This window comes from Ligilactobacillus sp. ESL1201 (genome assembly GCF_058503265.1).
In genome coordinates this window covers 1,209,880-1,671,252 of sequence record NZ_CP196362.1, presented here as the reverse complement: position 1 = coordinate 1,671,252, position 461,373 = coordinate 1,209,880, and the positions used below count along the sequence as shown (strand labels likewise).

The following is a 461,373-nucleotide window of genomic DNA, read 5'->3' as shown; positions in this document are numbered from 1 at the left end:
TGTCGACGGTTCGAGTCCGCCTGCCGGAGTTATTATGGAGAGTTGTCCGAGAGGCCGAAGGAGCATGATTGGAAATCATGTAAGGGAGGATCGCCTTCCTTCAAGGGTTCGAATCCCTTACTCTCCGTAGTATTTCAATACCTGACCCGTTGGTCAAGTGGTTAAGACACCGCCCTTTCACGGCGGTAACATGGGTTCAAATCCCGTACGGGTCATTTTGGAGGATTAGCTCAGTTGGGAGAGCGTCTGCCTTACAAGCAGAGGGTCACAGGTTCGAGCCCTGTATCCTCCATGTTAATGCGAGTCGTTAGCTCAGTTGGTAGAGCATCTGACTTTTAATCAGAGGGTCGACAGTTCGAGCCTGTCACGACTCATTGTTATTTTGCGGGTGTGGCGGAACTGGCAGACGCGCTAGATTTAGGTTCTAGTGTTTAGCGACGTGGGGGTTCGAATCCCTTCACCCGCATGCGCTTTAAAAGGTAGTAGTTGAATATTTTATGCGGAAGTAGTTCAGTGGTAGAACATCACCTTGCCATGGTGGGGGTCGCGGGTTCGAATCCCGTCTTCCGCTTTTTTGTTACTTAATCTGCACCCATAGCGCAATTGGATAGAGTGTCTGACTACGAATCAGAAGGTTGTAGGTTCGACTCCTACTGGGTGCATATTTCGGGAAATAGCTCAGCTTGGTAGAGCGCCACGTTCGGGACGTGGAGGTCGCAGGTTCGAATCCTGTTTTCCCGATCGACTATTGAAAAGTTCTTAGACTGGTATTTTTCCAGTTTAAGGGCTTTTTAGTTATGTCTATGATACTAAATAAAGTTTTTGCCGTAGCGTTTCTTTTGCATTTTGCGAAGCATTCCATATATAATAAAAGTCAATATTAGTCAAACTAGAAGTAAGGAATGTGATTTGCATGCAGAATCGGAATATTTCAGACGTTATTGAAAAATATCTCAAGAGTATTTTGTCTGATTCACCTAAAATTGAAATCAAACGGTCTGAAATTGCGCAACAGTTTGACGTTGTTCCTTCGCAAATCAACTACGTAATTAAGACCAGATTTACACTGCAAAATGGCTATATCGTTGAGAGCAAGCGTGGTGGTGGTGGTTATATCAGGATCGCTAAGGTCAATTTGATCGATAATTCTGGAATGCTGGATCGTTTGATTGCATACATCGGCGATAGTATTACAATGAATAAGGCCTTACAGATCATTCAGAGTTTATATGAAGACAAATTGTTAACGCAAAAGGAAGCTAATTTGATACTGGCGGCAATGGATCATGATACTTTGAATTTAGGCGATAAGGATTTAGAAAATATGTTACGTGCACGGATCTTGGTCAGTATTTTAAATCGCCTACGGTGCGCGGAATAAAGGGGGACTTCTGATGGACGAGTTTTACACTCCGAGTGTTAAAAATGTGTTGGAGTTAGCTAAAAAAAGTGCCGCTAATTTTCGGCACCAAGCAATCGGGACCGAACACCTTTTATTAGCATTGGTACTGGAAAAATACGGGGTGGCGCACAAGGTTTTTGCGCAATTATTAGTAACACCTACCGATATTAAAGAGGAAATTGAACGTTTGGCCGGCTATGGTTCACTCAAACGAGAGGGAGCTACTTACCTGCCCTATTCACCGAAAACTAACGAAATTTTGCACGCGGCTCAGGTACAAGCTCAACTGTTCAATTCACCCGAGGTGGGCACCGAGCATTTGTTATTAGCTTTACTAGACGATGATAATACGTTGGCTTCCCGGATCTTATACAGCTTAAACATCGATAATAAACGGATGCAACAGCTGATTTTTAGACAGCTGGGAGTCAGTCAGAGTCAGTTAAGACGCAATAATAAAAAGAAAAAGCCCGCACAAGGAACACCGACGCTAGATTCTTTGGCCCGGAACTTAAACGAAATGGTGCGCCAAGGACAGATCGACCCCGTTTTGAGCCGGGATGCCGAGATCTCACGGGTAATTCAGATCTTGAGCAGACGAACTAAAAATAATCCGGTGCTCTTAGGGGAACCAGGAGTAGGAAAAACGGCGGTGGCAGAAGGATTTGCCCAGCAGATAGTGGAACAAAAGGTTCCTAGCGACTTAGCCAATAAACGGGTGATGATGCTTGATATGGGTTCTTTGGTAGCCGGGACCAAGTATCGGGGTGAATTTGAAGACCGTTTGAAAAATATCCTCGAAGAAATTTATCATGACGGTAACGTGATTTTATTTATCGATGAAATTCACACCCTGATCGGTGCGGGTGGCGCCGAGGGAGCGATCGATGCTTCTAACATTTTAAAACCTGCATTGGCCCGCGGGGAAGTGCAAGTGATTGGTGCTACGACTCTTGACGAGTACCAGAAGTATTTCGAGACTGATTCGGCGTTGGAGCGGCGGTTTGCGACCGTGATGGTGGCAGAACCGACGTTACCTCAGACTGTTGCTATTTTACAGGGGTTACGTCCGCGCTACGAACAGCATCACCACTTGAATATTACCGATGAGGCTTTGCAAGCTGCGGCTAAACTAAGCAGTCGGTATATTACCAACCGTTTTTTGCCGGATAAGGCGATCGATCTGATCGACGAAGCAGCCGCTCGTGTGCGCATTAATGGAACCGACGCACGTTTAGTGACTGCCAAACAAAAACTGGCAGCCGCTAAACAGCAAAAAGAAGCTGCACTGGTAGACGAGCACTTCGAACGAGCCGCTAAGTACCGCCAAGAAGAATTAAAATGGCAACAAAAGGTAACTAAGATCGAGGAACGGCAGCAAAAGGCCCAGGGTAAGCAAAAATATACTAAAAATGTGACTGCCCATGACGTGGCCGAAATCGTGGCAGAATGGACCGGGGTACCGGTAACACAGTTGACCAAGAGCGAAAGTGAGCGGCTATTAAACCTGGAGAAGATCTTACACGAACGAGTGATCGGCCAAGAAGACGCGATCAGTTCGGTGGCTAAAGCGATTCGCCGGGCTCGCAGCGGTTTAAGCGACCCGACTCGTCCGAGTGGTTCATTTATGTTTTTAGGCCCTACCGGGGTCGGCAAGACCGAATTGGCTAAGGCGTTAGCGCAGGCAATGTTTGGTGACGAAAATGCTTTGATCCGAATCGATATGAGTGAGTACATGGAAAAATACTCCACCAGTCGGTTGATCGGCGCGCCTCCGGGCTACGTTGGCTATGATGAGGGCGGGCAGCTGTCCGAAAAAGTTCGTCATAAGCCGTATTCAGTGGTCTTATTGGACGAGGTCGAAAAGGCGCACCCCGACGTGTTTAACATCTTATTGCAAGTTTTGGACGACGGCTTTTTGACCGATTCCAAGGGACGCAAGATCGACTTTCGTAATACTATCATTATCATGACGTCTAACCTAGGTGCGACTGACTTGCGTGATAATAAGATGGTCGGTTTCGGTGCTAAATCAACTACCGGGGATTACCAAGCAATGGCAGCGCAGATCAGGGAGCGACTGAAAAAGACGTTCCGACCGGAATTTTTAAACCGGATCGATGAGATCGAAGTCTTCCATTCACTAACGCAAAAACAACTACAACAAATCGTTAAGTTGATGGTTCAACAAGTGATCGACCGTGTCAAAGAACACGACTTGACTTTAAAGATCACCCCGGCTGCGATCAATGTGGTAGTTAAAGCCGGTTATGATCCGGAATACGGGGCCCGGCCGTTACACCGTGCGATTCAAAATGAAATCGAAGACCGTTTGAGTGAGGCGTTATTAGCCAACCAGTTTGCTCCTCACGATACGATAGTGATCGGCGCTCAGCGAGGAAAGATCACGCTGAAAGTTAAACCGGCTGCGGCCAAAAAAGCAGAGACGGTTTAATTGACAAATTGGTTAAAGATGCTATAATTAAAAACTGCAAAATACTGTGAATTTAGCTTCTGGTAGTGATCTATTGTCCATTACGAGGAAGCAAATAGCAAAAATAGTGAAGCGCATTGTTGTCGATAAGCTGTTTTTGCTTTTTTTTGCCCAAAATTACACTTAATTTGGTTATTTTTTAAAATGTAATCAAAATGTAATATTGGCTAGTTGTTTGTTTAAGCCAGACAGAATATTTGAGAGGTGAACAATTTGGCAGGACACTTAGTAAAATACGGTAAAAATCGTGTACGCAGAAGTTATTCGCGCATTAAAGAAGTTCTTGAACTGCCTAATTTGGTTGAGATCCAAACTAATTCTTACCAGTGGTTTCTTGACGAAGGTTTACGGGAAATGTTTGAAGACATTATGCCGATCGATGATTTTCAGGGTAAATTGTCTCTAGAATTCGTCGATTATCAACTGTTAGAGCCTAAATATACGGTTGATGAAGCCCGCGAGCACGACGCTAATTACTCTGCTCCACTGCACGTCACGCTGCGGTTATTGAATCATGAGACCGGTGAGATCAAGTCCCAAGACGTTTTCTTTGGCGATTTTCCGTTAATGACTCGTCAGGGGACCTTTATCATCAACGGTGCTGAACGAGTGATCGTTTCGCAGTTGGTACGTTCGCCAGGGGTCTATTTTAATTCAGAATTGGATAAAAATGGGCGCGAGATCTACGGTACGACGGTGATTCCTAACCGCGGTGCATGGTTGGAATACGAGACCGACGCTAAGAATATCTCTTATGTCCGGATCGACCGGACCCGTAAGATCCCGATGACGGAATTGATCCGTTCTTTAGGATACGGTTCTGACAGTGAGATCTTAGATATGATGGGCGAAACCGACAGCTTATTGTTCACCTTGGAAAAAGACGTCCACAAAAATCCTGAGGATTCGCGGGTAGAGGAATCGCTGAAAGATATTTACGAACGACTACGTCCGGGTGAGCCAAAAACGGCTGATTCCTCGCGGAGTTTATTGACGGCGCGTTTCTTCGATCCTAAACGCTATGATTTAGCGGCAGTGGGTCGTTATAAGATCAACAAAAAATTAAACTTAAAAACTAGGTTATTGGATACGACGGTGGCTGAAACCTTAGCCGACCCGGAAACGGGTGAGATCATCATTAAAAAGGGTGAAAAAATCGACAAACAGTTGATGGACAACCGTTTAGCTGCTTACTTGCAGCGCGATGATTTCAAGATGGTGACCTTCCAACCGTCAGAAGATGGCGTAGTTCAAAAACCGATGAAATTACAGATCATTAAAGTCTACTCTCCGAATGATCCGGACAAGGTCCTCAACATGATCGGTAATGGCAACGTTGATTTGAAGTATAAACACATTACTCCAGCCGATATTATCGCTTCGATGAACTACTTCTTTAACTTACAAGAAGGCTTTGGCACGACCGACGATATCGACCATTTGGGTAACCGGCGGATCCGCTCTGTGGGTGAACTGTTACAAAATCAGTTCCGGATCGGTTTGTCACGGATGGAAAGGGTCGTTCGCGAACGGATGTCGATTCAAGATACCGCAACGGTGACTCCGCAACAACTGATCAATATTCGGCCGGTCGTAGCTTCGATCAAAGAATTCTTTGGTAGTTCACAGTTATCCCAGTTCATGGATCAAACTAACCCACTAGGCGAGTTAACGCATAAACGGCGGCTTTCAGCCTTAGGACCCGGCGGCTTGACTCGTGATCGTGCTGGTTATGAAGTGCGTGACGTGCACTACACCCATTACGGGCGGATGTGTCCGATCGAAACGCCTGAAGGCCCGAACATTGGGTTGATCAACAGTTTGGCTTCGTACGCCCGGGTCAATAAGTACGGTTTTATTGAAACTCCTTACCGGCGTGTTTCTTGGGATACACATAAGGTAACGCAAAAAATCGACTACTTGACTGCTGACGAAGAAGATCCTTACGTAGTCGCTCAGGCTAACACGCCGTTAAACGACGACGGTTCGTTTGTCAACGACATCGTAATGGCTCGGCGAGAAGAAGAAAACATTGAAATTTCGATCGACCAGGTCGACTACATGGACGTTTCGCCTAAGCAAGTAGTTGCTGTGGCTACCGCATGTATTCCATTTTTGGAAAACGACGACTCCAACCGGGCGTTGATGGGAGCTAACATGCAGCGTCAGGCTGTGCCGTTATTGCAACCACACGCTCCGTTAGTCGGTACTGGTATTGAATACAAAGCTGCTCATGATTCCGGTGATGCGTTGATCGCCGATCATGATGGTACCGTTGAATACGTAGACGCTAAGGAGATCAGGGTACGACTAGAAGACGGTTCCTTAGACAAATACAAATTGATGAAATTCCGCCGTTCCAATGGTGGTAAAAACTACAACCAAACACCGATCGTTCATGTCGGTGAAGAAGTTAAAACAGACAGCGTTTTGGCCGATGGCCCTTCGATGGAACAAGGCGAATTAGCCTTAGGACAAAATCCGTTGATCGCCTTTATGACTTGGGACGGCTATAACTTTGAAGATGCCGTCGCTATCAGTGAACGTTTAGTCAAAGACGATGTCTATACTTCGATTCATATTGAAGAACACGAGTCGGAAGCCCGTGATACTAAATTAGGGCCGGAAGAAATTACGCGTGAGATCCCTAATGCAGGCGAGGATGCACTTAAAGACCTCGATGAATTTGGCATCGTGCGGATCGGTGCCGAAGTTAAAGACGGCGATATCTTGGTAGGTAAGGTAACTCCTAAGGGTGTGACTGAACTTTCCGCAGAAGAGCGTTTATTGCACGCTATTTTTGGTGAAAAATCGCGTGAAGTCCGCGATACTTCGCTGCATGTGCCACATGGCGGCGGCGGGATCGTTTCCGACGTTAAGATCTTTACGCGTGAAGCTGGCGATGAATTGTCCCCTGGCGTTAACCAGATGGTCAGAGTCTACATCGCGCAGAAACGTAAATTACAGGTTGGCGATAAGATGGCCGGCCGTCACGGTAATAAAGGGACGGTTTCGGTGATCATTCCCGAAGAAGACATGCCGTTTATGCCAGACGGAACACCGATCGATATCATGTTGTCACCAATGGGTGTGCCTTCCCGAATGAACATTGGGCAGGTTTTGGAACTCCATTTAGGCTTAGCTGCCCGTGAGTTAGGCATTCACGTAGCTACTCCAGTTTTCGATGGTGCTTCTGATGATGATATTATTGCTGCTTTGAAAGAAGCCGGTTTGCCGGAAGATGGTAAAACCGTTTTGTATGACGGCCGGACGGGTGAACCGTTTGATAACCGTATTGCCGTGGGTGTGATGTATTACATGAAACTCGCACATATGGTCGATGATAAGATCCATGCACGTTCGATTGGGCCGTACTCCTTAGTTACGCAACAGCCTTTGGGTGGTAAAGCTCAGTTTGGTGGTCAGCGCTTTGGGGAAATGGAAGTTTGGGCACTGGAAGCTTACGGTGCTGCTTATACCCTACAAGAAATCTTGACTTATAAGTCAGACGATGTAGTCGGCCGGGTCAAGACTTACGAGGCGATCGTTAAGGGCGAACCGATCCCACAACCGGGTGTGCCAGAATCGTTCCGTGTGTTGGTCAAGGAATTACAGTCTCTAGGCTTGGATATGAAAGTGCTAGATGCCGATAAACAAGAAATCGAACTGCGAGACATTGACGAAGAAGACGACGAGGTCGTTAACGTAGATGCTTTAAGCAAGTACGCTAAAGAAGAAGAGGCCAAAAAAGCCGTTCCAGCACAAGGTGGAAACGACACTGCAACAGCGGCTAAAGACGATAAAACCGAACAATAAAAATCACAATTAAGGGAGGTCGGTCCTTTGATCGATGTCAATAAATTCGATAGTATGCAAATTGGCTTAGCTTCATCCGATAAGATCAGAAGCTGGTCATACGGTGAGGTTAAAAAGCCAGAAACGATCAACTACCGCACACTGAAGCCTGAAAAAGACGGGTTATTTGATGAACGGATCTTTGGTCCTACCAAGGATTGGGAATGTGCTTGTGGTAAGTATAAACGGATCCGTTATAAGGGAATCGTTTGTGACCGTTGTGGCGTTGAAGTTACTCGTTCTAAAGTCCGGCGTGAAAGAATGGGCCATATCGAATTGGCCGCCCCGGTAACGCATATTTGGTATTTCAAGGGGATCCCGAGTCGGATGGGCTTAGTGTTAGACATGAGTCCGCGTGCCTTGGAAGAAATCATTTACTTTGCTTCTTACGTAGTTACCGAACCGGGTGACACTCCGTTAGAAAAAAAGCAGTTGTTAACAGAACGTGAATACCGGGAAAAACGCGAAGAGTACGGTAATAACTTTAAGGCTGGTATGGGTGCCGAAGCTATCAGAACGTTGCTACGTGACGTTGATTTAGCTAAGGAATGTGCAGAATTAAAGGAAGAGTTAAAGGAAGCTACGGGGCAAAAAAGGACCCGGGCCGTGCGCCGGTTGGATATTTTAGAGGCCTTCCTCAAATCCGGCAATAATCCTGACTGGATGGTCATGGAAGCTATCCCGGTCATCCCGCCGGATCTGCGCCCAATGGTCCAGTTGGAGGGCGGTCGCTTCGCAACTTCTGATTTGAATGATTTATACCGTCGGGTGATCAACCGTAATAACCGGTTGAAACGGTTGTTAGATTTAAACGCCCCGGGGATCATCGTTCAAAATGAAAAACGGATGCTCCAAGAAGCCGTTGATGCGTTGATCGATAACGGCCGGCGCGGCAGACCGGTTACGGGACCAGGCAACAGGCCGTTGAAGTCGCTGTCTCACATGTTAAAGGGTAAGCAGGGACGTTTCCGTCAGAATTTGCTGGGTAAGCGTGTCGATTACTCCGGTCGTTCCGTAATCGATGTGGGTCCTAAGTTGAAATTAAATCAAATGGGGATTCCGCACGAGATGGCTTTGGAACTGTTCAAACCATTTGTAATGAAAGAATTAGTTAAACGCGAAATGGCGTCTAACATTAAAAATGCCAAACGTAAGATCGACCGGCGTGACGAAGATATCTGGGATGTACTAGAAGACGTCATCAAAGAACATCCGGTGTTATTGAACCGCGCCCCTACGTTGCACCGTTTGGGAATTCAGGCTTTTGAACCAAAATTAGTTGACGGTAAGTCGATGAGACTGCATCCGTTAGCTTGCGAAGCTTATAACGCCGATTTTGACGGGGACCAGATGGCTATTCACGTGCCGTTGTCAGACGAAGCCCAGGCAGAAGCACGGTTGCTGATGTTAGCTGCGCACCATATTTTGGCTCCTAAAGACGGTAAGCCGATCATTTCACCTTCTCAGGATATGACGATCGGAAATTACTATATTACGATCGAAGAAGCTGGTGAAACCGGCGAAGGAATGATCTTTAAAGATGTCAATGAAATTCGGACCGCTTACCAAAATAACTACGTTAACTTGCATACTAGGGTAGGATTGCAATCCTCATCTTTGGCACAGCAAGGCACGCCGTTTACCGACTGGCAAAAACAGCGGATCTTGGTAACGACCGTGGGTAAGGCTTTCTTTAACGAAATCTTACCGGCAGATTTTCCGTATTTAAATGAAGCTACTAGTGATAATCTGACTAATCAGACTCCTGATAAGTATTTCTTGGAACCAGGCGAAGATATTCACGAATACTTGAAGCAAGCTGAACTGGTAAAACCGTTCAAATCCGGCTTCTTATCAGACATCATCGCTCAAGTTTACCAGGACTACAAGGTGACGGCGACGGCCGAATTGCTTGACCGGATGAAAGACCTCGGTTACTTAGAATCTACTAAGTCGGGATTGACAGTCGGAATGTCTGACGTTACGGAATTAAAGGAAAAGCCGGAAGTAATTGCTAAGGCGCATAAGGATGTTGCAGTTGTAGCTAAGCAATTTCGCCGCGGCCTGATCACGGAAGACGAACGGTATAACCGAGTAATCGAGATCTGGAACAAGGCCAAAGACGATATTCAAGACATGTTGGTCGCTAACATGGACCCAAGTAACCCGATCCAAATGATGAGTGATTCGGGGGCCCGGGGTAACATTTCTAACTTTACTCAGTTGGCCGGTATGCGTGGCTTGATGGCCGCTCCTAACGGTAAAACGATGGAATTGCCAGTTGTTTCTAATTTCCGTGAAGGCTTATCCGTGTTGGAAATGTTTATTTCTTCTCACGGTGCACGTAAAGGAATGACCGATACGGCTTTGAAGACCGCTAACTCGGGTTACTTGACCCGTCGTTTGGTTGATGTTGCCCAAGACGTGATCATTCGCGAAGATGATTGTGGGACCGACCGTGGCTTAGACGTGACGGCGATCCGCGAAGGTAACGAAATGATCGAGCCGCTTTATGACCGGATCTTAGGACGTTACACGATGAAAAGCGTGATCGACCCGCAGACTGGTGCTGAAATCGTTCCTGCAGATAAGCAGATCGATGAAGAATTGGCCCAACAAGTGATCGACGCTGGAGTTGAGAAAGTGACGATCCGTTCGGCATTTACCTGCAACACGCGGCATGGCGTTTGTCGTAAATGTTACGGTCGTAACTTGGCTACTGGTGATGCCGTTGAAGTCGGCGAAGCAGTTGGTACGGTTGCCGCCCAGTCGATCGGTGAACCTGGTACGCAGTTGACGATGCGGACCTTCCATACCGGCGGGGTTGCTGGTGGCGATATTACCCAAGGGTTACCACGTGTGCAAGAATTATTTGAAGCACGTAATCCTAAAGGTCGTGCTGTGATCACCGAAGTTACGGGTGTGATCGAGTCGATCGAAGAAAATCCGGCGGACCGGACCAAGGAAGTAACTGTTAAGGGTGAAACCGATACTAGAACTTATAGCTTGCCTTATACCGCAGTGTTGCGGGTCAAGGAAGGCGACAGTATTCACCGGGGAAATCCGTTGACAGTTGGTTCGATCGATCCGAAGGAGCTGATCAAGGTCAGAGACGTTTTGTCCACCGAAAATTACATCCTGGCAGAAGTACAAAAGGTTTACCGGATGCAAGGTGTGGATATTTCAGATAAGCATATCGAGATCATGACCCGCCAAATGTTACAAAAAGTCCGGATCATGGACCCAGGTGAGACGTCAATGCTACCGGGAACTTTGATGGATATCAAAGAATTTACCGACCGCAACACGGATGTTTTGGTCAAAGGTGGGATCCCAGCGACTGCACGTCCGGTCTTGTTAGGAATCACGAAAGCCGCTTTGGAAACTAATAGTTTCTTATCGGCTGCTTCCTTCCAGGAAACGACGCGGGTCTTGACGGATGCTGCTATTCGCGGTAAGAACGATCCGTTGATCGGTTTGAAAGAAAACGTAATTATCGGTAAGATCATTCCTGCCGGAACGGGAATGCCGCGTTACCGTAATATTCAAACGGCTGAAACAAGCGATGTCAACGAAGGAGTCTACTCGATCTCGGACATGGCTAAAAAGCTCAATGTGGAAGAAAATACGGAATTACCGAGTAAATAAATGATATTTAGCTGATCCAATAAGTGGGGCTGGGGCAAAACTCTGTTTTGTTCCAGTCCTATTTTTGCTTTATGTGAAAAAATGAACTATAATTAAAGTGAAATAAATCACATAAAGGAGCGGATCTTATGGAATTAACTGACAAAAAGATTATCGTTACCGGCGGCTCGCGCGGAATTGCAGCTGCGGTCGTTAAAAGGTATAGTGCAGAAGGGGCAAAAGTAGTTTCCGTGGACGTGAACGACGAAGCGGGACAACAAGTTGCTGCTACGGCTAATCAGAGTCATCCCGATAGTGTTAAATACCTTCACTGTGACATTTCTCAGCAAGCAGAAGTCAAGGAAGTTTTTGCACAGGCCGTTAAGTGGCTAGGTGGGCTGGACGTGCTCGCTAATATCGCGGGTGTAGAACGTGGTGGCGCTGCCGAGCAGGTCACCGAAAAGGAAATTGATTTTGTATTTGGCGTGAATATCAAGGGAATGGTTTGGACTAACCAAGAAGCCTTTAAATATATGAAGGATTCTGGTGGTCATATCATTAACTACTCTTCTCATACCTCGATCAATCCCTATGTAGGTGGCTCAATTTATTCGATGTCTAAAGGCGCAGTTAATTCTTGGGTCAGGACTACGGCGCATGAATGGGGCAAATACGGGATCACGGTCAATGGGGTGGCACCATGTATTTGGACTGATATGTACGACGAATACATGGAGCGACTGGACGAAAAGGAATTGGCCGCAGAAAAGGCGGACAAGGCCGCTAAGATCCCGATCGGTGGTAAATTAGGTGATCCTGATAAAGATATCGCGCCGGTAATGGTCTTTTTAGCTAGCGATGCAGCGCACTTTATTACCGCACAGCTGATTCCAGTAGACGGCGGTTACATGCAGACACGGTAAAAATGTACTCGTGAAAATACCAAACAGGGCTGAGACAAAATTTCGTTTTGTTCCAGCCCTATTTTTGTTTTCTGTAATAATATAGACTTAAGAGTGTTCGTCCAGCCAGCAGAGGTCCTAAGGACACCAACAAATGTCGGTACCACTTAGTCTCCGATCGCTAACTGGCTTGACTCACAGCTTATTTGCTCGTGCTCCAAACTGCTAAGCACTTTTTGTCCCAATCTGTTTTTTTAGTAAAGTAACACCCAAATTGCGGTACTGGCGACTAGAAAGGGTAAGAAGGGGTGGGTGCCTTGACGAGAGCGGCGCCAGTAGCAGACGATGAAGAAAAGAGCGGCTAGTAATAACACTTGAACGCCGAAGTAAAAACCGCGTACTAACAGCAGTAATATCAAAAAAACTGTGTCGGCGCTCCCTAATTGGTGCCGCACATTTAGCAGTAGTAACAGCAGTGAAAATAGCAAAATGAGTAGCCATTCGGTTTGGAGGTGTAACCGAACGCCCCGGTAGAAGAGCAACAGTTGTAAGCTGGTGCCGCTAAATAGTAGTAAACGAGAGACGTTTTGGGTGTAATGATCCTGTAAGGCGAGCAGCAAGCACCATGTTAAACATGCTAGTTTGATCAGGCAGGTCAGGGTGGGACCGTCTTTAACACTTAGCAAAATAAAATAGCAGCCCCAGATAAGTTCGCAAAGGGTGCTGGTACTAGCGATCTTTTGACCGCAAAAATGGCAGCGTCCTTTTTGAACGGCGAAACCGGCGATCGGTACCAGCTGCCACCAGGTCAGTGGGTGGCGGCAGTGTTCGCAAAATGAACGGGCGACTAGCAAGGAGACGCCGTTACGAAAGCGCCAAGCGCAACAACAAGCAAACGACGCGCAGACGGCTCCTAGCGCAAAGAATAATAATTCAAACAATCAGATCACCTCAGTTATTAAATACGAAAAAATGGCTAAATTTGATTGACAATTTCCCGGTTGAGGTGTTATTCTATAACAGGTTTCGCCATGTGGAGTTCTTGTGTAAACAAGATGATGCTGACTGTGCGCGGTGAAAATATTAGTTCAGGGGTCGGCTATTTTTTTAGTCTTAAAATGAAACTCCTGGATGTGTGTGCTTGAAAAATTACTTGTCAATAAGAAAGGAGGAAGCTTTAGATGCCAACAATTAACCAGTTGATTCGTCATGGTCGCAAATCTAAAGTTTCAATGTCTGCTTCCCCAGCTTTAAATTATGGGTATAACAGTTACAAAAAAGTTCAAACTAAAAACGCTGCTCCGCAAAAACGTGGGGTTGCTACTCGTGTCGGTACGATGACACCGAAAAAGCCGAACTCCGCTTTGCGTAAATACGCTCGTGTTCGTTTGTCTAACTTGATCGAAGTGACGGCTTACATCCCGGGGATCGGCCATAACTTACAGGAACATAGTGTGGTTTTGATCCGTGGTGGTCGTGTAAAGGATCTGCCTGGTGTTCGTTACCATATCGTTCGTGGCGCATTGGATACAGCGGGCGTTGAAGGTCGGATGCAGGGTCGTTCTAAGTACGGCGCTAAGAAGCCAAAGAAATAACACGATAAATATTTACTGAAATTCGAGGAGGTCTTTAACGATGCCAAGAAAAGGTGCCGTTTCAAAACGTGAAGTACTCCCAGATCCAATTTACAATTCTAAATTGGTAACTCGCTTGATCAACCGCTTGATGGTCGATGGTAAGCGTGGGACAGCTTCTAAAATTTTATACGAATCATTTGATTTGATCAAAGAAGAAACTAACAACGAACCGTTGGATGTTTTTGAAGAAGCAATGAAAAACGTCATGCCGGTCTTAGAGGTTAAGGCACGCCGTGTTGGTGGTTCTAACTACCAAGTGCCGATCGAAGTACGGCCAGAAAGAAGAACGACTCTAGGCTTACGCTGGTTAGTTAACTACGCTCGTCTCCGGGGCGAACATACGATGGCAGAGCGTCTTGCTAAAGAGATCATTGATGCTTCAAATAATACCGGGGCTTCCGTTAAGAAACGTGAAGATACACACAAGATGGCAGATGCCAACCGTGCATTTGCACATTATCGCTGGTAATTTTTGGAGAAATGGCTGTTATATGATTGTTACCGATCTTATAATGGCCGTTTTTTAGAATTAAGTTAAACTTAATGTTAGAAGGGAAGAATTCTCAAATGGGAAATAAGCGTGAATTTCCGTTAGAAAAAACGCGTAATATCGGGATCGTTGCTCATATCGATGCCGGTAAAACGACGACGACCGAACGAATTTTGTATTATACGGGTCGGATCCATAAAATTGGTGAAACTCATGATGGAGCTTCACAAATGGACTGGATGGAACAAGAACAAGAACGTGGGATCACCATCACTTCTGCTGCTACGACGGCTCAGTGGAAAGATCACCGCATTAATATTATCGATACTCCAGGACACGTGGACTTCACTGTCGAAGTTGAACGTTCATTACGTGTTTTGGACGGTGCGGTAGTTGTTCTTGACGCGCAGTCAGGGGTAGAACCGCAGACTGAAAACGTTTGGCGCCAAGCAACGACATACAAAGTTCCCCGGATCGTTTTTGTTAATAAAATGGATAAGATCGGTGCTGATTTCGATTATTCCGTTAAAACTATCCATGACCGCCTGCAGGCTAATGCGGTGGCAGTACAGATGCCGATCGGTGCCGAAGATGCCTTTGAAGGTGTGATCGACTTGATCGAAATGAAAGCCGATCTGTACGACGAAGATGAGTTAGGTTCCAAGTGGGATACCGTTGATATTCCAGAAAAATATCAGGAACAAGCACAAAAACGGCGCGATGAGATGTTAGAACAAATCGCTGACGTTGATGATGACATCATGGAAAAATACCTTGAAGGTGAAGAAATTTCGGCTGCTGAATTACGTCAAGCAATTCGGAAAGCAACTTTGAAATTGGAGATCTTCCCGGTATTTGCTGGTTCAGCCTTCAAAAATAAGGGTGTTCAGATGATGCTTGATGGTGTGAATGACTACTTGCCATCACCGTTGGATGTTCCTCCTTACAAGGCAACTGTTCCTGATTCAGACGAAGAAGTTGAACTGACTGCCGATGATGATGCTCCGTTTGCTGGTTTGGCATTTAAGATCGCTACCGATCCGTTTGTTGGTCGTTTGACTTTCTTCCGGGTTTATACCGGAACGCTAGAAGCCGGTTCGTACGTTTTGAATGCTACTAAGGATAAGCGTGAACGTGTTGGTCGTTTGTTGCAAATGCATTCTAACCACCGTAAGGAAATTCCGGAAGTATTTTCTGGCGATATTGCGGCTGCGATCGGTTTGAAAAATACCACAACCGGTGATTCTTTGACCGCTACGGACCGTCCATTATTACTTGAATCCATGGAATTCCCAGATCCTGTTATCCAAGTTTCGATCGAGCCGAATACTAAAGCCGATCAGGATAAGATGGACGTTGCTTTGCAAAAATTAGCCGAAGAAGATCCGACCTTCAAGGCTGAAACTAACCCTGAAACCGGTGAAACTTTGATCGCCGGCATGGGCGAATTGCATTTGGATATTATCGTTGACCGGATGAAGCGTGAATTCCACGTCGAAGCTAAGGTCGGCGAACCGCAAGTTGCCTACCGTGAAACTTTCACCAAGCAAGTTTCTAAACAAGGTAAATTTGTGCGTCAGTCCGGTGGTAAAGGTCAGTATGGTGATGTCTGGATCGAATTTACCCCGAACGAAGAAGGCAAGGGCTTTGAGTTCGAAAATGCGATCGTCGGTGGTGTGGTACCGCGGGAATATATCCCAGCCGTTGAACAAGGTTTGAAAGAATCCATGGCAAACGGTGTCTTGGCCGGTTACCCGTTGATCGATGTTAAGGCTAAATTATATGATGGTAGTTATCACGATGTCGATTCCAGTGAAGCTGCTTTCAAGGTGGCTGCTTCGTTGGCATTGCGGAACGCTGCTAAAGACGGCGGTGCTGTCATCTTAGAGCCGATCATGAAAGTCGATATCGTTGCTCCTGAAGATAACTTGGGCGACGTGATGGGCCACGTTACTGCTCGTCGTGGCCGGGTAGAAGGAATGGAAGCTCGCGGTAACGCAGAGTTAGTTCATTCGTTCGTGCCGTTATCTGAAATGTTTGGTTACGCAACGACATTGCGTTCAGCTACGCAGGGTCGTGGGACCTTCACGATGACGATGGATCATTACGAACCAGTACCAAAATCGATCCAAGAAGAAATTATTAAGAAAAATGGCGGCGACGCTAAAGAAAAATAATTTTTAAACTGACATTTACTTGGTAGTTAATAAGAATTATTTGAAATCTGAAAGCACTTAGATCAGCATTGATCTAAGTGCTTTTTTTTACTGTAAAGGTTAAGTTAACGCCACTTGTTGTTTTTTGATTAATTTTAGCCAATAAATAATATTAAAAATTACATAACATAGTAATGTTAGCAGCCAAAGATATTTTTACCAGAGAAAAGACTGTTAGTAGTGGATTAATGATGATTATCCCAGTAACAAAATGACGTGAGGTGACAACTAATCTCAGTTTAATTATTATCTTTACTTTTATTAATTAATCAAATATAATTCACATTATCGTTATTTTGTTATCGAACAAACGATAATTTATTTATAAGGGTGGTGGGTGTCAATGGTAAAGGAAAAAGAAGAAAAAGAAGAGGCCCTTTTTGACGATTATTCAACTGAAAGGGTGCCACAGGAAGCACGGGATCCGATGTGGAAAGTGTTAATGGTGCAGATCGGTGGTTTTGTGGCGCTGAGCCAATTTATGCTCGGGGCTCAGCTAGGTTTTGGAATGAGCTTTAAAAATGCGGTACTATCGACGATTTTAGGAAGTGTCATCCTGCAAGTAATTGCTTTTGGGCTTGGCCTAGCGGGACAACGTGAAGGTTTAGCTACTAGTTTGTTATCCAAGTGGGCAGGCTTTGGTACGATCGGTTCTGCGGTAGTCGGGCTAGCCTTTGCCGTTAGCTTAGTTGGTTGGTTTGGCATTCAAAACTCGATTTTTGCGCAGGGAATCATTTCGTTGCTCCCCGGCCACGCTAATTTCCAATTGGTAGCGACGATCACTGGTTTGGTAGTAACTTTTGCAGTGATTTTTGGCTTCGAGGGACTTAGTTGGACAACCAATATTTCGGTTCCGGCTTTCTTAATAGTAATTGCGATTGCTGGTTATAATATGTTAAAAGGACACACGTTAACTAGTCTGGTAACCATGGCTGCACCGGGGACGGCGTTATCATTGAGTTCTGGGATCACAATGGTGACGGGCAATTTTATCGTAGGTGCGATCATCATGCCCGACATTACGCGCCGCACTAGAAAGGGGATCGATGTTTTCTGGGTTACTGTGGTAGGAACTTTAGTCGGCGAATTGGGGGTTAACGTCATTGGGGTATTGATGGCTCATGCGGTTAAAACGCCTAATATTATGCCGATCATTTATCAATTAAGCGGTGTTTTTGGCATTGCTTTGGTGATTTTGTCGACCGTCAAGGTAAATGACGTGAACCTATATTCAGCTAGTTTGAATGTCGTTAACTTCTTTAAACAAGTATTTCACGTCAACTTTAACCGGGCTTGGGTCACAATTGCAACGGGGTGTATCGGGACTTTTCTTTCGGTGATCGGCCTAGTTGATAAGTTTTCGTCTTTCTTGACGGTTTTAGGAGCCGTCTTTCCTCCAGTGGCTGCGATCATGACAGTCGATTACTGGATACTTAAACGCAGTCGTAAGCAACTAGATGCTAGTCGGGCTGTGGGGCAGTTGCCGCAACATTCCGAGCAGTTTCCGTGGGTGACGATATTTTCGTGGGTTGCCAGTGTTGTTTTAGGATATGTTATCAAATGGGGCATTCAATCGATCAACGTACTGATAATTGCAGCAGTACTGTATTATTTAGGGATGAAATTTTTTGATAAAAAGGAGATCTTAGTAGATGAGTCGTAAAATAGGAGTAGCAGAAATTAAACAGATCGCGATCGGAGCGGCAGTCCTGGGTTCCGGTGGTGGCGGTAATCCGTACATTGGGAAAATGATGGCTATTTCAGCCGTTAAAGAACACGGTCCGGTGACTTTATTATCACCACAAGAAGCCGCAGACGATGATTTTTTTGTTTCGGCTTCGATGATCGGGGCACCAGCCGTTGCGTTGGAAAAATTTCCGAACGGACACGAATTCGAAACTTCATTTCATATGTACGAAAAATACAGCGGCAGAAAAATTAACGGTACTTTTCCAGTGGAAGCCGGTGGGATCAATTCGATGATGCCGATCGTGGCAGCCGCTAAAATGAACTTACCAATTTTAGATTTGGATGGAATGGGCCGGGCTTTTCCGGAATTGCAGATGTCGACTTTTGTCTTGGCTGGTCATTCGGTAACGCCGATGGTATTGACCGATGAACGCAAGAATACGGCGTTGATCAATACGATCGATTCGGTTTGGGCGGAAAAAATCGGGCGCAACGTGACTGTTCAGATGGGCGCTTCTTCGACTAGCGCCAGCGATGGGATGACTGCCAAGGAATTGCGTGAGGCGGGCGTGTTGAATATCATGACATTTTGTCAGCAGATAGGTAATTTAATTGAACATGCTCACGATTATCGCTCGATCGCGACTGCGTTAGCCGAATTATTAAAAATTACCAAGGGTTACCATTTAATGAGTGGCAAGATTGTCGACATTTCCCACGTAACTAAGGGCGGTTTTAATTACGGGACGACGACTATTCAAGGACTAGAACAAGACCAAGGATTAGAAGGAAAGATTTCGTTTCAAAACGAAAACATTATGTGCACGGTCAACGATCAAGTAGTAGCAACTGCCCCCGATTTAATCATGATGCTTGATTTGGATACTTTATTACCTGTGACCAACGAAGAGGCGCGTTACGGTAAAAGGGTGCACGTGATCGGATTACCGGCAAATTCCAAGTGGCGGACGCCGGCTGGGATTAAATCTGTCGGTCCTAGGTATTTCAAATACGATGTTGATTACGTGCCGATTGAGAAACGCTACGCACAGTTTCAAAAAAACAAGGGGGCTAACAATTAATGTATAAATTAGGAATCGATGTTGGTGGCACCAATACAGACGCGGTTATTTTAAACGAACAACAAAAAGTGATCGCCGCTACTAAAACTCATACAACTAAAGACATTCAAACCGGGATCAGTAATGCGATCCACACCGTGATCCAAGAAATCGATCCCCAGCAAATTACCCAGGCGATGTTGGGAACGACTCAGGCGACTAACGCGATCGTGGAACGCAAAAATCTGGGAAAAGTTGGGGTATTAAGGATCGGTTATCCGGCTACGGCCTCAATTTTGCCTTTCACGGAATGGCCGCAAGACATAGTGGATATTTTGACGGAAAATTATGCTTTGGTTCACGGAGGCTACGAGTTTAATGGTGAACCGCTATCACCATTTGATCCGGCAGAAATCAGTGAAGTATTACAAAAATGGCGCGGAAAAATTGATGGCGTCGCTATTATTGGTGTATTTTCTTCTATTAATGATAGTCAGGAACGACAAGCCGGCGAATTAGTCAAGCAGATATTGGGTGCCGATTTCCCAGTGTCGTTTTCCGCCGACATCGGTTCGGTCGGATTGATTGGGCGGGAGAATGCTACTATTTTAAATACCGCGCTATTTACGGTGATCAAAAAGGTGACGGAAGGCTTCGCGCAGTCGCTGGCTGATGAGCAGATTAATAATGCCCAAAAATACTTGTGTCAAAACGATGGGACTTTAATGGACCTGGCTTATGCTGAAAAATATCCGATTTTAACGATTGGCAGTGGGCCTACTAATAGTATTCGGGGTGCCGCTTACCTGTCGCAACAAAAAGAAGCGTTGGTTTTAGATATTGGCGGAACGACTTCGGATATTGGCGCTTTAGTCAAGGGATTTCCGCGGGAATCCTCTAAATCCGTCAATGTTGGGGGAGTTGAAACTAATTTCAGAATGCCGGATATTTTATCGGTCGGCTTAGGTGGTGGTAGCATTGTGCGTAAATTACCCGATGGCTCGATCACCGTGGGACCTGATAGTGTTGGCTATGCTATTACTGAAAAAGCAAGGATATTTGGTGGCGATACTTTGACTGCGACCGATATTGCAGTTCGTTTAGGAATGGCTGATTTGGGCGATCCTAAATTAGTGGCTGATGTTTCGTTAGCAGACGCTAAGCAAGCGTTGGCGGAGATGACCAGGATCTTAGAAGTGGCCGTCGATCAAATGAAGACCGACGCCAAAGACGTTAACGTGATTTTGGTCGGTGGTGGCTCGGTGATCGCGCCGCAAAAATTAGCTGGGGTAAAGCAAATTTATACCGATAAAAATGGCGGAGTTGCTAATGCAATTGGGGCCACGATCGCACAAATTGGCGGCGAGTACGAAAAAATGTATCCTTACGTCGATATTCCGCGGGAAAAGGCACTGGCGGATGCTACTGAATTGGCTACTCAACGAGCAGTCAGTGCTGGCGCGCTAAAAGAGTCGGTGGCGGTCGTAGAAGTAACGGAGACCCCACTATCGTACGCTCCGGGTGAAACCACTAAGGTGAAAGTCAAAGTGGTCGGCGATGCCGATTTGCATTAAAAATTAAGGCTATAAGTACTAAAGAGGATCAAGGCAAAATTATTTTGTCTTGATCCTTTAGTATTTTTATAAATATTGATTGCTATTCTATTGTAGCTCCCAGCGAATTTTTGAAATGACCCAGCGCCCATTTGTGTCCGGTCTGATCGAAACTAGCGACGCCATCTTGGAATACGTGAATACGGTAATTTAAGTTGTATGCTGCGATCGCGGTGTGCAAGACGCAGATGTCGGTGCAAACACCGGTTAAGTACAGGTCGCGAACTTCACGACTACGTAAGTAATTGTCTAGGTTGGTATTTTGAAAACTGGAATAACGATTTTTGTCGAATTTGTAGACGTTAGCTTGGTCTTGGTGTTGTTGATACCAGTTTTTTAGTTGGCCGTAGAGTTCTTGTCCCGGCGTTCCTTTGATGTTGTGTGGCGGAAATAGTTTAGTCTCGGGGTGGAAAGGATCGTCTTTAAAGTGACAGTCGGTTGGTAAAATGACGTAATCGCCCTGAGCGTCGAAGTCTTTAGCGTGTTGTACGATGGCGTTTTCTAATTCCTGTCCGGGTTTTCCGCAAGTGAGACTTCCGTCGGTTGCGACAAAATCATTGGTATAGTCGATGATCAGCAATGCTTTTTTCATGGGTTAAGCTTCTTTCGTAATTAAATTTTGTTACGGTTTCATCATAAGATAAAAGGGAGGTGCAAAGCAAATTTTAGTGTTACAATAGTTATTATTTATTAATCATCATTAAAAAAATATGGAATTCCTAAAAAATGCCAAATTAGTACATTATTGTATAGATTAATCGAGCAAATCCGAGCTACAATTAATTAAAATCACAATTAATATTAATAACGTTTTTAATAATTGGAGGAATTAGGATGCCTAAAAAATTACTGGCAATGTTGTTATTGACGAGTAGTTTGTTAGTTGGTAGTGCGGTAACCGTCAGTGCAGATAGTGCAACTTATACAACGAAACCAGGAGTAACTTTTAGTGACTCGGTAGCACCTAATCAACTACTAGATCCGGATTATCCCGATGAAGCCCACGTATTTCCTGATAATGATAACTACATGGTTCATCCTGGAAAACAGGAAAATGCAAATACAGATGGCACTTTAAGTATCGATTACATCAGTAATATGTTCTTTAATAATGTTCCTACTAAAAATACCACACAAACTGTTCCGGTTGCTGCAGAGCGTTTAATTCCCAGCGGCTCTGGAAGAATTGCAGACGAACAGTATACTTCACCCTTTGTACAAGTTACAGACCTCAGGGGAGGATACCCGTCGGGGTGGACGTTGCAGGTTAAACAAACTAAAAAATTTAGGTTACGTGATCTTGGCGGTCAATTTTATCAATCTTATTTAAAAGGGATATCGCTAGTTTTACCAGCCGCTGACACTAGTTACGATCAAGTCGAATCTCTTCCTGCTGCTAATGGAACTAAAGGAGCTGCTAATGATATTGTGTTAAACGATGTTGGTGACGCGGGGATCGTGATGCAAGCGAAAGCCGGTACTAATCAGGGACTGGGTTCTTCTATTATGAAATGGGGGCAATACGATCGGAGGCAACGGGATTGCCTAACTACCGGTCTAGCTGGTAATAATCCAGTTCATATAGTGCTTCCTCCTGGCAATCCGGTTGTAGACACTGGTCATACCGTATGGGCAGGAGCATATAGGAATAGCAGTTTTATAGCGGAATTGACTTGGACATTAGAGGCTGTACCTGGTAGTTAATAGGAAGGAATGGGACTGGAACAAATCTGCTTTGTTTCGGTCCCGTTTTAGTTTCCGTAAGTAATAGACTTGATCGTGCTCTGAATTGCTAACCGCTTTTTTTGCAACTCCCTTTATCCTATTAATGAGGAAACCAGTGCTATTTTGATTTTATCGTGTACTAGGACTTGCGTTAACACTTGATTTGTAATAAACTAGAAAGGTACTTGTCTAAGATAAGTACCTAGTTTGGTGTCTGCTGTTTGTAATTTACACAGCGATGATGCAGAAGGTTGCGACACACCCGGATGCTTTGCCACGCGTGTGGCGGTAATTTCTGCGGAGCCAGTCTTATTTTAAAAATAGACGAAGGAGGGAACAACATGGCAAAACAAAAAATTCGGATTCGCTTAAAGGCGTACGAACATCGTATTTTAGATCAATCCGCTGACAAGATCGTGGCAACGGCTAAACGGACGGGGGCCGACATTTCGGGCCCGATCCCATTGCCAACAGAACGCACGATCTACACGGTTTTAAGTTCACCGCATAAACATAAGGATGCTCGTGAACAGTTTGAAATGCGCACACACAAACGTTTGATCGATATTTTAAACCCGACCCCGAAGACAGTTGATTCATTGATGAAACTCGACTTGCCGTCCGGCGTTGACATTGAGATCAAACTATAAAATCAGGTAATTAAAATCATATAATTGGAGGTGTACTCATGACCACAAAAGGAATCTTAGGAAAAAAGGTAGGAATGACCCAAGTATTCACGGAAAACGGTGAATTAGTCCCAGTGACTGTCATCCAAGTCGGTACTAACGTCGTGTTGCAGTTAAAAACTGTTGAAAACGATGGCTACGAAGCTATTCAGTTAGGTTTCGACGATGTTCGTGCAATCAAGGCCACTAAACCTGCCAAAGGTCATGCAGCAAAAGCAAATACTGCTCCTAAGCGCTTCGTTCGTGAAATTCGCGATGTGACGCTGGGAGATTACAAAGTCGGTGATGAACTTCATGCCGATGTCTTTTCAGCAGGTGACAGCGTGGATGTCACAGGAACAACTAAAGGCAAAGGCTTCCAAGGCAATATCAAGCGTTGGGGCCAAGCTCGTGGTCCGATGGCACACGGTTCTCGTTATCATCGTCGTCCCGGTTCAATGGGTTCGATCATTAACCGCGTTTTCCCAGGAAAATTACTTCCGGGCAGAATGGGCGGCAATCGCGTAACGATCCAAAACTTAAAAATTGTCCAAGCTGATACGAAAAATGGCGTTCTTTTGATCAAAGGCAACGTTCCAGGTGCCAATAAGTCTTTTGTGACGATCAAAAGTACGGTGAAATAATTTAGGAGAAGGGAGGAAATACAAACATGCCTACAGTTGCATTATACCAACAAGATGGTAGTCAAAATGGTGAAATTGAATTAAATGAAGCAGTTTTCGGAATTGAACCGAATAATAGCGTGATCCATGATGCAGTTTTGATGCAGCGTGCATCTTTACGTCAAGGAACTCATGCCGTGAAGAACCGCAGTGCTGTTCGTGGCGGTGGTAAGAAGCCGTGGCGGCAAAAAGGAACTGGCCGTGCCCGTGCCGGCTCCACTCGTTCACCGATCTGGGTCGGTGGTGGTACGATCTTTGGACCGACACCTCGCTCATATGCTTACAAATTGCCGCGTAAAGTACGCCGCTTAGCAATCAAGTCTGTATTATCACAAAAAGTGCTCGATGACAGTTTGATCGCCGTTGATAAACTCGAATTTGAACAACCTAAGACTAAAGAATTTGCTGCAGTTTTGGCAGGGTTGAACGTTTCTTCTAAGACTTTGGTAGTAGTAGAAGATAGTAACGAAACAGCCGCTAAAGCAGCACGCAATTTGAAAAATGTCACTGTTCTTTTCGCCAAGGGCTTGAATGTGTTGAACGTTATTGATAGTGATAAGCTTGTCATTACTAAAGGAGCTCTTTCACAAGTAGAGGAGGTTCTGGCCTAATGGAAGCACGTGATGTCATTTTACGTCCAGTTGTCACTGAAGCGACAATGAACGAAATGGAAAACAAAAAATATACGTTTGACGTAAACGTGAAAGCTAACAAGTACCAAATCAAGCAAGCTGTAGAAGAAATTTTTGCAGTTAAAGTCGCAAAAGTCAACGTAATGAATTTAAAGGGTAAAAAGAAGCGGATGGGTCGTTACGAAGGTTACACTAAAAAGCGGCGCAAAGCGATCGTGACTTTAACTCCCGAATCTAAAGAAATTAAAATTTTTGATGAAGAATAAACATCTATAGGAGGGAAAAATAGTGGGAATCAGAAAGTATAAACCGACCTCTAATGGTCGTCGTAATATGACCGGTTCTGACTTCGCAGAGATTACTAAAACAACTCCTGAAAAGTCATTACTTTCTTCTCAAAGCAAAACAGCTGGCCGTAATTCCTATGGCCGCAAGACTGTGCGTCATCGTGGCGGTGGACACAAGCGTCAGTACCGGATAATCGATTTTAAACGGACTAAAGACGACGTTAAAGCTACTGTTAAAGCAATTGAGTATGATCCAAACCGTTCTGCTAATATTGCGTTATTAGTCTATGAAGATGGGATCAAAACTTACATTATTGCACCGAAGGGTTTGGAAGTCGGTCAAGTAGTTGAATCCGGTCCGGATGCTGATATCAAGCCTGGTAACGCATTGCCATTGAAGAATATCCCGGTTGGAAGTGTGATCCATAATATCGAACTTAAACCTGGTAAGGGTGGCCAATTGGTACGTTCTGCAGGAACTTCTGCTCAGTTACTGGGTAAAGAAGATCGTTACGCTACGATCCGTTTGAATTCCGGCGAAGTTCGTTTGGTATTGGTAACTTGCCGTGCTACGATCGGTGCCGTTGGTAACGAACAACACGAACTGATCAAGATCGGTAAAGCAGGACGTAATCGTTGGTTGGGCAAACGGCCACAATCTCGTGGTTCTGTAATGAACCCTAACGACCATCCACATGGTGGTGGTGAAGGGAAAGCTCCTGTTGGTCGTCCGAGCCCGGTTTCACCTTGGGGTCAAAAGACGATGGGCAAAAAGACCCGTTCGAAGAAAGCTCGTTCCAACAAGTTTATTGTTCGTAGTCGTAAGAAGAAATAGTGGATCACTATCCGAAAGGAGGATAACTCTTGAGTCGAAGTTTAAAAAAGGGCCCATTTGCAGACGCACATCTGCTTAAGAAAATTGAGGCGCAGGCTGATAAAGAAAAGAAATCCGTCATTAAAACTTGGTCACGGCGTTCTACGATCTATCCGAGTTTTGTTGGTTATACGATCGCTGTTCATGACGGCAGGAAGCATGTTCCGGTTTATATCCAAGAGGATATGGTTGGACATAAATTAGGCGAATTTGTCCCAACACGGACATTTCACGGTCACGGCAATGGCAGTGACGACAAAAAGACTGCCGCAAGATAATCTAAGGGAGGAAATAACATGGCTGAACAAGTTACATCAGCAAAAGCAACTGCTCGCGTGGTGCGCATCCCTGCACGTAAGGCACGTCTTGTGATCGATCTGATTCGTGGGAAAAGTGTTGCTGAAGCACTAGGAATTTTAAAATTTACACCTAGATCTGGTGCTACTCTGATTGAAAAAGTCTTAAAATCTGCAATTGCTAATGCAGAAAACAATTTTGACTTGGACGCGCAAGATCTCTACGTTAGCGAAGCTTATGTGAACGAAGGACCAACTTTGAAACGGTTCCGTCCGCGTGCCAAGGGCTCTGCTTCACCGATCAATAAACGTACAAGTCACATTACCGTTGTGGTATCTGAAAAATAAGGAGGGATAACGCGTGGGGCAAAAAATAAATCCTACTGGTTTACGTGTGGGCATCATTCGTGATTGGGATTCCAAGTGGTATGCCGAAAGAGATTTTGCAGACAACTTACACGAAGATCTCCATATTCGTAAATACATTGAAACTAAGTTAGCTGATGCATCCGTAGCAACCGTTGAAATCGAACGGGCTGCAAAACGGGTCAATATTTCGATCCATACTGCTAAACCAGGAATGGTGATCGGTAAGGGCGGTTCTGAAGTTGAAAAATTACGGAAAGAATTAAACGATCTGACCGGTAAACGGGTACACATCAACATTGTTGAAATTAAAAAGCCTGATTTAGAAGCTAAATTAGTGGGCGAAAGTGTTGCGCAACAATTAGAAGCACGTGTTGCTTTTCGGCGTGCAATGAAACAAGCTATTCAACGGACAATGCGTGCCGGCGCTAAGGGGATCAAGATCCAAGTCGCTGGTCGTTTAAATGGTGCCGATATGTCACGGGTCGAACATTTCTCAGAAGGTACGGTACCGTTGCATACTTTACGCGCTGATATTGATTACGCTTGGGTCGAAGCCAATACGACTTACGGCAAATTAGGCGTTAAAGTTTGGATCTATCGAGGTGAGATCCTGCCTGAAAAGAAACAGCAAAATAACAGTAAGGGAGGAAAATAGTCTATGTTAGTACCAAAGCGGACAAAGTATCGCCGCGAATTTCGTGGTAAGATGCGTGGTGAAGCCAAGGGCGGCAAGACGGTAGCTTTTGGTGAATATGGCTTACAAGCCCTCGATTCACACTGGATCACTAACCGTCAGATCGAAGCAGCCAGGGTCGCAGTTACTCGTTATATGAAACGTGGCGGCCAAGTTTGGATCAAGATTTTCCCACATAAATCATATACTGCTAAAGCAATTGGTGTCCGGATGGGTTCCGGAAAAGGTAGCCCAGAAGGATGGGTATCTCCAGTTAAACGCGGTAAAATTTTATTCGAAGTCGGCGGTGTGCCGGAAGAAGTTGCACGTGAAGCTTTACGTTTGGCTGCACATAAATTACCGATCAAGACTAAAGTTGTAACCCGTGAGGAAGTAGGTGGCGCTGATGAAAACTAAAGAATTTAAAGATGAAATCAACAAATTAACCACTGACGAGTTACTTGCCAAAGAAAAGGAATATCGAGAAGAACTTTTTAATTTAAGATTTCAATCAGCAACGGGTCAGTTAGAAAATACTGCTCGTTTGAAAAAGGTCCGTAAAGCAATTGCACGGATCAAGACTGTGTTGCGTCAAAAAGAAGCAGCAAAATAATTACGATAAGGAGGCTACGTGCGCATGAGTGAAGGTCGTAACTACCGCAAAGTTTACCAGGGGCGTGTTGTGTCCGATAAAATGGACAAGACGATCACTGTTGTTGTTGAAACTTATAAATTCCATAGAGTTTATGGCAAGCGTGTGAAGTATTCGAAAAAATACAAGGCTCATGATGAGAAAAATGAAGCAAAAATTGGCGATATTGTTAAAATCATGGAAACCCGGCCGTTATCAGCTACGAAACGTTTCCGTTTATTAGAAATCGTTGAAAAAGCAGTGGTTCTTTAATGCAGCCACGCATAAGATTCTAAGTTAATAACGAAAGGAGGTCACATTTGTGATCCAACAAGAAAGTCGTTTAAAAGTTGCTGATAATTCTGGTGCACGCGAGATCTTAGTCATTAAGATTTTAGGTGGTTCGCGTGTGAAAACCGCAAGCATCGGAGACGTAGTTGTTGCTACTGTAAAACAAGCAACACCAGGTGGCGTTGTCAAGAAGGGTGACGTTGTTAAAGCCGTCATCGTTCGTACCAAGTACGGTACTCACCGTTCAGATGGTTCATACATCAGATTCGATGAAAATGCTGCAGTAATTATTGCGGACGATAAGACTCCGAAGGGCACCCGTATTTTCGGACCAGTTGCCCGTGAATTGCGTGAAGGAAATTACATGAAGATCGTTTCTTTGGCGCCAGAAGTGCTGTAAGATAACCATTTAGCGACAGGAGGTGCATACCATGTACGTAAAAAGAAATGATAAAGTTCGGGTCATTGCGGGCAAGGACAAGGGTAAAGAAGGCGAAGTGTTGCAAGCTTTCCCGGCCAAAGACCGTGTGATCGTTAAGGGTGTTAATATCGTTAAAAAGCACCAAAAACCGACCAATGCTAATCCCAATGGCGGAATCGTCGAAGTTGAAGCACCGTTACACGTTTCTAACGTAATGTTGCTTGACCCTAAAACTAATGAACCGACCCGTGTTGGTCATGAAGTTAAAGACGGTAAAAAAGTCCGGATCTCTAAAAAAACCGGTGAAGTTATTTAAATTGACAGGGAAAGGAGGAACACTTTTTCATGGTTAACCGTTTGAAAGAAAGATATAGTAAGGAAATCGTGCCAGCTATGATCGAAAAATTTAACTATTCTTCGATCATGCAAGCCCCAAAAGTTGAGAAGATTGTCCTCAATATGGGGGTTGGCGACGCAGTCAGCAACGCCAAGAATTTAGACGAAGCTGTTGAAGAATTAACTTTGATCTCGGGACAAAAACCGGTGATCACTAAGGCTAAAAAATCAATCGCTAGTTTCCGCTTACGTGCCGGAATGCCGATCGGAGCTAAGGTCACTTTACGCGGAACTCGGATGTTTGACTTTTTAGACAAGCTGATTTCTGTTTCACTACCACGAGTACGTGATTTTCATGGGGTCAGCAAACGGGCTTTCGATGGCCGGGGAAACTATACCTTAGGGATCAAAGAACAGTTGATCTTCCCAGAAATCGATTTTGATAAAGTTAATAAAGTACGAGGCATGGATATTGTCATCGTTACGACTGCTAACACCGATGAGGAAGCTCATGAATTGTTAGCACAGCTTGGAATGCCATTCGCTAAATAAGGAGGTTATACACTTGGCAAAGAAGTCACAAATTGTCAGAAATCAACGTCCCGCTAAGTTCTCATCACGGGAATATACTCGTTGTGCTCGTTGCGGTCGTCCGCATTCTGTCTACCGTAAGTTTAAGTTATGCCGTGTTTGCCTGCGTGATCTAGCACATAAGGGTCAAATCCCAGGATTGAAAAAGGCTAGCTGGTAAATCATCAACAAGTAAAGGAGGCTAATAACATGGCAATGACCGATCCAATTGCAGATTTTCTGACTCGTATTCGGAATGCAAATTTAGCAAAACATGAATCAGTTGAAGCACCTGCATCTAAAATCAAACGCGGGATCGCTGAGATCTTAAAAAATGAAGGTTTCATCCGTGACGTCGAATATGTCGCTGACGACAAGCAAGGCGTGATCCGGATCTTCTTGAAATATGATAAAAATAATGAACGTGTCATCACTGGTTTGAAACGGATCTCTAAACCAGGTTTACGCTCATACGTAAAAGCAGACGCAGTTCCTAAGGTATTAAACGGCCTAGGAATTGCCATTCTTTCAACTTCTGAAGGAATCGTGACGGATAAAACTGCACGTGCTAAAAACATTGGCGGCGAAGTGCTCGCTTACGTTTGGTAATAAATTAAAAAGCAAGGAGGTGGCTATCTCGTGAGTCGTATTGGTTATAAAGTCGTTGAATTGCCGGAAGGCGTTGACGTCAAACAAGATGGTAATGTTGTGACCGTCAAGGGACCTAAGGGTGAATTAACGCGCGAATTATCTGATTTGATCTCGATGAAGATCGAAGGTAAAGATGTTAAATTTGATCGTCCTTCTGATGACTATAAGATGAAGGCTTTGCACGGTACTACCCGGGCTAACTTCAATAATATGGTCGAAGGTGTTACCCATGGTTTCAAAAAGGAACTTGAATTGCGTGGGGTTGGTTATCGTGCGCAAATGAAGGGTAAGAATTTGATCTTAAACGTTGGTTATTCCAACCCAGTTGAATTTCCTGCAGCAGACGGGATCAAGATCGAAGTTCCTTCCCCGACTCAGATCACAGTTTCTGGGATCAACAAAGAATTAGTCGGTGATACTGCAGCACGGATCCGGGCAACTCGTGCCCCAGAGCCATATAAAGGTAAAGGGATCCGTTATGTCGGTGAATACGTTCGCCGTAAGGAAGGTAAGACTGGTAAATAATAAAGTAGCTTAAGTGCTATTGAATAATTTCAAGAGGTGAAAATAGTGATTTCTAAACCAGATAAGAATAAAACACGGCAAAAGCGCCACGCACGTGTTCGTAATAAAATCTCTGGTACTGCTGAGTGCCCACGCTTAAACGTTTATCGTTCTAATAAAAACATCTACGCTCAAGTAATTGATGACGTAGCGGGTGTGACGCTAGCTAGTGCCTCTACTTTAGATAGTGATATTGCAGCTGATACAAAAACTAAGCAAGCTCAAGCCGTTGGTGCTTTAGTTGCTCAGCGTGCTAGTGCTAAAGGGATCAAAGAAGTAGTCTTTGATCGTGGCGGTTATTTGTATCACGGTCGGGTTGAAGCTTTAGCTGAAGCTGCCCGTGAAAATGGATTAGAATTTTAGTAAAAGGAGGAATTAACGTTTATGGCTTTTATCGATCCAGCTCAATTAGATTTGGAAGACCAGGTTGTTGCGATCAACCGGATCACAAAAGTTGTGAAAGGTGGGCGTCGTCTACGTTTTGCAGCCTTAGCGATCGTTGGTGATCACAAAGGACACGTGGGATTTGGTACAGGAAAAGCGCAAGAAGTTCCTGAAGCAATTCGTAAGGCAGTCGATGCCGCACGTAAAAACTTGATCGAAGTTCCGCTTGACGGAACTACTATTCCTCACGAAGTTCTGGGACATCATAGTGGCAGTACCGTATTATTAAAACCTGCTGACGCTGGTTCTGGAGTTGCTGCTGGTGGTTCCGTCCGTGCCGTAATGGAACTGGCCGGAATTGCTGATGTTACCAGCAAATCCTTGGGTTCTAACACTCCGATCAACGTAGTACGAGCAACAATCAATGGATTAGAAAATTTGAGAAGTGCCAAAGAAACGGCTGCTTTGCGCGGAGTTTCTGTCCAGCACTTGGCTGAATAAGGAGGGCAATTAAGATGGCTAAAATTAAAGTGACTTTGACTCGCTCGGTCATTGGTCGCCCACGTAATCAACGTGCAATCGTCAAGGGCCTAGGCTTAACCCGTGTCCAAAGTTCAGTTGTTGTTCCCGATAACGCAGCAATGCGCGGGGCAATCCGTAAAATCAATCATTTGGTAGCTGTATCGGCTGCTGAATAAGACATTTAACGAACGAGGAGGTGCTAACGGAAATGAAATTGCATGAATTACAAGCTACCGCAGGCGCACGCCGTCAGCGAAACCGCGTTGGCCGGGGAACTTCTTCTGGCAACGGTAAGACTGCTGGTCGGGGCCAAAAAGGGCAAAAAGCGCGTGGAACAGGTAAAGTTCGTTTAGGTTTTGAAGGTGGGCAGATGCCATTGTTCCGCCGGATGCCTAAGCGCGGTTTTAATAATATCAACCGTAAAGTCTTTGCCATCGTGAATATTGAAACTTTAAACAAATTTGAAGATGGTGCAGAAGTTAACCCAGACATCCTCCGGGCAACGGGAATTGTGAAGGATAACCAAAATGGCATCAAGATCTTGGGCAATGGTAAATTGACTAAGAAATTGACCGTTAAGGCTAACCAATTCTCTGCATCTGCAAAAGCTGCCATCGAAGCAGCAGGCGGTCAAGTTGAGGTGATTTAATAAATGCTGACGACAATGAAAGACGCCCTAGCTGTTAAAGAGATCCGTAAGAAAATTTTCTTTACACTAGGTGTCTTGATTGTGTTTCGTCTCGGCACTTATATTACCGTCCCTGGGATCAACGCTAAAGCATTGAGTAGTGTTGCGTCTTCAGGGTTAATTAGTATCTTGAATACTTTTTCAGGTGGCGGTTTAACCAATTATTCACTGTTAGCGATGGGGGTTTCTCCCTATATTACCGCGCAAATCGTCGTACAATTGCTGCAAATGGACATTGTGCCCCGTTTTGTAGAGTGGAGCAAACAAGGTGAAGTCGGCCGCCGGAAGCTCAATCAAGTAACAAGATATTTGACGATCGTGCTGGCGTTTATACAATCAATTGGAATTACTGCAGGATTTAATAGTTTAAGTAGTTTAAGTCTAGTTAAAAACCCGAGTTTGGCAACTTACTTCAGTATTGGGGTGATCCTAACTGGGGGAACGATGTTTACTACTTGGCTGGGTGATATGATCACCGATCGTGGGTTAGGCAATGGGATCTCAATGATCATCATGGCCGGGATCATCGCCCGGATTCCGACGGGAATCGAGCAGGTTTATCAAGACCAGTTTGTGGGGATCAGTAAATCACAATTGTGGCAGCCGCTATGTTACGTAGTGATCTTGTTAGTAGTGATTTTAGCGATCGTAACCTTTGTGACTTACGTGCAACAAGCTAATTATAAGATTCCGATCCAGTATACAAGACGGCTTGCTGGTGCAACTGAAAATTCATACCTACCGCTAAAAGTCAACGTGGCGGGAGTTATTCCGGTGATTTTTGCTAGTTCGTTTATTGCGACACCGCAGACGATTTTGCTGGCATTTGCTCAAAATCACTCTCAGGATAGCTGGTATCAGATCTTATCCGCAGTTTTTAGTATGCAAACCAAGCCGGGAATGATTTTGTATACGGTCTTGATCGTCGTCTTTACTTTCTTCTATGCTTTCGTGCAGGTCAATCCGGAAAAGTTATCCGAGAATTTGCAAAAACAGGGTAGCTACATTCCATCCGTTTGGCCAGGTAAGGAAACAGAACGCTATGTTTCGGCAGTTTTGATGCGCTTGAGTACGGTTGGTTCGTTATTCCTCGGATTAGTTTCACTGATCCCATTAGTAGCTTCGGCTTACTTTGGTTTAGACGAATCGATCGGACTGGGCGGTACTAGTCTGTTGATCGTAGTGGGCGTAACGCTAGAAACGATGCGTCAGCTTGAAGGAATGATGATGAAACGAGAATACATTGGCTTCATCAGAGAATAAGAAGATTAGGTTGCTTACATTTAGTGTGAGGGCCTAATTTTTGCTTAATAAATTAAAGGAGATGTTAGCGTGGCACTGAATTTAATGCTGCTAGGATTGCCGGGCGCAGGGAAAGGTACCCAAGCCGAACGGATCGTTGCTCAATACCAGATCCAGCATATTTCGACCGGTGATATTTTTAGGGCGGCAATGCAGGACAAAACCCCGATGGGATTGAAAGCTAAAAGCTATATCGACCGGGGTGAATTAGTCCCAGATGATGTGACTAATGGTATCGTGCAGGAACGATTAGCCCAAGCCGATGTTGCGGATGGCTACTTATTAGATGGCTATCCCCGTAATATGGGGCAAGCTCAGGCCTTAGAAGAGATCGGTACTAAACTAGACCGTTGCTTGAATGGGGTGATCAACATTAACGTTGATCCCGCTTCATTAATGGAACGGTTGACCGGTCGTTATATCTGCCGCAATTGTGGTGCAACTTACCATAAAGTCTTCAACCCGACTAAAAAAGACGGAGTTTGTGACCAGTGTGGTGCTAGTGATTTTTACCAGCGCGATGATGACAAGCCGGAAACCGTCAAAAATCGTTTGGAAGTTAACTTGAAGATGAATACCCCGTTGTTAGACTTTTACGAACAAAAGGGGATCTTGCATACTGTTAACGGTAACCAAGGAATCGACCAGGTCTTTGCTGACGTGCAAGCTGCAGTCGCTCAAATTAAGAAGTAAGTTAGATTTTTAAAAAGTGTAGCGCGGTGTGAGTAATTTTTATTCGTTAAATCTTGCATCACTAAACCAGCTGTGCTATGCTAGGTTAGGTTTATCTTTTCAAGGGGTTTAGTTTGCTCTAAAATAGAGGAATGTAAATCTAACGGATGCCAAACCCCTATTTTTAGTGTGAAGTTATTAAACCAATTTAAGGAGGTACTTTTGCGTGGCGAAAGATGATGTGATTGAAATTGAGGGTACGATCAAAGAAACGTTACCCAACGCGATGTTCAAGGTGGAACTAGAAAACGGACATGAGATTTTAGCGCACGTATCCGGTAAGATCCGGATGCACTACATTCGCATTTTGCCCGGAGACAAGGTTACAGTTGAGATGTCGCCGTACGACTTAACTAAAGGTCGCATTACCTATCGTTACAGATAGATTGTACTTCAATCTTAAGCAGGAGGTATCATTCATGAAGGTCAGACCATCAGTTAAACCAATGTGCGAACACTGCAAAGTTATCAAACGCAAAGGTCGTGTGATGATTATTTGCTCTAACCCTAAGCACAAACAACGTCAAGGATAATAATATATAGGAGGTGTAATTGTAATGGCTCGTATTGCAGGTGTCGATTTACCACGTGACAAGCGGATCGTGATCGGCTTAACTTATATTTACGGAATCGGTAATACCACTGCACACAAGATCTTAGCAGATGCAGGTGTTTCTGAAGATGTCCGGGTGCGTGATTTGACCGCTGATCAAGAAGATCAAATCAGGGCACAAGTTGATAACTACAAAGTTGAAGGTGACCTTCGGCGTGAAGTTTCAATGAACATCAAGCGTTTATCAGAAATTGGTTCTTACCGTGGCATGCGTCATCGGCGTAATTTACCAGTGCGCGGACAGCACACTAAGAATAATGCGCGGACACGTAAAGGCCCAGCAGTTTCAATTGCAGGTAGAAAAAAATAATTTAGTTTAAGGGAGGTTTACCGTTTAATGGCAGTTAAGAAATCACGCAAGCGTCGGGTGAAAAAGAATATTGAAAGCGGCGTTGCTCATATCCATTCTACATTTAACAACACATTAGTCATGATCACAGACGTTCATGGTAATGCCGTGGCATGGTCTTCTGCTGGTGCCCTAGGTTTTAAGGGTTCCCGGAAGTCCACCCCATTTGCTGCACAGATGGCTTCAGAAGCTGCAGCTAAGAGTGCAATGGATTTTGGAATGAAAAATGTTGCCGTTTCTGTCAAAGGACCGGGTTCTGGTCGTGAGGCAGCTATTCGTGCGCTTCAAACAACGGGCTTGGAAGTTACTTCCATTAAAGATGTAACACCAGTGCCTCATAATGGATGCCGTCCGCCAAAACGTCGGCGAGTTTAATTTGGAGTTGTTTTATTTTGCAAAATAACGTCATGTTGTTTTCTCCAAATTACACGTCACGTTTTGAAAGGGGTAAAGGTAAGAATGATCGAGTTTGAAAAACCAAAAATTCAAAAAATTGAAGAAAGTGAAAATTACGGCAAGTTCATAGTTGAGCCCTTAGAGCGCGGCTACGGTACTACTTTGGGTAATTCCTTACGCCGGATCTTACTTTCTTCGTTGCCCGGTGCTGCAATCACCGACGTTCAAATTGATGGTGTGTTGCATGAATTTTCATCCATTGATGGTGTGTTGGAAGATGTAACGACAATTATTTTGAATTTGAAAAAAGTTGCTTTACGCTTAGACTCTGAAGAAGATCAGGCATTAGAAATTGACGTTAACGGACCTGCCGAAGTTACGGCGGGGGATATCCAAGGCAGTAGTGAAGTTGAAGTTTTGAATCCGGACCTGTACATTTGTACGGTCGCTGAAGGAACTTCATTTCACGTGCGGATGACCGCTAACAAGGGTCGTGGTTATGTTTCAGCCAATGAAAATAAGGCTTTGGCAACTGATATGCCGATTGGTGTTTTAGCTATCGACTCTATTTATACCCCGATTGAGCGTGTCAATTATCAAGTAGAAAAAACACGTGTTGGTCAGAAAAACGACTTTGATAAGTTAACACTGGATGTGTGGACGAACGGTTCAATTTCGCCGAGCGAAGCAATCAGTCTTTCGGCTAAGATCTTGACGGAGCATTTGACTTTATTCGTTGATTTAACGGATGAGGCTAAAAACGCTGAGATCATGGTTGAAAAAGAAGAGAGTCATAAAGGCAAGATGTTGGAAATGACGATCGAAGAATTAGACCTGTCTGTTCGTTCGTATAACTGTTTGAAACGAGCTGGGATCAACACGGTCCAGGAGTTAACTAATAAGTCCGAAGCTGACATGATGAAGGTCCGCAATTTAGGCCGGAAATCACTAGAAGAAGTCAAGGTAAAATTGACCGATTTAGGTTTATCATTACGACATGATGACTAACTGAAGGAGGGATTTTGATGGCATATCGTAAATTAGGACGCGACAGTGCTCATCGTAAAGCGATGTTGCGTAATTTAACGACCGATGTGATCGTGCACGGTAAGATCGTGACGACACAACAACGGGCAAAAGAAGTCCGCAAGTTCGTGGATAAAATGATCACATTAGGTAAAAAAGGTGATTTGGCTTCCCGTCGTCGCGCCGCTGCATTTTTGATGAATGTAGTTGCTGACGTTAAAGAAGACGAAGAAAACGATAAAGTAACTGTTCAAACTGCGTTACAAAAATTATTTGCTGAGGTGGCACCGCGTTTTGCAGAACGTAACGGTGGTTATACTCGCATCTACAAGATGGACCAACGCCGCGGCGACGCAGCTCAAATGGTAGTCTTGGAATTAGTTGATTAACTAATATTTTAGTTTTACCCCAGTGTCACTTTTATGTACAGGATGAATGTTATGATGGTGGAATTTTTCCCAGTCTAGTTCTAAGTAGCGGTCTTGGCCGTGAAATTGTGCATAAAAAGTGATTTTTTTGTGGGTAAACTGTTACTTTTTGAAATACGATCTGATTATCATTTGTGAGTATGTAAATATAAGGCCGGGACAAACACCGTTTTGTCTTAGGCCTTTTTGTATTTCTGCTGGTGATAGTTTGATCGTGTTCCCAAAAGCAGCAATTTTTTGGATTAACTCTTCTTTTTTCTAGTAAGGTCGAACTTTTATCTTAGTTAAGTGGCTGAAAGTGCCGGCAATATGATATGATACTCAGTAAGCATTCATTGTGAAAGGAAATTATTATGAGTTCAATCATTGATATTAAGGACCTCTGTTTTCGCTACAATCAGGAGCGACCGGAGTTGACCTTGGATCATATCAATTTACAAATTGAAAAGGGACAGTGGGTCGCGATCGTCGGGCATAATGGCAGCGGTAAAAGCACGTTGGCTAAGGCGATCGACGGGTTGTTGGAACTCGATTCCGGCGAAATTTACGTGGCAGGAAAGAAATTGACACCGGAAACGCTGTGGGAGATCCGCGAACAGATTGGAATGGTCTTTCAAAATCCGGATAATCAGTTTGTCGGTGCGGACGTGGAAGGCGACGTGGCCTTTGGCATGGAAAATCGTGGTGTCGCACGTCCGGAAATGCGGCGGCGGGTCACAGCAGCGCTCACGGCCGTCAACATGCTGGATTTTGCGCAACACGAACCCGCCCACTTGTCTGGGGGACAAAAACAGCGAGTGGCGATCGCCGGGGTTTTAGCGCTAGAGCCCCAGATCGTGATCTTCGACGAGTCGACCAGTATGCTTGATCCCGAGGGCCGGCAGCAGATCTTGGAGCTGATCAGGAAGTTGCACGAGCGTTTCACGGTGATTTCGATCACGCACGATATCGATGAGGCGGCGCTGGCCGACCGGGTGTTGGTGTTAGACGACGGCAAGATCGTCAGCGATAGTTCACCCGCCCAGCTGTTTGCGAGGGAAGACGAGTTATTTGCCCAGGGATTGGACCTGCCTTATCCCGAAAAATTAAAGCGTCAGTTGCGGCTGTTAGGGATGAAAGTTCCCCAAGAGTATTTGGACGAAAAAGGGATGGTAGACTGGTTATGTCAATTAAAATCACGAATTTAAGCTATACTTATCAGGAAAATACCCCCTTAGAGCAACGGGCGTTAAGTGACATTTCGCTGACGATCGCCGATCACAGTTATACCGCCGTGATCGGACACACTGGTAGCGGCAAATCGACGCTGCTGCAACATTTAAACGGCTTATTGAAACCGACTGCGGGAAAATTGGAGATCAACGGTAGCGTGATCACCCCGGAAACTAAAAACAAGGAACTGGGTGAATTACGGCGCCAAGTGGGTTTTGTTTTTCAATTTCCCGAGTCGCAGTTATTCGAAGAAACGGTACTCAAAGACATCGCGTTTGCACCCAAAAATTTTGGTAAAAACGAACAAGAGGCTAAAGAAGTCGCGATTAAAGCCGCGCAAATGGTTAATTTACCCCCGGAAGTTTATGAGCGTTCTCCTTTCGACCTGTCTGGCGGACAGATGAGAAGAGTGGCGATCGCCGGGGTATTAGCGATGGAGCCGCAAGTGTTGGTGCTAGATGAGCCGACTGCGGGCTTAGATCCGGCCGGGCGGGCGGAGATCATGCAACTATTTGCCGCTCTTCACACCAAACAGCACCTGACGATCATCCTAGTTACGCACCAGATGAATGACGTGGCGGATTATGCCGACCACGTTTTGGTGTTGGAAAAAGGGCACTTGCTTGCTGATACGACTCCCCGCGAGATCTTCAGTCGTCCCCAGTGGTTGCAAGAACACCACTTAGGCTTGCCGCAAACGCCGCATTTTGCGCACTTGTTGGCGCAACGGGGATTTCAGTTTGAGCCGTTGCCTTTGACCGTTGAGCAGTTAGCATCACAGTTACAAGCTACCTTAGAAACGGGGCGTGAAAGTGAATAAATTATTACTGGGCCGTTACGTGAACGGTAATTCGCTGGTTCACCAAATGGACGCGCGGGCTAAGATCGCTTTGAGTTTTTATTTTATCGTGATCGTTTTTTTGTGTAATAACTGGGCGACTTACCTGTTGATGAGCCTAGCCGTTTTATCTTTTGTGTTATTATCGCATTTAGGGTTGGGCTTTTTCTTGCGGGGCGTGCGGCCGATGATTTTACTGATCTTGCTGACCGTTTTGTTACAGATCTTTTTTTCGGTCGGTGGAACGGTTTACTGGCACTGGGGGCCTTTTACGGTCACCAGTTTCGGGCTGATCAACGGCGTATTTGTCTTTTTGCGCTTCGTTTTGATCATTTTTATGTCGACGCTGTTGACCGTGACGACCACGCCGCTAGAGATCGCCGACGGTATCGAGTCACTACTGCAGCCGCTAAATAAGATCAAGGTCCCGGTCGCTGAGATCGCCTTGATGCTGTCGATCGCATTACGTTTTGTCCCAACACTGATGGACGAAACGACTAAGATCATGAATGCCCAGCGCTCACGGGGAGTTAATTTTGGTGAAGGTAGTTTATTGCAACAGGTCAAAGCCGTGATCCCATTGTTGATCCCGTTATTTGTTAGTGCGTTTAACCGCGCGGAAGAATTAGCGACGGCGATGGAAGCACGGGGGTACCGCGGTGGTGCCGGGCGAACGAAATACCGGGAGCAAAAGTGGCACCAAAAAGATACCTGGGCGGTAATCTGTTTTATACTGTTGACTGCGGCTTTATTAGCCTTACGCCAACTACATTAAGGATGAAAAAATGAAACGCTATAAGATCACGTTAGCTTACGACGGCACTAATTTTGCGGGCTTTCAGAGTCAGCCGCGGCAACGCACGATTCAGTCGGTGCTAGAACAAGCGATCAATAAAATGAGTAAAAAAGACGAACACATTGCACTATTTGGTTCGGGACGCACCGATGCGGGCGTTCATGCGTTGGGGCAAGTCGCCCATTTTGATTTTCCCCATGATTTAAGCGCGGGGCAGATGTTGCGGGGACTCAACAGTATGTTACCCCTCGATATCCAGATCAAAGACTGTCAAATAGTCGGGATGGATTTTCACGCGCGTTACACGGCTCACGCTAAAAGTTATGTTTACCGCGTCAGTCGCGGGCAGTTCGTCGATCCCTTCAAACGTTTTTACACGGGACATTATAAGTACCATTTGGACGTTGCGCGGATCAAAGAAGCGTTGCCGGACTTGTGCGGCACGCACGACTTCAGCAGTTTTGTGGCAGCGGGCAGTCAGGCTAAAAGTAACGTGCGCACGATTTACCGTGCGACGATAGAAGAGCGACCGCAACAAGCTGAATTACAGTTTGAATTTTGCGGTAATGGTTTTTTGTACAATCAGGTGCGCATCATGGTCGCTACTTTGCTGGAGATCGGCAATGGTAAACGGCCGGTGCACGATATTTTGCGTCTGTACGAAGTTAAGGATCGCAATCAGGCACGCGAGACGGCGCCTGCCAGCGGTCTGTATTTGAAAGAAGTTTACTATGACGTGCCGAAAAAAGGGTGAAATTTACGGGATTTGATTTGACTAGTTTGCCGAAAAATCGTAAAATGGTACATGGTATTGTTTGCCCCACAGTAGGCCCCGTTAACTTATTGTTTGTCAAACATGCATCAGATAATGGAGGAATTAAACGTGCGTACAACATATATAGCAAAACCAGGCGAAGTAGAACGTAAATGGTATATTGTTGATGCGACTGATATCCCGTTGGGACGTTTGTCGACGACAGTTGCTTCGATTTTACGTGGTAAAAATAAGCCAACCTACACTCCAAATGTAGATACGGGTGATTTTGTGATCATCATCAATGCACAAAAAGTCGCTTTAACTGGCAAAAAGGCCACTAGAAAAGTTTACTATCATCATACACTCTATCCAGGTGGTTTAAAGGAACGGACTGCTGGAGATTACCGTGAAAAGGATCCTGAAAAATTGATCGAATTATCCATTAAGGGCATGCTACCTAAGAATAGTTTAGGTCGTCAGGAATTCAAGAAATTACATGTTTATCGCGATGCAAATCATAAACATGCAGCCCAAAATCCAGTTGTGTTGGATATTAAGAATTTAATCTAGGAGGAAATCGCATTGGCTCAAGTACAATATAGAGGCACAGGCCGTCGTAAAGATTCCGTCGCACGTGTGCGCTTAGTCCCCGGCACGGGTAAGATCACGATGAATGGTAAACCTGCTAGCGAATACGTGCCGTTCGCTAACTTACTCGAAGTAATGAAACAGCCTTTTGCTGTGACAGAAACTAAAGATCAATATGATGTGTTAGTTAACGTCAACGGTGGCGGCTATTCTGGTCAAGCCGGCGCAACTCGTCATGGAATTGCCCGTGCTTTGCTAGAAGTTGATCCTGATTTTCGCGGTGTGTTGAAACGCGCTGGTCTGTTGACCCGTGACCCACGGATGAAGGAACGTCGTAAACCAGGCTTGAAGAAGGCCCGTAAGGCACCACAATTTTCGAAACGTTAATATTTACGAATATCAAAACACCGACTGTCGCTGTGGCAGTCGGTGTTTTTGAATACCTAGTTTTGTTTTAAATTTCATACTAAAGTTAGACCAATTACCGGTAAACCATTCCGCCATCGACTAAAATAGCTTGGCCGGTAATGTAATCAGAATCTTCGGACGCCAAGAAGTGAACTAGATTAGCAACATCCGTTGGTGTTTCATAGCGGCCCAAAGCGATTTGACTGGAGAAGTTAGCAAATGGTTCGCCGGGCTTCAATGAAGGATCAGCTGCCACCATCGCAGCATCGATCCGGTCCCACATCTTAGTCTTAGCGATACCAGGGCAATAGGCATTAACGGTAATGTGCTTGGAAGCTAGCTCCTTAGCAGCGACGTGCGTGAAGGCTTTAACTGCGTGTTTGGTGGCAGAATATGTTCCTAAGACTTCATAAGCTTCTTGGCCTGCGATAGAACAAGCATTAATGATCTTGCCTGGTGTTCCTTGCTTGATATACTGTTCTGCTGCGGCTTGAGTGCCAAAGACCGTGCCGAAAACATTGATTTTAAACGTTCGTTCTAATTCTTTTTGGTCGATCTGCATGAAGGGAGTGACCGCCTCGACGCCAGCATTATTGACAAAAACATTGAGTTGACCAAATTTTTCAACTGCAGCAGCTACTAAAGCTTGTTGGTCTTCTTTTTTAGAAACGTCGCCCACGAAACTAGCCACGTCTGGGTAGCCGGTTGCGTGTAATTCCTGGGTAGTAGCATCTAGGGCTTCTTGATTGATATCATGAATCATTACATTGAAGCCGTCTTTGAGTAAACGTTCTGCAATTCCTCTGCCTAAACCACCAGCAGAACCGGTAATAACAGCAACTTTCTTTGTCATAATAAAGGCCTCCTAGCTAAAATGATTACGCTTTCATTATAACGCTAGCAAAAAAGTTACGCAAAACATAAACTTATAAAAGATAAAATTTTTTGTAAATGATGGATGAAATTGAGTGTGACGGAGTGGACCATTGACCTTGGACCCAAGGGTTACAGATAACAAAAAAAGGCTGGGGCTGGGACAAAACTCCGCTTTGTTCCAGTCCCCCTTTTGCTTTCCGTAAGTAATAGACTGATCGTGATCCAAAAAGCAGCAGTTTGTGCCTAGCTACGTTTCAAAATAAAACCCAAGTTCGGGTTTTACTTTGAAACTAGGCTAGTGCTCGACTGCTAACCACTTTTTGTCCCAACTCCGTCTGATTTATTAATTTAAAGTTTAATTTATAGTAAGCCTGAGACAGCAGTACTATTAATAATAGTTGCAAATTTTTGTCAATTATTGCTGGTGAAATCAATCGTTGCATTTTCTTGGTTAATTAGCCATTCTTGGCTATCGGCGCCTAAATACTGTTGTAGTAATTCTTGCAGTAATTTTACGGCTTGTTGTTGGTCGGCGCCACGCTGAGGATTGACGTTTTCCAAAAAGAAAATGATGTTGTGTGAATTGTCGTTGATCCCGACGCGTACGCTATCCCGCCAGTTCCAGCAACGGCAAACGACTGACTGCTCGTCTTGGTAGATCACTTCGCCGGGTAAGGCTTCTTCCAATGAATCTTCACCCAACGGGAAAAAAGATTCGCCTCCCCGGGCACGCGTTAATTCTAGGTGTCCTTGCAGCAAGTCCATGTCTTGCGCGCCTAGCGGAAAGGCCCAGGTCAAAGAAACGGTGTTGTATAAATCAACAATGGGGTTGATCGTAGCGACTCCTTTGCCTTGTTTGGCGCGTTTCAATAAATTTTCGACCGAGCTGCGGGCGCCACGTTTGGTCTTAAACTGATGGTAAGCCTGCCGCCAATCTTGGATGACCGGATTTTGACCGATTGCATCTACTGGTAACCACTTGCTGGCATTTTGATTAGCTGCAGCCAGTAAACTTTGAGTGTTGCCTTGAGTGTGATTGTCTACGTCTTTGGCGACAATCACCGCAATGCTGGCGTCGGGAAATAGTTGCCATAGTTGGGGACTGACTGTAAATTTAGTTAACATTTTTACCCACTCCTACGTGTGAAAATTATTAGTTGGTTGCTTTCCCAGCTGGTCTAATTGCATTTGTCCAGCCGACAGTCCAGGTCCTAAGGAATCCAACTGCAGGATTTGTTATTCAGTGCCACTTAGTCCGCAGCTTAGGTCAATCATACAACTCCAACTATTTCTTAACAAATGTTAACTATTTATTCAGGTAAACTTTAGTTTCGTACGGACGCAATTTTGATCCCCAATCGTCGGCGTAATTGCCCAGCAGTAATTTCATTTGTCCTTGACCGTATTCACGTATGACTTCTTCTTTAGTGAAATTACTGATCACCAACAGCGTTTGTTCCTGATAATGTCTGCGGTAAGCGAAAACTTGCTCGTCTGTCGCGTCTAATAATTCGTAGTCGCCGTACCTGATCAACTCGGATTCGTGGCGTAATTTAAGCAATTTTTGGTAGTAATAAAAGACCGAATTAGGATCAGCTAACTCGTTTTGGGCGTTGATCTGCTGGTAGTTAGGATTGAGGTCATACCACGGCGTGCCACTGGTAAAACCGGCATTCGTAGAGGCGTCCCACTGCATTGGCGTGCGGGCGTTGTCCCGTGACATTGCTGCTAAATATTTCAACATTTGCGCGCCACCGACAATTTTTTCTTTGTCTACTAATTGATGGTACGCGTTTAGCGACTCGATGTCTTCATATTGTTCCAGTCGGGTAAAATGAGTGTTAGTCATGCCCAGCTCTTCACCCTCGTAAATGTACGGCGTTCCCTGCATCATGTGCAGCGTCGTTGCCAGCATTTTGGCGGACAATTCACGGTACTGGGGCTCGTCGCAACCGAAGCGGGAAACGACGCGGGGCTGGTCGTGATTATTCCAGTACAAACTGTTCCACGCCTGACCGTCCAGTTGGGTTTCCCAGCGTGAGAGGACTTCTTTTAGCTGCGTCAGTTTAACGGGCTGATCGTTCCATTTGCCCAAACGCGCGTCGGGATTGGCGCCTAAATTGACGTGTTCGAACTGAAAGACCATGTTCAACTCGTTACCGGCAAGGCTCGTGTATTGTACGGCATCTTTAGGTGCAGTATAGGGCATTTCACCGACCGTCATGACGTCGTAATGGGCGAGGACTTCGCGGTTCATTTCCTGTAAAAATTCGTTGAGGCGCGGACCATTGGCGCAAACTGCCGCACCATCGCTGTACATAGCGTTATTAGGCTGGGGTCCGTCGGGCAGTCCTGCGGGTTTGGAGATGAAATTGATGACGTCCATGCGAAAACCGTCGACGCCTTTATCCAGCCAGAAGCGCATCAACGAATAAACAGCTTGACGGACGCGGGAATTTTCCCAGTTTAGGTCGGGTTGTTCCTGAGCAAAAAGATGTAAGTAATACTGCCCGCGTTCCGGCACGTAAGTCCACGCCGAGCCACTAAAACTAGAGCCCCAGTTATTGGGTTCGTGGCCATCGACGGGATCGCGCCAGATATAAAAGTCCGAGTATGGATTATTTCGTGATTGTTTACTTTGCTGAAACCATTCGTGCTGGTCGGAAGTGTGATTGACGACTAGATCTAGCAGTAATTTCATCTTGTTAGCGTGAATGGCGTTTAATAAACTGGTGAAATCAGCCATTGTACCTAAAACGGGTTGAATTTGACGGTAATCGGCGATGTCATACCCGTTATCGACGTCGGGCGATTGAAAGATCGGGTTGAGCCATAAGACGTCGACTCCCAGCTTTTTGAGGTAGGGCAACCTTTCTTTGATCCCATTTAGGTCACCGTGACCGTCACCATTACTGTCTTGAAAACTACGCGGGTAGATTTGATATACCGCCACGTCGCGAAACCATTGTGCCATTGAACGGACCTCCTTGAATGAATGATAAGTGATTTAGATAATGAAAATAATTAGCAATAATATACCTTTGCTTCATATGGTCGCAGTTTAGTACCTTGATCATCTTGATAATTTGCTAATAGTAAATTCATTTTACTTTGTCCGTAATCCCGGATTATTTCTTCTTTAGTGAAGTTACTAATCACTAAAAGAGATTGTTTTTGATAGTGCCTAAGGTAAGCAAAAACTTGTTCATCTAAAGGATCTAACAGTTGATAGTCACCATATTTAATTAATGGGGACTCATGGCGCATTTTCAGTAGCTTTTGGTAATAACAGAAAACTGAATTAGGATCATTCAGTTCATTTTTGACGTTGATCTGCGTGTAATTAGGATTCAATTGGTACCACGGCGTACTGTTGGTAAATCCGGCATTCTTGTCATTATTCCACTGCATCGGTGTACGAGCGTTATCGCGTGAAATTGCGGCTAAATATTTTAGCATCTGTTCGCCATTGATAAGTTGTTCTTCATTTACAAATTGATGATAAGCGTTTAAGGATTCGATATCTTCATACTGTTTCAGCTTAGCCCAGTGAGTATTAGTCATGCCAATCTCTTCGCCTTGATAGATAAATGGTGTTCCTTGCATCATGTGTAAGGTAGTAGCTAACATTTTGGCAGATAGATCGTGGTATTCACCGGAATCAGACCCTAGATGAGAAACAACGCGAGGTAAATCATGATTGTCCCAGTATAGGCTATTCCATGCTTTACCATTCAATTGCGTTTGCCATTTTGATAAAATACGCTTTAATTCAACTACTTTAATTGGCTGGTCATTCCACTTTCCTAAACGAAAATCAGGATTACTACCTAGATCGTTGTGTTCAAATTGAAAGATCATGTTTAATTCATTGCCAGCTAAATTAGTATAACAGATAGCTTCTTTAGGTGTTACTTGAGGCATTTCTCCTACAGTCATAATATCATATTTAGTCAGTACTTCATGATTCATTTCTTGTAAAAATTCATTAAGACGCGGACCGTTGGAAACTACTTGTAAAGTATCTCCATATGTTTTTCCTTTGATTTGTGGGGCATTAGGGAAATTTTGTGGTTTAGAAATCAAATTAATGACATCCATGCGGAAACCGTCGATCCCTTTATCCAACCAAAAACGCATAAGAGAATAGATTTTTTGTCTAACATCTGGGTTCTCCCAATTTAAATCCGGTTGCTCTGGAGAATATAAGTGAAGGTAATACTGTTGTCGTTTTGGAACATAGGTCCAAGCAGAACCACTAAATCTTGATCCCCAGTTATTAGGCTCATGATTATTTACCGGATCATGCCAAATATAAAAATCAGCATATGGATTACTACGAGATTTTTTGCTTTCTTGAAACCATTTATGCTGATCTGAAGTATGATTGATAACTAGATCCATTAATAACTTCATCTGATAATGGTGTGTTTTGTTTAATAGTTTATCGAAATCATTCATTGTACCATAGACTGGTTGAATTGCCCGGTAATTGGAAATATCATAGCCATTATCTATGTCTGGAGACTGATAAATTGGATTTAACCATAAAACATCTACACCTAATTTTTTTAAATATGGTAAGCGTTGACTGATTCCTTTTAAATCACCTACACCATCATTATTGCTGTCTTGAAAACTTCTAACGTAAATTTGATAAACTACTACATCGCGGAACCACTTAGACATACTAATGTTCACCTGCTTTACCATAGAAAATTAAACTTTTTCTGTGCGACTAATGTTTTCTTTTTCCTGAACGAGTAAAATTTGGTCATATTTTTTGGCAAAAGGATAGTAAATTCCGACAGACATTAGAATAACTACTAGTTGTAAAATTGCCATTCTCCAGCCACCCATTAAAAATCCTTGGATAACAGGTGGAACTGTAAATGGAACTGCTAACCCATTCATTGGTGGAACGATTCCTAAAAATATTGCGAAGTACGTTACAAAAGCAACTGCGATAGGGCTAATGATAAAAGGTATCGCTAAGACAGGATTCATTACAATTGGTACCCCAAAGATAATTGGTTCATTGATGTTAAATAAACTTGGAACTAGGGCTAGTTTACCAATAGTTTTAAATTGCTGTGATTTTGCCATGAATAACATAAATACCAGTAATCCCATTGTGATTCCAGAACCTGTTAGTTGGATCCAATTACCATAAAATTCGTTTGTTACAATATGTGCGCCATTTGCTAAAGTTAATTTTCCTGCTTTAGCTAAGGCGGCATTGTCAAATGTATTTGGTAATAATATTCCCTGCATGATCCCACTGACAATTACACCACCATGAACACCGAATACCCAAAATAGTGGCGTTAATAATGCCATCATAAATGCACCACCAAGTGAATCGGACATTCCTTGTAATGGAATTTGGAGAGATTTGTAAATAATTTGGAGTATTCCATTGTGGAAAAATACTTTTGTTGCAGCGAATACTAACATTGAAGAAATTAAGATAACACCCGCTGGTATCATTGCTGTGAATTGATTAGCAACATTTTGTGGTACTGAAGCGGGGAGTGTGATTTTCCATCCTTTTTTGAGCATTTTTGAATAAGCCCAACCGACTATTAGACCAATTAAAATTGCTGCAATCATTCCTTGTCCACCTAGCCAAGAAAGATCGATGATCCCTGTGATCGGTGAAGTAATATAATTTTGTAAAACATGGGGTAACTTATCGATATTTTGTGTTACGACTTTTCCTGCCATTTGAACATTATTGTTATCTCCAACAATTCCTGCTGTTTTGGCAACCATTACGGGACTATCTTTTTGTAGAACTTGTAACATAATAAAAACGGATAGGGCAGTTAAAGCGGGAGGTAATGGTTCTTGGTGCTCATTTTTAACATATACATAAGTAATACCAACTACAGACCAAATTGCGATTAATCCAAAAGTGGAATTATATGCCTGAGTGAAAAATGCAGACCATCCTGTTTCTTGAAAAAAATGTGCAACAACGGGAATTGGAATATTTGAAAGAATGGAAAAAATAGAACCGATAATAACAAAGGGTAAGACATATACCATTCCGTCCCTTAATGCGTTAATTGGTTTAGTAGCGACAAATTTCATCACTAAGGGTATTATTTTATTATTCATTAGATTTTTAAACTGGTTTTTCATCTATAGGGCCTCCCCATTTGAATGAATTACTTTTTTAAGCCAATTAAATGATTTTTTAGGTATTCTACGTAAATCTTTTAAATCATGATTGGTACGATTGACATAGACAACACCATAGCGCTTTCTCATATCGCCCTGAGAACTGAGAATATCAATTAATCCCCAGCCAAGATAACCGATAACATCTGCACCTTGATTTACTGCATTTTTTAATGCTTGGATATGATCGCGATGATAATTTATGCGATAGCTATCATCAATTGGATTTTTACCATCCCATTTTTCTTTGACACCGATGCCATTTTCAATTGGGAAAATTGGTAAGTGAATTTGGTTATAAAGATTTAATATGGCGATTTCAAAACCTTGGGGATCAATTTGCCAATCCCATTCGTTACTTTTTAAATAAGGATTCTTCTTTTCTCCTACTGATAGATAAAAACTAGGTGTAGTAGTAGAAGTATTGATTTTTGTACTATCTAAAGTAGAGCTAGAGTAGTAACTAAAGGCAAAATAATCAATTCTAGCTTGTGCCATGATTGCTAAGTCATCGATGTTTAAAATATCTGTCATAGAATGATCTTTCATATATTGCGTGACTTCGGTGGAATATTTGCCTGTGGTAAAAATACTGATCAGATTGTTGTTAACAAATTCGTTAAATTTTCTAGTTAATAAAACATCTGAAGGGTTACAAGATGCTGGATACACTTGAGAATACGCTTCCATTCCTCCGATTAATAAATCATTTTTTTGTTGATGAATGTAATTGGCAATTTTGGCATGGGCAAGTGCAATGTTGTGAAAAATTTGAAACAAATCATGGATTGATTTATCACCTGTTTGGTAACCGCTAAGTTGATAAGCCGCAGGTAAAATGTATAAATTTTGTTCGTTGAAAGTTAGCCAATATTTAACTCGATCTCCAAATAAATCAATCATCTTTTCCCCGTATGTGACGAAATTATCTACCACTTTTTTACTGATGAATCCGTTATATTTTTTAGCCAATGCTAATGGCATATCAAAATGATAAAGTGCAATTATTGGTTCTATTCCAGCGGCTAATAATTGATCAATGAGATCAGAATAAAAATCAATACCTTTCTGATTGAAATTACCTTCGCCATCAGGCTGAACCCTACTCCAAGATATTTGAAAGCGATAACAATTCATTCCTAATTCTTTCATTAACTGAATGTCTTGAGGATACCTGTGATATTCATCAATAGCGACTTTCCAATCTGAAATGTGCTTATCAGCTTTGCGAATATCATAAACAGATTTTCCTTTTCCACCTTCATTCCATGCTCCTTCGGTTTGCATACTTGAAACGGAGTTTCCCCACAAAAAATTATTTTTTAACTTCATTTCCTACCCTTCTTTCATCAACAATATACATCATCTTTTTAAATTTGTAAATACAAATTTTTTATATGAATATGCTAAATTAAAATAGTGCTACAATATGTGCGAAATGATACAATGCTAATATAAAGGAATAAAGCAGGGTAAGAATGAAAAAATATATTAAAATAGCGACAGAATTAGAAAAAAGAATCAGGAATAACGTGTATCATGAAGGCGATGAATTACCTAATCAAGAGTCATTAGCCAGTGAATTTAATACTAGTCGCGTGACTATCAGGAAAGCCTTGGATGTTTTAGATGTTGAAAATTTAACGTATAGTATTCAAGGGGCGGGAACTTTCGTCAAGAACAATGCAAACGCAATTTCCAATTTAGATATTCGGAGCGACTTATATGGAGGAGCAAGTTCGACCATAGATAGTCATAAAAAATTAGCAAGCAAAATTATTAAGTTTGTAATTGATTTTCCAAACAAAAAACAACGAGAGCAATTGAAAATAAAAAAGGAAGAACCAATTTACGACATTGTTAGGTTACGTTTACTTGAAGGATCTCCTGCGTCGCTAGAATATACTATTATGCCGCTAAATGTAATTCCTGGAATAACAAAACAGGTTATTCACGAAAGCATTTATTCGTATATTAGAAATGATTTAAATAAAAAAATAGGAACGGCTTACCGAATTGTAAGTGCGGAAAAACCTGATGATTTTGATAAGAAGTATTTAGAATGCGATGATACAACACCAGTAATGCAGATAGAACAAACCGTTTATTTAGAAAATGGTACGATTTTTGAACATTCTAAAACTAGAAAAAGGTATGATAAAGGGAAATTTATCGCCCTTGAAAATTCTAAACTGTGATCTTTTGCGAGATTTAAAAGAGAGTTGGGACAAAAAGCGATTAGCAGTCGAGCACTACCCCCCAGACGGTGTCAAATTGCGGTCTTGGCAATTTAACAGCGACGTAGCTAGACGCAAAATACTGCTTTTTGGAGCACGATCGCACAAGTTGTGAGTCAAGCCGGTTGTAGTCGTGGACTAAGTGGCACTGACAGACAAATCCTTTACTTGGATTTGTTGGTCGGTGTCCAGGACATATCCTGCTGGATTGAAAAACGCGATAAAGTCTATTACTTACGAAAACCAAATAGGGGCTGGAACAAAACAGAATTTTGTCCCAGCTCCAATTTTTGGTTTAATTATGAACTTAGTAGTTGACGGTCAGTTTACTTTTAGGCTTTTCCCGGGCGTTTAGCTTTGGCTACTTTTTGTCCCATGACCATTTCATCGTTATATCCCCAAAACCAAGTGACTACAAAAGCAACGATAATAGTAACAACACTTGCTAATAAGAAGGCATAAAAGCTAGTTAGGTCTCCCGGAGCTTTCGGGTTGAAGAAACTAGAAAAGCCGATCAAACCACCGGTAAAGCCGTACATTGTCCCGTGCATCAAGCCGGTGACTAAACCACCAAAAGCGGCGCCGATACAACCAGAAATAAAGACCCTCTTGTAACGTAAATTGATCCCGTAAATTGCCGGTTCAGTAACGCCGCAAAAGGCACTGATCATGGCGGCAAAACCTAACTCTTTAATATCCGATTTTTTAGATTTAATGGCGACTGCTAAAACTGCGGCACCTTGGGCGATCATTGTCGAACAGATAATGGCGTTGATCGCACTTTGACCGGTACTTGCAATTTGTTGGGTGACCAGCGGCACAACGCCCCAATGGAACCCGAAGATAACTAGTACTTGATACAGGCCGCCGATGATAAAACCACCAAGCCAGCCGGAAACAGAAACTAACCAATTGATCAAGACAGCTAAGCCGTTAGCGATAGTTTGAATGATCGGTCCGGTAATGACTAACGTGATCGTAGCCACCACTAAAACGGTAATTAACGGGACAAAAATCATTTGCAGGTAAGTTGGTAGCACTTTTTTGAGCCACTTTTCACATTTCATGGCCAACCAAGCCGCTAGAATCATCGGAAAAATAGAATAAGTATAATTTAAAAATTGAAATTTCAAACCGCCGATGGCAAACATAACTTTACCAGCTTTCCCCCAAGTGATCAGTTGGGGATAAGACAAGACTCCGCCAATCACTGCAGCGATGATCGGGTCACTGCCCAAACGTTTGGCTGCACTAAAACCGACTAAAACTGGCAGAAAGAAGAAAGCCGAGTCAGCCATGGCACTGATCGTAATGTAAATTGCACCTTTAGCACTTAACAATGATCCTAGTTGCGGTAAAGTTAATAAGGCGAGGATCCCTTTAATAATACCTGAAGCAGCAATGACGCCGATCACCGGGCTCATGGAACCGGTAATAAAGCCGATCAGATTACCAACGGCTCGTGAAAAGGGATTACCTCCGGTGTTGGTAGTTGTTTGGATTGGCTCGGCGTTATCTTCTAATTCAGGATACTGTTTTAAGATAGCATCGAAGGCGTTGGCGACACCGTCACCGATTACGACTTGATATTGTCCGGAAGCGTGTAAAACGTCTAAAATCCCCCGTTGATTTTTTAAGATCTCATCGTTGGCCTGGGATTCGTCTTTTAAGTAAAACCGGAGGCGAGTGATACAGTGGATCACATTTTTGATATTTTGGACGCCACCAACGTTTTGGATGATAAAAGTTGCTAGTTCATCGTATGATAATTTCTGGTTCGAATTTGTAGTTGGTGTGTCCGCTGTCAAGTAAGCAGTGGCAATTTCTTGGCTAGCTTCAGTTTTTCCTTCGGTAATATCCAAACCCGCTAGAGTGGTATTGGAGTTGGTAATAACCACTAGTACAGTGGGGTCGAAATGATGCTCTTTAATAACGGCAAGATCCATCGTTGCCAGGGCAGCGCCGGCCTGTACTTTTTGTCCGACAGCGGTCTGAATTGTAAAACCTTGTCCCTTTAAGTTAACGGTGTCGATTCCCATATGGACCAAAACTTCTAGTCCATTGGCGGTTGTGATCCCAATTGCGTGTTTAGTTTCAGCGACTAGGGTTATTTTACCAGTTACCGGTGCTAAAATGTTACCAGCAGTAGGAACGACGCCGAAACCTTGCCCCATTGTTCCTTTGCTAAAAGTCGGATCGTCAGTTTGGGATAAGGCAATAACTTTCCCATCAACTGGCGCTAAAAATTTTTCTTGGTGAGTTTTCATGACTATTCCTCCTCTGAAACGGTTACAACCAAATCTTATACTTGTACGTACAAGTTGTCAATGATTAATATAATAGTGATAATTACAGTAAATATGATAAATTTTACTTGTACATACTAAATTAGTTATAATGTAAGTGTTAACTTGAGTTTAATGAAAGGATTTTTCTATGACTGCATCTAAAACTTCATTAGTCGCTAAGGATCTAGCTTCTAAAATTCATTACCGTCAGTTTGAAGCGGGAACTTTTTTACCGACTGAAAATCAATTAGCCTCATTGTACGGTACTTCGCGGGAAACGATCAGGAAGGCTTTGGCACAGTTAAATGAACTGGGCTTGATTCAAAAAATCCGCGGGAAGGGCTCAATGGTTTTAAACTTAGAAAAGTATTCTTTCCCAATTTCTGGAATTTCTAGTTTTGCAGAACTCAATGGCTCTTTGGCAATGAAGGCGCAAACTAAAGTCCTTGTGTTAGAAAAAATGGATTCCATGCCCGCGCTTTTTCACGCTAAATTTCCCGAAAGTGGCGAGAAAAAGGGAATTTACTTGGAACGCTTACGGATCATTGATGGTGAGCCTGCAGTCTTAGACTGTGATTTTTTATTTACGCCGCCGATTAAAGATTTACCACTGGTAGCAGCTCAAAATTCTATTTATCACTATATTGAAGACGAACTGAATTTGGATATTTCCTACGCCACTAAAACTATTACTGTCGAGGAGATCGACTTTACTCTAAAGCAAAAGCTAAAGTTACATAGTGATTCGGCGGTTTTAGTCGCGAGCCAAAGTTTTTTAAGTGATACTACCGCTTTTCAGCTGACTTTATCTTTTCATAATCCGAGAAAGTTTAAGTTTGTTGATTTTGCGCGCCGGAAAAAAATTGATTTTTAGGAGGATATGCATGACTAATTTAGGGCAAAAGGTAATTTATCAAATTTATCCCAAGTCATTTTATGATTCTAATAACGATGGAATTGGCGATATTCCAGGAATTATTCAGAAATTAGATTACATTCAAAAACTCCACGTCGATATGATTTGGTTTAATCCCTTTTTTGTTTCGCCGCAAAATGATAATGGCTACGATATTGCCGATTATTACCGGATCGACCCCGTTTTCGGCACGATGGCTGATTTTGAGGAATTAGTCGCACGACTGCGTAAAATTCACGTGGATGTCATGTTGGATATGGTGTTTAATCATTGTTCTACTGCAAATCAATGGTTTCAAAAAGCGTTAGCCGGTGAAGAAAAGTACCAAAAGTTTTTCTACCTCCGAAAGGCTAAAGCTAACGGTGATTTACCGACTAACTGGCAAAGTAAATTTGGTGGGCCTGCCTGGTCAAAATTTGGTGATACCGATTATTATTACTTACACTTATATGATAAAACACAAGCAGATTTAGACTGGCATAACCCACAGGTACGCCAAGCTGCTGTCGATGTGGTTAATTTTTGGCGGGCTAAGGGGGTCAAGGGCTTTAGGTTTGACGTCATTAACGTTACGGGTAAAAGCCAAACACTGCTTGATTCAACTGACCCCGAGCAGGAAAAAAGTTTATATACCGATACGCCAGTCGTACACCAATACTTAACGGAAATGAACCAGAATAGTTTTGGCAAAGATCCTGCTGCCATTACGGTAGGGGAGATGTCTTCTACCACTATTAAAAATGCAATTGCCTATTCGGATCCGCAGAATCACGAATTATCGATGGTCTTTAATTTTCACCACCTGAAAGTGGACTATTTAGACGGCGAGAAATGGACCAAAATGCCGTTTGATTTTATGAAGTTAAAGGACTTATTTACCCAATGGCAAGAAAAAATGGATCAAGGCAATGGTTGGAACGCGTTGTTTTGGAACAATCATGACCAGCCGATGGCGCTTGATCGTTTCGGTGACACTAAAAAATACCGGGTCCAGTCTGCACAGATGTTGGCTACGGCAATTCATTTGATGCGCGGCACGCCTTTTATTTATATGGGTGAGGAATTGGGGATGATCAACCCTGCATATTCTTCAATGAATGATTATGTTGATATTGAGAGTCAAAACGCCTATAAAAATTTAATTCAAAAAGGAGTGGATCCCAAAGAAGCGTTAGCGATTATTCAAACTAAATCGCGGGATAATTCACGCACTCCGATGCATTGGGACAATAGTAAGTATGCTGGTTTTAGTCGGGTGAGACCGTGGCTGACGCCGACGAATCAAAAAGAAATCAATGTTATGACTGAATTAGCGCATGGACAAATTTTTGCCTATTATCAAAAGTTGATTCATCTGCGCAAAACGGAACCCTTGATTTCTGCTGGGCATATCAAAATGTTTTTAAAAGCGGACCCGCAGGTGTTAGCGTACAGGCGTTATTTGGACGGCAAGGAACAGCAGCTTTTGGTCTTCACTAATTTTTATGCTAAAGCTCATGAGGTACAGCTACCAACGAAAATCCACAACCTTGAGTGTCAAACTATGATCAGTAATTATTCCACTCAATTAAGTCAGTTACCAACTACTTTGAAACTGCGTCCGTATGAAGCAATTGCAGTTAAAGCAGCTGTTTTCTAACCTTTGTAGGTACAAGCAAAGTTGTAAAAAAGGTGATAATATGCTATAAATGGTTTATTGGAAAACGCTTCAGGGCGCTGGCTAATTATTATGATGGAGGGATTTAGAATGGCTGAAAAGACGATCATGCTGTGCTGTGCAGCGGGAATGAGTACGAGTTTATTGGTAACTAAGATGCAAAATGTAGCAAAAGAACAGGGTAAAGACGTGGAGATCTTCGCTGCACCGGCTGCAGAAGCGGATAATAATTTAAGCAATAAACAAATCGATTGCGTCTTACTCGGGCCGCAGGTGCGCTACATGGAAAGCGACTTTAAGAGTAAGCTAGAGGGTACCAATATCCCGTTAGCTATTATCGATATGCAGGCTTACGGCATGATGGATGGTGAAAAAGTGTTAAAACAAGCTTACGACTTAATGGAAGGTTAGTTAATTAACCGCAAAGGAGCAAATTCATGGCTGAAGAAGAACAAAGCGCGCAAGAAAAACAGCTACAAGTAACGATGGGGCTGATCATTAATGCTGGTAACGCTAAGTCGTTTGCGGTGGAAGCCATCAAAGCCGCTAAGGAAGGCGACCTGACAACGGCTCACCAAAAACTAGACGACGCGCAAAAGGCCTTAGTACAAGCGCACAACACGCAGACTGACATGTTGACTAAGGAAGCACAGGGGCAACATCAGCAAGTCACGTTATTAATGGTGCACTCGCAAGATCATTTGATGACGGCAATCACTTTTGTAGATTTAGCACAAAATTTCGTGGACGTTTACGAACAATTAGCTGAACTCAAAAAGAAATAAGAATAATACAATAGAGGGAGTTGGGACAAAAAGCGTTTCGAGCACTAGCCTAGTTTCAAAGTAAAACCTGAACTTTGGTTTTATTTTGAAACGTAGCTAGGCGCAAACTGCTGCTTTTTGGAGCACGATCAGTCTATTATTTACGGAAAACACAAAGAGGACCGGGGCAAAAGTATTTTTGCCCCGGTCCTCTTTGTGTCTAGTTCCGCCCGCAATATTCAGACCTGATTTAATTACCATTTTAGCTTAGTTGCCACTGTTGAGCGCCGTTTATTACAAATTCACTAATTTTTCTATTATCTGCGCGATGCCGTCGTTGTCGTTGGTGTCCGTGACGTAGTTGGCGTGTTGCTTGGCAACTGGCGTCGCGTTACCCATTGCGACCGAATATTTCGCGAAATCAAGCATTGGCAGGTCGTTTTTGTCGTCACCAACGGCCATGACTTCGTCTGCCGTCAGTGAGAGTTTTTCAGCTAATTGAGCAAGTGCCGCGCCCTTATTGGCTTTTTTATTCATGATCTCTAAAAAATTAGCCGCGGCGCGCACGACGTAATTAGTGTCACCGAATTTAGCTTTAACGTCTTTTTCGTAGAGGTCTAAACTATCTTTTTCGCCGACAAAAACGGCCTTAGCTGCTTGAAAATTCGCCGGTAATTCGGCCGGTTTTCTGATCAAGATCCCGGCGTTATTTTCCCACGCCTGAATGACCGTAATGCGGCTGACGTCGTGATCGCTGGTGTAAATATTGCCTTGCAAATCCAAGACGTTATACTGGAGCTGATTTTGGCGGGCGTAATCGTCTACTTGGCGGTAAGTTTGATTGGCTAAAGCAAGGGCAAAAATTGTTTTGCCACTGACGGTCGACAGGACACTACCGTTGTAGGTGATCACGTATTGGTGGTCGCCTTTGATCTTTAATTGATCTAAGTAGGGTTGCACGCCGGGTAAAGGGCGTCCCGAACACAATACGATTTTGCTTCCTGCATTGCTAGCGGCGGTCAAAACGTTGTGGGTTTTAGGCGTAATTTTGCCCTGTGAGTTCAGTAAGGTATCGTCGATATCGAGTGCGATTAGTTTAATAGCCATGGTGCACCTCCTTTGATTTAAGCATAGCATAAATTATTTTTTCTTGACGGTGAAATTGACTATTTCCCGGGAAATAAATGAAATTTTCGCAGAAAATCTGTGAGTTGAGACGGATAAAAATTAAGTAAAATGGTATCGCTAACGGGAAATGCTAAAAATCTGAGTAATTTTCCCACAAGGATGCCAAGGTCATAGGAAATTGATTTTTGACTTAATTCACTGAAGTCAACAGAACTAAATGGGGTAAAAAAAGCGTTAGCAATTAAAAATATCAAGAAAGAAAGGAATAGAAAAATTATTTTTTTATTCTGCTTGAATCTTTGCCAGTCAGTGAAATTTATCAGGTAGTAAATTTCACCGGCTGTAGTAGTAGTAATAATAAGTAAAAATGGGAAGTAGGGAATAATATCTCCGAATAAAGATAACACGGTTAAAATCAATAACAGGCAATACAAAATAATTTCGATCACTTTACTGTGTTGCGCTGTTTGTTCTTGTTGTTGGTAATGGTTTAATACTACCGGATCTTCACTGATCAGTTCGTCAATGGTGGTATTAAAAATTTTAGCCAGCTCTGCTACTATGTTGATGTCCGGGATACTGTGGTTATTTTCCCAGCCCGAGATGGTCTTGCGTGAGACTAGTAGTTTCTGGGCTAATTTTTCTTGAGTCAGCTGGTTATCTGTGCGGTAGATTTTGATTTTTTCTCCGATGGTCATAGGTAATAAATCCTTTCGCATACTTTTCGTTTATATTATAAGCTATTTTGGGAAAGATAAAAATGTCTTGTCGCGCCAGACATACTTGTCTTGGAAGTTACTCTTGACGGTCGGTCAAATTTTGCGCTAGCTTGCAAGTGAACGCCAAATTTAAAACGTTGAGGATGATATTTATGACCAAGAAAAAATTAGTATTAAATTTATTCGTGTTTGTAATTGCTTTCTTAGTAATCGATGACTTGTCGAATTATTTATTGGGAAAAATGGTCAGTGATCATGATTTAGACATGATATTTTATAAAATCAATACCATTATCATAGTGTTAGTACTGAACGCCATCACTACGCGGTGCAGGATCAAGCTAAATTTAGCGCTTGAAAAAGAAGTGCGGCCGTTGTGGTTGATCGGGTTGATCGTCATCTTGCTGCTATTTGTTGGTGGGCCGCGCACGGTCGGCACTTATTTTATAGAAATAGTGTTGGTGGCACTAGCCGAAGAATTGTTAGGCCGCGGTGTGATTTTTGACCAACTATTACAAATTACTTTTAGCCCCAAACATCATTTACTATCAACGTGGGCCGCAATTTTGCTGTCGGGACTGTTGTTTGGCCTGTGGCACCTAGACAATTTAGCATCTCAGCCGTTATTTGCGACTATTTGCCAGGTGATCCAAGTCTGTGGAATGGGATCTTTGTTTGCGGTACTTTACCTTAGGAGCGGTAATCTCAGGACTTCAATGTGTGTTCATTTTTGGATCGACTTTTTATTGAGTTTCGTGCAAAAACCGGGTGCAGAAGTGTCTAGTGCTAATTGGGGTAGTTCGGTGTGCGTCTTGCTGTTTTACTTGGCGCTGGCAGTTTGGTTGTTTCCTAAAAAACAAGAGGCCACACGACGTTTTATTGTCGAATAATACAAAAGAGACCAAGGCAAAATATTTTTGTCTTGATCCCTTTTGTACGTATTAGGTTAATGCTCACCTACTAATCGGCCTGATTCGCGGTTTAATTAATCTAGTTTTTCTCCGTTAGATGCGATCACTTTTTGATACCAGTAAAACGAATCTTTTGGTGTCCGTTTGAGCGTGCCGTGACCTTCGTCGTCTTGGTCAACGTACACGAAACCGTAACGTTTAGACATCTCAGAAGTTCCGGCACTGACTAGGTCGATTGGGCCCCACGTCGTGTAACCCATCAAATCGACGCCATCTTTGACTGCTTCTTTCATTTGCTCGATGTGTTTGCGCAGGTAATCGATGCGGTAAGTGTCGTGAATTTTACCGTCGGGTGCGATCTGATCTTTAGCACCCAAGCCGTTTTCTACGACGAACAGTGGGATGCGATACCTGTCCCAAAAGGCGTTGAGTGTGATACGCAGTCCAACCGGGTCGATCTGCCAACCCCAGTCGCTAGCCTCTAGGTACGGGTTTTTCCCACCAAACGTTAGGTTACCGCTAGTTTCTTCTTGAGCCTTTCCCGGGGCTGCAGCGACCATCGACATGTAGTAGCTAAATGCCAGGTAGTCGACCGTTCCTTTTTGCAACAGTTCTTCGTCGCCGGGTTCCATTTGGATCTCAATATTGTGTTCTTTGAAATAGCGATTCATGTATTCCGGGTACTCGCCGCGGATCTGCACGTCGGTAAAAAACATGTTCAAGTCGTCTTGGTGCTGGGTTTCCACGACGTCTGCCGGGTCCGGAGTTTGCGGGTAATTTTGCATCCGCGCTAACATACAGCCAATTTTGGCGTCGGGAATGATCTCGTGGCACTGTTGCACTGCGATTGCGCTTGCTACAAACTGATGATGGACGGCTTGATAGCTCAGTTGCAGTTTTTCGTCCGGGCTTAGGCCTTCGTCTAGCGCACCGGTGGCGGTGAAGCCCCAAATAGCTGCGTTGATCTCATTAAAAGTCATCCAGTATTTAACCTTATTGCGGTAGCGTTTAAAGACCGTTTCGGTGTAGCGAGTAAAGCATTCGATCGTTTTGCGGCTAGCCCAGCCATTTTGTTTTAACGTCAAGGCTAGGGGCATCTCGTAATGCGAAAGGGTAACGACTGGCTCGATACCGTACTTCGCGCATTCGTCAAAGACCGCGTCGTAAAATGCGAGTCCCTTTTCGTGGGGCTGTTTTTCGTCACCGGTCGGAAAAATGCGCGCCCAAGCAATTGATAAACGAAAAGCTTTAAAACCCATGTCTGCCATTAACTTGATGTCTTCTTTGTAATGGTGGTAAAAATCAATGCCACGACGTTTGGGATAAAGCGTATCGGTTTGGTCGGTAATGGCAGCTTGAATAGATTGTTTTGTGACCTTATTCATTGCCATCGAATCGGTCCGATTTTGGGCTTTTTGGACGACTTCGGCGGTAGTCAGTCCTTTGCCGTCAACGTTCCACGCACCTTCGATTTGGTTGGCTGCCGTGGCGCCACCCCAAAGGAACCCAGGCTTAAATCCTGTTGGTATGCTTTTTGAATACATCGCGTAATCCTCCTCGCTAGTCTAAATCAGCACCGTTTGTTGCGATCACTTTTTGGTACCAGTTAAATGATTCTTTCTTATAGCGTTTAAAACTGCCTTTACCTTCGTTATCGACATCGACGTAAATGAAACCGTAACGTTTGGACATTTCACCAGTCGATGCGCTGACTAGATCGATGCACCCCCAAGGAGTATAACCCATGACATCGGCGCCGTCGGCGATTGCGCCTGCGATCGCCTGAATGTGTTGGCGCAAGTAATCGATACGATAATCGTCTTTGACGTAGTGATTTTCGTCCGGCTGATCGACGGCACCTAGGCCATTTTCAACGATGAAGAGGGGTTTTTGGTAGCGGTCGGATAATTGATTCAACGCGATCCGTAGTCCGGTCGGGTCGATCTGCCAGCCCCAGTCGCTTGATTTTAAGAACGGGTTTTCGACGCCGCCCATCATGTTACCGTTGGTCGTCTTGGTGGTGGCGCCAGTAACGTCGATCACGGAAGACATGTAATAGCTAAACCCGATGTAATCGACGGGATATTTGGCCAGCAAGTCTAATTCTTCGTCGGTGTAGTCGAGGTCACTGAGTTTAACTCCCTTACGTGCCAGCAAACTTTTAGTATAAGCGGGATAATGGCCGCGAACTTGAACGTCGGTGCAAAAGAAATTATTGGCTTGGTTTTCTTGTAAGGTAGCCAGCTGGTTTTTCGGGTTAGAGTCATAACTGTAAGTCGTTGCGTACAAGATCATGCAACCGATTTGGAGGTTTTCATCTAACTCGTGGCCGATCTTAACAGCCTTGGCGCTGGCAACGAATTGGTTGTGCCAAGCCTGATAGATATTTTTAGGCTCGTTAGCGCCGTTAGAGACAACTAATCCCTGACCCATCACTGGAAAATGAGCGGCACTGTTAATTTCGTTAAACGTCATCCAGTATTTGACTTTTTTATAGTATCTGGTCAAAACGGTGCGGGCAAAGCGTTCGTAAAAGGCAATCAGCTTTTTATTTTTCCAGCCGCCGTATTCTTTGACGAGGTTGAGCGGTAATTCGTAATGGGAAATAGTGATCACGGGTTCGATGTTATTTTTTAAACACTCAGCAATCACCTTATCGTAGAATTGCAAGCCTTTTTCGTTAGGTTCCTGTTCGTCGCCGTTAGGAAAGATGCGCGACCAGGCGATCGAAAAGCGGTAGCACTTAAAGCCCATTTCGCCAAATAAGGCGATGTCTTCTTTAAAGTGGTGGTAGTGATCGATGCCTTCATGGTTAGGATAAAAACGGTTGGCGTCGAGGGTAAAATCGAAGTCTGGGGCGTTGACTACGGCCAAACGGTCGCGTCCTTGAGGCAAGACGTCGGCGATCGATAATCCCTTACCATCTGTGTTGTATGCTCCTTCTAACTGATTGGCGGCTGTTGCACCACCCCATAAAAATCCTTGGGGAAAAGTATTTTTTGTACTCATAATGAGTTTTCCACCTTTCTGCTTATTCCAAAGTTAATAATTGATCACCGCTAACAACTTGTTTTTTAGCTACCGGCTTAACATCATGATAACTCTTTGAGTTGGTAATGACTACGGGTGTCGTGGTTTCGTAACCGGCTTTTTGGATCGCATCGAGGTCAAATTCAATCAACGGAGTGCCGACTTCGATTTTTTGGCCTTTTTCTACCAGTGTCTTGAAGCCCTTGCCGTCTAATTCGACTGTGTCCATGCCAATATGGATCATGATCTCGGCACCTTGATTCGAATTGATTCCTACTGCGTGTCCGGTAGGAAAGACCATCGCAACCGTGCCGTTGACCGGAGAATTAACTTGCCCGGCGTTAGGAGTGATGGCGATTCCTTTGCCCATTGCGCCGCTAGCGAAGACTTCATCTTTGACGTCGCTTAAAGCAACGACGGTCCCGCTGAGTGGGGCAACGATTTTTTCTGGCTGGTTATAAGAAACTTTTGGTTGTTCAACGGTAATGTGAGCGTCGGTTGTAGCACCATTAGCGTTACCTGTTGCAACGCCGGCAGCCTGTGCAGCTTGTTGTTCGATCGTTTCGTCAACACTATTTTTGCCAAATAATAACTGGAATAAGAAACCTAAAACAGTACCAACTGCCATTGCAGCGATCAAGCCCCAAACGCGGCTGTCGATCCCGGCTTTACCAATAGCATCAGGAATAGAGAAGATCCCCATGCCGGCCATTTGGAAGACTCTGACCTTGAAAAAGCCGACCATGCCGCCACCGATCGCGCCAGCAATACAGCTGAGGACGAACGGTTTTTTCCGCGGTAAAGTAACACCGTAAATAGCAGGTTCAGTAACACCAAAGATCCCAGAAACAAAAGCAGGGATAGCAACACTGCGGGTCTTTTCGTCTTTAGTTTGCATCATGATAGCTAAGACAACGCCGGTCTGTGCAAACGAGCAGGCTAGTGATAAGCCCAAGATCGGGTCGTAACCTAAAGCAGCGATGTTGGTCATCATGACGGCTACAAAGCCCCAGTGAACGCCGAAGATAACGAAGACTTGCCAGAAGGCACCCATCAAGATCCCGGCGATGATCGGACTGAAGTTGTAAACGGCACTAACGATCGCTGCGATAGCGTTTCCTAACCAAGTAGCAATCGGCCCGATGATCAAGAATGTGATCGGAATAGTGATCAGTAAGACTGCGAATGGTACTAAGAAAGTTTGAACCACGGTCGGGATCCATTTTTTAGCGAGGAGATTAACTTTAGAAGCAAACCAGATCGCTAAAATGATCGGGATGACCGAAGAGGTGTAGTTCATGGAGATCACGGGGATCCCTAAGAAAGTCATATGGATCGGTGAAGCTAAAAATGTTCCCTTAAAAACGGTGAAGAGAGTCGTCTTACTGCTTGCAACAGCAACGATCGTCGGGTAGCACATAGCAGCCCCGATGGTAGCACCTAAGTAAGAATCTATCTTGAATTTTTTAGCGGAAGAAATCCCTAAGATCACAGGGAAGAAATAAAAGATACTATCGCCGATCGCATTTAGGATAGTGTACGTGCCAGAAGTTTGAGCTTCCCAACCAAAGGCTAAAAACATCGCGTTGAAACCCTTGATCATCCCGGCAGCACACATTGGTCCTAAGATCGGGGTGAAAATACCGGAAACTAAATCAATGAACCTGTCCATGATACTCATGTTGCTGGTATCGACATAGTCGTCTGCCACTTCACCGCCATCGTGAAAGCCACCGACTTTGATCAAAGTATCATAAACGTCAGCAACGTGATTGCCGATCACGATTTGGTACTGACCGCCAGATTTAACGATCGAGATGATACCATCGGTGTTTTTTAACGTAGCATCGTCTGCTTTTTTATCGTCCTTGAGTTTGAAACGTAATCTAGTTGTACAGTGGACTACGCTGACAACATTTTTCTTACCGCCGACACCGGCGATAATTGTGCGACTTAAATCTTCGTAAGCCATGAGGATCCTCCTTTTAAATGACGACAAAAGCCCGAAAAAACTCCAACACAAATAGGAGGTTTTTCGGGCTAATGCCTGCTTAAAGTAACACGCCTTAAAAAATATTAATTATGATGTTGATCCTGGCGGTGAGTGACCCGCCAGACATGCAACGTGAGATAAACTTGGTCGTCTGGCTGCAAATTCCAGCCAGCTTGTTCGTGTAAATAAGTGCCGATCTTAGTGACTGTTTGATAGGCTTTAGCATACTTGGTTTTCATGAGTTCTAGAAATGCCGCGTCCAATTCGTTACCGTTGTCATTGGCCTGTGGATCGGCAATATGACGGACCATAAATCCGCGCAGGTGGGTCATAAACCGGTTAAAATTAAAAGTATGCTCGTCGAGTTGAATGCCGTATTGATATTCAATAATAGCTACGATCCCGCGAATTAATTTGGTGATCCTGACCGTTTCTTGTACCTTGGTTTGATCAGAAGCCGCGTTGACAAAATGGTAGGTCAGATAGACTATTTCGCTATCTGGCAACGCTAAACCAGTTTTTTTGCGGAGCAATTCGACCGCTTGACTCGCCGTGGCAAACTCTTGGGGAAACAGCTTGTGGACTTCCCACGAATTAATTCCTAACTGGATCTTTTCGTCTGCACGCCGGAAGGCAAAGTCGAGGTGGTCGGCTAAAACTAAGTACTGGTAATCGGAAAACTTGATTCCCAATTGCTGGTACGCGAGTTCGATTACTTGCGACGTCAGCGACAATGTTTTAGGGTCAATATCTCTGACACTGTCGACCATGCACATATTTTTTTCTACGGCTACAAATCGCCGTGTGATTTTTTGTTCGTCAACCACGTCCCCTCTTTTTTTACCAAAACCAATTCCATTACCGATGATTACCCATTCGACGCCAGAATGATCTTTGGCTAAGGCAGCATTATTATTAAAATTTTTAATAAACTTCACTGTTGTCGCCTTCCTCCAATTCACACCAATAAAAAAACCTACATTGCTAGTTATCCTTACGCTAGTGTTTGTAGGTTAATGCCTGATCGAATCAGTAACACACTTAAAGTTTTACACAAGTTTAACCATAAAACATTTTGAAAACGATGTCAACTAAATTTTACTGATTTTTAAATAATATTTTGTGAAAGTTGGTTGTTGCAGCTTGTCCAATTGTACTTCTTAGACCAGCAACCTGTGTCTCGAACGACTCATTGTCGATAGTCCGTGGGTGCTGGCCGGTCTAATTCACAGCTGAAACTTTCTCCTTAATTTTTGCGTCTAAAATGTTAAAAACATAGCTAGAATTATTGTAAGCGCTTCACTAAAATGTAAGTATCAGAAAGGAGTGAGTTTCAATGAGTTTGGTTAAAGCATTACTGATCGCTGCGTGGGCCGGCTTTTGTTCCTACGACGATCAAGGACCGCAGATGTTTCGGCGCCCGCTGTTAGTCGGGCCAGTCGTCGGTTTGATTTTAGGTGACATGACGACGGCGCTCGTGATCTCTGCTACTTTGGAATTGATGTGGATGGGGTTAGGCAACATGGCTGGCTACCAAACACCCGACATGATCGTCGGTACCATTATCGGGATCACCGTTTCGATCACGTCTGGGACCGGCGCTACTCCTAAGGGGATCGCCGCCGGGGTGGCCGCTGCGACTACGGTTGCTATTTTGATTCAGCAATTGATCGTTTTTACTAAGGTTTTGAAGCAATTTTTCGAACCATGGGCGCAACATCAGGCCGAAAAAGGTGACCTGAGTGGTATGATGCAGATCAACATTGTTGCTTTTGTGATTCAGTTTTTGTTACGGGCGATCCCCACGTTTATTTTCGTTTATTTCCAAAAAGGGATCGTTGATAAGATCTTGACCGTAGTTCCCGATAATATTTTGAACGGGATGGGTACAGCTTCAGCAATTTTGCCTGCCGTGGGGTTATCGATCTTGATGACTCTGATGATGAAAGGAACACTGTGGCCGTTTTTGATCTTTGGTTTTGTCCTGTCGGCTTATTTAAAATTGGGGATCTTGCCGGTGACGTTACTCTCGCTGGTCTTTGCCGTGATCTATTCATACATTATGGAGATCATCGACCGGCAAAACGAAGCTGCCAGCGCACCGCAATCAACGACTACTGCTACTGAAGAAGACGAAGATGAGGGGTATGATCTATGAGTGAAAAGAAACAAGCAGTTGCAACGACTGCTAAAACTAACGGTACGCCTGACCATCAAATCACCCGCAAGGATTTGAATAAAGTCTTTTGGCGCTTACAGATCTGGGGGCTAAACCTGACTTCTACGCTGGTGTTGACGCAGGCTTTGGGTTTTTTAAACGCGATGATCCCGATCATTCGCCGTTTGTACGGTGATAATAAGGAACTGCGGATCGAAGCGATGAAACGGCATTTGACTTACTTTTTGTCGCAGATCACTGCAACGGGGATGATTTTGGGAATTACCGCTGCCGTAGAAGAGACTACTGGTGAAGACGATAAAGAGGCCGTTGTTGCCATTAAGTCCGGGATGATGGGACCGCTGGCTGGGATCGGCGATAGTGTTTTTAAGATCACCATCCAAGCGATCGCCGGTAGTATCGGTGCTGCTTATGCCTTACAGGGGAATTTTTTAGGACCGGTATTGATGTTTTTGATTTACAACGGATTAAATATCGCCGTTAAGTACTATGGAATTATTTTGGGTTACGAAAAAGGAGTCCAGTTTATCAAAACTGGTGAACAGGCTAAGGTGATGCAAAAAATTATCAATATTTCGACTGCGGTCGGGGTAATGGTCGTAGGTGCGTTGATCGCCCAGTACGTCAAGATCGATGTCGGAACGGTCATCAAGATGAAGGGCTCGACGATCTCTATTCAAAAATTATTGGACGGGGTAATGCCTAAATTATTGCCGTTATTATTTACCTTAGGACTGTACAAATTGCATTCCTATATGCCACGGAAATACCTAACTTGGCTGATTTTTGCCATCCTGATCTTTGGGACTATTTTAGCCGCAGTCGGGATTTTGAAATAGGAGGAAATACGATGAACTTAATTCTAACGAGTCACGGGTTGTTTGCCCAAGAAGCACTAAAAACCGCCGAAATGATCATCGGTAAAAAGCAAGAAAACGTGGAGGTCGTTTCGGTGACTCCGGGAAGAACTTACGACGAATGTTTAGCGGAACTCCAAGAAAAAGTAGCTACTTTAAGTCCCAATGGCGAGGAAACTTTGGTGCTGGTAGATATTTATGGGGGCACCCCGGCTAACATTTCCACTTACTTGACCTTGACTAACGAACAAGTATTGGTATATTCCGGGTTAAACGTGCCGATTTTACTGGAATTATTGCTGGGAAAGCCAACTGACTTGGCACAGGCACAAGAAATTGTGGAGCAAACACACGCCAAGTCACTGGTCAATATCACGGCACAAGCGAAAAAAGGAGGAAATTAAAATGGCAATTGAATGGGTACGTATTGATGATCGGTTGATCCACGGGCAGGTGGCGAGTTCATGGCTGCGCCATATCGGAGCCCAGCAGATCATTTGCATCAGCGATAAGGCCGCTAGCAATCCGGTCCAAGAACAGGTGTTGAAGATGGCTGCGCCAGGCTACATCGTACACGTTTTTGGGGTAGATAAGTTTATTCGGGTTTATCATAAAAACCCGATCAATAAATCAACTTTTCTATTGATCACCAGCACGGCTGATTTGCTGAAAATGATCGAAGGCGGAGTTGACATCAAAGAAGTTAATTATGGTGGGATGCGGGAACGTGATGACCGTACGATCCGCTATAGTCCCGATCTATGTTTCACACCGGAAGAAGACGAGGCCTTAAAGAAATTGCTGGAACTCAAGCTTCCAATCAATTTTCAGATGGCGGCCTACGATTCACCTACCCCACTCAAAGAATACATTGAGCAGGTCAAAGGAGGTAAGTGATGCAAATCGACTACGCCGAGGCTTTTTTCCTGTCGCGCCAGCAAACACAAATTAAAATTGCCGCAGACGGACCGCTTAGTTATCGGTTATACTGGACGTTAGAAAATAACGTGGCCCCGACGGCTAAGCATCTGATCTGCCAGGATAATAAAGCAGAGCTGACCATTGATTTTGAGTATGATTTACACCAGCCAACGTATTTTATTTTAGAATTTGCCGCAGACCGTCCGCTGCTTTTTGGTTATCGGATTTTGCCGGTTCCTGGGATGTATAATTTAAGGGACATCGGTGGTTACCGCACAGTTGATGGCCGGCGAATTAAATGGGGTGTTGCTTATCGCTCGGATTTTTTGCATAATTTAAAGCCAGAGGGGTTCACGTTTGTTCGTAACCTCGGGTTAAAATCGATTGTTGACTTTAGAAGTGCTAGTGAAATTTTGGAAACACCTAATCCGGAGATTTCTCCCGCCATTCGCTCGTTTAACTTCGACCCGGAAGCCGACACCGCGCGGGCAGCGGGGAAGGCGCAGGATCAAGCGGTGGGATCGGCGCTCAAAGACCGGGCCGCGCGAGCACTAGCTGCTGGTAAAAAAGGCGGTGACGAAATGATCGCACAGCAAGAAGCGTTTGTCGATACTCCTGCTAGTATCAAGGCATTTAGCCAGACACTGCAAGTAACGGCAAACGAACAAGATTTACCGACGTTGCAGCATTGCCGTGGGGGCAAAGATAGGACTGGCTTTGCTTTTATGGTGCTGGAAGGAATTCTAGGAGTACCAGAAGAGCTACTGGTACACGACTACATGTTGACGCGCCGGGCACGGGCTGAAAAAAACGCGCGTTACTATCAGAATTTTTGGGAGCAAACTCATGACCGGCAGGTAGCCGACTACATGTATTCTTTGTTTGATACCAGACCGGAATTTATCCAAGCTTCACTCGCTAAGATCAAAGATGAGTATGGGTCGATCCGTGAATTTGCCGTCCAAAAATTGGGATTGACCAAACAAGTAGAACAAAATTTGCGCAAGTTGTTTTTGGAATAACTAATGAACAACGCGCAGGAGGGGGAGTTGGCACAAGCTGCTGCTTTTTGTCACAACTCCTCTTTTTTGTTTAGGAGAATTTGAATGCAATTAACTTACCGGGAAATCAATTTATTGAATCAACTTTTGGCGCACGAATTTTTATCCAAGGAAGAATTGCAGCGCGATGAACGGATCTCTTTGCGCACGCTTCAAACCGAACTGGGACGGATCAACGAACTATTCGTGCAATTAGGACACGACGTGCAAGTGGAAAATCAACGCGGCAAGGGTTACTACTTAGCGTACCCGCTAAATGAAACTAAGTGGCTAGAATTCGTTAAGTTGCAGTGTCAGTCTTACTTGGAGCTAAATTTAAATAAGAAGTTTAAGGATAAGCCACGAGTCCCTGCCATTTGTCGTTTATTATTAGTCCACGATGGTTTCACTAAAGAAGAGGAATTAGCACAAAAATTAAACGTCAGCACTGCGACGATCAATAAAGATATGCGCCAAGTTCACGAATACTTGCGGGATTACGGGTTAGGTATTCAAGTGACTCCTTATTATGGAATGCAAGTCGTTGGTGTCGAAGGAGCAATTCGTTCTTGTTTGGTCGACTTGTTAGATATCTATGATTTTTCGGTGAACGTGTTATTTCCCGAAGTGTCGTTAGGTCAGCTGCAACTGACTAAAAAGCAAGTCGTTGCCACTGCTAAAAAACTTCAGCGGGTGATATTAGCGACGCACTACCCACTCAGTGACGCGGGTTTTTTAGCGACGGTAAAGTACTTGTTAGTTTATCCGTTGCGGCGAGGACATCCGTTGAAGTTAACTGCAACTGAAAAACGGGCGATCGGTACTACACCGAGTTTCAAGGTTGCCCAACAATTGGTAAAACAGCCCGGCGAACAATTCTTTTGTAGCATTTATCTGACCGCCAACCAGGAAATCAGTAGTTTGACTAAACAAGATTACCTCCCTGAAGTTGCCGTCCAAGCCCAACGGCAATCTGACCACCAGGTGAAATTTTGGCTGCAGCATTTTAAGCTGAATTTTCCCGCAGACGTGGGGTTATTTTTACAACAATTTACCTACTTCTACTTGCTAAAAAAACAGTATCACTTGGTGACTTTGACTTTCAGTCAGACGACTGCTAACATTGTTAAAAATTTTCCGGCATCGATTTCGCTAGCGATTGGGTGTTACCTATTATTCCCCACTTATTGCACGCTTGATTTAAACGACCGGTTATTTTTTGAGGTCGTGATGGGGCTTTATAATTTAATTTGTCGTCAGCGTAACGAGTATTTTCCAACTAATTTTTTGGTGGTCAATACCGAAGGAAAATTGGCAACGGAACGTTTGATCAGAAAACTAGGGTTAACTAAACTCAACGCGCATTATCATTTAGTATACTCTTATGAATTAGAGCAACTGGATTATAGCGACTACGATTACCTGTTAGTTTCGCGCAATAGTCCTTATTCTGTGGCTAAATTTCCGATCCCCGTGATCCCGTTTACTTTTTTTAGTTCCGATGATTTTATTGCGACTTTGGGCAAACGTATTTTCGCCACTAAACGAAAAATTGGGTCGGTGACTAGTTATTTAAAACAGCCGCTGATATTTGAGGTGGACACATTGGATGCCATAGTAGCCAAGCTTGAGCAAGTCTTGGGTCGTTTGGCTGAAATTCCTGCTTACCTGCAAGCTTTATTGTTCAACGCGTTTACTGGCGGGCCCAGCGCCTACGTGACTTTATTTAATGACCGTCCGTTAGCTAACCGGTACTTACTGTTTAAATTTAAAGAGCCATTGGAGCTACAACACCATCAGTTAAAAAATTTACACGTAGTTATTTTGGATCTCAGTAAGGGATTATTAGAAGTTAAAAATGCTGATTCGGAATTACGTCGTTATTTTACCCCTTGGTAAACTGTGGTATTATTTAAGGCGAATGAAAAAGGGGGATAATATGCAAGAATTATACTTAATGCGTCACGGACAGACGCTGTTTAATCAATTACACCGAATTCAAGGAGCATGCGATTCACCACTAACTACACAGGGAATCGCTGATGCGCAAGAAGTTGGCAAGTATTTTGAAGCTCAGGGTATTGTTTTTGACCACGCGTATTCCTCGACGCAAGAACGTGCTTGTGACACGTTGGAAAATATTACGGCGCAACCTTACACTAGGTTGAAGGGCTTAAAGGAATGGAACTTCGGGGTCTTTGAAGGCCAAAGCGAGCAGTTGAATCCCCGAAATGATACTAAACGTCACACTTACGGTGATTTCTTCGTCCAGTTCGGGGGTGAGTCTGATCTGCAAGTGCAAGCAAGAATGAATCAAACGTTGACTGCAATTATGAATAAGCCGGACCATCAAAGAGTCTTGGCCGTAAGTCACGGTGGGGCTTGCTTTATGTTTTTACGTAAGTGGTTAGATTACGAGCAAATCCAAAAACGAGTTGGTGGATTTCATAATTGTTGTATTTTAAAATTTACGTTTGCTGATGAGCAATTTGAATTCGTGAAAATGATCAACGTCAAGGAACAATAAGCAAGAAGTGGGGATGAAAATTGTATCCCAACTTCTTTTTTAGTGTAATAATTAATTTAAAAATTCGCTTACATTGGCCGATAGTACAGATAGAGGGGAGGTGATTAACATGCTTAACGGAATTTCAAATTACAGTAGTGTGCCACCGGTAACACCTAACGCTAAAACTGCTGCTGCGCAAAAGCCCCAAGAAGTAAAGCAAGTCGCTGCGGCTAAGCCAGACCAACAGGTAGAAACAACGAACACGCCGGACTTTGGGAAGATCTTTGCGAACTTTAAAGATCCGGATTTAGTTAAGGATTTGCAACATCAAATGTTGACTATTGCTAGTAAGTGCGGTTTTCACTTTAAAAAAGATCCAACCGCATTGACTCCAGAGATGGTTAAGATGAATGAAAGTAAAAGCCCTAATGGTTTTGACGCGCTGCTTTCTTTTGACGAAATGGATCAGGTCTTTGCCTTTGATCAAAATACGCAGGATCCATTGCTGAGCTTTCTAAATGAAGGGCTTATTGATGACCCGGATCTTTATGATATGGGTACTTTACGGGATTATTTAGTTGATAAATATAACATTAAGTATAATGTTAACCAAGAATTGAATGCTCTGAAGAATATTTATGATGGTGCAGTTGCTGGTGATGATCTTGATAAAAAATCAACAGTCTATGATTTTGTTCCTGAATTAGCGGATAAAATATTATCTCGTGATAATATTTTTTCTGAATATAATGGCGATTTAGGAATTAGCACTAGTTTTCTTAAAACTAAAGTGGGACAGATTTTCAATGAAGGGTTAAAACAAAATGGCTTTTTTAAGGATATGGATCAGGATTTAGCCCAGCAGTTACAGGATTCAATCCAAAAGATAGCTGATGGCGTAGATGAAGCGCGCAACAACTTTGTTAATATTGAGTTTAACCACCAGTCACATGATGCGCTTCAAACCGAATACGATTCGAGTGTGGCGGCACTCCAGTACTTACGCGATAATCTAGTCCCCAAGGACAAGCAAAAAGCATTCGACGACGTGTTTGACCAGTACCAACAAATGCTGGGGCAACGGGTGTACTATTACCGTAACTACGAGGAAGGTGCAGGGCAAGTATTGTACCAGATGAACAAGGCTGGGGCTAATTTTCACCCGTACGATCCGACAGAATCTAAATTTTTGGATCACATGGATAATATTAACAAGTTGGATACCTTGCCGCACACGACTGAGCAAACGAAGTCTTACCGCGACGTAGTCAAGGATATTTTCAGCAGGTTGCAGAAAACTGATACGAGTGTATTGCAGTTGTTTGATGAGCTCAATAAGGAACAAGAGAAGTACTATACCAACAACAGTCACGACAAATCGTTTCTTGATCTGTACGAACAGACTAAGGTCGGTAATTTTAAGCAGATGGAAAGCTACTGGACGAATTTGAAGACTATGGTGGAACAAGTGAATGAAGTAGGAGGAAGTAAGCAAAATGAAGAAAAAGATTAAGGTAATTTTATTGTCAATGTTAGCAGTTGTATGTGTATTTTTCGCTTTTAATTACACAATTAAAGCAGATAATACAAGTAATGCTGGTATTGATAGAATTGATGTTGAACAACTGGGTGATGCTTACGTTACTGGATATCAGTATGGACCAAATTGGCGCATTATTAGTAATAAAAGATATGAGAATAGATTTTCTGGGAGGGCATATAACGGGGTTCAACCAGCGGCAAATCAAAAATTTGTTGTTAAAGTACAGGGCTTTGGCGTAACAAGTCCGACTAATGATACTGTGGTTTATACTGATTCAGAAGGAAATTTTTCCACTACGCTTGAAGCTGGGCAGGGCTATGGCGATACGGATTATGAAACAATTGTAAGCATTCATCACTATGATTTAATTAATATTAATTTTGCTAATGATCAAGGTGGAAAAGTTACTGCTCGTGATAAAGAACATGGTGGAGAAATCAGACAAATTTACCGTTTAGCTTACCAAGAGCGTCAATATACTAACTGGTAAAATTGTTTCAAAATAGTTACACAAAAAAGAGGCTGGGACAAAATTCATTTTGCCTCAGGCCTTTTTTGTATTTCCATAAATCATGGTATTAATCGCGTTCGTCAAAGCAGCAGTTTAAGTTCTAAGCTCACCAACCAACAAATCTCAGTACAGGATTTGTCTGTCGATGCCACTTAGTCCGCGACCGCTAACTGGTTCGGTTCACAGCTCTTTTTTGTGTTGATATTTTTCCCGGTAGATCAGCCACAGGTAGTGGGGCAAGGCTAGCATTCGTTTGGCACGTGTCGGTTCTTTTAGTAACCGGTACAGCCATTCGAGGTGGTGCTGTTGCCAGAACTGGGGGGCACGTTTAACGACTCCGGCTAAAACATCGAAGCTGCCACCGACTCCCATCCAAATCGCGGGGGCACATTTTCGGTATTGTGCAATAAATTGTTCTTGTTTGGGTGAGCCAAGGGCGACAAAAACGAAATCCGGTCGTGCTGTTTGAATTTGTTGTGCCACAGTTTGTGCGTCCGTAAAATAGCCGTCGTGACTGCCGCACAGCACTAAGGCGGGGTAATCGCGTTGTAAGTTGGCGACCGCTTGTTTCAGTACGGCTGGCTTAGCTCCTAGTAAGAAAACTTTTTTGTGCTGTTGCGCACACCAGCGTAACAAAGCAATCAAAGTATCATAGCCAGTGATGCGTTCGGGAAGCGGGCGCTTTAAAATCTGCGCTCCCTTAACGATGCCAATTCCGTCTGCAACGGTGTAGTCTGCGTGTTGGATTAAGTCCATAAATTGTGGGTCGTTGCGTGCTTGCAGTACGATTTCAGGATTAGCGGTGACGACAAAACGATTGCGCTGGTTCTGACTGTCGTTTTGCAGTTGCCGGTAAAATTGCTGTGCTGTAGCATTGATGAAATCAACGCCTAAAATGTTGATGGTGGAAAAAGTAGTAGCCATTGCTTGTTCTCCTCAATTAACTTGTTATTATTATACCAAAATATTAAAATTTGGCTATTGGCAAAGTAATTATGCAAGAAGTCGTGACGAAAGTGGTTTTGAGTACTAGACTAGTTTCAAAGTAAAACCTGAATTTTGGTGTCCTTAGGATTTAGATCGTTAGTTTGAAAGACCATGACTTACAGAAAGCTAAAAAGGCTGAGGCAAAATGAATTTTGTCCCAGCCTTTTTTTGTGTAACTATTTTGAACTAATTTTACCAGTTAGTGTAATGAGGCTCTTGGTAAGCCAAACGGTAAATTATTCAGCTTTTTCTGTTTTATCATTCACTTGTTCCACCATAGTCTTCAAATTCGTCCAGTAACTTTCCATCTGCTTAAAATTACCGACCTTGGTCTGTTCGTACAGATCAAGAAACGATTTGTCGTGACTATCGTTGGTATAGTATTTCTCCTGCTCCTTATTGAGCTCATCAAACAACTGCAACACACTTGTATCAGTTTTTTGTAACCTACTGAAAATATCCTTGACTACGTCACGGTAAGACTTCGTTTGCTGGGCTGTGTGCGGCAAAGTATCCAGCTTGTTAATATTATCCATGTGATCCAAGAACTTGGATTCTGTCGGATCATACGGGTGAAAATTAGCACCCGACTTGTTGATCTGATACAGTAACTGACCTGCGCCTTCTTCGTAGTTGCGATAATAGTACACCCGTTGCCCCAACATTTGTTGGTACTGGTCAAACACGTCGTCGAATGCTTTTTGCTTGTCTTTTGGGACCAAATTATCGCGTAAATACTGCAATGCCGCCACGCTTGAATCATATTCGGTTTGAAGCGCGTCGTGTGACTGATGGTTAAACTCGATCGTCACCAAATTATTCCGAGCTTCGTCCACACTATCGGCTATTTTTTGAATTGAATCCTGTAACTGCTGGGCTAAATCCTGATCCATGTCCTTAAAAAAGCCATTTTGCTTTAATCCTTCATTGAAAATCGTGCCTACCGATGTAAATTTTTGCGCAGTCTCAATTCCTAATTGATTACTATCTTCAGAAAATATATTATCATGCGATAATATATCGTCAGCCGTAGACGCCGCAAAATCATAAACTTCTAATTTCTTATCAGTATTATCACCGAAAACCGCACTATCATAAACCTTTTTTAAAGACGCTAATTCTTGATTTGTATCGTATTTAATATTGTACTTATCAATTAGATAGTCTCTTAAATCTTCAGATTCCACATAATCATCAGAAATTTTTCCAGCGTTTAGCATGTTCAATAACGGATCTTGTGTATTTTGATCAAAATCAAAAACCATGTCCATTTCATCAAACGAAACTAAGGCACAAAAACTATTAGGTCCCCCATCTCCATTCATCCTTGCCATCTCAGGAGTTAGCGATTCCACATTTTTCTTAAATTTAAACCCATAGCTATTAGCAATAGTCAACATTTGATGTTGCAAATCCTTAACTAAATCCGGATTATGAAAATTCGCAAAAATTTTATCAAAGTCCGGCGTGTTCGTTGTTTCTACCTGTTGGTCTGGCTTAGCCGCAGCGACTTGCTTTACTTCTTGGGGCTTTTGCGCAGCAGCAGTTTTAGCGTTAGGTGTTACCGGTGGCACACTACTGTAATTTGAAATTCCGTTAAGCATGTTAATCACCTCCCTTCTATCTATACTATCGGCTGATGTAAGCGAATTTTTAAATTAATTATGTACTAAAAAACAAATGAGGCTGGGACAAAAGCCCGGTTAGCAGTTGAGAACTAGCCTAGACGGTGTCAAATTGCGATCTTGGCAATTTAACAGCGACGTAGCTAGCCGCAGACTGCTGGCTTTTCGGAGCGCAACTAATCTATCCTTTCAAGAAAATAAAACACTAAAAATAGAGGGATTGGAACAAAATCACATTTTTGTCCCAATCCCTCTATTTTTTTAATATTTAGGATATTTTAACCAACGATTTGATTGCTTGGCGGTTGTCCATCGCGTCGTAAGCTGTCTGAATCTGTGCCAGCGTGAATTCTTGGGTGAAAACTTTGCCGGGATGAATTGTACCGTTAAGTACAGCTTGTAATAATCCGTGTTTTTCGTCGTGAGTAGTTACGGGAGCGACTCCTCCACGCAAACCGATATTTTGCCAGAATAACTTGATTGTGTCTGCTTGACTTTGTGGGACTCCGACACGGCCGATAATGCCGCCGGGCTGGCAGATTTGTTGTGCTTCCTGCAGTGAACTTTGATTGCCAACGCATTCTAAGACGGCGTTAACTCCATTATTATTAGTTAGTTCCATAATTTTAGTGACTGCTTGGTCGTCTCGTTCAGAAACGGTTGCAGTTGCCCCAAACTCACGGGCTAATTTGGCTCTGTCCGCGTGATGACTTAGTGAGATGATTTTTTGGGCTCCCAATAACTTGGCGGCAATTACGGCACATAAACCGACGGCACCGTCACCTAAAACTGCGACAGTATCTCCGGCACTAACTTCTGCACAATATGCTGAATGGTAGCCGGTCGCCATGACATCTGCTAAAGTCAATAAGTCGTTTAACCGGTCGTTTGAATAGTCCGTGGGGTGGCCGGGAATTTTGATTAGCCCCCAATTGGCGTTTTGATAGCGCAGGTATTCGGCCTGATAGCCACATTCGATGTTAGAGACGGAATTGCTGCAATTGCCGTCATAACCAGCCTGGCAGGCGGGACAGTGACCACAGCCGTGGGTAAAAGGTACGATGACAAAATCACCAGCTTTAACTTTGGTAACTGCGCTGCCGGTTTCTTCCACGATGCCGATCGCTTCGTGTCCCGTTGGCGAATTTAGTGGTCGGTCGTTGATGCCGCGGTACCACCATAAGTCGGAACCGCACACACAGGCCCGGATGATGTGAATGATTGCGTCTGTGTCTTTGTGAATTTGCGGCTGGGCAACTTCTTGGACTTCAATTTTACCGGGGTGAACAAAAATAGCTGCTTTCATCTATACTTACTCCTTTTTACTTTGATTTGGGTTGTAGTGGACCGTAATAATAAGAAGCAGTGGCACCACCATCGATTAAAAAAGTTGAACCGGTGATAAACTGTGCGCGGTCGTCTAGCAACAGTTCTGCGACGTCGGCTACCTCGTCGGCAGTTCCCGGCCGGCCAGCCGGGGCTTTAGCAAACATATTGCGGTAGAATTCTCCGCGTTCACCGTTGAATTCATCTAGGGCTAACGGGGTCACAATGATTCCCGGAGCGATAGCGTTGATGCGAGCCTTCTTTTTACCCCATTCAACTGCTTCATACATCGTCCGTTTTTCATTGCAGCGTTTAGCTAACTGATAGGCGTGTAACGTGTCTTTGATTTGTTCGGGCTGTAAGAAATCCAATTGTAATAGCTCTTCAGTAGGCGTCATTGCTAGTTGACGATCCTGTTGAGTCGTTAGAGCAGGCATCCGAAAGCCTGATTGACTTGAAATAACGATCCCACTGCCTCTTGGGGCAATTACTTTACGGACTTCTTCCAGTAAAACGGCCGTACCATAGAGGTCGACTTGCAGGATCTTTTGGATCGAAGCTTGTGAAGGTGAGACTCCCGCACCATTGATGAAGTACTTGATAGGGCCAGCCGCACAAGCGTGTGTGATTAATTCTTGGATCGATTGACGAACTGCAATATCTGTTTCATAGTAGTCGGTATCATAGCCGGCGTGTTGTAAAATGGTCGCAATTTTTTGCGCATTTTTGATATTTTTATCACCTAAAATGATCTTTTTACCCACGCCCATGCGCCGGGTGATCGCGAGTGAAATTTGACCGGCGCCAGTGACTAACATGACATCTTTAGTCATTAACTCATCTCCTTTATGTGGCAACTGTAAGCCTTGAAGTGCGCTCTAAGTCAATACCAAATTTAAATTTGCCTTGAAGTCTACTCTAAGGTATAAGCTAATTGTAAAAGGAGAAAAATAATATGAATATTAAAAAAGCGAGCGAGCAAAGTGGCGTTTCCGCTGACACGATTCGTTATTATGAACGCATTGGGTTAATTCCGGAAATTAAACGTAAGGAAAATGGTGTCCGTAATTTTGATGAGGAAGATTTGAAATGGATCAAGTTTAGTCGGCAGATGAGAAATGCAGGTTTTTCAATCGAAGCCTTGATCGAATACCTGAATCTGTTTAAGCAAGGCGAAGAGACGATCCCTGCACGCATCAATTTATTAAAAGAACAAAAAGAACGGGTCGAAGAAAAAATTGCTGCGCTGGTTCAAGCGCGGGATAAGTTGGCTTATAAGCTGACTAATTACCAAACACACATGAAGAAAACAGAGGAAAATTTGCGTCCATTTGATAGTCAGGAATAAAAATAATTTAGTGAATGTTCTCAAAGTCGTTGTGAGCGGCAGGTACTAGTTACTTTTATTAAATATCAACAATTCCTTACTAAAAATAATTGATATACTTGTTATTTATAATTAATTATTTTGTAAGGGAGAATTGATTATGGATAAGAAACAACTTTTTCATGAATATTTTGCGGAGTGGATGGAATTGTATAAGCACGGTGCAATTCGCCCGGTAACTTTTGCTAAGTATCAGATTACCCTCAACCAAATTCGGAAATACGCGCCGAAAATAAGACTGACGGATTTAGACCGTCAGACGTACCAACAAATTTTAAACGAATTTGCTAAGTCTCACGAAAAAAGAACGACGCTAGATTTTCACCGTCACTTACGTTCTGCGCTGATGGATGCTTTAGATGAGGGGTTAGTGGAGCGTGATCCGACGAGAAAAGCGGTTTTAAAAGGAGTGGTCCAAAGGCGGCATAAGAAGAAATTTTTAAGTGAAGCCGAACTGATTTGTCTTCTAACTCAGTTGGATTTAGGAGGCGAACTTTCGTGGGATCACTTTATTTTTTTGATTGCCAAGACGGGAATGCGTTTTGCTGAGGCTTTAGGCGTAACACCCACGGATTTCGATTTTAAAAAACGAACCGTCACGATTTCTAAAACTTGGGACTATAAGTCCAAGCAAGGAAAATTTGCGTTAACTAAAAATGAAGCTTCTAAACGTAAAGTAACTCTTGATCGCCAGTGCAATAGGATGTTTGCTAAATTAATTGTAGGTATGATCCCTGATCGGCCTGTTTTCGTTCAAGAAAACCAGCGGGTATTTAACAAGACGGTTAATAATATTTTGGAAAAACGATGTTTAACAGCACAGGTTCCGGTGATCAGTATTCATGGATTACGCCATACCCACGCTAGTGTATTACTTTATGCGGGCGTGTCGATTGCCTCTGTAGCACGCAGATTAGGTCACGCTAACATGACAACGACACAGAAGACTTACTTACACGTAATCAAAGAATTAGAAGATCAAGATAACGATAAAATTTTAGCTTATTTGGGAAAATTAGGGTAAAAGTAGTAATGACTGACTATAGGGAAGTGGGGATGAAAATTGTATCCCAACTTCTTTTTTAGTACATAATTAATTTAAAAATTCACTTACATCAGCCGATAGTATATATAGAGGGGAGGTGATTAACATGCTCAACGGAATTTCAAATTACAGTAGTGTACCACCGGTAACGCCGAATGCTAAAACTAGTGCTGCGCAAAAGCCCCAAGAAGTAAAGCAAGTTGCTGCGGCTAAGCCAGCCCAACAGGTAGAAACGACGAATACGCCGGACTTTGACAAAATTTTTGCGAATTTTAAAGATCCAACAGTAGTGCAGGATATGGAAAGACAAATCTTAAACATTGCTAATAAGTTTCACTTTAAATTTAAAAAAGACCCGGAGTCTTTAACGCCAGAAATGGCGCAATCCAACGAGGCTAAAGGTCCTTTGGGCTGGGGAGGGACGATGGTGTCTTTTCCGGAAATGGACATGATTTTCCAGTTTGATAAGAATACGGAAGACCCATTACTAAATATGCTGAATTCTGGTCAACTTAATGATGAAGACATGAATACTGCAGCTATGCGGGACTACCTAGTTAAAAATTATGGAATTAAATATGATACCACTCAAGAATTAGCGGCTTTAAAAAATATTTATGATGCTGCTGTTTCCGGTGATGATACTGATATGAAGTCAGAAGTCTATATTTTTGCAGCCTCTATGGCTGATAAAATATTAGCTCGTGATAATATTTTTTCTCAAAATAGTGATCAATTAGGAATTGATACGGCTCAAAAGTATACATCGGTAGGCACGATTTTCAATGAAGGGTTAAAGCAAAATGGCTTTTTTAAGGGTATGGATCAGGATTTAGCGCAGCAGTTACAGGATTCGATCCAAAAGATAGCTGATAGCGTAGATGAAGCCCGGAATAATTCGGTGACGATCGAGTTTAACCACCAGTCACACGACGCGCTTCAAACCGAATACGATTCAAGCGTGGTGGCATTGCAGTACTTACGCGATAACCTAGTTCCCAAAGACAAGCAACAAGCATTCGACGACGTGTTTGACCAGTACCAACAAATGTTGGGGCAACGGGTGTACTATTATCGCAACTACGAAGAAGGCGCAGGTCAGTTACTGTATCAGATCAACAAGTCTGGGGCTAATTTTCACCCGTATGATCCGACAGAGTCTAAGTTCTTGGATCACATGGATAACATTAACAAGTTAGATACTTTGCCGCACACGGCCCAGCAAACTAAGTCTTACCGCGATGTGGTCAAGGATATTTTCAGTAGGTTACAAAAAACTGACACAAGTGTGTTGCAGTTGTTTGATGAGCTCAATAAGGAGCAAGAGAAATACTACACTAATGACAGTCACGACAAATCGTTTCTTGACCTGTACGAGCAGACCAAGGCGGGTAATTTTAAGCAGATGGAAAGCTACTGGACCAATTTGAAGACTATGGTGGAACAAGTGAATAAAGTAGGGGGAAGTAAGCAGAATGAAGAAAAAGATTAAGGTAATTTTATTGTCAATGTTAGCAGCTGTATGTGTGTTTTTCGCTTTTAATTACACAATTAAAGCAGATAATACAAGTAATTCTAGTATTGATAGAATTGATGTTGAACAACTTGGTGATGCTTATGTCACTGGGTATCAGTATGGTCCTAATTGGCGTATTATTAGCGATAAAAGGTATGAGAATATATTTTCTGGAAAAGCATATAGTAATGGGCAACTGGCAGCAAATCAGTCTTTTACTATTAAAGTTCAAGGTTTTGGTGTAACTAGCCCTACCAATAATACTGTAGTTCATACTGATTCAACAGGTTCCTTCTATACAACTGTTGAAGCTGGGCAGGGATATGGTGACACAGATTACGAAACGATTGTAAGTATTCATCACTATGATTTGATTGACGTAAATTTTGTAAATTCCGAAAATACTCCTATTAGTGCTCGTGATAAAGAACATGGTGGAGAAATCAGACAAATTTACCGTCTAGCTTACCAAGAGCCTCATTACACTAACTGGTAAAATTAGTTCAAAATAGTTACACAAAAAAGGCTGGGAGACAAAATTATATTTTGTCCCAGGCCTTTTTAGATTCCTGTAAGTCATGGTATTCAATCGCGTTCGCTAAGTCAGCAGTCTAGGTCCTAAGGGCAGCAACAAACAAATCTAATTATATTTTTTCTTGTTAGTGTCACTTAGTGCTCGATTACTACCGCTTTTTATCCCCACTTCTTTTGCTTTTAATCGGTGCTAATTGCTGAATTCACGGGTGAAAAAGTGTAAAATAATGACAGCAATTAAACGAGGAGAGTTAACTATGCGTAAATTACAGCAAGAAATCATTGCGGCGTTGAAGGTCAAACCCGAGATTGATCCACAAACGGAAATTCGCCGTTCCGTTGATTTTCTTAAGGATTACCTGCGGCAAAATTCATTTTTACAAACTTTAGTATTGGGAATTTCTGGAGGGCAGGATTCTACTTTAGCGGGAACGTTATGTCAAACTGCGATTAGTGAATTACGGCAAGAAACTGGGATTGATACTTATCAGTTTATTGCCGTCCGTCTTCCGTATGGCACTCAAGCCGACGAACAAGATGCGCTAGACGCCATCGAATTTATGCATGCCGACCAAACCATGCGTGTCGATATTAAAGAGACGGCCGATGCAATGGTAGCAGCCGTGCAGGCTAATGGGTTGGAAGTCACTGATTTTAATAAGGGCAATATCAAAGCGCGTGCACGGATGGTGGCTCAATATGCAATTGCCGGTGCGCGGGCGGGCGTCGTCGTGGGTACTGACCACGCTGCCGAAGCCGTAACGGGTTTTTACACTAAATTTGGTGATGGCGCTGCCGATATAACTCCTTTGTGGCGTTTAAATAAACGCCAAGGCAAGCAACTATTACGTTTTTTGGGGGCGCCCGCTCATTTATATGAAAAAGCGCCGACTGCGGATTTAGAAGAAGACCGGCCGGCGTTACCCGACGAGGTCGCTTTGGGCGTTACTTACGATAACATTGACGACTACTTAGAAGGTAAACAAATTGTCGAAGCGGCTGCACAAAAAATCGAAGAATGGTACCTTAAAACGCGACACAAACGCCACTTGCCGCTCACGGTCTATGATCGACTGTAATTAGCGTAAAAATACTAAAAAAGAAGTTAGGGCAATTACTATTTTGTCTTAATTTCTCTTTTTTTGCTTTAAAATAGTTAAAAATTGCTCGCCGTATTTAGCTAACTTTTGTTCCCCGACACCCTTGATCCCTAGCATTTCTGCTTTAGTTTCGGGCATGACTTGGCACATATCATGTAGTGTTTGGTCACTGAAAATAACGTAGGGTGGGACATTTTTGGCTTCTGCTAGTTGGTAACGCAACGCCCGTAATTGTTCGAACAGAGCTGAATTTTCGCTATGCTTTTTGGTGATCACGTCGACTTTACGCGTAACTGTTAGCTCGCCCTTTAAGACTTGCGCTCCTTTGGCTGTTAGGCGCAAGGTCGGGTATTTAGGATCCGGAATATTTAAATAGTCGCTGGCGCTGAGATAGTCGATCAGTTCTTCGATCTGTGCGGTTTTTTGGTTGCTCATGAGTCCGTAAGTCGATAGTTGTTGCAAGCCTAATTTCGTGATTCTTTTGGCCTTGGAACCCGCTAAAATTTGTGCGATGATTTTTTTACCGTAGCGTTGTTTGGCCCGTACGACACAGGAGAGGATCTTTTGCGCCGCTAGCGTAATGTCTTCACTTTGCCGCTGGTCGGTACAGTTAGAACATTTGCCACAAGCAGGGCATTCCTGACCAAAGTAACGCACGATAAACTGTTGTAGGCATTCTTGGGTGTTAGCGTAATCGATCATGACTTGAATATTATGGTAGAGAGTGGTTTTGTGGTCTTGTTGGGCGTTAGAATTTTGCGCGAATAAGCGTTGCAATTGCATGTCTTGGGCACCATAAAGTAAAATGGCCTCGGATTGTTCGCCGTCTCGTCCCGCTCGTCCGGCTTCTTGATAATATGCTTCTAGGCTGCCAGGAGTTTGCGCGTGAATGATGTAGCGGACGTTACTTTTGTCGATGCCCATGCCAAAGGCGTTAGTGGCCACGATCACGCTGGTCCGGTCGTATAAGAAATCCTCTTGTGCCTGTTTGCGTTGGCGTTCGCTTAGTCCCGCGTGATAAATTCCCGCTTTGATCCCCATTTTAGTCAATAGTATTCCGAGCTGTTCGACTTTTTTACGGGTAGCAGCATAAACGATGCCCGCAACGTTGCGGTTAGCAGACACGTAATCTAGAATATAGCGATTTTTATTAGCACCTCTGACTACCTGAAATGACAGGTTGGGGCGAGCAAAGCCGGTCTTGATTTCATTTTGCGCGGGGATCTGCAGGCGAGTTTTAATGTCTTGTGCGACTTGAGTAGTAGCGGTCGCGGTTAAGGCAATGACTGGGGCCTGTAAGCGAGTGACAAAGGTGCTTAGGTTGAGGTAGCTGGTCCGAAAATCATGGCCCCACTGGGAAATACAGTGGGCTTCGTCAACTGCGATTAACGAGATCTGCAACTTAGTAAGGAGTTGTTGAAAATTAGGTTGCTCTAATCGTTCCGGAGCAACGTACAATAATTTTAGTTGGTGCGTGCGGGCCTGGTCAATGACTGTCGTACTTTCCTGCCAAGTTTGAGTGCTATTTAAATAAGCCGCAGGAATTCCATTTTCAGTAAGAGCATCGACTTGGTCTTTCATCAAAGAAATTAAGGGTGAGACTACTAACGCTACTCCGGATAATAGGAGTGCGGGAATTTGGTAACAAAGTGATTTACCACCGCCGGTTGGCATGATCGCCAGGGTATTTTGGCCGTGTAAGACCTGATCGATGATCTCTAGTTGCCCGGGACGAAATTCTTTGTAGCCGTAATATTTAACTAAAATGTCTTGGGGGGTCACTTGATCGGCTCCTTTCCGTTACTATTTTACGCGCAAATTTAGCTGGTGCAATTCAGATACTCGCACCACAAAAAGATTTGCGTCGGGATAGCTAATTTGCTATAATGAGTTTCGTTATTGCGGGTATGGCGGAATTGGCAGACGCGTCAGACTAAGGATCTGGTGAGCATTGCGCTCGTGATGGTTCGAATCCATTTACCCGCATCGTAAAAACGGGAGCGAGACATGATAGCTGTCTCGCTTTTTTTGTAGTTGAAGACTGCTAAGCAGCTTGACTCACAGCTTGTCTAATGCGCTTCAGCTAGCAGCCGCCTACGTTTAACTACGCTAAAAAGCAAAGCTTAAGTGCAAGCTTTACTTTCTAGCTAGGTTAATCCTCAGCAGCTACCCGCTAGCTTCCGCAGCTTGTTTAATTGCGCTCGTCAAGCCAGCAGTCTAGGTCCTAAGAACACCTCATAACAAATCCAAGTGCAGGATTTGCCATTCGGTGCCACTTAGTCCACGACTGCTAAGCAGCTTGACTCACAGCTTGATCTTAATTACGTTCCACAAGTCAGCACCCTACGTTTAGCTACATATCACCACAAAGCCAAGTTCAGGCTTGATGGTGATATTAGGCTAATCCTCGGTTGCTCCCGACTTGACTCACAGCTTGTCTAAATGAAATGAGGAATTTGAGTGAACTATGTCACTTTAACTGCCAGTGCGCAGTATTTACCGCCTAATGTTGTTTCTAATGCTGATTTGAGCGCGTTAATGGATACTTCCGACGAATGGATCCAAGCTCATACCGGGATCAAGGAACGGCGTTTTGCCTTTAACGAAAACACTTCGGATATGGCCGCTAAAGTGGGACGCCAGTTGTTGACCAACGCTGACCTAGCCGCAAGTGAGCTTGACATGATCATCGTTTCAACGATCACTCCCGACGCGTTAACTCCGGCCACCGCGGCGATCGTGCAGCAAAAATTGGGTGCCACTAACGCATTTGCCTATGATATTTCGGCGGCTTGTGCCGGTTTTATTTTTGCGCTCAGTATTGCCGAGAAGTTCATCAGGACGGGAACGTGTCGGCAAGTCATGGTTTTGAGTGCGGAAAACAACACGAAGATGCAGGATTTTAAGGACCGCACGTCCGCTGTATTTTTTGCCGACGGAGCCGCTGGGGTGATTTTAACGGCGACTGATGATGTTAAACAGGAAATTTTTATCGCCGAAAAATTGTGTACGAACGGCGATGCACAGGTGATCCACAGTGGCAGGATCGCCCCGTTATCTCGTTTGAGCGGGGATAATTACCCGCAAGTCGATGCTTTTTACCAGGATGGTCATGCTGTTTTTGATTTTGTTAGTCAAACGGTTAGCCAGCACATGCAAGATTTTTTGGCAGAAAATGGGCAAGTGGCGGCGGACTTGGATCTGGTAATCGTACATCAGGCCAACTTGCGCTTGATTGAACGGTTGGCACATAAACTGAATTTGCCACTCAGTCGTTTCGGCACCAACGTCGAGTATGCCGGTAATACATCGTCGGTAGGGATCCCGGCGGTACTGGACACACAATTGACTGAAAAAAAGCAATTGGGGACGGTGTTGTTAACAGGCTTTGGCGCTGGCTTGGCTTATGGCAGTTTGTTGTTAGACCTGAGCCATTTGCCCACAAATAGCTAGGAATTATGATAACGAAAAATGGAACTTAAATATACAAATAGCGTGTTGAGACAAAGTTTAATTTTATCTCAACACGCTATTACTTTATGATAAGTTTAGTATCCATTACTATCCGATGTAGTGTCAGTGTCATAGGTATCGTCAGTGGCATAGTCCTGGTCGTATCCTTGCTCGCTGCTATCCGAATCACCGTTTGTAGTATCGGAGTAGTTGTCGTCGCTGTCACTATCCTCGTCGTCAGTTCCGGTGCCAAAAGTATTTTTGCTAAAATCAGCTTCTGACGGGCTTAGTCCTAACTGTTCCCGAATTTGGTCTGACACTTTCCGTTTTTCTTTGGCGGTCGCTACTTGGTAAGAAAGCCCGTTTAGGACTGCATCTTGTCCTTGCAACACGTACGAAGAAATGTTTTGTGCCGCCGCTTTGTAATTGGATTCAACGGTCATCATGTCGTTATAAGTCAGGTCGGTTTCCATATTGGATTGAATCGAATTGAGTAATTGCTGGTAGCGAGTCAGCGAAGAAACGTTCAGCGCTTTTTTGATCAGTGCCTGAATAACTTGGCGTTGCCGCTTTTGGCGACCGTAATCGCCCTCAGGGTCATCGTAGCGCATTCGCGCATAGGCCAAGGCTTGCTTGCCGTTGAGTTTAACGGTTTGATTTTTAACGACATCGGCATCGCTGTACTTAAACGTCAGTAAAGGCGTGATCGTGATCCCACCCAGGGAGTCGACCATTTTACGCAGGCCGCCCATGTTGACTAAAATGTAAAAATCAACCGGGACGTGCAACGTTTTTTGTACGGTCTTAATGGTCGTTGCGACCCCGCCGATGGTGTAGGCGGAGTTGATCTTATCGTAGCTATTTTCCGAATCGGGGACTGAAACGGCTGTATCCCGCGGAATACTGGTTAGCGTCACCTTTTTATTACTGGGGCTAATCGTTGCGAGGATGATCGTGTCGGTGCGTCCCTTATCCGTACGGCCGAGATCACCGGTATCTGTTCCTAGTAATAAAACAGAAAATGGTTTGCCGTCTTTGATCACTTGCGAAACGTTGCGCATTTTTTGCACGTTAGCTTTGGTGTAAGTGTTAGTAATGGTGCTTTTAGCACTATTTAATAAGTGGTGGGCGTAAACGAAACCACCATAGATCATTACCAGAAAAACTGTCAGTAGGATCGCGCAGATTCGCTTGCGCAATCGGTGGGTGTGAGGATGATTTTGATTATACAAAGAACTCCTAGTTGGTAAATCTAAATACTGATCCTCTTGGTTGGGTCCATTGTCTTTCATCAGGCACTCCTTTAAATTAATCTACTTTAAATTATACACGAGGATAAATCTTTTGTGAAAGTGAATTGCTATTCTTTAATGAAAATGAAAAATTTTTACCCCAAAATGGACTAAAATTGATGGAAATTTGTGTTTTGCTCAGCAACTCTGGTGTTATACTAGATTCAATAAATAGGAGAAGAGAAGAATGCAAGTATTTTTACATAGTATTTCGGGTGTCATTATCATTTTAGTGTTGATCGCAGTCGGGTATTTTCTGGCGTCGTTAGGCTGGTTTGATGGCAATCAAGATCAGTTACTGGCAAAGTTAGTCACGCAAGTCGGTTTGCCATGTTACATGGTAGGGACGATCACTCACCAATTCAGTGCTCATGAGTTGTTGACAATGATCCCGGACCTGACTTTTCCGGTATTATCGATGATGCTATTGTTAGTATTATCGTTATTTTTGGTGCGCATTTTTAACGTTGGGCTGTTTCACCGCGGCCTATTTACTGCGATGTTTTTTAACTCCAATACCGTGTTTGTCGGCTTACCGATCAATCAGGCGCTGTTTGGTGACCGCAGTATCCCTTACGTATTGATCTATTATATGGCTAACACGACTATTTTTTGGACGTTAGGGACGTATTTTATCCAAAAAGATGGCAACAAAGAAGCGGTGATGAATTGGAAAGTCACCCTTAAAAAATTAATTTCTCCGCCGCTGCTGGGCTTTATGCTCGGGGTCGTTTTAGTATTATTGCGGGTGCGGTTACCGCAATTTTTAGACAAAGACTTAGGCTATTTAGGCGGTCTTACGATCCCGTTGTCTATGCTTTTTATCGGGATCTCTGTGTATAAGGCCGGACTAAAGCAACTTTCCTTTAAGAAAGATAACCTACTGATCATTATGGGTCGTTTTGTCTGTGCGCCACTGTTAATGACCTTACTGGTAATGTTTACCAATGCGCCATTGTTGATGAAGCAGGTCTTTATTTTGCAGTCCGCGATGCCGGTGATGACTAACGCACCGGTCGTTTCGCGCTTGTATCACGCCGATGCCAGCTATGCTTCGGTGATGGTCACGGAAACGACGTTACTTTCTTTAGTAGTTGTGCCGTTATTGATGGTACTGACGATGCATTTGTAGAATGAGAAAGTGAAATATTTTTGTAAATTTGCTGTAATGGTTCTCATATATGAAAAATGCTATCATATTAACGGTAGGTTTAACGTTCGCTATTTCAGTAAATATACATATTATGGGAGTAAGCACATGAAAAGAAAGCAAGTAAATAAGGCGCTGGGGCTGTTGGCAACGTTGATGTTGGTATTAACGACCGCACCAGTTGTTAATGCTGATACTAATGCAGATTTGGATGCGATCAACGACCAGATTGCAGCGATTAAAGCCAAGGTCAGTGCGGGACAAAAGGCACTGGCTAAGCAACAACAAGAGCAGTACAGCAAGTCACGAGAAGTTGCTAAATTAAAAGCAGATATTGCTGATCGTAGTACTCAGCTTAAACGGCAAGCTCGTTCCGCACAGTTGAATAATACTGGCTCCGTGCTTGCTTTTATTTCTGATTCGGATAATTTTTCCGATGCCCTGACACGGACAGCTACGGTAGCTACCGTGGTGCATGCTAATAATATGGCATTGCGTCAGCAGCGTAGCGATCAACAACAGGTCCGTGCTGATCTGCAAAGCATTAATGATTCCGTTAAACAAGCACAAAAGACCGACTTGCAGTTACAAAAAGACGTCGCTAGTTTGAGTCAAAAGCAGGCGGAATTAAAAGTGAAAAAAGCCGCCGAAGATGCTCAAGCCTTAAAGGAAGCACAGGAGCAAAAGGCTAAAGTCGACCAGGCCGCTAAGGCAACTAATGACGCTAAATCGCTAGCCGACGCCCAAAATAGCGCGTCGCAAGCACAGCAGGCGGCTAACCAAGAGCAAACTGCTCAGAATCAACAACAAATGAATGCCGCTGTTAATTCTGCTGGTCATGCTGCTGGCGGTGTTCATCGTGGTGGTGGCGGTGCGAATACTTATCCGTACGGTCAGTGTACTTGGTATGCTAAGAATCGGACTGGTTGGGCTGGTAATAACTGGGGTAATGGTGCTCAGTGGGGTTCTTCTGCTGCTGCCGCCGGTTTCCGTGTTGATAGTACTCCGGCAGTTGGTGCGATCGTCGTCTTCGGTGCTGGCCAACGGGTCGGTAACTGGACGGCAGATTCCGGTGCCGGTCACGTGGCAGTTGTTGAGGCTGTCAACGGAAGCCAAATCACGATCTCGCAGGGAGGCATGGGCTTTTCTAGTCCAGCCGGTCCTAACTATCAGACTTTAAGTGGTGCGGGATTGACTTATATTCACCCGTAAAAATGAATAATTGAAACTTGTAAGAGGCGCGCAATTGCGTCTTTTTTATTTTGCCTTTAAAATGGAGGTAAATTGTGAAAAAGTTAAAAAGAGGTTGGTCACATGTCGCAGTTAGTTTTATTAAGGCACGGACAGAGTACGGCAAATCAGCAAAATGTTTATACGGGGTGGAGTGACGCTCCGCTAACGGAATACGGCGAACAGCAAGCCCACGCGGCGGGACAGTTACTAGCACGCGAGCAGATCCAATTTAATACGTTACACACATCTGTGTTGGTAAGGGCGATCAAGACGGCTAATATCGTGTTAGATGAATGTCACCAATCCTACGTCCCTGTTATTAAAACATGGCGGTTAAATGAGCGGCACTATGGCGCATTGCGCGGTTTGAACAAGCAACGCACCCGGGAAATTTACGGGGCCAAGCAGGTGGCACTTTGGCGGCGTTCCTACGATGCAGTTCCGCCTAAATTAGCTACTAGACAGGGAGATCGGCGTTATGCGGCTTATCCGAAGATGATCATTCCGTTAGCGGAAAGTCTGAAAATGGCGACAAACAGGATCGTCCCGTATTTTACGTCTCAGATCGTCCCACGATTACGGGCGGGGGAAAATCAGCTGGTAGTTTCCCACGGCAGCACTTTACGTTCGCTGATCAAACTGATCGAGGGGATCAGTGACCAGCAGATCGATGGGGTAGAGGTGGAAAATGCCCAACCGCTTATTTATACTTTTGACGAACAAATGAATGTGTGTGCGAAAAAAATCCTTAAGTAAAAAATGGTAGTCGGTATTGGTTACGAGGATACAAAAAGGGATTGGGACAAAATGCGGTTTTGTCCCAATCCTTTTTTATTTTCCGTAAGTAATAGACTGATCGTGCTCCAAAAAGCAGCAGTTTGCGCCTAGCTACGTTCCAAAATAAAACCCAAGATTGGGTTTTACTTTGAAACTAGGCTAGTGCTCGAAAGCGCTTTTTGTCCCAACTCCTCTTTTTGTGTGTCTGTAAGTAATAGACTGATCGCGTTTTTTGGCCCAACTTCTAACTTTATGGAAATAAATTAGTTCATCGGGAAGATTTTTTCAGGGTTTAAAATCAAGTTTGGATCGAACGCCATTTTGATTCGTTGTAAAATGTGAACGTAATCTTTGCCGTAAAATTCTTCGAAGTAATCCTTACGAGCATAACCGATTCCGTGTTCGCCGGACATTTCGCCGTCACATTCCTTTGCTACTCGGTACAGTGCCTTGATCACGAGGTCTTTTTTCTCCGCAAATTTTTCGTCGGAGTAGTTATCGCTGCAGATGTAGATGTGCAAGTTACCGTCACCTGCATGACCGAAATTAGGCAAGCGTACGCGCTGTTCTTCTGCTACGCGGGAGACTTCGGCTAACACCTTTGGTATTTGGTTGATCGGCACAGCAACATCGACTTCATCCATCTTAGGAGTTGAAGCTTGGATAGCCGTCAAAAATGCTTCGCGGGCTTCCCAAACGAGTTGAGTGTCGGGGTTATCGGTAGTTAACGTACTGATCTTACGAGCATCATTAGCGTTCATGACTTTGAAGGATTCTTCTAACTGCCGGTCGACTTCATCGTCGTGTTCGCCGTTAAAACTGATCATTAAATAGCCGGTTCCTTCTTTGATCGGAAATGTCTTATGGGCGTATTTTTCCCACTGATCAACGTCTTCTTGGCTGAAATATTCCAAACTAGTTGGAGTTAGGCCAGCGGCGAAGACTTTCGGCACTGTTTTGATGGCAGCTTGAATATCCTTGAAGGCGACTAAGGCTGTTTTTTCTACGGCTGGACGTGGAATGAGGCGGAGGGTAACTTCGGTGATCACGCCTAACGTTCCTTCACTACCGATTATCAGGCCCTTAACGTCGTAGCCTGAGCAGTTTTTAACTGTCTTATGACCACAACGTAAGATCGTGCCGTCGGCTAAAACAACTTGCAAAGAACGAATATGTTCACGGGTAGTGCCGTAACGCACGGCCTTTAACCCACCGGCATTGGTGCTGACATTACCGGCGATCGCTGCCCACTTCATTGCTGGAGCGGGAACGTAAGTAAATGGCTTATCTGCCAGATAATCGTCAATGTCTTTGATGCGCACTCCGGCTTGGACCGTCATTGTTAAGCTGTCAGGATCATATTCTAAGATTTTATTCATCTTCATCATGTCTAAGGCGATCCCGTGATCAACGGCGATATTAGCCCCCATTAGTCCGGTGGAATTACCGCGGACGGTGACGGGGATCAGGTGTTTGTTAGCGTATTTCATGATGGCACTGACCTCGTCGCTAGTTACGGGTTGGATAGCAACGTCCGGGCGCCCGGTGATATCTTTAAACTGGTCGTGGTCAAAGTGTTTACCTGCTGGGTAAAAGAAACGGTTGGCAGCGACCATTTGCCGTAAATTGGCGATATCGGTAGCTGTGATTTCAGCATATTGCATAAATAAAAACTCCTTCTCTTGGATAATTAAGTGACGATAACAGATTAATTATAATGCAAACATTTACAAAAGTTAATTATTTTATTAAAATTTAGCTTACTATTAAAATTAACAGTAGGTGTAGTTGCGCAATTAATGTCTATTAAAATTTTACTGGAGGTAATCACATGCAAACAGTTACTGTCGTTGGTAGTTTGAATATGGATACTAATTTACAAGTCGAACACATGGTCCGTCCGGGCGAGACCATTCATGCTAAAAAACATTACACCGCACCCGGGGGCAAGGGTGCCAACCAAGCAGTTGCAGCCGCCAGAGCAGGGGCGCACACTAATTTTATCGGTGCGTTAGGTGACGATGCGTTTGGCAAGGAGTTGTTTGCCCGGCTAAACGCCGAAAAAATCGATACTAGTGGTGTGCGCATTATTGAGCACGAATCGACGGGACAAGCGTTTATCACGATAGATGACACGGGCGAAAATAGTATCACTTTATATGCGGGGGCTAACGCGCGTTTGCAGCCCAGCGACGTTGTGGCTAAAAAAGAATTACTCCAGCAAAGCGACTTTGTGATCGCTCAGTTCGAAACACCACTGGATGTTACCCAACAAGCCTTTGAGATTGCACGTGCTCAGCAGGTCACAACGATTTTAAATCCCGCACCAGGACAAGCTGCGCTTCCGTCACAGTTGTTAGCCCTTACTGATTTGATCACTCCTAATGAAACGGAAGCACAGACGATCACCGGTATTGAAGTCACTGACAGCAAAAGTGCTACGGCTGCAGCTGCTAAATTGCATTCCTTAGGTGTCAAAGCGGTGATCATTACTTTAGGCTCTCAGGGGGCTTTTTATAGCTATGACCAGCAAGAAGCATTGATCCCGGCGCTAAAAGTTAAGGCGGTTGATACCACGGCTGCAGGTGATACATTTATTGGTGCACTCAGCAGCGTTTTGCGGCCCGATTTAAGTAATCTGGCGGAGGCCATCGCATACGGCAACAAGGCTTCGGCGCTGACGGTCCAGCGTTACGGGGCACAACCGGCGATCCCGTATCAAAAAGAAATCGTAAAATTATAAATTGTGCGCAACTTTTATCGTGAAAATATTAACAATGAGTAGAATCAGGATTAAAATGTGAATTCTGTCATTTAAGCACGATACCATCAAATATTTATTAAGTTATTAAGCTGAAAATAATGGGTTAAAAATTAAAATAAAAATCATTTTCACAAATAAATATCATTTTTCTGCTATTTTCGTCATTGTTTTCTAGGAAAAAAGTACTCAAAAGCAATGATTTTAGTATTGCTGAAAAGTAAAAAATAAACTATAACTAATAGTAATGAAGCCGGTTTTATTTACTGAAAGGTTAATATTATTAGTCGGTGAGTTTTGGCTATTACCAGACCGCATGCCCTGGTAATTTTGCTTTAAAAACACATTAGAGATTAACATCGTTTGGGCTAGACACAGTTGATTTAACGTTAGACCGTTTCTGAGCTGTTGTTGTGGCAGATGTAGTGATTTTAAAGTAACGCTGGTGTAATTTCCTGTAAAGTAAACAATCAAAACGAAAGAGAGATTTTTATCATGACTAAGCAAATTAGCGGCTCAGATGCCGTTTTAAAGGTAATCGAAGAGTGGGGTATTGATCATATTTATGGTTATCCGGGTGGTTCATTTGATTCCACAATGAATGCTTTGTATAACCAAAGCAACAAAATTAAGTTCATTCAGGTACGGCACGAAGAAGCTGGTGCTTTAGCAGCATCTGCTGAATCCAAGTTGACAGGCAAATTGACCGTTTGCTTTGGTTCTGCAGGTCCTGGTGCAGTGCATTTGATGAACGGCTTATATGATGCACGTCATGATCATGCACCAATGTTAGCAATCGTAGCGCAAGTTCCTTCTACTAACATGAACATTGACTTTTTCCAAGCAATGGACGAAGAACCGATGTTTAATGACGTTGCTTGCTACAATAAAACAGCAATGACGGCTCAAAGTTTGCCTGGTCTGATTGATGATGCTATTCGTCACGCTTACAAGTACAGTGGCGTTGCAGTAGTGACGATTCCTAAGGACTTTGGCTGGGCTCAAATCGCTGATACTTATGTTTCTAACGCTAAGAATCATCAAGAACCTCTTTACCCACAACCAGCACCAGATAAGGTTGATGAAGCAGTTAAATTGATTCAAGACGCTAAGGCACCGATGATTTACTTTGGTATTGGTGCTAAGAAGGCTGCTCCTGAATTAAAAGCTGTTTCCGAAAAATTCAAGATGCCATTGGTTTCCTCAGTTTTAGCTAAGGGCGTTTTGGAAGAAAAATATCCGGCATATCTTGGTTCTACTGGCCGTGTTGCTCCTAAGCCAGGTGCTGAAATTGGCTGGGCAACTGACTTGATCTTGTGGGTCGGCGCCGACGTACCATTTAGTTTATTCCTTTTCAATCCTAAGGCTAAAGTAATTCAAGTTGACGTTGATAACGAAAAGATCGGCAAACGTCACACAGTTACTCTACCAATGTTAGCAGATGCTAAACAAGCTTTAGCTGCAATTGCTGCTAAGGGTGAAGAATTGAAGCCAAGCGCATTTTACCGTGCCGCTTTAGCTGATAAAGAAAATTGGACCAAATGGCAGGATAGCTTTAAGGATAGCGACGAAGTTCCTGTACGTCCAGAACCAATCTTTGATGTTATTAATAAGACTGCTTCCGACCAAGCTGTCTTTGCCGTTGATGTCGGCAACGTCAATATCAACTTTGAACGTTTAGTTGAAATTCATGGTGATCAAAAGTGGACTACTTCTGGTCAGTACGCAACAATGGGCTACGGTTTGCCAGCTTCGATCGCCGCTAAGGTAGCTTTCCCACACCGTGACGTTTACAGTCTCAGTGGTGATGGTGGCTTTGCGATGATGATGGAAGAAATCTTGACTCAAGTTAAGTACCAATTACACGTAGTTAATATCGTCTTTAGTAATGAAACTTTAGGCTATATTGAAGCAGAACAACGTGACGATAGCCACCAACCATTATCTGGTGTTGATATTCCAGCAACAGACTGGGCAACAGCTGCTAAAGGTTTGGGTGCTGAAGGTTACACAGCAACAACCGTAGCTGAATTCAAGGATGCAATGAAGAAGGCACAACAAACGAGTGCACCGGTCTTGATCGATGTTAAGTTAACTCATGAAATGCCATTTACTACACAGCATATGTTCTTGGATCCAGAAACACAACCTCAAGAAGAAGTCGATGCTTTTGTTGAGAAGTATCAAGCACAAGGTTTGAAACCATTCAGTCACTTCTTACGTGAAGCACAGGCTGAAGACGGTGAAGACTGGTCTGCTGATGCAACGAGCGGTGCTTCCCAAGAAGAAGAGGAAGAAGAACCAGAAGAAGAAGCAGACGCAACTAGTGGTGCTTCAGAAGGCTAATTAGGCCGCGTGATAAATTGCCTAACACGTAAAATAAGGCGATCTAAGAAGAGGTTAGCGGTTTGCTGATCACTTTTATAGGGGGACTGGGACAAATTTTTGTCCCAGTCCTTTTGCTGTGGTGGTGGCTACGCTCACTTCTTGGTAAAAATATGAGGAAAATCAATGGTAAAACGACTATGGACTGATTTACATCCCGAAAATGTGCCCAAAGTTGCCCAGCAAAAACTAACCAAGGATTATTTTGGCTTGGGCACTAAAATTCACTTAACGACTTTTGGAGCTACTCTTGAAGAAGATTTAGACGCCGCTAATGACTTGATCGTCGATTACGAAAATTTATTAACGGCTAATCGTGATAATTCCGAATTGATGGCGGTCAATCATGCTGCTGGAAAACATCCAGTGCAGGTTTCTAACGCAACCTACCAACTGATCAAGCGTGCAGTGCGGGTCAGTCGGCAACATTTAGGATTTAACGCAGCAATCGGGCCGTTAGTCAAATTGTGGGCGATCGGTTTTGCCGGTGCTAATTTACCGACACCTAAACAAATTCAACAACGTCTGACACTGATAGATCCACTGGATATTACTCTGGTAGATCAACAACAGACTGTTTTTCTACAAAAAGAAGGAATGGAGTTAGATCTCGGCGGGATCGCGAAGGGCTTTATCGCTGACCGGATTCAAGATTTGTGGCGCGCTCGGGGGATCGAGACTGGGTTGATCGACTTGGGAGGCAATTTATTGCTGGTCGGTCCGCATCCGCAGCATGCAGATGGGTTATGGCGAGTAGGCGTGCAGGCGCCTAAAGATAAACGCGGACAAGCAGTTGCAATCGTTAAAACGCCTGCGTGCTCGGTGGTTACGAGTGGTATTTATGAGCGGCATTTAGACATTAACGGTAAGAGTTACCATCATATTTTGGATTCCCGAACCGGCTATCCGCGCAGTAATGACTTGGCTAGTGTGACTGTTTTTTCCAAGTACTCGATCGACGGTGAAATTCAAACGACGGAACTGTTTTTTGCTGGTGAACCGGTGAAAAATTGGGGCGCGACCGATCCAGATCTATACGGTGCAGTTTTCGTGACTAAGGATCAAAAAATTATTTTAAGTGGAATCGATCCGCAGGATGTGACGGTGATCGCGCCGGACTTTGAACTGGTGGAATAAGTAAATTAAAAGCGAGTCAGTTTGTAACACGAAAAGAGAACGGGGATAAAAATTTCCCCGTTCTCTTTTTGGATATTAGTAAATTCTTAAGCTTTAGTAGCTGCAGCGAAGTCGTTGATTTCTTTTTTTTGTTTGTCATTAACTTTGCGTAGTTTCGGAGCAAAGCCGTGCAAGAATAACGACTGGTCACTGATTTTAACCGTGCTTTTTTCTAAGGCTTCACGGAACTGTTTTTCGATCGAAAGGACACCGCCTGAAGTACCAAACATATAAACTTCACTGACTTGGGCCGGGTCAATTTTTTCGGCGTATTTTTTGAGTTCTTCGTACATCTTAAAATGAAGAGCACCGCCTAAGTAAAGTTGATCGACTTTTTCTGGTAAAGCTTCTTCCAAAGGAGCTGCCTCAACGCCTAGTTGTTCTGCTAATAATTCTGCGACTAATTTTGTATTACCAGATTTGGAACAATATCTGACTGCAATCATGATGTGGTACCCCCAAATTTTAAATTTTAAAAGTTAGACCGTTTCTAATGATATTGTAGCATTTTTTACAGTTATGTTAAAATAATAGAAACGTCTACATTTAATACGGGAGGAACTTTAATGGAGCCCACAGCAATTAGTAATTATTTAGTTACTCAAATGAAAAAACAAGAGCAATACAGCGGCCCCCAAGATTTTGCGTTACGACCTACTAAAAATGTTACGGCTTCCGGAATCAACGTTTTACTAGAAAAAAATAATGACCAGCGACCACACGTTCATTACACGAAAAAAACGAAGATCCTGTACGTTTTTAGTGGTAGGGTCGTTGCCGACATTGCGGGGCAAAGGATCGTTTTGTCCGGGGGCAACATGGTTTTTTTAGCTAAGCAGACTAAATACGTTTTGTTGCCGTTAAAAAAGGGCGATATTTTAGTTAAGCTTAAATGTGACCTCGACCTCAATGAGCGGCTCCAATTTTTGGCCGTAGAACGTCCGGCGCTAGCGAAGATGATCTTAGAAATTTTGCAAGTTTACCAGCGCTATCAGTTCGCGGTCTTTAATGTCGCTAAAATTGACGACACTGCGGAACTGTTGGAACGGATCCTAGGAGAATTTATCACGGGAGGAGAATTGTGTGGCGAAAAGATCCAACACCTGTTGGCATTATTGTTATTAGAGTTGTTGGATCACCGCTATTACGTTTCGTTTGACAACCTGAACGTGCAGTCTAAGTACCAGTGTGCGGATTTTTTGGCTTATATTCATAAACACTACCGCAAAATTTCGTTGTCCTCGATGGCGCAGCGCTTTGGTTATAATCCCAGCTACTTATCGACGGAACTAAAACGGGTCACGGGTTCGTCGTACAAGGAATTGGTGGAAGAAGAACGAATGCAAGCGGCCGTTAACTTGCTGGCTAATCCACGGATGATGATCAACGAGGTGATCAATTACCTGGGTTACTCTTCCAAATCGTTTTTCTATAAGAAATTTCAGCAACGTTTTGCAATGTCGCCTTCCGCGATGCGAGAAAAGTTATTGGGAGAAAAAGTCGGTGAAAAATAGTGCGGGCAGTGTGATCAATTTAATGAAAGTAGATGTTTACCAACGATGAGGAAAAAAAGTAGTAAGATGCCACAGTGGCAAAAAAACGTCTACGCATTATGGCTGGGTGATTTTGCGACCGGTGCCGGTGCCAGCATGAGTTTGCCATTTTTACCGTTATTTATCAGCACTTTGGGTAATTTTCCTAAATGGGAGTTAACGCTATATGCTGGATTAGCTTTTTCCAGCACTTTTTTGAGTCAGGCGATCGTGTCACCTTTATGGGGTAAATTAGCCGATAAAACCGGGAGAAAACCGATGTTACTGCGGGCCGCATTTGGTATGACGGTGACCGCGACTTTGACCGGAACGGCGACTAACGTGTGGGTCTTGATTTTAATGCGGTTGATCCAGGGCTGTTTTTCTGGTTTCATGAATAATGCCTATGCCTTAGCCGCAAGCGAGGTTCCCCGCGAACACAGTGGTAAGATGATGGGAATGCTAACGACCGGTTCGGTGAGTGGACAGTTGCTCGGTCCGATTTTTGGTGGGGCGATCGCCGGGGTGTTGGGTTACCGTATCCCATTTTACATTTTTGGCGGGCTGATGTTGCTGGCGGCTTTAGTTACTTATTTTGGAGTTCAGGAACACTTCACCCCGGTCGTTAAAAAAGGTGGGCAGCAGCCCAGTGCTTTTGCCGGCGTGAAAAAGATCCACGTCGTGTGGGCGATGTTTATTTCGACGATGCTGATCCAAGCGGCAACTAACTCGATCAACCCGATCATTAGTTTGTTCGTGCGTGAATTAATGCATCACAGCGGCAACGTAGCACTGGTCAGCGGTGTGATCGCGGCGTTGCCGGGGATCGCAACGTTGTTAGCCGCTTCTAAATTAGGGGCTTTGAGCGATCATATTGGCGCGCAAAAAGTGTTAGTCGCAGGATTGGTGTTGTCGGGCGTTGTCTTTTTCCCGATGTATTTCGTGCAAACCGTCGTCGTTTTAGGCGTGCTGCGCTTTTTAGTGGGGATCGCCGATGCGGCATTGTTGCCGGTGACTCAAACCGTGATGTCGTTAAATTCGCCGCCACAAGCTGTTAGTCGAATTTTTAGTTATAGTCAGTCGTTTCAGGCGATCGGTTCTGTTTTAGGACCGATGATGGCTTCTGGGGTAGCCGGGATCTTAGATTACCGGTACGTTTTTTTGCTGACAACGGTGATCGTGGTGCTCAACTTGATCGTGGTTTTATGGGCCTTTAATAAGGATCGAAATTTAGCTTAAATCAGTAGGAGGAAAAAATGCGCAAAAAATTAGTGTTATTTGATGTCGATGGGACTCTGGTAGATAGTTATCCTGGATTTGAGCGGATCATGCATAGTATCTTGCCGCGCTTTGGCAAAACGGCTACCAAAAAAGAGCTGGAGAGTTTGTTTACTATGACGGGTGAACAGGAGATGGCGGCTTTAGAGATCCCGCTAGCTAAACAAGAAGAGTATCATGCGGCTTATCATCGTGCTAGTAAAGTATTAAAGATCAAAGAGCAGCCGTACTTAGGGGTCGCTGCGCTGTTGGATAAATTAACGACAACGACGGTCAAATGCGGGATCGTCACGTCCCGCGACCGCCAAAATGCGGTCAATATGTTACAACAGTTAGGTTGGCAAGATAAAATGGCAATAGTAGTGACTGCAGATGATACGGAGGAACATAAACCGGCGGGGCAACCGTTAGAATTTGCGCTGCAAAAAACGGAAATTGCGCCGGCGGACACATTGTATGTTGGCGATGCGCTGGTCGATCAGCAGGCGGCACAGGCGGCAGGAGTTGAATTTGCGGCGGCTGCGTGGGGGAACGGTAAAAACGGCGAATTTGCTAAGGAGACAACCGTGCTTCACCAAGTCAGAGATTTAGTTTACCTGTTATAATGATGGGTGTTTTCAATACCAAAAAGAGTACTGGGAGAAAACCGATTTTCTCCTAGTACCCTTTTTAGTATTTTCATAAATGTCATTCAGTTGTTATTGGCTTAACCACAGGTTTGATCATAATTGCACTCCCCAGACCAGTACCCTGTTTCCTAGCCACGTTTGACAACAAGTTCATGCTAGACTAGGGCTAGTCCACGCCTGCTCGCCGGCTTGTTTCACAGCTTGCTTTTTTCCCACGCATTTTCTACTTGTTCGTAGTTTAATTCTGCCGTCCGTGAAACTAGTAGTTGCGCGTGGCCGAGCTCTTCTTTGCTGCCGACTCCGACCGAAAAACTGCCAGCACTATTGATCGCGGTGATGCCCGCAATCGAATCTTCGATGCCCACACAATCTTTAGGCTGACAGTCGATCGCCTGAGCCGCTGCTAGAAAAATGTCCGGTGCCGGTTTGCCACTAGCGACTTTGCTAGGATCGGCAACCGCGTCAAATACGTTTGCTAACTGCAATTTTTCTAGGATAAACGGGCCGTTGAGACTGGCAGAAGCTAATGACAGCTTAACGTCGTGTTTTTGAAAGTCGGTGATCAACTGCGAAATTCCCGGAAGAATATTTTTAGGAGTCAGGTTGGCTAATAAGCCGCGGTAAACTTCATTTTTTTCGGCAGCCATGGCGTTAAATTGTTGCTCGGGCACGTCGATCTTTAAGTAATTTAAGATGGCGTGCAACGAATCAGCACGACTAACGCCTTTGGTTTGTTCTTCTAATTTATCCGGTAATTCCAAGTTAAAATGGTCTTTGATCAGCTTGCGCCAGGCCTGAAAATGATAGACCGAAGTGTCGGCGATGATCCCGTCTAAATCAAAGAGTGCGCCTTTCATTTAAAAACTTCCTTTCGCTTGCTAGTGGTGTTTTTTGCATGACGGCTTCGATTTGAGTGAAGTCTGTCGCTGAGATATTGATAAAAGGCAACATCGTGTTTAATTTTGGCAGCGACGTGGTGCCGAAGTTTTGCAGGTTATTTTCGTCTTGTAAGAACTGGAAGACGGGGTTGATCCCGCGCAACTGTTCGACTAAATAATCGTCTGCCATAATCACCTTAGCAGGCATGTCTAAATTATAATATTCGATGTAGCTTTCCTGTGGTTGGTAGGTGATCGTGTAGTCACCATTTGTCAGTTGCAACGGTAACTTAGCGTCCTTGCCATTGACGGTGACGCCTGTCTGACAGCGCGGTAACTTGAGTGTGACTTCTTGACCAAACGGCACGCTTAATTGCATTTTGATCGTGTGTTGCTGGTCACATTCTAACTGGTATTCGAGCTGTAAGTCACCGTAAGAGCTTAGGTAATGGCCCTTGACGTGTTTTAAGCGGTAGTCAAATTGCGGGGCAACGGTAACTTGTTGGTAACCGTTGGCTTGAGCCCGCAAGCCTAAGACATGTTGGTAAGCCCACGTCATCACGGCTCCGATTGAATAGTGATTGAGAGAATTCATCCCTTCCGGATTGATGGTTCCGTCTGCTGATACGGAATTCCAGCGTTCCCATACGGTAGTGGCCCCTAAGTTAACGGCGTATAACCAGCTAGGAAAATCTTCGTTTAAGAAAAGCTGCATTGCTAATTTGTGTTGGCCGTTATCTGATAAAACCTGACACAATAACGGGGTACCGACAAAGCCAGTCTTTAGGTGGTTATTGTCTTTATCTAGGCGGGTCACTAAGTCTTGCAATACCCGTTGCTTTTGAGTGGTAGGTACTAGGTTAAAGTATAACGCCAACGCGTAGGCAGTTTGGGTATCAATAGCTAGTCTGCCATTAGCAGTGATGTATTCGGCAACGATTGCTTTTTTAATAGCAGCTGCTTGTTTTTGGTAAGCGTTAGCCGCATCGTCATCGCCTAAAAGCTGGGCTGTTTGAGCCACGATCCAGCTGGAATAGCAGTAGTAAATAGAAGCAATGAAGTCTTCGTCGGTTTTGCCGGTCGGTAAAGCCGGATTTTCGCCGTCCATTGACAACCAATCGCCAAACTGGAATCTGCCGGTCCAGAGATCTTTAGTCGTGGTGTTGTTGCTGATCCAGTCGACCCAAGCTTTCATACTGTCGTAGTTTTGTTTGAGGATCGTCGGGTCACCGTAAGCTTGGTAAATGTTCCACGGAATAATGGTTGCGGCATCGCCCCAAACGGCGGCACCGCCTTCTTCGTTGCCCATTGCGGGGGCGTACATGGTCAACATGCCGTCATGGCGACTTTGTTCGATTGCCATGTCCTTAGCATATTTTTTGAAAAACGCGTAGGTGTTCATGTTATAAGCCGCCGTGCTCGAAAAGATGTTGGCATCCCCCGACCAGCCTAAACGCTCGTCACGTTGCGGGCAGTCGGTAGGAACGTCGAAGAAATTACTCTTTTGGCTCCACAAAATGTTTTGGAATAAACGGTTGACTTTGGGATTATCGGTTTCGATGCTGCCGGTCAGCTGCATGTCCGAATAGATCACGGCCGCTCTAAAGTCAGCGGCTTTTAGCGCCGATTTCATCCCGCTGACCTTCACGTAACGATAACCGTAATACGTGAAGTGCGGGCGGACCCACTGCTGATTACCAGCAGAAGTATAGTGCCAAGCAGCCCGGGCTTCTCGCAGGTTTTCACGGTAGAAGTTGCCGTTTTGTAAAATTTCACCCATTTCAAATTCGACGGTCGTGCCTGTAGCTTCGTGATTGTTAAATTCCAACCACCCGGCATGGTTTTGTCCGAAATCTAAAACGGTCTCGCCGTTAGGAGTGTGGATCACTTCCTTGACGGGCAGGTATTCTTTGACCTTGAGTGGCAGGCTTAAACGATCATGCAAAATGTCATACGGGTGATCGATTTGTACGGCCGGTTGCCAGTTAGTTGGTTCGATGGTATCGTCGTAATCTTCGCCGTAGTAAATGGCAGACTTGGTGATCTTACCGCTGGTCGTTTGCCAAGAGTCGTCACTAGCGATGATTTGACTACTGCCATCGGCGTATTCCAAATGGAGTTCAGCCAATGCCATTTGTCTGGAACCGTAAATGTTATCTTGACCGCCGTCAAAGCCAAAGTTGCCTTTGTACCAGCCATCTCCTAGTGAGATCAGCAATTCTTGTTTGCCTTGAGTTTGCAATAATGCGGTAACGTCGTAAGTTTGGACCTGAACCAATTTGTCATACGCCGTTACTCCGGGTGCAAGGATCTCGCTGCCAATTTTTTGCTGGTTTAAATAGGCTTCGTATACCCCTAGGCCGGTCATGTAAAGTCGTGCGTTTTTAACCGCCTGGGTTGGAGTAAACTCACATTTCAGCAGGGTATTTTGTAAGTCACTGTCGGGATTACCGATCCACTTGCCACTGAATTTTTCCTGCATTTTACCAGTTTCAAAAAAGGTTTGCTGCTGCACTTCTTGGGTGCCGTCCGTCAACGAGACCGTCACGGTATAGTGAGTGCGAGGCTGCAGGTCGATGGCGATATCAAAGAAATTATTGGCGTAATTTTGCCACTGAGAATCGTAAACTTTGGTGGTTGGATCTGCGATCAACAATCGTTTTTGCACATTTTGTGGGGCGGCGTTATTCTGGGCGCTGAATTCGACGCGCAAAGTTTGTCCCAAATCAAAGCCAACTGGTTCTAGCATGTGATTGATGAGGATCTGCTTAATTTTCATCTAATGCATCTCCTTTAAAAGATTACAGGCGAGTTTCGAAGTGGCCACAGAACGGATCGACAGGGTTTTGCCCGCAAAACTCTTCTTTACCACTTAATTTGCGCAGTAAGGCGTCGATCGTGACGTCGTTGCCGGTATAGGCGTTGATGTAGGTCGAAACCTTCGGAATATCGTACAAATGATACGGGTTGCAGGTCGAAACAAAAATCGTTGGGATATCACGCATAAACCACGGAGCGTCCGCCGCCATCAAGTGGATCCAGTCTAAACGAGTGGTAGTTTGGTTGCTGGCCGTTTCAACGTTAGCGACGTACAATGCCAGGTCAAATTGGTCTTTTTCTTCTTGCACTCCGCCTTCAAAAACTTCGTGGAAATTCAGTTTTTGGCGGTCAAAAACGGTCACTTTAAACCCTGCCGCAGTTAATTTTTGCTCGAATTTGGCGGTGACTTGGCCGCCTTCTTTAAAACCACCATCGTCGGTATCACCTAAAACTACTAACCGCACGCGCGGGTATTTTTGGGGCGTCATTGGTAACAGTTGTTCGCGGTCTTTGACCAAAGTGATCGATTTAGCTGCTACGTCTGCTGCCATTTTTTCGTGTTCTGCTAGTTTGAGGTCTATGTTAGCCGAAGTGGGGTGGACTAAGTTACTGTTAGTATCCATCACGCCTTGAGCTAGTTTAGTAGCGACGATCCGGGTAACAGCTTCGTCGACGCGTTCCATGCTGATCGTACCGTCGTTAACGGCGTCGGTGATGAAGCGGTAATCTTCGTCGATGTCTTTGTTAAATAAGATCATGTCGATGCCAGCATTGATCGTAGCTGGTAAAGCTTCACTGCGCGGCAAGATTGCGTTGTAACCGATCATTGGGGTGGCGTCGGTGATCGTTAGACCGTTGAATTTGAGGACTTGACGCAAGAGACCGTCGATCAACAATTTAGAAGTTGAGGCGGGACGGAGGTCTTCGTCTGCGATCCCCGGTTGTAGCCGTCGTTCCCAAGCAGGTTGCATGATGTGGGCGATCATGATACTTGGTAAGCCGTTTTCGATCAGGTGATGATAGATTTGGCCGTAAGATTCCATCCAATCATCCGCAGATAGCGAGTTGATCGAACTTAATAAGTGTTGGTCGCGTTCGTCCACGCCGTCGCCCGGAAAATGTTTAGCGACAGGAATAATGTCGTTGGCAACTAATCCCTTGATCTCGGCGTCAGACATTTTAGTGACGGTTTCTTGGTTGCTCCCAAAGGTACGAACGTTCATGATCGGGTTGCGGAAATTTTGGTCTAAGTCCACGATCGGTGAAAACGACATGTTAGCGCCGACTTGCTGCGCTTCATAGCCGGAAACGGCACCTAATTCGTAGGCTTTGTGTTCGTCGCCGGTCGCAGCAATTTGGAGTGGACGACCAAACCAAGTTCCTTCGCTAAGTAAACCATTGCCGCCGGCTTCTAGGTTGGCGGAAATGAGTAATGGGATCTGACTTTCAGTTTGAGAAACCGCGATCTCCCGTTGCAGTTTTGCGGCTTTATCTGGGCGGTACATAATACCACCAGGTTGGTATTTGTTAACAAATTCTTTGAGGTCTACTGTATCTTCATCTTGTCCAATGACAAAAAAGAGTTGTCCGATTTTGGCGGCGGTGCTCATCTTAGCAACCGTATCGTGGACAAAATCGATCTGTTCTTTAGTTAAGTTATAAGGCTTTTGTGTTAGGTCTAGCATTAAATTTCCTCCATTTGATATGAAATATTATTGATTCCGATTTCATTTTAGCTTAATGTATTAGGGGACGCTATTGCTAAATTTCATAAACTTTATGTTTATTTCACAGATTTGAAGTTACTTGGGGATTGCTAATGAAAAAGGTGTTGACATGGTACAAAAAATTCGCCAGCTGCTGCGTAAAAATAATCTGCCGCGTAAGTGGGACGACGTGTTAGCGACTATTGAGAAAAGTGGGACCGCAACCATTAAGGTGGGAATGATCGGGACCCAGCCGGTCTATCGTTTTTTTGAAACTTATTCCGATAACTTAGTGTTAAACGACAGTTCGATTTCCGTGGCCGTACAACCAACGGCTTCGTTTATTCCCTTTCACATGCACGATTACGTTGAAATCATGATCCCGCTGGTTGGAGACTGTACGGTAGTTTTGGAACACAGGGCGGTCAAGGTCAAAGAAAAAAACATTATTTTCATGGGTAACAAAACGATCCATAAAGTCGAACCAATCGGTAAAAATGACATTGTAGTCAATATTGCGCTGCGTAATTCGGCGTTTTCGCTCAATGAATTAGATTTTTTACAACGCAAGGAGAGCGGTACGAACATTTCTAATTTACTGTTTTCGTTGCTTTCAGACGAAGAATACGGCGAAGGACGCTACAGTTTGTTTGAGACCGGTGCCGACCGCCAGATCATTGCGTTGGTCTATGACATTATTAAGGAATACTATCACCAAGACGTACAGTCGACGCAGCTGATTCGCTTAGAGATGCTGACGCTGTTTTCCCGGTTGATCAGGCAAGCGGACCGGGCCACGTTTGAATTTAAAAAAGAGCAGCACCAAAAGACTAACTTGCTTTCATTACTGTTGTACATAGAGCGTAATTATAGTGATATTACCTTGCAAAAAATGGCGGTGCACTTTGGTTTTAACCCTAACTACTTATCGGATTATTTGAAAAAACAGACGGGAAAAACTTTTATTAAGTTAGTGCACTTGCAACGCATCAACGTGGCTGCGGAATATTTGAGTTATACCAAAGCACCGATCGAAAAGATCGCTAGTAAGGTAGGCTACGAAAACCCATCTTATTTCTATAAGATCTTTAAAAGCTATTTTGGTATTTCTCCGGCGCAGTATAGGAAGGAAAATGGGAAGTAACAGGCTGCGTAGGCTGGGGGCTGGAACAAAATATTTGAATAACTGAAACTAAGAGCCAAGGGCAAAAAATTTTTTGCCTTGGGCTCTTTTTGGTTCCCGACTATTAATAGTTGGGAAAATTAAAGCCAAGCTAATTAAATCATAAAACGATTTATTTAATCTGTGAAATGAATATAATTTCTCTGTTTTTTGGATATAGCTATGTGAGAAATTGAATAATATACTTATGATTGATAAATGTAACCGAAAACATAGTAAGGGGAGTTTAATAGTTATGGAGAAAAAGAAACTAACAGCTGCCGTCGGCATGTTGAGCATGAATCTAATGTTGATGTCAACGTCGACTGCCGGCTCTGCGATCGCAGCGATTGCTAAATCGTTTCCTAAAGAACCAATTTCAAAGGTTCAACTGATCAGTTCGATCCCGCAATTAGGGCAGATCATTGCTACGGCCATTTTCAGTTGGCTAGTCTACATGATGACCCGCAAAAATTTAGGATTATTAGCGGTTGGTATTATGGCCGTCGGGGGTTTGATCCCTGCATTTTATAGCAATAGTTTAAATTTAATTCTAGCCTGCATGGTTTTATTAGGCTTTGGTGCTGGGGTAATTAGTAATATTGTTCCGGTGATGATTCAAGCTAATTTTGACGGCGAAGACCGGGCGACTGTCATGGGTTGGTCTGCGGGAGCAAATAATATCGGGATGATGTTGTTTACCTTCTTAGGTGGCTGGCTAGGTGGTAGTAACTGGCGCAACTTATTTTGGGTTTATATCCTCAGCTTGGTGATCTTTTTGCTGGCCTTTTTCCTAATTCCTAAGGATACGAAATTAACGACTACCCAAGAAGAAAACGACGATCAAGCTAATAACGAAAAAGTAGGTGTCTTTTCTTTACTTAGGAGCCTCGACCTTTATGCCTTTATTATCTACCTAATTACGTTTTTCTTGTCGATTGTCATGATGACCTTCTTAGCTAACCAGTCGATTTTGTTGGCTAGTCAAGGCAAGGGAACGGCTTATGTAGGTATGGTGGTATCGATTGGTAATATCGGTGGCATTATCACTGCTGCGGTATTGACTTACATCAGAAAAATGACTAAAAACGATACGATTGCTTGGGGCTTTGTTGCCTTCGCTTTGTCGTTTGCATGTATTATGTTTTCTAGCAACTTCATTATGCATATCTTGGGCAACATGTTTTCCGGGATGGGGATCGTGATGGTCAATGCTACGATTCCGTACGAACTGTCGATTTTAGCCGACCAGAAACATTTTACGGTGGCAATTTCGTTGAATACCTTAGTGTCATCGATCGCCGGGATGATCGTGCCGATCCTATTAGCAGCTATTCGTATCAAACCGGGCTATGATTCATTTATGTCAGGGGTAATTATCTCCTTGATCGTAGCGGCTATCCTATTGTTGACTCGCTTTGGTAATCAGATTGAAAAACGGAGCCAAAAAGATTAATAGTGGGGGTTAGATGATGCAAATTAAAAAGTTTAATTTAAGTAAAGATGAACCTAACGTAACTTTAACGGCTTATTTACTGGACGATTCGGGGGAAATGTTGAAGGGTACGCCACGTCCGGGGATCATCATTTGTCCTGGCGGCGGCTATTTCAGTTGTTCCGACCGGGAAGCGGAGCCGATGGCGATGTATTATGCCGCCCAGGGCTACCATGCTTTCGTGTTAAACTATACGACTTATAACGACGGACAATTAGAATTACCAGATCTTTCGCAACCTTTGCCTCCTAAGAAAAAGACACTTTTTCCTAAGCAATTACGGGAATTGGGGCAGGCAATGTTAAAAATCAAGGAAAATGCGCAAGACTGGCACGTTGACCCGGAACAAATCGGGGTTTGCGGTTTTTCTTCCGGCGGCAACTTAGCTGCCTTATACGCAACACGTTACAACGAGGCGGTTTTGACCGATTACTTTAAAGTAACAGCTTCCCAGTTGAAACCGGCTGTTGCTATCGTGGGCTATGCAGTTGTAGATTATCATTTTTTGGCTCAAGATATTCAAAGTTCCCGTTTAACTGGGATGGATAAAGCTTTTTTGCGGGCATCAAACGTAGTTTTGTTGGGCACCGAAGATCCTAGTGAAGAACAAAATAGCGCAGTTAGCGCGGTTGACCATGTTGATGCACAGACCCCACCGTTTTTTATCTGGGCAACTGCGAGCGATCCATTGATCTCGCCGCGTCATTCACTAAACTTAGCGACTGCTCTGGCTAAAAAACAGGTTCCCTATGAACTGCATGTTTTAGGCGAAGGCGGACACGGCATGAGTTTAGCCACTCAAGCTACTGCTGAGGCACGTTCACAGATCAACCCGATCGTGGCACAGTGGACGCAAGCTTGTCAGAAGTGGCTGCAAAAGCAAATGCCACTGAAATTGCCCGCTCAAAGTGATTTTGAAAAGATGATGGCGCCCAAAGACTAGGAGGACGAGGATGGTTGAATTTACGCTTGATACTACCCAAAAAACTGATTTTCCCCACTACTGGGAATTATGTGTTGGTAGTTGTCATGCTTATACCGCGTTACGAGCCGATTACCAAGAACAGTTAACGAAGGCTCACCGGGAACTAGGATTTAAGTACGTGCGCTTTCATGGTTTATTTGACGATGAGATGGGAGTGTGCATCGAAAACTTTGGCTTTGATGGTAAGTCAGAGGGAATCACTTACAATTTTACTAATATTGATAAGGTGATTGATTTTTTGTTAAGCATTGGCATGAAGCCATTTTTGGAACTGGGATTTATGCCGAGTTGCTTAGCGTCTGGCGGCAAGCAGGTTTTTGCTTATGGGGGTAACAATTCAATGCCTGCTGATGACCACCAATGGCAGGAGTTGATCAGACGTTTCGTTACTCACATACTTGAGCGTTACGGTCATGCCGAAGTCGAATCCTGGTACTTTGAAGTTTGGAACGAGCCTAACTTACCACTATTTTTTGCGGGTAGTCAGCAAGATTATTTTCACCTGTATGAAATGACGGTCCGAGTGCTCAAGGAAAATGAACCGAAGTTGCGCGTCGGGGGACCGGCGACTTCGTTTAACGCGTGGATCCCGGAGATGATCGCTTTTTGTCAGCAAAATGACGTGCCGTTAGATTTTATTTCGACGCACCACTATCCGACAGACGATCCGTTGTGGCAAAGCGGGATGGATATCGACGATTTCTTCAAAAATGGGGGTGCACAAAAGACCGAATACCGGCGTGGTGTGTTGCAAAAAATGACCAAACAAGCACACGCACAGGCGCAAGGTTATCTATTGTATTATACCGAATGGAACGTGTCGGCGCTGTTGGGGGCAGAGATTCACGACGAACCTTACGCTGCGGCGATGATCGCTAAAACGTTGGCTGATAACGACGGGTTAGTCGCCGGTTATTCGTTCTGGACGTTTTCGGATATTTTTGAAGAACAGTCGCAAAAACCGGGAGTCTTTCACGGGGGCTTTGGCCTGCAAACGACGCAGGGAATCCCGAAGCCAGCTTACCGCCTGTTTGAAATTTTTCACCAGTTAGGGACACAACGTTTAGCAGTCAGTTCTTCTGGCAGTGAGACCGTCGAGTTGTTGGCCGTCCAAAAGAAAAATGACTTGCAGTTGGTGATTTATAATCATAACGTGCCCGACGAACCGATCGCTGCTGAGCAAGTTGCAGTCGATTTGGCGCCGACCAAAGTGAAGCACTGTACGTTACAACGCATTGATGAGACGCACGCGAATGCCAAAAAAGTATGGCAAAATTTGGGTGCGCCGGAATACCTCACTGCGGCGCAGGAAAAAGAATTACAAGCAGCTTCGTGTTTGCAAACCGAAAACGTAGTAGTGAACGAGGGAAAATTAAACGTAACTTTGTCACCGCAGTCTTGTATGTTGGTGACAGTGGCGGGGTATTTTGCTAAATAAAAAATAAAGTGGGAGTCGGGATCAACAAAAGTAATTTTTGTTCCGCTCCCATTTTTTGCGCAACTCCTTAATTTTTTCCGGCTAATTGACTTGGACTGCGCTTCAAGGATTATAATTAAGTTAAAAATGACACATAAAGCGAGGTTAAATTACATGAACAAGCATCCAGATTACCTGTTAAACCAAATTGCTAGTCCCCAAGATTTGAAAAATTTAAGCGTGAAGCAGCTGGAACGGCTAGCACAAGAAATTCGGACCTTGATTTTGGAAAAAGATGCGGCTCAAGGCGGTCACTTAGGCTCAGATTTAGGGATCGTTGAAATGACGCTGGCGTATCATTACGTTTTTAATGCGCCGCAAGACAAAATCGTTTGGGACGTTTCGCACCAAACTTATCCCCATAAAATGGTGACCGGGCGTGCTTTAGCATGGCTCGATCCGGATCATTATAACGATGTGACGCCTTACAGCAATCCCGATGAGAGTCCGTATGATGACTACGCGATCGGTCATACATCAACGTCGGTTGCGTTAGCGACGGGAATGGCTAAGGCACGGGATTTGTTAGGAGAAAATTATCACGTGACAGCGTTGATCGGCGACGGGTCGTTGACCGGTGGCTTGGCTTATGAAGGCCTCAATAACGCGGCAATTGAGAAACATAATTTACTGGTAGTCGTCAACGACAATCAGTGGTCGATCGACGAAAATGTCGGTGGTTTGGTAACAGCATTGAAAAAATTACGGGATTCTAACGGTCAGACACCGGAAAATCCGTTTACAGCACTGGGATTTGATTATCGTTACGTGGCGGCTGGCAACGATATTGCAGCGTTGATCACGGCTTTTCAGGGGGTTAAAGACAGCGATCACCCGCTAGTATTGCATATTAATACGTTAAAAGGTAAGGGCTACCAACCGGCAATTGAGCACGAAATGGTGCATCACTGGGCAGGCCCGTTTGATTTAAAAACGGATCAGGAACTGACGACACCGCCGGCGGGATCGAATGCTAAATCCGTGGCGCTGGAAGTACTGAAGGATAAAATTGCCGCTGGCCAGCCGGTGATGGCGATCAATGCCGCCATTCCGCGGGCGTTTGACCTTACCGAACTCAAGGATAATTATCCGGCTAACTACACCGATGTGGGGATCGCGGAACAGGAATCCGTTGCGTTTGCAGCTGGCTTTGCTAGGTCCGGGGGCATTCCTGTTTTATTTGAAAATTCGACTTTCTTGCAGCGTGCTTTTGATCAGCTGTCTCACGATGTTGCGGCTAACGATCTGCCGGTTGTAATGCTAGTTGGTGGCGGTGCGCTCTCGGAACAATCTAAAACGCATGTTGGTTATTTTGACCAGGTGCTGCTCGGCAATTTACCTAACTGGCTTTACTTAGCACCGACGAATTTGGCAGAAGAAAAAGCGATGTTAGACTGGGCACTGACGCAAAGAAAACACCCAGTTGCAATTAAACTGCCGGTCAATACCGTTCCCGCCACGGCAGACAAAGTGGTCACGGATTACAGTAAGATCAACTATCAAGTTGAAGCGGGCAAAGACGTTGCGGTCTTAGCTCTAGGTGATTTTTATCAGTTGGGGCAAAAGGTCGCAGCGAAGTTAGGCGCAACGTTGGTCAATCCGCTAGCAGCTAACGTGTTAGACGAACGGATGCTAACTAAATTGGCTCGGGAGCACCGAGTGATCGTTACCCTGGAAGACAATTTGTTGGACGGCGGTTGGGGACAAAAGGTCGCTTCTTATTTAGGTGAAAGCTCCGTTAAAGTCTTGAATTACGGGCAAAAACGGGTTTATACCGACCAAACACCGTTAGAACAAACCTACCGGCAAAATCACTTGACGGTCGCCCAGATCTGTGCCGATGTTCAAGCGGCTTTAGCAGGAGAAAAATAAATTTAAATTTATTAAAGGAGTAAATCACATGCAAAAAAATAACTGGGACCAGGACTGGAATTTCTGGGAGGATCACAATTCGTTTGCTTTGATCTGGTCAACTCCACCTAACGCGCAAAAGGTAAACTTGCCCCATGACGCGATGCTAACTAAAAAGAGAAATCCGGACAGTACGAATGGTGGCAATACCGGCTATCACGATGGTGGTACTTTCGTTTACACTAAGAATTTAGCGGTCAGTAAAGCGGATGCGGCTAAGAATTTTATCCTGCAATTCGATGGCGTATACATGAACACGTTTGTTTACGTCAACGGTCAGTTGGCGGGCAAATGTTTGTACGGCTATTCGACTTTTGACGTCGATATTACTAAATACTTGACGTTTGGCGGTGATAACGAGATCCGCGTACAGGTCAGAAGTGGGGCGCAGCCTAATAGTCGTTGGTATTCTGGTGCGGGGATCTACCGCGATGTTTACCTGTTGACGAGTGAAAAAACTTACTTAGCACCCAACGAGGTGATGGTCAAAACGGTCAGTTGTAACGAAAAACTAGCGATCCTTGACGTCCAAATGCGAGTTATCAACGGCACGCGGCACCAAGAATTACAGTTGACGACCAAGGTTTTTGACGCAACAGACCAGCAGGTGGCGGATGCAACTGCGGTGGTCAGTTTATTCGCCGAACAAGAGCAGGTATTACACCAGCGGTTATACGTACAACGGCCACAATTGTGGAGCGCAGATTCTCCTAATTTATACCGCGTTGAGCTGAAACTGACGGACGACGACCGGATGGTAGACCAAGAACAAGTGATCACGGGTATCCGCAAAATTCAGTTAGACCCATATAACGGTTTGACCGTCAATGGCAAAGCCGTCAAACTACGCGGCGCAGCGATTCACCACGATAGTGGGATCATCGGTGCTGTGACTTTGGAAGCCAGTGAAATGCGCCGGATCAAAATTATGAAACAAGCGGGATTTAACGCCATTAGAATGGCCCACCATCCGGCAGCACCGGCGTTGTTGCGCGCCTGTGACCGGCTGGGAATGTACGTGTTAGACGAAACATTTGATATGTGGAACCGCAGCAAATCTGATTACGATTACAGTTTGAACTTTGCGGAAAACTGGCGAAAAGACGTTGATTTAATGGTGCGCAAGGATTTCAATCACCCGGCCGTTATTTTGTATTCGATCGGTAACGAAATTCCGGAGATCGGTACCGACCAAGGACTGACGCTATGTGCCCAGCTTTCTCAGCGGATCAAGGCCTTGGATCCGACACGTTTTGTTTTGGCAGCCGTTAACGGCATGTATATCGTGGGCAATCAGATCACCAAGATAGTGGCGCAGGTTGTCCAAGAAAAAGAAAACGTCGATTTGGAAGACGGCAACGTTAACGAATTTATGACTTATTTGGACAAATACGTGGATACGATCATGAAAGATCCGCTGATCTCACGCCAGTTAGCCAAGATTGACAGCCAATTAGATGTAATGGGCTACAACTATATGGGTAGTCGTTACCACCAAGACGTGCAAGAGCACCCAAATAGGTTGATGGTCGGCAGCGAAACTTACCCGCCTAAGATCGCTCGTGATTGGGAGAGTGTGCAAAAATACCCGCAAGTGCTCGGTGATTTCACTTGGGCCGGGTGGGATTTTCTGGGCGAAGTCGGTGTCGGAATTCCTAGTTACCAACCTGGAGATGGTGGTTTTGGTGCCGTTTATCCGACCGTACTATCCGGAGTGGGCGACATTGACATCACCGGATTTAGAAAAACGGTTTCCTATTACCGCGAAATCGTCTTCGGTTTACGACAAAATCCGTTTATCGCGGTGCAAGACCCGCACCATTACGGGCAACCGGTCCAGTTAACGCCGTGGATCATCAGCGATACGCAAGCGAGTTGGTCGTGGCAAATTGCTGCCGGGTCGCCGGTAATAGTAGAGGTATATAGCGGCGGCAGTGAGGTCGAGTTGGTGTTAAACGGTAAGAGTTTGGGGAAAAAGCCTGCGGGTCAGTCTGTTGCTTACCGCTCGTTATTCGAACTTAAATACGAGCCGGGTGAGCTCACGGCGCTGACTTATGATGAAGCCGGGCAAGTTATCGGTAAAATGACGCTGACTTCAGCGGGTCAACCCAGCCAGTTAACACTTGCTGTAGAAAAAAGTGCGCAAGTTGCCGGGGTGCAAGGACACGATCTGCGCTACGTCGACGTGCAGTTGTGTGATGCTAACGGTGAGTTAGTGACTGACCAAGACGTCGAATTAACTGCCAGTGTTACGGGCGACGCCCAAATTTACGCTGTCGGTAGTGGTGATCCACGACCGCTTGATGAATACCTCACCGCGATTACTAAGACGTACCGTGGCCGGGCGTTGGTGGTAATTGACGGCAAACAAAGTGCTGCCACTTTGATGGTCAAAACGGCTAATGATTTGCAGGCCCAAATAAAATTGTAAATTGGTTAGTAACAAAAAAGCTTATCCAAATCAGTAATGATTTGGATAGGCTTTTTGACTGGAAAAAGAAGTAGCTTTGACTCACAGCTTCGACTGATCCTGATCCTTGTAACTAAATCCTAGAAAGTCTGCCGGGTAGTTGTGTTCAAATAAATCTTGGCACGCCATCCCGACCATCGCGGCGGTAAAACCGATCGCGTAGTCATCCGATAATTGACTGGCATCAAATTGTTTTCCAACCGGCTGCCAGTTTTGCTCGTCTTCACTGCAGTAGAATTGCCCCACGTCTTGTTTGACTACTACCCGTAAACTGACATCTGGCGCACTGATTTTGATTTGCGGCGAGTTTTCGTATTTAAAGCCGTCGATCGCTAACGACCTGACCACGTAACCTGCTTGTTCGTCTTTAGTCATGTAGCAGTAAAATTGGTGCGCTTCATTGTAACGGTAGATCAACCCCGCCATGTGGCCGAAGTTTTGGGGCTCATAGTGTAATTTAGTCGTTGCCGTAAAGTTTTTGGAGGTTTGCCGCCGCACAACTAAGCTTTGTTCGATCACGCTGTTGATACTTTCACGGCCGTAGAGGCGTAATTTTTGACCGGCAATTGCGATCCGCCCGTTAGTAGTCGGCTCGCGTAAAGCTAAGAAGTCTTCCTTGAAATTCGCGGCACTAAAATCGTTGTATTCGCTGGAAGTGTCAGTCAGTACTGGAGTTTCGTCAGTTGATTCCACCGTTAATTCTAAGTCCGGTTTTCCGGTGCCGTTGCTGGTGTATAACCAGTCATCGTCGTGCCATTCTACTTTTTGGATAGCGGTCTCGCGGCCTAAAGTACAGCGTTTGTTGGCTAACGGGCGGCTGCACAGGTAAGCCATGTACCACTGTCCGTGGTCGTCTTGGCAAATGCTAGCGTGTCCGGCTTTAGCGATGTGCTCGTCTCCGCTTAAAATAAATTCTTGCGGGTGGACTTCGTAAGGGCCAAAGATATTTTTAGCGCGACATAAAGTTACCCGGTGATCGTAACTGGTGCCGCCTTCCGCCGTCATCAAATAGTAATAACCGCGATACTGGTAGATGCTAGGGCCTTCGGTTTGTCCGGCTGCGGTCCCCGTGAAAATCAACTGCGGTTTTCCTAACAAGTGTTTTTCTGCTGGTGAATATTCCTGTAAAATGATGCCCGCACTTTGTTTTTCCGGAGTTTGGCGGTAATCCCATAACATGTTGCAGATGTAGGACTTACCATTTTCATCAAAGAAAATCGACGGGTCGTAACCACTGGAATTGAGGTAAACGGGCTCGCTCCACGGACCAAAAATGGACGGGGCGGTGATCAAAAAATTATCCTGGTCGCGAAACGGCGGGGTGTAGCTACTCTTAAAGTTGGTGTAAACGAGGTAGAATAATTTTTCGCTGGCATTGTAACGCAAACACGGCGCCCAGACGCCACCACTGTGCGGGATCCCCGTTAAGTCTAAGTGCTTTTTGTCATTTAAAACGCCAGTACTGTGCCAATGGGCCAAATCCTTTGAATAATGGATAGTCACGCCGGGCTGGTATTCGAACGTAGAGTTAGCGATGTAAAAAGTACCGTCGACGTAGATCATGCTGGGATCGGGATTGAAGCCACGTAAAATGGGGTTTTTCAAGGTAAATGTGTGCAAAATGAGCACTCCTTTCTGTTTGATTATGATGATGATTTTAAGTATAGAGTTGGTTGCTTTTAAAAACTATAGTTAAATTACATTACTTTAGTGTTCATTTTACATATTAAGGAAGACCTGCTTGAAAAGCAGCATCAGATATCATACAATTAGCCTTGAATTAATTGAATATTTTATTGGTTGGAGTCTGTGCTTTCAAGAATATTACCTTAGTTTGGGTTGCTAAGGTAACTTGAGGCCGGGCTTTTTTTGTGATGAAAGGAAGATAATTGTGAATATTTTGGAAACTTTGTGTTTGATTTTACTAGCAGCCATTTTGTTGGGACATTGTAGTGCAGCGTTAAATTTTCCTCCGGTTATAGGAGAATTGTTGGCGGGGATTTTATTAGGCCCCGCACTGTTGGACTGGGTCTATCCCAGTAATTTACTTACAGAATTTTCCAATATTGGAGTTATGCTCTTAATGTTTATTGCAGGTTTAACGAGTGATATTACATTGTTAAAAAAATATTTGAAGCCAGGTTTTTTAGTGGCTGTTTTAGGTGTGATTTTCCCTTTTTGTAGTACGTATTTAGTTGGGGTACTTTTGGGCTCGAATCAATTACAAAGTATCTTTATAGGTGTAATTTTTACCGCAACTTCAGTTTCAATTTCGGTAGAGGTTTTGCAGAGTATGCATTATTTGAAAACTCCTGAAGGAATGACGATATTAGCGGCAGCAGTTATAGATGATATTTTATCAGTGGTGGCCTTAAGTATTTTAATTAGTTTAGCTGGAGTAACTGAAAAGCAGTATTCATGGTGGACTAAATTGGTGGTGACCGTTGGTTTTATTTTAGTACTCTATATTGGAGGGAGATGGGTGATTCCATATTTGTTGCGAGTGGCGGAAAAATTGCTGCTACCCGTGGCAGTAACTATGATGGCGTTGATTTTTTGTTTGGGGATTTCTTATTTAGCGCAATTAGTGGGACTTAGCAGTGCAATTGGTGCGTTTTTAGTAGGACTAGCTGTAGGGCAGACTAAATATCAGCAGGTAGTTAGTAATGAGGTAGGTACACTGGGTTACGCATTATTTATTCCCATCTTTTTTGTCAGCATTGGTTTAAATTTGACTATTACGGGTCTTACCAGTAATTTAGCTCTGTTGTTTATTTTAAGCGTTGTTAGTGTGATTTCTAAGTGGGTCGGTGCTGGGCTAGGAGCACGCTTAGCTAATTTTAAATTTAGTAGTTCTAACTTAATTGGCGCTGGAATGATTTCACGTGGCGAAATGGCTTTGGTAGTAGCGCAGACAGGATTTACCACTCACTTATTACCAGTCACTAATTATTCAGTAATTATTGGTGCTATTGTGATCTCTACTTTATGTTCCCCGTTTATTTTACGAGGACAAATAATTAAATTGAATCAACAAAATAAAAAAGAAACCGGAACAAAATAGTTGCCCGGCTTCTTTTTCACTGTATTTAGAGATGTAATTGCTATTACTCGTTTTCTTTTTGCAGCTGGGTGATCTTAGCACTGATTTCTTTGAGGTCAGTGTCGGAATCGCCGACTGATTGCAACAAATCGTTGATGTTCCATAAAGTTTTAACGATCAGCGGGTTTTTACCAATGATGGAAACGAGCGTGATGTATTTATTGAAATCAACATAACTGGGGTTGTCTTCCAGGTCGTCGTGGTGATGTTTTTGTTCCGTTAGCAAGACCCGGTGAGCCATCCGAAAACCGATGGAACAAATGCGTTTAGAACTTTCTTTTTCCTCTTTTTTGGCACTGACAATTGGTAATAATAAGGCCACGGCCACAGCCAATAATTCGGCGATCCCAGTGACCCATTCGGCTAAACTTCCTAATTCCATGACAACTTCCTCCTCAAAAGTTAATTCAAACAGTGGTATTATACCAGTAAAAAAAAGAAATACCAGTAAAACTTGGAACAATACTTACAAGGATAAATAAGTTACAATTAAGGAAGCTGCGAGTCAAGCGGGTTAGCAGTCGTGAACTAAGTGGCACTGAATAATAAATCCTGGATTGGGATTTGTTGTTCAGTGTCCTTAGGACCTAGACTGCTGGCTTGATGAGCGCAATTAAAATCAAGCTGCGAGAAGCGGCGCTTAACAGTCGAGGACTAGCCTAGTTCAGCAATCAGTCGGTTTGGGACTTGTTGTTGACCGTAGCTAGACACAGACTGTTGCTGCTTAGAGCGTAATTAAAATCAAGCTGCGAGAAGCGGCATTCGGCCGCCGCAGCATAATTAAAGCTATTTTGTTAACCATAATAAGTAAAGGAAGAATTGAAATGTTGACTTATCTCACTGCGGGAGAATCGCACGGGCCACAACTGACGGGGATCATAACGGGAATTCCCGCCGGGCTGAATTTAGACGTGGATCAGATCAACGCAGCATTAGCCGCACGGCAGGGAGGATATGGCAGGGGCAACCGGCAAAAAATCGAACACGATCGCATCGAGGTCGTGGGAGGCTTGCGCCATGGAGTTACGCTGGGTTCGCCGCTGGCATTAACGTTGACCAACCGCGATTTTGCTCACTGGAAACAGATCATGGATCCCGTGGCTCCGGCAAACGAACGTAATACTTTGCGGCAGGTAACACGTCCGCGTCCGGGTCACGCTGATTTAGCTGGAGGCATGAAATACCGGCACCGCGATTTGCGCAACGTGTTGGAACGCTCTTCTGCGCGTGAAACGGCGATGCGTGTGGCATTGGGCAATATTTGCGAGCAGTTACTGGCGAAGTTGGGGATCCGGTTAGTGGGATACGTGATTCAAATCGGTCCGGAAAAATTAGCACTGGGGCCGACATCAGATTTAACGGCGTTGCAACAAAAAATCAGCGGTAATGACCTGCGCGTTTGGGATGATAGCCAGGTAACTGCTCTTCATGAGCTGATCGACCGCACGAAAAAAGCCGGTGACACTTTAGGAGGCGTCGTGCAAGTAGTAGCAACTGGTTTACCCGCGGGGCTGGGCAGTTACGTTAGCTGGGACACTAAATTAGACGCTAAAATCGCCGGCGCAGTGATGGGCATTAACGCGGTCAAGGGTGTTAGTTTTGGCGTTGGCTTTGCCGGCAGCGGTCAAAAGGGTAGCCAAGTCATGGACCCCATCAGTTACGATGAAGATAGTGGCTGGGGACGGTTGAGCGATCATTTAGGGGGCTTTGAAGGCGGGATGACTAACGGGATGCCGCTAGTTTTAAACGCGGCCGTTAAACCGTTACCGACCCTGTATCACGCCTTGCAGTCAGTCAACGTGCAAACTAAAGAGGTTCAAAGGGCTAACGTGGAACGTTCCGATGTGACAGCGATCGTTCCGGCTTCACTTGTCGTAGAAAACGTGGTGGCGTTGGAGCTGGCTAAAGAGATCACGGCAACTTTTGATGGGGCTAACTTGCAGCGACTGCAACAACAACTTGAAGACTACCGGCAAGAAACTAAAGAATACTGATACAAGGAGTTTAGTAATGACGATTTTACTGACACCAGCGGCTAAAACTGGCTTACACGCAACGTTGACGGTCCCGGGAGACAAGAGTATTACTCACCGCGCTTTGTTATTAGGCGCGATAGCTCAAGGAACTACCCGCATTTTGCACCCGGGGGTGGGCGCTGATTGTTTAACGACCGTGCAGGTTTTACGGGATTTAGGTGTTACTATTAAACAGGAACAAGGACAGTTTTTGGTGAGTGGCACGCGCCATTTTAAACAGCCATCAACGGCATTGCAGTTAAATAATTCGGGGACGACCACGCGCTTGTTGCTCGGATTGTTAGCCGGAAGTGACGTGACGGCCACGCTGGTCGGCGATGCCTCTTTAAGTAAAAGGCCGATGAAACGAGTCAGCACGCCACTAGCTCAGTTAGGTGCACAGATCGAAACGACCGCCGGAAAATTACCGCTGACCGTTAGTGGGCGGCAGTTGCACGGAACAGAAGTAACGCTGCCGGTCGCTAGTGCGCAGGTCAAAAGTGCGGTGCTCTTAGCGGCATTATCAGCTACTGGGAAAACGACAGTTACCGAAAAATTACCGACTAGAGACCATACCGAGATCATGTTGCGCCAATTTGGTGCGCAGGTTGAAACCAGGGGGCTGACGATCACAGTTACGTCCGGTCGCCGATTAGTAGCACAACGAATCGCGGTTCCGGGCGATATTTCTAGTGCTGCCTTTTTTGTCGTGGCCGCAGCGATTACCCCGCATTCGGTGGTGACTTTGACCAACGTTGGGTTAAATCCCACGCGGACGGGATTATTGCGGGTCATGGAACGAATGGGAGCCAACTTAACTATCAAACGCCAGAATATTAGCGGAGAGGCAAGCGGCGACGTGACGGTTCGCAGCAGTGACCTAAAACCCGTGCAGCTGGGTGCTAGTGAGATCCCGGCGCTGATCGACGAGTTGCCTTTAGTTGCTTTGTTAGCGGCCAACGCTCGGGGGACCAGCCGGATCACCGGAGCCCAAGAGTTGCGGTACAAGGAAAGTGACAGGCTGCATACTACGGCAGTTGAATTACGCAAACTGGGAGTAAAAATTACGGAATTGGCGGATGGTTGGCAGATCAGCGGGCCGACCACGTGGCAAGTGCCAGCGGCAGTCGACAGTTGCCACGATCACCGCTTGGGAATGCTGTTAGCCGTGGCGGCGTTAAAACTCCCGGCCGGCGTTTTTTTGGCAAACGAACAGGCGATTGCTGTTTCTTACCCGACTTTTATGACGGACCTAGCAAAACTGAAAGGGGAACAAGAGCCATGCAGCTGATTTTGACTGGCTTTATGGGCAGCGGTAAAACTACCGTAGGCCGGTTACTGGCGACTAAATTGCACCTGCCTTTTTGGGATTTAGACGCGGAGATCGTCAAAGCTAGCGGAATTGCGATCAGTGAGATTTTTGCTTGCCGGGGTGAGCAATTTTTCCGGCAACTAGAACATGAAGTCTTATCTCAGGTACTGGCTTTTCCCGGGGTGCTTGCAGTTGGTGGCGGGACACCGGTCAGGGCCGACAATATCACTTTATTGCAGGCGGCGGGAGCCAAATTGATCATGTTAGAAGCTGACATGCAAACGATCTGGCGGCGTTTGCAAGCAGATACTACCCGCCCGTTGGCTCAAACTTACGCACAGATGGCAGCTTTAAAAAGGCAACGACAGCGCAATTACGCACAAGTTGCCCAGCAAGTAGTAACGACGGATGACCAAACGCCGGCGGCAGTAGTGGAACAAATTTTAACTCAATTAAAAACGCAGGGTGAATGATGAAAAAAAGCAAAACATTAGAATTGATGACGCCGATAACGCCAGCACAAATAGTCAATTGGCTGGCGCACCAACGACAAGAATCCTTTGTGTGGGAAGATCCCACTAAAACACGGCAAATTTTTGCTAGTGGGGTGGCGGTAGCACCGACTATGACACCGGTGACCTTTGCCGGGGCTCAAGCGTTGTTACAACAAGCGGCCCGACAAATTCAGTTGACGGCCGGTAGTACACCAGCCGACCTTAAAATAGTTGGGGCTTTTTTGTTTGACCACCAAGACCAGCGCAACCAACAACTAGCCGACTTAGGAAACGGACGGGTTTGGGTACCGGAAGTGATGGTAGAACGAACTGCTAAGACTACGCGGTTGACGGTCATCAGTGAAGACGATGGGCGCGCTGAAGAGGTCAAAAGACAGTTAGAAAAGCAACCGGAGTTAGCGGCGCACAGGTTAGCGGTTACGGACTACCGAGAAATTGCCGCTACCGAGTGGACCGCCAATGTTACTGCTGCCGTCAAACAGCTGCGTGCGGGGGAATTACAAAAAATCGTACTGGGACGAAACGCGTGCGTGCGTGTTACCCCAAATAACCCGTTTGCCCTGTGGCTACAGGTCAGACACACGACGGGGTACCATATTTTACTGACCACGCCGCAAAGTGCTTTTATCAGTGTAACGCCCGAACGGCTGGCTACTTTTTTACCACGCCAGGTGCTGACCGGCGCGGTGGCGGGTACGACTACGAGAGGCAAAGATCGGGCGGCAGACGAACAGTTGGCCGCGGCTTTACTGGCTGATGATAAAAATTTACTGGAACACCGGCTGGTAGCGGACCGAGTCAGTGCCGTACTTACCGATTTTGACTTACAGGTGACCCGGCCGGCGACGCCACAAATTTTACTGACCGGTAACTTACAACACCTGTACACGCCGATCACGGCTCGCGGAGATTTTGACCCGCTCCAGGTTTTGGCTCGCTTACACCCGACGCCGGCGCTGGGAGGATTGCCACGCGCGAAGGCATTAGCGACGATCAGACAGCGCGAAAGTCGGGCTCGGGGCTTATTTGGCGGGCCCATCGGCTATTTGTCAGCTGCCGGTACGGGAGAATGGGCCGTCGGCATTCGCAGCGGGGTATTACATCATGAACAGTTGTTATTGTGGGCTGGTGCAGGGATCGTCGCTGCCTCTGATCCCCAGACGGAATTGCGTGAGACGGGGCTGAAATTGAAGTCGTTATTATTGGCGCTAACTAAAAATGATAGGAGTGAAGCGTAATGGCAGACGCACAATTATACTTAACGGAAGAGTTGCTTCCTTTTTTGACCTCGTTATTAAACGCGGGGGTGCAGCAGGTAGTTTTGTCGCCGGGTTCGCGTTCAACGCCGGTCGCTATTTTACTGGGGAAAATGGCCGACCAGCAGCAGTTGAAATTATTCGTGGACGTTGACGAACGTTCCGCGGGCTTTTTTGCGTTGGGGCTTGCGAAAACGACGGGACAGCCAGTGTTGCTAGTTTGCACGTCGGGCACCGCGGCTGCTAATTACTATCCCGCAATCTGTGAAGCTAATGCCAGTAACGTCTCCTTGATAGTCCTAACGACGGACCGACCGCCAGAATTACAACAAGTCGGTGCGCCCCAGACGTTAAATCAAGATGCGCTGTACGGCACACAGGTCAAACAATTTTACCGCTTGCCCTTGCCGAGCGCGCACGCAACGGCTAACGAGAAAAAATATTTTACCCAGATCGCTTTTACGGCGGTCCAAACGGCACTTAGCGCTCCCAGCGGACCGGTGCAACTCAACTTACCGTTGCGCAAGCCGCTGTTGCCAGACATCAGTGCGTTAAATACTATTAACCCCGTGGTGCGGCTGATGGATCCGGTGGTTAAACGCGCACAGCCCAAAACGGTAACACGCCTAAACGAACTATTTGCCCACAGAAAAGGGATCATCATCGCGGGGCCAAGTGTTTGCCAGCAACAAGACGTCGCCGCGATCTTAGATTTTGCCCGTAAAATGAAATGGCCGTTGGTAGCCGATCCGCTCAGTCATTTGCGCGGTCATGCTGGAGTGCTTACTCATGGTAACTGGCTGTTTAAAAATTACACCGAGTTAAACGAACAGCCGGAAGTGATTTTACGTTTAGGGGCGACGCCGGTTTCTGCGGCCATCACGGATTGGCTGGCCGGTCAACCGGCACCGGTGATCTACGTGGACGAACACCGCAGTCAGCTGGACCATACGCTGGCGACGATCTGGGCGGTACCGCTGGCTGCGCGTGATTTGTTGCCGCAGTTGGATGCCGCGAGTGCGCCGAATGACTGGCAGGCAAAATGGGTGCGTTTGGACCGTGCGTTAGGCCAAACGTTACCGCCACTGACGGCTAAAAGTTCGTTAACCGAACCATTAGTAGCCGCTACGTTAGGCCAAAAGCTACCGGCAGATGCTGCGTTATTTGTCAGCAACTCGATGCCAATCAGGGAGATCGACGATTATTTTACCCCGCAACAGCCGCTAGCAGTTTACGCTAACCGCGGTGCTAACGGCATCGACGGCGTTAATTCGACGGCGTTAGGGATGGCGGCCGCTACCCAGAAGCGGGCTTATTTGTACACCGGCGACTTGGCCTTTTTCCACGACCTGACGGGATTGATGATGGCACACAAGTACCAACTGGAGCTGACGGTCATCATTCAAAATAACAATGGCGGTGGGATCTTTTCGTTTTTACCCCAGGCAGCGGAGAAAACGCAGTTTGAAAAAGTTTTTGGCACGCCGTTAGACTTAGATATCTCAGCGGTTGCTAAGTTATACCACGCAAAATACCGGGTGGCTAAAACGGTTGGCCAGCTGCAAGAACAACTGCAAGAAAGCGGCTTGGTCTTTATTGAAGTGCCGCTTAACCGTCAAGAAGTCGTGGCCACCGACCGCAAATTACAACAAAAAGCGGCCGTGATCATTCAAAGGAGCCAGCAATGAAAATTAAAATTGGTAAATTAAATTATGCTTACCACCGACAGGGGACAGGCGCGCCAGTCTGGCTGTTATTGCACGGCTTCATGGGCAGCGGCGCGGATTTTAACGCGCTGCCAGACTTACTTCCGGGAAAGATACTGACTTTGGACCTGTTGGGTCACGGACAAACGACGCCGGCGCACACCGTGCAGTTGTACGCGATGTCGGCGCAGACTAAGCAGTTAGCACGCTTCTTAACGGCGGTCGTGCCTAACGTGGCGGTCAATTTGGTCGGCTATTCGATGGGCGGGCGCTTAGCACTCAATTTCGCGTTGACTTACCCGCAAAAAGTGGCACGTTTGTTTTTGGAAAGTAGCACGGCCGGGCTCAGGAAAAAAGAGCAGCGTGACCGGCGGCGCCAACATGACGCCCAGTTAGCCGCGCAGTTACAGGCCGGCGATTTGGCTGCATTTGTCACTAGGTGGGAAAATTTACCGTTATTTGCGTCGCAACAAGAATTACCGGCAAGGCAAAAAGAAGCGGTGCGCGCGCAACGGTTGCACCAAGATCCCCGCGCACTGGCGGCCAGTTTGTTAGGGATGGGGACCGGCAGTATGCCTAACTTGTGGCCACGTTTGCCTAAATTAACGCTGCCGGTGACGGTCCTTAGCGGCCGGCTGGATGCTAAATTTTGTCGCCTAAGTCAGAAAATGGCCGCGCTTTTACCTCACAGCACAAGGATCGTAGTTGCTGATAGCGGGCACAACATTCACGTGGAGCAGCCGACTGCTTTTGCGCGTATTTTACGGGAGGCTAGTCATGAAGATCACGCAGGCTAGGTTGCTACCGGTTAAATTAACACTCAAAAGTCCGTTTAGTTCGGCGCACGAAACGCTGACTACCCGCGAAGTGACCCTGCTGGAATTGACCAATGAAGACGGCCAGCAAGGTTACGGCGAACTGGAAGCCTTCAGTACGCCGTTTTACACCGCGGAGACCCAAGAGACTGCCAGGCAGATCTTGCGGCAGTTTTTGTTACCGTTGATTTTAAAAAAGGAGTTCACTCACCCGGCGCAGTTGTACGCCAGGATGCAGGCAGTCAAGAACAACCAGTTGGCCAAAGCTGCGATCGACACTGCCGTGTGGGATCTGGATGCCAAAGAAAAAAAACAACCGTTAGCAGCACTACTAGCACGAGACGTCGGGGTGTCTTACAATTCAAAAGTTCCGGTCGGGATCAGTTTGGGATTGCAAGACGAAGCGCGGGTGTTAACTTCCGTGCAAGACGCACTTGCTGTTGGGTATCAACGGATCAAAATCAAGGTCAAAGGAAACCGGGATCTACACCGGTTGCAGCGAGTACGACAACATTTTCCGCACGTTTTAATGAGTGCCGATGCCAATGGTAGTTTGACGTTCACGCCTGAACTGGCGCAACAGATCGATGAATTGCACTTGGCTTTTATCGAAGATCCTTTTAGCAGTTTAGCGGGAGAAAAAAGTGCAGCCTTACAGGCACGGTTGCAAACGCCGTTATGTTTCGACGAACCAATCGTCAGTGGCGAGCAGGCGTTAATGGCGTGGCAGTTACAACAGTGTCGGGTCTTGAGCGTGAAAAATGCGATGCTCGGCGGCTTGACGCCGGCGTTAGAATTAGTTAAAGCGACAAAGCAAAAGCAGCTCCCGCTGTGGTGTGGTGGTATGCTTGAAGGCGGGTGTGGCCGGGCCGCTAATTTGGCGTTGGCGAGTTTAGCCGTCTTCGCTTTTCCGGGAGACTTGTCGGCCACGTCGCGGTATTATTACGAAGACTACACGGATGCGCTACAACTGACTGCGGGGTGTTTACGGGTCCCGGAACGTGCGGGGCTAGGGGTAGTAATTTTGCCACGCTACCGGCAGCAGTTAGCGGCTAGTCCGGTAATTCAGTAGAGGAGGAAAAAGAAATGAAGATCGTAGTTTTGGACGGTTACGCGCTTAATCCGGGGGATTTGGACTGGAGTCAATTAGAGCAGTTAGGGGAATGCAAATTTTACGACCGGACGCCAGTCGACGACCGTGCAGAAATTTTACGGCGGATCGGTGATGCTCAAGTCGTTATGACCAATAAGGTGCCGTTAGACGCGCAAACGATCGCGCAGGCTCCCAATTTAGAGTACATTGGGGTAACGGCGACGGGGTACAACGTGATCGATCTGGCGGCTGCCAGCAAGGCCGAAGTCACGGTGACTAACATTCCGTCGTACGGCTCGCAAGCAGTGGCACAGTTTACCTTTGCGTTATTACTGGAGATCACCAGTCACGTGGGATTACATAATCAGTTAGTTCACCAGGGGCGCTGGGCTACTAGTCCGGACTTTACTTTCTGGCAAAAGCCGCTGATGGAATTACAGGGAAAAACTTTGGGCTTAGTTGGCATGGGGGCGATCGCCCGGGAAGTGGCACGGATCGCGCATGCCTTTGCGCTGAAGGTGATTTTTTATAATCACCGCCCTAAACAGGTCACGGAACCCTGGTTGCAGCAAGTCAGTTTGGCGGAATTGTGGCAGCAAGCCGATATTATTAGCCTACACGTGCCGCAAACGCCGCAGACTACCGAAATGATCTGTGCGGACACGTTAGCTGCGATGAAACGCGGAGTGATCTTGTTAAATACCGCGCGTGGCGGTTTGGTCAATGAAAAAGATCTGATCGCCGCGTTGCAGTCGGGCCAAGTTGCTGCGGCGGGCTTAGACGTGGTCCAAGAAGAACCGCTGCCAGCAAACTCACCGCTACTGACGGCGCCTAACTGTTATTTGACGCCCCACATTGCGTGGGCTCCCCAAGAAACGCGGGCCCGTTTGTTAGGGATCGCTTGTGCTAATTTACGCTCTTACCTAAAAGGAGAAGTCCAAAATCAAGTTGGGTAAATTGGCGTTACCAGCATCTTGCTTGACTTTTATCCTAATTAACACTAAAACAGACCTGAATCGAACTCTTAGACGGCAATTATTTTGCAGTTAAGGGTTTCTTTTTGTTGTTCCAAAAAGGAGAGGGTTTGTTTTGCAGGATAGGGAACAAAAAAGTGGTTGGTTTTTGAATTACACGGCCTTTGTGATCGCTTTAGGCGGCTTTTTATTTGGCTACGATACCGGGGTGATCAACGGTGCGCTGTCGTTTTTGAGTGGGCCGGAGCAACTGAACCTAACGGCCGCTCAGCAAGGAATGGTTTCGAGCGCGTTGGTGCTGGGGTGTGCGTTTGGTGCGCTAGCCGTTGGCAAATTAGCGGACAATATCGGCCGCAAGAAGTTGTTACAGTGGGTGGCGGCGTTGTTTACGGTACTGACGTTAGTTTGTTCACTGGCTACTAGTGCTGTGATGCTGATCACTGCCCGTTTTTTATTGGGACTTTCCGTCGGTTGTGCGTCGAGTTTATCCCCACTGTATTTGAATGAGGTCTCGCCGTTAAAGTTAAAGGAGCGAAATGTCAATAAAAATGCAGCGGCGATTGTTTTTGGACAGTTGACTGCTTTTGTGGTCAACGCCCTTTTAGGAACACTGGGCGCTTCGTGGCCCCCGATTTGGCGGGTGATGATGGCGGTCGCTGCACTGCCTGCTTTGTTGCTGTGGGTGTTGTCTTTTAATTTACCGAATAGTCCGTTTTGGCAGTTACTGGAAGGAGCGCGTAGTACAGCTAAAAAAACTTTTACCAAACTCGGATTCCCGCAGTTGGATATTCGGATCGCTATCAGGGAGGCTAAAGAAGAACTCAGAGAAAAACAACATCAAGTCAAGTTGCGTGAGGTCTTTAAAAATCGTTATTTACTGTATCTATTGATTGCAGGAATGGCCGTGGGTTTTATCCAGCAGGCTTCCGGCATTAATACGGTGATGTATTACGGCACGATTTTACTAGAAAAAGTGGGCATGGGTGCAGGCGCTTCTTTATACGGCAACGTTTTGATCGGCTTGGTTTCGTCGTTAGCGATCACTTTAGGGACGCATTTGACGGCGAAATTTACGCACCAACGCTTATTGTTGTGCGGGTTAGCAGCAAATGCTGTGACCTTAGGTGTGCTTCACTTGGTGATGAGTTCTACTTGGTTTACTCAGACGACGACTAATATTTTGGTGTTGCTATTTTTGACCTTATTTTTAGCTACGCAACAGGGAATAGTTAGTCCTGTAACTTGGTTGTTACTCTCTGAAATGTTTCCCCAACACTTAAAAACGGCGTTTAATTCTGTTGGTACGGCGGTCACGTGGATCACTAATTTTGTTGTTAGTTTACTTTTCCCGTTGCTAGTCGAATTTTGGGGCACGGCAGGAGTTTTTTTGGCTTTCGCACTAGCCAATATCGGCTGCATCGTGATTGCGGAAATTTTAGTTAATCCGCGCTTGGTCCGGCGGGCGTTTACTAAGTTAGCAAAATGATTTGACTATTACTGATGATTGCTAATTAAAAAACTTATTTAACGGCAAATTAAATGTTTGACCTTTTTTGACCTTTGTGTTATATTAAAAATGCAAACAAGAAAGGATGATCTAATATGAGTAATGAATTAGTAAACAACTTACAAGAAATGCTAGATTGGCAAAATGATTTTTGGACGCAGACACCTAGCTTGTTGGCACCAGATTCTTTGCAAAGCGATGTAGTGGAAGACGAAGACGGCTACGAAGTAACGGTTGACGTCCCGGGATTGACGAAAGAACAGATTCAGTTAGCTTATCAAGATGAAACTTTAAGTGTAAAAGCACAACGTAAAAATGAACTGCAAGATAAAAAACACGTGTGGGTCAACGAACGTTCGTACGGCGAGTACCTGAGAAATTACCGTTTGCCTAACGTGGACGCAACGCAGATCAAAGCGCAGGTAACAAACGGAGTATTAACGATCACGTTGCCTAAAAGGCAGGAAGCTAAGAAACAAAAAATTGAAATAGAATAAACAAGCTGTGAGTCAAGTCGGTGTCCTTAGGACCTAGACTGTTGGCTTGACGAACGCGATTAAGCCTATTATTTACGGGAAACAAAAATAGGGGCTGGAACAAAACGGGATTTTGTCTCAGTCCCGCAATTAAGATCAAGCTGCGGAAGCTGGCGGTTAGCCGCTGAGGATTAACCTAGCTAGGAAGGAAAGCCTGGACTTGGCTTTGCTTTTTAGCGTAGTTAAACGTAGGCGACTGCCAGCTGGAGCGCAATTAAGATCAAGCTGCAAAAGCTGCGAGCTGGAGCGCACTAGCCAAAAACGAGTCGGGGACAAATATTATTTCGTCTCAGACTCGTTTTTGCTTTCCGTAAATTATGGTTCTGATCACGACGGCTAAACGGTTTGCCGCACAACTTCATTTCTTTTTGGCGTATCTATCTAGTGAAGGTTTTTCAGAAAGACTTGCTCAATTACTGGAATCTGCTACAATCAAGAAGAGACGTCTATTAGAGGTTGTGATAAAATGGCACATGAAACTAACAATCAGTTAACTGGTTACAAATTATTGATCGATTTTGCGGATTATGCACTTTACCTCAATGAAAATCGAAGTGTAGTCCAGCGCTTTAGTATGGACTTGGTAGCTAAATATAATTTGGCGGATCGCTACTATGATTTTTCTGCGGAAATGGTCGTATACCTGCAAAATTATATTGCGAGTTACCAAAAGGCGGCGCCGGCCAAAGCTGCTACCATTAAAAAGTACATTGAAACTCAATTTTTGACCCCAAGCAATATTAGCGAGGCTAAGTGACCAGCGATAATCAACTAACAATTTACGCAAAAAAAGACTATACTTATATTATATGAGGAGGTAATTTTTTGAGTAAGAATGATTTGATTGCTGAATTTCAGGATTATAATTTATACGTTGCTCCTAAGAATAAAATTATCAAAAAATATCATGCAGGAAAGCAGTCTGCTGATCGCACTTATAAATTATCCGTCTTGGATTTTAGCAATTTGATGGGGCAGATCCGGCGCTACAATGCCGACGAAGCCAAGGGAGATTTGGCTGAATTACAAAGTATTCAAACCAAAATCGAGGCTAAGTTTTTATGTGATAGTAAAAGAGCCTAGGCTATGCACTGATTGGCTAACGGTCACAGGATAATTGGCAATTTGCTGCCAGCTGAGGTAATTAAATTATAACTTACGTTTATCCAAAAAGGGACTGAGACAAAACCGTGTTTTGTCCCAGTCCCCACTGTTTTCGGCTAGTAACCGACACGCACAAACTAGTCGTTAGCTTCTTGAAACGAATTGATGGTGATCATCAATAAGCCCTGAATGTGGAGGAGCTTTTTATTGATGTCGCTGACTAGGTCGTGTTGGTCGTCATTTAGTTTAACTTTGGTCCCTTGCTGGAGGTGCATCAAGTGTGATACCAGTAGGTCTAAGAGCTGATCGATAAATAGCAGGTCGTTTAGTGCCGTGCTGTAATCGCCTTGTTCGATCAGTTTGACATCGAATTTTAAATCGACTTTAGTTTCTAAGTCACTGGCGATTTGTCTGAGCGGTTGGCGTAAGGCTTGTTGTTCGAATTTCAGCGAATCGTTGAGCTTAGTCAGTTGTTCTTTGACTTGAACCAGATTTTGTTGAGTATTGGTCAGATTATGCATCGTATTTTTCATTTAAAACTACCCCTTTAAAAAGTAAGTTTACCTTAATATCTTAACATTAATTAAAAAAAGCAGTGCTTGATTGACAAAATAATCAGGCACTCTTTATAATATTTAACGTTTTATCTAGGAGGAAAATCATGGACGAGCTCACGGAACAGTTTATTGTTTTTGAAAAATTATTGCAGCGTTACCTGACGTGGAAGCACCATAATCAGGGCAAATACAGTAATTCTTTACAAGGGCAAGGGCGGATCTTGGCACTGTTGAAAGTTAAACCAGATATTTCGCAAAAAGACCTCAATTACTTGTTGGCGATCAGACCCCAATCACTGGGAGAATTACTGGTGAAATTGGAGCGCAGCGGGTTGATCACCCGTAAGACGGCGCAAAAAGATCACCGCATCATGATGGTCCATTTGACGGAAAAGGGGAAGAAAAAAGCGCAGGACTTGGAAGATAATGCGGCACACTCTCCTTTTCAGATCCTAACGACTGCCGAACAGCAGGAGTTGATCGCGATCCTAGATAAACTTAGTACGCAGATGCGCGGGGAAATGAGCAGCGCACCCAGACATTCGCGGGTGATGGACGCACCGCATAAACACTACGAGATGTTGCGTAAAGTCAGTCAGTATGACGGCAAACTGCCGTGCAATTTTACGGCTGAGAAACCTAAAAAAACTAATCATTCAGAAAAGAAGGCGTAATAATGTTTAAAATTGCCCGTCACAGGGTCTCTTACCTGGCCGTTTTAGGTGCGGTCTTATTTATGATAGTGCAGGTGTTCGCCAACCTGAACCTACCAAATTTAACTTCCGATATCGTCAATAACGGCGTCGCTAAGGGAAATATCGGCTACATCTGGCAGGTCGGCATGAAAATGATCGGCTTTTCCGTTTTGAGTGTGGTTGCGGCGGTCTGCAACGTTTTTTTGGCCGCCAAAACCTCGCAGGGATTAGGCAAAAATCTGCGTAACGATATTTACAGCAAAGTAATTAATATGTCAAATGACGAGTACGATCAGATCGAAACGTCGTCTTTGATCACCCGGACGACAAACGACGTCACCCAGGTGCAAAATGTTTTCATGATGATGCTGCGGATGATGCTGATGGCGCCGATCATGTTATTAGGAGCCAGTGTTTTAGCGTACAATAAAAATCACACACTGACGGGAGTGTTTTTAGTGGCTTTGCCGTTATTGGTGATTTTTATGGGGATCTTATTGTATTTATCGGTACCGCGTTTTCGGGCGATGCAGGTCAAAACCGACCGTTTGAACCGTGTTTTTCGTGAAGGATTGACGGGCGTACGCGTTATTCGTGCTTTTCGCCAGGATCAATTTGAACAGGATCGTTTTGAGGACGCTAACATTGATTACACCCAAAATGCGATCAAAGTCAACGTCATTATGGCCTTTGCGATGCCCGTAATGCAGCTGATCATGAGCGGGACTAACGTGGCGATCGTCTGGTTTGGCGCTAAGTTAATCGGGGCGCAGTCGATGCAAGTCGGCAACCTGATTGCGTTTATGACTTACGCGATGCAGATCTTGACCAGTTTTATGATCTTATCGATGGTCTTTGTCTTTATTCCCCGGGCACAGGCTTCCGCGAAACGAATTCAGGAGGTTTTTGACCTGCACAGTCAGCTTGCCGAACCGGAGCACGACGCACAGTTAAGTGCTAACCCGACTGGCGGCCTCAAATTGGAATTTGACCACGCGACTTACCGGTACCAACAAGCCGAACAACCGGCGTTAGTCGACGTTGATTTTAAGGCGACAGGCGGACAGACCGTGGCGGTGATCGGGGGGACCGGTTCGGGAAAAACGACGCTGGTCAACTTGATCCCGCGTTTTTACGACGTGGAAAAGGGTGCCATTAAACTTAACGGACAGGATATTAAAAATTATTCGTTGGCACAGTTACGCGACCAGGTTTCTTTTGTGCCCCAAAAGGCGTTGTTATTTGAGGGCACCTTGCGGGAAAATTTGTGCTTTGGTAAGCCTGACGCCACGGATGATGAGCTCTGGCACGCCCTAGAGATCGCACAGGCGCAAGAATTTGTGCGCGAAGATCCTGCGGGCTTAGACCAAAAAGTCGAGCAGGGCGGCGCCAACTTTTCCGGAGGGCAAAGGCAGCGGTTGACGGTCGCGCGGGCTTTGGTCAAAGACGCCAGTGTTTACGTGTTTGACGATTCGTTTTCCGCGCTGGATTTTAAAACGGACGCGAACTTACGTCAGGCGTTACACGAAGACGAACGCTTGAGCCAAAAAATCATCGTGCTGGTCGCCGAACGGATCGCGACGGTCGCCGATGCCGAAACGATCATTGTTTTGGATGAGGGCCAAGTCGTCGGTCAGGGGACTCATGATGAGCTAAAGAATAGCAATCAGGTCTACCAAGAAATCATGCACTCACAGATCAAGGAAGGTGAAAAATAATGGGACACGGACGCGCAAGAACCTCGAACGCTAAGCCGCGTAATTTTTGGAAAACGACTTGGCGACTATTGAGTTACATGTCGGACCGGATCGTGGGGCTGGTGATCGTGTTAGCCTTCGCCATCACCGGTGTTATTTTTCAGATCAAGACTCCTAAGATCCTGGGCAAAGCAACGACCGAGATCTATAAGGGCATTTTAAAAGGTAACGCGCAACAAAAAGCCGGTTTTAAGATCGGCGACTTACCGATCAATTACGAAAAAATCCTGCACATCATTGTGGTAGTGATCGTGATGTACTTAGCGGCTTCGTTTTTCAGTTTTATGCAGCAATATATCATGACCAAGATCTCGCAACAGACAGTTTATAAATTGCGTAAGTCGATGAAACAAAAGATGCGTCGTTTGCCACTGAACTACTACGACACGCATAATAATGGCGATATCATGAGCCGGGCGGTCAACGATATGGATAATATTGCGGGTACGTTGCAGCAAAATTTAACGCAGGCAGTCACCAGTACGGTCACGTTTATCGGGACGTTATGGATGATGTTTTCGATCAGTTGGAAACTAACACTGATCGCGTTAGCCACGATCCCGGTCAGCATTATCGTGGTCGGTTTAGTGGCCCCGCGTTCGCAACGCTACTTTGCCGCGCAGCAAAAAAGCCTGGGATTGATCAACAATCAGGTCGAAGAAAACTACGGAGGCCAGCAGGTCGTCAAGTCGTTTAACAAACAAAAAGATATCATTGCGACTTTTAAAGAAGAAAACGAAAAGTACTACTCATCGGCTTGGAAAGCGCAGATGATCTCGGGGATCGTAATGCCTTTGATGATGTTTTTAAACAATCTCGGCTACGTCTTCGTGGCGATCGTTGGTGGCATTCAAGTCGCTAACGGCAAGGTTACTTTGGGTAATGTGCAGGCATTCTTGCAGTACACCAACCAGTTTTCCCAACCGATTTCACAGTTAGCTAACCTGATGAATACGATCCAAAATACGATTGCGTCGGCCGAACGGGTCTTTGACGTGTTAGACGAGGCCGAGATGCAGGACATGGCCGAGGGCCGGCCAGCGCAAAGCAACCCGCAAAACTTGCTGGAATTAAAGCACGTCCAGTTTGGCTACCAGGGACAAGACCTGTTGTTAAAAGACTATAACTTGCAGGTCAAACGCGGCCAACAAGTGGCGATCGTGGGTCCGACTGGTGCCGGCAAGACGACCATCATTAACTTGTTGGAACGTTTTTATGACATCAGTGACGGTAATATTTACCTCAACGGCGTCGACACGCGGGAACTGAAAAGAGAGGACTTGCGTAGTCATTTTGCGATGGTCTTGCAGGATACGTGGCTGTTTTCGGGTTCGATTTACGATAATATCAAATACGGCAGGGAAGATGCGACTAAAGAAGAGATCATTACGGCGGCTAAAGCGGCACACGTCGATGGTTTTGTGCGCAAACTGCCGCAGGGCTATGATACCGTGTTAAACGAGTCGGGTTCCAACGTGTCGCAAGGACAGCGGCAGTTGATCACGATCGCGCGGGCCTTTTTGGCCGATCCTGAGATCTTGATCCTCGACGAGGCGACGAGTTCGGTCGATACGCGTACTGAATTGCATATTCAACACGCGATGGAACGCTTGCTCGACAACCGGACGAGTTTCGTGGTGGCGCACCGGTTATCGACGATTCAAAACGCCGACGCGATCATCGTGATGAATCACGGCTCGATCATCGAGACGGGCACACACAACGAATTGCTGGCCCAAAACGGCTTTTATGCGGATCTGTATAACAGTCAGTTTACCAGCGGTTTGGCGTTTAGTTAGGAGGCCGCAATGAAAAAGCAAATCGGAATTGCGTTACTGGCAGTCATGCTGCTTAGCGGGTGCGGTCAAGACAAGTTAACGGTAGCTAAAACGCACCTAAAGCCTAGCGGACTGGCGGTCGTAGTTAAAGGAAAAACGAACCAGTCGCACGTAACTTACCAACTGGATAAGGGAAACAAACAACGAGTTAAGGCGAAAAGTGGGGCGTATCATTTTATCGTGCCGGTTAAAACAACGGCTCAAACGGTCCACGTGCAAGCAGGCAACCAAAAACGCACGGTCCAAGTCGCTAAAACCAAGTCGGTGGCTGATTATGTCAAGTTAAGGCAAACGTATAATCAGGGATTAGCAGTAACTAAGCTGGCACCGACGCAGCAAAAACAGTTGCAACAAATGGCCGCGCAACGACAAAAACTGCTCCAACAAAAAGCACGCTTGCAACAACAAACTAAGACGGGACAAGTCGATGTCCAAGCAGCTGGCCAACTCCAACAACAGGCACAAAACTTGCAGCAACAGCAATTGCAGTTACAGCCCGCGTTACAAAAAGCACAGCGGCTGACTAATAAGCAGCAGTTGCCGGCTAAACTGCCTGACGGGATCCATAATTTACGGCAGACCAATAATTTGGTTTTGCGCACCAACGGTCAGGCGGGTAAGGTGACGGCTTTGGCGGTGATCGTGCCCTTAAAAGTGCTGAAAAATAAGCAACAGGCGCGTGAATTTATCACCCAATTTTCGTTGTTAGCCAGCGGAGTAGGTGCTGATCCCCAGCAGGTTTTACGGCAGTTTAAAAAGCAGTCGAGCGCTAAAAACACGACGAAGACTGCGACTAAGACGATCACTTCTGCTGGTGTCAAATTTACCATGGGATATTCGACCAGCAAATTGTACGTTTATTTTAACCGCTAAGCCCAAACGGCGAGGCTTACATTTTAGCACTGGTAGTGTATAATAGGGATAAATTAAGTGGAGGTGTGTGCTGATGCAAAAATTTTTACTAGGAGTTAGCATGGCAACTAACGCGGTTTTGGCGTACATGTTGTTAAAAGACGAAGACACGGTCGAAGAATTACGCGAACGACTCATTCACGCTAGCGATGAAGTTGTCGGTAAAGCTAAAAAAGCCGCTAGTGGTGCTAAAGACGCTGCAGCAGACGTTAAAGATGACGTGCAAGACGCAGCGTCAGATGTGAAAGACGCGGTTACAGACTAATGAATAAAGCCGGTTAACGAATAATTAAATCTTGCACTGGCGACAAAGGGGCCTGAGACAAAATGTTATTTTGTTTCGGGTCTTTTTGTTTCGTTTTATTAAATTGGTATACTCCAAACTAGTTGAAGATAAAATTTTATTTGTTACGCGTAATAGTTGTAATCATCGTGTTTGTGAGCAATATCATCGCTTAGTTACCGAAAAGAATTGCATCGGCGCCGATTATCTTTTAGAATATATGCGGTAATGGTATACCTGAATACTTAGTTAAGGAAGTGGACAAATGTCGACGCAAGATGTGAACGTAAAAAATACCAGGTTGTTAACTCTGGGGATCTTATCGATTTCGTTTTTAATGTCAGTCAGTAACGCGGTTTCGGGCACGATTCCCCTGATGGAAAAGTATTTCGCTAATATTTCTCAGGCTAACGTGGAGCTGCTGATTGTCATTCCGACCGGTGGGGTGTTGTTAGGGACCGTGATCAGTGGTTTTATCTCTAACGTTTTAGGGAAAAAATACACCGTGATCGCCGGTTTAGTGATCTCGCTGGTGTTTGGCGTGATCCCCGCATTTTTTTATAACTACTTTGCAATTCTGTTGTCACGGGCGATGTTTGGCGTCGGGATGGGGATTTTTACGCCGCTGAGTGTCTCTTACATCACCGATTTATTCCCAGAAGAAAAACGCAACCGGTTTTTGGGGTGGCGTAATTCGATCGGGGCGATCGGGGATTCGCTGATGTTATTTGTCGCTGGTTTTTTGATCGCGGTTAGCTGGCACACGACATACCTCGTATTTTTGTTCTTGCTGATTCCGATCACGCTGGTGGCTTTGTTTGTGCCGAAACGTTTGGATAACGTCGTGGCGACTAAAGACGACCACGAAGAAGAAATTGACAGCAGTGAGTTAAAACCGAGCACGAACTTAAAAGTAGTTAAGCTGTCCGTGATTTTCTTTTTTGTTTGCCTGTTTTACTCGTGTTTGTCGTTAAAATTAGCGAGTTACGTCGTTAATAATCACATCGGTAGCGCCGCCCAGGCAACGCGGATCTTTAGTTTTTTGGTATTGTGTTCGATCGTGTCGGGGATTTTATTTGAGAAGTTGGCCAAATGGTGTGGCAAGTACACCGTAGCGTGGTTTGATTTGATCACCGCAGCTGCTTTCGTGATCTTACCTTTTACCAAATCGATCCCCGTGATCTTAATTTTAGTGTTGATCTGCGGCTTTAGTAACGGGATCATTAACCCGGCACTGACAGCACGGATGGTCGCTTATTCGCCGCAGGGTTCGATGAACTTAACGACGTCGATCATCCTGATCGGTATTAACTTGGGCTCGTTAGTGGCGCCGTATTTCTTCCAACTACTGGCGACGGTGACGCACACGACTAACCCGGGGATGATCATCTTTTATTCCGGGATCTTTTACGTGTTATTAGCGTTATTTGATTTATTTACCGTGAAAAAAGACCAGTTGACGATCTAGGAGAGAAAATAATGAATGAAAATGTAAAATGGTTCAAAGAAGCCCAGTATGGCATGATGATTCACTGGGGACTGTATTCGCTACTGGCAGGAGAATATCAAGGGCAGTCATCTAGTTATTATGCCGAATGGATCCAGTCGAAATTGCAGATCCCTAATCACGAATACGAAAAACTCGCCACGGCGTTTAACCCCATTTACTTCGATGCCGACCAGATCGTTTCCTTAGCGCAACAATGTGGGATGAAGTACCTGGTAGTGACGACTAAACATCACGATGGCTTTGCTATGTATCGTTCGCAAGTTGATAGCTATAACGTTTACGACGCGACGCCGTTTCACCGTGACGTGATCGCCGAGTTAGCGCAAGCCTGCCAGCGTGCGGGACTGAAGTTTGGCCTGTATTATTCACAGGACTTGGACTGGCACGATCCTAACGGCGGCGGTTACTTGTCCAATGACATCGAGACGGCCGGCTCGACGTGGGATAACAGCTGGGATTTTCCGGATGAACAGCACAAGAGCTTCGATTTGTGTTTTAAAAATAAAATCATGCCGCAGATCAGAGAAATCATGACTAATTACGGCGAGATCGCAACGGCATGGTTCGATGTCCCGATGACGTTATCTGCTGCGCAGAGTCAAGAAGTCTATGACACCGTCAAAAAATTGCAGCCTAACTGCTTGATCAATTCGCGTTTAGGTAACGGAAAGTACGACTTCGTTTCGCTGGGGGATAACGAGATCCCGGCATTTAAAGAACAAGTTGACCAACAAGACCAAGTCGACTACAACGCGGTCGAGGGATTTAAACCGTCGCCACTGGGTTTGTACGAAACGGCCGCAACGACCAACGATTCGTGGGGCTTTTCGTACCGCGACCAAAACTGGAAGACGCCCGCACAGCTCTACCAGCAAAAAAAGCAGCTCAACGATTTGGGCATTAATTATTTGCTCAACGTTGGCTTGGATGGCCTAGGCCGCGTGCCGCTGGTGGCACAGCAAAATTTATTAGCAGCACATAAATTGGCACAAGCAGAGCAATAAAAATATGGATCCGAGGTAAAACGACGTTTTGTCTCGGGTCCTTTATTTGTGATGATGGTTCAACTTTTAGTCCATATATCATGATCAGTTATCGAGATATTTTTTTAAGGCGGCTACATTGTCAAATGTTGGTGAATCATCTGGCAAGATTCCCAATTCCTTGGCTTTAGCAGTTACTAATGCGCGTTCGGTTTCTGCAGTAGGCTTTTCTGGTTCGGTCAAAATTATAAAAGGAATCTTTTTTTGCAAGACTAGTTGCCTAGCTGCCATATTGAAATAAGAATTAATGCTTAGTCCAGTGCGCTTAAGTTCTTTAGCAACTTCTTTTTTTAATTCAGTATCGATGCGAATAGTAGTAGTACTTATTGCCATATTATCACTCCTTCAAATCACATTGGATTGCATAATAACATACAATTGAAGCTAATATCAATTGATATGAAGAAGTAGCTGCCTAATTTTATGGGAAATTTATTGTCAGTAAATTTACTTAGTATTTGTAGCAGGACATTAAAAAAACACCTTATATAAGGTGTTTTTTCTATGCTAGGCACCTCGAAAGTAACCTAGCGCCATTACTGGCACATTTATACACTAATTATATGAAACAATGATTGTTAATGCAAGTTATAGATTCCAATTATTTTGATTACAGTAACCGATTTTTTAATCCAATATATGATATAATTAAGGTGTGAAAAAAGTAAGGCTTGTTAGTTACTGACGTTTAAATGTTCATGATGGATTTACCGAATTTTATCAGCAAAAAAGTAGGAAAATAAATGAAAAATAGGCCATATTTAACCGCCGTTGATGATATCTTTGCTAAAGACTTACACAGCCCAGAGTTTGAAGATGGAGTCAAAGCTCAGACTAATAAGCTAAATAGTGCCATAGCTGTTAGAAACGAACGCGAAGCTTATGGCTGGACGCAAAATGAGTTAGCAGCTCATGCCGGCTTGCCTCAATCAACAATTGCAAGGATCGAAAACGGCGCTAATACAAGCATGGATACTATTTCTAAAATTGCTAATGCATTTGGGAAATCGTTACAAATTTCTTTTTCTTAAAATCACAAGTTTTATGTAGAAGTAGGTTGAGGACGATTTTTTTAATAAATTTGCCTAGTCGTTGCGTATGTATCTATGTTAGGAGATTAATACTATAATAGAAGAAACAAGTAGCTGCTTTTGGATTTGATTAAAGTGAGGTGAATTTGATGACCGAAGTGACGCGCAGAAATCTGAATCCCAATGATTTTTATCTCGAACATAAAATCGATAAGGTTAGCGATAAAATCGATGACACGCAAAGGGAGTTTTCCAATAAACTAGATGATACGCGTAAAGAATTTTCCGGTAAGATCGATGACACACGTAAAGAATTTGTTAGCAAATTCGATAACATGCAAAATAGGTTTGATAGTATGCAAGGCAGACAGGATGGCATGCAGGGCAGACTCGATAGTATGCAAGGCAGGCTTGACAGCATGCAAATGGATATGACTACCATGAAAGTCACGCTCAAGGGTTTGGAAGATAAGGTGGATGCCTTGCCAGAAAAATTAAAAGCTTCTAAGTGGGATGACTATATTAAACCGTTAGTTGTCGGAGTTTTGGGCGCTTTGGTGGCAGCGATAATCGCAAACTTAGGGTAAATTAAATAGGGCTTAGGGCTGGGACAAAATTTTTGTCCCAGCTTTTTTGTTTTCCGTAAATAATAGACTTAATCGCGTTCATCAAGCCAGCAGTCTAGGTCCTAAGGACACTGACAAACAAATCCAAGTACAGAATTTGCTTGTCAGTGCCACTTAGTCTACGACCGCTAACCGGCTTGACTCACAGCTTGTTTGATCGTGCTCCAAAAAGCAGCAGTTTGCGCCTAGCTACGTTTCAAAATAAAACCCAAGTGCGGGTTTTACTTTGAAACTAGGCTAGTGTTCGACTGCTAAGCGCTTTTTGCCCCAACTCCTTTTATGTTAGCTATTTTTAAAATTAAATCACATAACTTATCTAGTTGTAAACTTAACCATTCTTAATTAATATATATTTGAAGCTAACTTATTTGCAATTTATCGTTACTTTTAATTAGTAAAATAGTTTAATGATATTCATAAAGTTATTTGCTTACATTGCTATAAAATAAGGCATTGCAATCTAAATGAAACTTAATAGCCATAATCATTACAGATTAACCGCTTTTAACATTGATAAAATTTAATAGTTATGTTTATTTTTTTAATTATCCGCTAACACATTGACGGAAGTTGTGCTATAATACTCATTAGTTACATAACTGATGTAACAGATATATCTATTATATAGGAGGATCCTCTAATGGAAAAAAAGAGATTTAAGATGTATAAATCAGGGAAAAACTGGGTTGTTGCGCCCATCGTTTTCTTTGGTTTAGGTCTTACAGCAATGACACAGAGTGTGTCAGCTGATAATACTAATAGTCCAGCTGATACAACTGATGGCAGTGCTCCACAAGGCGAAGTCGCTGCAGCTCAAGATAATGGTCAGCAAAGCAGCACCGTTGCTTTGACTAGATCAGCAGGAGATGACCAACAAGTAGCAGCACAGGATAATGAGATTGGCCCACAAGCACAAGGTGAAACTGCAAATAATACTCAGAGTACGGCAGAAGTAATTACTAATGATGCAACTGGTAATAATCAGACAGTAGTTGATGGTCATAATAAATTAAATACTGGTTCAGCTACAAATCCTACTTATGCTACAAGCTCATGGGCTTATCAAGCTAATGAAGATGCAGTTAATACTAATAGCAGGGACTACTATTATTATGATGCCAAAGGTGACATGGCTAAAGGTCAGATGACAATTGACAGTGCTAGTTATTACTTTGACCCAACTACTGGTATCATGCAGGTGGGTGTGGCTAATAAGCATGGTTATTCTGATGAAGCAGCTACACTTGGTCAGCAAGTTAAGGGTGATACGCCATATACTTTACACGCTAATAATACCGACACCGGAGATGCTCACCAATACATGTTTGACAAGAAAACCGGTGAAATGAAGACCGGTTTCCAAACAGTTGGAACAGGTGTTAATAAGGTAACTTATTACTTCGATCCAACGACTGGTCAAGCAGCTGGCAATGGTGATGATACAGTTAAAGCACCTGAGAAGAATGTTTCTGCTCCGGGTAAAGATGTTGTTGTCTATACTGCTAGTGGTGATGCTGCTAAAGGTTTCCAAGAAGTTAATGTTGATGGTTCATGGTACTTATTCGATGGTAACGGTCATCAAGTAGAAAATTCTTTGGTTAACTTAGTTGATGCCGATGGCAATTCTCGTGAACTTTACTATGGTAAAGATGGCAAATTGGTAACAGGTGAAGTTAACTACGGTAAAAACTGGTACTACTTCAGTGTTAACGATGCTCATATGTCAATTGATGCTTTCACTACCTTACCAGATGGCCGGACAGTTTATTATAATGGTAAAGGTCAATTACAAAATGGCCGGAAGACTGTTAATAAAGTTAACTACTACTTCAGCACTGTCGATGGCTCAATGCAAACAGGTTGGGTAAAGACGAGTGTTAAGGGTGCCGATGGTAAGGATGTGCCGGTAACATATTATGCTAATGAAAATGGTGTATTACAAACTGGTGAACAATTCCTCAATGGACATTGGTATAACTTTGGTACTGATGGCACGATGAAGACTGGGTTCCAACAAATTACTTACCCAGCAACTAACTTGGCTCCTGCATATACGAAGGTAGTTTACTACAACGAAAATGGCGAGATCCAAAATGGTGAAGTCCAGATTGGTGATCATTGGTACTACTTCTCTGAAGCAGATGGTGCAATGGCTAAGGGCTTAACGAAGTTACCAGATGGCCGGACAGTCTACTACGTAGAAAACGGCGCTCATATGGGTCAGATGCTGAACGGCAAACAAAAAGTTGGCGACAGTATCTATGACTTAAGTACAGTAGATGGTCATTTAGTTGGCGTTACTAACGATGCTACGGGTGTTGTAGGTGACGGCCAAGGAACAGGCAAACCAACGCCAGCTATCGGTGGGGCTACTGGTACTAACCAACCAGGTGATGGTACTCAACCAGGTGATACAGATAAGCCGGGAGAAAATGGTCCAACAACAGCTGCGCAAAGTCAGATTAATTTGATGCATGCTGTAGATGCATTAAAGAATGTTCCAGCTACTTTAACTGATGCACAGAAGAAAGCTGTTACGGATGCACGTGATGCTTTAGATTTGGAGTTATACACTCCAGCATTACAAACTGCATTTGAAAAAGTGTTTGTAGTAGATCATTCTGGTAGAGCTGAAGGCGATGTAACTGGTGTTACAACTGATGCTAAAGCTAATCCAACTATGTATGATGATTTGATTCAGACTTTGAATGATGCTAAGGCTAAGGTTACAGGTGATACAACTAAGACTACTGCTTTTAACGCTTTAATCACTGCTGTTACTCATGCTAAAGGTTATATGACAACAGCTACATCTGCTAACTTATATGCAGGTTTGGAGACTGACCTAGGTGCTATCTTTACATTTAATGCAAGTCATGAAGTAACTGGTTTTGCTTCTGGTATTACTGACCAGACTACTTTGAATAATGCTCGCGATACTGCAACTACAGGCGTAAATGCAAAAATTGATGCTGCTAAGTCAGCTGCACAGGCTGCGCACGCTTCTACCAGTGAATTGGCACTCTTTGATAATTTGAAGACTGCTGTTGATGCAGTTACGTATACTACACCTGCTAACTTATATACAAATTTAGAGAGTGAACTAGGTGCTATCTTCACATTTAATGCAAGTCATGAAGTAACTGGTTTTGCTTCTGGTATTACTGACCAGACTACTTTGGATAATGCTCGCGATACTGCAACTACAGGCGTAAATGCAAAAATTGATGCTGCTAAGTCAGCTGCACAGGCTGCGGACGCTTCTACCAGTGAATTGGCACTCTTTGATAATTTGAAGACTGCTGTTGATACAGTTGCGTATACTACACCTGCTAACTTATATACAAATTTGGAGAGTGAACTAGGTGCTATCTTCACATTTAATGCAAGTCATGAAGTAACTGGTTTTGCTTCTGGTATTACTGACCAGACTACTTTGAATAATGCTCGCGATACTGCAACTACAGGCGTAAATGCAAAAATTGATGCTGCTAAGTCAGCTGCACAGGCTGCGCACGCTTCTACCAGTGAATTGGCACTCTTTGATAATTTGAAGACTGCTGTTGATGCAGTTACGTATACTACACCTAGTTTCATTGCTACTAATACTGCAGTTGGTCATGTTTTAGATGCTACACGTACAACTTCTGATTTCACTGCTACTAATACTGCAGTTGGTCATGTTTTAGATGCTACACGTACAACTTCTGATTTCACTGCTACTAATACTGCAGTTGGTCATGTTTTAGGTGCTACACGTACTCCTGATACTTTAGATAATGCTTCTGCTTTGCAAGGTGGTGTTTTGGGCTTGAAAGTAGGAACTAATCAGTACACCGAAGCTTTGCAAACAGCTTATGAAGCTGCATTTAATGCTGATGGTTCTGTGAAGGATGCAAGTAAGATCGGTGCTTTGGTTACTGCTATCGGTGGTCAACGTGATGATATTACTGGTACCTCTAATGCAGATACTGAAGCTAAAAATGTGTTGGCTAACTTTAAGGCTGCAGTTAATATTGTTAAGGGTGATTTAAATACTCCTACTTCGTTCTATAGTCTTAACTTACGAAATGCATATGAAGCTGCGTTTGATAGCTATGGTGCTGTTAAAGATGCAACCAAGATTGATGCTTTGTTAACTCAAATTGATACTGAGTTAGCTAAGAATAACGTCCAAGCTAATGCGGATGCAGTGAAGGCATTGAATAACTTAACTACAGCTGTTAAGAATGCTCAAAAGTTACAGGATGTTGAAGACTAATAACTGTTTGGTAATTCTGTAATTACTATAACTTTTATTAAAGAAAGGCACTGGCAATAATTTTGCCAGTGCCTTTTTTGGGTTCTATACTAACAAGTGTCGAATCTTTTCCGTTTTAGGAAAATTATAGTGTTATTTTTTCTGTGAGCTGATATTTTTGTCCTAGCCCCTTAGTTTGCTTTTTATGAACTTGGTAAATGTCTTGAAGCATCTTGTCCGTTGTACAAGATCCTAATTATATGAACTTCTTCCAGTTCTTCGACAGGATGGTAGTAGATTATGTAATGACCAACCGGAACAAAACGTAGTCCTAAACTATGCCAAGGTTCATCAGGATATAGAGAGTATTTGAATGGCATAAAATCTAGATCAATTACTGCACGTTCTATTTTGTCAGTGGTATTAGCTGCACCTTGTATAGACTGAAGATCATATTTAATGTAGTCATTGATACGAAAAAGATCGTTTCGAGATTGTTTAGAATAGATAACTTCCCATTTTTTAGTCATAATTAGCGATTCCTGTCACGTAGCTGTTGGTGAACTTCTTCAGCAGTGTAGGTTCTGCCATCTTTAAAGTCATCAAAGCCTTTTTGGATTTCTTGATTGAACTGTTCTTTGGTTAAAGTAAAAGTATCTAATGGCTTATGGCGAAGTTTTACTTCAAAAGGAATACCTTGTTGTTCCACAATTTGCTGCAAAAACATGTTGAGAGCAGTCGACATAGGGATTTGAAGCTTGTCTAATACGTCCTCGGCCTGATTTTTTAATTCTGGACTAACTCTTGTAAAAATACTAGCTGTTTTTTTAGTTGTATTTGTCATAATAATTGTCTCCTTATTTAGATTGTAGTATTATATTAATCTTTTAGCAATCTGATAGCAAGCATATACATAACATTAGCAAGCCTCGACCATCATAAACAAAGTCTCAATTATCCTCATTTCGGATAGTATGATTCAATTCCATAATTGTAGCCATCACGCTATCGATTTTTTCACTTGATTTGACAATTGGGGTCAATATTTTTCCTTTTTCTTTTTACATTTCTCCCTTGAATTTCGTTAGTAAGGGTGTAAGGCAAGGCGCACCTTACCACTAAAATTCACTGGCTTGACCAGCAAAGGAGGAGTACTTTATGTCAAATACTTTAAAACGCAAAGACCTGCAGTTGGAACTCAGCGGCGACGACGGTGCGATCGTTAAACGCAGTTACAAGAAAATCGCGCTGGCAGTGGCGGACGAAAAGATCCTGCAATTTGCCCACGCAATCGCCACTTTGACCGGCAATCAGCTGGAAGCGACCCAAGTGACCGCTGTCAGCGTAGTAGCAGAGTAGATATAGGAAGGAGAATAAAGATGAAAACACTGAACTTAACTTTTCGCACGGCGGGTACCAACAAGAAACGGCACCTGCAGTTAAAAAAGATCACCAAGCAAGTAGATGCCCTCACCGTCAAGCAGGCGATGCAAGACATTGCTGCGGCGCAACTCTTCGTCGATGGCGCAGGCAACGAGCTCTACGCTATCCCCGTAGCTGCAGCCTACGTCGACCGCCAAGAAGAAGTATTGTTTGACGAAGAACAACCGGCTTAATTTAATTACTATCCGAACAAGTGCTGACGAATCAAAGTCAGTGCTTGTTTTTTTGCTTTCGCCTAGACTAATTCTGTTCTAAGAGGTGGAAAATTTCCCAACATTACTTGTAAATGGAGAATAATTTTAATTCGGTACCGACGATGGATTTTTTAATTTAATTAATTGCGGGTGCTTCATATAATTGTGTAAAATTGAATCTGTAAACATGTAGGGAACCATGTTAAAATTATGTTATTACCTTGTTTAGTACATAAGGATTGGAAGGAAAATGGTATGCCAAAATTAGTGCAGAGTTTTAGCAATTATTTTGTTAATTTCTTTTTTGGAATTTTAATGGTGATCAGTATTGTGGGAGCTATTGACTTGTTGATAGCGTCTTTTTACCAGGTCAGTGGTAAAGTGGTTTATTTATTAGATGTAGCAATAATAATTGTGCTGGGCGTAATTATCCTTAAAAATAAAATTAACTGGATGACATGTGGTGATTTTTTACGGAAATACCGCCGCTTAATAAACATAGCAATGTTGTTGATCTTAGTTGTGTGGCAAGTTGTGGTGGTATTTTCTTTAGTTGGTACTTATCCTTGGGATCCAGATACTATTATTAATAAGATAATGGGCCATCCTGAAAAATCGGTTTGGTTACCTAATGAATTAAACCATAATTATTTTTCGTTAAATCCGCAAGTTTTTTTTGTTTTGATGATTGAAAAAGGAATTTGGTTATTATTCTTAAAACCAAATATTGTAGAATTTAAAGTGATTCTAGGCATTATTAATGTGATTTTAATCGATATAGCTGTTGTGGTACTGACTGTAACGCTTAGAAAGTTTTTTAAAACATTTGTTTATCAATTGTATTTTATTATAAGCATAATTTCACTGTTACTATTTCCCACGATCGTTATTCCTTATACAGATGTGTGGTCCTTTTTATTTAGCTCGTTGAATGCGTCCGTAATAATATGGCTGATCAACAGTAAATCAATGAAGCAGAGGATAATATTAACAATTAGTATGGCTTTGTTGGTAAGTTTAAGCTATTTTATAAAACCTTCTATAGTAATTTTTTACATTGGAGTAGGAATTATATATGTACTAAATATGATAATTAGAAATGTTAAATTTGATTGGCGTTTGGTACTGTTAGGTTTAGCAGTAATTTTTGTCAGTTATACGGGGCTAAGTACAGTTAAAAATAGTAACGTAGTAATTACGTTGGATAAAAATTTGGCTTATCCGATGATGCATTTTGCCGATATGGGATTGATTGAGCTGACCCCCGATGGAGCAATTGGTGGCTATTACTCACCTGATGTTGATCATGATCAAAAAATTAAAGATCCTGTTGTCAGAAAAAAGGCAGATTTTCGTTTATGGAAAAAGAGGTTGCTGCATTATCATTCATTAGCCAATTATCAACATTTTTTGGTTAAAAAACAAGTAGCCAATACCGCAGATGGAACTTTTACTTGGCTAAAATTTGAAGAAAGTCAGTTACATCCCTACACTAGTAAAAAGGATTTACCACATCGTTTATTTATTGATAATGAGCACAAAGAGTATAATTTTATTATTCAATTGGTTTGGGTATTGATTTTGCTAGCTTCATTTTTTAGTTTAACAGATAGCAGTTGGTTTACTCAGTCCTTAAAGTATACTGTTGTAGGCTTCTTTTTGTTTTTATTAATTTTTGAGGGCGGAAGGAGTCGCTACGTAATTCAGTTTTTACCGTTTTTGTTTTTGTTAGCAACGTTGGGGATTAGACAATTAGTGATGCTGATTGCAAGAAGTAGGCAATTTAAACCAGTTGATTAGTTTATTGTTGCTACCGAGGGAGAAAAATATGGAATTTTTGATCGATAAAAAAGTATGGTTTAGGTTGTTGCTGTCTTGGTGCTCTTTATTTAGTGTAGAAGCAATGACAAAGAATCAAAATAATGTTTTGTCACTTAGCAATAGTATTTTAAGTGTTTTTCTATTTATTATTTTTTATTTTCTTTATTCTTATGTCGGCTCATTAAAGTTGGAAAAAAGATTATTGTTGGTCGTTAACGCTTTAGGAACGTTTTTTGCAGCATGCACAATATTTGGAGTTAACTTATGGCTATATGATACGACTAGGATTAATAATATTGGGGTTTGGTTACGAGTGATATTTGGAATTCCAATATTTGCTTCTGTACTGATTATATTATTTGTTAAGGTATTGCCTAATTTAAACCGAATAAATTTTAGTAAAAAAATCAGTGCCATTGTAACCAAGCTATTTAGTACTAATAAAAAAATGTTTTTAGTTAGTTGGGTACTTATTTTTATTGCTTGGTTACCGAGTTTAGCAGCATCTTATCCGGGAATTTATGGTTATGATGCAATTACTCAAATGTTATACTATACTTCAGGACAAATTTTTTTGCATCACCCCCTTGTTCATACCTATCTATTAGGTATTTTTGTAAAGTCTATTGGTGATCTATTAGGCAGCTACGAATTGGGAATGCTATGCTATTCCCTTTTTCAAATGCTGATCTTATCATGTTGTTTTGCTTTTGCCATGCTTTATTTCAAACGAAAAAAGTTGTCATTACTGTGGCAAATGTTTTTCTTACTGTTATTTATGTTCTTACCGACTAACGCAATAATGTCTTTTTCATCTACTAAAGATGTACTTTATTCAGCAACTCTTTTAGTATTGATTATTTTGTTGTTACAATTAGTAGAAAATCCTAATTACATACATAGCTTTAAGTATCTTCTGTTGGTCAGCGTAGTTGCGTTCATCAATATTATTTTTAAAAGTCAGGGAATCTATGTTTTTATTTTTGGCATGTTATGTGGTATGTGGCTATTACGCAAACACTTGAAGCAAATGTTGGTATTGTTGTTTATTCCAGTCGTGTTATTTATGATTTACTCTGGACCGATTACGACTATGCTGCATGGGGTTCGCGCGAATGATGATCATTTGACGGAAATGATGAGTGTTCCCGTTATGCAACTTTCACGTGTGGGAACCACTAGAAGTCATGATTTAACTCTTGCTGAAAAAAAACAACTAAGTAGCTATATTCCTAACTATCATTTATATGGAAATGGAAATGAAGCAATTTCAGATCAGATGAAGGGTGGTTTTAATAATCAACTGGTTAAAAAACAGCCTAAGAAATTCATTGAATTTTGGTTACAATTAGGTCTTAAAGAACCAGTTGCATATATTGACGCTTTTAGCAGATTAACTATTGGTTGGTGGTATCCTGACATGAATTATCCAGATCCTCAAGCATATCATCCGGATAGAGCAATCTATCATCCTTATTGGGAATATGATGACTGGCAATATTCAGATTGGGCTGCTAATCAAAAAGCGATTAATTCAAAAGCAATCATGATTAAGATGAAGCCAATTTTGGGATTTAAATGGCTTAGTCATTTTTATAATAACCTTGCTAATCATAACACATATCAAAAATTACCGGTGCTCTCGTTACTGCTTAGTTCGGGATTATCGGTTTGGTGTTTGTTAATCTATCTCGCGTTTTGTTGTTATCGTCGGGCATATAAGCATTTATTTCCGGCCGCTTTTTTAGTTGGATATTTAGGAACAGTTTTATTGGGGCCAATTGCATCTTATCGGTATGCTTATTCGTTGGTAGTTGTTGTTCCGGTATTATTTGCTTCAATGCTTGGAATTAGCAACAAGCCTAGAAAAAAAGGAGCGGTTGAGCTTCAAAAAATCAGCCCAGTAAGAGTAGAAGAAAAAAAGAGAAATGGGTTGTTGGATATTGCTAGGGTAATTTGCTCTATTCTAGTAGTTTTAATTCATACACATAGCTTTAACCGTTATTTTTTCCCAATCGCCAATACTATTGGTAGGTGTGCTGTACCTATTTTTATGATGATTACAGGGTACTTCTATTTTAAGCACCCAACTGTTGCTAAAAAAAGAAAAACAATCAAAAAATTAATGGAACTATGGCTTGTTTGGCAAGTGATCTATATCCCTGCTGGAATACTACAACTGAAGAATCAGGGAATATTGAATTGGAATTACAGTAGTATAGTAAAAATAATTAGTTACTTAGTAAGGGGAATAATAGGACAAAGTTTATTTTTCAGTGGCAGTTGGTATTTGATTGCAACGGTTTTTGGGTTACTATTGGTTGATGGAATTATTCAGTTGAAGAGAAAAATAGCTAATTTTGTATTGCTGATTTTATCTCTTGTAGTTTTAATAATCAGTTGCTGTTGCACCAATTACCTGAGTTTATTATCGTTGACTTCTAAGGCTACGACCATACTAGAATTTTGGACACCTGCTAATACAGTTATTGCTGGTGTCTTATGGATGTCTTTGTCTTACTGGATCGCGCAATATTTTGATCAGTTAAAGCGTCTTTGTAACATACCAACTTTACTTGTTAGTTTGTTATTGCTAATTGGAGAGTATCAATTAGTTCAGGTTGCTCATTTAGGAACATGGTCTGCTCAAGATATGTACTTTACTTTACCGCTTTTTTCTTTAATTTTGTTTGTAGTTATGCTGAAAAGTAATTTCCAGATGAAGTATAGTAGTTCAATTTACTTACGGAACTTGTCATCAATACTTTATTTTGTTCAGTTTGGTATTATTGATTTTATAACTGATAAAATGGGGACGATTTTTGCAGTTAATTACTTACCCTTTGTTATTGCTCTAATAGGGAGTGGTATACTATCGTTGCTGATCATAAAGTTGTCTAACTATAAGATGTTTAAGTTTCTTAAGTATATATATTGATTTTGGGATGTTGTTAAAGAAAAGGGTGTATGGATGAAAAAGGCCAGTAATTATTTTATTAACGTTTTTCTGATAATATTGCTATTAATTAGTGTGTTAGGAGCGATAACATTACTTCTACCTTTATTCGATCAATTAGGAAGAAAAAGTGTTTATTTACTTACTATTTTAATAGCATTATTTGTGATTTTGTTAGGGATGAGAAAAAGGGTATTTTTGCCCAGCTTTTTTTCTTCCGTAAAAAAGTATCATTGGCTAATTTATTTAATTGTCTTTTTAGTATTAGTTATTTGGCAAATTTGGGTAGTTGTTTCTTTAGTTGGTAGTTATCCTTACGATCCGGGGACTATTTTGCGTAAAGCAGTTGGGGAAGATTTTTCCTGGGCTACTATGTATTTTTCAAATTATCCTAATAATTTCTTCTTATTGGCGATAGAGAAGCTAACTTGGCTTGTTTTTGCTAAGCCTTCACTAATGAAATTAACGCTTATTTTGGGCTTATTTAATGTTATTTTGGTTGATGTGGCGATTTTGCTATTAACTTGGACGTTAAAAAAGCATACTAAAAAAACAATTTATGTTAGTCATTTAGTATTGAGCACGTTATTAATGGCTTTATCCCCTTCTTTGGTGATTCCGTATAGTGATACGTGGGCTTTTTTCCTAAGTGCGTTGAATCTTACAGTTGTACTGAACTTTTATCACTCTGAAAAGCAATCGCTGAAATTAATTTCAGCAGGACTAGCGGGTTTTTTATTGGTTATAAGTTATTTTATCAAGCCTTCGTTAGTTATTTTCTATATTGCAGTTTTAATCGTATATTCGCTATTTGTGATTACTCAAAAAGATAAAATTGATTGGAAATCCGGTCTCATTTTTTGTGCATCGATTATTGTATTTTATAGTGGGCTAACTTTAACTAAAAATTATAGTGACTTAGTTAAAATCGATAGTAATATGTCTTTAACGATGATGCATTTTGCTGATATGGGTCTAGTTGATAATACGATTCATCCGTTGGCAGTTGGTAATAGTTATGTGGGTGGGTACAATCCAGATGATTTGACTAAAGATCAAAAAATTAAAAATAAACGTGAAAGAAGCCAACATGATTTGAGGTTGTGGCAAAATAGAATGAAGGGATTTCATTCTATTGCTAATTACCAAAAATTTTTGGTTAAAAAACAAATTGCTGATACCAATGATGGTACTTTTACTTGGATAGGTGATACACGTCTTGCTCTCTTAAGCAACGAACCCAATTTACCACGTTATTTATTTGTGCATGATGGATTTAAAAATTATAGTTTTTGGATTCAAATTATTTGGGTACTTACCTTATTTCTCTCTTTATTTAGTTTGTTTGATAAGAGCTGGTTTGCCCAAATCTGTAAGTATACATTAGTCGGTTTCTTTATGTTTTTCTTAATTTTTGAGGGTGGGAGAAGCCGCTATCTAATTCAATTACTGCCATTTTTAGTGGTATTAGCAAGTCTAGGTATGGAACAATTGATCCTGAAATGTAAAAAATATCAATTGATTGATACAGGGTCTAAGACTGATAATGTTTGAATTTTATAATAACAAGTGTTGATGACGCAAAATCAATGCTTTTTTATACACCAATTTAAATTTAGGTATAAGAAAAAGCATTGTGATTCTTCATGCTTCCAACTTGTCTAGATGGGATTGCTATCACCGCACAGTTTAAATATAATGAGAACAAGGCTAGCAGTCGCAAATTGTGGCTATAACTTTAGCGAGTCTAGGTAAAGAATGAAGAAGATGATGTGCAGTGAAAAAAAGGATCGGGTGGATCGACGTGGCCCGCGGGGTGGCGATTATCATGATCGTGATCACACACTCGCTAGATACTTACGGCAGGTCGTATTTTGCGGCGCTACTATTCGCCGTGCACGTCCCCATCTTTTTTGTACTGTCGGGTTACCTGTTTAAAAATAAAAAATTTAGTCAAGTGATCGTTGGTGGGATCAAGAACTTACTATTGCCGTACTTTGCGACGGCGCTTTTGATGGGGCTGCTCTCATATTACGGGCACGGGTTGTTGCCGCACTGGATCAATCCAATCGACTTACATCAGTACATAATCGGCGCGCTGTATGGCTTAGGAACCAACTGCTGGATCCCGGGGCTTAACATCACGGTCGTGGCGATCGGCGCGATTTGGTTTTTGCCCGCGATGTTTATCGGCAATCTAGTATTTAATCTGCTTTTTAAACTTAGTGCTCATTGTGGCAAATTACGCTTGGTGGTCCTATTTACCTTGAGTCTGGCTGTGACGATCGCCGGGTTTAACTTGGCGCAAAAAGTACAGCTGCCGTGGAGTTGCGACGCGGCGTTAGTCAGTCAGCTGTTTTATTTTGGCGGGCATTTATTGCGCCAGACCGATGCGGTGGAGCAGGGTAACTGCTTTTTTAACATCGTGGGACTGCTCGCGTGGCTGTACGCTGCGACCAAGGGCTTTTTCTACTTAAACGTATCCGTCGCTAACGATCCGGTTTGGTCGCTGGTCGGCGCACTGGGAGGCAGTTACTTCATCATGCGCAGCGCTTGTTGGCTGTTGCACTGGCATTACCAGTGGCCGCTGCTGCAAAAATACGGGCGCGATTCACTGGTGATGCTGTGTTTTCATTTGCTGGACTTAAACACGCTGACTGTGGCTTCCACCGTTTTCAGTCAGGTATTGTCGTTGACGCAAAATCGGGTGGCCGCGGTCAGTGCGATGACTATTTATCACCTCGCATTTATCTTAGTCGTAGCGTATTTGGTGCCGTGGGTGCCGGTCGTACGTTCGTTTTTCTTCCCGCGCAAGTACCCGTTATTTAAAAAACAATTAGTCGTAAGGAGTAATTAAATGAGTTTAAAAACTGCACTGCACGCCAGTATCAGGAGGGTGCCGGGTTTTATCGGGTTGCCACCTGCAAAGAAGCCGGAAGATGATCTGAAAAAAGCAGAGTTGCGTTATTTGCCCGCGGGCTTAGCGTACTTTGGTAAAATGATGGCGGCGCGTCACCAAAAACGGACGCCGCAATATGAGCTGGTCGTGGTGGCGATTTTGAAAAATGAGGGACCATATCTCAGGGAATGGCTCAACTACTACCTGTCTTTGGGGGTAGCTCATTTTTACCTCTACGACAACGACAGTACCGATGAAACGCAACAAATCATGGCTGACTACGGTAATCGGGTGACCGCGATCACTTTTCCGGGACCGCGGCGCCAGTTAGACGCGTATAACGATGCGTTGACTCGCTTTGGCAACCAGTGTCGCTACATGGCGTTTTTTGACCTCGACGAGTATTTATTTGTGCTAGACGAAAAGCAAGAGCTACTGGCATTGTTGCAGCAGTATTTTGCTCAAGAACACGTCGGCGGCTTGGCGGTCAACTGGCAGTTGTTTGGTTCGTCACACTTGGAAGAAAAGCCAGCGGGGTTGATAAGTAATAATTACGTTTACCGCGCGCACCGGGATTTTGAGAAAAACCGCCACATTAAAAGTATCGTGGCGCCCCAATACACGGCGGGTTTCATCGATAATCCGCACAGCCCGTACTATCTGCCAGGGTATCACGCCGTCGCTACCGATGGGCAGCAGTGCGATGGTCCGTTTACGGCGGAAGTCGTGCACGAGAACTTGCGCCTCAATCATTATTTCACGAAATCCAAGGCGGAATTCGTCCGTAAAAGGGCGCAGGGACGGGCAACTACCGCGGCGATCTGCCGCACTCGGCGAACGACGGCAAGTTGAACAACCTGTGGGGTGACTACCTGTACTTTCCGCTAGTTGCGGTGTTTATTTTCTTTCAGTACGAGCTGGAGCGGTTAAAGCTCGTGCAAAAGATCAGCCCGCGCTGCTTGCGGCTAGTTTCGGGTGCCAGCTTTGGCATTTACCTGCTGCATTTCTTCTTGATCGAATTTGCGGGTGACACGTTGCGCTTAATGCCGCATACCCAGTGGCAGATGTGGCGCGGCTCGCTGGAGTTGTATTTGATTTGTTTGGTGATCGTGCTGGTATTGCAGAAGATCCCAGTAGTGAAAAGGGCGATACCGTGATATGAGAGAAAAATTTAGGAGCAATGTATTTTTTATTTTAGTTATTTTCGTCATTGTGACTTTTTTAATTATCGTTTCTATGGGTTTAATTTTACTTTTAGATAGTGTGTGTAATGGTATTAATAATTTTAAACAACTTTGGACTGTCATTATTAAATTTTGGATAATATTTGTTAAATATATTTTGCCGATTTTAACGCTAATTGTTGGCGTTTATAAATATCAGTTAAACGTATATGTAAAGTCTATTAATCAATTTCAAGAAATCTTATTTGAATTGATAAAATGTGCGATGACTGTTGACAATTTTAAACATAGTTGTTCTGCAACCGGGCCAGCAAAGTCTGTAGTTGAAACAGACAATGGCAAAAAAACCTATTGGGAAAAAACTTCTGAATTATTTACATTGATGGTAAAAGAAAGAGCTTTAAAACAATCAAAAATTGTTCAATTAGCTTTAGATAGTACAGATAGTGGCACAAAAGAACAAATTGATTCAGTTGACACTTATACTGATAATATATGGGAAAATGCTTGTCAAGATAAGCTACAGTATAATGATCAACCAAACTCAGAACATCCCAGTCCAGAATTGAAATTAGAGCCAAACAATTTTCTGGGATTATTAATGAATCTAATAAACCTGGAATACTTAATGTAGTAAGAAGCTTTTTTGCTAAATAATGTGGAAGGTACTATTAAGTTTTTTATGAATCTTGATACTGAATCAAGTCGTCGACGTTATCCTAGAAATTTCTGAGTACAATCGTTTTAGAAAAGGAATTTTTAGCTGAAGCGGCTTTAAAAATAAATATTTCTAATGTATATAACTAAAGACAAGAGAGGAAATATCTAATGAAGACCAGACCAGACCAGACCAGACCAGACCAGACCAGACCAGACCAGACCAGACCAGACCAGACCAGACCATAAATCTTTACTAATACTATTACTATTTATTTTTCTTTCATACGTATATGTTGCTTTTTTCCTCCATGCAGGGATCTTGTATCCTGGCTCCGACCTTGCATTTCACCTTGAAAGACTAGAAGAAGCCTATCAAACAGTAAAAAGTGGGCACTTATTTACATTTCAGATGACACATAGTTTTAATCAAATTGGACAGCTAACTAATGTTTTCTATCCCCAAGTTATGTTGCTGCCATATGCCTTTTTACGTTTATTGATAATATCACCGATTAAAAGTTACTACATCTACATCGCGTTACAGCAATTTCTAGGATTATCATTAGCATACATTGCTTCACGATTGTTGCGGTCTTCTCGTTACCAAGCTGTATTATTTGCAGTGATCCTGCGTTTTTCTACTTACACGATATATGATATTTTCCCTCGTTTAGATTTGGGAGAATCGTGGGCATTGGTGTTTCTACCATTGATTTTTGCAGGTTTTTATTTAGTGTTAACTGGCAATAAAAATTTTAGTGGTGGTGTGGCTTTATTATTAGGGCTAACTGGTGAATTATACAGTCATCTATTGTTAACTGCGGCGACGATTTGTTCGCTGGTTTTGCTGTATTTAATTACGTTATTTTGGCAAAAGCAGCGGCTACAAACGTTGCGTGATTTGTTAATTTGTGCGGTATTATTTGTGATCAATTCTGTGGCGTTAATCATTCCGTTATTACGGACCGAAGCTGTTACCAAGCTTAATTTTCCCTTTAAGGCCTTGCATACCGAAAATTTAGGCAATATGTTTCAAATGGCTTTTTCCAACACTCTTGACTTGTCAAAAGACAATATTGGTTTATTTTTGTGTGTAGTGGCGTTAGTGGGAGTCGTAGGTTATCGTAGTGCCACAAAATTGGAAAAGTTAAGCTATTCATTGGGAGTTATTTACTTAGTTTTTAGCACTAATATTTTTCCATGGGATTTGCTTGAACATACGCCAGTAGCAGTGTTGCAGTTTCCTACTAGGCTTTTTACTTTTGCTATTGTATTCCTATCTTTCTTTGCGGCTGCCAAAATTACTGATAGTGGAACTATCAAGTCAGAAAAGGTATTAGTTTTTAGTGGTATTATCCTTTACTGTGTGATAACGGCGGTTGGTTCGATCAGACAGTATCAGAATCAGTATGAAAATACTCCTATTTTAAGTTCTGATATATCAGGTGATTCAATTAATTTTAATATTGTTCTTATTAATAATGATAATTATGAACAGGCCTTGAGTAAGACGAATGGGCGGAAGAATACTTTTAGCACTAAAATTAATCCTGATTATTTCCCTGGAGTGGCATTAGCTAAAAACAAATTTTTATTGACAAGGACAATAAATTTGGACGGTAAAGTGTATCATTTGTCTGACCGTAACGTGGTTGGTAAACATGATGAAGAAATTTTTACGTTTAATAGTCATAAGGCTAAAAGAATTACTTTACCATATCTATTATATGATTTGCGTGACTACTCGGTTGAGGTCAATGGACAAAAAATACCATTTTCTAAGACAAAGAATTCCTTACTGCATGTTAACATACAGGGTTCATCGAATAAATTACAAGTAGTGGTTAAATATCTGCCACCACGGCTTTATGTGTTGGTGATTTGGTTAAGTATAATTGGGGTATTTTTAGAAATTTATATTGGGCTATTCTATTTATTGAAAAATAATAAGTTAATTATTCACAGACGAAGTTTAAATTGATAGAATTAGTGCGGGAGGAAATTATTGATGACTAAGCTGATCTCACTTGTAGTACCGTGCTTTAACGAAGAAGAGACTATTCGACTCTTTTATACGGCAGTTGAAAAGGTTAAAAAAAATTTGCGGGGCGCGCAGCTCGAGTATTATTTCATCAACGATGGTTCTAGCGACCAGACGTTGGATGTGCTGCGTGCGCTCCACCAAGAACATCCAAATGATGTGCACTATATTTCGTTTTCGCGTAACTTCGGTAAGGAAGCCGCGCTCTATGCGGGGTTGCAGGCTGTGCAGGGCGATTACGTGGCTGTGATGGATGTGGATTTGCAGGACCCGCCGGAGCAGTTGCCAGAAATGTTAGCCGGTATTGAAGACGAAGGTTATGACGTTGTCGGCACGCGGCGGGTGAACCGCAAGGGCGAGCCGGTCGTGCGTTCGTTTTTCGCTAATCTTTTTTACAAGGTAATTAACCGGATCTCGCACACGCAATTTATCAGCGGGGTGCGTGACTATCGCTTGATGACGCACCAAGTCGTCGCTGCTATCCTAGAAATTTCTGAGTACAATCGTTTTTCTAAGGGCATTTTTAGCTGGGTCGGTTTTAAGACCAAATACCTCGAATATACCAACAGAGACCGCGTGGCAGGGAAGACGTCGTGGTCTTTTTGGGGACTATTTAAGTATTCGATTGAAGGTATTGTGAATTTTTCGGAAACGCCGCTGGCGGTTGCATCTTATGTAGGTTTAAGTTCATTTGTTGTTTCATTATTTGCGTTATTATTCATTGTTTTACGTAAATTGCTAATTGGAGGCAGTGTCAATGGTTGGGCGTCAATGATTTCTGTGATGTTGATGATTGGTGGCATTCAACTATTTTGCTTGGGTATTGTCGGCCGCTATATTGGTAATATTTATTTGGAGGTTAAGAGAAGACCGATTTATATCGTGAAGGAAAAGAAATAGGAAGTTTGAAGTTAGTTTCTTTTTTATTTACTTTAATACGTATTAAGAACATAATAATATGTGGGGAGGGGTAAGGAGTCATGCCGATGAAGACTAGGGAGTTTGTTAGGCTGTTACAAAAAAATGGTTTTGAGAAGGTTAGCCAAACGGGCTCGCATGCTAAGTACGTTAAGGAACAACGAACGGTGATAGTCCCGATCCATTCACGTGAGTTACCCAAGGGAATTGAGCATTCAATGCGTAAGCAAGCAGGGTTAAAATAACGTCTTATCTGATAGAAAGGAAAATTCAACTAATGAAATCAAATAAGTATTTGTATTATGGAACGTTAAAACATAATATTGCAGACGAAGTTTGGGAAGTGAGTTTTGATAATTTCCCCGAAGTAGTTACTTTTGGCACCACGCCCGCTGAGGCGTATGAGTACGGAAAAGATGCTTTAATGTTGGCCTTAGATGGTAAAATTAATTTTCCTAAACCAACGGAATTTAAAGCAGCAATCGATTTTGACCGAGGTAAGTATAATCAGGCATTTCAATTGCCATTTGAAGTTGCTAAATCAGAAATTGCAAGTACGGTTAAACATGAAACTGTTAAAAAGAATACGACAATTCCTAAATACTTGGCAGAAGAAGCCACTAAAAGAGATATTAATTTCAGCAAGGTTTTAACAGAAGCATTAGAGGAAAAGCTTGGGGTATAAAAAGTAAGCTGATTACTTGGTAGTTAAAAAATTTATTATTATTTGGGCTAACCTTCGTTTAGAGGTGAGTCTGTTTTAATTCGCTTTTAAAGAAAGCGCTTAATTTAAAGCCGATTTTAGCTGATAGCATTTCTCTTCTATTAAGTGTAAAAACACTGTGTTACAATAATAAATGTAATTTTACATATAGATTTTGATAAGGGAGTATCTGAATGGAACGTAAAAAGAGATTTAAGATGTATAAAGCAGGCAAGAGTTGGGTAATTGCGCCCGTTGTTTTTTTAGGAATGTTAGCGGGGATGGAATTAACCAGCCAACAAGTTGCAGCCGATGAAACTAATGAGGCTCAACCGCAAGTTACAGTAACTGCGCCGCAAGCTACAGTACCTAATGACGGAATGCAGGCACGCGGCGGACAGCCGGCAGACCAGCCAGTGGATTCTGCTGCCGCACAAGATGGTGTTTCGCAACACCCAGTTTCAGATGATGTAGTAAATGAACAACAACAGGATGTACCAGTTACTGATACAGCGGCTAATCCTACCGCACAGGACCAAACTACGACTCAGCCGGCAGATACGCCAGTTGCTGACCTAGAACAACCGGATCCGGCACAACAAGTTTCTGCGGCTAACGGTGGTCAGCAGGAAAATTCTTTGCTCAAAGACCGCCAGCCCGATTCATTTAACATCGGTGACGGTAATTATACCAGTGCAGACACCGTCGATGTGTCAAAATACCAAAGTTGGTTAACCCAGAATGATTTCAATTATTTAAGAAATCTAGGAATACAAAATGTTATTATTGAATTGTCTGATGGGTATGTTGATAATGTTTATGCCCAAAATCAGCTGAACATGGCGCTAGATGCTGGATTAAACGTAGCATTTTATCATTTTATTGAATTTGGTGATCAGCAAAATGCTGTTAGCGAAGCCAATCATTTTGCACAACAATTAAAATACTTAAATGTTGGAGGTAATACCTTAGTTTTTGCTGATGTTGAAAGTAAAGTTAGTCAAACTCCTAATATCGGAGCAGCTTTACAGGTCTTCTGGGATACGTTGAATCAGCAGGGCTATACGAATCATGGCGTTTATTTTTATGCTGCTTTTCCGTATAGTGATGAGCTTGCCGCCACAGTCGGTGGTAATTCACGTGTTTGGTTAGCTCAGTACCCATACACGCCGAGTCGTGGCGGTAGCTTCGAACAACAACACCAACGTGACGGTTACGGCGCTTGGCAGTTTTCTAGTGCCGCAAAACTGAACGGGCGTACCTTGGATGTTACTCATTCTTTTAATTCATTGTTAAATGGTAATAAATTTAGCTGGGGTGCACCACAAGGTGCTAATAGACATGAAGAGGAAATTGGCGGTGACTGGTATCTATTAGATCAAAATGATGATAAGGTAACTGGTTGGCAGCATTTAAGTTCTGGAGATCGAAATGTTTATTATGCTTCGGATGGTAAGATGCTGCATGGTGAACAGTTAATTGATGGTCATTGGTATCACTTTGATGAAAATGACGGCAATATGTCTCATGGTTTTACTCAACTAGCAGATGGTAGAACGGTTTATTACGATAATAGTGGTCAGTTACAAAACGGTGAACAGTTAATTGATGGTAGTTGGTATCATTTTGATGAAAATAGCGGTACAATGTCCCGTGGTATTACTCAGTTACCAGATGGACGTGTGGTCTATTATAATAACGATGGTCAAATGCAAAATGGTGAGCAGGCAATTGATGGTCACTGGTATCACTTTGATGAAAATAATGGTAATATGACACGTGGCTTTATCAAGTTAGCAGACGGTCGAATAGTTTACTATGATGATAATGGTCAGTTACAGAACGGTGAGCATTTTATAGACGGTCATTGGTATCACTTTAATGAAAATAATGGAGACATGTCTCGTGGATTTCTTCAATTAGCAGATGGACGGATAGTTTACTACGACGGTAATGGTCAGTTACAGAATGGAGAACGTCAAATTGACGGCCATTGGTACCATTTTGATGAAAATAATGGCAATATGTCCCGCGGATTTGCACGTTTAGTAGATGGTCGTGAGGTTTTCTATAATGATAATGGTTGGATGTTGAATGGTGAACAAAAATTAGGTGATAATTGGTTTTATTTTGACGAAAAGAATGGTGCAATGGCAACTGATTTTGTCGCTTTACCTACTAAAATAGTCTGCTATGGCAGTAATGGTCAGATGTTGCATGGCTGGCAAGTCGTTGGTAATCATCAGTATTATTTTGATCCAGGAACTGGTGCAATGCTGACTAATTCCCAAGGATTTGATGGCAATGGGATTTACCAAGGCTTTACGGAACGAGTTTTAGACTGGTTCTTTAATCGTCAAGGGAAAATTACTTATTCAATGTATGGTTCGCGTAATGGTTCTGATGGCACAGCGGATTGTTCGGGAGCGATTACTGAGGCTTTGTATGAAGCCGGTGCCTCGAAGCCGGGTTGGTTATATAATACGGAATCACTGCATGGCTACTTGAAACAAAATGGTTATACTTTAATAGCACAGGGAAGACAACAGTACACGCCACAATACGGTGATATTGTAATCTGGGGTCAAATTGGACATAGTGCAGGCGCAGGCGGACATGTACAAATTATTTCAACTGGTGGTTCTAATCCAAACTCACTTTCGGTCAATGCCTTTTATAATGGAGCTAATAAAGCAGTACAACAGTTTGGTTATAATTGGTACTGGAATACTGATGGACAGCCATACCAATATATCTACAGGCCAAATGATTTACAACGAGGATAAAAATTAATCAAACTTAAAAGGAAGTGGAGCAAAAATTGTTTCGACTTCCTTTTTTATTTGTGACTGCAATTGTGCGGTAATTAAGTTATAATTGGAAGTGATTTTGTACATAGGAGTTAGCTAATGACAAAAAAAGTTCTCACGATCGTCGTTCCCTGCTTTAACGAAGAGGAAGTTTTACCCGAAACATTCGTTGAGCTGGGTAACATCTTGAAAAATTTAAAAGAAAAACACCAAGTAGCCCCCGCCAGCAAATTGTTGTTTGTCGACGATGGCAGTAAGGATCAGACGTGGGCGCTGATCATGGCACAGATGCACCAAGACGACGCGGTAACGGGTATTCAGTTCAGTCGTAATTACGGGCATCAAAATGCGTTACTGGCTGGGATGACGACGGCCGTTGCTTATTCGGATATGGTGATCACCATCGATGCGGACCTGCAAGACGACGTCAACGCGATCCCCGAGATGGTCGCCAAGTATCATGATGGGTTCGACGTTGTTTACGGTGTGCGCAGTAGTCGGGAGACCGACACGTTTTTCAAACGCAAAACGGCCCTGACTTTTTATAAACTGATGGGTAAGTTAGGGGTCAACCTAGTGCCCGATTCGGCCGACTACCGCTTATTGAGCAAACGAGCGGTGCGCGGGTTGTTGCAATTTAAGGAACAAAACCTGTTTTTGCGTGGCATCGTGCCGCTAGTCGGTTATCCGTCCGCCAAGGTCTATTATCGGCGCAAGGAACGTTTCGCGGGAGAATCCAAGTACCCGCTCAAAAAAATGCTCAACTTTGCTTTTGATGGCATCACGTCGTTTTCGATTGCGCCCATCCACCTGATCTTTACGTTAGGAACACTGATCATCGTGATCGGCATCGTGTTGATGATTTACACTTTGGTGCAAAAGCTTTTGGGTAACGTGGTCTCCGGCTGGTCGTCACTGATGATCTCGATCTGGTTGCTAGGCGGCGTGCAGTTGGTATCACTCAGCGTGATCGGTGAATACATCGGCAAGATTTTTGCGGAAGTCAAACACCGGCCGCGCTATCTGATCAAAGAAGACCACTACACGGAAAAGTTTAAGGATAAGTTGAGTAGTATGGAGAAAAAAAAGTGAAATGGATTGCAAAAAAACTGTCAAACTAACTTTAGAACTTTTATTATTAGTAGTGATTATTTTGTTAGCTTTTTGGTTGGTCACACCTAAGACAAATGTTAAGGTTAATTTTGTTGATGAAAATGGTGCTAAATTGTTAGTTAAAAGTAAAACTTACGATGGCAAGCCATATTTTCCCCTGAGTAGCAAAAAGTTAGCACAAGCAGTACCAGGGTATCGGCCAACTAAAAGAATTTTCTTTAAAAAGCAAAATCAGAATATCATTTTAAAATTTAAACCGTGCGACTTACAACAAGAGTTGATAAATTTTAAACATGCAAAGTACGTGGCGGCAACTTTTCAACCAATGATGGTCCAACCTCACAATAAGCTGCAAAGTGACCCCTATAACACTGCACGTAGTTACGATGGTCGTAAAACCGGTAAAGATACTTTACGTCTATTGTATTCGAACGATGGTATTAATTGGAAAAAGATGCATATCAGTTCACCGCGGTTAAATATTAGGGATCCTAGTATCATTAAAACCAATGGCTATTGGTATATCGTGTATACTAAGGGATTAGTTAGAACAAAAGACTTTAAGGACTGGCAGCACTTAAGTTGGCCTCATTCTGCACAGTTTGATGATCATTACGAATGGGCGCCGGAGTTTTTCAAGGATAAGCGGGGAACTGTACACGTATTAATGGCAGGGCGTGCGGTGCAGACGGGACATTTTCAGTTGTACGTCTCCGATTTTGACGCACAGCACGGAAAAATTTTAAATAATTGGCGCAAAATCAATGGTACTGATTTTCCGGTAGACATGATTGACGGTAATTTGACGTATCATGCTGGACACTATGTTTTATTCTATAAAAATGAAAGTGTCGCTAATAATAAATTAACGTTAGCAACGGCTGATAATTATTTGGGTCCATACCATTCTCGGAGCTTGAATGTTGATTTGACAAAGTACGATGGTGCTGAGGGTTTGGAGGCTCAATTTTTAAAAAATAAGATTCGCTTATACATTGATCCGTACCAATTTAATGATCGGATGCAATCCCTATATTCGGGAATCAAATATACCGAGTCTACAGATGGGTTCAATTGGACAAAACTTAAACCGATTAAATCCTCATTACTAGTACGTCATTTTGGAATTTTATTAAATAAATAATTTTATGAATTTAGGAGGAAGTTTAGTGGATAATTTGGCAATTTTAATTCCGTGTTATAACGAAGGGTTGACGATTAGAAAGGTTGTTAAGGATTGTTTATCTGCTACGAAAAATATCATTGGGACTACAGTTTATGTATATGATAATAACTCGACTGATAATACGGTTACAGAAGCCCAGGAAGCGGGTGCAACTGTACGCTATGCTTACCAGCAGGGAAAAGGCAATGTTGTGCGTAAGATGTTTCGGGAAATAGATGCACGTTGTTACATAATGGTTGATGGCGATGATACTTACCCGGTAGAAGCTATTCCTAAGATGGTTAAATTAGTTACTGAGAAGCAAAATGATATGGTAGTTGGTGACCGCTTGTCTTCCAGTTACTTTGAAGAAAATCAGCGTCCATTTCATAATTTTGGTAATTTATTAGTGCGTTCTAGTATCAATCATTTATTTAAGAGTAATATTCGCGATATTATGACGGGATTTCGTGCCTTTAGTTACCAATTTGTTAAGTCTTATCCAGTACTATCCCAGGGATTTGAAATTGAAACTGAAATGAGTATTTTTGCAATTGAAAATAATATGGCAGTTGCAAATTGTATCATTGAATATCGGGACAGGCCCGAAGGAAGCGAGTCAAAGCTGAGTACTTATAGTGACGGTTTTAGAGTTTTAAGAAGGATTTTTAGTCTTTACCGTAACTATCATCCCTATAGTTTTTATAGTTTAGTGACATTGTTATTATTAATTATTTCCGCTGTCATTTTTATTCCAACTGTATGGGTACCTTATTTGCAAACAGGATTGGTATCTAAGATGCCGACAATGATTATTTGTGGCTTTATGGTGATAGCGGCACTGATTTCGTATTCTGCTGGTTTAGTGCTTGATGCGGTTATGAATAAGTCTAGGCAGGAATTTGAATATAAATTGAATCAGATTGAACAAAAAAAGCGAGGACAGTAACAATGGAATTACTTTTGAATAAAAGAATATGGTTAAATTTATTATTATCAATTGGTTCGGTATTTAGTATTGAATCGATGTTTAAAGCTCAAAATAATATCTTTTCTTTAAGCAATAGTATTTTCAGTTTACTGTTATTTATAGTGTTTTTTATGTGCTATCTATATGTTAGCTCGCTAAAATTAAATCGTAAATTATTGATAATTGCTACTATAGCTGGATTATTTTTTTCAGCTTGTATGATATTTGGAGTTAATCTATTAGTATATGATACTACTAAAATCAATAACGCTAGCGTGTGGTTGAAGACATTGTTCGGGGTTCCATTATTTACTAGTGCTATAATAGTATTATTTACTAAGGGAATACCTAATGCTAATAAAATAACATTTTCAAGCAAAGTTACTGTCTTATTTAATAAGTTATTTAATAGTAAAAAAAGAGCTTTTTTAATAAGCTGGTTATTAATTTTCGTGGCGTGGTTACCCGGGTTGATTGCCTCTTATCCAGGAATTTATGGGTACGATTCAATTTATCAATTAGCATACTATGTTTCCGGAAAAATTTCATTGCATCATCCGCTAATTCACACTTATTTGTTAGGCTTTTGTGTTGATACGTTAGGTAATTTATTGGGTAGTAAAGAATTAGGAATGTTTTGCTATTCTATTTTTCAAATGTTAGTTTTGTCTGCTTGTTTTTCGTTTGCTATGAGTTATATGCGTGATAAAAAACTTGCATTACCATGGCAATTATTTTTTTTATTACTTTTTATGTTTTTACCCACTAATGTGTTGATGTCTATTTCGGCAACTAAAGATATTATTTATTCAGGAACTTTTCTGGTATTAATCATTATGTTACTTAAAATAGCTGAAAATCCAAGTTGCTTAAATAATAACAAATTTTTGCTAGCCACTAGTTTGATAGCATTTATTAATATAATTTTTAGAAGCCAGGGGATCTATGTTTTTGTTTTTGGAATTTTTGTAGGAATATTATTTCTGCATAATTATTGGAAAAAATTATTGTTGTTGTTAGTTATTCCCTTGGCGTTGTTTATAATTTATTCTGGTCCGGTTACAACTGCATTACATGGAATTAAATCGGGTGATGATCATATTGCAGAAATGATGAGTGTGCCGGTTATGCAGGTTTCTCGCGTTGGAAATTATCGTGAACAAGATTTAACTAAATTTGAAAAGAAAAAACTCAAAGAATATATTCCTAATTATCGTTCTTATGTAAACGGCAATGAAGCTATTTCGGATTCAATGAAGAATACATTTAATGTGAAATTATTAAAAAAAAGCCCTAAAAAATTTATTGAATTTTGGCTGCAGCTAGGGATGAAAGAACCAGTTAGTTATATCGATGCTTTTGGTAGGTTAACACTTGGTTGGTGGTATCCAGACATGAATTATCCCGACCCACAGGCATATCACCCTTATTGGGAATATAATAATATGGGGCCACAGTGGCATTATAAGTGGGTTTTGATTAAAAGACGAACTCCAAGTGAATTTACATGGTTGAAAAAGGGATTTATTAATTTAACATATAAGAATTCTTATCAAAAAGTCCCATTATTTTCATTGCTGTTCAGTTCTGGATTGACTACGTGGATTATCATTATATATGTTGCTTGGTGTTTGTACCGCCGAAAATATACGTATATTTTTCCTGCTGCATTTCTGATTGCATATTTAGGAACAGTAATACTTGGTCCAGTAGTTTTGTATCGTTATGCGTATACTTTAATGGTAGTTATACCAGTGCTAACGGCTTCAGCGCTTTCATTTACTGATGTTAAGCCGAAAGTTTAATTGTTAACTGGTAGAGATTGGTAAAGGACTGGTGAGATGGAACCAAAAGTGTGTGCGGTAGTCGTGACCTACAACCGCGTGAAATGTCTACAGCGAGCACTCGCAGCACTGGAAAAACAAACCGTGTCGCTAGCAGGGATCTTGGTGTTTGATAATCACAGCACGGATCACACGGTGCAATATTTGCAGCGTCAAAATTACGAAAATTGGTCAGCTGACCAATTTCAGACGCGTGTGTACTATCAGAGTGCGGAGAATTTGGGTGGTTCCGGCGGATTCGCTCGGGCAGTCGAGTTAGCGCTGGCAGGTGATTTTGACTACCTATGGTTAATGGACGATGACGTGGCGCCAACTCCAGATTGTTTGGCACAACTCCTGCAACAAATGCAGCGTCAGCAAGTTCAAGTGGCACTACCGGCACGCCGAGGGGAAAATTTCAACGATAAAGTGTGCGTGGACCTCGACTTAACGCACTGGTACAAGTTTTTCATTTGGTGGCGCAAAAAATATGCGCCGCAGCCGTTGACCAAAGCGACTTATCTGGTACGTGATATGACCTTTGAAGGACCACTGCTCAGCACGCAGGTCGTTAGGAAGGTAGGCTTGCCGGACGCGAGTTATTTTTTACAGTTCGACGACACCGACTACGCTCAGCAATTGCTGCAATTTACCAGCATCTTGTACGTGAAAGCCGCGGTGTTGTGCCGCCAACTTCCTGCTAAAGCGCCACAAGCTAAAAAGGCCCCCCTCAACTGGCGGGATTATTATGTTATTCGCAATAACATCTTGTTTGACCGTAAGTACGGCAGACGCTGGAGTGTGCGTCACCTCAGCCCGTTACTGTTGCTTGCTTACAGGATAGCGTTGTCTGCTAAGGACGGTAATTTGCGCGCTGATTTACCCGTTATCATGCGGGCCGGACGCGACGGTTTAAGGGGAAAAACCGGCAAGCGAGTCACGCCCGATTATTAGCTAAGTTGAATTTTACGGCTAAATGGATTACGCTAGGTTAATAATTATGGGGACAAAAACTTGCGCATTGAGTGAATTTATATGAGAATGGGTAAGATAAATAAAATTTTAAGATAATGTGGTCAGCCACATTAGGAGGATTTTTGATGACTAAGTATTTAGTAGTAGGTGCCGGTTTATTTGGCGCAACGTTTGCTTACGAAGCGGCTAAGCGCGGACATGAAGTACAAGTGATCGAGAAACGCGAGCACATCGCCGGTAATATCTATACCAAGAAAGTAGCTGGGATTCAAGTCCATCAGTATGGTGCCCACATCTTTCACACTTCTAAAAAAGAAATTTGGGATTACGTGGGGCAGTTTGCACAGTTTAACCGTTATACTAACAGCCCCGTAGCTAATTTTAACGGTGAGATCTACAACATGCCGTTTAATATGAATACTTTTAATAAACTTTGGGGGGTAGTGACCCCCGCACAGGCGCAGGCTAAAATCGCTGAGCAGCGCGCTGTTTTACACGGTAAAAAACCGGAAAACTTGGAAGAACAAGGGATCTCTTTGGTCGGGACCGACTTATACCAAAAATTAGTCAAAGGTTATACCGAAAAACAGTGGGGCCGTAAAGCGACCGAACTGCCGGCGTTTATCATTCGGCGGATCCCCGTGCGTTTTACTTATGATAATAACTACTTTAACGACTTATATCAGGGGATCCCGGTTGGCGGTTACACGCAGATCGTGGAAAAAATGTTGGCCGATGATCATATCAGTGTCCAAACGGGCGTGGATTTCTTCGCTAATAAAGAAAAATACCTGCGCGACTACGACCGGGTCTTATTTACCGGTATGATCGACGAATTTTTCGATTATCAGTTGGGCGCATTAGAATACCGTTCGTTGCGTTTTGAAACCGAATTGTTGGACCAAGAAAACTATCAGGGCAACGCGGTCGTCAACTATACCGATGCTAAGACCCCTTATACCCGGATCATTGAGCACAAGCACTTCGAGTTTGGCGCGGGCAACGACCAGCAGACCGTGATCACCCGTGAGTACCCGCAGGAATGGCGGCGGGGCAGCGAGCCGTATTACCCGGTCAACGACCAGAAGAATAACGCGCTGTATAAAAAATACGCACAGTTGGCCGCTAGTCAGGATAGTAACGTCATTTTTGGCGGACGACTAGGTCAGTACCGTTACTATAATATGGACCAAGTAATCGGTGCGGCTTTGCTGGCCGTTAAAAAAGAATTCGAGGGATAAGCTGTCATGAAAGTTGTACGCAACTACTTATATAACGCCAGCTACCAGCTGTTGTTAGTTTTATTACCGCTGGTAACTGCCACTTATATCAGCCGGACTTTGACCAATACCGGCGTAGGGGTCAATGCTTATACTAATTCGATCATCACCTATTTCACCTTAGTCGGTGGCCTGGGAATTAACTTGTACGGTAACCGCGAGATCGCCTATTTGCGTGACCATAAAATCAAAATGTCACGGACCTTTTGGGAACTAGTGGTATTGCGGATAATTGTTGTACTGATAACTTTTATCGCTTTGTTAATTTATATACCATTCAGTAGATACCCTTCTATGATGGCTTTTCAATCAATTAATTTAGTAGCTGTGGCGTTGGATATTTCGTGGTTGTACATGGGTTTAGAAGATTTTAAAAAGACAGTCACTAGAAACGCGCTGGTCAAGATCTTATCTCTGATCGCGATTTTTATCTTTGTCCGGGATAAAAGTGACGTTGGGTTGTACATCGTTATTTTAGGATTAGGGACTTTACTAGGCAATTTAACTCTGTGGCCGTTTTTGCGCGGGCTGATCAGACCCGTTAGTTTACGGCGGCTACATCCTTTACGCCATTTAAAGCCCTCTGTGGCGTTGTTTATTCCCCAGGTTGCAATTACGATCTATGCGGTGTTAAATAAGACGATGCTAGGCGAAATGACCAGTACCGTAGATTCTGGTTACTATAATAATGCTGATACGATCGTAAAGACTGTCTTGGCCGTGGCGACGGCAACGGGGACGGTAATGTTGCCTCACGTTGCCAATGCCTTTGCGAAGGGCCAAAAAAAGCGAGTTAACGCGATGATGTACGATTCGTTTGATTTTATTTCTTTTTTAACGATTGCGATGATGTGTGGGCTAGCGGGAATTGGTTTACACTTTGGTCCATATTTTTTTGGACGAGGCTTTGAACCTGTTGGATTAGCATTAGTGTTGGAAACACCGGTGTTGGTGTTGATAGGCTGGAGTAACGTGATCGGCCAGCAGTATTTATTACCTATGGGACGTAATCGAGAATATACGTTTTCTGTATCGTTAGGTGCAGTTGTTAATATCGTGATCAACGTGCCCTTGATCAAACTTCTGGGATTAAACGGTGCGATCATTGCGACGGTGATTTCGGAAACGTGCGTGACTGCTTATCAGTTGTGGACGATCAGAAAAGACCTCAGCTACCGCAAGTTATTCGTGAACGTGCCGAAGTATTTGGTAGCCGGTATCGTGATGTTCATTCCCGTATTTAAATTGAACAACACGCTCTGGACGAGTGTGTGGTCACTAGCCGTTGAAGTCATCTTAGGGGTGGTCATTTATGCGGTGATGATCTTATTATTGCGGCCGACGATCATCAAAAAAGCAGGCGTTTTTCTGAAAGACTTTTTGAAAAAAGGCAGGTAAAAAAATGGATCCAATAGCGCGAATCTTTGCAGTGCGCGACGAATACTTATTGAATACTAAACGTAAACAGCGAATTGGCGAATTCTTTTTCTTTGCCATCCTAGTCTTTTATTTGCTCTGTTTATTTTCTAGTAATACGATGTTTATTACCTACTATCCAAATAAATCATTTATCTACGACCTTTACATGGTCGCAGGTTTTTTAATGTTACTTAAGATTTTATTATTTACCGAATTTAAGAGTACCCAAGAATTTTTATTATATACTACGATTGGTTTATTATTGCTGGTCGGCTGTCAGCAGGCTAACAGTTACGAATTGATCTACTATTATTTATTCATCGTCGGTGCGCGGGGGCTCGATTTTAAAAAAATCTTGCAGGTCTTTATGGTAGTCGTAGCGGCGTGTCTGCTGGTGACTTTTGTGTCCGCTAAATTAGGGTGGATCGATAGTCTGATTAATAGTAGAACGGGGAGCGCCGGGATCCGCTATGCTTTAGGGACGGTTTTTCCTACTGATCTAGCGGCCCGGGTCTTTTATTTACAGTTGGCCTACATGGTATTTAAAAAATTTCGTTTAGCTTTGCCTGAATACATCGGGGTGTTCGCGGTCACGGTGTTGACATACGTCTGGACTGATACGCGCACCGACTTTTTGTTGATGCTATTGATGTTGGTTTGTGCATTGTGCTATCCGTGGTTGTTACAGTTAATGCAACGAATAAAGTCTTACCTGCTTGAAATCGCGGGAGTGGCAGTTATTTTGATCATGATCGTACTGACCTACTTGTATCGACCTCAAAATCGTCTCTTTCATTTTCTTGATTCTTTACTTTCAACTCGTTTATCGGTTGGTCGTCATGCTTTTAGTAAATATAATGTGACAATGTTTGGGCAAATGGTTTACCAAAATGGTAACGGTGGGATTCACAAACATTATTTCAATTATTTCTTTATCGATTGTAGCTTTTTACGGGTTTTGATGATGAACGGAGCAGTGGCATTTTTTATTTTGTTGCTGGTTTTGTATCTGTTATCCAATAAATTTATAAGTCGACAAGCGCTAGAATTGGAAATTGCTTTGATTTTGGTTGTCTTAAGTTCTTTACTTGATCATCACTTACCTGATTTGTCGTTTAATATTTTTTTCTTGGCTTTGTTGGCAGATATTAACAAATTTAGTAAGAGAGGTGAATTTATAGATGGAACAAAATGAGTCACTTATTAGTGTGATAGTGCCAGTATATAATGTGGAAAAGTATCTAAAGCGGTGCTTAAATTCGATTGTAAGGCAAACATATTCTAATCTAGAAATCATTTTAATAGACGATGGTTCAACGGATTCATCAGGAAGTATTATTGATCAGTATGCACAAAAAGATTCGCGCATTAAAACATACCACCAGAAAAATGGTGGTTTATCAAACGCACGTAATCAAGGAATTTTTCATTCTCATGGTAATTATTTAACTTTTGTTGATTCTGACGATAACATTACCTGTGATTACGTTGAATATTTATATTACTTATTGCAAAAAAGTAATTTTACAGCCGATATATCTATATGTTCATTAATGAATGTTTATCCAGAAACAGGTAAGCGGATGGATTGTGGTAATGATACTGAGGTAGTATTAACTGGTAAAAAATGTATTGAGAAAATGTGCTATCACGATTTGGTTGATACGTGTGCGTACGCAAAATTGGCTAAAAGGAATTTGTATGATAATGTAAAGTTTCCCGACGGCAAGCTGTTCGAGGACATGGCAACTACTTACTTATTATTCGAGCAGTGTCAGAAAGTCGCTTGTGGCTTCAAGTCCAAGTATACTTATTACATCAGAAAAGATTCGATCGTGACCGGCAAGTTTACGCCTAAGAAGTTTGAATTGCTAGAAATGACCGATAAGATGGCACAAGACGTTACCCGCCGCTATCCCGATTTGGGAGGCGCGGCCGTGCGTCGCCAGGTCTACGCGCGTTTTAGCACGTTAAACCAAACTTTAGGTGTTCGTTGCGCCGAGGTTCAAGCCAAGCAACAAGAGATGGTGTCGTTTATCAAAAAACACCAACACGAAGTTATGCGTGATTTAAAGGCGCCACTGCGAGATAAACTAGGTATTATGTTATTGCAATTCGGTTTTAATTTTTACCGGGTCAGCTGGAAGTTCTATTTGAAATTGACGAATAGGTGGCAGAAAGGAACGAACAAGTGAAAACATCGGTAGTAGTTTCGACGTATAACGGTGAAAAATACGTGCTCGAGCAACTCGATTCGATCAGAACACAGACTAAACAACCTGACGAAGTCTTGATCTGCGACGACCGCTCGACCGACCACACGGTAGAATTGGTGCAAGATTTTATCGCTAAGTACCAGTTGGATAACTGGACTTTGCAGGAAAATGAAGTCAATAAGGGCTGGCGGCGCAATTTCATGGAAGGTTTGTGGGCGACTAGCGGCGACGTGGCATTTACCTGCGACCAAGATGATATTTGGCGGGCCGATAAGATCGAATTGATGACCGACATGATGGCTCATAACCCGCAGATCAGTTTGTTAGCATCCAATTACTGTGAGTTTTACGAGGACGGCAGGCGTAAAGTCGGCCCGTGGCCTAATGAGCAAAAGCTGTTTAAATTTAAGATCCCGAACAACTATATTTTGGTTAAAAGTCCGGGATGTACCCACTGTATTCGGCGTGAATTGATCACTACCGCGCAAAAATACTGGCAAGAAGGCTACCCGCACGACGGTTTATTGTGGCGTTTAGCCGAATTTAGCGACGGCTTATACGTTTACAGTGATACGCTGATCGACTGGCGTAAACACCAAACTAGCGCATTTGCCAAGGAAAGCCGGGACCTTAAAAGCGTAGCCGAAAAGAAGAAATGGATCGCCGTGGCGTCAAGCATCAATAACGACGTGCGCGATTTTGTAGAGCACGGACAGATGAAGTGTAAAAAAGCCAAACTGGCAGTGTTGAATAAAAACGCGCGCTGGTTAATGGTGCGGCGTAAGTTTTACGAGCACAAAAATCCACTGACGGGGATCTGGCTGGCGAGTTACTGGCCGTGTTATCCGCGTTACCGTCAGTATTTAGGTGACTGGTATCTGATTTATTTGAAATTACGTTAGTAATAAAGCAATCTTTATTAGATTTATTTAGAATTAGTGACTGAAATTTACCATTGATACCTAATAATGCTAAGTTAGTTAATAATTATGGTATATTTCGTAGGAATAATTCATATTGGAAAAGTGTTAGTACGTTATAACGAATTTAAACTTATTAGATATCAATTTAACTTAAGGAGAATTAATATGGATGATTACATTATTAGCTCGATTGAATCAGGACAAATGGGTGGAAGTAAAGCAAAGGAAGATGTTATCAAATTCAGTAATGAATATGGTTATCAATCATTTAATGTTCATCCATATCATAACAAAATCTCAAAATTATTTTATTCACATCTAAATATAGCTTCATTTTTTAATAAAAACAAAATTAATAATGTTGTTTTACAGTACCCAATGCATTCAAATTATATGGTTAATTTCATTGCTAAAAAAATTAGTAAATATATTAATGGCAAATTTGTAATTTTTATTCATGACATCCAGAATTTACAAAGTGATAATGCACAAGAATTAAAGTGGGAATTAAATTTATTTAAAACTGCTGATGTACTAATTGTTCATAATGATCAAATGAAGTCATGGTTAATGAATCATAATATTCAAACTAAAATGATTGTTTTAGAAATTTTTGATTACGATAATCCTCAACCAATTCAACCACTAATTCCATATGAAAAAAGTGTTTGTTTTGCAGGAGCTTTATTTAAGTCAGAGTTTCTAAAAAGTCTCAAACTAACAAATAAATTATATACTTTTGGATCAGACATGCCTCAAAAGCATCATCCTAATGTTATATATCAAGGACAGTATTCTCCAACTGAACTTCCTGTTCACCTAAGCCAAAATTTTGGCTTGATTTGGGATGGTCCCAGTACTAGTACCTGTTCTGGAAATTTTGGACAATATTTAAAATACAACAATCCCCATAAGACCTCTCTTTATATTAGTTCCGGTATCCCAGTTATTATTTGGGAAAAAGCTGCACTTGCGGAATTCATTGCCAGAAACAAAGTTGGGATTTTAATTTCTGATTTAGCTGAACTGGATAATGTTTTAGATAGTATTTCAGAAAAACAATATGCACAATTGAAGGAAAATACCTGTGAAGTAGCTCAAAAGTTACGCAGTGGTTTTTATACTAAAAATGCATTGCAGAAAATTAATGATTGAAGATAATGCTTATTTTTATTGTGAGCGTAATACAACAATGATGTAGAAAGCATTGTCTTTATTCTTTTCAATAGGGTTTCGTTGACATAATTGTAATATATAGAAATAGAAGTGTAATGCTTTTTTGTACTCAAATTTAGATCATACACAAAAATACATTGATTTTTTGTCCTCAACACTTGTTAGTATAGAACCTAATGAATTTGACCAGCCAGTGAAATCACTCAAGAAGAATCAGGTGGCAGTGGTAAATAGTTGTCAGTATCGTTATAGTAACGGCCTTTTAGAGGGCATGAACCGTAAGATCAATGGGATCAAACGGACGAGCTTTGGTTTTAGAAACTGGTTTAATTTCAAGTTAAGGGTTATTTTGGAATGTACTAGCAAGATTTCACTACTGAACTAATTCAAAAAATTTGATCAATTAAGGAGGATTATTTAGTGTACGTTAAAAGCGGGAAAATGCGCCTAAAACACTAAAAATTAAAAACAAAATTAATTAAAAACAAAAAACGACTTAAAAATAACAAACCATCTAGACCAATTTTGATCTAAGTGGTTGGAAAATTCTCCATCAACACTAGTTGACAAAGAACCATATTAAAAGGGAGTTGGTCCCAAACGTTCAGTAGCTAATACTTGAACGCTTGGACCCAGCTCCTTTTTGTAATCTTCATAATGAACGCGTATTACTTGACTTTAACGTGCAGTATTTTTTTAACCCAGCGATTTAATAGCCAGTAATCGACGTAAAGTCGTGCTTTAAGTCCGCGCGTGGGCCACATTTTGACCGTAGTATTGATTCGCGGCCACTGCTCACGGTAACGCCGGATCAGTTGGCGTAAGTACAGGTGATAGTGGTAGTCTTCCGATTGACCATCTGATGTGTGCCAAATTGCGGCGGGAATCACGTAGTTTTTATAGTGAGCTTGAGCCGCAATCAGGCACTGTTCGACGGCGTATAAATGCCAACCAGCTGTGTTAGGAAAAGGGTATTTTTGCCAAAAACTTTTTTTCATGACGAAAAAACATTCATCGACGGTTTGAATTTCAGCGGGTCCGCTAATTATGCGGCCCGCCGCTTTTTTTTGTGGTCCGTGGACGATATTGGTCAAAATGATCCGGTCGCCATTTTCTAAGGCAAGCGGCGTTCCCGCGATCCCCGCTACGCCAAATTCAGGTAGGTCTTGAAGGAAACGACTGATCTGGGCTAACGCGTCGGGGCGTAAAAAACGAATATCGGGGTGACAAAAGACTAAGTATTCGCCTTGTGCCTGAGTAGCTGCGTGATTATAAGCCGCGCGTGCCGAATCATATTCTTGGTGTTGGTTGGCGATGGTGATCAGCTCGTAATCGACAGCTGTTTGGGTCGCCAAGCTTTCCTGAAACTCTTGGTAAACCGAAGCGCGGTTAACGATCGTGATCAGTGATAATAAGGGCACTTGTCTCTCCTCGCAATCTAAATAAAATATGTGGTTAAATTAGTAATTAATTATGTTAAAAGGCTCCGTCTGCTTTAAAAATACTGATGACAGCTTTAAAAATTATCTGGCAATCAAATAATAATGAAGCGTGCTCAACATAATAAAGTTCGTAATCACAACGTTTAGGGTAAGGAACCGTACTACGACCATTGGCTTGCCAATATCCCATTGCGCCCGGCGTGACGGATAAAAATTCGTCAACGTCCGTTCCGTATTCTTTTAATTCTTCTTCAACGATAGGCCGTGGTCCTACTAGAGACATTTCTCCCTTAAAAATATTCCAAAATTGAGGAATTTCGTCTAAAGAAGATTTGCGTAAAAATTTGCCAAAAGAAGTAATCCGGGGATCGATTTCTGGCGGTAGTTTGTAATTATTTTTAACGTATAAATCGTGTAATTCCTGATCAGCAGCTAATTTTTTATCAGCATCGACTATCATGGAACGGTACTTATAGATATAGAAAGGCTGGTGATTTTTACCGATCCTTTTTTGTTTGAAAAAAACAGGGCCTTTATTATTACCAAAACTATCAATCAGAAAAATGATAACAGTAATTACCCCCACAAAAATGAGAGCTATTCCTGAAATGATAATATCGCATAAACGTTTGATCCCGAGATAAACAGTTCGTTTACCCTTATTAGACATTTTTAGTACCTCTTTTTATGATTTTATACTATTCGTTGGCTTTATTTTACGTAGTAAAAATGAACCGATTTTTTTGATCCAATGCTGATTACCGATAAACATTACCGGTAATTCAGTATAGTTGATTTGATTGTGGGTAAGCCAAACATCCAGCAATAATTCACCAATAAAGCCAAAAATACGTTGTTCATACACAGAGTAAGCTTCAATGTCAACGCGTTGTTCAACTTCCATTAATATAGTAAATAACCATTCAGAATAAGCATCGAAAAATTGCCGCTTAGCGATTATCATGTTGAACATGTGAGCAGACCTACGCTGCATAACTCGATCAAAAGAAGAAAGATATTCCGGAAATTTTTCCTCGATTACAGTGCGAGTTACTGCCAAATCCGAGATGTGATGTGCGTTCTGATAATGGGACCAAGATGTCTCAATATAGTAATTCCTTTTTTTAGGCACGATCACGTCGTGAAAACTCAGCAGGCGCGTTAGTGTTTGGTTGTTTAAGACGTCGGCGTATTTTTGTTCGCCGTTACTAAAGAAGTGGCTCTTGCCGTTGGAAAATAAACGGCGGTAATGAACTAGGCCCTTGACGTCTGCTTGCCGGTTTTTCCACGCCCAGTATTGGGCAGTCAACTCACAGTAATTCGGATTTTTAGCGGCGATATTGTCGCCTTGATCATCGCGCAAGAAACCGGGAAAGTTCGTCGGTGCTGATCCGACCTGTAAGGGTAAGTAGATCGGTTCTTGTGGCATGCGCGTTTCTTTATGGCTGACGACGTAAATTTCAGTTTTCATGTAGTACTCCTTATATACCTACTTAATTACCGTTACCGGAAATCATACTTCCCCATTTTAGCAAATTTTGGCATAGAATTCACCTCGAAGCTGTAAACCGCCAAACTGGAACAAGCAAAAAAAGGACCAGAACAAAAATTAATTTGTCCCAGTCCCATACAAAGCTAACAACTAGCTTGAATAGGGGGATCATAATTAGCTAGTTGTCGCAGCTACTTACATTAAAGGGGGAGTAAGTAATGCTGATGCTTTTTAATAGACTCATTGTACAATGAATTTATTAAAAAAGCTTAAAAAAAGCTCAATTTTTTTATTAAGGTTAGTTGTCGGTTTGTAAATGTGTGACTGGTGGCAACTGCTGCTTGTTAGACTGCCGACCGTGGCGTGCACGCAGAGCCCACAAAATAGAAACCGTGTCGACTAACTCTTGGCAAAGTGCGCCAAAGAGGGTCGGTAATACTCCGACACTAGCGATCAGCATCAGGACCGTACAGATCGCGATCCCGATCAAAACGGATTGCTTAGCCACGCGCATGGTATCTTGGGAGATGATCTTTGCTTTAGCCACGCGTGAAAGGTCGTCTTTTAAGATCACTAATTGTGCGGTCTCGCTCGCTGCGGTGGCACCGTGTGCGCCCATCGCGATGCCGACGTCGACCGAAGACAGGGCGGGCGCATCGTTGACACCGTCACCGACCATCACTACCGGTCGTTGTTTGTCTGGAGTTTGTTTTAAGATGTCGATTTTTTCTTCCGGCAATAGCTGAGCGTGGACTTCATTAACACCCGCTTGTCGGGCGATCTGTTCGGCCGTTTCTTGGCGGTCGCCGGTCAACATCATGATCGTAGTGGCACCGTTTTGAGCGAGCTGTTCCATCGTTTCTTTTGCTTCGGACCTGATCTGGTCTTTAAAGGTGATGTACCCGGCAAATTGTTCGTCGATGCTGACGAAGACTGCGGTTTGTTCTTGCGTATCGTTGGTACTTTGGGTATCAGCCGCGGCAAATGAACGTTTACCGACTAAAACGCTATGCCCCGAAATTTGCGCCGTCACGCCACTACCAGTGACTTCTTTGACTGCGGTAGCGTTGGGCAGTGTAATTTTTTTAGCGGAGACGTAGCTCAGTAAGGAACGCGCTAAGATATGGCTGGATTCTCGTTCGGCACTGGCCGCTAAACTTAATAACTGTTCTTTTTCAAATTGAGGTTGGGTAACGACATTAGCGACGTGTAACCGCCCTTGGGTGATCGTCCCCGTTTTATCGAAAGCAAAAGTCTTAGCGACGGCTAGTTTTTCTAAAACATCGCCGCTTTTAACGATGATCCCGTTACGCGAAGAACGACTCATGCCGGAAACTAAAGCGACGGGAGCGGCTAAGATCAACGGACACGGCGAAGCGACTACGAGTACTTCGGCACAGCGAACGGGGTCTTTGGTAACGAACCAAGCGATCCCCGCGATCACGTAAGCAATCAGGGTAAAGGGAACGGAGTAGCGGTCGGCTAGCCGCACGAAATGAGCGGGTTTAGCCTGTGACTCCTTGACTAACGCGATCAAACGTTGGTACTGACTATCTTTAGCTTCCTTATCGACTTTCATCACGACCGCGGTGTCGCCGTTTAACGAACCGGACAACACGTCGTTGCCGCTACTCTTTGGCACGGGCCGTGATTCACCGGTCAGTGAAGATTCATCGAATAAACTGGTACCGCGGATGATGTGACCATCAACGGGGACCAATTCTTTGGGTTTAACTAGTAAATGGTCGCCTAATTGGACTTCTTCGACCTGTAAATCGCTCGTATTGCCGTTAGCATCTAGTTTATGGGCAACCTGCGGTGAATTTTCCAAGAGGGCTTTTAACTCCGTGTTGGCTTTATTAGCGGCGTAATCTTCCAGCGTGTCGCCCCCGACCAGCATCAGTAAGATGATCATGGCCGCCCAGTACTGACCGACGGCTAAGGTGGCGATGATCGCCGTGATCGCTAGCAAGTCGACTCCGTATTTACCCGAGGCCAAAGTTTTGATCATCTCGATAAACATGGAGATCGTCAGTAACGCACCAGTCAAGGTGATCAAAATTTGGGCCCACAGGGGGTGACCTAAAATAAATTGCATGACTAAAGAAATAATCCCAATCGCAAAGACAGAGAGTAATTTTTGCGAGTGTTTCATCTAAATTCCTCCTCGTTAGATAAGCTGTAATTAGCATAACACCAAACAATATCAAAGTAAAATAGAATTATTCTAAATGAGAAAAAATTTCAATTAGCGCTGAAAAAGATGATTAGAACAAGGATTTACTTTGAAATGGAATTTGGGCTGTCTGTGCTGAGAATTGTGCTAAAAATTATGACTTGGGTAATAACTATAAATCGCACCTTGATTATTTAGTGGCAATGTAAGAAAATGTAAAAGAATGTATGAGTTTCATCTGCGAGCTACTCAAAGCAGCAATTTCCACCTAGCTACGTCACCGGCAAATTGCTGCGTTCTTTTTTTAGTCGAGCTCCGTGAAGCAAAGCCTTGTGCCTAACAACTTTGACAGCCAGCCGCAGGTCACGGCTTATTGTCCAAAGTTTGTTAGTGCTCAGGCTTTACCCGCTTCACTGCACTCTGTTTTATAGTCGAGCTTCGTGAGACAGGAGTCTGTGCCTAGCTACACCAATTACAACTTGCCATGACCCGGCAACCTGCAGTTGGTTAGGCTAGTGCTCAACTCCTGGCCGTCTCACTGCGCTCTGTAATTAATAAGGAGTCTATTCATGAAAGGTATAATTTTAGCAGGGGGTAGTGGCACTCGCCTCTATCCCATCACTCGCGGCGTTTCCAAACAGCTCATTCCTGTTTACGACAAGCCCATGATTTATTATCCCTTGTCTACCTTGATGTTGGCTGGTTTGCGCGACATCTTACTGATCTCTACGCCCGAGTACACCCCCCAGTTTCAAAAGTTACTGGGCGATGGTTCTTCTTTTGGAATCAATTTATCATATCAGGTGCAAGAAAAACCCAACGGCTTGGCCGAAGCTTTCATTTTAGGCAAAGATTTCATCGGTTCGGATTCAGTTTGCCTGGTATTGGGTGACAATATTTACTACGGCAGCGGGTTATCTCGTTTATTACAGGCTGCTGCGGCTAAAAAAACCGGTGCGACCGTGTTTGGCTACCACGTCAATGACCCGCAGCGTTTTGGTGTTGTTGAGTTTGACGACCAGTATCACGCCTTATCGATCGCCGAAAAACCGGATCACCCGAAGAGTAATTACGCGGTAACTGGTTTGTATTTCTACGATAACAATGTCGTTGAGATCGCTAGTCAGTTAAAGCCTTCTGCTAGAGGTGAGTTGGAGATCACGGACATCAACCAAGAATACTTGCGGCGCGGCCAGCTAGACGTCAAATTGATGGATCGCGGCTACGCTTGGTTGGACACAGGGACTCACGATTCGATGCTTGAAGCCGCTATGTTTATTGCAACGATCCAAAAGCGCCAGAATTTAAAAGTTGCTTGCTTGGAAGAAATTGCTTACCGCCAAGGCTGGATCACCCGCGACAAATTATTAGAACTCGCACAGCCACTTAAGAAAAATGATTACGGGCAATACCTATTACGGATCGCCCAAACGGAAGGAAAATAACATGGTTAAAGTTTTAACTACTAAATTACAAGACGTCAAACTGATCGAAACCGCTGTTTTTGGTGATCAGCGGGGCTTTTTTACCGAAACTTACACGCGTAACAAATTTCAAGAAGCAGGTATTGACTGTGATTTCAATCAGGACAATCATTCGTTGTCGACCCAAGCCGGAGTTTTGCGCGGCATGCATTTTCAACGTGCTCCTCACGCCCAGACCAAATTGATCCGGGTCGCTACCGGCGTTGTCTACGATGTATTAGTCGATTGCCGGGCTGGTTCTCCGACTTATGGTAAGTGGCAGGGCTATATTTTAAGCGAATATAATCACCGCCAGTTATTAGTTCCGAAGGGCTTTGCACACGGTTTTGTGACCTTAACGCCCAACGTGAACTTTATGTATAAAGTTGAAGGTTACTACGCACCGCAAGCTGATGGGGGGATCGCCTTTGATGACCCTGACCTAGCGATCGACTGGCCGATGCCCAAAGAACACCTGATTTTGTCTGCAAAAGACCAGCACCATCCACGCCTAAAAGACGCTGATTTGAATTTTGTTTATGGGGAGGAAATGTAAATGAAAAATATTTTAGTGACGGGCGGTGCCGGTTTTATCGGCAGTAATTTCGTCCATTACATGCTGGACAAACACCCTGATTACCGGATCGTTAACCTTGACTTGTTGACTTATGCGGGTAATATTCATAACCTCGATGATATCAAGGATAACCCTCAGTACGTTTTTGTCCGGGGCAACATTACTAACCGCGAATTAGTTTCTTACTTAGTAGACCAGTACGATTTGGATACGATCGTTAATTTCGCGGCGGAAAGTCACGTGGACCGTTCGATCCGTCATCCGGAAGTCTTTATCGAAAGTAACGTTCAGGGGACCTTAGCCTTACTGCACGTTGCTAAGGAAAAGAAGATGGAAAAATTCCTGCAGGTTTCGACCGATGAAGTTTACGGCACCTTGGGTTCTACCGGGTATTTTACCGAAACTACAGCGTTAGCACCGAATTCCCCGTATTCCGCCAGCAAGGCTGCTGCCGATTTCTTGGTACGCTCGTATTACGAAACTTACGGCTTAAACGTTAATATCACGCGTTGTTCTAACAACTACGGCCCGTACCAATTTCCGGAAAAGTTGATCCCGCTGATGACGTCTAACGGAATGGACGGTAAGAAATTACCGATCTACGGCGATGGCAAGAATATTCGCGACTGGCTGCACGTTTACGATCACTGCCAGGCGATCGATTTGGTCTTGCAAAAAGGTAAGAAAGGCGAGATCTACAACGTTGGTGGTCATAATGAGCGCACCAACAACCAGATCGTGCATTTGATCGTTAAGAAATTAGGCTTGAGCGAGGACTCTATCGAATACGTTAAGGATCGTTTGGGTCATGATAAACGCTATGCGATCGACCCAACTAAGATCGAAACGCAGCTGGGCTGGAAGCCTAAGTACACCTTTGAGACGGGAATCGATGAGACCGTCGACTGGTACTTACAACACGAAGAGTGGTGGCGACCACTGAAGGCTCGCGCAGCGCTAGATTAATGAGCTGTTTGAGCGCAAAAATAATTGATGAATAGGTGTTAATGAGGGGGAGGCAATTTAGTTTTGTCTTACCCTTTTTAATATTAAGAAAAGATGGGACCTAATAATATGAAAATTTTAATTACCGGCGCTGACGGACAGTTGGGCAGCGAGTTACAACACCTTTTTGACGAACGAAAAGTGGACTATACTGCTACTAATTCGGCAACTCTAGACATCACTAACGAACAATTAGTCGAACAGTACTTCGCCCAGCACCACCCGCAAATCGTTTATCACTGTGCCGCCTATACCGCCGTTGATAAGGCCGAAGGTGAGGGCAAAGAAGCCGACGAGTTGATCAATGCCACCGGTTCACGGATCATCGCCCAGGCCTGTGCCAAATACGACGCTACTTTAGTTTATCTGAGCACCGATTACGTTTTTAACGGCGAAAAAAAATCCGAGTACCTGCCAGACGATCCTAAAGGACCTAAAAACGAATACGGCCGCACCAAGTTGTTAGGGGAGCAGGCCGTGCAAAAGTACTGCACTAAGTATTACATCGTGCGTACTGCCTGGGTTTACGGCCAGTGGGGGCATAATTTTGTCTACACGATGTTGAATTTAGCCAAAACTCACCCGCGGATCACGGTGGTCAACGATCAGGTCGGACGCCCGACTTGGACGCGGACGTTAGCGGAATTTATCACTTACCTAGTTGATCAGCAGATCGCCTACGGTATCTACCACTGCTGCAATGACGGCCAGTGTTCGTGGTACGAATTTGCCAGTGAAATTTTGAAGGATCAAGACGTTGAAGTCGTACCCGTGACTTCGGCACAGTACCCAACGGCGGCGTTTCGTCCGGCATATTCGGTGATGAAATTGGCGACGGAAACGGGTTTTCATTTTCCAACGTGGCAAGAAGCACTGGCACAGTTTATGAAACAGATCGCCGATAAGTGAGGAAAATAGCGTGCAAAAAATTAAGGTAATGACGATTTTTGGAACGCGGCCCGAGGCCATCAAAATGGCACCGGTCGTTTTAGAACTGACTAAGCAGGCAGACACTTTTATCCCGGTGACGGTGATCACGGCGCAGCACCGCGAAATGCTCGACTCTGTGATCGCGAGTTTTCACCTTAAAGTTGACTATGATCTTGATATTATGCAACAAAACCAAACCCTCAGTCAGATCACGTCCAGGGTTTTAGGGCGGCTAGATAAGGTCGTGGAAAAAGAAAAGCCCGACGTGATCTTGGTGCACGGTGACACGACTACCACGTTTGCTGCTAGCCTGAGTGCGTTTTACCACCAGATTTCCGTCGGTCACGTCGAAGCCGGGTTGCGGACGTGGGATAAATACGCGCCGTACCCCGAAGAGATGAACCGCCAGCTGACTGACGTGTTATCCGACTGGTATTTTGCTCCGACCGAGTTGAGTAAGCAAAATTTGTTGCGGGAAAATCACCGCCAAGACCGGATCTTCGTCACGGGTAACACCGCGATCGATGCGTTAAAACAAACGGTCAGCGCGAATTTTACGCACCCCGTTTTAAATGAGATCGCGCCAAACGCACAAGTGATCTTGTTGACGATGCACCGCCGGGAAAATCAAGGGGCCCCGATGCGGCGTAGTTTGCAGGCGATCAAACACGCGCTGAGCGCGCACCCGGATTACGAATTGGTTTACCCAGTTCACCTGAGTCCTGCGGTCCAACGAGTCGCACACGAGGTGTTTGATGACTGTCGCCAAGCACACTTGATCGCGCCGTTAGAAGTGGTTGATTTTCATAATATGGCAGCGCGCAGTACTTTTATCATGACCGATTCCGGGGGCATTCAAGAAGAGGCACCGTCGTTAAACAAACCAGTTTTAGTTTTGCGTGACCAAACGGAACGACCGGAAGGCGTGCGTGCCGGTACGTTAAAATTAGTTGGCACCGACCCGCAGGTGATCCAAACGCAGATGACGCGGCTGATGGAAGACCGGGATTTTTACCAGCAAATGGCACAGGCTAAAAATCCGTACGGCGACGGACACGCCGCGCAAAAAATTTTGGCAGTGTTAAGGGAGCATTTACGCTAAGTGTGCAAGCATTTTTTTGGCGCTACTGTAGTTTTGTAGTATCCTTAATTTTGGGGGTGAGTAAAAATGTTTCCAGTTAGGTTACGTGCGTTAAGGCAAGGGCGTGGGCTATCGTTAAATGGTTTGGCCTTTGAGTTGAATAAAATGAGCGGCGGCGGTCACGAAAATACCGGGCCGCAGTTAGGCAGTTGGGAACGGGGGATCAACCATCCTTCGTATCTCGAAGTCCTAAAACTGGCCGACTATTTTGGCGTTTCGTTAGATTTTTTGGTGGGACGAACCTACGACGAATTGGAATTGGAAGATGTTTTTGCCGCTAATTCACGCTTGCGTTTTAACGGTCAGTTACTCAGTCAAAGCGACCGTAGCCAAGTGTACGGCATGTTAAAAGGTTACTTGCGGGGAAAATACCCACCTCAAACGGCTGTTACTCGATCTGCGAATCAGGTCTCGTTGCCGATCGAAATCGAGGAACAGTAGTTACTATCATAAAATAATTTAATGAGAGAGGAGCTCTTGATTGTCACTAATTGAACAGCTTTACGGTCCTTTTTTTAATTTAAGTAACTGGAAAATGGTGCTTACGTCGGGACAGGACTGGCTGATTATTTTATCGTTAATCATGATCGAATGTTTATTGTCCGTTGATAATGCGATCGTGTTAGCGGCTCAAACACAAAAATTACCGACCAAACAGCAACAGGAAAAGTCCTTATTCTACGGGATCTGGGGCGCGTACGTTTGTCGTTTTATCCTGATCGGTCTGGGCAGTTTTTTGATCAAATTCTGGGAGATCAAAGTAGTCGGTGCAGTTTACTTGCTGTACCTGTCGCTGCGCCATTTTTGGGACCGGGCGCACCCCAAAGAAAAGAAGGCTAAGGCAACAAAGAAAAAAAGAACGTGGCTGTCCCCTTTCTGGTCGGTCGTGTTATCGATCGAACTGATGGATGTCGTTTTTTCGATCGATTCGATCTTAGCGTCACTAGCGATCTCGCCGAACCCGGTGATCGTTTTACTAGGCGGACTTTTTGGCATTTTAGCGATGCGCGGGGTGGCCGAAGTGATCATGAAATTACTGCAGCTGGTACCGGAACTGGAAGTCGTAGCATACGTTTTGATCGGTTTTATTGCCATTAAACTGTTCTTGACGATCCCGGCGATCGGTATCGAGATCCCAGCGGTACTGTTTGGCGCGATCGTGTTAGTTGCGATCGTGGGTGCGGTGATCGTTAACCGCATTAAAAATTCACGCTGAAACTAAATGACAAGACAGTATTTACAAGTAGTAAAGGATGTTTTATATGTATAAACTAATAGCTTGTGACATGGATGAAACACTGTTGAGTACTAAAAAAACGATCACTCCTCAGACTGTCGCTGCAATCAAAAAAGCCAGTGCACAGGGAGTTTATTTCGTGCCTAATACCGGGCGCAGCTTTTTGAGTATTCAGGATAACTTAGCGACGTTAGGTTTGCTGCAGCAACCGTCACAATTTGTAATTTCCTATAATGGTGCGGCAATCATCGAAAATCAGCACAACCGTGTTTTGCAGGTCAATCAGATGCCCTTTGAAGCGGTGCGTCAGATCTTTGAAATTGGGATGGAACGTGGCCTGTGCGTGCACGTTTATACCGTCGACCGGTTGTACATTTGGAATATGAGTAACCTCGAGACTATGTATCTGACCGGGCGTGTCAATAACTGGCGGAAAATGACAACGCCTCAGATCGATTTTTTGCAAGACGTTCCTTTGTGTAAGATCATTTTTAACATTGAGGATCGTAAAGAACGCATGCAGATGAAAGACTACGTGGCTGCTCACGTTGATTTTGACTTGAACATCAGCTTTTCGTCGGAGCGCTACGTTGAATTTAACGCGCCGAGTGCTGATAAGGGTCAGGCGATGTTAACGTTGGCGCACAGATTAGGGATCAAACAAGAAGAAGTGATCGCTGTCGGAGATAATAGTAACGATCTACCGATGATCACGGCGGCGGGTCTGGGGGTGTGCGTCGCTAACGGACAGGATTTTGTCAAAAAGCAGGCCGATTACGTGACCGTCGCTGATAATGATCACGATCCGTTAGCCGAAGTGATCGCCAAGTTTGTCGTTCAATAAGAGGAGGTAACTGGTGGCTGTTAAACTAACCGCAAAAAATTTTCGGGAAAAAACCGCGCACGGCTTGATGCTGGTCGATTTTAGCGCAGACTGGTGCGGGCCGTGTCGCATGTTAGCACCGCTTTTAGCGGAATTAGAATTAGATTTTGACGGAGCAGTTAAATTCGGGGAAGTGGACGTGGAAACGGATCAGGACTTGGCCGTCGCTTTGCACGTCCAAAACTTACCGTGCATGTTATTGTTTGTTAACGGCGTGGCTAAGGAAAAAATCGTTGGTTTCAAGCCACTGGGAGCACTGCGCGACTACTTAACGGCAAAAGTTAAGCAGTATCAAGTCAACGAATGACGACTTTGGTACCGGGGGTCAGGTGGTGATACATCCAGCGTGCATCCGGGACCGACAGGCGTACACAACCGTGTGAAGCCGCCTTTTTGCCCAGTTGTTGTGCTTGGGCGGTGATAAAATTACCGTTCCGATCGGTTGGCACGGAATGAAAGAGGTAGATGCCGTGGTCTTTAAACGAAACCCAGTATTTGGCGCCTTCACCCGACTCTTTGTTGTAAAAAAACTTGCCTTTTTCTGCTTGGACATACCAAGTACCGCGGGGAGTGGCCTGATTTTTGCTGCCCGTCGAAGCGTACATCGTGTACAGTATTTTTTGATCATCTAATAGGTAGACCCGCTGTTTTTGGGTGTCAACTTTAACCCAAAAGTCAGTGGTCTTTTTTAGCTTAGGATAAGCGACTTTTTCCGACGAACGCTGCCAGTCGATCGGCCGGCGCATGACGGTGGTCTTGTTTGTTTTTGCGGGGAGTTTTTGTTTTAGCTGACGCTTGCTGTGCTGTTTGCTATGTTTATGGTGCTGTTTATTATCGAGGTGCAACTTGCCGCTACTATCCGCCGCTGCCTGATCGGTTTTAGGCGGTAGTTGGGGTTGTTCAATTTTTTGGGTCAGTAATAATAAGCCGTAACAAAATAAGCAGGTGGCGATGATCCTGATGATCAGCCGGGCAAGTTGATTTTTGCGCATGTTTTTTCTCCGTTCGTAAAATCAAAGATTAAGACCAAAGAGGAGTTGGAGCACTTCAGCGTGTCCCAGCTCCTCTTGGTAATTCGTAAAGCATTAACCGGTCGCTTATTTGGTGATAATTTTATTTGGTCAAAGCGTCGATCTGTGCTAATTCAGCGTCACTAAAAGTGATGTTTTGCAATGCTTTTAAGTCATCGTGCAAGTGAGCGGTGCTGGTCGTGCCGATGATCACGGAAGAAACGACCGGATCACGCAGCAACCAAGCTAACGACATCTGCGATAGGGTCTGTCCGCGTTGCTGGGCGATCTCGTTAAGAGCATTCAGCTTAGCGACAACTTGTTTTTGCCCACCTTGCATGACGTAACTACTGGTACTGTGAATTGGAAAATCAGCGGGAATTTCTTTTAGGTACCGGTCGCTGAGCAATCCTTCGGCTAACGGGCCGTAAGCGACGATGCCGCGGTTTTGCCGTTTCATCTCGTTGACCAAACCGTTTCTTTCGGGCTCGCGGTTCAAGATGTTGTAGGAAACTTGGTTGACGGTATAAGGAGTTCCTAATTCAGCGAATAATTCTGCGGCTTTGTGGGCCTGCGGGGTGTTGAAATTAGAGATCCCGATATACAGCGCTTTGCCTGACCGAACGACGTCGTCGAGGGCCTGCACGCTTTCTTCCAAGTCGGTCTCGGGATCGAAGCGGTGAGCGTAATAAATGTCCACGTAGTCGGTTTGCAGCCGTTCCAAGGTGCGGTCGATGGACTGCAAAATGGTTTTGCGTGACAAAAAATGGCCGTAAGGTCCGGGAATTGAGCGGTAACCGACTTTAGAAGTGATCACCAATTCGTCACGGTAAGGTTTGAGTTCGCGACTTAAAACGGTACCTAACAGTTCTTCGGCAGAGCCGATCTCGGGATCACCGTAATGGTCGGCACAGTCGAAACTAAAAACGCCATTGTCAAAGGCTTCCAAGATCACCTCGCGCCGGTCAGCCAGCGGGGCGTGACTGCCAAAATGGCGCCATAAACCTAGAGAAATCAGTGGTAATTTCAACCCGGTATTACCTACGCGGCGGTGCGGGCTTTTTTCATATCTTTTTTCGTTTGCTTTGTACATAAAATGTAACCTCCTTCATCATTAGTATAATCGTTTCGCAGTTAAATTAACATAGCGAGAAATGATTTGCCGTCTGGCGGTTAAACTTGCGTTGGCGCCGGGATTTTCCTATACTAAACTGTGTTTCATTTTAATGGTGGTTCGTAAACATCCCACCTAAAAAAACTAGGAGGTTTTAATTATGGTTCAAGCGTCAAGTAAGGTCGCCCAACTGACAAAAATCGCGTTGGTCGCGGCTTTATATGTAGTATTAACGGTGGTGTTACTGCCGTTTAGTTATGGCCCGATCCAGTTTCGTTTATCGGAAATGCTCAACAACTTGGTGGTGTTCAACAAACGCTATATCTGGGGCGTCACGTTGGGCTGTCTGATTGCGAACTTGTGGTCTTCGATGGGCGTGGTCGACGTAGTTTTTGGTACGCTAGAAACGCTAGTGATGACGGCTTTAGGTTGGTGGTTGAGTCGTTACGTGCATAATTTACCGGCTAAACTAACGATCGTGGTCGTTGTCTGCACGTTAATGTCGTGGTGTATCGCATTAGAGTTACACTTGGTCAGTCAAGCGCCGTTTTGGTTGACGTTTTTGACGGTCGGGATCGGTGAATTTGTTGTGATGGTCGTCGGTGCGGTGCTGACCTGGCTGATCGACAAGAAAATTGATTTGACGAAATAATTAGTTATAAAAGCCGTTAATTAAAGTTGAAGAATAAATGGGACCGGGACAAAAATTACTTTTGTCTTGGTCCCATTTTTAGTCTTTACTTGTGTTCATAATGTGCGATCTCGATCAGATTTTCATCGGGGTCGTGAATGTAGATCGAAGTAATTGCTCCTTCGGCACCGGTTTTGGCGACGGGACCGGCGACGATCTCGACGAAGTAGCTCTTGAGGTGGTTGAGTGTATCTTGTACGTGGTCTTTGGCGACGATGCACAGGTCGGCGCTGCCAGTCGTCGGATGAGCCGCATGTAATTTGACTGCCAATGCATCTTGGCGTAAACGGATCAGTTGGTGGCCGCAGCGTAAGGTATGCGTGTTGTCGTCGCTTTGTTCTTGCAAGACGGGCAGGTCAAATACCTCGTGGTAAAAACGCGTGGCTTGATTTAAGTCACTAACTGGTAAGACAAGGTGGTCGATGCGGCTGATTTTCATGAAAAACGCTCCTTTAAAATAATGTTTTCATCTTAAAGCAAAAAGCAGGTAAATGCAATTCACGGAGTCGGTGCTTGATCTATACGTAGCTTAGGTGGATTTTAAAAATAACATCATAGAATGTTATTGCCATGTGCCGATTTGTTGTCGAGTGATATAATGGCTAAGACACACAAAATAAATGAAGGTGGCAGTTAAATGAGTTTTATTACAGTTAAACACGAATACCGTACTTTTAAAACGGGCGAAACGACGATCACCGCGAACCGGGATCTCAATTTTACCGTCGAGCAGGGTGAATTAGTCGTCATCTTAGGTCCGAGCGGCGCCGGGAAATCGACGTTGTTGAATATTTTAGGCGGAATGGACCATCCGACCAAAGGAGTGGTCGAAGTCGCTGGGACAGATATTGCGCAGTTTAACTCCCAACAGTTGACCCAGTATCGCCGCACCCAGATCGGTTTTGTTTTTCAGTTTTATAACTTAGTGCCTAATTTAACTGCCCGTGAAAACGTGGAGCTGGCTACCGACATTGCGCCTAACGCGTTGGACGTGGACGAAACGCTCAAGCAGGTCGGTTTGCAAAAACGGGCGCGTAATTTTCCGGCTCAGTTATCCGGCGGCGAACAACAGCGGGTCTCAATTGCGCGGGCCTTGGCTAAAAACCCGCAATTGTTGTTATGCGATGAACCGACTGGCGCGCTGGATTACCATACGGGTAAACAGGTCTTAGGTTTGCTACAAAACGCGTGCCGTCAACTGGGACAGACGGTCATCATCGTGACGCATAACTCGGCGATCGCGCAAATGGCCGATAAGGTGATCCACATTAACGACGCGACGGTGCGCCAGATCGAGTTAAACAAACAGCCGTTGCCAGTCGAGCAGATCGAATGGTAGGGGGCGCGAGATGAAAACTTACGTAAAATCAACTTTGCGCGATATCCGTTTTGCCAAGGGCCGTTTTATCGCGATCACTTTGATCATTTTGATGGGGGTACTGACCTTTGTTGGTGTTAAAAGTGTGGGTCCGGACCTAACGCAAACGGCACAAAATGCACTCACCGCCAGCAACATGTCGGACTTACAGGTGGTTTCGACGGCGGGATGGACGAAAGCAGACCAACGAGCGGTCGCACAGTTGCCCGGTGTGCAAGCGGAAATGACCCAGGGTTTTGCCTACCACGAAAAAAAGCAGCAAAAAAATTTGCAGGTCACTTCGTTTAACAAAACAACACGACAAAATCGGTTGCGCGTAGTTAAAGGCCACCTGCCGCGAAAAGCTAATGAAGTAGTCGTCGACGCCATTTTGGCGCACGCCTATCCCGTGAATTCCACGCTGAAGATTACCGACCAGCAGTTAAAACGGCGCACATTTAAGGTAGTTGGTCACGTGCAGTCGCCGCTGTACATCGAAAATAGCGAGCGGGGCAACACGACCGTAGGCGACGGGCAGCTAGCGGGTTTTGTCATGGTACCCCACCAGAATTTTCGGGGCCAGACCTACGCGCAACTGTACTTAACTTTTGCTGACTTAAAAAAGCAGACTTATTCGTCGGCTACTTACAAAAAGAAGTTGAACCGTCATTTAACGCAGGTGCAGCGGGTGTTAAACAGGCGTAAAGACGCGCGTCAACGAGAATTGAGTCGTCAAGTCGCCACCCAAATTGCACCTAAACAACAGCAATTAGCGTTGCAGGTACAACAGTTGGGGCAAAATAAACAGCGGGTTCAACAGGCCATGCAACTAACGCCCACACAACCTCAGTTACAAGCACAGCTGCAGCAACTAACAACGGCGCAACAAAAATTGACTGCGGCTCAGCAGAAATTAACGCAGGCAGCACAGGTCAAGCGGCCGACCTATTTGTATAATAAACGCAGTGACCTGCCGGGATTTAACGACTATGCGAGTTTGGCCGACAGGATCGACGCGATCGCAAACGTCTTTCCCGTGTTCTTCTTTTTTATCGCCATTCTGATCACCTTTACGACGATGACACGGATGGTCAACGAAAATCGGCGCGAGATCGGGACGCTATTATCGTTGGGGTATCGTAAAAGCGAAGTAATCGTCAAATACCTGATCTACGCCTTATTGACGGCCTTTTTGGGGAGCTTTTTAGGCGTAGTGTTGGGAACTAAACTGTTGCCACCGGTGGTCTTTATGCTGACGGGGCAGACGTATATTTTCACCAGCTACGTTTCGCAGTATGCGTGGGGCGCGATCGGCATTGCGACGGTGGCCGCGCTGATCGCTACGCTGGGTTCGGCGTTATTAGTTTTAAGTCGGGACTTGCGCGAAGCTCCGTTAGACTTGCTGGTTCAGCAGTCTCCTAAGGCGGGAAAACGCATTTTGGTGGAACGGATCACGCCGTTGTGGCGTAAGTTGAGTTTTACCCATAAGATCACGGCCCGCAACCTGTTTCGCTATAAGTCGCGGATGATCTTAACTATCTTGGGGATCGCAGGTTGTACGGGATTGATGCTAGCGGGATTTGGTCTCAAGGATTCGATCGCGGCGCCGGGTCCGCAACAGTACGGACAGCTGGATAAGTACCAAATTTTAGCAACGTTTAAAGACAACGTGAACGCGGCGCACCAAAATCGTGTGGGCAAACTGTTGAATAAACAACACCAGGTCAAAAGTTTCCTGCCGGTATACAGCACTCAGGTCACTTTCAGGCAAAAGGAAACGACTAATCAAACCGTAACGTTAACGGCAGTCAAAAATGCACGTAGCTTGCAGCCTTATATTGCGTTGCAAAACGGACAACAGCAGGTAAAATTGCCGCACACAGGGATCCTACTTAGCAAGAGGTTAGCGCAAGTTTATCACGTTAAACGTGGCGGGCACGTGACGTTTACCAGCGAAAACGGACAGAAGTACCGCGCAAAAGTGGCGGGGATCGTGGATAATTATGTCGGTCACAATGCATACCTGAGCAAAAATTATTACCAGCAACTGACACACAAAACTCCGCGGGCTAACACTTATTTAGTACGAACGACGCAGCAAAATAAAAAGCAACGGCGCGCGTTATCGACGCAGTTAATGGCGACGGGGCAACTGGTAAATACGACGTTCACGCAGACGTTGCGGGCTAAGATAGTCAGTGCGATCAACGGGATCGGTGTGATCGTGTTGATCTTTATCGTGTTATCGGGGACGTTGGCGTTTGTCGTTTTGTATAACCTGACTAACATCAACATCGCGGAAAGAAAACGGGAACTGGCGACATTTAAGGTCTTAGGCTTTTTTGATAAAGAAGTTACGATGATGATCGTGCGCGAAAACATTATTTTTACAGTATTAGGGATCGTATTTGGCTTTGCGGTCGGCATCGTGTTGACGTGGTTTATCTTGTACTATGCATCCAGCGATTCGCTGGTCTTTCCGCTGGTGATCGGCTGGCCGGGCTACGTGTGTTCGGCGCTACTGACGGCACTTTTTTCGGTGATCGTGATGGTAGTGACGCATTTCAAGTTGCAAAAAATCGACATGATCGGAGCACTGAATGCGAGCGAATAAAAAGAGCGAAGTGAGACGTTTAGGAGTTGAGCACTAGCCTAGGCAGTGGTAAATTGCGAAGTTTAGCAATTTGCCAGTGACGTAGCTAGGCACAGACTCCTGTCTCACGAAGCTCGACTATAAAACAGGGTGTAGTGAAGCGGTTAAAGACTGAGTACTAACGGGTTGTGACAGCCAGCTGTGAGTTACGGCTGGCTGTCAAAGTTGTTAGGCGCAAGGCTTTGCTTCACGGAGCTTGACTAAGAAACAAGAAGTCTCAACATCCCACCGCAAAAAAAAGACGGAGCGATTTTGCTACTCCGTCTTTTTTCGTGTTCAATTGTATTGTTTAATCCGTGAAATTGTCGCTCTCAACATCTTGCAAGAATTGTTTTAGGTGAGCGAAGTAAACGGGCGCGTTATCGACCATGTGGTGATGACCGCCATTTGGCGTGGTGACAAACCGTGCGTGCGGGATGGTTGCAGCCATCCGCTTGCCTGCAGCTAACGGCATGGATTCGTGTTCGCCGTACGTGATCAAAGTTGGGACTTGAATGCGGTGAATGTCGGCGCGCCGGTCCCAGCCCTTCAATTTGCCGGTAACGACGAATTCGTTGTCCCCCTGAAAATAGTTGTAGACTTGAACGCCCATCGTTGAGGTAAGGTGACTGATAGCCGGTGGCTGCTTGCGGTCGATATAGCCGCGGTTGAGGCGGTCGATCAGTTCTTCATAATGTTCGTTGAAGTCGTTTTTAGCCTCGCAGTCTTTGAGATAAGTCAGTTCGTCTGCGCTAAATTCACGTTCACGAATGGCGTTGATATTATCGACGTATTCGGCGATGTTATCGGTCATGCTCGAGATGATGATCCCTTTTAAGTGAGTCGGGTATTTTAAGGCGTATTCTTGAACCAACGCGCCGCCCCAGGATTGACCGATCAGGTAAAATTGGTCGAGACCTAGTTTTTGGCGGACTTCTTCGACTTCATCGACGAAATAAGACATTTGCATAAAATGGTGATTTTCCGGCAGCGAGAAGTCGGGTTGATCGGAATACCACGAGCCTAATTGGTCGTACATGCTGACTTGGACGTTTAAGTCGGCTAATTGGGCGGCAAAATTTTCGTAGTATTCGTGGTTGCCGCCGGGTCCGCCGTGTAAGCAGAGTAATTGAATGTCACCACCGAGGTTATCGGTACGACTCCAGAGGTGGTAGCCGTTTTTTAAAGTCAAAATAGTAGTTCCAGCGTGCATAAAAAGACCAGCTTTCTAAATAAAATGTTTACTATAATGATACCATATTTTGAAATTCGCTATTGACAAATACACACCCAGACATTAAACTGAATAGCAAAGTTAAGAAAGTAATTAAAATACTGTGAAGAGATGAGTAAGGTGTGGGACCTGTCAGAGAGCTTGCGGTCGGTGAAAGCAAGTCGGGAAGCTGCCTGAAGATGGTCTTGGAGTAAATGAAAGCAAGCTAAAGGTGAACTTTAACTGGATGACAGCCATTACCCTGTTGCTGGATTAACAGCATGGAGCCGAATTTTTTTCGGAAAACCAAGGTGGTACCGCGTTTACTCGCCCTTGAATTTTCAAGGGCGAGTTTTTTAGTTAAAGTAAAGTTGATTGCACATTTAAGAGCAGTGTTAATACGAATTATTAGTGTTAAACGGGCCAGCGCCGTTATCCGCTAGACCTAATAGGTTAGTAAGGCCTGGCGTGTAAATGTCAGGTGATTTCAGAATGGTACCGCGTATCCTCGCTTCTGTTTTAGACAGGAGTGGGGATTTTTATTTACAGAAAGGAAGAGCATAGATGACAAAATTAGCAATTATTACGGGAGCAGGACAAGGAATCGGTAAAGCAGCGGCACGAAGATTAGCGCAAGACGGATATGCGATCGCTGTGGCTGATATTAATAAGGAAACGGGAGCGCAGGTAGCAAAAAATTTGACTGCAGCCGGTTACCAAGCGAAATTTTATGAAGTCGATGTTGCCGCCCGTGACCAAGTTTTTGCGTTGGTCAAACAAGCCGTAGCAGATCTTGGTGAGTTAGCCGTTTACGTAAATAATGCAGGTGTCGCCTTTATCGCGTCGATCATCGATTCACAACCAGAACAGATCAAACGGTTGTTGGAAGTTAATTTAGGGGGAACGTACTGGGGCATTCAAGCGGCAGCCACGCAATTTAAACGGCAAGGACATGGCGGGCGGATCGTCAACGCGGCCTCGCTAGCGGGTGTCGAAGCCTCGGCGCTGCAAAGTGCCTATTCGGTTTCTAAATTTGGTATCCGGGCGCTGACCCAAGCGGCGGCTAAAGAACTGGCGGCCGACCAGATCACGGTCAACGCGTATAATCCGGGGATCGTGCGCACACCGATGCGCGATGCGATCGATCAGACGACGGCGAAGATCAAAAACTGCACGGTGCCCGAACAACAGGCAAACGTTTTACAAGAGATCGCTTTGGGCAGAGAAGCGCGTCCTGAAGATGTCGCCGAAGTGATCGCGTGGTTTGCGTCGCCGGCGGCGGGTTACATCACAGGACAATCATTACTAGTCGATGGTGGGATGAAATTTGTTTAGTCAATCATAAAAGAGGTGGGTATCAGTGGAAAAACCGATCATTGATCTACAACATATCAAGGTGGAGTTTCAAACTAAAAAAGGAACGGTGAAAGCCATCTCCGACGTTTCACTGCAAGTTGAACAAGGCGACATTTACGGTATCGTGGGCTATTCCGGCGCGGGAAAAAGCACGCTGGTGCGCGTGATCAATTTGTTACAAAAACCAACGGCGGGTTCCGTGATCGTTAATGGTCAAGACCTACAACAATTAAAGCCCCAGCAGTTACGCCAGGTGCGCAAAAAAGTGGGGATGATCTTTCAGCAGTTTAACTTGTTAAACTCCCGTACGGTGTTAAATAACGTCGAATACCCGTTGTTAGGCGAAAAGATCAGTAAAAAAGAGCGGCGGCACAAGGCACTGGAGTTATTGAAGTTAGTCGGACTAGAAGAATTTGCGCAGGCCTATCCGGATTCACTGTCGGGTGGGCAAAAACAACGCGTGGCGATTGCTCGGGCATTAGCTAACGACCCGCAAATTTTGATTTCAGACGAAGCGACCAGTGCGCTAGACCCGCAGACGACCGACGCGATTTTGAAATTACTGCAACGCCTTAACCAAGAGCTAGGGTTGACGGTGATCTTGATCACCCACGAGATGCAAGTCATTAAAGCAATTTGCCAGCAGATGGCGGTAATGAAAAACGGCGAGATCATCGAACGCGGCCCGGTGACTAAGGTCTTTTCTCAGCCGCAACAAAGTTTGACGCAAGACTTTGTCGAAGCCTCGGCCAACGTCACGCAGATGAAAGAACAGATCAAAGAAGACCACCTGATCGCTAAACTGCAAGCAAATGAGCGGCTAGTCTACCTGCGTTTTTCCGGACAAGCGACGGGTAAGGCAGAAATTTCGGAGTTGACCGCACAGTTTGGTGTCCGGGCCAATATTTTATTTGCCAATATTGAACGCGTGGGGAAGATTTCTTTAGGACACATGCTGGTGATCCTCAGTGGCAGTCAGGTTGAAGAGGGGATCGCTTATTTAAAGGAAAGCGGCGTTAACGTGTTAGACGTCGCACAGGAATGGAGGCAACAAGATGCTGACTAGTTTATTTCCTAACGTGGCGCAACTGTGGCCGCAATTCGTGCAGTCTGTGTGGGAAACTTTGTATATGACGTTTTGGTCCGCGTTAGTTGCGGGCGTACTCGGGATCGGCACGGGAGTTTTTTTGGTAGTCACACAGCCGGGAGGGATCGACGAGGACCCGGTGTTTTACAGTTTTTTGGATAAAGTAGTTAATATTTTGCGGTCGGTACCGTTTATCATCTTGCTGGCGGTGATCGCGCCGGTCACCAAATACATCGTGGGGACGACGGTCGGCACGGCGGCGGCGCTAGTACCACTGATCATCGGGATCTTTCCGTTTTACGCCCGTCAGATCCAAAATGCGCTGTTAAGTATTGAACCGTCGGTGATCGAAGCGGCGACGGCGATGGGGTCGAGCAAACTAGCAATTATTTTTCGGATTTATTTAAGAGAATGTTTGCCGGACATCATTCGTGCATCGGTGGTGACGATCATCAGTTTGATCGGGTTGACGACGATGGCTGGGGCGATCGGTTCGGGCGGACTAGGAGATATTGCAATCAGTACGGGGTACGCGCGCTTTGAAAACGACGTGACGGTAGCGGCACTGTTAGTGATATTGGTATTGGTATTTATCGTGCAGATCCTAGGAGACTGGCTAGCGAAAAAAGTGGAGCATATGTAAAACAGAGCGCAGTGAAGCGGGTAAAGCCCGAGCACTAACGGACTTTGACAATGAGCCGTGGGCTGCGGCTAGTTGTCAAAGTTGTTAGGCGCAAGACTGTGCTTCACGGAGCTCGACTAAGAACAGAGTGTAACCAGCCGTTTAGCCGCCACAGGATAAGCTAGAACAAGTGTAAGTCCCGAACTTGGACTTATACTTGGGCGTACTTAGACAGGTGGCGGCTGACTGGTGGAACTCGACTAATAAAACAGAGCGCAGTGAGACGATTAGGAGTTGAGCACTAGCCTAGGCAGCTACAAGTTGCCAGGGGTTGGCAAGTTGTAGTTGACGTAGCTAGGCACAGACTCCTGTCTCACGGAGCTCGACTAAAAAGAAGGATGCGCAGCGTGCTGCTTTGAATAGCTCGACTAAAAAACAGAGCATAGCAAAGCGGTTAGCAATTGAGCACTAGCCTAGGCAGTGGTAAATTGCTGGGTTGGCAATTTGCCAGTGACATAGCTAGGCGGAGATTGCTGCTTTGAATAGCTCGACTAAGAAAATGAAAAGAACTCGCATAAGTCCCACAATTTAATCCAAGAAGGTGACGAGATGAAAATTAGAAACTGGCTGATCTTTGGCGGTAGTTTGGTAGTTTTGGTGTTGGCGGCGGTCGGCATTCACACGGTCAATACGCTCGGACAAAATGCGCAGACTAAGGAAGTGACGATTGGCTCGCAGGGAACTGATTATGAAGTCTGGCAACACATTGCTAAATCGCCACAGGCGCGTAAGATGCATTTGAAGATCACGGTCAAGCAGATCACGGATGGTGTACAGCTCAACAACGCGACGGCGCAAAATAACGTCAACGTCAATGCCTACCAGTCGTATGAATATATGGTAGCTTATAATCACGAAAATCCGAAAAATCAGTTGGCGGCGTTGGGAACGACGTACTTGGAGCCGATGGGCCTTTATTCGGACAAGTATCATTCGCTCAAACAGCTGCCCAACGGTGCAACGATCGCGATCGCCAATAACCCGTCGAACGCGGCGCGCGGATTGTTGTTGCTGCAAAGTGCAGGGCTGATCACGCTGAAAAAGGATTTTGGCATTTTGGGAACGACTAACGACATTGTCGCTAACCCGCGGCACTTGAAATTCAAACCGGTGGAAGACACGACGATCCCCCGCTTTTTGAACAGCGTGGACGCGGCCATCATTTCTAACACGGTAGCAACGCAGGCTAAGATGAATGTTTTGCGGGATTCTCTGTTCCACGAGAAGTTGGGCAAGGCAACTAAAAACAACATCAATATTTTGGTGACGGCTAAGGCCAATAAGGATAACCCGACATACAAAAAGCTGGTCACGCTGTACCACGACCCGCAGATCCAGCAATTTATCAAGCAAAAATACCACGGCACTAAGATCGAGGTCAAAAAGCCATTGTCGTATTTGAAAGCAAAATAATAATTTACCCCCGCAGCAGGATGACGGTTGTGGGGGTGAATTTTGTGTTAACGAAGAGTATACTGGGGCCGAATGGGGGGACACTGAAATGGCTGATAAAAATGATCAAAAAATGAACGATCCTACACAAAAAAAGAACCCTTTTAAGGATCCAGAATTTATTGCTGAACATAAAAATATGTGGCAAAAAGAAGAGTGTGGGAATTCTTTGTTTGATAGTGAACTATGTTGAAGTAGATGGGTATGTTAATTCACTTCAATTTTTTACGTATGATTTTAGAAAACGACATATTCGTAAAGTAGGGTTACTATCATCAGTCGAATTTATAAAAGCTAAGCAGAGTTTATTAAATGTGATTGAGTAAAAATTTAAGGAGTATTTAAAGGGATAGCTAACAATTTATGCCATCTACATGGGGAGGTGAGCTACGTGGCTAATATGCAACTAATCCATGATTTTGCTGTTAAATGGTGTGACAGATTTCGCAATCAAACTATCAACTATAAAGAGTTAGCCGGTCATTTTCTGGCAGATGATTGTGCCGCTCTGGGGTTTAAGATGGATAAGGGCCATGAGTTTTCTGCTAAGTACGGACAGGCAGTCAGTGACTATGAGCAACTGGATAAAATTATTGATGATGTTACAGATGTTTTTTTGCTGGGTTCAGCAATTTACTCTCGTTGGGCTGATTTTAATCACGGGGTATCTGAACCAACAGAAATTTTGCACGCGGATAATCGTTCGTGGTTTATTCTAGCACTGAGTCGCTTGGCTTTACTCACTGGAAAGAATCCCTTTATTTTTCAGGGAACGCTTAAAACGGTCCGATTGGTGTCAAATATTGTCTGTCATGGTGCAATCTCAGAGCCCAAAAAAGAAGTGGAACAACACCTGACTATCGATAACGAAGGACAAGTGGATTTTGCGGGTTACTGTATGTGTAATGATAAGTTAGCTGAGACACGGAGTAAAAGTTTTAGAGTGAAAAAGACGGCTATGAATAAACTATTCGGTGCCTTCACGGCTTATTTTGGTAATGAGTATACTGAAATTTTAGCCACGGACACGGGAAATTGGGTCATGGAACTGGTCAATACCCAGGGAACTACCTTTAAGTTTCGGGGTTCGCTTTGTGTAAATTTTGATTACGATAACTTGTCTGATTTTGTGCGTGAAGTAGTTGGAATGAATGACCTGTACGTTTTTGACGGTGACTATCAGGAAGACGATCCCATTACCAAAATCACGTTGGACTATCAGCGGGTAACGGAATTTGCAACCAAACGAGCAGGGCAAACTATCGTCTGGGATTATGCAGAACAGCTAGTTATTGACAGAACAGCGGGAGCTCTTGAATATCAGCGGGTGATCGGTTCGGGTTGTAAGATCACTCATAAGTACGAAAATCAGGATGGAATTGAAAATTTACTTAAAAGTCTAGCGGCAAAGGATTTATTTTCCTATGTCAAAGGTGATCCTGCTGATGTGATCGTTTCGCCTAATGACACTAGGAATTATCGCATTACTATTGATTACCGCAAAAATCCACAGCGAGTTATTACTGGTAATTATGATAAAAATGGTTTACCGCAAGATTTTGCGGCTTTTGCGAAGAAGATAGCTGATTTTATCCAATTTTATGGGGTGGGAGAAATGCTTGATCCTGCTGTTTACGGTAAAGTTAAACGGCGACAATCAGACTATATTTTTTGCAGCGTGACTTTTGCTGAAGGAGATAAGCAGTATTATTATTTGACGGACGATGACAGTATTGAGGTGGGAGACTTTGTGTTAGTGCCCGCTGGCAAGGATAATCATGAAGCCATCGTGAAGGTAGTGAGGATCGAATACTGCAGCGCTGAAAATGCGCCGTTACCCGTTGCAATTACTAAAAAAATCATTCGTAAGTGTATGGATGAGGATTTTGAGATCTACTGATCTATAAATATAACGGCAAGTTTGTTCGCTTGATTGACACCGGTTTGCATGCGGATTTTTAAATGAAATAAAGTGCTCTACGACCGTTAGTTTTGGTTGGCTAACAATCGTAGGGCACTTCATTATATTTTCACTTTTTTAATACGGTCTGTCTCCATCGGTATTGGGCTGGTTGATCCCGACGCTCGCACGGTTGTCGCGGGTCGGGTCGGTGATTAATTGCATAATGTAATCGGCAATGCTTGCTCGCGAGATGATCGTTCCCTTAAACGGCGTTCCTTTTGGCGTAGTTTCGTAATCAACGCGCCGGTCGTTGTTCATGTAAGCGGCACGGATGATCGTGTAGTTTAACGCCGAATCTTCGATGATCTTAGCAGCTCTTCTGGTGTCGTCCATCACGGGCGTGCCGATGCTTGCTTCTACCCAGCGTCCAAATTCACCGGGGACTTCGTGGTATAAGCCGAGCCCCGTGACGTAGATCAAACGCTCGACTTGGGCTGCTTGCATTGCGCGTACGATGTTTTTAGCCATGGGCTCGAACCTGCCGCCAAGATTGGCGTAGACGATGTCTTGTCCCGTGATGGCTTGCAGCAAAGTGTCGTAATCGTTGACGTCACCTTCAACGACTTGTTCGCGTGCAGGATCGACGTCTGTGATCCGTGCTGCATGACGTAAGTAAAGCGTTAGTTGCGCGTCGGTTTCAGCTAGCAAACGTTGGCGCACGAGCCGCGCGATTTGCCCGTGAGCACCTAAAATAATAATTTTTTGCATGATCTGACCTCCATTCACTAAGAGTATAATTCTTAAAGTTAACTTGAAGTCAAGTGGAAGATTTTTATTTTTAAAAGAGCAAAAGGCAAAAAACTGCTGCACTCGCCGGTCATCGACGTAAGGTGCAGCAGTTTTTAGCAATAAAATTAATTTGATTTTACACACTTACCGGCCAGCCAAAAAGAAAATAGGTAGTTGGCCGCAAAAATTACGATCGTTAATAATAGCAATAGTAGCAATGTGATTAATTTTAGCTGATAGGTGCCAATAGAATGATAAATCAGCCAGCTGATCACGATCCCCGTGATTAGTGCGGAGCCGGTGGCGGGGACGTAGTGGTGCAGGTACAAACTAGAAAGACAATGGAAGATGCAGTGCAAGACGTAAAAGCACATGACGCCGACGTAAAGCGTGATTCCAATATGATTAGCGGCTAAACAGGACAGTCCAAAAAGTAGCAGGTACTCTTCAACGACCATTAAACTAAATTGCCTTAAGTTAACGTCATCTGCTTTAGCGATTATTTTTTTAAACGGACTAGGTACTTGTTTTAAGACGAGCTGTTTATTTTGCATTAGCCAGTGGTGCCCGTAAATGATCTCTTCAAATTCGTGTACCATAAACAAGCCCATAAATATTAACGTATCCCAGTAGATCACGTGAAATTCCCCCAATTATACTTCTAACCAACAATCTTTTAAGTCTAGCGTGTACGTGACTTTTTCGTTGCCACGCACCGTCATGACCATGTCGGTGGCATAGATAATAAGCCCGAGTTGGTGGCCTGCTGGTAGTTGGTAAAATGTTGGTTGCAAATCAAATTCGACGGGATAAAACTGGCCGGCAACTAGTTCATCGACTTGCCACGGGTGCTGGCGGTTTTGCAAGTTAATGTGTCCTTTGGTGATCATGTCAAACGGCGTTTTCTTTTTGGCTAAACAGATTTCTTTGAGGTCATCCTCCCTAAAATGCCAGCCGTACTGAATAGCTTGGCGTTCTAAGATCCGGGGACTTTTTTCTAAGCGTTTAGCCGTGCCGTAATCGACGAGTTGGACCGATAACAAGCCGTGATCTAAGCTGCAAGCGACGCTGACGTGTAACCGCGGGGCACCGCGCAGCCAGGTGGCAGTACTTAACGGTTTACTTTTAAATACCAGCCGGTTTTTGGCTAACGGCGAGTCGGCTGCTAGCAGTTCGTGTTGCCATAAGCGAATGTCGTGGCGGTACCGGTCAAACTGAGCCGCGGGCAAATGGTCGCTAAAAGTCAGCGGCTGAGCGGCAGTCGTTTGTGTACTTGTCAGTTTGTTTGGAGCTAGGAATAGTTTTTGCGGTCCTTTTTCTTGCCACTGTGAGTAGCTGTGCCAGTTTTCTGCTTGGACGTTATCTTGTACTAACACGGCTGGTAAAATTTCGTCCGCGTGATTTTCAACGCCGTAGAGTTTATAACTGAGCCAGAGGTTCATCATTTCGCTAAAGTCCAACGAACGGAGGTTATTGATGTAAATGTGTTGTCCTTGATGCAAGATCAGTTTAGTCGTGACGGGCAGCTTTTGTAGTGCTTGGTATAGCTGATAAACGTTGCGCAATTTGACGTTCCAGTCGTTTAAACCGTGGACTAAGACGACGTCACACTTAATATTGTTGATGTCTTTTAAATAATTACGGGCGTCCCAAAAATGGTTGTAATTACCGCTGTTACGGTCTTGTCCCGCCGTGATCTGTGCTAGTTGGCGGTTAAATTCCGGTGCGATGCGCTGGTAGTCTGCGCCGTCTAATTCACGACTAAAGCATTCCTCGGCTAACACGTCGGCATCTTCGCCGGGAAAACCGCCGGGAGCGATCACTAGGCCGTTGTCGCGGTAGTAATCGTACCAGTTGGAAATGGCGGCCTCGGCGATGATCGTTTTGAGTCCGGCGACTCCTGTCGTAGCCGCAGCTGTAGCTAACGTTCCTAAATACGATTTGCCGGTCATGGCGACGGCTTGGTTGCACCACCACGCTTTGATCTCAGTTTGAGAGTTGGGAGAAATAAAAGCGGGGCGTTTGCCGGTCAGCCATTCGATCACGGCGCTGGTCGAGGCCGTCTCTGCGGGGTCTCCGCAAGTCCTGGTCCCCTGTGAGCCGCGGGTACCAATTCCCGCGCAGTAGACGGCCGCGAAACCACGAGCTAGTAAGTAATCGTTTAAAGAATAGGAGGCTTCGCGGTTAAAGGTTTCACTGGCTTCCTTGGTTTCTCCCGTAATTTTGCGGGCGGCCGGTGGCGTAGCGGGTGTTTCGTTAAACTGAATAGCGGTATAAGTCGCAGTAGTCGGTTGTTTATGTTGCAAGGTCACGTCGACATTATGAGTCAACTGTTCGCCTTTAATATCATTAGTCCCTTGATTATAAGGACTGGCCGTGTAAACGACCGGAACTTTTAAGCCGGCATTAGTTTCGGCAGGACGAATGACCTCGACTTTGAGCAGGTCGCGTTCGCCGTCGTGGTCGGTGTCCAAGTCACTTTCGACGTAGACGACTTCACGCACTAATTTGCTGGTAACAAAAACCGGCTGGGCTTTGCCATTGAAAAATAACGGCTTTTGGTCCAATGGTAGGTTTTGTAGCGGGACAAAATAGCCTTTAGCTGCCACCATGTCGAGTAGTGTCTGACCAAATTTTCCCCGGGTATTTAACAAATCGTACCACGCACCGATCAGGTCTTTGACCGTTTCAATTTGGGAATGATAGAGTAAGTTGAATTTAGCCATCGCCGCTAGGGGAGCAGTGACGTCGAAGTCAGTCGTGCAGGTAAATCCGAGTAACTGCAACGCCACGGTATAAAAGGCGGCGGCGTCGACGGTCTTTTGGGTGGTAAACTGGTAGACGTCTTGGGTAGGGGTGGCTAACAAAGTGGTGATCATTGCTTGTTTGGCAGCTTTTGTTTGGGCTTGGGGAAAACTCTTCGCTAGAAAAGACAGCCACAGTGAGTTAAGGTCCATTTCAGGCGTGACTAACTGTTCTAGAAACAAGATATCTTGCAGTTCCGCGATTTGTTGCCGGTAAGAAACGGGTATGCGGGAAAATTGATTAAATTTCATGATGAAACTCCTTTATAAATTTTGTTTACCTAAATTATAATTTATATAAATTTAAGCGTTAAATGCAATCATATAAGTGTTTTTCCTTTTAATTCAAGTCACTTTAGTTTACAATAAAAATGATAAAAACAAGGAGGCTTTTTCTAATGAAATATGCTGAAACTAAAAAGAATTTGAACCAATTGGTCGCAGATCTCAGTCAAATGGCAATGGTTATTCACCAAACACACTGGTATATGCGGGGTACGAATTTCTTAAAATTACATCCGTTAATGGATGAATTCATGGACGAGATCAACGCTCAGTTAGACGTGATCTCCGAACGTCTGATCGCCTTAGATGGTTCGCCGTATTCTACTTTGAGTCAAATGGCTGAACACACTGGCATCAAAGACGAGCCGGGCAACTGGAACAAGACAACGCCAGAACGGTTACAAACTTTATTAGACGATTACCGTTACTTAGAGAATGTTTACCAACAAGGAATTGACATTTCTGGCAAAGAAGACGACCTCAGCACTCAAGATATTCTGATCGGTTTCAAGACTGCGATCGAAAAGAAGATCTGGATGGTAGCAGCTGAGTTAGACCAAGCACCCCAAGTTGATGCTTAGTTAAAATTAGCGAGTATGGAAGCTGGGACAAGGTTAAATCGTCCCGGCTTTTTTGTGTCTGCGCGTAAGTTATTTAATCCTCGGCGACTACCCGCCAGCTTTCGCCGCTTGTTTAATTGCGTTGCACAAGGCAACAGTCTGTGTCTAGCTACGGCTAACAGCAAGTCCAAGCCCGACTTATTGTTAGTCTAGGCTAGTCCTCGCCTGTTAAGCGCCTTGCTCCACAGCTTGTTTAATTGCGCTGCGCCAAGCAACAGTCTGTGTCTAGCTACGGCTAACAACAAGTCTTAACCCGACTGATTGCCAGCCTAGGCTAGTCCTCAACTGTTAATCGCTTTGCTTCGCCGCTTGTTCTTTTATTATAACTTGTTATACTTTTAAAAGTAGCATTAATTTAAGCTGATTTGAGGAGTAACCATCATGAAATATCATAATTCTGTCACTAAGTTAGTCATTATTGCCGTTTTAGCAGCCGTTTCTTACCTGATCCGCTTCATTGCGGTTCCTATCATTCCTATCGTTCCGTACTTAAAAATCGAGTTTGCAGACGTTCCTGTTTTGCTGGGCTTTTTTGTTCTCGGTTCTTTCGGTGGCCTCAGCATTACCGTTTTACGTTCACTACTTTACCTATTGGTATCTGGGATCTCCTTACCTAACATCATCGACGTGGGTACCGAAGTTTTCTCGACTCTCGCTTTATGTTTGCCAATTTACTGGTTGCTGGTAAAAAATCCTGCACCCCATTTTGCCGCTTACTTGCGGGCGATCTGTTGTGGCACTTTAGTTTTGACGGCGATCTTGGCTGTGGGCAACATCACCGTGATCTTGCCCGCCTACATGAATGCTTTAGGCATGAAATTAAGTCTGCCTATCTGGCAGGTCGTACTCTTCGGTGTAGTTCCTTTTAACTTGCTCAAAGGTGTGCTAGAAGGAACGGTTTTTGCGCTGATTTATGCTAAACTGTTTGACTGGCTGAAACGAGAACAGATCCGAGGCAAGGACTAAACTTATCGTAAATTTCGGTAAAATTAGAGCTAAATCAACCAATTTGACGTTGCTAGCAGTTATAATCAGCTATAGAAGGATTGTTTAGTGAAAGAGAGGAAGCAGCATGATCAAAAGAACGGCGCCTTTTATCACGCCCTTTGCCATTTTTTCGGCGGTGCTTGCGCTAGGAGCCACCAACGTGGTCGTTAATAAAGCGACACATACTTCCGAAGGAGCCGCTCGTAGTAGTGTGAGTTCTGTCGTTTCTAGCAGTTACAGTTCGCAACAGGAACCTAAAGAGCATTCTGCATCTAAGGGCACCGAAGACCAAAGTTCCGCGGCCGCTACAACTAGCAGTGTGCAAGAGTCGAGTTCTGCGGCGCAGGTTGATAATGATTCGAGTAGTCACAGCGATAATAATGTGACTCAGACCGAACAAAATTCCAGTTCTACTGGCAGCACCAATAGCAGTTCGAGTCAAAATCAAACGACTACCGCAAACGACCAACAAAATTCTGCGGGGAACCAACAAGACCAAACGACTGAACAAGGAGGGGGACAATAATGTTTAGTATTTTTCAGACGATTGCGACCTCACTTGGCTATGTTAACTTAAGCGTTAAAATTAAAAATCGGATCTATACGATTTTGGCCTGCCTGGGTAATTTTTACCTGTTATATATTTCCTATCGTTTTTTCAAAAATGGTTTTTGGCTGCGGGGAACCCTATTTATCCTCGCGTTTTTAGTGATCGCCTATTTTACCTACCTGAATATCATGTACTATTTTACCAAGCAAAAGGCTAAACTGGATATTTCGCCTAAGATCGAGCAGCTTTTACACCTGCAAAGTAAAGACCCGCTCAGTGAGGTTCAGGCTAAAAAGAAGGCACAGCCGGGCTTCGTGCAAACTAACGGGATCTTTAAAGACGAGCATTTTTTACCGGCAACGCTGAATTTTTCGCAGCAGCAACGCCAAAATATTCAACGGGTAGTTCAGCAATTGTTGGAGTTAGATTTCTTACAGTTGGACTACGGCGGCTTGAGTGAACAGCAGATCTTTGAAAAAGCCAGCGCTACTAATGAAGGGGTGTTGGCGTTAGGTGAGCCCGTTGCTTTGCCGTATTTTGAATTGCAACAAAACGAAGAAGGGTTGCAGCTGTGGGGAGGCGTTAACCAGATCAACAAGCTGGAATTAGCGACGATCACCACGGTAGGGTTGTTGCCAGCTAAACAAGCGGTGGTCAAGTATGAGTTGTACTTGGCGGCGGCAGTGTTGAGCGGAGGGCCACAAAAAGTTGCCGGTCGCCAAACGACGGTCGTGCACGAACGGCCGTTTGAAGTTCAGATCCGGTTGGTTTACCGGCCTAAGGAAAAATAAGAATAATAAGTAAGGATGTCATCGGGGTCGATTTCATGTAGTTGGGCGTTAAAACCGCCTAAACTGCGAGAAACCGGCCTCTTTTTTATTGATAAATTAATATTACATTGTACTTTTGAACTGACATGTTAATGTTAGTTAAATTAGCTGAATAGTAAGTACTACTATAAAAAAATGGTGTGGCTAAAAAATTTAAAAAATTAAAAATGCCGTCATTTCAACCTTTGAGTCGGTTTTTAGTGCTGAAATAGCCGTCAAAAATGTTAAGCCCCCTGTATAATACTTGCAATTGGGATAGTTTTTCTCTAAAATTAAAATCAATTAACTTGCAATTAAAGTTAAAATAATTAGAAAAACAGCAGAAAGTAGGCGGTACTTATGGCAATGATCGAATTCAAGAACGTAGAGAAGTATTATGGCGAATTTCACGCACTGCACAATATTAACTTGCAGGTGCAGCAGGGTGAAGTTGTTGTGGTCATTGGCCCTTCGGGTTCTGGTAAAAGTACCTTGATCAGAACGATCAACGGCTTAGAAACTTTTTCTTCTGGTCAGCTACTTGTTAACGGTATGGATCTAGCGGATAAGAAAACGGATATGAACCTGCTACGTAAAAACGTCGGGATGGTTTTTCAGCACTTTAACCTTTATGAAAATAAATCGGTACTAGAAAATATCATGTTGGCGCCTAAATTGGTGCTCAAACGCGATGAAAAAGAAAATAAAGAAATCGCGTTGCAATACTTAAAATTAGTCGGGCTGCAAGATAAGATCGACTCGCGTCCCCGTCAGTTATCGGGGGGCCAACAACAGCGAGTGGCGATCGCCCGTTCACTAGCGATGCGGCCGAAGGTGATGTTATTTGACGAGCCGACTAGTGCGTTGGATCCGGAAATGATCGATGACGTGTTAAACGTAATGAAAAAAATCGCCGAAACAACAGACATGACGATGGTAGTCGTGACTCACGAGATGGGATTTGCCCGTGAGGTGGCCGATCGGGTAATTTTTGTCGATCAAGGTCAGATTGTGGAGGATTCGCCTGCCGAGGAATTTTACCAACACCCGCAAGAAGAACGTGCGCGGCAATTTTTGAGCAAAATTATCGTGCACAAGTAAGGGGGCAATAGTATGGCAAAGCGATTTAAACAAGTTCTCACTTTATTAGGAATGGCGCTGCTTTTAGTCGGGCTTTCCGGCTGTGGGCAAAAAAAGCAGGTCAACGTCTACCAACAGACTAAGCAAAAAAAAGAGATCGTCTGGGGCGTTAAGGCCGACACCCGTCTGTTCGGTCTGATGAACGTTAAGACCGGCAAGATCGAAGGCTTCGATATCGATTTGGCGCGGGCGATCACTAAACAAATGTACGGCAAGGACGCTAAAGCCAAATTCGTCCAAACGACGGCTAAGACTAAGGTGCCGTTGCTTAAAGACGGTAATATCGATGCTGTTGCAGCCGCGATGACGATCACGCCTGACCGGGCTAAGATCGTTGATTTTACCCAGCCATATTTTGGCGCCGGGCAGTCGATCCTGGTTAAGAAGGGGAGCCCATACCATAAGATTCAAGACCTTAATCAAAATGGGATCAAGGTAATGGCCGTTAAAGGAACGACGGCGGTCGACAACGTGCACAAATTTGCACCGAAGGCCAAAGTGTTGGAGCTTGACGATTATGCTCAGGCATTTACCGCGCTGAAATCTAGTCAGGGACAGGCGATGACGACTGATAACGGGATCTTATATGGGATCGCAAAGCAAAATCCTAGTTATTACGTTACCGGCGGGGTCTTTACCCACGAGCCTTATGGTTTAGCGGTCGATAAGGGACAAGGACAGATGCGTGATCACATCGATAAAGCACTAGACCAGCTGCAAAAAAAAGGGACCTATGAACGGTTAATGTACAAGTGGTTCGGTGGTATCCCTGGCTTTAGTGTGAAGGAGGTCGAAGAGCAATGATCCAAGTCTTAATTAATAATTGGCCTACGTTTTTAACGGGTTTTGGTAATACCTTACTGTGCAGTGTGATCGCCTTGTTCTTTTCGTTAATAATCGGGGCTAGTTTTGCCATTTTAGAAACTTTACCTAACAAATTTTTGCGTGGGGTCGCTCACGTTTATATCGAAATTTTTCGTAACATTCCCTTGCTGGTGATCACGATGTTTTTTTACGTGGTCGTGCCACAGTATGTCGTTAAAATTTCGGGTTTTACCGCCGGGACGATCGGGTTAACGCTTTACACTTCTTCGTTTATCGCGGAAACGGTGCGGGCGGGAATTCAGGCCGTCGATCCCGGGCAAATGGAAGGCGCGCGGGCTAACGGGTTAACTTACTGGCAGTCAATGCGTTATATTGTCTTGCCACAAGCCTTTCGTTTGGTGATCCCGCCTTTGGGTAACCAGTTTATCAACCTGATCAAGAATTCGTCGGTCCTCGCCTTTGTAGCCGGTTTTGATTTGATGTATCAGGGCGATGCGTTGGCATCTGCGACCTTCGATACCTTTAATACCTACTTGGTAGTCGGGGTCTTTTACCTGATCATCACGTTACCGATGAGTTATTACATGCGGTATTTGGAAAAGAAATTGGCTTAGGGGGTGAACGAAAATGGGAATTTTAAGTAGTGCTTATTCGTGGATCAACATTAAATTTTTGCTAGCTGGCTTGGGTATCACGCTGGAAGTTTCACTGATTTCGATCGTATTGAGCTTTATTATCGGTCTGATCTTGGGAATCATTCGCTACGTCAAATTTAAGTACGTCTCTGCCATAGTTGGTTTTGTGATCGACATTATCCGAAACCTACCGCTCCTATTGATCATTTTCTTCGCTTACTTCGCTTTACCGAAAACGGGTTTGCGCATGACGCCGATGGCTGCGGCGATCACCGCGCTAGTGGTCTTTGAGTCGGCAATGTTAGCCGAGATCGTGCGCAGTGGGATCATCGCGGTCGATCCGGGGCAGATGGAAGGTGCGCGGGCTAATGGCCTGACTTACTGGCAGGCGATGAACCATATCATATTACCGCAGGCTTTAAGAAAAATGATTCCGCCGTTGGTCTCGCAGTTTATTTCACTGATCAAAGACACTTCGTTAGCGACGATCATCGTGTTGCCGGAATTGTTGTACCGCGCGCAGATCATTTACGGACAAGATACGCGTTACATTTTGCCGATGTACCTGATCATTGCGGTGATGTATTTTGTTGTTTGCTACGCGTTGTCACTGGTAGCCAGTCACTTGGAAAAACAGTTAGGTTAAAAAGCTGACACTAAAAAAGGGTGGAGCTGGGACAAAACTTCGTTTTGTTCCAGCTCCATTTTGGTTTTCCGTAAATAATAGACTTAATCGCGTTCATCAAGCCAGCAGTCTAGGTCCTAAGGACACTGACAAACAAATCAAAGTACAAGATTTTTTTGTCAGTGCCACTTAGTCCACGACCGCTAACCGGCTTGACTCACAACTTGTTTGATCGTGCTCCAAAAAGCAGCAGTTTGCGCCTAGCTACGTTTCAAAATAAAACCAAAGTTCAAATTTTACTTTGAAACTAGGCTAGTGCTCGACTGCTAAACGCTTTTTGTCACAACTCCCTTTTTTTTAGTGTCTTATTTTCCTGCAAGCATAGATTAAGTCGCGCTCCGAAAAAAACAAGTTCAGGCTTTACTTTCTAGCTAGGTTAATCCTCAGTGGCTAACCACCAGCTTTCGCAGCTTGATTTAATTGCGCTACGCAAGGCAACAGTTTTAATCTAGCTACGTCCAGCAAAAGCCGAAAAGCGACTTCTGCTGGCCTAGGCTAGCTCGCAACTGCTGGACGCCTTGCTCCGCAGCTTGTTCATAATTGCGCTCGTCCAGCCAGCAGTCTAGGTCCTAAGGACACTGAACACCAAATCCAAGTACATGATTTGCCGTTCAGTGCCACTTAGTCCACGACTGCTGAGCAGCTGGCCTCGCAGCTTGTTCTTGACTTTCCATTCTATTTAGAAGATAATCTAATTAGAAATATTTCTAATTAGGTTAAAGGAGCCATGCCATGCAATTTGAGCGCAGTTTTAAAGCCCTAGCCGATCCGGCGCGGCGCGAAATTTTACAATTACTAAAGCATCACAGAATGTCTGCTGGCGAGATCGCACAGCACTTCGACATGACCGCAGCGACGATTTCATATCACCTGAAAGTCTTGAAGCAAGCCGATTTGGTCTGGGAGCAACGCGAGAAAAATTTTGTCTATTACTATTTGAACACTTCGTTAGTCGAAGAGTTGATCAACTGGTTATTGAATTTGAAGGAGGATAAATCATGAACGATAGCAAACGAATTTTAGGTTGGTCGCTGCTACTCAATTTAGTCCCACTGATATGGGGAAGTGTTGCCTGGACACAACTGCCAGCCAATATCGCGGTCCATTTTACGACAGGAGACCAAGCTAATGGTTGGGTCAGCAAGTCGGTGGTAGTTTTCGGGATCCCGTTAGCTGCGGTGTGTTTGGAAGTGCTGGTTTTTGTGTTGGCTAAAAAGGACCTGCACCAACGGGCAGTTGCACTACCACTCTGGCTGATCCCCTTGTTAAATATTGGCGTATTGAGTTTGCTTTATCAACGGGCGTTAGGCAGTAAAGTGGGGATCGGCTGGGGTTGCAACCTATTGACCGCGGCGGTATTTTGGGTATTAGCTAACTACCTGCATAAGGTCAAACCCAACCGCACGTTTGGCATCAAGTGCAAGTGGACTTTGAATAGCGTCACTAACTGGGAGAAAACCAATCATTTTGCTAGTTGGGTCTTTTTAATACTAGGATTATTATTTGTAGCTAACGCGTGGTGGCAGCAAACGACAATAGTTTACCTGGTAGTGCTCGGTGCTTTGTTACCGTACGGTTATTCGTGGCTACTCAGCAAAAAGCAAAAAGGATAGTGATAGTGCGCTATTGTTTACCAGTGGCTTCAAATGAACGCAATTGTTGTGCCAACTGTGCGGTGACTTGTGCGGTGATCTTGGTACCTGTTTGCTCATAGCTGGTGCTGATAATATCTGCTTGGGTATTTAATAGTTCCAGGTAGCGACCTTGGTCGTAGGGGATCACAAAGGTGTGCAACTCGTAATCCTTGGTTAACTCGCGACTGATCGCGTCTGCCAATACTTTGACGGAATCTTGATCATAAGCACAGTAAGTAACCTGGTCGCCCACAGCGGTCGGGTAAGTGAGGTCAGGAGCTTGGTCGGCTTTGTTAAACGCGTATATCATCGGGATGTCGGTGACTCCGATTGCGGCTAAGGTTTCTTTAGTAGTCTGCATCATGTCTTGGGCGTGCGGGTCGGAGGCGTCGATCACTTGGACTAACAAATCGGCGTTTGCGGCTTGAGCCAAGGTAGTTTTAAAAGCAGCGATCAGTTGGTGGGGTAAATTAGAAACGAAACCGACCGTGTCGCTGAGTAAAATTTGCTGGTGTTTTTTGAGGGTGATTTGGCGCACGGAGGTGTCTAACGTAGCAAAAAGCATGTCTTTGACGCCGACTTTTTTGGTGGGGTCGCTGTCGCTTAGTGCTAGTAAGGCGTTCATGGTGGTAGACTTGCCCGCGTTAGTGTAGCCTACTAATGCCACGGATTTAAGTCCCGAGCGGTTACGTGCTTGACTTTTTGTGTCTTCTGCGCGCTTAATTTGCTCCAGCTGCTTTTTCAAGTGCGTGATTTGTTTTTCGATCGTCCGGCGGTTCAATTCGCTTTTCTTTTCGCCAGCCCCTTTGCTGGTAAAACTACCACCGTTACCCGCAGTCTGTTGGTCCAAGTCGGTGTTTTCGCGTAAACGGGGTAGCTGATAACTTAGAGTAGCCAGTTTGACTTGCAAGCGGGCTTCTTTAGTATGCGCACGTCTAGCAAAAATTGCGAGCACTAATGCGGTGCGGTCCCGAACGGTCAGTTGGGTCTCTTGTGCGATGTTAGTGAGCTGTGAAGGTGAGAGTTCGGCATTGATAAATAACAGTTCACATTCGTCGGCTTGTGCTAGCCGTTTGATCTCTGCCAGTTTGCCGCTGCCAAAGTACGTGGCACTGATAGGGTGTGCTAATTTTTGGGTCACGGTGCGAACGGGAGTATATTTGGCGGCCGTAACTAAGGCTTTGAGTTCGTTCATTTCGTACGCAAAATTAGGATTGCCATCATCTATTCCAGCCAGTAGTGCTTTTGTCATGCGATAACCTCTTTTTAAATCAAATTGTTATTATTCATTATACCATGGTAGGAAAATCGTTTTTTATTTAGCAAAATGATGCAAAAATTAAAATAAACTATTGATTTTAATTTAATTTTCATTTAAAATCTTAGTCAATCATTAGTTTTAATACATAGCGAGGGGGATTGACGAAATGAAATGGAAGAAGTTTTTGGCTGTAGGGACGGTCGCAGCCGCTGCGGCTTTTACGGCAGTAGCACTAGGAACCACCAACGCGAGCGCCAAACAGGTATTACACTGGGAAGATGCGGCTGAATTGCCAACGTTGGATCCTTCTAAGGTGACGGATAACGTTAGTATTAATGTTTTGAATAATACTAACGAAGGACTGTATCGGATCGGTAAAAATGGTGCGATCACACCGGGAATCGCTAAGTCAACGGAAGTTTCCTCCGATGGGTTAACTTATACGTTTAATTTGCGTAAATCAAAATGGTCAGATGGCACTCCACTAACTGCTAAGGATTTTGTTTATTCTTGGCAACGGACGGTTTCACCTAAAACTAACTCTGAATATGCCTATTTGTTTGACGGGGTTAAAAATGCCACGGAGATCGCAGACGGTAAAAAAGATATTAGCGAATTAGGGATCAAGGCTAATGGTGATTATCAATTAGTAGTTACTTTAGCAAAGCCAATTCCGTACTTTAAGAAGTTAATGGGCTTTGCTACTTTCTTTCCCCAACAGCAAAAAGCCGTGGAAAAGTACGGCAATAAGTACGGGACGGCCTCAAAATATATGGTTTACAACGGACCGTTTAAGGTAACTAAGTGGACGGGTTCAAACCTCAGCTGGAACGAAGTTAAAAATCCCCAGTACTGGGATAAAAAGCACGTTAAACTGGACGAAATTACCTATAAAATCAATAAAAGCCCTACAACCGGCTATAATTTATATCAGTCAGGTAAGTTAGATGGAGCACTTTTAGGTCAGCAACAGGCTAAACAGTTAAAGGGTAAAAAAGACTTTGTGGTGCGCAAAAACAGTTCGACCTTTTATTTCCAGTATAACCAAACTAAAAAAGCCTTTCAAAATAAGAAGATTCGGCAGGCAATTTCGCTTGCAGTTAACCGTAAACAGTTTGTTAATAAGGTGTTAGGCGATGGCTCAACGGTCGCTAAGGGCTTTGTTTCCCAGGGATTAGCAAGTAATAAAGGTAAGGATTTTGTCGATCAAGCCTACGTCAAAGCTGGGGTAACTGGTGATAAAAAGCAGGCTAAAAAGTTCTGGAAACAGGGAATGAAAGAAGTCGGACTCAAGAAACTTGACATTAACCTGTTGAGTGATGACACGGACGCGGCTAAAGATTCCACTGATTTTATCCAAAGCCAGATTGAGGACACTTTGCCAGGAGCTAAGGTGAATATCTCAAACGTACCGTTTAAGACACGTTTAAGTCGCTCGATCGACCGCAAATTTGACGTGGTTCTGACGGCTTGGAATGCTGATTTTGCCGATCCGATTACTTTCTTAGACTTGCTGACTTCTGATAATCCGCAAAATAACGGCATGTGGAAGAATTCCAAGTACGATGAATTGATTACCGCTGCCAAGTCGACCGACGCTGGTGATATCGATAAGCGTTGGGATGATATGGTTGAAGCGCAAAAGATTTTGCTCAAAGATCAAGGAATTGCACCTTTATACCAGCAAGCTAAAGCATGGGCAGTTAATCCAAAAGTTAAGAATATAATCTATAACACCGCGGGTGCTAACTATAACTTTAAGTACACTTATATTAAAAAGTAAGTAAACTGTTGTATAATGAAATAGCTAACTTGCAGGGAAAATTGGCACACTTTGTCAGTTTTCCCTGTTTCAGTCAAAAAAGGATGGAGCGCAAAAGATGAAAAAGTACTTATTAAAAAGGGTCCTTTACATGATACTTACCCTGTTTTTGGTTGCGACGATCACTTTTTTCCTGATGAAATTAATGCCGGGGACGCCGTATTCTAACCAGGAAAAAATGACCCCGCAACAAATTGCCATCATGAACAGGCAATACGGACTCAATAAACCGATTTGGCAGCAGTACTTGATTTATTTGGGAGGCATGTTGCACGGTGATTTGGGAACGTCGTTTCAGTTCAGCAACCAACCCGTTTCTTACCTGATCTCTAGTCGGATCGGGGCCTCGGCGCAATTAGGAGCCCAGGCGATGATCTTCGGGGTCTTTTTTGGAATTATTATTGGTTCGATCGCGGCGATCTACCATAATACGTGGATCGACACCACCGCTACAGTGTTATCGATCATCGGTAAGTCGGTCCCTAACTTCGTGTTAGCCGTGTTATTGCAATTTTATATCGCTCTGAAATTAGGTTGGCTGCCGATTGCCGACTGGGGTAGTTTTAGTTACACGATTTTACCAACGATTGCTTTAGGTGTCGGGCCGTTGGCGGAAACCGCGCGTTTTATTCGGACCGAGATGGTCGACGTGTTGAATTCCGATTATATTGAACTAGCTAAGGCCAAGGGACTCAATAAATTTGGTATCATTTATCATCACGCTTTGCGTAATAGTTTGATCCCACTGGTAACTTTAATTGGACCGTACACCGTGTCGTTGATGACCGGCTCGATGGTCGTGGAAAATATCTTTTCTATCCCAGGGATCGGGGAACAATACGTTAAGTCGATCACGACTAACGACTACCCGACGATCATGGGGGTAACGATGTTGTTTTCCGCAGGACTGGTAGTCGTCATTTTACTGACGGATATCATTTACGGTATTATCGATCCGCGGATCAGACTGGGAAGCGAGGATTAAGATGGCAGAAGAAAAAGTAACTTTAACGGCGGATGACTTTGCTCCGCTCAAACCGGCTGAAGAACAGCTAGATAACGCAAAGATCGCCGCACCTTCGTTGACCTTTACTCAGGATGCTTGGCGCAGGCTGCGGGCTAACAAGGGTGCCGTAGTTTCATTATTTGTCATTATTTTGTTGATGATCGTGGCGTTTGGCTCTACTCCGATCATTAACCATCAATCATTGATCAAATCCAGTCCGGAATACGCTAACTTGCCGGCTAAGATCCCGGGAGTTAACATCAACGGCCTCAACGGCAAGCTAAAGGTCGGTGGCGTTTGGACGGACGTTTACCAGCAAAATGGTGTTAGCAAAAACGTGCATTTCTTGTTGGGGACAGATTATTTAGGACATTCACTGGCACAACGGATCATTTACGGGACTAAGATCTCGCTGATCGTGGCGTTAGTCGCGACCTTTTTGGACCTGGCGATCGGGGTGACTTACGGGATCGTTTCCGGCTGGATGGGGGGCCGGGTCGACACCGTGATGCAGCGGATCATCGAAGTGATTTCTTCGGTGCCGCAGCTGGTGATCGTGGTGTTGATGCTGATCGTTTTAAAACCCGGGATGACTTCGATCATCTCTGCGCTGGCAATTTCCGAATGGACGACGATGGCGCGGATGATCAGAGCCGAAACGCTGTCGCTCAAAAACGAAGAGTACGTACTAGCTGCACGAACACTGGGTGAATCCAGCGGTCGGATAGCGTGGAAACATTTGGTGCCTAACCTATCGAGTATCATCATCATTCAAACGATGTACACGATCCCTAATGCGATCTTCTTTGAAGCCTTTTTGAGCTTTATCGGAATCGGGATCTCGGCACCGCAGACTTCTTTGGGTGTGTTGTTAAACGAGGGACAAAAGAATTTTCAATTTTTGCCGTATCAGATGTGGTACCCAGCGATCGTGCTAGTCATTTTGATGATCGCGTTCAACTTATTGGGTGACGGTTTGCGTGACGCATTTGACCCACGGACGAGAAGGTAGGGCAGATTATGAGTGAAAAAATTCTGGAAGTTAAGAATTTAAAAATCAACTTTAAAACTTATGCTGGTGAAGTACAGGCGATCCGCGACGTCAGTTTTCATCTCAACAAAGGTGAGACGTTGGCAATCGTGGGTGAGTCGGGTTCTGGCAAGTCGGTAACGACTAAAAGCCTGATGGGCCTACTGGCTAATAACGCGGAAGTTAAGGGCGGCCAAATTATCTATCACGGCGAAGATCTCTTGCAAAAATCGGAAAAACAAATGCAAGATATCCGGGGCAAAAATATTGCCATGATTTTCCAAGATCCGATGACGTCTTTGGACCCGACGATGAAAATTGGGCGCCAGATTGCTGAACCGTTATTAAAACATAAACATTTGGGAAAGAAAAAAGCGATGGACCAGGCATTAGAGGTGTTAAAACTAGTTGGTATCGACCATCCCGAGCAGCGCTTTAACGAATACCCGCACCAATTTTCTGGTGGGCAGCGCCAACGGATCGTGATCGCGATTGCCTTGATCTGTTACCCGGAAATTTTATTAGCCGACGAACCGACGACCGCGTTGGACGTGACGATTCAAGCCCAAATTTTGGACCTAATGAAGGAGCTACAAAATAAAATTGGCACGTCGATCATCTTTATCACCCATGATTTGGGCGTAGTAGCGGGGATGGCCGATCGGGTAGCCGTGATGTATGCCGGACAAATTATCGAATACGGCACGGTCGATGAGATCTTCTACGATCCTAAACACCCGTACACGTGGGGCTTGTTAAATTCGATGCCTACGTTAAATAGCACCAATTTAGCGGCGATCCCCGGGTCACCGCCGGATTTATTGGACCCGCCGAAGGGGGATCCTTTTGCCGCCCGCAATCCGTACGCGCTAAAGATCGACGTAAAACAGCAGCCGCCATTTTTCAAGGTGACACCGACGCACTACGCCGCAACGTGGTTATTACATCCGGATGCACCTAAAGTCACACCGCCGCCAGAAATTATCCGCCGGCAAGAACTTTACGCTCAAATGACCGTTCATTAGCGAAACGAGGAGGAAATTGCATGGCGCGTGAGAAAATATTAGAGGTCAAACACTTAAAACAGTATTTCGGTACTAAACAAGAGGTAGTTAAAGCCGTTGACGACGTTTCTTTTTCGGTTTACAGGGGTGAAACTTTCGGTCTAGTGGGTGAATCCGGTTCGGGGAAAACGACGACTGGACGCAGTATCATTCACTTATACGAACCGACCGACGGCCAGATCATCTTTGCGGGACAAGATGTTAGCCAGTTAAAAAGCAGGCAAGACAAGCTGGCGTTTACCCGCAAAATTCAGATGATCTTTCAGGACCCGTACGCCTCGCTTAATCCACGGATGACGGTCGCAGACATTATCGCCGAGGGACTAGACATTCACCATTTGGTCAAAGACAAGCAGGAAAGAAAGCAACGGGTGGCCCAGTTGTTAGAAACGGTCGGCTTAAATAAAGACCACGCCAGTCGCTACCCGCACGAATTTTCCGGGGGGCAAAGGCAGCGGATCGGGATCGCCCGGGCGTTAGCGGTCGAACCGGAATTTATTATCGCCGATGAACCGATCTCTGCGCTAGACGTTTCGATCCAAGCGCAGGTGGTCAATTTGTTGAAGGAATTGCAAGAAAAACAAGAGCTGACTTACTTATTTATCGCCCACGACCTGTCGATGGTCAAATACATCTCCGATCGCATCGGGGTGTTGCATTTCGGTAAGTTGTTGGAAGTCGGACCCGCTAACGAAGTTTACGAACAACCGTTGCACGATTATACGCGCAGTTTGATTTCGGCGGTTCCTGAACCAGACCCGGAATTTGAGCGGTCACGAAAACGGATCCCTTACGACAGCAAGACGGAAAAAGACTTGCCGGGACATCCGCGCAAACTACACGAGATCACGCCGCAACACTTTGTGCGTTGTAGCGAAGATGAGATCGCGGGCTACCAGCAAAAAGCGGAGCAAATGAAAAAACAAACTGTAACGACTGGTGCTTAGGTGCTGGTAATTGGATTTTATAAACTAAAGTTCGGGATAAAATGTAAGTTTGTTACGATTGCAGTGAAGAAATAAAAAATTTTGGTTTTGAAGCAGCAAAAAGCCAGCGCCTTGAGACGTTGGCTTTTTACATGGTGTTAAAATAAGTATGTTGTGGTAATAGAATTGCTACTTTTTTCTAATGAAAAACCACGTTAATAATAATCCAACAAGGGAAGCAAAGCTAATAAGTATCAGGTATAGTAAAATTCCGGAATGATGAATATTAAAAAAGAGGATGGCTAATGCAATTAATACAAAAATTAAAATAGCACAGATTGATTTTTTGAAGATGTTTTTTTCTGCGAAATCTTTAGCTACTGTCATATCTTGAAGTGATTCAAGGAAAAAAGTGATGAATAAAATTCCCAAGATAGGATGAGTGTAGACGTAATCGAAACCATGAACGAAAAAGTCATAAATGACAATGACAATTAACATGGAAGTTTGGAAATAGAAAAGAGCAGCCCTTAAATTTTGTCTTTTGTTTTTTAATCTTTCGTCATTTAGTTTTTTCATTATTTTTCCTCCGCTTAAATTATGTTAAAAGTTGGCTTAACTTAAAAGAAAGCGTTGACTTTTCCTTCTATTATATTATAATTTGATGATAATAACATTAAATATATCACAGGAGATGAAGTGAATGCATAAAAAAGCAGCGTTACTGACCATGATGTCTTTAGTTGCAGTGTTACTGGCGGGCTGTTCGCAGGGGAAAGCGACTAATAAACAGCAGATTACAATTATGGAACCGGGAGACTTGCAATCGCTGGACACGACTTCCGTAGCCGAACCGACGATGTGGGACATGTTATCCCAAACAGGTGAAGGTTTGTACCGGGTCAATGCCCACGATAAAGTCGTTGCAGCGGTGGCGACAAAACACGTAAAGCCGACAAACGACGGAAAGACGTACACTTTTAAAATCAGAAAAAACGCCAAGTGGAGTAACGGTAAGCCGGTGACCGCCCAAGACTTTATCACTGCTTGGCGGCGTTCGCTCAATCCGAAAGCTACGGCCGGTTATAGTTTTATTTTTGCTCCTATCAAAAACGCACCAGAGATCAGCGCGGGCAAAAAGCCGGCTGCGAGTTTGGGAGCGACTGCGCTTGATAGTAAAACGCTGCAAGTCCAGCTGACCCGCGCGGTGCCGTATTTTGATAAGTTACTGACGATGCCGGTCTTTTTCCCACAAAATACGAGTTACGTTCACCGTTACGGCGACCAGTACGCTACTAATTCTAAGACTTTTGTCAGTAACGGGCCGTTTAAAATTACCGGCTGGCAGGGAAACAATAAAAAGTGGCGGTTAATGAAAAATCCGTACTATTACGCTAAAAAAGAAATCAAATTGGACCAGATCAGTGTGCAAGTCGTAGCCGATTCCAACACCGCTTATAATTTGTATAAGACAGGTAAGCTCGATGTCGCTAAAGTGACGGGGACGACGGCTAAGGGATTACAGCAAAACTCTGACTTAAAACGCAATCCGATCGCTAGGACCTACTATTTGAGTTTTAATTTAGCCAAGGACGGACCGTTTAAGAACCAAAAATTGCGGCAGGCGCTTAATTTGGCAATCGACCGGGATAAATTGACTAATAACGTGGTCGGCGATGGGTCTAAACCAACGACTAACTATAGTAGTAAGCGATTAGCCGTTGATCCGACGACCGGTAAGGACTTCGGTAGCGAAACCAGCCCGCAGCTTAAGCATGATTTACCACAGGCCAAAAAATTATGGAATGAAGGAATTAAAGAGGAAGGCTTGGAGGGGCAGCCGCTGAAATTTAACCTAGTAGCCTACAACGAAACGATCACTAAGCAAGTCACCGAATACTTGCAAAGTGTGATCGAAGAAAACTTTCCGCACACTAAAGTAGTAGTCAACAATGCGGTTCCTAAAGTCTGGGCTAACGATGTGACTAACGGTAAATTCGATTTGAATTATGTTTTCTGGAATGCCGATTACTCCGACCCGATGAGTAACATGGAGAATCTGACCGTTGGCAATCCGAAAAATTACGGCAAGTACGATGATAATTATTACAACCAACAAGTCAACGCGGCTCGTTACCAAAATGGTAATGACCAAGAAAAGTACTGGGAAAACATGCGTAACGCGCAGCAACGTTTGAACCAAACGTTACCGCTGATCCCAATCTATAATCAAACCGAAAGTTTTCTGGTTAAGCCTAAGGTACACGGAGTTGTTTACCATGCTGTAGGGCAAAATGATTACACGAGAGCGTACGTAAAATAGAGTTGCTTTAACAAACTGTTACTTGTGGCAAACCAAAAGGGGGACTGGGACAAAACTCCGTTTTGTTCCAGTCCCCCTTTTGCTTTCCGTAAGTAATAGACTTAATCGCGTTCATCAAGCCAGCAGTCTAGGTCCTAAGGACACTGACAAACAAATCCAAGTACAGGATTTGCTTGTCAGTGCCACTTAGTCCACGACTACAAAACGGCTTGACTCACAGCTTGTTTGATCGTGCTCCAAAAAGCAGCAGTTTGCGCCTAGCTACGTCGCTGTTAAATGCCAAAATCGCAATTTGACACCGCCTAGGCTAATTCTCAACTGCTAACCGGCTTTCGTCCCAGCCTCCCTTTTTGATGAATAACGCTTTTTAAGCTGGAGCAGTAGTTCTAAGCATTTTATGGTTGGGGCGAATTAACTTTGTAAATATTTTCCCATTTGTGCTGGCGAATAGCGCTGGTCTCTGGCATTGACTTGGTCTAAGCCGATAAATTCATTGAATTGGGTGAAGTTTAGCATTTGGTCCTGAAATGCATTCGTTGTGCCGTTTTTTTGCAATACTTTTAATAGTCCTTGTTCGGCATGGGTTTGTGCGTAAGTCAATGCGGTGGGATGAGCTACGATATTGAACCCTAACTTTTCTAATTCGCTGGCTGAAGTAAGTGGAGTTTTGCCGCCTTCGATCATGTTAGCCATCAGCGGCGTATGAGGAAAATGTTCGTGAATAGTTTTTAATTCGGCTACGCTTTGCGGGGCTTCGATAAAAATTAAGTCTGCACCCGCGGCTTGGTAAAGTTTAGCGCGGTCAATGGCTTCTGCTAAGCCATAGATTGCGCGGGCATCGGTACGTGCCATGATCAAAAAATCGGTGTGTTTACGGGTTTGTACGGCGGCCTTGATTTTTGCTACCAAAACTGCAGGAGAGACCACCTGTTTACCTTCCATGTGACCACAAGATTTGGGCCAGACTTGATCCTCGATAAATAATCCCACGGCTCCAATCGCTTCGTAATTTGCTACGGTCCGGCGGACGTTAGCCGTGTCTCCGTAACCGGTATCTGCGTCTGCAAAAACGGGGATATTGACTGCGTTGATCAATTCTTGGGTACGTTCGAGAGAGACACCAAAATCGGTGATCCCGCGGTCTGGCAGGGCTAAAGCCGAGGCACTGGTTGCATAGCCGGCGGAAAAGAGGGCTTGAGCTCCCATTTTCTCGGCGATTTTTCCGGCTAAAGCGTCGGGAGCTACTAACATGCGGACGATCTTGCCGCTGTGGACGGCTTGGTCAAATTGGTGGCGCATTTGTTTATTTTTGAGCATCATTTTTCCTCCGATCAAAAGTAGTGATCAAGTCTTGTTGCTTTTTTTGTCCACTTTTAACAATTGCTCCCGCATCTATCCAAGCAAGAACAGCAACTTCTTGTTTTGGTGGTAGCCCCCAACCTAAAACTGGTAGTTTAGGGGCGGCGGCAATGATTTCTTGTAGCGTATCAACAGTAACTTCGCTGATTACGACTGCTTGAGCTCCTGCGTTTGCTGCGTAATGAATGCGTTGTAAAGTGCCGGCAATACCATAAGTCTTGCTGCCAGTTAATTTGACCCACAGAGCAGTTTCGGGGGCCCCTTCGATACTGGCCCGAATTTTTCCCACAAAATCAGCTGGGGTCGTTACTTGTGGCTTAAAAGTATGTGACGGGTATTTTTGGTCGTTTAAAAGCAGCACATCGGCGCCAGTGCATTCTAGCTTTTGGGCCGCATAATAAGTATTCAACGGGCTACCAAATCCGGATTGTAGGTCTAAAATTAGTGGCTTGGTTTTTGCCAAATTCATCTGCAGGGCAAAGCGGGAATATTCCGTAACTGAAAGTAACCCTTCGTCATCTGCGGCGATGATGTTTTGACTGGTCAGGTATCCCGATAAAAAGATGGCAGGAACACAAGTATGATTGAATTGGCGCAGGCTGACGCCGTCTCCTACCGAGGGGATCACTTGTCTCGGTGTTTGTTGTAAGGTTGTTAGTAATTTCATTGATTCATCCCTTCTTTGATCTTAGTAAAAAAGCTAGTCTTAAACGAAAATTGTAAGACTAGCTTAAATGGATTTAGCAAAAATAAATTAGTTACACTTTAGTTTTAATATTTATCCGTGCTCTCGTAATGGTCGAAGTATTCTACCGTGATCTTTTGGTCGTCAACGACCAATTTAGTCACCGAACCGTTGCGTGGCGCTTCGGTGGGGTCAAGCGTCGGGTCGAAATGACACGCGATGCTGCGGATCGTCGTGCCGTGGCTGACGACTAAGATATTGGTATTGTCTGTGGCGACTTGGCGCAATTTAGCAAAGCCGGCGTTGATCCTTTTCCAGTACTGTTGCGCGGTTTCTGCGTTGTGAAACGGGTCAGCAACATGGGCGAAGTCTTTGGTATCGTCGAGTGAATATTTGGTGACCATTTCCGCAAAATTGCGGCAACCGTGAGCGGCACCGATCATCAGCCAGGCTTGAGCCGAGTCGCTGCCTTCGTAGTAGCCATAGCTTTGTTCGCGAAATTCCGGCATTTCTACGGGATCCGGTAATTCGGGTGAAGCGACGTTTTCTTCTAACACGAAGTGACAGGTTTTCTGGGCACGTGTCGTATCGCTGTGAAAAACTTGCGCGAAATTAATGTGGCTCAAAAGTTGTCCGGCACGGTGACCGTCTTGCATTCCCTTAGGAGTCAATGGCGAATCACACCAGCCTTGCATTCGGTTATAGCGATTTAAGATAGTTTGTCCGTGGCGCACAAAGTAAACGTTAAATGACATAGTGAACTTCCTTTCACGTGGCAATGCTCAGTAAGCAAAATCTGTGGCAACTTTATCATAATAATCGACTGTGATCTGATGACCAGCTACGGTTAATTTAGTGACCGAGCCGTTTTGGGGCGAGACCAGCACCGGAATTTCCGGGGAAAAGAGGTGCACGATACTACGGATCGTCATCGAATGACTGACTATCAAGACCTTGTTTTTGTCCGCAACTTTATTCCGGAGGTAGTCAAAACCAACGCGTAATCGGCTCCAGTATTGACCGTCGTCTTCGGCGTCGTGAAATGGATCGGCTTCCTTGGTGAAATCGCGGGTCTGTCGTAACGAGTAATTATTAACGATGTCGGCAAAGCTACGACAGTTGTGCGCGGCACCGATCATGATCCAGGCTTGATGGGTATCGGCACCTTCAAAATACCCAAAACTTTGTTCACGAAAATTACGTAACTCAGCGGGTTGTAAGTCAGGTGAAACCTGATTTTCCGCTAAGATCAACTGGCAAGTTCGCTTAGCCCGGGTAGTGTCGCTGTAAAATGCATAATCGAAATGAGTGTGGGCTAAATTTTTGCCTGCCGTTTTGCCGTCTGCAATTCCCTTTTCAGTCAGCGGCGAATCACACCAGCCCTGTAAGCGGTGGTACTGATTAAAATCAGTCTGGCCGTGGCGCACGAGGTAGATCGTAAATGACATGTCAATTCCCCCTTGATAATAAGTTTGCTTAAGTCTAGTATACAGCAAAAATGGCCGTTATCGGTGGTTAATTTTGCTTTCCTAACGTCGTTCGCAGTTCGGAAATTGCTTGCCACGGACCCGTTAAGATCAGGTGGTCGTTTTGATGCAAGATCGTTTCTTCGTGCGGGGCGACGAACTGGCCGTGACGAATGATCCGGCTAACCGTGATATTTTCGGGTAACTCGGCGATCTGTAAGCCGTCGTAGTTAGGGTTAGCAAGTTTAAATTCGAATAGGTGCGAATGAGTTGAAGTGATCAACGGTAAAATTCGCGGCGATTCAATGGCTGCGCGCAAGACGCCCACGCCGACATCGAAGGTACTGAAAAATTCGATATCGGCCTTAGTTAATTCCTGAGCCATTGCGCTGGCTTCGGTAGGGTCGGGATTATCCAAACGAACTAATACCCGGTTGACCCCGTATTTTTTCGCGGCTAAAGCTAGTTCGTAATTGACCTGGGAGTGCAGGTGCGAGATCACCAAAATATCGGTATCAAATACCCCGTTAGCGATCAAACTTTTCGCGTCTAAGTCGGTTATAAGCTGGACCGGTGTATTAGCGTGAAAGGCGTCGTAACTTTCTTGGTGATTGGTATACAGTAAAACGTCGTACCATTCGGGCGATAACTGTCGGTAAGCGGCCGTGGTGCTGGTAGTTGCTCCGATGATGTGAACGTTAGTTTTCGCCACTTTTTGTTTTTGCGGTTGGTATAGTTTTTTGAACAGTAACGGCCCTAATAGACAGGTCAAAACTGCCCCTAAGGTAAACGCACCACTTTGCTGACTGGTCAGCGCGTGGATCTGTTGGGCGATCGCTACGCCTGAGATCACTAACGTCATGGTAGTTTCGACTAAACAGGTACCTGCCAGCGCATTTTGTTTCGCGAATAACAGTTTGAAGCTAAAGTAAGCCGGAAATTTGGCAATTAAAAAAGCGGCCAGTAAAAGAGGAATCAGCAGCAAGGTAGTTTTGGAACTTAACAGTGCTACTAAGTTTAACTTGACGCCGGTCAAAATAAAAAAGAAGGGGATCAAAAAGCCGTAACCAATGGCGTTGAGTTTCATTTCAGTCATCTTTTGGGGTTCCAGCAATTTGATTACGATCCCGGCTAGAAAGGCGCCTAAGATGTTTTCAGCGCCGACGGAAACGGCTAAGACGACCAAGATGACGATCACCAAAAAAGCGAAGCGCATGTCTAATTGGGTGGTAGGTTTAGTTAATTTAGTAAAGTTCTTGAAAAAATTGCGAAAACGGGCCAGCAAAAATGCGGCAACTAAAAAGACTAACGACAGTAGCCATAAGGTGCCACCGTGGCCGCTTTTAAGCGCGGAAAAAATGGTCAGGCCTAATAACGGGATGATCTCGCCGAATACGCCAAACAATAGTAACGTTTGGCCGTAAGTATTTCCCAGTAAGTTGTTTTCCTTTAAAATACTGATCATGACTCCTAAAGAAACGGTAGCAAATAAAATCGACGACAAAAAAATATCGCTAAATAATCCGGCTACTGCGAATAAAATTCCCAAAGCAACTGAGACTATCAGGGTCGAAAGATAAGCAATGACTGCGATCTTGAGCGGCGAGTAGCGTGGCGAATTTTTGGCTTTTTTGATTTCCAAAGTAGTCGTGGGTTCGGTACGTTTGAAGAGGGAAAAATCGATTTCCATCCCACTTAAAAATAATAGCATGATGGTGCCTAAGGTAGCTAAAGTACTTAAAACTGAGTTGACGTGAATAATATTGAAACAGCTCTTGCCTAAGATCACGCCGACGATGATCTCCGCGACAGTCGAGGGGATCAAGCTAAAATTAAAACGTGCCAGAATGGTCGGCGTGATAAAAGCGGCTAGAGAAACGATTACTAAAGAAAGATCCATTGAAATACTCCTTTGTAAAAACAATTATTTTCTATATTTTAACAAACTAAGGGGAAAGCAAGCAAAAAAATTTGGAGGAAAGTACTTGGTCTCACTTCTATTGGTATTATTTGTGAACGATAGTTCGATCATATTCCAACAAGCAGCAGTTTGCGTTACTTCGGATTTCTGTAATTATCCGTGCGATTGTGCTAAAATTATTTGTTAAATTTGAATGGAGGTTTTGGGTGTGAGTTTGACGATCAAACAACAAGAGCAGCAGCGCATGGACATGGTTGTAGCTAAGATCAAGCAGGCTGAAGCGAAAAATCAGCAACAAATTCAAAGCGCACAACGCGATCGGCGGGCCATTCAGGCCGATTTTAAAAATAATGTGCGGGTAAAAACTGAAACTTATTCCGGAATGATGGAAACTGCACTGAGCGTCAGACAACAACAAAGTATGTTGCAGGAACGGGAGAATAACTGGCAACAAGCGACTAACCAACTGGCCGTCTTAAAACGGTTAGCTAAAAAGCCGTACTTCGCTCGTCTCGATTTTGTGGAAAAAGATGAGACCGAAACCATTTATATCGGGTTGAGTTCTTTTTCCGACCGGCCGGATCACTTTTTAGTTTACGATTGGCGCGCCCCCATCTCCAGTATTTATTACGACGGGGGCTTGGGGCAGGTCAGTTACGAGACTCCCGATGGCACCCAAACGGTCGACTTAAAATTAAAACGCCAGTTCATGGTGGCAGACGGCCAGATCCTGACGTTATTTGATACCGACGAAACGGTGGGCGACCAGATGTTGCTAGAGGTGTTAGACGAGTCGTCCGATACTAAAATGAAAAGTATCGTCGCCACCATTCAAAAAAAGCAAAACGAGATCATCCGCGATACGACTTCCGAATTATTGTTCGTACAAGGTGCGGCGGGTTCGGGGAAAACCGCGGCCGTGTTGCAACGCGTCGCTTATCTACTGTACCGTTATCGCGGTCACTTACAATCGAGTCAGGTGATCTTGTTTTCGCCCAACCAATTATTTAACGATTATATCGACCAGGTGTTGCCGGAATTGGGTGAGCACAATATGGTCCAGATGACTTTTTACCAGTACGCGCAAAGACGGGTGCCTAAATTACGCGTAGAAACGCTCCAGGAACGTTTTGAAAATCAGCTAGACCCGCTGTCAAAAAAGGCGCGGGTCCTCAAGGATAGCGTGCGCTTTTTTAGAGCGACTAACGCTTACGTTCAGTATTTGGAAAAAAGCGGCGTCCAGTTTAAGGATATTTTATTTCACGGGCAACCGTTTTTTACTAAAGCCGCGATCAAAAAAATCTACTATAGTTTTAATGAAAATTATCATTTACGGGTAAGGTTGGCTGCGACCCGGGAGAAATTACTCAAAAAGCTTAGCCGCAAGGTCAATAGTGAAGCGCGAACGGACCGGGTGCAAAAAGCGGTACAAGATCTCAGTGCCGAACAATTAAACGCGTTGTACGGTGATCACCCGCGCAATTTCGCTAATGGCGACGCCGAACTGACTTTTTTGACACGGACTTACGTCACCCAGGAATTTCAGAGTATTAAAAAAGCAATTACACATAACCGCTTTTTAAATATTAACGGGCAATACCTCCATTTCTTGCGCCATGTTCCCGATCTGTTGGACCTCACCAAAGACGGACTAACGCCGGATGAATGGCAGCAAACTGTGGCCCAAACGCTAGATGAGTTGCGCCACGGACGGATCTCTGTCAGCGACGTGACGATTTATTTGTACCTGTACGACCAGTTGATCGGCAAACGCGGCGACCTGCAGATGCGCCAAGTTTTTATCGATGAGGTTCAAGATTATACCGCCTATCAGCTGGCGTTATTGCAGGCGGAATTTCCGCGTGCACGCTTTACATTGCTGGGGGATCTGAACCAGTCGATCTTCACGCACGGCAATTCATTATTGAAGCAGTTGGGATTATTATTTGACCGGGAAAAAACGAAGGTCGTGCAGTTGACCAAATCCTACCGCTCGACGGCTCAGATCACTTCTTTTAGTAAGGAAATTTTACGTAATGGTGAAGCCGTTGAGGCGTTTAACCGGCAAGGTCAGTTACCGACACTGACGCTGACTGAGACTAAAGAACAGTTGGTGCAAGCGGCAGTTGCTTGTTTACAGCGCAATTTAGCCGCGCAACAAACGACGGCGATCATCACCAAATCGTTGCAAGAAACGCTTGCGGTCACGACAGCTCTAAAACAGCAAGAACAAGACGTGACGGCCATCAAAACGGAAAACCAACGCTTGGTGGCGGGCACGATCGTCGTACCGGCATACCTGGCGAAGGGATTGGAATTTGACGCGGTGATCGTGTGGAACGCTAACGCGCAAAATTACGGGCAAGAAGACGAACGCCAGTTGTTGTATACGATTTGTTCGCGGGCGATGCACGTGTTGGACCTACTAGCATGTGGCGAGATGTCTCCCTTGTTGGAGCGGGTGCCAGAAAAAGATTATAAAAAACTGTGAGGCAAACCGGTTAAAACCAAGTTGTGTAAGCGGCTATTAGCCGGAGCACAATTACGATTGTAGCCGGTAAAATTAAATAACTGATAAAAATAATGATTGCTGCCAAAGTGACCGAACTTAGAGATAAAGTTCGGGTTGGGGTTTAACTTGGCGGCAATCGTTATTTTTATGTTAATTTTTCGCGCAGTAACGGCACTAGTTGAGCTACCAGTAAGTCATAGGCCAGCGACGTGTAGTGGAGCTGGTCTGGCTGTAAGATGTCTTGGGTTCGTTGTTGACTGGCGATTGCGAACCAATTTAAACAACTAACATTTTGCTGGCGGGCTAATTCGTCAGTCGCTTGGGCGTAACGTTTTAACTGGTCGTTGGGCCACCGCTGTTGGTTGCTGGGGCCGCTGATTCCGGGAGTGATCAAGATACATTTTGGGGGACTGATTTGGCTGAGCATTTGGGCTAGATTTTGTTGATATTGCTGCCAGGTCATCTGCGGCAAGGTGACGTCGTTAGTTCCAAAAAAGATGGTGACGACGTTAGGTGACTGACTGAGAACGTCGCGGTCAATACGTGCGAGTGCCCCGATGGTGTCGTCGCCCGGCACTCCTTTATTGCTAATGGCATAATTTGTTCCTAAGTGGTTAAATAATTTTGCGGTAAAAATGGGGGTGATCATCCCGTTGGTAAAACCAGCCGTGATGCTATCACCAAATAAAATGATTTTTTGCATATGTTGCGCCTCCCTTAGTAATTGGTCTTATTTTACCGCAACTTGCAATGAGACCAAGTTGCGGTTGCTTTGTATGATATGATATTAGTGATTAACGTGAGGAGTGATGTTGTGTACGGGATCATTGGAACTTGGTCGATGGCTACACTGGGAGTAAAGCGAGTAGCCGATTCACTACGAGCAGGTGCTAGTAGTGGCGACAGCGTTGAAGAAGCGATCAGCGTGATCGAAGACTACCCGGATTTTAAATCCGTTGGCTACGGTGGTTTGCCCAATGCGGCCGGTCAATTGGAAATGGACTCCGCATTTATGAACGGCGATAACTTTCAAATTGGTGCGGTCGCGGGGCTACAAGATATTGCTAACCCAATTAAAGTCAGTCGTAAATTAAGTCAAGAACGGGTCAATAATTTTTTAGTAGCTGACGGGGCTCAGCAGTATGCACGCGAGCACGGTTTTGCCACCAAGAAAATGTTGACTGCGCAGGCAGTAAAACAATGGGAACAAAAGAAAAAAGAGGCCGCTGAAACGGGGCGCTTGACGCCGTATGATGGTCACGATACCGTGTGCATGATCGCGTTAGATCAAGCTCACAGTATGGCAGTGGGAACTTCGACTTCGGGTTTGTTTATGAAACATCCCGGTCGTGTTGGTGATTCTCCTCAAGCGGGTAATGGTTTTTACGTCGATAGTCAGCTTGGCGGGATAGCGGCGACTGGTTTGGGCGAAGACATGATGAAACGACCGTTGTGTTTTGAAACGTTGACCTTATTGCAGGCCGGTTATCCGCTACAAGAAGCGTTAAGCAAAGCGGTTTATAATTTTGTCGACCTGTTGCAGCAACGTAACGGTCAAGTCGGCGAGTTTTCTTATATTGCCATGGATAAAAACGGTAACTATGCTTGTGCGACTAACGTAAAGTTTCAGTTTGCCGTGGCGACGGACAAGCAAGAACCAACACTTTATTTGGCGCAGCCGGGCCCGAAGCATCAGGTCCACGTGAAAAAAGCGACCGCGCAGTGGATCACAAATTATTATGCTCAGCTCAAGGACAATAACTGATAAATAACCAAGACATGATGATGACTTTAAGGAATCGATACAATGAAAGAACAACTTAATTACTACCAAATCAACCGCGCTGAGTGGCGCAATTTTGCGACCGACGCACAAGTTTCACTTTCGGCGGCAGAACTGGCACGTATCAAGTCAGTCAACGACGTGATTTCGCCGACGGACGTGGCAGAAGTTTACCTGCCGTTGCTCCACTTGTTGGAGTTGCGGTTGCAAACACAGCAGTTTCAACAGCAGCAACTGGCTCATTTTCTAGGACGACCAGCCAAAAAGGTCCCCTTTATCTTGGGGATCGCCGGGTCGGTGGCGGTGGGAAAGAGTACGGTTGCCCGGCTGTTGTGTGACTTGCTACAAGAAATTTTGCCGGATAAAAAAGTTCAGCAGTTGACGACTGACGGCTTTTTGTACCCGACTGCGGAATTAAAGCGCAGGAATTTATTGGAACGCAAGGGTTTTCCTGAAAGCTATGATATGGAGCGTTTGCTTGGCTTTATTACCGCCGTTAAAAACGGGCAGCAGGCTAAAGCGCCGGTTTATTCGCACCAGGCTTATGACATTTTGCCCGGAAAATTCGACGTGCTCAATGCACCCGACATTTTAATTTTAGAAGGGATCAACGTTTTACAGTTGCCCAGTGAACAACCGATCTTTGTCAGCGACTTTTTTGATTTTTCGATTTACGTCGATGCCCCAGAAAAATTGATCAAACAGTGGTACTTAGAACGCTTCGATACTTTGTTGGACCGGGCTTACGACCAGCCGGATAATTATTATTATGATTATGCGCACGGCGACCGCGAGCGGGCCCGCAAAGAAGCGCTGCAAGTTTGGCAAGACGTCAATCATCCCAATTTGCGTGATTACATCTTGCCGACTAAAAAACGGGCTGATTTGGTCATGCACAAGGGGCCGAATCATTTGATCCAGGAAATTTGCTTACGTAAATATTAAAAGCCGAACATTTTATTGGAACTAAACTATAATTATCTTGTATTTGCTGATGAAAATTTGTAAAATGACGGTGAACATTAATTTTAATAGATGAGGTGAACTTAGTGGCTGAAATTGCACAACAAAATTTTGACGAAATTATCGTGTTAGACTTTGGTAGTCAATATAACCAGTTGATCACGCGCCGGATCAGGGACATGGGCGTTTATTCCGAACTGTTGCCTCACACGATCAGTGTCATGCAGATCAAACAGCGGGCGCCACGCGGCATCATTTTGTCCGGCGGTCCTAACAGTGTTTACGCACAGGATGCATTGAAGTTGGCACCCGAGATTTGGCAGTTGGGGATCCCGATTCTGGGGATCTGCTACGGCATGCAGCTGATGATGGCCGAATTGGGCGGACAGGTTCAAGCAGCGGGCAAACCCGAATACGGGCGGGCACAGATCACGGTCAATGACCAGCAAGATCCGTTATTTAAAGACCTGCCAGTTGAGCAATTCGTGTGGATGAGTCACGGCGACCGGGTTACGGCTTTACCCGCAGGCTTTAGTGCCAGCGCAACTAGCCAAAGTACTCCTTACGCGGTGGTGGCTGATCCGCAGCGGCAAATGTATGGTGTGCAATTTCACCCTGAGGTGCGCAATACTGAATACGGATTGCAATTGTTGCGCAACTTCGCCTTTGAGGTCTGCCACGCGCAGGCTAACTGGAGTATGCAAGATTTCATCGATTTACAAATTAAGCAGATCCGCGCCAAGGTCGGCGACAAAAAAGTACTGCTGGGTTTGTCGGGAGGCGTCGATTCGTCGGTCACGGGGGTATTATTGCACCGTGCGATCGGTACGCAGCTGACCAGCATTTTTGTCGATCACGGTTTGTTGCGCAAGGGCGAAGCTGATGAGGTGATGGCTAGTTTAGAAGGCAAGTTTGGGTTAAATATCATCAAAGTCGATGCCAAGCAACGTTTTATGGACAAACTACGGGGCGTCAGTGATCCGGAAAAGAAACGCAAGATCATCGGTAACGAATTCATTCAGGTGTTTAACGACGAAGCCCAAAAATTGGCGGGGATCGATTTTCTGGCACAGGGCACGTTGTACACCGACGTGATCGAAAGTGGTACTAATACTGCCCAGACGATCAAATCACACCATAACGTCGGCGGGTTACCTAAAGACATGCACTTCACGTTGATCGAACCGCTGCGGACCTTGTTTAAAGACGAGGTGCGTGAGCTAGGCGAACGACTAGAAATGCCGCATGACTTGGTGTGGCGTCAACCGTTTCCGGGCCCGGGCTTAGCGATCCGGGTGTTAGGCGAAGTAACGGCAGATAAATTGCAAATGGTGCGTGATAGTGACTTGATCTTACGCGAAGAAATCAAAAAAGCGGGGTTGCAGGAGTCGATTTGGCAGTACTTTACCGTGTTGCCGGGAATGCGCAGCGTCGGTGTGATGGGCGACGGGCGCACGTACGACTACACGATCGGCATTCGAGCCGTGACTTCGATCGACGGGATGACCGCCGATTTTGCTCAGATCCCGTGGGACGTGCTCAGTAAAATTTCGACACGGATCACCAATGAAGTCGCGCAAGTCAACCGCGTCGTCTACGATATCACCAGCAAGCCGCCGGGAACAATTGAGTGGGAATAAAAAGTTTTAATGTTTGGGCCAATACTTGAGTGCTAAAGCATATAGGCAGGTAAAGTTATCCTGACTAAACTAATTGAATAATTGGGAGAAAAGGCCGTCAAAATTGTTTCTTGATTTTGACAGTCTTTTTTTATTTAGCTAAATTAATTTCTTGACACTAAATGTAAAACATGTTTTACTAAATATGTAAAATATGTTTTACATAAAAGAAGGGCTGAGATGAAGAATCAAATAGAGCAATTGCGTAAAAGACAGCGCTATTCACAGGCGCAACTCGCTGAATCAGTGGGGGTAACGCGTCAAACGATCAATGCGATCGAAAATAACAAGTACGACCCATCGTTACGTTTAGCATTTAACTTAGCACAACTTTTGGGAGTAACGGTCGATGAACTATTTATCTGGGAGGAAGACGATGATTAACACGAAGAAAAATATGATTATGATGGCCTTGTTAGCGAGTTTGGATTTGGTGATTTTGTGCTTATTGCCGTATTTAAAGGGCATTAAATTGTTGATTGCCGATGTAGTAATTTTTGTAATTTTAGTTTTAATGTTAATTAAGAGAAATAAATCAGGAGTTAAGCGGCGGATTAAAATTTTAGATTGGCGTAATGATGGCTATCCGTTAGACATGGAGCACAACGATGAACGTGAATGGCAGTTGATGCTGCACGCAATCTACGTTAGTGCGCGGGCTACTTTAATTTTTCTCCTATTACTAGCAGTTTTATTTTTATTTGTTTGTATGATGCCGGCAACATTCTCATTATCATTTTCTGTATGGATGATTGGACTATTCGTTACGGTAGCGACTATTTTAGTTAGCGAGTGGGCGTATGTTTTAGCGTATTGTTATTTGGATAGGTAGAGCATTAATTTATTTGAGAGCAAATGAAATTAGCACTATTAACCAGTTAATTTTAGAGCGAATGGGTCAAAAGCAAAATTATTATTTGACTTGAAGTCAACTTCAAGTAATAGGATAGGTTCGGGATGGATTTCCGGCCTATTTTTTGATTTGAAAATTAAGGGGTGAGAGGATGGCTAACTTGACAATCACTGCCGTTAGTGAAAAATACCACATTACGACGGCTACACTACGTTATTACGAACGCATCGGTTTGTTACCGCCGATTCCACGTAAAGCCAACGGTAATCGTTATTACCCGCCGTTGCTGCAAGATTTGATTGAGATGATCATTTGTCTGAGAAATTCGGGGGTGGCAGTTGAGCCGTTGACTAAATACGTTAGCTTAATGCAGCAGGGACCAGCAACGTTGCAGCAACGACAGGAAATTTTAGAAAAGCAACGGGAGATCTTACGGCAAAAACAAATGTCCCTGCAAAAATCTTTGCGGCGATTGGATTATAAAATTAATTTATACGAAACGGGACAAGTCAAAGACTACCAAAGATTAAGCAAGGAGGAAAGTAATGATGAAGTATCAGCAATTGGGCAACACTGAAATTAAAATTTCTCCGCTCTGTGTGGGAGCGATGAGTTTTGGTAAGGCCGGCACGATGCATGACTGGACGCTAGATGTAGTAGATACCGAAAAAGTGGTCAAGCATGCATTAGATTTAGGTATTAATTTTTTTGATACCGCTAACAGCTATTCTAAAGGGACGAGTGAGGAGTATTTGGGACGGGCACTCAAGCAAAACGTTGCGCGGGACCAAGTGATGATCGCGTCCAAAGTGTATTTTAATCCAGGACGTTTGTCCAAAAAAGCAATTTTGCGTGAGATTGACGGCACGCTAAAACGCTTGGGAACCGACTACTTGGACTTATACATGATCCACCGTTTTGATTATGAAACACCGATTGAAGAAACGATGGAAGCGTTAAATGAATTAGTGCAGGCCGGGAAAGTGCGGGCACTCGGGGCATCTGCGATGTATGGCTATCAGTTTCACAATCTGCAACTGGTAGCACAGCAACATGGCTGGGCACAGTTTCAGGCGATGGAAAATCACTATAACCTGTTATACCGCGAAGACGAACATGAATTAATTCCGGTATGTCGGCAATACAATGTTTCACTGATGCCATATAGTCCACTTGCCGCGGGGCATTTAGCTAGACCAACTTGGGAAGGCGCAACTAAGCGGGCAAAAACAGATCGCGTGGCTCGTGGCAAGTATGATCGCATGGAGCAAGAAGACCTTAAAATTATTCGCCGCGTCAATGATTTAGCCCAAAAATACAACGTCACAATGGCACAGATTGCACTGGCTTGGCAGTGGGTTAAAGGAGTAAGTGCACCAATCATCGGAGCAACTAAGACCAGTCACTTTGATAGTGCGGTTTCAGCGTTAGACGTGAACTTAACGCCAACGGATATCGATTATTTAGAGGAAAAGTATGTTGCTCACCCCATAGTCGGGGCCATTGACCACAATCCACCAGCAGGAGTCGTGTTACTGAACGAAAAGAAATAAAAATTGGTAATACAGCCGTTACGCGGGAAAAATTACTTCTCGGGTAACGGCTTTTTTGGCGTTAAATCTATGGTAAAATTTAACTAAATAGTACTTAAAAATTTTGAGAAAAGAGTTTAAGCCGATGAAATTCATCCATTTTGCCGACGCCCATTTAGACAGTCCCTTTCATGGGCTTTCTTTTTTGCCGGATACAACTGTCGTGCGGCAGGCTCCCAATCAATCACTGGCTAAGATCGTGGACCTCGCGCTAGACCAGCAAGTCGATTTAGTGTTGATCGCGGGTGATACCTTCGATAGTGCGCACCCGAGTCCCAGCAGTCAGGTCTTTTTTAGTCAGCAAGTTGAGCGTTTGACCGCAGCCAAGATCCAAGTCGTCATGATCTTTGGCAATCACGATCACATGGCTGCGCCAGATCTGCTGGTTAAAAAAAGTCCCTATTTCAAATTATTGGGGGCAAACGAACAAGTCGAAACGGTCACATACACTACGAAGAAGGGATTTAAGTACCAGGTGAGCGGTTTTTCCTACTTAAACCAACACATTGAAAATGATTTGGTGCCCCAGTTTCCGCAGCGCACCGGGCAGTATCACTTCGGCCTGCTACATGGTCAAGAAAAGAGCAGCCAGACTAGTCAAAACGTCTACGCTCCCTTTACGTTAGCTGCGCTTAAAAATTTGCATTATGATTACTTTGCCTTGGGACATATCCACGCACGCCAAGTTTTAGCCGAGGAGCCGTGGATCGTTTATCCGGGCAACATTCAGGGACGCCACGTTAACGAGCAGGGCGCCAAGGGCTGTTATTTAGGAGAAATCGACGAGCAAACGCGCCAAACGACACTGGAATTTCACCAGACCGGTCCGCTCACGTGGTGTAAGTTACAAGTCGAATTACGGGCCCCAGTAGCTAAAAGCGAATTGCAAGCTAAAATTGTGAGCGCACTCGGTAAAGTGCAGGATTCCTATTGCAGTTTGGAGCTGATAGGAGCGCAGTATTTGGGAGCAGACGAACACGAGTTAGTGCAAGACGCCGATTTTTGGGAAGCGTTGGCACGGCAAGCGAAGAGCTCTTCACTGATAGTGGACGTGCAGCTAGTCAATAACGAACCGCTGGAAGTCGCTGCTAGTGACTTAGAGTACTTTACCCAGGCACAGGAGGAAATTTTTGCGCCAGAGGAATTCGTTGCGTTAAGTCACGACTGGGCGCACAAAGATGAATTGGCCGCCCAACTGGCCGCTGACCCGCAGTTTATTAGGGAAGTGCGAGAACTGGCGACCGTTAAATTAAACAGCAAGTTGAAAGGAAAAAGCGATGAAACTACTAAAGATTGAAATTGAAAATTTTGGGCAGCTTTCCCACCGCACTTTTGACCTGGCAAGCGACGAGCTAAACGTTTTTTTAGGGGCAAACGAGGCGGGCAAAAGTACCGTGGTCGCTTTTATCAAGCAGGTTTTGTTTGGGTTTTATCTCAAAAATCACAAGTCAACTTTCTTTGAAGATTACCAGCCGCTGGAAAAAAAGAGTCCGATGGGCGGCACACTAACGTTTGTCAATGACAGCGGGCAAACTTATCAGTTGACGCGTTTGTGGCAAAAAGGTGATCAGTCTAAAGTCGGCACGGTGACGGTCAAACAAGACGGACAAGAAGTTCCCGTCAGCGTTTTTTTAGAGCAGATCAAAAATATCGATGGGGACTTTTACAGCGATAGTTTTATCTTTAACCAGGATACGGTAAGCCAGATCACCGGACTGACCCAAGACGATCTAGTGGAACGAATTTATCACCTGGGGGCAGCCAACAGTAATCAGTTGCTGGAATTGAGTAAGCAGTTTAGCAAACAGGCGGGAGAATTATTCAAAAAGGGCGGTAAAAAACCGGAAGTCAACCGGATATTAAACGAGCTGCAAGCTAAACGGCAGCAATTGCCCGAATACGAAACGCAGTTTACTGCTTATCAAAAATACGCCGAACAGTTAACGGCGAAAAAAGCTGCTTTAAAGGAAAATGGCCAGCAATTGGAAAAATTGCAACGCCAACAACATCAATTAGAGCAGCTGACCCAACAGCTCCCTAATTATCAGCGATTACAAGAATTACAAAAACAAGTGACACCAAGCGAATTTGACAGCCAAAATTACCAAAAGGCGCAAAACTTATTTGCTCAGCAACAGAATTTACAAAAAAGTATTGCACAACTGAACCAGCAATTGGCGGTAGGAACCAAGGAAGTTCCTGACGATAATGCTGTTCATTTGGTACAACAAAAGCCCGCGGTTTTACAGTGGCAAGCACAGTACCAAACTTGCCAACAAGAACAAAAGCAGCTGGCGGACCAACAAGAACAACTGTTGGCATTAGATCCCGATTTGACCACGATCACCACTTTAGCCCAAGAACAGATCACCCAAATGCAAGCAGACTACCGCCAACTTCACGAAACACCGTCGCAAGTCGGGGCTGTAAGTGCGCCTAAGAATACTTGGGTAGTAGTCGCCGGAATGTTAGTGGTCATCGGGGTAGTATTATTATTTACCTCCAGTTGGTTAGGAATCGCTGCGTTGGTCGCTGGCGGCGCGTTATTTTGTTGGAATTGGGTGCAACAACGAAAGCAGCAGCGACAAATGGCGGCAAGTCAACGTCAGCAACGCGAACAACAGGTAGCCGTGGCTGATTTTAACCAAAAATACGGTCTAGATCCCGAACGGATAGATATGGCTAATTTAGTCGCTGAGTGGCGCGAATACCAAACTAAAGAGCAGCAACGACGCCAGCAGCAAGAACAACAAGAACAGTTGCACCAACAAGTGCTGCGACTAGGGCGAGAAGTGGCTTCTTTGCTGGCGACCGAACCGGCGATTGATTTCGGCGGTCTATTAGCTGCCCTGGAATTACTGGAAACTCGGGTAAACGACCGGCAGCAACAAAAATTACGCCAGATGAACTTGATTGCTGATTTGCGGCAACGCCAACAAGAGTTGCACGAACTTGATTTACAGTTGACCGCACTTTTAGGAAAAGCACGAGTGGAGAAAATGGCAGACTATGATGAGCTCCACCAAAAATTCTTACGGCAAACGGAGATTACGACGCAAATCAAGGCGCTTAAAACTAATTTGCCCGCGGACCTAACGACATTGGCAGAGTTAAAAACGGACGCAGTGCAACGGCAACAGGCAGACTTGACTGCTCAAGTGAAGGACTTAAACGGGAGTGCTGAGCAACTGAGGAGTCAAAGTGCTGAGTTGCGTGTTAAAATGGCGGACCTGGCGAATTCAAGCGTGATCTTTGAGCAAAAACAGGAGTTGGCGAATTTAGCGACGCAATTTACCAATAGCAGTCGGGAGTATTTGGCGGATCTTTTTGCTGCCAAGTGGCTTGAGCGCACCTTAGACCTGGCTTCTAACGAACGTTTTCCTAAAATGCTCAGAGCGGCTAAGGAATACTTCCAGTTGCTGACAGCGAGACGTTACGTTGACATTCAGTTTGGCAAAAAGTTAACCGTTACTGCGGCTGACGGCCAGAAAAAAGAGGTCGCGTACCTGTCACGCGGGACGGCCGAACAGCTGTACTTCGCGGTTAAATTGGCGTTTGTGCGTCAATTGCAAGATCAGATCAACTTGCCACTGCTGATCGATGATTCGTTTGTCAATTTTGACGAAGAACGGGTTTCTTTGATCCAAGAATTACTGGAAAAAATCGCACAGGATAATCAGGTGCTGATTTTTACCGCCCAAAAACAGTTAGCACAACACTTGGCGGGGAAAAAATTAACTTTTAGTGCTGCTGAATAGTGAAAAACTGCTAGCCGCTTTTTTACGCAATTCTTCTTTTTTTCGTAAGTAATAGACTGATCGTGCTCCAAAAAGCAGCAGTTTGCGCCTAGCTACGTTTCAAAATAAGCCCCAAGTGCGGGCTTTACTTTGAAACTAGGCTAGTGCTCAACTGTTAAGCGTTTTTTTACGTACCCCTTCTTTTTTGTGCAACTTAATTGCCTTATCCTACCACTTAGCTTGGCTGAGCTACGACTGGTCCTAAAGCCGCAGACGCCGGGCTTTTTCTTTGCTATATTAAGTGGCAAGGAGTGATGAAATGATTTTAACGACTACTGATTTAACTAAAACTTACGGCACTAAAATGGCGGTCGCTCACCTAAATTTAACGGTCGCACGCGGAAGTTTGACCGCCCTACTCGGTCCTAACGGTGCCGGGAAATCAACGACGATGAATATGTTGATCGGGTTGATCACCCCAACTGGCGGGCGGATCGATTACCAAGAGCAAATCAAACTCGGTGTGGTATTTCAAAATAGCGTGCTTGACGCGGAGTTGACCGTCGCGGAAAACCTCAAGTTACGGGCTAAGCAGTATCGTAATTTAGCGATTGATCGTGTAGCACAAGTCAGCGAGCAGTTGGGACTGACAAATTTTATGAAACAGAAGTACGGGACCTTGTCGGGCGGCCAGAAAAGAAGAGTCGATATTGCACGGGCGTTGCTGAACCAACCGGATATTTTATTTTTAGACGAACCAACAACGGGGTTGGATATTCAAACGAGAACGGCGATCTGGGAATTACTGCGTCAGTTAAGGCAAAACGAACACTTAACGGTGATCTTAACGACGCATTACCTGGACGAAGCCGATGAAGCCGACCAAATCTACATTATCGATCACGGTCAGATCAGTGCTACTGGCAGCGCAGATAGCATTAAGGAACGTTACGCTAGGGATCGTTTGACGCTTCAATTTAAGACGGAACCCGATACTCACGCTTTTCCGGCCTTACTGAGTCAGCAAGGCAAAAAGGTGGTATGTGCGCCGCGGGATAGTCGCCAGGCGTTACAAATTTTAAATACCTACCAAGAACAACTGGTCGATTTTGAATTTCAGCTGGGCTCGTTGGACGACGCGTTTATGGAATTAACTGGAAGGGCGGTGCGTTAGGTGTTAGCAATGAGCAAACGTAATTTATTACTATACTTTCGCAATCATGCGGGGATCTTATTTTCTCTTTTAGGCGCAACTATTTCGTTTTTATTGTACCTGATATTCTTGCGGAAAATGCTGGTTGATAGTTGGCAAGACGTCGCACACGCTGGCCAATTATTAGATCTATGGTTAATGGGCGGGACTTTGACCGTGTGCGGGATGACGACGACTTACACGGCACTCGGACAGGCGATCAAAGACCAAGAAGATCAGGTAACTCAGGATTTATTGTTGACCGATCTAAGTAACATGCGCCTGCAGTTTAGTTACTTATTAAGCGCGACGGTGATTGGGGTGATCATGCAACTGGTTTTACTGGTGTTGATGGCTGCCTATTTTTATTTTAGCGCTGACTTGATGCTGGGGTGGCAGCAATTGCCGGGATTACTGGTGATACTGATAAGCAATGCCGTGTTGTCTGCCATTATTAATTTGATATTATTGCACTTTGTCAAAACAACGACCAACGTCGGACAGTTAGGAACGGTGATCGGAACTGCTGCTGGTTTTTTGGTGGGAACTTATATTCCTATTGGGGTCATGCCTCATTTCGCCCAGTTGTTAGTCAAGGTCACTCCCGGAAACTACTTAGCATCGTTATACCGGCAAGTATTAATGAAGCCTAAACTAACTGACCTATTTAGCGGCGATAGTGTTATGCGCCTCGACTTTGAAAAAGAATTGGGAGTGCGCATTAAGTTGCATAATTTATTATTAAACTTTAGTCAGACGACGTATTTGTTGTTAGGAATTTTGGCGGTGGCGGTGATGTTTGTTATACTATTGTACGCACGACCAAAATCACGGAGTTAAGGGGATAGCATTTTGGTACACGGTTATTTTGAAAAAGATCCGACGGCTAAAGAACCGGTAGTGATAGTCAGAGCCGCTGTTAATGATGCCGCGGTTCAGGAATTGCTGGACTACATTAACAATTATCAGGTTCCTCAGTCTAATATTTTATCGGTCAAAACGGCGCAACAACTAAAAATGATCAAGCTCGATACGCTGATCTTAGCCGACATTCAAAAAAATAGACTACTGATTTACACGACAGAAGGGGTGTTAGCGACCAACGAAACGCTGATCCACTTTGCCCAGCGAGTGGGGCGAACTGATTTTATCCAAGTTTCTAAACATGCTTACATTCAATTAGACCACCTGCTCTCACTAGCCGATAGTTTTTCAGGAAACATGACGGCGACGTTGACCACAGGGGTGAAGACCGACGTGAGCCGCAAGTACGTCAAGTCGTTGATGCGCCATTTAGGGATAAAGTAGGAGGAAGCTATGGGTAAAAAAGTGATCCACGATATTTTGATTGGACTGGGGTTTGGTTCGTTTTCTTATTTGTTGGTACTAATGTTTAAAATTCAACCGACGCCGCCGACGAGTGCTAATATTGCCAGTATTTTACTGATGAGTGGTGCGATCGGTGTGCTGACGTTACTCTTTGACATTGAACAGTTAAATTTTTTGCTGGCGCTGTTTATTCATTTTTGTTGCACGTTGCTCTTGGCGGTCGGCACGATGATTTACAACGGGTGGCTGCGACCGTTTTTACTGACGTACCATTTCTGGCTGACGTTTGTCGTTATCTATGTAGTAGTGTGGCTGATCTGTCGGCTGGATATTTATCTGACGACCGAAAAAATCAACCGTGCACTGGCGGAAAAGAAAAAGTAGGCCGTAAAACAAGGCGGTTGCTGACTTGACGAACGCGCTTAAGTCTATTAACTTATGGAAAACAAAAGAGGGAGCACGATCAGTCTATTACTTACGGAAAATAAAAAAGGGATTGGGACAAAACCGCATTTTGCCCCAGGCCCTCTTTTTGTATTTATAAAATTTCAGTTAGTGCGGTTGACAAATCCGTCACCGGCTTGCCCAGGTACTTGGCGAAATCCGGGGAAGCAACCTCCAAGGAATGTCCAGCAATCACTTCTTCAAACGACACTAAACTCTGCGCCACTTCTAGCGGCACTTGCGCGTTTGTTGCTAGGAATTGTGCGGTCGTCTGTGCGTCTGCACTTTCAACGGTGATCTCTTGGTGAGTAACGCTTGCTAGGCCAAAAGCCAGCTCTGAGTAGGAACGCAGTGGTCCACCTAACTCTAAAACTGCGGGAAAATCAAACTGACCACAAACTGCGCGTGCGGCGACCGTAGCGTATTCGCTTTTAAGCGCCCAACCGGCTTTGCCAGAACCACCGTGATGAACTAGCCGGCCACTATTTTTAGCTGCAGTCAGTAGGGGCAATTCATTTTCTAAGTACCAGTTGTTACGCAAAAAGGTGTGCTCGATGTGAGCGTTACTGATCAATTCTTCGGTGTACCGGTGTTCGTCAGCTAAGTCACTGGTCGAAGTATCGGCGTGACTGAAGCTAGTGTAAGCAATGTAGTTAATGTTAGCCGCCTGAGCCGCAGTTACCACGTTTTTATGCTGTGGTTTACGGGACCCTACAGCGCTGCCAGAAACAAATAAGAGCCGGTCGATCCCACTGAAAGCTTTTGTGAGGGAATCGAGGTGATCGTAGTCACCAATGCGAACTTGAAAGCCCTCCTGAACTAATTTTTGTGCCTTCTGTTCGCTGCGTGCCAGCGCATAGATCTCTGATTGGGGTACTAATTTTACTAGTGCCTGTAAAGCGTAGTGACCAAACTCGCCGGTAGCACCTGTAACTAAAATTTTCATGACGATCATTCCTTTACTAACTTTTTGGAAGTATAGTTATAGCATAGAAGAACTAAGCTCTTTCGTCAAGTAGCTGCAATTATTCTGTAGTAATTTAGTTAAATTAAATATCTATTGACAATAATAAATTATTGTATTACGATAATAAAAGCTAAAGGAGAGTGATTCGAATGGAACGAAAAACTAGGATCTCGTTAAGATTTCTCACTATTATGACTACGTTAGTGCAGTACTTGATGTATTTTTTGAGTGGGGTGTCTGTTCTTGTAACCGTTGTGGTAACTTTAAACTATGGCAAAGGCGATATGACGGTCACTGGATTTGGTAAAAAGGTTTTAGCAGTTTCGGGTAATCGGACTGCTTTGCTATCTACTTTTTTGTTGACCATGGTTTGGGTGCTTTGCGTTTTTGCAACCATGATCTATATCGCTAAGACGTTACACCGCTTGTTAGTCAATATGGAGCACCAGCAATTTTTTGTTGCGGATAATTTACGTTGCATCAAGCGAGTCTTGCAGGGAGTTTGGGTAGCTTTGGCACTAGAGTTGGTTGAAATGATGGGTGAGGTAATTATCCCGCTGGTTTTTGTCGGCGGCAAAATTCAGGTTGATTTCACCGGGGTCATCATCACGTTAGTCTTTGTGGCAGTTTGCTACACGGTTTATACTTTAGTTAAGAACGGAATGCAACTCAAAGACGAAAACGATTCTTTTATTTAGGTGATAATATGATCAAAGTGAGATTAGCACAAGTAATGTTAGAGCGCGAGATTTCTTCCAAGGAATTGGCTGCTCAAGTAGGGATCACGCCGGCCAACCTGTCGAATTTTAAAAATGGCAAAGTCAAGGGGTTGCGGTTTAACACCTTGGAAAAGATCTGCAAGATATTAGACTGTCAGCCGGGAGACTTGCTGGAATACGTGGCAGATAAAGAATAATTGCACTAAAAAAACGATTGAGTAATCAATCGTTTTTTTGCCGTTTCTTGGCTAAGTATTCTTTGCCGTAGTAGACCGCGTAACACAGGATCAAAAATGGCACCATGTAAAATAATGCGGGCCGTTGCGTCGGGTCAAAGACTATCAAGACACACGATAACAAACTGGCGATAAAAGCCGCCCACGGGACGAGCGGATACCACGGTGTTTTGTATTTTAACTGCGCAACAGTGTGGCCGTCTTTTAACCATTGTTTACGAAAGTTGATCTCGGATAGCGCGATTGCCATCCAAACGATCACTACCGCCAAGCCCGAAATGGAAACTAGGACCAGATAAACCGTCGAAGCGGCATAGACGCTGGAGATCAAAGCAAGCACGCCACCGACCATACTGAGGCATAAGGCGATCATTGGTACGCCGCGTGAATTGGTGCGCGCGTATTTGAGCGGGATCATTTTTTCGTGTGCCAGTGACCATAACATCCTAGTCGAGGCGTATAAACCGGAATTGGCGGCCGATAAAATGGCGGTCAAAACGACGAAATTCATGATGTCTCCGGCAAAAGGCAACCCCATTTTATTAAAGACTAGAACGAACGGACTTTCGTTGACGCCGGCTTTTTGCCACGGGATCAGTGCGGACATTACGATGATACTACCGATGAAAAAGAGAACTAGGCGCAGCAATGTTGTGTGGATCGCTTTGGGTAAAGCGACGGCTGGATTTTTAGTTTCGCCGGCAGTCACACCGATCAATTCGGTTCCGGAAAAAGCAAAATTGACGGTCAACATGGTGGTAAAGACGGCTTTAAAACCATTGGGGAATAGCCCATCTTTAAACAAATTATGAAAAAGTGGTGCGTGGGTGTAGCCTTTCATGGGGATCAAACCGAAGATCGCGGCCACACCTAAAATGATAAAGACGACAATGGCAATTACTTTGATACTGGAAAATAAAAATTCGGTATTGGCGAAAAATTTGGCGGAATAGGCGTTAGACACGAAAATCAAGATTATGAATAACAAACTCCATACCCAGGTCGGTGAGTGGGGAAACCACTCTTTCATGATGATGCCGGCCGCCGTGAACTCGGAGCCTAGCGCGACCGTCCAAGTCAGCCAGTATAAAATAGCGACGGTAAATCCGGTAGCCGGACCGATGAATTTGGTGGCGTAGACGTGAAAAGAGCCGGTCTCGGGCATGGCCACGGATAACTCGCCTAAACACAACATCACTAGATAAACGATCACGGCGCCTAACGCGTAGGCGAGGATTGTCCCGATCGGACCGGCTTGATTGATCGTATAACCGGAACTTAAAAATAGGCCAGTGCCGATAACACCGCCTAGTGAGATCATTAATAATTGATATTGGTTCATACTTCTTTTAAGAGCGGTTTTGTTTTTTTTCAAATTCTACACCTTGCTTTGAGAAAGTTTTATAAACTATAATAGCATCAATTTTAGTTTAATAGCAATAAGGAGTGTGAACGGGATGGAATTAGGTGAAGTGCAACGATTTTTTAGTGAAAAAGTCCGGTTGATCGACGGTGCGATGGCTGGTGAACTGGAAAAAAGAGGAGTCGCGACGGACAATGAATTATGGTCTGCCGAAGCATTGGTCACCGACCAAGATGCGATCGCAAATGTGCATCAAAGTTATCTGGAAGCTGGCGCCGAAGTAATTACTACTGATAGTTACCAAGCAAATGTTCCTGCATTTACGCAGAGCGGTTATAGTAAACAAGACGCCGAAAAAATGATCGTGTGTTCCGGACAAATTGCTGTTCAAGCACGGACGAAATTTTTGAAGGCAACGGGTCAACCTAAAACGATCCTAGTCGCAGGAGACGTGGGTCCTTACGGCGCTTACTTGGCTGACGGGAGCGAATATCGCGGTGACTATCAGTTGACTAAAGAAGAATACCAGGAATTTCACCGGCCACGCATGCGTTTATTAGCCGATAGTGGTGTTGATTTATTTGCCTTTGAAACGATGCCTAATTTTAAAGAGACGCAAGCACTCACGGAACTATTGGAACAAGAATTTCCACAAATGGGTGCGTGGCTATCGTTTAGTGTCGATGGCAAGAATAGCCTGTGTGATGGCACTCAGTTAGCGACTGCCGTTAAATATTTTGCTAGTCACCCACAGATAGTAGCGCTTGGTTTTAACTGCACGGCACTGGAAAATGTTTCTCGCCTGTTACCTGCAGTTGTTAATAATACGACTAAACCCGTGATCGTTTATCCTAATAACGGTGATACTTACGATCCGGTAACTAAAACGTGGCAGTCTAAAAATAATCCGTTACACTTGGCAGACTTAGTACCGGACTGGTTAAAAGCGGGTGCCAGGGTATTAGGCGGTTGTTGTCGCACGACACCAGCGGATATCCAACAAGTGAGAAATTACTTAGATGATCTAAGCTGATTTCAAAAAAGATAAGAAAATTTTAATTTTACGCTTGACAACCACGGCTGTAATGATTATTATTAAAAATAATTAAATTAAAGATTAAAAAACGTTGAGGAAGACAAGTAGTGTCGTGTCACTTAATAGCGAGCCCGGTGTAGTGTGAGCGGGTAAAGTGATGCGGTATGAAACTCACTTCTGAGTTGTTGACTGAAATTAATTAAGTTTTACCGGCAGGCAGCCGTTATCACCGCAGCAAAGCACTATTGAGTGTTTTGATTAAGTAGATAAAAGGTGGTACCGCGTTACTGACGCCCTTTTAAAGAGAATTTCTCTTTAAAAGGGTGTTTTTTGTCTTTAGGTAAAAACTGCGCAGAAAATGACAGCCAACGCACAACTAAAAATTTAATTTAATTGCATTAAATCAAATATTGAAGATAAGGGAGTGTTTTCTTATGATAAAAGCAGCGCAACAAAAAGAACATAAAATGACTGTTAAAGATTATGTTTATACGGTATCAGCCGGGGTGTCTAACGCCGTTTTAGTAATGTTAGGTGTCGGTTTGTTGATTCAGTCGATTGCTAATTTTTTACACTGGAATGCACTCTATCAGGTAGGTGCGATCGCGCAATGGATGTTAGCACCGGCTTTTGGCGCGGTCATTGCGACACAGTTGAAAACTAATTCGTTAGTAATGTTTAGTTCCATGATTTCTTCTACAATTGGTGCTAATGCAGTTTATTTTACCAGTAGTGCGATGAAAGGCGTGTCGCCAACTGGTAACGTATTGATGGAAGCTGCTCATTCGGGAATTTTTACTTCCGGTCAGCCGATCAGTGCCGTGGCTGCCGGTTTGATTGCAGCGTTAGTCGGTAAATATTTGACCGGCAAAACACCGCTGGACATGATGTTGGTGCCACTGTCTGCTACCTTGGTCGGTTCGATTTCCGGGTTGGGGTTGGCCAGTGTCACGACACCTGCTTTGAACTGGTTGAGTGATTTTATCGCCCAGTCGATGCAAGTTAATCCGTTGTTAGGCTCGATTTGCGTGTCGTTTGCATGGGCATTGTTCTTAATGACTCCGGCATCTTCAGCCGCTTTGGCCGTGGCCGTTATGCTTGATCCGCTGTCTTCGGGCGCTGCTTTGATCGGTACGACCGCTCAATTTGTCGGCTTCCTGGTAATTTCATGGCGGCAAAATAACTTGGGCGCTAACATTGCTCAGGGCTTCATCACACCTAAGATCCAGTTTCCTAACCTACTGATCAATCCGATGTTAGCCGTGCCGTCCTTTATTTCGGCGGTGGTTGCCGCACCGATTGCCGCGATGGTTTTCCATTTCAAGGTTAACTATACACTAGCAGGTCTGGGCCTGAATTCTTTGATCGTACCGATCAACTTGGCTTCAAGCAATCCTAAAGCCCTAGTAGTTTATCTCGTAATGGGCGTTTTAGTACCAGCAATTATTTCCTGGGTAGTTTATAAAGTAATGCTGAAGCTCAAGGTGGTCAAAGACGGTCAGTTGCACGTCGAAGTTGTCTAAAAGTTAAATTAGTGCTTGACAATGAGGCTAATTCAATTTATATTAAAAATAATTAAATAAAAGATTAAAAAACGTTGAGGAAGAAAGTAGCAAGGTGTTTGGCTGAAAGCGAGCCCGAATTGGTGAGAGCGGGTGAGCAGGCACGGCGTGAAAATCCCTTCCGAGTTGTTGACTGAAATTAATTAAGTTTTACCGGCAGGCAGCCGTTATCACTGCAGCGAATCGCATTTAATCGTCATTGAATGCCGCTCGTATTGAGGATATCAAAAGGTGGTACCGCGCTATGCGCCCTTTCAAAGAGTTGAACTCTTTGGGAGGGCTTTTTTTTGTGGCTGGTGGTAAAAATCTGCGCAGTAATTGAGGACAAACACGTCATAATTTTTTATTTGAAAAGTAATTGATGCTAAGACAAAGGAGAATTTTTAATGAAAAAGAAATTATTGTGGGTTTTGTCCCCAACTTTATTGCTGGGATTGTTATTAGCAGGATGCGGGCAAAAAAATACGGCCGTTAAGGATAAGCCGTTAAACGTAACGATTCAGTCTGAAGCACAAATTGCAGATCCGAATAAAAATACTGATACTTATTCCGATTATATTTTAAGACAGACCACGGAAGGATTGTACCGCCTTAATAATGACGGCAAGGTCGTACCGGGGATCGCAACTAAAATCGTGAAGCCAACAGATCAGGGGAAAAAGTACGTTTTTAATTTAAGAAAAAATGCTAAGTGGAGCAATGGTGATCCCGTGACAGCTCAGGATTTTGTAACTTCTTTTCGCCGGCAAGTCGACCCTAAAACCAAAGCACAATATGCGAACCGGTTGGAAACTTTTTTAAATTATGATGAAGTGCATAATCAAGGACAGTCGCCAACTAATTTAGGAGTTAAGGCGCTAGGAAAGTATAAGCTGGAAATTTTGTTGAGTCGCCCGAATCCAACGTTTAATTTTGATGCGGTCACGGAATTTTTACCAGTTAACAGGACTTTAGTTAAGAAGTACGGGCAAAAATATGGCACTAGTTCAGCTAAAACGGCATCAAATGGTCCTTACGTGCTCAAGGACTGGAATTCGACTAAATCGACTTGGAAGTATGTCAAAAATAAGACTTACTATGATGCTAAAAAAGTAAAAATGAACCAAGTCAACGTCCAAGTAGTAAAAACGCCTACGACTGCCGAATACCTATTTTCTGATGGCAAGGTCCAAGAAACTACCGTCAGTGGGACAACCGTCAAAGCGGTAGAAAACAATGCTAAGTTAGCTAAACAAATGAAAAAGACGTTAACAACGCAGATCGAATTGCAATATTTTAATAAAGACAATCCTTTAGCCGCCAACGAAAACTTTAGAAAAGCCACCAGTTATTCGTTGAATCTACAAGAACTCACTAAAAAAGTGATCCAGGATGGTTCAGAGCCGTTATTGAATATGGTAGCAAAGGGAGTAGCAACGGATCCAAATACTGGTAAGGATTTTGCTGAAAGTGTTGGTAATTACAATAAATATGATCCTAAAAAAGCTACAGAATATTGGCATAAAGTTCAACAAGAATTAGGAGATCAACCGCAAAAAATTACGTTGTTGTCTAATGACACTGATACCAATAAAAAAGTAGCTGAATACGTGCAAAGCCAATGGGAAAAAGAAATGCCGGGTTTAACTGTTAGTGTTAAAGCAGTCCCATTACAACAAGAGATCGATCGGATGTTTAACAAAGATTTTGATATTGCATTATTTGGTTGGGACGGAGATGAGCCGGATCCAACTACGGACTTAGCATTAATGCAAAAAGATAATTCCGTCAATTTTACGGGCTGGGATGATTCGGAATTTAATCAGTACATGACACAAGCTCAGACACAGCTGGATAAAAATAAGCGTTTTGAATTACTGAAAAAAGCTAATAAAAGGGCGATGGCAGTCCGAGCATTTAGTCCAATGTACCAAAACGCACAAGTCAATTTAGTAAGTAATAAGGTTAAGGGGATCAAGTATACCCCATACAGTACTTGTGCACAGTACCGCTACGTAGAGTGGAAATAAAATTACGGTAGAAAGAAGGAAATTGGTCAATGCAAGAAAGGGTTACTCCAAAGGATTTAGGGAAATTAAAAACTATCTCGCAGTTAACGGTGGCTCAAGGACAATGTTTTTATGCTGAAAATGCGATTGATCTAGCCGAAAATAGCTATACCTCGACGTTAAAAAGTATTGACCATGATAAAGTAAAACGAACTTGGGCTCAGGGGGGGTTCGATAGCCAGCCCGTAGTAACGGCCGATCATTATTTATATTATGTCCATCAAACTGACGATGGTCACAAACAGCTTTATGGCATGTCGTTAACCGGTGGTTGTGCGTTTTTGGTAAAGACAGTGGGAAACGTGGAACAAGTGGTAAGTTCAAAACAGGGAAAATTGCTATTTTTGAAGGTGAAGGAAACTAAAGAAGAAGCTAAATTCAAAACCGCTAAATTTCCGACACCGCGCCATGTCACCAAACTTAACAATAGACAAGATGGGTATGGCTGGCTGGAAAATGATGCTAAGTATTCTTTAGTACAACTAAATTTACAGACGAAAGAAATTTCAACATTGTTTGAACAGAAATATGATTTCCACCTTTTAACAGCTAGTATTACCGGTGAGCAGGTAGTTTATGCTCAGGGAACTCATCCTGAAATTGATACGGACTATGACCCAACTCAGGCTATTTATTTGTTTGACGTGAGGACAAAGCAAAAAGTGTGGGTAACTAAACAAGTACCGCAAGGAATTTTTAGTGAAGCACAATTTATGAAAGCAGATTTGTTGCTGACGGGAAATGATGATAGTCACCCGCAACAAACTGTTAATGATCTCTGGCTATATAACGCTGAAACTCAGCAGTTGACTAACCTAACAACACAATTGACACAAGCTGATGTTGGCTATGGCGGGGGCTTAAGTTCTGATTTACTGCAAAATTTAAGACAACAAACCGTCAGAATATTAAGTGGGGAAAAATTTATTTTTCATGCGCTTTATCACGGACATAGTCAATTGTATATGGGTGACCGCAACGGCAAGTTAACTTTACTCAGAAACAAAGCAGAATACATCACTGAATTTGAAGTAGTTAACGAAAAACAATTGTTGCTAGTTATTTCTACCCAAGAAAAAGCCAACGAATTAAGGCTGCTAGACCTCGAAGCAGGAAAAGAAACTGTTGTAGATAATCCAAATCAGGACTACGAAGAAGTTCATGTTTACGCTCACCCACATCGTTTTAATTATTTAAGTGCTGACCAAGTCCAGTTGGAGGGCTGGTATTTACCAGCGATAGGTGAACAAGAACAAACGCCAGTCGTTTTATACGTTCATGGTGGACCGCATACGGCTTATGGAGAGGCATTTTTCCAGGAATTTCAGGTTTTGGCTAGTTGGGGATACGGTGTGGTTTTTGTTAATCCGCGAGGCTCGACAACTTACGGCCAGAAATTTTGCGATGCAGTAGATGGTCACTATGGCGAAAAAGATTTTACGGATCTTTTAGCTGGATTAGATTATGCTTTAGAGCATTTTCCAGAATTGGATCCACGTCATCAATACATCGTTGGTGGTTCGTATGGAGGATTTATGACAACTTGGGCGGTGGGACATACCGATAGATTTAAAGCGGCAGTCGCGCAGCGCAGTGTCACGGAATGGCAAAGCATGTATGGCGCTTCTGATATTGGCTATTGGTTTGATAGAAAAGAGTTAGGCGCTGATTTATTTGCTGGTAGGCAAGCGCGCGAGAAGTACTGGCGCATGTCGCCACTAGCTTACGCCCAAAACGTTAAAACGCCAGTTAGGTTACTGCATGGTGAATGGGATATGCGCTGCCCGATCTTTTTAAGCGAGGAATTTTTTACGGCGGTTAAATTGGCGGGAGGAACAATTGATATGATCCACTACCCGCAGTCATTTCATGGACTTTCGCGTAATGGATTACCTTCGTTACGAATTCACAGAATGGAAGATATCAAAGAATGGTTTGAAAAATTTGTCTGAATAAAAGGGGTCTACAAAATGAAATTTACTAAAGTGTTACTGGGCAGTGTGGGGTTATTGCTGGGTGTGTTTTTAGTAACGCAGGTACCGGTGGAGGCTAAAGCGAAAACTTTAACGGTGATGTTACCGAGCGAGCCGATCACTACGGATCCCAATAAAAATACCGATACCAACAGCGGCAGTATGATCAACCAGACGATGGAAGGCCTGTACACCGTTAACAAGAAACACCAGATCGTTGCTGGGGTAGCTCAAAAAGTGGTACGACCGACTAATGATGGTAAGACTTATACGTTGAAATTGAGGAAAAATGCACGTTGGGCTAACGGAGATCCGGTAACGGCGCAGGATTTCGTTTACTCGTTTAGAAGAATAGCTGATCCTAAAACTAAAGCGCAAAATACGGCAGCCTTTAAAACGGTCGTGAATTTTAACGCGGTCCAGGAAGGTAAAATGCCGACCGACCAGTTAGGAGTTAAGGCGCTAGACAAACGAACGCTGCAGATCAATATGACGGAAAAAACACCGTGGTTTGCCGATTTAGCCGCGACGGCTTATTACCCGCTACAACAAAAATTTGTTAACAAGTACGGGCAAAGTTACGGCACAAGCGCAGCTAAGACTTTGTGTAACGGGCCTTATGTTTTGCAGGATTGGAACAGTACTAAAACTTCTTGGTCTTACCGCAAAAATCCGTATTATTGGGATGCTAAGCACGTTGCCATTAAAAATATCAAGGTCAAAGTGGTCAAGGAACAAAATACTGCGGTCAATTTATATAAAACTAACAAGTTACAAGAAGCGACGATCACGGGGCAATACGTTAAAGCTAATCGTAGCGACAAAAATTTACAAGCTCGTTTGTTAGGCCGGATCAATTACTTATACTTTAACAGTCACGACCAAGCAACTGCTTCGGAAAACTTACGCCAAGCATTTTCGTACGTGATCGATCGCAGTAAGATCACCAAAAACGTGTTACAAGATGGCTCAAAACCAGCTTTAAGTGTCGTACCGTTAGGTGACCAAAAAAATCCAAGTAATCAGCGCGATATGGCTAAAGACGTGGGCAATTTATTACCGACCGACGTTAAAAAGGCTAAAAGCTACTGGAAAAAATACTTAGCCGAGCAGGGCAAAAAGAAAGTCACGCTTAATTTATTGGTGGATGACACGGACGAAGACCAACACGTTGGTGATTACATTCAGTCCGTGACCGAGAAGAATTTTCCGGGGTTGAAACTAACGCTGACGGCAATCCCCCACGCCCAACATGTCAGTCGCGATTTTGCTAACAAATACCAAGTCAACTTGACGGGCTGGTCCACTAGCTGGTTAGACGCAACTGATTTCTTGAATTTAGCTGCTGCAGGCAACAAGGTTAACTTTTCTGGTTGGAGTGACCAAAACTTCAACGATTTGTTGACTCAGGTCAAAGGCCAAGACGGGCAGCAAAGATATGACACCTTGGTAGCGGCTAATAAACGGTTGATGGCGGTCAAAGGGATCGTGCCACTTTATCAACCGGCTCAAGGCAAGTTGGTCAGCTCAAAGGTAGGAGGCTTGCATTACTCGTTACTGAGTGATGCGCGCTATCAGTTTGCTTATTGGAAATAAATAATCATAATTTAGGAGGAATTATCATGACTCAAACTGTATTTTTTAACTGTAATTTATTTGACGGCAAGACGGAACAAACGCAAAAAGATGCGTGGTTTTTAGTGGATGACGATACGCACAAATTAACGCGGGTCGGCACGGGTGAGCAACGACCAAATAGCGAAAAACAAGTTGACTTGCACCAACAATACGTAATGCCCGGTTTCTTTAACGTTCACGTGCACGTCGATTTGGATCCGACCACGTTTGCGACCGCGCCGGGGCGTTCCGAAGCGGAAGCCGCAGTCTTTGCCTACCAAAACATGCAGACGCTTTTGCGGTCGGGAGTGACCTTTGTTCGGAGCTGTGGCACGGGGTTTGACATCGATTTGAAGCTCAATAAATTGCGTGCCGCCGGTAGGTTACCTAATACCCCGCACATGATGCCATCGGGTAAACCATTTTCGATGACGGGCGGTCACGGTGACAGTGGTCCTGACGAAGGTAATATGGTTGATTCGCCGGACGAAATGACTAAAGGAGTGCGGACCAGCTTACGAGCAGGAGCACAGAATATCAAGGTGATGGCGACCGGCGGGGTAATGTCTCCCGGAGATTTTATGGATGATCCCCAGTTTTCGGTGGCAGAAATGAAAGCCGCGGTGACGGAGGCGCATCATAAGCGCCACACAGTTGCCGCCCACGCCGAAGGGAACCCGGGGATCCAAAATGCGCTGGATGCGGGTGTGGATTCGATCGAACATGGATTTTACGTGAATGAAAGTGAAGCCCAGCAGATGATCAAACAGGGAACATACCTGACACCAACGCTGATCGCCGAATTTAACATCGCTAAGTACGGCAAGGGTGTTTTACCGGACTGGATGTTGCAAAAAGACGTCGACGCTGTGGCAGACACTAAGAAAAACTTGAAGGCCGCTTATCAAGCAGGTGTTAAATTTACCTGCGGGACCGACGCCGGGACGCCATTTAACGGTTTCGATAAAACGCCTGAAGAATTCGAGCTACTGGTTAATACGTTGGGAATGACGCCGTTTGAAGCCTATCAGTGCTCGTCCGTTAATTCGGCTAAACTGTGTCAGGCAAACGAAGAGTACGGCACGCTCGAAGTAGGCAAGTACGCCGATTTTCAGGTACTAACGGCCGATCCGCTGGCAGATGTTAAAGCCGTCCAGCAAAAAGACAAGGTTGTTTACTTGCACGGACAAAAGGTTGAATAACTGGTAAAAAAAGCTTGACAAACCATTAAAATGTGATTATTATTATATTCAACTAAATAATAAATTAAAAAACGTTGAGGAAGATCAGTAACGTTGGATAGCCTGCAAGCGAGCCCTGGTTGGTGGAAAAGGGTGAGGAGATGCGCGTGAAATTCCCTTCTGAGTTGTTGACTGAAATTAATTAAGTTTTGCCGGAAGCAGCCGTTATCACTGCAGCGAATCGCCTGATTTTAAAGGGGCCGTTCGTATTGAGTTTAACAAAGGTGGTACCGCGCCAAACGACGCCCTTTCAAGAAGTGCAAACTTCTTGAAAGGGCGTTTTTTTTGTTACGAGTAAAAACTGCGCAGGTTTTTTAGTCAAAAATAATTTTTGTTTAGTAAAAGAGATGCATCACTGGCCAAGATTGCATTTACTTTAATCTAACTATAAGGAAGTCGTGAAATGAAACAGCATAAGCTTTTACTAAATACTATATTATTACTGACGGGAATCACCGTTGGCAGTGGGCTCGTCACGGCCCATGCGGCAAATGTAAAACAAAATAAGGTATTAACGGTGATGTTGCCCAGTGAGCCGATCACGGCTGACCCTAATAAATCTGCGGATACTAATAGCGATGCCGTGATCACGCAGACGATGGAAGGTTTATATACTTTGAACCGTAAACACCAGATTGTTCCTGGAGTAGCTGAAAAAATTGTGCAGCCGACTAATGAGGGCAAGACTTATACGCTAAAATTGCGGCAAAACGCTAAGTGGGCTAACGGTCAGCCGGTAACTGCGCAAGATTTTGTCTATGCTTTCAGACGAATAGCCGACCCTAAAACTAAGGCACAAAATACCGGTGCTTATGATAACGTTGTTAATTTTAAGGAAGTCAATAGCGGCAAACTGCCAAGTGATCAGTTGGGGATCAAGGCATTGGATAAGCGCACATTACAGATTGATTTTACGGAAAAAACACCATGGTTTAACGATTTAGCAGCTAAAGCTTACTACCCGTTAAATCAAAAATTTGTTGCTAAGTACGGTAAAAATTACGGTACTAGTGCAACTAAGACCTTATCTAACGGCCCGTATGTTTTAAAAAATTGGGATAGTACTAAGACTTCGTGGGATTACCAGAAAAACCCGCATTATTGGAACGCTAAAAGTGTAGCTATTAAAAAAGTTAAGACTAAGGTAATTAAAGAACAAAATACCGCAGTTAATTTGTATAAAACTAATAAAATTCAAGAAGCAACCATTACCGGACAATATGTCAGGGCTAATCGCAGTGATCCGAATTTGAAAACTCGTTTACTGGGAAGAATGAATTTCTTATATGTCAATAGTCAAGATGAAACCGTTAATTCTGAGAATTTTAGGCAAGCTCTTTCCGCCGTGATTGACCGGCGTAAATTGGCTAAAGATGTATTACAAGATGGTTCTAAACCCGCTTTGAGCATGGTACCGCGTGGTGATATGCAAAATCCGCAAAAAAAACAAGACATGGCAACGGACGTGGGCAATTTATTACCGACCGACGTTAAAAAAGCTAAAAATTACTGGAACAAATATCTAGCCGAACAAGGTAAAAGAAAAGTTACTATTAACATCTTGACCGATGATACCGATCAAGACCAACATGTAGCCGATTATATTCAATCTGTGGCTGAAAAGAATTTTAAGGGCTTGAAAATGACCATCACTGCGATTCCCCACGCGCAACACGTTGACCGCAATTTCGCTAATAAATATCAACTGAACTTATTAGGGTGGTCCACTAGTTGGTTAGATCCGACCGACTTCTTTAACTTTGGTGAAAGCCATAATGCGATCAACCTGTCACACTGGCACAACCAAGAATTCGATGACTTAATGGCTCGGGCTAAAAATCAAGGTGGGCAAGAACGCTATGATACTTTGGTAGCCGCCGATAAACAGTTGATGGCAGTTAAAGGAACGATCCCACTTTATCAGCCGGTAGAAGGCAAGTTAGTTAATAAACATGTGGGGGGATTAAATTACTCATTACTTAGTGGAGCCAGGTATCAATTTGCGTATTGGAAATAAAGATAAATTCAACGAGGAGACGATCAAATGACGGAAACACTATTTTATCACTGTAATTTATTTAATGGCAGGGACAATGAAATTAAAAATGATGCGTGGTTACTGGTAGCTGACGAGACGCATAAAATTGTGCAGGTGGGAACTGGTAGTCACCCAGAAGCCGCTAACAATATCGATTTGCACCAAAATTATGTGATGCCAGGGTTATTTAACGTTCACGTGCATATTAGTGATGATCCCACAGAATTTAAAACCGACCCGGAAATGACGGAAGCGCAAACCGCTGTTCGTGCTTACCAAAATTTACAGATTTTGTTGCGCTCGGGTGTAACCTTTGTGCGCAGCTGTGGTACTAATTTTGATATTGACATTAAATTGAAAAGATCACAGGTCAAGGGTAAATTACCGCAGACTCCCCATTTAATGACGTCTGGACAACCGTTTTCGATGACTGGTGGACACGGCGATGGCGGGCCCAATACTGGCTATTTAGTCGATACACCAGCTGAAATGACTAAGGGGGTACGCAAGAGTTTAAAGGCCGGGGCCGAAAGTATCAAGATGATGGCGACCGGCGGGGTAATGTCACCGTGGGATTATATGGAAGATCCCCAGCTCTCAGTAGCCGAAATGAAGGCGGGGGTGATAGAAGCTCACCATAAGCGGCGCATTGTAGCAGCTCACGCCGAAGGTAATCCGGGAATTCAAAACGCAATTGACGCAGGAGTGGATTCGATTGAACATGGTTGCTACGTTACTGTGGCTGAAGCACGGCAAATGATTGCCCAAAAAATTTATTTAACACCAACATTGTTGCCACCGTATTGTATTGCTAAGTATGGCAAAGAATCACTGCCGGATTGGATGTATCAAAAAGATATCAACGCCGCCGAGGATTTAAAACGTAATTTAAAAGCTGCATTTGAAACAGGGGTCAAAATGACTTGCGGTACCGACGCGGGCACACCGTTTAATGGCTTCGATCAAACTCCAAAAGAATTGGAGTTGATGACTGTTCAACTGGGAATGACCCCTTTTGAAGCTTATACGACTTCTTGTATTAATGCGGCTAAACTGTGTCAGGCAGACGCAGAGTACGGCACGCTAGAGGTTGGTAAGTATGCTGATTTGCAGGTACTAACGGCCGATCCGCTGGCTGATGTCAAAGCCGTCCAACAAAAAGACAAGGTTGTTTACTTGCACGGACAAAAAGTAGAGTAAAAATTACTAATGGTACTTGACAAAAGCCTTAAATGTTATTATGATTAAATTCAACTAAACAATAAATTAAAAAACGTTGAGGAAGATCATTAGCGTTGGATTTCCTGCAAGCGAGCTCTGGTTGGTGGAAAAGAGTGAGGAAATACGCGTGAAACTCACTTCTGAGTTGTTGACTGAAATTTAATTAAGTTTTACCGGAAGCAGCCGTTATCACTGCAGCGAATTGAATTTGATCTCGAGCTCAGATCGATCCAGTTTGTAAGTTTAATAAAAGGTGGTACCGCGCTAACGACGCCCTTTCAAGGAGTAAAAACTTCTTGAAGGGGCGTTTTTTATTTGGTAAAAAATGCGCAGTTTCAGGTTAATATTTTTTGCTTAGTTGAAGTCAGGAAATGAATTAAAACGATTTTAATTTACCGTAAAGGAAGTCAGGCAATGAAATTAACAAGGATAATAGCTAATAATGTTTTACTGTTGTTGGGGGTTAGTGCGGTATTAGGAATTGCTACTATTAGTGTCGATGCTAGTCAAAAGCCCTTGACGGTAATGTTACCTAGTGAGCCGATTACGGCTGATCCTAATAAAAATACTGATACTAATAGTAGTGATGTGATCAACCAAATCATGGAAGGTTTGTATACTTTTGACCGGCAACAACATGTTGTTGCTGGCGTAGCCGAAAAAATCGTGCAACCAACTAATGACGGTAAAACTTATACGTTGACTTTAAGAAAAAATGCACGTTGGGCTAACGGAGATCCAGTGACTGCTCAGGATTTTGTGTATTCGTTTAGGCGGATTGCTGATCCTAAAACTAAAGCTCAAAATACTGCCGCATATGATAACATGGTTAATTTTAAAGAAATTCAAAAAGGCAAGTTACCGACCGACCAACTGGGAGTCAAAGCGTTAAATAAGCGTACACTACAAATTAACTTTACGGAAAAGACGCCGTGGTTTAATGATTTAGCTGCTACTGCTTATTATCCGTTAGACCAGAAATTTGTGGAAAAATATGGTAAAAAATACGGTACCAGTGCGGCTAAGACAATGGCTAATGGACCTTACGTGTTAAAAAACTGGGACAGCACCAAGACTTCGTGGGATTACCGGCAGAATCCTTATTATTGGAATAAAAAGCACGTAGCAATCAAACATGTCAAAGTTAAGGTAGTTAAAGAAGAAAACACCGCAGTTAATTTGTATAAGACTAACAAGTTACAAGAGGCGACTATTACGGGGCAATACGTCAAGGCTAATAAAAATGATCCTAATTTGCGGACCCGTATGTTGGGACGAATGACGTTACTGACCTTTAATAGTCAGGATAAAATTACTAATTCTGAAAATTTGCGGCAAGCAATTTCTTACGTGATAGATCGGCATAAGATTACTAAAAATGTATTACAAGACGGCTCTAAACCCGCGCTGAGTATGGTGCCGCGCGGCGACCAACAAAATCCACAAAATAAGAAAGATATGGCCGCGGATGTTGGCAATTTATTGCCGACGGATGTGAAAAAAGCGCGGGAATACTGGAATAAATATTTGGCCGAACAGAGTAAAAGAAAAGTCACTATTAACTTGTTGACCGATGATACTGACGAAGATGAACACGTGGCAAATTACATTCAATCTGTAGCCGAAAAGAATTTTAAAGGACTCAAGATGACAATTACTGCGATTCCCCACGCGCAACATGTTGACCGTGATTTTAGTCAAAAATTTCAGATCAACATGATCGGCTGGTCTACTGATTGGCTGGACTCTTCAGACTTTTTAAGTTTAGGTCAAACTGATAATTCAATCAATTTTACTCATTGGAGTGACCCGGATTACGATCATTTGCTAACTGAAGCTAAGAGTCAAGATGGTCAGGAACGCTATCATACTTTGGTTGCCGCTGACAAACATTTGATGGATGTCAAGGGGATTGTTCCTTTGTACCAACCGGCACAGGGAAAGCTGATTAATAAAAACGTCGGGGGGTTAAATTATTCGTTACTGAGTAATGCGCGTTACCAATATGCCTATTGGAAATAGAAAAGTAATAATGAGGAGGAATTAAGATGACACAGACTTTATTTTTTAACTGTAATTTATTTGATGGTAAGCACGAGAAAACCATAACTAACGCGTGGTTTTTGGTGGATGATCACACCCATAAGATCATACAAATGGGAAGTTCTAGTGAACAACCGGATGCAGATCAGAATGTAGATTTACAACAACAGTATGTAATGCCGGGATTTTTTAACGTTCACGTGCATATCAGTGATGATCCAACTACTTTTGAGACGGATCCTGAATTGTCGGAAGCCGAAACAGCTATTTTGTCTTACCACAATTTGCGTACCTTGTTAAAATCAGGGGTAACTTTTGTGCGCAGCTGCGGGACTAATTTTGATATTGACATTAAACTTAAAAAATTACAAATTAAGGGAAGATTACCACAAACGCCACATATTATGACGTCGGGAATGCCTTTTTCAATGACTGGGGGACATGGTGATGGTGCGCCTAATACCAGCTATTTGGTTGATTCGCCCGCCGAAATGACTAAGGGAGTGCGCAAAAGTCTCAAGAACGGTGCTGAAAGTATCAAAATGATGGCAACTGGCGGAGTGATGTCGCCGGGAGATTTTATGGCAGATCCTCAATTATCGGTAGCAGAAATGAAAGCCGGGGTGGCTGAGGCTCACCATAAACGGCGAATAGTGGAAGCTCATGCCGAAGGCAACCCGGGAATTCAAAATGCGTTGGATGCTGGTGTTGATTCGATTGAGCATGGTTTTTATATCAACGAACAAGAAGCGCAGCAGATGATCAAGCAAGGCACATACGTGACTCCTACTTTAATTGCGGAGACGATTATTGCACAAAAAGGAAAGGGAATATTACCGGAATGGATGCTCAAAAAAGACGTTGATGCTGTTGCAGATTCTTACCGTAATTTGAGTGCGGCCTTTAAAGCCGGAGTAAAATTTACTTGTGGCACGGATGCTGGGACACCATTTAATGGCTTTGATATGACTCCCGTGGAGTTTGAATTATTGGTGACTAAAATTGGCATGACCCCATTTGAAGCTTATGAAACTTCGTGTATTAATGCTGCTAAATTGTGTCAGGCAAGTGAAGAGTACGGCACGCTAGAGGTTGGTAAGTACGCAGATTTTCAAGTGTTAACGGCCGATCCACTGGCAGATGTTAAGGCAGTGCAACAACCAGATAAGGTCGTTTACTTGCACGGTAAACGAGTCGGTTAGGAAAAATTGATAGCTGACCGAATTGGATTAAGGGGGATGTCAAATGACTCAGATGAATTTTAATAAGTACCGCAAAAATTATTTTATGCCACCGCAAGTCGATATGAGCTGGCTGGCTAAAGAATACCCGCATAAAGCACCTCTATGGTGTAGCGTTGATTTACGCGATGGTAATCAAGCTTTAGTAATTCCGATGAGTTTGGAAGAAAAAATTGAATATTACAAGATGTTAGTTAAGATCGGTTTTAAGGAAATTGAAGTGGGTTTTCCTGCCGCTTCGGAAACCGAATACGCATTTTTACGGACACTGATAGAAGAAGACTTGATCCCAGACGACGTGACGGTTCAAGTGCTGACTCAGGCGCGCGAGCATATTATCAAGCGCACTTTTGAAGCCCTTGATGGTGTTAAAAATGCCATCGTGCACGTTTATAATTCGACGTCTGTGGCGCAGCGCGAACAAGTGTTTAAAAAATCGAAAGCGCAGATTAAACAGATGGCCGTCGACGGTGCAACTATGTTAAAAGAATTAACGGCAGCCGCCGGACAGAATTACCGTTTTGAATATTCACCGGAGAGCTTTACGGGAACGGAAATCGACTATGCCTGCGAGGTCTGCAACGCGGTGTTAGATGTTTGGCAACCGACCGCTCAGCATAAAGCGATTATCAATTTACCCGCAACGGTCGAAATGTCTTTGCCTCATGTTTATGGCACCCAAGTTGCCTATCTGTCACAAAATCTGAAATACCGAAAAAACGTTGTGTTGTCGCTACATACACATAACGACCGGGGTACGGGGGTGGCCGATTCTGAAATGGGACTTTTGGCGGGAGCCGATCGGGTTGAAGGCACACTTTTTGGTAATGGGGAGCGGACCGGCAACGTCGACATCGTCACGCTGGCGCTCAACATGATGTCACTGGGCGTTGACCCGCAACTGAATTTTACGAATTTACCAGAGATCATTAGTCTTTACGAAAAGGATACGCGCATGCACGTCTATGACCGTCAACCTTATTCTGGTAAGCTGGTCTTTGCCGCATTTTCAGGTTCCCACCAAGATGCGATCGTTAAGGGAATGAAATGGCGAAAAACCAACCACCCGCAGTACTGGACGGTGCCGTATTTACACGTTGATCCTAAAGACGTCGGACGCGAGTATGATGGCGATGTGATCCGCATCAACAGTCAGTCCGGCAAGGGGGGCGTGTCCTATATCTTAGAGCAAAATTACGGGTTGGACCTTCCCAAGAAAATGCGGGAAAATTTTGGTTACTGTGTCAAGGACGTTTCTGATCACGAACATAAGGAATTGATGCCCACAGAGATCTACCAAATTTTCCAAGACAACTACGTGAACCTAGAAAAACCGTTGCAACTGTTAGATTTTGCTCTGCCACAAACTGCCGCCGACACGTGCGATGGTACGGTACGGTTAAACGTCGCTGGTACCGCTAAGAAGTTGGCTGCCCGGGGAAACGGGCGGTTGGATGCGGTCAGCAACGCCGTGCAAGAGGTACTGGGGATCCATTATTCAGACCTCGTTTACAGTGAGCAAGCGATGGAAACGGGATCGACTTCTAGGGCGATGGCTTATATTGGGATCACTGGTCAAAAAGGACAGAGAGTCTGGGGAGCCGGAATGGACGTCGATATTATCACGGCCTCGCTTAAAGCGCTACTCAGTGCGGTCAACAAACTGCCGGACGTGGAAAATAAGTTGCAGGGTAGTTAAGGAAAAGCCGTTTGTTACACGTGATTTGGCTATTTATGATCAAAAATAAAAATGGACCCGAGACGAAATTTGATTTCATCTCAGGTCTATTTTTTATGCTTATAGGTTATTATACTGTTCGTCACTCACGGGTTCGAGCCATTCTGCTTGTCCGGTGGTGATCGCTATGTGACTGAACCAGCTATCTTTTGTAGCGCCGTGCCAGTGTTTAATGCCGTCATGAGTAACGACTACGTCGCCTGGATTTAGTAACTGGGCTTTTTTACCCTCTTCTTGGTACCAGCCCTGTCCGCCAGTCACTAGTAAAATTTGACTACCGTTGTGATGAATGTGCCAGTTATTGCGGCAGCCGGGTTCAAAGGTCACGTTATTGACGGGGACGCTCACATCACCGCCGGCATCAACTAACGCGTTGTTATAGCTTTGACCGCTGAAATATTGCGCAAAAGCATCGTTTTTAGGACCGGTTGCGAAAACTCCTGGTTGTTGGGTACTATTTTCGTCGGTGGTCCAAATTTGTTTAGCGCGGTTGAAAGCGGACCAAGCCTTGGGCCAGCCAGCGTAAAATCCTAAGTGGGTGATCAAAGCAACGATCTCTTTTCGGGTGATCCCATTTTGCTTACCGATTTTGAGGTGGTCTGCTAGTTGTTCGGTATTGCCCGTAGCGATTAGGGCAGAAATCGTGATCAAAGAACGATCGTGAGCGGAAAGTTCATTTTCCTTACTCCAAACTTCACCGAATAAGACGTCGTCGTTTAGCTGGGCGAATTGGGGGGCAAAGTCGCCTAGTAATTGGTGCCCAGCGGTTTGTTTTTTAGCCATTAAAATTCCTCCTATTATTAAGATAAAGTTAGTAACAATTGCAGTATATAACTTAAAGTACACTCTAAGTCAATGGCTTGCGGCGAAAAAAAGCTCTTTTGTCATTCACATCTGATAATGTCTTAAGTAATCACACGAGAAAATGTCTCAAATAACTAGAAAAATTCCTCCGCTTCTGCCAAAATAATTAGGCAAATTATACAGCGGAGGATCTTATGAGAAAGGTTTACTTAACGATGAAAGAAGCACACAAATATCGAATTATCAAAAACGTAGCTGAAGGTAAAATGCCTAAAACTAGAGCTGAGGTTCAACTAGGGGTAACCAGACGTCAGATTGATCGGTTACTTGTCCGTTACAGAACAATTGGTAAATCAGCTTTTATTCACCAAAATCGTTTGAAAAAGCCCAAGCACGCACTTTCCCAAACAACACGTTCAACTATCGTTGAACTGTATCAAACAAAATACGTCGGCGCTAATTTCACTCATTTTACGGAATTATTAGCCGAACATGAAGACCTTAAATTCAGTCGGTCAACAATCGCTAATATCTTAAAACAAGCGAATATTTTATCGCCTAAGGCTCATCGGCGAACCAAACGACTGCACCGAGAAAAGCTCCGAAAACAAGCTATGAAAACTAAAACAGTCGCTAAATCAGATAAAATTTTAATTCCAGGAGAAACTCACCCTAGTCGCCCACGTAAAAAATATTTTGGTGAATTAATCCAAATTGACGCTAGTGACCACTTATGGTTTGGCAAGCAAAAAAGTCATTTACACGTGGCAATTGATGACGCAACTGGAACTATCGTTGGTGCTTACTTCGATCATCAAGAAACCCTCAAGGGTTACTACCACGTTTACCATCAGATCCTAACCAATTATGGCATTCCATATGAATTTTTCAGTGATCGGCGAACGGTATTTGAATATCAACGCAAACACCAAAAACAGGTTGAAAATGATACTTTTACGCAATTTGGTTATGCTTGTCAACAACTTGGAACTAAGATTTCGACCAGTTCTATTCCACAAGCAAAAGGGCGAGTTGAGCGTCTCTTTGAAACGCTACAATCTCGCCTAATCACTGAATTACGTATTCATCAAGTAGCTACGCTAGCTGCGGCCAATGTATTCCTAGATTCCTACATCGAAAGATACAATGCGCAGTTTGCCCTACCGATAAATGATACCACATCAGTGATGGAAAAAGCACCCGTAACAACTAAATTAAATCTAATTTTGGGCACTTTAACTACTCGTAAGATCAATACAGGTAATCACTTTTCATTCCATAAACAGGCTTATTTACCGGTCACATCGACTGGAAAAGGAGTTTATTTTCAACGTGGGACAGAGGTGTTGGTTATCAAAGCCTTTGACGGTGAATTGTACGCTTCGATCGCTGAAGGTTTATATCGTGTGCGTCGCTTAGCGGCACATGAGTTACGATCCCAGGAATTCGACGCCGTACCTCAAAAACAAAAAGCGAAAAGAAATTACATTCCACCGCTTTCGCATCCCTGGAAAGCAGCCAGTTTTAACCGCTATTTAGCTAAACGCGGGATCACACAAGCAGAATTTGAACAGGAGCGCTACGCTTAGCACAGCTTTTTTCGTCGGTCGACTCAGATTAAAGCAACACATCGCCTTACAGAGGTCAAGGGCGGCGTAGCCGTTTATTTTACCCTTGACCTTCTGTGAGGCGGTGTGTTAGGCAACCATTTCGACTGACAAAAAAGCTGAGCATCCCCTTTTTTCAGAGGGAGATAGCCCAGCGGCTTGAGCGCTAATTACTCGCTAATGTTTATATTTTTTTGAGACATTTTCAAAAACGATTGACATGGCTTGCGGCGAAAAAAAGCTCTTTACGCTGTGTTTATAGTGGTATAATGAAGTAATAATGATTAAAGGAGCGATTAAAATGAAAAGTTTACATATTAATGATATTAATTATGAGAATTATAGTTTAGTAGGGATCACCGTTTCTTTTGAAAAGGGTCCGGATAATCAGGATATTCCGGTATTACATTATGACGAAAAAAAATCCCGGTTGACGGATGAAAAACACGGCGTCAACGTACCGCGCTTGAACTTTCACGTACTAGATAATCGCCATTTGGGAGTAGAGGTATTGTTGGATAGCGAACGCCACTTTTTGTCGGTTTCTGATATGAAGCATTCGCTAGAAAAAATTGAAGCTTACCGCACATTTTGCGAGCAGATCAACGAGGCAATTACTGACGCTTTTTTGTAAAAAAGCTGTGAGTCAAGCCGATTAGCAGTCGTGGACTAAGTGGCAGCGACAGAACAATTATGCAACACTCAAAAAGGAACTGGGACAAAATTTTTATCCCAGTTCCTTTTTAAATAGCTATAAATGGTAGACTGATCGTGCTCCAAAAAGCAGTATTTATACCTAGTTACGTTTCAAAATAAAACCAAAGTGCGGGTTTTACTTTGAAACTAGGCTAGTGCTCAACTTAACCGTTTTTGTCCCAACTTTTTTCGTTTGCTACTATATTATAGTAGGTGGATCTGATGAGCTTCACATTTTTTGATCGTTTCTTCGGGCCATAGACTGGCTTGGACTTCGCCAATATGGGCTTTTCCTAGCAGTAACATGCATAAACGAGATTGTCCGATACCGCCACCGATCGTGTAGGGCAGTTCTTGATGTAAGATCATTTGGTGGTAAGGTAATTTTTCGCGGTCCTGTGCTTTGGCGGCTTTAAGTTGACGTTTGAGGGCGTCTTCGTCTACCCGGATCCCCATACTTGAAACTTCTAGTGCTTGTTGCAGCGGTTCGTACCAGAATAAAATATCGCCGTTAAGTGACCAGTCGTCGTAATCGGGAGCACGACCGTCATGGCGTTTGCCGCTTTTAAGCGGACCGCCGATCTGCATTAAAAAGACGGCACCGAGTTCTTGGCAAATAGCGTTTTCTCGTTCGCGGGGCGTCATTTCCGGATAGCGGTCTTCTAATTCCTGGGTCGTAACAAAATGGATCTGATCAGGTAGGTGATAGACTGCAGTTGGGTATTTGTACCAAACTTCGTCTTCCATGTGTTTGATCACCGTGAAAATTTGGCTGACGGTTTCCTTTAACGTTTCAGTCGTCCGTTCTTTTTTGGCGATCACTTTTTCCCAGTCCCACTGGTCGACGTAGATCGAATGAAAGTTGTCTAACTCTTCGTCTTTACGGATCGCGTTCATGTTAGTGTAGAGTCCTTGATGCATTCCGAAACCGTATTTTTTAAGCGCAGCACGTTTCCATTTAGCCAGAGAATGAACTATTTCTACGCGGTGGTCGCCTAAGCCGTGAACGGTAAAGTCAACGGGAGTCTCGACGCCGTTTAAGTTGTCGTTAAGACCAGTTTCGGGGGCAACAAACATCGGTGCCGATAGTCGTTCAAGGTGCATCGCTTTGCCGAATTCGTCTTGGAACGTTTCGCGAATGTAACGAATGGCGGCCTCGGTGTCGCGGACGGATAATTTAGGATCGTAGTCTTTAGGAATGATGGTAGTCATAATAGTTCCTCCTTAAAAATTAAATAATTGCAATTAAATTTAGCCAATAAAAAAATCTTTCGCCCCTATGCAAGGGACGAAAGATTCGCGGTACCACCCAAGTTGCTTATATATTATAAGCCAGCTCAATAACGTACTAACATACGTTTCCAGTGGTAACGAACCGGACAGGCGGCAAAACCTACTATGGTTTCAGCTTTGCGACTTACAAAAAGTGTTATTCAACAAGCCAGTAACTATTCCGGGTTCCCACTATTCCCGCTTCACTGTCATCCTTAACTTGTTTACTTGTCTTTTTATTGTCTTTGCTTTAATTGATTATTATCATAACAGAAAAAATTAAAATTGCAAGAGCAAAATAACAAAAAAATTAAAACAGCTGTCGAATAATTAATAAAACACAGAAATTACGTCGCTGAAACTATTAAATTGCTGCTAAAGTTGAGCTTCGTTATTAACCATTAGCTATAATGTATAGAATGCTGATAAATCAACATTCATGATTTTAAAAATTGCCAAATATTTATGAAAATGTACAGTTTTTGTTAGCTTTTAGTTAGCCTGTTAGCCTCTAGTTAGCCTCTTGATCGTGCTAAATTAAAAGTTGACGAAGGCCGTGAATTTATCCGGTATACTTTCTAATTGCTGATCGGTTAGTGCTGTATAGATGTTTAGTGTAGTTTGGATATCTTTATGTCCGAGTTGAACTTGTAGCTCCTTAGGCTGCATGCCGCCTTGAATTGCAAGAGTAGCATATGTGTGTCTGAATCCGTGTGGTGTTATACGTTTTATATTACACATTGAACATATTTTTTTTAAATACATTGAAATTGTTGCAGAATACAGAAGAGAATTTTTCTTGTCAGTAAAAACCAGCTGATTAGGTTGCATGGTGTTAAATCCGCATGCTAGCATTATTCTGCTTTGTTCAACACGCCATTTTTTTAAAACTTTAGTAGTGACAGGGTCAATAAAAATTGTACGATTGCTATTTTCAGTTTTAGGGGGTTGAATAATTAAGCCTTGTGACGTCTGAGCTTTTGTTTTACTAATTGAAATACTGTTGTATTTAAAATTTACGTCGGACCAAGTTAATGCCGCTATTTCTCCAGATCGTGCCCCAGTAAATGCTAACGTTCTAAATAAGGGGTAACATTGCTTATTTTTCATTTTTCTACTGTATTCAAGAAATGTTTTCAATTCATTTTTTGTGTAGTAATTTTTCTGTGAATTAATCACGTTAGTAGGATCTTTGCGGCGCAAATCTCGTTTTTTTTGCTGTCTTTTTTTAGGAATAATCACAGCTTTAGCCGGATTGCTAGTTAAATATTTCATCCTTACAGCATAGTCAAAAATTTTGATTAAATACCTAAAAATTGAATTGTAACGCTTTAAAGGTTTATTAAACCAAGTGTTAACGGCCTGCTGGCATTGAGAAACTGTGATGTCTTTAATAAATTTTTTCTCAAAAAATGTTAAAATGTTATTGTCCGTATCACTTTTAACAACTTTGAATGTAGATCCTTTAACAGTATTTTTGTAATTATCCAGCCAAAGCTTATATACTTGTTCAAAGGTTAGATTTTCATCAACTAAGAGGCTTTCAGTTTTTAGCTGCTTTTCAAGTTTGGCAGCTGCGACGGAGGCCTCTTTTTTGGTATCGAAACCTGCGCGTTTCTTGATGATCTGCTTCCCCTGTTCATTACGACCAGCAAATAGTTGAAATTTCCATTTGGTACCCTGTTTAGTTTGATATTTTTTGTATGATGCCATTGTTCATTTTCCTTTCATAACTCCGCTGGCTGGCAAGTAGTTATGTAAAAGAAAAATTATAGAGATAGAAACTTACCCTTTGATGTGTCAAATGATATATCTTTAAAAAAAATTACGTTGTTAGAATTTATACCTTCAAAAAATGAAAATTCTACAGAGCAATCAAGAATACCGATTTTTTTTAACTTATAGTCTTTAACAATATTTTCAAGATATTGTAACAAAGTATTGATAACAGTATTTTTAAATTGTGGTGGTAATCCTTGATATATTGCTCCAAAACCTGGTAATTCTGTATACATGGTGAAGTAATAGTCATGATCGTTTAATCTATCTTCTGTTTCATTACCAAAATTATCAGTTGTAAAGATTACATGAAGAGAAAAAAGTTTTCTTTCCATACCCTTAACAACTTCTATAAGTAAAGCATCTTCCTCGTAGGAGGAATCCTTAAAGTTAAAGATATATGGAGAGTAGACAAAAAAATTATTTGGGCTAACTTCTAAATAATTACATAATGTATCAACAGTTTTTATAGAAATATTCCCCTGTGGGTTATTTATCATATTTGATAACGTGTTGCGAGAAAGTCCAGTATCTTCGACTACCGTCTTAATTGATAGATTCCTTTCTGCCAATAAAACATTTAATTTATTTGCTAGCATGTTAATTCACCTTACTTTGATGTATTCATTAAAATTATACTTCAATTCAGACATAAATCAATATAAATAGGCAAATACCAAATATAATACTTGATTTAATTATTGGATAGTAATAACATATAATCACTAAATATCTATTTAATTGTGCAAACACACATTTAATTGTAAAAGGAGAATTATGAATGCAAATGAATATAGCTATGACACAAGATTTTGAAGAGCAATTGACCAACAAGGTGGTTGAAGTGGTTAGCGATGCACTAAACGGTACTGCCCCTCGGAAATCTTACCCGCAATACATGGGTAAAGGTGAAGTATGTGACTACCTAGGAATTTCTCGCAGCACGTTAGACCACTGGATCAAAAAAGGTACCGCACCACGTTACACATTGATCGGTGGCACATATCGCTTCAAGCGTTCTGAAATAGATCGTTTTATGTTAGAAAACGCTCGGTAACATGATAGCCATTTTTTGGTAGTCACGGAAAAGCCACCGTTTTACTCAGTTAAAAAAATAATATGCTGGCTGGCAAGTGGGACTGAGTAAGTGTTATGACATCGCTGGTATTTAAACAAGTATAGAAAGGAAGTTTTGCCAATGAACAAAAGAAAAGACATAGAAACATCGCTGAACACAAAAAAGCCACGCTCAACCGTCCAAAGTGAAAGCGTGGCACTGCTTAACAAAACACGTGGTAATTCTATCACAACACCGGATAGTAAACCAGTGACAGCTGAATTTTTAATGCATGCCGCTTGGAAAATAGGAAATATTGCTACCCAACTAAAACTAGCCTGGCTTTATTTGGACGCAATAAATTACGGTTCACAAAAAGAATCGACTCTTTTAAAAAGAAACTTTTTTGCCAATGGACTGGATAGTTTAGAAGATAGCCTACAAATTACTTATAACAGTTTAAATGACATTGCCGATACTATTTGCCCGGATACCGTTACGGATTGAGGTGAAACAGATGACCGAATTTAGTGTATTAGATCAAGCCTTAAAATTAGCAAAGCTAGGGTATGAAGTTTATCCCCTAGCTCAAAACACTAAACAGCCACTCAAAGGTAGTCACGGGTATCTTGATGCCACTAGCGATGTAGCAACGGTGTTCGAACTCTTTCAACATCCTAACTTAAACATCGCTTTAAGGTTAGATACTAGCAACTTACTTGTAGTTGACGTAGATTTACACGATGATAGCAAAAACGGCAAGCAATCCGTTATTAACTGGCAAGAACAAGGCAAAAAATTGCCAGCTGCTACCTATATCGAAAAAACACCACATAACGGATTACACTATTTTTATCGCTATACTGGCAAACGGGTACACTTAACGAACATCGCCCCAGGAATTGACGTACTGAGTGATTTCTGTGTAGTTGCACCCAGCGAGACACCAGCGGGACAATACAAACCATTAAGAAGTGAACAAACTTTAAGTGATGTGCTAGATTGCCCTCAGTGGTTAATTGAATTGATTAAACCCCAGCGACAGCGTATCAAACAAAATACTCGTTCCAAGAAATGGACTGGTAAGTTACTAGATGAAATAGTATGCGGCTGCGATGTTGGTGAAAGAAATACATGGTTAACTAAGATTGCCGGCAAATTGTTTTGGAGTGGCGCAGATAGTAAAACTATTTATAACTTGATGCTATTGATTAACCAAAACTTTATTGACCAACCGCTTAGAGACAATGAGGTTAACCAGATATTTGCTTCAATTTTAAAACGCAATAAGGAAGTGAGCGTGTAATGCCGATAGTTGAAATACCTAACACATTGAAAAAACAAGCTAACCAAGCTGACGCATTATTAAAAGCTCACACTTGGCAAGATGATCTAAGGCTAACAAATGAAGGTGGTATCAAAGTCCGCTCAGTATACAACATTAAAATGCTGGTCAAAAATGATGAATTGCTAAAAGACGTTATTGCTTACGATGATTTTGCTGAGATGGTTGTAGTATTAAGAGATGTACCAGAATTGAAGATTACTGAAGGATTTTGGAACGATGCTGCTGATGCCATTTTAAGAGAATATTTAGAAAGAAAATATGGGTTATTATTTGGTAAAGACAATATCAGTGATGCGGTCATTAACGTCTCACGAGAGCAAGTTATTAACCCCGTTAAAGAACGAATAGAACAAGTTAAGTGGGACGGAACACCAAGAGCCGCTAACTACTTTATTGACTACTTAGGCGCAGAAAATAACGACTATACCCGCTCAATTACCAAGGTATGGCTGACTGGATTAATTACCCGAGTTTATCGCCCAGGAGTTAAATTTGAGATCGTACCAATCTTAGAAGGTAAACAAGGTATCGGCAAAAGTAGCGCCGCCAGAATTCTTTGCCCTGATAAATTTAATGATAGCTTAGCGGGACTAGGTCAAAATAAAGATGACTATCAGCAATTAAAGGGTTCATGGATTATCGAAATTGCAGAATTATCAGCGATGAAAAAGACCGAAATTGAGAAAACTAAAAACTTTATTAGTGCGCAAGTTGATACTTATAGAGCTTCATATGGGCACTATAACCTACCACATCCGCGCAAATGTGTGTTCATCGGAACTACTAACCAAACGGATTATTTAAGAGATGCTACTGGCGAACGTAGATTTTACCCGATTAAATGCGGTGTTACCAAGCCAACTAAAAACGTATGGCAACCAAATCAAAACGAAATAAACCAGCTCTTAGCCGAAGCCAAAAACTGGTTTGATAATGATGAACCACTTTACCCAGATAAAAAAACAGTCCACGCTGCGAAAGACTATCAACAAGCAGCTAAGTTAATCGATCCGTTAGAAGAGGCTATTAAGCATTTTGTTGCTTTAAAAGTTCCCAAGAACTGGCACGAGCTTTCAGTTAGTGATAAACAATTCTACGTTCGTCATGACGGAAATATCGCAGGCTCAAAGTGGTTAAAAGATAAGTGTAGCACTACTTTAATCGACCTTAATTATACCACAACGGCAGAAATCTTAGCAGTAGTATTCAACAAAACAGTTGACCGTTACTTATCGGGAAGAACACAAAGTGAGGCCAAAAAAATTAAACTAATCATGGATAGCTTAGATGGCTGGAAATACAAAAGAAGTATGGCAAATGGTAAACAAATTCGTGCGTATTTTAGATTAGTTTAATACTTTTGTTTTAAACCGTGGCAACCGTGGCAATAGTGGCATTATTGTTGATATATCAATATTTTTAAGCAATGGTTACGTGGCAAGGTAGTGGCAACTACGTGGCAAGCTTTACGGCCTTGCCACCATCTTGCCACGTTAGTCTTCAATGGTGGCAAGGGGTTAACGTTGATATAACAGTGCTTTTGCCACTATTGCCACGGTTGCCACGTATTTCATCAAAAAACTAAGTTAAGCAGAAGATTTAACAAATGTGTTTTAGTAGTAACCTACAAACGAATCCATGACTATAACCACAAACCACTGTAATACTTTTATACCCCCCTCACCTTGAAATATTGGTATATCAAAGATTAAGGAGCGGCACCAGCCTCTCAGCTCACAATAAATTAGTTTTTTAAAATTTTTGCCACCAGCTAAACTCAGCTTTAAGCAGCAAATACAGCTGATAAACTGGTGTTAGACGAAAGTATTTAATTACCTAGGAAGGGTGCAAAAACATCGCTAAATCAGCCCTGAATAACGATATAGGACATGTTTAATAAAAACTAAGAACCTATCAAAACCTTACTTTTTTTGCTTAAACCTGAGATAATCTAATATTTTTCATAGGAGGGTGGAATTTTACGCTCTCTTAATCGGTCACAACGCGCTATATTTTATTTTAGCAAATAAGTTACCCGTTAAAATGATGAACTAAGGCTTTAAATTGACCTGAGAGCACGTTTAATAATCAAAATGGAGGTTTAAAGTGTGATTTTACCTGAAATCAACAAAAAAGAAACGGCAAAACGCGTGCGGAAATTCTTAACTAAAGATTATTTACATGCCGTAAGACTAGCAGGAAAAACACCCGGAGCATTAAGAGGAGCAGTATTAATAGGGGTACCTAGTAAAAAACAAACAACTGGTTTTAATTACGATCGAGCAATTATTGCTCACCTGAGTGCTGAAGAAACAGTTAATAGCGTCGCGCAAGCCACAAGGAAATTCGTCGAAAATGAACCAGAGCTAGGTCAGATTTTTCTAGCTAAATACGGCGATCATCTAAAGAATTTTCAAATTGAAATGAAATTCGGATACGGTAAAACAGCAATTGCGTATAAACTACAACAAGCTTGTTGTCATTTCGCTGATTACTATTTCGGTTTAACCGGTGTTGAACTGCAAGTATATCAGCCACCACGAACTGTAATTTGATTAATAAGAGAACAGACCATCAAAGGCTTACAATGCGTCTGAGAGCACGATAACAGCTTAAAATTAGGTGTAGCGATGTTAATTTGAACCCCGTACCAAAAAGTACGCCCCCTTAACCAGCGCAATCTTGCGCACGTTGAATGTGATATAATAAAAAGGAACCCTCAAGTGAAAGCTTGAGGATCCAATATATTATTTACGGTGGTTATTAATCCAAACGTCATATAGACGTAGGGCAACACCAGAAATAACATTAATCAGTACACTAAGTACCAATTGAGTTACGAACGAGAGCATGAGGTAATCACCTCTTTTGTTCCATTACTAAGGGGTAGTTAGTCCCTTCGGAACATTGTTAATCATACCAACAATAACTACTGTAATCAATTTACTTTTTCATTGACTTATTAAGGGCAATGCTTTACGATTATGTTGAACGAGAGCATAAGAGGCAATTCCTCTTTCGGGCTAGTTACCCGTTTATAAGTTTACTCCTAACCGGGTAAGCTTATTTTTTGCGCTAAAAAAATCCCCCGCAATTACGCGAGGTGACCACTTGCCAACTAGTATTTTAGATTTTGTTAGTAGGTTGACATACCTAACTTTATAAAATGTTGATATATCAAGAATTATCATTAAAAATTTGCTATACACTATAATTAATCAGATTGAGATAAAATTCGGTTATAGTTATACGTCGATGTCGTATAGGCTGCGGCAAGCGCGATGCCACTTTGCTGATTATTATGTTGGTGTAACTGGGGTTAAGTTACATGTGTATGAGTCTAATGCGTGAGTTCCTGTTGACTAAAGCGATGAAATACAGCCTTAAAACACGCGTGAGAAGCATGAAAATCATTCGATTACGGGGATATTGATGTTTTTATCAATAAATAAGATGATTCTGAACCACCCGCCCCGATTTTGGGGACGGCTAATTTATTAATACAGATAGTCGAGCGCAAAGTTGGGCCCGGCTGTTTTGAAACTTAGTATTGACCCTGTGATGTCCTCAAAGTTAGGGACTATTATTTATCGTATGTAGGAAGTTGGAACCTTATCTTACACCCTCTTACCCTGTACCATTTAGTACGCCCCCTTAACCAGTGCGATCTTGCGCACGTTGAATGTGATATAATAAAAAGGAACTCCCAAGCACAGGGCTCAAGGGTTCCACTTTGTTATTTACGATATTTATCGATCAAAACATTGAAGTAATGCACGATCACATCGTAAACAAGTTTACTCAATACGCTAAGTATTAAGTCTTTTAAGAATAACAAGGCAGCTTCACACCGTTTTGTTCCGTTATTAAGAGGTGATTAAGCTCTTCGGAACATTAACAATTACCAACGAAATTTGCTTTAATCAATATTTTTTTAGATTGACTTATTTAAAGTTAATTGTCTATTATTAATGCGTAAGAATAACAAGGGGTTATTCACCTCTTTCGGGCTGATTACCCGACTTAATAAGTCTATTCTTGACCGGGTAGGCTTATTTTTTTGCACTAAAAAACGCCTTGCGTAATTACAAAGCGTCTTACTTGCCAGCCAGTATTTAGATTTTGTTAGCCTCTAGTTAGCCTTTTTAGCAATTTTATTTTTTCGATTGTTGCTATATCAACGTTTATATATGTTGATATTTAAACTATTAAATTGCTGCTAAATTTGCTATGCTGAAGGTAATAATAATTTCAAGTTAAAGTAGGTGTTGAAATGGAGGAACACATGGGACAAATTTTATTACCGATCAAACAGGGCTTTAATTTTAGGGACTTAGGAAGTTATCGGACTATCGACGGTCAGCATCTAAAAAAACATAAGCTGATCCGTTCGGGCAGTTTAGCCAAACTAGCACAAGAAGACATTCAGTATTTAGACGAGTACGGTGTCAGGTACGACGTTGACTTTCGCTCACCGACCGAAAAAAAAGAAGCGCCGGACCAAAAATTACCACAGGCGCAGTATTATTTTATGCCGGTTTTTTCGGAAGATGAAACTAAAAGTAGTAAACAAGACCAAGCGCAACGTAAAGAACGACTGAGTCATCCGGGTGCTGGCTTGGAACAAATGTTACACGCTTACCGCGACATCGTTTTGTCGGACAACTCTAAAAAATCATACCGGCAATTTTTCGACGTGTTGTTGGCTAACGACCAACCGGACCAGGCAGTACTTTATCACTGTTCGGCTGGCAAGGACCGGACGGGCATGGCTACGGTCTACTTACTGACGGCTCTAGGAGTGGAGTGGAAAGTAATCAGCGATGATTATTTGATTTCTAACCGGTACCTTAAAGAGCACTTACGGCAAATGGAAGAGGCCTTAGGTGCGAAGGACGATTTAGTTTACCTGACTAATATTAGGGCTTTGAATACCGTTTCGCGTGACTACTTAATGTGTGCGTTAGACAATATCGAAAAGCAGTCTGGATCACTGAAGAATTATTTAGAAACCGAGTTACACCTGACTAAGCAACAGCAAAGTGACCTAAAGAAAATTTATTTAGCAGACTAAAAGAGCACCTCACTGGATTTATCACTAACTTGAAGCATATTAACGTGCAAAATTGCTTAATTATGCTAAGATAGAATATTGACAAATCTAAGTGGAGGTGTTTTTTTGTCATTGGCTCAAGAGGCTGACTGGTTATTACGTCTCTTCGTGGCAGCTGCTTGTGGGGGCCTGATCGGCTACGAACGTTCTAAACTGCGGAAGAGTGCGGGGATCCGGACTCATATGGTAGTCAGTATGGCGGCGGCGCTGATCATGATCGTTTCTAAATATGGTTTTTATGACATGCTGGGCTTGCATAACATCGCGTTAGATCCGTCACGGGTCGCTGCTCAGATCGTCAGTGGGATCAGTTTTATCGGTGCGGGAACAATTTTAGTGCGGCGTTCACAGGTCAGCGGCCTGACTACCGCGGCAGGAGTTTGGGCTACGGCTGCGATCGGAATGGCCGAAGGTGCCGGATTATATCTGATCGGTATCATTGCTGCCTTACTGATTGCGTTGATCCAGCGGTTATTTCATGATGATACCTTTATCAATAAGGTAATGCCTTATGTGCGTTTACGGTTACACATCGAAATTAACAAAGAGCAGATCTCATTAGCGCAGTTACAGGAATTTTACACGCAACACGAAGCTAAAGACGTTGATTTTCACGTCATGGCGGTGACCGTTGATCGGATCAGTCTGGAAACGGACGCCTTGGTCAAAAAACAGTATGACACCAACAACTTTTTGTTGGAACTCAAACAGATGGCGGGAGTAAAGTCGGTACAGATTTCCAATATGAGAGAGTAAATTTTTGAATTAGATGGAGGCATTTTTGGATGTTAGAAAAAACGATTTATCGTAAATTATTGAGCAACGCTTTTGATATTCCGTTGGCGGTCACTTATTGGGACGGGCAAACGGAAAACTATGGTCAGGGAAAACCCGAGATCAAAGTGGAGTTGCACCAAGCAATCCCGTTAAAGGAATTGACTTCGATGCCGACGTTGTATCTGGGTGAAGCATACATGAACGGTGATTTGGTGATCCACGGTGACCATGCGATTCAAAAGTTGGTAGCAGCCGCTTATAGACGAGCTGGTAGCTTTTTAATGAAAAATTCTTTTCTCAAACGCTTGCCCAAAATGTCGCACTCTAAGCAAAATTCTAAAAATGACATTCAAAGTCATTATGATATTGGCAATGATTTTTACCGCATGTGGTTGGACCCGACGATGACTTATTCTTGTGCGTATTTCGCCCATGACGATGATACGCTGGAACAAGCACAGATCAACAAGGTTCATCACATTTTGAATAAATTAAACATCAAACCGGGTGCTAAGTTAGTGGATATCGGCTCGGGCTGGGGAACTTTGATCTTCACGGCCGCCGCAGAATACGGGGTCCACGCAACGGGTGTGACTTTAAGTCAGGAACAGTATAATTATACCAAAGAACAGATCAAAAAAAGAGGTTTGGAAGGTAAAGTAGAAGTTTATCTGCGTGATTACCGCGACTTGCTTGATAAGTATGATTACGTAACTTCTGTGGGTATGTTTGAACACGTCGGCAAGGAAAACTTGGGAGAGTACTTCCAAAAAGTAGCGGACTTACTGAAGCCTAATGGTCGCGCGCTGATTCACGGGATCACTGGGCAACACGAAGGCGCGGGCGTTGATCCGTTTATCGCCAAATACATCTTTCCTGGTGGCTACATTCCTAACATGGTCGAAAACTTGCAACACGTAATGGACGCTAAGTTGCAGTTGGCAGACTTGGAGCCGCTGCGCCGTCACTACCAAAAGACTCTGGAAATTTGGTACGATAATTTCTTGCAAGTTGAAGAACAAGTCCAGGGTCGCTACGGGCAGAAATTTTGCCGGATGTGGTCGATGTACTTACAGGCTTGTGCGGCATCCTTTGAAGCCGGCAATATCGATGTGATGCAGTTTTTGTTGGTTAAAGGACCGAGTGGTACAGACCTGCCAATGACTCGTCAGTATATGTATGATGCGGATCAAAAAAAGTCAGCAGTAACTGAAGATTAGTCTGGAATAAGAAAATTAGGATCATTAGAGTTGACGAACGCGACTAAGTCTATTGCTTATGGAAAATAAAAACGGAGGGGCTAGGACAAAACTTAGTTTTGTTCCAGCTCCCTCTTTGCTTTCCTTAGGCAATAGACTGATCGTGCTCCAAAAAGCAGCAGTTTGTGCCTAGCTACGTTTCAAAATAAAACCTAAGTTCGGGTTTTACTTTGAAACTAGGCTAGCGCTCGACTGCTAAGCGCTTTTTGTCCCAACTCCTCCGTTTTTAGCATTGATGTTGTTATCTCAAGCTTTATCATTAACCGCAACGAACGTGTTATATTTCATATATTGGTAGTGTAGGCGCATGTGGGAAAATTCAAATGGCGTGCCATTATTGAGAAAAAAGATCCCTTCCATGATACCGACGGGCTCGATGGGCTTTAATCCCAGCAGTTCTTGGTCGTTATTATTAGAAGGCTCGGCAAAAATTGATAAAAACGCCTTAGAAACGGTTTGACCATAGTTTTGTTGCACGTAATTGAAAATCGATCCCGAAATATTTTTGAGCGATAGGCTCGGTAAAATTTTGATGGGGATGTAGCCAGTCTCGATCATAAAGGGCTTTTGGTCGAACAGGCGGAGGCGTTCGATCCGGTAAACAAAATCGTCTGCTTGTAAAAATAAGTCGCGCTGTAATTCTTTAGACGGACGAGTGACTTCGAAGTTTAAGACTTTGATCTGGGGTTTTTGCCCGTTCATCTTAAAATTATCGGAAACTCCGAGGTTGGAACTTTCTTCGTAGTTAAAGACAGATTCATTTTTGAGGTATAAGGGATTGATGAAAGTCCCTGATCCGCGTTTTTTAAAAATGATGCCGTCATTAGCCATGCGGGTCAACGCGCGTTTGACTGAACTGCGGCTAACTTTATAAGTGGCGGCAAGCGTACGTTCATCCGGCAGACGGAGGTTGGTAAATGCGCCTGCGAAGATCTTCTTTTTTAAGTCGGTGATGATTTTTTGATAGACTAATGCGGCCATGGTAATACTCCTTTAAAGTGTAGTAATGCTACTTCTAGTTAACCACATGCCCGCCGATTGCACAAGTTCTCGCCCGATAATAGTGCTGTTAATTCGCAGTAAAAGGGGTAAAATGAGAGTGTTAAATATCGAGTTGGAGGGATAGGAATGTCAGTCTTAGTTTTGGGAGGAGCAGGCTACATCGGCTCACACACAGTTGATCGTTTGTTAGAAAAGGGCCACGAGGTGGTGGCGGTAGATAATTTGGTAACTGGTCACCGTGCTGCCGTTAATCCTGCGGCTAAATTTTATCAGGGGGATATTGCCGATCAGGATTTTATGCGGCGCGTTTTTCAAGAAAATCCGCAGATCGAAGCGGTCATTCATTTTGCTGCTTACTCGTTGGTGGCTGAATCGATGAAAAAACCGCTGAAGTATTTTGATAATAACGTGGCGGGGATGATCAAATTACTGGAAGTGATGAATGAAGTTGGCGTCAACAAGATCGTCTTTTCTTCCAGTGCGGCCACGTACGGGATCCCTAAGGAAACCCCAATTAAAGAGACTACCCCGCAAGTGCCGATCAATCCTTACGGTGAAAGTAAATTGATGATGGAAAAGATCATGAAGTGGAGCGATCAAGCGCATGGTATTAAATTTGTAGCGCTACGTTACTTTAACGTTGCCGGTGCTAAAGAGGACGGTTCGATCGGTGAAGACCACCGGCCAGAAACGCACTTGTTGCCGATCGTCTTACAAGTGGCTCAAGGAAAACGAGCTGAGTTACAGATCTATGGCGACGATTACGACACTCCGGATGGCACGAATGTGCGCGATTACGTGCATCCGACTGATTTGGCTGACGCACACATTTTGGCCGTCAAGTATTTACTGGCAGGAAACGAGTCGACGGCATTCAATCTCGGTTCATCGACGGGCTTTTCTAATTTAGAAATTCTCAAGGCTGCTCGTGACGTTACTCAAAAACCAATTCCGGCTAAAATTGCTGCGCGTCGCGGTGGCGATCCCGATACACTGGTGGCAGCCTCGACTAAGGCACGTGAAGTTTTGGGCTGGCAGCCGCAGTTCGATGATATTCATAAGATCATTGAGACGGCATGGAAATGGCACTCTACTCATCCGCAAGGATATGATGATTAATTGTAAAATAAGGTAGATAATATACTGGAAAAAAGTTGGGACGGTTAATTTTGTTCCAACTTTTTTTGTGATTAATTTAAAAATTCGCTTACATCAGCCGATAGTATAGATAGAGAGGAGGTGATTAACATGATTAACGGAATTTCAAATTACAGTAGTGTGCCACCAGTAACGCCCAATGCTAAAACTATTGCTGCGCAAAAGCCCCAAGAAGTAAAGCAAGTCGTTGCGGCTAAACCAGACCAACAGGTAGAAACGACGAATACGCCGGATTTTGATAAAATTTTTGCGAACTTTCATCACCCAGAGGTAGTTAAGGATTTGCAACAGCAGATGTTGAATATTGCTAGTAAGTGCGGTTTTCACTTTAAAAAAGATCCAACCGCATTGACTCCAGAGATGGTTAAGATGAATGAAAGTAAAAGCCCTAATGGTTTTGACGCGCTGCTTTCTTTTGACGAAATGGATCAGGTCTTTGCCTTTGATCAAAATACGCAGGATCCATTGCTGAGCTTTCTAAATGAAGGGCTTATTGATGACCCGGATCTTTATGATATGGGTACTTTACGGGATTATTTAGTTGATAAATATAACATTAAGTATAATGTTAACCAAGAATTGAATGCTCTGAAGAATATTTATGATGGTGCAGTTGCTGGTGATGATCTTGATAAAAAATCAACAGTCTATGATTTTGTTCCTGAATTAGCGGATAAAATATTATCTCGTGATAATATTTTTTCTGAATATAATGGCGATTTAGGAATTAGCACTAGTTTTCTTAAAACTAAAGTGGGACAGATTTTCAATGAAGGGTTAAAACAAAATGGCTTTTTTAAGGATATGGATCAGGATTTAGCCCAGCAGTTACAGGATTCAATCCAAAAGATAGCTGATGGCGTAGATGAAGCGCGCAACAACTTTGTTAATATTGAGTTTAACCACCAGTCACACGACGCGCTTCAAACTGAATACGATTCGAGTGTGGCGGCATTGCAGTACTTGAGGGACAATCTGGTGCCCAAAGATAAACAAAAAGCATTCGACGACGTGTTTGACCAGTACCAACAAATGCTGGGGCAACGGGTGTACTATTACCGTAACTACGAGGAAGGTGCAGGGCAAGTGTTGTACCAGATGAACAAGGCTGGGGCTAATTTTCACCCGTACGATCCGACAGAATCTAAATTTTTGGATCACATGGATAATATTAACAAGTTGGATACCTTGCCGCACACGACTGAGCAAACGAAGTCCTATCGTGACGTAGTCAAAGACATTTTCAGTAGGTTACAAAAAACTGACACAAGTGTGTTGCAGTTGTTTGATGAGCTCAATAAGGAGCAAGAGAAGTACTATACCAACAACAGCAAAGATAAATCGTTTCTTGACCTGTACGAACAGACCAAGGTCGGTAATTTTAAGCAGATGGAAAGCTACTGGACCAATTTGAAGACTATGGTGGAACAAGTAAATGATAAAACAGAAAAGGCTGAATAATTTACCGTTCGGCTTACCAAGAACGTCAGTATACGGGCTGGTAAAACCGGTTCAAAATAGTTACACAAAAAAAGGCTGGGACAAAATTCATTTTGCCTCAGGCCTTTTTTGTATTTCCATAAGTCATAGTATTAATCGCGTTCGTCAAAGCAGCGGTCTAGGTCCTAAGAATGTTAACCGGCTTGGCTACAGCTTGTTCAATACCGCTTTTTATTTCCAGTTAATTAGCTAGCGACTTCGGTAAATAAAGACTGAGCTTTATCTTGGGCTAATGGTAAAAAGGCATTGCCGACAGTCTGTTCGTCGATCGTTAATTCGTAGTCATGATCAAGTTGGCGTACTAGCGGTGAAAGCTCGTTGATCTGTTCTGATTCGAAACGATTAAAGGAAAAGTTACGTAACTGCTTCATGTGATTTTCCAGATCAACTGAGAAGATGACGTGTAAGAAATGTCCCTGTTCGTTTGATAATTTCCATTCCTTATTTTTTTCTTTGCGGGCTTCGACTTTTTCGATCGTAGTATTATTCATTTAATAACCTCCAACTCATTTTTAATAACGGATATACCATACTACTATTTTGGCGATAAAACAAGTGTTTTATTTAAAATAATCAATAAATGATTATAAAAACTGATTTTATTTTCGCCTTAATTTAGGCTTTTTAATGATAAATAAGCACTTTTTCTGCTTTATATCCGCGTTAAATCATTATTTTACAATCAGCTATACCAATTTTTAAAAAGTCAACTAGGATAGTTAAGTAGTGCGCGCTAAAAAGGCGGCTAAAAACTACTAATTATTGTGAAACCGCTGTTAAAAGTGCCTGATCTGCGCTAAAATAATGGTGGAAATCAAAGAGAAAGAAGTGACGGTTTTAAACAATGGAAATCAAAGAAGAAGTTTTCGATACTTATCAGGGCAACGATGTCATCAAGGCCACGTTAAAAAATGATCATGGTGTCAGCATTTCGTGTTTATCGGCGGGAGCAACGTGGCATGAATTTAGCGTTCCGCGTAAGCAGGGTGGTACTAAAAACTTGCTACTGAATTTTGCTGCTAGCGCCGATTATTACAGTAATGGTTTATGCTGTTGTCAGTCGATCGGACGGGTAGGTGGTCGGATCAAAAACGGGCGCTGCCAGATTAACGGACAGTCAGTTCAGTTGCCGACCAACGAAAATGGTAATACCTTACACGGTGGGCCGCACGGTTTTCGCTTTTTAAACTGGAAGGTAACGACCGCACGTGCGCAAAATAGTGTTAGCGCCGTTTTCCAAAAACAGATCAACCAAGAAGACGATGGCTTTCCCGGCAATCTGTTAGCAACGATCATTTATACGTTGGATAATCATAACCGGGTGACTATTTCTTACAGTGCGTTAAACGGTGACCAAGATACGCTGTTCAACCCAACTTGTCACACGTATTTTAATTTGAGCGATCAGTCGGACTTAAACACCCACCTGTTGCAGATCAACAGCAAAGAACGACTGCAAACGGATGAACAAATGATCCCAACGGGACGGGTTTTGCCGTTAGCTGATACCGTTTATGATTTTAGTAAATTGAAAAATTTAGGTGCTGCTGTGGCTCAAAACGAGGGCTTCGACGACGCGTTTGTAGTTAATGGTCCGGGAATGGCGACGCAGCCGACGGCCATCTTGCAAGACCAGCCAAGCGGCCGACAAGTAACGATCACGGGTGAAGGAAACGGATTAGTGATGTACACAATGACTGCTCCCCAGCCGGGAGTGAAATTTGCTAGGGATAACGGTGCGCCAGCTCGACCGAGTGAGGGAGTTGCCTTAGAAGCACAGATGCTACCCGACGCGATCAATAACGAAAACTTCGGTGACATCGTCCTAGCTAAGAATGCGAAAAAAACTTACCACATCACTTTTGAATTCCAGCAACTGGAAGTTTAATTTGGAATAGTAAAAAAACGAGTCGTAATCGTTGGTCTGACCGACCAATAGTTATGGCTCGTTTTGTGTTATGATTATGGTCAGAGACGAGAAAATTAACCGTCAAAGTCGTATAATCAGTTTAGATAATTTGATGAGGAGGAGATTTGCTAGATGGCACACTTTTATGAATTCTTTAAACCGGAACATTACCGGTTGTACTTGGACATCGACCGCCAGCAAAAAATGATCACAGGAAAAACAACGATCGATGGCGTAGCACAGACCAAACAGATCTTCGTACACCAAAAATACTTGGAGGTAAAAGAAGTCACCCTGGCCGGCCAAAAGATTGACTACCAGGTAAACGACCAGCAAGAAGCGCTTCAAATCGAGCTACCACACACCGGTGCGATCGAATTAACGATCTCTTACACGACACACCTGACCGACACGATGATGGGCATCTACCCGTCGTATTACCAAGTCGATGGTGTCTCAAAACAGTTGATCGGAACACAATTTGAAACGACGGCTGCCCGCCAAGCATTTCCGTGCGTTGATGAACCCGAAGCTAAGGCGACGTTTACGTTGGAACTGAAATTTGACGAACACCCAGGAGAGATCGTCTTAGCTAATATGCCCGAAGAACGGGTAGCAGACGGTGTTCATTATTTTGCAACGACTAAAAAGATGTCAACGTATCTGGTGGCTTTTGCGTTTGGAGAATTGCAGGGGAAAAAGACCAAGACTAACAGTGGCGTTGAAGTCGGGGTCTTTGCGACTAAGGCTCATCAAGCTAACGAATTAGATTTTGCTTTAGACATTGCTAAACGGGGGATCGAATTTTACGAAGAGTTTTATCAAACTCCTTATCCGTTACCGCATTCTTGGCAATTAGCGCTGCCTGATTTTTCGGCGGGGGCGATGGAAAATTGGGGCTTGATCACCTACCGCGAGGCCTACTTGTTGTTGGATTCGGACAATACGACTCTGGCAAACAAACAAAACGTGGCGACGGTGATCACCCACGAGTTGGCGCATCAATGGTTCGGTGATTTAGTGACGATGAAATGGTGGGACGACCTGTGGCTAAATGAAAGTTTCGCTAACATGATGGAATACGTTGCTGTGGCCGAATTAGAGCCCGAGTGGCATATCTGGGAGTTGTTCCAGACCGCGGAAACTCCGTTGGCTTTGCAGCGTGATGCTACTCCGGGAGTTCAGCCGGTCCATGTTCAAGTCGAACATCCGGCCGAAATCGACGCAATATTTGACTCGGCGATCGTTTATGCTAAGGGGGCACGCTTGTTAGTGATGGTCCGTTTCTTACTAGGCGACCAGGCTTTGCGTGCCGGACTAAAGCAGTATTTTGCTGCTCATCGCTACGGTAACGCGACGGGAGCGGACTTGTGGCAAGCACTGGGAGCAGCTGCTGGCATCGACGTCGGTGCGATCATGCAGACTTGGTTGGAACAACCAGGCTACCCGGTAGTCAATGCTAAAATTAAAGACGATACTTTGGAATTGAGCCAAGAACAGTTTTTGGTAGGGGAAAATAAGGCAACTACGCGCCAGTGGCAGATCCCGCTGGGGGGCAATTATGATGCACTCCCGGACTTAATGACTAGTCCGCAATTAACGGTAAAAAATTACTCGCAGTTACGGCGGCAAGAAAAACGGCCGTTACAGTTAAACGTGGGAAATAACGCGCACTATATCGTTCATTACGACCAGACGTTACTGCAAGATCTGCTAGCACACCAAGAAGAGTTGACACCGATCACACAGTTACAATTGCTGCAAGACCTGCGGTTATTAGCGCAAGCACGGCGGGTATCTTATGCCGAGATCGTGTTAGTCTTGGCGCAGTTTGCGAATAGTTCTTCCAGCATCGTCGTTGAAATGGTCTACCAGATCGCCCACGACTTGCGGTTGTTTGTTAAGGAATCGCAGAGCGCGCAAAAACAACTTAAGCAGTTTTACCGTCGGTTAAGCGGTCGGCAACTGGAACGTTTAGGGTTTATGCCCCGAGCTAGTGAGTCTAAAGATGACCAGTTGATGCGGCCGGTAATTTTGTCTGCAGCTTTATACGCTAAAGACCAAAGTGTGATCAAAACGGCGCACCGTTTATTTGACGAACACCGCACGCAACTAGCTCAGTTACCCGCAGATATCCGGCTGACGGTTTTAGCTAGTGAGGTCGAAAATTACGGCAGTTCGCAGTTAGTGGATTTCTTATTGCAAGAATACCAGCAAAGTGCAGATGCTAGTTACCAACAAGATATTCGGGCGGCACTGCCCCGGGCTAAAGACCAGCAGTTGTTACGCAAGTTGCTTACCTACTTCAAGGACGCAGCGATGATCAAGCCGCAGGATCTGCGGGCGTGGTTCAGGGGAGTTTTGGCTAACCAGCAAGGAGAGCAGTTGGCGTGGGACTGGCTGCGTGAGCAGTGGGATTGGTTAGAAAAAACCGTTGGTGGTGATATGGAATTTATCACTTACCTGACCGTGACCGCCGGGATCTTTAGCACGACTACGCGGTTACAGGAATTTAAGGATTTCTTTACGCCTAAATTAAGTACTCCGGGACTGACTAGAGAAATCAAAATGGACATTGAAATTATCGCTAGCCGGGTTGCTTTGATTAAAGAACAAAGTCAGCCAGTTCAACAGGCAGTGGCGCAAGTCCTCCACCAATAATGCAATGAGTAGAGGAGAGCAAATAGATGTGGGATAAGTTTTTGAATAGCATGCATTTACGGCGTGCGACGGTTTTATTACTGATTATTGCGGTGTTATATGCTTTTCGTGGAATGATGAATACGATCTTGCTGACTTTTATCTTTACTTTTTTGATAGTCAGCTTGATCAATCTGATCCAAAAGTACGTTAAAATTTCGAGCAAGGTGATCGTGATCGCGGTGTACCTGTTATTGCTCGCTTTTATTTACCTGGCGATCACGATCTATGCCCCTAAGATCTTTAACCAGTTCATGGATCTGTTGCGGTCGGTGATCTCATTTTACCAACACCCACCCAAGGGGGCTAACGATGCGGTGCGGATCATCGGGCAGTTTATCACTAAGTTTGATGTTACCAGCCAGTTGAAAAACGGCGCGGCACTGATCTTGCATTACGTTACTAAGATCGGTAGTTTTGGCGTGACCGTGGTGATGTCTTTATTACTGAGTTTCTTTTTTACGATCGAAAAGGAACGAATGACGGAGTTTTCCAAGAGCTTTTTACGCGGACCGTTCGCGTGGTTTTTTCAAGACGTTCAGTATTTCGCTAAAATTTTCGTCAATACTTTCGGTGTCGTATTAGAGGCACAATTCATGATTGCGTTGGTCAATACGATGGTGACCGCGATCGGGTTGGGCTTGATGAAAATGCCGCAGTTAGATAGTTTAGTGATCATGATCTTTATTTTAAGTATGATCCCCGTGGCCGGAGTGATCATTTCTGCGGTCCCGATGACGCTGATCGCATACACCGACGGCGGGATCAAGTACGTAATTTATGTTTTGGTGATGCTGATTTTGGTCCACGCATTAGAGTCTTACGTGTTGAATCCTAAATTGATGTCGAGCAAAACGAACCTGCCGATTTTTTATACGTTTGTCGTGTTGACCGTCGCGGAAAAACTTTTCGGAATGTGGGGCTTGATCGTCGGGATCCCGATCTTCGTTTTTGCGCTAGAAGTTTTGGGGGTCAAGTCCGCTAAGAAGAAAAAAACGCGTAAAAAAAGATGGTGGAAAAAAGAAGAAGGAAGTGTTTGATGTGAACAAGGAAGAATTTATCGCACAGTATGCAGTTGACCGGCACCAGACGGCGGCTATCAAATGGGATGGATTGCAAGAAGAATTCGGTGCCAGCGACCTTTATCCTTTATGGATCGCCGATACCGAATTTAAGATCCCAAAAGCAGCACAGGAGGCCTTGCAACGGCGAGTTGCGCACGGGGCGTTTGGTTATTCGTTGACTCCTACTGAGTATTATGATGCTTATTTTAACTGGCAACAACAACGTTACGGTACGGAATTACACCGCGAATGGGTCCGCTTCGGGACGGGAGTTGTTCAGTCGCTGAGTACCCTGATCCAAACGCTGACGCAGCCGCAAGATCACATCATGATCATGGAACCCGTGTACTATCCTTTTAAAATGATGATCGAAAATAATGACCGGCGCGTAGTTGTCAGCCAGTTGACAGAGCAAAACGGGCAATACGAGATGAATCTAGCCGATGCGGCTGCTAAAATGCAAGAAAAACAGGTCAAATTGCTGATCCTATGTAGCCCGCATAACCCGGTTGGGCGCGTTTGGAGTGTGGCTGAGCTGGAACAATTATTAGAGTTGTGTCGTCAGCAACACGTGTTGGTGATCGCAGATGAGATCCACCATGATTTGTTACCGGGTGACAAAAAATTCACCTCGGTGTTGTCCGTTAAAGACGGATTATACCGCGATAATTTGGTGATGCTTGACGCTCCTTCCAAAACGTTTAATATGGCAAGCCTGTTGTTAAATCACGTCGTCATCCCCAACCCCCAGTTGCGGGAACGTTACGACCAAAGGCAAGCGGCTTTAGACGCACCGGATGGTTCTATTTTAGGGAAGGTGGCTGCAGGTGCTGCTTACCGTGAAGGCGCCGACTGGTTGACAGGTTTGTTGGCGGTCGTTAATGATAATTTCGATTACCTCAAGACCCAGTTGCAGGCCGCTTTTCCGGCGATCAATGTCACTGATTTGCAGGGAACTTACCTAGCGTGGGTGGACTTATCGCCGGTGGTAGCACCGAAAGATTTGAAACGCGTGGTGCAAGATGAAGCGAAACTAGCGGTCGATTTCGGTAGCCAGTTTGGTGCGGGGGGCGCAGGTCACGTGCGGCTCAATTTAGCTACTACGCCGGAGAATTTGCAAGGCGCAGTGCAGTCGTTGCTCACGGCTTTACGAGAGTATCAAAAAGCTAATAATTAAAAAAGAAAATGGCCTGGGACAAAGCGTTGCACTTTATCCTAGGCCGTTTTTTGGTCTCCGTAAATAATAGGTTGAATCGATTTATAATCCGAGTTGTTGTTGGATCTTTTGAACTTGAGGATCGTTTGCCCCTAGTTGCAGTAGTGCATCTGCTAAACATAGGCGTGGTTTACCGTTACGATCGAGCGTAGTTTTGGCGTGGACTAGCGAACTAAGCAGGGCCTCGTTGACGATGTCGACTGTCATACGGAAATAACGATCGATTTTATCGTCTGTGATCGCTTGTTGAGTGCTTAATTCCTGTTGTGGGAAGTGGCTGATCCGGTTGGCTGTGGAAAATGCCAGGGTGATCTCACCACTGCCGTTGCCGGTAAACGAGCCGCTGCGGGTGATCCCGACGCTAGAACGCTTAGCGATCCGCTTTAACTGCCGCTCGTTAAAGGGAATATCGGTGGCGATGACGGTGATGATGCTCCCTTTTTCCTTATCCTTGTCAACCTGACTTAGGCGTTGACCGATATTTTGACCGTAGATCGTTAAGTCGGACAAAAAACCACAGTTGGACATCACTAATGCCCCCATGGTAAATAAGCGGCCATCGATTTTGATTTGACGGGAAGCAGAGCCAATGCCACCCTTTAGATCGTAACAACACATGCCGGTCCCACTGCCGATCGCACCTTCTTCAAAGGTAGTAGCGGCGTGTTCGAATGCCTGATTGACATCTTCTTCGCTGACGCCCAGGTCACGGATATGATTAAGTTCTCCGTCGTTACATTCCAAAATGATGGGGTTGACCGTTCCCGTTTCTAAGCCGATTTGAGGATTTTGCGCCAGCATTTTTTTAACCAGTGCGTTATGAGCAGTCCCTACGCCAAAAGTATTCGTGAGAACGATCGGCGTTTCTAACGTTCCGAGTTCTTCTACCTGGACGAGGCCGACACTTTTGCCGAAACCGTTGATTACGTGGCTAGCCGCCAACATTTTGTGGGTGAAAATGTTATCTGAACTCGGGTTGATCACGGTCACTCCGGTTTTCAGCCGGTCGGTGATCAGTGTTTGGTGGCCGACCGTTACTCCGGGCACGTCGGTGATTAAATTTTGCGGCCCGGGAGTAGTCGGACTGATTGCGTTTAATAGTGGTTGAGATAATCCCATATATTTTTACCTACTTTCTAATTGAGAATTTCAACGGCCCAGCTGCGGACGTTATACGCCTGTAAGAATTTTTGCTGGGATAGCCAGTAATGGCCGCTGATTGGATCCGAAACGTGAAATAGCCCACGCGCGCACCCGTCTAAGAGGACGGCGTGATTGTTACTAAAAGTGTCTCCCCACGGGTAGGTGTCGGGCTCAGGCTGAGTAAAAGCGACCGTCACGTAAGTCAAAACCGGGTTTCCGTGCTTTAAAGCATTGATCAAAATCGCGGGCGTGGCTCCCGTCAGGTCGCGTAACCGGCCGTAGCGTTGCCCCCACTGTAAGAGTGCGGGTGGAAAAATAGCTTCGAAACGTCCCTTGACATTACAGTACGGCGAGCCGCCGAAACCGTGGTATGGGTTATAGTCGACTGCTAGTGGCATTTCGGCAATGAACTCCGGGTAAGAGGTGTTCATTGCTTGGTGTTGATAGTGCAGTCCCATCAATAATGATGCTGCTTCACAGCCGTTTGGTACGTGATAGAAATTTTGGTTGATGTTTTCAGTCTGTAGTTGCCAGACCTGTTGTAACGGGACGGTTAACTTGCCTAACAGGCAGTTGTTACTGGCAATAAAATGGTGCCCGTCGATTTGCCAGTAGTGTTCGCCAAAAACGGTGGTCGCTTTGCGTGCAGCATCGTATTGGCTGTTGGCGGGAATCACGGTAAGTGGTGCACCATTTGTAGTTAACGCCACGGTAGGTGCTAGAACGGTAATCGTTTGTTGGGTGTCTTCGACCGTAAATAATTGTTCGCCGTTTAGCCACACGTCTTTTTGTAAGACCCACGTTTGTTCCACGGTTTGCAGCCATTTTTGTCCTAAAAGATCGGTTGCTTGTCCACCAAATTGGAGTGTCGTTTTAGGCGCCAAAGTAGTAAGTAACTGACCATTAGTGGCGTAAGCGGGACTACCGGCGTAATTTTTGATTTTACCCCAAGTTAGTTGGGCCAGTGGTTGTAATTCACTAAAAGGACTAAATGATTGAAAACAAGCATCCGTGGTGCGCAGTAGCCCGTTGGGAGTTACAAAATAAGTTCGTTGCTGATCTTTAGCCACCCCCGTTGCCACTAGCGGGGTGTAAGGCTGGAGTGTTTCTACTAATTGTAATTGTTCGGTCACCAGTGTGGCGCTGGGAGTAACCGGTAAAATAATTTGGTGGGGTAACAAACGAGTGATGATTTCCATAAAGCAACTCCTTTAACGATTATGCTATAACTAGATGATAACATACTTTATCTCTACATTATTAGTAAAATTTTACGTAAATGTCATAAAATTTTTATTTCGTTCGTATTTATGGTAAACTTTGCTTAATTAACTTTTTAGAGGTGATCAAATGCAACAAAAGGGAGAAGACACGCAGTTAAAACAGTCGATCGGTGTTTTTGGTGGTAGCAATATTTTGATCGGCATCATGATTGGTTCCGGCATTTTTTATATCGGTTCTTATGTACTACAACGTTCGGGCATGTCGATGGGCTATGCCTTGCTTGCATGGATCGTCGGTGGCTTAGTCACGTTGATGGGTAGTTTGTGTTTTGCCGAACTGGGAGCGATGAACCCGGAGACTGGCGGCATCTACGTTTATTTGTCGGACGCTTATTCGCCGGTGGTCGGCTACATGTTTACCTTTCAGAGTATGGTGATCGGCGGGCCGGGTTCGATTGCTGCGATCGCAATCGCGTTACCGCTGGCGTTGAAGACGTTTTTTAATTTTAGCGGTTGGCAGGTCAAGGCAATTGCGATCGGGCTGATCGTGTTATTCACGATCGTGAATTACTTTGGAGTCAATATCGGCGAAATAGTCCAGAATTTTTTTACCGTGCTCAAAATTTTACCATTAGTTTTGATCATCGGACTCGGGGTGTTTGCCGGTAAATATATGCCTGATCTATCACTAACACCGCCAAGTGGCCATGCTAGTTTTACTGGTGTGATCCAAATGGTTGCTTTTGCGGTGATCGGTTCGCTGTGGGCTTTTGAAGGCTGGACGAATCTGAACACGGTCGCCGGTGAAATGAAAAATCCGCAGAAAAATTTACCCCGGGCGTTGATCTTGTCGGTCGGTTTTACGACGATCGTTTACGCACTGTTTAACTTCGCTATCTACCGTTCCTTAGCACCCCAAGAGATCCATAAACAATTACGGGCAGGACAATTATACTTAGGAACTAACGTCGCGCAGACTTTTATGGGATCGGCAGGAACGATCTTAGTGGCAGTCACGATGGTGCTAGCGATGATCAGTTCGTTAAACGGCATGGTGCTCGCTTTTGCCCGTTACTATTACGCCGTGGCCAAAGACGGCTTGTTGTGGCAGACTTTTAAACACGTCCATCCTAAATACCGGACGCCAGACCATGCCTTACTGATGCAGTTGGTGATTTCCGTTGCGCTGGTCTTAACGCGTGATCTCGATCAGTTAACGTCTTTAGTCGTCTTTTCTCAGGCGCTATTTAACCTGTTGACGATCATTGCCGTGCCGATCATGCGGCATAAAAAGCCGGATGCTCCTCGTCCTTATAAGGTGTGGGCCTACCCACTGACGGTCGGGTTAGCGACGGTTGCTTTTCTGGTGATCTTAGGAAATAACTTCTTCGATGATCCGGTAACTTCCTTATTAGGATTGGTGATCCCGGCGATAGCCGTACTAGTATATTATTATTTCAGACACAAGTACCCGCTTGAAGCGACTAAATAATATTTTCAGCGCTGGTTTAATTTGGGCGCAAAAAGGGCAATTAAGCTTGACAATTTAGCGATTTGCTCGTATATTGTAGTCAATCATTCTTATCTTAAAAGATAAAGTAGTCAAAGTGCTTTGTCCGCGTTTACGCGTGGAGTGGCACTTTTTTTGTGTCTTGAGGAGGATTTAGATGACTGTTAATCAGACAACGGAATATGATACGATCGCTGCGATTTCGACGCCACCGGGTGAAGGAGCGATTTCGATCGTGCGGATGAGTGGTACGGAGTCACTGGAGATTGCGGTGCGGCTATTTAAGGGTAAAGATCTGACTAAAGTTGCCAGCCATACGATCAATTACGGGCACATTATCGACCCCGAAACTGACCAGGAAGTCGATGAAGTGATGGTGTCGGTAATGCGGGCTCCCAAAACTTTTACTAGAGAAGATATTGTGGAAATCAACTGCCACGGCGGCATCGTGGCGACCAATAAAATTTTACAGTTATTGTTACAGTACGGCGCTCGGTTAGCGGAGCCAGGTGAATTTACCAAACGGGCTTTTTTGCACGGGCGGATCGATTTGACACAAGCGGAGTCGGTAATGGATTTGATCCGCGCCAAGACCGATCGCTCATTGCAAGTCGCAGTTGGTCAACTCGACGGTAATTTGGCCCAGTTGATCCGGAAATTGCGCCAAGACATCTTAGACGTACTGGCACAAGTTGAAGTTAACATTGATTATCCTGAATACGATGATGTCGAAACGATGACGACTAAATTGCTACAAGAAAAAGCACTAGCGGTCAAAAAAAGGATTGAAAAATTATTGCAAACGGCTAATCAGGGGCAGATCATGCGGGAAGGTCTGGCAACGGCGATCATCGGGCGTCCCAATGTCGGCAAGTCGAGTTTGTTGAATCATTTATTGCATCAAGATAAAGCAATCGTGACCGATGTGGCCGGCACGACGCGTGATGTGATCGAAGAATACGTCAACGTGCGTGGGGTTCCCTTAAAGTTGATCGATACGGCTGGAATTCGCCAAACGAGCGATAAGGTCGAAAAGATCGGGGTCCAGCGTTCTAAGGATGCGATCGTGCAGGCGGATTTAATCATTTTACTGCTGAACGCGGCCGAGGAGTTGCAAGAACAAGACCGCGAGTTGCTGGAATTAACGCAGGACAAAAAAAGGATCGTAATTTTAAATAAAACGGACTTGCCGGCTAAATTATCCCGTGAGCAGTTAGCACAATACGTTGATCCTGACGAGGTGCTAAGCGTTTCGGTACTGCAAAATACGGGGCTAGAACAGCTGGAAAAAAAGATCGCGACGCTCTTTTTTGGTGGGATCGAAAATTCCCAAACGACGGTGATGGTCACCAATGCGCGTCACGTTGCGTTATTGCACAAGGCTAAAGACTCGTTAGCTGCCGTGTTAGACGGGATCGCTGCGGGCATGCCCGTTGATCTGTGTCAGATCGATATGACTAATGCGTGGGATTATTTGGGAGAGATCACCGGCGATTCTTACCAGGATGAATTGTTGGACCAATTATTCAGTCAATTTTGTTTAGGCAAATAAAGTAATAGGAGAAATTTAAATGCAGTTAGGAAAACCGTATACGGCTAAAGATTATGATGTGATCGTTGTTGGCGCGGGACACGCGGGTTGTGAAGCTGCTTTGGCGGCGGCCCGGATGGGTAATTCTACGTTACTGGTAACGATCAATTTGGAAATGGTGGCATTTATGCCCTGCAATCCGTCAGTCGGGGGACCGGCTAAGGGGATCGTGGTGCGCGAGATCGATGCGTTGGGCGGCGAGATGGGTAAAAACATCGACAAAACTTACGTCCAGATGCGCATGTTAAATACCGGCAAGGGCCCGGCAGTCCGGGCGTTGCGGGCACAGGCTGATAAGCGCCAGTACTCCATTGAAATGAAGCACACGCTAGAACACCAAGAAAATTTAACTTTGCGTCAGGGAATCGTTGACGATTTGATCGTAGAAAACGGCCAAGTCAAGGGCGTAGTTACTAATACGGGTGCGCGTTACGGTGCTAAAGCCGTGGTGCTGACGACGGGAACGGCGGCTCGGGGTAAGATCATCATCGGCGAGCTAATGTATTCTTCCGGTCCCAATAATACCCAGCCGGCTCTCAAACTGTCGGAAAATTTGGAAAAATTAGGGTTTGAGTTGCAACGCTTTAAGACCGGGACGCCACCGCGAGTGGATGGCAACACGATTGATTATGCTAAAACGGACGAACAGCCAGGTGATCAGACGCCGCACCATTTTTCTTACGAATCAAACGATGCCGATTATTTACCGGTAGCAGAGCAGTTATCCTGTTGGTTGACTTACACCAACGAAGAAACTCATACTGTGATCAGGGATAATTTAGACCGGGCACCGATGTTTAGCGGCGTGATCGAAGGGGTTGGCCCGAGGTATTGTCCGTCGATCGAAGACAAGATCGTGCGTTTCGCCGACAAACCGCGGCATCAACTATTTTTGGAACCGGAAGGCCGCCAGACCGACGAATTTTACGTGCAGGGATTATCGACTTCGATGCCAGAAGAGATCCAACAACAAATCGTCCATTCGATCGCGGGGCTGGAAAATGCCGAAATGATGCGTCCGGGTTATGCCATCGAATACGACGTCGTTTCTCCTTATCAGCTTCACCCGACTTTAGAGACCAAGCTAGTATCTGGTTTGTACACCGCTGGTCAGACTAACGGAACTTCGGGCTACGAGGAAGCCGCGGGTCAAGGCTTGATCGCCGGGATCAACGCGGGGCGGCACGCATTAGGTAAAAGCGAAGTGATCTTGAAGCGCAGCGATGCTTACATTGGCGTGCTGATCGACGATTTGGTAACTAAGGGAACTAACGAACCATATCGCTTGTTGACGTCGCGGGCGGAGTACCGTTTATTGTTACGCCACGATAATGCCGATATGCGCTTGACCGAAACGGGGCACAAGATTGGTTTGATCTCACCTGAGCGCTACGCTAAATTTACGGCTAAAAAACAGGCGCTGCAAGCGGAACGGGCGCGTTTAGAACGAGTTCGGATCAAACCTAATGAACAAGTCAACGCCTATCTAGCGCAACACGACGCACACCCGTTAAAAGACGGGGTGTTGGCTAGTGAGTTTTTACGGCGGCCGTACGTAACTTATCAGGATTTATTGCCGTTTATCGGTCAACCTGAAGAGCAGTTGGATCCTCAAAGTATCGAGCAGTTGGAGATCCAGTTCAAGTATGAGGGTTATATTAAAAAAGAACTGGAAAAGGTAGCTAAACTCAAAAAGATGGAAGCCAAAAAGATCCCGGCTAACATCGATTACGATGCAATTGACGGGCTAGCAACCGAAGCACGGCAAAAACTAACGAAGATCAGGCCGGAGACGCTGGCACAAGCGGGGCGGATCAGTGGGGTCAATCCGGCTGATTTATCGATTTTAGCGGTGTATATCGAACAAGGAAAGATCGCTAAGTTGTAAGTAAACGATGTGAACTAGTGTGTAATTATCCCGTGATTTGGAAAACTAAAAAAGAAGAGTTGGGACAAAAAGCGTTTAGCAGTCGAGCACTAGCCTAGTTTCAAAGTAAAACCTGAACTTTGGTTTTATTTTGAAACGTAGCTAGGCGCAAACTGCTGCTTTTTGGAGCACGATCAATCTATTATTTACGGAAAAACACAATGGGGCTGGGACAAAACGAAGTTTTGTCCCAGCCTATCTTTTTTAGTTTTTGTAAGTAATAGACTGCTCGTGCTCCAATTAAACTGTTTTACTATGCCATATTCCGTAAGCAAAGTAGATGACTGCACCTAAGGCAAACCAAATCAGTGAAGCAATCCAAGTAATGACTTTAAGCTTAGTGATTAGATATAGGCATAAAACCAGTGAGATCAGCGGTAAAACGGGATACAGTGGCACTTTGAAGCCGCTGTTTTGAATGTCTGTTCGTTTGCGTAGGGGAATAATTCCTAATGAAACAAAGGCAAAAGCGATCAGGGTACCAATGTTAACTAATTCAGCTAACTGATCTAAATCGATCAAACCGCCCATGATGGCGATGATAGTCGTGACGATCAGTAGGCTATTGTTGGGTAGGTGACGGTTGTTAACGTGACCTAAAAATTTAGGTAATAAGCCGTCACGACCAATTGCATACACGAGCCGCGAGCTGCTGTAGATCATGGTGACCATCCCGGTGAACATGCCGGCCATCGCACCGATCGAGATCACGCCTGCGACACCGTTTAAGTGGAAAAATTGCATTGCAAACGAAGCCGGGTTAGCAACGTTTAGTTTGGTGTAAGGCAACATTCCGGTTAATACCGTCGAGACTGCCATGTACAAAATGGTGGCGACGATCAGCGTGCCGATAATACCGATCGGTAGGTTGCGCTGGGCGTTTTTGACTTCGGGTGCCGAAGCGGAGACGGCGTCAAAACCAAGGTAGGCAAAGACGACGGTTGCGGCCCCACTGGTGATTCCTTTAGCACCGAAAGGCATGAAAGGTGACCAGTTATGCGGCTTGATGTAAAAGATACCAACGACTACGAATAAAACGATAATAGCAATTTTGACGAGAACCATGAAGTCGTTGACCCGCACGGAAGTATTCATTCCCCGCGAAAGCATCAGGGCGATCAGTAACACGATCAAAACTGCGATCAAGTTGATGTAGGTATGCTGACCGGGATTGTAAGAACCGGAGATCGCTTGGGGTAAATGAATGCCAAAACCTTGTAAAAACGAATTGAAATAAGCAGAAAAACCGACCGACATAGTGGCGACGGCTAACATGTATTCGAGAATCAGCGCCCAGCCTAGGACCCAACCGATGAACTGCCCGAAAATAATATTGCCGTAAGAATACGCGCTCCCAGCGACGGGTAAAGACGAGGCAAACTCAGCGTAACACATGGCCGCGGTCGCACAGACCAACGCGGCTAGTAAAAAACTTAAAATCACGCTGGGACCACTGACGGTCGCAGCGACCGTGCCGGGTAAGATAAAAATTCCAGTTCCAATGACGGCGCCGATCCCTAAGGCCAATAAATCTTTAGCACCCATAGTTTGGTGCAGGTGCTGGTCAGCTTTTAAGTATTGGTTGACGTCGGCCTTGCGCGTTAAATTATGCCAAAGTGACATCTGATCATCTCCTAATTGTTCTTCAAAATTATTTTTAACAGTAAATTAATTTTTTATCGTTGTCAAATTTAAATTTTAGCTTTTGGGGAGTTGGAACATAAAGCTACATTAAAGCGCGGCAAACAAAAATATTTTAGCACGGCAGTCGCCAAGATTAAATTAAATTTAAATTAAAAAAGTGTTGACAAACTAGTGGTCGAGGGATTAAATTAAGAGTGTTCAGTTTTAGTTAGGAGCGCATATTCATGAGAAAAGACAGTTCACGACAACCGAATACATGGCGTTATTACTTTTATTTCTTTAGGTAGTGTTTGCATCTTAAGTAGCGGGTGCAAACACGACTGTGGTTTGTACCTGTAGGAATAAAAGCTAATTGACTTTGGCTGACCTTGCAGGTTAAAAATTGATCTGCAAGTAATAGATGACTTTGAATGGCTCTGCAGATCAAATTGATTTGCAGGGCTTTTTTATTTTTACCAACGGAAAGGAGATTGCTGCACGTTACGTTAACATAATAAATCAGACGAGGAGAAAAGCTTATGGACATGACTAAATATTTAAACCGCAAACTAGCAGGAGTTAAACCGTCAGAAATCTTGGCCTTTTCAACTTATGCTAATGGTATCGCTCAAATCGTGAATTTCACGGTTGGAGAGCCGGATTTCGCTACGCCTGCTCACATTAAGCAAGCCGCGATCGCAAGCATCAACGCCGATCATTCGCACTACGCACCTTCTAACGGAACTTTGGAGTTACGTCAAAGCGCAGCTGATTTTTTAGCTAATAAATACGGCGAACACTACGAGGCAGACGAAGTGATCATTACGCAAGGGGCGACCGAAGCGTTATACACGGCGATCCTGTCGGTTTTAAATCCCGGCGAAAAAGTGATCATTCCGACACCGACGTTTCCGTTGTACATCGCCGACGTTACCATCGCTGGGGGCGAACCGCTCTTAGTTGATACTTCGGCGACGGGCTTTAAATTAACACCGGAGCTGTTGAAAGCAACGCTGGCTGCAAACGGTGAGCAAGTTCGGATGTTGCTGCTAAATTATCCGTCCAATCCGACCGGGGTGACTTATTCGCAGGCCGAACTAAACGCGTTGGCAGATGTAGTACGCGACCGCCCGATTTTTGTTTTGTGTGACGAGATCTACAGTGAATTAAATTACGATGGTGAGCAGCCCTCGATGGTCCATGCGTTAAAAGACCAGACGATTTTGATCAACGGAGTGTCCAAATCGCACGCGATGACAGGCTGGCGGATCGGGATCATGTGCGCGCCCCAGGCGATCACTAACGAATTAGGAAAGATCCACCAGTTTACGATTACCAGTACCGCGACGGTGACGCAAGACGCGGCAACCGAAGCCCTTAAAAACGGCGGCGATGACGCGTTACCGATGAAAGCAGAGTATCGCAAGCGCCGTGATTACATTGTCGCTCAACTACAGGAACTGAATTTTAGCGTGGCGACTCCGAGTGGTGCGTTTTATATTTTTGCTAAGATCGCACCGGATCTGGAGCAAGACGACGTCAAGTTTGCCTATGATTTAGCTAAAAACGGTTTGGTCGCAGCGGTTCCGGGTTCATATTTTGGCCCGGGCGGAGCGCACTACCTACGGTTTAGTTATGCAACTAGCATGGCGGAAATCGAGCGGGGAATGAAATTAATGCACCAGTATGTAGCTCAAAAACGAGGAAATAACTAGGTACCCAATGGAAAGGAAGAATTAAGATGAAAATTATTGCGTTAACTGTTAGACCAGACGAAATGCCAGCGATGAATGCGTGGGCAAAACGGCATCCTGATGTTGAATTGACGACAGCGGATTGGGAGTTACATTCGGATACGGTCGCAAAGATCAAGGGTTATGACGGGTTGGTGATCCAACAACGGAGTATGATCGAACCCGATGTTTACCCAAAGTTAAAAGAGATGGGCATCAAACAGATCACGACACGAACCGCGGGTTATGATGTGATCGATTTAGATTTAGCCCGCCAAAATAACCTGCAGGTCACCAATGTTCCCGCTTATTCACCGCGTTCGGTAGCCGAGCTGACTTTGGCTCAAACTTTGCGGTTACTGCGTAAACAAGAATTAGTAGATAAACGAGTGCGGGAACAAGATTTTCGCTGGGCCGGTTTACAGGGAAGAGAAATTCACGGCATGACGATCGGGATCATTGGCGCTGGCCGGATCGGTGGCACTTCTGCGAAGTTATTCCATGCGCTGGATGCTAACGTGATCGCTTATGATATCAAGCCAAATCACCAGTTAGATGATGTGTTGACCTTTAAAACTTTTTCAGAAGTGTTGCAAGAGTCAGACGTCATTTGTTTGCACGTTGATTTGAACCCGACTTCGGAAAATTTGATCAACGAAAGTGCATTGGCTCAGATGAAGAAGACGGCTTACCTGGTAAACGAATGCCGGGGACCAGTCGTTGATAACCAAGCGCTGATCGCTGCTTTAAGCGAGGGCCGGCTAGCGGGTGCTGTTTTAGATACCCTAGTAGGTGAAGAAAAATTCTTTAACTTTGATTTGCGGGGCAAACAGTTACCAAGCGAAGACCTGATCAAATTACGGGCGATGGACAACGTGATCATTACGCCACACGTTGGTTTTTACACCGATATTGCCGTTCAAAATATGGTAGACATTAGTTTGGATGATGCGGTGGCATTACTAAGTGGCCAGCGGTGTGAGCACTTGGTAGAAAAATAATTTCTTCCTATTATAAGGACCAAGTTGCTAAAACTATCTCAAAACTGCTGGCTCTCAGTGGACTAGGACGATTAAATTTGTCCTAGTCTTTTTTGTTTAATTGGTATAGACATATACCAATTTTGTGATTAGGGAGTTGACAGACGAATATTTCTATTATATTATCTAATTTGTGAGCATTATCATTTAATTTGTGGGATATACCAATAAAAAATAATTTAGGGTGGTTAGATAATATGTGTGGAATCGTTGGAGTAACTGGTAAGGCTGATACGACGCAAATTTTACTGAGTGGTTTGAAAAAATTGGAGTATCGGGGCTACGATTCGGCCGGTATCTACGTTAGCGGCAACGACGGTCAGGCAACGCTGGTCAAAGCTAAGGGCCGCATTGAAGAATTGCAAGCTAAGGTAGGAGACTCGGTCAAGGGAACTGCTGGGATCGGCCATACGCGCTGGGCCACCCACGGAGCACCTAGTGAAGCTAACGCGCATCCCCATGTATCTGCGGACGGTCGTTACTATTTGGTGCATAACGGGATGATCAATAATTTTAACGAGTTAAAAGCTGAGTATTTGGCTGACGTGCCTTTTACCAGTGAAACGGATAGTGAAGTGATCGTGCAGTTAGTCGCTCATTTTGCCGCACAGGGTCGTAGTACCGAAGAGGCGTTGCGTCACGTTTTGACGCTGATCGACGAGTCTTCGTCTTATGCATTCTTATTGATGGATCAAAATCAACCAGACACTTTATACGTTGCTAAAAATAAAAGTCCGCTGCTGATCGGTGTCGGTGATGGTTTTAACGTCGTTTGCAGCGATGCATTAGCAATGCTGACTCAAACACATGATTTTATCGAACTGACCGACGGTGACGTGGTAACGATTACGCCACAACAGGTTCAAATCAAAGACGCTGCTGGTCAAGTAGTTACCCGTAACCAATTTCACGTTGATCAGGATGCTAGCGAATCGGAAAAGGGCGCTTATGATTTTTACATGCTCAAAGAAATCGACGAGCAGCCTGGCGTAATGCGGACGTTGGAACAACATTACTTAGACGAAAAGGGCAACGCAGTTTTTGACGAGCAGCTGTTAAATGCGTTGCAAGATGCCGATCGTTTCTATATTTTAGCGGCAGGGACGAGTTACAATGCAGGCTTAGTGGGCAAGGACCTCTTTGAAAAAATTGCGCAGATCCCGACCGAAGTTCATTTGGCCTCAGAATTTGGTTATAACGTGCCGCTGTTAACGGACAAGCCATTCTTTATTTTCCTCAGTCAAAGCGGAGAGACCGCCGATAGCCGCCAGGTGTTGGCGAAAGTTAATCAGTGGGGCTACCCGAGTTTGACGATCACTAACGTGCAAAACTCGACTTTAGCCAGGGAAGCTACTTATACGTTGTTGCTGCACGCCGGCCCGGAAATTGCGGTGGCTTCGACCAAGGCGTATACCGGACAAATTGCGCTGGAAGCGATTATCGCCAAGGGATTGGGAATGGCTAAAAAACATCCTGGTGCTGCTGAATTTGACGTTAAGATGGAATTGACCAAGGTGGCAAACGCGATGCAGACCCTGGTCGATGGCAAAGAACAGATCGGCGAGTTAGCTCAAAAATACCTGGCAACGACGCGCAATGCCTTTTATATCGGGCGGGGGATCGACTACGACACTGCGATCGAAGCCGCTTTGAAATTAAAAGAAGTTTCCTACGTACAAACTGAAGGCTTTGCCGCTGGGGAATTAAAGCACGGGACGATTTCACTGATCGAAAAGGGTACGCCGGTCCTAGCTTTGGTGACGGATAAACGCGTTGCCGAACATACTCGCAGTAACGCCCAAGAAGTAGCTGCGCGTGGCGGAAGTGTTATTACGATCGTGACGGAAAAACTGGCTAAGCCCGGAGACCAAGTAATATTGCCGGAAGTTCACCCGTTACTAACACCATTAGTAGCGATTATTCCGGCACAGTTGTTTGCCTATTACACCAGCAAGATTCGGGGCTATGATGTTGATAAACCACGGAATTTGGCGAAGAGTGTGACGGTCGAATAATGACTAACAGATAATGAAAAACTGTTCAGTAACAAGTTTGTTAACTGAGCAGTTTTTTGGTGCTTTAATTGTAATCGCTGTCATTAAAGGACATAATAAACTATGGGAGGTGCAATTTAACTGATTTTTTGTTACGATTACTTAGTTATCATTAGGGTTGTTGCTGGCTGGATAGAGTAGGAGTGTGCGCGATGGTTGTTTTTACTGAACGGCAAAATAAAATTTTATTACTGCTGACTAGTAAAAAAAAGGTAGCATTAGCCGAATTAGAACAACAGTTACAGGTCAGCCAACGGACGTTATACCGCGAGTTTGCCGAACTACGCTTGTATTTGGCGCAACAGGGGATCGACTTGATCAACCAAGATGGGTGCTATCGTTTGGAAGGGAGCAAGCGCGACCTGCAAAAAATTAAATCCAGTTTAGTAAAACAGGAAAACAAGTTGGAATTTACGACGGGTTCGCGGCAAAATGCGGTAACGGCGATGTTATTGTTGAGCAGTCAGGAAATGAAGATCGTTAATTTGGCGTTGAATTTAGAAGTCAGTCAGGGCACTATCCAGCGCGACCTAGCCGTTGTTGAGCGGTCGTTACAACAATACGGGCTAAAATTACTGCGCAAAAAAGGAGTCGGCATCAGGGTGACTGGTCCGGAAGACACCCGGCGGTACCTTTTTTGTCGGTTAGTATTAAATGAGATCAACGAATACGAATTTTTACTATACCTGCAGCGCAAAAAAGAAACCCTGAATAATTTCTTCGCGTTGTTATTGCCACCAGACCTGTTATTTAAGTGCTATCAGGCGCTGACTGGCGAAGTGATGGCGCACATTCGCGGCGTCTCGGACCGCCAATTACTACTATTAATACTGATCTTTGCGCTGACGGTGCAGCGTTTTTTGAAGGGCTGCTGTTTAGCCACAGAAAGCGGTAAAAAGCCGGTGCTGAAATATTCAGGTTTGACCTATCAATTTTTAGCCAAACTGGATTACCAAAATGTCAGTACCAAATTGCCCCCGGAAGAAATTACTTTTTTGGCGCTGCAATTGCAAAATAACGACCGTCAAGTTAGCGATATCCGGGTCGACTATACCGAATCGGCTGTTTTTTCCCAGGTACGCGAGTTGATTTCTTTGGTATCGACGGCGTATGGCTGGGATTTTAAACGCAACCCGGTCTTTTTTGAAAAATTAACGCGTCACATTGAAAACTTACTGCAGAAAAGAAAACCGCAGTTACCCGACGTGCAGTTACTGACTTTGGCTAACGTGCAACGTAAATACGCGGACCTTGCGGCGATCATTGCCGAAAAGTGGGCGCAAGTTTTCAGTACGGCTCAGATCAACCAGTCGGAAATGCAATTACTACTATTATATTTTGCGAATGAATACGAAAACCGCAAGTATCATCAGGGATTACACGCGCTGGTAGTGTGCGAGAATGGCTTTTCGACGTCGCAGATCCTAAAAAGCCGGTTGCAACAAGAAATTCCGGAAATTCAGCGGATCGACACGACTAAGGTTGCTAAGCTAGCCGGGATCAACGCTGCCGATTACGACTTGGTGTTATCGACGATCGACTTGCCGGGATTTACGCGCGATTATCAGGTCGTCAGCCCGCTGCTAGTGCACGACGAGGTGCAAGCTATCAGGAACTATTTGAAAACTTACCGGCAAAAATACCTGCAAAATAGCCCAGCAGCAACGGCTAATTCACGCACTAAAACGGGGGCGTTGACTCAGCTGCTAGCACGAAAAAAGCTAACTGATCTTTATGCGCGAATTGCCCGGGAAATGAGAGTTGAGTTGCTGGCAAACAAGCCGCAGATGGCGTTGCCGCAAGTGTTACAGTTGGTGGTAGATTCGTTGCCGGCGCAAGTGGTGGGTGACAAACAGCAGGTGGTGACCAGTTTGGTCAACCGGGTCACGCTGGCGCCGATCGGCTTGCCGGATACGCACGTGGCTTTATTGCATACTAGTAGCGCGCCCGTTTTACGGATCGATGTGCGCATGTTCGAACTTCAGGCACCGTTAAAAATGTTGGCGATGGATCACGAAAAGATCACGGTCAAACGCTTTTTAGTTTTATTGGCACCGGATACGATCACGGAGCAGGAAACAGAGGTGCTGGGAATGATCAGCAGCATGTTGGTGATGAGTGACGAAAACTTGCACTTATTTGAAAAAGGAGATAGTAAGCAGCTGCAGGAATTTTTGGCGGAGAAGTTTTTGGCGGAAATTTAAAAGAGTTGGCATCAAAATGGCTGGGACGAAACCATATTTTTGTCCCAGCCACTTTTAATGCCAACTTTTCTTTTTATTTAATTTTAGCTGCCGCCGCTTGGTCCGCGATCACCACGACGTCGGGGTGATTTTGCAATACGCTAGCGGGAACGTGGGTCGTTACGGGGCCGTTGAACATCTGAGCGAGCGCGTCTGCTTTATTGCTGCCAAACGCTTCTAAAAGAATTTTTTTAGACTTCATGATCGAAGCGATTCCCATCGAATAGGCCGCTTGAGGTACGTCTTTTTCACTGGCGAAAAAGCGGCTGTTGGCGCTGATCGTCGAAGCCGTGAGTTGCGCGACGTGAGTGGTTAGTTCAAAGGAAGTCCCGGGTTCATTAAAGCCGATATGGCCGTTTTGCCCGATACCCAGTAGTTGTAAGTCGATCGGGTGAGCGGCGATGATATGGTCGTAGCGTTTAGTTTCTGCTTGTTGGTCGGGTGCTAAGCCGTCGGGGAGAAACGACTGTTTAAACGGTTTTTGTGTAAAAAGATACTTATTCATGAAGTAGCGGTAGCTCTGATCGTTTTTAGGAGCGAGTCCGACGTATTCGTCCAGGTTGATCGAAGTACAGTTGCTAAAATCAAGCTCGCTAGCGGTAATTTGCTGGTAAGTGGTAATGGGCGTCGAGCCGGTAGCTAAGCCGAAGACTTGCGCTCCATTAGCGAGAGCTTCTTTGAAGACTTTAAAACCGGCAACGCCGCCAGCCTGCTGGTCATCCGTGACAATTAATTTCATCTGGTTTACCTCCGTCTTTATTATTGGTATAGTCCAATTATAGTAGCTGTTATTGCTTTTTGCAAGCTGGGATTTTAGTCGGACTTAAATTCAGTTTGTCACCGAGTGTCTGCCAGAATGCATGCTAGATTTAATTGTAACCGCACGCATCCCGTCTTAAAATAAAATTAAGAACGGTATTTTACTAAGGAGGATGACTTATGTCACAAGAGACGGCTACACAGCCAGTTAAGCAAAAAAGTTCTCTGAAGGCTAAAGTCCAGCGCTTTGGGACTGCACTTTCGGGAATGATTATGCCTAATATTTCTGCCATTATTGCCTGGGGGTTAATTACCGCATTATTCATGGTCCCGGGTGGCTGGTTTCCTAACGCGGAAATCAACAAACTGAGCAGTCCGGCACTACATTATTTATTGCCATTATTAATCGGATACGTTGGTGGTCGGATGGTCGACGAAGAGCGGGGTGCCGTAGTCGGTGCGATCGCTACGATGGGTGTTATTGTCGGTGCCAAAGTCCCGATGTTTTTGGGAGCCATGATCATGGGGCCTTTAGGCGGCTGGTGTATTAAGAAGTTTGACCAGTTATTCCTGGATAAAATTAGAACTGGTTTTGAAATGATCTACAACAACTTCTCCGCTGGTATCATGGGAATGATTTTAGCGATTATCGGTCAGTTTATCGTTAACCCGTTAGTTGTTGGTGGTAGTAATTTAGCAGCTAAAGGGGTAGCGTGGATCATTTCGGTTCATTTGTTGCCGTTAGCTAATATCTTTATCGAACCAGCAAAGGTGTTGTTCCTAAACAATGCCGTTGGTAATGGTATTTTAGTTCCACTAGGAATTCAACAAGCCGGTCAGATCGGTAAGTCAGTTTTGTTCTTGCTGGAATCTAATCCTGGTCCTGGTTTAGGAATTTTGTTAGCATTCTGTTTATTTGGTAAGGGGAATGCGAAGTCCTCTGCTCCGGGTGCTGTGATTATTCAGTTCTTCGGTGGGGTGCACGAAATCTACTTCCCGTATATTTTGATGAAGCCGTTACTGATTATTCCTGCAATTTTAGCCGGAGTATCAGGAACATTTACTTTCCAATTACTAGGAGCAGGACTAAAAGCCGCTGCTTCACCGGGTTCGATCATCTCGATCTTACTGATGACGCCTAAGGGAGCCTACCTGGCTAATTTAGCCGGAGTTTTAGTGGCGACCATCGTTTCGTTTGTTTTCTCCGCAATTATTTTGAAGCGCGACAAATCAACGGGTGATGATTTCGCTGCTAAACAAGCCGAAATGGAACAAATGAAGAGTGAGTCTAAGGGAGCAGTTGCTGCTCCGGCAGACGGTCAAGAAATTAAGAAGATCATTTTTGCATGTGATGCAGGAATGGGCTCGTCAGCAATGGGCGCTTCGTTACTACGTGATAAGCTGAAAAAAGCTGGGATCACAGACGTACCGGTCACCAATATGGCTGTTCGTAATTTGAAGCCAGAACCTAACTTATTAGTCGTTACTCAAAACGAATTAACGGAACGTGCTACGGACAAAACTCCTGATGCAATGCACGTTTCGGTCGATAATTTTATGAGCAGTCCGCGTTATGATGAGATTGCTCAGATGTTACAAAATGCATCAGCCCCACAAACCGCAAGTGCGGAGCAGGCAACAACGGCTGAAGTCAACGATTTTGCCCAAATTGACTTTACTAAGGTTAAAGTAATCAGTTTTGTGGCAGGAACGAAAAACGTTGGTTCCGCAACGATGGCGGCTAGTTTGTTAAGCGATGAATTACAAAAGAATGGTAGTTCGATAACGGTTCAACGGGTAGCTAGTGATGCTGTCAAAGACGAACCGGATCAATTGTTAGTAACGGTTGAAAAAGTGGCGGTTAGCCAAGCACAACAAGTTGTTAGTGCTGATTTGTTAACGGCACAAGAAGAAATTGTTGCACAACTCAAAAAATAGGAGGGAGGTAAATTAATGGAACTAAAACAAGAAATGATCAAGCTTAACCAGCATTTTACGACTAAAGAAGAGGCAATCAAAGCGGCGGGCGAATTACTCGTAAATGATGGCTGTGTGGCACCCGAATATGTTGACGCGATGATCGCGCGCAATGACGACTTATCGACTTATATGGGTAACTTTATCGCGATCCCTCACGGAACCGATGAAGGGAAAAAATATATTAAAAAAACGGGGATCTCGGTGATCCAAGTTCCACAAGGAATCGATTTTGGAACGGAAGAAGAGCATAAGCTAGTAACGGTAGTGTTTGGGATCGCGGGCATTGAAAACGAACATTTGGATGTTTTATCGCAGATCGCGTTATTTTGCAGTGAGATCAAAAACGTTGCGAAGCTAGCGGATGCACAATCGGAACAAGAGGTCATTGATCTGTTAAAAGAGGTTGGTAAATAATAAGCTGCGGAAGATGGTGCTTAGCAGGTGAGCACTAACCTAGGCTGGTAATAAGTCGGGTTGAGACTTATTGGCAGACGTAGTTAGGCACAACCCGCTGCCAGCTGGAGTGCAATTAAAACAGGCTGCAAAGTCAGCCGCTTGGCAACTGAGGACTAGCCTAGACCAACGAAAAAGCCTGAACTTGGATTTTTTGTTGGGCGTAGCTAGACACAAGTTGCTGGCTGACGGAGCGCGATTAAAACAAGCTGCGAGACAAGCCGGTCAGCGTTCGTGGACTAAGTGGCACTGAACGGCAAATCCTGTATTTGGATTTGTTGTTCAGTGTCCTTAGGGCCTAGGCTGTTGGCTTGACGAGCGCAATTAAGAAACGCTAAGCTGATGAATTTTGTCAGAAAAACAAAAAAGAGGTTAGAAAAACAATGAAAGCAGTTCATTTTGGCGCGGGTAATATTGGCCGGGGATTTATCGGCGAGACCTTAGCTGCCAACGATTTTAGTATTGATTTTGTCGACGTCAACGAAACGATCATTGACGAGTTAAACAAGCGCCACGAATACGAGATCGAACTCGCCGCCGCGGGGCAAGAAAAGATCCAGGTGCATAACGTCGCCGGCATCAACAACGCCAAGGAGCCGGAAAAAGTGGTCGCAGCGATTGCGCAGGCCGATTTGGTCACCACCGCGATCGGTCCTAAGATCTTGAAGCTGATCGCACCGTTGATCGCGCAGGGTTTGGTTGCCCGCAAGGAAGCTGGTAACCAACAAAAGATCGACGTGATCGCCTGTGAAAACATGATCGGCGGCTCGCAGAGTTTGAAAAAATCGGTTTACGAACATTTAGATGCCGCAGCCAAGGCTTACGTCGATGAATTTGTCGGCTTCCCGAACGTTGCCGTTGACCGGATCGTGCCACTACAAAAGCACGACGACCCGTTGATGGTCGCCGTCGAACCGTTCAAGGAATGGATCGTGGACGAATCGCAGATGGCCCGGCCGGAACTGAAACTCAAAGGCGTGGACTACGCCCCGGATTTGGAACCATACATCGAACGTAAGCTATTTTCCGTTAACACGGGCCACGCCACCGTCGCTTACACCGGCAAAACATTAGGTTACGACAGCATCGGTGATGCCATCAAAGACGAAAAGGTGCTCACCCAACTCAAGGGCGTCCTTAAAGAAACGGGCGACCTACTGATCGCTAAGTGGCATTTCAAACGGGCCGACCACGAAGCTTACCAACAAAAGATCATCAGCCGTTTTGAAAATACCTATATCTCAGACACGATTGCCCGCGTCGGCCGGACACCGATCCGCAAATTGGGCTTCGACGAACGTTTCATTCGCCCGATCCGCGAGGCTAAGGAACGGGGATTGAGCTACGAGAAGCTGCTGGAAACGGCCGCTAAGATTTATCAATTTGACGTGCCGACAGACGACGAAAGCGTCAAGTTACAGCAGATGATCCAAGCTAAGTTCGCGGAAGTCGTGCAAGAAACGACGGGACTCAAAGACGAAGATTTAGTAACACAATTAGCCGGACAGATCAGTAAGGAATTTAAGAAATAAATTTAACTGATGTTCAATACTATTTGGTATAAGCAAAAAAGAGCTATGACAATGAAAAATGTCGTGGTTCTTTTTTGTTGTTCTTTTTAATTATTTTTTGGTGACATTTGGATTAAAATTTAGTTGCGGTAACATTTTTTATCAGGTATAATCAATTTATAATTGAATAGTAAACATTATTATAAATAATGGTTAACTTAGTTGCATGGTCAGTGTTACGGGAAGGGATTTGTATGCTAAAGCAGATCAATTTAAATCGAACAGGGATCCAAAAGCTGTATCATTCAGCTTACGAGGATTCGCGCGGGGAACTTACTACTTCTGCATTGTTGATTTTAGATGTTACTGAATATTGCCTGCCACGGTGCAAGTCGATCGTGATCGATAAGGAGCGGGGGACCTTCTTCACGAAATCTAGTACTACGATATTAGTAGGACATTTTTTGGAAAGACAACACGTTCCGCTGTCGGTACCACGAGCACTGGTACATTTTTTGCCGGGAAATGAAACGTCCCACGACTTGTTACCGTTTGTATGGGGAAAAATAATGTTAATGCCACTAGAAAGTTACACGCGCCATCCGTCTAGTTGGGTAATGCTAGGTAACTTAAAGCATCATGCGTGTGGTAAGCATAATCAGATATACTTGTATTTTACTGAAAAATTACCAGCATATGTCATTCACAGTAATCCGACTGCTTTTTACCATAGTTTTTATTTGACGCAAAAAATCGCTTTGTTGGAATATCAATTATATCGGCAAGTCCAGTCGGTGTTTCCCACCAGATTTATGAATGAATTGCAGCAACGCCACATCGAATTGACTAGTTTTGATGGCTTGCCACAGCTTGGTTTACGGCAATTTATGCAATATTATGGTGAAGAATTGGTAAAAGACGTCTTGCTGTTTATGTACAGAGACATTGATTACTCAGTAGAAAGAGACCTAATATACCTTGAGGAAATGAAGCACGCGGTAGTTAAAAAGCGTCAAAGGCTGCAGGGTGACTGTTAAGTTTAAATGAATGCGCTAACATAAAACGGTGAAGTGGACGACCAGTTAGGCTGGTTACGTCCACTTTTTTGATAATATAATAATTAATATTTGCTATTAAATATTAATAAATGAAACGATATAAATGATATTTGTTTCATGCTTTTTAACGGATAAGTTAAGCTAATGACTGATTTTTATTTTTAACGCTATTTTTAAAACCATTATTATTAAATTTTATGATGATTTATTTTAATTTACTTATAATTTTTTATTTATCACGATCAATGGTATATTATCTTATATAATAGTCTTTTTTATATCATTTTAGTGTTATCTAATGATGATTCAAATTCATGGAACACTATTATTTTCAAAAATCCAATAAAAAATATTTACTAAAAGTAAGCGTTACACAACTTATATTATCAATGTTTTACAAAAAATAGCATAAATAAAATAACTAAAAAATAATTTTTACCCTTAATTTTTTAGAAGTCTGTCCGATGAATAATACCGGAGCGCATGAGGCTTCGAAAAATTAATACGGAGGAATTATCTTGAGAATCAATACTAATGTACCTGCAATGAACACCTTATCCAGTTTGAACTCAGCTAATGATGCCAAATCAGATTCATTAGCTAAATTATCATCCGGTTCCCGGATCAACAAGGCCGGCGACGATGCTGCTGGACTTGCTATTTCCGAAAAAATGAAGGCGCAGATCGGCGGCTTGAATCAAGCTAAGACTAACGCCCAAGATGGAATTTCTTTGATCCAAACGGCTGAAGGTGCTTTGAATGAAACTCACAGTATCTTAGGGCGGATGCGGGACTTGTCCGTGCAATCGGCTAACGATACCTTGACTTCTGAAGATCGTAGTGAAATTAGCAAGGAATACACTGCTTTGTCTAAAGAAATTACGCGAATCGCAACGACGACTCAATTTAACACGAAGAACTTATTGAGCAAAGACAACACTCAATTTACCTTCCAAATCGGTGCTAACTCCGGTCAAACGATGAGCGTTAACATCAATGCGATGGATGCAGATTCATTAAAAGTTAATGTTAGTGACGATGACACTGCCGTAGCCGCTGGCAATGCGATCACCGTTAACGCTACTGCTAAACAACAAAGCGACGCGCTTTCGACTTTGGCAACTAGCCTAGGTGTAGTTGCTCTTGCTCCGGGTGCTGAAGGTGCTGATCCGGCAGTTAGTGCTGCTAGCTTGAGTAGTTTAGTTACTGCTTTAGCTAAATCAGATAAGAGTTTAGATTCACTTTACAGCAAGGTTAAGGGTGGTTTGACCGACGACGTTAAAAACGATGCCGACAAATTGGCTCAATTCACCAGCAACTTAGTTTCGTTTGCTAACCAGTTACAAGGTGACATTGGCAGTTATGGCGACAAGGATGCCGATACTAAGACGGCCGTTGCTGCTTACGGTTCAGCTACTGATGATGCTTCTAAGACGGTCAACAATGCGATTGCTACCTATAACAGCACGTTAGATAGTGACGCTCGTGCCAATGCTTCTTCTGCTCTAAATGCCGTCGACGCCGCCATCAATAAAGTTTCTGGGCAACGTGCCGATCTTGGTGCCGCGCAAAATCGTTTGACTCACACGATCAATAACCTGGGTACCACGTCTACTAACTTATCCGACGCCAATTCCCGGATTCGCGACGTGGACATGGCACAAGAAATGATGAACTTTACCAAGGACAATATTTTGTCACAAGCCGCTACTTCAATGTTGGCACAAGCTAACGCAATGCCAAACAGCGTGTTGACCTTGCTACAAGGCTAATTATTGCTTACTGATAAACAAAACGGACGCTCATTAGGTTGGGCGCCCGTTTTGTTGTATCTATGGTAGAAACGTTACTTTGAACTAATCCGAGGAGACGATGCCCAGCAGTTATTATTAGCACAGTTTATATGATATACTTATAGTTATTGAAATTTTAAATAGGAGTAATTGCTATTTAATATAGGAGGAATTTGGTTTATGAGTGAGCCAACATTTTTAGGGCATCCCCGTGGCTTATCGACATTGTTTTTCACTGAAATGTGGGAAAGGTTTAGTTATTATGGCATGCGAGCCATCTTGCTATTTTACATGTATTTTGCCGTCAGCAAGGGTGGCCTGGGTTTTGACAAGGTCACGGCCGCTTCCGTGATGTCAATTTACGGTTCGTTAGTCTACCTTTCAAGTGTGGTCGGTGGTTTTGTCAGTGACCGTTTGTGGGGCAGCCGCCGGACCGTTTTTATCGGTGGAGTTTTGATCATGTGCGGGCATATCGCACTGTCGTTGCCGTTAGGAAAAGTTGCGTTATTTATTTCGATCGCTTTGATCGTGATGGGAACCGGGCTATTGAAGCCTAATATTTCCGAAATGGTCGGTAGTTTGTACGCCGAAGATGACGTACGGCGCGATTCTGGCTTTAATATTTTTGTTTTTGGGATCAACATGGGCTCGTTTGTAGCGCCGTTGATAGTTGGTTATTTAGGGCAACAAATCAATTTTCACCTCGGCTTTTCGCTAGCAGCGATCGGGATGTTTTTTGGCTTGGTACAATACACGATCGATGGTAAGAAATATTTGCCACGGGAGAGTTTATATCCAAGCGATCCAATCCAGCCGGATGAATTGAAGAAAGTTATCCGCAATTCACTGTTAGGAATTTTGCTTGTAGTGCTAGTTTTCGTGATCATGGGACTATTTAAATTATTGAGCGTCGACAACGTAGTCAATTTGATCAGTGTAGTTGCGATCTTGATTCCGGTTTATTATTTTGTTTTGATGCTGACCAGCAAAAAGGTCACTAAAAAGGAACGCTCTCATGTTTGGGCTTACGTGCCGCTGTTCATCGCTTCGATCCTCTTTTGGTCGATCGAAGAACAGGGTTCGGTGGTTTTGGCACTGTTTGCTCAGGACCAGACGCGGTTGTCGCTTGCCGGTTTTCATTTTCCGGCCAGCTGGTTCCAGAGTGCTAACCCGTTGTTTATCATGTTATACGTTCCGTTTTTCACCGTTTTGTGGACGAAATTAGGTAACAAACAGCCATCTTCGGCACGGAAATTCTCCTACGGATTATTTTTTGCCGGGATCTCATTTTTATGGATGATGTTACCGGGGATGTTGTTCGGGGTAAATTCGAAGGTTGGTCCTTTGTGGCTGATCATCAGTTGGGCGTTGGTAATTGTCGGTGAAATGTTGATTTCGCCGATCGGTTTATCCGTCACCAGCAAACTAGCACCGAAAGCCTTCCAGTCACAAATGATGGGAATGTGGTTTTTAGGTGATGCCGCCGCCCAAGCGATCAACGCTTTGATCGTGCGGTTGTATACCCCGCAAACTGAAGTCGCATACTTCGGAATTGTCGGTGTAGTCACGATCGTCTTCGGTATTATTTTATTATTTGTAGCACCACGGATCGAAAAATTGATGGCGGGAATTAAGTAGAAGATTACAATAAAAACAGGAACTAGGTCAATAAGGACCTTGGTTCCTGTTTTTTTGGGGCTCTGTACTAACAAGCGTTGGTTTTTCGTCTGATATAGAGCCCGATTAAGTCTATCGTTTATGGAGACAAAATCAGGAGTTGAGCCAAAACAAAATTTTGTTTTGGCTCAACTCCTGATATGGATCGGTAATCAAATTGGGATAGCTGGATTCGAACCAGCGAATCACGGGATCAAAACCCGTTGCCTTACCGCTTGGCTATACCCCAATGATGGTGGAAGAGAGTGGATTCGAACCACCGAACCAAAAGGAGCGGATTTACAGTCCGCCGCGTTTAGCCACTTCGCTACTCTTCCGTCTGTCATATTCGACTTAGTTATAATACACAATTTTGGCAGAAGATGCAACTATTATTTTCAGAGTATGTCATTCACATCTGATAATGTCTTAAGTAATCACACGAGAAAATGTCTCAAATAACTAGAAAAATTCCTCCGCTTCTGCCAAAATAATTAGGCAAATTATACAGCGGAGGATCTTATGAGAAAGGTTTACTTAACGATGAAAGAAGCACACAAATATCGAATTATCAAAAACGTAGCTGAAGGTAAAATGCCTAAAACTAGAGCTGAGGTTCAACTAGGGGTAACCAGACGTCAGATTGATCGGTTACTTGTCCGTTACAGAACAATTGGTAAATCAGCTTTTATTCACCAAAATCGTTTGAAAAAGCCCAAGCACGCACTTTCCCAAACAACACGTTCAACTATCGTTGAACTGTATCAAACAAAATACGTCGGCGCTAATTTCACTCATTTTACGGAATTATTAGCCGAACATGAAGACCTTAAATTCAGTCGGTCAACAATCGCTAATATCTTAAAACAAGCGAATATTTTATCGCCTAAGGCTCATCGGCGAACCAAACGACTGCACCGAGAAAAGCTCCGAAAACAAGCTATGAAAACTAAAACAGTCGCTAAATCAGATAAAATTTTAATTCCAGGAGAAACTCACCCTAGTCGCCCACGTAAAAAATATTTTGGTGAATTAATCCAAATTGACGCTAGTGACCACTTATGGTTTGGCAAGCAAAAAAGTCATTTACACGTGGCAATTGATGACGCAACTGGAACTATCGTTGGTGCTTACTTCGATCATCAAGAAACCCTCAAGGGTTACTACCACGTTTACCATCAGATCCTAACCAATTATGGCATTCCATATGAATTTTTCAGTGATCGGCGAACGGTATTTGAATATCAACGCAAACACCAAAAACAGGTTGAAAATGATACTTTTACGCAATTTGGTTATGCTTGTCAACAACTTGGAACTAAGATTTCGACCAGTTCTATTCCACAAGCAAAAGGGCGAGTTGAGCGTCTCTTTGAAACGCTACAATCTCGCCTAATCACTGAATTACGTATTCATCAAGTAGCTACGCTAGCTGCGGCCAATGTATTCCTAGATTCCTACATCGAAAGATACAATGCGCAGTTTGCCCTACCGATAAATGATACCACATCAGTGATGGAAAAAGCACCCGTAACAACTAAATTAAATCTAATTTTGGGCACTTTAACTACTCGTAAGATCAATACAGGTAATCACTTTTCATTCCATAAACAGGCTTATTTACCGGTCACATCGACTGGAAAAGGAGTTTATTTTCAACGTGGGACAGAGGTGTTGGTTATCAAAGCCTTTGACGGTGAATTGTACGCTTCGATCGCTGAAGGTTTATATCGTGTGCGTCGCTTAGCGGCACATGAGTTACGATCCCAGGAATTCGACGCCGTACCTCAAAAACAAAAAGCGAAAAGAAATTACATTCCACCGCTTTCGCATCCCTGGAAAGCAGCCAGTTTTAACCGCTATTTAGCTAAACGCGGGATCACACAAGCAGAATTTGAACAGGAGCGCTACGCTTAGCACAGCTTTTTTCGTCGGTCGACTCAGATTAAAGCAACACATCGCCTTACAGAGGTCAAGGGCGGCGTAGCCGTTTATTTTACCCTTGACCTTCTGTGAGGCGGTGTGTTAGGCAACCATTTCGACTGACAAAAAAGCTGAGCATCCCCTTTTTTCAGAGGGAGATAGCCCAGCGGCTTGAGCGCTAATTACTCGCTAATGTTTATATTTTTTTGAGACATTTTCAAAAACGATTGACACTATTATTTTCAGAGTATTGCTAAATTTCTTCAGTCTGCGGTAATATTATTAGTGATCAAGTTTATACGAAGATGATAAGGGATGAATTGGAATGACTACAGTATTAAAACACGCGCTGATCTATACCGGAGAAGAAAAAATTACGGACGGCTACTTGCGTTTTGACCACCAGATCACAGACGTGGGGCCAGTGGCGGAATTTCGGCCGCAAAGTACGGATGAAAAAATTATTGATCTGCAAGGGAAGATAGTAGTACCTGGGTTTATTGACGTTCATAGTCACGGCGGTTATGGCTTTGACGCGATGGACGGCAACGCGCAGGAATTGGCACAAATGGTCGACCAGATGGTTTGCGAGGGAGTTACCGGCTATTTTGCGACTACGATGACTCAGTCCGTGGCTAACATTGATCAGGCTATGGTGGCGATCAACGACGCAATGAAGGTCAATCCCGTGATTTTAGGTGCGCACTTAGAAGGACCGTTTGTCGCTAGCGATTTTAAGGGAGCGCAGCCCGGAAAATACATTCAGCAACCGGACGTTTCGTTATTAGCGCACTGGAACCAGCTGGCGGGTCAGCATATCAAAATGATCACTTACGCTCCGGAATACGAGGAGAGCACTGCTTTTGAAGATTATTGCTTGAATCATCATATCGTGCCAGCGGTGGGGCATAGTAATGCGACGAGGGAACAACTGTTGCATTCTAAGGCTAGTCACGTGACTCATCTCTATAACGCTCAGCGAGAATTTAAGCACCGTGAACCGGGAGTGACGGGCCACGCTTTACTAGAAGATAATTTATACTGCGAGTTAATTGTCGATGGTTTTCACGTGGTCCCGGACATGATTCGCTTGGCTTATCGCCTAAAGGGTGCGGATAGAATCGAATTAGTGACCGACTCGATGCGAGCTAAGGGGATGCCCGAAGGAATTTCGGAACTGGGCGGACAAAAGGTGATCGTCAAAGACAAGCAAGCCAGGCTAGAAAGTGGTAATTTAGCGGGTTCGGTCTTACAATATCAGGATGCTTTTGTCAATATCATGAAGTTTACCGGGTGTAGTCTACAAGATGCGGTCAAAATGACGTCCGTTAATCAGGCGCGTGAATTTGGTTTGAGCGCTAAGGGTGGGCTGCAGGTCGGTAAAGATGCCGATTTAAATATTTTCACCACGGATCTGCAACTGACAGGAACGTACAGTTTAGGGCGTTTATTTAAAAAAGGATAAGAAAGGAAGGGCTAATGGCTTCACCAATTTATATTCAAATTCATAATACGATCAAAAAAAGGATCGAGGCTGGCAAGTGGGATGTGGGGAAAAAAATTCCGTCCGAACGTCAGTTGGCATTGGAATTTGACGTTAGCCGCATGACTTTGCGTCAGGCGGTCCAAACGTTGGTAGATGAAGGAATTTTAGAGCGTAAGGTTGGAGCCGGCACGTTTGTTGCTCGCAAAAAGGTACAAGAAAAAATGTCTTCGGGGGTGACGAGTTTTACCGAGATCACGGAATCGCAGGGAAAGGTGCCTTCCAGTAAGACGGTTTCTTACCTGATCACGACCCCTTCTTTATCTGAAAGCGAGAAGTTAAGACTAGCGGCTGGTAAGAAAGTCTTACGGATGGAACGGATCCGTTTTGCCGATCAGCTGCCGATTTGTTTTGAAGTCGCAACGGTCCCTTATGACCTGATCAAAGAATACGAACGCACGCAGATCACGGCTTCGTTGTACCGGACTTTAGAAGAACACGGCTTGGTGCTTGGTCACGCCCAGCAAACAGTTTCGGCGATGAAGGCTTCGGAGAGGATCGCCGCTTTTTTGGAGATCAAACGGGGAGCGGCGATTTTACGTTTGCGTCAGGTCACACAGCTCAAGGATGGGACGCCGTTTGAATACGTCCGTTCTCAGTATGTGGGTGAACGCTTTGAGTTTTACTTAGAAAAATAAAAACGCAACTAGGCTAGGCGCAAACTGCTGCTTTTTGGAGCACGATCAATCTATTACTTACGGAAAACAAAAAAGGGACCGGAGCAAAAAATTGTGCTCCGGTCCTGTTAGTTTTAATTGCTAGTCGAAATCATAATCGCTGTCTTGCATAGCCTCGACGTTGCCTAACAAGTAGCCGTTGCCGACTTCGGAAAAGAAATCGTGGTTGACGGTACTAGTTGAGATGCCGTTCATTACCACGGGATTGACGTCGTCTGCCGTGTCTGGAAACAGCGGGTCTTGTCCGAGATTCATCAGGGCTTTGTTGGCATTGTAGCGTAAAAATACGAGTACATCTGCTGCCCAAGCGACCGGATCGTACAGTAAATGCGTGTATTTTTCTTCGTTTTCGTATAATTCGTACAATAGATCATACATCCAGCTAGTTAGCTCCTCTTGTTTGGCGGCAGTCAGTTCCGCAAAACCAAGCTGAAACTTATAGCCGATATAAGTGCCATGAACCGATTCGTCGCGTAAGATCAGCTTGATGATCTCGCCTACGTTAGCTAATTTGTTATGGCCTAGCCAGTATAGTGGGGTGTAAAAGCCGGAATAAAAGAGGAAAGTTTCCAAAAAAACGGAAGCAATCTTTTTTTGTAAGCCACTACCGTGATGGTAAATGTCATTGATCCGTTGGGCTTTATACTGTAAAAATTCATTACTGTCAGTCCAAGCAAAGATCTCTTCAATTTCTTGGGGCGTATTTAAAGTAGAAAAAATCGAAGAGTAGCTTTTGGCGTGGACTGATTCCATAAATTCGATGTTATTTAAAACGGCGCGTTCCTGTTGGGTGCGGATGTCTTTTTTTAAAGAACTCATCCCGTCTTGGGACTGGAGCGTGTCTAATAAAGTCAGGCCCCCGAAGACTTTGGCGATGACGTCTTTGTGCTTTGGCGCTAAATTGTGCCAGTCTTGTAAGTCGTTAGCCAGCGGGATCCTAGTATCTAACCAAAATTGTTCGGTCAATTTTTCCCACGTCGCTTTGTCGATCCGGTCTTCTAGTACGTTCCAGTTAATGGCTTGATAGTTTTTACTCATAGTGTTCTCCTTATCAAATTGAACAACTAGCACACTCGTTGGCGCCAATCGTGTTGTGATCGTCCGTAAAGGTGCGGATATAATACAGCGACTTGATGTTTTTGGCATGGGCGTAATTGCGCAAGATCGACAGGTCGCGGGTAGTTAATTTGGTAGAGGTAGGATCTTTCCATTCGTAGAGGCCTTGGGGGACGGTAGAACGTAAAAACAAAGTCAAACTCATTCCCTGGTCAACGTGTACCTGTGCGGCCGCGTAAGTATCGATGACTTTGCGCATGTCCATGTCGTAGGCGGAAGTGTAGTACGGCAAGGTGTCGTTATCCAAATAGGGTGCGGGATAGTAGATCGTGCCGATCTTTTTTTCTTGCCGTTCTTCGATGCGGTTAACGATCGGTTGCAACGAAGCGGTGGTGCCGTTAATGTAAGAAATCGAGCCGGTAGGAGCTACTGCTAACCGATTTTGGTGATACAAACCGTCTTGTTGTACCGCAGCTTTTAGGCGCCGCCAATCGGCCGGACCGGGAACGAAGATATCGTGGAATAATTGCTTAACGCGTGGGTCTTGCGGCCGGTAGTCGGTGGTTAAGTAGCGCTCGAAGTAAGTTCCGTCTGCGTATTTGCTGGTGGCAAAGCCGGTGAAAGTTTGGTGCCGTTCGCGGGCGATGCGGTTAGAAGCTACTAATGTCCAATAATTGAGCAGCATAAAATAAACACTGGTAAATTCGATGGCCGTGCTGGAACCGTATTCGATCTGATTTTTAGCCAAAAAGCCGTGTAAGCCCATTGCACCTAAACCAATTGCATGGGCCGCTTGGTTGCCGTGTTGGAGAGAAGGAACCACTTCGATGTTGGAGTGGTCGGTGACAAACGTTAATGCCCTGACCATCGCGTCAACTGAACCGCCGAAATCAGGGCTAGCCATCAAGTTAGCGATGTTAGTCGAACCTAGGTTGCAGCTGATGTCGTTACCCAACTGAGTATATTCTTGGCGGTCGTTGATCGTCGAAGGAGTTTGGACCTGCATAATTTCGCTACACAAGTTACTCATGATAATTTTACCGGCAATGGGGTTGGCGCGATTGGCGGTATCAATATTAACGACGTAAGGATAGCCCGATTCCTGCTGTAACTTAGAGAGTTCTTCTTCTAATTTGCGGGCGGGAATTTGTTTTTTGGCGATCCGCGTGTCAGCTACCATTTTGTCGTATTCGGCAGTAATATCGACGTAAGAAAACGGTTGGTGGTAGACTTTTTCAACGTCTTGGGGGTCAAATAAGTTCATCACTGTGTTTTGCCGTGCCAGTTCGTAAAATTTATCGGGGACGATCACTCCTAAAGACAGAGTCTTGACCCTGATTTTTTCGTCGGCGTTTTCTTTTTTAGTCGCCAAAAAATCCATGATGTCGGGGTGAAAGACGTTCAGATAAACGACACCAGCTCCTTGTCTTTGACCCAATTGGTTAGAATAAGAAAAGCTGTCTTCTAGTAATTTCATGACCGGGACGACTCCTGAAGCCGCGCCTTTGATCCCCTTGATCGCCGAACCAGCACAACGTAAATTACTCAAGGTGATCCCCACGCCACCACCGATCCGCGATAATTGCAGCGCGGAATTGATCCCCCGGCCGATCGAGTTCATGTCGTCGGTCAGTTGCAATAAAAAGCAAGAGACTAATTCCCCGCGGCGTTTGCGGCCGGCATTTAAAAAACTAGGAGTTGCGGGTTGGTAACGTTGGTGGATCAATTCGTCCGCGAGTTTTAACGCCAGGTCTGTGTTGCCGTCAGCGAAGTATAAGGCGTTAGCGGCGACCCTGTCGGTATAATTTTCCAGGTAGTAGTTGCCGTCGTTTGTGCGCAGTGCGTACTGGGCGTAAAATTTGTAAGCTGCCATAAAACTGTTAAAGTGAAAATGACAGTCCGCTAGAAAATGGTATAATTTTTCAATGAAGGCAAAGTCGTATTGCTGGATAAAATCGGCTTCTAAATAATCGTTAGCGATTAGGTAGTCGAACCGTTCGCGCAAGGAAGCAAAAGTCATGAGGTTAGGCGCGACGTTTTCTTGCAAAAAGGCCGTCAGGGCTTCTTGGTCTTTATGCAGTTGGATCTGGCCATCCTTAGGAATGTTGACTTGATTATTGAGGTTGTAATAAGTAACTTGGTTAGGATCAATTGTTTGCAGCGTCAATTTCTTGGACCACCCTTTCAAAATTACTGACGTCTTTTGGAGTGCCGTTGAATTCTAAAGAATAAAGCAGCGGAACGTGGTATTTGTGCGCGATGTTTTTAGCCGTGAAGACGAACAGCTCCGCAAAATTACGGTTGCCACTCCCGGCGACGCCACGCAGGTACTGACTGTTAGTGCCAAAAGCTAAAAAAGTCGTGACCGGCTCGGTGATGCTAGGATCATAGGTTGGAGTGAGTAAGATAAACGGTTCTGTAATGGCAATTTCTGGGTCGATAGGGTCGATTTCGTAAGTATCACTGATGGCTAACTTATTGATAAACCGTTTAGTTTGACCAGTGACCGTAAAATAGACGACTTTCATTGCACCACCAACTTTTGCAACAGGTCGGGCCGAAAGCCGGTGATCAGGGGCTCGTGGTCTTTTTCTAAGACCGGTACGCTACGGATCCCTTTTTGTTTGAGATAAGTGATTGCTTCTGGTACCTCGTTGACGTTATGTTCGGTAAATGGAATTTGGTGTTCGCGCAAAAAGCGTTTAGTCATTTTACATTGAATACAGTTATTTTTAGTGTAGAGTTCTAGTTGCATGTTAAGTCCCTCCCGTAAGTGATCGAATTTCATTATACACTAAAGATGATACTAGATATAGTGTTTTACACGTAATAAAATTTCTACTACTTGTGTTTTTGCGCCATTGAGGCGTTAAAATTAATTTTTATTAAAGGAGATCAAATGACAGAATATTACTACACAAAAACGCCCAGCGCTGCTCACCACGAAAAAACGTGGCACTTTGAATTGGCGCAGCGGGATTTTGTTTTTACCACGGATAACGGTGTTTTTTCTAAAAGTACGGTCGATTTTGGGACCAGGACGTTACTGGATGCATTAGCGGATTTTGCTTTTCCGGCGGGTAATTTACTTGATCTGGGCTGCGGCTACGGTCCGATCGGCTTGACGTTAGCGACGTTACATCCCACGGTGCAAGTCGATATGTTAGACGTTAACCAACGTGCCGTCGAGTTAGCCAATAAAAACGCGCAGGCTAACGGGATCACCAACGTTAACGTGGCCCAGTCCGATATTTACGCCGCGGTCGCAGGTCAAACTTACGCGGGCGTTATTACTAACCCACCGATCAGGGCGGGCAAAAAAGTCGTTCATGCGATGCTGACTCAGGCCAGGGAACATTTAGTCGCGGGCGGTAGTTTGGTAGCCGTGATTCAAAAAAAGCAGGGCGCGGCTTCGGCACGCAAAAAGATGGAAGAAGTTTTTGGTAACTGTGACGTGCTGGTCAAAAACAAGGGTTATTTCGTGTTGCACAGTAGTAACGAGGAGTTGCAATGAATTACACCTCAGAGCAAAAAGAGTTTTTTATGCAAGCTGCCCTGAAAGAAGCGCAGCAAGCTGCTGATTTAGGTGAGGTCCCAGTCGGTTGTGTGATCACGCGGGGCGCAAAAATCATTGCGCGCGGGCATAATTTACGCGAGAACGACCAGCAAACTTGCGCACACGCAGAACTCGCGGCTATCAGTACGGCTAACCGGCAGTTGCATAGTTGGCGCTTGGACGATTGCGCGTTATTTGTCACCTTAGAGCCGTGTCCGATGTGTGCGGGTGCAATTATTAATTCGCGTTTGCCGGAGATCTATTACGGGAGTGCGGATACTAAGGCGGGAGCGGCCGGCACGTTAGTTAATTTGGTAGCTGACCGGCGTTTTAACCACTACACTCACGTGGAAAAAGGAATTTGCGCGTCTGCTTGCACCGCGATTTTACAAGACTTTTTTGGTACGCTGCGTAAAAAAAATAAAAAAACTGGTAATTTATGTTGATTTAATGTAAGATAGTAAGTGCCGAAAGGCCTTGGGGCAATGTTGTCCTTACAAATCGTGTCAGGTCCGGAAGGAAGCAGCACTAAGTTTGGTTTGGCATGTGCCTTAAGTTATTGTGATAGTGAGTCCCCGGTCTGAACGAAGATCGGGGCTTTTTTTAAAGTATTTTGAAGGGGAGAATAAATCACATGGGCTATCAGGCTTTGTACCGCGCTTGGCGACCACAAAAGTTTGCCGATCTAGTTGGTCAGCAGTTAGTGACGCGTACGCTGCGTAATTCTTTGGTGACCAAGCAGACCTCACATGCCTATCTATTTACTGGCCCACGAGGAACGGGAAAGACTTCCGCTGCTAAAATTTTCGCTAAGGCACTGAACTGTCCGCACCAAAAAGACGGCGAGCCGTGTAATCAGTGCGAACTGTGTGAGTCGATCACTGCCGGGCGCCAAAACGACGTGATCGAGATCGATGCGGCCTCCAACAATGGGGTCGAAGAGATCCGGGCGATCCGCGATAAGGTCAAATACGCACCGACACAGTGCCAGTATAAGATCTATATCATCGACGAAGTACACATGTTATCGACGGGGGCGTTTAACGCGCTGTTAAAAACGCTAGAAGAGCCACCGGCCCAAGTGGTTTTTATCTTGGCAACTACCGAGCCGCATAAAATTCCCGCAACGATCATTTCGCGTACGCAGCGTTTCGATTTTGTCCGGATCAAACCGCAGACGATCTTGGAACGAATGAAATACATTTTACAGCAAAAAAAAATCGACTTTGAACCAGCAGCGCTTCAAGTAATTGCCCGGGTGGCAGAAGGCGGGATGCGCGATGCGCTGAGTATTTTAGACCAGGTGATTTCTTTTGGTGCTGACCAAGTCACGTTAGAAAATGCATTGTTAGTCACGGGAACGGCCAAACAAGATGAACTGACTACTTATTTGCAACAGGCGACTAGCAAACAGACCGCACAAGCACTAACTACGTTGCAGCGACTTTTAGACGAGGGAAAAGACCCCAACCGCATGTTAGCGGATCTGATCTCGATTTGCAGCGACCTGCTATTATACCAGCAAATCCCCGCGGACTTCCCACACCTAACGGACGTTCAACAGGAATTAGCCCGGCAATTGTCTGCCGAGCGTTTGTACGAGATGATCGAATTACTGGGCCAGCAACGTGAAAACCTGCGTTTTTGGGGACACGGGGCAATCTATTTAGAGGTTTTGACCGTCAAATTAGGTACGCAACAACAGCCGCCAGCGCGACTGGAAGCACAAACGGCACAGCCGGATGACCCCAAAGAAGTCATTCAAATCGAACAACTAGAACAACAAGTAAAACAATTACAAGCTCAAGTTGAGCAGTTGCAGCAGGGAAAAACACAGCCGGTAACGCCCAGTGTTCCCGCTGCACCTAAACGTCCCCCAGTCAAATTCGATCTGCCCCAAATTTACCAAGTTTTGGGTGCGGCTACCCGCAGTGATTTAAATGAGCTCAAGGGAATTTGGGAGGACCTGTTGCAGTCACTGACAGTTTCGCAAAAAGCAGTATTGCACATGAGTATGCCAGTTGCCGCTAGCGCTACGGGTGTGATCGTGGCCTTTAAGTATGATTTTTTGTGTCAAAAAGCACAGGGAGACACGCAATTACAAGAAACGTTACAAACGGTGATCACCAAACTGCTACAAAAAAGTTTACAGCTGCTTTTTATCCCCCAAGACGACTGGCCGCAGATCAGAAAAGATTACTTGGCTAATCATCATACGGGTGAACCAGAATCACCAACTAATGAACAACCGGAAAAGACGCAAGAACCGACAGTGGCTACTAAGGCAGTAGAACTATTTGGTAGTGAGCTGACCGAAATTACAGACGATTAAAGGAGAAATTAAAATGGTCCCAGGAAATATGCAAGGTATGTTAAAACAGATGCAAAAGATGCAAAAACAAATGCAAAAAGAACAAAATGAACTCGACGAAACGGAATTTAGTGGTCACGCTTCGGGCGATGAAGTGGTCGTTAAGTTTAACGGCAAACACGAAATGACGGATATTGCGATCAAAAAAGAAGCAATCGACCCGGACGATCCCGAAATGCTGCAAGACCTGATCTTAATGGCTGTTAACGACGCGCAAAAGCAGATCGAACAGCAAACACAACGGACTTTAAGTAAGTATACTAAGGCAATGCCACGCAGATAGTAAGGAGGAAGTCTGATGCAATACCCAGAACCGATCGCTAAACTGATCGATAGTTACCAAAAGTTACCGGGGATCGGGGCTAAGACGGCCGTGCGTTTGGCTTTTTATACGATCGATATGGACATTAAAGACGTAGAGTCTTTTTCTCAGGCGTTGCTTACCGCTAAAAAAGACCTCCACTATTGCAGTATCTGCGGCAATATCACGCAAGATGATCCCTGTTTAGTATGTAAAGACCAAGCGCGTGACCAGAGTCAATTGATCGTAGTGGAACAACCTAAAGACGTGATGACTTTAGAAAAGATGAATGAATTTCACGGGCTATATCACGTCTTACACGGGGTGTTATCGCCGATCGAAGGCAAAGGCCCGGCCGATATTAACATTAAGAGTTTAGTCAAACGTCTGCAGACTAATCAGCAGATCAAAGAGTTGATCATAGCTACTAATACTACGCCTGAAGGTGAGGCGACGGCGATGTATTTAGCCCGGCTGATCAAACCCGCTGGTATCAAGGTCACGCGGTTAGCTTCGGGGTTGGCAGTTGGTAGTGATATCGAGTACGCCGATGAGATGACTTTATATAAAGCAATCGAAGGACGACAGGAAATATAGGAGTGAACGTGGGTGTTTTTTAATAAAAAAAGCTCCGTAAAAGAGCAGTATGACGAACAATTACTGGCAGAAATCGATGAAATTCACCTGGCGTGGAAAAACGTCCACCAAACCCGCCAAACGATTTACGAAAACGATGAGCGCTTGACGGTACAAGAGCAAGTGTTAAAAGCACAGTATGATTTGCTTTTTAAGGAAGCTCGTTTACGTCATGTTACGGGAAAAATGCAGTCGATGGTGATTACTCATGATTAGTTTTAGCGTGACAGGGTTCGTTTTTTTAAGTACAATGAAAACAATGGAGGGTTAACGTGAAGGGATTTTTCGTGACTTTTGAGGGAACTGACGGCTCGGGAAAGACGAGTGCTTTACGAACTGTCACTGCCAAGTTGGAACAAAGCCAGTGGCAAAAACGTTACGTGTTGACCCGTGAACCGGGTGGCAGTCGGATCGCAGAAGCTATTCGGCAGGTGATTTTACAACCGGAATACACCGAAATGGATTATCGCACCGAAGCACTTTTGTATGCGGCTGCTAGGCGGCAACATTTAACTGAGGTGATCTTACCGCATTTAGCCAGCGGACAACTGGTTTTATGCGACCGTTTTGTAGACAGTTCTTTGGCCTATCAGGGAGCAGGGCGCCAATTAGGAGTCGACCCGGTCGCTGAGATCAACGAATTCGCTACGGCTGGCCTGACGCCTGACCTGACATTTTACTTGGACTTAGCACCGGAGATCGGACTGGCTCGTATTCAGCGAGGGCGCACCGAGCAAATCGACCGTTTGGATCAAGAACAGCTGGACTTTTACCGGCGAGTTAGGGCCCAATACCAAAAGTTAGCGGCCGCACAGCCCCAACGGATCAAGGTCATCGACGCTACCTTGCCGCAAGAACAAGTCGCCAGTCAGATCTTAGCACAGCTACAGCCGTATTTAGCACAAATTAAAACGGAGGAACGATCATGAAACTAATAATTGCGATCGTGCAAGATAAAGATAGCAACCGTTTAAGTAATCAATTTATTGAAAATAACATTCGCGCGACTAAACTTTCCTCGACAGGTGGTTTTTTACGTGCGGGTAATTCGACTTTTTTAATCGGGATCGAAGACCAAAAAGTAACGAATGTTCTTGATTTGATCAAGGATATTTCTAAAAGTCGCAAACAGTTTACGGCGCCTCCGGTCAACCTAGATTCTCCGATGGAAGCTGCCGGGACTTACCCGGTCGAAGTTCAGGTCGGTGGTGCGACTGTATTTGTAGTACCGATCGAAGAATTTCACCAATTTTAGTGCGCATCGATGGACATTACGACAGTTCAACCGGCTTTGACGCACCATTTTGCTGATTTGGTCACCAGTGGTCACTTGGCGCACGCCTACTTATTGAGTGGGCTTGCAGGAGCGGGAAAGCAAGAATTAGCGTTGTGGACCGCCCAGTTATTATTTTGTGAGCAGCCGACTAAGACGGGACCGTGCTTACAGTGTGCTGAATGTTACCGCATTAAGCAGCATAACCACCCCGATGTAATAGAAGTTGCGCCGGAAGGGTTATCGTTAAAAGTCGGGCAGGTACGGTATTTAAAAGCCGAATTTAGTAAAAGTGGAGTCGAAGGGACGCGCAAGGTTTTTATCATCACCGCAGCTGAAAAGATGACGCCCAGTGCAGCTAATGCCCTATTAAAATTTTTGGAAGAGCCTCCCGGCCAAGTCACGGTGTTTTTACTGAGCAGCGCGCCGGAAAAGATCTTACCGACGATCGTTTCTCGGTGTCAGTGGCTGAAACTACCCGCTGTTAAATTAACGGTGTTAGTACAAAGGCTAGAAGAGCAGGGTAACTCCGCTAGTTTAGCAACAGTAGCTGCTAATTTGACGCATGACTTAGGCCAGGCAAAAGAATTGTTAGCAGATCCGCACTTTAGTACGCTTTTGGATTCTTTATGGGAGTGGTACAGCGATATTTTGGCTAATCAGAGCCGGGCTTTTGTGACGGTCCAAACCAAGTTACTGGCTTTTAGTACTACTAGGCAACAACAAGAGGCACTCCTGACGCTGATCGTTTTATTAACCCGCGACGTGTTGTTTTTTGTGGGGAAAACTCAAGTTCAACCCGTGTTTTTAATGTATGCGACTCAGTATGCGACTAAATTAGCACGAGTCTCCAGGAACCAAGCGGTGCGGGCGTGTGAATTGGTGTTAGCGAAGTGGCGGTTATTATCATTCAATGTTAGTTTCCAGAATATTTTAGAAACACTGACACTGGAATTACTAGATTGCTATCACAAATAAGTGAGGGTGATAATTGTGAATAAACGTGAACTATATGACAATCTGGACGAACTGCAAGAACAGGCGCAAATGTTGCTTGCGCTGGTTACTAAAACTAAGAAAGCCAGTACGGGTCTACTGGAAAAAAACGCGGAATTAGAATTAGAAAACCAGCACTTGCGGGAACATTTAACCGAACTGGAAAGTAAAAACAACAAAAACTCCGGGGCGGTGTTATCTAAGTCACGCCAAAATTTAGAAAAATTATACGAAGAAGGCTTTCACGTGTGCAACGTTGAAAATATGTACGGGACACGCAGGGTCAACGACGAAGCCTGTGTATTTTGTCAGGATGTAATCTACGGGGAGAGACGGTAATGGGATTGACAGCTACTAGTAGTTTTCAGGGGAAAACTACTGCCGGAACGTTATTTTTAGTACCGACGCCGATCGGCAACTTAGGAGACATGAGTCCGCGTGCCGTGTCTATCTTGCAACAAGTCGACTTGATCGCCGCAGAAGATACCCGCAATACGCAAAAATTATTGAATCATTTTGCCATCAAAACCAAGCAGATCAGCTTTCACGAATATAATACTAAGCAACGGGTGCCACAGTTAGTCGCTAAATTGGAAGCAGGATTTTCAATCGCCCAGGTCAGCGATGCAGGGATGCCATCGATCAGCGATCCGGGCCAGGAGTTAGTGGCGCAATGTGTGGCACATCATCTGCGAGTCGTGCCCATCCCCGGACCTAATGCTGCGTTGACCGCGTTGATTGCTTCCGGTTTGTGCCCGCAGCCTTTTTTGTTTTACGGTTTTTTGTCGCGGAAAAATAGCGAAAGAAAAGCCGAGTTAAGTCGGCTGGCACTTCAAGAAGTCACCCTGATTTTTTACGAAGCACCTCATCGCTTAAAACAAACATTGAGTAGTTTAGTAGAGTTTTTAGGTGCTAAGCGGCGAGTCGTTTTGTGCCGCGAGTTGACTAAACGCTACGAGGAATTCTTACGGGGGACACTAGCCGAAGCGCTGGAGTGGGCAAAAGCAGCCGAGATCAAGGGTGAATTTGTCTTGATCGTCGACGGGGCTGACAGTGCACTGCCAACCAGCGATGCTGCCGACGAATTAACGTTAAAAGAACAGGTGGCGGCATTGCTGGCAAAAGAGGAAATGACACCTAACGAAGCCATCAAAAAAGTGGCTAAGAAAAACGGGGTCAAAAAACAGCTGGTGTATAATCAATTTCACCAACTACACTAGGGGAAGTTGACGATGGTGACTGAAAAAATAACGCACCGCATAATAGCAACTGAAACGGACGTGACGGGGCATTTACGGATCGATAGTCTGGTCTCTTTACTATTGCTGGCGGCTAGTAAGCAAAGGCAAGCAGCGCCCATACCGCCGCAAACGGGATGGGTGGTCACGCAACATTTGCTGACGGTGACTTCATTGCCACGGGTGGATGAAGTGGTTCAAGTTGTCAGTCAGGTGCGCCAGTACAACCGCTATTTTTGTTACTGGGATTACTTTCTTTGTGACCAATTCGACCGGCAGCTAGCTAAAATGCATAGCGTGTGGGTTTTGCTGGGGCTTGCGCACCGCAAGATCGTTGCTATGCCACCTAAGTTACTGGGAGCTGACCTTTATACCACGCAGGTGGAACGCTTGCCAGTGCCCCCGGCACTTGTCCGCACCGACGAACAAAAACAGTATCGCGTTCGTTTTACCGACATTGACAGTAATAAACACGTTAATAACGCCAGTTACTTGATTTGGTTATTAGACACGTTGCCCGCGTCTTTTTTGTTACGTCATCGTCTGCATACAATCAATATTGTTTATCACCAAGAAATTCATTACGGTGAAATGGTCACCAGCCAAGTGGAAATGACGCAAGCTGACCGGACGACACATTTGCTGACGACCGGCGATACTAAGAATTGTGTTGCTTGCTGTGAGTGGGAGCTGTTGTCAGAGTGATAATAAGGAAGTTGTCTCATAATAGTTAGAAAAGCTAGCTATTGCGGGACTTTTTTTGTATCCCAACTAGGTGTTCTGCAACGCCGTAGGGAATGTGTTAAAATGCTTAAGGTTAAATAAATAAAAGAGGACTTATTAAATGAAAATACTTGCTATTGAGACCGCTAACCGCCCGCTAAGCGTTGCTCTGTTGGACGATCAGACGTTATTGGCCGAAACGACTACTAACTTCAATAAAAATCATAGTGTTACTTTGCTGCCCACGATAGCCGCGTTGACAAAACAGGTGCAGTTGCGACCGGATCAATTAGACCGGATCGCGGTTTCACAGGGGCCCGGTTCTTATACTGGACTAAGGATCGGGGTCACGACGGCTAAAACGTTAGCGTACACTTTGGATAAGGAATTAGTCGGTGTTTCTAGCCTGCAGGTTTTAGCAGCAGGGGTGCAGCCGGTCGCCAATGAACTAATAGTGCCGTTGTTTGATGCGCGCAACCAAAACGTCTTTGCGGGAGGTTACCGTTTAGCTGCCGGAAAATTAGCAAACGTTATTGCTGACCAACACTTGGCGTTAAGCGAGTTAGTCGCGGCTTTGCAGGGGCAAAAAGTTTGTTTTGCCGGACAAGATGCACTGAATTTTAAGGAGCAATTGGAAGCCCAATTACCGGGATGTCGGTTTGCTGCACCGCTTGCTGCTTACCCGCACGCTTATTGTTTGGGGTTATTGGCGCGAGAAATGCAACCGGTAGAAATTGCTTCTTTTGTGCCGCAATATCTGCGCAAAACTCAGGCGGAAAACCAGTGGCTGGCTCAAAATCCGGGAGCGGATCAGGCGCATGAGTCTTACGTGGAAAAGATTTAAGTTAAGGCTAAAGCACTTCAGTACAGGAACTATTATTGTCGAATTAAAAGAGGAAAGTTAAGATGAATAAAGAAACGCTGATTTTAGCGATTGAATCAAGTTGTGATGAAACTAGTGTGGCGCTGGTTAAAAATGGTAATCAGCTCTTATCCCAAAAAACGGCGACGCAAATTAAAAGTCACCAACGTTTTGGTGGGGTGGTTCCCGAAGTCGCTAGTCGTCACCATATCGAACAGATCATCGGTTGCTTGGATGATGTTTTACAAGAAACTCATGTGAACTATGAGCAGTTGACGGCCGTAGCGGTAACTTATGGCCCCGGATTAGTCGGCGCGTTATTGGTGGGGATTTCTGCCGCTAAAGCGATCGCGTGGGCGCATGACCTACCGTTGATCCCGGTCAATCATATGGCGGGACATTTGTATGCTGCTAGTTTTGTGACTCCGATCCGTTTTCCGGCACTAGCATTGTTGGTATCTGGGGGACATACGCAGCTGGTTTATTTACCTGCTGAAAATGAATACCAAATAATTGGCGAAACACGCGATGATGCGGCTGGTGAAGCTTACGATAAGGTCGGGCGGGTCTTAGGTTTAAAATACCCGGCAGGAAAACAGCTCGATCAACTGGCTCACTTGGGTCAAGATACCTTTCATTTTCCGCGGGCGATGGAACACGAAGATAATTTTGATTTTAGTTTTAGCGGACTAAAAAGTGCGTTTATTAATACGGTCCATCACGCCGATCAAATCGGGCAACAATTAGATACTAAGGATTTAGCGGCTAGTTTTCAACAAAGTGTCGTTGACGTGTTGACGACTAAGACTATGCGAGCAATCGAGCAATATCCCGTTAAGCAACTGATTTTAGCGGGGGGAGTTGCGGCTAATCAAGGTTTGCGAGAACGTTTGACTACAGAATTAGCTACTAGTCAGGTGGAATTTGTCAAAGCACCGTTAGAGTTATGTGGTGATAACGCGGCGATGATTGGGGCTGCGGGTACGGTAGCGTACCGGTACGGTGTCCGTGCTGACTTGACGTTAAACGCACAACCAAGCCTGGAATTTCCGGGGATCGCTGACTAATAGGAATTAATTGGAAACACAATGAGGCTGGGACAAAACGAAGTTTTGTCCCAGCCTCATTGTGTTTTTCCGTAAATAATAGACTTAATCGCGTTTTTCAAGCCAGCAGTCTAGGTACTAAGTGGCACTGACAAACAAATCTAAGTACAGGATTTGCTTGTCAGTGCCACTTAGTCCACGACCGCTAACCGGCTTGACTCCCAGCTTGTTTGATCGTGCTCCACAAAGCAGCAGTTTGCGCCTAGCTACGTTTCAAAATAAAACCAAAGTTCAGGTTTTACTTTGAAACTAGGCTAGTGCTCGACTGCTAAACGCTTTTTGTCCCAACTCCTTTGTGTTAGTGACTAGTCTTCAAATTCGGCTAGCTGTAGCGCAGCATCTTCCCACTGTGCTTCGGTTTGCTCGAGTTGTTTTGTAATTTTAGTTAACTGGTCTTGTAAGGCCGCACTTTTTTGGCGGTCATTGAAGTTTTCGGGCTGTGCCATTGCTAATTCGAGTTGTTGTTTTTGTTGTTCCAACTGTTCACTTTGATTTTCTAACTGTTTGACTTGCCGGCTCAGTTTGCGTTGTTGCTTTTGCTGTAATTTACTTTGCTGGTAGTTGTCTTTAGCAGTAGAAACCTCCTTAACGGGGACATCAGTTTCTTGCAATAACTGTTGTTCTGCTTTTTTTTGGAGGTAATAATCGTAATTGCCCAGGTAAATAGTGCTGTTTTCGGCGGTCAGTTCTAAGACTATGTCGGCTGTTTGGTTGATAAAATAGCGGTCGTGAGAAACGAAGAGTACCGTTCCCGTGAAGTCTTTTAGCGCCCGCTCCAAGACTTCTTTACTAGCAATATCCAAATGATTAGTTGGTTCGTCTAGGATTAGTAGGTTATTTTTTTGGAGCGCTAGTTTAGTCAGTAACAAACGTGCTTTTTCACCACCGGAAAGATTGTGCACTAATTTTTTTACGTCGTCGCCCCGAAATAAAAAACCGCCTAGAGTAGAACGCAGGTCTTTTTCTGGGATCGTCGGGTGTTCGTCCCAAACTTCATCAAGAACGGTCTTGTTAGCATGTAGTCCCTGCTGTTCCTGGTCGTAATACCCAAGGTCGACATTAGTTCCTAAAGTGACCTTGCCGGAAATCAGGGGGATCTGACCGATAATACTTTTCAGTAGCGTTGATTTACCGACTCCGTTTTCGCCGACGACCGCTAAGATCTGCTGCTGGTTGAGCTCAAAGTCGATCGGGCCGCTGATCGGTTGGTTATCGTAGCCGACGTACGCGGCGTTGACGGTTAACACGACTTTACCGCTTTTAGTGGCCGGGGTAAACGCAAAGTGGGGCTGTTGTTTATCCTTAGTCGGTTTTTCCAGGCGCGTAATTTTATCCAGTTGCTTTTGCCGGCTCTGAGCGCGTTTACTGGTAGTTGCCCGCACGAGGTTTTTGGCTACGAAGTCTTCTAGTTTAGTGATTTTTTCTTGTTGCTTATGGTATTGTTTGACTTGCTGGTTGAAATTAGCGGCTTTTTGCTTGGTAAAAGCGGTGTAATCGCCGTGGTAGGTTACCAGTTGGTTGTGGCTGAGATCACAAACGGTGGTGACGATCTTGTCTAGAAAATAGCGGTCATGTGATACGATCAGCAGCGCACCCTGATAACCTTGCAGGTAATTTTCCAGCCACTGCAAGGTGGTTAGGTCAAGGTGGTTAGTCGGTTCGTCGAGTATCAAGAGATCCTTTTTTTGCAGCAGCAATTTTGCCAAGGCCAACCGCGTTTTTTGGCCACCGGAGAGGTCCGCAATTTTTTTACGGTAGTCTTCTTCGTAAAAATGAAAGCCGTGTAAGACGGTGCGGATCTCGGCTTGGTAACCGTAACCATTTTGCGTGCTAAAATCATGAGACAGCTGATCATAACGCGTTAGTAATTGTTGGTAGTGTGCGCTTTGCTGGTCTGTGGTAGTCGCAATTTCTTCTTCTATTTGATGCAGTTGTTTTTCTAGTGCGATCAGTCGTGCAAAAACCGTCAGCATTTCGTCGTAGATGGTATTAGTCGATTCTAAGCCCGTATCTTGTGCCAAATAGCCGATCGTCAGTCCCTTACGAGTAACGACTTGTCCTTGATCGGGTGGATTTTGTCCGGTGATGATTTTTAGCAGGGTAGATTTGCCGACGCCGTTTGGTCCGACTAAGGCAATGCGTGAATCGTTTTTGATGTCCAGGTCAACGTGTGCAAAAAGTGTTTCTCCGTTAAAAGTACGGGCGACCTGCTGAACTTGCAGTAAGATCATGCAATTTCCCCCTAAGTATATAAATATATAGTAGTTAATTAATAATGCACTAAAATAGTTTACCATAGAATTGCTTGTGGATGAAAATTTGTGAGAGTTCTTGCTTGTGAAATTTTATATGGTAAAATTAGGAGGTAAGCCTTTTGTGAAAGGAGCGTTTAATGTGGCAAGTACAAAAATACCTCAAGCGACTGCTAAACGGTTGCCAATTTATTATCGGTATTTGGGAATATTATATACATCTGGCAAAGAGCGAATTTCGTCAACTGAGCTTGCTGAGGCAGTGAAAGTCGATTCAGCAACTATTCGCCGCGATTTTTCGTATTTTGGTGCGTTAGGCAAACGTGGCTATGGTTACGATGTCAAAAATTTATTGGATTTCTTTAAAAAAACACTGAATCAAGATAAATTAACTAACGTGGCATTGATCGGAGTCGGTAATTTGGGGCACGCGTTATTGAACCATAATTTCCAGGGAAATAATAACGTGCGCATCAGTGCGGCTTTTGATATTGATGAAAAATTGACGGGAACGATCTTAAGCGGTGTGCCGATCTATCCGATGAGCGATATGAAAGAACAGTTGATGGCTCAGCAGATCGAAGTCGTGATCTTGACGGTGCCGGGGCCGGTGGCTCAACGGGTAACCGATGAGCTGATCGACGCTGGCGTGCGCGGAATTTTGAACTTTACGCCGTTGCGGATCACTGTTCCTAAGTACGTGCGGGTCCAAGACGTTGATTTAACGAATGAATTGCAGACGTTGATTTATTTTTTAAAGCACGTTGATGACCGCATCAAAGACGATCATCTGAAATAAAACAGGAATACATCAAATGATGGAAATACCAAAAGAACCTGGGACAAAACTTAGCGCTTTGTCCCGGGTTCTTTTAGTTTCCGTAAGTAATAGACTGTTCGTATTTTAAACTGCTAACTGACTTGCCGCGTAGCTTCAAAAATTAAGCAGCAACACCGTCGCGTTCATTAAAACGTGCGCGCCGATTGAATACTGGATCTTGCCGCTTTGCTGATAGACGAAACAAAATCCCAGTCCCATAATAGTATAAGTCAGCAAGTGACCGTCGCTATGCCCTAACGCGAAGATCACACTGGCGATCACCGCCGCTTGCCACGGTTTAAACCACTTAGTGAAGTTACCAAACAATGCTTTACGAAAAACAAATTCTTCGATCACTGGTTCCGTCAGCGTCAGCAATACAATATAGTAGGGATATTTAGCAGCGATCGCTATTAGTTGACCGGTGTTATTAGAATAAAGGGGTTGGTGTAAAAAAGTCGCCTCAAAGTGTAAAAATATTTGTTGCAACCCTAAAATGACGGGAACGCTGATCAGCATTGATAACCAAGAAATAGTTTTGCTGGCCTGCTTTTTTTCAAGCTGGTTGGTGTAGCGGTAACGCCGGTCGAGGTAAAGCAATAAGAGGGCGGCAGCGGCAGTTAAAATGGTTTGCCACCAGTATAACAGATCGTTTTGTTTGAGCAGGATAAATAAGAGCTGTTGCAATAAGACAAAGACTAAATAACCGCCTAAAAGTGACAGCGTATTGTGTTTGAACATGACTAAACTTCCTTTATCTGGGCTGGTTCAAATTGTAGCATAGTTAGGGGACCAATTAACAGTTGTACCGTTCAGTTAATTGGCACTTAAATGGTGCGAGTGATAAAAAGTGCTTGCATTTTCTGATTAAAGTGGTTATGATAATAAATGTAATCAGTTAGCACTTGAAAGTATCAAGTGCTAAAAAATATTGGAGGGATCTAGGGTGCTGAAACCATTAGGAGACAGAATTATTCTTGAAGTCCAAGAAGAAGAAGAACAAACTGTAGGTGGGATCGTTTTAGCAAGTAATGCTAAAGAAAAGCCACAAACAGGTAAAGTTGTTGCTGTAGGTGCCGGTAAGGTGCTTGACAACGGTCAAAAACAAGTGCCGGACGTTAAGGTCGGCGATTCAGTAGTCTACGACAAATATGCTGGTACGGAAGTTTCATACCAAGGCGACAAGTACTTAGTAGTCCGCGAAAGTGACGTTATTGCCGTCGTTGAATAATTAAAGTAAAAATAATAGATACTAAAACGATAATATTTTGATGAGGTGAAAAGAATGGCTAAGGAAATTAAATTTTCTGAGGATGCACGAGCAAAAATGTTAGCTGGCGTAGATAAGTTAGCTAATACTGTTAAATCAACTTTAGGACCAAAAGGACGTAACGTTGTCTTAGAACAATCATACGGTTCTCCTACCATTACTAATGATGGGGTAACGATCGCTAAGGAAATCGAATTGGACGATCATTTTGAAAATATGGGTGCTAAGTTAGTTGCTGAAGTTGCTTCTAAAACTAACGACATTGCAGGTGACGGTACTACGACCGCTACTGTTTTGGCTCAAGCGATTGTCACTGAAGGAATGAAAAACGTAACTGCCGGTGCTAACCCAGTTGGAATTCGTTCCGGAATTGAAATGGCTACCAAAGCCGCAGTTGCTGGTTTGAAAGAAATGTCTCATGACGTTTCTTCTAAGAGCGATATCAGCCAAATTGCCGCTGTTTCTTCCGCTAGTCAAGAGACTGGTGAACTAATTGCCGAAGCGATGGAAAAAGTTGGTAACGACGGCGTAATTACCATCGAAGAATCGAAAGGGATCGATACTTCCTTAGACGTTGTTGAAGGAATGCAATTTGATCGCGGCTACTTGTCACAATACATGGTAACGGACCAAGACAAGATGATTGCTGAATTGGACAATCCGTACATCATGATCACCGACAAGAAGATCTCAAACATCCAAGATATTTTGCCATTATTACAAAGTATCGTAGAACAGGGGCGGACTTTACTGATCATTGCCGATGATATTGACGGTGAAGCTTTGCCAACGTTAGTACTGAACATGATGCGCGGAACTTTCAAAGTCGTTGCTGTTAAGGCTCCGGGCTTTGGTGATCGGCGTAAAGAAATGTTGCAAGACATCGCTACTTTGACCGGTGGTACTGTGATCACAGAAGACCTAGGCTTACAGTTAAAGGACACTACGATCGAACAATTAGGAACAGCTGGCAAGGTAACTGTTACTAAGGAAAATACTACTCTTGTTGAAGGTGCTGGCGATAAAAACCAGATCCAAGAACGAGTAGCTCAGATCAAAAAGCAGATCGGTGAAACGACTTCTGATTTTGACCGGGAAAAATTACAAGAACGTTTGGCTAAATTAGCTGGTGGGGTAGCCGTAGTTAAGGTTGGGGCTGCTACCGAAACAGAATTAAAAGAACGTAAATACCGGATCGAAGACGCATTGAACTCGACGCGTGCTGCCGTAGAAGAAGGTTTCGTTCCTGGTGGTGGTACTGCTTTAGTTAACGTGATCGACAAGGTCGGCGCACTAAAGGAAAGTGGCGACGTTCAAACTGGTATCAATATCGTTAAACGTGCACTAGAAGAACCTGTCCGTCAAATCGCATTTAATGCTGGTTTAGAAGGTTCAGTGATCGTTGAAAAATTAAAGGCCCAAAAACCGGGTATTGGTTACAATGCTGCTAACGGCAAGTGGGAAGATATGGTTGCGGCTGGGATCGTTGACCCAACTAAGGTAACACGTTCTGCTTTACAAAACGCAGCTTCGGTTTCCGCTTTGTTATTAACAACGGAAGCAGTTGTTGCTGACAAGCCAGAACCTAAAGATGCTGCACCTGCAGCTCCGCAAGGCGGCGCAGGCATGGGCGGCATGATGTAATCATTTCCTAAAAATAAAAAAGCTGAGGTCAATTTGGCCTCGGCTTTTTTTTGCTTTTAGCACTATTTAGTAATAGAATACGGATTGCAAGTATTTGGCTGAAATAACAGTTGCAAAGTAATGGTAAATGTGATTGTATATTAGCATATGCTGTGAGTTAAATTTAATTGGTAGTAATTGCTGCTAAAGGAGAAAAGAACATGTTGCGTTACTTAAAACGGTTGTTGATCGGTAAACCGCTGAAAACAATCGATGAAGGTGGCCAGTCATTGACCAAATTTAAGGCGCTGGCGTTGTTGTCGTCAGATGCTTTGTCGTCAGTAGCATACGGGACCGAGCAGATCACCGCTACTTTGGTAGTGTTGTCTGCGGCGGCAACTTGGTATTCACTACCCGCCGCGTTGATCGTCTTGGTCTTATTGTTTGCGATCACCATGTCGTATCGTCAGATCATTAATGCCTATCCTTCGGGTGGTGGCGCCTATGTAGTTGCCACTAAAAATTGGGGCGCTAGCGCCGGTTTAATGGCTGGTGGTTCGTTGTTAGTCGATTATATGTTGACCGTGGCGGTTTCCGTTACTTCCGGGACCGAGGCGATCACTTCTGCTTTGCCATTCTTGCATCCTTACGCAATTGCGATTTCTATTATTATCGTTTTGTTTATTACGACGTTAAATTTGCGGGGAATGCGGGAATCGGCATCTTTTTTGACTATTCCAGTTTATTTTTTTGTGGTAATGATCGTGTTGATGATCATTTGGGGATTTGTTAATATTGCGACTGGGCGGGTTTCTTACCACGCTACGGCGGCATTAGGCGCGCCGGTCAAGGGAATGACTTTGGTATTATTCCTACGGGCTTTTTCGGCTGGCTCTTCTTCGTTGACGGGAGTCGAAGCGATCAGTAATGCGGTCCCTAATTTTAAGCGTCCGCGGCGCAAAAATGCGGCTAACACGTTAGCGTTGATGTCGTTGATCTTAGCGTTCTTCTTTGCTAGCATTACTTTTTTCAGCTATTATTTAGGAATTTTACCTAATAGTCACAACACCGTGTTATCGCAGATCGGTGAAAAAATTTTTGGTCACGGTATTTTTTATTACCTGTTGCAATTAGCAACGGCGATGATCCTAGCGGTGGCTGCTAATACGGGATTCTCGGCTTTTCCAATCCTGGCGTATAATTTGGCTAAAGATAAGTATATGCCTCATATGTTTATGGATAAAGGAGACCGCTTGGGCTATTCTAATGGGATCGTTTCTTTGGCCGTCGGCGCGATCGTTTTGATATTGATCTTCCACGGGCAAACTAACCTACTGATCCCGTTATACGCGGTAGGGGTTTTTGTGCCGTTTACGTTATCGCAGTCTGGGATGATCATTCACTGGTTACGCGAAAGAAGTAAACACTGGTTTCTTAATTCGTGTTTCAATTTGTTGGGCGCCGTGATTTCTTTGGCGTTAGTGATCTTTTTGTTTTGGCTGCACTTTGCCAACGTTTGGCCGTACCTGTTGATCATGCCTGCGTTATTATTTGGCTTTTATAAAATTCACCAGCATTACGTGCAAGTCGCACAGCAACTGCGGGTCAGCACCGAAGTCCAGTTACACGATTATAGCGGCGCGATCGTGATCGTGTTAGTCAGCTCGGTGACTCACGTGACGACTGGGGCAATCAATTACGCACGCTCGATCGGTGACCGGGTGATCGCGATGCATGTTTCCTTTGATACTAATCCGAAAAAAGAACACGAAACAGCGAAAGAATTTAAAGAGGCCTTTCCGGAGGTTCGTTTTATTGACTTGCATTCGTCGTACCGTTCGATTGCGCGGCCGGTGCTGCATTTTTGCGATGTCATTGCTAAAAATGCCGCTAAGGAAAATAAAACCGTGACGATCTTGGTACCGCAGTTTGTTCCCCGGAAACCGTGGCAAAATATTTTGCATAACCAGACTAGTTTTAGGCTGCGCACGACGCTTAATTCGCGGGAAAATATTATTGTAGCTACCTATAGTTATCATTTGAAAAAATAGTTAGAGCTGATTGGTGGCAACTTGATTTAAAAAAGGCCTGCTGGTATGGTATGATAAACTGGTTAAGTAATTAGTGTACCTAAAAGAAGAGGACGTTTGATTATGTATATCATTTTTGCTTCGTTATTTGCGACCATGATAATTTCGGCACTCCTCGTCCCTTTTGTGCGCAAACTGGCGCTAAAAATTGGTGCGGTTGACAAGCCCAATGCTCGGCGGATCAATTCTAAACCGATGCCGACGCTCGGCGGATTGGCGGTTTTTTTAGCCTTTAATTTCACCAATTTTTTTTTGTTGCGCGCACAATACCCGCCAAACCAACTCTGGCCGTTACTATTAGCGGAGTGTGTCATTATTTTGACTGGGATCATTGATGATATTTACGAACTAAAACCATTACAAAAGTTAGCGGGGATCACTTTAGCTGCACTGATCGTCTATTTTGTTGCCCGGATCAGGATGACGACGTTAACGATCCCTTTTTTAGGGACGATTTCTTTGGGCTGGCTGAGTTTACCGGTGACGCTGATTTGGATCATTGCGATCACCAACGCGATCAATTTGTTAGATGGTTTAGACGGTTTGGCGACCGGGGTGGCGATCATTGCCTTAACGACGAGTGCGTTAACGGGTTTTTTCTTTTTAAATGTTACGGGGACTTACGTAGCGATTATGATGTTTACGTTAGTCGCTGCGCTGATCGGTTTTTTGCCCTATAATTTTCATCCTGCCAGTATATTTTTGGGCGATACTGGTGCGCTGTTTATCGGTTTTATGATCGCTGTTTTTTCGTTATATGGCTTAAAAAATGCGACTTTTATTAGCATTATTATTCCCGTGATCATCTTGGGAGTCCCGATCACGGACACGGTCTACGCTATTTTGCGGCGGTTACTGAATAATAAGCCGATTTTTCAAGCGGACAATCATCACTTACACCACCGGTTGATGCAAATGGGACTAACGCACCGACAGACGGTGTTAGTGATCTACGGGATCGCCTTGATTTTTTCGTTTATCTCTTTGTTATACCCATTATCTAATTTTTGGGGGTCAGTTTTGTTGACGCTGGCTACCTTAGTGGGGTTAGAGCTTTTCGTCGAAGCAATCAGTTTGGCAGGCGGAAAACGGCGGCCGTTATTAAATTTGATCAAACGCTTTGTGGTGGGCGGCACGCCGGCGGAAAATGATAAAAAAGAACCCAAAAACAAGCATTGATTTCTTGAATATTAAATAGGGACTGAGGCAAAAATTTTGTCTCGGTCCCCTTTTTTTGTTTCCGTAAGTAATAGACTTAATCGCGTTCGTCAAGCCAGCAATCTAGGTTCTAAGGACACCGACAAACAAATCCAAGTACAGGATTTGCTTGTTGGAGCAACTTTCCCTGACTCACGGCTTGTTTTTGGAGAGGTCGTAAGGTAGATCATAATAAGCAGCTGGGCCTTTTTGCAATGTTAGTCTGCCGCTTAATAATTCGGTGAGCTGCGCTGCCAGTTCGGAGTAATGCCCTGAAGTAACTGCAATCTTGACGTGAACTTGGGTGTCGTATTGGGTGTCTAAGACCGCAAGTTGTTGTTGCCGTAGAAAATACTGCAGTTTACCTAGGTGTTCGTAAGCGATTGTGATCAGCATTTCGGTTTTGACCGCTCGTAAAACGACCGTAAGTTGTTTGATCGTCTGTGAAGTTGCGCTACTGTAGGCGCGGATCAAGCCACCCGTACCCAGTTTGATACCGCCAAAATAACGGGTGACGACTGCGGTCACGTTACATAGCTTAAATTGCATCAAGGTATTGAGGATCGGTACTCCCGCGGTCCTAGCGGGCTCCCCGTCGTCGCTTTGCCGTTGAATATTGTCAGCAAGTACGTAGGCGTAACAATTGTGATTAGCCTGAGCGTGTTTTTTTTGACAGGTTGCAATGAATTCTTGGGCTGCGGCAGCATCTTTAGTTCGCGCCATTTGACAGACGAATTGTGATTTTTTGATGGTTAGTGTAGTCGCACCGTCTTGTGCAATTGTTAAATAAGAATGCATTAAATTCTCCTTAGTTGGCGTAGTTAAATAGTGAGAAGGGATGTTAATGGAAGAATTATTATTTGGTAGGCTGTTATTAGATAGCGAGATCGCACCCGAACTGGTGGCTAAATTAGCAAAACAAGCGCATCCGGCACTAAAAATCAACACGCGAACCATTTTTTGTTATCGTTGTCAGACGACCACTCCTAAACAACAAGCACTTTTGCCTCATGATAAGTACTATTGTCCCGCCTGTTTGTTATTAGGACGTGTCAGTTCCACCAATCAATTATATCATTTAAGTGAGAAAAATAAATTTGCACCACTGAAGCAACATCCTTTAACTTGGCAAGGCCAGCTGTCGGTTTACCAACAGCAGTGTTCCCAGGAGTTACAGCAAGCTGTTTGTGCTGGTGCCGATTGTTTGCTATGGGCGGTGACTGGAGCGGGCAAGACCGAGATGTTATTTGAAACGTTAGACCAGCAATTACTGGCGGGTAAGAGGATTTGCTTGGCTTCTCCGCGGATCGACGTTTGTAACGAACTTTATCCCCGGTTGTGTGCAGCGTTTGCCAACATTAATTGTGTACTTTTGCACGGCCAAAGCAAGCTGCCATACAGCTACGGTCAACTGACGATCTGTACCACCCACCAACTCCTCCGTTTTAAGCACGCCTTTGATTTACTGATTATCGATGAAGTAGATGCCTTTCCGTTTGCTGGGAGTAGGATGTTACACCAAGCGGCTTTACGGGCGGTTAAACCCAGCGGGAGTAAAGTTTACCTGACGGCAACGCCAGCGCCCGGCTTATTTAAGCAAGTTGCCCAAACGATTTATTTGCCGGTGCGCTTTCACCAGCACTTATTACCCTTACCGCAAGTCATTTTACAAAGTAACTGGGCTAAAAAATTATCGCAGGGCCAATTACCGTTGCGTCTGCAAAAAATTATTCACCGCTGGGTTAAAGAAGGCTATCCTTTTTTACTTTTTGTACCTAAAATTTCCTTACTGGACTCCGTTTATCGCAGTGTACAGCAATTTTTACCCGCAGATATTACTGGGACTACTGTCCATGCTGCCGACAAAAAACGGGAAGAAAAAGTGCAGGCGCTGCGAGCACACCAGTACCGTTTTTTAGTGACGACTACTATTTTAGAAAGAGGAGTAACTTTTCCGCAGGTCAACGTTTTAGTTCTAGGAGCAGATGATGCCGTTTTTTCCCGCGCTGCTTTGGTGCAGATTGCTGGGCGCGTGGGACGAAGTCAAAAACGACCGACGGGAGACGTTTATTTCGTTTGTACCGATTACGTAAAAAACGTGGTACAAGCACTGCAACAGATCAAAAGGATCAACCGGAAAGGAGTGCGGTTGCTAGGTGGCTAAGTGTTTAATGTGTAACCGCCAATTTGCCAGTCGCTTGCAGTTGGAATGGTTATTTTCGTGGCGCCCATTTTTACCGGAATACTTGTGTGCCCAATGTCAAACAAGGTTGGAACCGTTGCGTGAAAAGCAGTGTTGTCCGGGGTGTGGCCGTCCGTGGGCGACACCGGAGCTGTGTAGTGATTGTTTGCGGTGGCAAAAGCAGGGACAAAAAGAGTTACTAGGCAATAAATCTTTGTATTCATATAATGAAGTTTTAAAAGAATACATGGAGCGCTATAAGTTTATGGGAGATTATCACTGGCGCTTACTTTTTCAAGCGGAGTTTAGCGCCTTTATTAAGGAAAACTATCCGCGCAACTGGTTGTACGTTATTATTCCTAGCGATGAGCAAACGCAAAAGCAACGGGGATTTAACCAAGTTGCTGGTTTAGTGACCGTTAAAACGACGGAACTGTTAATGTTTAAACCAACACTAAGAAAACACGTCAAACAATCGACTAAGACGCGTAGCCAAAGAATGCAAACCAAACAACCATTTGCTTTTTGCGGACAAGATGCAATTCCCGGGAAAGACGTGGTGTTAATAGATGATGTCTACACGACCGGTAGGACTTTGTATCACGCTAAGGAGATCTTGCAGCAATTCGGTGCGCACCACGTGCGTTCTGTCACGCTGGCCCGGTGACGCTATTGTTTATTTAACCGTTTTCCTTTATAATAAAGATGAAAGGTGATGGAGCTCATCGTCTTTCGAGTGGTGAAAGGAGAGGTCAAGATGTTAAAAATCAATGTACGTGGTGAAAATATTGAAGTTACGGGTGCTTTGCGCGATTATGTTGAGAAAAAATTAACTAAACTGGAAAAGTATTTTGACAATACCGCTGATTCGACGGCTCACGTTAATTTAAAAGTTTACCCCGACAAAAACGCCAAAGTTGAAGTAACGATCCCACTACCTTATTTGGTTTTACGTGCCGAAGAAACCTCGACTGATATGTATGCAAGTATTGATTTGGTGACTGATAAACTCGAACGCCAGATCAGAAAATATAAGACTAAAGTCAACCGCAAGTCACGGGAACGTGGTTATAAGGGGTTGGATTTTGCTAGTTCGCCTAGTGAAGATGATGCCCAAAAAGATGAACCAGAAATTCAGATCGTCCGGACTAAGAACTTCGATTTGAAGCCGATGGATAGCGAAGAAGCCGTGTTGCAGATGAACATGTTGGGACATGATTTCTTTATCTACGAAGATGCGCAAACACAGGGTATTAGCATTGTTTACCGGCGTAAGGACGGTAATTACGGCTTGATCGAAGCTGAATAAGAAAAATTTAATTAAATTCTTAAAATGAGGTCAAATCTAGAGCAATCACGGGTTTGACCTTTTTTATTAGCGGGATAGTTTTCAATTGCAGGTAATAATGCTAAAATGTAAATTAGTGTTTTATTTCAGAATAAAACTGAATTTTTAATGTATTATTTTGTTAAAGAAGGGAAATATTTCATGGCAAATCTCCTGAAAAAATGGGTTGAAAGTGATAAAAGAGAAATTAAACGGCTGGGAAAGATCGCTACTAAAGTTGAGGATCTCGCAGACGAAATGAGTGCTCTATCGGATGAGCAATTACAGGCTGAAACGCCGAAACTAAAGGCTAAGCTCCAAAACGGGGCAACGTTGGACGATATTTTACCGGAAGCGTTCGCGGTAGCGCGTGAAGGTGCTAAACGAGTTTTGGGATTGTATCCTTTTCGCGTACAGATTATCGGTGGGATCGTCTTACACGAGGGTAACATTGCCGAGATGAAAACCGGTGAAGGTAAGACCTTGACGGCGACGATGCCGGTTTATTTGAACGCACTGGCGCAAAAAGGCGTGCACGTGGTAACGGTCAATGAGTATTTGTCTTCACGTGATGCTAACGAAATGGGCGAGTTATACAACTGGCTAGGCTTATCCGTGGGGTTAAACGTCAACGGACTTTCTGCTGCTGATAAACGTAAGGCTTATAATTCTGATATTACCTATTCCACTAATAGTGAGTTGGGTTTTGATTACCTGCGAGACAACATGGTCGTTTATAAAGAAGATATGGTACAACGACCACTGAATTTTGTGGTGGTCGATGAGGTCGATTCGATTTTGATCGATGAAGCGCGGACCCCGCTGATCATTTCTGGGCAAGCAACGGGAACTACTAAACTGTATATTAGAACGGACCGTTTTGCTAAGACTTTAACTAAAGAAGACGACTACAAAGTCGATTTGGAATCCAAGACCGTTTCGCTAACAGAACAAGGGATCCGCAAAGGCGAACAGTATTTTGGGCTGACTAATCTATTTGATCCCGACAATATGGCGCTTAACCATCACTTAGACAATGCGTTACGTGCTAATTACATTATGATCAAAGACAAGGATTACGTTGTGCGTGACGGTGAAGTTTTGATCGTTGACCAGTTTACCGGCCGGATCATGGATGGTCGGCGGTATTCCGATGGTTTGCACCAAGCGATTGAGGCTAAGGAACGCGTTAAGATCGAAGAAGAAACTAAAACGATGGCCAATATTACTTACCAGAATTTCTTTAGAATGTATAAGAAATTAGCGGGAATGACGGGGACGGCGAAGACCGAACAAGAAGAGTTTCGGGAAATTTACAACATGGAAGTAGTTGCGATTCCGACCAATAAACCGATTTTGCGCGATGACCGCCCGGATTTATTGTACCCGACACTGAAAAGTAAGTTTAATGCCGTCGTGGCTGATATTAAAACGAGACACAAGACTGGTCAGCCAATTTTGGTCGGGACGGTTGCGGTCGAAACTTCGGAGTATTTATCCCAGTTATTAGACAAACAAAAGGTGCCACACTCTGTTTTGAACGCTAAAAATAACGCTAAGGAAGCAGAAATTATTACTAATGCGGGTCAACGCGGGGCCGTCACGATCGCCACTAACATGGCTGGGCGGGGGACCGATATTAAACTAGGACCCGGTGTCAAAGAGATCGGTGGTTTAGCTGTGATTGGGACCGAGCGACATGAATCCCGCCGGATCGATAACCAGTTGCGGGGCCGTTCTGGTCGTCAGGGTGACCCTGGTGTTACTCAGTTTTACTTGTCACTAGAAGACGATCTGATGTTGCGTTTTGGTTCGGAAAGGATCAAGGATTTGCTGCAGCGGATGAAAGTTGAAGATGATGATGCGGTAATTCAGTCGAAGATGATCTCTAAGCAGGTGGAATCCGCGCAAAAAAGGGTCGAGGGTAATAATTACGATACCCGTAAGCAGGTTTTGCAATACGATGACGTAATGCGTGCGCAACGTGAAGTGATCTACGAACAACGCCAGCAGGTAATTATGGAAGATGAATCCTTGAAAAAAGTGATCGTGCCGATGATCAAACGGACGATCAGGCACAATGTTCAGATCCATACCCAAGGTGATAAAAAGGAATGGGATTTACAGGCGATCATAGATTTTGCGGTAGCAGCGATGGTCGATGAAGGTAGTATTACTGTGGCTGATTTGGCGGGCAAAAAGCCGGCGGAAATTACTCAGCTACTACTCGATAAGGCCCAGCAAAATTATGATTTTAAAGAAAAGCAATTAAATAATCCGGCCCAAATGCTGGAATTTGAAAAAGTGGTCATCTTGCGGGTGGTCGACGAACGCTGGACCGATCACATCGATGAAATGGATCAGTTACGCCAGTCGATCGGCCTGCGAGGCTACGGCCAGTTGAATCCGCTAGTCGAATACCAGTCCGATGGTTACCGGATGTTTGAACAAATGATCGGTAATATTGAATACGATGTTACCCGGCTATTCTTGAAAGCCGAGATCCGACAAAATATTAGGCGTTAATAACTAACGAGTGAGGAAAAATAATGGAAATTAGTGATTATAAGCGCAATGTAGCTGAATTACAGCAAAAATTAGCAGACTTTAGGAGGTCTCTTTGACCTCGATGGTCTAGAAGAAGCTATTTCTGAAAATGAAGCACAGATGGCGCAACCCGATTTTTGGCAAAACGAACAAAAAGCACAAAAAATCATCGCGGCTAATAATGCTTTGAAAAACAAGTACGATAATTTTAAACAGCTAGCCGCTAAAATTGAAGAGTTGGACGTTTTGGTCGAGCTTTGTCAAGAAGAAGCAGATCCGCAGTTGCAACAAGAACTGGCTGACAAATACGAATTGGCACAAAAACAGATGTCTTCTTACCAGTTGACGTTACTGTTAAATGGTAAATATGACGGCAATAATGCGTTACTAGAAATTCATCCCGGAGCGGGCGGGACCGAATCGCAAGACTGGGGAGCAATGCTATTACGGATGTATGTGCGCTGGGCAGAACAACACCATTTCACGGCGGAAACCCTAGACTACCAAGAAGGCGATGAAGCGGGAATCAAAAGCGTTACGTTGCAGGTGTCCGGGCCTAATGCCTATGGTTTTTTGCGCAGTGAAAAAGGAGTTCATCGTTTGGTGCGCATCTCACCGTTTGATGCGGCTAAAAGGCGGCATACTTCCTTTGCTTCGGTCAACGTGATGCCCGAACTCGATGAGGACGTTGAAGTTGAACTGCGGCCCGAAGACGTTAAGATGGAAGTCTTTCGTTCCAGTGGTGCGGGTGGTCAGCATATCAACAAGACATCGTCTGCGGTGCGCCTGATCCACCAGCCGACAGGGATCGTAGTTTCTAGTCAGGCGCAGCGTTCACAGTTTCAAAACCGTGCGACCGCTGAAAAAATGCTGAAGGCTAAACTGTACCAGTTGGAAATGGAAAAACAGGCACAGACTAAAGCTCAGATTCAAGGAAAACAGATGGAGATCGGCTGGGGCTCACAGATCCGCTCTTATGTCTTCCACCCGTATTCACTGGTCAAAGATCACCGCACCGCTTACCAAACGAGCAACGTTTCTGCGGTGATGGATGGTGCGTTAGATGAATTTATTAATGCTTATTTGCAGTGGAATTTAAGCCAAGAAAAAATCGATTAGGTCCAATACTAGCAGAAATGTTACGGAGGATATGTGTGTGATAGAATTTAAAAACGTGATCATGGATTACGGCAACGGGATCCGGGGAGTCGATTCTCTTTCGGTTAAGATTCCTCAGGGTGAATTTGTTTACCTTGTCGGTCCGAGTGGAGCTGGTAAGTCGACGTTTATTAAGCTGATGTACCACGAATTAGCGGCGACTTCGGGTCAGATCCAGGTCAATCAGTATCATTTGGAAAAAATTGCGCGCAGGGATGTACCGTATTTGCGCCGAGAGTTAGGGGTCGTTTTCCAAGACTTTGAACTATTACCGCGGTTGACTATTTTTGAAAATGTTGCCTACGCCCTACAGGTGATCGAAAAAAGTCCGCTGGAAGTTAAAAAACGGGTCACACAGGTCTTACAATTAGTGGGATTGAGCCAAAAAATGGGAAGTTTTCCCACGGAGATCTCCGGTGGTGAACAGCAACGGGTGGCAATTGCACGGGCGATCGCTAACCGACCGCCAATTTTGATTGCGGATGAACCCACGGGTAATTTGGACCCAACCACCGCAGAAAAAATTATGACGATCATTGAAAATATCAACAATGCTGGTACTACTGTTGTAATGGCTACTCATAACAGTTCGTTAGTCAATGAGCACCAGCACCGGGTGTTGGAAATTGTAGCCGGAAAGATCGTACGTGATCGTAAAAGAGGAGGATACGCCGGTGAATAGGTTGACTATCAGGCGCCACTTGGCTGAGAGCTTGCGTAATTTAAGACGAAATGGCTGGATGACTGTTGCGGCTATCAGTGCGGTAACGGTCACTTTATTGTTAGTAGGTATTTTGCTGGCAATTTTACTAAACGTCAATAAGCTTGCGACGGATATCGAAAATGACGTGCAAGTCAGGGTAATGATCGAGCGCAAAACCAATGATCGCCAAAAAAGGGACCTAAAAAGGCGTCTGCGTAGAATTACCGGCGTCAAACAAGTGACCTATTCTAGCCGCAAAAAGGAACTAGCTAACGTAGTTGGTTCTTACGGCAAGGAATTTCAGCTCTTTTCCGGTGATGATAATCCCCTGTATGACGTTTACGTGGTTAAAACCAAGCGGGCTGGTGATACGATCAAGGTGGCTCATCAAGCACAAGAGCTGGCGCACGTTTACCGGGCTCAGTATGGCGGGGCGTCTGCTAAAAAATTATTTAGGGTCGTTTCTGGTGTTAGGCGCTGGGGTGTGATTATCAGTATTTTACTACTATTTGTGGCGGTCTTTTTGATTGCCAATACGATTCGCTTGACCATTTTGTCACGGCAAAACGAGATTGGAATCATGCGGTTAGTAGGTGCTACCAATAGCTACATTCGCTGGCCTTTTGTGCTAGAGGGTGCCTGGACTGGTTTATTCGGTGCATTGATCCCGCTTTTAGTGGTAGACTTTGGCTATAGCTGGGTGTATCAAGGATTTTCTCAAGCCTTGCGGGCTACGAGTTATTCGTTGTTAGTGCCGCACGTTTTCTTGCTGCAAATCGATTTATTATTGGTAATAATTGGGATCGGGATCGGCGCTTTAGGAGCCGGTTTATCGATGAGTCGTTTTTTGAAACTATAGTTTTAAGCTTGAAAAATGTGAGTGCGTTAGTTGAAGCACTCTTTAAGTTATCAGTGTCACAGGGAAGAGGAACACGATCGGTCTATTATTTACGGAAACCAAAAATGGGGCTGGAACAAAGTAGAATTTTGTCCCAGTCCTCTTTGCTTATGATAGTTGTTGGACTAACTGCTGGTGATTCCTTTTAAGGGGAGGGTTAATGGTGAATTTTGGGCAGATGGTATTATTATACTTGCTGCAACCTTTGTTATGGGTCGGTATTTTACAAACGATAGTCTTATACTTCAGGCGTTTGCACCAGGAGCGCCACTTTTTTAGAGTTGCGCTTAACCGAGACTACTTTGAGGGTCGTCATTTAGTGAAAAATAGTCTGGTCGGATTGGTAGTCGGCGGGGTGGTTTCGGTTGCTTGCGGGCTGATGTTACCGCCTAAATTTCTACTGCTATTAGAAGGAGTCGCACTGTTAGCGTTGGTAATATTGCCCCTACGCGACATCACGTTACCGTTACTGTGGGCGGCTTTATTTGGCTTATTAGTGTGGCACACGGTAGCACCTAGTCAGGGAGTAACTTTACCTAGCGGGGCTGCGTTGTTAGTTATTTTGGCTCTTTACTTTTTATTACGTGCCCTGTTAGTAAATCCGCGTAAAAACGCCCGCTTTTTTTCTCCGCGGATCAAGCAGGGAAAACGGGGCCGGCGGATCGCTTTTTATTGCTGGCGGGAACTAACGATCGTACCGTTAGTGATCTTACTGCCAGTCAATCATTTGACGAGTTGGTTTTCGTGGTGGCCATTTTTGACGATCAATGGGCAGCACTTCGGTTTGGCGCTGTTACCTTTTTTGGTCAGTGTGAACCTCAAAGTTTTTAAACAGGAATTAGCGGTGATGCTCCAAGAAGCTCGCCGACAAGACTTGTTGTTGGCTGCGGTCAGTTTTTTATGCGCGGTCTTAGCCTTTTTCGTTCCTGCCAGCACGCTGGTCGGCTTAGTTGTCAGTGGTTTATTAGCCGGGTATTTGAGTTTTAAGCGCCGTAAAAATGACGCACAGGCTCAAAGGTGGTACGTCGAAACTGGTAGTGGGGTGCGGGTGATCGCCGTGATCCCGGATACGCCAGCCGCTAAGATGGGCTTAGAAGTGGGGGACATTATCTTAGAATGTAACCACGTTGAGGTCCATAACGAAGAGCAGTTATACGCCGCGCTGCAAAAAGATCCGGTCTATTGTCGGTTGCGATTACAAAATTTTGCCGGTGAACTAAAAATTGCCGAAAGTGCGATCTACGCGGATTCCCCCCACGAGATCGGGTTACTGGTATTTAAAGACGAATCAGTTCGCGACTAATGTTGCAGTTCTATTTTTTCCCATGTAAAATTAAGGTATCAAACAAAGGGGAGATTGCCGTGAAGAAAAAATTGCGTCGCTCAAATGACAGGTGGCTGACAGGAGTCTGTGGTGGCCTTGCCGCATATTTTGGTATCAGTGCTAAAAGCGTGCGGATCGCATACCTGATTTTTGCCATGGTTTGTTCGCTATTTGCACGCCTGTCATTTTTACCTTTAGGGATCTACGTGATTTTGACGTTAGTGATCCCCCCGCAAACTAACGGCGCTACGCCGTTGTTTAAGACGAGGGAAAAACCCCATTCCGAACGTAAAATATTACGAGATGAAGATGTACGTGAAAATAAAAAGTAAGCAAGGAGGCAAGTGGTGTGCGATTTTTGAAGCGCGTGTTATTGAATACGCTGATTTTTATTGCAATTTCGGGGTTATTGCCAACTTATTTTCACGTTGAAAACGTTGTGGTTGCGTTGGTGGCCGCGGTGGTGCTCAGTTTTTTAAATGCGGTCGTCAAGCCGGTTTTAGTGATTTTAGCGTTACCGATCACCTTACTGACGCTGGGAGTTTTTTACTTATTTATCAACGCCTTTATTCTGGAGATGACCTCGTTTTTGGTCGGAATGGCGTTTAGTTTTTCTAGCTTTGCCAGTGCGGTGGGGGTTTCTATTATCCTAAGTTTAGTAAATTTGATCATTACCAATTATTTCACTGATTGAGTCAAGCGGGGGAATTAAAAATGAATAAAGTTAGTGTCCAAGAATTAGTGAACGCCTGCGACTTAGTCGTTTATAGCGGCGGGACTAATTTAAATAAACGTTTTATTGTAACCAACGACATTTCGCGCCCAGGCCTGGAGATGTCTGGGTATTTCGATTATTATCCGGCTGAACGGGTACAGTTGATGGGAATGACGGAGATTTCGTACGCCCATAAAATGAAGAAAGAAAAACGAGCACGCGTGATGGACAAGATGTGTGGCTTAAACACCCCTTGTTTTATCATCGCGCGCTATTTGCCGATCCCGTTAGAATTGGAGCAGGCAAGTAAGCGCCACAATATTCCTATTTTGCGTTCCAAACTAGCGACGACGCGCTTGTCTTCGCGGATCACCGAGTATTTGGAAATGAAACTTTCACCGCGTAAATCGGTCCACGGGGTGTTAATGGATATTTACGGGTTAGGCGTGTTGATCACCGGAGATTCCGGCGTCGGTAAGTCGGAAACGGCGTTAGACCTGATCAAACGGGGCCACCGGTTGATCGCAGATGACCGGGTCGAAATTTACCAGCAAAACGAACAGACTGTAGTGGGCGAGGCGCCGGAAATTTTAAAACACCTCCTAGAGATCAGAGGGGTGGGGATCATCGACGTGATGACGCTTTTTGGCGCTGGTTCGGTGCGGTCACAAACCGAGATCTCATTAGTAGTCCACTTGGAAAACTGGGAAGCCGATCAGCACTACGACCGGCTGGGCAGTGGGGAAGAAGATTATCAGATCTTTGACGTGCGTTTGCCTAAGATCACGATCCCGGTCAAAGTCGGCCGCAATATGGCGATCATTATCGAAGCGGCTGCGATGAACTTTAGGGCTAAAACAATGGGTTATGATGCTACGAAAAAATTTACTGCCAGTCTCAATCACTTGATTCAAAAAAATTCGGTCAATTAAGGGGAGTTGAAAATGCATTTTTTGGTAGCCACTTTAGATCCAGTTGCCCTTCAACTAGGCGGCCTGCAGATCCGGTGGTACGGCATTATTATCGCTTGTGCCGTCTTAATAGCGATCGGGTTGGCCGTTAGTGAAGGCCAAAAGCGGGGATTAAAAGAAGACGATTTTTATGACTACTTGTTGTGGGCGTTGCCGTTTGCGCTGATCGGTGCGCGCCTGTATTATGTAGTGTTTCAGTGGAGCTATTACCGGCATAATCTAGGTGAGATCTACCGTATTTGGGACGGGGGGATCGCCATTTATGGCTGTTTATTGGCTGCATTAGCTGTATTACTAGTATTTTGTTACCGTAGAAAAATTTCGAGCTGGTTATTTTTAGACGTGCTAGCACCAGCGGTGATCTTGGCGCAAGGAATCGGGCGTTGGGGCAATTTTATGAATCAAGAAGCCCACGGCAAGGCAACGACTCTGCAATTTTTACAACAACTGCACTTACCCGACTTTATTATCGGGCAGATGCAAATCAACGGGACTTATTACCAACCAACTTTTTTGTATGAATCTTTGTGGGACATCTTGGGTTTTATCTTATTAGTTGCTTTGCGGCACCGGGCGCACCTCTTTAAACAGGGAGAAGTCTTTTTTAGTTATGTGATGTGGTATTCTTGTGGCCGCTTTTTTATCGAAGCGATGCGCACGGATAGTTTAATGCTCGGACCTTTGCGGGTTTCGCAGTGGTTGTCTGCCGGCTTTTTGTTGGTGGCTGTTTTGTGGTTGGCACACCGGCGGTACTGGCGCCCGTATGCACCGTGGTATTTGGACGGGGCCGGAGGGCAAAGTGAAGCAAATGATGGACAGCTTACAAAAAGTAAGTTAAAATAACGATAAGGGGGGAATTAGCATGGCTGAAAAATATGATGTAATTATCATTGGCGCGGGTCCTGGCGGCATGGCTGCGGCTTTGTACGCCTCGCGCGCCAATTTAAAGGTCTTATTGTTGGACCGGGGAATTTACGGTGGGCAAATTAACAATACAGCCGAGGTTGAAAATTATCCCGGATTTAAGTCGATCTTGGGCCCTGATTTGGGTGAAAAAATGTACCAAGGTGCTATTCAATTCGGTGCTCATTATCAGTACGGGACGGTCGACCAAGTGACCGTAAAAGAAGACGGTACTAAAATAATAGTGACAGACGATGGTCAGTACGAAACCCAAGCGCTGATCATTGCGACGGGTTCAGAATACCGCAAACTGGGAGTTCCAGGTGAAGAAAAATACAGCGGTCGCGGAGTTTCTTACTGTGCGGTATGCGACGGCGCATTTTTCAAAGAGCAGCCGGTAGCCGTGATCGGCGGCGGTGATTCCGCGATTGAAGAAAGCAGTTATTTAGCACAGATAGTTAAACAGGTCAACGTCATTCACCGTCGTGATCAGTTGCGAGCGCAAAAAATCTTGCAACAAAGGGCATTTGCTAACGAGAAGATCGATTTTACTTGGGATACGATCGTGACCGAAATTGTCGGTGATGGCAATAAGGTGACCGGAGTTAAGACCGAAAACAAAAAGACGGGACAGCAAGGACAGTTGGACGTTGCTGGGGTTTTCATTTACGTGGGCAACTTACCACTGACCAAACCTTTTGCTGACCTAGGCATTACTGATGAACAGGGGTGGATCTTAACCGATGAATTGATGCACACTAAGGTTCCGGGTATTTTTGCGGTCGGTGACGTGCGGCAAAAACACCTGCGTCAGATCGTAACGGCCGTTAGTGACGGTGGCATTGCGGGACAAGAAGCATTTAATTACCTGCAATCACTGTAAAATAAAATTTTTGTTTTATAGATTACAAAAAGCAGGGAAGTTGTGATGTTGTCACAACCTCCCTGCTTTTTTTGCTAAACTTATTTTTGAGTTGCTTTAGCAGAGACGCTCATTTTAGCAGTTAAATCAGGAATGATCTTCCAAGTAATAGTATTTCCAGCAGAATCGGTAGTATCTGAAGTTGAAAAAGTAACAGAGCCATTAGTGTTAGTAAAAGGAAAAGAATGTGAGCCAATAGTTAAGGTATCACTGGCAATTGTATAGTTTTGGTCGTAAGCCGTTCCCATTGAAGCTGCTCGCACTGTAGTATCATCTTTCAGATAACCAATGATGAAATTGTCATGAACTGTATTTTGCGGGGCTTTGTTTTCATCCATTGCTTGGTCGACGTCTTCTCCGTTATAAAGTTCAGGGATAATTTTAAAACCATGTTGTAAAAACTTTTTAACACTTTGTTGGGAATCAGGTTCAGTAGTTTGAGTAGAACTGCTAGTCGCATTTTCCTGGGCAGTTGCGTTTTCACTGGCTCTATTATTAGCAGACCGAGCTGATTTAGTGGGTAGGGTAACCTTGAAATTCTTTTTACTTGATATACTACTGGAAATATTTTGTGTTGTTGCGTTCGTGGGGTTCGGTTGTCGCTTTTTGGTAGTTAATACAATGATAATTGCGAGCACTAACACGACCGCTATTGACAGTAACATTTTAATTTGGCGAGTTCTTTTTGCTTCGAGGTAGGCTTGGTGCCACTTAGGGTCGTTCTTACGCTCTTTCAAAAAATTGAATGTATGTTTCGTTCTAGTGTGTTCATTAGAATATTTTTGGCTCATTCAAATTGCTCCTTTATTAACGAATAAAATTACTATGTAGAGTCATTATAGCAGATAACTGGAACTTGTTGTCTTGCCGTGGAGTTGTATAGTATACTTAATGCGGATCATTGAAGGAGTGAAACTATGAGCTGGGAAGAAACTTATCACCTTTGGCAAGCTAATGAGCAGTTAGCTCCAGACTTAAAACAAGAATTAACGCAGTTGGATCAGGCTGCACTCAAAGATGCTTTTTACGCTCCACTAGAATTCGGGACGGCGGGAATGAGAGGCAAGATGGGTGTAGGCATCAACCGCATGAATATTTACACCGTCAGACAGGCGACGGAAGGACTGGCCGCTTTGATGGAAACTTTACCTGCTGCGGTTAAAAAACGTGGGGTAGCGATCAGCTATGATTCGCGCCACCATTCGCAAGAATTTGCCTATGAGGCAGCTGGCGTTTTGGGCGCCCATCAGATCAAGTCGTTTGTTTTTGAAAGCCTCCGGCCGACCCCGGAACTTTCGTTTACAGTCCGTCATCTTCAGACTTATGCGGGGATCATGATCACTGCTAGTCATAATCCTAAAGAATATAACGGCTACAAGATCTACGGTCAAGACGGGGCGCAGATGCCGCCTAAAGAATCAGACCTAATCACCAAGTATATCCGCCAAGCGGCTGATTTATTTGCCATCAAGACGGTTGCGCGCGAACAGTTATTGGCACAAGACTTATTACAAGTGATCGGCCAACAAGTCGATGATGCTTATTTGGCTGAAGTCAAACAGGTGACGATCGACGAACAGTTGGTCAAAAAGACCGGTGCCGATTTGAAGCTGATTTTTACGCCGTTACACGGGACCGGCGCGATGCTAGGGCAAAAAGCGCTGCAGCAGGCGGGATTTGCTAACTTTAAAATGGTTGCCGAACAGGCGATCACCGACGGCGACTTTCCAACCGTCGTTCACCCTAATCCCGAATTTCCCGAAGCATTTGACTTAGCCATCAAATTAGGGCAAAAAGAAAACGCCGACTTATTGATCGCAGTCGATCCCGATGCCGATCGTTTGGGAGCTGCCGTACGGCAACCGAACGGTGAGTATCAACTACTGACCGGTAATCAGTTGGCGGCACTGATGCTTAATTACATTTTGCATGCGCGCAAGGCGACGGGCAAATTGCCAGCTAACGCCGCGGTGGTCAAGTCGATCGTTTCCGGTGAATTAGCGACTGAGATCGCCGCTCACTACGGCGTCAAAATGATCAACGTTTTGACCGGGTTTAAGTTCATCGCCGAGCAGATCAAAAACTTCGAACAAGATCACCAACAGACCTTTGTTTTTGGTTTTGAAGAAAGCTACGGTTACTTGATCCGACCTTTTGTGCGTGACAAGGATGCCATTCAGTCCGTGGTATTACTGGCCGAAGTGGCTGCGTTTTATAAAAAACAGGGTAAAAACCTGTATGATGGCTTGCAAGAACTGTTTGAACAGTACGGTTACCACGTTGAAAAAACAATTGCTAAGACCTTTGCTGGGATCACGGGTGCCCAAGAGATCCAGCGGCTGATGACTAAGTTTAGAAACGAAGCACCTAAAGAGTTTGCCGGCCAGCAGGTCTCCGCTGTGAGCGATTTTGCTAGCGGGGTTAAAACATACAAAGACGGGCACACTGAAAAAATCATGCTGCCTCAGGCTAATGTGCTTAAGTATTACTGTGAAGACGGGACGTGGATCGCATTGCGGCCGTCGGGGACTGAGCCTAAGATCAAGTTTTATATTGGTACTAAGGCACCGACTGAAAAAGAAGCTCTTGCTAAACGACAGGCGTTTGAAACGGCGCTCGCAGAATTTAGCGCTAACTAATTTAGCATAATAGTTGATAATAAAAATGATAACTGGCGTACTTTTCTGTAAAGGAGGGGTACGCCAGTGTTTTACGCACAAGATCGCGCGGGAAAGCGGGTCACCGCGCTTGAAGCCGATAGTCAGCAACAGTATTTTTGCAGCGGGTGTTCACGCCCGGTGATTTTGAAACGAGGAACTAACAAGAGTGCGCATTTCGCCCACCTGCCAGCAACCCGGTGCGCGGCCGATAGCGAAGGAGAGACTAACGAGCACTTGCGTGGAAAAGAATTACTGGTTGCCTGGTGTCGAGCGGCTAACTGGCCCGTTAAACAAGAAGTTTACCTCCGGTCGATCCAACAGCGTCCCGACGTGTTGTGTCGCCTGCCGGATCACAGTCTGTTAGCGTGGGAGTTTCAGTGCGCCCCGTTAAGCGTTAAGCAAATGGTGCAGCGCTCGGTGGGCTATCGTAAGTTGGGGATCAAATTTTTGTGGGTTTTGGGGCAGCGGCACTACCCTCGCCGGTATTTGAGCGGACAAATTGCCCAGTTTTTGCAGTTTAACAGCCGCTTGGGTTTTTATTTACTGTATTTGGATACGGCGCAACAACGTTTTGAGATTTTATATAATGTCCAGATGGCCGACCTGTTACCCGTTCGCTTTTTACGTCATTTTGCCGGCGGATTACAGCAACTGACTGCGTTTATGCACGCGCGTCACCAGTTGTTATACTATCCGCTGACTGCCGCACAGAAATTACAACAACAACGGGGACTGATGACGCGTAGTCACTATTGCGACCGGCAGGTATTGGCGTTGCAGCGGCGCTGTTACGAACAACAGGTCGATTTTTTGCGGTTGGCCCACAATAATTTGAGTTCGCGTTACTATCCACCCATTTACCGTCACCCGGCATTTTTATGGAAAGTTCGGGTGAATTTGACTGGTCAGTCAGCGACCAAGCAGCCTTTTACCCGTTTTATTACCCGAAAAGAGTTGCTGGCCGAGCCGTTTGTTGACTTAACTGCTGTTTGCCGACAGGAATGGCAGGATTTTTGCTTGCACCAGCGCTGATTTTAGGGGATACTGCAGTTAATCAGTTAAAAAAGAGGTAGAAAATGACGGAAAAGACGAAGATTTGGCAACGAAATGAAGTGCCGGTGGACTTGACGTGGGATCTAACGCAGATTTTTAGCGACGAAGCGGCTTTTGAGCGGGCTTGTACGACGATCAAACAACTGGCAGACGACTTCGGGCACTATCAGGGGACTTTGAAGGAGGGTGCACCGGCTTTTAAAGTGGCTTTACAGGCGTGGCTGACCATTCAACGTCAAACGGAAAGGGTAGCAGTTTACGCGAGTTTACACAACGACGAGGATACCACGCAACAGCAAGGACAGGAGCGTTTTGCGCGGGTACAGGCGCTGGAATCCCAAATCGCGGGTAAAATTGCGTGGTTTTGTCCCGAGTTATTAACGCTGAGCGAGCAAATGGTGCAAGATTACTTGACTGAATTACCCGAATTGCAGGCATACCGGCAGTTACTAAAAGATTTATTGCGCGATAAGCCACATACTTTGGGGACTAAAGAAGAGGAATTGTTGGCGTATGCCAGCGATATCTTTAACGTGCCGGAAAATACCTTTTCGGTGCTCGCAGACGCCGATTTGCGTTTTCCAGACGTAATTACCACGGCGGGTAAACATTACCCGTTAACGGAATCTACCTACAGCCAATTGCTACAGGTGGATGACCGCCAGGTACGTAAACAGGCATTTGCTAACCTTTATGGCGTTTACCACCAGTTTCAGCATACTTTTGCGCAAACGTTGAGTGCCCACGTCCATACCCAAAATTTTCAGGCCCGGGTACGACATTATGATAGCGCGCGCCAAGCGGCTTTGAGTGCCGATCATATCGACGAGAGAGTGTACACTAATTTGTTAGCCAGCGTCAACGACCATCTCGACTTATTGCAAAGCTACGTTCAATTGCGGCAACAAAAATTGGCGGTTCCTGATTTACAGATGTACGATATTTATGTGCCATTGGTGGCTAAACCGCCGGTCAAATTTACCTTTGAACGGGCCAAAGAAATTGTCACTCAAGCACTGAAGGTCCTGGGACCGGAGTATAGTCAAGCGGTGGCGCAATTTTTTGCGGGGCGTAATATCGACGTGGTGGCTAACCGGGGCAAACGCAGCGGTGCTTATTCGGGTGGAGCTTACGACACCCAGCCTTATATCCTATTGAACTGGCAGGATAATTTGGACAGCGTGTATACGCTAGCCCACGAATTAGGTCACAGTATGCACAGCTATTTTACGCGGCAAAATCAGCCTTATCAGTACGGCGATTACGCAATTTTTGTGGCGGAGATCGCATCGACGACTAACGAAAACTTACTGACGGCTTATTTATTGAAACATGAGCCCCAGTTACGTCCTTACGTGTTAAATTATTACCTGGATAGTTTTAAAGGGACCGTTTTCCGGCAGACGCAATTTGCCGAATACGAGGATTGGCTATACCAAAAAGACGCACGGAATGCGGCTTTGAGTGCGACGACTATGTCTGATAAATACCTGGCTCTTAACCAGAAATACTACGGGCAAAAGGTAGGACAAACGCCTGCGATCGCCGATGAGTGGATGCGTATTCCGCATTTTTACTACAATTTTTACGTTTATCAGTATGCGACGGGCTTTGCGGCGGCCACGGTACTGGCTCAGAAGATCTTGCAAGAAAACGGGCAAGCTGCGTACCTAAATTATTTAAAATCCGGCAGCAGTCAGTATCCGCTAGAGATCATGAAGGCGGCGGGAGTCGACATGCTAAAATCAGATTATTTAGAACAGGCGTTTGCGTTTTTTGCGCAACGATTAGACAAGCTGCGAAGCGAGGTGGTTAACAGTCGAGGACTAGCATAAAACAACCAAAAATAGGACTGGAACAAGATTCTGTTTTGTTCCAGCCCTATTTTTAGTTTCTGTAAGTATAAGTAATAGATTAGTAGCATTTTTCAAGTCAGCAGTCTAGTTCCTAAGCACATCAACTGCTAAGCACTTTTTGTTTATCATTGGTGGATCAAATGAGTGGCGCTGTGGTGTTGTCCTAGTAAGATTTGGCGTAAGGTAGCAGACGAAGTACAGGGGTTTAACGCAACACAGTAATCCGCGCTGTTAACGTCGTTGACCACTAGCGTCGGGTGTTGGGTAACGTTCATTTCCGCTGCGGTTCGTTGGTCGGCTAAAAAGGAAGTGACGGCAAAATGCGATGCCCGGTCGGTAGCGAACATTTCTTGGTCTAACTGGCTAGCTTGGGCCGCTTTGATGACGAAATGTTCATTGTAATCGACGGGAGAATTCATCTGGGACTGGAGGGTCAACAAGAACTTCCGTCCCTTTTTTTTACCCTGAAATAACGCGGCCTCATACGCCAAGGATGCTTGGTAAAGGTTGGTTAATAATTGATTTCTAAATTTAAGGTCGTTAGCTTGTAAATGGTACTCGACTAACACGTGACTGACCGTTTGTAAGTTGAGCAATGGGATGAAGCGAAAGCGGATCTTTTTTGAAGATTGTGCGATCAGTTCTAAGATGGTTTGTTCGACATGATAACAAGTTGTTCCTAATGGGTTAATGAACAAATACATTTCTAACAAAATTCTTTCCCCCAAAAAATAACTCTCATTTGATACTTCCACTCTAACAGAGTTCACGCTAAATGCAAATGATTTGTTTTTGCCGTGATAGCGCTGATTAGAAGCGAGAAGTTGTTACGACTTTGCTTTTTTTAGATTAATTTAAGATGAGAAAAGTTGTGCGGATCAGCGGTGTAATTTTGGGAGTTAAAAGAAGATTGTAACTGTGGTAAACTGGACGATGTAAAATAAACTAAAGTTAACGAGGTTAACGATGAGAGTTGAAATTTTTGCAAATCAGGAGCCTAAATCACAGGCGGTTAAACAGCGACTGCACCAAAAATTGGCTGACCGGCATTTTGTCTTTGATCAGCAACGACCAGAAATTGTAATTACGGTAGGCGGAGACGGCACGTTGCTGTCGGCTTTTCACCACTATAGCCAACAACTAGCTAATATCAGATTTGTTGGCGTTCATACGGGGCACTTAGGTTTTTATACCGACTGGCGCGCAGACGAGATCGACGATTTGGTCGTCAGTTTGCAATCCGATAACCAGCAAGCCGTCAGTTATCCGCTATTACAAATTGCGGTCCAGGCGCGTGATAGCGGAAAATGGACCCACCAGTTAGCATTAAACGAATCTTCGTTGCGCCGGGTCGGTCCGACGATGACCGCCGATGTTTATTTAGGCGGCGATTTATTCGAACGTTTTCGGGGCGATGGCGTGTGTGTCTCGACGCCGACTGGCTCCACGGGCTATAACAAAACGTTGGGAGGAGCAGTGATCCACCCCGAAATGGACGTTTTACAGTTGACCGAGATCTGTTCGATCAATAACCGGGTCTTTCGGACGTTGAGTTCACCTTTGATCATCGGTGCCGCTGATTGGATCACGGTGGTCCCGACGACGATCGATCAAAAAAATCCGCGCGACTTTTTACTGACGGTCGATTCGCAGTACTATTCGAGTAACCAGATCGCACAGGTGGTATTTAAGGTTGCTAAGGAACGGATCATGTTTGCTAAGTACCGGCATAACGATTTTTGGCACCGGGTCAAAAATTCCTTTATTGGTGAAGAAGATGCAGTTTGAATGGATCTATGACGGCACCCAAAACATTAAGCTCAAAACTTTTTTGCACCAACAACAGCTTTCACGCCGGCTGCTCGCGCAGATCCGTAACTGTGGTGGTCACATCAAAGTCGATCAACTGGACGGACGGTTAGTCGACCAGGTTGCCCCAGGGCAGCGCGTTGAAGTGCAATTACCACCAGAACATCCCCGCAAACGCGCGGTTATTCCTTCCTACGTTCCGTTAGCCATTTTATACGAGGACCGCGATTTACTGGCAGTCAATAAGCCGGCCCGCGTGCCTTCGATCCCTTCTTACCTGTACCCGACTGATTCATTAGTCAATCGGGTCAGCGGTTACTACCAGTTGCGTGGTTATCAGGGAATCATTCCGCACATTGTGACTAGGTTAGACAAGGACACTAGCGGGGTCGTGTTGTTTGCTAAACACCGTTACGCCCACGCATTACTAATGACGCAGATGCAGCAAGGACAATTTCATAAAACATACGGGGCGCTTTTAAGCGGAAATATGACGCAAAAACAAGTCACAGTCGACGCACCGATCGGGCGGCTAACGACTAGTATGGTCAAACGCGCGGTGTTACCGACCGGCAAGGCGGCGCAAACGACGTTAACTGTGCAGCAACAACTGCACGGGGCAACTTATTGTACGGTGTTCCCCCAAACGGGTCGGACTCATCAGATCAGGGTCCACTGTGCTTATTTGGGTCATCCTTTGGTCGGGGATAGTCTGTATGGTGGCAAATTACACCAGCCACTGACACGGCAAGGACTTCACTGTTTAAGTATACGGTTCAACCAACCGTTAACTAACGAGCAAATAGTGCTGAAAGCCCCTTTACCTGCTGATATGCGGCGCTTTATTGAAATCTTTTAGAAGAGGTATGAATGATGACTAAAGAAAAGATCATCACTTTATTAAATCAGCAAAAGGCACAAGAATTTGAAAAAGTTTACTTAGAATTACACGTTTACGAACAAGCGCAGATCTTTAGTGAGCTAGATGGCACCCAGCGTCAACGACTGTATCGTTATCTCAGTCCTAAAGAGGTGGGCGAAATGTTCAACGCGTTGGAAGAAGAACCGGCAAAAATAGTTGAGTATTTTAAGGAAATGCAGCTTTCCTACGCCGCGCACGTGATCGATAGTATGTATACCGATAACGCGGTGGATATTTTAGCTTACGCGCAAAATAAGGACCTCACACATTATTTAGCCGCGTTACCGCCCGAACATTCCGCTGAGATCAGGGAACTGTTACATTACGAAGATAAAACCGCCGGGGCTTTGATGACCACCGAATACGTCGATATTTTTGCGACGCAAACGATCGCTTCTGCGGTCAAAGAGATTCGCACGGAAGCGGCTGAAGCGGAATTGATCTACTATGCTTACGTTGTTACTCCGGCAAATGAATTGCTAGGAGTCGTGACTTTAAGGGACTTGCTGACAAACGCGGAGGATACGCTGGTGGCAGATATTATGACGACCCCGGTGATCTCGGTGCCCGTTGGAGAAGATCAGGCTTCGGTGGCACAAAAAGTGCGTGACTATAACTTTGTTGCCTTGCCAGTCGTTGATTACCAGCAAAAAATGGTCGGGATCATCAACGTTGATGATGTGATCGACGTCATCGACGAAGAAAACGCCGACGATTATTCCGGACTGGCCGGTGTCGATACCGAAGAGACGCCCGATAATCCATTTTACGCGGGACTCAAGCGGTTACCGTGGTTGCTGATCTTATTATTACTGGGAATGTCGACTACTACGCTGATCAGTCATTACGAAACTTTGATCAGTCAAGCGAGCATCTTAGCGGTGTTTGTTTCACTGATCACGGGGACGGCCGGAAATGCGGGCACGCAGAGTTTGGCGGTGGCAATCCGGGGGTTAGCTAATGAAAGTGGTCACGGGCATAAAAGTGGCTGGCATTTGATTGCCAACGAACTGGTCACGGGGATGTTTGTCGGTTTGATCACCGGCAGTGCGATCTTACTGATCGTTGGTTTGTGGAAACAAAATTTCGTGTTAGGCTTTGTGATTGGTGCGGCGATGGCGGCTGCGATCACGGTAGCGACCGTGGCTGGTAATTTGATCCCGATCGGCATGGATAAATTGGGCGTAGATCCGGCGGTCGCCTCCGGACCGTTTATTTCAACTCTGAGTGACCTGACTTCGGTGTTGATCTACTTTAATATTGCCCACATATTCTTGCAGTTCTTTTTACACCAGTGAAGCGCGCGAAATTTAATTGCTTATTAGGGCAAAAAAATGTAGAATCAAATTGTTAAAAACGTTTTCGTGGAGGCAAATAATGGAAAAAGAAGAGCTCGAACAATTATTTACTAAAATTTATCAGGAAAAGCCAACGGCTACTTATTTTTCGCCCGGTCGGATCAATTTGATCGGCGAACATACTGATTACAATGGCGGGCACGTTTTTCCCTGTGCCATTTCTTTGGGGATCTACGGGGCAGCCAGCCCGCGTAACGACGACCAGTTAAAATTTTATTCCGCTAATTTTACAGATGCAGGAGTTTTAACGGCGAATTTACACGATTTGACTTACGTTAAAGCAGATTCATGGGCTAACTACGCTAAGGGAATGTTGCATTTTTTGCAGGAAGCCGGCTATCAGTTAGATCACGGCTTGAACATCTGCATTAGCGGTAATATTCCTAACGGTGCAGGTTTATCTTCTTCGGCGGCCTTAGAAATGTTGATCGGCATTATCGCGCAGGATCAATACGGCCTAGAGATCGAACGGTTAGACCTGGTAAAACTGGGAATGAAGACCGAAAACGAATTTATCGGGGTCAACTCCGGGATCATGGATCAGTTTGCCGTGGGCATGGGAGCTTCGGACCGCGCAATTTTACTAGACACTAATACCTTGGAATACCAGTTGGTCCCGCTGAACTTACAAGACAATGTCATTATTATTATGAATACTAATAAACGCCGTGAGTTGGCTGATTCTAAGTACAACGAACGCCGCCAGGAATGCGAAGAGGCTTTGCAGGCCTTGCAAACCAAGTTACAGATCAGTTCTTTGGGACAGTTAGACGCCGCTACTTTTGATGAGTACAGCTACCTGATCCCCAAGGAAAACTTGCTCAAACGGGCACGTCACGCTGTGTGGGAAAATGAACGGACCTTGCGGGCGGAAAAATTACTGCAAAAGGGTGATCTAGCAGGATTTGGCCGCTTGATCAACGCGTCGCATGTGTCACTCGAGCATGATTACGAAGTGACCGGCAAAGAGCTCGACACCTTAGCACATACGGCTTGGCAACAACCGGGAGTGTTAGGTGCACGGATGACTGGCGCTGGCTTTGGCGGCTGCGGGATCGCGTTGGTGCAAAAAGACGCAGTGGCTGATTTTGAGCGCAATGTGGGCGCCGTTTATCAAAAAAAGATCGGCTACGCCCCATCATTTTATGAGGCCCAGATTTCTGCTGGAACTACAGTTTTAAATTGAAATAGTAAAGGACCGAGACGAGAATGCAAAAGTTAGTGATGCAATTTGTAGATCAAGTGATCGCTAATAGTGATTACCAGGAAATGGACCGGATTTATTTAAGCAACTACGTCTTACGTTTAGTCGGCGATGCGGCGTTAAAACAGCAGACCACACAGACGGATCTGTTAGCGTTAAAAGACGAGCTGGTCGCATTAGCGCAACAAAACGGTTACTGTGACGAAGGACACGGTGAAATGTTAGCGGCTCAGTTATTAGAGCTGATCGTGCCGCGTCCGAGTGTGGTCAACGAACGCTTTTGGCGCAATTATCATGAAGATCCTGTCGGCGCGATCGCTCAGTTTTACGCCCTCAGTAAGCGCAGTGATTACATCAAGACCCAAGCGATCGCGCGCAACATTTATTTCCAAGCGGCTAGCAAGTACGGGGATTTAGAGATCACGATCAATTTAGCGAAGCCCGAAAAGGACCCGAAAAAAATTGCATTGGCTAAAAAGCAAAAACAATTAGGCTACCCGCGCTGTCAGTTGTGTATGGAAAACGAGGGCTATGTAGGGCGTGTCGATTATCCCGCACGTAGCAATCACCGGATCATTCGCTTTCATATTGGTGACGAACAGTGGGGCTTTCAGTATTCGCCTTACGCTTATTTTAACGAACACTGTATTTTCTTAGCCGCCCAACACCAAGACATGGAGATCAACGAGCATACTTTTGAGCGTTTGTTGACTATTATTGAAAAATTTCCGGGTTATTTTGTGGGCAGTAACGCTGATTTGCCGATCGTGGGAGGCTCGATTCTGACACACGAACACTATCAGGGCGGCAGGCACGTTTTTGCGATGGAAAAAGCGCCGATAGTCAAGAAGCTTGCATTTGCAGGCTTCGCTGACGTGCAAGCGGGGATCGTGCAGTGGCCGCTGTCGGTGTTGCGTTTACGGAGCACGAATAAAGAACAACTGATTGCGTTAGCCACTAAAATTTTAGCGAAATGGCGCAAATATAGCGATGAGAGTGTCGGCGTGCGTGCGGTTAGCGACCAGACACCGCATCACACGGTCACGCCGATTGCGCGGAAAAGAGACGGGCAGCTGGAATTAGACCTGGCATTGCGTGATAATCAGACGTCGGCACAATATCCTGATGGCATTTTTCATCCCCATCCAGACGTGCAGCATATTAAAAAGGAAAACATCGGCTTGATCGAAGTCATGGGCTTGGCTATTTTACCGCCGCGTTTGCAAACTGAGATGCAAGAAGTCCGTAAGTATCTATTAGGGCAACCCAACGAGATCAAGCAAATGCACGTTAAGTGGGCCGATCGGATCAAACAAAGTCATCAGGTAAACGAGTCCAATGTGACTGAAGTCTTGCAAGTTGAATTGGGCAAGGTCTTTGAACGCGTATTAGAAGATGCCGGTGTCTTTAAGCAAGATCAGGCCGGACAAGAAGCGTTCTACCGCTTCGCTCAGGCAGTAGGACTGGCATAGTTGGTGAAAAAGGAACAGCTAGTCGATTATTACCAAGTTTATTTAGCGATGTACCGGCAGTTTGGCCCGCAATTTTGGTGGCCGTCCGAATCGGATTACGAAACGCTGGTGGGCGCGATCTTGGTACAAAACACTAACTGGAAAAACGTGGAAAAGTCGTTACAAAATTTGCGTGTTCGGACCAATTTTGTTCCTGCCAAGTTGGCGCAGTTACCTTTACCCGAATTACAAAGACTGATCAGGCCGAGCGGCTTTTATCACGCTAAGGCCAATACTTTGCGGGCAACGTTGGCGTACTTTAAGCAGTATCAGTTTGAGCTGAAACGGGTCCGGCGGCAGTTTTCACAGCAGCAATTGCGACTGGAATTACTGAGTATTAAGGGGATCGGCGATGAGACCGCTGACGTGTTTTTACTGTATATTTTTAATTACCCGGTCTTTATCGCCGATGCTTACGCTAAAAAGATGATCTTTTATTTGGAAAATAAGGACATGACGAAAAGTTCCTACCGGCGGGTGCAAAAATATTTGGAGCCGCAGTTATTACCTCAAATGACAGTTAAAGACTGGCAGGAGTTTCACGCGTTGATCGATGATCATTTGGTTGAATACTTAAAATTGAAAAAGTAAAAATAACACGAGATTTGTCAGTAAACGGCAGTTCTCGTGTTATTTGTTTTGTTGCCAGCTAATTTTCGCAAACAGATTGCTAAAAAAATAAAATTTCAGTACAATTTATGTAAGGGTTTAATAAATTGCTTTTGAGGGATAATTATTAAATTGCAGAAAGTAGAAACAGCCAAAACCACATTGTAATCAACTCCTTGGTAATAAATTTAGTTCTGCTGTTATTATATGATATTTATTTTATGGTGAGTAATTTTGTTCAAAATTGGGTGTCAAGTCCCAATATGGAAATGGGGGAAAATAAATGGAAGACAAAACGGTTAATCTAGGAAAATTTGTAGCTATAGCTAGGGAAGGTAAAAACATCTCTGTTAATAGATTGATTGGTGATAAGTTAGGTTCATCAACTTATCAGCGTTTTGTTAATGGTCAAACTGATATTAAAATTTCAACGCTTAACTACATGTTGCAACAGTTACATATGACATATGACGAACTTGTTTACGTGAATAATAATTATGTAGGTAAGAAAATTGATAGGTATTTGGCTGAGTTACAACACGCCGTAGCAACTGCAGATATGGGAAAACTCACACGGGTTAAAAATAAAGCGCAGGCTGTTTTTGTGGAGACTAATGACGTTGAATTTAGCCATTTGGCCGCTGTTTGTCAGCTTTTTATTAACAAGGTTAAAGGTGAGCCGTTTGATAAGCAGGCGCGCTCAGAATTGACGGATTACCTATTCAACACGGAGATATGGACGCGCTACGAGATAAAGCTTTTTAACAATGTCATGTTTATTTTTGATCCATTAGGGGTAGAGCTTTGTATACAAAAAATATTGAAAAGTGTCGGAAAATATGCTGACATGAGTAGGTATGGTAATGAAGTATTTAGAGTTTTAGGTAATTGTTTTATTTTCTATATCGAAGCTGGACAGGTAACTAAAGCAGATGAAACTTTAAGAAGCTTAGAAAGTATCAAGCTTAAAGTTGATATGATGTATGAAAAGATAACTTTAAAGCTATTAAAAGGTATTATGAAGGTTGCGCTGGGTGATGAGGATGGAATTACTGAAGTCAAACAAGTTAGTCAAATATATGAATTATTGGGGGAAGACCAGGAAAAAGAAGCGATAGCGACTTATGTACAACAACTTTTGCAAAAATATTAAAAAAATAAATTAAGGGGTAAATTTAAGCCGTTTTGTTTGGTTGCGGTAACTAGGTAAATGGCTTAATTGCGGCATTTGAAGAGTGTGATGAAGCATTTTGGGCTTTGATAACCACTGGTGGGTGTGATCGTTTAATTATTTTAAATTGGAGTATTATAGAAGCAGAATTTGTTTATCGGGTATTGGTTTTATTTGACAACTGAAGAAAGGAATAATTTTAATGCCATTTAAAATTTTTAGAGCAATTGGAAGGGGTTCAGCTGTTTATTTTGTGATTTTTATGGTCGAATCAATTTTTGAATTATTTCAAATTAATGGTTCAGGATTAATTATCACCAAAATGGGAGTAAAAATAAATACGGTTATGACTAAAAGTGTTTTAGAAAATTATTTTTCTCTCACTTACAAAGCGTTAATTTTATATATTATTTTTATTATTATTTGGACATTGTTTTTTTGGTTAGTAAGTAGGAATAAAAAAAGTTGACTGGAAATGTAAAGCTAATTTTATATGTAGGTGCTTTTTGTAAAATTTACGCCAAAAAATTACTCAAGATTTTGAATGATTTATTGGTAGGGAAGTGCTAGTTTTGAAAAAAAGGATTTCTGTGATCATTGCCCTTACTTCATTTGTTATTCAAACTATTCTTGTTATTTTGTTTAGATCTGAACTTAAAAATAAATTGCCGGTATATTTTACGATGAATGGTACTATAGTCAATTGGTTTCATTATCAGCGGCCAATTCTTTTTCAAAGTATATTATTTTTAGCAATTTTACATTTAGGTGGATTATTACTGAAATACAATTTTCCTAAAATATTAGCTAGTATCCCGTTATTAATTAAGTTTAAAGCGATTTGTTTTTTATGTGGTTCACTACTGTTTTCATGGTTGGAATGGTTATCGTGGTCAGTTTTACCTGCTTTTTTTGGTTACTATGCACTGACACAAATAACACTGTTAATGGTAAATAGTGCACACGTCATTATTTTATTGTTAGTTATAATTCATGCATTGTTAACCAAGTAAATTAGGACAATACTTGAATATTTTGTGCTTTTTACCAAAAAAGCCTGAAGTTCGTGTTTGAACTTCAGGCTTTTGCCGTTCTATTTTGAATTTTAACTTACAGTTTGACGATTTTGGATCCGTGCACTTGATTGACGCCTAGCTTCGTTGCAAGCGGATCGCAGTTGGCAGCCGTGATCCCGCCGCCCGGTAAAATTTGGATCCGCTTGGCCGCGTAAGTGACTAATTCTTGCAGGTGGGGCAGGGTTTGTGCGATCGGAGTCGTTAGTGGTCCGCCGTGCGTTAAGATGCGGTCGAATTGGTTGGTGACCGCCCAGTCGATCAACTCTAATTGTTCGGTTGCTGGCAGTTCATCGAATGCCATGTGCAAGACGAGTTGCATACCACCAGCTGCATTAGCGAGTTGATCTAACACCTCTAAGTCGGCGTGGCGGTCGTCAGTCAAGGCACCGAAGGCCACGGCGTCTGCGCCCAGTGCTTGGGCCTCAAAGATATCGGCTTCCATCATGTTGACTTCGATATCGGAATAAATAAAGTTACCTCCCCGAGGTCTGATCATGATGACGACGGGGATCTTTTTTTCGTGGCAGTACTTAATAGTTTCGGCCATTACTCCCTTACTGGGGGTCGTTCCTCCGACCGTTAAATTGTCGCATAATTCGATGCGGTTAGCGCCATTTTGAATGGCAAGTGCAATGTTAGTGAAATTTTCGGCACAAAATTCTCTTAACAACAAAGACAGGGCCTCCTTTAAAAATTAATTATTTAACACAGACACAGACACTTTCGGGTACGGGAATGTTAGGTTGTAGCAACGATAAAGTACCAGTTTGTGCGTTGCGGGCAAATAGCGTGGCGTTATCCGTGTTTTGGTTAGCGACGATCACGAATTTTTCGCTGTGATCTAACGCAAAATCGCGGGGAAAATCACCGGCAGTTGGGATTTGCTGCACTAATTTTAGGGTAGCGTCTGCTTGAACGGCAAACACGGCGATACTATTAAAACCACGGTTAGAAACGTAAACAAAACGACCGTCGCTGGAAAGCCGGATCGCCGCTGCTCCATTATGTTGTTGCCAAGAAGCCGGGATCGTCTTGACGGTTTGAACGACCTCAAATTTAGCGGCTTGTTGGTCGTAAGCTAAAACGGCGATGGAGCTGGACAGCTCGCCGACAAGGTAAGCAAATTTACCGGTGGCAGAAAAAACGATGTGGCGCGGGCCAAAACCCGGCTCGGTGTCAAACTGACTGACAACACTTAACTGGCCGGCGGCGGTGATGTCGAACAGATAAACACGGTCACTACCCAAGTCGATGCCCACGAGCCGCTTATCGGGGGTCAGGTCGGCGAAATGAAAGTGGGCACTGTCTTGTTCTGGACGTGGACCACTGCCAGTCGCTAAAAAACTATCCGTTTGTGTTAAAGTATGGTCTGCGTTAACGCGGTAGACGATGATCTCACTGGTATGGTAGTTAGCCGAATAGACCAATTGGCGTTTTTCATCGATTCCAATATAACAAGGACCGGCGCCGGGATGTAACACGTCGTTGTTCAATTTGCCGTTTGCTAGTTGATAACTGGCGATGCCGCCTTGACCATCGTTGGCGCTGACTGCCAGTAAATCATGGTCGTTAGTGATGCGTAGGTAAGTAGGACCACCTAGTTTAAATGCTACCTCCGGGGTACTGACCTGTTGGGTGGTGGTATCTAAAGTAGCGTGGTAAACTCCTTGACTACTTTTTTTAGTATACGTGCCAAAATAGATTTCTTCTTTCATGCTTTCACTCCTCTAATAGCTTCAAGTATAGCATTGAAAATTAACACGGCAAAATGCTAACTTTTACAATTAGTTTTCAGTATAATAGAATAGGGAGTTAGGAGAATAAAGATGGCAAAAAAGAAAAAGATTAAAAAGACTAACGAAGAACGGATCCTAGACGAAAATCACATCGCCTACACTGAAAGAAACTTTGCGTGGCTGGAAGGAAAGGAGCAGGCACTAGCCAAAATGCGCCAACAAGGAGTCGAACCGGGTCAAGTATTAAAGACGATCGTTTGTTTGGGCAGTGATCATGCTAAGGATTATTTGGTAGTTTGCTTACCGGTGACAGGAGAGATCGATTTGAAATTGGTGGCCCGCCAACTCGGTAAAAAACAGGTTCACTTGGCCGATAATCACAAATTGGTGCAGATCACGGGCTACGTTCACGGCGCGAATACCCCGATCGGGATCCACGCGCACCAGGGATTCCCGATTTATTTTGACCGCCGCGTGCAAGAGATGCAAGAAGTCTGTGTGTCCGCGGGTAAAATCGGCAGGTCCGTTCAGGTCGATTTAAAGCAACTGGTCCAGTTAGTTAACGGCCAGTTTATTACAGTTAGTTAATTTGGTAATGGAGGAAGTTATTTTTGAGTAATCACATTGTGTTATTTGAACCGTTGATGCCGGCTAACACCGGTAATATCGCGCGGACTTGCGCGGGGACTAATACGCACTTACACTTGATCAAGCCGTTGGGCTTTTCGACGGACGACAAGTACTTAAAACGTGCGGGATTAGATTACTGGCAGTCCGTAGATTTGACTTATCACGAAAACTTGGTGGCGTTTATGGCGACGTTGAATGATACGGACGAGTTGTACTTAGTTTCGAAATTTGCACCGCGTTCATATAGCGCCGCAGATTATCATGATACTACTAAGGAGCATTATTTTTTATTTGGCAAGGAAACGACCGGGTTGCCGGAACCGTTCATGAGAAAATACTCCGAGCGTTGCATCCGGATCCCGCAAAACGATGAGCATATTCGGGCGTTAAACCTTTCGAATTCTGCGGCGATCGTGATCTACGAGGTATTGCGCCAGCAAGGATTCCCGCAACTAGAACAGACCCATTTATACGAAAATGACAAGTTGAAAACAAAACGTGCTGACTAGTAGTTAGTAGTTTGGCGGTAAAGGAGATTATTTCAGGTTGCCTAAACGAAAAAAAACGAGAAAAAAAAGACCTGCTGCTAAACAAAAATCCAGGTTGCGTTTAGCAGGGGCAATTTTAGCGCTTTGCGGTCTGATCGGCGGCTTTCACTTAGGCTATTTAGGAATGCTGGTAGCAAATTGTCTGCGCTTATTTTTAGGTAATGCTTATCAGCTAGGGGCATTGGTGTTGGTATTGTGGGGGTTATATTTGCTGGCACGAGCCAAAGAGCCGCGGGTAACAACCAATTTGTTGCTGGCTGCGGGCTTTTTTGGTGGCGGACTGTTGTTATTTTTAAGTGCCTTCTTTTTTGGCAAATTGGACTTACACGCCGATTTTATCAGTATTACCTGGCAGTACTTAGAGGCCGATTTAGTGGCTAATTCGACCGGAAGTTCCGTGGGGGGCGGCTTGTTAGGCTCACTATTGTATCAAGTCTGTTATTTTTTAGTAGCTCAAAGCGGCAGTTACGTCATTAGCGTCTTGCTTTTTTTGTTGGCGTTATGCTCGTTACTACGGATTTCGTTGGGGCAGTTACTTACCTTTAGTGGCCGGGTGATAGCCGGGTTCTTGCAGGCTGGTAACTGGTGTGGCTCACAAATATTACGCGGCGGCCGTTTTCTTGCCCAACACTGGCACGACTGGCACACGCAGTTGCAAAAACAATACTTAGAAGAAAAAACACAGTCGCCAAAACCGGTTAAAACAACGTCTGCTACGCCACCCGCTGCTCCTATTAAAACAAAAACAGCACCGGTACCTGAATTAGAGCTGTGGAACCAAGCACCGGCCTCGCCCAAAGTGGTGGAAAAAAACGCAACACAGACACCACCGCAAGACACTCCCCCGTTACCTAAAAAGCCGGTCAACGAAAAATACCAGTTGCCGACGACGGGGCTTTTACAAGACGTTGCACCTGCAGATCAGAGTTTAGAAAAAAAGGCGTTGCGTAAAAACCAGCAAGTTTTAAAGGAAACGTTAGCCAGTTTTGGGGTCGACGCGCAGCTGACCAACACGATCTTAGGCCCGGCAGTCACCAAGTACGAATTGCACCCGGCGATTGGAGTTAAGGTCGCTAAGATCGTTAATTTGTCAGACGACCTAGCCTTAGCTTTGGCCGCTAAAGACATCCGAATAGAAGCACCGATCCCGGGAAAATCGTTGATCGGTATCGAAGTGCCCAATCAAAACGTGGCGACTATTTCGTTTAAAGACGTGATCTCTGCGCTGACACCGGATCCTAAGCATCCGTTATTGGTGCCGTTAGGACGCGATGTTTCCGGTAACTTGGTGACGGCCGACTTGGCGGCGATGCCGCACTTACTGATCGCCGGTTCGACTGGTAGCGGTAAGTCGGTTGCAATCAACGGGATCATCGTCAGTTTGTTGATGAATAACACGCCGGCTCAGGTCAAAATGATGCTGATCGACCCTAAAAAAGTGGAGTTGGGCGTTTATAACGATATTCCCCACTTGTTGACGCCGGTGGTCACGGAGCCTAAAAAAGCCGCACGGGCGTTGCATAAGTTGGTCGCTGAAATGGAACGAAGGTACGAGTTATTCGCTAATACGGGGCAAAGAAATATCAGTGGCTATAACAAAATGGTAGAGGGTAGCCAGCAAGAAACGTTACCTTACATCGTCGCGATCGTCGATGAATTATCCGACCTGATGATGGTAGCGTCTAACGAAGTGGAAGACGCGATCATCAGGTTAGCGCAAATGGCGCGTGCCGCTGGGATCCACATGATCTTAGCGACGCAGCGGCCCTCAGTCGATGTCATCACCGGATTGATCAAAGCTAACGTGCCTTCACGCATGGCCTTTGCGGTTTCTTCGGGAACCGATTCGCGCACGATCATCGACCAGTACGGTGCGGAAAAACTGTTGGGCAAAGGTGATATGTTGTTCTTGCCGATGGGCAGTAATAAACCTTTACGGGTCCAAGGGGCGTTTATTTCCGATCAGGACGTAGAAAACGTGGTGGATTTTGTCAAACAACAACAAGAGCCGCAATACGACCAGAGTTTAGCGGTCAGCGATGACGAGGCACAAGAAAAAAAAGAGGATCAAGAAGATGAGTTGTTCACGGCGGCAGTAGATTTTATCACCAGCGAACAGAAGTGCAGTATTTCTTTACTGCAACGCAAGTTTAAGATCGGCTATAACCGTGCGGCGCGGATGGTCGATCAGATGGCGGCTCGCGGCATGGTAGGCCCGCAGGAAGGCAGTAAGCCGCGGCAAGTTTACCTGACTAAAGAAGAAAAATAATAACGGAAATGGAGTAAGTTTAAAATAGTGAAGTTAACTGATGGTGTGCACTTGACGGTCAAACCGACCGCTCAATTTAAAACGATTGCTCTTTTATTATCATTTACCACTCAGATCACAGATCCGGCTCAGCTGACGACTCGGACGCTGTTGGCGGACCTCTTGGAAAATAACAGCAAAAATCTGCCCACCCAACGGTTGGTGGCGCAGCGTTTAGCCGAATTGTACGGTGCTAGTTTTGGGGCGACTGTCAGTCGTCACGGCACCTTACACAGTATTAATTTTTACTTAAGCGTGGTTAATGACCGCTTTTTAAGCACGTCGCCGGACATGTTAGCGGCAGCATTTGCGTTTTTAACCGAAATTATTTTTGCTCCCAATATCACTGACGGACAGTTTGCCAGCAATTCCTTTGACTTACGTAAGAATAACTTAGCGGCCTTTTTAGCCAGCAGAAGCGAGGATAAGCAAACGTTTGCGGCGACCCAGTTAAACGCGCTGCACTTTAACGACGACCGGTTACGCCAGCCCGTCAACGGTACTGTGGCGGATTTGGCAAAACTCGACGCTCAAAAATTAGCGCTTGCTTACCAGCAGATGCTTGATTACGACCAAGTGGAACTGATAGTCAGCGGGGACGTGACGGAAGCGGCGGTCAAACGTCAAGCGACTAAATTACCTTTTAGTGCGCGTCCTGATGCCAACTTAACGCCCTTTTATACCCAGCCGCTCCACGAACTACGAGTTAAAGAAAAACAAGAACAATTAGTACAAAGTAAATTAGACCTAGCTTACTTACTGCCAGAAGAAACGGGGATCGACGCCCGGTTTGCGACGGCGGTTTTTAACGAGTTGTTCGGGGGCAGCTCTTCGTCTCTGTTATTTACCAATGTGCGCGAAAAAGAGGGCTTGGCATATTATGCCGACAGTGGTTTTGATTTGTTTAGGCAAGAACTAGTCGTGCAAACGGGGATCCAAGCTGTAAATTACCAGCGAGTCCGGCAGCTAGTTGCTCAGCAATTGACGAGTTTAAGGAATGGCGATTTTAGTGCGGAGATGTTGGCACAGGCCAAAAAAGGTTTGCGTAACGAATATTTAAGCTATTTAGACAGTCAATCGTTTAGCTTGCTTCAGGTTTTGACCAGTAACCTCAGCGGGATTCACACGACCGCGGATCAGTGGCTCGCTAACCTGGAGCAAGTCATGCGTGAAGACGTGTGTCGGGTAGCCCAACACTGTCACTTACAGGCGGTTTATTTTTTAAACGGAGGAAAAAGTTAGTGCAAAAAATTGAGTATCCTAAGTTAAATGAAGTGCTTTACCGCGCTAGGCTGGCTGATGGGATGCGGGTCAATTTACTGCCTAAGGCCGGTTTTCACAAAACTTACGTGCAGTTAAACGTTCATTTCGGAGCTTTAGACGTGGGAAAAAACGAACGAGAAGATTACCCGGCAGGGATCGCGCATTTTTTGGAGCACAAGTTATTTGCCCAAAAAGACGGGGATGCCCTGGAATTATTTAACCAGTACGGCGCCGAGGCTAATGCTTTTACCAGTTTTACCCAGACCAGCTATCTGTTTGAAACGACGGCGCACCTGACCGAATGTTTAGCTATTTTGCTGACTTTTGTGCGGGAACCCTATTTTACGACTGAAGCAGTCGCTAAGGAAAAAAAGATCATCGCCCAAGAGATCGCGATGTATGACGATAATGCCGACTGGCAGTTGTTTTTTGGCATGCTGAAAAACTTATATCCGGGCACACCGCTAAGCTACGACATCGCCGGGACTAAAGAATCGGTGATGGCGATCACTAAAGAGATGTTGTTTGAATGTTACCACCGTTATTACCGACCGGAAAACATGGATCTGTTGGTGGTCGGAGGCTTTGATCCCGCTCAAATCTGGCAAGAACTCCAGCAAAGATCCGGTGCGTTGGTTTCAGCTGCGCACCAAGAAGTGCGTCTTGATCAGAGTAGCAAACTGGCAGCTGCTAAGGTAGTAGCTGACCGTCAGTTATTTTTGCCGGTCAAACGGCCTAAATTGATCCTGGGACTAAAGGGGACCGAGCCGTTTCCGGCGGGCAAAGAAGGACTGAAATGGAAGTTGAGTCTTAATTTAGCGCTATTCTTACTGTTTAGTGAATCGGCCGCGACCTACCAACAACTAGCCGAACAAAAATTACTTGATGATTCGTTTAGCTACGAGTTAGCGGTGGAACGCCAGTTTTGGTACCTAACGTGGTCGGGTGAAACGAATTTTCCTACTAAATTAGCGGTTAAGTTAAAGGAAATTTTGACGAATGCTGTGGCATGGCTACCACAACAAGAACGCGAATTGCAATTAGCCAAACGGGAGTTGAGCGGCCAAGCGCTACAAGAACAAAACTCGTTGACGAGTTTAGCATCTAGTTATGATGATTACTTGGGTGCGACGACCTTATTAGATTACGAACCAGTATTACAATCAATTACCAGACAAGACGTGCTGGCTGCGCTGCAACGTTTTATTGGTAGGCCTAATTTAAGTCAGTTGACCATCTTGCCTACAAACAATGAAGGAAAGTGATGAAATGAAATGGGCGTTGATCATGGGTTCTTCGGGTGCGATCGGCACACAGATCGCTAAGGACTTGGCTCAGTCCGGCTGGTCGTTATACCTGCATTATTTTCAGGGACAAAAACACAGTGAGCAGTTAGTACAAGAATTGATGGACCAGTATCCGCACCAGGATTTTTTGTTGCTGCCAGCGGATCTGACCAAGATGGAAAGTGTTACTAAGATCACCCAAAATTTATTTAGCCTAGATGCCGTAATTTTTGCTCAGGGAACTACCGATTACGGGTTGTTTGCAGACAGTCGCCCGGCAGACCTGCAAAAAATGTTGCTGATGCAACTTCAAGTTCCCCTGGCCTTGGTGCAGCAGTTGCAAGCTAAACTGGCCAAAAGTGCGGCGGGGCGGATCGTTTTTATCGGTTCGATCTATGGTGGAAACGGCAGTGCGATGGAAGTTGGCTACAGCACGGTCAAAGGCGCGCTCAGTGCTTTTGCTAGTGCGTATAGCAAGGAAGTCGCTTCCTTAAATATCACGGTCAACGTGATTGCTCCGGGAGCGATCGCCACGCCGATGAATCAGATTTTTACGGCGGAACAACGGGCCGATGTGGCCGCACAGATTCCCGTAGGCCGTTTTGGTACCCCGAGTGAGATCAGTTACTGGGTCCAAACGTTACTGGCTAAAGAGGCGGGATATTTGACGGGACAAACGCTGTACGTTTCCGGCGGGTGGCTGAAATAATTAATTTTACTGCCACCGAAACTATGCTATACTATTGCTGATAAATTGAATGGAAATGTGGAGTAGATAAATGAGTGAAATCGGAAAGACTTTGAAAGAAGCCCGGGTCAAACAAGGGCTAACGTTAGACGACTTACAGCAGACTACTAAGATTCAAAAGCGTTATTTGATTGCGATCGAAGAGGATAATTTTACCGCGCTACCGGGGACTTTTTACGCGCGTGCTTTTGTTAAGGAATACGCCCAAACGGTCGGGTTGGATACGCAAAAATTAGTGGCGGCAGTTGATCAGCAGTTAGGACAGCCGACACCGCAGGTTCAGCCGACTTCACGGGTCGAATTACGGGCACAGCAGCAAAACTCGGAGCTGACTACCGCCCAAAAATTAAAGAAATACTTACCGACGATCATTATTGTCATAGTAGTTTTGGCGATCATCGGGACGATTTTCGGGGTTTCTTACAGCAATCACCGTAAAGAAAACAGTCTGGCTAGTAGTAGTGTGACGGTTTCGTCGGTACAGTCCAGTTCCAAAGTGCGTTCGCAGGCTAAAAAATCAAAGAAAACCACTGACGCACAAAAGATCACCTTCTTAGATTCTACGGGTTCGACGTTTAATTACCGCTTGTACCACGCTTTGGCTAAAAATAAAATCGAACTCAAAGTTAAGAAAAATAGTTCGTGGAATTCTGTCAGTGCGGACGGCAAGCAACTGTGGCAGGGAACGATGGGAGCCAATGAGGTGCAAACCGTTGATATTCCGGCGGGAGTCACTAGGGTCACGTTGCATTTAGGTAATTCGTTAGTTACCGAGATCCGGGTCAATGGCCACAAGTTTAATTTCTTGCGGGATAATCGGTCTTTGACGGTCAGAACGCTCAATTTGAACTTGAAGAAGACTGCGGAACGACCAGCAGACCAGGATCAGGTCCAAAGCTCGAGTGTACAAACTCAAACTACCCAACAAGCAACTACGGGACAGTACCGTAGCCAAGCAACGACACAGCAAAATACGCGTCAGTACCAACAAAGTGCAGCTGCCCCGGTCCAAAGTACGCGGCAGTATCAGCAACAGGCTCCGGCAACGTCAAATAACACGCAAACACAGCAGAGTGCACAACAGCCAAGTGAACAGCAACCGGAACAGCCAGAAGCCCCGGCGCAAAATACTCAACAGTAACGAAGGAGAAACGAATAATCAATGAATTTACCCAATAAATTAACGGTCATCCGGATCTTTTTGATCCCCGTGTTTTTACTTTTGGTAGTTTTGCCGCTTCCTTTTGGCAGCGTAGTGATTTGCGGGACTAAAATTGCGGTCGCTAATCTAATAGCTGCGCTAGTCTTTGCCGCGGCGTCGATTACCGATTTTGCGGATGGTAAAATTGCCCGTAGCCGCCACTTAGTGACTAATTTTGGCAAGTTTGCCGACCCGTTAGCAGATAAAATGCTGGTGATGACGGCTTTGATTTTACTAGTAGAGCTAGGGAAAGCTCCTGGATGGGTGGTAGCGATCATTGTTTGTCGTGAATTAGCCGTCACCGGTTTGCGTTTGATCGTCGTGGAAAATAACGGACAAGTGATGGCGGCGGCGATGCCAGGTAAGATCAAGACGGCGTCGCAGATGTTTGCGGTGATCTTTTTGCTACTTAACGACGTGTTTTTCAGCAATATTCACGTTCCAGTAGGGGAGATCTTACTGTACATTTGCTTGTTTTTCACGGTTTATTCCGGGATCGATTATTTTTACCACGCGCGGGGCGTCTTTGCGGATTCGTTTGGCAAATAAAGCGTGAGTTGAGCACAGTTAAAACTGTTTTGACAAAGATAGGGGGAGCGAGACAAAGTTGATTTTGCCTCGGTCCTCCTATTTAACTAAGGAGGAAGTAACATGCGTGCAGAAATCATCACCGTCGGTACTGAGATCTTGTTAGGAGAGATCGTTGATACTAATACTCAGGCAGTTAGTAAGCTACTAGCGGATGCGGGGATCGCGGTTTACCATCACGAAACTCTAGGTGATAACCAACAAAGGCTGCTAGCGGCACTGAAATCAGCAGCAGCTCGAAGCGATTTGATCGTACTGACGGGTGGGTTAGGACCGACTGCAGACGACTTAACGAAACAGACCGTGGCTCAATTTGTCGGTCAAAAATTAGTAGTGGACCAAACTGCGGCGGCAAAGATCAAAAACTTTTTTGCGACCAGTCACCGAGAAATGACACCTAATAATAAAGTTCAAGCGATGTATTTAGCGGGAGGATTACCCATTACTAATGACGTGGGACTAGCGGTAGGGATTTTTTACCAGCAAGCAACCGGGCCGGATTTTTTGTTGTTACCAGGACCGCCACGGGAATTGCAAACGATGTTACGCAATCAGGTAGCGGCATTACTGGCTAAATATTATCCGCCAAAACAGCTACTGACTTCTAAAGTGATGCGGTTTTATGGTATCAGTGAATCCAAATTGGCCACGCAACTACAGGACCTGATGGCGGCTCAAACCAATCCAACGCTGGCGCTGTACGCTAAGCCTAACGAGGTATTATTGCGTTTGACCGTCAGCGGCACTGACCCGCAGGTTTCCCAGCAGTTATTAGCTAAGACACAAGAGCAGGTGATAAAAAGAGTCGGACAGTATTTATACGGGTACGGTGAAGATAATAGTCTAGCTGCTGTGGTCGTTAATAAAATGATTGCGGCACACCTGACGCTTTCTGCTGCCGAAAGTTTGACCGGTGGTGGTTTTCAAGCTGCCGTGACTGCAATTCCGGGAGCATCGGCGATTTTTCCCGGTGGCTTTGTGACTTATGCAACTGCACAAAAAGCACACCTGTTGCAGATCTCACCGCAACTACTTGATCAATACGGGGTGGTCAGTCAACAAACTGCCCGGGCGATGGCCGAACAGACGCGCCAAATTATGCAAACTGATGTGGCGGTTTCGTTTACCGGAGTCGCTGGCCCGGGGAAACTGGAAGGACAAACACCGGGTACCGTTTGGTTAGGCTTAGCTGCTGAAGGACGGCCAACGTTCACTAAGCTGTATCATTTTCATTACGACCGCCAGCACGTGCGTGACAGTGCGATCATGGCAGCCTTTGGACTAATAAATCAATTTTTATTGACAGCAGTGGGGCCGAAACATTAAAATATTAATGTGTGTAAATATCATAGCACTGATGACGCAATCATTAAATTTAATTATAATTTAAGAGTGCGGAGGTGCGAATTTGAATTTATTAGTAGCATTTGCGCTCGCTATTTTGACTTTAGTACTTGGTTTTGCTGGCGGGATTTTTTACCGTAAGAATCACTACGAAAAATCCTTAGATAACGCGACACAGACTGCGGCGGGAATCGTCGCGACTGCCAAAAAAGAGGCCCAGGCTCAAAAAAAAGAGGCTGTGGTCGAAGCTAAAGAAGAAGGACACCGTTATCGTAGCGAAATAGAAAATGAGCTCAAGCAACGACGTGCTGAAGTGCAACAACAGGAAACTCATTTGTTGTCACGACAGGAAAACTTGGATCGCAAGGACACTAACCTGGAAAAACGCGAACATGTTTTGGAGCAAAAGGAAAGTCAGCTTGTCTCACAGCAAAAAGAGCTCAAGGCTAAGCGCCAAGAGGTCACTGATTTAGTTACTAAGCAACAAGAAAAGTTAGAAGAAGTTGCTGCATTAACTAAAGAAGAGGCCAAGGATCTAGTTTTACAACAAACTAAATCTCAGCTCGACCAAGAAACTGCGGTGATGATCAAAGATAGCGAAGCACAGGTCAAAGAAAACGTGGAACGCAAGGCTAAACTACTGACGGCTCAGGCCATTCAGCGCAGTGCAGCCGATACGGTAACTGAAACGACGGTTTCGGTGGTCAATTTGCCTAATGACGAAATGAAGGGGCGGATCATCGGCCGTGAGGGACGCAATATTAGGACGTTGGAGACACTAACGGGGATCGATTTGATCATTGATGACACCCCAGAAGCTGTCGTCTTAAGTGGTTTTGACCCAGTTCGGCGTGAAATCGCTAAGATGGCGCTAGAAAAACTGATCCAAGACGGGCGGATCCATCCGGCACGGATCGAAGAAATGGTCGAAAAAGCTACCAAGGAAATGGACACTAAGTTGCGCGAGACTGGCGAACAGGCTTTGTTTGATTTAGGCTTGCACAGCATGCATCCTGATTTGATCAAGACCGTCGGGCGCTTGCGTTACCGGACCAGTTACGGGCAAAATGTCTTAGATCACTCGTTAGAAGTGGCGCGCTTATGTGGTGTGTTAGCCGGTGAGTTGGGCGAAGACGTGACGCTGGCTAAACGAGCTGGTCTGTTGCACGATATTGGCAAGGCCGTTGATCACGAAGTCGAGGGTTCTCACGTTGAAATCGGTGTCGAACTCACTAAGAAATACCATGAAAATGGACTGGTGATCAATGCCATTGCGGCGCATCACGGCGACGTTGAGCCGCAATCGATCATTGCGATCCTAGTGGCGGCCGCCGATGCAATGTCGGCAGCTCGGCCTGGTGCGCGTAGTGAGTCGTTGGAAAATTACATTCACCGGTTAGAAAAACTCGAAACGATCGCTAACAATTTTGCGGGAGTCAAGAAGAGCTATGCCATCCAAGCTGGGCGTGAAATCCGCGTGATCGTTAAACCGGATCAGATCAATGACGCTAAGACGACGATCTTAGCGCACGATATTAAAAATAAGATCGAAAAAGAATTGGAGTATCCGGGACACATTAAGGTCACGGTGATTCGCGAAACGCGCGCGATCGAGTACGCTAAGTAACGAATAATTGAACGGTGAATTATTACAGGGGAGCGGGGCAAAACCTAGTTTTGTTCCGGCTCCCTTTTGTATCTGCACAAAGGTAAAAGCCTGCTCGTCTGGGCAACACGTCAAGTAACGTGGTCTGCACTTTTAGCCGTAAAAATGGTAAAATTAAACATGATATTAAACTAGACAGTAAAGGAGTGCGGTAATGCGACTCTTATTTATCGGTGACATTATGGGAGACAAAGGGCAGGAGATGTTTATTAAGACCCTGCCGCTCCTCAAAAAAAATTACCACCCCCAACTGACGATCGCCAACGGGGAAAATGCGACGCGCGGCAAAGGGATCAACGAAGCCGTCTATAAAAAATTACTGGCCGCCGGTGCTGACGTGATCACGATGGGCAATCATACCTGGGATAACCGTGAGATCCACGATTTTATCGCTAGTGCTAACAGGCTCGTTCGTCCTGCTAATTTTTCTGCGGGGCAAGTGCCGGGACAAGGGTACACGATCGTAAATATTAATGGGACTAAAGTAGCGGTCCTCAACTTACAGGGAAGGGTTTTTATGAGTCCGGTAGACGACCCGTTTGCGGTGGGCGAACAAGTGATCAGTCAGCTAGAAAAGCAAGCTGATATTATTTTTGTCGATTTTCACGCGGAAACCACCAGCGAAAAAGAAGCCTTTGCTTGGAATTTTGCCGGGCGAGTGGCGGCGGTAGTCGGAACGCACACGCACGTGCAAACTAATGATGCGCGCATCATTCCTCCTGGAACTGCTTTCTTGTCCGATGTCGGCATGACCGGGCCTTATGATGGTATTTTGGGGATGGCCCGAACCAACGTGATCCAACGCTTTAAAAATCAGTTGCCCACGAGGTTTGAAGTTGAAACTAGTGGTGCTCAGACTTTGGGTGCGGTGGTCATTGATATCGACGATCATAGTGGGCGTGCACTTAAGATCAAGAATTTCAGGGTGGACCCGGATCACCCGTTATAGTTAGCGCTAAGCAGAAAGGAGTGGCAGTTGTGCCACAAAAAACTACTCCGATGATGGAGCAATATTTGGCTATCAAAAAACAATACCCGGATGCATTTTTATTTTATCGTTTGGGTGATTTTTACGAAATGTTTTACGATGATGCGATTAAGGGTTCACAGCTGCTGGAACTAACGCTAACTTCAAGAAATCGTAATGCTAAAGACCCGATCCCGATGTGTGGGGTCCCGCATCACGCGGTACAAAACTACATTGATACTTTGGTAGAACAGGGCTATAAAGTGGCGATCTGTGAGCAAATGGAAGACCCTAAACTAACTAAAGACATGGTGAAACGAGAAGTCATTCAGTTAGTAACGCCGGGAACGCTGATCGATGAGCACAGCAACGGTGCTAAAAATAATAACTATTTAACGGCCGTGCACGAACAAGACGGGCAATTTGGCTTTGCTTATACCGACCTTTCTACCGGTGAACTGAAGACCGCGACTTTGACGAATGTGGAAGCCTTGCGCAACGAAATGTTGAGCTTGCGCACCAAAGAAGTTGTCATTGACCAGAGTGTAAGCGAGAAGACGCGGGCGGTTTTACAGCAGTTAAGGGTGTTGTTGTCGTCACAAGAGCAGATCAACGAGCAAGCTGAGACTGCTTACACGACCCAAGATTTAACGGTTCCGCTGGAAAAAACGGTTGTCAAACAGCTGGTTTCTTACTTGGAAAATACCCAAAAACGGGCACTGGCACATATTCAACGGGCCGTGCATTACGAACCGGCTCATTTTTTAAAGCTCAGTCACCGCACTAAAAAAAACTTAGACTTAATAGAAAATACTAGGACTAACAAAAAATCTGGTACGTTGTTATGGCTATTAGACCAAACTAAGACTGCAATGGGCGGCCGCTTACTAAAACAGTGGCTGGAACGACCGCTATTAGCTCGTGACGAGATCCTCAACCGCCAAGAAGTGGTGACGATCTTATTAGATAATTACTTTGAGCGTTCCAGTTTGCAAACCGAGCTGACTCAGGTCTATGATTTGGAAAGGTTAGCCGGTAGAGTAGCGTTTGGTAACGTTAATGGACGCGATTTGATCCAGTTATTGACGTCACTGCAACATATTCCGCAGATCCGCTATTTACTGGAACAGTTAAACGAGCCGGCCTTAAACCGACTGTTAGATCAATTGGATCCGGTAGCTGATGTGGCGGACCTGATCGAACAAGCTATCGTGGCTGAACCGCCGTTATCGGTAACTGAGGGCGGTTTGATCAAAACGGGTTATAACAAGGAATTAGACGGCTACCAAGATGCGTTACGTAACGGTAAGCAGTGGCTGGCGGAGTTAGAGGCTCAGGAAAGAAAGCAAACCGGGATCCATAATTTAAAGGTCGGGTACAATAAGGTCTTTGGCTATTACATTGAAGTTTCCAAGGGAAATGTGGCTAAACTGGAACCGGGACGTTACGAGCGTAAGCAAACGTTAGTCAACGCAGAACGTTTTATTACTCCCGAATTGAAGCAAAAAGAAGCCTTGATCTTAGGAGCTCAGAGTAAAGCGGCGGACCTGGAATACCAGTTATTTTTAGGGGTTCGTGAACGGATCAAAGACCAGATCGCGCGCCTGCAAAAATTAGCGCAGGCGATCGCACGGTTAGACGTGTTACAAAGTTTTGCGGTCGTTAGTGAGGAAAATCATTTTGTTAAGCCACAGTTTGTAGCTCAGCACGAATTAAAAGTGATCGCTGGTTGGCATCCGGTAGTTCAAAAGGTGATGGGTAAGCAAAGTTACGTTCCTAACGATATTTGTATGACCGAAAAGCAGTTGATCTTACTGATCACAGGACCTAATATGTCGGGTAAAAGTACGTATATGCGCCAGCTGGCACTGACTGTCATCATGGCTCAAGTTGGCTGTTTCGTTCCCGCTAAAAGTGCGCAACTGCCATTATTTGACCAGATCTTTACTAGGATCGGGGCGGCCGATGACCTGATCAGCGGGGAGTCGACTTTTATGGTAGAGATGATCGAGGCTAACGAGGCCCTGAAAAATGCGACGCCCAATAGTTTACTACTGTTTGATGAGATCGGGCGGGGGACGGCTACTTATGACGGCATGGCATTGGCCCAGGCGATCATTGAATATTTGCACGACAAGGTAAAAGCTAAGACACTTTTTTCAACTCATTACCACGAATTAACGGCGCTAGACCAAAAGTTACCACACTTAACCAATATTCATGTCGGCGCTAGTGAGGAAAACGGCGAGTTAGTATTTTTGCATCAAATGCAACCGGGACCGGCTGACCGGTCTTACGGAGTGCACGTTGCTAAATTGGCAGGGATGCCCCAAGAATTGTTGGACAATGCGAGTGCGATATTACAACAGTTGGAAAAAAAGGCAGCGGCAAGTGCGCCCGATGTGGTTACTAACACGAGACCGGCCGCCACGAAACCGGAGAAAACCCAGCCGACGGAGACGATTCAAGAAGACGAACAGTTGACTTTATTTGCCCCGCCAAAGGCTCACCCGAAACAAGACGAGCAGGTCTTGACTGAGCTTAAAAACGTGAATTTAATGTCACTGACGCCGATGGAAGTGATGAATGCCGTTTATCAGTGGCAAACGCGGTTACGCAAGCACCGCTAACAAATTTGGCAGACAGAAAGGATAATGATAGTGGCTGAGATTCATCAACTGGATGCGATATTAGCTGACCAGATTTCTGCTGGCGAAGTCGTCGAACGTCCGGCTTCGGTGGTTAAAGAATTGGCCGAAAATGCAATCGACGCTCACAGTACGCAGATCGATATCAGCGTTTGGGACGCGGGCTTACGAGAGATTCAAGTGATCGATAATGGTCAAGGAATTGCCGCTGCTCAAGTGGAGCTGGCTTTTAAACGGCATGCTACCAGCAAGATCACTAAACGCCAAGACCTGTTTCAGGTTCGGACTTTAGGCTTTCGGGGCGAAGCTTTGCCTAGTATTGCCGCGGTGGCCGACGTGGTGTTAGAAACGGCGGTCAGCGGGCAGGCCGGGACCGTGGTCCATTTTAAAGGTGGACAATTAGTGCAAAAAAAATTAGCTGAAAGTCGTCCGGGAACTAAAGTCGACGTGACGGCACTTTTTTATAACACCCCGGCGCGGTTAAAATATTTAAGTTCGGTAGCCACCGAGCTGTCCGCGATCAGCGACGTTGTCAATCGCTTGGCCCTCAGCCACCCACAGATTTCCTTTTCTTTGACCAGTAATGGTAGAGAACTGCTGCATACGGTAGGTAATGGTAAATTAAAACAGGTGATCAGTGCGATTTATGGGGTGCAAACTGCCCGCCAGTTAGTCCAGATCAGTGCAAATGACCCGGATTTTAAGGTCGGCGGCTACGTTTCTTTGCCTAAATTGACCCGGGCTGCGCGTAGTTATTTGACTTTGTTGCTCAACGGGCGGGTCGTTAAAAACCGCGCGTTAAGTAAAGCAATTATCGCGGGTTACGGGTCTAAGTTGATGGTCGGTCGCTATCCTTTGGCGGTGGTCAACATCGAATTGGATCCCTTGTTGGTAGACGTGAACGTTCATCCGACCAAACAAGAGGTCCGGTTGAGCAAAGAAGACCAGTTGTGTGATTTGATTACCGGGGCGGTAGCGGATAGTTTGAAACAAGAAACCTTGATCCCGGCCGCGTTGGAAAATTTAACGCACAAACGAAGCGCGCAAGCAACGCAGTTAAATTTTGACCTCAACGAAAACGCGCGTAGTTACCAAGTGCCTGCTAACAAAACGACGGGAGTTGACCACCGAGTATTGCAAGCCTTGTTAGGAGAAGAGCCGGTTGCTAAAAAACAGCCGGCTGCTCCTAAGTTTCGAGATAACGTCAAACCGGTAATGATCAGATCCGTTGCCGACTTAGCTGCTCCAGCCGTTAAGAACTGGGATCAAAAATACCAAGCTCCACCACGAAATGTGCAAGAGTCTGTCGTTGCTACGGAAATGGATGCAGCAAGTAAAACACCTGCTATGACTGAATCACAGCCCCGGTTTCCCGACTTGTTGTATTTAGGACAACTGCACGGCACTTATTTGCTAGCGGAAGCACCTACGGGATTATATCTGATCGACCAACACGCTGCTCAAGAACGAGTTAAGTATGAATACTACCGCCAACAGATCGGCATGGTAGGGACTGCGCAACAAAAAATGTTACTCCCAGTTGTCTTGTCTTATCCGGTCAATGAAGCTCTTAAGATCGGGCAAAATAAAGATAAGCTAGCACAGTTAGGAATCGAGTTGGAAGATTTCGGGCAAAACACCTTCATCGTGCGCCAACACCCGACGTGGTTTCCAGCGGGAAAAGAAGAGGAAACTATTAGGGCACTGATCGATTACATCTTGCAACAGTGGCGCGTTTCGGTTGCTAAGTTTCGCGAACAAACTGCAATCACGATGAGTTGTAAACGCTCGATCAAGGCTAATCACCACTTGGAAGCACAACAGGCACGTTCTTTGCTGGCTCAGCTCAAACGGTGCGAAAATCCGTTTAACTGCCCGCACGGCAGGCCGACGTTGGTCCAATTTACTAATAAGGACCTAGAACACATGTTTAAAAGGATCCAAGACCCACACGAAAGCAAAACTCAATACTGATCGGATGTGAATTTAGCGGTGTATGAATATTTTAAGGGGATCGTAACGGCGGTCACTCCTCACTATATCGTGTTAGAAGTAGGGGGGATCGGTTATTGTTTAAACGTAGCTAATCCCTTTCGTTTTACCGTCAGTGATCAGCTCCAAACTGTTTATATTTACCAAGCAGTGCGGGACAATGCGCTGACTTTGTACGGTTTTTTGAACCAACAGGAAAAAGAATTGTTTTTAAAATTGATCAGTGTGGCGGGTATCGGGCCTAAAAGTGCGCTGGCAATTTTAGCGGTGGACGACCATGCTGGGTTGGTCAACGCGATCAATACCAACAATGACAGTTATTTGACTAAGTTTCCCAGCATTGGTAAAAAAACGGCGCAACAGATCGTGTTGGACCTCAAGGATAAGATAGGAGACCTAGTTACCGCTACGCCGCTATTAGATGAGCAGCCAGCAGAAACCTCAGATTCACTTTACTTAAATGAAAGCCTTGAAGCCTTACTGGCGTTGGGGTATTCTAAAGCGGAGGTAAAACGGATCGCCAAGAAGTTACGTGATTTTGCCGGAAATTCGACGGATGAATACTTACGTCAAGCGCTGAAACTATTGATGAAAAAATAAAAAGCAGGTGAGTGCCAGTGGCTGAAGACGAACGGCTGATCAGCGCCGCTAGTAGTGACGCACAAGAAGAACAAGTGGAATATAGCTTGCGCCCGCAGACATTAAAACAATATATCGGACAAGTTAAGATCAAACGGGAACTTTCAGTTTATATTCAAGCGGCTCAAAGTAGGCAAGAACCGCTCGATCACGTTTTGTTATTTGGACCACCGGGGTTAGGAAAGACGACTTTAGCGGGAGTGATCGCCACCGAAATGGGCGTTAACTTTCAGTCGACCAGTGGCCCGGCGATCGAAAAGCCCGGCGATCTGGTGGCATTGTTAAATGAACTGAGCCCCGGCGACGTGTTGTTTATCGACGAGATCCACCGGTTGCCTAAAAATATCGAAGAGATCCTCTATTCGGCGATGGAAGATTATTTTGTCGATATCGTGGTGGGGCAAGACGCGACGGCCCATCCCGTTCATTTTACCTTGCCGCCCTTCACTTTGATCGGCGCTACTACTAGGGCGGGGTTGTTGTCGGCACCGTTGCGGACGCGCTTTGGAATCGTGGAACACATGAATTATTACACCCAAGAAGAGTTGACGCAGGTGATTTTACGTTCCGCCAAGGTTTTTGATACGCAGATCGCGCTTAAGGGAGCTGAAGAGATCGCTCGCCGTTCACGGGGGACGCCGCGGGTCGCCAACCGCTTATTAAAACGGGTCCGTGATTTTGCTCAGGTCGAAAATAAAAAACAGATCGACCTGGAGATCGTGGAGTTTGCCTTGGATCTTTTACAAGTCGACCGTAGCGGCTTGGATGAAAATGACCGCAAGTTACTGCGTAAAATGATCGTCTTGTATGATGGAGGCCCGGTCGGTTTAACTACGATCGCTGCTAATTTGGGTGAGGAGCCGGAAACGATCGCCGATATGATCGAACCGTATTTATTGCAAAGCGGTTTTATCAAGAGGACTACGCGTGGCCGGGTAGTGACCGCTAAGGGCTACGAGCATTTAGGATTGAGTAAGAATAATAAATAAAAGGAAGATAGTCATGGAAAAATTAACTACTGAAGATTTTGATTACGAATTACCACACGAACTGATCGCCCAAACACCGCTCAAAAAAAGAGATGAGTCCAGGTTATTGTGCTTAGATCACCAAACAGGTGAGTACCAAGACAAACACTTTTACGACGTGATCGACTACTTACAACCGGGAGATGCGTTAGTGATGAACGATTCGCGGGTAATGCCGGCACGAATCTATGGGATCAAACCAGAAACTGGCGGTCATTTGGAAGTTTTATTACTGAATAATACTCAAGGTGACCAGTGGGAAACGTTGGTCAAACCCGCCAAGAGGGCTAAGGTCGGCACGAAGATCTCCTTTGGTAACGGCGAGCTGACCGCGACTGTCACCGAAGAGTTAGACCATGGCGGACGGATGATCGAATTTCATTACGACGGAATTTTTATGGAAATTTTAGATCAATTAGGCGAAATGCCTCTGCCACCATACATTAAAGAAAAATTGGACGACCCGGAAATGTACCAGACGGTCTATTCCAAAGAGGTCGGCTCGGCAGCGGCACCGACGGCGGGGTTGCATTTCACCAAAGAATTGCTGCAAAAAATTGCGGACAAGGGTGTTAAACTAGTTTATCTAACGTTGCATGTTGGGTTAGGAACCTTTAGACCGGTCACCGAAAAAAATATTGAAGACCATAAAATGCACAGCGAATTTTACCGCTTAGACGAAGAGTCGGCAGCTACCTTGAATGAAGTCCGCCAAAACGGTGGTAAGATCGTTGCGACAGGTACGACCACGATCCGGACGCTAGAAACGATCGGTACTAAATTTAACGGGGAGATCAAGGCAGATAGCGGCTGGACCGACATTTTCCTCAAACCCGGCTACGAATGGAAGGTCGTCCAGGCGTTCATTACTAATTTCCACTTACCAAAATCAACGCTGGTGATGTTAGTAGCATCGTTTACCGGCCGGGAAAATATCTTAAATGCCTACCGCCATGCAGTAGCAGAAAAATACCGGTTCTTTAGTTTTGGCGACGCGATGTTCATTTATTAAAAAGGATGGAAAATATATGACGGCAATTAAGTACCGTTTGATCAAAAAAGAAAAGCATACCGGTGCGCGGTTGGGCGAAGTGACGACCCCACACGGTACGTTTCAGACCCCGATGTTTATGCCAGTCGGGACCCAAGCGACGGTTAAATCATTAGCGCCCGAAGAGTTGAAGCAGATGGGTGCTAAGATCATTTTGAGCAACACTTATCATTTGTGGCTGCGGCCCGGCGCAGACCTAGTGGAAGAAGCTGGTGGCTTACACCAGTTTATGAACTGGGATCAGAGTATTTTGACCGACTCGGGTGGTTTTCAGGTCTTTTCGCTGGCTAAATTACGGGACATTACCGAAGAGGGGGTGCACTTTCGTAACCATTTGAACGGCGCGCCGCTATTTTTGTCCCCCGAAAAGGCGATCAAGATCGAAAATCAGTTGGGTGCTGATATTATTATGAGTTTCGATGAGTGTCCGCCGTTTTTTGAAAGTTATGATTATATTAAAAAATCGGTCGAACGGACCAGTCGCTGGGCCCAACGCGGGCTTGAAGCTCATCGTAACCTGGCAACGCAGGGACTGTTCGGTATCGTGCAAGGAGCCGGGCACAAGGAATTGCGTAAGTTGAGTGCACAGCAACTGACGGCAATGGATTTTGCCGGGTATTCGATTGGCGGTTTATCGGTCGGGGAATCCAAGGCCGAAATGAATAACGTCTTGGAGTATACGACCCAACTGTTGCCCGAAAACAAGCCGCGGTATTTGATGGGAGTGGGATCGCCCGACGCGCTGATCGATGGTTCTATTCGGGGAGTCGATATGTTTGATTGCGTTTTGCCAACTCGGATCGCGCGCAACGGGACTTGTATGACCGCGCGCGGTCGCTTGGTGGTTAAAAACGCTAAGTATGCCCGCGATTTCACGCCGATCGATCCGGAGTGTAATTGTTACACTTGTCGTAATTATACGCGGGCTTACGTGCGTCACTTATTTAAAGCCGACGAAACGTTTGGTTTACGTTTGACCAGTTACCATAATTTATATTTCTTATTGCACTTGATGCAACAAATTCGGGATGCGATCGCTAACGATGAACTACTGGATTTCAGGGCGGACTTTTTTGAGAAATACGGTTTGAATCAAGCACATCCCAAAAACTTTTAGTTATGGGTGGCTAATTGTCTTAATTTTTGCTAAAGTATAAGATGGATAATAAATAAGGAGCGGATATAGATGCTTGGTGCAGGTTCAAATGGAACGATCTCCACAATTTTGATTTTTGTGGTCTTTATTGCTTTAATGTATTTTATGATGATTCGCCCGCAAAAAAAACAGCAGGATAAACGGCGCGAAATGATGAATTCGTTACAAAAAGGCGCGCGGGTGGTAACGATCGGTGGCTTACACGGTGTGATCGATAGTTTTGATGATACTAATAAAACGGTCACGTTGGATTGTGACGGTGTTTATTTGATTTTCAATAGGTCGGCGATCGGCCGGGTGTTAGATCAAAGTGCCCCGGCTGCGCAACCGACACCGGCTAAGCCCGCTGAAACGCCAGCACCGGACGATCAAATTGCTACGACTGATCAAACTACTACGACTCAGACCGAAGAAGAAACACCGGCCGCTGAACAGCAGGAAGAATCAAAGTAATTAAATAATCAATTGGGGGGTGAGACGATTTTAGTCTCACTCCCCTTAACTTTTAGGGACAGTTGGGGTTGGTGAGTGGGGGAAGATTACGACTAAAAAAGGTTATGTGCTATAATAGGAAGGTAAATTTTTAGAGGAGGCAAGAAAGATTGTCCTTTGATTGGAATAACATCATAACTTGGCATAACCTGACTGACTTGTTGGATATTTTGGTAGTCTGGTTTGTGATCTACGAACTGATGATGCTGCTGCGGGGCACTAAGGCGGTCCAACTTTTTAAGGGGATCGTGATCATCGTGTTGATCAAAGCCTTGAGTGCGTGGCTGGGATTACATACCGTTTCGTGGATCATGGACCAAGTGATCAACTGGGGCGTCGTCGGCCTGATCGTAGTTTTCCAACCGGAGATCCGTCGGGGGCTAGAACATTTAGGCCGGGGCTCTTTATTTTCTACCGGTCAAAGTCAAACCGCGACCCAAAAAAAATTAGTGGAAGCACTGGATAAAGCAATTCAGTACATGTCTAAAAGAAGGATCGGTGCTTTGATCACCGTGCAGATGAACACGGGCTTAGAAGATTATATTGAAACCGGGATCACGTTAGACGCACAGGTCACGGGCGAATTACTGATCAATATTTTTATTCCTAATACGCCGTTACACGATGGGGCCGTGATCATTAAAAATAACAAAATTGCCGTGGCCGCGGCCTACTTACCGTTGTCCGAGAGCAATTTGATCCCTAAAGAACTAGGAACACGGCATAGAGCGGCCGTGGGGATCAGTGAAGTAACGGATGCCTTAACGATCGTCGTTTCCGAAGAAACCGGTGGGGTGACGATCACTAAAAACAACGAACTATTACGGGACCTAACGCGGGAAGATTATCTAAAGCTACTGGAAAATGAATTGATCACTCCCGAAACTGGTCATAAGAAAAATGGAATGGCTCGCTTTTTTGCGGGGCTGATCAAGGGTGGCGGCAAACATTGAAATTTTTAAGCGCCTTAAATTCAAAAGTGATCTACAGTCTGTTGGCTTTACTTTTTACGGTCTTATTATTTGTATACGTCAATTCCGACGGCGCCAGTGTTTCTAGTAATGGTGACGGTCACGTTAGCACTTCGCTGATGAAAAATACGCAAGCGACGGTCGTCAAAAACGTCAACTTGAATTATGACGATGATCGCTACTACGTTTCAGGCGTCCCCCAAAAAGTCAAGGTGACCTTGATCGGACCCAGTGCGTTGGTGAAGGCGGCACAAAATACGGGAAATTTTGAAGTAACAGCCAATTTGACTAAGCTAAAAAAAGGGCGGCACGAAATAGCGTTAAAAACTAAGGGATTAAGCAGCGAACTGAGCGTGCGGTTAGTCCCACGCAATCTTAAAATCAAGATCAGCGACAAGGCGACTAAGTCCTTTCCGCTGCAGGTTCGCTATGATTCCACTAAGATCACGTCGGGTTACGCGGCTGGGGTAGCGGATTTAAGCCACCAGTCCGTGACGGTGACCGGGGCTAAGGGTGACGTTAAAAAAATTGCCAGTGTGACGGCAGACGTGGCTTTAGCTAAGAATACTAAAAAAGCCGTAACGCGTAACGTGATTTTGCGCGCTATCGATGCCAAGGGAAAGCAATTACCGGTGACGATTGACCCGCAAACTGCGCGGGTGACGATCCCGGTATACCTAGCGACAATGCGTAAAAAAGTACCGCTGAATTTAGTTACCAGTGGGGCGGGAAATTCCGCTAAGAATTATACTTTGACTACTACGACTAAAACAGTGACTTTAACGGGGACAAAAGAGGCACTGGCTAAAATTACTAAACTGGATATTCCAATTTCTGTTGCAGGGCTCACTGCCGATGAAGACAGAACGATTTCGTTAGAGTCGCCGTTGTCGGGAATTACTTCGGTCAGTCCCCAGACGATCGCAGTTCATATCGGTGTCAAGCAAGGACAAACAACCGGTAAAAAAGCCCAGGAGCAAAGTGCGGCTACTGATGAGACAACGACGCCCGCACAGGATAATGCTGCGACTACTGGCGAGTCGTCTGTGACTACTACAAATGAATCGTCTGCACCTGCGGCTAGTTCGCAGGCCAGTTCTAGTACGACTTCGTCTACTACGGGAAATTAGGACGTTGTTAATTAACTATTAAGGAGAAAAAAATGAAATATTTTGGTACAGATGGTGTTAGAGGAATTGCCAATGAATCGCTCAGCCCGGAGTTAGCTTTTAAGTTAGGACGCTGCGGCGGTTACGTGTTAACGCAACACGCTAAGGGACAAACTCCTCGGGTTTTAGTCGCACGCGATACCCGTATTTCGGGACAAATGCTAGAGGAAGCGCTGATCGCTGGCTTGTTATCGGTCGGTATCGAAGTTTTCTCCTTGGGTGTGATCACGACGCCCGGTGTTGCTTATTTAGTAAGGTTACAAGATGCTGATGCCGGGGTAATGATCTCTGCTTCGCATAATCCGGTAGCGGACAACGGGATCAAATTCTTTGGCAGTGATGGTTATAAGTTGTCTGACCAAAAAGAAGAAGAAATCGAAGAATTGTTGGAACAAGACCACGATGACCTCCCGCGGCCCTCTGCTGAGGGATTAGGAACTGTTAGTGAATATCATGAAGGGGCCTTGAAGTACATTCAGTTTTTGGAACAGACGATCCCAGATGACCTTTCCGGGATGCACGTTGCAATCGACGGCGCTAACGGGGCTACCAGCGGTTATGTTTCTAATTTGTTTGCTGATTTGGGAGCCGATTTTGAAACCATTGCTACCAATCCAGACGGTTTAAATATTAACGACGGTGTTGGTTCCACTCATCCAGAAGCGTTAAGTAAATTTGTGGTAGAACAAAAGGCTGCGGTGGGCGTTGCGTTTGATGGTGACGGCGACCGGTGTATCGCGGTCGATGAAACCGGCGCCGTGATCGATGGCGATAAGATTATGTACATTTGCGGCAAGTACCTCAGTCAACACGGTCGTTTGAAAAAAGACACGATCGTGACTACGGTGATGAGCAACCTCGGTTTGTATAAGGCGATGGCTAAAAACGACTTGGTTTCCGTTAAAACTCAAGTGGGCGACCGTTACGTGGTAGAAGAAATGCTGAAAAATGGTTATAATTTGGGCGGCGAACAGTCGGGGCACGTGGTCTTTTTGGACTTTAATACCACGGGTGACGGCATGTTGACGGCGTTACAGTTGCTAAACGTAATGAAGCAAACGGGAAAGAAATTATCTGAACTGGCAGCTGAGGTACAAACTTATCCCCAAGAGTTAGTTAACGTGCGGGTCAAGGATAAAAAAAGTGCCTTACAAAATCCGCAGATCAAACAAGCAATTGCTAACGTAGAAGCCAAAATGGGTGGCGAAGGACGGGTATTAGTTCGTCCTAGCGGAACCGAAAATTTATTACGCGTGATGGCGGAAGCGGCGACACAGGAATCTGTGCATGACTATGTCATGGAGATCGTTGCGGTAGTACAAAAAGAAGTCGGGGTCGATTAAAACAAAAGAATCACGAAAAAAATTTGACTGCGCTTTCATAAAAGTATATAGTAAGAGACGTAAGGTATTAGTTGTTTACCTTCTAATCAATTCTCTTTCTCTCTTATGCCACCACCGATAATGAAATACTATCGGTGGTTTTTTGTGGCACCGGTAAGCGCGGTCAGGAAGACAAATAAAAAGGAAGTCAAGCAATGAAAAGTCACGAGACGTTGACGTTGATCGAAGAAATCACTAGAAACGACGGTAGCAGTTATTTTGAAATAGCTAATATGGTGCAAAACGGACGCGCTGAGTTGGCATTAACACGGGGGATGATCAAAAACGTACGCATCTTACAGCTCAATATTCCGCGTTCTACCAACGTGATCAAGTACGAAAAATACATTAACGAGAACTTCACGATGCCTACCGAGAACATGGATCATTTTGAGGAATGGCAAAAAACGCCTGAGATGCAAGAAGTCGTGGATAAAATCTTGCGGGAAAATCATATCGGCTAATACTTGACGGTTAAAGCGTTTCGCTAAAATGAAGCGAGACGTTTTTCTTTGCCGTTAAAAGTAAATAGCTTATAATAAAACGCATCGTTAAAGGAGTAAAGTAGTGAGCAGTAAAAAATTTTACGCGGTCGCAGTCGGGAAAAAGCCGGGGATCTATTCTACTTGGGAGCAATGTCAACAACAAGTCAAGGGATATCCCGGTGCGGTTTTTAAGAGTTTTACGACCCGGGCTGCGGCCCAAGAATGGCTAGCACCACAGCCACAAGCATTAACGCTCAAGCACGATCCTAACGTCATTAGGATCTGGACGGACGGTGGCTCGCGCAACCACGGCAACCAAAAAGGGCAGCACGTCAAAGCCGATGACCTGGCTGCGTGGGCTTTTCTGGCGGTCAAAGCCGGGAAAAAATATACCGCAACGGGCACGGAGTACGGCAGTACTAATAATCGCATGGAGATCATGGCGTTATTAAAAGCCCTGAAATTTTGCGGGCGGCAGGGTTGGTGTGACCAAGAGATCATAGCGACCCTAGATTCGCGCTACGTTTTAAATAGTATTACCAAAGGGTGGTTGCGGTCCTGGGAAAAACGGGGGTGGAAAACGGCGAGTCAACAGCCGGTCGCTAATCAGGAATTGTGGCAGGAAATGTCACGGCTACTGGGCTATTTTTCGCGGCTACGTTTTAACTGGACTAAAGGACATGATAAGGACCAGGGAAATTTAGTGGTCGATCGCTTGTTAAACGAAGCAATGGATCAAATACAGGAGTAGACAATGAAAGAAACGTTGATTATTGTAGCCCATCCCACTGAAAATCAGTCTGGCGTGCAACAATTTTTAAAGCAGACTGGCACGGGGATGGCACACGTTAAGCGCCACGTCTTAACCTTAACTGATGAGCACTTTTTACCGGCAACTGAATTACGGAATTTGCAACACTATCAGCGGATCATTTTGCAATTTCCTCTTTATTGGTACAGTGCGCCACCAGTTTTATACCAGTGGCTAGACGATTGTGTGGTGGAGCCGTACCAATCCCAGTTTGCTGGCAAGGAGCTAGGATTGGTAGTTTCGATGGGCGCCGCGCAAAAAGAATTTACTACGGGGGGTAAGCAGCATTTTGCTGTGACCGAATTACTGCGCCCCTTTACGGCGTTAGCGTTAGCGCTAAAAATGAAAACTATGCCTCCTTTGGTGATTTATCAGTTTGGTTATTTGACGGAAGCACAAAAGCAAGAGCTACTGATCAAGTACCGGCAGTACCTGGAATTACCGCGTGACTATTCTTTTCAAGACGAACAGCAGTGGTTTTTGATGCAGTTAGAGCAACTAGAGGCTGCTCATTTTCCGGGAGTGAAGCTACTAGCGACCACTTTGGCACAACGTAAAGAAGAATTAGCACAGTTGCAAGCGGAGGTCAGGCTGTTAGAAAAGGAAGTGTAGTTGATGCAAGAAGAAACCGAGTGGTTGATTCAAGAGTGTGTCAAACAGCAACAAAATGCACCAAAATACGAACAACGGGCTTTTTTTGCCGCGTTAGCGCAGTTGGCAATCAAACAAGAACAGCGGCACCAGCAATTAGCGGGACAGTTGGATGGCTTTTTGTGGAGCCCAGACAATTGGTAGCTTAGTGCAATTTAATTTACATTTAGCATGATTTCGGTTAAAATTAAAATGTTAATGGGGATGTTTTGGATTCGACAGGTATAGGTCGAGTCTCAGCTGCGTTTGGTAGGTTGCGACTACCTAAAAACGCTCAGTTAAATTATAACTGCAAAAAATAATAACAATTCTTACGCTTTAGCTGCCTAGTCAGTTTTAGTGTAGATTCGCCCGGAATTGCTCATGTTTCGTTAGCGAGTCTTATAATTAATGAGCTACGTTATTGCTTTCCGTCTGTAAGTAATAAAAGAGATCATCAGACTGGTCTGTAGTGTCCGCCTAGCTATTTGGCGTTGCTAGAGATGAGATTAAAATAGAATAGCTATGAACGTAGACGCTGGGATGGCGATATGCTTGGACGCGGGTTCGATCCCCGCCATCTCCATAGTAGGTCCTTATGGGACAAGGGTTACAGCTGTTTTTGGCCCCCATTTGGCCCCAAGATTAAATCTCACTGAGTTATCTCAGTGGGATTTTTGTTTCCATAAAAATTGGTTCTATACTAACAAGTGTTGATGACGAAAAATCAATGCTTGTTTTTTTGTATACCAATTTAAATTTAGGTATAAGAAAAAGCATTGCGCTTTTCCGTGTTACAATTAAGTCGACCAAAACCAATTGAAAGGAATGAAGGCAATGCTTTCCACAAATTATCTTATCAAACTTTGGCTCGGAATTACAGTTAAAAACATCAATTTTGATGAAAAATATCCCCTCAGTCAGGAAATTATCAAAAAGAAACCAGCTCTTGTATTTCACGCTAATCTGACTTATTCACTTAACCGCTGTTTAAACTGCGGTTTCACAGGAAAAGTGGTCAAACATGGATTAAAATCTACCTTAGTTCAGCTGTGTGCTGATTCTCACCACCCACTTTATTTAGCACTTAAAAAGCAACGCTTTTTGTGTCGCCACTGTCAAACTACAATGATGGCACAAACTTCGTTAGTGGCGTCACACTGTCAAATTTCTAGAACGGTCCATCAAATGATCACCCTAGAGGCAACCAAAAACGTGGCTTTACGTGAAATTGCCCAGCGTTTTAGGATCAGTGCCAGTACCGTCCAAAGATTTATCAACCAAGATAATCAGCAGTTACTAGTCGCTAAACCAACAACTCTACCAGCTCACCTGTTATTCGATGAAATCAAAGTCATGGGTCACGGCTATAGTTTTATTGTAATGGACGCCGATACTCATGAATTATTGGATATTTTACCCGGGCGCACGACCCGCGAGATTAAAGCTTATTTTCAGGAATTTTCCCTGACAGAGCGCCATAAAGTAAAGACAGTAGTCGTCGATTTAAACGCGGCTTATCTTAAATTTATTCCTGAACTTTTTCCGCAAGCAGCAGTGATCGTTGATCGTTTTCATATTGTACAGATGTTAAACCGTGCGCTGAATTCAATGCGCACTCGCGTAATGAAAAAGTATCCCAAAAGTTCGTTTGAATATAAGCTGTTGAAGCGTTATTGGCGTTTATTTTTAAAAAATTTTAACGACCTTGAGGCCGTTAAACTGCGTTATCATCCAGGAATCAAGTGCACTGATACTGACGTTCGTTTGGTCTATCAAGGGTTAGAGCTAGATTCCGGGTTCAAGGCAGCTTATGAAGTCTACCAAAAAATTTTAACGGCGCTCAAAGAACACGATAGTGCAACAATAATTACCACATTGAGTAATTACCATAAGCTAGATAATGAATTTGACCAGCCAATAAAATCGCTCAAGAAGAATCTGGTGGCAGTGGTAAATAGTTGTCGGTATCGCTATAATAACGGCCCCTTAGAGGGCATGAACCGTAAGATCAAAGGGATTAAACGGACGAGTTTTGGTTTTAGAAACTGGTTTAATTTCAAGTTACGGGTCATTTTAGAATGTACCAGTAAGCTTTCAATACTGAATTAATTCAAAAAATTTGATCAAGTAGGAGGCTTATTTAGTGTACGTTAAAAGCGGGAAAACACGCCTAAATTACTAAAAATTAAAAGTGAAATTAATTAAAAACAAAAAACGACTTAAAAACAACAAACCACCTAGACCAATTTTGATCTAAGTGGTTGGAAAATTCTCCATCAACACTAGTTGACAAAGAACCTAAAAATTGTGGTTTTAATGACATTTTATGTGGATAATTGATTATTATTCAAAGAAAGTTGTGAAAAAGATTCACGTATTAGATTTAATTATATTATAATAGAATTAAAGGGTGTTTAGGGCAGGCAGTGCTGCTAAGCCTAATACCATTAGGTGAAAGGAATGTTATCAATGACAAACGGTAAAACTAAGAATTATTTTAAATTAACTATTATTTTGCAACTCAACAGCCAGGCCGCTAGCTTGGATTACTACTGTGATCACAGGCAAATTGACCAGTACATAATGAATCATCATTCTGAAATGGAGACTTTTGCACCCGAAACGATTATCACGATCCGCATCGCTCCGTTAGGGACCACTAATCCTCGTCCTGGTCAGCAGCCGCCGAGTTTAAAAGCTTGCTACCAAGAGTTACTGTTTTACTGCCAGCGAGCCGATCATTTGCAACAAAAGCGACTAGAAGAATAATAGAGTAGCGGCGTTTAGTGAATGAGGACTGATAGCATTGCTGGATTTTGAGCTTACAAAGAGATGATTTAAGTGAAAAGAAAAGTTGGTCTACTACTGCTTAGTTTGCTGCTGTCATTGGCAACATTTGTAGCGGTCAACGCAGCGCTTTTGCCGTCTAGTTTAGCGGGTGATCTGTACCAACAAAGCAATTTTTTCAACGCACGGCAGCGCCGCCAATTAGCTCAACTAAACGCACAATTGGCTAGACAAAAGCAACCACAAAAATTACAGGTGATCGTGGTAGACCGACTGCCAAGTAACGGTGCCATTAATGATGGCGACTTAGCAGATAGCCATAAGAGAAATAGTTTTGGTGAACAGTCCCTTGCACAAGAAGCGCTGGATAAAATGTACCATCATTCGGCAAGTTACCGGCGAGTGAGCCGAGAAGACATGGGGGATACCGCTGCGGACTATAGTAAATACTGGTGGACCCGTAACGTTTTAATTTATGTGCGTCAGACGGGACAGGTCAGTTTTAATCCTAGTTATTACATGAATCCGTATTATACTGATCGAACGTGGTTTTTGACCTTATGGGGAATGAAACATGGGTTGCGTAGGGGAAATCCCGCTACGGTATTGCGCTTAGCCAAAAAATTGACCAAAAGAACGGTAAAGTATAGTAAAACGGGCAAGAAGGTGCCGCATAAAAGTGATTGGGGTGGATTTTTAACACCAATCGTCGCGGTTTTATTCGTCATTTTTATGCTATGGTTTATCTACTTTATTTTTCACGAAAAAGGTACGGGTGGCCCGCCACACGACGGTGGTGGATATTATGACGGCTATTTTGACGGGATGCTGGCTGAAGAATACTACAACGAAGAAACTGACGATCAGTCGTAGTTTATCCAAACGAATAGGCTTAGGGCAAAATTGTGCTTGTCCTAAGCCTATTCGTGTACTTGCAATGATAGCGTGCTCCAAGTTGCTAACCGCTTTTTGTCCTAACTCAATTTTATTTAGCTGGTAGCAGCGGGGTTTCTGCTTGGTTGCCAAACCACTTGTGGTTGATTTTAGCCAACGTACCGTTTTTAGCGAGTTGTTTTAAGCCCGCGTCGACTTTTCGTTTCAAAGTGACATCACTTTTACGCATCCCGGCACCGAAGTCTTCTTTAGGAAACGAGCCGCGTTGAATGTAGTAATTTTCCGGGTGTTTTTGGTGTGCGATGTAATAATCGGCGTAGGTATTATCGATCAAAAGTCCCTGAATACGACCCGCGTTAAGATCGATAAAGGCATTGGTAAACGATTCGTAAAGGATTGGATAATGATCTTTGATGCGGTCTTTAAGCAGTTTAGGCCGACTCATGATATCGTTATACCCGGACGATCCCGTTTGTACTCCTAACGCTTTACCTTGCATATCTGCGTAAGAACGAATATTGTTTTTTCTTAACGAAACTAAAACCTGTCTGCTATTGAGGTAGGTGGTACTAAAGCCGACCTTGGCCGTTCGTTCGGGAGTTTTGGTAAAACCGTTCCAGATCAAGTCGATAGTCCCGTTTTTTAATTCGGTCGTGTTCATCGCCCAGTCAATGGTTTGGAAACTGACTTTCATGCCGTAAAGTTTAAAAACGGCTTTAGCTAAATCGACGTCATAACCCACAAGCTGGCCGTTTTTTTGGCGAAATCCCATCGGAACGAAAGTATCGTCGACGCCGATAGTGACGTAACCGCGTTTTTGCAGCCGGTCCCAGTTGTCCGTGGTATTGGCGCGCTTGCCGGCTGAGATCCCACAGCCGCTGAGCACGAAGGTCAAAGAAAACATCGTTAGTAATAAGAGTACGATTTTCTTTTTCACACCTATTCGCCTCCTGCATCTAAAGCGGTGACGGTAAAGACTTGATCTGCGGTTTGTTTGGCAAAATCCATGTCATGGGTAACGATGATTTGGGTCATCTTTTCTTCCTTTAGTTTTAAAATGATTTCGCCCACCTTAACTCGTAATGCTGGGTCAAGCGCAGAGGTCGGTTCGTCGTAACATAAGATCTGCGGCCCCATCGCTAGTGCCCGCACGATAGCGACACGTTGCTGTTGGCCTCCCGATAACTGGAAGGGGTAGAGTTGTTCTTTACCGGCTAGATCTAAGCGCTCCAGCAGCTCCTGTGCCCGTTTGGCGGCTTCTTGTTTACTTTGTTTGAGAACTAATTTGGGTGCTAAGGTAATATTGTCTAAGACTGTTAAATTAGGAAAGAGCTGGTAGTCCTGAAAGACAACGCCGATGATCTGGCTGCTATCGTTAGGGTCTGCGGGATCAAACTGGCGTCCGTCCCATAAAAATTCACCTTCATCTGGCTTTTCTAATCCGCTCAAACAGCGAAGAAGAGTGGTCTTGCCGGCGCCAGATGGTCCTACGATGGCGAGAATTTGGTTGTCATTAATCGTTAAGTTGAGTTGTTTTAAGATCGTTTTTTTGCCAAATGCTTTGGTAATATTTTTAAGTTCTAACATGTGGATTCCTCCTCGTTTCCGGTCGGCTGTACTTTGCTGCCAGTCGATCTTTCTTGATATAAGAGTCCGTGCTCGACTCCTAAAAATCTCACTACGCTTTTTTCTTAGTCGAGCTTCGTGAGACAGGAGTCTGTGCTTAGCTACGCCAACTACAGCTTGCCATGCCCCGGCAACTTGTAGCTGTCTAGGCTAGTGCTCGACTCCTAAACGTCTCACTACGCTTTCTTATCTCCATTTACTATAGTGTTTTTCTATTCTCCTTAGTAAATACGATGCTACACCCGTCATCATTAAGTATATTACTCCTACCAAGAATAGTGGGATCAAGGTTACGTCTCTAGCCGTCGCTACGTTTCCTGCCCGCAACAGGTCTCCTAATCCGAGCACGTATACCAGCGACGTGTCTTTGACCAAGTTGATCACTTCGTTACCGATTGACGGGATCACGATTTTAACTACCTGAGGAACAACGATGTGAAGCAGCGTCTGTAGCCTAGTTAACCGTAACACGCGGGCACTTTCGTATTGGCCCACTGGGATTGCTTGAAAGCCGCCCCGAAAAATTTCGGCAAAATAAGCGGTGTAATTTAAAATAAAGGCAAAGACCGCCGCGTCGTAACGCTGGAAAATGATGCCAATGATCGGCAAGCCGTAAAAGACAAATATCAATTGTAACAACAGCGGGGTGCCCCGCATGATCCAGATATAAAATTTTAATAATGCTTGTAACGGTTTAAAACGGGAGATCAGTCCTAAACTGACGATGACCCCCAGCGGAATGGAAGCAACTAACGTCCAAAAAAACAATTTAAGTGAAACTAGCGCTCCTGCTAATAACGATGGTGCAATTGCTAAAATATAATTCATGTTGTTTTCCTCCTTCGAATTGAACTAGCTGTGTGACAAGACTAAAAAATCCCCTTAGACTAATAGCCTAAGAGGACGACTGACCGTGGTTCCACCTCAATTTATCACCTGTTCACACAAATGACCTCGTGCAGTTTAACCTAGCTGTTTGGGGACAAGTAGTTTCCGGCAACAAAAAGCCCTCCTAGACTAATGTCTAAGAGGGCGACTGAGCGCGGTTCCACCTCATCTTTATCGTTTATTCACATAAACGACCTTACACAGTTAAGTTAAACTGCTGCGCTAACGGGGCAACCGGGATTTCTTACGTGATCATTTTCAGAAAAACAGTTCGCAGGTGTGTTTCGTGTTAGGTGTGCACTCTCAGCTGACTGCACTCTCTGTTAAAAATAACACTACTCTCCTGTTCAAAACTTTTAATAATATATCGAATTGAATTTAATTATAGCCACGTGAGCTGATAAGTCAAGGATAAATTTGCAGATAACGAGAAATTTTCTTTGTAGTCTGGAATTTACTATGATAAAACGGATAGGAAGAGTAAAATGAAAAACAGTATTCGTTTTACTGGTGCCACCGGGGTTAATTAAGTATAGACTAAGGCAATTACAGCTGAGGAGGTAAAAACGATGATCAGTTTAACTCTAGGTCCTAAACAATTATTACAACAAAAAAAGGCGCATTATCCGCAACGTCAGTTACACTTATACCAAGCACTAGGTGACGACCAGAGCTTTTTATTGTTGGATTTTTCGGGGCAAAAATCGGTTTTTAATGCGGGCTTAAACTACGAAGAAAAAATGGTGCTCGGCACCCCCGATTGGAATAATTACTGTGAACTGCGCTACTTTACCGTCGACGAAAAACAACAGGAGATCTTACTAGCCTTGCTGGCTGACTGGCAACAAAAAGAGGGACTTCCGCATGGCTTACAGTCGAGCATTTTGCTGACAGACCCCAAGAAAAACTTTCAGTACCTGCTGCTTAATCTATGGTACAGCAAACGCGATTTTTTGACGTGGAAACAAGCAGACGATAATCAGTTCAACCAGTTTAAGTATAATAATAACGCGGGCCCGTACGTTGCGGGCTACGAGCCGGTGGATAACTAATTATTTGGGTGGAGTTTCCTTAAAATTAGAGCGAAATAGCTTATGACAATACCGGCACGAGTTCCAGCCGTAACTGATCTTCATGGGGCGGCCGCACTGGGGGCAATAACCCGGGACCGGGCGTGGCAGTTTGGTATTTTTTTGGTCCATTAGCTCACTTCCTTTATTTTTATTGTAGTGACCTTGAGTTTAAATGTAAATCAAGGCAAACGAAAAGAGCATACCTGGGGTTGCGCTGTCCTGGTATGCTCTTTTCATTTAATAATGATTATTTAGCTTTTTTTTCGTCTTTAAAAGTTAAAGCAATTACCAAACCGATAATGGCTAAAACTAAAGTAAAGACTAAGCCATAGTGAATGCCGTGGGTAAAGGCGGCGGCATGGTTACTACCAGTATAGGTCCTTTGTCCTAGGGCTAAAAAGCTGGTAGCAAGGGCGGTGGCGATCGCACCTAAAACTTGTTGCAAGGTGTTTAAGATCGTACTACCATCGGCTGATTCCAAACCGACCAGTGAATTCAAAGCGTGGGTCTGGGAAGGAGACATCGCTAACGGGCAGCCGACCATTAACACCATATGAGCGATGATCACAAAAGCGATCGCAGAATGCGGTTTGGCCAGCAACAATAATACGATCCCGATGACGGCACATAAAAAGCCTAAAGCTGCCGGTTTTTTAGCGCCGACAATGTCGTACAACCGACCTGCAATAGCCGAAACGATGGCGTTAACTACTCCACCTGGTAACATGATGATCCCTGTCAAAGCGACAGAAACTAACATGCCTTTTTGCAAAAATTGGGGCAATAAATACATTGCAGATAAGATGATCCCAAAATCGATCATGACGCAGGCGGTTCCTTTACTAAACGCACCCTTAGCGAAGACTTTGAGGTTTAAGATCGGTTCTTCTAAGTGCAACTGCCGGTAAATGTAAAGTAATAAAACGACTACTCCTAGGGCTAATAACCCTAAAACTAACGGTGAACCCCAGCCACGGTTGGAGGCAAAACTAGCACCTGAAACCAAGCAGGAAAAAGCGACTGCGGATTCTAATAATGAAAGGACGTCGACGTGCGGCTTAGTTACTTGGCCGACGTTTTCTAATCCTAGGATTCCTAAAATCAAAGCAATTACTAGAAACGGAACGAATAACCAAAAGATCCATTCCCAGGTTAATTTACCTAACACGATCCCGGTGATAGTCGGGCCGATCGCAGGCGCTAGCATGATCACTAACGCGCACACGCCCATCGCGGTCCCCATTTTATACGGGGGAAAGACGGTCATCGCGACGGTAAACATTAACGGTAAGATCAGACCGGTGGCGATGCCTTGGATCAAGCGGCCGACCAGTAAAATAGCAAAACTCGGTGCCAACGCAGAGATCACTGCGCCGACGATAAAATCGATCAGACCAAAGAAGATGATCTGCCGGGTAGTAAACCACTTAGTCAATAAACTAGAAAAAGGTAAAATAATGCCGATCACTAACATATATCCGGTCACTAACCACTGCACGGTCCCTGCTTGCAGGTGAAATGCGTGCATAAATTGGGGTAAGGCAATATTTAACGAGGTTTCTGAAAGCATGCCGACGAATGCGCCGATCATCATGCTGGCCATCGCTAACCAAGGGCGTTTGACTTCCACTTGGGGTTTTTGTGCTGCTGTTTTTTCTTCCACTCAAAACATCCTTTCTTTTTTGCGCAATGTGGTTATCCTACCAAAAAAAACTGAGTGATGTAAGAATTTTTTACTGGTAAAAAGCACGACAGTTTTAATAAAAGCGCTTAAATTAAAATAAAATAATAAAATAGATTAATGTTTTTAGGACAGTCAAACTTTAAGTGCGGTGGCAGGCGAGTGTTGTCACTGGTGAAATTTACTAACTTGAGAGTTCAAACTTGACTTTTAGTATAATTCGCGGTAAATTAATATCTAATTAAATTAGAATGAAAATGTGTTGCAGAGGAAAAAAGGTGTCGACTAACCGTTAGAGAGGTTCCACTTGCTGAAAGGAACTGGTAGTGGCATCCCATAGTAGCCTTGAAGCAGTGAGAGCGAAAGTGTTACGAGTAGTTCTTATTGGTTGTCTGCCATTATCAGACGGGTTTGACCAACAAACTAAGGTCAAATGATTTTGACAAAAAATAGGTGGTACCGTGGAGACGCCCTATGATTAATTTCATAGGGCGCTTTTTTAATCAGTGAGACAGTCGTTTTAATTAATAATTGGAGGGAAGCATATGGGAGTATGGCAAAGTATCACACGCAAAGAGGATCCAGAAGTTTATAAGAGTAAGGACCAACATCTGGTGCAGGTATTAACAACTAAAGATTTTTTGGCATTAGGTGTCGGGACGATCGTTTCGACGGCGATCTTTACTTTACCCGGAGTAGTTGCAGCACAGTATGCCGGGCCGGCCGTTGCGTTATCATTTTTAGCCGCTGCGGTGGTGGCCGCTTTAGTGGCGTTTGCTTACGCCGAGATGGCTTCGGCAATGCCGTTTGCGGGGTCTGCGTATTCGTGGATCAACGTGGTGTTTGGCGAAGGCTTTGGCTGGGTCGCGGGTTGGGCGTTGCTAGCCGAGTACTTTATTGCTTTAGCCTTTGTAGGTTCGGGGCTCTCCGCTAATTTTCGTGGTTTGATCTCACCGTTAGGCTGGCATTTACCCAATCAACTGGCCAACACGTTAGGAACTAACGGTGGTTGGTTCGATTTGATCGCAGTCGTTGCGATCGTCATTGTTGCGTTGTTATTATCTCGTGGGGCTTCTGAGACCGCACGAGTGGAAGATACGATCGTGGTGTTAAAAGTTTTAGCAGTTTTAGTCTTTATTTTCGTCGGTGCCACAGCAATTCATACCAAAAATTACGTTCCTTTTATTCCTAAACACCGCATTAACCCAGACGGGACCTCGTTTGGGGGCTGGCAAGGGATCTATGCCGGAGTATCATCGATCTTCTTAGCTTACATTGGCTTTGATTCGATCGCGTCTAACGCGGCAGAAGCTAAAAATCCGTCTAAAACGATGCCACGGGGGATCTTAGGCTCACTGATCATCGCCGTCGTCTTATTCGTTGCCGTTTCGTTAGTGTTAGTCGGAATGTTTAAGTACACTAATTACGCGGGTAATGCTGAACCTGTAGGTTGGGCTTTGCGTAAAATCGGCCACCCAATCATCGCGACGGTCGTACAAACGGTCGCTGTGGTCGGAATGTTTACCGCGTTGATTGGAATGACGATGGCTGGCTCACGGTTACTGTATTCGTTTGGTCGTGACGGCTTATTGCCGAAATGGTTGGGCCAGTTGAATAAAAATAACCTGCCTAATCATGCCTTGTTGTTTTTAACGATCATTGCCGTTTTGATTGGTGCCGTTTTACCGTTTGCAACGTTATCGCAGCTGGTATCTGCCGGGACTTTGATCGCCTTTATGTTTGTTTCGCTAGGAATTTACAGATTGCGGCCGCGCGAAGGTAAGGATCTGCCGGAACCAGGGTTTAAAATGCCGTGGTACCCAGTAATGCCGGCCTTAGCTTTTCTGGGGGCTTTGTTGGTCTTTTTAGGTTTGGATAAGCAAGCTAAGATCTATTCGTTAGTTTGGTTTGTGGTCGGCATCGTAATCTACTTATGTTACGGGATCAAACATTCATACTTGACCAAAAAGGGTGAACAAAAAAAGGAGTAGTGTTTTATGGGTGAAAATCAAAATTTATTGGCGCAAGAAAGCAAAGCACTGTCGCCGCAACGAATCCGTTATTTTGACATTGCCATCGAATCCGGGAAGGGTGCGTTATTAAAAGACGCCGACGGCAAAGAATACATTGACTTGTTGGCTAGCGCTTCTTCGACTAACACGGGGCACGCTCATCCGCACATAGTGGAAGCCATCAGCAAACAGGCTAGCAAGTTGATCCAATACACGCCGGCGTATTTTGCCAACGTCCCGGCCGCTAAATTGGCTACGCGGCTGTGTGCTTTAGCACCGATCAGTGGCCCGGTTAAATTAAGCTGGGGCAATTCCGGCTCGGATGCTAACGACGCGATCATTAAGTTTGCCCGGGGATATACCGGCAGGCAATACGTCGTTAGTTACACGGGTGCATATCACGGTTCGACTTACGGTTCGATGAGCGTGTCTAGTTGTAGCTTAAACATGGCACGTAAAATGGGGCCGATGTTACCGGGAATAGTAAAGGTGCCGTATCCCGATGCGTGGAGTCGTTTGCCCGGTGAAAGTGAAGACGAGTACGTAGACCGGATGTTTGCCGCCTTCAAATTGCCGTTTGAAACTTACCTACCGGCCGAAGAAACCGCCGTGATCTTGATCGAACCGATCCAAGGAGATGGTGGGATCACTAAAGCGCCGCAAAAATACATGGAAAAAGTCGTTGCTTTTGCGCACGAACACGGTATTTTATTTGCCGTCGATGAAATCAATCAGGGAATGGGACGGACCGGAAAATGGTGGTCGATCCAAAACTTCGGCTTAGAACCGGACTTGATGAGTGTCGGTAAGTCACTTGCTTCGGGACTGCCGTTAAGTGCCGTGATCGGACGCGCCGAGATCATGGATAGTTTGGGTTCACCCGCTAACGTTTATACGACGGCCGGTAATCCGGTGACGACGGCTGCAGGCTTAGCCACCTTAGACGTGATCGAAGACGAACATCTGCTGGAACGTTCGCAAAAATTAGGCAAAATGGCGGCAGAATTCTTTGCTAAACAACAGGCTAAGTATGATTTTATTGGCGACTTTCGGATGTACGGCCTAGACGGCGGGATCGATATTGTTGACCCCGTTACGAAAAAGCCGGACCAAATTGCGACAACTAAGATTATTTACCGGCTATTTGAACTGGGAGTTTTGATCATCAGCCTGAAGGAAAATATCTTGCGTTTCCAGCCACCGTTGGTGATCACCGAAGAACAATTACAGCGCGCATTTACGTTGATGGAACAGACCTTTAGTGAGCTTCAAGCTGACAAATTGTCCGTGCCGCAAAATGCAGCACAGATGGGTTGGTAGTAAGCTAACTTCTAAACAACTAATAGGGGGACTGGGACAAAACTAGGTTTTGTCCCAGCCTCTTTTTGTTTTCCGTAAGTAATAGACTGATCGTGCTCCTAAAAGCAGCAGTTTGCGCCTAGCTACGTTTCAAAATAAAACCCAAGTGCGAGTTTTACTTTAAAACTAGGCTAGTGCTCTACTGCTAACCGCTTTTTGTCCCAACTCCTCTTTTTGGTGTGAATAAATAGCAACTGTGCTGTAAGTAAATTTACTATACAAAAATAAGTGAAGGGAGTATATTTATTAATTGGCATAATTAAACGCACAAGGGAGAAATTATGAATAACTTACGGCTTTTGGCTCAGTCGCTGAAGATGAATTTAACTTATTATTGTGCGGGCAAACAACAAGTGCTTGGCCGCGTTTTTACGGATGACCAACAGATAGAATGGGAAAAAGTGTTAGCGCAATGTGAAGTTCCTTCTTATAATCTGATTCACCGTACGCAGGGGTATAGTCTAGCGGTAGTGGTTGCACCAGAAAAATGGTTACTAGCCGAGGTACAATTTGCGACGCATGAGTTTGAGTATGATTTAAATTTTACGCAGTTTGTCAGTCATGTTCAGTCCGTGGCTAAGTTAATCTACCAGTTAGTTACTAAAAAAAAGGCGCCCGCCTTACCGGTGAGGTCTTTTTTTTACGATCCTAACCAAGAACAACTACAAAAAGTCGATACCATTGATTACTTTAAAACGTTGTTTGAAAAGTTTCACCATTTGCTACAGTCGTTTAAAGTTCATAATATAACGGTCATTAAAAAGCAATTTAAACCGCTAGTAGCAGCTGACCCGCAGGATTTACGCGCCATCAAAGACGTGATGTTAGTCGTAGCGGCGATGTTGACCCAGGTAATTAGCGCAGCAGGTTTTCCAGCCAAAGAAGCTGTGTTAATATGGGCTCAAGTTACACGAAAAATCGAACTAAAACAAGATTCGTTACCCTTACAACAGTCGTTAGATTGGCTAGCTTATTATTATTTGACGGAAATGAGCTGGTATTTAAAATATAGCTCCCTGTCATTGGAAGAAAAATGTCGTTTGTATATCGATAGGCATATCTGTGCCAAAATTACACTACAACAGTTGTCAGAGCATTTTGAATGTTCGGAACGTTATTTAGGCAAAAGATTCAAACAGCATTATAATATCACTATCAAGCAGTACATTTTACGCGAAAAAATTGCCGCGGCGCAACAATTACTGCAAAAAACTAACTATAGCTTAAAGGAAATCACGGTATACTTAAACTTTACTAGTGCTAGTCACCTAGCGCAGACTTTTAGAAAAGTGGTCGGGCAAACGCCGAGTGCTTACAAGCGGCAGTATAATGTAGTCAAGAAATAACACGTGCTAATAATTGGGGGAAAAGGGCGTGGCTAAATTCAAAAAAAGATTGCTGACCGTCAGTGCGGTAGTCTTGTTATTTTGTGGGCTGTTATTATTATTTCAGCACCCGCTACAAGACCTGTTGATCTCGCGGATCTCACACCAGGGGCTGCAAACGACGATCGTCACTAAAAAAAATAAGAAGGCAAATTACGACTACCGTAAAGTTCAAGACGTCGACACCAAAACGCTTTCGGCAACACTACTGCAGAGTTCTGCCGGACCGGTCAGTGGTAAAATTGCCGTGCCGGCCCTAGGATTAGCGTTACCGATTTATCAAGGAGTCTCTAACGCAAGTTTAGCGCGGGGAGCGGGGACGCTGAAACCCAACCAACAGATGGGCAAGAAAAACTATGCATTGGCGGGTCATTATATGACTAATCCTAAATTACTGTTTGCCCCGCTGCAACGCGCTAAAAAAGGACAAAAGGTGTATTTAACGGATGGTAAAAAGGTCTATCAGTACCGCATCAACCAACTCAAAGTGATCGAGCCGACTGACGTACAAGTCGTTAACGATATCGCGCATAAGAAAGTGGTGACTTTGATCACCTGTTCGTTTACCCCGCAGGGCAAAAAACGGTTATTAGTGCGGGGAAAATTTGTCAAAAAAATACCGGTAACGATTAAGTCGGCCCGTTATTTTGAATAAAATTACAATCTAGTAATCAAACCGTTCTTCAGTTAAAATTAATGCAGCTGCTATTTTAGACAGTTAATAATTTAGTTGGAGGGATTTAAGTGCGCAACTTTTACTTTAATCACGATGGCAACGTCGATGATTTAGTTTCACTACTATTGTTATTACAGATGCCAGACGTGAATTTATTAGGTGTTGGGGTCACGAATGGGGACGGGTACGTAGGACCAGCTACGTCTGCTTCCCGTAAGATCGTCGCTCGTTTTGGTCATGCGAACCGAGCACCCCAAGATATCGCAAAATCAGATTCGCGGGCAGCACACCAATTTCCCGATGCATGGCGTTTAAGTGCCTTTTCTTTTGATGACTTTCCGTTACTCAACGAAACCGGAGGGCAAAAGATCCCGCTGGCCGCTAAACCCGCGCACTTAGACATGATCGATAAGATCAAGGCCGCAGACGGGCAAGTAACGTTAGTCATGACCGGTCCGCTGACTGATTTGGCACGGGCATTAAGGGTCGACCCAACGATCGCTACTAAGATCTCTAAGCTGTACTGGATGGGCGGGGCGTTAAACGAACACGGTAATGTTTTCGTTCCCGAACACGACGCGACGATGGAGTGGAATGCTTTTTGGGATGCTCAATCGGTTAAAACGGTTTGGGATTCACCGCTAGCAATCGAAATGGTGGCGTTAGACAGTACGGATCAAGTCCCCTTGACTAAAGAATTACGTTTACGGTGGGCTAAACAACGTAAGTATCCGGCAGTAGATCTAATCGGTCAAGGCTATTCACTGGTACATTCGTTTGAAGTCAATTCGGCTTATTATCTGTGGGATGTTTTGACCACGTTACTCAGTCGCTATCCAGAACTGGCTGCAACGACTCAAGTCAAGTGCGATGTGATCACACAAGGGCCGGCAGAAGGACGGACGTATCGAACCGAGCAGGGGCGAGAAGTGACCTTTGTGACCGACGTTGATGCGGACGCATTTTACGATAAGATCGATGAATTAGCTAAGAGCGCTAAATAATTAATTTAATAAGCAAGCTGGGAATCGCTTTGCTTAGTCTATGATCGGGTTATCATTTACGGGTACGCCAAGTAGGGCCTGAGGCAAAACTCATTGTTTTGTCTCAGGCCCCTTGCCTTATCCAATTGGTGCCTAATCTAGCTGCTAAGCGGTTGTTATTTTGACTCTGATTTACGGCTAACTACTACTTTACCGCACATGTGCCCTTCTTGGACTAATTGATGTGCTTGGCGTAAATTAGCGGCAGTTAACGGACTGAAAACCTGGGTGACGGTACTGCGTAATTTGCCAGTATCTAATAAGTTAGCGGCTAAATTTAAGATCTCTTGTTGGCTACGTTCCTTAAAATGGTAAAACGATTTGGCAAACATCCATTCCCAGCTAAAAGTAACGCGTTTGCGTGTCAGCTGTTGTAAGTCAAGCGGCTTTTTATTTTCGGTGATCGCCGCGATCCAGCCATCTGGTTTGATGAGACGAGCCATTTCAGTAAAATGAGCGTCTAAGTTGCTCAAGCCTAAAATATAATCGACCGTGTCGTAGCCGCAAGCGTGCAGTTGTGAAACTAAATCGCGGTGGTGGTCGACAACCAGGTCGGCCCCAAGTTTAGTACACCACTCGCGGGTTTGAGGTCTAGAAGCAGTTGCAATTACTGTTAGTCCCGCTAGTTTGGCTAACTGAATAGCGACTGAGCCCACGCCGCCGGCACCGTTAATAATCAGTAACGTTTTGCCGTGATTGAGTTCAGGCTGGTCGAAGCGTAACGGTAATTTTTCAAATAACGCTTCGTAAGCCGTTAAAGTTGTTAGGGGCATGGCCGCACTTTGAGCAGCTGTTAGAGTTTGGGGCGCGTGGCCTACGATGCGTTCGTCGACTAACTGATACTGACTATTACTGCCGGGGCGTTTGAAGGAGCCGGCATAAAAAACGCGCTCGCCGACCTGAAAATCGCTGACGGCCGCACCAATTGCACTGACAACTCCGCAGGCGTCAAAACCAATGACTTTGGGGTGAGCTAATTTTTGCCGCGTTGCTTGTCGGACGCCGATATCGACGGGATTGACGGACACTGCTGTGACTTCTACTAGCAAGTCGTGTCCCGTTGGAGTAGGGGTGGGGATGTCAAATGTGAATAAACTGTGGGGATCAGTGAGCGGTAAATTGTTAGTAAAACCAATTGCTTGCATGTTAGTAACTTCCTTTCTTGATCTTCATGTAGTATATTATTCTTATTTTTAGTAAGCAATACTGTAATTTTTGTAAGTATGATTTGTCATTAGTGCCAAAAAAATTTATGATGGTGTAAAAGGAAAAATAACAATGACTAAAATTAAAAAAATTTACGATTGCCAGCAGGGTTGTCCGGTGGAAAGTACGCTCCAGTTTATCGCCGGCAAGTGGAAAAGTGTGATCTTATATCACCTGATCAAACGTGATGCCGTGCGTTTTGGGTAATTAACGCGGGTGATCCCGGGCTGTTCGCAACGGATGTTGGCTTTACAGTTAAAAGAATTACTAAACGACGGCATTATCGCTAAAAAAACGTTCGCACAAAAGCCACCACGTTCCGAGTATTTTTTGACGGAGTTGGGACAAACGTTGGAACCCGTGATCCAAGCGCTGGCAAATTGGGGCGCCGGTTATAACCAGCGGCAAAAACAAAGGGAGGGCTAGCAGTGTACGAGAGAAACAACTTACGGCTAACTTATAAGAAGAAGTGTTTGGATTATCAGGCGGAACAAATCGGGTTAGCACCTAAAAGCGACTACCCGCGCTACGCGATTTTATTTAACAGTCAAGAAGAGGCCCAAAACTTCGCTAAGCTCAGTCAAAAAGCGCGGATCACCGTTAAAAATTTCTTTGGGACCTATAAAGTTTTGGCCCGCAAGGATTTTACTTACCGTCAGGCTGCGGTAGATCAGCTTTATAGCGGGATCTTAACGGTCAAACTAATACACCCGCACAATAAAAATAAAAAAGAAAACAATAAAGCGACTAACGGCAAATCCAAACACAAATGAGTTTTAGTTGAGAGTTGGTTAATTTTTTGTTAATCTATTCTTTACTAAGATTAATTTAATGGGGTGCTTAGTCATGAAGGTAGTTAAATTTGGTGGTAGTTCTTTAGCAGATGGTGGTCAGTGGCAAAAGGTATTAGCAATCGTTAAGGCGGACCCACAAAGAAAAATAGTCGTAGTTTCAGCACCGGGAAAACGGGTCGCAGCCGATGAAAAACTGACCGATCTGTTGATCAGCTTGGCTCAGCAGTTACTCGGCGGTAAAGACTACGGTAAAACGCTGGAAAACGTCAAACAAAGGTATTATCAGATCATCACCGAATTGGCTATCGGAATGGCGGCTAAGAAACTGATAGACCGGAATTTGAACGCGATGTTAACGGCTGACTACCAGGACAATGATCAGCTGTTAGACGCGTTTAAAGCGAGTGGTGAAGATAATAATGCCCAGTTGATCGCGTTGTATTTTACCCAACAGGGTCTTCCCGCGCGTTACGTCAGTCCTAAAGAAGCGGGGATCTATGTTAGTGGTCGTCCGGGACACGCGCGGGTATTACCGGAAACTTACGAGCACTTGCGCCAGTTGTCGCTTGGTGATGAGCGCTTGATCATTCCCGGCTTTTTTGGTGTAACTAAAACGGGGCAAAAGGTGACCTTTGCGCGGGGCGGTTCGGACATTACCGGAGCAGTAGTTGCTAACGGCGTGCACGCGCAGTTGTACGAGAATTTTACCGATGTCGACGCGATCTACGCCGCTAACCCGCAGATCATCGACCATCCCCAACAGATCACTCACCTGACTTACCGTGAAATGCGTGAGTTGTCTTACGCCGGATTTTCGGTATTACAACAAGAGGCGTTGCGCCCGGCGATCATGGCCGATATTCCGATCGTTGTTAAAAATACCAACAACCCCCAAGCACCGGGAACTCTGATCACCAGGAAAAATGATGACGCGACCGGAGTAGTGACGGGGATCGCGGGCAATCACGGTTTTGAGTCGATTTACATTGCTAAATATTTAATGAACGACGAAGTAGGTTTTAGTGCGCGGGCGTTAGAGTTCATGGCTAAGCATCATATTAACGTGGAACACATGCCGACCGGGATCGATGAGATGTCGATCGTTTTAAAAGAAAAGCAGGTGGTAAACGAACAAGAGTTGCTGGACCAGTTAAAACAGTATTTGCAAGCAGACGACGTGCACCGGCAAAAAAACCTGGCCTTACTGATGTTGGTAGGAGAAAAAATGCAGGATACGCTGGGAGTGGCGGCGCAAGCGATGCAGGCCTTAGCTAACGAGCAGATCAAAGTTGAATTGTTTAACCAGAGTTCATCGGGGATCAGTATTACGCTGGGGATCGCGCAAAAAGACGAGGTTAAGGCGACTAAAGCACTATACCAGACTTTTTTCACACCGGCGGTAAAGGAGAAGCGGTAATGAGAGCAGCAGATTTTAAGTATCCGGACAAAGAAGCATACAATTTTGTCACCAGTACGTTGGAAAAAAAGGGCGTAACTTGTCAAACGATCGCGCAAATTGCTTACGACTTGCAAAAAGAGTTTTATCCTAATGCCCAGATCGCGGAATTTGAAAAGGCGGCGATCAGCGTTTTACATAAACGTGAGGTATTAAATAATGCGATGGTGGCGTTGGAATTGGATCGCTTGGCGACGGCGGGCCAGTTAAGTGAGCCGCTGCAAAAAATCATCGCTAACGATGCAGGCGTTTTTGGCGTCGATGAATCGCTGGCGGTGAGCATCGCCAACATTTACGGCACGATCGGGGTTACCAATTTTGGTTATTTAGACCGGGTCAAACACGGGATCATCAAGGAATTTGATACCAGTAAAAACGGTCAGGTCAATACTTTTATCGATGATCTGATCGGGGCGCTAGCGGCGGCGGTTGCGGCTAAAATGGCGCACGAGTACGCGTAAATCAAGCTACAAAGTAAAACTGTTGCCTGGCGCAGCGTAATTAAGATTATAGTTGATAAAGTTTTAAAAAACGGGACCGGGACAAAAATTACTTTTGTCTCGGCCCCGTTTTGTTTTCCGTAAGCAATGACTTAATCGCGTTCGTCAAGCCAGCAGTCTAGGTCCTAAGGACATTGACAAACAAATCCAAGTACAGGATTTGCTTGTCAGTGCCACTTAGTCCACGACCGCTAACCGGCTTGACTCACAGCTTGTTTGATCGTGCTCCAAAAAGCAGCAGTTTGTGCCTAGCTACGTTTCAAAATAAAACCCAAGTTCGGGTTTTACTTTGAAACTAGGCTAGTGCTCGACTGCTAAGCGCTTTTTGTCCCAACTCCGTTTTTTGCCAGCCGGTATTTAATCTTGTTAGTAGATTTGTACTTTTAAATTTAAAAACGACTGGATGTCAACAACATTAATAACCTTAATAACCTTCGGGATTAGCTTCGTCGTATTTGCCTTTGATGTAGTTAGCGGAGTTTTGGAGTTTTTCTTTTTCGTCATCCGGTAGCTCTAAGTGAATCAACTGTTCGATGCCATCACTGCCAACGATTGCCGGATATGAGAGATAAACGCCGTATTCTTCACGGTAATGCGAAACTGGCATTTGAATCTTAGCGTCGCTTAAAATGGCGTTGATCAAACGCACGGCAGCAGCGGAGATCCCGTAGTTAGTGCAACCTTTGCCCTTAAGCGTCGTGAAGCCGCCGACCCGCACGCTTTGATCGAGTTCGTCTAGGTCTAAGCCCTTTTCAGCGGCTAACTTGGTGATCGGTTGGTCCATCACGTGGATCGTTGACCATGCTGAAAATTGTGAATTTCCGTGTTCGCCTAAGTTGTAGCCTTCGACCGAACGCGGGTCGACTTTTAACGCGAAGCCGACGGCCCGTTTCATCCGGGCTGAATCCAGTAGTGTCCCCGTGCCGATCACGTGATTTTGCGGCAAGCCGGTGATCTTTTGGTACATCATGGTAATCACATCACACGGATTACTGATGTTGATCAGGATGCCGTGGAAGCCGGATTCTTTAACTTTAGGTGCGACTTCGCGGACCATTTTTTGGTTGAACGGAAATTCGATAAAGCGGTCTGCGTTTTTAGTTTGGGTCTGCAAAGCGATATTGCCAGCGGCCGAAACGATGATCTCCGCGTCTTTGAGCGCGGAATAGTCGTTAACGGTGAAGTTAACGTGTGAGTTTAAATTAGCTAATGAGTCGGTAAAATCAAGAGCGTCTGCCGTTGATTTGGCTTCGTTACTGTCGATTAAAACTAAGTCGTCTGCCACTCCGGCAACGACGATGTGATGTGCGATTGCTGCGCCAACGTGGCCACAGCCGATAATTCCAATTTTTCTGGTCATTGATTGCTCCCCCTAATAATATTAATATTTTTTAGTCGATCGTTTGGATCCAGCCTTCAGGTCCCTTGCGGTCGCCGTACTGGATGTCGATCAGTTCGTTGTACAGTTTAGTCGTAACTGGGCCGGTCTTTTCTTCGCCGTAGATCACGTGTTTTTCGCCCTTGTAGGTCAATGAACCGACGGGTGAGATCACGGCGGCGGTCCCCATTGCGCCGGCTTCTGCCATTTCAAATGCTTCTGCTAACGGTATCTGGCGTTCGACTGGGTTTAAGCCCTGATGTTTAGCGACTTCGAGCAGTGAACGTTTGGTGATCGAGATTAAGATCGACTGGGATTTAGGAGTGACAAATTGTCCTTCCTTGGTGATCCCGAAGAAGTTAGCACCACCAAATTCGTCAACGTACTTGTGTTCGCGTGGATCTAAGTACAAGCAATCGGCAAAGCCCGCTTTTTTAGCTTCCATTTCAGGTAAAAGACTACTTGCATAGTTACCCGAAGTTTTGGCTTGACCAGTGCCGGCGTAAGCAGCCCGGTCGTATTTACTGATCACGTATGGGGTGGGGTTAAGGCCCTTGATATACGAACCAACGGGAGTAGCGAAGATCCTAAAGGTATATTCGTTAGCGGGATCGACGCCTAAAACTGGGGTGGTTCCGAACATATAAGGGCGAACGTATAAAGTACCACCGGTACCGTAAGGGGGAACGAATTCTTCGTTAGCCTTAACGACTTGCTTGACCGCGGCGACGAATTGGTCTTCCGGATAAGTCGGCATTACCATGCGTTGAGCAGATTTGTTCAGGCGTTGGGCGTTTAATTCCGGACGGAATAAGTTGATCTTGTTATCCTTGCGCCGGTAAGCTTTTAAGCCTTCAAAAATTTCTTGACCGTAGTGTAAAATTTCTGCCGCTTCGGACATTTCAAACGTAGATTCTGTAACTAGTTTGCCTTCTTGCCACTGACCGTCCTTATACTTAGCTTCGTAACGATAGGGTAAGTCATGATACTTAAATCCTAAATTATTCCAGTCAAGATCTGCTACTTTTTGCTTCATAGGTATTGCCTCCTAAAAATAATTTAAACTATGAATTACGGTTACGAAAACAAAAAACGCCCTATCAGTCGGTCCGAGACCAACTTGATAGGGCGTTTACCGCGGTACCACCTATTTTTCTTATGTGAACCATAAGCTTACGTGTTCATAGACACGTTCCCTGATAATGGGGGGCCGCCAATGAAAACTAATTGATTTCATCTTCATCGCTTGATTAGAGGTGAGCAGTTTTAAACCGGTGGTTTTCCTTGCAGCGAACGGAAACTCTCTGAGCCAGCACGGAATAAAACAATCCTTGTCATCGCGTTTTGTAATTACAGTTTAATTGTTTATTAATTTAAACTAATCAAAATGATATGTCAATAGTTTTGATTAATTTTTTAAATGAAAAATTAGTCTGCGTAGTAGACTGCAAAAAAGTTGCTAATTGTAGTGCAATCGGGGAAAAACAGTGCTATACTCAGGGCAGTGATATTTTTCACATAAATTTCTCTCTCTTGCCTAACCTTGCTCGAGGTTAGGTCTTTTTGTGTTACCAATATTAAAACAAACGGTAATTTTTGCCGCTTGAAAATAAATTTGTTAAAATAAAATAGTAGTTTATTTTAAATGTTCAAGGAAGGTGATCAAATAGCGTGCAAATAATCGAAATTGTGATTTTGATGGCAGTCTTAATTTTGTTTTCTAATATTATTAATCATTACCTGCCATCGATCCCTTTGAGTTTGATCCAAATCGTGTTAGGTTTGGTGACGGCTTTAAGCGGCAGGTATCAGATCAATCTGAGTTCGGATTGGTTTTTGCTGGTTTTTATCGCACCGTTGCTGTACACTGACGGGCGCTTGTTTCCCAAGCGGGAATTATGGCGGATGCGCGGGCCGATTTTAGGTAACGCGATCCTGTTGGTTTTTTTAACGACCGGCTTTGGTGGTTTTTTAATTCACGAAATGTTACCAGCGATCCCACTGATGGAGGCGTTCGCGTTGGCGGCAATCTTATCTCCGACCGACCCGATCGCCGTGCAGTCGATCGCTAAAAAAGCTAAGTTACCCGAAAGTATTATGCACCTAGTCAGCGGTGAGAGTTTGATCAACGATGCTTCGGGGCTGGTGGCTTTCAAGTATGCGTTAAGCGCAGTTTTGACGGGAACTTTTTCTCTACTCAAAGCGGGCGGCAGTTTTATTTACGTCGGGATCGTCGGGATCATCGCCGGCATTATCCTCCAGCGCTTATTAGATCTATTACAAGAAGTGTTAAAAAGAAACGGGATCGACGATGTAGTCTTTCACACCGCGATCCAAATCGTAACGCCGTTTTTAATTTATATCCTGACCGAAGAGGTCTTACACGCATCCGGTGTGATCAGCGTCGTGGCTGCGGGAGTCTTTACCAAGTTTGGCACGTCGGTCGATTACCGGCCGGAATTGAAGGTAGTGGCGACGCGGACGTGGGATGTGTTGAACTATTTTTTAAACGGCTTTGTCTTTATCTTATTAGGAAATGCCCTGCCGAACGCGACGCGTAACGTGATCGTTGGTAATCAGTTTGGAACCTTTCAGGCACTCAGTTACGCGTTTTTGACCTGGGTGATCATCTTAGCGATCAGGGTCTTGTGGTCGTATATTTACCTGATTTTTCCCAGCAAAAAAAAGCAACAGTTGTCTAAAAATCAAGGAGCGTTTCGGTCGGCGTTGCTCACCGGACTTTCAGGTGTCAGGGGCGCCGTGACGATGGCCGGGGTGTTATCGTTGCCGTTTAGGATGCCGAGTGGTGCTCCTTTTCCCGAACGTGACCTGGTGATCTTTATCGCGTCGGCGGTGATCATCTTTAGTTTGTTGGCGGCGGTGATCACGTTGCCGTTAGTCGCTAAGGATACAGTGCCGATCTTAACGCGTGGAAGCTTGATCGACGATGAACAACAAGATGAACAGCAGCCGCACTATTTAACGGAAAATGAGGCTTACCTGATCATTTTAAGGCTAGCTATTTCGAATTTAAACGAACACATAGACGAGAAAAACCAACGCGCGGGTTACGAATTGATTTTGGATTATCAGTCGATGGAACGCCAGATCGAAATGGAGATCAGAAACGACGAACAAGTCGAAAAGGCGTTAAAAAACGAGGCGCTTTTGCGGAAAGTGGCGCTTAAAGGCGAGTTAGAAACGATCGAGAAACTGCGCCAACAAAAACAGATCTCTAAGACGACTTACCAGCAGGAAAAATACCGGGTAAATCAAGATCTCAAACACGCGGCTAGGATCTCCGAACAACCTAAATTAAGTATTGTGATCGACTGGCGAGCATTGAGCAGGTTGTTCCACCATCTTTTTGGTTCGTGGACTTCGGCGCAAAAAAAGGAAGTTTTGCGTAAAGAATCGTTGATGGTCCAGCGTCAATGTGCTAAAGCGGCGATCAAGGCGTTGTCGCGTTTCGTGGCGTCTGACGAAGGACAAAAGAGTCACCGGCCGACGATTTATCACCTCGTGATCATGTACCGCAACCGGATCGAACGAATCAAAGACAAATCGAATTTTGAATTTGCGGAATACCAAAAGCAACACGATCAGTTGCACACGATGGTCCTAGGAGCACAGCGTGCGGCCGTGCAGTCGATGCTGGAATCCGGGCGGATCAACCGCAAGACTGCGGCTAAATTACGACATTATATCAATTATTCTGAAAATGCGGCGGCAATCGACGAGTAAGCCGTGAAGTTAGTCACAGATAAAAGTGGGGCTGGGGTAAAGTGATTTTGCCGCAGCCCCACTTTTGGATAGCTTGACGGACAACTGTGGTAAAAATCATTAGCTTAATTTTAATTCTTGGACTAAAATTTAGTAGTAGGCTTAACTGATTTGTCAAAGGAGTTGTTTAGTAATGAATAATTTTGAACCAGTTACATTAGAATTTACCGATAACAACAAGGAAAAACAGCAGCTCAATGCTAATTTAGTGAAGGATTTTTCGCTGAGTTTAAACACCCATTACCTACTGAGTTTTAAATCGGTGGCGCAAGCCCAGCAATTTGGACAAGACATTCAACGCAAACGCATCGAAGTTACTGACCAACAGGGGGTCACTAAGATCTACCGCGTTAAGGACTTTACGATTAGAGATGAAGATGGCAGCGGGATAGTACAAGGGGAATTGTATTTGTTAGTAGTTTTGTCGTAATGAGGAGACATTAGTTGTGGATAAATTAAAAACAGCGTTACTGAGTTTGGATCACAAGGGGTATGGTGCTTATAAATCGTTGCAGCAGACTTATCAGTGTAAATGGTACCGCTTAACGTTTGATCACGTACAAGCCGATCCGTACGCGCCGGCGTCACGGTTACATATCGAGTTGCCTAACACCAACGCAAAAATTCCCGCTGAGTTGTTGGCACGAAAAGAACAGCGTTTGGCGGTGGCGGATTTTTTGACTCGTAGTTTTGGCGCGGTCGCCGCTAAATTACAGCCTCATAGTAGTAAAAAAACGGGTGCGTTGGGGATCGTTTCTTGCGGTCCGGAAATTTTAGCGCGGACAGCCGTAGTGTTTTCCGCTACCACGATCGAAGTCCGACTGACAGCTAATTTGCCGGCGGCGGGCAGAAGGATCTTAGGCCGGGCCGCCGCGGAGTTACTGACCGAATTGTTACCGCGCATCGTGCAAAGCGCTTTGTTTTACCACAACCTCGATCAGGCTGGTTTACGCCGTCAAGTTGAATTAGTTACGACCCAAACGCAGATCAGAAAACTGATGCGTCAACACCACCTGGTAAGCTTTGTGGCCGACGGGGCCATTTTACCGCGTAAAAGTGGCGCGAGCGACCTCCCGTTAGCGACAGCCATGCCGTTTAGCTCTCCTGCATCTTTACGGGTGACATTGACTTTAGATAACGGTCAGCAGGTGACTGGCATGGGGATCAAAGAGGGCATCACGCTGATCGTAGGCGGTGGTTATCACGGTAAATCTACTCTGTTACGGGCGCTTGAAACCGGGGTATACGATCATCGTTTAGGCGACGGGCGAGAGTTAGTATTGACGGACCCGACTGCCGTTAAGGTCAGGGCCGAAGACGGTCGCAGCGTGACGAAAGCGGACCTGACTCCATTTATCAATAACATTCCCGGTAATGTTGATACTGCGAATTTTTCTACGACTAACGCCAGCGGCAGTACTTCTCAGGCGGCTAATATGCTCGAAGCTTTGGAGTGCGGGGCCCAGACGCTGTTGATCGATGAAGACACCTCGGCTACTAATTTTATGATCCGTGATAGTCAGATGCAGCAGTTGGTGGCACAAGAGCCGATCACGCCGTTTGTAGCGCAGATCAAGCCATTATTCGAACAACTCCACGTTTCGACCATTTTAGTGACGGGCGGATCGGGTGCTTATTTTGCCGTTAGCGACAGGGTGATCATGATGGATCATTACCAGGCATTAGACGTGACTAAAAAAGCCCACGAAATTGCACGAAACGCTTCTGAAACGGTGAGCGCTAGTACTAAAAATGATTTTAGCGATTTACCCGCGCGGATCCCGTTAGCCGGCAATTTTGTTGCTCACGATCGGCGTGATCGCTTTAAGGTTCATGGTAAAAATGAACTTTCGTTTGGGCACAGTCAGCTTGATTTAGCCGCTTTAGAACAGTTGTTAGATGTCAGTCAAACTAGGGGGATCGCCGCAATACTTGGGTTATTGGCCCATAAATATTTTGATGGAAATAAGACACTTAACCAAGTGCTGCGAGAAGTATACGCTGTAATAGCAGATGTTGGTGTGGCCCGGGTATTGGCGCCTAAATATCAAGGAGATGTTGCGTTACCGCGACCACAAGAAGTCGCTGCCGTGCTGAATCGCTACCGCCAATTACGGCTGCGTTAAAGATAAAAAATTAGCCAAGTGCTTTACAATTTGTCGGCTGGTGGGCTTGCGTCGCTTGGTAAATTTTGCTATGATGAACGCGATAATTAAGTTAAGCAAGGGGAGCTTTAACCGGCTGAGATAGACAAATGTCTGAACCCTTAGAACCTGTAAGTTAGTACTTGCGTAGGGATGTGCGGCTATTTCATTTGCAATTGAAGGCCTTCTCATGCCTGAGAGGCCTTTTTGCGTACAACAAACTAAAGCAATTACTACTGAAGGTGACCAGTGAAAGGAAGTCTTAGTAGATGAAGTTAGAACTATTGGATCAGATCAGGAAAGATAATCCCGTGGTGTTGAACATTTCGAATTTTGTGACCGTGCAAGACGTTGCTAACGGGATCAACGCGATCGGCGCTTCGCCTATCATGTCAGAAGAGATCAGTGAAACCGTTGAGATGATCGGGATCTGCGATGCGGTTGCGTTAAATTTGGGTTCGTTTACCACCGTGCAAATAGAACATATGCGCGCCATGGGGCTAGCTGCCAACAAGGCGGGCAAGCCGGTCGTACTCGATCCGGTTGCCGTTGGTGCGATTGCCTACCGTAAACAAGTCGCCTTAGAGTTACTAAAAGATATTAAAGTGGCGGTGATCCGGGGCAATGCCGGAGAAATTGCTGCGTTAGCGGGCTATGAGTGGAATTCTAAGGGAATCGATGCCGGTCAAGGCGATGGTGATTTGATCGAGATCGCCAACCAAGCGGCACGCAAATTTAACTGTGTGGTTTTATTGAGCGGACAGACCGATTATATCGCGGACGGGACGCAAACAGTTGCCGTGCACAACGGGACGCCGCTATTTGCCGTTCACGTTGGTTCGGGTGACATGTTATCGAGTATCGTAGCCGCATTTTTGGCGGTGAGCGGCCATGACTATTTTACCGCGGCACAAACGGCTGCACTGGTATTTGCTTGTGTCGGAGAATTAGCGGTTGGTGGTGCTACTGATATTGGTCCGGGAACTTTTACGGTCAATTTGTTAGACCAACTGACGTTAGCGACTAGTGCGCAGATCAAACAGCGGGCTAATTACGAGGAGGTCCATTAATGGAAGAACGGGTCAATTCGTTTCCCCAAGCAGTGACGATCGCAGGGACCGATTCCGGTGGTGGTGCTGGTGTCATGGCGGATTTGAAAACGATGCAGGAACGCCGCGTTTTTGGAACGGCGGTGATCGTGGCCGTGACCGCCCAAAATACTTTGGGAGTCCAACGTTCTTTAATGCTACCAGAAGAAATGGTTGCACAGCAATTCGCTTCACTAGCGGACGATTTGAGCATTAGGGCTTGTAAGACCGGCATGTTAGGAGATGCGGCCCACGTGCACTACGTTGCCAGCAACTTACAAAAATATGATTTTGGTCCCTTGACGGTCGATCCGGTGATGATCGCTAAGGGGGGCGCAGTATTATTGACTGACGATGCGATTACGGTAGTCAAAGAAGAACTCTTGCCGTTGGCGACGGTGGTAACGCCTAATTTATTGGAAGCACAGCGATTGGTGGGTGCTGAAATTAAGAGTCAGCAGGATTTTAATTTAGCCGCACGGAAACTACAGCAGTTAGGCGCTAAAAACGTCATTATTAAGGGTGGACACGCCGCTGGTCAAGACGTCGCCGACTACTTACTCTTTGCCGATGGTACCGATCTTTGGTTGAGCGCGCCGCGGATCGACACGGTGCGCACGCACGGTACGGGCGATACGCTGTCGTCTTGTTTGACCGCTGAATTGGCAAAAGGGGTTCCCTTGAAAAAAGCGGTACGCACCGCGAAAGACTTTGTACAAGCTGCGATCGCCAATACGATCCAGGTGGGCCACGGCCATGGTCCGTTAAATCACTGGGCGTACGGGGAGGCTAAATAATGTTTCAGCAAGAGATTTTACGGGCGTATTTTGTTTGCGGTACCCAAGATGTGCCACAGACTACGACCCTAGAAAAAATTGTAACTAAGGCGCTACAAGCGGGGATCAGCGCCTACCAGTTTCGCGATAAGGGAACTGGTTCACGACTAACGAGTACTGACGAGCGTGTGGCTACGGCTAAACGGTTGCGTCAGTTGTGTGCCGCTTATCACGTGCCTTTTATCGTGGATGACGACGTACAGTTGGCTAAAATGGTCAAAGCCGATGGAATTCACGTGGGGCAAAAAGACGAGCGAGTCCAAGAAGTGCTTGCTGACGTGGGTGACCAGATGTTTGTCGGGTTGTCGTGTTCTAATCGCAAAGAAGTTGCGCAGGCCAATCAAATTGCCGATATTGCTTATTATGGTTGCGGCCCGGTATTTATCACGGGTTCAAAGGCTGACGCTTCGCCTGTGATCGGACTTGCGGGACTGACTAAATTAAACGAGCTTGCTAAGCGACCAGTCGTAGCGATCGGTGGCATCAGCACGGCTAACGTTGCGGCTGTGACTCAAACTGGAGTCGCAGGTAGCGCGGTGATCTCGATGATCGCGCAGAGTACTGATATTGCTGCTAGCGTTGCTGTTTTAAAAAATTAATTACAATAATAGGAGTTGGGATGTTTTAAACGTCTCAGCTCCTATTGTTAGCTAAGCAGGAGTGTTAAACTACTTGTAGTAGTCTAATTAATTGATGATAAGGAGAAAAGCAATGCTTAAACCATACACGCATAAAGTTCAGTACTACGAAACCGATCAGATGGGGATCACTAATCACACTAATTACATTCGTTTTATGGAAGAGGCGCGCAGTGATTTTTTAGAACAGATCGGCTGGTCGTACGCTAAATTAGAGGAATCCGGGATGATCTCGCCGGTCGTTTCGGTGGCATGTAAGTATCACAAAATGACTAAGTATCCGGACATTATTCAAATAGTAACGACAATTCAAAAAGTTAAACGCGCTAAATTGACTTTGGGTTATACGATGAGTGTGGCGGGTCAGGTAGTGTGTGAGGCGACAAGTGCACACGGCTTTTTAGACCGTGACGGACGGATAGTCGATCTGGCAAAAGACCTGCCACAGTTTTACGCTAAGTTGCAGGAACTACAAGCTGTGGAAGCTGACGATTAAAATCAAGCTGCGCAGCAAGGCGGCTAGCTTACAAATCTTACCTTGCGTAGCGCGATTAAAAAAGTAAGTGAAAAGTAGCCGTGAATCAACATAGCTCTGCGACACTCCCGCAGATATTTGACACCACCAAAAAAGAGGGGTTGGGACAAAACAGAATTTTGTCCCAGCTTCCTCTTTTTTTATTATTTTTTAGTCATTTTGTTCACGCTGTTTTCGCAAACGTTTTAGGTCAGTCGGTGACAATTTGTCTAACGAGACTAATTTTTCTTCGATCTGGTCGAGTACGACGGTGCGGTCACTTTGATCTTCGACAAAATCGTAACGATCCCCGTCGATCACCAATAAAGGTGAAAGTTGGTAAGAATCTTCCCATTTTTGGTAGTATTCTAAGAGTTGGTGATAGTAACTGACTAGTGAAGGGTCCGTTTCGATCTGTTCGTACTTGCGGCCGCGTTTTTTGATCCGGGCGATCATGGTCTCGTAAGAAACGTGAATGATCACGAGCAAGTCGGGGTGTTGGTTTTGCGTGACGAATTTTAATTCCGCAAGCATGTTGGCTAATAGTTCTTGGTAAATTTGGTATTCGATCTCAGTGGCATTACCCATATCGGTATTCATTTTCATAAATAAGGCGTCTTCGTAGATCGAGCGGTCTAAAACGTTATTGTCGGCGGTCTTAGCTTCTTTGATCATTTTAAAGCGACGGTTTAAAAAGAAAGTTTGCAACAAGTAAGCATAAGGGTTAGAAGCATCTTTTTGACCAGCTTGCCGTTTTTGGGCTGCAATTTCGTTTCCCTGATAAAATAAGGGCAAAACGGGGTTGTCGTCTACTGGTTCGTAAAAAGCGCGTGTTCCTAATTCGTCGGATAAAATTTTAGTTAAACTAGATTTGCCGGAACCGATAATACCGGATAAGGTAATCAAAATGAAGCCAACTCCTTTTTTGGTTTAAACATCTTATCCATCATACATTGCGCCGGGGTGCTTTTCAAGAAATAGGGTAACGCAACATTAACGTTAAAAATAGCCAAAGTTAAATTTTACATGGTACAATGAATTCAGTGTCAAAATAAAATTTGAGGAGAAACAATCATGCTTGCAAGGTATACTAGACCGCAGATGGCTGCAATTTGGAACGATCAAAAAAAATATGAATGCTGGCTAGAAGTGGAGATCGCAGTCGTCGAAGCGTGGGCTAAATTAGGACATATTCCCACACAAGATGCGGCTAAAGTCCGCCAAAATGCGCGTTTTGACGTGCAGCGGATCGCCGAGATCGAAGCGGTGACTCACCACGACGTGATCGCATTTACTAGGTGCGTGTCGGAGTCGTTAGGGCCGGAGAAAAAATGGGTCCATTATGGCTTGACGAGTACCGACGTGGTAGATACCGCATATGGTTATCAGCTGAAACAGGCTAACGCGGTGTTGCTGGCAGATCTAGAAAACTTTCAAGAAATCGTCGCTACTAAAGCGCGCCAGTACCAACACACGGTGATGATGGGCAGAACTCACGGCGTACACGCGGAACCAATTACTTTTGGCTTGAAACTGGCACGGTGGTATTCCGAGATCAAACGCGACATCGAGCGTTTTAAACACGCGGCTCACGGCATTGAAGCCGGCAAGATCAGTGGGGCCGTGGGAACTTTTGCTAATATCGATCCCTTCGTGGAAAAATACGTTTGTGACAAATTAGGGTTGACTGCTCAAGAAATTTCTAGTCAGGTATTACCGCGCGACTTACACGCTGAATACGTGGCTACTTTGGGATTGATCGCCACCAGTTTGGAAGAATTTGCTACCGAGATCCGCGGTTTACAAAAAACCGAAACTAGGGAGGTCGAAGAGCATTTTAGCAAGGGACAAAAGGGCTCTTCGGCGATGCCCCATAAGAGAAACCCGATCGGTTCGGAAAATATTTGCGGGTTGGCACGGGTGATCCGGGGTCACGTGATGACTGCTTACGAAGACGTTTCGTTATGGCATGAACGCGATATTTCACATTCTTCGGCGGAGCGGATCATTTTACCTGACACGACTATTTTGTTAGATTATATGCTGAATCGTTTCGGTAAGATTCTCAACAATTTGACGGTTTTTCCTGAAAATATGAAAAAAAATATGAATAAAACATTTGGTTTGATTTATAGTGGACGAGTATTATTGAAATTGATCGATACGGGGATGACAAGAGAAGAGGCCTACGATTTGATCCAGCCTAAGACGGCCCGGGCGTGGGACGAACAACTCTCCTTTAGAAAATTGCTGGAAGCAGATCCTAAAATCACTTCCAGACTCGATCAAGCAGCCCTAGACGATGCCTTTGACTATCATTGGCATTTAAAGCGTGTCGATGAGATCTTTGAACGCGTAGGACTGTAAATGTAGAAACGACTAAAAAGACTTGTGCGCTGTAACTAGCGGGCAAAGTCTTTTTTATTAACCAAATGCTGGTATCAGCGAAAGGGGGGAGGCTAGCCATGGTTGATTTTTCTTATCATGTTTTTAGCACGGTCGTTCAGCAAAAGACTTTCATCGCTGCGGCTAAGAAGTTAAACGTGACTCCTTCGGCGATCAGTCATTCGATCGCGGGGCTGGAAAAAGAGTTAGGGTGCGTGTTGCTGATCCGAAATCGGACCGGGATCACGTTAACGACGGACGGGGCTAAGATCTTGCCGTTGGTCGAAGAAATTTTACAGGCCGAAGCACGGCTGACCGAAGAAGCGGCGCGCTTGACGGGGTTAGCCGCTGGTAAATTACGGATCGGTGCTTTTAGTAGTGTGTGTATCAACTGGTTGCCGCCGATCATTCAAAAATTTAAAAAGCAATACCCGCAAATTGAGATCAGCGTTTTGCAGGGGAATTTTAATCAGGTAACTGAACAGGTTCGTTTGGGGCAATTAGATGTCGGTTTTTCGGCGTTACCGATCAAGGAAAATTTAGCGATTTTTCCGGTCCATCGTGATATGATCTATTGTATTGCACCCAAGAATTTCACCCCGCAAAATGGCAAATCGATCACTAAAACGGACGTGGAAAATGAAACTTTTATCTTACAGCAAGTCGATTACGACCGGGATACCAAACAAGCGCTCGACACGTACAACGTTTCGGTCAACTCATTGCAATACAGTATCGATGACGCTTCGATCATTGCCATGGTAGAAAGTGGATTAGGACTGGGGATTTTACCGGAATTAGCGTTACAGGAACTAACGGGAAACGTCAAACGCTATCCTTTTTCCCAAAATTTTTACCGCACATTAGCACTAGTTGCTCAACCTACTAGCAAACAAACTCCGTCGACCAAAGCGTTTTTACAGGTTGCACTGGCGTGGCTAGAGGATTATTATTCATAATCAATTGATAAGGAGGAAATCAAAGGGTGAAGGAGTTAACGAAGGGTAGTCCCCTTAAACTGATTTTATTTTTTGCGTTGCCGTTACTGATCGGCAATTTATTTCAGCAGTTATACAGTTTGTCGGATACTTTGATCGTGGGACAAACTTTAGGGGTCAATGCTTTGGCCGCGGTAGGTTCGACTAGTAGTATCCAATTTTTGATCATTGGTTTCGCGCAGGGGATCACGGCGGGACTATCGATCATGACCGCGCAGTATTTTGGGGCTCACGATGTTTATCAGGTGCGCCGTAGTTTTGCGACCAGTATCGTGATCAGCTTGGTGATCTCGTTGGTCTTAACTTTTTTGAGCGTATATTTTATTCGCGATATTTTATTACTGATGAACACACCTGCGGCGATCGAACATAACGCTCAACTTTTTAGTACGATCATCTTTGGCGGCTTTAGCATTCAGATGGCTTATAACCTATTGGCTAACATGATCCGCAGTTTGGGTGACAGTAAAACGCCGTTGTATTTTTTGATCATCGCGGCCGTCGTCAATATTTTACTGGAATTATTGTTCATTATCGTGTTTCGGTGGGGGATCGCCGGGGCCGGTTTTGCGACCTTATTAGCACAGTTATTTTCGGTAGTACTATGTGTGATCTACATTATTAAACGAATTCCGTTACTACAGGTGCGCCTGGGTGATTTTAAAACGATCGACTGGCCAATGGTCAAAGAGCACCTGTACGTCGGTTTGCCGATGGGCTTTCAGTCGTCGATCATCGCGATCGGTTCGATCATGATTCAGTCAGCGTTGAACTCTCTAGGAACCACCGCGGTGGCTGCCACGACTGCCGCCAGCAAGATCGATCAGATCGCCACTTTGCCCCTGTCATCTTTTGGGGTAGCAATGGCGACTTATACCGCACAAAATTACGGTGCTAAGGAATTTGGCAGGATCTTGCGGGGCGTGAAGTCCGCGACTGCAGTTTCGGTGACCTTTAGTATCGTGGCGGCTTTTTTGGTGATCCGCTGCGGACAATTGCTAGTGGTCTTATTTGTCGGCCACACTACCGGGGTACTGAATTTATCGCAGGTTTATTTTAATATCAACGCCACTTTTTACCCGTTGTTGGCGATCTTATTTATCTTCAGAAATACCCTACAGGGACTGGGACAAAGTGGTGTCCCGACACTGGCGGGGATCGCCGAGTTGGTAATGCGGATGGGCGCGGCCTTATTTTTGGCGACGCGTTTTGGTTATGCCGGGGCGTGTTTTGCTAGTCCGTTAGCGTGGTTGGGTTCGTGTGCCGTCCTGATCGTTTCTTACTTGCGGGCGGTGAAGATGCTGCGTTTTCGCGAGCAAAAGAAATTACAAGATCAGGCGGACACAGAATTTTCTAAATAAATTTTATTTGCTTAAATAATAGTAAATCCTTGCTTGTTGCCCCAAAATTTGTTATGATGCAAGGCATGTTTAGCAATAAGGGGTGACATGCAGGTGGCTAAGTTTAAAATTGGTGATCAAGTTAAATGTCAAAAGTATGGTTCGCTGAAAAATGATTTTACGGGTTCGATCGAAAAGATTTATGAAAATTCTGCGATGGTAGCAATTAGTGAGTACCAAGAAGATGATGAACTGGCTGTTGGGGATTTTCATCACCGGGCAGTTGTTAGTTTTAACGCAATGAAAAAAATTTCGTAATAGTTAATGACAAGTGGCATGTTTTATGCTATACTTGTTTTCGTTATGCGGGTGTAGTTTAGTGGTAAAACTCCAGCTTCCCAAGCTGAAGTCGCGAGTTCGATTCTCGTCACCCGCTTGTTTTAGTATCACAGCCTGAAGAATAGTAACTAAGTAGTCACTGGTAGCGAGTTAGGAATGGTGAAAGCCTAATAGTAGTGCTTGGTGAAGGCGCGCTTTAGGCGATAAGTAAATAAATTAAAGTGGGTTATCGACCAATTAGAGTGGTACCGCGGGTTTGCTCGTCTCTTGCATGAATGCAGGAGGCGTTTTTTATTTACTACTACTGAACATAAAGTTGATGCTTTAATTTGGTGTGTGAGAATTTTAAGGAGGTAGTTAGATGGATTATCGCAATCAAGTTGCTACTCAGCTAGCTGATGCGTTGAATGGTGAATTAACGGCAGAGCAGATCAAGGCTAAAATCGAAATTCCTAAATCGGCTGAAATGGGAGACTATGCTTTCCCCGCTTTTATTTTAGCCAAAAAGTTGCACAAATCTCCGGTGGAGATCGCCCAGAATTTAGCGGCCCAGATCAGTGATCCGGTTTTTTCTCAGGTAGTAGCGGCGGGACCGTACGTGAATTTCTTTTTGAACAAAAAGGAGTTCGGTAAACAAGTCGTACGCCAGATCTTACAGGAGCAAGCTGATTATGGTAATCAGGAATTGGGACACGGCAACGTGCCGATCGATATGTCTTCACCTAACATTGCTAAGCCGATGTCGATGGGCCACTTGCGTTCGACCGTGATCGGTAATGCGTTGGCTAATTTATTAGCTAAGGTAGGTTACCAACCGGTCAAGATCAACCATTTAGGCGACTGGGGCACTCAGTTTGGCAAGCTGATCGTCGCTTATAAATTATGGGGCTCGGAAGAAGAAGTTAAAAAAGACCCGATCAATAATTTACTGAAGTATTACGTTCGTTTTCACCAAGAAGACGTGGCACACCCAGAGTTGGACGACCAAGCTCGGATGTGGTTTAAAAAAATGGAAGACGGCGATCCGGAAGCTCGTCGTTTATGGCAGTGGTTCCGTGACGAATCGCTTAAATTTTTCACGAAAATCTATCGGCGCTTAGACATTGACTTTGATTCGTATAAGGGCGAGGCCTTTTACAACGATAAAATGGACGAGATCGTGGATATTTTAAACGACAAGGGACTGTTGCACGAAAGTAAGGGCGCACAGATCGTGGATTTGGATAAATACGACCTCAATCCTGCTTTGATCAAAAAAAGCGACGGCTCGACGCTTTATATTACGCGGGACCTAGCAGCCGCTTTATACCGCAAGCGAACTTACGATTTCGTGCAGTCGCTATACGTAGTTGGTAACGAACAGACCAATCATTTTAAGCAACTCAAGGGTGTGCTAAGTGAGATGGGCTATCAGTGGTCGGATGATATTCATCACATTGCCTTTGGCTTGATCACCGCTGGCGGTAAAAAATTATCGACGCGTGCGGGTAACGTGATTTTGCTGGAAGAGGTTTTGGATGATGCCGTTGGGTTAGCGCTCAAACAAATCGAAAATAAAAATCCAAACTTAGCTAATAAGGAACAAACCGCAGAAGCAGTCGGGATCGGCGCCGTGGTTTTCCATGATCTGAAAAACGAACGGATGAATAATTTTGACTTTGACCTAGATGAAGTCGTTCGTTTTGAAGGCGAGACGGGGCCATACGTGCAGTACGCGCGGGCTAGAGCAATGAGTATTTTACGTAAGTCTAAGATGACTATCGCTCCTGATTTACAGGGCTTGGACGATGAAGATTCGTGGGAAGTATTGCGGCAGTTAGCACAGTTCCCGGCCGTGATCAAACGCGCCGTGCGGGAGTACGAACCATCTGTAGTGGCTAAGTACTTGATCCATTTGGCTAAGGCTTTTAATCAGTATTACGCTCATACCAAGATACTGGCGGACGACGGCCAGGAAAATGAACGTTTGGCACTGGTCAAATGTGTGACGATCGTCTTAAAGGAAGGATTACGGTTACTCGGAGTCAAGGCTCCAGACGAAATGTAATTTCGGTTACCATACTCAAAAAGTTGGAATAATTAATTTTATTTCAGCTTTTTTTGTGCCCTTTTTTGGAAGAGAAATACTGTTAGCACGGGGCGCAGCGGTGTCAAGTGCACAAAAAACGCAAAAATGACACCGAATTAATAGGAGAGAAGCAGCTAAAAGCTTGTCATAACAAGCTTTGGTGGTTAAATTTAGCTCTAAAAACGAATTTTACTTATTTTCCCTTTTTAATTACTTAAATGCTGTTATTACAGGATTTATTCGCCAAAATAGTACTTTTATGGTGTTAAAAATACTTTTTTTCTGCAATTTTGTTTTTAAGCACTTTCAGGCATAATGGAGCAAAGTAACCGGGCTACTTAAATATTATGAGGAAGTGATTTTTGTGCGACAGTGTCAGAAAATAACGTACCAGCGTTTGACTGAGATCCTCACGAAAAAAAGCAATTTTAATCAAAGTGAGATCAAGATGTTGTTACCGAGCAGCACGGGGGTGTCTTGTGCAGGTGATTCGGAACTGAATTTGTGTGCTAATGAGTACCGGCAAAAGATCTTTTGGGTGTTAAAGGGGTCTTTATTACTGGAAGACGTCGACCAAAAAGGCGATGCCGTGTTTGCTTTTATTAAGCCGGGAATGTATTTTCATAGCGATTTGTTACTGTCCGCCGTAGAATCTACTACGACGATGGCTCATTTTTGTCAGCAAACGACATTACTGCTGATCCCGCTTCAGGCATTTGAAAAGTTGACGCAGACGTCGCTACATTTTGCTAACTTAGTACACCTGAGTGTGCTCAAAAAATACCACTTACAAAAGCAACTCTACCAGCAAAGTAAGGGTGGGCGAATCTCACAGCGAGTTCGTCAGGTCGTTTACTTTTTTGGTCAGCAGTGTGGGCGGGTTTTGGCTAACCAAGACGTGCGCATTCCTCCGGTGTTAACTTACAGAGCTTTGAGTTCGTTGACTAATTCGAGCAAAACGACGGTGGCGGATATTTTAAATGACCTGCGCATTGAAGGCAAGGTCACGCGGCAAGCTAAAAAGTTGATCGTCAAAAAGGAATTTTTCAACGAAATGAATGATCAGTAGGAACGTAAAAATCATTTTCAATCTGCAGGTATTTATGCTAAAATGTTTCCTGTTACAGCTCGTTCCCGAAAGGATTCACGTTTGGTGAAGTTGCCTTGTAACCAATTATATATAATGGGGGAATTTAAATTGTCAGAAAAACATCTTTTTACGTCAGAGTCAGTGTCAGAAGGACATCCCGATAAGATTGCCGACCAAATCAGTGATGCAATTTTAGACGCGATGCTTGCGCAGGATCCACAAGCACGGGTAGCGGTCGAAACGACGGTCACTACCGGATTAGTAGTTGTAGTCGGTGAGGTTTCAACTACGGCATACGTTGACATTCAAAAAGTTGTGCGGCAAACGATCAAAGAGATCGGTTATACGGACAACAAATTTGGCTTTGATGGTGATAATTGTGCTGTTTTAACCGCAATTGATGAACAGTCAGCTGACATTGCTCGCGGAGTGGACGAATCGTTAGAAACTCGTGCGGGACAAAAGGATAAATTAGATCAGATCGGTGCCGGTGATCAGGGAATGATGTTTGGCTATGCAGTCGATGAAACTCCCGAACTAATGCCATTGCCGATCATGTTAAGCCACCGTCTGATGAAGAAGTTAGCTACATTGCGTAAAGAAGGCAAGCTGACTTATTTGGGACCGGATGCTAAGGCACAAGTGACGGTGGAATATGACGATCACAAAAAGCCACTGCGGGTAGATACCGTTGTGATCTCGACTCAGCATACCGCCGACGTTGAATTGCCTCAGATCCGTAAAGATATGATCGAACAGGTCATTAAAAAGGTCGTCCCGGCCGAATTATTGGACGAAGAGACGAAGTATTTTGTCAATCCGACGGGCCGTTTTGTAGTCGGTGGCCCTCAAGGAGATTCTGGTTTGACCGGGCGTAAGATCATCGTCGATACTTACGGTGGTTACGCTCACCATGGTGGTGGCGCATTTTCTGGTAAGGATGCTACTAAAGTCGATCGTTCGGCTAGTTATGCTGCTCGTTATATTGCTAAAAATATCGTGGCCGCTAAATTAGCTAGCGAAGTAGAAGTCCAGTTGGCTTATGCAATCGGGGTCGCACAGCCGGTTTCCGTGGCCGTGAATACCTTTGGTACCGGTAAAGTCGCTACCGACAAATTGATCCAAGCCGTGCGTGCGGTCTTTGACTTACGCCCGGAAGGAATTATCGAAATGTTGAACTTGCGGCGGCCAATTTACAAACAAACGGCGGCTTACGGTCATTTTGGTAGAACTGATATTGAATTACCATGGGAACAGACCGATAAAGTAGAGCAATTAAAAGCAGAAGTTGCTAAGTAATTTAGTTGAAAATGAAAAGGGAATCGAGGACAAAGTTGATTTGTCACGGTTCCTTTTTAATTAGCGCGAATTTTCTCCGGGATTTTTTAGCTAAAGCGCTGATTTTTAAGCAGATAAATAGTATAATAAATGATGTAAAAATACAGAAAAATGTATTTGTAATTGCATCAGGGGGTAAATTGATCGTGAAAACAAGAAAAGAGCGTATTACACGCCAAAAAGAATTACGTTTAGCTGAGGAGTTTAAGTCTGTCAAAAAAGCAACTACATACTTAGGCACGACTTTGATCATCGGTACCGCTGGTGTTGGTTTGAGCAAAAGTCAAGTTCGAGCACAAGCCACGCAACAAAATGACAGTACTACTAACGGTGAAGATAAGTTGCCTGCCGATGATGCGCCGGCAGTTGCGTCTAGTACTGCTGATGACACTGCTTCCAGTGTCGCTGCAAGCGAAACGACACCGGCAGCTGCGTCGGATCCGAGTGTTAGTAGCACGGCGCAAACGGTGGAACAACCGGCTACACCGGCACGCACGCAACAAAATGATACCAGTTCTTTACTAAAAGCGGCTCAGTTACCGCAAAGTGCTAATTTTAGTGCGGTCAATGCAAGAGCCGGTGCGGCCGCTTTATTAGATAATTTAGCACCGACAACCAAGTCTTTATCGGCGGAAGAATTTGTGCAAACGATTGCCCCGTATGCCGTTCAAGTTGCGAACCAGCGCGGTGTTTATGCTTCGCTGATGATTGCACAGGCAGGGCTAGAAAGTGGCTGGGGTGCAAGTGGTCTAGCAACTAGTGCTCATAATTTATTTGGTGTGAAATGGAACGGTAACGGTCCGTACGTGACGATGATGACAACCGAATCAGGGGCTAATGGTAACTATGAAACTCGCGCCAACTTTCAGAAATATGATAGTTATGCTGGTAGTTTAGATGCTTACGCCGATTTGATCACGACTCATTTTCCGGGTTCGACTAAAGCAAATGCACATTCGGTTCAAGAGGCAGCTGCTAATTTGAAAAATGGGACCTACGGCTCTTATGCTACCGACCCGAACTATGCCGCTAAGATCATGCAGTTGATCAACACTTATGATCTGACGCAGTATGATAACCAGCAAAGTGTACCAACTACGGCACAGACTGATAATACGGCACAGCCACCAGCACAAGCAGCAGCTCCGAGTTTAGCGGGAACTTATACTGTTAAATCAGGTGATACGTTGTGGGCGATTGCCCGGGATCATCAGATGACCGTGCCGGAATTGAAGTCCGGAAATTCGCTGACGAGCGACACGATTTATGCGGGGCAGGTATTAAAAGTCAAAGAAGTGGCCGCTGCGACCCAGCAATCACAACCGACCCAGCACGCTAACTACCAGATCCAAGCTGGCGATAGTTTATGGTCGATTGCACAGCGTAATCACGTTAGCGTGGGGCAGTTACGGACGTGGAATCATTTGACTAGCGATATTATTTATGCCGGCCAAAAGTTATACGTCGGTCAAACACCAGCTAAAGCTACTTCTGCTAAACCTGCAACTAATGAAGCAAGCTATACGGTGCAGTCAGGCGATAGTTTATGGGCAATTGCGCAGCGCAACCACATGAGTGTGTCAGAGCTCAAAGCAACTAACCATTTGACCGCGGACTTGATTTATACGGGACAAAAATTAGTGTTAGCTAAAAATGATACTAATGCACCGATTACCACGCGAGCAGAGGCAGGTTCGTATACCGTACAGTCTGGTGATACCTTATGGTCAATCGCTAATCGGTACAGTACTACGATCGCTAAGTTACGCCAGGCTAATCATTTAAGCGGCGATACGATTTATGCCGGCCAAAAATTAACGGTCACTGGCTCACAGACTAAAAATGATAATCTCGTGAGAAATGCTAGCGGTTATACGGTGCAATCCGGTGATTCGTTGTGGCGGATCGCGGGACACTATCAGACGACTGTCAATAATTTGAAGGCACTTAATCATTTGGCGACCGATACGATTTATGTCGGCCAAAAATTAAAAATAAATTAAATTAAATATTGCATTTCTAGCGACTGTTTGCTAGGATAAGAGTAATATTTAAAAGCAGAAAAGGATCAGTAGGAGAAAAGATCAACTGCAGAGAAGGTACGGGTGGTGGAAGTACCGTTGATTATTCTTTGAACTCCCCTTGGAGTTTTTCGCCGAAAGTAGTAAGCGAAAACGGTGCCTGCCGTTATCAGTTGAGTGTTGACTTCGGTCAAAAAGTAGGTGGTACCGCGGAAATTGCTTCGTCCTATACATTTCTTTACGAGAAGTGTATAGGATTTTTTGGTTTTATAATATCAATTTATTAAAGAGGAGATTTTGAAATGGCATACGATCATCAAAAAATCGAGAAAAAATGGCAGCATTTTTGGGAGGAACATCAAACCTTTAAAACCAGTGATGATGCTACTAAAAAGAAATATTACGTAATGGATATGTTCCCTTATCCGTCCGGACAGGGGCTTCACGTGGGCCATCCTGAAGGCTATACGGCCACAGACATCGTTGCCCGCATGAAAAGAATGCAGGGTTATAACGTGTTACATCCGATGGGTTGGGATGCATTTGGGCTGCCAGCCGAACAGTACGCGCTAAATACCGGGCATTCTCCGCGTGAATTTACTAAACAAAATATTGATAATTTTAGACGTCAGATCAAATCGCTCGGTTTTTCGTACGATTGGAGTCGTGAGATCAATACTACCGATCCTGATTACTATAAGTGGACGCAGTGGATCTTCGAACAACTCTATAAAAAAGGCTTGGCCTATGAAGCTAATATGTTGGTCAACTGGAGCCCGGACCTCGGCACCGTGGTCGCTAACGAAGAAGTGATCGACGGTAAAACCGAACGGGGCGGTTTCCCAGTTTACAGAAAACCGATGCGTCAGTGGGTACTAAAAATCACGGCTTATGCGGATCGTTTGATCGATGATTTAGACGATCTGGACTGGCCGGAAGCAATCAAGGAACAACAACGTAACTGGATCGGCCGTTCGGTCGGGGCTGCGGTTCGTTTCCAAGTCGCCGACAGTGACGAGACGATCGAAGTCTTCACCACGCGTCCGGATACGATTTTCGGTGTTAGTTGTATGGTCTTAGCTCCCGAACACGAATTAGTTAAGAAGTTGACGACTCCGGAACAAAAGGCAGCGGTGGACGCTTACGTTAAAGAAGTGGAACAAAAATCTGATTTGGAACGAACTGATTTGGCTAAGACCAAGACGGGCGTCTTTACCGGCAGTTATGTAATCAATCCGGTCAACGGTAAAAAAGCACCGATTTGGATAGCAGATTACGTGCTAGCAACTTACGGGACCGGTGCCGTAATGGTCGTTCCGGCTCACGATGAGCGGGACTATGAATTTGCCAGCAAGTTTGGCTTGGAGATCGTGCCCGTGATCGAAGGCGGAGATGTCAGCAAGGAGCCTTATACTGGCGACGGTGTTCATATCAATTCCGACTTTTTGAACGGTTTAAATAAAGACGAAGCAATCGCTAAGATCACCGATTGGTTGACCGAACGCAAACTAGGCGAGAAGAAGGTCAATTATCGTTTGCGCGACTGGCTATTTTCCCGGCAACGCTATTGGGGCGAACCGATCCCAGTTATTCACTGGGAAGACGGTGAAACTACGCTGATCCCCGAGGATGAATTACCGTTACGCTTGCCTAAAGAAAAGAATATCGAACCTTCTGGCACGGTGGAAAGCCCACTAGCTAACCTGACGGATTGGGTCAACGTGGTCGATGAAAATGGGCGTAAGGGTAAACGCGAAACGAATACGATGCCGCAGTGGGCTGGTAGTTCGTGGTATTTCTTGCGTTACGTTGATCCGCATAATAAAAATGGGGTCGCCGATTACGAAAAATTAAAACAGTGGATGCCGGTCGATTTATACGTTGGTGGTGCTGAACACGCTGTTTTGCATTTGCTGTATGCTCGTTTCTGGCATAAATTCTTGTATGACATTGGTGTGGTACCGACTAAAGAGCCATTCCAGAAACTGGTCAACCAGGGAATGATCTTAGGCGATAATCACGAAAAAATGTCGAAGTCCAAGGGCAACGTGGTCAATCCTGACGACATTGTTGACCAGTATGGTGCCGACACGTTACGGTTATACGAAATGTTTATGGGACCGTTGGATGCTTCGGTTGCTTGGAGCGAAGACGGGTTGAATGGCGCGTATAAATTTATCAATCGGGCCTGGAACCTCATGATCGATGAAAACGACAAGTTACGTGACCGCGTGACTACGATCAACGACGGTCATTTGACTAAGATCTACAACCAAACGGTTAAAAAAGTAACGGAAGATTACGAAAAATTGCACTTTAACACGGCAATTTCACAGCTGATGGTCTTTGTTAACGACTGCTACAAGGCTAGTTCGTTACCGTTGGAATACATGGAAGGCTTCGTTAAGATGTTGTCTCCGGTTACGCCACATATCGGCGAGGAACTGTGGACTAAGCTAGGACACGTAGGCAGTATTGCTTATGCACAGTGGCCGACTTACGACGAAAGCAAGTTACTGGATGAGACTGTAGAAGTGGTAGTCCAAGTCAACGGCAAGGTAAGACAACATTTGCAAGTTGAACGTGACCTACCGGCTAAAAAACTGCAAGAATTGGCACTGGCTGACCAACACGTTAAAGAAGAAATCAGTGGCGCTGAAGTTAAAAAAGTGATCGCTATTCCTAATAAGTTAGTGAATATTGTGATCGCTAAGTAAAAGTAGGCATGAACTGCTGCTTTTGGAGACACGATTAGGATATGCGAAGAGGGACCGAGACAAATTCAATTTTTGTTCAGGTTCCTCTTTTGTATCTTCGTAATGGATTTAGGAAACGGAGGAAAATAATGAAAGAAATTCCAGCAACGGTGTTAAATTTGTTAAAAAAAAGGCCGCATCACAGTCATAAGGGTGATTACGGCAAAGTGTTATTGGTTGGTGGCAACTTGAACTATGGCGGAGCGATCATCATGGCGGCACTGGCAGCCGTACGCAGTGGTGCGGGACTAGTGACCGTCGCGACGGTTCCCGCTAATTTAAGCGCGTTACACACGCGGGTGCCCGAAGCAATGTTCGTGCCCCTGACGCAATTGCCGGAGCTAACGGCGGCGGTCAAGCAGGCGACGGTAATCGTTTTGGGGCCGGGACTGGGATTAGACCAGCAAGCTGAAGCGGTGTTTAAGACGGTGCTGCAACAAGTTACCGAGCACCAAATTTTACTGGTTGACGGTTCGGCAATCACGCTATGCTCTCAACAAAAACAGCCGGTTAAGCCGCAGGCGCGGTTAGTTTTTACTCCTCATCAGATGGAATGGCAACGACTCTCCGGTATTAAAATTGCCCAGCAAAACGAAGCCAGCAACCGCCAGGCACAACAACAGTTACACGCGACGGTAGTGCTAAAAAAGTACCAGACGGAAATTTATCACGAGGATGCGGCACCGGAACGGTTGCTGTTAGGCGGGCCGTACATGGCGACAGGAGGCATGGGCGACACGCTGGCAGGAATCATTGGTGGGTTTTTAGCACAATTTGCAACACAAAACACGACTCAGGTAATAGCCGCGGCAGTTTACACGCACAGTGCGTTGGCCGACCAGTTGGCACAACAGAAGTATGTGGTCTTGCCCACGGATATCAGCGCGCACTTACAGGAATTTATGCGGCAACACTTAGCTGATGTGTAGCATTTGGCGTAATTTGTTAGCGGAACGACCGATGATATGGTCAAATAGGCGCGCCTTTAACACCAAGCCGAGATAAACGTAGGCTCCGAGTAACACGACGATCACCAGAGTCAGCGTGGCAAACACGCGGCTGTACTTGCTTAAAAAGAGCCCACAGACCCAAACGGCGCTGATCACCACGCCAAACATCACCAAGGCAAAAAACATCATTTTATTGAAATTTTTCTGTAAGACCCGCAAGTTGAGGTTGTAGCGGTAATAAACAAAACGTAACATTAAGTAACACGAAACGCCCATGCCCAAAGCGGTCGCTAATAAGGGACCGTAAGCGTGGAGCCAGACCGTCAGGGGAATTTGCAGGAGTAATTTAGCGATCAGACCAGCGATGGTGTATTGGATCGCTTTTTTATTTTCGTAAATTCCCTGTAAGATGGCGGCCATGACGGAGTATAACCCCATCAGTAATGCCGTGTAAGAAGCGACGCTCATCACGAAAACGCCCAAGTGATTGTAAGAATAAAATAAAACGTATAGCGGGCGCGCGACGGCAGCCATTCCTAACGAGCAAGGAAGCATGATAAAAAAGAAGAGCTCTAAACAATCGGTGATCTGCTGTCTGGTACCGATGATATCTCTTTTGGTGATGGCTTCGGACAGTAGCGGGATCGCGGTAGTAGACAGGGCGATCGCTAAGGAAACGATGATCATCACTAATTTATTGGCATTGCCAGCAAATAACGCGTACTGGGCGTTGATCGCGGCTAGCGAATAGTGCGTGACGTGTTGCATGATCGGCTGAAATGAAAACTGATCAAAAAGGTTGTAGAGAGTCATCGAGATACTAACGAAGATAAAGGGGATCGATTCCCACAAAACTTCCTTGATGATTTTGCCGTCGGAGATCTGTAACTGATTGGCACTGTTGGCGGCTAATGAGTCCAGCTGGCGGTGCTTTTTTAAATAATAAAATAATAGTAGTAAGATACCACCTAACGCACCGAAAAAGGCGGCTAGCGTGGACTGAACAACCCCTTTGACGTAGGGGTCATGGAGAACTTTCATGATCCAAAAGGTTGCAGCTAACATGTAAATGATGCGGATCAGTTGCTCGAGTAGTTGGGACAAAGCCGAAGGGGCCATGTCAGAATATCCCTGGAAAAACCCGCGTCCTAAACTCATCGCCGGGATCAGCAGTAAGGCTAGGGATAACGAACGGTAAACGGGGATCACCTTAGGATCGTTTTGGGAGATCCAAGGGGCGATCCCCCACAGTAGAGCGGCACAAAATGCGCCTAGAGCAATCATTAATAGTAGTGTTTTTTGAAATAGGCGTCTGCCAATCTGGTATTCATTGAGCGAATTATAGTGGGCCACCTGTTTGGCGACGGCGGAAGGAATCCCGGCCGTTGCGATCATGATAAAGAGGCTGTAGACGGTGTAGCCCTTAGTGTAAAGTGCGTTAGCCTGCAGTTTATCGGCACCAAACCAACCGTACCAAGGAATGATGTAAATGGCACCGAGGATCCGGGAAAAAATACTGCCGATCGTCATCCACGCCGATCCACGCAGCATTTTTTCTTTAGCATTTGGAGTTTTAGATGAAGTCATGTGCGGCCAACTTTCCGGGTAAATTTAAGTACAAATTAATTCTAGTTAATAGTAGCTAATTTTTGCGTAAATAGCAATTACTGGGACTAAATCTAAAAAAGTTTCCCAACTTCAACAACGAAGCGGGAAACTTTTTAATATGATTGGGCATACAGGGGTCGAACCTGTAAATTATGGATTCAGAGTCCACTGCCTTACCAGTTTGGCGAATGCCCAATAAACTCAACTCTTAAAGTATACGGAAAGTTCTAGTGTTTGTCAACTAAAATTTTAAAGGCCAGCGGGATAAAAAATACCACCACTCACCAGCAAATTCCGACAAAAAATATTTTACTATATGTTGGAAGACAACGCAAGAGTTTTTTTATGATGATGACCAAAAAGCGGGCTAAGGTAAAATGGCGTACTTGCGAATCTTTTTTCTTAAAATTGCTGGCGAATTATTGGTGGCACTTAGTAACGCCAGATTTTCCGTGGTTTTTGCGATAGGAGAAACTATCATTCTTTTCTTTTTGTGGTCCATCTTTTTCATTCTTGCTATTATCAGGTAGTCGTCGGTTTCGATAATACTAGGTTGGCTATTAACTATTTCAGTGAAATTAAGTTTAGTTACCAGTTGGGCAAATATTGGGTCGTCTTCAATGCGGTAGCCGGGTTCATTAGGAGCGAGAATTCCTTTGCGGGCGTAATATTGTGGCAGTTTAGTAAGTTGGGCATAAAGTTTGATATATTGCTGCTGGGCCTGGTGATCGTTAGTGACAAATAAGATGCTGTGATATGTTATGGCGCTGATGTTCCTTAATTTATCGGAAAATAATTTTGACCCCCTGTGTAATAACTTTTTAGTGAGCAAAAATTGAATGCTTCCGCAGATGATCACGGCGGTAACTATGATCCACAGCATGGAAAAAGCCCAGATCCAGATCACGGCGACGACGATCAAGTAGCCAATGGTAGTTACGAGAAGAATATTTTTAATCTTTTGTTTGATTTGGTAGCGAAAATTGATTTCTAGGATTTTTTGGCATTGCTGTTTGGTAAGTAATGAGTCTAGCATCTGGGATCATCCTATCTCGGTAGATTTGAGTTACTTAAGTGTAACTAAGAGGGACGGGGAGGTCAAGGGAAATAGGATAAAAAATGGCCCGGGGACAAAACAATGAGTTTTGTCTCAGAACCTATTTGAATATTCCTAAATAATAGTTTGATCGTGCTCCCAAAAGCAACAATCTGCACCTAGCCTAGTGCTCGACTGTTAACCGCTTTTTGTCTCAATTCGATTGGCAGCAAACTGCTGTTAATTAAGGAATATGATTTTTAATTTTGTACTGGTAATCACTAATATCTGATTCTAAATCAGACGTAGTATCACTGGTAGTTTCTTTTTCTTGCTTTAGCTGCTTATTTTTTTCTTTTTCAGCGGCATACATTTTTTGATACTTACTATACTGAGCATCTAACTTTTTTTGGTGTGGACTCGAACAACCGGCAGCCAAAAGAGGTATCAGTATAATGAATAATAACGTGATTACTTTATTTTTCAAATTAATTTCCGCCCTCCAATTTGCATAAGGTGTAACCCTCGGCAATCGCTTGTTGTTCAGTCATCTGTTGTTTACCATTAGCGCGATTTAACCCCCGACAATTAGGATCATAGTGGTATTTTTTACCAGATTCGGTAGCCACCCAGACCATAGTACCATTTTGATCGCCAGTGGATTGAGCACTGGTTGTTTGTTGCTGTTGTACAGCGGGCTGATTTTTAGCGGACTCTTGTTGTGTAGCAGCTTGTTTTTGTTGACTTTCCTGTTCTTGTGCTTGTTTTTCTTGTACTTCCTGCTGCTTTTTTTGGTCAGCTTCTTGTTGAAACTGACCTTGCTGCACTGAATAAGTTGTTTTTATACTGTTCAACTTTTCATTCGTGGAATCTTCTTTGGCTAATAATGCTGGCCGTTGTTTTTTTAATGAGCGATTTTCTTTTTTAGTTCGTTGATATTTTTGCTGCATAGTCTGAACTTCACTGGCAGAATAATGAATTTGCTGTGAATCATTACCTACTCTGATTCCGACTGCTAGTAAAATGAGGGTCGCTAATGCCAATGCCCAATTGAAATCATGCATTTTAATACTTCTATGTAACAAATAAATTACATAAGCGGTAACTAAAACTAGTATGAATCTAAGCACTTTTTATCCTCCTAAGAGATAATATTTTTGATAAACCACATAAGAACCCAGATAAATAAAAACAAGTAACAAAATCCAGTGGGTAATTGAAATAAAGCACTAAGCCAAAAACTCCAACCACAAATTTCCTTAATAATTTTGAAATAACTGTGAGGATCATGTTCAGGTAGTGGTTCTTCATAGTTACTATGACCTGAACTGATAGTTGTTGCAGCATGACCTGGAGTTGTTTTTATTGCATTGATGATAACTTTCCGGGTATCAATAGTTGTTTTGTGGTAAACACTATTGTAAATTTTTCTTTTGGGGTGGGCCCAACCCATTCCTTTTTGACCGTAACCAGGGATGATTGCTCTTTTGATAGATCTGGTGAAACGTCCCTTAGTTCTAGCGCTCAGGGATTTTTTGATACTGGGCTTTCTGAAGCCAACTTTGACCATTAGATTCACATCCTTGATTTTTCAGCTTTTAATGTCGTCAGTGTTTAGACCTAATAATGTTAGCATAACCGGCAATTGAATGAAATAATTATTTGAGATAATGAATATGGATTGTTTTTAATGATAAATTTTATTTAGGGCTGTCAATCGTTTTTGAAAATGTCTCAAAAAAATATAAACATTAGCGAGTAATTAGCGCTCAAGCCGCTGGGCTATCTCCCTCTGAAAAAGGGGGTGCTCAGCTTTTTTGTCAGTCGAAATGGTTGCCTAACACACCGCCTCACAGAAGGTCAAGGGTAAAATAAACGGCTGCGCCGCCCTTGACCTCTGTAAGGCGATGTGTTGCTTTAATCTGAGTCGACCGACGAAAAAAGCTGTGCTAAGCGTAGCGCTCCTGTTCAAATTCTGCTTGTGTGATCCCGCGTTTAGCTAAATAGCGGTTAAAACTGGCTGCTTTCCAGGGATGCGAGAGCGGTGGAATGTAATTTCTTTTCGCTTTTTGTTTTTGAGGTACGTCGTCGAATTCCTGGGATCGTAACTCATGTGCCGCTAAGCGGCGCACGCGATATAAACCTTCAGCGATTGAAGCATACAATTCACCGTCAAAGGCTTTAATAACCAACACCTCTGTCCCACGTTGAAAATAAACTTCTTTTCCAGTCGATGTGACCGGTAAATAAGCCTGTTTATGGAATGAAAAGTGATTACCTGTATTGATCTTACGAGTAGTTAAAGTGCCCAAAATTAGATTTAATTTAGTCGTTACGGGTGCTTTTTCCATCACTGATGTGGTATCATTTATCGGTAGGGCAAACTGCGCATTGTATCTTTCGATGTAGGAATCTAGGAATACATTGGCCGCAGCTAGCGTAGCTACTTGATGAATACGTAATTCAGTGATTAGGCGAGATTGTAGCGTTTCAAAGAGACGCTCAACTCGCCCTTTTGCTTGTGGAATAGAACTGGTCGAAATCTTAGTTCCAAGTTGTTGACAAGCATAACCAAATTGCGTAAAAGTATCATTTTCAACCTGTTTTTGGTGTTTGCGTTGATATTCAAATACCGTTCGCCGATCACTGAAAAATTCATATGGAATGCCATAATTGGTTAGGATCTGATGGTAAACGTGGTAGTAACCCTTGAGGGTTTCTTGATGATCGAAGTAAGCACCAACGATAGTTCCAGTTGCGTCATCAATTGCCACGTGTAAATGACTTTTTTGCTTGCCGAACCATAAGTGGTCACTAGCGTCAATTTGGATTAATTCACCAAAATATTTTTTACGTGGGCGACTAGGGTGAGTTTCTCCTGGAATTAAAATTTTATCTGATTTAGCGACTGTTTTAGTTTTCATAGCTTGTTTTCGGAGCTTTTCTCGGTGCAGTCGTTTGGTTCGCCGATGAGCCTTAGGTGATAGGATATTCGCTTGTTTTAAGATATTAGCGATTGTTGACCGACTGAATTTAAGGCCCTCATGTTCGGCTAATAATTCCGTAAAATGAGTGAAATTAGCGCCGACGTATTTTGTTTGATACAGTTCAACGATAGTTGAACGTGTTGTTTGGGAAAGTGCATGCTTGGGCTTTTTCAAACGATTTTGGTGAATAAAAGCTGATTTACCAATTGTTCTGTAACGGACAAGTAACCGATCGATCTGACGTCTGGTTACCCCTAGTTGAACCTCAGCTCTAGTTTTGGGCATTTTACCTTCAGCTACGTTTTTGATAATTTGATATTTGTGTGCTTCTTTCATCGTTAAGTAAACCTTTCTCATAAGATCCTCCGCTGTGTAATTTGCCTAATTATTTTGGCAGAAGCGGAGGAATTTTTCTAGTTATTTGAGACATTTTCTCGTGTGATTACTTAAGACATTATCAGATGTGAATGACATTTTTAATGATAAATTTTATTTAGGGCTTTTCTTTTAGTGAGATTTATTATATACTATTGATTGTTCCTTTGAACATGCCACTGTGGCGGAATTGGCAGACGCGCAGCGTTCAGGTCGCTGTTTGGGTTATCCAAGTACAGGTTCGACTCCTGCCAGTGGCATTAATTTACTAAAATTTAAGGTTCTATACTAACAAGTGTTGATGACGAAAAATCAATGCTTGTTTTTTGTATACCAATTTAAATTTAGGTATAAGAAAAAGCATTGCGCTTTTCCGCGTTCACATGAAGTATAGGGATGGGCGTAATAAATCTGGGCGATTCCGTTTAAAGCGGTAGTCAAGCTACTAAACTCCGTACCATTATCGGCAGTTACGGATTTGATAATATCACCTAGTTGCGTAGTGATTTGTGTGAGAGCATAGTTAACGGAATCAGCGTCTTTACCTTCAAGCAAACGAATGATTTCAAAACGAGTTTTGCGCTCAGTTAAAGTTAGCAACACACTTTCCTGACCAGCACGTTTTCCCACTACAGTGTCAATTTCGAAGTGACCGAATTCGCGTCGTTTCTCAATTCGTTGTGGTCGCTGCGCGATACTTTTACCGTTTAAACGATGATGGTGGTGTGACTTATATGATTTCATACGCAGCTGTACTTTAATTGTTAGATCGATATTTCTTAACCTCTTTACGGGTCATTTTGGAATGTATCAGTAAGCTTTCAATACTGAACTAATTCAAAAAATTTGATCAAATAGGGAGGCTTATTTAGTGTACGTTAAAAGCGGGAAAACACGCTTAAATCACTAAAAATTAAAAGCAAAATTAATTAAAAACAAAAAATGACTTAAAAATAACAAACCACCTAGACCTATGTTGATCTAAATGGTTAAAAAATTCTCCACCAGCACTAGTTGACAAAGAACCATGAAAAATACCTGTGGCTCGGTTATCGGCTCCGCTTGACTTTATACACATCATTGTGTATAATAAATTTGTAATAAGGAAAGGGGTATAGAAAATGCCGATGAGACCAAGAGAAGCCGTTAAGTTACTTAAAGCGAATGGTTTCATAAAAAAGTCGCAACGGGGTTCACATTTAAAAATGTATAATCCTAAAACTAATGTTACGACTTATGTTCCAATTCACGCAAAGGAATTAAAGCCGGGTATGGAACGGGCAATCTTAAAAGAAGCAGGGCTCAAATGAGTACTTGTTTCTATACCCTTAAATTTTAACTCAGCGAGGAGGATTAGATATGAAAAACACCGTTGTTTATCCAGTTATTCTGCATCCTGAGAAAGTCGGCTATACCGTTGAAATCCCTGATATTGATGGTGGCTGGACTCAAGGTGAAGATCTCAAAGATGCCTTAGTGATGGCACAAGACTTGATTGGATTAGCTTTAGAAGATGTAATTGATTATCCTAAGGCTTCGGCACTTGAAAACATTGATACAAAAGATAATGACATCAAAACGATTGTATCGGTTGATATGGACGAGTATCGGCGAAATAATCCTAAAACAGTACGCAAAAATGTTTCTGTACCTGAGTATTTAGTTAAATTAGGTAAGGAAAGAAATATTAATTTTTCTGCTGTTTTAACTGAAGCATTACGAGCTAAGTTGGAAGTTTAGCCAATATGAAGTTTAGTCAATATATTAATTAGCACTCAATTGCGAGTGCTTTTTTTATGCGCAAAATTAGAAAGGTGGTGGCGGTAGATGACATTACATTTTGAAAACGTTGATCAGCTTAATAAAAAATGAAGTATTCGAATTATAAAAGTACTACGTAAGTTTTACAATTAAGTTAGCCACTTAATTTAAATAAAAAGACACCAAGATAAAAATCCAGTATCATTAATTCTACGACAAACAATGAAAAGAGGATTTTATCTTGATGCAAGAACAGTTTACCATAAAGCGAACCAAAGGTCATCATTTAACTGAAATTGAACGCGGACAAATCGCTGCTTGGCACGAACGTGGCCTTTCTGCGCGGGCAATTGCTCGTAATCTAGGAGTTGCTCATCAAACTATCAATAACGAACTGAAACGCGGTCAGACCCAGCAAGTCAAAAAGGTCAACGGTAAAAGTATCGCGCAGCGACCACAACGAATTGAGAAACGACGTGAATTTGGTCACTTCGAAATTAACACTGTAGTGGGAAAAACAGACTCAATCACTTGTTGCGCAGATTATTAAATTATCAAATCCCAGCTGAAGCTTTTCGAAAAGAACTGGGCTACGCGCGCCGCCAAGAAATTGCACTAATCAGCTTTTTGATAAGTGGCTAACTTATTCTTGCAATTTGCTAGTATTTCCTTTTGCTCTCCTATATGCAATAGTTTACAATAGTAATTAAACTAAACGTAAAGAGGGTTTTGACGTGGCACTGCTTACTACCAATATTCTGTACGAAAACCGACAAGTTGATTGGTCGATCGCACAGATTTTTGATCATGAAAAATATACTAAATTATTGGCAGTGACTTATTCAATTTCACCGCGGTTCGTCAACCAATATCTGGAACAATTTCAGCAGTCTACCTTAGTTGTGGGGATTCCGGAGGGGAAAATTCAGGCTGCGACTAATGATGAACTGCTCAAGGCAACAGTTAAGTACGCCAATGAGCAAACCGCTAAAAAGAGTGCGTTAAACTTTTTTGGACAACTCAAGGCACCGGTGAAACAAGAAGTCTTGGAGCATCAGATAGAATTAAAAGTCCCGCAAGCCGGTTTTGTGATTCATTCTAAGTTTTATCTACTACAAAATGAGCAAACTAAAAATACGCGAGTCGTAATTGGTTCGGCTAACTTGTCCCAGCAGGCTTTTGACAGCCGTTTTAATCAATTTGAAGAAGTTTTAATTTACGATAATAGTCAGTTATATGCCGAATTGGCGCGTCATTACCGGCAAGATATTAAGCCGCTACTAATGGATTACTTACCCAAAGAACTGTTTAAAGTCGTTACTAAAAAGAAAAAAGACAATCAAGAATTAGCGCCTAGTGATCAATTAGTTGCGGCAACTATCTTGGACGATCAAGATGTCAGTGCGATTCAGCAGGCGACAGTGACGCAGACCGTGGAAAATTTGCGCAACGGAGTGTCGTTGGGAATTTTACCCCAGTATACGGGGGAATTGATCAATCAGCTGCAAGACCAAAAAGCCGTGGGCAGTCCGGAATATCAACGTAAAAAAGAAGACCAGCAGGCCGAAAAATTTGCCTATGAGATCGCTAGCGACATGGTCTCTAATAGAAATCAAAGACACCAACTAGCGACGCCGCCGACCGTCAAAAAACGGGTAGTCAAGCGATTAAGGGTTAAGCAAGTAGAAGCAGTGGATGAGGCCGTGCAGGAAAGGCCCGCGTTGATTTTTGATGAAGCAACGATCGATTTGTTACGACGGCAGTCGGGTTTATTTGTGAAGGATACGGTGGTTAAAAATAAAGCGGTTCCGTTTGGCAAGTATGCCTCTGTGGCGGATATCAGGTATTCGTTAACGACCATCAGCCACTTATTGCGTAACTATCAAAAATATACGATCAAATATACTAATGACTATGGTGCGCGGATCTACGAAGCAATTTTATATGCTTTTAGTGCACCGTTTATTTCCGTTTTACGTCACCATGTCGGTTCGCAAGAAGAGCAAAAAGACGTACCCCAGTTTTTGTTTTTAGGTGGGACAGCCAATTCGGGTAAGTCTAGTCTATTACGATTGATTGCCCGAATGACAGCTTTACACGACAGCACTACTGATTTTATGGACTATAATACGATCTTACCGGAAAATATTCATAATAAAAAATCAAAAACGGTTGCGCAGCTAGCTAATTGGCTACAAGAATCTAACGTTTATCCCTTGTTAGTCGATGAAATCCCCAGTGAATTTTTTAGTAAACCAAATTACGGGGAAAATTTAGTCGTCAATACTACTAACACTGTGGATCGACAGCATGAAAATTACCCAGCAATGATTGGAACGACTAATAGTGATGGTTATACTTTACCAGAACGAGCGCGGCGTCGTAGTTATTATTTGAAAAACGATAAGGTTTTTGATGACAAATTTAAACAGGAATCTGTTAGTGCGTATAACGAGGTTTTGGCGCGGGTGAATAATACCTTATTTAAGGATTTTGTTTTACGTTTTGCGGCTAAGATCAGTGACGATGACCAGCAGTGGAATTTTTATGAAAACGGTGGTAAGGTAGATTTTCTCCATATTACCCGGGAAATATTTCGTGATTATTATGAAATGTGCGATGAACCGTTACCAATTTTCTTTCCGGAGCACCGTTATGACGATTCGCAGGAATCGAGTCAAGAAAAGTGGCGTAAGTTATATTTGGGTTCTAGTCACGATTATTTTAAGTACAATAAAGAAACGGATTCTTTGATTTTTAAAATCTCAACGTTGGACGAAAATGCTAGTCGCTTCGGTGAAAGTCGACCGTCTAAGATTTACCGCGATGCATTGTCACCTAAAGTAGTGAACGGTAATCCCGAGGGAGTCGATGTTGAATTAGATGCACCAGCTTTTTTTGCTTGGATCAATGTTAAGAATCCATATCACAATCACGGTAAGAAATTGTTTGAAAAGTTATTTAAATAAAATATGAGGACACAAAAGGGTTCTATACTATTAGCATAGAGTCGTAACCAATTGTCACTATTGTCTGTTAATAGTACAATAGTACTTAGGAGGTAGTCCAATGACAGCTAATATAAAAAAAAGAATTCAGGTTAAGGTTGATAAGGAATTAGTAGATCAGGGAAATGAAATTTTGACACAATTAGGATTGACTCCGACAGTTGCAATCACTATGTTTTACAAAAGGTTGGTCGCACAAGCTGGTTTACCTTTTTCAACTAAGTTAACAGCGGATGAAAAAACGTTGTTGAATATTCAAAATTTAGCGCAAGAGGTACCAGTTGTTAAGTTAGATACTCCGGAAAAATTAGCACAATGGGCACAAGAAGATGAATACTAACGATATTATTACGACTTATGTTAAATTTTTGACAATGCCTGGTGGTAAAAGACGACCTGTCCTAATTATTAGAGATGATGAGCGGGGGATTCTGTTTTTTAATATTACTTCGAAGTATCAAAATAAGTCTGCGACAATGAAAAAATTCTATTATCCTATTAATGATTTTACGACGACAGGATTAAAGAAAGATTCATGGATCGATACTTACAGCTCTTACTTTATTCCATGCAACTTATTAGAACGCTCTAAGTTGATTGGCAAATTGTCAGCTGAAGATGCTTCAAAATTTGCAGAATTTTTAGCACGAAGAGTCAAGAAAAACTAAGTCTTTTGTTGTTAGTATGGGCTGATTCACTGATACTTAAAATCAAGTAACTAAAAAAGGTTCTTTGTCAACTAGTGTTGATGAAGAATTTTCCAACCGCTTAGATCAAAATTGGTCTAGGTGGTTTGTTATTTTTAAGTTGTTTCCTCAATTGTCAAATCAAGTGCACTAAATTATAAAATAAAAACTATAAATTGAAAGTAAAAATCCAACGTGCTTGTCGGGTGAGTTCTTTGGCAAATGCTTCGTTTGCCGAATGGTAGTTTAGTAGTTGACGATATTTGGAATTCAAAGCGCCTTGGGCTTGTTTACAGGTTTGTGCGTGGTAATCGGAAATTTTAAGCTTTAATTTCTGAAGAAGTCTATTAATATGTTATAGTACATATATTTAAATTAACTTATGGGCATTTAAGGAGTAGAAAATGAGT

General features: G+C 44.2%; 416 protein-coding genes, 15 tRNA genes, 2 other RNA genes, 4 pseudogenes, 3 riboswitches and 6 other annotated features (2 of these 446 cut by a window edge). Of the genes and pseudogenes, 345 read left to right on the top strand and 92 right to left on the bottom strand.

Annotated elements, in window-relative coordinates; translation table 11 throughout:
* The 14 genes from ACSYSK_RS08290 to ACSYSK_RS08225 all read left to right on the top strand — a co-directional run.
* Window positions 1-29: transfer RNA gene (locus tag ACSYSK_RS08290), tRNA-Asn, on the top strand; it begins 44 nt to the left of the window's first position.
* A gap of 7 nt (window positions 30-36) precedes the next feature.
* Window positions 37-127: transfer RNA gene (locus ACSYSK_RS08285), tRNA-Ser, on the top strand.
* 16 nt (window positions 128-143) lie between these two features.
* Window positions 144-215, top strand: a tRNA-Glu gene (locus ACSYSK_RS08280).
* A 4-nt stretch (window positions 216-219) separates the two neighbouring features.
* Window positions 220-292 (top strand) — tRNA-Val (locus tag ACSYSK_RS08275).
* A 9-nt stretch (window positions 293-301) separates the two neighbouring features.
* Window positions 302-374 (top strand) — tRNA-Lys (locus ACSYSK_RS08270).
* 10 nt (window positions 375-384) lie between these two features.
* Window positions 385-466 (top strand) — tRNA-Leu (locus ACSYSK_RS08265).
* Between the two features lie 33 nt (window positions 467-499).
* Window positions 500-571, top strand: a tRNA-Gly gene (locus ACSYSK_RS08260).
* A 17-nt stretch (window positions 572-588) separates the two neighbouring features.
* Window positions 589-662: transfer RNA gene (locus ACSYSK_RS08255), tRNA-Arg, on the top strand.
* A 5-nt stretch (window positions 663-667) separates the two neighbouring features.
* A tRNA-Pro gene (locus ACSYSK_RS08250) sits at window positions 668-741 on the top strand.
* Window positions 742-913: 172 nt separating this feature from the next.
* Complete coding sequence (locus ACSYSK_RS08245; RefSeq protein ID WP_491714670.1) at window positions 914-1,381, top strand: CtsR family transcriptional regulator; 468 nt, start codon at window positions 914-916, stop codon at window positions 1,379-1,381.
* A 13-nt stretch (window positions 1,382-1,394) separates the two neighbouring features.
* Window positions 1,395-3,857, top strand: coding sequence for an ATP-dependent Clp protease ATP-binding subunit (locus ACSYSK_RS08240; RefSeq protein WP_491714669.1), 2,463 nt, complete (start codon window positions 1,395-1,397; stop codon window positions 3,855-3,857).
* Window positions 3,858-4,109: 252 nt separating this feature from the next.
* A complete protein-coding gene (rpoB, locus tag ACSYSK_RS08235) occupies window positions 4,110-7,712 on the top strand; it encodes a DNA-directed RNA polymerase subunit beta (RefSeq protein ID WP_491714668.1) in 3,603 nt (1,200 codons plus the stop codon).
* 27 nt (window positions 7,713-7,739) lie between these two features.
* Window positions 7,740-11,399 (top strand): DNA-directed RNA polymerase subunit beta', encoded by a 3,660-nt coding sequence (rpoC, locus tag ACSYSK_RS08230; RefSeq protein WP_491714667.1) that lies wholly within the window; start codon window positions 7,740-7,742, stop codon window positions 11,397-11,399.
* 128 nt (window positions 11,400-11,527) lie between these two features.
* Complete coding sequence (locus ACSYSK_RS08225; RefSeq protein ID WP_491714666.1) at window positions 11,528-12,301, top strand: SDR family NAD(P)-dependent oxidoreductase; 774 nt, start codon at window positions 11,528-11,530, stop codon at window positions 12,299-12,301.
* Between the two features lie 233 nt (window positions 12,302-12,534).
* On the opposite strand, the gene ACSYSK_RS08220 is transcribed toward ACSYSK_RS08225, so the two are convergent.
* Window positions 12,535-13,221 (bottom strand): prepilin peptidase, encoded by a 687-nt coding sequence (locus tag ACSYSK_RS08220; RefSeq protein WP_491714665.1) that lies wholly within the window; start codon window positions 13,219-13,221, stop codon window positions 12,535-12,537.
* Window positions 13,222-13,461: 240 nt separating this feature from the next.
* On the opposite strand from ACSYSK_RS08220, the gene rpsL reads away from it, so the two are divergent.
* From rpsL to ACSYSK_RS08190, 6 genes are all read left to right on the top strand, one after another.
* Entirely contained in the window at window positions 13,462-13,875 is a 414-nt protein-coding gene (rpsL, locus tag ACSYSK_RS08215; RefSeq protein WP_491714664.1) for a 30S ribosomal protein S12, read from the top strand.
* A gap of 40 nt (window positions 13,876-13,915) precedes the next feature.
* A complete protein-coding gene (gene rpsG, locus ACSYSK_RS08210) occupies window positions 13,916-14,386 on the top strand; it encodes a 30S ribosomal protein S7 (RefSeq protein ID WP_491714663.1) in 471 nt (156 codons plus the stop codon).
* Window positions 14,387-14,484: 98 nt separating this feature from the next.
* Window positions 14,485-16,584 (top strand): elongation factor G, encoded by a 2,100-nt coding sequence (gene fusA, locus ACSYSK_RS08205; protein WP_491714662.1) that lies wholly within the window; start codon window positions 14,485-14,487, stop codon window positions 16,582-16,584.
* A 382-nt stretch (window positions 16,585-16,966) separates the two neighbouring features.
* Complete coding sequence (locus tag ACSYSK_RS08200; RefSeq protein ID WP_491714661.1) at window positions 16,967-18,286, top strand: purine-cytosine permease family protein; 1,320 nt, start codon at window positions 16,967-16,969, stop codon at window positions 18,284-18,286.
* Entirely contained in the window at window positions 18,276-19,394 is a 1,119-nt protein-coding gene (locus ACSYSK_RS08195; protein ID WP_491714660.1) for an S-methyl thiohydantoin desulfurase family protein, read from the top strand. Before ACSYSK_RS08200 ends, ACSYSK_RS08195 begins: the two co-directional genes overlap by 11 nt.
* A complete protein-coding gene (locus ACSYSK_RS08190; RefSeq protein WP_491714659.1) occupies window positions 19,394-20,947 on the top strand; it encodes a hydantoinase/oxoprolinase N-terminal domain-containing protein in 1,554 nt (517 codons plus the stop codon). Before ACSYSK_RS08195 ends, ACSYSK_RS08190 begins: the two co-directional genes overlap by 1 nt.
* 82 nt (window positions 20,948-21,029) lie before the next feature.
* On the opposite strand, the gene ACSYSK_RS08185 is transcribed toward ACSYSK_RS08190, so the two are convergent.
* Window positions 21,030-21,578 carry a cysteine hydrolase family protein gene (locus ACSYSK_RS08185; protein ID WP_491714658.1) on the bottom strand — a complete coding sequence of 183 codons (549 nt, stop codon included), beginning with the start codon at window positions 21,576-21,578 and terminating at the stop codon, window positions 21,030-21,032.
* A gap of 242 nt (window positions 21,579-21,820) precedes the next feature.
* Here ACSYSK_RS08185 and ACSYSK_RS08180 point away from each other — a divergent pair, with 242 nt between their 5' ends.
* The 36 genes from ACSYSK_RS08180 to rpsI all read left to right on the top strand — a co-directional run bounded on the left by ACSYSK_RS08180 (window position 21,821) and on the right by rpsI (window position 41,675).
* The gene (locus ACSYSK_RS08180; protein WP_491714657.1) at window positions 21,821-22,690 is read left to right on the top strand and encodes a WxL domain-containing protein; all 870 of its coding nucleotides are present in this window, start codon (window positions 21,821-21,823) and stop codon (window positions 22,688-22,690) included.
* A gap of 362 nt (window positions 22,691-23,052) precedes the next feature.
* A complete protein-coding gene (gene rpsJ / locus ACSYSK_RS08175; RefSeq protein WP_491714656.1) occupies window positions 23,053-23,361 on the top strand; it encodes a 30S ribosomal protein S10 in 309 nt (102 codons plus the stop codon).
* Window positions 23,362-23,399: 38 nt separating this feature from the next.
* Complete coding sequence (rplC, locus tag ACSYSK_RS08170) at window positions 23,400-24,023, top strand: 50S ribosomal protein L3 (protein WP_491714655.1); 624 nt, start codon at window positions 23,400-23,402, stop codon at window positions 24,021-24,023.
* 26 nt (window positions 24,024-24,049) lie between these two features.
* Window positions 24,050-24,673, top strand: a complete 624-nt coding sequence (rplD, locus tag ACSYSK_RS08165; protein ID WP_491714654.1) for a 50S ribosomal protein L4 — start codon at window positions 24,050-24,052, stop codon at window positions 24,671-24,673.
* Window positions 24,673-24,960, top strand: a complete 288-nt coding sequence (rplW, locus tag ACSYSK_RS08160) for a 50S ribosomal protein L23 (protein ID WP_491714653.1) — start codon at window positions 24,673-24,675, stop codon at window positions 24,958-24,960. Before rplD ends, rplW begins: the two co-directional genes overlap by 1 nt.
* A 22-nt stretch (window positions 24,961-24,982) precedes the next feature.
* A complete protein-coding gene (rplB, locus tag ACSYSK_RS08155) occupies window positions 24,983-25,816 on the top strand; it encodes a 50S ribosomal protein L2 (RefSeq protein ID WP_491714652.1) in 834 nt (277 codons plus the stop codon).
* Between the two features lie 29 nt (window positions 25,817-25,845).
* Window positions 25,846-26,133, top strand: coding sequence for a 30S ribosomal protein S19 (gene rpsS / locus ACSYSK_RS08150; protein WP_491714651.1), 288 nt, complete (start codon window positions 25,846-25,848; stop codon window positions 26,131-26,133).
* Window positions 26,134-26,151: 18 nt separating this feature from the next.
* Entirely contained in the window at window positions 26,152-26,499 is a 348-nt protein-coding gene (rplV, locus tag ACSYSK_RS08145; protein ID WP_491714650.1) for a 50S ribosomal protein L22, read from the top strand.
* Window positions 26,500-26,512: 13 nt separating this feature from the next.
* Window positions 26,513-27,175: a 30S ribosomal protein S3 gene (gene rpsC, locus ACSYSK_RS08140; RefSeq protein ID WP_491714649.1), complete on the top strand. Its 663-nt coding sequence runs from the start codon at window positions 26,513-26,515 to the stop codon at window positions 27,173-27,175.
* Between the two features lie 3 nt (window positions 27,176-27,178).
* On the top strand, window positions 27,179-27,610 hold the full coding sequence (gene rplP, locus ACSYSK_RS08135) for a 50S ribosomal protein L16 (RefSeq protein ID WP_491714648.1): 432 nt from the start codon (window positions 27,179-27,181) through the stop codon (window positions 27,608-27,610).
* The gene (gene rpmC / locus ACSYSK_RS08130; protein WP_491714647.1) at window positions 27,600-27,806 is read left to right on the top strand and encodes a 50S ribosomal protein L29; all 207 of its coding nucleotides are present in this window, start codon (window positions 27,600-27,602) and stop codon (window positions 27,804-27,806) included. The genes rplP and rpmC overlap by 11 nt, the downstream gene beginning before the upstream one ends.
* Window positions 27,807-27,830: 24 nt before the next feature.
* A complete protein-coding gene (gene rpsQ, locus ACSYSK_RS08125; protein ID WP_491714646.1) occupies window positions 27,831-28,097 on the top strand; it encodes a 30S ribosomal protein S17 in 267 nt (88 codons plus the stop codon).
* Between the two features lie 49 nt (window positions 28,098-28,146).
* Window positions 28,147-28,515 (top strand): 50S ribosomal protein L14, encoded by a 369-nt coding sequence (rplN, locus tag ACSYSK_RS08120; RefSeq protein WP_491714645.1) that lies wholly within the window; start codon window positions 28,147-28,149, stop codon window positions 28,513-28,515.
* Between the two features lie 31 nt (window positions 28,516-28,546).
* Window positions 28,547-28,852 carry a 50S ribosomal protein L24 gene (gene rplX / locus ACSYSK_RS08115; protein ID WP_491714644.1) on the top strand — a complete coding sequence of 102 codons (306 nt, stop codon included), beginning with the start codon at window positions 28,547-28,549 and terminating at the stop codon, window positions 28,850-28,852.
* Between the two features lie 29 nt (window positions 28,853-28,881).
* Window positions 28,882-29,424, top strand: a complete 543-nt coding sequence (rplE, locus tag ACSYSK_RS08110; RefSeq protein WP_491714643.1) for a 50S ribosomal protein L5 — start codon at window positions 28,882-28,884, stop codon at window positions 29,422-29,424.
* 13 nt (window positions 29,425-29,437) lie between these two features.
* The gene (locus ACSYSK_RS08105; protein ID WP_491714642.1) at window positions 29,438-29,623 is read left to right on the top strand and encodes a type Z 30S ribosomal protein S14; all 186 of its coding nucleotides are present in this window, start codon (window positions 29,438-29,440) and stop codon (window positions 29,621-29,623) included.
* 29 nt (window positions 29,624-29,652) lie between these two features.
* Window positions 29,653-30,051: a 30S ribosomal protein S8 gene (rpsH, locus tag ACSYSK_RS08100; protein WP_491714641.1), complete on the top strand. Its 399-nt coding sequence runs from the start codon at window positions 29,653-29,655 to the stop codon at window positions 30,049-30,051.
* A gap of 30 nt (window positions 30,052-30,081) precedes the next feature.
* Window positions 30,082-30,618, top strand: a complete 537-nt coding sequence (rplF, locus tag ACSYSK_RS08095; protein WP_491714640.1) for a 50S ribosomal protein L6 — start codon at window positions 30,082-30,084, stop codon at window positions 30,616-30,618.
* Between the two features lie 45 nt (window positions 30,619-30,663).
* Window positions 30,664-31,020: a 50S ribosomal protein L18 gene (rplR, locus tag ACSYSK_RS08090; RefSeq protein ID WP_491714639.1), complete on the top strand. Its 357-nt coding sequence runs from the start codon at window positions 30,664-30,666 to the stop codon at window positions 31,018-31,020.
* A 21-nt stretch (window positions 31,021-31,041) separates the two neighbouring features.
* On the top strand, window positions 31,042-31,542 hold the full coding sequence (gene rpsE, locus ACSYSK_RS08085) for a 30S ribosomal protein S5 (protein WP_491714638.1): 501 nt from the start codon (window positions 31,042-31,044) through the stop codon (window positions 31,540-31,542).
* Window positions 31,543-31,556: 14 nt separating this feature from the next.
* Complete coding sequence (gene rpmD, locus ACSYSK_RS08080) at window positions 31,557-31,739, top strand: 50S ribosomal protein L30 (RefSeq protein ID WP_491714637.1); 183 nt, start codon at window positions 31,557-31,559, stop codon at window positions 31,737-31,739.
* 32 nt (window positions 31,740-31,771) lie between these two features.
* Window positions 31,772-32,212 carry a 50S ribosomal protein L15 gene (rplO, locus tag ACSYSK_RS08075; protein ID WP_491714636.1) on the top strand — a complete coding sequence of 147 codons (441 nt, stop codon included), beginning with the start codon at window positions 31,772-31,774 and terminating at the stop codon, window positions 32,210-32,212.
* A 3-nt stretch (window positions 32,213-32,215) separates the two neighbouring features.
* Window positions 32,216-33,514, top strand: a complete 1,299-nt coding sequence (gene secY, locus ACSYSK_RS08070; RefSeq protein ID WP_491714635.1) for a preprotein translocase subunit SecY — start codon at window positions 32,216-32,218, stop codon at window positions 33,512-33,514.
* A 69-nt stretch (window positions 33,515-33,583) separates the two neighbouring features.
* On the top strand, window positions 33,584-34,246 hold the full coding sequence (locus tag ACSYSK_RS08065; protein ID WP_491714634.1) for an adenylate kinase: 663 nt from the start codon (window positions 33,584-33,586) through the stop codon (window positions 34,244-34,246).
* A 205-nt stretch (window positions 34,247-34,451) separates the two neighbouring features.
* On the top strand, window positions 34,452-34,670 hold the full coding sequence (infA, locus tag ACSYSK_RS08060; RefSeq protein WP_244054422.1) for a translation initiation factor IF-1: 219 nt from the start codon (window positions 34,452-34,454) through the stop codon (window positions 34,668-34,670).
* Window positions 34,671-34,704: 34 nt separating this feature from the next.
* Window positions 34,705-34,818: a 50S ribosomal protein L36 gene (rpmJ, locus tag ACSYSK_RS08055; protein WP_010496734.1), complete on the top strand. Its 114-nt coding sequence runs from the start codon at window positions 34,705-34,707 to the stop codon at window positions 34,816-34,818.
* Between the two features lie 24 nt (window positions 34,819-34,842).
* Window positions 34,843-35,208, top strand: coding sequence for a 30S ribosomal protein S13 (rpsM, locus tag ACSYSK_RS08050; RefSeq protein ID WP_491714633.1), 366 nt, complete (start codon window positions 34,843-34,845; stop codon window positions 35,206-35,208).
* A gap of 27 nt (window positions 35,209-35,235) precedes the next feature.
* A complete protein-coding gene (rpsK, locus tag ACSYSK_RS08045; RefSeq protein ID WP_491714632.1) occupies window positions 35,236-35,622 on the top strand; it encodes a 30S ribosomal protein S11 in 387 nt (128 codons plus the stop codon).
* A gap of 84 nt (window positions 35,623-35,706) precedes the next feature.
* The gene (locus ACSYSK_RS08040) at window positions 35,707-36,651 is read left to right on the top strand and encodes a DNA-directed RNA polymerase subunit alpha (RefSeq protein ID WP_491714631.1); all 945 of its coding nucleotides are present in this window, start codon (window positions 35,707-35,709) and stop codon (window positions 36,649-36,651) included.
* Between the two features lie 17 nt (window positions 36,652-36,668).
* Complete coding sequence (gene rplQ, locus ACSYSK_RS08035; RefSeq protein ID WP_491714630.1) at window positions 36,669-37,058, top strand: 50S ribosomal protein L17; 390 nt, start codon at window positions 36,669-36,671, stop codon at window positions 37,056-37,058.
* 392 nt (window positions 37,059-37,450) lie between these two features.
* A complete protein-coding gene (locus tag ACSYSK_RS08030; protein ID WP_491714629.1) occupies window positions 37,451-38,284 on the top strand; it encodes an energy-coupling factor transporter ATPase in 834 nt (277 codons plus the stop codon).
* The gene (locus tag ACSYSK_RS08025) at window positions 38,260-39,129 is read left to right on the top strand and encodes an energy-coupling factor ABC transporter ATP-binding protein (protein ID WP_491714628.1); all 870 of its coding nucleotides are present in this window, start codon (window positions 38,260-38,262) and stop codon (window positions 39,127-39,129) included. The genes ACSYSK_RS08030 and ACSYSK_RS08025 overlap by 25 nt, the downstream gene beginning before the upstream one ends.
* A complete protein-coding gene (locus tag ACSYSK_RS08020; protein WP_491714627.1) occupies window positions 39,122-39,922 on the top strand; it encodes an energy-coupling factor transporter transmembrane component T family protein in 801 nt (266 codons plus the stop codon). Before ACSYSK_RS08025 ends, ACSYSK_RS08020 begins: the two co-directional genes overlap by 8 nt.
* A 10-nt stretch (window positions 39,923-39,932) precedes the next feature.
* Window positions 39,933-40,697, top strand: a complete 765-nt coding sequence (gene truA / locus ACSYSK_RS08015; RefSeq protein ID WP_491714626.1) for a tRNA pseudouridine(38-40) synthase TruA — start codon at window positions 39,933-39,935, stop codon at window positions 40,695-40,697.
* 129 nt (window positions 40,698-40,826) lie between these two features.
* Window positions 40,827-41,270 carry a 50S ribosomal protein L13 gene (gene rplM, locus ACSYSK_RS08010; RefSeq protein WP_491714625.1) on the top strand — a complete coding sequence of 148 codons (444 nt, stop codon included), beginning with the start codon at window positions 40,827-40,829 and terminating at the stop codon, window positions 41,268-41,270.
* A 12-nt stretch (window positions 41,271-41,282) separates the two neighbouring features.
* Window positions 41,283-41,675 carry a 30S ribosomal protein S9 gene (gene rpsI, locus ACSYSK_RS08005; protein WP_491714624.1) on the top strand — a complete coding sequence of 131 codons (393 nt, stop codon included), beginning with the start codon at window positions 41,283-41,285 and terminating at the stop codon, window positions 41,673-41,675.
* 94 nt (window positions 41,676-41,769) lie between these two features.
* On the opposite strand, the gene ACSYSK_RS08000 is transcribed toward rpsI, so the two are convergent.
* From ACSYSK_RS08000 to ACSYSK_RS07975, 6 genes are all read right to left on the bottom strand, one after another.
* Window positions 41,770-42,549 (bottom strand): acetoin reductase, encoded by a 780-nt coding sequence (locus ACSYSK_RS08000; protein ID WP_491714623.1) that lies wholly within the window; start codon window positions 42,547-42,549, stop codon window positions 41,770-41,772.
* A gap of 434 nt (window positions 42,550-42,983) precedes the next feature.
* Complete coding sequence (locus tag ACSYSK_RS07995) at window positions 42,984-43,697, bottom strand: B3/B4 domain-containing protein (RefSeq protein WP_491714622.1); 714 nt, start codon at window positions 43,695-43,697, stop codon at window positions 42,984-42,986.
* Between the two features lie 181 nt (window positions 43,698-43,878).
* Window positions 43,879-45,546 carry a glycoside hydrolase family 13 protein gene (locus ACSYSK_RS07990; RefSeq protein WP_491714621.1) on the bottom strand — a complete coding sequence of 556 codons (1,668 nt, stop codon included), beginning with the start codon at window positions 45,544-45,546 and terminating at the stop codon, window positions 43,879-43,881.
* 50 nt (window positions 45,547-45,596) lie between these two features.
* Window positions 45,597-47,261 (bottom strand): glycoside hydrolase family 13 protein, encoded by a 1,665-nt coding sequence (locus ACSYSK_RS07985; protein ID WP_491714620.1) that lies wholly within the window; start codon window positions 47,259-47,261, stop codon window positions 45,597-45,599.
* A 30-nt stretch (window positions 47,262-47,291) separates the two neighbouring features.
* The gene (locus ACSYSK_RS07980; protein WP_491714619.1) at window positions 47,292-48,719 is read right to left on the bottom strand and encodes a PTS sugar transporter subunit IIC; all 1,428 of its coding nucleotides are present in this window, start codon (window positions 48,717-48,719) and stop codon (window positions 47,292-47,294) included.
* Window positions 48,720-50,045, bottom strand: a complete 1,326-nt coding sequence (locus tag ACSYSK_RS07975) for a glycoside hydrolase family 1 protein (RefSeq protein WP_491715881.1) — start codon at window positions 50,043-50,045, stop codon at window positions 48,720-48,722.
* 191 nt (window positions 50,046-50,236) lie between these two features.
* Between ACSYSK_RS07975 and ACSYSK_RS07970 the strand changes: the two genes are divergently transcribed.
* Window positions 50,237-50,956, top strand: coding sequence for a GntR family transcriptional regulator (locus ACSYSK_RS07970; RefSeq protein ID WP_491714618.1), 720 nt, complete (start codon window positions 50,237-50,239; stop codon window positions 50,954-50,956).
* Between the two features lie 371 nt (window positions 50,957-51,327).
* On the opposite strand, the gene ACSYSK_RS07965 is transcribed toward ACSYSK_RS07970, so the two are convergent.
* Window positions 51,328-53,262 (bottom strand): PTS sugar transporter subunit IIABC, encoded by a 1,935-nt coding sequence (locus ACSYSK_RS07965; protein WP_491714617.1) that lies wholly within the window; start codon window positions 53,260-53,262, stop codon window positions 51,328-51,330.
* A gap of 169 nt (window positions 53,263-53,431) precedes the next feature.
* On the opposite strand from ACSYSK_RS07965, the gene treR reads away from it, so the two are divergent.
* The 4 genes from treR (at window position 53,432) to ACSYSK_RS07945 (ending at window position 56,641) form a co-directional block, all read left to right on the top strand.
* Window positions 53,432-54,157, top strand: a complete 726-nt coding sequence (gene treR, locus ACSYSK_RS07960) for a trehalose operon repressor (protein ID WP_491714616.1) — start codon at window positions 53,432-53,434, stop codon at window positions 54,155-54,157.
* A gap of 10 nt (window positions 54,158-54,167) precedes the next feature.
* Window positions 54,168-55,838, top strand: coding sequence for an alpha,alpha-phosphotrehalase (treC, locus tag ACSYSK_RS07955; protein ID WP_491714615.1), 1,671 nt, complete (start codon window positions 54,168-54,170; stop codon window positions 55,836-55,838).
* A 108-nt stretch (window positions 55,839-55,946) separates the two neighbouring features.
* Window positions 55,947-56,267: a PTS sugar transporter subunit IIB gene (locus tag ACSYSK_RS07950; protein WP_491714614.1), complete on the top strand. Its 321-nt coding sequence runs from the start codon at window positions 55,947-55,949 to the stop codon at window positions 56,265-56,267.
* Window positions 56,268-56,293: 26 nt separating this feature from the next.
* Window positions 56,294-56,641 (top strand): PTS sugar transporter subunit IIA, encoded by a 348-nt coding sequence (locus tag ACSYSK_RS07945; protein ID WP_491714613.1) that lies wholly within the window; start codon window positions 56,294-56,296, stop codon window positions 56,639-56,641.
* A gap of 273 nt (window positions 56,642-56,914) precedes the next feature.
* On the opposite strand, the gene ACSYSK_RS07940 is transcribed toward ACSYSK_RS07945, so the two are convergent.
* Together ACSYSK_RS07940 and ACSYSK_RS07935 are read right to left on the bottom strand one after the other, a co-directional pair.
* The gene (locus ACSYSK_RS07940; RefSeq protein WP_491714612.1) at window positions 56,915-57,727 is read right to left on the bottom strand and encodes a Cof-type HAD-IIB family hydrolase; all 813 of its coding nucleotides are present in this window, start codon (window positions 57,725-57,727) and stop codon (window positions 56,915-56,917) included.
* A gap of 59 nt (window positions 57,728-57,786) precedes the next feature.
* Window positions 57,787-58,446: a helix-turn-helix transcriptional regulator gene (locus tag ACSYSK_RS07935; RefSeq protein WP_491714611.1), complete on the bottom strand. Its 660-nt coding sequence runs from the start codon at window positions 58,444-58,446 to the stop codon at window positions 57,787-57,789.
* A gap of 173 nt (window positions 58,447-58,619) precedes the next feature.
* On the opposite strand from ACSYSK_RS07935, the gene ACSYSK_RS07930 reads away from it, so the two are divergent.
* Window positions 58,620-59,357, top strand: a complete 738-nt coding sequence (locus ACSYSK_RS07930) for a CPBP family intramembrane glutamic endopeptidase (protein WP_491714610.1) — start codon at window positions 58,620-58,622, stop codon at window positions 59,355-59,357.
* Between the two features lie 95 nt (window positions 59,358-59,452).
* Here the strand turns inward: ACSYSK_RS07930 and ACSYSK_RS07925 are convergent, their stop codons facing one another.
* The 4 genes from ACSYSK_RS07925 to ACSYSK_RS07910 form a co-directional block, all read right to left on the bottom strand.
* Window positions 59,453-60,922: a glycoside hydrolase family 1 protein gene (locus ACSYSK_RS07925; RefSeq protein ID WP_491714609.1), complete on the bottom strand. Its 1,470-nt coding sequence runs from the start codon at window positions 60,920-60,922 to the stop codon at window positions 59,453-59,455.
* Window positions 60,923-60,938: 16 nt separating this feature from the next.
* A complete protein-coding gene (locus tag ACSYSK_RS07920) occupies window positions 60,939-62,387 on the bottom strand; it encodes a 6-phospho-beta-glucosidase (protein ID WP_491714608.1) in 1,449 nt (482 codons plus the stop codon).
* A 22-nt stretch (window positions 62,388-62,409) separates the two neighbouring features.
* Entirely contained in the window at window positions 62,410-64,380 is a 1,971-nt protein-coding gene (locus ACSYSK_RS07915) for a beta-glucoside-specific PTS transporter subunit IIABC (protein ID WP_491714607.1), read from the bottom strand.
* Window positions 64,381-64,484: 104 nt separating this feature from the next.
* Window positions 64,485-65,339, bottom strand: a complete 855-nt coding sequence (locus tag ACSYSK_RS07910; protein ID WP_491714606.1) for a PRD domain-containing protein — start codon at window positions 65,337-65,339, stop codon at window positions 64,485-64,487.
* Between the two features lie 398 nt (window positions 65,340-65,737).
* Between ACSYSK_RS07910 and ACSYSK_RS07905 the strand changes: the two genes are divergently transcribed.
* From ACSYSK_RS07905 to ACSYSK_RS07865, 9 genes are all read left to right on the top strand, one after another.
* Window positions 65,738-66,559 carry a PTS mannose/fructose/sorbose/N-acetylgalactosamine transporter subunit IIC gene (locus ACSYSK_RS07905; RefSeq protein ID WP_491714605.1) on the top strand — a complete coding sequence of 274 codons (822 nt, stop codon included), beginning with the start codon at window positions 65,738-65,740 and terminating at the stop codon, window positions 66,557-66,559.
* Complete coding sequence (locus ACSYSK_RS07900) at window positions 66,556-67,419, top strand: PTS system mannose/fructose/sorbose family transporter subunit IID (RefSeq protein WP_491714604.1); 864 nt, start codon at window positions 66,556-66,558, stop codon at window positions 67,417-67,419. The genes ACSYSK_RS07905 and ACSYSK_RS07900 overlap by 4 nt, the downstream gene beginning before the upstream one ends.
* A gap of 11 nt (window positions 67,420-67,430) precedes the next feature.
* Window positions 67,431-67,841 carry a PTS sugar transporter subunit IIA gene (locus tag ACSYSK_RS07895; RefSeq protein ID WP_491714603.1) on the top strand — a complete coding sequence of 137 codons (411 nt, stop codon included), beginning with the start codon at window positions 67,431-67,433 and terminating at the stop codon, window positions 67,839-67,841.
* Between the two features lies 1 nt (window position 67,842).
* A complete protein-coding gene (locus ACSYSK_RS07890; RefSeq protein ID WP_491714602.1) occupies window positions 67,843-68,334 on the top strand; it encodes a PTS sugar transporter subunit IIB in 492 nt (163 codons plus the stop codon).
* A complete protein-coding gene (locus ACSYSK_RS07885) occupies window positions 68,334-69,380 on the top strand; it encodes a tyrosine-protein phosphatase (RefSeq protein ID WP_491714601.1) in 1,047 nt (348 codons plus the stop codon). Before ACSYSK_RS07890 ends, ACSYSK_RS07885 begins: the two co-directional genes overlap by 1 nt.
* A gap of 84 nt (window positions 69,381-69,464) precedes the next feature.
* The gene (locus tag ACSYSK_RS07880) at window positions 69,465-71,297 is read left to right on the top strand and encodes a helix-turn-helix domain-containing protein (RefSeq protein WP_491714600.1); all 1,833 of its coding nucleotides are present in this window, start codon (window positions 69,465-69,467) and stop codon (window positions 71,295-71,297) included.
* A gap of 40 nt (window positions 71,298-71,337) precedes the next feature.
* A complete protein-coding gene (locus ACSYSK_RS07875) occupies window positions 71,338-71,925 on the top strand; it encodes a histidine phosphatase family protein (protein WP_491714599.1) in 588 nt (195 codons plus the stop codon).
* A 109-nt stretch (window positions 71,926-72,034) separates the two neighbouring features.
* On the top strand, window positions 72,035-73,420 hold the full coding sequence (locus ACSYSK_RS07870) for a hypothetical protein (RefSeq protein ID WP_491714598.1): 1,386 nt from the start codon (window positions 72,035-72,037) through the stop codon (window positions 73,418-73,420).
* Window positions 73,404-73,940, top strand: a complete 537-nt coding sequence (locus ACSYSK_RS07865; RefSeq protein ID WP_491714597.1) for a hypothetical protein — start codon at window positions 73,404-73,406, stop codon at window positions 73,938-73,940. The genes ACSYSK_RS07870 and ACSYSK_RS07865 overlap by 17 nt, the downstream gene beginning before the upstream one ends.
* Before the next feature lie 201 nt (window positions 73,941-74,141).
* Here ACSYSK_RS07865 and ACSYSK_RS07860 read toward each other — a convergent pair whose 3' ends face one another.
* The 4 genes from ACSYSK_RS07860 to ACSYSK_RS07845 form a co-directional block, all read right to left on the bottom strand.
* On the bottom strand, window positions 74,142-74,885 hold the full coding sequence (locus tag ACSYSK_RS07860) for a WecB/TagA/CpsF family glycosyltransferase (RefSeq protein ID WP_491714596.1): 744 nt from the start codon (window positions 74,883-74,885) through the stop codon (window positions 74,142-74,144).
* 299 nt (window positions 74,886-75,184) lie between these two features.
* Window positions 75,185-76,552 (bottom strand): hypothetical protein, encoded by a 1,368-nt coding sequence (locus ACSYSK_RS07855; RefSeq protein ID WP_491714595.1) that lies wholly within the window; start codon window positions 76,550-76,552, stop codon window positions 75,185-75,187.
* 289 nt (window positions 76,553-76,841) lie between these two features.
* Complete coding sequence (locus ACSYSK_RS07850) at window positions 76,842-77,879, bottom strand: zinc-binding dehydrogenase (protein WP_491714594.1); 1,038 nt, start codon at window positions 77,877-77,879, stop codon at window positions 76,842-76,844.
* A gap of 16 nt (window positions 77,880-77,895) precedes the next feature.
* Window positions 77,896-78,732, bottom strand: coding sequence for an SDR family oxidoreductase (locus ACSYSK_RS07845; RefSeq protein WP_491714593.1), 837 nt, complete (start codon window positions 78,730-78,732; stop codon window positions 77,896-77,898).
* 122 nt (window positions 78,733-78,854) lie between these two features.
* Between ACSYSK_RS07845 and ACSYSK_RS07840 the strand changes: the two genes are divergently transcribed.
* From ACSYSK_RS07840 to nadE, 5 genes are all read left to right on the top strand, one after another.
* On the top strand, window positions 78,855-79,247 hold the full coding sequence (locus ACSYSK_RS07840; protein ID WP_491714592.1) for a MerR family transcriptional regulator: 393 nt from the start codon (window positions 78,855-78,857) through the stop codon (window positions 79,245-79,247).
* A 139-nt stretch (window positions 79,248-79,386) separates the two neighbouring features.
* Window positions 79,387-80,310 carry a tyrosine-type recombinase/integrase gene (locus ACSYSK_RS07835; protein WP_491714591.1) on the top strand — a complete coding sequence of 308 codons (924 nt, stop codon included), beginning with the start codon at window positions 79,387-79,389 and terminating at the stop codon, window positions 80,308-80,310.
* A 127-nt stretch (window positions 80,311-80,437) separates the two neighbouring features.
* Window positions 80,438-81,823: a hypothetical protein gene (locus ACSYSK_RS07830; protein ID WP_491714590.1), complete on the top strand. Its 1,386-nt coding sequence runs from the start codon at window positions 80,438-80,440 to the stop codon at window positions 81,821-81,823.
* Window positions 81,807-82,343, top strand: coding sequence for a hypothetical protein (locus tag ACSYSK_RS07825; RefSeq protein WP_491714589.1), 537 nt, complete (start codon window positions 81,807-81,809; stop codon window positions 82,341-82,343). Before ACSYSK_RS07830 ends, ACSYSK_RS07825 begins: the two co-directional genes overlap by 17 nt.
* Window positions 82,344-82,638: 295 nt before the next feature.
* On the top strand, window positions 82,639-83,460 hold the full coding sequence (nadE, locus tag ACSYSK_RS07820) for an NAD(+) synthase (RefSeq protein WP_491714588.1): 822 nt from the start codon (window positions 82,639-82,641) through the stop codon (window positions 83,458-83,460).
* A gap of 48 nt (window positions 83,461-83,508) precedes the next feature.
* Here nadE and recQ read toward each other — a convergent pair whose 3' ends face one another.
* The gene (gene recQ, locus ACSYSK_RS07815) at window positions 83,509-85,263 is read right to left on the bottom strand and encodes a DNA helicase RecQ (RefSeq protein ID WP_491714587.1); all 1,755 of its coding nucleotides are present in this window, start codon (window positions 85,261-85,263) and stop codon (window positions 83,509-83,511) included.
* A 119-nt stretch (window positions 85,264-85,382) separates the two neighbouring features.
* Here recQ and ACSYSK_RS07810 point away from each other — a divergent pair.
* Window positions 85,383-85,467, top strand: a tRNA-Leu gene (locus ACSYSK_RS07810).
* Between the two features lie 474 nt (window positions 85,468-85,941).
* Window positions 85,942-86,934 (top strand): beta-ketoacyl-ACP synthase III, encoded by a 993-nt coding sequence (locus tag ACSYSK_RS07805; protein ID WP_491714586.1) that lies wholly within the window; start codon window positions 85,942-85,944, stop codon window positions 86,932-86,934.
* A gap of 95 nt (window positions 86,935-87,029) precedes the next feature.
* Here the strand turns inward: ACSYSK_RS07805 and ACSYSK_RS07800 are convergent, their stop codons facing one another.
* Window positions 87,030-88,226: an LCP family protein gene (locus tag ACSYSK_RS07800; RefSeq protein ID WP_491714585.1), complete on the bottom strand. Its 1,197-nt coding sequence runs from the start codon at window positions 88,224-88,226 to the stop codon at window positions 87,030-87,032.
* 187 nt (window positions 88,227-88,413) lie between these two features.
* On the opposite strand from ACSYSK_RS07800, the gene ACSYSK_RS07795 reads away from it, so the two are divergent.
* The 3 genes from ACSYSK_RS07795 (at window position 88,414) to ACSYSK_RS07785 (ending at window position 91,365) form a co-directional block, all read left to right on the top strand.
* Window positions 88,414-89,358, top strand: coding sequence for an AEC family transporter (locus ACSYSK_RS07795; protein WP_491714584.1), 945 nt, complete (start codon window positions 88,414-88,416; stop codon window positions 89,356-89,358).
* Window positions 89,359-89,484: 126 nt separating this feature from the next.
* Entirely contained in the window at window positions 89,485-90,588 is a 1,104-nt protein-coding gene (locus ACSYSK_RS07790) for a CHAP domain-containing protein (RefSeq protein ID WP_491714583.1), read from the top strand.
* Window positions 90,589-90,690: 102 nt separating this feature from the next.
* Window positions 90,691-91,365 (top strand): 2,3-bisphosphoglycerate-dependent phosphoglycerate mutase, encoded by a 675-nt coding sequence (locus ACSYSK_RS07785; protein WP_491714582.1) that lies wholly within the window; start codon window positions 90,691-90,693, stop codon window positions 91,363-91,365.
* 284 nt (window positions 91,366-91,649) lie between these two features.
* Here the strand turns inward: ACSYSK_RS07785 and ACSYSK_RS07780 are convergent, their stop codons facing one another.
* The gene (locus ACSYSK_RS07780; RefSeq protein ID WP_491714581.1) at window positions 91,650-93,050 is read right to left on the bottom strand and encodes an FAD-binding oxidoreductase; all 1,401 of its coding nucleotides are present in this window, start codon (window positions 93,048-93,050) and stop codon (window positions 91,650-91,652) included.
* A 167-nt stretch (window positions 93,051-93,217) separates the two neighbouring features.
* Here ACSYSK_RS07780 and rbsK point away from each other — a divergent pair, with 167 nt between their 5' ends.
* From rbsK to ACSYSK_RS07765, 3 genes are all read left to right on the top strand, one after another.
* Window positions 93,218-94,129, top strand: coding sequence for a ribokinase (rbsK, locus tag ACSYSK_RS07775; protein ID WP_491714580.1), 912 nt, complete (start codon window positions 93,218-93,220; stop codon window positions 94,127-94,129).
* A 513-nt stretch (window positions 94,130-94,642) separates the two neighbouring features.
* Window positions 94,643-96,493: a pyruvate oxidase gene (gene spxB, locus ACSYSK_RS07770; RefSeq protein WP_491714579.1), complete on the top strand. Its 1,851-nt coding sequence runs from the start codon at window positions 94,643-94,645 to the stop codon at window positions 96,491-96,493.
* A 165-nt stretch (window positions 96,494-96,658) separates the two neighbouring features.
* Complete coding sequence (locus ACSYSK_RS07765; RefSeq protein WP_491714578.1) at window positions 96,659-97,669, top strand: FAD:protein FMN transferase; 1,011 nt, start codon at window positions 96,659-96,661, stop codon at window positions 97,667-97,669.
* Between the two features lie 86 nt (window positions 97,670-97,755).
* Here the strand turns inward: ACSYSK_RS07765 and ACSYSK_RS07760 are convergent, their stop codons facing one another.
* On the bottom strand, window positions 97,756-98,154 hold the full coding sequence (locus ACSYSK_RS07760; protein ID WP_491714577.1) for a flavodoxin family protein: 399 nt from the start codon (window positions 98,152-98,154) through the stop codon (window positions 97,756-97,758).
* A 120-nt stretch (window positions 98,155-98,274) separates the two neighbouring features.
* Here ACSYSK_RS07760 and ACSYSK_RS07755 point away from each other — a divergent pair, with 120 nt between their 5' ends.
* The 3 genes from ACSYSK_RS07755 to ACSYSK_RS07745 are packed head-to-tail and all read left to right on the top strand — an operon-like array spanning window position 98,275 to window position 101,123.
* Window positions 98,275-99,222, top strand: coding sequence for a helix-turn-helix transcriptional regulator (locus ACSYSK_RS07755; RefSeq protein WP_491714576.1), 948 nt, complete (start codon window positions 98,275-98,277; stop codon window positions 99,220-99,222).
* A 45-nt stretch (window positions 99,223-99,267) separates the two neighbouring features.
* Window positions 99,268-100,479: an MFS transporter gene (locus ACSYSK_RS07750; RefSeq protein WP_491714575.1), complete on the top strand. Its 1,212-nt coding sequence runs from the start codon at window positions 99,268-99,270 to the stop codon at window positions 100,477-100,479.
* Between the two features lie 17 nt (window positions 100,480-100,496).
* Window positions 100,497-101,123 carry an HAD family hydrolase gene (locus ACSYSK_RS07745; protein WP_491714574.1) on the top strand — a complete coding sequence of 209 codons (627 nt, stop codon included), beginning with the start codon at window positions 100,497-100,499 and terminating at the stop codon, window positions 101,121-101,123.
* A gap of 218 nt (window positions 101,124-101,341) precedes the next feature.
* On the opposite strand, the gene pgmB is transcribed toward ACSYSK_RS07745, so the two are convergent.
* Genes pgmB through ACSYSK_RS07730 form a run of 3 tightly spaced genes read right to left on the bottom strand, consistent with a single transcriptional unit; the run spans window position 101,342 to window position 106,530 of the window.
* Entirely contained in the window at window positions 101,342-102,004 is a 663-nt protein-coding gene (gene pgmB, locus ACSYSK_RS07740; RefSeq protein ID WP_491714573.1) for a beta-phosphoglucomutase, read from the bottom strand.
* Window positions 101,985-104,804 carry an alpha-L-rhamnosidase gene (locus ACSYSK_RS07735; RefSeq protein WP_491714572.1) on the bottom strand — a complete coding sequence of 940 codons (2,820 nt, stop codon included), beginning with the start codon at window positions 104,802-104,804 and terminating at the stop codon, window positions 101,985-101,987. Before ACSYSK_RS07735 ends, pgmB begins: the two co-directional genes overlap by 20 nt.
* A gap of 22 nt (window positions 104,805-104,826) precedes the next feature.
* Complete coding sequence (locus ACSYSK_RS07730; RefSeq protein WP_491714571.1) at window positions 104,827-106,530, bottom strand: glycoside hydrolase family 3 protein; 1,704 nt, start codon at window positions 106,528-106,530, stop codon at window positions 104,827-104,829.
* Window positions 106,531-106,681: 151 nt separating this feature from the next.
* On the opposite strand from ACSYSK_RS07730, the gene ACSYSK_RS07725 reads away from it, so the two are divergent.
* From ACSYSK_RS07725 to ACSYSK_RS07700, 6 genes are all read left to right on the top strand, one after another.
* Entirely contained in the window at window positions 106,682-107,695 is a 1,014-nt protein-coding gene (locus tag ACSYSK_RS07725; protein ID WP_491714570.1) for an AraC family transcriptional regulator, read from the top strand.
* A gap of 274 nt (window positions 107,696-107,969) precedes the next feature.
* Window positions 107,970-109,169 carry an MFS transporter gene (locus ACSYSK_RS07720; protein WP_491714569.1) on the top strand — a complete coding sequence of 400 codons (1,200 nt, stop codon included), beginning with the start codon at window positions 107,970-107,972 and terminating at the stop codon, window positions 109,167-109,169.
* A 13-nt stretch (window positions 109,170-109,182) separates the two neighbouring features.
* Window positions 109,183-110,151 (top strand): alpha/beta hydrolase, encoded by a 969-nt coding sequence (locus tag ACSYSK_RS07715; RefSeq protein WP_491714568.1) that lies wholly within the window; start codon window positions 109,183-109,185, stop codon window positions 110,149-110,151.
* A gap of 10 nt (window positions 110,152-110,161) precedes the next feature.
* Window positions 110,162-111,631: a GH39 family glycosyl hydrolase gene (locus ACSYSK_RS07710; protein WP_491714567.1), complete on the top strand. Its 1,470-nt coding sequence runs from the start codon at window positions 110,162-110,164 to the stop codon at window positions 111,629-111,631.
* A gap of 153 nt (window positions 111,632-111,784) precedes the next feature.
* A complete protein-coding gene (locus ACSYSK_RS07705) occupies window positions 111,785-113,542 on the top strand; it encodes a 1-deoxy-D-xylulose-5-phosphate synthase (protein ID WP_491714566.1) in 1,758 nt (585 codons plus the stop codon).
* 28 nt (window positions 113,543-113,570) lie between these two features.
* Window positions 113,571-116,012 carry a glycoside hydrolase family 2 protein gene (locus ACSYSK_RS07700; RefSeq protein ID WP_491714565.1) on the top strand — a complete coding sequence of 814 codons (2,442 nt, stop codon included), beginning with the start codon at window positions 113,571-113,573 and terminating at the stop codon, window positions 116,010-116,012.
* 81 nt (window positions 116,013-116,093) lie between these two features.
* Here the strand turns inward: ACSYSK_RS07700 and ACSYSK_RS07695 are convergent, their stop codons facing one another.
* Window positions 116,094-117,671 carry a glycoside hydrolase family 43 protein gene (locus ACSYSK_RS07695; protein ID WP_491714564.1) on the bottom strand — a complete coding sequence of 526 codons (1,578 nt, stop codon included), beginning with the start codon at window positions 117,669-117,671 and terminating at the stop codon, window positions 116,094-116,096.
* Between the two features lie 271 nt (window positions 117,672-117,942).
* On the opposite strand from ACSYSK_RS07695, the gene ACSYSK_RS07690 reads away from it, so the two are divergent.
* Window positions 117,943-119,115, top strand: a complete 1,173-nt coding sequence (locus ACSYSK_RS07690; RefSeq protein ID WP_491714563.1) for a cation:proton antiporter — start codon at window positions 117,943-117,945, stop codon at window positions 119,113-119,115.
* 43 nt (window positions 119,116-119,158) lie between these two features.
* On the opposite strand, the gene ACSYSK_RS07685 is transcribed toward ACSYSK_RS07690, so the two are convergent.
* Window positions 119,159-119,536, bottom strand: coding sequence for a hypothetical protein (locus tag ACSYSK_RS07685; protein WP_491714562.1), 378 nt, complete (start codon window positions 119,534-119,536; stop codon window positions 119,159-119,161).
* A 442-nt stretch (window positions 119,537-119,978) separates the two neighbouring features.
* Between ACSYSK_RS07685 and aroC the strand changes: the two genes are divergently transcribed.
* From aroC to ACSYSK_RS07625, 12 genes are all read left to right on the top strand, one after another.
* Window positions 119,979-121,148: a chorismate synthase gene (gene aroC / locus ACSYSK_RS07680; RefSeq protein ID WP_491714561.1), complete on the top strand. Its 1,170-nt coding sequence runs from the start codon at window positions 119,979-119,981 to the stop codon at window positions 121,146-121,148.
* A 16-nt stretch (window positions 121,149-121,164) separates the two neighbouring features.
* A complete protein-coding gene (gene aroA / locus ACSYSK_RS07675) occupies window positions 121,165-122,460 on the top strand; it encodes a 3-phosphoshikimate 1-carboxyvinyltransferase (protein ID WP_491714560.1) in 1,296 nt (431 codons plus the stop codon).
* A complete protein-coding gene (locus ACSYSK_RS07670) occupies window positions 122,451-122,954 on the top strand; it encodes a shikimate kinase (RefSeq protein WP_491714559.1) in 504 nt (167 codons plus the stop codon). The genes aroA and ACSYSK_RS07670 overlap by 10 nt, the downstream gene beginning before the upstream one ends.
* Complete coding sequence (locus ACSYSK_RS07665; protein WP_491714558.1) at window positions 122,951-124,234, top strand: isochorismate synthase; 1,284 nt, start codon at window positions 122,951-122,953, stop codon at window positions 124,232-124,234. The genes ACSYSK_RS07670 and ACSYSK_RS07665 overlap by 4 nt, the downstream gene beginning before the upstream one ends.
* Entirely contained in the window at window positions 124,234-125,940 is a 1,707-nt protein-coding gene (gene menD, locus ACSYSK_RS07660) for a 2-succinyl-5-enolpyruvyl-6-hydroxy-3-cyclohexene-1-carboxylic-acid synthase (protein ID WP_491714557.1), read from the top strand. Before ACSYSK_RS07665 ends, menD begins: the two co-directional genes overlap by 1 nt.
* Window positions 125,937-126,755 carry a 2-succinyl-6-hydroxy-2,4-cyclohexadiene-1-carboxylate synthase gene (menH, locus tag ACSYSK_RS07655; protein ID WP_491714556.1) on the top strand — a complete coding sequence of 273 codons (819 nt, stop codon included), beginning with the start codon at window positions 125,937-125,939 and terminating at the stop codon, window positions 126,753-126,755. The genes menD and menH overlap by 4 nt, the downstream gene beginning before the upstream one ends.
* A complete protein-coding gene (gene menC, locus ACSYSK_RS07650; protein ID WP_491714555.1) occupies window positions 126,736-127,845 on the top strand; it encodes an o-succinylbenzoate synthase in 1,110 nt (369 codons plus the stop codon). The genes menH and menC overlap by 20 nt, the downstream gene beginning before the upstream one ends.
* Before the next feature lie 14 nt (window positions 127,846-127,859).
* Complete coding sequence (locus ACSYSK_RS07645; protein ID WP_491714554.1) at window positions 127,860-128,822, top strand: D-2-hydroxyacid dehydrogenase; 963 nt, start codon at window positions 127,860-127,862, stop codon at window positions 128,820-128,822.
* 133 nt (window positions 128,823-128,955) lie between these two features.
* Complete coding sequence (locus ACSYSK_RS07640; RefSeq protein ID WP_491714553.1) at window positions 128,956-130,326, top strand: sugar porter family MFS transporter; 1,371 nt, start codon at window positions 128,956-128,958, stop codon at window positions 130,324-130,326.
* Window positions 130,327-130,442: 116 nt separating this feature from the next.
* Window positions 130,443-130,844 (top strand): Hsp20/alpha crystallin family protein, encoded by a 402-nt coding sequence (locus ACSYSK_RS07635; RefSeq protein WP_491714552.1) that lies wholly within the window; start codon window positions 130,443-130,445, stop codon window positions 130,842-130,844.
* A 505-nt stretch (window positions 130,845-131,349) separates the two neighbouring features.
* On the top strand, window positions 131,350-131,640 hold the full coding sequence (locus ACSYSK_RS07630; protein WP_491714551.1) for a hypothetical protein: 291 nt from the start codon (window positions 131,350-131,352) through the stop codon (window positions 131,638-131,640).
* Window positions 131,641-131,708: 68 nt separating this feature from the next.
* The gene (locus tag ACSYSK_RS07625; protein ID WP_491714550.1) at window positions 131,709-131,966 is read left to right on the top strand and encodes a hypothetical protein; all 258 of its coding nucleotides are present in this window, start codon (window positions 131,709-131,711) and stop codon (window positions 131,964-131,966) included.
* Window positions 131,967-132,124: 158 nt separating this feature from the next.
* Here ACSYSK_RS07625 and ACSYSK_RS07620 read toward each other — a convergent pair whose 3' ends face one another.
* On the bottom strand, window positions 132,125-132,520 hold the full coding sequence (locus tag ACSYSK_RS07620; RefSeq protein ID WP_491714549.1) for a hypothetical protein: 396 nt from the start codon (window positions 132,518-132,520) through the stop codon (window positions 132,125-132,127).
* A 128-nt stretch (window positions 132,521-132,648) separates the two neighbouring features.
* On the opposite strand from ACSYSK_RS07620, the gene ACSYSK_RS07615 reads away from it, so the two are divergent.
* From ACSYSK_RS07615 to ACSYSK_RS07585, 7 genes are all read left to right on the top strand, one after another.
* Window positions 132,649-133,218, top strand: a complete 570-nt coding sequence (locus ACSYSK_RS07615) for a MarR family winged helix-turn-helix transcriptional regulator (RefSeq protein WP_491714548.1) — start codon at window positions 132,649-132,651, stop codon at window positions 133,216-133,218.
* Window positions 133,219-133,220: 2 nt separating this feature from the next.
* The gene (locus ACSYSK_RS07610) at window positions 133,221-134,957 is read left to right on the top strand and encodes an ABC transporter ATP-binding protein (RefSeq protein ID WP_491714547.1); all 1,737 of its coding nucleotides are present in this window, start codon (window positions 133,221-133,223) and stop codon (window positions 134,955-134,957) included.
* Entirely contained in the window at window positions 134,957-136,795 is a 1,839-nt protein-coding gene (locus ACSYSK_RS07605) for an ABC transporter ATP-binding protein (RefSeq protein WP_491714546.1), read from the top strand. Before ACSYSK_RS07610 ends, ACSYSK_RS07605 begins: the two co-directional genes overlap by 1 nt.
* A gap of 9 nt (window positions 136,796-136,804) precedes the next feature.
* Window positions 136,805-137,707, top strand: coding sequence for a hypothetical protein (locus ACSYSK_RS07600; RefSeq protein WP_491714545.1), 903 nt, complete (start codon window positions 136,805-136,807; stop codon window positions 137,705-137,707).
* Window positions 137,708-137,780: 73 nt separating this feature from the next.
* Window positions 137,781-138,011: a CsbD family protein gene (locus ACSYSK_RS07595; protein ID WP_491714544.1), complete on the top strand. Its 231-nt coding sequence runs from the start codon at window positions 137,781-137,783 to the stop codon at window positions 138,009-138,011.
* 283 nt (window positions 138,012-138,294) lie between these two features.
* Window positions 138,295-139,497 (top strand): MFS transporter, encoded by a 1,203-nt coding sequence (locus ACSYSK_RS07590; protein WP_491714543.1) that lies wholly within the window; start codon window positions 138,295-138,297, stop codon window positions 139,495-139,497.
* A gap of 11 nt (window positions 139,498-139,508) precedes the next feature.
* Complete coding sequence (locus ACSYSK_RS07585) at window positions 139,509-140,543, top strand: alpha-L-fucosidase (RefSeq protein ID WP_491714542.1); 1,035 nt, start codon at window positions 139,509-139,511, stop codon at window positions 140,541-140,543.
* Window positions 140,544-140,627: 84 nt separating this feature from the next.
* Here ACSYSK_RS07585 and ACSYSK_RS07580 read toward each other — a convergent pair whose 3' ends face one another.
* Window positions 140,628-140,915: a type II toxin-antitoxin system RelB/DinJ family antitoxin gene (locus tag ACSYSK_RS07580; RefSeq protein ID WP_491714541.1), complete on the bottom strand. Its 288-nt coding sequence runs from the start codon at window positions 140,913-140,915 to the stop codon at window positions 140,628-140,630.
* A 410-nt stretch (window positions 140,916-141,325) separates the two neighbouring features.
* On the opposite strand from ACSYSK_RS07580, the gene ACSYSK_RS07575 reads away from it, so the two are divergent.
* The 3 genes from ACSYSK_RS07575 to ACSYSK_RS07565 all read left to right on the top strand — a co-directional run bounded on the left by ACSYSK_RS07575 (window position 141,326) and on the right by ACSYSK_RS07565 (window position 146,500).
* Window positions 141,326-141,613, top strand: coding sequence for a helix-turn-helix domain-containing protein (locus ACSYSK_RS07575; RefSeq protein WP_491714540.1), 288 nt, complete (start codon window positions 141,326-141,328; stop codon window positions 141,611-141,613).
* Window positions 141,614-141,762: 149 nt separating this feature from the next.
* The gene (locus ACSYSK_RS07570) at window positions 141,763-142,200 is read left to right on the top strand and encodes a hypothetical protein (RefSeq protein WP_491714539.1); all 438 of its coding nucleotides are present in this window, start codon (window positions 141,763-141,765) and stop codon (window positions 142,198-142,200) included.
* 679 nt (window positions 142,201-142,879) lie between these two features.
* Entirely contained in the window at window positions 142,880-146,500 is a 3,621-nt protein-coding gene (locus ACSYSK_RS07565; protein WP_491714538.1) for a KxYKxGKxW signal peptide domain-containing protein, read from the top strand.
* Window positions 146,501-146,682: 182 nt separating this feature from the next.
* On the opposite strand, the gene ACSYSK_RS07560 is transcribed toward ACSYSK_RS07565, so the two are convergent.
* Together ACSYSK_RS07560 and ACSYSK_RS07555 are read right to left on the bottom strand one after the other, a co-directional pair.
* Window positions 146,683-147,009 (bottom strand): type II toxin-antitoxin system RelE/ParE family toxin, encoded by a 327-nt coding sequence (locus tag ACSYSK_RS07560; RefSeq protein WP_491714537.1) that lies wholly within the window; start codon window positions 147,007-147,009, stop codon window positions 146,683-146,685.
* Between the two features lie 2 nt (window positions 147,010-147,011).
* Window positions 147,012-147,323, bottom strand: a complete 312-nt coding sequence (locus ACSYSK_RS07555; RefSeq protein ID WP_491714536.1) for a type II toxin-antitoxin system RelB/DinJ family antitoxin — start codon at window positions 147,321-147,323, stop codon at window positions 147,012-147,014.
* A 314-nt stretch (window positions 147,324-147,637) separates the two neighbouring features.
* Here ACSYSK_RS07555 and ACSYSK_RS07550 point away from each other — a divergent pair, with 314 nt between their 5' ends.
* From ACSYSK_RS07550 to ACSYSK_RS07425, 26 genes are all read left to right on the top strand, one after another.
* Complete coding sequence (locus ACSYSK_RS07550; RefSeq protein ID WP_491714535.1) at window positions 147,638-147,838, top strand: DUF1659 domain-containing protein; 201 nt, start codon at window positions 147,638-147,640, stop codon at window positions 147,836-147,838.
* 20 nt (window positions 147,839-147,858) lie between these two features.
* On the top strand, window positions 147,859-148,095 hold the full coding sequence (locus tag ACSYSK_RS07545) for a DUF2922 family protein (RefSeq protein WP_491714534.1): 237 nt from the start codon (window positions 147,859-147,861) through the stop codon (window positions 148,093-148,095).
* 276 nt (window positions 148,096-148,371) lie between these two features.
* Window positions 148,372-149,916: a glycosyltransferase family protein gene (locus ACSYSK_RS07540; RefSeq protein WP_491714533.1), complete on the top strand. Its 1,545-nt coding sequence runs from the start codon at window positions 148,372-148,374 to the stop codon at window positions 149,914-149,916.
* 28 nt (window positions 149,917-149,944) lie between these two features.
* The gene (locus tag ACSYSK_RS07535) at window positions 149,945-152,875 is read left to right on the top strand and encodes a DUF6020 family protein (RefSeq protein WP_491714532.1); all 2,931 of its coding nucleotides are present in this window, start codon (window positions 149,945-149,947) and stop codon (window positions 152,873-152,875) included.
* A 33-nt stretch (window positions 152,876-152,908) separates the two neighbouring features.
* Window positions 152,909-154,447 (top strand): glycosyltransferase family protein, encoded by a 1,539-nt coding sequence (locus ACSYSK_RS07530; RefSeq protein ID WP_491714531.1) that lies wholly within the window; start codon window positions 152,909-152,911, stop codon window positions 154,445-154,447.
* Between the two features lie 223 nt (window positions 154,448-154,670).
* A complete protein-coding gene (locus ACSYSK_RS07525) occupies window positions 154,671-155,750 on the top strand; it encodes an acyltransferase family protein (protein WP_491714530.1) in 1,080 nt (359 codons plus the stop codon).
* Window positions 155,751-156,644 (top strand): glycosyltransferase family 92 protein, encoded by an 894-nt coding sequence (locus tag ACSYSK_RS07520; RefSeq protein ID WP_491714529.1) that lies wholly within the window; start codon window positions 155,751-155,753, stop codon window positions 156,642-156,644.
* Window positions 156,641-156,949 carry a hypothetical protein gene (locus ACSYSK_RS07515; RefSeq protein WP_491714528.1) on the top strand — a complete coding sequence of 103 codons (309 nt, stop codon included), beginning with the start codon at window positions 156,641-156,643 and terminating at the stop codon, window positions 156,947-156,949. The genes ACSYSK_RS07520 and ACSYSK_RS07515 overlap by 4 nt, the downstream gene beginning before the upstream one ends.
* 1 nt (window position 156,950) lies before the next feature.
* Window positions 156,951-157,610 (top strand): hypothetical protein, encoded by a 660-nt coding sequence (locus ACSYSK_RS07510; protein WP_491714527.1) that lies wholly within the window; start codon window positions 156,951-156,953, stop codon window positions 157,608-157,610.
* 345 nt (window positions 157,611-157,955) lie between these two features.
* Window positions 157,956-159,617 carry a hypothetical protein gene (locus ACSYSK_RS07505; RefSeq protein ID WP_491714526.1) on the top strand — a complete coding sequence of 554 codons (1,662 nt, stop codon included), beginning with the start codon at window positions 157,956-157,958 and terminating at the stop codon, window positions 159,615-159,617.
* 27 nt (window positions 159,618-159,644) lie between these two features.
* Window positions 159,645-160,577: a glycosyltransferase family 2 protein gene (locus ACSYSK_RS07500; RefSeq protein WP_491714525.1), complete on the top strand. Its 933-nt coding sequence runs from the start codon at window positions 159,645-159,647 to the stop codon at window positions 160,575-160,577.
* A gap of 86 nt (window positions 160,578-160,663) precedes the next feature.
* Window positions 160,664-160,840, top strand: coding sequence for a type II toxin-antitoxin system HicA family toxin (locus ACSYSK_RS07495; protein WP_491714524.1), 177 nt, complete (start codon window positions 160,664-160,666; stop codon window positions 160,838-160,840).
* A gap of 32 nt (window positions 160,841-160,872) precedes the next feature.
* Window positions 160,873-161,280, top strand: coding sequence for a hypothetical protein (locus ACSYSK_RS07490; RefSeq protein ID WP_491714523.1), 408 nt, complete (start codon window positions 160,873-160,875; stop codon window positions 161,278-161,280).
* Window positions 161,281-161,492: 212 nt separating this feature from the next.
* Entirely contained in the window at window positions 161,493-164,084 is a 2,592-nt protein-coding gene (locus ACSYSK_RS07485; RefSeq protein ID WP_491714522.1) for a peptidoglycan amidohydrolase family protein, read from the top strand.
* Window positions 164,085-164,207: 123 nt separating this feature from the next.
* The gene (locus tag ACSYSK_RS07480; protein WP_491714521.1) at window positions 164,208-165,200 is read left to right on the top strand and encodes a glycosyltransferase family 2 protein; all 993 of its coding nucleotides are present in this window, start codon (window positions 164,208-164,210) and stop codon (window positions 165,198-165,200) included.
* A gap of 1 nt (window position 165,201) precedes the next feature.
* On the top strand, window positions 165,202-166,365 hold the full coding sequence (locus tag ACSYSK_RS07475) for a glycoside hydrolase family protein (RefSeq protein ID WP_491714520.1): 1,164 nt from the start codon (window positions 165,202-165,204) through the stop codon (window positions 166,363-166,365).
* A gap of 25 nt (window positions 166,366-166,390) precedes the next feature.
* Window positions 166,391-167,335, top strand: coding sequence for a glycosyltransferase family 2 protein (locus ACSYSK_RS07470; RefSeq protein WP_491714519.1), 945 nt, complete (start codon window positions 166,391-166,393; stop codon window positions 167,333-167,335).
* Between the two features lie 2 nt (window positions 167,336-167,337).
* A complete protein-coding gene (locus tag ACSYSK_RS07465) occupies window positions 167,338-169,161 on the top strand; it encodes a DUF6020 family protein (protein WP_491714518.1) in 1,824 nt (607 codons plus the stop codon).
* 36 nt (window positions 169,162-169,197) lie between these two features.
* Window positions 169,198-170,133, top strand: coding sequence for a glycosyltransferase (locus tag ACSYSK_RS07460; RefSeq protein ID WP_491714517.1), 936 nt, complete (start codon window positions 169,198-169,200; stop codon window positions 170,131-170,133).
* Between the two features lie 146 nt (window positions 170,134-170,279).
* A complete protein-coding gene (glf, locus tag ACSYSK_RS07455; RefSeq protein WP_491714516.1) occupies window positions 170,280-171,395 on the top strand; it encodes a UDP-galactopyranose mutase in 1,116 nt (371 codons plus the stop codon).
* Between the two features lie 6 nt (window positions 171,396-171,401).
* Window positions 171,402-172,832, top strand: coding sequence for an oligosaccharide flippase family protein (locus ACSYSK_RS07450; protein ID WP_491714515.1), 1,431 nt, complete (start codon window positions 171,402-171,404; stop codon window positions 172,830-172,832).
* Window positions 172,833-172,836: 4 nt separating this feature from the next.
* Complete coding sequence (locus ACSYSK_RS07445; protein WP_491714514.1) at window positions 172,837-174,048, top strand: hypothetical protein; 1,212 nt, start codon at window positions 172,837-172,839, stop codon at window positions 174,046-174,048.
* Window positions 174,035-175,048 (top strand): glycosyltransferase family 2 protein, encoded by a 1,014-nt coding sequence (locus ACSYSK_RS07440; RefSeq protein WP_491714513.1) that lies wholly within the window; start codon window positions 174,035-174,037, stop codon window positions 175,046-175,048. Before ACSYSK_RS07445 ends, ACSYSK_RS07440 begins: the two co-directional genes overlap by 14 nt.
* Complete coding sequence (locus ACSYSK_RS07435) at window positions 175,045-175,971, top strand: glycosyltransferase (RefSeq protein WP_491714512.1); 927 nt, start codon at window positions 175,045-175,047, stop codon at window positions 175,969-175,971. The genes ACSYSK_RS07440 and ACSYSK_RS07435 overlap by 4 nt, the downstream gene beginning before the upstream one ends.
* A 186-nt stretch (window positions 175,972-176,157) precedes the next feature.
* Entirely contained in the window at window positions 176,158-177,147 is a 990-nt protein-coding gene (locus tag ACSYSK_RS07430) for a glycosyltransferase (RefSeq protein ID WP_491714511.1), read from the top strand.
* Between the two features lie 124 nt (window positions 177,148-177,271).
* On the top strand, window positions 177,272-177,553 hold the full coding sequence (locus tag ACSYSK_RS07425) for a transposase (protein ID WP_491714510.1): 282 nt from the start codon (window positions 177,272-177,274) through the stop codon (window positions 177,551-177,553).
* Window positions 177,554-177,836: 283 nt separating this feature from the next.
* Here ACSYSK_RS07425 and ACSYSK_RS07420 read toward each other — a convergent pair whose 3' ends face one another.
* From ACSYSK_RS07420 to ACSYSK_RS07405, 4 genes are all read right to left on the bottom strand, one after another.
* Window positions 177,837-178,589: a glycosyltransferase gene (locus ACSYSK_RS07420; protein WP_491714509.1), complete on the bottom strand. Its 753-nt coding sequence runs from the start codon at window positions 178,587-178,589 to the stop codon at window positions 177,837-177,839.
* 55 nt (window positions 178,590-178,644) lie between these two features.
* Entirely contained in the window at window positions 178,645-179,280 is a 636-nt protein-coding gene (locus ACSYSK_RS07415; protein WP_491714508.1) for a sugar transferase, read from the bottom strand.
* Window positions 179,281-179,295: 15 nt separating this feature from the next.
* Complete coding sequence (locus ACSYSK_RS07410; RefSeq protein WP_491714507.1) at window positions 179,296-180,081, bottom strand: DUF4422 domain-containing protein; 786 nt, start codon at window positions 180,079-180,081, stop codon at window positions 179,296-179,298.
* A 319-nt stretch (window positions 180,082-180,400) separates the two neighbouring features.
* On the bottom strand, window positions 180,401-182,257 hold the full coding sequence (locus ACSYSK_RS07405; RefSeq protein WP_491714506.1) for a heavy metal translocating P-type ATPase: 1,857 nt from the start codon (window positions 182,255-182,257) through the stop codon (window positions 180,401-180,403).
* 590 nt (window positions 182,258-182,847) lie between these two features.
* Between ACSYSK_RS07405 and rfbA the strand changes: the two genes are divergently transcribed.
* From rfbA to ACSYSK_RS07360, 9 genes are all read left to right on the top strand, one after another.
* Complete coding sequence (rfbA, locus tag ACSYSK_RS07400; RefSeq protein ID WP_491714505.1) at window positions 182,848-183,723, top strand: glucose-1-phosphate thymidylyltransferase RfbA; 876 nt, start codon at window positions 182,848-182,850, stop codon at window positions 183,721-183,723.
* Window position 183,724: 1 nt separating this feature from the next.
* Window positions 183,725-184,297 carry a dTDP-4-dehydrorhamnose 3,5-epimerase gene (rfbC, locus tag ACSYSK_RS07395; protein WP_491714504.1) on the top strand — a complete coding sequence of 191 codons (573 nt, stop codon included), beginning with the start codon at window positions 183,725-183,727 and terminating at the stop codon, window positions 184,295-184,297.
* Window positions 184,298-185,284, top strand: a complete 987-nt coding sequence (gene rfbB / locus ACSYSK_RS07390) for a dTDP-glucose 4,6-dehydratase (protein ID WP_491714503.1) — start codon at window positions 184,298-184,300, stop codon at window positions 185,282-185,284.
* 108 nt (window positions 185,285-185,392) lie between these two features.
* Entirely contained in the window at window positions 185,393-186,232 is an 840-nt protein-coding gene (rfbD, locus tag ACSYSK_RS07385) for a dTDP-4-dehydrorhamnose reductase (RefSeq protein WP_491714502.1), read from the top strand.
* A gap of 28 nt (window positions 186,233-186,260) precedes the next feature.
* Complete coding sequence (gene wecB, locus ACSYSK_RS07380) at window positions 186,261-187,355, top strand: non-hydrolyzing UDP-N-acetylglucosamine 2-epimerase (protein ID WP_491715880.1); 1,095 nt, start codon at window positions 186,261-186,263, stop codon at window positions 187,353-187,355.
* Window positions 187,356-187,421: 66 nt separating this feature from the next.
* On the top strand, window positions 187,422-187,835 hold the full coding sequence (locus ACSYSK_RS07375) for a helix-turn-helix domain-containing protein (protein WP_491714501.1): 414 nt from the start codon (window positions 187,422-187,424) through the stop codon (window positions 187,833-187,835).
* A gap of 40 nt (window positions 187,836-187,875) precedes the next feature.
* Window positions 187,876-188,610 (top strand): DUF475 domain-containing protein, encoded by a 735-nt coding sequence (locus tag ACSYSK_RS07370; RefSeq protein WP_491714500.1) that lies wholly within the window; start codon window positions 187,876-187,878, stop codon window positions 188,608-188,610.
* 46 nt (window positions 188,611-188,656) lie between these two features.
* Window positions 188,657-189,475 carry a Cof-type HAD-IIB family hydrolase gene (locus tag ACSYSK_RS07365; RefSeq protein WP_491714499.1) on the top strand — a complete coding sequence of 273 codons (819 nt, stop codon included), beginning with the start codon at window positions 188,657-188,659 and terminating at the stop codon, window positions 189,473-189,475.
* A 13-nt stretch (window positions 189,476-189,488) separates the two neighbouring features.
* Window positions 189,489-189,821 (top strand): thioredoxin family protein, encoded by a 333-nt coding sequence (locus ACSYSK_RS07360; RefSeq protein ID WP_491714498.1) that lies wholly within the window; start codon window positions 189,489-189,491, stop codon window positions 189,819-189,821.
* Here ACSYSK_RS07360 and ACSYSK_RS07355 read toward each other — a convergent pair.
* Window positions 189,811-190,506 (bottom strand): L,D-transpeptidase, encoded by a 696-nt coding sequence (locus ACSYSK_RS07355; RefSeq protein WP_491714497.1) that lies wholly within the window; start codon window positions 190,504-190,506, stop codon window positions 189,811-189,813. The two genes, ACSYSK_RS07360 and ACSYSK_RS07355, sit on opposite strands and share 11 nt — an antisense overlap.
* A gap of 121 nt (window positions 190,507-190,627) precedes the next feature.
* Window positions 190,628-191,617, bottom strand: coding sequence for an aldo/keto reductase (locus ACSYSK_RS07350; protein WP_491714496.1), 990 nt, complete (start codon window positions 191,615-191,617; stop codon window positions 190,628-190,630).
* Window positions 191,618-191,747: 130 nt separating this feature from the next.
* Window positions 191,748-191,792, top strand: a riboswitch (PreQ1 riboswitch).
* A gap of 6 nt (window positions 191,793-191,798) precedes the next feature.
* On the opposite strand from ACSYSK_RS07350, the gene ACSYSK_RS07345 reads away from it, so the two are divergent.
* Complete coding sequence (locus ACSYSK_RS07345; RefSeq protein ID WP_491714495.1) at window positions 191,799-192,290, top strand: QueT transporter family protein; 492 nt, start codon at window positions 191,799-191,801, stop codon at window positions 192,288-192,290.
* 85 nt (window positions 192,291-192,375) lie between these two features.
* Here the strand turns inward: ACSYSK_RS07345 and ACSYSK_RS07340 are convergent, their stop codons facing one another.
* Entirely contained in the window at window positions 192,376-192,768 is a 393-nt protein-coding gene (locus ACSYSK_RS07340; protein ID WP_491714494.1) for a VOC family protein, read from the bottom strand.
* 198 nt (window positions 192,769-192,966) lie between these two features.
* On the opposite strand from ACSYSK_RS07340, the pseudogene ACSYSK_RS07335 reads away from it, so the two are divergent.
* Both ACSYSK_RS07335 and ACSYSK_RS07330 read left to right on the top strand, forming a co-directional pair.
* A pseudogene (locus ACSYSK_RS07335) lies at window positions 192,967-193,476 on the top strand (ABC transporter ATP-binding protein); the annotation flags it as partial.
* Window positions 193,477-193,678: 202 nt separating this feature from the next.
* The gene (locus ACSYSK_RS07330) at window positions 193,679-196,300 is read left to right on the top strand and encodes an ABC transporter permease (RefSeq protein ID WP_491714493.1); all 2,622 of its coding nucleotides are present in this window, start codon (window positions 193,679-193,681) and stop codon (window positions 196,298-196,300) included.
* A 328-nt stretch (window positions 196,301-196,628) separates the two neighbouring features.
* On the opposite strand, the gene ACSYSK_RS07325 is transcribed toward ACSYSK_RS07330, so the two are convergent.
* Window positions 196,629-197,531 carry a proline iminopeptidase-family hydrolase gene (locus ACSYSK_RS07325; protein WP_491714492.1) on the bottom strand — a complete coding sequence of 301 codons (903 nt, stop codon included), beginning with the start codon at window positions 197,529-197,531 and terminating at the stop codon, window positions 196,629-196,631.
* A 115-nt stretch (window positions 197,532-197,646) separates the two neighbouring features.
* Window positions 197,647-197,869, top strand: a binding site (T-box leader).
* A 226-nt stretch (window positions 197,870-198,095) separates the two neighbouring features.
* Between ACSYSK_RS07325 and ACSYSK_RS07320 the strand changes: the two genes are divergently transcribed.
* The 6 genes from ACSYSK_RS07320 (at window position 198,096) to ACSYSK_RS07295 (ending at window position 204,008) form a co-directional block, all read left to right on the top strand.
* Complete coding sequence (locus ACSYSK_RS07320; protein WP_491714491.1) at window positions 198,096-198,866, top strand: acetoin reductase; 771 nt, start codon at window positions 198,096-198,098, stop codon at window positions 198,864-198,866.
* Between the two features lie 25 nt (window positions 198,867-198,891).
* A complete protein-coding gene (locus ACSYSK_RS07315) occupies window positions 198,892-199,953 on the top strand; it encodes a methionine ABC transporter ATP-binding protein (RefSeq protein WP_491714490.1) in 1,062 nt (353 codons plus the stop codon).
* On the top strand, window positions 199,943-200,617 hold the full coding sequence (locus ACSYSK_RS07310; protein WP_491714489.1) for a methionine ABC transporter permease: 675 nt from the start codon (window positions 199,943-199,945) through the stop codon (window positions 200,615-200,617). Before ACSYSK_RS07315 ends, ACSYSK_RS07310 begins: the two co-directional genes overlap by 11 nt.
* A gap of 588 nt (window positions 200,618-201,205) precedes the next feature.
* Window positions 201,206-202,069 (top strand): MetQ/NlpA family ABC transporter substrate-binding protein, encoded by an 864-nt coding sequence (locus ACSYSK_RS07305; RefSeq protein ID WP_491714488.1) that lies wholly within the window; start codon window positions 201,206-201,208, stop codon window positions 202,067-202,069.
* An 88-nt stretch (window positions 202,070-202,157) separates the two neighbouring features.
* On the top strand, window positions 202,158-202,301 hold the full coding sequence (locus tag ACSYSK_RS07300) for a hypothetical protein (protein ID WP_491714487.1): 144 nt from the start codon (window positions 202,158-202,160) through the stop codon (window positions 202,299-202,301).
* 198 nt (window positions 202,302-202,499) lie between these two features.
* Window positions 202,500-204,008 carry a hypothetical protein gene (locus ACSYSK_RS07295; RefSeq protein WP_491714486.1) on the top strand — a complete coding sequence of 503 codons (1,509 nt, stop codon included), beginning with the start codon at window positions 202,500-202,502 and terminating at the stop codon, window positions 204,006-204,008.
* Window positions 204,009-204,146: 138 nt separating this feature from the next.
* On the opposite strand, the gene ACSYSK_RS07290 is transcribed toward ACSYSK_RS07295, so the two are convergent.
* The 3 genes from ACSYSK_RS07290 to ACSYSK_RS07280 form a co-directional block, all read right to left on the bottom strand.
* Window positions 204,147-204,779 carry an NAD(P)H-binding protein gene (locus tag ACSYSK_RS07290; protein WP_491714485.1) on the bottom strand — a complete coding sequence of 211 codons (633 nt, stop codon included), beginning with the start codon at window positions 204,777-204,779 and terminating at the stop codon, window positions 204,147-204,149.
* 146 nt (window positions 204,780-204,925) lie between these two features.
* Window positions 204,926-205,438, bottom strand: coding sequence for an HXXEE domain-containing protein (locus ACSYSK_RS07285; protein WP_491714484.1), 513 nt, complete (start codon window positions 205,436-205,438; stop codon window positions 204,926-204,928).
* A gap of 15 nt (window positions 205,439-205,453) precedes the next feature.
* Complete coding sequence (locus tag ACSYSK_RS07280; RefSeq protein ID WP_491714483.1) at window positions 205,454-207,856, bottom strand: Xaa-Pro dipeptidyl-peptidase; 2,403 nt, start codon at window positions 207,854-207,856, stop codon at window positions 205,454-205,456.
* Between the two features lie 146 nt (window positions 207,857-208,002).
* Between ACSYSK_RS07280 and ACSYSK_RS07275 the strand changes: the two genes are divergently transcribed.
* From ACSYSK_RS07275 to ACSYSK_RS07230, 10 genes are all read left to right on the top strand, one after another.
* Entirely contained in the window at window positions 208,003-208,470 is a 468-nt protein-coding gene (locus ACSYSK_RS07275; protein WP_491714482.1) for a Dps family protein, read from the top strand.
* A gap of 420 nt (window positions 208,471-208,890) precedes the next feature.
* Window positions 208,891-209,475 carry an ECF transporter S component gene (locus ACSYSK_RS07270; RefSeq protein ID WP_491714481.1) on the top strand — a complete coding sequence of 195 codons (585 nt, stop codon included), beginning with the start codon at window positions 208,891-208,893 and terminating at the stop codon, window positions 209,473-209,475.
* A 106-nt stretch (window positions 209,476-209,581) separates the two neighbouring features.
* Window positions 209,582-210,022 carry a hypothetical protein gene (locus ACSYSK_RS07265; RefSeq protein WP_491714480.1) on the top strand — a complete coding sequence of 147 codons (441 nt, stop codon included), beginning with the start codon at window positions 209,582-209,584 and terminating at the stop codon, window positions 210,020-210,022.
* Window positions 210,022-210,837 carry a DUF6681 family protein gene (locus ACSYSK_RS07260; protein ID WP_491714479.1) on the top strand — a complete coding sequence of 272 codons (816 nt, stop codon included), beginning with the start codon at window positions 210,022-210,024 and terminating at the stop codon, window positions 210,835-210,837. The genes ACSYSK_RS07265 and ACSYSK_RS07260 overlap by 1 nt, the downstream gene beginning before the upstream one ends.
* A gap of 378 nt (window positions 210,838-211,215) precedes the next feature.
* Window positions 211,216-211,956 (top strand): amino acid ABC transporter ATP-binding protein, encoded by a 741-nt coding sequence (locus ACSYSK_RS07255; RefSeq protein WP_491714478.1) that lies wholly within the window; start codon window positions 211,216-211,218, stop codon window positions 211,954-211,956.
* Between the two features lie 12 nt (window positions 211,957-211,968).
* Window positions 211,969-212,799 (top strand): transporter substrate-binding domain-containing protein, encoded by an 831-nt coding sequence (locus ACSYSK_RS07250; protein ID WP_491714477.1) that lies wholly within the window; start codon window positions 211,969-211,971, stop codon window positions 212,797-212,799.
* Window positions 212,796-213,434 (top strand): amino acid ABC transporter permease, encoded by a 639-nt coding sequence (locus tag ACSYSK_RS07245; protein ID WP_491714476.1) that lies wholly within the window; start codon window positions 212,796-212,798, stop codon window positions 213,432-213,434. The genes ACSYSK_RS07250 and ACSYSK_RS07245 overlap by 4 nt, the downstream gene beginning before the upstream one ends.
* A gap of 13 nt (window positions 213,435-213,447) precedes the next feature.
* Entirely contained in the window at window positions 213,448-214,101 is a 654-nt protein-coding gene (locus ACSYSK_RS07240; protein ID WP_491714475.1) for an amino acid ABC transporter permease, read from the top strand.
* Between the two features lie 771 nt (window positions 214,102-214,872).
* Complete coding sequence (locus ACSYSK_RS07235; RefSeq protein ID WP_491714474.1) at window positions 214,873-215,142, top strand: autorepressor SdpR family transcription factor; 270 nt, start codon at window positions 214,873-214,875, stop codon at window positions 215,140-215,142.
* A complete protein-coding gene (locus ACSYSK_RS07230) occupies window positions 215,139-215,753 on the top strand; it encodes an SdpI family protein (RefSeq protein ID WP_491714473.1) in 615 nt (204 codons plus the stop codon). The genes ACSYSK_RS07235 and ACSYSK_RS07230 overlap by 4 nt, the downstream gene beginning before the upstream one ends.
* A 10-nt stretch (window positions 215,754-215,763) precedes the next feature.
* Here ACSYSK_RS07230 and hflX read toward each other — a convergent pair whose 3' ends face one another.
* Complete coding sequence (gene hflX, locus ACSYSK_RS07225) at window positions 215,764-217,026, bottom strand: GTPase HflX (RefSeq protein WP_491714472.1); 1,263 nt, start codon at window positions 217,024-217,026, stop codon at window positions 215,764-215,766.
* Between the two features lie 175 nt (window positions 217,027-217,201).
* Here hflX and ACSYSK_RS07220 point away from each other — a divergent pair, with 175 nt between their 5' ends.
* The 5 genes from ACSYSK_RS07220 to ACSYSK_RS07200 all read left to right on the top strand — a co-directional run bounded on the left by ACSYSK_RS07220 (window position 217,202) and on the right by ACSYSK_RS07200 (window position 222,904).
* Window positions 217,202-218,818, top strand: a complete 1,617-nt coding sequence (locus tag ACSYSK_RS07220) for a peptide ABC transporter substrate-binding protein (RefSeq protein WP_491714471.1) — start codon at window positions 217,202-217,204, stop codon at window positions 218,816-218,818.
* A 97-nt stretch (window positions 218,819-218,915) separates the two neighbouring features.
* Window positions 218,916-219,842 carry an oligopeptide ABC transporter permease gene (gene opp3b, locus ACSYSK_RS07215; protein ID WP_491714470.1) on the top strand — a complete coding sequence of 309 codons (927 nt, stop codon included), beginning with the start codon at window positions 218,916-218,918 and terminating at the stop codon, window positions 219,840-219,842.
* Window position 219,843: 1 nt separating this feature from the next.
* Window positions 219,844-220,875 carry an ABC transporter permease gene (locus ACSYSK_RS07210; protein ID WP_491714469.1) on the top strand — a complete coding sequence of 344 codons (1,032 nt, stop codon included), beginning with the start codon at window positions 219,844-219,846 and terminating at the stop codon, window positions 220,873-220,875.
* Between the two features lie 8 nt (window positions 220,876-220,883).
* The gene (locus ACSYSK_RS07205) at window positions 220,884-221,918 is read left to right on the top strand and encodes an ABC transporter ATP-binding protein (protein ID WP_491714468.1); all 1,035 of its coding nucleotides are present in this window, start codon (window positions 220,884-220,886) and stop codon (window positions 221,916-221,918) included.
* Between the two features lie 20 nt (window positions 221,919-221,938).
* Window positions 221,939-222,904, top strand: a complete 966-nt coding sequence (locus ACSYSK_RS07200) for an ABC transporter ATP-binding protein (RefSeq protein WP_491714467.1) — start codon at window positions 221,939-221,941, stop codon at window positions 222,902-222,904.
* A gap of 168 nt (window positions 222,905-223,072) precedes the next feature.
* Here the strand turns inward: ACSYSK_RS07200 and ACSYSK_RS07195 are convergent, their stop codons facing one another.
* Complete coding sequence (locus tag ACSYSK_RS07195) at window positions 223,073-223,462, bottom strand: hypothetical protein (protein ID WP_491714466.1); 390 nt, start codon at window positions 223,460-223,462, stop codon at window positions 223,073-223,075.
* A gap of 124 nt (window positions 223,463-223,586) precedes the next feature.
* Between ACSYSK_RS07195 and ACSYSK_RS07190 the strand changes: the two genes are divergently transcribed.
* Window positions 223,587-225,206: a peptide ABC transporter substrate-binding protein gene (locus tag ACSYSK_RS07190; RefSeq protein ID WP_491714465.1), complete on the top strand. Its 1,620-nt coding sequence runs from the start codon at window positions 223,587-223,589 to the stop codon at window positions 225,204-225,206.
* A 411-nt stretch (window positions 225,207-225,617) separates the two neighbouring features.
* On the opposite strand, the gene ACSYSK_RS07185 is transcribed toward ACSYSK_RS07190, so the two are convergent.
* The 5 genes from ACSYSK_RS07185 to ACSYSK_RS07165 form a co-directional block, all read right to left on the bottom strand.
* The gene (locus ACSYSK_RS07185; protein ID WP_491714464.1) at window positions 225,618-226,526 is read right to left on the bottom strand and encodes an isocitrate lyase/PEP mutase family protein; all 909 of its coding nucleotides are present in this window, start codon (window positions 226,524-226,526) and stop codon (window positions 225,618-225,620) included.
* Entirely contained in the window at window positions 226,510-227,232 is a 723-nt protein-coding gene (locus ACSYSK_RS07180; protein WP_491714463.1) for an isocitrate lyase/phosphoenolpyruvate mutase family protein, read from the bottom strand. The genes ACSYSK_RS07185 and ACSYSK_RS07180 overlap by 17 nt, the downstream gene beginning before the upstream one ends.
* A gap of 104 nt (window positions 227,233-227,336) precedes the next feature.
* Window positions 227,337-228,005, bottom strand: coding sequence for a histidine phosphatase family protein (locus ACSYSK_RS07175; RefSeq protein WP_491714462.1), 669 nt, complete (start codon window positions 228,003-228,005; stop codon window positions 227,337-227,339).
* A gap of 27 nt (window positions 228,006-228,032) precedes the next feature.
* A complete protein-coding gene (locus ACSYSK_RS07170; protein WP_491714461.1) occupies window positions 228,033-228,698 on the bottom strand; it encodes a histidine phosphatase family protein in 666 nt (221 codons plus the stop codon).
* Between the two features lie 67 nt (window positions 228,699-228,765).
* The gene (locus ACSYSK_RS07165; protein WP_491714460.1) at window positions 228,766-230,616 is read right to left on the bottom strand and encodes a cation:proton antiporter domain-containing protein; all 1,851 of its coding nucleotides are present in this window, start codon (window positions 230,614-230,616) and stop codon (window positions 228,766-228,768) included.
* Window positions 230,617-230,845: 229 nt separating this feature from the next.
* Between ACSYSK_RS07165 and helD the strand changes: the two genes are divergently transcribed.
* Window positions 230,846-233,128, top strand: a complete 2,283-nt coding sequence (helD, locus tag ACSYSK_RS07160; protein WP_491714459.1) for an RNA polymerase recycling motor HelD — start codon at window positions 230,846-230,848, stop codon at window positions 233,126-233,128.
* Window positions 233,129-233,294: 166 nt separating this feature from the next.
* Here the strand turns inward: helD and ACSYSK_RS07155 are convergent, their stop codons facing one another.
* Window positions 233,295-233,852 (bottom strand): GDSL-type esterase/lipase family protein, encoded by a 558-nt coding sequence (locus tag ACSYSK_RS07155; RefSeq protein WP_491714458.1) that lies wholly within the window; start codon window positions 233,850-233,852, stop codon window positions 233,295-233,297.
* A 111-nt stretch (window positions 233,853-233,963) separates the two neighbouring features.
* Here ACSYSK_RS07155 and ACSYSK_RS07150 point away from each other — a divergent pair, with 111 nt between their 5' ends.
* The 13 genes from ACSYSK_RS07150 (at window position 233,964) to ACSYSK_RS07090 (ending at window position 246,661) form a co-directional block, all read left to right on the top strand.
* Window positions 233,964-234,914: a glycosylasparaginase gene (locus ACSYSK_RS07150; protein WP_491714457.1), complete on the top strand. Its 951-nt coding sequence runs from the start codon at window positions 233,964-233,966 to the stop codon at window positions 234,912-234,914.
* A gap of 42 nt (window positions 234,915-234,956) precedes the next feature.
* The gene (coaA, locus tag ACSYSK_RS07145) at window positions 234,957-235,877 is read left to right on the top strand and encodes a type I pantothenate kinase (RefSeq protein ID WP_491714456.1); all 921 of its coding nucleotides are present in this window, start codon (window positions 234,957-234,959) and stop codon (window positions 235,875-235,877) included.
* A gap of 104 nt (window positions 235,878-235,981) precedes the next feature.
* On the top strand, window positions 235,982-237,535 hold the full coding sequence (gene guaA, locus ACSYSK_RS07140; protein ID WP_491714455.1) for a glutamine-hydrolyzing GMP synthase: 1,554 nt from the start codon (window positions 235,982-235,984) through the stop codon (window positions 237,533-237,535).
* 219 nt (window positions 237,536-237,754) lie between these two features.
* Window positions 237,755-237,958, top strand: coding sequence for a helix-turn-helix transcriptional regulator (locus ACSYSK_RS07135; RefSeq protein ID WP_491714454.1), 204 nt, complete (start codon window positions 237,755-237,757; stop codon window positions 237,956-237,958).
* Window positions 237,951-238,406, top strand: a complete 456-nt coding sequence (locus tag ACSYSK_RS07130) for a hypothetical protein (RefSeq protein WP_491714453.1) — start codon at window positions 237,951-237,953, stop codon at window positions 238,404-238,406. Before ACSYSK_RS07135 ends, ACSYSK_RS07130 begins: the two co-directional genes overlap by 8 nt.
* Window positions 238,407-238,578: 172 nt before the next feature.
* On the top strand, window positions 238,579-239,004 hold the full coding sequence (locus ACSYSK_RS07125) for a MerR family transcriptional regulator (protein WP_491714452.1): 426 nt from the start codon (window positions 238,579-238,581) through the stop codon (window positions 239,002-239,004).
* Entirely contained in the window at window positions 238,976-239,980 is a 1,005-nt protein-coding gene (locus tag ACSYSK_RS07120; RefSeq protein WP_491715879.1) for an aldo/keto reductase, read from the top strand. Before ACSYSK_RS07125 ends, ACSYSK_RS07120 begins: the two co-directional genes overlap by 29 nt.
* Before the next feature lie 124 nt (window positions 239,981-240,104).
* Entirely contained in the window at window positions 240,105-241,316 is a 1,212-nt protein-coding gene (locus tag ACSYSK_RS07115) for a metallophosphoesterase family protein (protein WP_491714451.1), read from the top strand.
* On the top strand, window positions 241,297-243,777 hold the full coding sequence (locus ACSYSK_RS07110; RefSeq protein WP_491714450.1) for an AAA family ATPase: 2,481 nt from the start codon (window positions 241,297-241,299) through the stop codon (window positions 243,775-243,777). Before ACSYSK_RS07115 ends, ACSYSK_RS07110 begins: the two co-directional genes overlap by 20 nt.
* A 298-nt stretch (window positions 243,778-244,075) precedes the next feature.
* Window positions 244,076-244,930, top strand: a complete 855-nt coding sequence (locus ACSYSK_RS07105; protein WP_491714449.1) for an ABC transporter ATP-binding protein — start codon at window positions 244,076-244,078, stop codon at window positions 244,928-244,930.
* 9 nt (window positions 244,931-244,939) lie between these two features.
* Window positions 244,940-245,788, top strand: coding sequence for an ABC transporter permease (locus tag ACSYSK_RS07100; RefSeq protein ID WP_491714448.1), 849 nt, complete (start codon window positions 244,940-244,942; stop codon window positions 245,786-245,788).
* A gap of 12 nt (window positions 245,789-245,800) precedes the next feature.
* Entirely contained in the window at window positions 245,801-246,256 is a 456-nt protein-coding gene (locus ACSYSK_RS07095) for a LytTR family DNA-binding domain-containing protein (RefSeq protein WP_491714447.1), read from the top strand.
* A 9-nt stretch (window positions 246,257-246,265) separates the two neighbouring features.
* Complete coding sequence (locus tag ACSYSK_RS07090; protein ID WP_491714446.1) at window positions 246,266-246,661, top strand: DUF3021 domain-containing protein; 396 nt, start codon at window positions 246,266-246,268, stop codon at window positions 246,659-246,661.
* Between the two features lie 154 nt (window positions 246,662-246,815).
* On the opposite strand, the gene ACSYSK_RS07085 is transcribed toward ACSYSK_RS07090, so the two are convergent.
* Window positions 246,816-247,667 (bottom strand): NAD(P)H-binding protein, encoded by an 852-nt coding sequence (locus ACSYSK_RS07085; RefSeq protein WP_491714445.1) that lies wholly within the window; start codon window positions 247,665-247,667, stop codon window positions 246,816-246,818.
* 170 nt (window positions 247,668-247,837) lie between these two features.
* Between ACSYSK_RS07085 and ACSYSK_RS07080 the strand changes: the two genes are divergently transcribed.
* Window positions 247,838-248,386, top strand: coding sequence for a hypothetical protein (locus ACSYSK_RS07080; protein ID WP_491714444.1), 549 nt, complete (start codon window positions 247,838-247,840; stop codon window positions 248,384-248,386).
* Between the two features lie 8 nt (window positions 248,387-248,394).
* Complete coding sequence (locus tag ACSYSK_RS07075) at window positions 248,395-248,604, top strand: helix-turn-helix domain-containing protein (RefSeq protein WP_491714443.1); 210 nt, start codon at window positions 248,395-248,397, stop codon at window positions 248,602-248,604.
* Between the two features lie 25 nt (window positions 248,605-248,629).
* Here ACSYSK_RS07075 and ACSYSK_RS07070 read toward each other — a convergent pair whose 3' ends face one another.
* Window positions 248,630-249,985, bottom strand: coding sequence for an amino acid permease (locus ACSYSK_RS07070; RefSeq protein WP_491715878.1), 1,356 nt, complete (start codon window positions 249,983-249,985; stop codon window positions 248,630-248,632).
* Window positions 249,986-250,100: 115 nt separating this feature from the next.
* Between ACSYSK_RS07070 and mmuM the strand changes: the two genes are divergently transcribed.
* The 11 genes from mmuM to ACSYSK_RS07015 all read left to right on the top strand — a co-directional run bounded on the left by mmuM (window position 250,101) and on the right by ACSYSK_RS07015 (window position 267,725).
* Window positions 250,101-251,039, top strand: a complete 939-nt coding sequence (mmuM, locus tag ACSYSK_RS07065) for a homocysteine S-methyltransferase (protein ID WP_491714442.1) — start codon at window positions 250,101-250,103, stop codon at window positions 251,037-251,039.
* Between the two features lie 85 nt (window positions 251,040-251,124).
* Window positions 251,125-251,343, top strand: a binding site (T-box leader).
* Between the two features lie 133 nt (window positions 251,344-251,476).
* Complete coding sequence (locus ACSYSK_RS07060) at window positions 251,477-252,565, top strand: PTS sugar transporter subunit IIC (protein WP_491714441.1); 1,089 nt, start codon at window positions 251,477-251,479, stop codon at window positions 252,563-252,565.
* A gap of 425 nt (window positions 252,566-252,990) precedes the next feature.
* Window positions 252,991-254,613 carry a peptide ABC transporter substrate-binding protein gene (locus ACSYSK_RS07055; protein WP_491714440.1) on the top strand — a complete coding sequence of 541 codons (1,623 nt, stop codon included), beginning with the start codon at window positions 252,991-252,993 and terminating at the stop codon, window positions 254,611-254,613.
* Between the two features lie 29 nt (window positions 254,614-254,642).
* Window positions 254,643-256,604 (top strand): alpha/beta hydrolase family protein, encoded by a 1,962-nt coding sequence (locus tag ACSYSK_RS07050; RefSeq protein WP_491714439.1) that lies wholly within the window; start codon window positions 254,643-254,645, stop codon window positions 256,602-256,604.
* 18 nt (window positions 256,605-256,622) lie between these two features.
* The gene (locus ACSYSK_RS07045; protein WP_491714438.1) at window positions 256,623-258,221 is read left to right on the top strand and encodes a peptide ABC transporter substrate-binding protein; all 1,599 of its coding nucleotides are present in this window, start codon (window positions 256,623-256,625) and stop codon (window positions 258,219-258,221) included.
* Between the two features lie 26 nt (window positions 258,222-258,247).
* Window positions 258,248-259,444: a metal-dependent hydrolase family protein gene (locus ACSYSK_RS07040; RefSeq protein ID WP_491714437.1), complete on the top strand. Its 1,197-nt coding sequence runs from the start codon at window positions 258,248-258,250 to the stop codon at window positions 259,442-259,444.
* A gap of 65 nt (window positions 259,445-259,509) precedes the next feature.
* Window positions 259,510-259,736: a binding site (T-box leader), on the top strand.
* Between the two features lie 150 nt (window positions 259,737-259,886).
* Window positions 259,887-261,500, top strand: a complete 1,614-nt coding sequence (locus ACSYSK_RS07035) for a peptide ABC transporter substrate-binding protein (RefSeq protein ID WP_491714436.1) — start codon at window positions 259,887-259,889, stop codon at window positions 261,498-261,500.
* Between the two features lie 27 nt (window positions 261,501-261,527).
* Window positions 261,528-262,721 carry a metal-dependent hydrolase family protein gene (locus ACSYSK_RS07030; RefSeq protein WP_491714435.1) on the top strand — a complete coding sequence of 398 codons (1,194 nt, stop codon included), beginning with the start codon at window positions 261,528-261,530 and terminating at the stop codon, window positions 262,719-262,721.
* A gap of 67 nt (window positions 262,722-262,788) precedes the next feature.
* Window positions 262,789-263,023: a binding site (T-box leader), on the top strand.
* A 133-nt stretch (window positions 263,024-263,156) separates the two neighbouring features.
* Window positions 263,157-264,764 (top strand): peptide ABC transporter substrate-binding protein, encoded by a 1,608-nt coding sequence (locus tag ACSYSK_RS07025; protein WP_491714434.1) that lies wholly within the window; start codon window positions 263,157-263,159, stop codon window positions 264,762-264,764.
* A 26-nt stretch (window positions 264,765-264,790) separates the two neighbouring features.
* A complete protein-coding gene (locus ACSYSK_RS07020; protein WP_491714433.1) occupies window positions 264,791-265,987 on the top strand; it encodes a metal-dependent hydrolase family protein in 1,197 nt (398 codons plus the stop codon).
* Between the two features lie 43 nt (window positions 265,988-266,030).
* Window positions 266,031-267,725: a 2-isopropylmalate synthase gene (locus tag ACSYSK_RS07015; protein ID WP_491714432.1), complete on the top strand. Its 1,695-nt coding sequence runs from the start codon at window positions 266,031-266,033 to the stop codon at window positions 267,723-267,725.
* 99 nt (window positions 267,726-267,824) lie between these two features.
* On the opposite strand, the gene ACSYSK_RS07010 is transcribed toward ACSYSK_RS07015, so the two are convergent.
* Window positions 267,825-268,547: a carboxymuconolactone decarboxylase family protein gene (locus ACSYSK_RS07010; RefSeq protein WP_491714431.1), complete on the bottom strand. Its 723-nt coding sequence runs from the start codon at window positions 268,545-268,547 to the stop codon at window positions 267,825-267,827.
* A gap of 236 nt (window positions 268,548-268,783) precedes the next feature.
* On the opposite strand from ACSYSK_RS07010, the gene ACSYSK_RS07005 reads away from it, so the two are divergent.
* Complete coding sequence (locus ACSYSK_RS07005; RefSeq protein WP_491715848.1) at window positions 268,784-270,157, top strand: ISNCY family transposase; 1,374 nt, start codon at window positions 268,784-268,786, stop codon at window positions 270,155-270,157.
* Window positions 270,158-270,476: 319 nt separating this feature from the next.
* The gene (locus ACSYSK_RS07000) at window positions 270,477-270,809 is read left to right on the top strand and encodes a hypothetical protein (protein WP_491714430.1); all 333 of its coding nucleotides are present in this window, start codon (window positions 270,477-270,479) and stop codon (window positions 270,807-270,809) included.
* A gap of 266 nt (window positions 270,810-271,075) precedes the next feature.
* Here the strand turns inward: ACSYSK_RS07000 and asnA are convergent, their stop codons facing one another.
* The 3 genes from asnA to ACSYSK_RS06985 all read right to left on the bottom strand — a co-directional run bounded on the left by asnA (window position 271,076) and on the right by ACSYSK_RS06985 (window position 274,521).
* Window positions 271,076-272,083, bottom strand: coding sequence for an aspartate--ammonia ligase (gene asnA, locus ACSYSK_RS06995; protein WP_491714429.1), 1,008 nt, complete (start codon window positions 272,081-272,083; stop codon window positions 271,076-271,078).
* A 597-nt stretch (window positions 272,084-272,680) separates the two neighbouring features.
* Window positions 272,681-273,856, bottom strand: a complete 1,176-nt coding sequence (locus ACSYSK_RS06990; protein ID WP_491714428.1) for a site-specific integrase — start codon at window positions 273,854-273,856, stop codon at window positions 272,681-272,683.
* A 56-nt stretch (window positions 273,857-273,912) separates the two neighbouring features.
* Window positions 273,913-274,521, bottom strand: a complete 609-nt coding sequence (locus tag ACSYSK_RS06985) for a helix-turn-helix domain-containing protein (protein WP_491714427.1) — start codon at window positions 274,519-274,521, stop codon at window positions 273,913-273,915.
* A 182-nt stretch (window positions 274,522-274,703) separates the two neighbouring features.
* On the opposite strand from ACSYSK_RS06985, the gene ACSYSK_RS06980 reads away from it, so the two are divergent.
* The 8 genes from ACSYSK_RS06980 to ACSYSK_RS06945 all read left to right on the top strand — a co-directional run bounded on the left by ACSYSK_RS06980 (window position 274,704) and on the right by ACSYSK_RS06945 (window position 283,437).
* Window positions 274,704-274,979 carry a helix-turn-helix transcriptional regulator gene (locus tag ACSYSK_RS06980; protein WP_491714426.1) on the top strand — a complete coding sequence of 92 codons (276 nt, stop codon included), beginning with the start codon at window positions 274,704-274,706 and terminating at the stop codon, window positions 274,977-274,979.
* Window positions 274,980-275,120: 141 nt separating this feature from the next.
* Complete coding sequence (locus ACSYSK_RS06975) at window positions 275,121-275,486, top strand: hypothetical protein (RefSeq protein ID WP_491714425.1); 366 nt, start codon at window positions 275,121-275,123, stop codon at window positions 275,484-275,486.
* A gap of 10 nt (window positions 275,487-275,496) precedes the next feature.
* A complete protein-coding gene (locus tag ACSYSK_RS06970) occupies window positions 275,497-276,285 on the top strand; it encodes a bifunctional DNA primase/polymerase (RefSeq protein WP_491714424.1) in 789 nt (262 codons plus the stop codon).
* Complete coding sequence (locus ACSYSK_RS06965) at window positions 276,285-277,682, top strand: virulence-associated E family protein (protein ID WP_491714423.1); 1,398 nt, start codon at window positions 276,285-276,287, stop codon at window positions 277,680-277,682. The genes ACSYSK_RS06970 and ACSYSK_RS06965 overlap by 1 nt, the downstream gene beginning before the upstream one ends.
* 753 nt (window positions 277,683-278,435) lie before the next feature.
* Window positions 278,436-278,882, top strand: coding sequence for an ArpU family phage packaging/lysis transcriptional regulator (locus ACSYSK_RS06960; RefSeq protein WP_491714422.1), 447 nt, complete (start codon window positions 278,436-278,438; stop codon window positions 278,880-278,882).
* A 1,730-nt stretch (window positions 278,883-280,612) separates the two neighbouring features.
* Window positions 280,613-281,401 (top strand): tyrosine-protein phosphatase, encoded by a 789-nt coding sequence (locus ACSYSK_RS06955; RefSeq protein WP_491714421.1) that lies wholly within the window; start codon window positions 280,613-280,615, stop codon window positions 281,399-281,401.
* A gap of 111 nt (window positions 281,402-281,512) precedes the next feature.
* On the top strand, window positions 281,513-282,196 hold the full coding sequence (locus tag ACSYSK_RS06950) for an MgtC/SapB family protein (RefSeq protein WP_491714420.1): 684 nt from the start codon (window positions 281,513-281,515) through the stop codon (window positions 282,194-282,196).
* A 29-nt stretch (window positions 282,197-282,225) separates the two neighbouring features.
* A complete protein-coding gene (locus tag ACSYSK_RS06945; protein WP_491714419.1) occupies window positions 282,226-283,437 on the top strand; it encodes a class I SAM-dependent methyltransferase in 1,212 nt (403 codons plus the stop codon).
* Between the two features lie 285 nt (window positions 283,438-283,722).
* Here the strand turns inward: ACSYSK_RS06945 and ACSYSK_RS06940 are convergent, their stop codons facing one another.
* The gene (locus tag ACSYSK_RS06940) at window positions 283,723-284,457 is read right to left on the bottom strand and encodes a GntR family transcriptional regulator (protein ID WP_491714418.1); all 735 of its coding nucleotides are present in this window, start codon (window positions 284,455-284,457) and stop codon (window positions 283,723-283,725) included.
* A gap of 147 nt (window positions 284,458-284,604) precedes the next feature.
* On the opposite strand from ACSYSK_RS06940, the gene galE reads away from it, so the two are divergent.
* Together galE and ACSYSK_RS06930 are read left to right on the top strand one after the other, a co-directional pair.
* Window positions 284,605-285,597 carry a UDP-glucose 4-epimerase GalE gene (gene galE / locus ACSYSK_RS06935; RefSeq protein WP_491714417.1) on the top strand — a complete coding sequence of 331 codons (993 nt, stop codon included), beginning with the start codon at window positions 284,605-284,607 and terminating at the stop codon, window positions 285,595-285,597.
* Between the two features lie 129 nt (window positions 285,598-285,726).
* Window positions 285,727-287,097: a hypothetical protein gene (locus ACSYSK_RS06930; protein WP_491714416.1), complete on the top strand. Its 1,371-nt coding sequence runs from the start codon at window positions 285,727-285,729 to the stop codon at window positions 287,095-287,097.
* Between the two features lie 224 nt (window positions 287,098-287,321).
* On the opposite strand, the gene ACSYSK_RS06925 is transcribed toward ACSYSK_RS06930, so the two are convergent.
* Window positions 287,322-287,627: a hypothetical protein gene (locus ACSYSK_RS06925; protein ID WP_491714415.1), complete on the bottom strand. Its 306-nt coding sequence runs from the start codon at window positions 287,625-287,627 to the stop codon at window positions 287,322-287,324.
* A gap of 353 nt (window positions 287,628-287,980) precedes the next feature.
* On the opposite strand from ACSYSK_RS06925, the gene ACSYSK_RS06920 reads away from it, so the two are divergent.
* From ACSYSK_RS06920 to ACSYSK_RS06905, 4 genes are all read left to right on the top strand, one after another.
* Window positions 287,981-289,024, top strand: a complete 1,044-nt coding sequence (locus ACSYSK_RS06920) for an aldose epimerase family protein (RefSeq protein ID WP_491714414.1) — start codon at window positions 287,981-287,983, stop codon at window positions 289,022-289,024.
* Window positions 289,025-289,177: 153 nt separating this feature from the next.
* Window positions 289,178-291,706, top strand: a complete 2,529-nt coding sequence (locus ACSYSK_RS06915; RefSeq protein WP_491714413.1) for a M1 family metallopeptidase — start codon at window positions 289,178-289,180, stop codon at window positions 291,704-291,706.
* A 26-nt stretch (window positions 291,707-291,732) separates the two neighbouring features.
* Window positions 291,733-292,785, top strand: coding sequence for an AI-2E family transporter (locus tag ACSYSK_RS06910; RefSeq protein WP_491714412.1), 1,053 nt, complete (start codon window positions 291,733-291,735; stop codon window positions 292,783-292,785).
* Between the two features lies 1 nt (window position 292,786).
* Window positions 292,787-293,986, top strand: coding sequence for a MalY/PatB family protein (locus tag ACSYSK_RS06905; RefSeq protein ID WP_491714411.1), 1,200 nt, complete (start codon window positions 292,787-292,789; stop codon window positions 293,984-293,986).
* An 81-nt stretch (window positions 293,987-294,067) separates the two neighbouring features.
* Here the strand turns inward: ACSYSK_RS06905 and ACSYSK_RS06900 are convergent, their stop codons facing one another.
* Both ACSYSK_RS06900 and ACSYSK_RS06895 read right to left on the bottom strand, forming a co-directional pair.
* Window positions 294,068-295,144: a DmpA family aminopeptidase gene (locus tag ACSYSK_RS06900; protein WP_491714410.1), complete on the bottom strand. Its 1,077-nt coding sequence runs from the start codon at window positions 295,142-295,144 to the stop codon at window positions 294,068-294,070.
* Window positions 295,145-295,161: 17 nt separating this feature from the next.
* On the bottom strand, window positions 295,162-296,367 hold the full coding sequence (locus ACSYSK_RS06895) for a C39 family peptidase (RefSeq protein WP_491714409.1): 1,206 nt from the start codon (window positions 296,365-296,367) through the stop codon (window positions 295,162-295,164).
* A 151-nt stretch (window positions 296,368-296,518) separates the two neighbouring features.
* Between ACSYSK_RS06895 and ACSYSK_RS06890 the strand changes: the two genes are divergently transcribed.
* The 3 genes from ACSYSK_RS06890 (at window position 296,519) to mnmG (ending at window position 301,380) form a co-directional block, all read left to right on the top strand.
* Window positions 296,519-297,883: an APC family permease gene (locus ACSYSK_RS06890; protein ID WP_491714408.1), complete on the top strand. Its 1,365-nt coding sequence runs from the start codon at window positions 296,519-296,521 to the stop codon at window positions 297,881-297,883.
* 175 nt (window positions 297,884-298,058) lie between these two features.
* Window positions 298,059-299,453, top strand: a complete 1,395-nt coding sequence (gene mnmE, locus ACSYSK_RS06885) for a tRNA uridine-5-carboxymethylaminomethyl(34) synthesis GTPase MnmE (RefSeq protein ID WP_491714407.1) — start codon at window positions 298,059-298,061, stop codon at window positions 299,451-299,453.
* Between the two features lie 19 nt (window positions 299,454-299,472).
* Window positions 299,473-301,380: a tRNA uridine-5-carboxymethylaminomethyl(34) synthesis enzyme MnmG gene (mnmG, locus tag ACSYSK_RS06880; RefSeq protein ID WP_491714406.1), complete on the top strand. Its 1,908-nt coding sequence runs from the start codon at window positions 299,473-299,475 to the stop codon at window positions 301,378-301,380.
* A gap of 279 nt (window positions 301,381-301,659) precedes the next feature.
* On the opposite strand, the gene ACSYSK_RS06875 is transcribed toward mnmG, so the two are convergent.
* Window positions 301,660-303,042: an amino acid permease gene (locus ACSYSK_RS06875; RefSeq protein ID WP_491714405.1), complete on the bottom strand. Its 1,383-nt coding sequence runs from the start codon at window positions 303,040-303,042 to the stop codon at window positions 301,660-301,662.
* A gap of 539 nt (window positions 303,043-303,581) precedes the next feature.
* Between ACSYSK_RS06875 and ACSYSK_RS06870 the strand changes: the two genes are divergently transcribed.
* From ACSYSK_RS06870 to ACSYSK_RS06855, 4 genes are all read left to right on the top strand, one after another.
* On the top strand, window positions 303,582-304,757 hold the full coding sequence (locus ACSYSK_RS06870; RefSeq protein WP_491714404.1) for an aminotransferase class I/II-fold pyridoxal phosphate-dependent enzyme: 1,176 nt from the start codon (window positions 303,582-303,584) through the stop codon (window positions 304,755-304,757).
* Window positions 304,758-304,783: 26 nt separating this feature from the next.
* On the top strand, window positions 304,784-305,776 hold the full coding sequence (locus ACSYSK_RS06865) for a D-2-hydroxyacid dehydrogenase (protein WP_491714403.1): 993 nt from the start codon (window positions 304,784-304,786) through the stop codon (window positions 305,774-305,776).
* Between the two features lie 236 nt (window positions 305,777-306,012).
* Window positions 306,013-307,830 carry a glutamine--fructose-6-phosphate transaminase (isomerizing) gene (gene glmS / locus ACSYSK_RS06860; protein ID WP_491714402.1) on the top strand — a complete coding sequence of 606 codons (1,818 nt, stop codon included), beginning with the start codon at window positions 306,013-306,015 and terminating at the stop codon, window positions 307,828-307,830.
* Between the two features lie 191 nt (window positions 307,831-308,021).
* Entirely contained in the window at window positions 308,022-310,073 is a 2,052-nt protein-coding gene (locus tag ACSYSK_RS06855) for a BglG family transcription antiterminator (RefSeq protein ID WP_491714401.1), read from the top strand.
* A gap of 73 nt (window positions 310,074-310,146) precedes the next feature.
* On the opposite strand, the gene ACSYSK_RS06850 is transcribed toward ACSYSK_RS06855, so the two are convergent.
* Window positions 310,147-310,851, bottom strand: a complete 705-nt coding sequence (locus ACSYSK_RS06850; RefSeq protein ID WP_491714400.1) for a glucosamine-6-phosphate deaminase — start codon at window positions 310,849-310,851, stop codon at window positions 310,147-310,149.
* Between the two features lie 200 nt (window positions 310,852-311,051).
* Here ACSYSK_RS06850 and ACSYSK_RS06845 point away from each other — a divergent pair, with 200 nt between their 5' ends.
* The 6 genes from ACSYSK_RS06845 to ACSYSK_RS06820 all read left to right on the top strand — a co-directional run bounded on the left by ACSYSK_RS06845 (window position 311,052) and on the right by ACSYSK_RS06820 (window position 319,304).
* Window positions 311,052-312,809: a PTS mannitol transporter subunit IIBC gene (locus tag ACSYSK_RS06845; protein ID WP_491714399.1), complete on the top strand. Its 1,758-nt coding sequence runs from the start codon at window positions 311,052-311,054 to the stop codon at window positions 312,807-312,809.
* 15 nt (window positions 312,810-312,824) lie between these two features.
* The gene (locus tag ACSYSK_RS06840; RefSeq protein ID WP_491714398.1) at window positions 312,825-313,265 is read left to right on the top strand and encodes a PTS mannitol transporter subunit IIA; all 441 of its coding nucleotides are present in this window, start codon (window positions 312,825-312,827) and stop codon (window positions 313,263-313,265) included.
* A 422-nt stretch (window positions 313,266-313,687) separates the two neighbouring features.
* Window positions 313,688-314,836, top strand: coding sequence for a mannitol-1-phosphate 5-dehydrogenase (locus ACSYSK_RS06835; RefSeq protein ID WP_491714397.1), 1,149 nt, complete (start codon window positions 313,688-313,690; stop codon window positions 314,834-314,836).
* A 233-nt stretch (window positions 314,837-315,069) separates the two neighbouring features.
* Window positions 315,070-315,852: a hypothetical protein gene (locus ACSYSK_RS06830; protein ID WP_491714396.1), complete on the top strand. Its 783-nt coding sequence runs from the start codon at window positions 315,070-315,072 to the stop codon at window positions 315,850-315,852.
* Between the two features lie 539 nt (window positions 315,853-316,391).
* Entirely contained in the window at window positions 316,392-317,645 is a 1,254-nt protein-coding gene (locus ACSYSK_RS06825; protein ID WP_491714395.1) for a flagellin N-terminal helical domain-containing protein, read from the top strand.
* Between the two features lie 201 nt (window positions 317,646-317,846).
* On the top strand, window positions 317,847-319,304 hold the full coding sequence (locus tag ACSYSK_RS06820) for a peptide MFS transporter (protein WP_491714394.1): 1,458 nt from the start codon (window positions 317,847-317,849) through the stop codon (window positions 319,302-319,304).
* A 196-nt stretch (window positions 319,305-319,500) separates the two neighbouring features.
* On the opposite strand, the gene ACSYSK_RS06815 is transcribed toward ACSYSK_RS06820, so the two are convergent.
* Window positions 319,501-319,572, bottom strand: a tRNA-Gln gene (locus tag ACSYSK_RS06815).
* 4 nt (window positions 319,573-319,576) lie between these two features.
* Window positions 319,577-319,660 (bottom strand) — tRNA-Tyr (locus ACSYSK_RS06810).
* Between the two features lie 205 nt (window positions 319,661-319,865).
* Here ACSYSK_RS06810 and ACSYSK_RS06805 point away from each other — a divergent pair.
* From ACSYSK_RS06805 to ACSYSK_RS06795, 3 genes are all read left to right on the top strand, one after another.
* On the top strand, window positions 319,866-321,239 hold the full coding sequence (locus tag ACSYSK_RS06805; RefSeq protein WP_491715848.1) for an ISNCY family transposase: 1,374 nt from the start codon (window positions 319,866-319,868) through the stop codon (window positions 321,237-321,239).
* Between the two features lie 331 nt (window positions 321,240-321,570).
* On the top strand, window positions 321,571-322,710 hold the full coding sequence (gene nagA / locus ACSYSK_RS06800; protein WP_491714393.1) for an N-acetylglucosamine-6-phosphate deacetylase: 1,140 nt from the start codon (window positions 321,571-321,573) through the stop codon (window positions 322,708-322,710).
* 14 nt (window positions 322,711-322,724) lie between these two features.
* Window positions 322,725-323,426, top strand: a complete 702-nt coding sequence (locus ACSYSK_RS06795) for a GntR family transcriptional regulator (RefSeq protein ID WP_491714392.1) — start codon at window positions 322,725-322,727, stop codon at window positions 323,424-323,426.
* A gap of 120 nt (window positions 323,427-323,546) precedes the next feature.
* Here the strand turns inward: ACSYSK_RS06795 and nrdF are convergent, their stop codons facing one another.
* Genes nrdF through nrdH form a run of 4 tightly spaced genes read right to left on the bottom strand, consistent with a single transcriptional unit; the run spans window position 323,547 to window position 327,276 of the window.
* The gene (gene nrdF / locus ACSYSK_RS06790; RefSeq protein ID WP_491714391.1) at window positions 323,547-324,503 is read right to left on the bottom strand and encodes a class 1b ribonucleoside-diphosphate reductase subunit beta; all 957 of its coding nucleotides are present in this window, start codon (window positions 324,501-324,503) and stop codon (window positions 323,547-323,549) included.
* Window positions 324,504-324,516: 13 nt separating this feature from the next.
* Window positions 324,517-326,688 carry a class 1b ribonucleoside-diphosphate reductase subunit alpha gene (gene nrdE / locus ACSYSK_RS06785; protein WP_491714390.1) on the bottom strand — a complete coding sequence of 724 codons (2,172 nt, stop codon included), beginning with the start codon at window positions 326,686-326,688 and terminating at the stop codon, window positions 324,517-324,519.
* Window positions 326,669-327,049, bottom strand: coding sequence for a class Ib ribonucleoside-diphosphate reductase assembly flavoprotein NrdI (gene nrdI / locus ACSYSK_RS06780; protein WP_491714389.1), 381 nt, complete (start codon window positions 327,047-327,049; stop codon window positions 326,669-326,671). The genes nrdE and nrdI overlap by 20 nt, the downstream gene beginning before the upstream one ends.
* Entirely contained in the window at window positions 327,046-327,276 is a 231-nt protein-coding gene (gene nrdH / locus ACSYSK_RS06775; protein ID WP_491714388.1) for a glutaredoxin-like protein NrdH, read from the bottom strand. The genes nrdI and nrdH overlap by 4 nt, the downstream gene beginning before the upstream one ends.
* Window positions 327,277-327,420: 144 nt before the next feature.
* On the opposite strand from nrdH, the gene ACSYSK_RS06770 reads away from it, so the two are divergent.
* The 15 genes from ACSYSK_RS06770 (at window position 327,421) to tsaD (ending at window position 337,544) form a co-directional block, all read left to right on the top strand.
* Window positions 327,421-328,035, top strand: a complete 615-nt coding sequence (locus ACSYSK_RS06770) for a class I SAM-dependent methyltransferase (protein WP_491714387.1) — start codon at window positions 327,421-327,423, stop codon at window positions 328,033-328,035.
* Window positions 328,032-328,523 carry a nucleoside deaminase gene (locus ACSYSK_RS06765; protein ID WP_491714386.1) on the top strand — a complete coding sequence of 164 codons (492 nt, stop codon included), beginning with the start codon at window positions 328,032-328,034 and terminating at the stop codon, window positions 328,521-328,523. The genes ACSYSK_RS06770 and ACSYSK_RS06765 overlap by 4 nt, the downstream gene beginning before the upstream one ends.
* 28 nt (window positions 328,524-328,551) lie before the next feature.
* Window positions 328,552-328,638, top strand: an RNA gene (gene ffs, locus ACSYSK_RS06760) — signal recognition particle sRNA small type.
* A 73-nt stretch (window positions 328,639-328,711) separates the two neighbouring features.
* On the top strand, window positions 328,712-330,409 hold the full coding sequence (dnaX, locus tag ACSYSK_RS06755; RefSeq protein ID WP_491714385.1) for a DNA polymerase III subunit gamma/tau: 1,698 nt from the start codon (window positions 328,712-328,714) through the stop codon (window positions 330,407-330,409).
* Window positions 330,410-330,422: 13 nt separating this feature from the next.
* On the top strand, window positions 330,423-330,731 hold the full coding sequence (locus ACSYSK_RS06750) for a YbaB/EbfC family nucleoid-associated protein (protein WP_491714384.1): 309 nt from the start codon (window positions 330,423-330,425) through the stop codon (window positions 330,729-330,731).
* A 15-nt stretch (window positions 330,732-330,746) separates the two neighbouring features.
* Window positions 330,747-331,346, top strand: a complete 600-nt coding sequence (gene recR, locus ACSYSK_RS06745; protein WP_491714383.1) for a recombination mediator RecR — start codon at window positions 330,747-330,749, stop codon at window positions 331,344-331,346.
* Between the two features lie 12 nt (window positions 331,347-331,358).
* The gene (locus tag ACSYSK_RS06740; RefSeq protein WP_491714382.1) at window positions 331,359-331,601 is read left to right on the top strand and encodes a YaaL family protein; all 243 of its coding nucleotides are present in this window, start codon (window positions 331,359-331,361) and stop codon (window positions 331,599-331,601) included.
* A gap of 56 nt (window positions 331,602-331,657) precedes the next feature.
* Window positions 331,658-332,314: a dTMP kinase gene (gene tmk / locus ACSYSK_RS06735; protein ID WP_491714381.1), complete on the top strand. Its 657-nt coding sequence runs from the start codon at window positions 331,658-331,660 to the stop codon at window positions 332,312-332,314.
* On the top strand, window positions 332,311-332,640 hold the full coding sequence (gene darA / locus ACSYSK_RS06730) for a cyclic di-AMP receptor DarA (protein WP_491714380.1): 330 nt from the start codon (window positions 332,311-332,313) through the stop codon (window positions 332,638-332,640). Before tmk ends, darA begins: the two co-directional genes overlap by 4 nt.
* A 9-nt stretch (window positions 332,641-332,649) precedes the next feature.
* Window positions 332,650-333,636 (top strand): DNA polymerase III subunit delta', encoded by a 987-nt coding sequence (gene holB / locus ACSYSK_RS06725; protein WP_491714379.1) that lies wholly within the window; start codon window positions 332,650-332,652, stop codon window positions 333,634-333,636.
* A gap of 69 nt (window positions 333,637-333,705) precedes the next feature.
* Complete coding sequence (locus ACSYSK_RS06720) at window positions 333,706-333,993, top strand: DNA replication initiation control protein YabA (protein WP_491715877.1); 288 nt, start codon at window positions 333,706-333,708, stop codon at window positions 333,991-333,993.
* Window positions 333,993-334,874, top strand: a complete 882-nt coding sequence (gene rsmI / locus ACSYSK_RS06715; protein ID WP_491714378.1) for a 16S rRNA (cytidine(1402)-2'-O)-methyltransferase — start codon at window positions 333,993-333,995, stop codon at window positions 334,872-334,874. The genes ACSYSK_RS06720 and rsmI overlap by 1 nt, the downstream gene beginning before the upstream one ends.
* A gap of 12 nt (window positions 334,875-334,886) precedes the next feature.
* The gene (locus ACSYSK_RS06710; RefSeq protein WP_491714377.1) at window positions 334,887-335,597 is read left to right on the top strand and encodes an acyl-[acyl-carrier-protein] thioesterase; all 711 of its coding nucleotides are present in this window, start codon (window positions 334,887-334,889) and stop codon (window positions 335,595-335,597) included.
* A gap of 139 nt (window positions 335,598-335,736) precedes the next feature.
* Window positions 335,737-336,459, top strand: coding sequence for a tRNA (adenosine(37)-N6)-threonylcarbamoyltransferase complex dimerization subunit type 1 TsaB (gene tsaB, locus ACSYSK_RS06705; protein ID WP_491714376.1), 723 nt, complete (start codon window positions 335,737-335,739; stop codon window positions 336,457-336,459).
* 62 nt (window positions 336,460-336,521) lie between these two features.
* A complete protein-coding gene (tsaD, locus tag ACSYSK_RS06700) occupies window positions 336,522-337,544 on the top strand; it encodes a tRNA (adenosine(37)-N6)-threonylcarbamoyltransferase complex transferase subunit TsaD (protein WP_491714375.1) in 1,023 nt (340 codons plus the stop codon).
* Window positions 337,545-337,888: 344 nt separating this feature from the next.
* On the opposite strand, the gene ACSYSK_RS06695 is transcribed toward tsaD, so the two are convergent.
* Window positions 337,889-339,814, bottom strand: a complete 1,926-nt coding sequence (locus tag ACSYSK_RS06695; protein WP_491714374.1) for an ABC-F family ATP-binding cassette domain-containing protein — start codon at window positions 339,812-339,814, stop codon at window positions 337,889-337,891.
* A 163-nt stretch (window positions 339,815-339,977) separates the two neighbouring features.
* Here ACSYSK_RS06695 and ACSYSK_RS06690 point away from each other — a divergent pair, with 163 nt between their 5' ends.
* Window positions 339,978-340,634 (top strand): redox-sensing transcriptional repressor Rex, encoded by a 657-nt coding sequence (locus ACSYSK_RS06690; protein ID WP_491714373.1) that lies wholly within the window; start codon window positions 339,978-339,980, stop codon window positions 340,632-340,634.
* 135 nt (window positions 340,635-340,769) lie between these two features.
* Here ACSYSK_RS06690 and ACSYSK_RS06685 read toward each other — a convergent pair whose 3' ends face one another.
* Window positions 340,770-341,396 (bottom strand): CPBP family intramembrane glutamic endopeptidase, encoded by a 627-nt coding sequence (locus ACSYSK_RS06685; RefSeq protein WP_491714372.1) that lies wholly within the window; start codon window positions 341,394-341,396, stop codon window positions 340,770-340,772.
* 205 nt (window positions 341,397-341,601) lie between these two features.
* Here ACSYSK_RS06685 and groES point away from each other — a divergent pair, with 205 nt between their 5' ends.
* The 4 genes from groES to ACSYSK_RS06665 all read left to right on the top strand — a co-directional run bounded on the left by groES (window position 341,602) and on the right by ACSYSK_RS06665 (window position 346,817).
* Window positions 341,602-341,886: a co-chaperone GroES gene (gene groES, locus ACSYSK_RS06680; protein WP_491714371.1), complete on the top strand. Its 285-nt coding sequence runs from the start codon at window positions 341,602-341,604 to the stop codon at window positions 341,884-341,886.
* 54 nt (window positions 341,887-341,940) lie between these two features.
* Window positions 341,941-343,569 carry a chaperonin GroEL gene (gene groL / locus ACSYSK_RS06675; protein ID WP_491714370.1) on the top strand — a complete coding sequence of 543 codons (1,629 nt, stop codon included), beginning with the start codon at window positions 341,941-341,943 and terminating at the stop codon, window positions 343,567-343,569.
* A 200-nt stretch (window positions 343,570-343,769) separates the two neighbouring features.
* A complete protein-coding gene (locus ACSYSK_RS06670) occupies window positions 343,770-345,599 on the top strand; it encodes an APC family permease (RefSeq protein WP_491714369.1) in 1,830 nt (609 codons plus the stop codon).
* Window positions 345,600-345,701: 102 nt separating this feature from the next.
* Window positions 345,702-346,817, top strand: coding sequence for a glycosyltransferase family 4 protein (locus ACSYSK_RS06665; RefSeq protein WP_491714368.1), 1,116 nt, complete (start codon window positions 345,702-345,704; stop codon window positions 346,815-346,817).
* A gap of 171 nt (window positions 346,818-346,988) precedes the next feature.
* Here ACSYSK_RS06665 and ACSYSK_RS06660 read toward each other — a convergent pair whose 3' ends face one another.
* The gene (locus tag ACSYSK_RS06660; RefSeq protein ID WP_491714367.1) at window positions 346,989-347,633 is read right to left on the bottom strand and encodes a YigZ family protein; all 645 of its coding nucleotides are present in this window, start codon (window positions 347,631-347,633) and stop codon (window positions 346,989-346,991) included.
* Window positions 347,634-347,679: 46 nt separating this feature from the next.
* Here ACSYSK_RS06660 and ACSYSK_RS06655 point away from each other — a divergent pair, with 46 nt between their 5' ends.
* The 13 genes from ACSYSK_RS06655 (at window position 347,680) to trxB (ending at window position 360,446) form a co-directional block, all read left to right on the top strand.
* A complete protein-coding gene (locus ACSYSK_RS06655; RefSeq protein ID WP_491714366.1) occupies window positions 347,680-348,999 on the top strand; it encodes an ATP-dependent helicase ComFA in 1,320 nt (439 codons plus the stop codon).
* Window positions 348,992-349,684 (top strand): ComF family protein, encoded by a 693-nt coding sequence (locus ACSYSK_RS06650; protein WP_491714365.1) that lies wholly within the window; start codon window positions 348,992-348,994, stop codon window positions 349,682-349,684. The genes ACSYSK_RS06655 and ACSYSK_RS06650 overlap by 8 nt, the downstream gene beginning before the upstream one ends.
* A 90-nt stretch (window positions 349,685-349,774) precedes the next feature.
* A complete protein-coding gene (hpf, locus tag ACSYSK_RS06645) occupies window positions 349,775-350,326 on the top strand; it encodes a ribosome hibernation-promoting factor, HPF/YfiA family (RefSeq protein ID WP_491714364.1) in 552 nt (183 codons plus the stop codon).
* A gap of 180 nt (window positions 350,327-350,506) precedes the next feature.
* The gene (gene secA, locus ACSYSK_RS06640; protein ID WP_491714363.1) at window positions 350,507-352,870 is read left to right on the top strand and encodes a preprotein translocase subunit SecA; all 2,364 of its coding nucleotides are present in this window, start codon (window positions 350,507-350,509) and stop codon (window positions 352,868-352,870) included.
* Window positions 352,871-352,893: 23 nt separating this feature from the next.
* A protein-coding gene (gene prfB / locus ACSYSK_RS06635) for a peptide chain release factor 2 (protein WP_491714362.1) occupies window positions 352,894-354,010 on the top strand; the annotation gives its coding sequence in 2 pieces (ribosomal slippage) (window positions 352,894-352,965 and window positions 352,967-354,010; 1,116 coding nt in all).
* A gap of 37 nt (window positions 354,011-354,047) precedes the next feature.
* A complete protein-coding gene (ftsE, locus tag ACSYSK_RS06630; RefSeq protein WP_491714361.1) occupies window positions 354,048-354,731 on the top strand; it encodes a cell division ATP-binding protein FtsE in 684 nt (227 codons plus the stop codon).
* Window positions 354,724-355,611: a permease-like cell division protein FtsX gene (ftsX, locus tag ACSYSK_RS06625; RefSeq protein ID WP_491714360.1), complete on the top strand. Its 888-nt coding sequence runs from the start codon at window positions 354,724-354,726 to the stop codon at window positions 355,609-355,611. The genes ftsE and ftsX overlap by 8 nt, the downstream gene beginning before the upstream one ends.
* A 199-nt stretch (window positions 355,612-355,810) precedes the next feature.
* Window positions 355,811-356,953 carry a PDZ domain-containing protein gene (locus tag ACSYSK_RS06620; protein ID WP_491714359.1) on the top strand — a complete coding sequence of 381 codons (1,143 nt, stop codon included), beginning with the start codon at window positions 355,811-355,813 and terminating at the stop codon, window positions 356,951-356,953.
* Window positions 356,954-357,012: 59 nt separating this feature from the next.
* A complete protein-coding gene (locus ACSYSK_RS06615) occupies window positions 357,013-357,306 on the top strand; it encodes a PspC domain-containing protein (protein ID WP_491714358.1) in 294 nt (97 codons plus the stop codon).
* Window positions 357,307-357,323: 17 nt separating this feature from the next.
* Entirely contained in the window at window positions 357,324-357,668 is a 345-nt protein-coding gene (locus ACSYSK_RS06610; RefSeq protein ID WP_491714357.1) for a phage holin family protein, read from the top strand.
* A gap of 20 nt (window positions 357,669-357,688) precedes the next feature.
* Window positions 357,689-358,621: an HPr(Ser) kinase/phosphatase gene (gene hprK, locus ACSYSK_RS06605; protein WP_491714356.1), complete on the top strand. Its 933-nt coding sequence runs from the start codon at window positions 357,689-357,691 to the stop codon at window positions 358,619-358,621.
* Window positions 358,622-358,633: 12 nt separating this feature from the next.
* Window positions 358,634-359,503, top strand: coding sequence for a prolipoprotein diacylglyceryl transferase (gene lgt, locus ACSYSK_RS06600; protein WP_491714355.1), 870 nt, complete (start codon window positions 358,634-358,636; stop codon window positions 359,501-359,503).
* 19 nt (window positions 359,504-359,522) lie between these two features.
* Complete coding sequence (gene trxB / locus ACSYSK_RS06595) at window positions 359,523-360,446, top strand: thioredoxin-disulfide reductase (protein ID WP_491714354.1); 924 nt, start codon at window positions 359,523-359,525, stop codon at window positions 360,444-360,446.
* An 80-nt stretch (window positions 360,447-360,526) separates the two neighbouring features.
* On the opposite strand, the gene ACSYSK_RS06590 is transcribed toward trxB, so the two are convergent.
* Entirely contained in the window at window positions 360,527-361,276 is a 750-nt protein-coding gene (locus ACSYSK_RS06590) for a hypothetical protein (RefSeq protein WP_491714353.1), read from the bottom strand.
* A gap of 126 nt (window positions 361,277-361,402) precedes the next feature.
* Between ACSYSK_RS06590 and ACSYSK_RS06585 the strand changes: the two genes are divergently transcribed.
* The 3 genes from ACSYSK_RS06585 (at window position 361,403) to pepF (ending at window position 366,033) form a co-directional block, all read left to right on the top strand.
* Window positions 361,403-363,124, top strand: a complete 1,722-nt coding sequence (locus tag ACSYSK_RS06585; protein ID WP_491714352.1) for a phospho-sugar mutase — start codon at window positions 361,403-361,405, stop codon at window positions 363,122-363,124.
* Window positions 363,125-363,190: 66 nt separating this feature from the next.
* Complete coding sequence (locus ACSYSK_RS06580; protein ID WP_491714351.1) at window positions 363,191-364,177, top strand: competence protein CoiA; 987 nt, start codon at window positions 363,191-363,193, stop codon at window positions 364,175-364,177.
* Window positions 364,178-364,221: 44 nt separating this feature from the next.
* Complete coding sequence (pepF, locus tag ACSYSK_RS06575) at window positions 364,222-366,033, top strand: oligoendopeptidase F (protein ID WP_491714350.1); 1,812 nt, start codon at window positions 364,222-364,224, stop codon at window positions 366,031-366,033.
* A 146-nt stretch (window positions 366,034-366,179) separates the two neighbouring features.
* On the opposite strand, the gene ACSYSK_RS06570 is transcribed toward pepF, so the two are convergent.
* Complete coding sequence (locus ACSYSK_RS06570; protein ID WP_491714349.1) at window positions 366,180-366,782, bottom strand: DsbA family protein; 603 nt, start codon at window positions 366,780-366,782, stop codon at window positions 366,180-366,182.
* Window positions 366,783-367,020: 238 nt separating this feature from the next.
* On the opposite strand from ACSYSK_RS06570, the gene ACSYSK_RS06565 reads away from it, so the two are divergent.
* The 9 genes from ACSYSK_RS06565 (at window position 367,021) to ACSYSK_RS06525 (ending at window position 375,651) form a co-directional block, all read left to right on the top strand.
* Window positions 367,021-367,842 carry an NAD kinase gene (locus ACSYSK_RS06565; protein WP_491714348.1) on the top strand — a complete coding sequence of 274 codons (822 nt, stop codon included), beginning with the start codon at window positions 367,021-367,023 and terminating at the stop codon, window positions 367,840-367,842.
* Entirely contained in the window at window positions 367,832-368,722 is an 891-nt protein-coding gene (locus ACSYSK_RS06560; protein WP_491714347.1) for an RluA family pseudouridine synthase, read from the top strand. The genes ACSYSK_RS06565 and ACSYSK_RS06560 overlap by 11 nt, the downstream gene beginning before the upstream one ends.
* Window positions 368,723-368,733: 11 nt before the next feature.
* Window positions 368,734-370,083, top strand: coding sequence for a magnesium transporter (mgtE, locus tag ACSYSK_RS06555; RefSeq protein WP_491714346.1), 1,350 nt, complete (start codon window positions 368,734-368,736; stop codon window positions 370,081-370,083).
* 79 nt (window positions 370,084-370,162) lie between these two features.
* The gene (locus tag ACSYSK_RS06550) at window positions 370,163-371,329 is read left to right on the top strand and encodes a galactokinase (RefSeq protein ID WP_491714345.1); all 1,167 of its coding nucleotides are present in this window, start codon (window positions 370,163-370,165) and stop codon (window positions 371,327-371,329) included.
* A gap of 23 nt (window positions 371,330-371,352) precedes the next feature.
* On the top strand, window positions 371,353-372,819 hold the full coding sequence (galT, locus tag ACSYSK_RS06545) for a UDP-glucose--hexose-1-phosphate uridylyltransferase (RefSeq protein ID WP_491714344.1): 1,467 nt from the start codon (window positions 371,353-371,355) through the stop codon (window positions 372,817-372,819).
* Window positions 372,820-372,822: 3 nt separating this feature from the next.
* Window positions 372,823-373,449, top strand: a complete 627-nt coding sequence (locus ACSYSK_RS06540) for an endonuclease III domain-containing protein (protein WP_491714343.1) — start codon at window positions 372,823-372,825, stop codon at window positions 373,447-373,449.
* A gap of 301 nt (window positions 373,450-373,750) precedes the next feature.
* Window positions 373,751-374,620: a helix-turn-helix domain-containing protein gene (locus ACSYSK_RS06535; protein ID WP_491714342.1), complete on the top strand. Its 870-nt coding sequence runs from the start codon at window positions 373,751-373,753 to the stop codon at window positions 374,618-374,620.
* Window positions 374,621-374,840: 220 nt separating this feature from the next.
* Window positions 374,841-375,107 (top strand): hypothetical protein, encoded by a 267-nt coding sequence (locus ACSYSK_RS06530; RefSeq protein ID WP_491714341.1) that lies wholly within the window; start codon window positions 374,841-374,843, stop codon window positions 375,105-375,107.
* A gap of 103 nt (window positions 375,108-375,210) precedes the next feature.
* Complete coding sequence (locus ACSYSK_RS06525; protein ID WP_491714340.1) at window positions 375,211-375,651, top strand: hypothetical protein; 441 nt, start codon at window positions 375,211-375,213, stop codon at window positions 375,649-375,651.
* A 97-nt stretch (window positions 375,652-375,748) separates the two neighbouring features.
* Here ACSYSK_RS06525 and ACSYSK_RS06520 read toward each other — a convergent pair whose 3' ends face one another.
* A complete protein-coding gene (locus ACSYSK_RS06520; RefSeq protein WP_491714339.1) occupies window positions 375,749-376,387 on the bottom strand; it encodes a copper homeostasis protein CutC in 639 nt (212 codons plus the stop codon).
* Window positions 376,388-376,412: 25 nt separating this feature from the next.
* Complete coding sequence (locus ACSYSK_RS06515; protein WP_491714338.1) at window positions 376,413-377,429, bottom strand: lactonase family protein; 1,017 nt, start codon at window positions 377,427-377,429, stop codon at window positions 376,413-376,415.
* 111 nt (window positions 377,430-377,540) lie between these two features.
* Between ACSYSK_RS06515 and ACSYSK_RS06510 the strand changes: the two genes are divergently transcribed.
* From ACSYSK_RS06510 to ACSYSK_RS06370, 29 genes are all read left to right on the top strand, one after another.
* Window positions 377,541-378,038: a YbaK/EbsC family protein gene (locus tag ACSYSK_RS06510; RefSeq protein WP_491714337.1), complete on the top strand. Its 498-nt coding sequence runs from the start codon at window positions 377,541-377,543 to the stop codon at window positions 378,036-378,038.
* Between the two features lie 23 nt (window positions 378,039-378,061).
* Window positions 378,062-378,589, top strand: coding sequence for a tRNA (cytidine(34)-2'-O)-methyltransferase (locus ACSYSK_RS06505; RefSeq protein ID WP_491714336.1), 528 nt, complete (start codon window positions 378,062-378,064; stop codon window positions 378,587-378,589).
* Between the two features lie 37 nt (window positions 378,590-378,626).
* Window positions 378,627-380,897 carry a DNA translocase FtsK gene (locus tag ACSYSK_RS06500; protein WP_491714335.1) on the top strand — a complete coding sequence of 757 codons (2,271 nt, stop codon included), beginning with the start codon at window positions 378,627-378,629 and terminating at the stop codon, window positions 380,895-380,897.
* Window positions 380,898-380,924: 27 nt separating this feature from the next.
* Entirely contained in the window at window positions 380,925-382,178 is a 1,254-nt protein-coding gene (gene yfmF, locus ACSYSK_RS06495; RefSeq protein ID WP_491714334.1) for an EF-P 5-aminopentanol modification-associated protein YfmF, read from the top strand.
* On the top strand, window positions 382,178-383,464 hold the full coding sequence (gene yfmH, locus ACSYSK_RS06490) for an EF-P 5-aminopentanol modification-associated protein YfmH (protein WP_491714333.1): 1,287 nt from the start codon (window positions 382,178-382,180) through the stop codon (window positions 383,462-383,464). The genes yfmF and yfmH overlap by 1 nt, the downstream gene beginning before the upstream one ends.
* 4 nt (window positions 383,465-383,468) lie before the next feature.
* Entirely contained in the window at window positions 383,469-384,194 is a 726-nt protein-coding gene (gene ymfI / locus ACSYSK_RS06485) for an elongation factor P 5-aminopentanone reductase (RefSeq protein ID WP_491714332.1), read from the top strand.
* Between the two features lie 70 nt (window positions 384,195-384,264).
* Window positions 384,265-385,374 (top strand): helix-turn-helix domain-containing protein, encoded by a 1,110-nt coding sequence (locus tag ACSYSK_RS06480; RefSeq protein ID WP_491714331.1) that lies wholly within the window; start codon window positions 384,265-384,267, stop codon window positions 385,372-385,374.
* 21 nt (window positions 385,375-385,395) lie between these two features.
* Window positions 385,396-385,983, top strand: coding sequence for a CDP-diacylglycerol--glycerol-3-phosphate 3-phosphatidyltransferase (pgsA, locus tag ACSYSK_RS06475; RefSeq protein WP_491714330.1), 588 nt, complete (start codon window positions 385,396-385,398; stop codon window positions 385,981-385,983).
* Window positions 385,984-386,085: 102 nt separating this feature from the next.
* Complete coding sequence (locus ACSYSK_RS06470; protein WP_491714329.1) at window positions 386,086-387,348, top strand: competence/damage-inducible protein A; 1,263 nt, start codon at window positions 386,086-386,088, stop codon at window positions 387,346-387,348.
* Between the two features lie 82 nt (window positions 387,349-387,430).
* On the top strand, window positions 387,431-388,993 hold the full coding sequence (gene rny / locus ACSYSK_RS06465) for a ribonuclease Y (protein ID WP_491714328.1): 1,563 nt from the start codon (window positions 387,431-387,433) through the stop codon (window positions 388,991-388,993).
* Window positions 388,994-389,186: 193 nt separating this feature from the next.
* Window positions 389,187-389,981 carry a TIGR00282 family metallophosphoesterase gene (locus tag ACSYSK_RS06460; RefSeq protein ID WP_491714327.1) on the top strand — a complete coding sequence of 265 codons (795 nt, stop codon included), beginning with the start codon at window positions 389,187-389,189 and terminating at the stop codon, window positions 389,979-389,981.
* A gap of 29 nt (window positions 389,982-390,010) precedes the next feature.
* The gene (gene mutS, locus ACSYSK_RS06455) at window positions 390,011-392,629 is read left to right on the top strand and encodes a DNA mismatch repair protein MutS (protein WP_491714326.1); all 2,619 of its coding nucleotides are present in this window, start codon (window positions 390,011-390,013) and stop codon (window positions 392,627-392,629) included.
* Between the two features lie 30 nt (window positions 392,630-392,659).
* Window positions 392,660-394,621 (top strand): DNA mismatch repair endonuclease MutL, encoded by a 1,962-nt coding sequence (gene mutL, locus ACSYSK_RS06450; protein ID WP_491714325.1) that lies wholly within the window; start codon window positions 392,660-392,662, stop codon window positions 394,619-394,621.
* Window positions 394,622-394,639: 18 nt separating this feature from the next.
* Entirely contained in the window at window positions 394,640-395,239 is a 600-nt protein-coding gene (ruvA, locus tag ACSYSK_RS06445) for a Holliday junction branch migration protein RuvA (RefSeq protein ID WP_491714324.1), read from the top strand.
* A 17-nt stretch (window positions 395,240-395,256) separates the two neighbouring features.
* Window positions 395,257-396,267, top strand: a complete 1,011-nt coding sequence (gene ruvB / locus ACSYSK_RS06440) for a Holliday junction branch migration DNA helicase RuvB (RefSeq protein ID WP_491714323.1) — start codon at window positions 395,257-395,259, stop codon at window positions 396,265-396,267.
* Window positions 396,268-396,280: 13 nt separating this feature from the next.
* Window positions 396,281-397,318 (top strand): tRNA preQ1(34) S-adenosylmethionine ribosyltransferase-isomerase QueA, encoded by a 1,038-nt coding sequence (queA, locus tag ACSYSK_RS06435; RefSeq protein ID WP_491714322.1) that lies wholly within the window; start codon window positions 396,281-396,283, stop codon window positions 397,316-397,318.
* A gap of 16 nt (window positions 397,319-397,334) precedes the next feature.
* Window positions 397,335-398,474, top strand: a complete 1,140-nt coding sequence (gene tgt / locus ACSYSK_RS06430; RefSeq protein WP_491714321.1) for a tRNA guanosine(34) transglycosylase Tgt — start codon at window positions 397,335-397,337, stop codon at window positions 398,472-398,474.
* Window positions 398,475-398,543: 69 nt separating this feature from the next.
* The gene (gene yajC, locus ACSYSK_RS06425; RefSeq protein ID WP_491714320.1) at window positions 398,544-398,966 is read left to right on the top strand and encodes a preprotein translocase subunit YajC; all 423 of its coding nucleotides are present in this window, start codon (window positions 398,544-398,546) and stop codon (window positions 398,964-398,966) included.
* Window positions 398,967-399,115: 149 nt separating this feature from the next.
* Window positions 399,116-399,958, top strand: coding sequence for a diadenylate cyclase CdaA (gene cdaA, locus ACSYSK_RS06420; protein ID WP_491714319.1), 843 nt, complete (start codon window positions 399,116-399,118; stop codon window positions 399,956-399,958).
* Window positions 399,955-401,106 carry a CdaR family protein gene (locus tag ACSYSK_RS06415; protein ID WP_491714318.1) on the top strand — a complete coding sequence of 384 codons (1,152 nt, stop codon included), beginning with the start codon at window positions 399,955-399,957 and terminating at the stop codon, window positions 401,104-401,106. The genes cdaA and ACSYSK_RS06415 overlap by 4 nt, the downstream gene beginning before the upstream one ends.
* Window positions 401,107-401,138: 32 nt before the next feature.
* The gene (glmM, locus tag ACSYSK_RS06410; RefSeq protein ID WP_491714317.1) at window positions 401,139-402,488 is read left to right on the top strand and encodes a phosphoglucosamine mutase; all 1,350 of its coding nucleotides are present in this window, start codon (window positions 401,139-401,141) and stop codon (window positions 402,486-402,488) included.
* A 194-nt stretch (window positions 402,489-402,682) separates the two neighbouring features.
* Window positions 402,683-402,991 (top strand): hypothetical protein, encoded by a 309-nt coding sequence (locus tag ACSYSK_RS06405; protein WP_491714316.1) that lies wholly within the window; start codon window positions 402,683-402,685, stop codon window positions 402,989-402,991.
* A gap of 103 nt (window positions 402,992-403,094) precedes the next feature.
* Window positions 403,095-403,763, top strand: coding sequence for a ribonuclease H family protein (locus ACSYSK_RS06400; protein ID WP_491714315.1), 669 nt, complete (start codon window positions 403,095-403,097; stop codon window positions 403,761-403,763).
* Window positions 403,764-403,766: 3 nt separating this feature from the next.
* On the top strand, window positions 403,767-404,435 hold the full coding sequence (locus ACSYSK_RS06395; RefSeq protein WP_491714314.1) for an NAD(P)H-dependent oxidoreductase: 669 nt from the start codon (window positions 403,767-403,769) through the stop codon (window positions 404,433-404,435).
* 3 nt (window positions 404,436-404,438) lie between these two features.
* A complete protein-coding gene (locus ACSYSK_RS06390) occupies window positions 404,439-404,618 on the top strand; it encodes a hypothetical protein (RefSeq protein ID WP_491714313.1) in 180 nt (59 codons plus the stop codon).
* A 56-nt stretch (window positions 404,619-404,674) separates the two neighbouring features.
* Window positions 404,675-405,042, top strand: a transfer-messenger RNA (tmRNA) gene (gene ssrA / locus ACSYSK_RS06385).
* A gap of 248 nt (window positions 405,043-405,290) precedes the next feature.
* On the top strand, window positions 405,291-406,565 hold the full coding sequence (locus ACSYSK_RS06380) for an ISL3 family transposase (protein WP_491714312.1): 1,275 nt from the start codon (window positions 405,291-405,293) through the stop codon (window positions 406,563-406,565).
* Between the two features lie 360 nt (window positions 406,566-406,925).
* Window positions 406,926-407,225 (top strand): hypothetical protein, encoded by a 300-nt coding sequence (locus tag ACSYSK_RS06375; protein ID WP_491714311.1) that lies wholly within the window; start codon window positions 406,926-406,928, stop codon window positions 407,223-407,225.
* A gap of 72 nt (window positions 407,226-407,297) precedes the next feature.
* On the top strand, window positions 407,298-408,116 hold the full coding sequence (locus tag ACSYSK_RS06370) for a hypothetical protein (RefSeq protein ID WP_491714310.1): 819 nt from the start codon (window positions 407,298-407,300) through the stop codon (window positions 408,114-408,116).
* Window positions 408,117-408,228: 112 nt separating this feature from the next.
* Here ACSYSK_RS06370 and ACSYSK_RS06365 read toward each other — a convergent pair whose 3' ends face one another.
* The 3 genes from ACSYSK_RS06365 to ACSYSK_RS06355 all read right to left on the bottom strand — a co-directional run bounded on the left by ACSYSK_RS06365 (window position 408,229) and on the right by ACSYSK_RS06355 (window position 410,591).
* Window positions 408,229-409,041, bottom strand: a complete 813-nt coding sequence (locus tag ACSYSK_RS06365; protein ID WP_491715876.1) for an amino acid ABC transporter substrate-binding protein — start codon at window positions 409,039-409,041, stop codon at window positions 408,229-408,231.
* Between the two features lie 35 nt (window positions 409,042-409,076).
* Window positions 409,077-409,724 carry an amino acid ABC transporter ATP-binding protein gene (locus ACSYSK_RS06360; RefSeq protein ID WP_491714309.1) on the bottom strand — a complete coding sequence of 216 codons (648 nt, stop codon included), beginning with the start codon at window positions 409,722-409,724 and terminating at the stop codon, window positions 409,077-409,079.
* Window positions 409,725-409,949: 225 nt separating this feature from the next.
* A complete protein-coding gene (locus ACSYSK_RS06355) occupies window positions 409,950-410,591 on the bottom strand; it encodes an amino acid ABC transporter permease (RefSeq protein WP_491714308.1) in 642 nt (213 codons plus the stop codon).
* 197 nt (window positions 410,592-410,788) lie between these two features.
* Window positions 410,789-411,011, bottom strand: a binding site (T-box leader).
* A gap of 209 nt (window positions 411,012-411,220) precedes the next feature.
* Here ACSYSK_RS06355 and ACSYSK_RS06350 point away from each other — a divergent pair.
* Window positions 411,221-411,703 (top strand): hypothetical protein, encoded by a 483-nt coding sequence (locus ACSYSK_RS06350; protein ID WP_491714307.1) that lies wholly within the window; start codon window positions 411,221-411,223, stop codon window positions 411,701-411,703.
* A 268-nt stretch (window positions 411,704-411,971) separates the two neighbouring features.
* On the opposite strand, the gene ACSYSK_RS06345 is transcribed toward ACSYSK_RS06350, so the two are convergent.
* Window positions 411,972-413,327: a DHA2 family efflux MFS transporter permease subunit gene (locus tag ACSYSK_RS06345; protein WP_491715875.1), complete on the bottom strand. Its 1,356-nt coding sequence runs from the start codon at window positions 413,325-413,327 to the stop codon at window positions 411,972-411,974.
* Window positions 413,328-413,950: 623 nt separating this feature from the next.
* Between ACSYSK_RS06345 and ACSYSK_RS06340 the strand changes: the two genes are divergently transcribed.
* The 5 genes from ACSYSK_RS06340 (at window position 413,951) to ACSYSK_RS06320 (ending at window position 419,841) form a co-directional block, all read left to right on the top strand.
* Complete coding sequence (locus ACSYSK_RS06340) at window positions 413,951-415,396, top strand: APC family permease (protein WP_491714306.1); 1,446 nt, start codon at window positions 413,951-413,953, stop codon at window positions 415,394-415,396.
* Window positions 415,397-415,402: 6 nt separating this feature from the next.
* A complete protein-coding gene (locus ACSYSK_RS06335; protein WP_491714305.1) occupies window positions 415,403-416,737 on the top strand; it encodes an aspartate aminotransferase family protein in 1,335 nt (444 codons plus the stop codon).
* Window positions 416,738-417,057: 320 nt separating this feature from the next.
* Entirely contained in the window at window positions 417,058-418,122 is a 1,065-nt protein-coding gene (locus ACSYSK_RS06330) for a helix-turn-helix domain-containing protein (protein WP_491714304.1), read from the top strand.
* Between the two features lie 28 nt (window positions 418,123-418,150).
* The gene (locus ACSYSK_RS06325; RefSeq protein WP_491714303.1) at window positions 418,151-418,816 is read left to right on the top strand and encodes a class A sortase; all 666 of its coding nucleotides are present in this window, start codon (window positions 418,151-418,153) and stop codon (window positions 418,814-418,816) included.
* Window positions 418,817-418,905: 89 nt separating this feature from the next.
* A complete protein-coding gene (locus ACSYSK_RS06320) occupies window positions 418,906-419,841 on the top strand; it encodes a nucleoside hydrolase (protein WP_491714302.1) in 936 nt (311 codons plus the stop codon).
* A 155-nt stretch (window positions 419,842-419,996) separates the two neighbouring features.
* On the opposite strand, the gene ACSYSK_RS06315 is transcribed toward ACSYSK_RS06320, so the two are convergent.
* Entirely contained in the window at window positions 419,997-421,025 is a 1,029-nt protein-coding gene (locus ACSYSK_RS06315; RefSeq protein ID WP_491714301.1) for a zinc-binding alcohol dehydrogenase family protein, read from the bottom strand.
* A gap of 133 nt (window positions 421,026-421,158) precedes the next feature.
* On the opposite strand from ACSYSK_RS06315, the pseudogene ACSYSK_RS06310 reads away from it, so the two are divergent.
* The 4 genes and pseudogenes from ACSYSK_RS06310 (at window position 421,159) to ACSYSK_RS06295 (ending at window position 423,797) form a co-directional block, all read left to right on the top strand.
* Window positions 421,159-421,512 (top strand): annotated as a pseudogene (locus tag ACSYSK_RS06310) (winged helix-turn-helix transcriptional regulator).
* Window positions 421,513-421,514: 2 nt separating this feature from the next.
* Window positions 421,515-421,859, top strand: coding sequence for a hypothetical protein (locus ACSYSK_RS06305; protein WP_491714300.1), 345 nt, complete (start codon window positions 421,515-421,517; stop codon window positions 421,857-421,859).
* Window positions 421,860-421,932: 73 nt separating this feature from the next.
* Window positions 421,933-423,297, top strand: a complete 1,365-nt coding sequence (locus ACSYSK_RS06300) for an aspartate kinase (protein ID WP_491714299.1) — start codon at window positions 421,933-421,935, stop codon at window positions 423,295-423,297.
* Complete coding sequence (locus ACSYSK_RS06295) at window positions 423,297-423,797, top strand: phosphatidylglycerophosphatase A family protein (protein WP_491714298.1); 501 nt, start codon at window positions 423,297-423,299, stop codon at window positions 423,795-423,797. The genes ACSYSK_RS06300 and ACSYSK_RS06295 overlap by 1 nt, the downstream gene beginning before the upstream one ends.
* A gap of 463 nt (window positions 423,798-424,260) precedes the next feature.
* Here ACSYSK_RS06295 and ACSYSK_RS06290 read toward each other — a convergent pair whose 3' ends face one another.
* Both ACSYSK_RS06290 and ACSYSK_RS06285 read right to left on the bottom strand, forming a co-directional pair.
* The gene (locus ACSYSK_RS06290; RefSeq protein WP_491714297.1) at window positions 424,261-425,196 is read right to left on the bottom strand and encodes an L-lactate dehydrogenase; all 936 of its coding nucleotides are present in this window, start codon (window positions 425,194-425,196) and stop codon (window positions 424,261-424,263) included.
* Between the two features lie 31 nt (window positions 425,197-425,227).
* The gene (locus ACSYSK_RS06285; protein WP_491714296.1) at window positions 425,228-426,250 is read right to left on the bottom strand and encodes a branched-chain amino acid aminotransferase; all 1,023 of its coding nucleotides are present in this window, start codon (window positions 426,248-426,250) and stop codon (window positions 425,228-425,230) included.
* Window positions 426,251-426,885: 635 nt separating this feature from the next.
* Between ACSYSK_RS06285 and ACSYSK_RS06280 the strand changes: the two genes are divergently transcribed.
* The 7 genes from ACSYSK_RS06280 to ACSYSK_RS06250 all read left to right on the top strand — a co-directional run bounded on the left by ACSYSK_RS06280 (window position 426,886) and on the right by ACSYSK_RS06250 (window position 434,199).
* Window positions 426,886-428,958: a Na+/H+ antiporter gene (locus ACSYSK_RS06280; protein WP_491714295.1), complete on the top strand. Its 2,073-nt coding sequence runs from the start codon at window positions 426,886-426,888 to the stop codon at window positions 428,956-428,958.
* 172 nt (window positions 428,959-429,130) lie between these two features.
* Window positions 429,131-429,427: a hypothetical protein gene (locus tag ACSYSK_RS06275; protein WP_491714294.1), complete on the top strand. Its 297-nt coding sequence runs from the start codon at window positions 429,131-429,133 to the stop codon at window positions 429,425-429,427.
* 16 nt (window positions 429,428-429,443) lie between these two features.
* Window positions 429,444-431,123, top strand: a complete 1,680-nt coding sequence (locus ACSYSK_RS06270; RefSeq protein WP_491714293.1) for an ABC-ATPase domain-containing protein — start codon at window positions 429,444-429,446, stop codon at window positions 431,121-431,123.
* A gap of 88 nt (window positions 431,124-431,211) precedes the next feature.
* Window positions 431,212-431,312, top strand: a riboswitch (TPP riboswitch).
* 98 nt (window positions 431,313-431,410) lie between these two features.
* Complete coding sequence (gene thiM / locus ACSYSK_RS06265) at window positions 431,411-432,211, top strand: hydroxyethylthiazole kinase (protein ID WP_491714292.1); 801 nt, start codon at window positions 431,411-431,413, stop codon at window positions 432,209-432,211.
* Window positions 432,211-433,026, top strand: a complete 816-nt coding sequence (gene thiD, locus ACSYSK_RS06260; RefSeq protein WP_491714291.1) for a bifunctional hydroxymethylpyrimidine kinase/phosphomethylpyrimidine kinase — start codon at window positions 432,211-432,213, stop codon at window positions 433,024-433,026. Before thiM ends, thiD begins: the two co-directional genes overlap by 1 nt.
* A complete protein-coding gene (thiE, locus tag ACSYSK_RS06255) occupies window positions 433,026-433,664 on the top strand; it encodes a thiamine phosphate synthase (RefSeq protein WP_491714290.1) in 639 nt (212 codons plus the stop codon). The genes thiD and thiE overlap by 1 nt, the downstream gene beginning before the upstream one ends.
* 112 nt (window positions 433,665-433,776) lie before the next feature.
* Complete coding sequence (locus ACSYSK_RS06250; RefSeq protein ID WP_491714289.1) at window positions 433,777-434,199, top strand: acyl-CoA thioesterase; 423 nt, start codon at window positions 433,777-433,779, stop codon at window positions 434,197-434,199.
* A 189-nt stretch (window positions 434,200-434,388) separates the two neighbouring features.
* On the opposite strand, the gene ACSYSK_RS06245 is transcribed toward ACSYSK_RS06250, so the two are convergent.
* Window positions 434,389-435,123, bottom strand: coding sequence for a deoxynucleoside kinase (locus tag ACSYSK_RS06245; protein ID WP_491714288.1), 735 nt, complete (start codon window positions 435,121-435,123; stop codon window positions 434,389-434,391).
* Between the two features lie 168 nt (window positions 435,124-435,291).
* On the opposite strand from ACSYSK_RS06245, the gene purB reads away from it, so the two are divergent.
* The 11 genes from purB (at window position 435,292) to ACSYSK_RS06190 (ending at window position 449,481) form a co-directional block, all read left to right on the top strand.
* On the top strand, window positions 435,292-436,584 hold the full coding sequence (gene purB / locus ACSYSK_RS06240) for an adenylosuccinate lyase (RefSeq protein WP_491714287.1): 1,293 nt from the start codon (window positions 435,292-435,294) through the stop codon (window positions 436,582-436,584).
* Window positions 436,585-436,682: 98 nt separating this feature from the next.
* The gene (locus ACSYSK_RS06235) at window positions 436,683-437,561 is read left to right on the top strand and encodes a LysR family transcriptional regulator (RefSeq protein ID WP_491714286.1); all 879 of its coding nucleotides are present in this window, start codon (window positions 436,683-436,685) and stop codon (window positions 437,559-437,561) included.
* Between the two features lie 26 nt (window positions 437,562-437,587).
* A complete protein-coding gene (locus ACSYSK_RS06230) occupies window positions 437,588-438,961 on the top strand; it encodes an MATE family efflux transporter (RefSeq protein ID WP_491714285.1) in 1,374 nt (457 codons plus the stop codon).
* An 87-nt stretch (window positions 438,962-439,048) separates the two neighbouring features.
* Window positions 439,049-439,258 carry a DUF2187 domain-containing protein gene (locus tag ACSYSK_RS06225; RefSeq protein WP_491714284.1) on the top strand — a complete coding sequence of 70 codons (210 nt, stop codon included), beginning with the start codon at window positions 439,049-439,051 and terminating at the stop codon, window positions 439,256-439,258.
* A gap of 47 nt (window positions 439,259-439,305) precedes the next feature.
* Window positions 439,306-439,376: transfer RNA gene (locus ACSYSK_RS06220), tRNA-Gly, on the top strand.
* 264 nt (window positions 439,377-439,640) lie between these two features.
* Window positions 439,641-441,326 carry an arginine--tRNA ligase gene (gene argS, locus ACSYSK_RS06215; RefSeq protein WP_491714283.1) on the top strand — a complete coding sequence of 562 codons (1,686 nt, stop codon included), beginning with the start codon at window positions 439,641-439,643 and terminating at the stop codon, window positions 441,324-441,326.
* A gap of 385 nt (window positions 441,327-441,711) precedes the next feature.
* Window positions 441,712-442,416, top strand: a complete 705-nt coding sequence (locus ACSYSK_RS06210) for a Crp/Fnr family transcriptional regulator (protein WP_491714282.1) — start codon at window positions 441,712-441,714, stop codon at window positions 442,414-442,416.
* Between the two features lie 47 nt (window positions 442,417-442,463).
* Window positions 442,464-442,548: riboswitch (SMK box riboswitch) on the top strand.
* Window positions 442,546-443,736 (top strand): methionine adenosyltransferase, encoded by a 1,191-nt coding sequence (gene metK / locus ACSYSK_RS06205; RefSeq protein WP_491714281.1) that lies wholly within the window; start codon window positions 442,546-442,548, stop codon window positions 443,734-443,736. (Overlaps the previous riboswitch by 3 nt.)
* 185 nt (window positions 443,737-443,921) lie before the next feature.
* Window positions 443,922-445,778 (top strand): muramidase family protein, encoded by a 1,857-nt coding sequence (locus ACSYSK_RS06200; protein ID WP_491714280.1) that lies wholly within the window; start codon window positions 443,922-443,924, stop codon window positions 445,776-445,778.
* 48 nt (window positions 445,779-445,826) lie between these two features.
* Window positions 445,827-446,028 (top strand) — a binding site (T-box leader).
* Between the two features lie 70 nt (window positions 446,029-446,098).
* Complete coding sequence (gene leuS, locus ACSYSK_RS06195; protein WP_491714279.1) at window positions 446,099-448,513, top strand: leucine--tRNA ligase; 2,415 nt, start codon at window positions 446,099-446,101, stop codon at window positions 448,511-448,513.
* A gap of 128 nt (window positions 448,514-448,641) precedes the next feature.
* The gene (locus tag ACSYSK_RS06190) at window positions 448,642-449,481 is read left to right on the top strand and encodes an NAD(P)H-hydrate dehydratase (RefSeq protein WP_491714278.1); all 840 of its coding nucleotides are present in this window, start codon (window positions 448,642-448,644) and stop codon (window positions 449,479-449,481) included.
* Here ACSYSK_RS06190 and ACSYSK_RS06185 read toward each other — a convergent pair.
* From ACSYSK_RS06185 to ACSYSK_RS06155, 7 genes are all read right to left on the bottom strand, one after another.
* A complete protein-coding gene (locus ACSYSK_RS06185) occupies window positions 449,467-451,089 on the bottom strand; it encodes a putative polysaccharide biosynthesis protein (RefSeq protein WP_491714277.1) in 1,623 nt (540 codons plus the stop codon). The two genes, ACSYSK_RS06190 and ACSYSK_RS06185, sit on opposite strands and share 15 nt — an antisense overlap.
* A gap of 143 nt (window positions 451,090-451,232) precedes the next feature.
* Window positions 451,233-451,305, bottom strand: a tRNA-Gln gene (locus tag ACSYSK_RS06180).
* Window positions 451,306-451,477: 172 nt separating this feature from the next.
* Window positions 451,478-452,146 (bottom strand): hypothetical protein, encoded by a 669-nt coding sequence (locus ACSYSK_RS06175; protein ID WP_491714276.1) that lies wholly within the window; start codon window positions 452,144-452,146, stop codon window positions 451,478-451,480.
* Window positions 452,147-452,390: 244 nt separating this feature from the next.
* On the bottom strand, window positions 452,391-452,633 hold the full coding sequence (locus ACSYSK_RS06170; protein ID WP_491714275.1) for a hypothetical protein: 243 nt from the start codon (window positions 452,631-452,633) through the stop codon (window positions 452,391-452,393).
* Between the two features lies 1 nt (window position 452,634).
* Window positions 452,635-453,276, bottom strand: coding sequence for a hypothetical protein (locus ACSYSK_RS06165; protein WP_491714274.1), 642 nt, complete (start codon window positions 453,274-453,276; stop codon window positions 452,635-452,637).
* An 11-nt stretch (window positions 453,277-453,287) separates the two neighbouring features.
* Window positions 453,288-453,716 (bottom strand): hypothetical protein, encoded by a 429-nt coding sequence (locus tag ACSYSK_RS06160; RefSeq protein ID WP_491715892.1) that lies wholly within the window; start codon window positions 453,714-453,716, stop codon window positions 453,288-453,290.
* A gap of 379 nt (window positions 453,717-454,095) precedes the next feature.
* On the bottom strand, window positions 454,096-455,469 hold the full coding sequence (locus ACSYSK_RS06155; protein WP_491715874.1) for an ISNCY family transposase: 1,374 nt from the start codon (window positions 455,467-455,469) through the stop codon (window positions 454,096-454,098).
* 214 nt (window positions 455,470-455,683) lie between these two features.
* Between ACSYSK_RS06155 and ACSYSK_RS06150 the strand changes: the two genes are divergently transcribed.
* Window positions 455,684-455,768: transfer RNA gene (locus ACSYSK_RS06150), tRNA-Leu, on the top strand.
* 112 nt (window positions 455,769-455,880) lie between these two features.
* Here the strand turns inward: ACSYSK_RS06150 and ACSYSK_RS06145 are convergent.
* Window positions 455,881-456,291, bottom strand: a pseudogene (locus tag ACSYSK_RS06145) (IS30 family transposase); the annotation flags it as partial.
* Between the two features lie 338 nt (window positions 456,292-456,629).
* Here ACSYSK_RS06145 and ACSYSK_RS06140 point away from each other — a divergent pair.
* The 7 genes and pseudogenes from ACSYSK_RS06140 to ACSYSK_RS06110 form a co-directional block, all read left to right on the top strand.
* Window positions 456,630-456,818, top strand: coding sequence for a type II toxin-antitoxin system HicA family toxin (locus ACSYSK_RS06140; RefSeq protein WP_491714273.1), 189 nt, complete (start codon window positions 456,630-456,632; stop codon window positions 456,816-456,818).
* A gap of 49 nt (window positions 456,819-456,867) precedes the next feature.
* Window positions 456,868-457,248: a type II toxin-antitoxin system HicB family antitoxin gene (locus ACSYSK_RS06135; protein WP_491714272.1), complete on the top strand. Its 381-nt coding sequence runs from the start codon at window positions 456,868-456,870 to the stop codon at window positions 457,246-457,248.
* Between the two features lie 265 nt (window positions 457,249-457,513).
* Window positions 457,514-457,708: pseudogene (locus ACSYSK_RS06130) on the top strand (helix-turn-helix domain-containing protein); the annotation flags it as partial.
* Between the two features lie 295 nt (window positions 457,709-458,003).
* Entirely contained in the window at window positions 458,004-460,238 is a 2,235-nt protein-coding gene (locus ACSYSK_RS06125) for a restriction endonuclease PLD domain-containing protein (RefSeq protein WP_491714271.1), read from the top strand.
* 100 nt (window positions 460,239-460,338) lie between these two features.
* Window positions 460,339-460,617 carry a type II toxin-antitoxin system RelB/DinJ family antitoxin gene (locus ACSYSK_RS06120; protein ID WP_491714270.1) on the top strand — a complete coding sequence of 93 codons (279 nt, stop codon included), beginning with the start codon at window positions 460,339-460,341 and terminating at the stop codon, window positions 460,615-460,617.
* Window positions 460,607-460,945, top strand: coding sequence for a type II toxin-antitoxin system PemK/MazF family toxin (locus tag ACSYSK_RS06115; protein ID WP_491714269.1), 339 nt, complete (start codon window positions 460,607-460,609; stop codon window positions 460,943-460,945). The genes ACSYSK_RS06120 and ACSYSK_RS06115 overlap by 11 nt, the downstream gene beginning before the upstream one ends.
* A gap of 422 nt (window positions 460,946-461,367) precedes the next feature.
* A protein-coding gene (locus ACSYSK_RS06110; RefSeq protein ID WP_491714268.1) for an ATP-binding cassette domain-containing protein crosses the window boundary here: on the top strand, window positions 461,368-461,373 show its 5' portion. Its footprint extends 2,253 nt past the window's final position; the window shows 6 of its 2,259 coding nt (coding positions 1-6); it begins with the start codon at window positions 461,368-461,370; its stop codon lies beyond the right edge, outside the window.

Excerpts from the sequence above, each read along its gene's own strand:
- ACSYSK_RS06405 (WP_491714316.1), top strand. The coding sequence starts at position 402,683 with ATGAAAAGTCACGAGACGTTGACGTTGATCGAAGAAATCACTAGAAAC.
- ACSYSK_RS07120 (WP_491715879.1), top strand. The coding sequence starts at position 238,976 with ATGAAGTATCAGCAATTGGGCAACACTGAAATTAAAATTTCTCCGCTC.
- rpmC (WP_491714647.1), top strand. The coding sequence starts at position 27,600 with ATGAAAACTAAAGAATTTAAAGATGAAATCAACAAATTAACCACTGAC.
- tgt (WP_491714321.1), top strand. The coding sequence starts at position 397,335 with ATGACGGCAATTAAGTACCGTTTGATCAAAAAAGAAAAGCATACCGGT.
- lgt (WP_491714355.1), top strand. The coding sequence starts at position 358,634 with ATGCATTTTTTGGTAGCCACTTTAGATCCAGTTGCCCTTCAACTAGGC.
- ACSYSK_RS07570 (WP_491714539.1), top strand. The coding sequence starts at position 141,763 with ATGACCGAAGTGACGCGCAGAAATCTGAATCCCAATGATTTTTATCTC.
- ACSYSK_RS07745 (WP_491714574.1), top strand. The coding sequence starts at position 100,497 with ATGCGCAAAAAATTAGTGTTATTTGATGTCGATGGGACTCTGGTAGAT.
- ACSYSK_RS07615 (WP_491714548.1), top strand. The coding sequence starts at position 132,649 with ATGGACGAGCTCACGGAACAGTTTATTGTTTTTGAAAAATTATTGCAG.
- ACSYSK_RS08185 (WP_491714658.1), bottom strand. The coding sequence starts at position 21,578 with ATGAAAAAAGCATTGCTGATCATCGACTATACCAATGATTTTGTCGCA.
- ACSYSK_RS07710 (WP_491714567.1), top strand. The coding sequence starts at position 110,162 with ATGGTTGAATTTACGCTTGATACTACCCAAAAAACTGATTTTCCCCAC.
- ACSYSK_RS06190 (WP_491714278.1), top strand. The coding sequence starts at position 448,642 with ATGAAAGAAATTCCAGCAACGGTGTTAAATTTGTTAAAAAAAAGGCCG.
- ACSYSK_RS07190 (WP_491714465.1), top strand. The coding sequence starts at position 223,587 with ATGCATAAAAAAGCAGCGTTACTGACCATGATGTCTTTAGTTGCAGTG.
- ACSYSK_RS06925 (WP_491714415.1), bottom strand. The coding sequence starts at position 287,627 with ATGAATAATACTACGATCGAAAAAGTCGAAGCCCGCAAAGAAAAAAAT.
- ACSYSK_RS07090 (WP_491714446.1), top strand. The coding sequence starts at position 246,266 with ATGGGTAAAAAAGTGATCCACGATATTTTGATTGGACTGGGGTTTGGT.
- ACSYSK_RS07895 (WP_491714603.1), top strand. The coding sequence starts at position 67,431 with ATGAACTTAATTCTAACGAGTCACGGGTTGTTTGCCCAAGAAGCACTA.
- ACSYSK_RS06395 (WP_491714314.1), top strand. The coding sequence starts at position 403,767 with ATGAAAGAAACGTTGATTATTGTAGCCCATCCCACTGAAAATCAGTCT.
- ACSYSK_RS08000 (WP_491714623.1), bottom strand. The coding sequence starts at position 42,549 with ATGACAAAGAAAGTTGCTGTTATTACCGGTTCTGCTGGTGGTTTAGGC.
- aroA (WP_491714560.1), top strand. The coding sequence starts at position 121,165 with ATGACGATTTTACTGACACCAGCGGCTAAAACTGGCTTACACGCAACG.
- ACSYSK_RS06940 (WP_491714418.1), bottom strand. The coding sequence starts at position 284,457 with ATGGCCGCATTAGTCTATCAAAAAATCATCACCGACTTAAAAAAGAAG.
- ACSYSK_RS07790 (WP_491714583.1), top strand. The coding sequence starts at position 89,485 with ATGAAAAGAAAGCAAGTAAATAAGGCGCTGGGGCTGTTGGCAACGTTG.
- ACSYSK_RS06665 (WP_491714368.1), top strand. The coding sequence starts at position 345,702 with ATGTATATCATTTTTGCTTCGTTATTTGCGACCATGATAATTTCGGCA.
- ACSYSK_RS07475 (WP_491714520.1), top strand. The coding sequence starts at position 165,202 with ATGGATTGCAAAAAAACTGTCAAACTAACTTTAGAACTTTTATTATTA.
- ACSYSK_RS07005 (WP_491715848.1), top strand. The coding sequence starts at position 268,784 with ATGAAAGAAGCACACAAATATCGAATTATCAAAAACGTAGCTGAAGGT.
- ACSYSK_RS07760 (WP_491714577.1), bottom strand. The coding sequence starts at position 98,154 with ATGATTGCAGTCAGATATTGTTCCAAATCTGGTAATACAAAATTAGTC.
- ACSYSK_RS07990 (WP_491714621.1), bottom strand. The coding sequence starts at position 45,546 with ATGGCACAATGGTTTCGCGACGTGGCGGTATATCAAATCTACCCGCGT.
- ACSYSK_RS07110 (WP_491714450.1), top strand. The coding sequence starts at position 241,297 with ATGAAACTACTAAAGATTGAAATTGAAAATTTTGGGCAGCTTTCCCAC.
- ACSYSK_RS07195 (WP_491714466.1), bottom strand. The coding sequence starts at position 223,462 with ATGAAAAAACTAAATGACGAAAGATTAAAAAACAAAAGACAAAATTTA.
- ACSYSK_RS06590 (WP_491714353.1), bottom strand. The coding sequence starts at position 361,276 with ATGAGCCAAAAATATTCTAATGAACACACTAGAACGAAACATACATTC.
- ACSYSK_RS07345 (WP_491714495.1), top strand. The coding sequence starts at position 191,799 with ATGGTTCAAGCGTCAAGTAAGGTCGCCCAACTGACAAAAATCGCGTTG.
- rfbA (WP_491714505.1), top strand. The coding sequence starts at position 182,848 with ATGAAAGGTATAATTTTAGCAGGGGGTAGTGGCACTCGCCTCTATCCC.
- ACSYSK_RS06585 (WP_491714352.1), top strand. The coding sequence starts at position 361,403 with ATGAGCTGGGAAGAAACTTATCACCTTTGGCAAGCTAATGAGCAGTTA.
- ACSYSK_RS06330 (WP_491714304.1), top strand. The coding sequence starts at position 417,058 with ATGAATAACTTACGGCTTTTGGCTCAGTCGCTGAAGATGAATTTAACT.
- hprK (WP_491714356.1), top strand. The coding sequence starts at position 357,689 with ATGAATAAAGTTAGTGTCCAAGAATTAGTGAACGCCTGCGACTTAGTC.
- recR (WP_491714383.1), top strand. The coding sequence starts at position 330,747 with ATGCAATACCCAGAACCGATCGCTAAACTGATCGATAGTTACCAAAAG.
- rplC (WP_491714655.1), top strand. The coding sequence starts at position 23,400 with ATGACCACAAAAGGAATCTTAGGAAAAAAGGTAGGAATGACCCAAGTA.
- rfbC (WP_491714504.1), top strand. The coding sequence starts at position 183,725 with ATGGTTAAAGTTTTAACTACTAAATTACAAGACGTCAAACTGATCGAA.
- ACSYSK_RS06355 (WP_491714308.1), bottom strand. The coding sequence starts at position 410,591 with ATGAATTATATTTTAGCAATTGCACCATCGTTATTAGCAGGAGCGCTA.
- ACSYSK_RS07595 (WP_491714544.1), top strand. The coding sequence starts at position 137,781 with ATGCAAAAATTTTTACTAGGAGTTAGCATGGCAACTAACGCGGTTTTG.
- rpmJ (WP_010496734.1), top strand. The coding sequence starts at position 34,705 with ATGAAGGTCAGACCATCAGTTAAACCAATGTGCGAACACTGCAAAGTT.
- trxB (WP_491714354.1), top strand. The coding sequence starts at position 359,523 with ATGGCTGAAAAATATGATGTAATTATCATTGGCGCGGGTCCTGGCGGC.
- ACSYSK_RS07880 (WP_491714600.1), top strand. The coding sequence starts at position 69,465 with ATGCAATTAACTTACCGGGAAATCAATTTATTGAATCAACTTTTGGCG.
- ACSYSK_RS07450 (WP_491714515.1), top strand. The coding sequence starts at position 171,402 with ATGAAAGTTGTACGCAACTACTTATATAACGCCAGCTACCAGCTGTTG.
- ACSYSK_RS07875 (WP_491714599.1), top strand. The coding sequence starts at position 71,338 with ATGCAAGAATTATACTTAATGCGTCACGGACAGACGCTGTTTAATCAA.
- ACSYSK_RS07010 (WP_491714431.1), bottom strand. The coding sequence starts at position 268,547 with ATGGCTAAAAAACAAACCGCTGGGCACCAATTACTAGGCGACTTTGCC.
- ACSYSK_RS07800 (WP_491714585.1), bottom strand. The coding sequence starts at position 88,226 with ATGAAAGACAATGGACCCAACCAAGAGGATCAGTATTTAGATTTACCA.
- ACSYSK_RS06185 (WP_491714277.1), bottom strand. The coding sequence starts at position 451,089 with ATGACTTCATCTAAAACTCCAAATGCTAAAGAAAAAATGCTGCGTGGA.
- rsmI (WP_491714378.1), top strand. The coding sequence starts at position 333,993 with ATGGGATTGACAGCTACTAGTAGTTTTCAGGGGAAAACTACTGCCGGA.
- ACSYSK_RS06480 (WP_491714331.1), top strand. The coding sequence starts at position 384,265 with ATGAGTGAAATCGGAAAGACTTTGAAAGAAGCCCGGGTCAAACAAGGG.
- ACSYSK_RS07845 (WP_491714593.1), bottom strand. The coding sequence starts at position 78,732 with ATGACTAAAGATGTCATGTTAGTCACTGGCGCCGGTCAAATTTCACTC.
- ACSYSK_RS07040 (WP_491714437.1), top strand. The coding sequence starts at position 258,248 with ATGACTCAAACTGTATTTTTTAACTGTAATTTATTTGACGGCAAGACG.
- rpsL (WP_491714664.1), top strand. The coding sequence starts at position 13,462 with ATGCCAACAATTAACCAGTTGATTCGTCATGGTCGCAAATCTAAAGTT.
- nadE (WP_491714588.1), top strand. The coding sequence starts at position 82,639 with ATGCGTAAATTACAGCAAGAAATCATTGCGGCGTTGAAGGTCAAACCC.
- ACSYSK_RS06710 (WP_491714377.1), top strand. The coding sequence starts at position 334,887 with ATGGTGACTGAAAAAATAACGCACCGCATAATAGCAACTGAAACGGAC.
- wecB (WP_491715880.1), top strand. The coding sequence starts at position 186,261 with ATGACGATTTTTGGAACGCGGCCCGAGGCCATCAAAATGGCACCGGTC.
- ACSYSK_RS06365 (WP_491715876.1), bottom strand. The coding sequence starts at position 409,041 with ATGTTTTCTTTGACCTTCGTGCTCAGCGGCTGTGGGATCTCAGCCGGC.
- ACSYSK_RS07085 (WP_491714445.1), bottom strand. The coding sequence starts at position 247,667 with ATGAAAATTTTAGTTACAGGTGCTACCGGCGAGTTTGGTCACTACGCT.
- ACSYSK_RS06910 (WP_491714412.1), top strand. The coding sequence starts at position 291,733 with ATGTGGGATAAGTTTTTGAATAGCATGCATTTACGGCGTGCGACGGTT.
- ACSYSK_RS07900 (WP_491714604.1), top strand. The coding sequence starts at position 66,556 with ATGAGTGAAAAGAAACAAGCAGTTGCAACGACTGCTAAAACTAACGGT.
- fusA (WP_491714662.1), top strand. The coding sequence starts at position 14,485 with ATGGGAAATAAGCGTGAATTTCCGTTAGAAAAAACGCGTAATATCGGG.
- ACSYSK_RS06685 (WP_491714372.1), bottom strand. The coding sequence starts at position 341,396 with ATGTTCAAACACAATACGCTGTCACTTTTAGGCGGTTATTTAGTCTTT.
- ACSYSK_RS07255 (WP_491714478.1), top strand. The coding sequence starts at position 211,216 with ATGGCAATGATCGAATTCAAGAACGTAGAGAAGTATTATGGCGAATTT.
- ACSYSK_RS06750 (WP_491714384.1), top strand. The coding sequence starts at position 330,423 with ATGGTCCCAGGAAATATGCAAGGTATGTTAAAACAGATGCAAAAGATG.
- ACSYSK_RS07135 (WP_491714454.1), top strand. The coding sequence starts at position 237,755 with ATGAAGAATCAAATAGAGCAATTGCGTAAAAGACAGCGCTATTCACAG.
- ACSYSK_RS07840 (WP_491714592.1), top strand. The coding sequence starts at position 78,855 with ATGAATATTAAAAAAGCGAGCGAGCAAAGTGGCGTTTCCGCTGACACG.
- ACSYSK_RS07620 (WP_491714549.1), bottom strand. The coding sequence starts at position 132,520 with ATGAAAAATACGATGCATAATCTGACCAATACTCAACAAAATCTGGTT.
- ACSYSK_RS07580 (WP_491714541.1), bottom strand. The coding sequence starts at position 140,915 with ATGGCAATAAGTACTACTACTATTCGCATCGATACTGAATTAAAAAAA.
- rpsE (WP_491714638.1), top strand. The coding sequence starts at position 31,042 with ATGGCTTTTATCGATCCAGCTCAATTAGATTTGGAAGACCAGGTTGTT.
- ACSYSK_RS06565 (WP_491714348.1), top strand. The coding sequence starts at position 367,021 with ATGAGAGTTGAAATTTTTGCAAATCAGGAGCCTAAATCACAGGCGGTT.
- ACSYSK_RS07350 (WP_491714496.1), bottom strand. The coding sequence starts at position 191,617 with ATGTACAAAGCAAACGAAAAAAGATATGAAAAAAGCCCGCACCGCCGC.
- rpsM (WP_491714633.1), top strand. The coding sequence starts at position 34,843 with ATGGCTCGTATTGCAGGTGTCGATTTACCACGTGACAAGCGGATCGTG.
- ACSYSK_RS06895 (WP_491714409.1), bottom strand. The coding sequence starts at position 296,367 with ATGGAAATCATCACTCGTTTGTTACCCCACCAAATTATTTTACCGGTT.
- ACSYSK_RS06875 (WP_491714405.1), bottom strand. The coding sequence starts at position 303,042 with ATGTCACTTTGGCATAATTTAACGCGCAAGGCCGACGTCAACCAATAC.
- ACSYSK_RS08195 (WP_491714660.1), top strand. The coding sequence starts at position 18,276 with ATGAGTCGTAAAATAGGAGTAGCAGAAATTAAACAGATCGCGATCGGA.
- dnaX (WP_491714385.1), top strand. The coding sequence starts at position 328,712 with ATGGGCTATCAGGCTTTGTACCGCGCTTGGCGACCACAAAAGTTTGCC.
- ACSYSK_RS07995 (WP_491714622.1), bottom strand. The coding sequence starts at position 43,697 with ATGTTAACTAAATTTACAGTCAGTCCCCAACTATGGCAACTATTTCCC.
- ACSYSK_RS07750 (WP_491714575.1), top strand. The coding sequence starts at position 99,268 with ATGAGGAAAAAAAGTAGTAAGATGCCACAGTGGCAAAAAAACGTCTAC.
- darA (WP_491714380.1), top strand. The coding sequence starts at position 332,311 with ATGAAACTAATAATTGCGATCGTGCAAGATAAAGATAGCAACCGTTTA.
- ACSYSK_RS06795 (WP_491714392.1), top strand. The coding sequence starts at position 322,725 with ATGGCTTCACCAATTTATATTCAAATTCATAATACGATCAAAAAAAGG.
- pgmB (WP_491714573.1), bottom strand. The coding sequence starts at position 102,004 with ATGAAAGGCGCACTCTTTGATTTAGACGGGATCATCGCCGACACTTCG.
- groL (WP_491714370.1), top strand. The coding sequence starts at position 341,941 with ATGGCTAAGGAAATTAAATTTTCTGAGGATGCACGAGCAAAAATGTTA.
- ACSYSK_RS07865 (WP_491714597.1), top strand. The coding sequence starts at position 73,404 with ATGAAGAAAAAGATTAAGGTAATTTTATTGTCAATGTTAGCAGTTGTA.
- ACSYSK_RS06345 (WP_491715875.1), bottom strand. The coding sequence starts at position 413,327 with ATGGCCAGCATGATGATCGGCGCATTCGTCGGCATGCTTTCAGAAACC.
- nrdI (WP_491714389.1), bottom strand. The coding sequence starts at position 327,049 with ATGAAAGTCGTCTATTTTACGGTCACTGGTCAAACTAAACGGTTTATC.
- hflX (WP_491714472.1), bottom strand. The coding sequence starts at position 217,026 with ATGACAAAAGCACTACTGGCTGGAATAGATGATGGCAATCCTAATTTT.
- rpsK (WP_491714632.1), top strand. The coding sequence starts at position 35,236 with ATGGCAGTTAAGAAATCACGCAAGCGTCGGGTGAAAAAGAATATTGAA.
- yajC (WP_491714320.1), top strand. The coding sequence starts at position 398,544 with ATGCTTGGTGCAGGTTCAAATGGAACGATCTCCACAATTTTGATTTTT.
- ACSYSK_RS06955 (WP_491714421.1), top strand. The coding sequence starts at position 280,613 with ATGGGACAAATTTTATTACCGATCAAACAGGGCTTTAATTTTAGGGAC.
- ACSYSK_RS06315 (WP_491714301.1), bottom strand. The coding sequence starts at position 421,025 with ATGCAAGCAATTGGTTTTACTAACAATTTACCGCTCACTGATCCCCAC.
- ACSYSK_RS06140 (WP_491714273.1), top strand. The coding sequence starts at position 456,630 with ATGCCGATGAGACCAAGAGAAGCCGTTAAGTTACTTAAAGCGAATGGT.
- glmM (WP_491714317.1), top strand. The coding sequence starts at position 401,139 with ATGAAATATTTTGGTACAGATGGTGTTAGAGGAATTGCCAATGAATCG.
- menD (WP_491714557.1), top strand. The coding sequence starts at position 124,234 with ATGGCAGACGCACAATTATACTTAACGGAAGAGTTGCTTCCTTTTTTG.
- ACSYSK_RS06115 (WP_491714269.1), top strand. The coding sequence starts at position 460,607 with ATGAATACTAACGATATTATTACGACTTATGTTAAATTTTTGACAATG.
- ACSYSK_RS07290 (WP_491714485.1), bottom strand. The coding sequence starts at position 204,779 with ATGCAAAAAATTATTATTTTAGGTGCTCACGGGCAAATCGCGCGGCTC.
- mnmE (WP_491714407.1), top strand. The coding sequence starts at position 298,059 with ATGACTGTTAATCAGACAACGGAATATGATACGATCGCTGCGATTTCG.
- ACSYSK_RS06930 (WP_491714416.1), top strand. The coding sequence starts at position 285,727 with ATGATTAACGGAATTTCAAATTACAGTAGTGTGCCACCAGTAACGCCC.
- ACSYSK_RS08025 (WP_491714628.1), top strand. The coding sequence starts at position 38,260 with ATGTCAATTAAAATCACGAATTTAAGCTATACTTATCAGGAAAATACC.
- ACSYSK_RS06840 (WP_491714398.1), top strand. The coding sequence starts at position 312,825 with ATGGAACTAAAACAAGAAATGATCAAGCTTAACCAGCATTTTACGACT.
- ACSYSK_RS06890 (WP_491714408.1), top strand. The coding sequence starts at position 296,519 with ATGCAACAAAAGGGAGAAGACACGCAGTTAAAACAGTCGATCGGTGTT.
- ACSYSK_RS07705 (WP_491714566.1), top strand. The coding sequence starts at position 111,785 with ATGAACAAGCATCCAGATTACCTGTTAAACCAAATTGCTAGTCCCCAA.
- ACSYSK_RS06340 (WP_491714306.1), top strand. The coding sequence starts at position 413,951 with ATGGGAGTATGGCAAAGTATCACACGCAAAGAGGATCCAGAAGTTTAT.
- ACSYSK_RS07670 (WP_491714559.1), top strand. The coding sequence starts at position 122,451 with ATGCAGCTGATTTTGACTGGCTTTATGGGCAGCGGTAAAACTACCGTA.
- ACSYSK_RS07340 (WP_491714494.1), bottom strand. The coding sequence starts at position 192,768 with ATGAAAATCAGCCGCATCGACCACCTTGTCTTACCAGTTAGTGACTTA.
- ACSYSK_RS08200 (WP_491714661.1), top strand. The coding sequence starts at position 16,967 with ATGGTAAAGGAAAAAGAAGAAAAAGAAGAGGCCCTTTTTGACGATTAT.
- ACSYSK_RS07925 (WP_491714609.1), bottom strand. The coding sequence starts at position 60,922 with ATGTATTCAAAAAGCATACCAACAGGATTTAAGCCTGGGTTCCTTTGG.
- ACSYSK_RS06285 (WP_491714296.1), bottom strand. The coding sequence starts at position 426,250 with ATGAAGCAAAAAGTAGCAGATCTTGACTGGAATAATTTAGGATTTAAG.
- menC (WP_491714555.1), top strand. The coding sequence starts at position 126,736 with ATGAAGATCACGCAGGCTAGGTTGCTACCGGTTAAATTAACACTCAAA.
- ACSYSK_RS07945 (WP_491714613.1), top strand. The coding sequence starts at position 56,294 with ATGGCTGAAGAAGAACAAAGCGCGCAAGAAAAACAGCTACAAGTAACG.
- aroC (WP_491714561.1), top strand. The coding sequence starts at position 119,979 with ATGTTGACTTATCTCACTGCGGGAGAATCGCACGGGCCACAACTGACG.
- ACSYSK_RS07355 (WP_491714497.1), bottom strand. The coding sequence starts at position 190,506 with ATGCGCAAAAATCAACTTGCCCGGCTGATCATCAGGATCATCGCCACC.
- ACSYSK_RS07870 (WP_491714598.1), top strand. The coding sequence starts at position 72,035 with ATGCTTAACGGAATTTCAAATTACAGTAGTGTGCCACCGGTAACACCT.
- rpsJ (WP_491714656.1), top strand. The coding sequence starts at position 23,053 with ATGGCAAAACAAAAAATTCGGATTCGCTTAAAGGCGTACGAACATCGT.
- truA (WP_491714626.1), top strand. The coding sequence starts at position 39,933 with ATGAAACGCTATAAGATCACGTTAGCTTACGACGGCACTAATTTTGCG.
- ACSYSK_RS07645 (WP_491714554.1), top strand. The coding sequence starts at position 127,860 with ATGAAGATCGTAGTTTTGGACGGTTACGCGCTTAATCCGGGGGATTTG.
- ACSYSK_RS06250 (WP_491714289.1), top strand. The coding sequence starts at position 433,777 with ATGCTTAAACCATACACGCATAAAGTTCAGTACTACGAAACCGATCAG.
- ACSYSK_RS06765 (WP_491714386.1), top strand. The coding sequence starts at position 328,032 with ATGAATTACACCTCAGAGCAAAAAGAGTTTTTTATGCAAGCTGCCCTG.
- ACSYSK_RS07410 (WP_491714507.1), bottom strand. The coding sequence starts at position 180,081 with ATGAAAACTGAAATTTACGTCGTCAGCCATAAAGAAACGCGCATGCCA.
- ACSYSK_RS07115 (WP_491714451.1), top strand. The coding sequence starts at position 240,105 with ATGAAATTCATCCATTTTGCCGACGCCCATTTAGACAGTCCCTTTCAT.
- ACSYSK_RS07015 (WP_491714432.1), top strand. The coding sequence starts at position 266,031 with ATGACTCAGATGAATTTTAATAAGTACCGCAAAAATTATTTTATGCCA.
- ACSYSK_RS07105 (WP_491714449.1), top strand. The coding sequence starts at position 244,076 with ATGATTTTAACGACTACTGATTTAACTAAAACTTACGGCACTAAAATG.
- ACSYSK_RS06375 (WP_491714311.1), top strand. The coding sequence starts at position 406,926 with ATGACAAACGGTAAAACTAAGAATTATTTTAAATTAACTATTATTTTG.
- ACSYSK_RS07590 (WP_491714543.1), top strand. The coding sequence starts at position 138,295 with ATGTCGACGCAAGATGTGAACGTAAAAAATACCAGGTTGTTAACTCTG.
- ACSYSK_RS07965 (WP_491714617.1), bottom strand. The coding sequence starts at position 53,262 with ATGAAAACTCACCAAGAAAAATTTTTAGCGCCAGTTGATGGGAAAGTT.
- ACSYSK_RS07250 (WP_491714477.1), top strand. The coding sequence starts at position 211,969 with ATGGCAAAGCGATTTAAACAAGTTCTCACTTTATTAGGAATGGCGCTG.
- menH (WP_491714556.1), top strand. The coding sequence starts at position 125,937 with ATGAAAATTAAAATTGGTAAATTAAATTATGCTTACCACCGACAGGGG.
- ACSYSK_RS08190 (WP_491714659.1), top strand. The coding sequence starts at position 19,394 with ATGTATAAATTAGGAATCGATGTTGGTGGCACCAATACAGACGCGGTT.
- ACSYSK_RS07235 (WP_491714474.1), top strand. The coding sequence starts at position 214,873 with ATGCAATTTGAGCGCAGTTTTAAAGCCCTAGCCGATCCGGCGCGGCGC.
- ACSYSK_RS06300 (WP_491714299.1), top strand. The coding sequence starts at position 421,933 with ATGAAGGTAGTTAAATTTGGTGGTAGTTCTTTAGCAGATGGTGGTCAG.
- ACSYSK_RS06550 (WP_491714345.1), top strand. The coding sequence starts at position 370,163 with ATGGAAAAAGAAGAGCTCGAACAATTATTTACTAAAATTTATCAGGAA.
- ACSYSK_RS07275 (WP_491714482.1), top strand. The coding sequence starts at position 208,003 with ATGAAATATGCTGAAACTAAAAAGAATTTGAACCAATTGGTCGCAGAT.
- ACSYSK_RS06535 (WP_491714342.1), top strand. The coding sequence starts at position 373,751 with ATGGAAGACAAAACGGTTAATCTAGGAAAATTTGTAGCTATAGCTAGG.
- ACSYSK_RS06295 (WP_491714298.1), top strand. The coding sequence starts at position 423,297 with ATGAGAGCAGCAGATTTTAAGTATCCGGACAAAGAAGCATACAATTTT.
- ACSYSK_RS06530 (WP_491714341.1), top strand. The coding sequence starts at position 374,841 with ATGCCATTTAAAATTTTTAGAGCAATTGGAAGGGGTTCAGCTGTTTAT.
- tsaB (WP_491714376.1), top strand. The coding sequence starts at position 335,737 with ATGAAAATACTTGCTATTGAGACCGCTAACCGCCCGCTAAGCGTTGCT.
- ACSYSK_RS06850 (WP_491714400.1), bottom strand. The coding sequence starts at position 310,851 with ATGAAATTAATTGTCACGGATGACCAGCAGGCTGGCGGCGTTGCCGGT.
- ACSYSK_RS07860 (WP_491714596.1), bottom strand. The coding sequence starts at position 74,885 with ATGGCTACTACTTTTTCCACCATCAACATTTTAGGCGTTGATTTCATC.
- ACSYSK_RS07785 (WP_491714582.1), top strand. The coding sequence starts at position 90,691 with ATGTCGCAGTTAGTTTTATTAAGGCACGGACAGAGTACGGCAAATCAG.
- ACSYSK_RS07310 (WP_491714489.1), top strand. The coding sequence starts at position 199,943 with ATGCTGACTAGTTTATTTCCTAACGTGGCGCAACTGTGGCCGCAATTC.
- ACSYSK_RS07890 (WP_491714602.1), top strand. The coding sequence starts at position 67,843 with ATGGCAATTGAATGGGTACGTATTGATGATCGGTTGATCCACGGGCAG.
- mmuM (WP_491714442.1), top strand. The coding sequence starts at position 250,101 with ATGGAATTAGGTGAAGTGCAACGATTTTTTAGTGAAAAAGTCCGGTTG.
- rpmD (WP_491714637.1), top strand. The coding sequence starts at position 31,557 with ATGGCTAAAATTAAAGTGACTTTGACTCGCTCGGTCATTGGTCGCCCA.
- ACSYSK_RS07915 (WP_491714607.1), bottom strand. The coding sequence starts at position 64,380 with ATGGCTTACGAAGATTTAAGTCGCACAATTATCGCCGGTGTCGGCGGT.
- ACSYSK_RS07055 (WP_491714440.1), top strand. The coding sequence starts at position 252,991 with ATGAAAAAGAAATTATTGTGGGTTTTGTCCCCAACTTTATTGCTGGGA.
- ACSYSK_RS07130 (WP_491714453.1), top strand. The coding sequence starts at position 237,951 with ATGATTAACACGAAGAAAAATATGATTATGATGGCCTTGTTAGCGAGT.
- ACSYSK_RS07045 (WP_491714438.1), top strand. The coding sequence starts at position 256,623 with ATGAAATTTACTAAAGTGTTACTGGGCAGTGTGGGGTTATTGCTGGGT.
- ACSYSK_RS06900 (WP_491714410.1), bottom strand. The coding sequence starts at position 295,144 with ATGGGATTATCTCAACCACTATTAAACGCAATCAGTCCGACTACTCCC.
- ACSYSK_RS07020 (WP_491714433.1), top strand. The coding sequence starts at position 264,791 with ATGACACAGACTTTATTTTTTAACTGTAATTTATTTGATGGTAAGCAC.
- hpf (WP_491714364.1), top strand. The coding sequence starts at position 349,775 with ATGTTAAAAATCAATGTACGTGGTGAAAATATTGAAGTTACGGGTGCT.
- ACSYSK_RS07485 (WP_491714522.1), top strand. The coding sequence starts at position 161,493 with ATGGAACGTAAAAAGAGATTTAAGATGTATAAAGCAGGCAAGAGTTGG.
- treR (WP_491714616.1), top strand. The coding sequence starts at position 53,432 with ATGACTGCATCTAAAACTTCATTAGTCGCTAAGGATCTAGCTTCTAAA.
- ACSYSK_RS07465 (WP_491714518.1), top strand. The coding sequence starts at position 167,338 with ATGGAATTACTTTTGAATAAAAGAATATGGTTAAATTTATTATTATCA.
- ACSYSK_RS06945 (WP_491714419.1), top strand. The coding sequence starts at position 282,226 with ATGTTAGAAAAAACGATTTATCGTAAATTATTGAGCAACGCTTTTGAT.
- ACSYSK_RS07480 (WP_491714521.1), top strand. The coding sequence starts at position 164,208 with ATGACAAAAAAAGTTCTCACGATCGTCGTTCCCTGCTTTAACGAAGAG.
- ACSYSK_RS07440 (WP_491714513.1), top strand. The coding sequence starts at position 174,035 with ATGGAACAAAATGAGTCACTTATTAGTGTGATAGTGCCAGTATATAAT.
- ACSYSK_RS06830 (WP_491714396.1), top strand. The coding sequence starts at position 315,070 with ATGCTAAAGCAGATCAATTTAAATCGAACAGGGATCCAAAAGCTGTAT.
- thiD (WP_491714291.1), top strand. The coding sequence starts at position 432,211 with ATGGAAGAACGGGTCAATTCGTTTCCCCAAGCAGTGACGATCGCAGGG.
- ACSYSK_RS07035 (WP_491714436.1), top strand. The coding sequence starts at position 259,887 with ATGAAACAGCATAAGCTTTTACTAAATACTATATTATTACTGACGGGA.
- ACSYSK_RS07220 (WP_491714471.1), top strand. The coding sequence starts at position 217,202 with ATGAAATGGAAGAAGTTTTTGGCTGTAGGGACGGTCGCAGCCGCTGCG.
- ACSYSK_RS07260 (WP_491714479.1), top strand. The coding sequence starts at position 210,022 with ATGTTTAGTATTTTTCAGACGATTGCGACCTCACTTGGCTATGTTAAC.
- ACSYSK_RS07520 (WP_491714529.1), top strand. The coding sequence starts at position 155,751 with ATGAGTTTAAAAACTGCACTGCACGCCAGTATCAGGAGGGTGCCGGGT.
- ACSYSK_RS07605 (WP_491714546.1), top strand. The coding sequence starts at position 134,957 with ATGGGACACGGACGCGCAAGAACCTCGAACGCTAAGCCGCGTAATTTT.
- ACSYSK_RS07305 (WP_491714488.1), top strand. The coding sequence starts at position 201,206 with ATGAAAATTAGAAACTGGCTGATCTTTGGCGGTAGTTTGGTAGTTTTG.
- ACSYSK_RS07280 (WP_491714483.1), bottom strand. The coding sequence starts at position 207,856 with ATGAAATTTAATCAATTTTCCCGCATACCCGTTTCTTACCGGCAACAA.
- glf (WP_491714516.1), top strand. The coding sequence starts at position 170,280 with ATGACTAAGTATTTAGTAGTAGGTGCCGGTTTATTTGGCGCAACGTTT.
- ACSYSK_RS08040 (WP_491714631.1), top strand. The coding sequence starts at position 35,707 with ATGATCGAGTTTGAAAAACCAAAAATTCAAAAAATTGAAGAAAGTGAA.
- ACSYSK_RS07155 (WP_491714458.1), bottom strand. The coding sequence starts at position 233,852 with ATGCAAAAAATCATTTTATTTGGTGATAGCATCACGGCTGGTTTTACC.
- ACSYSK_RS07270 (WP_491714481.1), top strand. The coding sequence starts at position 208,891 with ATGAAATATCATAATTCTGTCACTAAGTTAGTCATTATTGCCGTTTTA.
- ACSYSK_RS07080 (WP_491714444.1), top strand. The coding sequence starts at position 247,838 with ATGGAACGAAAAACTAGGATCTCGTTAAGATTTCTCACTATTATGACT.
- ACSYSK_RS07540 (WP_491714533.1), top strand. The coding sequence starts at position 148,372 with ATGCCAAAATTAGTGCAGAGTTTTAGCAATTATTTTGTTAATTTCTTT.
- ACSYSK_RS07735 (WP_491714572.1), bottom strand. The coding sequence starts at position 104,804 with ATGAAAATTAAGCAGATCCTCATCAATCACATGCTAGAACCAGTTGGC.
- ACSYSK_RS07920 (WP_491714608.1), bottom strand. The coding sequence starts at position 62,387 with ATGAGTACAAAAAATACTTTTCCCCAAGGATTTTTATGGGGTGGTGCA.
- ACSYSK_RS07725 (WP_491714570.1), top strand. The coding sequence starts at position 106,682 with ATGGTACAAAAAATTCGCCAGCTGCTGCGTAAAAATAATCTGCCGCGT.
- treC (WP_491714615.1), top strand. The coding sequence starts at position 54,168 with ATGACTAATTTAGGGCAAAAGGTAATTTATCAAATTTATCCCAAGTCA.
- ACSYSK_RS07185 (WP_491714464.1), bottom strand. The coding sequence starts at position 226,526 with ATGATGCTCAAAAATAAACAAATGCGCCACCAATTTGACCAAGCCGTC.
- ACSYSK_RS06380 (WP_491714312.1), top strand. The coding sequence starts at position 405,291 with ATGCTTTCCACAAATTATCTTATCAAACTTTGGCTCGGAATTACAGTT.
- rplW (WP_491714653.1), top strand. The coding sequence starts at position 24,673 with ATGGAAGCACGTGATGTCATTTTACGTCCAGTTGTCACTGAAGCGACA.
- ACSYSK_RS06655 (WP_491714366.1), top strand. The coding sequence starts at position 347,680 with ATGGAAGAATTATTATTTGGTAGGCTGTTATTAGATAGCGAGATCGCA.
- ACSYSK_RS07905 (WP_491714605.1), top strand. The coding sequence starts at position 65,738 with ATGAGTTTGGTTAAAGCATTACTGATCGCTGCGTGGGCCGGCTTTTGT.
- rplP (WP_491714648.1), top strand. The coding sequence starts at position 27,179 with ATGTTAGTACCAAAGCGGACAAAGTATCGCCGCGAATTTCGTGGTAAG.
- rplQ (WP_491714630.1), top strand. The coding sequence starts at position 36,669 with ATGGCATATCGTAAATTAGGACGCGACAGTGCTCATCGTAAAGCGATG.
- ACSYSK_RS06225 (WP_491714284.1), top strand. The coding sequence starts at position 439,049 with ATGCAGGTGGCTAAGTTTAAAATTGGTGATCAAGTTAAATGTCAAAAG.
- queA (WP_491714322.1), top strand. The coding sequence starts at position 396,281 with ATGGAAAAATTAACTACTGAAGATTTTGATTACGAATTACCACACGAA.
- ACSYSK_RS06985 (WP_491714427.1), bottom strand. The coding sequence starts at position 274,521 with ATGCTAGCAAATAAATTAAATGTTTTATTGGCAGAAAGGAATCTATCA.
- leuS (WP_491714279.1), top strand. The coding sequence starts at position 446,099 with ATGGCATACGATCATCAAAAAATCGAGAAAAAATGGCAGCATTTTTGG.
- ACSYSK_RS07530 (WP_491714531.1), top strand. The coding sequence starts at position 152,909 with ATGAAAAAGGCCAGTAATTATTTTATTAACGTTTTTCTGATAATATTG.
- ACSYSK_RS07970 (WP_491714618.1), top strand. The coding sequence starts at position 50,237 with ATGAAAAAATATATTAAAATAGCGACAGAATTAGAAAAAAGAATCAGG.
- galT (WP_491714344.1), top strand. The coding sequence starts at position 371,353 with ATGCAAAAGTTAGTGATGCAATTTGTAGATCAAGTGATCGCTAATAGT.
- ACSYSK_RS06865 (WP_491714403.1), top strand. The coding sequence starts at position 304,784 with ATGAAAATTATTGCGTTAACTGTTAGACCAGACGAAATGCCAGCGATG.
- rpsH (WP_491714641.1), top strand. The coding sequence starts at position 29,653 with ATGGCAATGACCGATCCAATTGCAGATTTTCTGACTCGTATTCGGAAT.
- ACSYSK_RS07325 (WP_491714492.1), bottom strand. The coding sequence starts at position 197,531 with ATGCACGCTGGAACTACTATTTTGACTTTAAAAAACGGCTACCACCTC.
- ACSYSK_RS07170 (WP_491714461.1), bottom strand. The coding sequence starts at position 228,698 with ATGTCATTTACGATCTACCTCGTGCGCCACGGCCAGACTGATTTTAAT.
- spxB (WP_491714579.1), top strand. The coding sequence starts at position 94,643 with ATGACTAAGCAAATTAGCGGCTCAGATGCCGTTTTAAAGGTAATCGAA.
- ACSYSK_RS06835 (WP_491714397.1), top strand. The coding sequence starts at position 313,688 with ATGAAAGCAGTTCATTTTGGCGCGGGTAATATTGGCCGGGGATTTATC.
- ACSYSK_RS06335 (WP_491714305.1), top strand. The coding sequence starts at position 415,403 with ATGGGTGAAAATCAAAATTTATTGGCGCAAGAAAGCAAAGCACTGTCG.
- ACSYSK_RS06175 (WP_491714276.1), bottom strand. The coding sequence starts at position 452,146 with ATGCTAGACTCATTACTTACCAAACAGCAATGCCAAAAAATCCTAGAA.
- ACSYSK_RS06915 (WP_491714413.1), top strand. The coding sequence starts at position 289,178 with ATGGCACACTTTTATGAATTCTTTAAACCGGAACATTACCGGTTGTAC.
- ACSYSK_RS07495 (WP_491714524.1), top strand. The coding sequence starts at position 160,664 with ATGAAGACTAGGGAGTTTGTTAGGCTGTTACAAAAAAATGGTTTTGAG.
- ACSYSK_RS08240 (WP_491714669.1), top strand. The coding sequence starts at position 1,395 with ATGGACGAGTTTTACACTCCGAGTGTTAAAAATGTGTTGGAGTTAGCT.
- rpsG (WP_491714663.1), top strand. The coding sequence starts at position 13,916 with ATGCCAAGAAAAGGTGCCGTTTCAAAACGTGAAGTACTCCCAGATCCA.
- ACSYSK_RS07245 (WP_491714476.1), top strand. The coding sequence starts at position 212,796 with ATGATCCAAGTCTTAATTAATAATTGGCCTACGTTTTTAACGGGTTTT.
- ACSYSK_RS07415 (WP_491714508.1), bottom strand. The coding sequence starts at position 179,280 with ATGTCTAATAAGGGTAAACGAACTGTTTATCTCGGGATCAAACGTTTA.
- ACSYSK_RS06870 (WP_491714404.1), top strand. The coding sequence starts at position 303,582 with ATGGACATGACTAAATATTTAAACCGCAAACTAGCAGGAGTTAAACCG.
- ACSYSK_RS07550 (WP_491714535.1), top strand. The coding sequence starts at position 147,638 with ATGTCAAATACTTTAAAACGCAAAGACCTGCAGTTGGAACTCAGCGGC.
- ACSYSK_RS07545 (WP_491714534.1), top strand. The coding sequence starts at position 147,859 with ATGAAAACACTGAACTTAACTTTTCGCACGGCGGGTACCAACAAGAAA.
- ACSYSK_RS07210 (WP_491714469.1), top strand. The coding sequence starts at position 219,844 with ATGGCAGAAGAAAAAGTAACTTTAACGGCGGATGACTTTGCTCCGCTC.
- galE (WP_491714417.1), top strand. The coding sequence starts at position 284,605 with ATGTCAGTCTTAGTTTTGGGAGGAGCAGGCTACATCGGCTCACACACA.
- ACSYSK_RS06360 (WP_491714309.1), bottom strand. The coding sequence starts at position 409,724 with ATGTTAGAACTTAAAAATATTACCAAAGCATTTGGCAAAAAAACGATC.
- ACSYSK_RS06460 (WP_491714327.1), top strand. The coding sequence starts at position 389,187 with ATGCGACTCTTATTTATCGGTGACATTATGGGAGACAAAGGGCAGGAG.
- ACSYSK_RS07265 (WP_491714480.1), top strand. The coding sequence starts at position 209,582 with ATGATCAAAAGAACGGCGCCTTTTATCACGCCCTTTGCCATTTTTTCG.
- ACSYSK_RS08225 (WP_491714666.1), top strand. The coding sequence starts at position 11,528 with ATGGAATTAACTGACAAAAAGATTATCGTTACCGGCGGCTCGCGCGGA.
- ACSYSK_RS07825 (WP_491714589.1), top strand. The coding sequence starts at position 81,807 with ATGAAGAAAAAGATTAAGGTAATTTTATTGTCAATGTTAGCAGCTGTA.
- ACSYSK_RS06120 (WP_491714270.1), top strand. The coding sequence starts at position 460,339 with ATGACAGCTAATATAAAAAAAAGAATTCAGGTTAAGGTTGATAAGGAA.
- ACSYSK_RS06695 (WP_491714374.1), bottom strand. The coding sequence starts at position 339,814 with ATGATCTTACTGCAAGTTCAGCAGGTCGCCCGTACTTTTAACGGAGAA.
- ACSYSK_RS07175 (WP_491714462.1), bottom strand. The coding sequence starts at position 228,005 with ATGTCATTTAACGTTTACTTTGTGCGCCACGGACAAACTATCTTAAAT.
- ACSYSK_RS06155 (WP_491715874.1), bottom strand. The coding sequence starts at position 455,469 with ATGAAAGAAGCACACAAATATCAAATTATCAAAAACGTAGCTGAAGGT.
- ACSYSK_RS07100 (WP_491714448.1), top strand. The coding sequence starts at position 244,940 with ATGAGCAAACGTAATTTATTACTATACTTTCGCAATCATGCGGGGATC.
- rbsK (WP_491714580.1), top strand. The coding sequence starts at position 93,218 with ATGCAAACAGTTACTGTCGTTGGTAGTTTGAATATGGATACTAATTTA.
- ACSYSK_RS07555 (WP_491714536.1), bottom strand. The coding sequence starts at position 147,323 with ATGACAAATACAACTAAAAAAACAGCTAGTATTTTTACAAGAGTTAGT.
- ACSYSK_RS07635 (WP_491714552.1), top strand. The coding sequence starts at position 130,443 with ATGAGTAATGAATTAGTAAACAACTTACAAGAAATGCTAGATTGGCAA.
- nrdF (WP_491714391.1), bottom strand. The coding sequence starts at position 324,503 with ATGAGTAAAAACTATCAAGCCATTAACTGGAACGTACTAGAAGACCGG.
- purB (WP_491714287.1), top strand. The coding sequence starts at position 435,292 with ATGCTTGCAAGGTATACTAGACCGCAGATGGCTGCAATTTGGAACGAT.
- opp3b (WP_491714470.1), top strand. The coding sequence starts at position 218,916 with ATGAAAAAGTACTTATTAAAAAGGGTCCTTTACATGATACTTACCCTG.
- ACSYSK_RS07320 (WP_491714491.1), top strand. The coding sequence starts at position 198,096 with ATGACAAAATTAGCAATTATTACGGGAGCAGGACAAGGAATCGGTAAA.
- ACSYSK_RS06980 (WP_491714426.1), top strand. The coding sequence starts at position 274,704 with ATGCAAATGAATATAGCTATGACACAAGATTTTGAAGAGCAATTGACC.
- ACSYSK_RS06560 (WP_491714347.1), top strand. The coding sequence starts at position 367,832 with ATGCAGTTTGAATGGATCTATGACGGCACCCAAAACATTAAGCTCAAA.
- thiE (WP_491714290.1), top strand. The coding sequence starts at position 433,026 with ATGTTTCAGCAAGAGATTTTACGGGCGTATTTTGTTTGCGGTACCCAA.
- rplD (WP_491714654.1), top strand. The coding sequence starts at position 24,050 with ATGCCTACAGTTGCATTATACCAACAAGATGGTAGTCAAAATGGTGAA.
- ACSYSK_RS07975 (WP_491715881.1), bottom strand. The coding sequence starts at position 50,045 with ATGCAAACCGAAGGAGCATGGAATGAAGGTGGAAAAGGAAAATCTGTT.
- pepF (WP_491714350.1), top strand. The coding sequence starts at position 364,222 with ATGACGGAAAAGACGAAGATTTGGCAACGAAATGAAGTGCCGGTGGAC.
- ACSYSK_RS07930 (WP_491714610.1), top strand. The coding sequence starts at position 58,620 with ATGACCAAGAAAAAATTAGTATTAAATTTATTCGTGTTTGTAATTGCT.
- nrdH (WP_491714388.1), bottom strand. The coding sequence starts at position 327,276 with ATGCAACTAGAACTCTACACTAAAAATAACTGTATTCAATGTAAAATG.
- asnA (WP_491714429.1), bottom strand. The coding sequence starts at position 272,083 with ATGACTACCATCATTCCTAAAGACTACGATCCTAAATTATCCGTCCGC.
- ACSYSK_RS06135 (WP_491714272.1), top strand. The coding sequence starts at position 456,868 with ATGAAAAACACCGTTGTTTATCCAGTTATTCTGCATCCTGAGAAAGTC.
- ACSYSK_RS07125 (WP_491714452.1), top strand. The coding sequence starts at position 238,579 with ATGGCTAACTTGACAATCACTGCCGTTAGTGAAAAATACCACATTACG.
- rplV (WP_491714650.1), top strand. The coding sequence starts at position 26,152 with ATGGCTGAACAAGTTACATCAGCAAAAGCAACTGCTCGCGTGGTGCGC.
- ACSYSK_RS07490 (WP_491714523.1), top strand. The coding sequence starts at position 160,873 with ATGAAATCAAATAAGTATTTGTATTATGGAACGTTAAAACATAATATT.
- ACSYSK_RS06470 (WP_491714329.1), top strand. The coding sequence starts at position 386,086 with ATGCGTGCAGAAATCATCACCGTCGGTACTGAGATCTTGTTAGGAGAG.
- ACSYSK_RS07430 (WP_491714511.1), top strand. The coding sequence starts at position 176,158 with ATGGATGATTACATTATTAGCTCGATTGAATCAGGACAAATGGGTGGA.
- ACSYSK_RS08245 (WP_491714670.1), top strand. The coding sequence starts at position 914 with ATGCAGAATCGGAATATTTCAGACGTTATTGAAAAATATCTCAAGAGT.
- ACSYSK_RS07685 (WP_491714562.1), bottom strand. The coding sequence starts at position 119,536 with ATGGAATTAGGAAGTTTAGCCGAATGGGTCACTGGGATCGCCGAATTA.
- rplO (WP_491714636.1), top strand. The coding sequence starts at position 31,772 with ATGAAATTGCATGAATTACAAGCTACCGCAGGCGCACGCCGTCAGCGA.
- ACSYSK_RS06990 (WP_491714428.1), bottom strand. The coding sequence starts at position 273,856 with ATGGCATCATACAAAAAATATCAAACTAAACAGGGTACCAAATGGAAA.
- holB (WP_491714379.1), top strand. The coding sequence starts at position 332,650 with ATGGACATTACGACAGTTCAACCGGCTTTGACGCACCATTTTGCTGAT.
- ACSYSK_RS07795 (WP_491714584.1), top strand. The coding sequence starts at position 88,414 with ATGCAAGTATTTTTACATAGTATTTCGGGTGTCATTATCATTTTAGTG.
- ACSYSK_RS07200 (WP_491714467.1), top strand. The coding sequence starts at position 221,939 with ATGGCGCGTGAGAAAATATTAGAGGTCAAACACTTAAAACAGTATTTC.
- ACSYSK_RS06720 (WP_491715877.1), top strand. The coding sequence starts at position 333,706 with ATGTTGCTTGCGCTGGTTACTAAAACTAAGAAAGCCAGTACGGGTCTA.
- ACSYSK_RS07500 (WP_491714525.1), top strand. The coding sequence starts at position 159,645 with ATGACTAAGCTGATCTCACTTGTAGTACCGTGCTTTAACGAAGAAGAG.
- ACSYSK_RS08180 (WP_491714657.1), top strand. The coding sequence starts at position 21,821 with ATGCCTAAAAAATTACTGGCAATGTTGTTATTGACGAGTAGTTTGTTA.
- ACSYSK_RS07700 (WP_491714565.1), top strand. The coding sequence starts at position 113,571 with ATGCAAAAAAATAACTGGGACCAGGACTGGAATTTCTGGGAGGATCAC.
- ACSYSK_RS06820 (WP_491714394.1), top strand. The coding sequence starts at position 317,847 with ATGAGTGAGCCAACATTTTTAGGGCATCCCCGTGGCTTATCGACATTG.
- ACSYSK_RS07850 (WP_491714594.1), bottom strand. The coding sequence starts at position 77,879 with ATGAAAGCAGCTATTTTTGTTCACCCCGGTAAAATTGAAGTCCAAGAA.
- ACSYSK_RS07665 (WP_491714558.1), top strand. The coding sequence starts at position 122,951 with ATGATGAAAAAAAGCAAAACATTAGAATTGATGACGCCGATAACGCCA.
- rplX (WP_491714644.1), top strand. The coding sequence starts at position 28,547 with ATGTACGTAAAAAGAAATGATAAAGTTCGGGTCATTGCGGGCAAGGAC.
- rplE (WP_491714643.1), top strand. The coding sequence starts at position 28,882 with ATGGTTAACCGTTTGAAAGAAAGATATAGTAAGGAAATCGTGCCAGCT.
- rfbD (WP_491714502.1), top strand. The coding sequence starts at position 185,393 with ATGAAAATTTTAATTACCGGCGCTGACGGACAGTTGGGCAGCGAGTTA.
- ACSYSK_RS06970 (WP_491714424.1), top strand. The coding sequence starts at position 275,497 with ATGACCGAATTTAGTGTATTAGATCAAGCCTTAAAATTAGCAAAGCTA.
- ACSYSK_RS06515 (WP_491714338.1), bottom strand. The coding sequence starts at position 377,429 with ATGAAAGAAGAAATCTATTTTGGCACGTATACTAAAAAAAGTAGTCAA.
- ACSYSK_RS07755 (WP_491714576.1), top strand. The coding sequence starts at position 98,275 with ATGGAGCCCACAGCAATTAGTAATTATTTAGTTACTCAAATGAAAAAA.
- argS (WP_491714283.1), top strand. The coding sequence starts at position 439,641 with ATGGATTATCGCAATCAAGTTGCTACTCAGCTAGCTGATGCGTTGAAT.
- ACSYSK_RS06350 (WP_491714307.1), top strand. The coding sequence starts at position 411,221 with ATGATCAGTTTAACTCTAGGTCCTAAACAATTATTACAACAAAAAAAG.
- ACSYSK_RS07000 (WP_491714430.1), top strand. The coding sequence starts at position 270,477 with ATGAAAAGTTTACATATTAATGATATTAATTATGAGAATTATAGTTTA.
- ACSYSK_RS06235 (WP_491714286.1), top strand. The coding sequence starts at position 436,683 with ATGGTTGATTTTTCTTATCATGTTTTTAGCACGGTCGTTCAGCAAAAG.
- glmS (WP_491714402.1), top strand. The coding sequence starts at position 306,013 with ATGTGTGGAATCGTTGGAGTAACTGGTAAGGCTGATACGACGCAAATT.
- ACSYSK_RS07835 (WP_491714591.1), top strand. The coding sequence starts at position 79,387 with ATGGATAAGAAACAACTTTTTCATGAATATTTTGCGGAGTGGATGGAA.
- ACSYSK_RS07330 (WP_491714493.1), top strand. The coding sequence starts at position 193,679 with ATGAAAACTTACGTAAAATCAACTTTGCGCGATATCCGTTTTGCCAAG.
- ACSYSK_RS06660 (WP_491714367.1), bottom strand. The coding sequence starts at position 347,633 with ATGCATTCTTATTTAACAATTGCACAAGACGGTGCGACTACACTAACC.
- ACSYSK_RS07075 (WP_491714443.1), top strand. The coding sequence starts at position 248,395 with ATGATCAAAGTGAGATTAGCACAAGTAATGTTAGAGCGCGAGATTTCT.
- ACSYSK_RS07600 (WP_491714545.1), top strand. The coding sequence starts at position 136,805 with ATGAAAAAGCAAATCGGAATTGCGTTACTGGCAGTCATGCTGCTTAGC.
- tsaD (WP_491714375.1), top strand. The coding sequence starts at position 336,522 with ATGAATAAAGAAACGCTGATTTTAGCGATTGAATCAAGTTGTGATGAA.
- ACSYSK_RS07030 (WP_491714435.1), top strand. The coding sequence starts at position 261,528 with ATGACGGAAACACTATTTTATCACTGTAATTTATTTAATGGCAGGGAC.
- nagA (WP_491714393.1), top strand. The coding sequence starts at position 321,571 with ATGACTACAGTATTAAAACACGCGCTGATCTATACCGGAGAAGAAAAA.
- ACSYSK_RS06510 (WP_491714337.1), top strand. The coding sequence starts at position 377,541 with ATGGCAAAAAAGAAAAAGATTAAAAAGACTAACGAAGAACGGATCCTA.
- ACSYSK_RS07720 (WP_491714569.1), top strand. The coding sequence starts at position 107,970 with ATGGAGAAAAAGAAACTAACAGCTGCCGTCGGCATGTTGAGCATGAAT.
- ACSYSK_RS07935 (WP_491714611.1), bottom strand. The coding sequence starts at position 58,446 with ATGACCATCGGAGAAAAAATCAAAATCTACCGCACAGATAACCAGCTG.
- ACSYSK_RS07240 (WP_491714475.1), top strand. The coding sequence starts at position 213,448 with ATGGGAATTTTAAGTAGTGCTTATTCGTGGATCAACATTAAATTTTTG.
- ACSYSK_RS07985 (WP_491714620.1), bottom strand. The coding sequence starts at position 47,261 with ATGTCTAAGTGGTTCCGCGATGTAGTAGTTTATCAAATTTACGTTAGA.
- ACSYSK_RS06845 (WP_491714399.1), top strand. The coding sequence starts at position 311,052 with ATGTCACAAGAGACGGCTACACAGCCAGTTAAGCAAAAAAGTTCTCTG.
- ACSYSK_RS06390 (WP_491714313.1), top strand. The coding sequence starts at position 404,439 with ATGCAAGAAGAAACCGAGTGGTTGATTCAAGAGTGTGTCAAACAGCAA.
- ACSYSK_RS06805 (WP_491715848.1), top strand. The coding sequence starts at position 319,866 with ATGAAAGAAGCACACAAATATCGAATTATCAAAAACGTAGCTGAAGGT.
- ACSYSK_RS06620 (WP_491714359.1), top strand. The coding sequence starts at position 355,811 with ATGGTGAATTTTGGGCAGATGGTATTATTATACTTGCTGCAACCTTTG.
- ACSYSK_RS06770 (WP_491714387.1), top strand. The coding sequence starts at position 327,421 with ATGACAGAATATTACTACACAAAAACGCCCAGCGCTGCTCACCACGAA.
- ACSYSK_RS07940 (WP_491714612.1), bottom strand. The coding sequence starts at position 57,727 with ATGGCTATTAAACTAATCGCACTCGATATCGACGATACCTTACTGAAC.
- pgsA (WP_491714330.1), top strand. The coding sequence starts at position 385,396 with ATGAATTTACCCAATAAATTAACGGTCATCCGGATCTTTTTGATCCCC.
- mnmG (WP_491714406.1), top strand. The coding sequence starts at position 299,473 with ATGCAGTTAGGAAAACCGTATACGGCTAAAGATTATGATGTGATCGTT.
- ACSYSK_RS07510 (WP_491714527.1), top strand. The coding sequence starts at position 156,951 with ATGAGAGAAAAATTTAGGAGCAATGTATTTTTTATTTTAGTTATTTTC.
- ACSYSK_RS07855 (WP_491714595.1), bottom strand. The coding sequence starts at position 76,552 with ATGCTTAACGGAATTTCAAATTACAGTAGTGTGCCACCGGTAACACCT.
- secY (WP_491714635.1), top strand. The coding sequence starts at position 32,216 with ATGCTGACGACAATGAAAGACGCCCTAGCTGTTAAAGAGATCCGTAAG.
- ACSYSK_RS07610 (WP_491714547.1), top strand. The coding sequence starts at position 133,221 with ATGTTTAAAATTGCCCGTCACAGGGTCTCTTACCTGGCCGTTTTAGGT.
- ACSYSK_RS07180 (WP_491714463.1), bottom strand. The coding sequence starts at position 227,232 with ATGAAATTACTAACAACCTTACAACAAACACCGAGACAAGTGATCCCC.
- ACSYSK_RS07830 (WP_491714590.1), top strand. The coding sequence starts at position 80,438 with ATGCTCAACGGAATTTCAAATTACAGTAGTGTACCACCGGTAACGCCG.
- ACSYSK_RS07405 (WP_491714506.1), bottom strand. The coding sequence starts at position 182,257 with ATGAAACACTCGCAAAAATTACTCTCTGTCTTTGCGATTGGGATTATT.
- ACSYSK_RS07060 (WP_491714441.1), top strand. The coding sequence starts at position 251,477 with ATGATAAAAGCAGCGCAACAAAAAGAACATAAAATGACTGTTAAAGAT.
- ACSYSK_RS07050 (WP_491714439.1), top strand. The coding sequence starts at position 254,643 with ATGCAAGAAAGGGTTACTCCAAAGGATTTAGGGAAATTAAAAACTATC.
- ACSYSK_RS07950 (WP_491714614.1), top strand. The coding sequence starts at position 55,947 with ATGGCTGAAAAGACGATCATGCTGTGCTGTGCAGCGGGAATGAGTACG.
- coaA (WP_491714456.1), top strand. The coding sequence starts at position 234,957 with ATGAAAGAACAACTTAATTACTACCAAATCAACCGCGCTGAGTGGCGC.
- ACSYSK_RS07070 (WP_491715878.1), bottom strand. The coding sequence starts at position 249,985 with ATGAACCAATATCAATTATTAATGATCTCACTAGGCGGTGTTATCGGC.
- ACSYSK_RS07575 (WP_491714540.1), top strand. The coding sequence starts at position 141,326 with ATGAAAAATAGGCCATATTTAACCGCCGTTGATGATATCTTTGCTAAA.
- ACSYSK_RS07365 (WP_491714499.1), top strand. The coding sequence starts at position 188,657 with ATGTATAAACTAATAGCTTGTGACATGGATGAAACACTGTTGAGTACT.
- ACSYSK_RS06290 (WP_491714297.1), bottom strand. The coding sequence starts at position 425,196 with ATGACCAGAAAAATTGGAATTATCGGCTGTGGCCACGTTGGCGCAGCA.
- rpsQ (WP_491714646.1), top strand. The coding sequence starts at position 27,831 with ATGAGTGAAGGTCGTAACTACCGCAAAGTTTACCAGGGGCGTGTTGTG.
- ACSYSK_RS06965 (WP_491714423.1), top strand. The coding sequence starts at position 276,285 with ATGCCGATAGTTGAAATACCTAACACATTGAAAAAACAAGCTAACCAA.
- ACSYSK_RS07980 (WP_491714619.1), bottom strand. The coding sequence starts at position 48,719 with ATGAAAAACCAGTTTAAAAATCTAATGAATAATAAAATAATACCCTTA.
- ACSYSK_RS06975 (WP_491714425.1), top strand. The coding sequence starts at position 275,121 with ATGAACAAAAGAAAAGACATAGAAACATCGCTGAACACAAAAAAGCCA.
- ACSYSK_RS07165 (WP_491714460.1), bottom strand. The coding sequence starts at position 230,616 with ATGGATCTTTCTTTAGTAATCGTTTCTCTAGCCGCTTTTATCACGCCG.
- ACSYSK_RS07730 (WP_491714571.1), bottom strand. The coding sequence starts at position 106,530 with ATGCTAGACCTAACACAAAAGCCTTATAACTTAACTAAAGAACAGATC.
- rfbB (WP_491714503.1), top strand. The coding sequence starts at position 184,298 with ATGAAAAATATTTTAGTGACGGGCGGTGCCGGTTTTATCGGCAGTAAT.
- ACSYSK_RS06160 (WP_491715892.1), bottom strand. The coding sequence starts at position 453,716 with ATGGTCAAAGTTGGCTTCAGAAAGCCCAGTATCAAAAAATCCCTGAGC.
- ACSYSK_RS07460 (WP_491714517.1), top strand. The coding sequence starts at position 169,198 with ATGGAACCAAAAGTGTGTGCGGTAGTCGTGACCTACAACCGCGTGAAA.
- ACSYSK_RS07535 (WP_491714532.1), top strand. The coding sequence starts at position 149,945 with ATGGAATTTTTGATCGATAAAAAAGTATGGTTTAGGTTGTTGCTGTCT.
- ACSYSK_RS07205 (WP_491714468.1), top strand. The coding sequence starts at position 220,884 with ATGAGTGAAAAAATTCTGGAAGTTAAGAATTTAAAAATCAACTTTAAA.
- mgtE (WP_491714346.1), top strand. The coding sequence starts at position 368,734 with ATGATGACTAAAGAAAAGATCATCACTTTATTAAATCAGCAAAAGGCA.
- ACSYSK_RS08030 (WP_491714629.1), top strand. The coding sequence starts at position 37,451 with ATGAGTTCAATCATTGATATTAAGGACCTCTGTTTTCGCTACAATCAG.
- ACSYSK_RS07025 (WP_491714434.1), top strand. The coding sequence starts at position 263,157 with ATGAAATTAACAAGGATAATAGCTAATAATGTTTTACTGTTGTTGGGG.
- ACSYSK_RS07780 (WP_491714581.1), bottom strand. The coding sequence starts at position 93,050 with ATGCAATATGCTGAAATCACAGCTACCGATATCGCCAATTTACGGCAA.
- ymfI (WP_491714332.1), top strand. The coding sequence starts at position 383,469 with ATGAAATGGGCGTTGATCATGGGTTCTTCGGGTGCGATCGGCACACAG.
- ACSYSK_RS07885 (WP_491714601.1), top strand. The coding sequence starts at position 68,334 with ATGCAAATCGACTACGCCGAGGCTTTTTTCCTGTCGCGCCAGCAAACA.
- ACSYSK_RS06920 (WP_491714414.1), top strand. The coding sequence starts at position 287,981 with ATGGAAATCAAAGAAGAAGTTTTCGATACTTATCAGGGCAACGATGTC.
- ACSYSK_RS06855 (WP_491714401.1), top strand. The coding sequence starts at position 308,022 with ATGGTTGTTTTTACTGAACGGCAAAATAAAATTTTATTACTGCTGACT.
- ACSYSK_RS06275 (WP_491714294.1), top strand. The coding sequence starts at position 429,131 with ATGAATAATTTTGAACCAGTTACATTAGAATTTACCGATAACAACAAG.
- ACSYSK_RS07560 (WP_491714537.1), bottom strand. The coding sequence starts at position 147,009 with ATGACTAAAAAATGGGAAGTTATCTATTCTAAACAATCTCGAAACGAT.
- ACSYSK_RS07765 (WP_491714578.1), top strand. The coding sequence starts at position 96,659 with ATGGTAAAACGACTATGGACTGATTTACATCCCGAAAATGTGCCCAAA.
- ACSYSK_RS06670 (WP_491714369.1), top strand. The coding sequence starts at position 343,770 with ATGTTGCGTTACTTAAAACGGTTGTTGATCGGTAAACCGCTGAAAACA.
- ACSYSK_RS07565 (WP_491714538.1), top strand. The coding sequence starts at position 142,880 with ATGGAAAAAAAGAGATTTAAGATGTATAAATCAGGGAAAAACTGGGTT.
- ACSYSK_RS07300 (WP_491714487.1), top strand. The coding sequence starts at position 202,158 with ATGGCTGATAAAAATGATCAAAAAATGAACGATCCTACACAAAAAAAG.
- secA (WP_491714363.1), top strand. The coding sequence starts at position 350,507 with ATGGCAAATCTCCTGAAAAAATGGGTTGAAAGTGATAAAAGAGAAATT.
- ACSYSK_RS07715 (WP_491714568.1), top strand. The coding sequence starts at position 109,183 with ATGATGCAAATTAAAAAGTTTAATTTAAGTAAAGATGAACCTAACGTA.
- ACSYSK_RS07585 (WP_491714542.1), top strand. The coding sequence starts at position 139,509 with ATGAATGAAAATGTAAAATGGTTCAAAGAAGCCCAGTATGGCATGATG.
- thiM (WP_491714292.1), top strand. The coding sequence starts at position 431,411 with ATGAAGTTAGAACTATTGGATCAGATCAGGAAAGATAATCCCGTGGTG.
- ACSYSK_RS07445 (WP_491714514.1), top strand. The coding sequence starts at position 172,837 with ATGGATCCAATAGCGCGAATCTTTGCAGTGCGCGACGAATACTTATTG.
- ACSYSK_RS07630 (WP_491714551.1), top strand. The coding sequence starts at position 131,350 with ATGGCACATGAAACTAACAATCAGTTAACTGGTTACAAATTATTGATC.
- ACSYSK_RS07375 (WP_491714501.1), top strand. The coding sequence starts at position 187,422 with ATGTTTCCAGTTAGGTTACGTGCGTTAAGGCAAGGGCGTGGGCTATCG.
- ACSYSK_RS07230 (WP_491714473.1), top strand. The coding sequence starts at position 215,139 with ATGAACGATAGCAAACGAATTTTAGGTTGGTCGCTGCTACTCAATTTA.